We start from the raw sequence: 452,153 nt of genomic DNA on the forward strand, positions 1-452,153 counted from the left end.
GAATAGTAGGTCTGGTTGGCGACGTAGCGCGGAAAGCCGTGCTTGTCGGCAACGCTGAGCGACTTCATCAGGTGCCAGCCCGAAAAATTCGAGACGCCGACGTAGCGGATCTTGCCGGCGCGCACGAGCACATCGAGGGTCGCGAGCACCTCTTCAGGTGGGGTGAAGGCGTCGAAGCCGTGGAGCTGGAACAGGTCGATGTAGTCGGTGCCGAGCCGCCTGAGCGAAGCATCGATGGCTGTGAGCAGATGCTGCCGTGACGATCCGATGTCGTTGGGGCCGTCGCCGAAACGGAACGTCGCCTTGGTGGAGACCAGCACCTTGTCGCGGCGCCCCTTGATGGCCTCGCCGAGAACGCGCTCGGACTCGCCGAGCGAATAGACATTCGCGGTGTCGAACATCGACACGCCGGCGTCGAGGCAGATATCCAGAAGGCGTCGCGCTTCGGTCGCGTCAGTCGTGCCCCACGCAGCGAGGCGGCCAACGCCGCCGAAGGTGCCCGTCCCAAGACTCAAGGCGGGAACCATGAGGCCTGAGCGGCCCAAGCGTCGGTATTCCATCGATATGCTCCTCGGCTGGCCGCCAATTCATCCCTGCGACCTTGATGCCGGATGGTATTGCAAGCGTGCCCCGCGTCCTACCACGCGCGCACATACCGGCCTTGCTTGGGACCGGCCTAGTCGTGCAGACGCATGTCATCGAATGCTGCGTCAGTCACGCGCGGGGCGGCCGTCGTCGCCGGAACCCGAGCCGGGCCCCTCGTTGCAGGAGAGGGAAGGCAGGCGGCCTCGCTCTCGCGTGCCTGCCTCGGCAGGAGCGTCAGGCTCCAGCCCACCGCGACCAGCACCGCGAGCCGGATCGCGATCACGCCCAGCAAGACCTCCGATCCGCTTATGGTGGCGTGAGTCCTCATGTGCGCCAGCCTGATCCTGGCGGCGCTAGCTGACAATCTGGAATTCACGAGCATTGCCTTCGCCTGAAGCGAAGGCTCCGGCCAATGGCTGCCCGACGTCAGTGCCGCAACTGGCTCTGCCGGAAGTCGCGCGGCGACATCCCGAAATGCTCGCGGAAGACGCGGCCGAAATGCGAGACGTCGTTGAAGCCCCAGGCGAAGGCGATCTCGCTGATGTGGCGATGGGCGAGCACAGGGGAAGCGAGGTCGCGCCTGCATTGGGCAAGACGCTCACCGAGGACGTAGCGCTGGAACGATATGTCCTCGTCGGCGAGGAGATCATTGACGTAGCGGGACGAGATGCCGAGCGCCGCTGCGGCCTCGGACAGCGAGAGGTCGGGATCGGCAAGATGACCCCGGATATGCGCCTTCAGCCGGTAGAGCAGGGCGGAGCGATGGGTCGAGGACGGCAGCGGCGTCGTGCCGAGCCGCTCGCTGAGCGCCAATGTCAGGAGATCGACGGCCTGCTCCGACAGTGCGGCGGCGTTGTTCGGCGCGAGCTGGTCCGCGCTCTGGCAGAGTTTGAAGATGAAATCGTAGGCGAGCCGCTCAAGCGGGATGTCGGCGCCGAATGACATCGCGGTCAGCGCCTCGGTGCTGCCGAGCCGGCGTCTCAACATGTCGCGTGGCACCTTGAAAATCGTCTGCGTGAAGGTGTCGTTGAACTTCAGCTCATAAGGGCGCGTGGTGTCATAGAGAGCGAACTGGCCGGGATGGATCACGGTCTCGCGGCCGTCCTGCACGACGCCGCCGGCGCCGCGATTGCCGAGTGCGATCAGGACAAAGTCCTGGTCTGAGCGCGAGATGCGCGAGGGCGTGCGCAACACGTGCTGACGGTTGGAGCAGACCTCGGAGCATTCCGCCTTGCCGAGCGGCGCCCGGGTGACCGAGCCGTGAAAGGCGCTGCCGAGGTCGGACTTGCAGTCGAGCCCGACGAAGACGTCGCAGACGATATCTTGCCAGAGGGCAAGCCGCCGGTAGCCGGGGCTGTCGTCCGTGGTGAACTGGATTGGCATCTGCAGAGCCTCCCTTTCACTTCCCGCAAAATCGCATGTTGGCGCTGATCCAGCCTGACCGGAGGCAAATCCCGTACCGGGTCGGCGATCCCGTCCGGTCGAGTTTTTGTTCCGCCGCGGTCGAGCGCCCGGCCGCCCGGTCTGGCCAAATAGACTGCATCGGACGTGGCTTCCGATCAACCGGCAAGGGAGGCGGCAATGGGCATCGAACATCCGAAATACAAGGTCGCGGTGGTCCAGGCGGCGCCCGCCTGGCTGGATCTCGACGCCTCGATCGACAAGTCGATCGCCCTGATCAGGGACGCCGCCGAGAAGGGCGCCAAGCTGATCGCCTTTCCGGAGGCCTTCATCCCGGGCTACCCCTGGCACATCTGGATGGATTCGCCGGCCTGGGCGATCGGTCGCGGCTTCGTGCAGCGCTATTTCGACAACTCGCTGTCCTATGACAGTCCGCAAGCCGAACGGCTGCGCGATGCCGTGCGCAGGGCCAAGCTCACCGCCGTGGTCGGCCTCTCCGAGCGTGACGGCGGCAGTCTTTATCTGGCGCAATGGCTGATCGGACCGGACGGCGAGACCATCGCAAAGCGCCGCAAGCTGCGGCCGACCCATGCCGAGCGCACGGTCTATGGCGAGGGTGACGGCAGCGATCTCGCCGTGCACGCGCGGCCCGACATCGGCCGCATCGGCGCGCTGTGCTGCTGGGAGCATCTCCAGCCGCTGTCGAAATACGCCATGTACGCCCAGAACGAGCAGGTGCATGTCGCGGCCTGGCCGAGCTTTTCGCTCTACGATCCCTTTGCGCCGGCGCTCGGCGCGGAGGTCAACAACGCCGCCTCGCGCGTCTACGCGGTCGAGGGCTCCTGCTTCGTGCTCGCGCCGTGCGCGACGGTGTCGCAGGCGATGGTCGACGAGCTCTGTGATCGGCCGGACAAGCACGCGCTGCTGCATGCTGGCGGTGGCTTCGCTGCGATCTACGGCCCCGATGGCAGTCAGATCGGCGACAAGTTGGCGCCGGACCAGGAAGGGCTGTTGATCGCCGAGATCGATCTTGGCGCCATCGGTGTTGCCAAGAATGCCGCTGATCCAGCCGGGCACTATTCGCGCCCCGACGTGACGCGGCTCCTGCTCAACAAGAAGCGATACCAGCGTGTCGAGCAGTTTGCGCTGCCGGTCGACACCGTCGAGCCCATGGACATTGCCGCGGCGGCGAGCTGATCGCCGGAATCGAGGGGAGGCACGATCATGGAATCCGCAATTCCTCTGCGTCTGCAGACCCCGCGCACGCGCCACAAGCGCGTGCCGGACGATTACCAGCCGCCATACCCGTCCTTCGTGGCGCGCTATAAGCCTGCCGTAAACCGCGTCGTGATGGCCTATTTCGGCGTTCAATATCGCGGCGCGGCGCCGGCGGCTACGAATGACGCGCTCGCCGAAATCGCGGTGCGGTTTGCCGCGGAAGACGGGCCCTCGCATTGGGACCGCGCGCAATATGTCGACCAGGCCGGCTACGAGAACGTCGTCTCGGTGGCCTATTGGGACGATGTCGCGCGCTTCGACGCCTGGTTCGGACCGGCGCGCGAGGCCTGGACCGGGAAGCAACTCGAGGGCGTCGGCACCTTTATCGAGGTGCTGCGCCCCATTGTGGCGCGGCACGAGACGCTGTTCTCCTCGCTCGGCCGGCCCGAGGGCGTTGCGGTGATTGCGGATGGCATGAGCGGCGAGGTGCAGGAGCACGCCTATTGGGGCGGCATGCGCGACCGCATCCCGCTGTCGCAGACCGATCCGATGTCGCCGTGCGGCAATCCCGAACTGATCCGCGACGGCGCACGGCTGCGCGTGAAGGCGCACGACAATCTCTGCCTGATCCGATCAGGACAGGATTGGAGCGATACCGAGGCGTCGGAGCGCAAGCTCTATCTCGACGACGTCGAGCCGGTGCTGCGCGAGGGCATGGATTTCCTGCGCGATGACGGCCTCGGCATCGGCTGCTACGTCAACCGCTACATGCGCGTGCTCTCCGTTGATGGCAGCGCGAGCGAAAAATCCTATGGTCAAAGCTGGTGGAAGAGCCTGGCTGCGCTGGAGCGGTGGGCGGAATCGCATCCCACCCATGTCAAGATATTCGGCGCCGCGATGAAGTACCTGTCGACGCTCGGCCCGTCAGCAAAACTGCGGCTCTATCACGAGGTCACTGTGGCGGCTGCCGACGAGCAGTTCTTCGAATACCTGAATTGTCACGCCAAGACCGGCATGCTGGCGGCGGTGGAGACCGTCGGCGCTTGATAAACTAGACCACGCAGTGACCGAGCAGATCGGGATGCGCGGCGCAGATGTGATGCGCGCCGGCATCCCGCAGCTCGGCCTCGCTGCCATAGCCATAGAGCACGCCGATCGCCGTCATGCCGTTGGTGCGGGCGCCGACCACGTCATGGCTGCGGTCGCCGATCATGATCGCCCTGGCGGCATCGACCTTGGCTTCGTCGAGCGCGTAGCGCAGCAGGTCGCGCTTGTCGACGCGGGTGCCGTCGAGCTCGGAGCCGAACACGCGCTCGAAATACGGTTTTAGGCCGAAATGCTCGACGATGCGGGTGGCGTAGACCGCGGGCTTGCTGGTCGCCACGAACATGCGCGGTGTTGTCGCGGCAAGCGTTGTCAGCGTGTCCATGATGCCGGCATAGGCCTCGTTTTCGAACAGGCCGACATCACTGAAGCGCTCGCGATAGAGCAGCAGCGCCCGGTCGGCGAGTTCCGCGCTGCCCGTGAGCTTTTCCAGGCTGGCATGCAGCGGCGGGCCGATGCACCAGGTCAGCTCGTCCTCGCTCGGCACCGCGACGTTCAGTCGCTCCAGGGCGTATTGGATCGAGCGCGTGATCCCGGGCTTCGGGTCGGTCAGTGTGCCGTCGAGATCAAAATAGATTGTAACCATCAGGGCGGGACCTGCGTTGATATCGTCGCCCGTTGCTAGTTGGCTGGGCCCTCAAGTCAAGAGTGGATGCGTCATTGTTGCCGGGCCCATTCGATGATCGCTGCGGCATCAGCGCCGGCTCGTGCCTCCCAAGCCGCAATTGCAGGCGTTGCCGCTGTTCGGAGCGTGGCGGCAAGGGACGGCGGCGCCGGCTCCGCGATATGGACACCGTTATTGCGCATTCGCGCCGGCCGCGCGCATGACCTCGGTGGAATTGGCATCATAGGCCCGCAAGTTCAGTTTCGGCAGGTCGTCGGCACCGTCGAGCGGCCGTTCCGACCAGAGGCCCGTGGCCGGCCAGATCGTCAGATACAGTAGCTTGAGGCCGTGTGCCGCAAGCGCTTTCTCATAGAGCGGGCGGGCCCGCAGATTGCTGGCGCGGGCGATTTCGACCGATTGCACGAGAAAGGGCAGGGTGGACAATCCGAGCACAGGGTCGAGGCTCGAGAGCGCGCCCGCGAAGGCATCACCGCCCGCGATCCGGCCGTCCAGCGCCGCGCGCGGCATCTCGCCCGAGTTGATCTTGAGCTGGTTGTCGAAGGCGTTCGTCAGGGTCACGAAACCGTGGGTACGGTCGGAGACGCGGCCGGCGAAAGTCGTGAGACCAATCCCGGAGATGTTATTCTCGGGGTATTCCGTGGTCATCCGCCAAATGACTTGAGACGTGACTTGAGACGTCACCTGCGCGGCGGCTGGCGCGACGCTCAGGAACAGCGCCGCTAGGGCAAGGATCTCGCGGATCCGTTTGGCGGGGTAACGCATTGAGGGAAGCAGGTTAGGCAGCATATATTGGCAATCCGTCGAACCATGGCACGATGCCACAAGATGGCAGATCAGACTGTCGCATGCCGCGCCGGTGCGCGCCACCGCCATGCCTGCACGCGATGGATGCAGATTGCGTTGTGCATCATCACCGCGCAACTTGCCTCGGCGACACAGGTCGCGGCGTGGGACAGTTCGCCCGCGAAGACCAATGTCGCCGTCCCCAGCGTCGAAGAGCTCGCGACGCCGCCGGCGAAGCCCGATACGCGCGAGAGCGACACGCGGGAATCGATCTGCCTGATCGTCGAGGCGGCGGCGCGCGATGCCAATTTGCCGCTCGAGTTCTTCGCGCGCGTGATCTGGCAGGAGAGCCGCTTCCAGGCCGATGCCGTCGGTCCCATGACGCGCAGCGGCGAACACGCGCAGGGCATCGCGCAATTCATGCCGGGCACCGCAAGCGAGCGCGGGCTGCTCAATCCCTTCAATCCGGTGCAGGCGCTGCCGAAGTCGGCGGAGTTTCTGAACGAGCTGCGCAACCAGTTCGGCAATCTCGGCCTGGCTGCCGCTGCCTATAATGCCGGGCCGCGCCGGGTGCAGGAATGGCTCGCCGGCACCGGCGGTATGCCGGAGCAGGCCCGCAACTACGTTTTCGCCATCACTGGGACGAGCGTCGATGCCTGGGCCAAGGCAGGCGCGACCGGCAAGGGGCCGCCGAGCGCGCCGCCGACCAGTTGCCGCGATCTGATGGCGCTTTTGAAGCGCGCGCCGAATGCCTTCGTCGCCGAGCTCGAGCAGCATGTGGAGCTCGCGGCCGCAAAGACCTGGGGCGTGCAGCTCGCCGCCGGCTTCGACCGCAACAGGGCGCTGGCGATGTATTCCCGCGCGGTCACACGGCTCAGCACGGTGATTGGCGACCGCGATCCGAGCCTGCTGTCGTCCGTGATGCGCAGCCGCGGCACGCGAGCGTTCTATCAAGTGCGCATCGGTGCGGATACGCGGAGCGAGGCGGATGAACTCTGCGGTCGCATCCGCAAGGCTGGCGGGGCGTGCTTCGTGCTGAAGAATCGTGGTGTGAGCGGGTAGGGGACGCACCCCGGAATGAGAGCCACGCGTGCATGCCAGCCCCGCCGCGCGCTTTCTTGACGCCAGCCACCGTATCGCCCGTTATGCAGCCACGATTCCTCACCCGGCCAAGACTCCCGTGGCGCTTCCTCCGCTCGATTCACCTCAATGGCAAAGTCCCTGGCGCGCCTTTGCGTGGGGGCTGCGCTCGATCACGCAGACGATCCTCACCGTCGTGCTGTTCGTGACCTATCTCGGCATCGGCGCGCTCGCCCACGATACCCATTTCAGCCTGCTCTGGGCGCTCTGCTCAACGCTGTTCGTCTGGGCAGGTCCGGCGCAGATCATCCTGATCACCACGCTCGGCTCGGGTGCGACCGTTATCCAGTCCGCCATCGCGGTCACCGTCAGTGCGATCCGCCTGTTTCCGATGGTGGTCTCGGTGCTGCCCTTGATGCGCACGCCGACGACGAAGCGGCGCGAGCTGGTCTTTGCCGCCCACCTCACCGCCGTGACGCTGTGGGTCGAATGCCACCGCTTCCTGCCGCAGGTGCCGCGCGAGCGGCGCATCGCCTTCGTCCACGGGCTCGGCTGCGGCCTGGTCTCGGTGTGCCTCACGGCCAATGCGGTCGGCTATTTCCTTGCCGCCAATCTGACGCAGACGCTTGGCGCGGCGATCCTTTTGCTGACGCCGCTGTCCTTCCTGTTCTCGACCGCGCGCAACAGCCGCGAGGTCGCCGATGTCGTCGCACTCGCGCTGGGCATATTGCTGTATCCGCTGGCCGCGAAGATGAACTCCGGCCTCGACATCCTGGTCAGCGGCCTCGTGGCGGGCACGATCGCCTATGGCGTGCATTGGTGGCGGGAGGTGCGCGCATGAGCTTCGCGCAGCTCATTGGCGACTGGCATGCGCTGGCGGTGCTGTTCGTCGCCGGCGTCGTTCCAAACCAGATATGGCGCATGCTGGGCCTCTGGTTCGGCGGCGGCATCGACGAGGGCTCCGAGCTGCTGGTCTGGGTACGGGCGGTCGCCACCGCGATCCTGGCCGGCGTCATCGCCCAGATCGTGGTCGAGCCGCCCGGGGCGCTAGCGAGCGTGCCGGATGCCTTGCGCTATGGTGCGGTCAGCGCCGGGCTGATCGTTTTCCTGCTGACCCGCCGCTCGATCTTCGCGGGCGTGGTCGCGGGCGAAGTCTTCATGCTGGTCGGCAAGTGGTGGTTGGGCTAAAACCGTCGGCGAACAGCAGGGAATAGGAAATATGGTTCGCGAAAACCAGCTCCGCGAGGGTGAAGTCTCGATCGAGCTGCCATCGACGCAGGATGCCGGCCTTGTCTTCATCGGCCGCATCCGCACGCCCTGGACCTCGCGGCTGGAGACCCCGCGACAGGGCCGGACAGACGGCCCGATATGCCGCCTCGAGATTTTCGAGCCGTTCGTGCCAGCGATCAAGGGCGTCGATTTCTACAGCAACCTCGAAGTGCTCTACTGGCTCGACAAGTCGCGCCGCGACATCATCCTGCAAAGCCCGAAGAACAACGAGAAGACCCGCGGCACGTTTTCGCTGCGCTCGCCGGTGCGCCCCAATCCGATCGGCACGTCGATCGTGAAGCTCGTCGGTATCGAGGGCAACGCGATTCTGGTGCGCGGGCTCGATTGCCTCGATAACACGCCGCTGATCGACATCAAGCCGGATCGTTGCGAGTTCACCCCGCTGGCCGCGCCGCAGCCGGGGGATTTCGAGACGGAGTGAAGTCTCTCCTCCGTCATTGCGAGCAGCTATCCCGCCTTCAGCGCCGCGATCAGCTTGGTCGCATTCTCTTCCAGCACCTTGACGTCTTCCTTGCGGCTGGCGGGCGGCAGCATCGCCACGCCGTCGTGGCGCGGCATCACGTGCATGTGCAGGTGAAACACCACCTGTCCGCCGGCCGCCTCGTTGAACTGCTGCACAGTGATGCCGTCCGCCTTGAACGCCGTCATCGCTGCGGCGGCGATCTTGTGCGCGCCGCGGGCGACGTGGGCGTAGTCGTCCGGCTTGATGTCGAGGATGTTGCGGGCAGGGGCTTTTGGGATCACCAGCGTGTGGCCTGATACGCGCGGCATGATGTCGAGGAAGGCGAGCACGTGCTCATCCTCGTAAACCTTGTGGCAGGGGAATTCGCCGCGCAGGATCTTTGCGAAGATGTTGTTGGGGTCGTAGGCGGTCATGGCGGCGGCTCCCAAGAATTTTTGAGCTTAGTTTTGCGCTTACTGGCACCAGCCGCAGCGAACCGTCAAGGCGCCTCGTCGGCGCCTTTGCGGAACGGGCCGAGCTCGGCCAGCTCCCGTCCCGCTTCCGCGACATAGGCGCGTTCGCGCTTGAGGTAATCGTCGATGGCGCGGCGCAAACCCGGATCGGCGATGAAGTGAGCGGAGTAGGTGGTTCGCGGCAGGTAACCGCGAGCGATCTTGTGCTCGCCCTGTGCGCCGGCCTCCACATTCGCCAGGCCGCGTTCGATTGCGAAGTCGATGGCCTGATAATAGCAGACCTCGAAATGCAGGAAGGGATGATGTTCGACCGCACCCCAGTTACGGCCGAACAGCGTGTCCGAGCCGATGAAGTTGATCGCGCCCGCGATCCAGCGATCGTTGCGACGGGCCATGACCAGCAGCACGTCCTGGCTCATGGTCTCGCCGATCAGCGAGAAGAATTCCCGCGTCAGATAAGGCCGGCCCCATTTGCGCGAGCCGGTCTCCATGTAGAATTGAAAGAAGGCGTCCCAGGCATCCTCGGTGATGTCCTTGCCCGTGAGCCGGTGGATGGTGACCCCGGCGGCCAGCGCATCGCGCCGCTCGCGCTTGATCGACTTGCGGTGCCGGGAGTTCAGCGTCGCCAGGAAATCGTCGAAATTCGCAAACCCCTCGTTGTGCCAGTGGAACTGCTGGTCGGTGCGCTGGAGGAAGCCGTGCTCGGCGAGCAGCTTCCATTCCGCCTCGCGCGCGAACGTGACGTGCACGGACGAGGCCTTGCTGACGCCGCACAGCGCCACCAGTCCACTCGCCAGCGCCTCCGTGACGCGCTCGCGGTCGACGCCGTCGCGAACCAGCAGCCGCGGTCCGGTCGCCGGCGTGAAGGGAACCGAGACCTGCAGCTTCGGATAGTAGCGCCCGCCGGCACGCTCATAGGCATCGGCCCAGCCGCGGTCGAAGACGTATTCGCCTTGCGAGTGCGATTTCAGATAGCAGGGCACGACCCCGACGACGCGGCCACCGAGCTTGGCCACGAGATGCCGCGGCCCCCAGCCGGTGCGGATCGTCGCCGAACCCGATTTCTCAACGGCGGATAAAAACGCGTAGGAGACGAAGGGGTTATAGGCAGGCTTTGAGAGGCCGAGGGAATCGCCTGGAAGCCCGGATGAGGTTCCCTTGCCATGCCCGTTACAAGGCTTGCCGGGATTGGCGCAGGCGTCCCAGTCGTCCGGCGATATTTCGCCAATGGAAGGTACGGCCTCAAGGGTGATTTCGGATGGTGCCATCATGCCCAAGATCGTGCATTGCAGCAGCGACTTCAAGAGCGGGGAACACCAAGCCTACGGCACGAAGCCCTCGAAGATCATCTGATCCGCATGTTGCCCGACCCGCGCCCGCTGCTCGGTCGTGCGCACGGTCCAGCCGAGCAGGGCGCAGCCGAAGACGTTGCGCGCGATACAGGGGCCGGGGGCCGGCAGGTCATCGACCCTAAAGGCGACGAAATGCGGCTGGGTCTGGAAGCCGTGGCGCAGGTACAGCATGCTGTCGCGCTGCTCCTGGGTCAGGTGAGCCCAATATTCGTCCTCATAGCTCCGCTGCGCGACAATCCCGCGCGGGCGGGCGGGCGACAGCTCGCGCAGCGCCAGCACCTGGTCGGGATCGAACGACATGCCGACGGCGGGGCCGTCATAGGATGCCAGCACCTCGGCCATCCGCTTCACCAGCTTGCGGTCGCCGTCAAAATGGCTCTTGACCTCGATCACCAGCGGCACGCGGCCGGCGACCAGGGCGCAGAGGTCGCTGAGCGACATCATCCGCTCGGCCGTGTCCTTGAACGTGACGGCCTTCAGCTCGGCGGCGGTTCTCTCGACCAGCTGGCCGGTGGCTTCGGTGAGACGGCCCAGCGCATGGTCGTGATGCACCATGGCTTCGCCGTCGGCGGAGAGCTGGATGTCGACCTCGATCGAGAAATTGCCCGCGATCGCAGCCTGGACCGCGCCCGGCATGTTCTCGACGATGCCGCGCGAAATGTCGTGCAGGCCGCGATGGGCGACCGGGCGGGCTGTCAGCCAATCAGGAGCGCGCATTCGCCTCAGGCGACCTCGAACACGCCGTCGACCTCGACCGCCGCATCCGCGGGCAGCGAGGCGACGCCGACGGTGGTGCGGGCATGGCGGCCTTTGTCACCGAAGGCGGCGACCATCAGGTCGGAGGCGCCGTTGAGGACCTTGGGCCCGTCCAGGAAGTCCGGCGCCGAATTGATGAAGCCGCCGAGGCGCACCACGCGCACGACCTTGTCGAGGTCGCCGAGCGCCGCCTTGACCTGGGCCAGCAGGTTGACGGCGCAGCCGCGGGCGGCCGCCGCGCCTTCTTCGATGGTGACGCCGGCGCCGAGCTTGCCCTTGGCGATCAGCTTGCCGGCGGGATCGAAGCAGACCTGACCGGAAACGAACAGCAAATTACCGGTGCGCACGAACGGCACGTAATTGGCCACGGGGGTAGGGGCCTCGTGCAGCTTGATGCCCTGTTCCGCCAGCTTCTGCTCGACCGTGCCCGCCATATCCGACCTCGTTGTCCAAAATCCATCCGCCCGGCCGCATCCTTTGCAGGCCGGGCGCCCTGTTTCGCCCATCGTGCCGTCACATGCAAGCAACCCCGGGGGCTGCATTTTGTTGAGACGGGGCAGGAGGTTCAGCGCCAGGGCTGCAACTTTACGTGAAACGGCCTCAGTTGCGACGCAATGGAACGGTCATTAAAATGTCGAATCTGCGCTTTCCTCAGGGACCAGACATGCTGCACCTTTTCCGGACTTCGCTCGGTGTGACGGCGCTCGCGGCGGCCGCTCTCGGCCCGGGAGGCGGGGCGCTGGCCGCCAACGGTCCGTTCCTCGCGCATCAGGCGCTCTATGATTTGAGCCTGGTGAAATCGCGCTCCAATTCGATCAACAGCGCGCGCGGCCGCATCCTCTACAATTTCACTGGAAGTTCGTGCGAGGGCTACACCTCCGAATTCCGTCAGGTCTCCGAGCTCGACAGCGGCGAGGGCAAGGTCACGCTCAGCGACCTCCGCTCCAATTCTTGGGAGGACGCCGCCGGCAAAAGCTACCGCTTCAAGATTGAGACGCGGATGAACGAGGCGGATGCCGGCCGTGTCGACGGCTCGGCGGAGCGCGACGGCGACCACATCAACGTCAAGCTGAAGCTGCCGGCGCCGAAGAGTTTCACACTCGACGGCAAGATCGTGTTTCCGACCGAGCAGATCCAGCGCATCATTGCCGCCGCAAAGGACGGCAAGTCGCTGCTCGAGCTCTCCGTCTATGACGGCTCCGACGACGGCCAGAAGGTCTACAATACGCTGACCGTGATCGGCCAGCCGATCCCCGCCGAGCGCGCCGGCTCTCCTGATCCGTCGACGTCTGACGAGCATATGAAGTCGCTCAAGCGCTGGCCCGTTACCGTCAGCTATTTCGACCGCGAAGCCCAGCAGAAGGAAGGCGAGCAGACGCCGGTCTACGCCATGGCGTTCGAGCTCTACGAGAACGGCGTGTCGCGCCAGCTCGTGCTTGATTACAACGATTTTGTGATTTCGGGCGCGATGGGCAAGTTCGACGCGAAGGACAGCAAGCCCTGCAATTGAGGGCTGGCCTGCAACACGGTCTCTGGCTAGGCTCCCTCCCAACCACAAACCTCCGGGAGCCCAACCATGCCCAAGCTCGATCATCTGCGGCCCAGCGGCCTGCATCACAACCCCGCCTATTCGCACGTCGTCACCGCCACAGGTGCGCGCACCATCTACATCTCCGGCCAGGTTTCGGTGGATGAGGAGGGACGGATCGTCGGCGAAGGCGACATTGCCGCGCAGACCACGCAGGTGATGCAGAATCTCGGTCACGCGCTGAAAGCAGCCGGCGCGAGCTACGCCAACATCGTGAAGATCACGACCTTCGTCGTAAATTACAAGCCGGAGCTGCGCCCGATCATCGGCAAGGCCCGCTCGGCCTTCTTCGAAGGCATGGAGCCGCCGGCCAGCACCCTCATCGGCGTCTCGGCGCTCGCCGCGCCGGAATGGATGATCGAGATCGAGGCGGTGGCGGTCGCGGATTGATTTCGTAGCCCGGCTGAAGCGGAGTGTAATCAGGGCTGCGAGTGCGTCGTCTTGGACAGCTCTTGTAAGACAGCCATCGCTTCGTCGGCCCGGTCAGCAAGCACGAAGAGATGGTCGTGATAAAAGGCCGACACGGCGTTCGCGCTGATGCCGGCTTCGGCCAGACGCGCCGTGATTGCGGCCAAGAACCCCACCGCCTGCAGCGAGGAATGAACTTTCAGCGCGATCAGGCGCGAGGCGAACGCGTAGCTTAGGCCTGTCGCTTCGGCCTCTTCGCGAGAGACCACGAGCGTCGTGCCTTCCTGCTCGCGGAACGTCAGCAAAGGGCTGAGCGCTGCGGGAATCGACTGGTCGGTCGGGATCGTGCAGAACACGAAGATGCCTGGCCGCAGATCCGGCTTCATGTCACTCAGCAGCACGTCGAGATCGCGCTCACCCGTCATCACTCCTGCGCCTTTTCCGGCCCCTCATACGCGATGCCGCGGATCACTGCGGCGCTGCCGAACTTCTTGCGCAAGCTGTCCACCGCGCGCTCGGCGTGGGCCGCACGGCGATCGAGCATGTCGGTGTCGTCGGCGACTGAACCCTCGCGCAACGCGCTGACGCCGGCGCCCATCAAGCGGAAGGCGGTGCCATCGATCTCTTTTGCCAGCATCTCGCGGCAGATCGAGAAGATCTTTGCGGCAAGCTGCGTCGGGGCCGTGATCGACTGCGAGCGCGTGCGCTGGCGGAAATCGGCGGTCTTGAGTTTCAACGTGACGGTTGAGCCGGCGAGTTCGCTGCTCTTGAGGCGAGACGACGTCTTCTCGCAGAGCCGCCACAAAATCTTCTCCAGCGTCGCGAAGTCGCGGATGTCGGTCTCGAACGTGGTTTCGCTCGAAATCGTCTTGGCGCCGCGGTCAGGCTCGACGCGGCGGTCGTCGATGCCGCGCGCGAGCCGCCACAGCCTGCGGCCGTCGCTCGGAAACTGCCGCATCATCTCGATCTCGTCGGCCTTCTGCAGGTCGGCGATGATGCGGAAGCCGCGTTGCATCAGACGCTCCTGGGTCGCCGGTCCAACGCCGAAGATGAAACCGACCGGCCTCGAAGCCAGCATCAAACGCGCTTCCTCCTGGTCGAGCGCGGCAAACCCGCGCGGCTTGTCGAGGTCCGAGGCGATCTTGGCCAGGAACTTGTTGCAGGAGAGGCCGACCGAGACGCTGATACCGATGTCACGCTCTATGTTACGTGCGAACCGCGCCAGCACCTTGGCCGGGATCATGCCGTGCACCCGTTCGGTGCCGGAGAGATCGAGAAAAGCCTCGTCGATCGAGAGCGGCTCGACCAGCGGCGTCAGTGCCTGCATGGCTTGGCGCACCTCGCGCCCGACCCGGACATATTTCGCCATGTCCGGCGGGATCACGGCTGCATGCGGGCAGGCTTCCAACGCCTTGTACATCGGCATCGCCGAGCGCACACCGTAGGTGCGCGCGATGTAGCAGGCGGCCGACACCACGCCGCGTTTTCCCCCGCCGATGATGACGGGCTTGTCGGCGATGTCAGGGTTGTCGCGCTTCTCGATGGTCGCGTAGAAGGCGTCGCAGTCGATATGGGCGATGGTCAGGCGCGCGAGCGCGCGGTGGCGGACGAGGCGGGGGGAACCGCAGGCGGAACAGCGCCGCACGCCCATATCCAGATCGGCCGAACAATCCCGGCAGAAGCAGCGGGGCCCAGCCGTCTCCAAGGAACTCACGGCACGTCGCGCTCCCAATTGCGGTCGCCGAGCGCGTCGCCGAGAACCTGCCGCGCTGCGGCAACGTTGGTCGGATGCAGTTCCGCAGCGCTGGCAAACGCCTTCACGGTGGCGTCATCGCGCATGACGAAATCGAGCACGCTGAGGAGGAAATTGGGGTCCGAGGCGGCATTGCGCAGCGTCTCCGGGCCGACCCCTGTCTCAGCCAGGAACAGGCCCAGCCGCTCAGGCTCGCCTGCGACGAAGGACAGCGCCTGAAGCGCAACGATTTCAGCGACTTCGCGGGGGTTGTGAACAGGCTTTTTCACGTGGCCGGTTTGCCTTTCCGTTAACTTTAGGTGTCTACTTTGGAGTCACCATGCCCGAGTCTCGTGCCTAAGTCTTGCGACCCCGGACAAGCAATCGGAAACCACATCGCAGAAAGTCGGCCCCCGGGTTTAACGAAACTCAAGCGAATCTGAGGCTAGTTTGAATCCAGTTTTCGAAGCGCCGGCGAGCGGCGCCTGAGGCGTCACATGTATCGGTCTGTGGACCAAACAGGAGGGCAGGATGGCTAAGACCGTCCTGATCGTGGAAGACAACGAGCTCAATATGAAGCTCTTCCGCGACCTGTTGGAGGCGCACGGCTACCAGACCTCCGGCACCAGCAACGGCTACGAGGCGCTCGACCTCGTTCGCAAGATGCGGCCCGACCTCGTGCTGATGGATATCCAATTGCCGCAGGTCTCAGGCCTGGAGGTGACGCGCTGGATCAAGGACGATCCGGAACTGCGCAGCATTCCCGTCGTCGCCGTCACGGCGTTCGCGATGAAGGGCGACGAAGAGCGCATCCGCGAGGGCGGCTGCGAGGCCTATTTGTCCAAGCCGATCTCGGTCGGCAAATTCATCGAGACGGTCCGGCGTTTCATCGGATAGGAAGTGAGTTCATAGTGTCCGCGCGTATCCTCGTCGTCGATGACGTCCCTGCCAACGTCAAGCTGTTAGAGGCCCGCCTCTCCGCCGAATATTTCGACGTGATGACCGCTTCGAACGGCACCGAGGCGCTGGCGATCTGCGCCCGTGCCGAATGCGACATCATCCTGCTCGACGTCATGATGCCGGACATGGATGGTTTCGAGGTCTGCCGCCGCCTCAAGACCGATCCGGCCACGCATCACATTCCGGTCGTGATGGTCACCGCGCTCGACAGCCCGTCCGACCGCAATCGCGGGCTGGAGGCCGGCGCCGACGATTTCCTCACCAAGCCCGTCTCCGACGTCGTGCTGATCGCGCGCGTGCGGTCGCTGACGCGGCTGAAGATGATGACCGACGAGCTGCGGATGCGCGCCATCACCTCGCTCGAGATCGGCATGCAGGCGCCCGAGCGCACTGCGATCTCCGACACCGGCAAGGGCGGCCGCATCCTGCTGGTCGACGACCGCCAGTCCTCCTTTGAACGGCTGGCGACGATCCTCGCCGTCGAGCACACCATCGACGTCGAGCCGAACCCGACCGAAGCGCTGTTCCACGCCGCCGAGGGCAATTACGACCTCTTGATCGTCTCGCTCGACCTCAACAATTTCGACGGCCTTCGGCTGTGCAGCCAGGCGCGCTCGCTGGAGCGCACGCGCCATGTGCCGATCCTGGCGATCGCCGACCCCGAGAACTCGACGCGGCTGCTCCGGGGCCTCGAGATCGGCGTCAACGACTATCTGCTGCGTCCGATCGACAAGATCGAGCTGCTGGCGCGCGCCCGCACCCAGATCCGCCGCCGCCGCTACACCGACCATTTGCGCGACAACGTGCAGAACTCGATCGAGATGGCGATCACCGACGCGCTCACCGGACTGCACAATCGCCGCTACATGGAGAGCCATCTGGCCACGCTGGCCGAGCAGGCCGCGACCCGCGGCAAGCCGCTGGCGCTGATGATCCTGGACATCGACTACTTCAAGTCGATCAACGACAATTACGGGCACGACGCCGGCGACGACGTGCTGCGCGAATTCGCCGTGCGGGTGCGCAAGTCGATCCGCGGCATTGACCTTGCCTGCCGCTACGGCGGCGAGGAATTCGTCATCGTGATGCCGGAGACCGATCTCCACGTCGCCGGCATGGTCGCCGAGCGCCTGCGCCGCTCGATCGCAGGCGAGCCCTTCGCGATCCACAAGGGCGCCAAGCGCATCGAGGTCACGATCTCGATCGGCCTGACCACGCTGGAGCAGAAAGGCGAGGCGGTTGGCGACGTCCTCAAGCGCGCCGACACCGCGCTGTACCGCGCCAAGCACGACGGCCGCAATCGCGTGGTGTCGCACGCGGCGTGAGGGCTCTCGCACCAAAAGTGCGAAAACAACCCCATGCACAGTAGCCGGCACTCGTCGGATCAATGGCTTACGCGGGTGGCAAAAATCGCCTGCGCGGGTAGCAAGCCTGTTTGACTCGTCGGGCAAAACAGGAGCATCCTGCTAGCATCCCGAACGTCCACGATCTCTGCTGTCATTCCCCGCGAAGGCGGGGAGTCCAGTACGCCACGGCTTCTCCATCCAACGACTGTCTCTGGAATACTGGATCACCCGCCCCCGTGCGCCATTGCGCACAAGGCGGGTGATGACAGCGAACGATGCGGCAGCGATTACGGCGGCGTGGGTTTGCGCCCCGTCGTAGCCTTCACCGGCTTCGCATCCCCCACATCCACCCCGGCATTCCGCAGCAGCACCGTCGCCGCGTCCTTCGCGGCACGCGCCATCGCGGGATCGTCGCGGACGAGGTCCTGCGCGATCGAGCCATCGACCAGCAGCGCGAGCTGCGTTGCCAGCGCCTCCGCGTTCGTCACGCCGAGCTCGTTCAGCCGGTCGCGAAACCAGACGCGGCGGCTTTCCTTGAAGGCGATTGCGATCTTCTTCACGGCGCGGTCCGCCGGGCCAAGCTCGGCGACCGCATTCACGAACGGGCAGCCGCGAAAGTCTTTTGCGGCGAAGCGGCGCTCCAGCGAATCGAAGGTGGCGAGGATCTGCTCGGCCGGGCGCTTGTCCGAGGCGCGGGGCTGCACGAAGCGGCGCTCCAGATAGGCCGCGATCAGCGCGTCCTTGGACGGGAAGTGGTTGTAGAGCGTGCGCTTGGAGATGCCGATCTCGGCCGCGATGGTGTCGACGCCGATGGCGCGAATGCCTTGCAGATAGAACAGCTTGTCGGCGGTCTCGAGGATCCGCTCTTTCATCGTCTGTGGGGCGGGCGGGGGAGCCATGCGGCGGTGAATGTCCTGTTCGCTTGACAGCGCCTGCTATCCATAGCCTAAGTACACAGGTCTGTGTAACCAAAATCAACTGATATTGCAGACCACGGCGTTCGCGCCGCGCCGGCGAGGGAGAAGAAAATGCCGCTACTGCAGGTCCTGCGTCCGACATTGCCCATCCTGATCGGCGCCTCGATCATGCTGACGCTGAGCATGGGGCTGCGCCAGAGCCTCGGCATCTTCATGCAGCCGCTGACCCACGACATCCATCTGTCGATCTCCGACTTCACGCTGGCGCTGGCCGTGCAAAATCTCGCCTGGGGCTTTCTCCAGCCGCTCGCAGGCGCGATGACGACGCGCTATGGCTTCCGTCCGATCATGATCGCCGGCTCGTTCATGTACATCGCGGGCTTGGTGCTGATGGCGACCGCGAACGGTCTCGTCGCCATCATGATCGGTGCCGGCGTGCTGATCGGCACCTCGCTCGCCTGCACCGCCGCGGCGATCGCGATGTCGGTGGCGGCGCGCGCGGTGCCCGCAACGGTGCGCTCGACAGTGCTCGGCATCGTCTCCGGCGCGGGCTCGCTCGGGGCACTGCTGTCAGCGCCGATCGGGCAGATGCTCAACGAGGGATTCGGCTGGCGTGTCGGGCTCGTCGGTTTCGTGGTGATGTCGGTGCTGATGATCCCGGCGGCCTGGTATGCCGGGCGTGTCGACGCGGTCCCGCTGCCGAAGCCCGCGACTGACGAGATCGTCGATGCCACGGCGATGATTGCAGCGAAGACCGCCTTTGGCAACGCGTCCTTCGTGGTGATGACCTGCGCCTATCTCGTCTGCGGCATGCAGCTCGTGTTCCTCACCACGCATTTGCCGTCTTATCTCGCGATCTGCGGCCTCGATCCGATGCTGAGCGCGCAGACGCTCGGCATGATCGGCGGCTTCAACGTGCTGGGCTCGCTGTTCTTCGGCTGGGCCGGCGAGCGCTGGAACAAGCTCGCGCTGCTCGGCGGCATCTACGTCGTGCGCTCGCTGGCGCTGGCCTGGTACTTCATGCTGCCGGCCACACCTGCCTCGACCTTGCTGTTCGGCGCGATCATGGGCTTTTTGTGGATGGGCGTGGGACCGCTGGTCGCGGGCGCAGTCGCGGAGATGTTCGGCCTGCGCTGGCAGGCGATGATCCAGGGCCTCGCCTTCATGAGCCACCAGATCGGCAGCTTCCTCGGCGCCTACGGAGGCGGCCTGCTCTACGACGCGCTCGGCTCCTACACCATGGCCTGGCGTATCGGCGTCGCGCTGGGTCTGGCCGGCGGCATCGTGCAGGTGGCGTTTGCGCTGATCAGGCCGTCGCAGCCGTCGGCGCCGGTGTTGAAGGCGGCGTAGGGCGCGCCTAATCGTCCGCTTGGGAGTTTGGAGCGGGCGCTGCGCTGTTTCGTCGTGGTCGACAGCTTGTGACCCCAAGCGGAATCGTTGCCCGTCCGAGGTGCGGCTCAGGCGGCCCAATAGGGATCGTCCCGACCAGCCGCGTAGGCGGCCACAGGATCGGATCATCGGGCGAACTGGCTTTGGCACTGCATTCGTTCTAAGCTCTGGGTTGACGCCGAAGGCGAAGCAGTTCGTCGAAGCGCGAACAAAAAAGCACAGGGGGGATCATCATGTCCGCGTTGTCACGCCGCGATTTCCTGGCACTTTCGACATCGATTGCCGCCGTCGGCCTCGCCTCGTCGGTGCAGGCCGCGATGGGGCCGAACGACAAATACGATCTGGTGATCCGCGGCGGCGAGGTTCTCGACCCCAGCCAGTCGCTGCGCGCCAGACGCGATATCGGTATCCGCTGGGGCGTCATTGAGACGGTGCAGGAGACGATTCCTGCCGAGCGCACGCTGAAGAGCATCGACGCGTCGGGCAAGCTCGTGATGCCCGGTCTCATCGATCTGCATAGTCACGTCTATCCCTACGGCTCGGCAATCGGCATTCCCGCCGACGAGCTCGTACAATTCCAGGCTACGACGACCGTCGTCTCGGCGGGCGACGCCGGGGTCAATAATCTGGCGGCGTTGCGCCGGTTCATCGTGGCCCAGACACGGGCGCGGATGTACGCCTTCGTCCATATCGCCAATAACGGCCTGTCGGCGTTCCCGGCCGCCGAGCTGTACAATATCGACGTCGCGCAGACCGAAGCGTGCGCAATGGCGCTCGCCGAGAACGCCGACTTCCTGCTCGGGGTTAAAGTGCGGATGTCCGAGAATGTGATCTACAAGCACGGGCTCGAGCCGCTGAAGCGCGCCATCCAGGCTTGCGAGATGTGCGGCTGGCCAGCGAAGATGATGGTGCATATCGGTGGCGTCGAGTCCAAGGAGCTGATGTCGCAGATTCTCGACCTGCTCCGGCCGGGCGACGTGCTGACGCACGCCTATTCGGGCGCCCCGAACATGTCCAACGTCTTCACGAATATCGTTCAAGAGGGCAAGCTGCTGCCTGCGGCTCTGGCGGCCAAGCAGCGTGGCGTCATGTTCGACGTCGGTCACGGCGGCGGCAGCTTCGATTTCACCGTAGCGGAAGTGGCGATCCCCGGTGGATGCGCTCCGGACACGATCTCGTCCGATATTCACGTCTTCTCCGGCAACTCGCCGGGCATTCCGTTCCTGCCCAACGTGATGAGCAAGTTCATGACGCTCGGCTTTACGCTGGAGCAGGTGGTCGCGATGGCCACCACGGCCCCGGCGAAAATCATCAATCGCGCGCCGAAGATCGGCACTTTGCAGGTCGGTGCGCCCGGCGATGTCGCCATCATGGAGCTGGTGGAGGGGCCGGTCAGCTTCGTCGACACCCGCAACAACAAGAGGGACGGGAAGGCCTATCTCAAGCCGATCCAGACCGTCATCAACGGGGTTCCCTTCGGCCGGCCGTATCAGGCGCCATTCGCAGTGAGATAGCGAGCCGGGCAAGGGCCGGACAGGTGACAAGACGGCAGAGCAACGGCTAGGACGCTGCGACACTTACCTTGATGCGGACGGGCCGTGGAGGGCGCAGTCCTCTGCCCAGTGCCGGGCGGCGGGAGACCGGTTGTTTGGCCGGTAGCCTGCCGAGGTGCGAGACGGTTTGCATCAGCGCGGATCTGACGGCGGGCTCGATCTTCGCGCAGATGAACCAGCAGACCAGCACGAGCATGCCCAGCGCGATCCATACCGCCGAGGTGGCATCGAGGCCGGCATCGACCAGGGCACGAATGATCGCCGTGCCAATGACGTTGTGAGTGAGATAGAGCGGATAGGTGATCAGTCCGAGCGTTCTCAAAGAGGCTGGTGCTTCAGGAGAAGCTCTGCCCGCAGAGCGCCTGCTCCGGTTCGCGGCAACGGCGATGAAGAGCACCGCGGCCGCCCAGACCATGATCGGCACGAGAGCCGATTGATCCGCGATGGCGGGGATGGACGACAAAAAGAACGAGGCAAAGAAGTAGATCTCTGCGGCGCCCGAAAGAAACGTGACGGCAATGGCGACCTGTTCGAGCGTGGTCAATTCTCTGTTTGCGGAAATGAACAGCCAGATCCCGAGCGCAAAGAAGCAGCCATGGCTCAGCAGGAATGCTGCGCATGGCACCCGAAACATCAGGATGACCAGATAAGGCAAGTCGGATGGCGTCATGCATGACAGTACGAGCAACGCGACGGCGTTGAAAATTGCGCTGTAGATGGTGAGACCAAAGGCCAGGTGTCGCAGCGTGACCTTCTTCGTGAGCATAGCGCAGAACACGAGTCCATAGAACGCTGTTTCGGCGGCCAGCGTCCAATAGACTTCGTCAAGCCATTGGCCGGTGACGCCCTTGGGGACCATCAGCATGGCGTGGATGTAGGGCAGGATGAATTCGGATGCCGGTCGGCTCCCGAAGAGAAGCAGGACGAGCAAGGTCGCGGTGGCGCAAATCCAGACCGCCGGATAAAGCCTGAGTGCGCGACCAAGAAGAAACTCGCCCGGCGAAGAATTGCTCGCGGAATTCGCGATGACGAAACCCGAAATGACGAAGAAGATTTCAACGCCGACCCAGCCGAACCATGTGTAGGGCGCGGCGGAGGGGTAGAGCACATCGGCGGCGACGGTGCGCTCGAAGCCCGGGACGCCAATCGAGGCCCAGGCCGAGGACCAGAACATCTGGTGAAAGATCGCGACCCCGAGGGCGGCGGCGAAGCGCAGCGGATCCAGCAACGGCAAATGGCTCTTCACGGGAACGGACCAGGTTCATGCAACGATCCCGCTGGAGATATCGAAGCTGGTCATGGCGCACTGCGAGGTGGGTCACACTGGGTCCGCCGTAGTCGAAATGCGCCGATCTTTGAGTGGGTTACGTAGCCCAGCTCTATATCCCGGAGGCGCTGCACCGCGTCCGGGACACGAGAGAGCTGAAGCTCGACTGCAACAGAAGGCCTGCGGAGAAGAAGAACTAACGCGTGCGTCCTGACCGCTTGAGGTCGGCGACCTTAAACCTGTTGCCGGCGGCCAGGCTGCTGCAAAACCAGTGGGCTCTGTTTCGAAACTCGCCCAGGAACACCTTCGTCTCGACGCAATCTGTGTAGGATTTATGGGTGATGGTGTCTCGGCACGTTGGCGAGAAAGGTCCATAGTTCAGACCGCCGCCCGACTCGCTGCATCCAACCCAGGGCTCCTTGCCGTTTGAGAAGCTTGATGCACAGCCACCGTTGCAACTGCTGGCAACTTTCTCCAGGCTGGCAATCCTCCCCATCACAGAACCCGGCGCGTACGAAGGCGTTCGCGCGCCTGGCCTTTGAGCTGTTGACGCTGTTCGACGCGGCGCCGTGGTGTTTGCTCCCCGCTCCGACACGTGCGGCCTTGCCACCTGCTTCGGCGCGTCGACCGTGACGGGGGGAATCGTGGCGGCGGTGCCCGTTGGAATTTGCGACGCTGCCGGCGCGCACAGCAAGATTGTTGACAAGGCAGCGACGGCTGAAGGCACGACAAGGCTTGATGACAATCTCATGACCATGTCCTTGCAAATCCGGGACGGAAATTCCGCCCGGCAAGTGCACGGTAACATACATTTGGAAGCGAGCAACCGTGGGTTGATAGAATATCGGGCGATGACTCGCTGCGCCGAGCTTAGCTCTCGTGCCCGGACGCAGCGCAGCGTCACTTCGACGGTGTGCTGCAGAGCCGGGGCCCACGTCGCGGCATCGTACTTGTTGCATTCTGGGTCCCGGTCTGCGCAGCAACGCTGGCGCGTTGCAGCGCGCCCGGGACACGAGAGTGCACAAATAAAAACGGGGCCCAGAGGGCCCCGTCAAAGTCCGTAACGTTCCGCGATCTTATTCGATCTTGCTTACTTGATCTTGGCTTCGCGGAATTCGACGTGCTTGCGCGCCACGGGATCGTACTTCTTCTTGACCAGCTTGTCGGTCATGGTGCGCGAATTCTTCTTGGCGACGTAATAGAAGCCGGTGTCGGCCGAGGACACGAGCTTGACCTTGATGGTGACCGCTTTGGCCATGTTCAGAACCTCAGAAATGAAGGGAATCTGGAGCCGGCCAAATGGCCCGCGTTGGCCGGCAACCTAGCCAGAAACCGCCTGATGTCAAGATTTTAGGGGGCGAAAACCGCTCAAATCGGCCCGATTACCCCTCGAAGAACCGGTTTTTCGGCCGCGGCAGGCCCAGATTCTCCCTCAAAGTGGGCCCTTCGTACTCTTTGCGGAAAATCCCGCGCCGCTGCAGCTCCGGCACGACCTTGTCGACGAAATCGTCGAGGCCGGCGGGCAGGAACGGGAACATGATGTTGAAGCCGTCGGAGCCGCGCCCTACCAGCCATTCCTCCATCTGGTCGGCGATGGTCTTGGCCGTGCCGACGAAGGACAGCCCGCCATAGCCGCCGACGCGCTGGGCGAGCTGGCGCACCGTGAGTTTTTCCCGGGCGGCGAGATCGACCATGCGCTGGCGGCCGCTCTTGCTGGCGTTGGTCTCGGGGATATCAGGCAATTGCCCGTCCGGATCGAAGCCGGAGGCGTCGGTGCCGAGAATGACGGACAGCGAGGCGATGGCGCTGTCGTAATGAACGCGGCTGTCGAGCAACGCGCGCTTCTCCCTGGCTTCATCGACGCTGTCGCCGACCACGACGAAGGCGCCGGGAAGGATCTTGAGGTGCTCCGGGTCGCGGCCGATCTTCTCCATGCGGCCCTTGATGTCGGCATAAAGCTTTTGGCTGTCGGCGAGGCTGCCGCCGCCGGTGAACACGGCTTCCGCGGTTTCAGCCGCGAGCTGCCTGCCGTCTTCCGATGCGCCGGCCTGCACGATCAGCGGCCAGCCCTGCACCGGGCGGGCGATGTTGAGGGGGCCGCGCACCTTCAGATATTTGCCCTGGTGGTCGAGCACATGCATCTTCGCGGGATCGACGAACACGCCGCTTTCGACATCGCGCACGAACGCGTCGTCGGCGAAGGAATCCCAGAGGCCGGTGACGACGTCGTAGAACTCGCGGGCGCGCTTATAGCGCTCGGCGTGCTCCATGTGATCGTCGAGGCCGAAATTCAGCGCCGCGTCCGGATTTGAGGTGGTGACGATGTTCCAGCCCGCACGCCCCCCGCTGATATGGTCGAGCGATGCGAAGCGCCGTGCGACGTGATAGGGCTCGTCGAACGTGGTCGAGCCCGTTGCGATCAGGCCGATCCGCTCGGTGACGGCGGATAGCGCCGACAGCAGCGTGAACGGCTCGAACGATGTCACCGTGTGGCTGCGCTTGAGCGCGTTGACCGGCATGTTCAGCACGGCGAGGTGATCGGCCATGAAGAAGGCGTCGAACTTGCCGGCCTCGAGCTTCTGGATCAGCGTCTTGATGTGACCAAAATTGAAATTGGCGTCCGGCCAGGCCCCGGGATAGCGCCAGGCGCCGGTATGGATGCTGATCGGGCGCATGAACGCGCCAAGCTTGAGTTGCCGTTGTGCCATCGCCCGGTGTCCGTTCTTTGTGTCGTTCGGGAAGACATAGGCATGCCGTGGAACTCCGCCATCGGGGGAGGCGGGAAGATTATTTTGTTTTTCGCGACGCACTCAGCACATTCGCGTCATTCCGGGCTCGCGCTGCGCGCGCCCGGAATGACAAGTCAGCTCAAGATATCCTTCTGCATCTTGCCACCGTAGAAATGGAAGAACGGCACCGGCGCATCGTGGCGGAGCGGGCCGGTGGCAAGGCGCGCGTCGAGTTCGTTGAGCACGTTGCGGGTCATCGGATGCAGATCGGCGAGCGGCTTTGAGCCGAGCTCGACCCAGACCAGTTCGACAAGCTCGGCATCAGCATGGATCACGCCCTCGACGCGATGGGCGATCGCGGAGGCGTCCGCGGTGAAGAAGCGCGTGTCGAACCGCTTGACGCGGCCGGGCGGGGTGATCGCGCGCGCGATCAGGAACAGGCTGGAAGGATCGGGCAACAGGCCCGCATCCGCGAACGGCTTCCAGGCGCCTTCGAGTTTAGCCACCTTGTCTTCAGTCTTGCCTTCCGCCTTGCGCCCGAGGCAGAGACCGGTCTCCTCACAGGCCTCGCGGATCGCGGCAATCGCCAGCGATTTTGCGCGCGAGGCCGGCGTCTTCGGACTGCCCTTGGCGAGATTGGCTTCCAGCTCGGGAGTGATCGGCGCTGCGCACGGCACGCGATAATCGTCCTTGTCGACGCGGCCGCCGGGGAAGACGAACTTTCCGGGCATGAACACCACCTTGTCGTGGCGCTTGCCGACCAGGACTTTCGGAATGGCGCCGCTGCGGTCGACCAGGATCAGCGTCGCCGCATCCCGAGGGCGAAAATAGGGATGGTGGTCGGCTTCCTTGCCCTCGTGGATCTTTGCCTGGTCGGCTGCCTGCGACGTATCCGTCATGTCCTCACCCAAACGCTTCTTGTTTATCTTGCTTACACCGGCGGAATACCATCCGTCGGGTTCTCGTCAAACCCGTGCATGCGCAGAGCCCATTGCAATCCGACCACGGCTCCCTTGACGGGCTGCAGCAGTGCGAGCGAGGCGACGAAGGTGAAGGGCAGATAGGCCGCGAAGCTGATCCAGACCGGCGTGGTGTAGTTAGTCTCGATCCAGAGGATGGTGGGCACCACGATGTGGCCGACGATGACGATGACGAGATAAGCCGGCAAATCGTCGGCGCGGTGCGGCGTGACATCGAGGCCGCATTTTGAGCAATTATCTGCGGTCTTCAGGAAGGCGCGGAACAGCTTTCCCTCGCCGCAGCGCGGGCAGCGGCCGCGAAACCCGCGCCTCATCGCAGCAAAGACGTCGCGCTTTTCGACGAGGCCGGTCTCGCGGGTCCATATCTTTGGCGCCGTGCTTACCACGCCTTGCCCTTCTGGCCCTTACCCTTGCTCTTTCCCTTGCTCTTTCCTTTGGCCTTTTTGCCCTTACCGGGCTTCGTCTGCTTCTCCGGCTTGCGCTTCTTGTCTGGACTGCGCCCGGGATGCGCCTTGAACGAGGGGCGGCGCTGCGGACCGGATGGCCTGCGGCCGCGCGGCGCGGTCTCGCCGGACGACGACAGCAGCTCGAAGCGCAGGGCGCCTGCGATGGGAGCTGCTTCGATCAGGCGGACGTCGACGACGTCACCAAGCTGATGCATGGTGCCGCTGCGGGTGCCGACCAGCGCGTGGCGGCCTTCGTCATAGTTGAAATATTCCGTACCGAGGGATCGGATCGGGATCAATCCGTCGGCGCCGGTCTCGGCCAGCTTCACGAACAGGCCGGCGCGCGTGACGCCGGAGACGCGGCCCTGGAAGGTCGCTCCGATACGGTCGGCGAGGTGATGGGCGATCAGGCGGTCGACGGTCTCGCGCTCCGCCTTCATCGCGCGCCGCTCGGTCACGGAGATATGGGCTGCGACCTCGCCGAGGCTTTCCGGCGTCTCGCTGTCGGGCAGCGCGCCTTCGCCGAGGCCGAGCGCGCGAACCAGCGCGCGGTGCACGACGAGGTCGGCATAGCGGCGGATCGGCGAGGTGAAATGGGCGTAGCGGCGCAGGTTCAGGCCGAAATGACCGTAATTCTCCGAGGAATATTCCGCCTGCGCCTGGGCGCGCAGCACGACTTCGCTCACCAGCGGAAAGTGGTCGTGGCCTTCGAGCTGCGCCAGCACCCGGTTGAACAGGGCCGGGCGCAGCGCGCCACCCTTTGCGAACGGAACGTCCAGCGTCGCCAGGAATTCCGCGAGCGCGTGGACCTTTTCCAGGGTCGGCTCGTCATGCACGCGGTAGATCAGCGGCAGCGATTTCTTCTCGAGCATCTCGGCTGCCGCGACATTGGCGAGGATCATGAACTCCTCGATCAATTTGTGCGCGTCGAGCCTGTCGGGCACGACGACGCGGTCGACCGTGCCGTCGCTCTTGAGCAGGATCTTGCGCTCGGGCAGATCGAGATTGAGCGGATCGCGCTCGTCGCGCGCGCGCTTGACGCAGGCATAGGCGGCATAGAGCGGCCTCAAAATCGGATCGAGCAGGGGGCCGGTGGTGTCGTCCGGCTTTCCGTCGATCGCGGCCTGCGCCTGCGCGTAACTCAGCTTCGCCGCCGAGCGCATCAGGATGCGGTGGAAGCTGTGCGATCGCTTGCGGCCGTCCGGGCCGATCACCATCCGCACCGCGAGCGCGCCGCGCGGCTCGCCCGGCACCAGCGAGCAGAGATTGTTGGAGATGCGCTCGGGCAGCATTGGAACGACGCGGTCGGGGAAATACACCGAGTTGCCGCGGTCGAGCGCGTCGCGATCGAGCGCGGTGCCCGGCCGCACGTAGAAGCTCACGTCCGCAATGGCGACGTTGACGATGAAGCCGCCTCTGTTGTTGGGATCGTCGTCGGCCTGCGCATGCACCGCGTCGTCGTGATCCTTGGCATCCGGCGGATCGATGGTGACCAGCGGAACGTCGCGCCAGTCCTCGCGGCCTTTCAGGTTGGCCGGCTCCGCCGCTTCGGCTTCGCGCTCGGCGGCGGGGCGGAATTGTAGCGGGATGTCGTGCGCGTAGATCGCGATCAGGCTGATCGCCTTCTCCGACTTGACCGAGCCGAGCTTCTCCTTGACCCGGCCCGACGCCAGTCCAAAGCCGCGCGAGCGGATGATGTCGACGCTGACGAGATCGCCGTCCTGCGCGCCGTGCATCTCGGTCGGTGCGATGTTCAGCTCGCGGTCGGCGGACTTCTTGTCGACCGGAATGATCCGTCCGCCGCCTTCCGGCAGGCTGCGGAAGACGCCGAGGATGCGGGTCTTGGCCTTGTCGAAGACCTTGATGATGTGGCCGCGATAGGCCGGGCCGTCGGTCTCATCGGAGCGCTCGACCCGCAGCAGCGCGCGATCGCCAACGCCGGCCGCGGTGCCGGGCTTTGGCCGGCGCGGCATTGTGATCAGGATCTTTGGCGGTTCGCCGCTTTCGACCTCGTCCCATTCGGTGGGGGAGGCGACCAGCTCGCCGTCGTCGTCGCGGCCGGTGATGTCGGCGACCAAGGTCGGCGGCAGGCTGTCCGGCTCGGAAATCGTGTGGCGCTTCTTCTCGACGAGACCGTCGTCGGCGAGTTCGCGCAGCATGCGCCTGAGCTCGGCGCGATCGGCGTTCTTCAGCCCGAACTCGCGCGCAATTTCGCGGGTCCCGACCTTTCCTGGATGTGCCTTGATGAAGGCGACGACGGCGTTCCGGTCGGGAAAGCCATGGTCATTCTTGCGTTTCACTTAACCTCTAGGTCGTGCCGGCACTCTTCTTGGCCGGAGCTTTGGCGCCGGAGGCCTTGATCGGCGACGTTTTGGCCGTCGACGACACGGCTGCGCGCGCCTTGCTGGTGGATTCGGATTTGGTTTTGGCCGCCTTCTTCGCGGCCGGCTTCTTCTTCGGTGCGACGTCGCCGTCCGCAGCCTTCGCTGTAGCCTTCTCTGTAGCTTTCTTGGCCTTGGCCGGTTTCGCTGCCTTCTTCGGCTTCTTGCCGCCGCCCTTGGCCGCGCGCTCGTCAATCAGCGCGATCGCCTGCGGCAGCGTGATGGCGTCTTTCTCGATGTCGCTCGGGATCGTCGCGTTGACGCCGCCGGCCGTGACATAGGCGCCGTAGCGGCCGCCCTTCACCGTGACGGTGCCGAGGGTCGGATGATCGCCGATCGCCTTGCCGGGATCGGCGCCGAAGCGGCGGCTCGGACCCTTGGCGATCTTCTCCGCGATCAGCGTCACTGCGCGGTTGATGCCGATGTCGAACACCTCATCGCCGGCCTCCAGGCTGGCATAGGTCTTCTCGTGCTTCACGAATGGCCCGAAGCGGCCGAGACCTGCGGTGATCGGCTCACCGGTCTCCGGATGCTTGCCGATCTCGCGCGGCAGCGACAGCAGTTTGAGCGCAAGCTCGAGCTCGACATCGCCGGGCGAGGTGCCCTTCGGAATGCCCGCCCGCTTCGGCTTCTCGCCTTCGGCATAATCCTTGGGCTCGCCGAGCTGGATGTAGGGTCCGAACCGGCCGGCCTTGACCCAGACGTCGCGGCCGGTTTCGGGATCCTGGCCGAGCGAACGGTCGGCGCTGGCCTCGCCGTCGGCGGCAAGCTGACGGGTGTAGCGGCATTCCGGATAGTTCGAGCAGCCGACGAAGGCGCCGAACTTGCCGGCCTTCAGATTGAGCCGGCCGTTGCCGCAGCTCGGGCACTGCCTGATGTCGCCGCCATCGGTGCGGGGCGGATAGATGTGCTGTCCGAGCATGTCGTCGAGCACGTCCAGCACCTGCGCGACGCGCAGATCCTTGATCTCGTCGACCGCGCCGATGAAGCCGGTCCAGAAATCCTTCAGCACCTGCTGCCAGGAGATCTCGTTGTTGGAGATGCGGTCGAGCTGCTCTTCCAGGTTGGCGGTGAAGTCGTATTCGACGTAGCGGGCGAAGAAGCTTTCGAGGAAGGCGACCACGACGCGGCCCTTGTCCTCGCCGTGCAGGCGCTTCTTCTCGAGCTTGACGTAGCCGCGGTCCTTCAGGACCTGAAGGATCGAGGCATAGGTCGAGGGCCGGCCGATGCCGAGCTCTTCCATGCGCTTGACCAGGGAGGCCTCGGAGAAGCGCGGCGGCGGCTCGGTGAAGTGCTGGGTGACCGCGAGCGACTGCCGCTTCAGCGCGTCGTTCGGGCTCATCGCGGGCAGGCGGCGGGAATCCTCGTCCTCCTCGTCGTCGCGGCCTTCCTGGTAGAGTGCGAGGAAACCGTCGAACTTCACGACCTGGCCGGTGGCGCGCAGGTCCAGCGTGCGGCCGCCAACCTTCGCCGTGATGTCGACCGTCGTGCGTTCCAGCTCGGCCGATTCCATCTGGCTCGCGATGGTGCGCTTCCAGATCAGCTCATAGAGCCTCGCCTGATCGGCATCGAGCTTGCGGCTCATGCTGTCGGGGCGGCGTGACATGTCGGTCGGCCGGATCGCTTCGTGGGCTTCCTGGGCGTTCTTGGCCTTGGCCTGGTACTGGCGCGGCGCGTCCGGCACATAGGCGTTGCCGTAATCCTCGCCGATCACCTTGCGCGCCTGGGTGATGGCGGACGGATCGATCTGCACGCCGTCGGTCCGCATATAAGTAATGAGTCCGGTGGTCTCGCCGCCGATGTCGATGCCTTCATAAAGCCGCTGCGCGATCCGCATGGTGTGCGCCGGCGCAAAGCCGTATTTGCGGCTGGCTTCCTGCTGCAGGGTCGAGGTGGTGAAGGGCGCCTGCGGATTGCGCCGCGCCGGCTTGGCGTCGACGGAGGTGACGGCGAACGCCGCCGATTCCAGCGCCTTTTTAAAGTCTTCCGCTTCCGCGCCGGTGCCGATGTCGAGGCGCTGGATCTTCTTGCCGTCGGCGCCGACCAGACGGGCTTCGAAAGCATCGCCGCGCGGCGTCAGCAGGGTCGCGATCAGCGACCAATATTCACGCGCGACGAACTTCTCGATCTCCAGTTCGCGGTCGCAGACCAGCCGCAGCGCCACCGACTGCACCCGGCCCGCCGAGCGGGCGCCCGGCAGCTTGCGCCACAGCACGGGGGAGAGGGTGAAGCCGACCAGATAGTCCAGCGCGCGGCGCGCCATATACGCGTCGACCAGCGCACCGTCGATCTGGCGCGGGTTCTTCATCGCGTCCGTGACCGCCTGCTTGGTGATGGCGTTGAACACAACGCGCTCGATCTTGTGGTCCTTGAGCGCGCGCTTCTCTTTCAGCACCTCCAGCACGTGCCAGGAGATGGCCTCGCCCTCGCGATCGGGGTCGGTTGCGAGAATCAGGCGGTCAGCGCCCTTCAGGGATTTTGCGATGTCGTTGAGCCGGCCGGCCGCCTTGGGGTCGATCTCCCAGATCATCTTGAAATTGGCGTCGGGATCGACGGAGCCGTTCTTCGCCGGCAAGTCCCGGACATGGCCGAACGAGGCCAGAACCTCGTAGGACGAGCCCAAATACTTGTTGATCGTCTTGGCTTTCGCCGGCGACTCCACAATGACGATATTCATGTAGTTCCAGTAACTTATGGGAAAATTCTGGGCCGAATTCGATGAGATTCGGGTCGGCCGCTTCGTCCCGAACATGGGTGGTGGGGCCGTCGCTGTCAAATCGAGGGGTGTTGAAAGCCGCCTCGATGGGAAAAGTTTCATATCGAGAAAGTTGCAAAATACCACCTTTGAGTTGCGGCCGATGTCGGCGTAATGTTTCTGCGGGGCATGGATTCGGGTGGGGGCTGGTGACTAGGCCAGGGAAGAAACGGGCGGGCGCCGCATCGCGCGCGGCGGGAGGCTCGCGTCACGAGGAACCGGGGGAGGGCGGCGTTGACGAGGCGGTCGCCTTCATCGCCGAGCAGGTCGGGGCGTTGCGCAAGCTTGCGGAGCGTCACAAGCTCGACGTGCTGCATTATCTCCTGGGGATGACCAAGCTGGAAGCCGACGAGCATCTGCGGCTGCGGAGCAAGCGGAAGCTGTCGTGAGGGTCCGGCACTGCTTCAACCTCGGCAATGACGGGTGAGGTTAGCCGTTGCGGCTTGCCATTTTGGCCAACCGCTGGCCGAGATACTCGGCCGTTCTGACGTCGCTCTGAGGCAACGTGCCGTCGGCCAAATGTGTCGCCAGGCCTAGCTGGCTACCCAACCGGTTACGACCGCTCGGGTCCTCGCCCCCTGGAATGTCGAGCCCGCACCAGAGCATGCCGTGCTGGGCGGCCAGAATGGAAAAGTAGGTCAGCGCGTGGAGCTGGTCGCCACCCGCGCAGGCACCTGTCGGGAAGCCGCCTGCGATCTTGTTGGCCCATCGCTGCTTGCTCCATCGGTCGCTTGAAGCGTCTGCGAAGGCTTTGAATTGGGCCGCTGGCCCGCCCATGTAGGTCGGGCTGCCAAATGCGACCGCCCCGGCGCGGTCGATCCACTCCAACAGGCTGTCATTCTGGAAGCGGCCCGACACGATGTCGTCGCCGACGATCCGACAAAACGCGATCTCCGCCATACCGTCCGCCCCCCGCGCTATTGCATGCGCCAGCTGTTCGGTGGTGCCGGAAATGGAAAAATAGACGATGGCGAGCAGGGGCATGGCGGCGCCGCTTCGGGTGTTCAACCATCTTCGGCGTCGTCGATGTTTTGTACAAGTCCCGAACGCAGTCATTGCCAGCGCGGCGAAGCAAATCCGGAGTCCTTCTGCGGTGATTCTGGATTTGCTTCGCTGCGCTCGCAATGACGGGTGGTGGCGGTGCGCCGCTGTCAGGCCGAGCGCCGGCGCGGCGCAGGCCGCAATTTGAGTGTCGTGTCGGCCTGCGTGAGCAGGCGGCCGTCGTCCGCGCGCAGCTCGAGCTTGCGCACCGGGCGGCCTTTCTTGCGATCGACCAGAATGGTCGTGATCTCCTCGGGATGGTCGTCGAATTCCTCGCTCCATTGCCGCAACGCCACCAGGATCGGGAAGGTGCCGCGGCCCTTCTCCGTCAGCACATATTCCTGATACGCGCTGCCGTCGGAGGCGGGCGCGGTTTCCAGAATGCCGTGGTCGACCAGTGAACGCAGCCGCACGGCCAGAATGTTCTTGGCCATGCCGAGCTTGCTCTGAAATTCGCCGAAGCGGCGCAGGCCGAACAGCGCCTCCCGGATGATCAGCAGCGACCACCAGTCGCCGATCGCGTCCAGCGATCGTGCGATCGGACAGGCATCGCCTTCGAAGCTCGTTCGTTTCACCATCGCTTCGTCCTTTCGCGTTCGCCCGATTCAGACCCCATCACGCGCTTGTGTGGTTGCATCATAAAACCACAGGCTCTAGATGGCAACATAGTTTTATGATGCAACCACTGGAGGCGAGCGTGAGACTGAAGAACAAGACGGCCCTGATCACCGGCGGCAATAGCGGCATTGGACTGGCAACGGCAAAGCTGTTCGTGGCCGAGGGCGCCAGGGTGGTGATCACCGGGCGCAACAAGGAGACGCTGGAGGCGGCCGCGAAGGAGCTCGGGCCGAACGCGCTCGCGCTCGCCGCAGACGCCACCGACATCGCCGCGACCGAAGCTGCGATCAGGAAGGGCGCCGAAAAGTTCGGCAAGTTCGACATCGTGTTCGCCAATGCCGGGATCGCCGGCGGAACGCCGCTGGGTTCGGCCACGCTGGAGGTTTTCGAGAAGGTCATCAGCACGAACCTCACCGGCGTGTTTTTCACCGTGCAGTCGGCGCTGCCTCATCTCAATGACAATGCCTCGATCATCCTCAACGGCTCGGTGATCTCAGTGCTCGGCATTCCCGGCTACTCGGCTTACGGCGCCGCGAAGGCCGGCGTGCGCGCGATGGCGCGGATCATGGCATCAGAACTGTCGCCGCGCGGCATTCGCGTCAACGTGGTCGCGCCCGGTGCGATCCGCACGCCGATCTGGGGGGCTGCAACCGCAACACCGGAAGCGGAGAAGGCGTTCGAGAAGCGGATCGCGCTGACGACGCCGCTTGGCCGCATTGGTGAAACAGATCACGTCGCGAAGACGGTGCTGTTCCTCGCCTCCGACGATTCCGCGCATGTGCAGGGCCAGGAAATCTTCGTTGACGGCGGCGCGGTTGCCTCTCCGAGCGGCGCGCCGATCTATCGCGGCTGATTCGTTTTGGCGCAAATTGAATCGGTCGGCGCAGCCGTAAGCGGTTGCGTCGGCCGGTTCCCCACCTCGCGCGAGCTGTATTTTCTGAACCTTGCGCGAGGCGTTGAACCTTCGCTCGCGCTGCCAAGACACTTTTACGGCAGGGTTACGAAGCCTCATTTTCAAGGGAGCCCGAAATGCCAAAGGCAGCTCGTATTGTTTCTCCGATTTCAGCACCGCGTATTTACACCGAAAACTCCACCGTTCCCGCCAAGCGTTCCGACACCTCCGAGTTCATCGGGGTGGCTCTTTTTGCCGGCATCGGCCTGTTCGTTTCGCTCGTCGCCGTCATCCTTGGCATTCAGGGCGCCTGGTTTTAGCCTCGCGGACCGCGCACCGTTCGATCAGCCGCCGCAGGCGATGTAGCGGCGACTGATGATGTGCGCGTTGCCTCAAGCCGGGCGGAGGCTGGTTGCCGCCTGAAGCGCGTTTGCGAGCGACTTCTCGCGATGCTCCGGCCCGACCTGGATGCCATCGGCGATGATGAATTCGGGGTGATGAATGCCCATGAAGCCGAATACGCCGCGCAAATACGTTTCGAGATGCTCCAGCGACGCGGCCGGCGAGTCCGCGCCGTAATAGCCCCCGCGCGAGATCGCGACGATCACGCGCTTGCCACCGGCAAGACCCTGCGGTCCGTTCGCCCCGTAGCTGAACGTCTTCCCCGCCACCAGGACACGGTCGATCCATGCCTTGAGCTGGCTCGGAATCGTGAAATTGTACATCGGCGCGCCGATCACGACGATATCGGCGGCAAGGAACTCATCCAGTACGGCCTTGCTGGCGGCGAGGTCGGGGCCGAGTTCCGCCGGCGCAGGTGCGCCTTGCGCGGCGGCAAGATGGGAGCCGGAGAGGTGGGCGAGCGGGCTCTGGGTCAGGTCGCGATAGACGATATCCAGCGACGGTGTCGCCTGCCGGAGCCGGTCGACGACGGCGGCGGAGACCTGCCGGGAGACGGAGTGGGGGCCGAGCACGCTGGAGTCGATATGGAGAAGTTTCATTCGGGATCACCCTGGTATATGTTTGTAACCAGAGCTACATGAGTGACTATCAAAATCCTCGCAAGAACGCACTTTTTTGAGCCATGGACACATCCTTGAAACTTGAGCACATCGATTTGCCTGCCTCACCGAGGCCGAATCCCGACCATGCGGACTGCCGCGGCGTGGCCTCCGTGCTGTCCCGCGTTGGCGACAAATGGAGCGTGTTCGTTATCATGATGCTCGGCGACGGGCCGAAGCGTTTCAACGAGCTGAAGCGGATGATCAACGGCATCTCGCAGCGGATGCTGACCTTGACGCTGCGCGGGCTGGAGCGCGACGGCCTCGTCACCCGCACGATCTTCCCGACCATTCCGCCGCGCGTGGACTATGAGCTGACCGATCTCGGCCGCGGGCTGTCGCGACCGGTCGAGGCACTCGGCAAATGGGCGATGGACCATCTCGTCCAGATCGAGGCCGCGCGTGCGCATTTCGATCAGCGCAATCCATAGCGTTTTCGAGCGAAGTGGAGACCGGTTCGCGTTAAGAAAACGCGTCAACAAGATATTTAAATGAGCGACACCATTCCGCCGCCGTGACGCTCGAGCCGGCCGGCAAGCTCGAGCTCCAGCAGCACTGTGCGGACGATCGCGGGCGAGGCGCCGGACATCCGCACGAGATCGTCGATCGAGATTGGCGTGGGGCCGAGCAGACCCGTGATCTGGCCGCGGTCGTGTCCTTGCGGATCGCTCTCGAACGGTTCGCTGTCGGGCTCGGTCGCCGGATGCATCAGCGGCCGCTCCATGATTGGCTGGATCGCGTTGACGACGTCGGCGGCTTCGGTGACAAGCGTCGCGCCCTGCTTGATCAGATCGTTGGTGCCGGCGGCGCGCGGATCGAGCGGCGAGCCCGGCACCGCGAACACTTCGCGGCCCTGTTCGGCCGCCATGCGCGCGGTGATCAGGGAGCCCGAGCGGTGCGCCGCCTCCACCACGACCACGCCGAGCGCGGCGCCCGAGATCAACCGGTTGCGGCGGGGAAAGTCGCGGGCGCGCGGCTCGTGGCCGAGCGGCATCTCGGAGATCGCCGCGCCGTTGTGGTCGAGGATCGCTGTGAGCAAATCGCCATGTTCGGGCGGATAGATGCAGTCATGGCCGCCGGCGAGCACGGCGATCGTGCCGCTCTCGATGCTCGCGCGGTGCGCGGCTTGGTCGACGCCGCGGGCGAGGCCCGAGATCGTGACAAAGCCTGCTTCACCGAGCTCGCGGGCGAGCTGACCGGCGAATTTCAAGCCTGCACCGGAGGCGTTGCGCGAGCCGACGATCGCGATCATCGGCCGCATCAACGTTGCACAGTCGCCGCGCACGGCAAGCAGCGGCGGCGCATCGTCGAGGGTCGCCAGCCGCGCCGGATAGCCGTCCTCGCCGGGCGCGAGCCAGGCAATTCCGAACTTGCGACTTGCCGCGAGCTCGGCCTTCGCCTCATCGGCGCTGCAGATGCGCGCCGATCGCTGCGCACCGCCGCGGCGCGCGAGATCCGGCAGCCGCTCCAGCGCGGCGCGCGCCGTGCCGAAATGATCGACCAGCGAGCGGAAGGTGCGCGGCCCGACATTGTCGGACCGGATCAGCCGCAGGCGGTCGACCCTGTCGGCCTCGGTCAGCTCTACGCTCGAATTGATGGCGTCCACGGCGGCTCCTTGCAGGCACAGCATGGAACAACCTGAGGGCGTGGGCAACAGCTCCGTGCGCTTGCGCGACCTCGGCGCGATGCTAAAAGCGATCCCAATAAGAAGGGTATTGCCATGATCTCACTCGCCGATCTCCAGCGCCGCATCGAAGCGGGCGAGCTTTCGCCTGAGGCCGCCATCGCTCAGTCGCATGCGGCGATCGAGGCTAAGGAGAAGGACGTCCACGCCTTCGTCCGTCACGATAAGTCCGCGAAGGCGCAAGCTTCCGGCCCGCTGCGCGGCATCGCAGTCGGGATCAAGGACATCATCGACACCGCCGATTTCCCGACCGAGATGGGATCATCGATCTATCGCGGCTGGCAGCCGCGCAGCGACGCGCCTGTCGTCATGATGCTGAAGCGGGCGGGCGCCACCATCATCGGCAAGACCACGACCACGGCGTTCGCCTCGCGCGATCCGACCCCGACACTCAACCCGCATAATCTCGGCCATACGCCGGGCGGCTCGTCCTCGGGTTCGGCCGCGGCCGTCGGCGCCGGCATGATCCCGCTGGCGCTGGGCACCCAGACCGGCGGCTCGGTGATCCGGCCTGCGGCCTATTGCGGGACCGCCGCGATCAAGCCGTCGTTTCGCATGCTGCCGACGGTCGGCGTGAAATGCTATTCGTGGGCGCTCGACACGGTCGGCCTGTTCGGGGCGCGCGCCGAAGATCTCGCGCGCGGATTGCTGGCGATGACGGGACGTGCGGAGTTCTCCGGCATCGCGCCGGCGAGGGCGCCACGCATCGGCGTGGTCAGGCAGGAGTTTGCCGGCGCCGTGGAGCCGGCCGCGGAAGAGGGGCTGCAAGCCGCGATCAAGGCCGCCGAGAAGGCCGGGGCCAGCGTGCAGACCATCGATCTGCCGGATGCGGTGCAGGAGGCCTGGCGCATCCACCCGATCATCCAGGATTTTGAGGCGCATCGCGCGCTCGCCTGGGAGTTTTCCGAACGCCACGACGAGATCGCGCCGATGCTGCGCGCCAGCCTCGATGCGACGGTCGGTCTGACGCCAAAGGATTACGACGAGGCGCGTCGGATCAGCCGTCGCGGCCGCCGCGAGCTTGGCGAGGTGTTCGGGCGTTTCGACGTGCTCTTGACCTATTCGGCGCCGGGCACGCCGCCGGCCAAGGACCTCGCCTCCACCGGCGACCCTCGCTACAACAGGCTCTGGACGCTGATGGGCAATCCTTGCGTCAACGTACCGGTGCTCAAGGTCAATGGCCTGCCGATCGGCGTGCAGGTGATCGCGCGCTTCGGCAACGACGCGCAGGCGCTGGCGACGGCGTGGTTCCTGGAGCAGGCGCTGGCGAAATCAGGCTAGCGCAGGTTCGCGGGCAACGATGTGCTGGCCGGATGCGGCCGGCGCTGCGCGGTGATCCGCACCTTGCTTGAGCCAGCGCCCGGCGGCCTCGCGGCCGCTGCGGTGAAGCGCGCGAATGAAGCCGCGCCCGAGATCGGTGGACGAGCGCTGCGCCAGGCCGTCGACGAAATCTTCCGCCGCGATCCTGGAGAGCCGCAACGACGATGCGGCCTGCGATTGCGCCCATTCGAGCGCCGCGATCTCGGCATTGAGGGCGGCGTTGGCCGCGATCTGGTCCAGCCTGCGGTCGATCGCGGCGAGCGTGATCGGCACGTAGCTGTCGCGCGCCGGCGTGACCTGGACCAGCAGGATTTCGGTACTCGCAGTATCCTGCACGAGCCGCAGCAGAGGCGGATTGCCGCCGAGGCCGCCGTCCCAATAAGCCTCGCCGTCGATCTCCACCGCGCAGTGAACCAGCGGCGGACAGGTCGAGGCCAGCGCCACATCGGCGGTAACGGCGTCGTTGCGAAAAATCTGCTGCTGCCCGTCGCGGATTCGCGTCGCCGCGATCAGCAGCTTCGGGCAGCGCGCGTCGCGCAATGCGGAAAAGTTGATGTCGCGCGACAGCGCCTGCCGCAGCGGATCGAGATCGAACGGATCGAACTGGCCGGAGCGCAGGGTCGGACCGAACGCGACCGAGCTTCCCGCCGGCGAGAAGCCGCCGATCAGCATCAGCGATCGGAACGAGGCCTCGTGCATCAGCCGGATCCAGAACCGGTTCAGCCGCGCGCGCGCGCCTTCACGGCCACCCTCGGCGAAACCGGAGGCGAGCAGCAGCGCGTTGATGGCGCCGGCGCTCGCGCCGCTGATGGTGTCGATCGCGATGGACGGCTCTTCGAGCAGGCGCTCCAGCACGCCCCAGGTGAAAGCGGCGAAGGTGCCGCCGCCCTGAAGTGCCAGCGACAATTTTTGCGGCGGCCATTGCTTCGGCGGCCATGGCTTTGCCGCCTGATCGCGCGCGATGGGCGCGGCGACAGTTACAATTTCGACTGATTTCCGCGCTTCCACGATTGGATCGGGCTCGCGCAATGGTGACGGGACGGAAGCAGGCTTGGGAGCGACCAGCGGCGAGGGACCGTCGGACCAGATATCCGTCGTCGAGAGTAGCCGGCTTGCCGCGGTGCGCGCAGCACCTTGCAAATCGCCCTCGTGTTGTGCGCCGACAATCTTCTCGCTCATTCTGAGCAACCGCGTAGAGGCATGCCCACGATCAGGGCCAAGCCAGGAACCCGTTCCACCATACAGCCGTGATTCGGCGGCAAGTTGCGAACAGGATTTGGGATATAATGCAGAAGGGGTATCGCGGTATCCGTGGATTCCCGGCTTATGCCTTCTCACCGATCCGGCTTTCCTTGCCCGATTGCAATCGCTTGATGTTCTCGCGATGTGCGTAGAACAGCAGCAGCGTCAGCACCGCAGCCAGCGCTGCGAGCGCGGGCTGACCGAACCACAACAGGAACAGCGGGGTGATGAACGATGCCACCAGGGCTGAGAGCGAGGAATAGCGGGCGGTGAAGGCGGTCGCCAGCCAGAGCAGGCAGAACACCAGCGCGGCCGGCCAGAACAGCCCGAGCATGATGCCGATATAGACGGCGACACCCTTGCCGCCGCGGAACTTCAGCCAGACCGGAAAAAGATGGCCGAGGAAGGCGCCGAGCCCGGCCAGCATCGCGGCATTGGGGCCAGCAATGTAACCGGCGATCACCACCGCAACAGTGCCCTTGAGCGCGTCGAACAGCAGGGTTGCCGCGGCAAGGCCCTTGCGCCCCGTGCGCAGCACGTTGGTGGCGCCGATACTGCCGGAACCGATCGAGCGCAGATCCTGCGTGCCGCCAAGCTTGGTCAAAATCAGCCCGAACGGGATCGAGCCGAACAGGTAGCCGATGACGAAAGCCACCGGCAGGAATGCTTCAAGCCCCATGGCCGCATCTCCAATGGCTGAATCTGAAGGTCGAACCGAGACGCCACGCATGATCTTGCACGTCAGACATGCTCGTACACCGTCCGTCCGCCGACAATGGTGCGCACCACGCGGCCTGTAAAGCGGGCTTCGTCGAACGGCGTGTTCTTGCAGGGCGATTTGAGGTCGGCGGGATCGACCACCCAGGGTGTATCGGGATCGATCACGATGACGTCCGCCGGGGCACCTGCGCGCAGCGTTCCGCCAGGCAAGCCCAGGATTTCGGCCGGCCGCGTCGACATCGCCCGGATCAGCGTCTTCAGTTCCACCTCACCATTATGCATGAGCCGCAATCCCGCCGGGAGCATGGTTTCGAGCCCGACGGCACCGGGCGCGGCCTCCGCGAACGGCAGGCGCTTGCCCTCGACGTCCTGCGGATTGTGGTCGGACATGATGACGTCGAGGAGGCCGGAGGCGACGGCTGCGACCAGTGCGCGGCGGTCGTCCTCGGTGCGCAGCGGCGGCGACAGCTTCAGAAACGTCCGGTAGGGACCGATGTCGTTCTCGTTCAGCGCGAGGTGGTTGATCGAGACCGACGCGGTGACGGGCAGCCCGGCATCGCGGGCGCGTTTGAGGATCTCGAGCGAATCCGTGCAGGACAGCGAGGCCGCATGATAGCGACCGCCGGTGAGCGCGACGAGGCGCATGTCGCGCTCCAGCATCACGGCCTCCGCCGCGTTCGGGATGCCCATCAGGCCAAGCCTCGTAGCGAACTCGCCCTCGTTCATCACGCCTTCGCCGACGAGCTTGGGGTCCTCGGTATAATGCACGATCAGCGCGTCGAAATCGCGCGCGTAGGTCAGCGCCCAGCGCATCACCTGCGCGTTGGTGACACTTCTGTCGCCGTCGCTGAAGGCGACCGCTCCGGCGGCCTTCAGGAGACCGAACTCGGTCATCTCCTCGCCGCGCATGCCTTTGGTGAGCGCCGCCATCGGCAGAATGTTGACGATCGCGGTGTCGCGGGCGCGGCGCATCACGAAGTCGACGGTCGCGGAATTGTCGATGACGGGCTCGGTCGCGGGCTGGCAGATGATGGTGGTGACGCCGCCGGTCGCCGCCGCCTGGCTCGCCGAAGCAAACGTCTCGCGATGGCTGAAGCCGGGTTCCCCGACAAAGGCGCGCATGTCGATCAGGCCGGGGGCGACGATCTTGCCGGAGCAGTTGACGATGTCGGTGCCCTCGGGGACGCCGGCAGCGCCGATGCCGCGTCGGGTCTCGCGGATGGTGCCGTCGGCGATCAGGACGTCGCCGGGACCATCGAAATCCCGGGAGGGGTCGACGACGCGGGCATTGGCAAGCAGGATAGGTCGTCGATCGGTCAACATGGGCATCACGCGTTCGGCAGGTTGCGGGCGAGCGCTTCCAGCACGGCCATGCGCACGGCGACGCCCATCTCCACCTGTTCGCGGATCAGGGACTGTGCGCCGTCGGCCACAGCTGAGTCGATCTCCACACCGCGGTTCATGGGACCGGGATGCATCACGAGCGCGTCCGGCTTGGCGTAGGCGAGCTTCTTCTGGTCGAGCCCGAAATAATGGAAGTATTCGGATGACGAGGGCACGAAGGAGCCATTCATGCGCTCGCGCTGGAGCCGCAGCATCATGACGATGTCCGCGCCGTTGAGCCCCTCGCGCATGTCGCGCGCGACTTCGACGCCCATCCGTTCCAGCCCCGGCGGCAGCAGCGTGGAGGGGCCGACGACACGGACGCGCGCGCCCATGGTGTTGAGCAGGATGATGTTGGAGCGGGCGACGCGCGAATGCAGCACGTCGCCGCAGATCGCGACGACGAGGCCCTCGATGCGGCCCTTGTTGCGGCGGATGGTGAGGGCATCCAGCAGCGCTTGGGTGGGATGCTCGTGGGCGCCGTCGCCGGCATTGACCACGGAACCGTCAACTTTGCGGGCCAGGAGTTCCACGGCGCCGGAGGCGTGATGCCGGACCACCAGAATATCCGGGTGCATGGCATTCAGCGTCACCGCGGTGTCGATCAGCGTCTCGCCCTTTTTCATGGACGAGGAGGACACCGACATGTTCATGACGTCGGCGCCCAGCCGTTTGCCGGCGAGCTCGAACGACGATTGGGTCCGGGTGGAAGCCTCGAAGAAGAGGTTCACCTGCGTCCGTCCACGCAGGACGGTGCGCTTCTTGTCAACCTGGCGGTTGAGCTCGACATATTCTTCGGACAGGTCGAGGAGGCCGGTGATGTCGGCCGCGGAAAGGCCCTCGATGCCCAGCAAGTGCCGGTGGCCGAGGACGAAGGTCGATTTTGATGTCATTAAAGCGAGAGCTATAGGCGGGGATGGCTGGGGGGGCAAGGGCCAATGCCGGGGCGGGGAGTTATCCCCTGATCTGTCGGCGTGGCACGACGCGGCCTGGAGCTGCTGGCGTTTTTCTCCGTCATGCCCGGGCTTGTCCCGGGCATCCACGATCTCTATCGCATTTGACGCAAAAGGACGTGGATGGCCGGGACAAGCCCGGGCATCACGATGTGAGAACTTCTGTGAAAACAATTGTAACAGCGCTGTTAGCCGCAATCACGATTAGCGCCGCCCACGCCCAATCGCTGCCCGGCGGTTTCGTCTATTTGCGCGACATCGACCCCACCATCGTCCAGGACATCCGCTACGCCACCTCGAACAATTTCGTTGGCCGTCCGCTCGCCGGCTATGGTGCGGGCGAATGCGTGGTGAAGCGGGAGGTGGGGCTGCGGCTGAAGGCGGTTCAGCAGGAACTGGCGCCCCAAAATCTCTCGCTGAAGATGTTCGACTGCTACCGGCCGGCGCGGGCCTCGCTCGACATGGTCAGGTGGTCGCAGAACGGCCACGAGACGGCCGCCGAGCGGCGCTACAATCCCAAGATTCCCAAGACCGAACTGTTCCGCCTCGGCTACATCGCAAGCCGCTCGCAGCATTCCACGGGCGCGGCGCTCGATCTCACCCTGGTCGATCTCAAAGCCGACAATTCAGGCAAATACGACCCGTCAAAGGCCTACGCGGACTGCACCGCGCCGGTCGAGGCGCGCCCGCCGGAGGGCAGCGTCGACATGGGCACGGGTTACGACTGCACCGACGTGAAAGGGCATACCGCCGCACCGTCGATCAATCCGGGCCAGCGCGCCTGGCGCAAGCAACTGGTGGCTGCGATGGCCAAGCAAGGCTTTGTGAACTATTCGAAAGAGTGGTGGCATTTTTCCCTGCCGGGGGCGGGTGGGGCGGCCTATGATTTCCCGATTCCGCCGCGGCGGAACTGATCCTGCGCCGAGGAACAAGATGACCCAGCCCAGCTTCGCGACTCACGAGGTCTTCAACCAGTCGCCGCCGCTCGAAGACGTCGACTTGTTCGCCATGGATCGGCCGCTCGTCGAGGCGGTGAAGGCCAATGGCGGCGCGGCGGCGGAACGAGCGCTGTCGGAGTTCGGGAGGCATTGGGGCTCGGCCGCGATGGCCGACCGCGGGCGCGTCGCGAACGAGAACACGCCGAAGCTGCGGACCTTCGATTCCAAGGGCAACCGCCGCGACCAGGTCGAGTTTCATCCCGCCTACCACGAGCTGATGGCGCACAGCGCGCATGCCGGCCTGCATAATTCGACATGGACGACGGATGGAAAGCCTGCGGGCGATGGTGCCGAGGTCATTCGTGCGGCAAAATTCTACATCGCCGCGCAAGTCGAGACAGGGCATCTCTGTCCGATCACGATGACGCGCGCCTCCGTCGCGGCGCTGGCGATGCAGCCTGATCTGCTCGGCAAGGTGATGCCGGTGCTGTCGAGGAAGAGCTATGATCCCACCTTCGCGCCGTGGTGGGACAAGCGCGGCATGACACTCGGCATGGGAATGACCGAGAAGCAGGGCGGCACCGACGTGCGCGCCAACATGACGCGGGCGGTGCGCGATCGGGACGCCTATCGCATCACCGGCCACAAATGGTTCATGTCGGCGCCGATGTGCGATGCGTTTTTGGTGCTGGCGCAGGCGGAGCAGGGGCTGACCTGCTTCTTCATGCCCCGGTTTGCACCTGATGGCTCGGTCAACGCGATCCAGTTTCAGCGTCTGAAGGACAAGCTCGGCAACCGCTCCAATGCCTCGTCCGAGGTCGAGTTCGTCGGCGCCTATGCGCAAGCCGTCGGCGAGGAGGGCAAGGGCATCCGCACCATCATCCAGATGGTGCAGCTTACGCGCCAGGATTGCGCAATCGCCTCCGTCGGCCTGATGCGCTCGGGGCTCGCGCACGCGCTGCATCACAGCCGTCACCGCAGCGTGTTCCAGAAGCATCTTGCCGATCAGCCCTTGATGCAGGCGGTGCTGTCGGACATGGCGCTGCATGTCGAGGCGAGCGTCGCGCTGATTATGCGGCTCTGCCGCGCCTTCGACCGCACGCCGCACGATGCGGCGGACGCCGCCTACATACGGCTGCTCACGCCGGCGATCAAATACTGGACCTGCAAGAGCGCGCCGGCCTTTCTCTATGAGGCGATGGAGTGCCTCGGCGGCAATGGCTATGTCGAGGACGGCATCCTGGCACGGCACTACCGGGAGGCGCCGGTCAACGCGATCTGGGAAGGCTCGGGCAATGTGATGTGCCTCGACGTGCTGCGCGCGCTCTCGCGCGAGCCGGATGCGGCGATGGCGGTGCTGCAAGGACTTGCGGCTGAGACGAAGGGCTTGTCCGGAGCAGGCGAGGCGATCTCTTTCATCGGCGAGAGCTTCCGCCGGGCGGACGGCGAGCGCGTCGCGCGGCTTGCGGTCGAGAAGCTGGCCCTACTTGCCGCAGCCGCCGCGCTCAACGCTGTGTCGCCCCGCCAGGCCGAGCTGTTCGCCGTCACTCGGCTCGCGACTAACCACGCCAGCATGTATGGCGCGGTGGACCTGGAGAGCGGTGAGGTGCGTGCACTGCTGGAGCGGGCGCTGCCTTGAACCGGGCATGCTGGGCATGACGATCGCTCGATAGACTGCTTTTAACGAAAGCCCCCAATGGACTCCCTCAATCTCGACTATCCGCCGCTTACCGTCACGCCTGCGGCGCCGCGCGTCTGGAAATTCCTGGGCACCGCCTTGTGGGGCATCGTGGCGTTTGTCGCGATGTTCGTCGGCCAGATCGGCGCAGTCGTCTATTTGGTATGGGATCGCGGCGACCCTATGACATTGGCATCTCTGGAGCGTGTTGGTCGGGAGCCTGCGACGCTTGCGCTGTCTGTGACCATGGGCCTGCCGACGACTCTTGCTGTGGTGTGGCTCGCTGTCCGAATCAAGGGGATGTCTTTCCTCGAATACCTCGCACTGCGCTGGCCATCCTGGAAACAGCTTCTATTCGGCGCGCTCGGTCTTGTTCTGATTGCGGTAGTTTGGGAGACGATGTCGCGCGCGCTAGGCCGCGATGCGACGCCGGGCGTCATGACCGATCTCCTGAAATCCGGCCGCGAGAAGGGTGCTGCGCTGATGCTTCTGTTCTCCTTCAGCTTCGCCGCGCCGATGTCGGAGGAACTGATCGCGCGCGGATTCCTCTACCGCGGTTGGTCGGAGACCTTCTTGCGCGTGCCCGGCGCCATCCTGCTGACGACGCTGCTGTGGACGTCCGTGCATCTGCAATACAATCTCTATTTCCTCGTCGGCGTCTTTTCGATCGGATTGTGGCTCGGCTACATGCGCTACCGTAGCCAGTCGCTGTGGCTAACGATCATATTGCACGCGCTGAACAACATGACCGCCGTGGTGCTGACGATGTGGCTGGGTGTCTAGTCGTCCGCCGCCTCAGGCCACCAGCGCGATCGCAATCGGCATCGTGATCGCCGCCAAAATCGTCTGCAGCGTGATGATCTGCGCCAGCAGCGGCGCATCGCCGCCCATCTGGCGGGCCAGCACATAGGCGCTGGTCGAGGTCGGCACCGCAGCGCAGATCGCGACGATCGCGAGGCTGTCGCCGGACAGTCCGAACCAGACGGCGAGCACCAGCGCGACCACGGGCATCAGGACCAGCTTGAACACCACGCCGATGGCGGCGCCCGCGCTGGGGCGGAGCAGGCCTTCAAGATGCAGGCCGGCGCCGGTGACGAGCAGGCCGATGGCGAGGGAGGAGCGGCCCAGTGCGTCGGCCACCTCATGCCAGATCTTCGGCAGCGGCAGGTGAATGACGTTGATGACGAGGCCGATCGCGCAGGCCCAGATCAGGGGATTGCCAACAACCGTCATGACGACGGCGCGCACGGATTGCTTCTCCGGCGCTGCGTAGTGCGCGAGCACCGCGACGCTGAGGACGTTGACCAGCGGAATGATCGCCACCATCGCGACCGAGGCGAGCGCCAGCCCGGTATCGCCGAACATGTTGGCGGAGACGGATAGCGCCACATAGGTCTGCCAGCGGATCGCGCCCTGGAAGATCGAGGTGAAGGCGGGGCCGTCGATCTCGAGGCGCGCGAGCGCCGGGCGGAGGGCGAGGCAGAGCAGCGACATCGCGAGCGCCGACAGCAGCAGCGCCCCGCCGACGCCGGCGACCGGCACATTTGAGAGATCGGCCTTCACCAGGGTCTGGATCAGCAGCATCGGGAACAGCACGAAATAGGTCAGTCGCTCCAGCCCGTTCCATTGCGTGTCGAGCCGCATCAGGCTGCGCTTCAGCACCACGCCGAGCACGATGAGAATGAAGACGGGGAGCAGCGCCGCGATCACGACGGCCATGGATCAGCCAGGCCCCGCGGCTGCGCGCAGATTGGCGAGGCGATCGAGCGCGCCCTGCAGGATAAAGATTGCGGCGTGCTCGTCGATCACTTCGGCGCGCTTGGCGCGGCTGACGTCCATGCCGATCAGTTCGCGCTCCACCGCGGCGGTCGACAGGCGCTCGTCCCAGAGGCCGATGGGCAGTGTGGTGAGGGCGGCGAGGTTGCGGGCAAACGCCCGGGTCGATTGCGCCCGCGGGCCCTCGCTGCCGTCCATGTTGATGGGCAGGCCGAGCACGAAGCCGACGGCCTTGCGTTCGGCGGCAATCGCGAGCAGCCGGGCGCCATCCTGCTTGAACGCCTTGCGCTGGATCGTCTCGACGCCGGTAGCTAACCGGCGGTCCGGATTGGAGACGGCAACGCCAATGGTCTTGGTCCCGAGATCGAGGCCGACCAGCCCGCCGCGTTCGGGCCAGTGGGTTGCAGCATCGATGAGGGGCAGGATAAGAGCCGGCATGGGACTAGCGCATATCACGCGTCGCGCTATGGAGTGAACCGGAACAATGGATGCGCTGACACTATTTGGCCTGTTCGCCGTGACGGCGATGCTGGTCACTTACGCGCTGGAAGACCGCAGCCACTGGTTCGTGCTGCTGTTCGCAATGTCCTGCGGGCTCGGTTCGGCTTACGGCTTCCTGCAAGGAGCCTGGCCGTTCGGCGTGGTCGAGGCGATCTGGGCCGTTGTGGCGGCGCGGCGATGGTGTCTCAGGCCGCGATGATTTCGTCCTCTTTCTCCAGGCAGGCGGCAAACCCGCTCAGCGCGCTGGTTTGATGCCCGGCGCAGCGCTGGATGAAGAGGGTCTCGACGCGCGCGTGCGAAGCGCCGAGCGCGTGGATCGTCACGCTGCCGTTGATCGCGCTACGTTCGACGACGGCGCGCGGCAGTAGTGTCACGCCCATGTCGGCGGCGACGCAGCCGATCATGCCGTCGAGCGTGCCCAGCTCGAAGCGTGCGGCTGACGGCCAGCCGAACTCGACAAAAACCTGTTCGAGCCGCTGCCGGTAGGTGCAGCCGGTGCGGAACACCAGCGCGGTCGGACCGGACTCCGGCGTGCCGGCGCGCAGCTCGGCCAGTGTGGCCCAGCGCCGCGCGCTGACCAGCACCAGCTCTTCGCGAAATGCGCTGGTCGCGGTCAGATCAGCATGCGCGATCGGACCTGCGACGAAGGCACCGTCGAGCGTGCCTTCGAGCACGCAAGCGACGAGGTCGGCAGTGGGCGCGGTGCGCAGGCTCAGCCGGACGGCGGGAAAGCGGCGATGAAAGTCGGCGAGCAATGGCGGCAGTCGCACCGCCGCGGTCGTTTCCATCGAGCCGATCGCGAGCGGTCCCTTGGGCTCGCCGTCGTCGCGGGCGGCGAGGACGGCCTCGCGCGATAATGCGGCCATCCGTTGCGCGTAAGGCAAAAGCCTTTTGCCCGCGCCGGTCAGGGTCATGCCCCGGCTATGGCGTTCGAACAGCGGCGTACCGATCTCGGCCTCGAGCGCCTTCACGCGCTGGGTGACGTTCGACTGCACCGTGTTGAGCTCTTCGGCCGCGCGGGTGATGCCCCCGGTCCGGGCGACGACGGCGAAGGTCTGGATGTCACTGAGTTCCATGGCATCGTTTCTCTTTTGAGATGGTAGCGTTCGCTAGAATTCAATTTTAGAGAATGGTATTCTGACCTAGTGTCGGTGTCGAGAGTGGAGGAGCCATGTCGATCACCACGCCTCTGACCCAGCTCCTGGGGATCAAGCATCCGATCCTGCTGGCTCCGATGGACACCATCGCCGGCAGCCGGCTGACGCGGGCTGTCAGCGCGGCCGGCGGGTTCGGCATCCTGGGTGGTGGCTACGGCGATCGTGAACGGCTCGAGGCCGAGACCAGGCAACTGGGCGGCTCTGCTCCGTTCGGTATCGGCTTCATCACCTGGAGCCTTGCAAGACAACCAAAGCTTCTCGACATCGCACTCGGCGCCAATCCGCAAGCGATCATGCTGTCATTCGGTGACCCCACGCCCTTTGCAGCGCGCATTAGGGCGTGCGTGGCGCGCTTGATCTGCCAGGTGCAGAGCGAGGACATGGCGAAGCAGGCGCTCGACGCCGGTGCGGACATCCTGATCGCGCAGGGTACCGAAGCCGGCGGCCATGGCGCATCGCGCACCACCGTCGACATTGTGCCTGCGATCGTCGATCTCGCGGCTGGGCGCGTGCCGGTCGTCGCCGCCGGCGGAATCGCCGATGGCCGGGGCCTGGCCGCGATGATGATGCTGGGCGCCTCCGGCGTGCTGATCGGCACGCGCTTCTATGCGAGCGTGGAGGCCAACGGCGCGGAGGAAGCGAAGCAGCGCATTCGCGACGCCGATCCCAATGACACGGTGCGCGGCGTCATCGTCGACTGGTCGCGCAGCTTGTTCTGGCCGGCCCCATTCACCGCGCGAACGCTGGTCAACGATCATATCAGGCGCTGGACCGGCCGCGAGATCGAGCTGATGCAGCGCGCGTCCGAGGTGGCCGTCGAGTATGCAGCGGCGAAAGCCGCGGGCGATTTCAGGGTTGCCGCGGTCTTTGCCGGCGAGGCTGTCGGCCTGATCCATGATATTCCGTCCGCCGCCGAGATCGTCGAACGTATCGCGACCGAGGCCGAGCAACTGCTAACCGGCCGGCGTAATTCCATCGTGTCCGCCTAAACTGCGAGAGAACAACCATGTGGCCGAACCGTCGACTGATCGATCTCTTCAAGACCGAATTCCCGATCGTGCTAGCGCCGATGGCTGGCGTGATGGACGCGGAGTTGGTGATCGCCGTCGCGCAAGGCGGGGGACTCGGCTCGCTGCCGAGCGCGATGCTATCGCCGGACAAAGCGCGCGAGCAGGTCAACATCATCCGGCAGCGCGTCTCCGCGCCGGTGAACATGAATTTCTTCTGCCACACACCGGTCGAGCTCACGGCCGAGGCGGAGGCGCGCTGGAAGCAGCGCCTCGCGGGCTACTACAGTGAGCATGGCCTCGATCCCGCCGCACCCATCAATGCCGCAAACCGCGCGCCGTTCGACGCCGGCTTCTGCGAGGTCGTGGAGGAGCTGAAGCCGGAGATCGTCAGCTTCCATTTCGGCCTGCCCGCGGACGCGCTGCTCAAGCGGGTCAAGGCGGCAGGATGTCTCGTCATCTCCTCGGCAACGACCGTGAGGGAAGCGGTCTGGCTCGAGCAGCACGGCGCTGATGCGGTGATCGCACAAGGTGCGGAGGCTGGCGGCCATCGCGGCATGTTCCTGACCGACAAGATCTCGGAACAGCCCGGCACTTTTGCGCTGGTGCCGCAGGTGGTCGACGCGGTGAAGGTCCCGGTGATCGCGGCCGGCGGCATTGCGGACGGCCGCGGCATCGCGGCGGCGTTCGCGCTCGGCGCGGCCGGCGTGCAGATCGGGAGTGCTTATCTGCGCTGTCCGGAATCCAAGGTCGGTGCGGCGGCACGCGCGGCGCTCGCCGAGGGGCGGGATGATTCCACGGTCATCACCAATGTCATGACGGGGCGGCCGGCGCGCGGCGTCCAGAACCGCCTGATGCGCGAGGCCGGCCCGATTTCGCCGGACGCACCGCCATTTCCCCATGCCGCAACGGCACTGGGACCGCTGAAAGCTGCGGCCGAGAAGCAGGGCAGGGTCGATTTCACCAATCTTTGGGCCGGGCAGGCGATCGCCCTGGGCCGCGAGGTCCCAGCAGCCGAATTGACCCGGGATCTCGCCAAATCGGCGCTTGCCCGGATGAAGGCGCTGGCCGGATAGGTTCCGCGGCCGGTTGCGGCGCAAAAGCGGCCTCTGCTATACGGCGGTTAGGTTTTTGCCGTGAGAGGCCCTACATAATGTCCGTCGACGCCGCTACCGTCCGCCGCATCGCGCATCTGGCGCGCATCGCGGTTTCCGAGGGCGAGGTTCCGCATCTGCAGGGCGAGCTCAATGCCATGCTCGCCTTTGTCGAGCAGCTCTCGGAGGTCAATGTCGAGGGTGTGGAGCCCATGACCTCGGTCACCCCGATGCAGATGAAGAAGCGGCAGGACGTGGTCAACGACGGCGAGATCGCCGACGATATCGTTGCCAACGCGCCCGCGACCGAAGGTCACTTCTTCCTGGTGCCGAAGGTTGTTGAGTAACTTACATAGCGTTTTCGAGCGAAGTGGAAGCCGGTTCGCGTAAAGACAACGCGTCAAGCTAAAGAGTCTCAGGACCAAGTCCGATGTGCATGCTTTGCGACGACGAGAAGGCCTATCAGGCCTACATGAACTATCTCGACAAGATGGAGCGGCAGGGCAAGGCCGCCGATCCCAACGTCGCCGTCAATGCCGTGCTCGACGAGATCGAGGCGGCTGCGAAAGCGGCCGCCAAAAAAGACGACCCGGCCAACGACAAGTCCCTGTCTCCGTTCTTCTGCAGCCCGATCAATAAATGACCGATTTGACATCGCTGACGCTCGCCGAGGCCCGCAAGGGCCTCGCGGCCAAGACTTTTACGTCCCTCGAGCTGACCGAAGCGCATCTGAGCGCGATCGAAGCCGCGCGCGTGCTCAATGCTTTCGTCATGGAGACGCCGGACCAGGCACGGACCATGGCGCGCGAAGCGGACGCCAAGATCGGGAAGGGCGACGCGGGGCCGCTCGCCGGCATTCCGCTCGGCATCAAGGACCTGTTCGCGACCAAGGGCGTGCGCACCACGGCATGCTCAAAAATCCTCGGCAATTTCGTACCGACTTACGAGTCCACCATCACCTCTCAGCTCTGGCGCGATGGTGCCGTAATGCTCGGCAAGCTCAACAATGACGAATTCGCGATGGGCTCGGCGAACGAGACCTCGTGCTTCGGCCCCGTCGGCAATCCCTGGCGGCGCGATGGCTCCAACACGACGCTGGTGCCGGGCGGCTCGTCCGGCGGCTCGGCTTCGGCCGTCGCGGCGCTGCTCTGCATGGGCGCGACTGCGACCGATACTGGCGGCTCCATCCGCCAGCCGGCGGCGTTCACCGCGACCGTCGGCATCAAGCCGACCTACGGCCGCTGTTCGCGTTGGGGCATCGTCGCCTTCGCCTCCTCGCTCGACCAGGCGGGGCCGATCGCACGCAGCGTGCGCGACAGCGCGATGCTGCTGCGCTCGATGGCCGGCCACGATCCGAAGGACACGACCTCGGTCGATATGCCCGTGCCGGACTACGAGGCCGCGATCGGCAAGTCCGTGAAGGGCATCCGGATCGGCATCCCCAAGGAGTATCGTCTCGACGGCATGCCGGCCGAGATCGAAAAACTCTGGAGCGAGGGCGCGGCCTGGCTCAAGGCGGCCGGCGCCGAGCTCGTCGAGGTATCGTTGCCGCACACGAAATACGCGCTGCCGGCCTATTACATCGTGGCGCCGGCGGAGGCGTCCTCCAACCTCGCGCGCTATGACGGCGTGCGCTACGGCCTGCGCGAGCAGGGCCGCAACATCAACGAACTCTACGAGAACACCCGCGCCGAGGGTTTTGGCGCCGAGGTGAAGCGGCGCATCATGATCGGCACCTATGTGCTCTCGGCCGGTTACTACGACGCCTATTATCTGCGCGCCCAGAAGGTGCGCACGCTGATCAAGAAGGACTTTGAGGATTGCTTCGCCAAGGGTGTCGACGCGATCCTGACGCCGGCGACGCCGTCGGCGGCCTTCGGCATCGGCGAGAAGGGCGGAGCGGACCCCGTCGAGATGTACCTCAACGACATCTTCACGGTGACCGTGAACATGGCCGGATTGCCCGGCATCGCAGTGCCCGCCGGTAAGGACGCGCAGGGTCTGCCGCTCGGCCTGCAGTTGATCGGCCGGCCGTTCGATGAGGAGACCCTGTTCTCGCTCGGCGAGGTGATCGAGCAGGCCGCCGGCCGCTTCACGCCGGCGAAATGGTGGTGAATATGGCGGCGTATATCGCCAGCCTCGACGGCGCCGCGCCGGCGCCGGATCTCAGCGCACCGCTCGCCGGCCTATGGTGGGCGGCCAAGGGCGACTGGGACCAGGCGCACAAGATCGTCCAGGACGAGAGCAGCCGCGAGGCCGCCTGGGTGCACGCCTATCTGCATCGGGTCGAGGGCGACCTCGGCAATGCCGGCTATTGGTACCGCCAGGCTGGCCAGCCCGTGGCAACGGATTCGCTTGAAGCAGAATGGCAGCGCATCGCTCATGCGCTGGGTGGGAGTGCGTCCGCATGAGCGAGCCTGGTTTCACGGGCCCGAAGGCGAAGCCGGAGGATTTGTTCGGCCGTTTTCGCGAGATCGTTTCCGATCCCCTCAACCTGCTGATTGAACGCGTCCCGATGGCCGGCTGCGTCGAAGGCGATCAGGTCTATCTGCATAACGGCCTGAAGGTTCCGGGCATTGGGCCGGGGGCCTATTACGGCCCCTTCAGCAGTGTGCTTGTGATCAATCGCGGCGTCCACGAGCCGCTGGAAGAATATGTCTTCCAGGAATTGCTGAAGCGGCTGGGCGAGGCGCCCTCGATGATCGAGCTCGGCGCCTATTGGGGCCACTATTCCATGTGGCTCAAGAAGACGCGGCCCAAGGCAGAGGTCGTTCTGGTCGAGCCGGACCCCGCCTGCCTGAAGACCGGTCAGGATAATTTCGCCCGCAATGGATTGAAGGGCGAGTTCGTCAAGGCTTTTGTCGGCAAGGGCAAATTCGAGGTCGACGCCTTCTTCAGGGACAGGAAGATCAAGCATCTCGACATCTTGCATGCCGATATCCAGGCTTTCGAGGTCGAGATGCTGCAAGGCGCCGAGAGCGTGCTTACCAAGCGCCGCGTCGATTATCTCTTCATTGCAACCCATTCGCAGGCCCTCCATTACGAGGTGGTCGATCGTCTCAAGGCGCAGGGCTACCGCGTCGAGATCTCCAGTGATTTCGAGGAGCAGAGCACGTCTTTCGACGGCTTCGTGTTCGCCTCCTCGCCGGAGGTCGACGCATTGTTCGCAGAGACCGAGATGATGGGCCGCCGCGAAATCGCGCTGCGCCCGCCGGCAGATGTGCTTCGGTCGCTCAACGGGCTTCTCGAAGCGGGTGAAGCGCGAGCGGCCAAGGGACCAATAAAGGAACCAGTAAAGCCATGAACGCACCTGTCGCACCCCATAAGCTTCTCAAGGGCTCAACCGGTGACTGGGAGATGGTCATCGGCTTGGAGGTCCACGCTCAGGTGACGTCGAACGCGAAGCTGTTCTCCGGAGCCTCCACCGCGTTCGGCGGCGAGCCGAACTCGCATGTCTCGCTGGTCGACGCGGCGATGCCGGGCATGCTGCCCGTGATCAACGAGGAATGCGTCAGGCAGGCTGTCCGGACCGGACTCGGGTTGAACGCGCAGATCAATCTCCGCTCGGTGTTCGACCGCAAGAACTATTTCTATCCGGACTCGCCGCAGGGCTACCAGATCAGCCAGTACAAGTCGCCGATCGTGGGCGAAGGCGAGATCGTGGTCGAACTGGACGGCGGCAGGACCGCGACCATCGGGATCGAGCGGCTGCATCTTGAACAGGACGCCGGCAAATTGCTGCACGACCAGTCGCCGACCATGTCCTACGTCGATCTCAACCGCTGCGGCGTGGCCCTGATGGAGATCGTGTCAAAACCGGACATTCGCGATGCGGAGCAGGCCAAGGCTTACGTGACGAAACTGCGCTCGATCCTGCGCTATCTCGGCACCTGCGACGGCGACATGGAGAAGGGATCCTTGCGCGCCGATGTCAACGTCTCGGTGCGCAAGCCGGGCGCGCCGCTCGGCACCCGCTGCGAAATCAAGAACATGAACTCGATCACCTTCATCGGCCAGGCGATCGAGTACGAGGCCCGGCGCCAGATCGAGATCCTCGAGGACGGCGGCGCGATCGACCAGGAGACGCGGCTCTATGACCCCAACAAGGGCGAGACGCGCTCGATGCGCTCGAAAGAAGAGGCGCATGATTATCGCTACTTCCCCGATCCCGACCTGCTGCCGCTGGAGTTCTCGCAAAGCTTCGTCGACGAGCTGAAGGCTGAACTCCCCGAGCTGCCGGACCAGAAGAAGACGCGCTTCGTCGCGGACTTCGGCCTGTCGGCCTACGACGCCAGCGTGCTGGTCGCCGAGCGCGAGAGCGCGGTGTTCTACGAGACGGTGCTGGAGAAGCTCGCCAACCGCGCGCGTGACGGCAAGGTCGCCGCGAACTGGGTCATCAACGAGCTGTTCGGCCGTCTCAACAAGGAGGGCCGGGATATTGCGGGCTCTCCTGTTGGCGCCGAGCAGTTGGCAGCGATCGTCGACCTGATCGGCGAGGGCACGATCTCCGGCAAGATCGCCAAGGATCTGTTCGAGATCGTCTGGCAGGAGGGCGGCGATCCCCGCGCGCTGGTCGAAAGCCGCGGCATGAAGCAGGTCACGGATCTTTCGGCGATCGAAAAGGTTGTCGATGACATCATCGCGGCCAATCCCGACAAGGCGGCGCAGGTCAAGGACAAGCCGCAGTCGCTCGGTTGGTTCGTCGGCCAGGTGATGAAGGCGTCCGGCGGCAAGGCCAACCCGCAGAGCGTCAACGACCTGCTCAAGTCCAAGCTCGGCATCTGACCTCGCGCGTTCGAACGAGGTGACGGACGCGGCTCGTCACCTCGTTTTCGGTTCGCGATACGATGCTCGCGCGCATCCTCGGCGACGAACTTCATCCGATCGACCGCGATACGCCGACCGAATCGCCGCCACGCGATTCGCGCAAAACGGCGACTTGCACATGCTCCGACGGGCGCTCGCGCCGTTAATCATGAAAATATTTTCGTTGCCAAAATTCGCGACTCAGAGTCCGCGAAGCGCCTTCACGAGGCGCTCGCGCGATCGGCAAGATGCATCATTATAACGATCGCGCGTGATGCGCGCGTGCAGAAAAATACTTGCTGCATAGTGTTTTCCTGCAATCGCATCTCTCGCAAACGTCGAAGCCGCGGCACTCTCTGCGATCGCAAGCACACGTCACGCAGTCCGCTTGCATCGCGTTCGCCAAGCGCAGGCGCGTTTCGTCGTCAACACTTCTTTAAGCGAGACGCTGTTTTTTTCGTTGTGTTGGTGTATTCGGGATGAGTGTGCACTCGATCCCCGACTGCATGCAGCGATTAAGCCATCTCACACATCGGAGGGCAACATGGCCAAGAAAGCTAAGAAGGCAAAGAAGGCGAAGAAGGCGAAGAGCGCAGTGAAGAAGACTGCGAAGAAGACCCGCAAGGTCGCCAAGAAGAAGTAACTTCGCTTTTTGAAGTTGCCGGCTCCTAGAGAGCCGGCACGTCATCAGCGCCTCTCAAAAGGTTCTGGTCGACGATAGAGGGTGTCGGCGAGACATCAGGTCAACGGTCGGATCGTCTTCTTTCGCGGGTTCGCTCGCCAAAGGCCGGTCCGGCAGAAGAAACAAGTTTTCTTCGTTCGGTGCGGTTCTCCGTAAGGGGCTCCGCAATTTCACCAGCGGCCTTCGGGCCAACGTGGAATCTGGTCCTGACGTGTTCGCCGACGCCCTCGTTCTCTTGAGGCCGGGGTATTGCCGGCATTCCCATATCCCGACATTGCTGATCTGACCGCGACGTGGCCGCGCTGCCGTGGCTGCTCTGCCTTGGCTGCTCTGCCTTCTGCTCTCCCTTGGGGCAGCGCGAGCTGCGTCATTTTCGCTGCGCAGCGTCCGTTCGCCGTCCCCATTTGCGGTGCCATCGCCCGGATCTGGCCGGACGATCCAGTACGCCGCGGCTTCTCGATGGATGACTGCCGTCTCTGGAATACCGGGTGACGACAAGGAGTGGCGGAGTGTACGCGACAGCGCCCGTCACTGTGCGTGATGGTTATCGTTCTCCCAAAATCCCAAGGTAAACCGAATCTGACGAATTGCAGAAGTGCCTGTAAAACGGTGACTTCTTGCATTTGCCGCGCGCGCCTGGCGCGGGCGCGTTTACGTCTGCTTCATCGCGATACTTAAACTGCCATTCAAATTTGCCCGCCATCATTACCTCCAACAAGCCGGCAAACGGCTTGGGCAAAAAGACTCGGCAAAGAGTCTTGGGGATGAGTTGAACAGTTGATCGGACGGGAGCCGCGCTCGGGGGACGAGACGGCATAAAAAAGGGGATGCGTTATGTTTCAGGGTACTTTCGATCTGGAGACCGCGACGCCGATCGACGCAGGCGCGCTGTCGGACGTGCTGTTCGAGCGTGGCATCTATTGGGCGAGCGGGCGCTCCGGTCTCGTCGATCTCGTCGCCGCGCATAAATGGTTCAACCTCGCCGCGCTTAAGGGCCGCAAGGACGCCGTGACGCTGCGCCAGGAAGTCGCCGGGCAGATGTCGGAGGCCGAGATCTCGGCCGCGCAGCGCGACGCGAGGGCGTGGGTCTCCGCCCACTAAGCGAAGAACCGCGTCCTGGTCGTTGTTTCACAGCTGAATCAAGTTCCCTCGTGGTGCCGCCATCCGGACCGGCGCGGGTGAGCGACCCCGACGAGATGACCAGGGTAGGTCAGAGGCGGCCGATTCAGATCGCGCCTCACGATTGGCATCTGGAACTCGGACGGCCTGGAGCAGAAAACCCTGCAACCCCTCGACAACCCGTTCGGCACGAGGTTGTCACCCATCTCTTAGGTACGACCTGTTACCGATGTCTCCGGGCTGGACACAAATGCGGGATGGCGGAGAGGGAGGGATTCGAACCCTCGATACAGCTTGAGACCGTATGACGCTTTAGCAAAGCGTTGCCTTCAGCCACTCGGCCACCTCTCCGGTGCGAGCCTTATGCATCTAATTAGTTGGGCTGGTCAATTTGGAAGCGTGTGTTTTTGCTCGAATATTCCCAGCGATTTCCGAAACAATGCGGTTTGCTCTCGGAGCGAGAACGTAACGCCGCGATAACGGACACAAAGCTGGAGCGTTTGGCGCCTGTCGCAAGACTGGTTTGGGCGTGTACGAAAACTACCATCACCCATATAAACGATTGATGTTGCTGCTAAAAGTAATGTGAAGGGCTTCTGCGAGGGTCAGGCTGCGGGAAAGGCCCGCCATCAGTTCCGGATAACTCGCCGGACCGAGGAGCCCGTCGCGCCAGGCGTCGCCGCAATCAGGGAGGGCCTTGTCCTGGCGGGATTGCTCCTTCGCTCGGAACGGCGCCCTGGAGATCAAGGCGGGGAAGGGCTGGCACGCTCGTTCCTCCCTCAACTGCCGGGCTACGCCGCTACGGTCACATCTTGCAATGTCGGGGCCGATGGTATGATTGACCCGACGTCCTGAGGGAGGAATGGACTTGGCGGGTGAACTGCAGACCAAATTTCGACGTGCTGTCGAAGCCTTTCACGCCCATGATTTGGTCAAAGCGGAAAGAATACTGCAGCAGATTGCCAAATCCTCCAGGAACATCTTCGAAGTCGAACATCTCCTCGGTGTGGTGAAGCTCGTACAAGGTCGATTTGCCGAGGCCGAGATGCATCTCAGGGCGGCCGTGGCCCTGAACGGGAGCAGCGACGAAGCCCTCAGCAATTATGGATATGCACTCAAATCGCTGAACAGACCCCAGGAAGCTCTGGCCTATTTCACGCGCGCATTGGCGGTGAATTCGCGCAATCCTCTTTCATATCACAACAGAGGTTCGATCCTTGCCGAGTTCGCGAGAAGCTACGGGGAGGCGATCGAGCAATTCGACAAGGCGACATTCTACAACCCGAACTTTGCCGATGCCTACGCAAGCAAGGGCGGTTGCCTTGAAAAGCTGAGGCGTTACGAGGATGCCCTCGTCGCCTACGACAAGGCGTTGTCGATCAGGCCCGACCTGGAGACTGCATGGCTTGGTCGAGGCAATGCACTCCGGAATCTCAAGCGGTACGACGACGCATTTGCCACATACGACAAGGCGCTGTCGGCCAGGCCGGATGTCCCGAGTGCATGGGTTGGCCGAGGCGAAGTTTTCACCGATCTGAAGCGCCATGACGAGGCGCTTGCCGCCTACGACAAGGCGATCGCGATCAAGCCTGATCTCGAGAGCGCGTGGGTTGCCCGGGGGCATCTTTTCTGGAGCCTGAAGCGCTACGACGAAGCCTCGGCAGCCTACGACAGGGCGCTCTCGATCAAGTCCAACCTGGAGAACGCGTGGCTTGGTCGGGGCAATGTGTCCTTCGATCTCAAACGCCTTGACGAAGCGTTCGCTGCCTATGACAGGGCGTTGTCGATCCGCCCTGATCTGGCGGAAGCCTGGCTTGGCCGGGGCAATGTTCTCACCGAGCTCAAGCGCCATGACGATGCACTCGCTGCGTACGACCGGGCGCTGTCGATCAAGCCTGATCTCGCCGAGGCATGGCTCGGTCGCGGCAACGTTGTGTGGGGGCTGAAGCGCCACGAGGAGGCTCTTGCCGCGTATGACAAGGCGCTCGCGATCAAGCCGGACACCGAGGGGGCCTGGATTGGCCGGGGCAACGTCTTTACCGAGCTCGGGCGCTATGACGATGCTTTCATCGCCTTCGACAAGGCGGTGTCGATCAGGCCTGACCTGGAGGGCGTCGCGGGTTTGCGCCTTCTTGCAAAGATGCACCTGTGCAATTGGGACAATCTGGACGAAGAGATCGGTCAGTTGACGGCCGCGATACGGCTCGGGAAGGCCAATAGCTCGCCCTTTGCTTTGCTTTCCTTGACGGATTCTCCCGATGATCAGCTCAGCTGCGCGAGGACCTGGGTCAAGGCAAAGCTCCCGCATGTCGCCAAGACGAGGTCACGGGGTAACATCCGCAGCCACGACAAGATCCGGGTCGGATATGTCTCGCCCGATTTTCGCAAGCATCCGGTCGGGTATCTCACCGCCGAGATCTTCGAGAGGCACGATCCCGACCGCTTCGAGACGTATGCGTTTTCGATCGGCCCTGACGACAACAGCGATCTGCGCAGGCGGCTGGAAAAATCGTTTCACCGCTTTGTCGATTGCGAGCACAAGATCGACAGTGAAGTCCTGAAAGCGATCGAGGATGCTCAGATCGATATTCTCGTCGATCTTGCAGGCCATACGCAGAATGCCAGGCTGTCGTTGTTCGCGTCGAGTCCGGCTCCGATCGCCGTCAACTATCTTGGATTCGCGGGAACGCTTGGGAGCAGGGGACTGGTCGATTACATCATCGCCGATCAAATCGTGCTGCCGGATCAAAACAGTCAATTCTTCGACGAGAAGGTGGTTCGTTTGCCCGGCAGCTTTATGCCGCGTGATAATCACGTCGGAAAAATCGACGATGCCGCGCTCAACCGGGCTGATCACGATTTGCGGCAGGAATGGACCGTGTTTTGCTGCTTCAACAATGCCTACAAGATCAATCCGGCCGTCTTTGGCTGCTGGATGAATATCTTGAAGAGCGTGGACCGGTCCGTCTTGTGGTTGTCCGACGTGGGGGAGATCGCCAAATCGAATCTGCGGAAGGAAGCCAAGGGCCGGGGCGTCGACCCGGATCGCCTGGTGTTTGCAAGGCGCGTTGCGTCTTCATCTGAACATTTGGCGCGCCATCGCCTCGCCGACCTCTTCCTGGATACGCTGCCCTACAACGCACACACGACGGCCAGCGATGCGTTGTGGGCTGGTCTGCCGGTGGTGACCCATATCGGGAATAGTTTCGCCGGCCGCGTGGCGGCGAGCTTGCTGAGCGCTGTCGGCCTGCCTGAGCTGATCACGCGAACACGTGCGGATTATGAAGCACTCGCGATCGACCTGGCGCTTGATAAACAGAAGCTGGCGGATATTCGCGGAAGGCTGCAACGAAGCCACCGGACCGCATCACTGTTTGACGCGGCGCTTTATGCAAGGCGGTTGGAGGCAGCTTACGAGGCCATGTATCAACGGCATCAGGCCGGCCTGCCGCCAGATCACATCGAAGTTCAAGCACGCTGATAAGGACGACCGTCGCGGACGCTTGCTGGTCAGGCCAGCCATCCCCGAAGGGTTGAGCCGCACCGAGTCCCTGGTTGATTCCACGATTCGGACGCCTCGGACCCGCAGCGGGGCTTGTCCGCAGATCTGGCAGCCCGCGCCGGAACTTTTGTCGGCAAATGCAGCCGTCTAAAAAGAGCAACAGATTCAATGTGTTGCGAGCGTGCTCCGATCACATCTGCGTGTTATTTGTGCAACACCCGTCGGAAAACACGCTCTATCGGGCCGTTCTGAGGCGTTCTGTTGTTGTGTGTGCAAGGGCGTTCGGTAATTGTGACTGAGCGACGGAGGGGGGCATCCCGAGGTCGTCCCGTCTTAGGTGGTTCGCTTAAGTCCCTCGCGTTCAGCGGGTGTGTCCGAAGGCGCGAAGCGACTAAGCGGTGAATTTAAGGGACAAGGGAACCAACCTTAGGGTGTCTTCACCCAGCGGATCCGGAACCTTCCCTATGGCAAACTTGGAGGTTTAACATGAAGTTGGTTAAGAGCCTTTTGCTCGGTTCCGCGGCGGGTCTGATCGCCGTTGGCGGAGCGCAGGCAGCCGATCTCCCCGTGAAGGCCAAAGCGGTCGAATACGTGAAGATCTGCTCCCTGTACGGTGCGGGTTTCTACTACATCCCGGGCACCGACACCTGCATCAAGCTGGGTGGTTACCTGCGCGCTGAAGTTGCGCTGGGCACCAACTCGGACTTCGGTGGCGGTCTGAACGTTTCGAGCCAGGGCGCGAACGGTGCACGTAACCGTCTGACGAACTACTACACCATGCGCGCTCGTGAAGATCTCAACATCGACACGCGCACCGCGACCGAGTACGGCGTTGTCCGTACCTTCTTCGACGGCGTGTTCTCCTGGACGTCCGGCAACTACGTCGGCACCGGCAGCGCCACCGGCACCACCGCCTACAGCGGCACGCTGGCTGCGGCTACCAACCCGGGCGCGACCACCACGGGCCTGTTCGGTTCGGGCTCCGGTTCGGTTAACGGCACCGACAGCAACACCTCGGGCGGTTCGCTCGGCGTGTACTACGCCTTCATCCAGTTCGCCGGCTTCACGATGGGTAAGGCCGTGTCGCAGTTCGACGCGCCCTGGACCAACTATCCCGGCAACAACTTCGACAGCCTCGTCGGCGGTTCCGGCACGGTCACTGGTGTCAACCAGTTCACCTACACCGCTGACTTCGGTCAGGGCGTGACGGCGTCGTTCTCGGCTGAAGACGTTTCCTCGTACTATCAGGCCGGCAACCTGAACATGACCGGCGCGTCTGCGTCCGGCATGCTCAGCGGCGCCTACGGCTCCAACGCCATCGGCGGCACCCGTTCGCCGAACCTCGTTGGTATGGTGCGTGTCGACCAGGCCTGGGGTCTCTTCCAGGCGTCGGTGGCTGCGCATGACAACCACGTCGGTTACTACGGCGCGTCCGAGGCGACTGGCCACCCCGACGACAAGTGGGGTTGGGCGGTTCAGCTGGCTCTGTCGATCAAGAACATCCCGACTGGTGCGGGTGACGTGATCAACATTTCGGGCGTCTACACCGACGGTGCGACCCGCTACAACTTCCAGAACCTGGCGGGCAGCACCTACTCGATGTGGGGAACCACGAGCACGGGTAACTACGGCAGCGTCGGCTTCGCCACCGCTCCCGACACCGTGTACGTCACTGGCAGCCAGCAGGAAACGGTCAAGACCTGGGGCTTCCGCGGTGCTTACACCCATAACTGGGATCCATACTGGAACACCGCGATCTACGGTGCCTACGCTCAGGCGCAGTACGGCACTCTCGCCAAGACCACGCTCTGCGGCGCCGGTGGTGCTGGTGGTGGTGTGTTCGGTGCTGGGTTCGCCGGCGTGACCTCGTGTAACCCGGACTTCGCGATCGGCCAGGTGGGTCTCATCACCCGCTGGACCCCGGTCAAGAACCTGACGTTCTCGGCTGACGTTGCCTGGACCCACCTCGACCAGAAGTATGCTGGTTCGGTGACCCCGGCTGCCACGATCGCTGTCCCGGCCAAGCCGGCTGCGACCTACGACCTCAAGGATCAGGACTCGGTCGTTCTGCTCCTCCGCGCTCAGCGCAACTGGTAAGTTCGGTCTAACGACCTGACAGAGAGCCCCGGCGGGAAACCGCCGGGGCTTTTTCTTTTGCCGGCGGTGCTTGTTCTCGCCTCTGCCCCATGGCGGCCGCGTTGGAGCGTCGCCGTCTGTTGCTCGATCCTTCCTCGCGACCTGATCGAAGCTGCTGCGGGAGAGGGATCTCTGCGCTGCACGCCATCCCGAGCGAGGCGAGCGGCTCTGACCGTCGCTGACGACGTGGTCTGTAACGCCCCGCCGATCTGATGTTCAGCCGGAAGGGATCGACGCCCTCATCTTTGAGCCGCAGGGCAACGGAGAGCTCGCCAATCTGACGGCGGCCCTGCAGCTCGCGAAGCGCTTGGCAGCCCCACAAGGTTCTGGCAGTTCCCGAGGTTCTGGCGGTCTCCAGGACTCTGGCAGCCCGCCAAAGGGCGTGCCGAGAAAGCCAGCCTGACGATCGCACTCTAGCTCTTCTTCGGTGGCTCAACTCCCGGCGAGGACGGCGCTCGCCACAAGGGGCTTCCCGGCAGCGTGTCGAAGGAGAATGGCCGCTATTCCACGCTGCCGGCGCCACGGCGCAAATCGGCCTCGATCTGCAACCGCGTGCCGCCGCCGAAGCGGGCGCGGTAGACCTGAAGGTTCTCCATGATCCGCTGCACGTAGTTGCGCGTCTCGGAGAACGGGATCAGCTCGACCCAGTCGACCGCATCGACCTTCGGGTCGCGCGGATCGCCATAGCGATCGATCCACTTCTTCACGCTGCCGCGGCCGGCATTGTAGGCGGCGAAGGTCATGATGTAGGAGCCGCGATAGTCCTCGAGCAGCCCGCCGAGCTCGGCCGAACCGAGCGTGGCGTTGTAGACCGAATCGTTCTTCAGCCGCCCCAGATCGTAGGTCCCGCCGTGCCGCTTGCAGACATAGCGCGCGGCGTCCGGTGTCACCTGCATCAGCCCATAGGCCTGCGCCGGCGAGACCACCGAGGGGTTGAAGGCGCTCTCCTGCCGCGCGATGGCGTAGACGATGCTGCGCTCGACCTGGGGGCCGATCGGCGTGAACTGCGGAATGCCGTTGACGGGATAGGCATAGAAATCGAACGGCAGCCCACGATTCAGCGCGGCCTTGCCGAGCAGCAGCATGCCGCGCGCGTCGCTGTAGCGCTGGGTGAGCTCGCCGAGGCCGGCAAGCGCTTCGGGATCGCCGTTCTCGCCCATGTCGGCGAGGACAGGCACCGCCATCTCACGCTCGTCGAGCTCGTAGAGCAGCTGCGCGGCGCGCACGATCTCCAGCCGTTCGGCACCGCGGCTGCGCGGCTGAGCGTTGAGCTCAATCTGCGGCAGGCCGAGCTTGGCGCGTGCGAGCTGGCCGTAATAGCTGGTGGATTGCTCGGCTGCCCGCGCGTAGGCGTTGCGCGCCTCCTGCTGGCGGCCTGCAGCTTCGGCGGCGCGGCCCTGCCAGTAGCCGGCGCGTGCCAAAGTGGTCGGATTCACGCTGCCGATCCCGATGCGGGCAAAATGCTGGGTGGCGGAAGCGGGATCGTTGAGGAAACGCAGCGCGATCCAGCCGGCGGTGAACTCCTGCTCGGTCTTGTAGATGTCGCGCGAGGGCAGGGCCGCATCGCGCGCGATCAGATAGGCGCTGCGGAATTCCTCGGTGTCGATCATCTTGCGCGCCAGGAGGCGCCGCTCGATCCACCATTCGTCGAGATTGTAGAGCCGGCCCGGATCCTTCGGTGCCGACAGCATGAGCTGGGCGGCTTCCGCAAATTTCTCCTCGCGGCGCAGCAACTGGATCTTGCTGAAGATGAAGCCGGGATCGCCGTGCAGCTCACGCGGCACGGCTTCGAGCAGCGCTCGCGCGTTCGGCGCTTTCTTGAGGGAGGCGATGCGGGCCTTGGCGAGTGCGACATAGCCGGCCCCGAGGCGCTTTGCAGCACGCAGTGCGGCCTCGTTCTCGCTGCCGTAGAGCAGCGTGTCCATCCGCGCCTTCTGATCGCCGGGCGTCAGCAGCGCGCCGAACTGGTCGAGTGCGTTGTTCTCGGTGTCTTCCGACATCGGGTCGCTGCGCCAGGCATCGCGCACCAATCGTTCGGCGTTGGCGCGGTCGCCGCGCGCCAGCATCGCCTTGGCGAGCGTGAAGCGCCCCTTGGCGGACACGGGGGATTCGTTCTCGAACCACGACCAGGCGACCGAATCGTCGCGCCGGTCGTCCCACATCGCGGCCTCCAGGCGCCGGCGCAGGAAGGTCTGCGACGGCCAGCTCGGATTGGCGGACAGGAAGGCGCGGTAGCGCTCCGCGGTCGCGCCATTGTCCTCGCTGCGAAGGATGATCCATTCCGCGAGTTTTCGCGCCACGGGATCGGAGATCGCGGCCGCGGCATTGGTGGCGTCGGCCGACTTGCGCTTGCGCACGAGCTCGATGACGGTCTCCAGCGTGTCCTTGTCGGCTTGCGACGTCGAGGAGGTCGCAGCAATTGCGGCCGGCGTGACCGGCTTGCGCGGCGCGGCATGCTGGCGGGTCGCCGGAGCCAGGACAGGAGCCGCGAGGGGTTTGGCGGGGGCCGGGGCGGTCGGTCTGACGGTGGCCGTCACCGCCGGCGCGGGGGCGGCTTTGGGAGGCGAACCGTTGGCGGTCGGCGCTGGTTTTGGCGCGACGGCCGCAGGCTTCGGCTTGTCCTTCGCGGGTTCCTTGCCTGCGTTCTTGCCGGCGTTCTTGCCCGCATCCTTGTCGCCATCCTTGGCAGGCTTTTTCCCGCCATCCTTGGCGGCAGCGCTGGGTACACTCTTGCCCGCATCCTTGCCCGCGCCCTTAGCAGCGTCCTTCGAAGTGTCCTTGCCGGTTCCCGTGGATGATCCCTTGGACGACCCCTTCGCAGTGTCCTTGGCGGCTGGCTTGGCGGTATCCTTGGCGCTGTCCTTGGCACCTTCGGCGGTCGTCTCATTCGACTTGGCCCAGGCGGCGCAGCCGACCGACAGCCCTGCGATCAGGCACACGACCAAACCGGTCGATCGCCATGCGGCACGCGGAAAGGAGGTCACGGCGTTTCGTCGCCCCGAATCAGTCAAATGGCTCAAGACCCGATTGTACAAGATTTGGCTGTATTTGATTGAATATGCGGACAAAATACCAACAGCCGCTTACGTTGCCGGGTTTGCACCACCACCGCGGCAAAATCGCGGCTAAACCGTGCGTCACACGGAAGGGGGTCTTTTACCGGCGGGATAGACCCGATATGAATGCGGCTTGCTCTCGAGATCGCCGCGTACGGAGGAAGTCCATGGCAGCCAAGACAAAATTCCGGGGATCGTTTACCGCCTTGGTCACGCCATTCAAGAACGGCTCGCTGGACGAGGCGGCGTTCCGCTCCCTGGTCAACTGGCAGATTTCAGAGGGCACCAATGGTCTGGTCCCGGTCGGCACCACCGGCGAGAGCCCGACGCTGAGCCACGACGAGCACAAGAAGGTCGTGGAATGGTGCATCGAGGAAGCAAAGGGCCGCGTGCCCGTCGTCGCCGGCGCCGGCTCCAACTCGACCAAGGAGGCGATCGAGCTCGCCCAGCATGCCGAGAAGGCGGGCGCGAACGCGGTTCTGGTCGTGACGCCCTACTACAACAAGCCGACCCAGGAAGGCATGTACCAGCACTTCAAGGCGATCAACGACGCCATCGCAATTCCGATCATCATCTACAACATCCCGCCGCGCTCGGTGATCGACATGTCGGTCGACACCATGAAACGGCTGTGGGAGCTGAAGAACATCGCCGGCGTCAAGGACGCTACCGCCAGCATGGTGCGCGTCTCACAGCAGCGCGCGGCGATGGGCGAGGACTTCAACCAGCTCTCGGGCGAGGACGCGACCATCCTCGGCTACATGGCCCATGGCGGCCATGGCTGCATCTCGGTGACATCGAACGTCGCGCCGCGGCTGTGCTCGGAGTTCCAGGCCGCCTGGGCGAAGGGCGATCATGCCACCGCGCTGAAGCTGCACGACAAGTTGATGCCGCTGCACAACAACCTCTTCATCGAGAGCAATCCGGCGCCGATCAAGTATGCGCTATCGCTGCTCGGCAAGCTGGACGAGGCGCTGCGGCTGCCGATGGTGCCGGTCACCGAGCCGACCCGCGTTGCCGTGCGCAGCGCGATGGTTCATGCTGGCCTCATCAACTGACGCGCTAGCCGATCGGGGAGCTGTTGATGGGGGTCGAGGAAAGGGGCACGCGGATGCTCAAGGAGTTCCGCGAGTTCGCCATGAAGGGCAACGTCGTCGATCTCGCAGTCGGCGTCATCATCGGAGCGGCCTTCGGCGCCATCGTTACTTCGCTGGTCGGCGACGTGATCATGCCGATCATCGGTGCGGCCACCGGCGGCCTCGACTTCTCGAACTACTTCACGCCGCTTTCGAGCAAGGTCACCGCCGCAAATCTCGCGGACGCAAAAAAGCAGGGTGCCGTCTTGGCTTGGGGCAACTTCCTCACGCTGACGATCAACTTCATCATCATTGCCTTCGTGCTGTTCCTGGTGATCCGTGCCATGAACAAGTTGAAGCGCAAGGACGATGCGGAACCTGCCGTTCCACCAAAGCCGTCGGCCGAGGTCGAGCTGCTGACCGAGATCCGCGATCTCCTCAAGAAGTCTTGACGCGCGCGCTTCATCCAAACTGTTAGCGTCCACGCGCATCTCGATCAGGTTTGTCTTCCAGGTTTTGAACAAGCGATGGCCGATAAGAACGAACGTCCGATCAAGGTCATGGCGGAAAACCGCAAGGCCCGCTTCAACTACGCCATCGAGGATACGATCGAGGTCGGCATTGCGCTCACCGGCACCGAGGTCAAGTCGATCCGCAACGGCAAGAGCACGATCGCGGAGTCCTACGCCGATTCCAAGGACGGCGAGATCTGGCTGATCAACGCCACCATTCCGGAATATCTCCAGGGCAACCGCTTCAATCACGAGCCGAAGCGGCCGCGAAAACTGCTGCTGCATCGCAAGCAGATCAACAAGCTGATGGGCGCAGTCGATCGCGAAGGCATGACGCTGATCCCGCTCAAGCTTTACTTCAACGAGCGTGGTCGCGCCAAATTGCAGCTCGCGGTCGCGAAAGGCAAGAAGCTGCACGACAAGCGGGAGAGCGAGAAGAAGCGCGACTGGAGCCGGGAGAAGGGCCGCCTGATGCGGGCGAGGGGATAGCGGGATGACTCAGAGAAACCTGATGGAGGTCGATTGGACCCGGATTCCCGCCCCCACGGACGACGGCGGTGCCGCGCACCTGAAAGGCATGACGCTGCCGCCGGTCAGCCTGCTCGCCACTGACGACACCTCAGTCGCGCTGTCGGCGCTGCGTGGCCGGACCGTGGTGTTCGCCTATCCGCGCACCGGCGAGCCCGGCAAGATCGCGCTGGTCGACGATTGGGACATGATCCCGGGCGCGCGCGGCTGCACCCCGCAGACTTGCGCGTTTCGCGATCTGTTCGCCGAGCTGAAGGCTGCCGGCGCCGCGCAGGTGTTCGGCCTCTCGACCCAGAGCAACGCATACCAGACCGAGATGGCCTCGCGGCTGCATCTGCCGTTTCCTGTGCTCTCGGACGAGAAGCTGGCGCTCACGCGCGCCCTGAATTTGCCGAGCATGGAGGTCGCAGGCCTGACGCTGATCAAGCGCCTCGCGCTGATCGTCGACGACGCCAGGATCACGCATGTGTTCTATCCGGTGTTTCCGCCCGACCGGAACGCCGGCGATGTCCTGGACTGGCTGAAGGCCAATCCGGCGAAGAGCTTGTCGAAGAATTAGCCGATGTCGGCCTTCACCTTCGCGAACACGGAGCGGAACATGTCCGGCGTCAGTACGCGGGTGTTCGTGTTGTAGCGCGAGCAGTGATAGCTGTCGTAGAGCCTGAATGCGCCGGCCGGATGCACGGCGCCGTGGCCGAAGGGGGCTTGCGATCCTTTCAAATTCAGCGGCTTGAGCACGCTGTCGTGCGCAATCCGCCCGAGGGCGACGATCGCGCGCAGGTTCGGCATCGTTGCGAGATTCGCCGCAAGAAACCGCCGGCAGGTGTTGATCTCGATCGGCAGCGGCTTGTTCAGCGGCGGCACGCAATGCACCGCATTGGCGATACGACAGTCGACCAGCTTCAGGCCGTCGTCGGGACGCGCCTGATACTTGCCCTTGGCGAAGCCGTATTCGAGCAGCGTGGCGTAGAGCAGGTCGCCGGCATAATCGCCGGTGAAGGGACGACCGGTGCGGTTCGCGCCCTGCATCCCCGGCGCGAGACCGACGATCAGGAGGCGCGCCTTGATGTCGCCGAAAGGCGCAACCGGCGCATTATGCCACAATGGCTCGCGCGCGCGGTTCGCCTCGCGAAAGGCGACCAGGCGCGGACAGAGCGGACAGTCACGGTCGGGTACGAGGGTGGGGGAGGCCTGGTGGCTTGACCGGGTCGCCTCACTCCTCGAAGTCGTCATCGCCCCTCGCCGGCGCCATCGTGGTCGCGCGCTGGAGGAACTGCGGGGCGTGGTGGCGCGCCTCGCGCTCGCCGCGGTCACGCGGGGCGGGGCGTTCGGACGGGTCGCGGCCGAGCTTGGACTGCAGCTCGACGAGGTCGGTGAAGACGTCGGCCTGGCGGCGCAACTCGTCGGCGATCATCGGCGGCTGGCTGGCGATCGTGGAAATCACGGTGACCCGTACGCCGCGACGCTGAACGGCCTCGACCAGCGAGCGGAAGTCGCCGTCACCCGAGAACAGCACCATCTGGTCGATATGCTCGGCGAGCTCCATGGCGTTCACGGCGAGCTCGATGTCCATGTTGCCCTTGACCTTGCGGCGGCCGGAGGCGTCGATGAACTCCTTGGTCGCCTTGGTGACGACGGTGTAGCCGTTGTAGTCGAGCCAGTCGATCAGGGGCCGGATCGAGGAGTACTCCTGATCCTCGATGATGGCGGTGTAGTAGAAGGCCCTAAGCAGCGTCCCGCGGCTCTGAAACTCCTTCAGCAGGCGCTTGTAATCGATGTCAAAGCCGAGAGTTTTCGCGGTCGCATAGAGATTGGCTCCATCGATGAAGAGCGCGATCTTGTCGGTAGAGGAAGGTGACATTCAGTTTGCTCGCGTAGAGTTTGTGATTGATCGTTTATTGTTGGCGCGGCGACAGCAAGCCGCGCAATTCTAAAGTCCTGCCGAAACCCGTCGAAACCGCAAATCCGGAGAAGTCGGGGCAATCAAGGTATAGTTATGGCGGACTTGCAAACACCCGGCGCCAGCGTCCCCGGCAGCCCGGGAAACCACCCATCCCAGCCCCAATGTGGGGGTAGCAGAGCCGTTTGGCGAGGCCAAATCACAAATTGGTCTTGCGAAACTCTCCCGGCCCCTATAACTAGCGCCATTCATCCACATATTTCGTCCCACCCACAACGGAGCGACAGTCGATGGCTCGCGTCACCGTAGAAGATTGTATCGACAAGGTCGACAACCGGTTTGACCTGGTCCTGCTGGCCGCCCACCGTGCCCGCATGATTTCGTCTGGTTCACAACTAACGGTTGACCGCGATAACGACAAGAACCCTGTTGTGTCTTTGCGCGAAATTGCCGAGACCACCATTTCGCCGGAGGACCTCCGCGAGGAGCTGGTGCACTCGCTGCAGAAGTTCGTCGAGGTCGACGAGCCCGAGCCCGACACTGTGCCGCTGATCGGTTCCGCCGGTGCAAGCGTGGATGCAGACGATACCGAAGTCGCGGTTGAGCGCATGACGGAAGAGGAGCTCCTGAAGGGTCTCGAAGGCCTCGCGCCGCCCGAGGAGCAGCCCGAGGAGGACGAGTAAATCGTCCTGTCGCGACCATCGACTTCTTGTGATCTTATCAAAGGCCCGAACCGTTGTTCGGGCCTTTGCTTTTGCTGGCATTTTCGTGGTTACAATAGTGTTGTCGGTTCGCGCCTGGCCCTGTCACTGAATTGATCGGACACGCGTGCGATCGGAGCTAAGATGTATACAACGGGCTGTCTCGTGGTCCGTTTGAAGGCAGGACGGCATGGTATATCGGCGCCGCGGACCAACGCAGATGCAGGCCGCAACCGAATCGGTTGCCGTGGCCCCGACTGCGCCGCTGGCGCGCCCGGCGAAGCCCCGCGCGCGCATGATGCGTCAATATGACCTCGTCGAGCGCGTCAGGTCCTACAATCCCAACACCAACGAAGACCTGCTGAACCGCGCCTATGTCTACGCCATGAAGGCGCACGGGTCGCAGACCCGCGCCTCGGGCGACCCGTATTTCTCCCACCCGCTCGAAGTGGCAGCGATCCTCACGGACCTGAAGCTCGACGACGCCACCATCGTGGCTGCGCTGCTCCACGACACGATCGAGGACACCGAAGCGACACGGGCCGAGATCGACCAGATCTTCGGGCCCGAGATCGGCGCGCTGGTCGAGGGCCTGACCAAGCTGAAGCGGCTGGAATTGGTGTCGCGGGAGGCCAAGCAGGCCGAAAACCTGCGCAAATTGTTGCTGGCCATTGCTGACGATGTCCGCGTGCTGCTGGTGAAGCTCGCCGACCGCCTGCACAACATGCGCACGCTGGACTTCGTGCCGCCGGAGTCGCGACGGCGCATTGCCGAGGAGACGCTCGACATCTATGCGCCGCTGGCGGGGCGCATGGGCATGCAGGAAATGCGCGAGGAGCTGGAGGATTTGTCCTTCCGGACCCTCGACCCCGAAGCGTATTCGGTGGTGATGCAGCGGCTCGATGCACTGGCCGAGCGCAACCGCAATCTGATCGGCGAAATCGAGGACCAGCTCTCCAACAATCTGCGCCACCGGGGTCTCGGGGCGCGGGTCTATGGCCGCCGCAAGAAGCCATTCTCGATCTGGACCAAGATGGAGCGCAAGTCGGTCGGCTTCGAGCAATTGTCCGACATCTTCGGCTTCCGCGTCGTCGTCAACGACATCGAGGCCTGCTATCGCGCGCTCGGCATCGTCCACACAAACTGGCCGGTCGTGCCCGGGCGGTTCAAGGACTACATCTCGACGCCGAAGCAGAATGACTACCGCTCGATCCACACCACCGTGATCGGCCCCGGCAACCAGCGCGTCGAGCTGCAGATCCGCACCGAGGCCATGGACCAGATCGCCGAGCGCGGCATCGCCGCGCACGTGTTCTACAAGGAAGGCGCGGGCTCGCCGACCGAATTCCTCAAGCGCGAGTCCAATGCGTTTGCCTGGTTGCGCCACACCATCGGCATCCTCTCGGAGAGCGCCAACCCCGAGGAATTCCTCGAGCACACCAAGCTCGAGCTGTTCCACGACCAGGTGTTCTGCTTCACCCCGAAGGGCAAGCTGATCGCGCTGCCGCGCCATGCCAACGTGATCGACTTCGCCTATGCCGTGCACACCGACGTCGGCAACAGCGCGGTGGGCTGCAAGATCAACGGCCAGTTCGCGCCGCTGTCATCGGAACTTCAGAACGGCGACGAGGTCGAGGTGCTGACCTCGGAAGCGCAAGCGGCGCCGCCGTCCGCCTGGGAAACGCTGGCGGTCACCGGCAAGGCGCGCGCCGCGATCCGCCGCGCCACCAGGACTGCGGTGCGCGATCAATATGTCGGTCTCGGCCGGCGCATCGTCGAGCGCCTGTTCGAGCGCGCCAAGATCGAATACGCAGACGACAAGCTCAAGGGCGCGCTGCCGCGACTGGCGCGGACCTCGATCGAGGACGTCATGGCGGCTGTGGGGCGCGGCGAGATCAAGGCCTCCCACGTCGCGCGTGCGATGTATCCCGATTACAAGGAGGAGCGCATCGCGCGCTACGGCGCCAAGAAGGGGCTTGCCGCCAAGCTCAAGGAGAAGTCGTCGGAACCGCCGCGCAGCCCGGTCGCGATCCCGATCCGCGGCATCAATTCCGACCTGCCGGTGAAGTTCGCGCCGAACGGCGGCGCAGTGCCTGGTGATCGCATCGTCGGCATCGTCACGCCGGGCGAGGGCATCACCATCTACCCGATCCAGGCGCCGGCCCTGAAGGATTTCGAGGAAGAGCCGGAGCGCTGGCTCGACGTGCGCTGGGACATCGAGGACTCCGCGCCGCAGCGTTTCCCGGCCCGTATCAAGGTCGAGAACGTCAACGAGCCCGGCGCACTGGCGCAGATCGCGACCGTGATCGCCGAGCACGACGGCAACATCGACAACATCAGCATGCAGCGCCGCTCACCGGACTTCACCGAGACGACGATCGATCTCGAAGTCTACGATCTCAAGCATTTGAGCGCCATCCTGGCTCAGCTGCGCGCGAAGGCGGTCGTGGCCCGCGCCGAACGTGTTAATGGATAGACGCCTTCCGTCTGGGTCTGTCCTTATGATTCCGTGAGTCCTGAAATGCCTGCACCTCCGCTCCGCCTCGGCGTCAATATCGACCATGTCGCGACCCTGCGTAACGCGCGCGGCGGCCGCAATCCCGATCCGGTGCGCGCGGCGCTGCTGGCGATCGAGGCCGGCGCCGACGGCATCACCGCTCATCTGCGCGAGGATCGCCGGCACATCCGCGACCAGGACATGGCGCGGCTGAAGGCCGAGATCTCCAAGCCGCTCAATTTCGAGATGGCGGCGACCGACGACATGATGCGCATTTCGCTCGCCACCAAGCCGAACGCGGTGTGCCTCGTGCCGGAGCGGCGCCAGGAGGTGACGACCGAAGGCGGGCTCGACGTCGTCGGCCAGCACAATGCGCTGGCGCCCTATATCGCGCGGCTGAACGATGCCGGCATCCGGGTGTCGCTGTTCATCGCGGCCGATCCCGCCCAGATCGAGATGGCGGCGCGGCTGCGCGCGCCCGTGATCGAAATCCACACCGGCGCCTGGTGCGACGCTGTCGTCGATGGCCACGCCGACAAGGCCGAGGCCGAATGGCAACGGATCGTGGCGGGAGTGAAGCTCGCGAAGAAAGCGGGGCTGGAGGTTCACGCCGGACACGGGCTCGACTACGCAACGGCGGAGACGATCGCCGGCTTGCCGGAGATCATGGAGCTGAACATCGGCTACTACATGATCGGCGAAGCCCTGTTCGTCGGTCTCGCCGAGACGGTGCGCAGCATGCGCGCGGCGATGGAACGCGGCCGGAGCCGGGCATGATCATCGGCATCGGCTCCGATCTGATCGACATCACCCGCGTCGGCAAGGTGATCGAGCGCCATGGCGAGCGCTTCCTCGATCGCATCTTCACCGCGGCCGAGCGGGCCAAGGCGGAGCGGCGCGCCAAGAACGAGAAGATGGTGGTGGCAACCTACGCCAAGCGCTTCGCCGCCAAGGAGGCCTGCTCCAAGGCGCTCGGTACCGGCATAAGGCGCGGCGTCTGGTGGCGCGACATGGGGGTGGTCAACCTGCCGGGAGGACGGCCAACCATGCGATTGACGGGCGGGGCGCTGGCCCGGCTCCAGGCCCTGACGCCGGAGGGGTTCGAGGCGCAGATCGACCTGTCGATTACCGATGACTGGCCGCTGGCGCAGGCCTTCGTCATTATTTCCGCCGTGCCGCTGGCCAAACCCTGACGATGCTCCGATCATTTTTAAGATTCGTTTTAAAAATCAAATGCTTATACAGTTTTGATGCGTTCCTTGATTGCGCGGCCTCCGACAACCGTCTAAAAGTCCGCGGACGCAAATCAGGCTGGGCGAATTCGGCTTTACGCCGGAATTGGCCCTCATTATCAGAATCAGGACAATCTCCTTGGGCCGCGAGCGATGGGCTGTTCGCGGAAGGAGGGCGCGCTGTGACCGCCGGCCGGAATTGAGAGAGCAATGAGCGTGACTTCCTCGAAAACTGAGAGCGGCGTCGGCGAGACGATCCGGGTCGTGATCCATGCTCTCCTGATCGCGCTCGTGATCCGCACCTTCCTGTTCCAGCCGTTCAACATCCCATCCGGCTCGATGAAGGCGACGCTGCTGGTCGGCGACTATCTGTTCGTCTCGAAATATTCCTACGGATATAGCCACTACTCGATCCCGTTCTCGCCGCCGCTGTTCTCCGGGCGGATCTGGGGCTCGGACCCGGACCGCGGCGACATCGTCGTATTCCGCCTGCCGAAGGACGATTCCACCGACTACATCAAGCGCGTGATCGGCCTTCCCGGCGACCGCGTCCAGATGCGGGACGGGCTGCTCTATATCAACGACACGCCGGTCGAGCGGCAGCGCATGAGCGAATTTGTCGGCGAGGATCCCTGCGGCTCCGAAGGCGGTGGTGTCTCCCGGGTGAAGCGCTGGAAGGAAACGCTGCCGAACGGCGTGTCTTACGAGACGCTGGACTGCGCCGACAATGGCTATGTGGACAACACCAACGTCTACACCGTGCCGACCGGCCATTTCTTCATGATGGGCGACAATCGCGACAACTCCACCGACAGCCGCTTCCTCGGTCAGGTCGGCTACGTGCCGCAGGAGAATTTGATCGGGCGCGCCCAGATGATCTTCTTCTCGATCGCCGAAGGCGAGCATGCCTGGATGTTCTGGCGCTGGCCGTGGGCGGTGCGCTGGACTCGCTTCTTCAAAATCGTTCGATGAAAGACGAAGCCAAGGACATCGCGACCCAGCCGACCGAGGCTCAAGCGGGCCCCGACGGCGAAGCTGCGACCAAGGCCCTTGAGATCAAGCCGCCTGCAAAGAAGAAGCGGGTGCGGAGCAGCAAGGCCAGGGGTCCGGATGCGAACGCGGGGCTCGAGGCGCGCATCGGCTACAGCTTTGCCGATCCGAACCTCTTGATGCAAGGCATCACGCATGTCTCCGCGCTGAAGTCCGGGCGCAAGCGCGGCGACAGCTACCAGCGGCTGGAATTCCTCGGCGACCACGTGCTCGGGCTCGTCGTCTCCGACATGCTCTATCACGCGTTCCCGAACGCCGACGAAGGCGAGATGTCCAAGCGACTTGCTGAACTGGTGCGCAAGGAGAGCTGCGCCGATGTCGCCAAGTCGCTCGGTCTGCTCGACGACATCAAGCTCGGGTCGGTCGGTCCCAGCGCCGACGCGCGCTTGCGCAAGAGCGTGCTCGGCGACATCTGCGAGGCCGTGATCGGCGCCGTCTTCCTCGACGGCGGCTACGCGGCGGCGGCCGACTTCGTCAAGCGCAACTGGACCGAGCGCATGCACAAGCCGCGGCGTCCCTTGCGCGATCCCAAGACCGTTCTCCAGGAATGGGCGCAGGGCAAGGGATTGCCGACGCCGGTCTACCGCGAGGTCGAGCGCACCGGCCCGCATCATGATCCGCAATTCCGTGTCGCGGTCGACCTGCCGGGGCTGGCGCCGGCTGAAGGCATCGGCGGCAGCAAGCGCGCGGCAGAGAAAGTGGCAGCTTCAGTGATGATCGAACGTGAAGGCGTTGGCGGCGGCAATGACGGTTGAAGCAAGCGGCGAGGCGCCCACTGCTACGCGCTGCGGCTTCGTCGCGCTGATCGGCGCGCCGAACGTCGGCAAATCCACGCTGGTCAATGCGCTGGTCGGAGCCAAGGTCACGATCGTCTCGCGCAAGGTGCAGACCACGCGCGCGCTGATCCGCGGCATCGTGATCGAGAACAACGCGCAGATCATCCTGGTCGATACGCCCGGCATCTTCCTGCCCAAGCGCCGGCTCGACCGCGCCATGGTCTCGACCGCCTGGAGCGGCGCGCATGACGCCGACCTCGTCTGCGTGCTGCTGGATGCCAAGGCCGGCATCGACGAGGAAGCAGAGGCGATCCTCACCAAGCTCGCCAGCGTCAAGCACGAGAAGATTCTGGTCATCAACAAGGTCGATCTGGTCCAGCGCGAGAAGCTGCTGGCGCTGGCGCAGGCCGCCAACGAGCGCATGGCGTTTGCAAGGACCTTCATGATCGCGGCGATCTCCGGCGACGGCGTCGACGATCTCAGGCATACACTGGCCGAGATCGTGCCGCCGGGGCCGTTCCTCTATCCCGAAGACCAGATGTCGGATGCGCCGATGCGGCAGCTTGCGGCCGAGATCACGCGCGAGAAGATCTTTCGCAAGCTGCACCAGGAATTGCCCTACCAGTCCACGGTCGAGACCGACAAGTGGGAGGAGCGCAAGGACAAGTCGGTGCGCATCGAGCAGACGATCTTCGTCGAGCGCGAAAGCCAGCGCAAGATCGTGCTCGGCGCGGGTGGCGCCACCATCAAGTCGATCGGCGCGGACTCGCGCAAGGAACTCGGCGAGATCCTGGGTGTGCCGGTGCATCTGTTCCTGTTCGTCAAGGTGCGCGAGAACTGGGGCGACGATCCCGATCGCTACCGCGAGATGGGCCTGGAATTTCCCAGAGAATAACCAAGAAAAGATCGGTCATCGATGAGCGTACCCAGCAACGTACGGCGCTTCGAAGCGCTGCTCTATGCATCGTTGATGCTGGACGCCCTGTCGGTCGCTGTGCAGGATCGCACGCCCAAAGCTGAGATGACCGAGCAGATGATCATGATGGGGACGCTGCTCGCCGGCGGCATGATCCTGCTGCTGGTCTATTTCGTCTGGCTCGCTGCGCGCTGGCGCAAGAACTGGCCGCGCTGGGTGCTGGCGGCAGCGCTGGTGCTGTCGGTGATCTCGCTCGGCCAGATCATCGGCGCGAAGGGCATGGAGCTCGACAGCGCCATCGAGATCGTCTCCTGCGTGCTGACGGCGATGGGATTGTATTTCTCGTTCAGCGGCGATGCACAGGGCTGGTTCAACGCGTGAGGATTCGCGCTTTGCGCGGTTGATCAAATTGGTGGGCACGCTTCGCTTTGCCCACCCTACGATCGCCTGAAATGCGCTAGACTTCGCACATGGAATGGACCGACGAAGGCATCGTGCTGGGGGTGCGGCGGCATGGCGAGAGCAGCGCCATTGTCGAGCTGCTGACCCGCGCGCACGGCCGCCATCTCGGTCTCGTCCGCGGCGGCGCCGGATCGCGGATGCGGCCGCTGCTGCAGCCCGGCAACAGCCTCAGCCTGGTGTGGCGGGCGCGGCTCGACGAGCATCTCGGCACCTATGCCATCGAGGGCCTCAAGCTGCGCGCGGCGACGCTGCTGGGATCATCCCACGGCGTCTACGGCATCACTCATCTCGCCTCGATTGCGCGGTTGCTGCCGGAGCGCGATCCGCACGAAAACATCTTGGCGCTGCTCGAACATTCGCTGGACGATTTCGACGACATCGGCAGCGCCGCCGTGCATCTGATCCATTTCGAGCTGGCGATGCTCGCTGAGCTCGGCTTCGGGTTGGCGCTGGAAAACTGCGCGGTGACCGGGGAGACCACTGATCTGATCTATGTCTCGCCGAAGTCTGGCGCCGCGGTGTCACGCGGGGCGGGCGAGCCGTGGCGCGACCGCCTTTTGCGGCTGCCGCCGTTCCTGCGCCAGGGCGAGGTGCACAGCGACCTCACCGACGAGGATCTCCAGGACGGCTTTCGACTGACCGGCCTGTTCCTGCTGCGCCACGTGCTGGAGCCGCGCGGGCAAGGCCATTCCGACGCGCGGGCAGGCTTCATCAACGCGCTGACGCGACAGCAGGCCAAGACCGCGATTCACGCGCCATGAGCCTGGCGCGGCTCTGTATTGCTGCAAAAGCGACAGCCTCGATGGAACAAAACCGGGTTTCCTGGACTTGCCCTCGGGGTTCCAACCGGGGATAGCCTCATGCTGATCAAGGGACTTGTGATTTCGGCAGCGCTTGTCGCGCTGGCGCCGGACGCCCTCGCAGGCGAGCAACCGGGCGTGTTTCGCCGTGCCTCCTGCACCGTCGTCAGATTTTATGTGGCCAAATATTCGGCTGCGGCAGCAGAGGCATGGGCCCGGTCCAAGGGCGCAACGGAGGTCGAGATCGAGACGGCCCGGCGTTGCCTGACCAATGCGCCCGTGACAGCGCAGGCCAAAACCCAATCGACCGTGACCGCTGGTTGGGCCGGGCAGTAGCCGCCCACATGGCGCGCCACGGAGCCGTTCGTTGAACGACGTGTCGGCGTCATGACGGCTATTTCAGCGTATAGAGAAACGCCGCGATGTCGCGCGCGTCCTTCTGCGGGATACCCATTGTCGGCATGGCATTGCCCGGCAACGCCCGCTGTGGATCTTCGATCCAGTCAGCCATGTTGTCCGGGGAGTTCTGGATGTAGCCGGCGATGTAGGTCCGCGTGCCGATGCGATGCAGGGGCGGGCCGACATTGCCATCTGCTCCCGCAACGCCGGGGATATCGTGACAAGTGCCGCACTGATATTGTCTGACGAGATCAGTGCCACGACGGGCATCGCCAGTGAAATTGTCCGGGCCCGCAGCCTTGCCTTCGCAGGCGGCGGTCGCCATGGCCAGCAGCGAGGCGGCTAAGAACCGTGTGCCCGAACTCACCATCGGCTGCTCCGCTTACCCGTCAGGGCTTTTGGCCGAAATTGAAAGTCTTGGTGGCAGACCAGGGATCGGTCGTCGAGACCTGCTCGGTCGGGACTTGCTCCACGTCAGGCGACAACGGCTTCGCCGAGAAGGTCCGGCCCCATTGGTGGCTTGGCTCGTTGCTGATCTTGCCGATATAGGTGACGAGATCCCAGATCACGCTGTCAGGCAGCACGCCGCCCCAAGCCGGCATGCCGTTCGGCCGGCCCTGATAGATCGAGAGAAAGATGTTCTCGGGCTGCGAGCCGTAAGTGAAAATGCTGTTGCTCAGCGCCGGCCCCATGCCGCCGCCGCCATTGGGTGCGTGGCAGCCGACGCAGTTGAAGTTGACGTAGTAAGTCATCCCGCGCTGCTCCGCATTCGGATCGCCTTGCGCGGGGTTCTTGATCTGAGGCCGGTCCGGCTGCGCGCCCGGAAAGAGGGTGGTGACCGGGACCTGCATGAACACGCCCGGCCTGCCATTGCCGACGCTGCCACCGAAAGTCGGACGCGGTGCCGGCGTCGGCGTCTGCGCCTCCTGCGATTGCGGCAGAGTCTGCTGGGCAAGCCCGGCGCCGTTCGGCACGGTTGCCAGCAGCAACGATAGGGCGCTCGCGCGCAGGGCTGCGGCAGACATCACTCACGTCCTCCTGAGACCGTGACCGGTTGGTCCACAAGCGGAACGCCGTAACTGCGCAGCAGCGAGGTGATCTCGGACCGATGCGTGTCGATGAACGCATTCAGCCGGTCACGCAAAGCGCCGTCGCCCTTGCGCACGCCCATGGAAATGGCGAACTGGAACTGCTGGGGCGCAAAGCGCTCGTAGTCCCGGATCGGGGTGACGGTCAGCGCCGCGGCTGAGCGTTGCGCGAAATAGCCGCCCAGCGGACCCCACGCGGCGGCGACGTCGACCTCGCCGTTTCCGACCGCCTCGATCAGGCGCGCCGGCGGATCGGCCTGGCGATAGTCGCCGTAGATCGAGTAGCCGCGGACGTTGTCGACGATGCCCTGTTCGCCGAGCGCCTGCGCGGGCGGCGGATTGTTGCCGTCATCGCCGATCAGATGCACGCCGATCACGAGGTGGTGCAGGCGCGAGTCGAGCAGCGACGATAGGTCGAGGTGCCGGTCCTGCCGCGTGACGAACACGTAACTCGACCGATAATAGGGCATCGTGGTCTCGACGAGATCATAGCCGGCCGGCACGCCCATCACGACGTCGCATTTGCCGGCTTTCAGCGTGTTGCGGACGAAGCCGCGGCGCTGCGCCCACCAAGTGTATTGCAGCTGCTTGCCGAGGTCTTCGGCCACCATGGCTGCGAGCTTGTTCTCGAATCCCGCCTCGTCGCTGTTCGAGAACGGCATATTGTTCGGATCGGCGCAGACGCGGAGTTCGCCATCCGATGCCGTCGCCGCGGTGGTCGCGAGCCCGATCAGGATAACGAGCGCGATGCTGGAACAACTATTTCGAAGGCGCATGGCTGGTGTCCTCACCATTTGCGCCGCCGAGCTTGAACACCAGCAGTTCGCTCCCGCCGGCGGTGTAGAACGGCAGATCCTGCGTCGCCCCGGTAAAGCCGAGGGCGCCGTTGCGCACCCGCGGATCGACCTCGGCATTGGCCACCACGCCCGGCCAGCCGCCGACGCCCGAGAGGATCGCGATGTATTGCTGTCCGTCCGAGCCGCGATAGGAAACCGGTTGGCCGATGAACCCGGAGCCGGCACGGAATTGCCAGAGCACGTGCCCATCCTTGGCGTCGACCACTTTGAACAAGCGATCCATGGTGCCGTAGAATGCGACGTCGCCGGCTGTCACGAGCGCGCCGCTCCAGACCGGCAGCTTCTCATGGATCTCCCAGACCTTCTTGCGCGCGACGGGGTCCCACGCCATGAACTCGCCGCGGTATCCGCCGGGGCCGGCATACATGTCGACGTCGGCGCCGACATAGGGCGTGCCGGCGATGTAACCAACTTGAGAAGCCTTGAAGCTCATACAGAGATGCTGATGGGGCACATAAAGGAGTTTTGTGCGCGGTGACCACGCGCTCGGCTGCCAATCCTTGGCGCCGGGCGCGCTCGGGCAGATGTTCTCGACCGTCTTGCCGGTAAGCGGCGTCTTCTCCTCGTTCGGGATGATCTTGCCGGTTTTCAGGTCGACGCCATTATAGGCGTTCACGAAATCATATGCGTCCGCCGAGATCACTTCGCCGGTGGCGCGATCCATGACGTACATGTAGCCGTTGCGGCCGGGGTGGATGAGAACCTTGCGCGGCTGTCCATTGATCTCGAGGTCGACGAGAACGTTCTCGTTGATCTCGTCGTGGTCGAACAGGTCGTGCGGGTTGATCTGGTAGGCCCATTTGGCGCGACCGGTATCAGCGTCACGCGCAAAAATCGTGGTGCTCCAGAGATTGTCGCCACTGCGCTGGTTCGCATTCCAGGGGCTTGGATTGGCCGTGCCGTAGTAGACCAGGTTCAGATCAGGATCGTAGGAGATCCAGCCCCAGACGGTGCCGCCGCCCATCTGCCATCGATCGGCGGGCCAAGTCTTGACGCCGAGATCCTGGCCTTTGAGATTGTCGTAGAACGGCTTGAAATCGTCGCTAATCAGCACGTCCTTGTCGGGACCTGTCGAATAGGCGCGCCAAGCGATGGCTCCGGTGTTCTCGTCGAGCGCGGTCACCCAGCCGCGCACGCCGAGTTCGCCGCCGCTGTTGCCGACGAGAATCTTTCCTTTCACCACGACGGGAGCCATGGTGATGGTTTCCCCCTTGTTGATCTCGCCGAGCTTCGTGTGCCAAAGCTCTTTGCCGCTCTTCGCATCCAAGGCGACGGTGTGGTTATCGAGCGTGTTGAGAAAGACCTTGCCGTTGTCGAAGGCGAGTCCGCGATTGACGACGTCGCAGCAGGCGACGCCCGCGGCGGCGGGCTCCGGCTTCGGTGCGTAGGACCATTTCAATTCACCGGTCGTGGCATCGAGTGCGAACACACGGTTGGGGTAGGGACCTGCATACGGCCCGACCACATACATGGTGCCGTCCACCACCAGCGGCGCCGCCTCCTGACCTCGATCGGCGCCGACCGAGAACGTCCACGCAAGCTGGAGGCGCGAAGCATTGGTCGCGTTGATCTGGTCGAGTTCGCTGTAGCGGGTGTTGGCATAGTCGCGCGCCGCCATGGGCCATTGGCCCGGGTCCTTCATACGGCTGGCCAGATCGGTTTGTGCCGAGGCGGACGACAGCAATGCGCAGGACGCGCAAACCGCGCTCAGCAACCGCGTAAGCCGACGCACTAACATATGCAAAGATCTCCACGGCAGTGATGGGGCCATGCCGCGATGCAGGCCGGATTGCGAACGTACAAACGTTGCGCCTCCGCTTGGTTCCAAAGTCCGACCTTAGCGGTGCGCTATCTCACGACATTGCCAGAAACGCCCGCGCCGAGATCTACGGCGATCTGATCCTCCTTGCCGTTGCACTTGGGGTGACCAAATCCCGACGGACTTTTGCCGTCAGGCCCGATGTCATAGATGATCGCGTCTTTCATGTTCGGGCTGACGCCGGCCGGCACGCGGTCAAGTCCGAGCAGGTGACGCACGCGCCAGGCGACGTTGTGATCGGCGCAGGAACTGTCACCGCTGACGCCCAGCGCACCGGCGACGCCGTTGCCGTCATAGAGCGCCAGCCCACCGCCAAAGACGATTACGCCGCCGACGGGCTTGCCGACCATCGGATCGTGGGGAGTCCCGAATTCGTCGGGAGTACCGGCGTACAGAACCTCGGGGGATGGAGGATTGCTGAGAGCCGTACCGAACAGGAATCCGCCAGGTTGCGCGCCCGCGTAAAGATTGGCCGTGGCCATGGCCTTGTCCTTCAGGCTGAACGCGTTGGCGGTGTTGGCCTTTTCAGCTGCGATCGCCCGGCTGCCAAGCCACTGATCATCGACCTTGCTGCCGCTGTAAGCGACTGCGCAGACAACGCCCTGTCGATTGACGACAGCAGCCCACTCGTTGTTGTCGAGGCCTCCGTTGCTCGGCCCGCCGCCCGGCTTGACGCTCTTCTTGAGGGAATCGGCGAGCTGGTCATGGTCGACCGGACACGACATCGCGGGACGGGGCTGGTCCTGCGCGTTCAAGACAACGGGCATCGAGAAAGCTGCGCTCAAGATCGCGGCTGCCGTCGTGACGGATCGCTTGCCCATGTGGCCTCCTGGAGTACCGCAGTCAGCATGCGAACGTTCGAGGAGAAGTCGCGGTTCCTATGCAGGATCGCTCAGCCTGGATGTTGAAGCAGAGAGAGGCGGGAGTGCCCACCGTCCGCCGTCAGCCAGCGATGGGCGAAGAACAAGGCCGCGCATGTGTAGAGTATGCCCATCGGCACCCACATCAGGATGCCGGCCAGCTGCTGGTCTTCAAGCGGCGAGAGGCCGACTTCGCCGGCGAGGGCGCCCTGGCCCGGGATCCAGAGCCGCGTCGACACGGTCAGCAAGGCCCCGAGCACGCCGGAATGCAGGATGGTGATGAACAGGCAGGCGACCGCGATGCCGTCGCGAATTCGGATACTGCGGCCCCGTCCTCGACCGTGCAGCAGCACCCACCAGAACAATAGCGCGCTGACGAAGAAGCTGATGTGCTGGAGACGATGGATCGCCGTGTTCTCGAGCGCCCATGCGTAGAGCGGTGGTGCATGCCAGACCCAGAGCGCTGCGCCGTGGAGGATGGTCGCGCTCATGGGGTGGCTTACAAAACGCCACGGCCACACCAGTACCGGCCAATTGAGAACGCGACCTGCCGCCGGGCGAAGCCGGGCTGGCAGGCTCCACAGCAGCGGACCGTTGATCCGGGCGAACGCCATCAGCGGTGCCGCCGCGACCATGAGCAGCTCGTGCTCGACCATGTGCGCGGTGAACAGGCGCTCGCCGAGCCAGTGCAGCGGCGAGGTCACGGCGAGCGCGGCGATCAGCCATCCGGTCCAGAACGCCGCGACCTGGCGGAAACTGACGCCGCGGCCGCCTCCCGCATGGTGCCAAAGCCGCTGCGTTCCGACATAGAAGCCGATCCCCACGGCATAGAGCGGGGCCATCAGCCAGGGGTCGTAGCTCCAAAGCGATCCGGAATCGACATCCGACAGTCCGTGCGCATCGGCCGACCCCGCGAGCAGCGCGAGCAGCAGCGCTGCAATCCTCAGCGCAGGCATGGGCTGATCATGAGCGAGGCGGCGAGCTGGTTCGCGATCACCAGCGCAAACAGCACACCGGAGCCGACGCCAAGCCAGGCCATGAACGTTCTCGGCCCGCCACCTTGCGCATCGGCCCATTCAGCCTCCGCGCCGCGCCGAACTGCGCGGGCCGAAATCAGCGTGCCTGCAAGCGAGACGATAGCGAGGACCGCGCTCACAATCGCGCCGCTCATCCTGGTTTTTTCGCAGGAAAAATGCGCGAGTACGTAGACGCCTTGCAAATTGACGCCCCACGCGATGGGCCCGAGCGCAACGCCGGCCCAGTAAAGCAGTCTGGATCGTCGGTCAGCTTCGGTCATAGACGCGGCACCCAATCGAGCAGAACGTACAGCGGCAGCCAAGCGAGCACGACGAAGTTCCAGTAGAACACGTTGTCGGTCACGTCGCTGAAGCGGCGTGGTTTCGCATGGCGCGTGAACATCAGCACTGCCAGCACGACCGTGTCGCCGACATCGGTGGCAAGGTGGGTCGTGTGCAGTCCCAGAATGAGCCACACGATCGAGCCGTAGGCAGAATTATCCCAACGAGTGTTGAGATGCGCGAATTCGAAGCCGCGCAGCACCAGAAGCGCGATGCCAATCGCGGCCATCACCACGAGGCAGATGCGCACCTTTGCGAGATCCTGCCGATGTGCCACGCGGTTGGTATATTCATTGGGTATTATGCTGAGCAGATAGAGCGCGACTTCGGCCGTGCCCGGCCAGAGATCGGGCGGTGACGCGCCGATCGGCCAAGTTGGATTGACGGCGTAGAGATAAAGATAGGCGCCGACGGCAATGGCAAAGCCCATGCCTTCGAGCGCCATGAAGCCCATGGCGCCCCACCACGGTCCGCTGCGTGGGCCGTAACCATAAGTCGGCAGTTCAGCGACATTGCGGACGATGGTCTGTCTCACTCCTCGTCCTCCTTGCTGCCGGCAGGCCAAAACCAGCCGATCAGGGTGACCGCCATCGGCGGCGTGCCCCAGAGCACCGCCCAGGGCGTGAAGATCGAGCCGATGAAGAACACCGTCGTCGCGATGGCGGCGAGCAGCGGCCAGATGCTCGGCTCCGGTGAAGCCTCGCGGATCTGCGGCTCCGCTTCCGCAAGCGAGGTCAACAGGACTTCGCGCCGCTCCGCGCTCAGACCCGCGACCACGGGCAGGCTCTCGTTGTCGGCCCACAGCGGATCGCGGTGCTTGACCACGGGAATGCGGTCGAAATTCTGCGGCGGGGGCGGCGAGGAGGTCGCCCATTCCAGCGTCGAGGCATTCCAGGGATTGTCGCCCGCGAGCTCACCCTTGCGCAGGCTGTAGATCACATTGACCAGAAGCAGCGCGAAGCTGAGCGCGAAAATGAGAGCACCGCCGCTGGACAAGAGGTTCAGATGCGCCCAGTCCATGTCGGCGGTGTAGGTGTAGACCCGCCGCGGCATTCCGATCAGCCCGAGGATATGCATCGGGAAGAACGCGACGTTGAAGCCGATAAAGGCCAGCCAGAAATTCCAGCGCCCGAGTCGCTCGCTCAGCATGCGACCGGCGATCTTGGGAAACCAGTAGTAGACGGCGCCCACCAGCGGAAAGACGGCGCCACCGATCAGCACGTAGTGGAAATGTGCGACGACGAAATAGGTGTCGTGCACCTGGGTGTCGATCGGGACCGAGGCGACCATGACGCCGGACAGCCCGCCGAGCACGAAGATCACGATGAAGCCGATGACGAACAACAGCGGCGTCCTATAAACCGGACGTCCGTCCCACAGCGTCGCTAGCCAGCAGAAGATCTGGAGCCCGCTCGGCACCGCGATCAGCATGCTGGAGGCCGTGAACAGGCCGGCGCCGAGTTGCGGCAGGCCGGTGACGAACATGTGGTGGACCCACAGGCCAAACGACAGGAAGCCGGTCGCGATCAACGAGAGAATGACGACGGGATAGCCGATCACCGGTCGGCGCGCGAACGTCGCGAGGATCGCCGAGACCATGCCCGTTCCCGGAATGAAGATGATGTAGACCTCGGGGTGGCCGAAGAACCAGAACAGGTGCTGCCACAGCAGGGGATGGCCGCCCGAGGAGGAATCATAGAAGCGGGTGTTGACGAGCCGATCCAGGATCAGCGACGTCGACGCCACCATGACCGAAGGCATTGCGAACATCACCAGAAAGCTTGTGACAAGCATGGCCCAGACAAACAGGGGAATGCGGTCGAGGGTCATCCCCGGCGCGCGGAGCTTGAACACGGTCACGACGATTTCCACGGAGACGGCGAGCGCCGCAACCTCGGTGAAGGTGATCATCTGCGCCCAGACATCCGGGCGCTTCGTCGGTGTATATTGCAGCGAGGAGAGCGGGACATAGGCAAACCAGCCGACGTCCGGACCGACATTCAGCGCAAAGGAAATCCACAGAAAGCAGCCGCCGAACAGAAACATCCAGTAGCTGAAGGCGTTCAGCCGCGGAAAGGCGATGTTCCGCGTGCCGACCATCAGCGGCACGAGGTAGACGGCGAACGCCTCCATGACCGGCACGGCGAACAGGAACATCATCGTCGAGCCGTGCATCGTGAAGATCTGATTGTACTTGTCGGCCGAGAGAAACGTCTTCTCCGGGCCGGCCAGCTGAACACGCATCAGGATCGCAAGAATTCCGCCGAGAAGCAGGAACGCGAATGCGGTCAGGATGTAGCGACGTCCCACGACCTTGTGGTCGACCGACATGAGCGCACCGACCAGTCCGGACGGCGTGCGCCACACTTTCTCCAGTTGCCTGGAAAGCCGAAGGCCGTTCAGGACATCGTCCCGCAACTCATTTGGTTCAGCGGCCATGCTCACTTGAGCTGCTCCAGATAATGAAGGATCGCGATCATTTCGTCCGATTGCAGCGGCATCTTCGGCATCAGATTGCCGGGTTTGATGTGCTGGGGATCCGCGATCCAGGCGCCGAGCGTCGCGGGGGTATTCGGTAGCGTTCCCGCCGCGATGGTGGTGCGGCTGCCGATATGCGTGAGGTCCGGACCGAGCTGCCCGCCGGCCATCGTACCGTTGATGTTGTGACACAGTGCGCAGCCGCGCGCCCGGAACAGAGCCTCGCCCTGCTTGCCGAGCTGATCCGCGGGGCTGTTCGCGCTCTGGTTTTCATGCTCGCGCCACCGAGCGAATTCGTCCGGCGGCAATGCGATCACCGTGAACGCCATATGCGCGTGTTGAAGCCCGCAGAATTCGGCGCATTGTCCGCGATAGACGCCGGCGTTCTTCGCGGTGAATTGCAGCTCGTTCTTCTGCCCGGTGATGAGGTCCATCTTGCCGGTCAGGCTCGGCACCCAGAAGCTGTGGATCACGTCGGCGGATTCCAGCTCGACTTTCACCGGCTGGCCGGTCGGAATCCGGATCTCGTTCGCCGTCACGAAACTCTGGTGCGGACTGTCGGCCTCGTAGCGGACCTCCCACCACCATTGATGGCCGATGATCTTGAGCGTGAGGGCGTTCTCGTCCTTGGCGAAGACGGTGCGCTGCCCGGCATAGCTGACGAAGGAGAGCCCGAGCACGATCACCGTGGTTATAACGCCGAGCCCAAGGATGACCCGGCCCGTGCGTTCTTCGAAGGGTTGATGGAGGTCGAGCGGCTGATCGGCCAAGCGCTTCCGACGCACCATTCCGACGCCGAGCACGATCACCACCGCGACCCAGACGATCGCCGCGACGGCCAGGAAGATGAATAGCGTATGCAGGATCTGCTCGGATTGCAGCCCTTGCGGGTCGAGCGTCGACTGCCGACCGGCGCACCCGGCCAGCGACCAACTCGTACAAAGAACCAGAAAAAGTCGCACCCAGACTGGCATAGACGCTCGCCGTTCCCTTCACAGCCGGGAACCGGCCAGTCCTACAAAGGTTCCTATAAGCGTTCGGACGGCGAACTCAGAACGGCCAGCCCTTGGCAGCGATGAAGATCGCCGCATCACCCGCAGCCATGAGCAACAAGACTGCGAGGACCGCGATGGCCGCGCCGGGCTGGGCTAGCACGCGCAGTTCGTCGAGCATGGTCAATCCAGTCCGGATGTTTTCGCAGCAGCAATGTCCCGACAAGCTGGAGGTTCCTGAACGTCCGAAGAAGTCCAGGTGCCCCCGGCCGGAACGAAGGCTTGAGATCGCGCGTTTCTGCCACAGATTCGAGGATTGACGTGCCGCGCTATCATTTTGATTTGGTGGATTCGAAGACCGTAGCTGACGAAGGGGGCGCCGAGCTGCCGGATGACATTCAGGCTCTGGATGTGGCCGAGGAGATTGCCACGCGGCTCCTGAAGGAGCGCCCCGAGCTTGAGGGCCGCAACTTCTCGATTCTCGTCACCGATCAGGACGGCGAAGAGATCGGCCGGGTGCCGTTGGATGTCCTGCACTGAAGCTGCGATGTGACATGGCGTTCAGGATTGGGGTGATCTCCGACACGCACGGGCTGCTGAGGCCGGAGGTGGAGCGTTGCCTCGCGAGCGTCTCGCACATTATTCACGCCGGCGATATCGGCGCTCCCGGTATTGTCGAGGATCTTCGCCGGATTGCGCCTGTTACAGCCATCAAAGGCAATGTCGACAAAGGCGACTGGGCAAAATGCTACGCCGAGACCGAGACAGTGCGCCTTGCTGGGGCATGCTTCCACATCTTGCATGACCTTAAGGAGCTGAAGGCAAACCCTGCCCAGCGCGGAATCGACGTCGTGATTTCCGGCCATTCGCATCGGGTAAAGATCGAGGCAGTCGGCGGAATACTGTTTCTAAATCCGGGGAGTGCTGGACCGAGGCGCTTCAGGCTGCCGATTACACTGGCAACGCTCGATGTGGATGAGGGCGGCGGCCTGCGGCCCACCATCCACGAACTCGACAGGTGAAAACCTGTACCTGCGCGCTATTTAGTGGGTATTCGACTTTTGCCATCGCTCCAGATCGATCGGGGGGCGTTTGGGGTCGATCTGCTCCTTCTCGGGATTTCCCTGCCACGGCTGGTCGGTCTGCCTGTGGGTCGGCAAGTCGGTCTGCTCCCGCGGATCGTCGACCGGTGTTTCTCTCGGATCGTTTTCAGGGTCTTTCGCTTTCGGCATAGGTTCTCCTCTTGAGATCTGTAGATCGGTCGACGCGGCAGCACGCGATCACCGCACGCCGGCGATGATTCCGGCTACGCGGCGCGAATGTTGATCGACGATGACGAGGTCATTCCCGGCGATCAGGTACTGGTCGCCCCAGAAGCCGTTCAGCACCTGCGTGACTTCGGGCGGCAAGTCGGCGACCTCCGTCTGGCGCGGCACCGACGTGCCGATCATCATCTCGAAGTTCGGGCGATCCACGGTCGGGCCGTGCGCCGAGGACATGATCGAGCGGAGCTGCTCGCGCTGCTGTTCGTTGAGGTTCACCGCTTGCGTGGTCTGCATGACATCGCGCGCACGGGCGCCGGTTGCATCTTCCTTGCCGGCAGGATTCTCTTTGGCCGACTTGCTGACGGCTTCCCGCTGCGTCGGAACCCCGGTGCCGACGGTGGTGGCTGGGGCACCCTTGTCCGCGCCTGTTGAAGGGCGGCCCAGATAGTCTGTCGCCCCAAACATCTGGGGAACAGCGAACCAGACAACGAAACCTACAAACAGAATCGCGGCCAGCGCGGATCCAATCATCATCACCTTGCGAGTGCCGTCCTTCTCCGCTTGGCGCGGTAGATCCTTGACCATGAACAAAACCCTTTTTGCGAGCTGTCTGGCCAACCAGAGCGCAAATCGTTCGTTCCTAAGGACATGCGTCGGCATCGCTCAGGAACGACCACCGCCGCATCTCATTGGTCTTGACGAGGTCGCGAAGACCCGAAGAAGGAGCAAGCAATGTCAAAAATGCCCCCCGTACCGCCAGAGCAGCGCAGCGACAAGGGACCCGGCTCAGATCCGAGGATTGAGACGGATGAGAAAGTGCCCGGCCGCGAGAACTTCGATACCCAAGGACGTCACGGCAACATCAAGCAGAACACGACGAACCAAGGCTACCAGCAGGATCGATGAATGCCGCACAAGAACTCTGACACAGAACGATTTGGCGGCCCCGGCTCTTCACGCCAGGATCGCAAGCATCCTGAGAAAGGCGGACGCGAGCGCGAAGCTCCGACGCCGGGATCGCCGACCAACGGCCGGAAATCACACGTCTCGGGAGGCGGTGGCGAGCGCGATCAGCATCACACCCACGATGATCGCACCAGGAGCTGAGACATGCCGCATGAGCCGCACGGCGCGGACAGCGCGCATCTGAACGCGCTGGATCGGGATCCTGGAGATGGTGAGGGGCAGCTCCCCGGAGCCGGCCCGCACGCGTTCCCGGAATTAACAGACGATGAGAAGACACCTGGCTGCGGCATGTTGCCGGAGCCAGGTGACCCCAATGTTGCTCCCTCGAGTTAACCCAGGGCCAGGGCAATCAGCTCGTCTTGCGATCACGGAGAACGACATGCGTAGAACAACTTCAAGCCTGATCCTGATCGGCTTCCTGGCGAGCGCCTCTATGGGGGCTGCGTGGGGGCAAGCAGGCGGTGGCGGCGGCGGCGGAGGTTCAGGTGGATCGAGCGCTGGAGGAAGCGCTGCTGGAGGGAGCGCTGGCGGCGGGGCCGGTAGCGGCTCAAGCTTGGGCTCTGCCCCAGGTTTGGGGTCTTCGATGACGACGAATCCGGCCGGGAGTGCACCGTCCGCTGCGGGCAATCCTGGTGACGCGACCAGCGCCTCGCGGGGCACTGCGGCCCCTGGGACGAATACAGCGGGAACGGCTCAATCGAGCGGTTCTGGGGGGCCGCAAGGATCGACCACAGTCGGGCGGCCCGGCAATCCCGCAGGCGGAACCAGCAGCGGTCGCATCGATGGGACGGCGACACCCGGTCCGTCGATGCAAGGCGACGCGGAAATCCGGTCCGAGAATTCCCAGGATTCCCACGTCGATCGAAAGATCAAAAGTATCTGCAAAGGATGCTGAGCGGCATCAGGCCGCCGGTTTTTCCGGCGTCCAGTCCAGATCCTCGTCGCTGTGAGGATCGGGGTCCGGCGAACATGGCTTGATCTTCAAATCGTCCTCGAGTACCGGCTCACCCTCGCGCTCTTCGACCAGCCCGGCATCGTCGGCCTTCTTCAACGTTTCCTCTTTGGTTGAAAACGTCCGGCTGAGTTTTTCCTCGTCCTTGAACAAAGCGTACGCCACGGCACTTCCCTCCGGCTCGAACGATTGGGGGCGGCCGCCGTGAGATCCGGCGTCCGCCGCTGCTGGACCTGTCACTTCCGCTTGCGCTTCAGTCGCTGAGCTCCATTTCCGCGCTTTCCCTTTCCGTGTCGCACGGCGGGTCGTCTCGATCTTCTCGCCATTTTCTTCTCCAATGTACGTGGTGTGAACTCTAGCCAACCTCCCTGAGATTGCTCAAGATCGCGAGATGTCGCTGAATGATTGGAAGCGACATTTGCGCGACCTGCTGCTCCTGTGGGTTGCCGCCGGTTCGCAGATACGAACTGTTGAGCGCCAGCAGTTCGCGATGGCCGCGGATCTGCCCCTGGACATACATCCGGTCGAACGGGCCGGACGGTGTCGCCTGAAGCCGTTGAAGCAAGGCCGCATGATCCGGCCGCAGCGGCGCCGATCCGGGCGCTGCTCCGAGCGCACTTGCGACCTGGACCTGTTCCGCGATTTCGGCATTCGCGAAATTGATCAGGTCGGGGTTGGTGGTCCGGGTCAAAGCGAGCTGGCTTGTCTGCATCGCAAACCCACCGCCCATGAGGTCGGCAGTTCGAAAATCCCGCGCTTGGATTGGTTTGGATTGCGCAGTGTAGGTTGATAGTCCGAGGCCGCCTAAGGCAAGCAAGAACGATCTTCTCAGCATGATGAATCTCCAATGTGGAGTTCACAAGACGCTGCGCCGTATCGAACGTTCCTATGGCGCGCAAGACGCGAAGACGACGCTCAACTGCTCCGGCTACAGTGACGACTATCCGCAGTGCCGACTAACGCATGTTATTGGCGCGCAACCTGCGCCGTGATCATAGGAACGGCCATATCAGAGACGACTTGTTTTCGAGGCACGGTGCCGAGCGGCGGACGAGTAGATTCATGCAAGACAATGGTTCAACACGCTTCCCGGTCTCCGCGGGTGTCCTTCTGGGACTTGGTCTGGGCGGTTTTTTTGACGGCATCGTGTTTCATCAGCTGCTGCAATGGCATCATATGTTAAGCGGCTGGTACCCACTCAATTCCATCGACAATCTGAAGCTCAACACGACCTGGGACGGCATCTTCCACAGCGCCGCCTATGTTCTCGTGCTGCTCGGCTTGTACGTGCTGTGGCAGCGGGCACGCCGGTCCGACTTTCACTGGTCGCGCCGGCAGTGCATCGGCGCGGTGTTGCTTGGTTGGGGGATCTTCAATCTCATTGAAGGCGTGTTGGATCATGAGATCCTCAGGCTGCATCAGGTGAATGAAACCGTGCCTGAGGGACAGCGCATCTTCTGGGATATCGGATTTCTGCTATGGGGCGCGGCAATGTTGGTCATGGGCGCTGCCATGGCACATTCCAGTGCGCAAGGGAGGGTGCATGCGGAAAGCAGCCTGCACGCTCGCTAGAGAGCTGCCGCCAGCTCTGGTCTACCTGATCTTCATGCTGCTGCTGGTGCTCGCGACAGCACCGGCTTTCCGCATCATGCTGCTCGGTGTGTCCCTGGATGATCTCCTGCAGCTGCGGTGTTTCAGGCTCGGCTGACGCGCCAGCTGCCTGCCGAGGTGAGTTACGCTTCATCGTCGAACTGCCACATGTCTGGCCGGAGGGTATCATGGTCGAGTTCAGGCTTCCCAAGAACTCCCGCGTCGAAAAGGGGATTGTCTGGCCGAGGCCAGACAGCGAAGCCGTACAGGAATTCCAGGTCTATCGCTGGAATCCCGAGGACGGCCGCAATCCGCGGCTCGATACCTATTTCGTAGATAAGACCGATTGTGGGCCGATGGTTCTGGATGGCCTGATCTGGATCAAGAACCATATCGACTCCACTTTGACGTTCAGGCGCTCCTGCCGCGAAGGCGTGTGCGGCTCCTGCTCGATGAATATCGCCGGCCAGAACACGCTGGCCTGTACCAAGTCCATGAGCGAGGACGTCCCGAACGGCGAGCCGTTGCGCGTCCTGCCTTTGCCGCATCAGCCTGTGGTCAAGGACCTCGTTCCGGACCTGACGAACTTCTACGCACAGCTCGCGTTGATCGAACCGTGGCTCCAAACCGTTTCACCAACGCCACCGAAGGAATGGCGGCAGAGCCACGAGGATCGGGCAAAGCTCGATGGATTGTACGAGTGCATCCTCTGCGCTTGCTGCTCGACGTCCTGTCCAAGCTACTGGTGGAATTCCGAGCGCTTCCTCGGCCCTGCGGCCCTGATCCAGGCCGCGCGCTGGATCAATGACAGCCGCGACGAGGCGACGGGCGAGCGCCTCGACAAGCTCGAAGACCCCTTCAGGATCTATCGCTGTCACACCATCCTCAATTGCGCGAAGGCCTGTCCCAAGGGCTTGAATCCAGGCGAGGCCATTTCCGGCTTACGTCTCAAGATGGTCGAGCGGAAATTCTAACCTCCGCACTGCGGATGAATTGCAGATCGCCGGCATGACAATCGAAAGGAACGATCGCCATGGCGTCCGCTTATCGAACTTCAGCCGGAAGGGTTTTCAATGGGTAAGAGACAGTTTGCAGCTTTGCCGTTTCGTTTGGACGATTCCGAATTGCGCGTGATGCTTATCACTACCAGACGCAAGCGCCGGTGGTCGGTGCCAAAGGGATCGCTGATCCGCAACACGGCGCCGCATCGCACGGCGGCGTTGGAGGCCTATGAGGAAGCAGGTCTGATCGGCGCGGTCGCAAAGCGCGCCCTGGGCAGCTTCAAGCATCGCAAACGCAAGGGCGAGCGCAAGCGAACCATGGATGTCGCTGTCTTTCCCATGAGGGTGCACGGCCAGGAGCGCTGGTGGCCGGAGAAAGGCGAGCGCGACGCGATCTGGGTCTCGGCGGAAAAGGCGGCGCGTCTGGTACACAAGGCACAGCTCCGGCGCTTGATCGTGCGTTTCGCGGCGCAGACCGACAGGAACGCGTCTTTTCCGCTGGCCAAATGACCAATAGACCCGCGCAGGAACTCGCCGGGCACCCAGTCATTTCCTTTGGATGGACGACCAGAGCATAGAACTCGCACACGAGGAGCGGTCGCCGTACGATGTCCTGGCGGCAGCGATACGGCGACGTCGAGCGATTCTGTTCGTCGGCGCAGGGGTTTCGATGGCCGTTGGCCTGCCATCGTGGCAATGCCTCATCGATCATTTGCTTGACGATCTCGGCCTCGAACGCGGGGCCATCGAGGGAATGCACGGTGGCTATCAGATGCTGGCGGAATATTACCGGCTGAAGCGCGGTGGCATCGGCCCGCTGCGCAGCTGGATGGACCGCAATTGGCGAGTCGATCCGGAGAAGATCGGAGCCTCGAAGCTTCACAAGCTGATCGTCGAACTCGATTTTCCCAGCATCTACACGACGAACTACGATCGTAATCTCGAGACCGCCTTCGATGTCCTCGACAAACGCTACGCCAAGATCAGCAATGCAAAGGAGATCGCGAGCGCTCCCGCAGGCGTCACTCACATCATCAAATTCCATGGCGACTTCGACGATGATGCTTCGCTCGTTTTGACGGAGACCGATTTCCTCAACAGGCTCGCATTCAACTCTCCGCTGGATGTCCGCTTTCGCGCTGACGCGCTGGGAAGCACGCTACTATTCATCGGATACAGCATGTCGGACCCGAACATCCGACTGCTGCTGCACCGGATTTGGCAGACATGGGAGGATTCCGGGCACCGCCACGACCGCCCCGAATCCTTCGCCTTCGTGGCGCAGCGCAATCCGGTACAGGAGGCTGTCTTGGCGAACTGGGGTATTACCACTGTCGGCCCGCCCGACGACGCGCGCGCCGATGATGGTCTGATCCAGTTCCTCTTGAACATCCGGCAGTGTCTTGAGCCTCCGACGTAGGGTGGCAAGCAGGCACTGTCGACATCAGTGCAGCTATTTCCGGCGTACTCTGCGGATACCGTTTTCGTCCGGTGGAGTCCCTGCGGCAAGTTGCATGTCCAGAAAACCTGCCTGCCATCGCTGCGCCATCGCGGCTTCTGACAGATCGAAGGATTTTTCAGGACCAGCTTCTTCGGCGCCAGGGCGGTAGCTCAGGAGGTGGACCGTGTCGCTGCGGGTCAGACCGCAAAGTTCTGCGCGGAGCCGTCGAGCTTCAAGGGCGTGATGAAGCCGATGAAGGGTCTGATTGCCGAACATTAGGTCGCTCTTGCGCTCGGCCGCGGCTTCGATCCCGTCTGGGACCTGACCGTCCCGTGCGTAGAGATCGATGATGTAGAGCCGAAGCGCATTCTCGACCTCGAGGACGGGATCAAACGGCGCGTTGAGCGAGAAGCCGCCGTCAACGAGCCACCTGTCGGAGACCGAGACCGGAGCGAATTCGGGGATGAATCCGCAACTGGCCAGGATGTGATCCATTTCGATGCGCTGTGAGCGGGAGTCGAACAGCACGGCGTCGCCGCTCTCGACGTCGGTTGCACAGATCGTGACGCGCGGATCGCCGGCGTTGAGGCGCTCGAATTCGATCAACTGTCGCAGGCGATCCCGAGTGGGGCCGAGATCGTACAAGCCGTTGAAGCGAGAACTGCCGATTGGAAGCCGGGGGTAGAAGAAGCCGGCTCGGCCAAACAGGCGTGCGTTGAGCGAGTTCATCCAGGCAAACAGGTGACGGTTGGCGTTCGGCGGCTCGACCGAGCGACCGGGTTCCTGCCAGAAGCGGCGCAGAGTTTGTACCCGATCAGAAGGAGCACTTCCGGCAATCAGCGCCGTCGTGATGGCACCCGCGGATGAGCCGGTCACCCAGTGGAGGGGAAGGGAGAGCGATGTGAAGCAGTCGAACGCGCCCCCGTGATAGGCGCCCAACCCCAGACCGCCGGAGAAGACGAGCGCGGTAAGGGGTTCGTCGACGACTGCCATAGTCGCGCCGCTTACCCAGCGTGGTGAGGTGACCACGGTGCAGAGCAATGGTGGGTCCGAGATCTGCTACGCAGCGTCACCGATATCCTCGCCCGCGGCGCGCATAGGCGTAACGCGGATTGATGGCGCAATAGGCGTTGGTTCCCGATGCGCTTGCCAGGCACTGTGCGTAACTGGCGAACTGGCAATTGCCCGGATATCCCCAGACCCGGCCTTGAAGACAGTAGCGATCTTGGGCGGCGGCGGGCGTTGCCGATCCCAGGCTCGCCATGGCAGTTACAGCTGCGGCAGCCAAGAGGAGTGAATGTTTCACGGAAGCCTCCAGAGTTCATCATAGAACGCCGGCCCGGAAGTGACGTTCCTATGCCCCGCTTGTTCAGCGGAATGCCCGCCGTTTGACGCAAACCATTAACTTGTGTGAACCGTCTTTGCGCGCATCGACCGTTGATTGGTCAAGCCGGTTGGCGCTAATGATCGGAAATTGAAGCGAGGGAAAGCTGGTGCTCGACTTGGCAAGTGTCCGGTTCATTCAAGTGACCTGAAGCCGGCGCATGGAAACCGCCATTCAGGCCATGGGCGTGCTCGCCGCTTGTTTGACTTCACTGTCGTACCTACCGCAAGTGCGCAAGGCGCGCTCGCCCGGTTCAACCGACGACCTCTCCCTGAAGATGCTGGTCGCATTGGCCAGTGGCCTGATCTTATGGATCGTCTACGGGGTGTTGAAGGCGGATTGGGTCATCGTGCTCGCGAATGTGATTGGAGCGGCGCTTGCGCTCACGTTGATCACATTCAAGATCCGCGACATGAGAAGACCCAGGTAGGCGGGATGTTGCTCGGAGGGTCAACGGTCCGAGAAATCCAAGGCGGTATGCATTCATGGGAGAAGATTAGGAACGTCCCCCGCGACGTCAGGTTTTCGGAGCGTCACGGGAGAGCAGCATGACCCATCAAGACAACGACAAGACCAACGTGGCACGACAGAACAGCCCTGTCGCCTGGATGCTTGGCGCAATTTTCGTCATAGCAATCGTTGCGGCCGTCTTCTTCTACAATGGCAAGGATGTCGGCCACCAGACCACCACCACGACGCCCGACAATGCTCCGAGCGTCACGACGGGTTCGAACGGGTCAGGCACCTCCAACAAATGAGGCCTGAGCAGCAGCTCAGTTCGGATACGGTCTCGGAGCGGGGTCGTCCGTCTCCGGACAACCCCGTTCCGTCCCCTTGCGATCAGGCCAACGCGTTCGTCACCGGCGGCTCGGTCATCTGCTCCACCTGTGCGCCGCTATCGGGCCGGGCCGGTCCGAGCACCGGCTCCTCGCCCAGCGGCTCGAATCCCGCGCGGAAGCTGAATTCGCCCTGGCCATCGAGCGAGGGGCCTTCGCAGTAACGCCCCGGCTGGAGCGGCGCTGCGTTGCGCTCGGTGCCCATGAACATGTAGCTGAACTCGGTCGCCTCCTTGCTGCGGTCGAAGCTGTTCGGAATCGGCAGGGCGGCGTCCTTGCCCATTTCCTCGATCACGGCGAGCCACTGCTGCTGATGCATTGTGTCGCGCGCAATCAAATAGCTCAGCATGTCCTGCATGCCGGCGTCGCTGGTGGAGTTGAAGAGGCGCACGGCCAGGGTCCGGCCAGTGGCTTCAGCCGCGACGTTGCAATACATGTCGGCTGCCAGGTTGCCGCTGGCGTAGACGTGCGAACAATCGAAGGGGACACCGTCGCAGTTCGCGGGAAACGCCGCCATGCCGGTCGAGAGGAGATGCCGGTGCAGCATGCCCTCGATCACGTGCCGCGGGCGCTCGCCGCCGTTCATGACCGCGCCGACGACCGGATTGGCCTGCAGGCTGGTCTCCTGCATCGTCGCGGGCGCATTCTCCAGGTTCAACGCGACTGCGGTCGCGAGCATCTCGATATGGCTGATCTCTTCGGTGGCGGTGTTGAGCAGGACGTCGCGATATTTGGCAGGCCCGCGCGCGCCCCAGGCCTGGAAGAAATACTGAAGGCAGACCCGGATCTCACCTTCGACGCCGCCGATGGCTTGCTGCAGTTGACGGGCGAAGATGGGATCGGGCTTCTCGACCCTGACGGGATATTGCAGTCGCTTGTCGAAGTAGTACATGCGCAGCTCCTTTTGTGTTTGACGCAATGGCGCAATGAGCGCTGCACTGGGTGTGTTCCTAAGGAGTTCTGGTAGCCGGTTTGAATGCTTCCAATTCACCGCGTGAAAGCGATGCGGCCCCGGCGAGGAGAGGATCTCGCCGAGGCCGCTTTCACGTGCGCAACAGCACGCTTTGGAAGACTACGGACCGCGAACGGCTAGCGACGCGGCATGGTGCCGTTGGCAGGCGGGGTGGTCTCGTTGCGCATGCCGGAAGGACTGGAGGCGCCCTGTCCGCCGCGCTCGACATGGGTGATGCCGCCGCCGCCACCGGCTCCGGCTCCGCCCGAGCCGCCGCCGTCACCTGAGCCGCCTGCACCGCCAGCGCCGGCGCCAGCGCCCGCACCGCCGCCAGCACCACCACCAGCGCCACCACCGGCGCCGCCCGCACCGCCACCCGCGCCACCGGCACCTTGCGCGAACGCTGCGCCGACCGAAGCACCTGCAAGCATCGCGGCCATGAAGATCGTCAGGATTGATTTACGCATGTTGTTTCTCCTTGAGGTTTCACCCCCGGACCAATCATGTGCGGCATCGACCGTTCCTATCCACCGTGCTTGTAAGCTTTGCCGTTGTCGTCGATCGCACACCTCGTCTCAACGACGGCATTGCGAAGGCACGGCAACTTCATCGAACCGTTCGGCGAGCGCATCGAGAGCCGCGCGCATCTGCGGACCCTGCATGGCGGCGCCGTGCCCGGCGACGACGATCTCCGGAGCGAGCGCGGCAAGTGCGCGCACCGACGTTTTCGCGCTTTCCCAATCCGGGGTGAAATACATCGGGGGTCCGTGCATCTCCGGCGCTTGCGTCACCGCGGCATAGACGGATTCCTGCTGCGTCGTGATGAATGCATCGCCGGCAATCAGCACGCGATCGTGTTCGCGCCAGAGGGAAACGTGCCCTGGAGTATGGCCGGGGGTATGGATCCACCGCCAATCCGACATGAAGGGGACGCTGTGATCACAGGGAACATCATAGAGGCGCGATGCGACGTTGACCGGCTTGGTCGGGAACAGGGGAGAGAGCCGAGCGAGCAGCCCGCCACCGACGCTGGGATCGGCCGGCGGATAGGACTGGCTGCCGTCAAGATAGGGATGCTCGGCCGCGTGGGCATAAACCGGCACGTCCCATTCACTCGCCAGCGTCTCGAGGGCGCCCACGTGATCGAAATGAGCATGCGTCATAACGATGCATGCCGGCCGGCCATTCCCACCGAACCTGGCTTTCGCAGCGGAGCGGATGGCGTGGGCCGAGCCGATAATCCCGGCATCCACCAGCACCCAATTGCCGTCGCCGGCGTTCTCGAAGCCGACGAAGACCACGTTGACGAGCACAAGCTGGCGGTAGGCGACGTCGAAGACAATCTGCCGGGTGTTGTCGTTGCGAGCGCTGTCGGATTGCGGATGCTCCGCGTCAGCCGAAGGGGAAAGTGGTATCTGCGTCATGTCCATCCAGGTTCCGATTGGCCAGCTCTCTATCGTTATCGTTCGATCGTGCCTACCCGGCGGATCTTCTTCTGGAGCAGCATCACGCCGTAGAGCAGCGCCTCTGCGGTCGGTGGGCAGCCGGGAACATAGATGTCCACCGGGACGATGCGATCGCAGCCGCGAACCACCGAATAGGAGTAGTGGTAGTAACCACCGCCGTTGGCGCATGACCCCATCGAGATCACGTAGCGCGGCTCCGGCATCTGGTCGTAAACTTTGCGGAATGCCGGGGCCATCTTGTTGGTCAGGGTGCCTGCCACGATGATCACGTCGGATTGACGCGGTGACGCTCGCGGCGCGAAGCCGAAACGTTCGGCGTCATAGCGCGGCATCGACATCTGCATCATCTCGACCGCGCAGCAGGCGAGCCCGAACGTCATCCACATCAGCGATCCGGTCCGGGCCCATGTGATCAGCTCCTCCGCCGTCGCTGTGAAGAAGCCCTTGTCGGCAAGATCGTCGCGGATGCGCATGAAGTACGGATCGGAGGTGTTGTCCGGCTGTCCCTGGCCGGGGCGTCCGATGGTAGGGCTGGAATTGCCTGCCTGAGGAGGGGTGTCCGTCATCATAGTCCCTGACCGCTATGGCTGAGTTGGGATCCGGCCACACGCTCTGGGAAACCGCAGCCCTCCGGCGGCGTTCCTGCGGCGAGAAGTTGTATTCGTGTTCTGTTATCGCAGGTTAGCCTCGGCCGCGGAGACCGAAGGCTGCACGTTAACCGGCTCACCGTTAGGAACGATCCGTCCAAATTACGGTTGGCGGCAACAAGGCCAGTGAGATGGAGAACAAGAATGACGAACGCAGCCCGCGATACATTCGTGGTTGGATTACGCAATGCACATGCGATGGAAGTGCAGGCAAGAGAACTGATGGAACGTCAGTCGGAACGACTGGACGAATACCCTGAAGTCAAGGCTAAGGTCGCCGCCCACCTTCAGGAGACGAACGAACAGCTGAACCGGCTGGAGAGATGTCTGCAGGCGTGCGGAGAGAGTTCATCGAGCCTTAAGGATACGACCCAATCCGTGATGGCGAACATGCAGGCCATGGCGCACTCGGTCGCGGGCGACGAGATTCTCAAGAATACCTTCGCCAACAACGCGTTCGAGAATTTTGAGATCGCTGCCTACAAGTCTCTGCTTGCCCTCTGTGGCGCCGCCGGGGTGACCGAGGCAAAGGATCTGCTCCAGACGTCCTTGCAGGAGGAGCAGCGCATGGCCGCCTGGATCGACTCGAATGTCGAGAAGGTGACGATGGAATATCTGGCACATCAACGCCAGGCGGCTTGACCGCAAGCCAGACGCCGACACAGCCAGGCCGCCGGTCCCGCTTGGCACGAGACCGGCGGCTTGGCGCTTACTGAGCCCACGTGGCTGTCGCATAGCCCCGCAGGAACGATACCAGCCATTTCGGCTTTGCAGCGATGACGAAAATTATCTTCAGCGACTATCGCAATCCCGCTGCCGAGCAGGCCTACGAGATCGCCTGGGAATTTCTTGCGCGTAGTGGTGCTATCCGCGATGATTTCGAGACGTGCGTATTTTTGGCGCAGCGTATCACCATGATGGTCGAGGAAGGCCAGACCAACCGGATTCGGATGGCCAATCGCGCGATCTCCGAACACCAGCACTACGCCGAGAACCTCGACAAGCCCATCCGCTGTTCGGTCAATTCGCGCTCGTGAGGCTGCATCACCGCTGATCGGCAATCGTCAGCCGGCCGCGCGCTGTGCTGCGTCCGCTCCTGCGTGGTGCAGTGGCTGGAACAAGCGTCGCCGCTTCGCCGGCGATGCGCATAGCGAAATACGCGATGGTTGCCCGAAGTCCATCCTTGAGCGCCACGCGCGGGCGCCACCCCAACACCTTCACGGCTGTGTCAATGACGGGCTTGCGCCGCTTCGGATCGTCTTTCGGCAGCTGCTCGAACCGGAGCGGGGAGGCTGATTCCGTATAAGCCAGCACGTCGCGGGCAATTGCTTCGATCGTAACTTCGTGCGGATTGCCCAGATTGCAGGGCCCGGTGACTGATGATGGACTCTCCATCAGCAGCTGGAGGCCGCGCACGAGATCGTCGACGAAGCAGAAACTTCTGGTCTGCGTGCCGCCTCCATAGATCGTGATCGGCTCTCCGCGAAGCGCCTGTACGATGAAGTTGGAGACGACGCGCCCGTCGTTCTCCAGCATTCGCGGACCGTAGGTGTTGAAGATACGAGCGACCTTGATTTCGACCCCGTACATGCGATGGTAATCGAACATCAGCGTTTCCGCGGCCCGCTTGCCCTCGTCGTAACAGGCTCGCGGCCCAGTCGGGTTGACGTTGCCGAGATAGGATTCCGGCTGGGGATGCACCTCGGGATCGCCGTAGACCTCGCTTGTCGATGCCTGCAGCACCCGCGCGCCTTTCCGACGCGCGAGCTCCAGCATGTTGATGGTGCCGAGCACGCACGTCTTCATCGTGCCGACCGGATCTTTCTGATAATGCCGGGGTGAGGCCGGGCAGGCGAGGCTGTAGATCCGGTCGACATCGCCCTCGATCTCGAGGGGATCGCGCACGTCATGTTCGATGAAGCGAAAATTCGGATGATTGAGCAGCGGCCGGATGTTGTCGATCGTTCCTGTAAACAGGTTGTCGAGGCAGATCACCGTGTGGCCGCGCTGCAAAAGTGCGTCGCAGAGGTGGGATCCGATGAAGCCGGCGCCGCCGGCGATCAGCACAGTCGGGGAGCGGCGGGACGCCTGGATACGGGTCTGAAGTGTCATGGCGCTACCTTTCAGATTTCTGCGACCTGCAAGGGACGCGATGTGGGAAGCCGCGCGGTTCTGCGGCGGCGTCGATCGGACGCCTCGGCGTAGTACGTCTCAAGCTGCCGGGCGCGGTGGTCGGAGGTGTGATCGGCGATGACCCGCCGCCGCGCGTTGTCTGCGATCGAGCGCCGACGGTCTTCCGGCATGTCGCGCAGGATTTCGATGACATCGCGTGGAGTGGACGCGAGCAGGATTTCCCGGGAGGGTTCGAAGACAGTCTCGATTCCGGGCCACCGGTCCGAGATGACGGGCGTGCCGCAAGCAGCGGCTTCGAACAGCCTGACACTCGGCGAGAACCCGAGCGCGCGCATGTCAGAGCGGGTGGCGTTGAGCGTGAAGCGCTGCTCCGCGTAGAACGTCGGATGATGCTTGGGCGTGAGATGCTCGATCCGGGCGACATTGGCGGGCCAAGCCACATTCTCAGGATACTGCGCGCCGGCCACCACGAATTGCTCAGACGACAGGGTGTGAGCGGGGGAAAGCAGCAACTGCTCCAGAACCGGCTGCCGGTCCTCGCTGTAGGTTCCGAGGTAACCCAGTGCCCATTTCGTCTCCGCGCGTTGCGGCGCATAGATATCAGTGTCCGCACTGCAATACAGAACCCGCGCCAGCGGGCTGCCATAGTTCTCCTCGATCATGTCGGGTACTGGCCCGCCGGCAAAGGACAGATAGAGGTCGAAGCGCGGGATCATCGCCGCCGAAAGATAATCCAGGCCCTGATCGAGCTTCGCAAGCGTGACCGGCGTGTCGATGTCGTAGAACGCGGTAAGCCCGCGTGCATGGGTCGTGACCCATTCGGAGATGGCGATGCCATCGGGCACATAGGAGCCGATGATTACCAGGTCGGCGTCTCGGATCATCTTGCCGAAACGCAGCGGGATGTCCTTCAAGGATTGATAGAGCTCGACGGTCCACGCGGAAGGCTTGGCAAGATCGCGATGATCGCGATACCAGGGGACGTCGCGTTCCAGAAACGTGACGTGGTGACCTCGTCGTGCCAAGGCTTCGATCAGGGCGCGGTAGGTCGTGGCATGGCCGTTGCCCCAGGACGAAGTGACCGAAAGACCGATGACGACGATGGTGAGGTTCATTCTGCTGCCTCGATTCGCGAGCTGCTTGCGGCAAAGAGATCGTTGAACTGGCGCGCGCGCTGTCGGTAGGTGTGGTGGCTCAGGATGCGGGCGCGGGCGCGCCGTGCGATCTCCTGGGCCCGGTCGGGGCGCAGTGTGGCAAGATGCGCTGCGACCTCCGCTCCGCTGGCGGCCACCAGCACCTCGCGGTCCGGCTCGAGAAAATGATCGATGCCGTCCCACTGGTCGGTGATCAGACAGGCTCCGGCACCGATGGCTTCGAACACGCGCGTTGGCGGCGAGAAGCCGTAGCGCGCCATGCTGTCGCGATTGACGTTCAGCGTAGCCAGACCGGAGCCGAAGAACGCGTTGTGGTCGCCGGTCCCGACATGCCCGACCTTATGCAGATTGGCAGGCGTGTCTTTGGAGTCCCACCCCGATCCGCCGAGCACGAACGTCTTGTCCGGCAATTGGAGTGCGACGTCGAGAAAGAACCGCCCGACGCGTTGCTCGCGATCAGGCAGGCGGTTCGCCAAAAGGCTCAGATCGCAGGTGAACCGTGGATTTGGCGGTGCCGGGAAGTGCGTGGCTGGATCGAGCGCATTGTAGATCGGCACGCAGTCGCGTGCGCCAACGGCGCGGTAAGCGGACACGACGGCATCGCCGCCGCCATACGTCAAAACCATGTCGTAGGACCGGATCGCACGGCGCAGGTGATGGTCCGCATCGTCCGCGATCGACTCCAGCGTGGCGGGGGCATCGACGTCCCAGTAGATGCGCATCGCATTCGACGGAATCTCGGCGACCGCGTTCTCCAGCTCCTGATCGAAAACGCCGACGCCGCTGGCCTTGATCAGCATGTCGGCCGAGCGGGCGGCTCCCTCGAGCGAGCTTCGCCAGCCGTCCGGCGTCGCGGCGTAGACCACCACCTTCGCCCAGTCCGGGTCGTCGATGTCGCGGTGGGCCTGGCGCTCGAAAGCATCGGGCTCATAGAAGGTGACGTCATGGCCGAGGGCCGCTATCTCCTTCAGCATGCCGCGATAATAGGTGGCGGCGCCGTTCCAGTAGGATGAGACAAGGCTGGATCCGAAGAAGCAGATCTTCATGCGGAGGCTCCGATATATCGCAGGGGCTGTGACGAATGGCCTGAGGCCCGGAGGTCCTGCACGATGCCGACAAGCTGCTCGGCGCGATGGCGGCAGGTGTGACGTTCCTTGATCGTCCGGAGTCCAGTCTCAACCGTGGCGGACCATAGTTCCCGGTCATCGAGCAGCGCACGAAGCGCGCGCTTCATTTCGGTGCCGTCGGCGGCGCTGAGATAGGCGCCTTGCGGGAACAGGCCTTCCGCGTCTGACCAGGGCGCCGAGACCAGTGGAATGCCGCACGCCATCGCTTCGAAGACGCGTATGGTCGGAATGCCCGGAAGCAAGCGGACGTAGGGACCGCGGGGCACATGGACGGTCGCGCGTGCGCCGGCGAAGGCGATGGGAGCCCAGTGTGCCGGCAGCCATCCGCCATGCCGGATGCCCGCCGCCCGAATGGTGTCGAGCGCCGCGTCCGAATAGCGGACGCCATAGACCTCCGCGCGCAGCTTCAGCTCGGCGACAGGTTCGACCAGGAATTCATTGAGCTCGGCGCTGCGTTCGCCGTCGCCCCAATTGCCGATCCAGACGACATCGTCGGTGCGCTCGACATGCGGCAGTGGATGGTACAGGGCAATATCGGCCGCCTCGTGCCAGGTGAAGGCCCGGTCGGCCCAGCCGAGCTTGAGATAGATCTGGCGAAGTACCTCGCCGAAGGCGAGCACACCGTCGAAACCGTCGAGGTCGAACTGCGCAAGCTCGTCCGGTGCGCTGACGGCGCGGTGATGGGTGTCGTGGAACAGCAGCGTGAAGGGAGCGCCATGCGCGCGCCTGCGGCCGATGTCTGCGATCAGATCGGGCGAATTCCATTCGTGGACGACCACGAGATCGGCGCCATGCAGCGCCTCATCCAGATCGAGGCAGGCGTCGTAGCGGCGGATGCCGATGCCGGGAAACAGCGCCGGAATGTCCTCCATGGTCTGACTGCCACCCTCACGGATCGCATTCAATCGGCTCCAGCCGTCGACCGGCTCGAACACGACGACCTCGTGGCCCAGCGCATGCAGCTCTCGGGCATAGCCGCGCAGGAAGTGGGCGTTGCCGTTGTTCCAGCAGGAGCTGAAGGCGTGGTAGAACAGGACGCATTTCATGCACGCACCTCGATCTGGCTGGCCGGCGCGGTCGCACGATGCGATGCGAGCAGGTCCTCGTAAAGCCGGAGATAGGCACTCGTCGTCCGAGTCAGGGAATAGGTGAGGGAATGCTCAAAGGCTGCCCGTTGCAGCCGCACCCGCTCGCGCTCGTCGGCGCACAGATCTGCGAGCGTTCGATGCAGCGCCTTGCTGTCGGTGGGATCGACGAACAGTGCGGCTCCGGTCCACAATTCCCGGAATGTTGCGATATCCGACAGGACGAGCGCGCAGCCTGCGGCCGCGGCTTCCAGGACCGCAAGCCCAAACGGTTCGTAGAAGGCGGGGCTGGCGAAGATCGCCGCGTGCTCCATTCGCGTGCGCATGGCGTCGTGCGACAATTGCCCAAGCCAGGTGATGCAATCCGATGGGCTGACAGTCGCCGCACCCGCCACCTGAACTGGCCAATCCAGCCCCGGCGCCGCGGCGGCAAGCATTTCGATGTTCTTGGCACGGTCCCAGAGCCGCCCGGCTGCAAGGATCAGCTCTTGCTTTCGTCCGATGACGCCCCGGGGTGTGATCCCGTTCCAGATCACGGCGCCCGGCGATTGGGGATGGTAAATCTGTGCGATCACGTCGTGAAACGACTGGGTTGGGCAGACCCAGGCCTGTGCCATGTCGAGCGCTGCCGCGACCCTTTCGGTGTAGCTGCGCCATCTCGGCTCGCTTAGCCAGGCCGTATCACGGCAGGCCAGCGCCCAGGAGCCGACGCAGGAATGCGCGACGAGTACCACCGGCGCGCGCCAAGCGAAGGTTGCTTCCCGAAAACTGTTGAGGTGAATAACGTCCGGCCTGAACTGGGCTTCAAGATTTGTGAGAGTGCGCCGCGCATGGGCAAGGTCCTGCCCTTCCGGATCCTGCCATTCCAGCGCGAGGTCCGTTTCAATCAGGCGCACTCGGGAACCGCGCAGCATCTCGCGCTGCTCGGCTCGTGCGCGCGGACCCATGGTGACGAGGCTGACATCGGCACCCGACGCCGCAAGCTGCGATGCGAGCGCGCTGGAATAGGTCCAGACGCCCCCGACCGTATCAGTCGTCATCAGGATCCTGATGTCCGAGCTACGGCTCATGATGCCACCTGCAGCTCGAGAGCCTCGAGCGGAACGGGGCGATCGTTCTGCACGTCGCTGAATTGGTCGAACATCGCGAGGTAATGCCGATGCGCGCGCTCCCAGGCGAAATCATCGGGCTCGCCCCACAGCTTTCGATAATCCGGCGAACCCGGATAGGGGTACAGCGGGACTGGATCGTTGGCCCAGATGCCGGCATCCTGCATCGTGCGGCGCCAGCGCTGCACGATGGGATCGTCGTCCTCGGGAACTTCGATCAGGTTGGCCTGCACGAAAGGAACGTGACGGCGCGCTTCGACCAGCCGTTCGGCAAGCTGGTCGGTCGTCATCTTGCAGTTCTTGGCAAGCGTAGCGCGGCCCTCGACGGTCAGGCTCTCGATGCCGGCTTCGATCGAGACGCAGCCGGCGCGGCCGAGCAGCGCGAGCATGTCCGGCTTCCAGAGGTCGATCCGGGTCTGCACCCCGAACTTCAGCCCCCGTATGGTCAGCCGTTCCAGCAGTTCCGCATTCGGAAGGAATATCTCGTCGATGAAGTAGACATATTCGATGCCGTGATGGCGCAGGCCGTCAATCTCTTCGAGAACGATGGAAGGAGGCCGCTTGCGGTAGGCGTTGCGGAAATTCTCCTTGGCGCAGAACGTGCAGTTGTACGGACATCCCCTGGACGCCTCGACCTCGGCGCCCGGGGCCTGCGGCTCGGCCTCGAACCGGTGATGGTGATGGTGATGCCGCCGGATCATCTCTTCCGGCCACTGGAGCGGCGGCTGATCCTTGAACGTGACGGCCTGCGGGCCGCCATTGACGCGGAGCGATGCGCCATCGGCGAAGCACAAGCCGGGAAAGTCCCGCTCGCCATTGGCAAGACGCAGCAGGGATGCCTCGCATTCGCCCATCACGACGATGTCGGTGCCGAGCTTTCGAAGCGCCGCCCTTGGCACGGTCGAGCCATGTGGACCCACCGCGACTAGGATCGGAGCCAAGTCGCGCACCGCCATTGCAAGCTCCTGCGGGACGCGGAGCTCGGGAGGGGCGCAGCGCCAGAACAGGTAAGTCGGTGCCGTCGTGATGACGATCTGGTCGGGGCCGAAGGCGCGCAACTCGGCTTCGATATCAGCGAGCGAAAGGTCGAACATGTGGGCATCGAGCAGCAGCGTCTTGTGCCCGGCCGCCTTCAGGTAATGCTCGGAGATCCCGAGTTCGAGCGGAAGGTGAGGGGATCGGCAGCCGAAATAGATGCTGCCGCCAAAATCCCAGTTTGGGTTGATGAGGGCAACACGGGTCATGCCAGCGCCTCGCGGTTGTCCTGTGCCGATCCGAAGCGGCCGTCCAGCCAGGTATGAAGGGATCGGAGGCCGTCTGTGAGAGATGTCTGAGGCGCCCAGCCGAGCGCGCTGGACAGGGCCCGCGTATCGGTTACGTACCAGGGCTGATCGCCCGGCCTCCAATCAGAAAAGCGATAGGCCACATTGCGGCCGGTCAGATCGGTGATGCGGTCGATCAGTTCCAGCAGACTGATCGCGTTGGCGGGGCCGCCCCCGAGATTGAACACGCGTCCACGGGCGAGCGCGATCCGATCGAGCACGGCGAGCCAGGCGGAGGCCGCATCCGACACGTGAAGCGCGTCGCGGACCTGATTGCCGTCGCCATAGATCGTCAGTTCTTTGCCGCGGATTGCGCTTAGCAGGAAATGCGCGATCCAGCCCTGATCCTCGGTGCCGAATTGACGGGGCCCATAGATGCAGCTCATGCGCATCACCACGGTCTGGAGGCCGTAGACCCGCGCATAGTCGTGAACGTATTGATCCGCCGTTCCCTTGGAGCATCCATAGGGGCTGTAGAAGTCGAGCGGCGCATTTTCCGAGATGCCGCCGGCCAGCAGACCGCTTGTCGGCGTGTAGCGGCGGCCGGTGAGCGCGATGTCGCCGTCCTCGATCAGGCGTCCGTAGACCTTGTTGGTCGAGGCGAACACGACCGGTGCGGCCCTGTTATGGAGTCGCACGGCTTCGAGCACGTTCAATGTCCCCCGCGCGTTAATTTCAAAATCGGAGGCCGGATCGCTCACGCTGTCGGTGACGGCGACCTGGGCGGCCAAGTGCAGCACGGCGCGCGCTTCACGTACCGCGTCGATCACCGGGATCGGTTCGCGGATGTCGGCCACCGTGATCGTGACCCGGTCGCCATGCCGGGACTTCAGCCACTGCGCGTTCTCACGCACGCCGGCGCGGGCGAGATTATCCAGTATCAGCACGGGATCGCCGCGCTCGGCGAGGCGGTCGGCGAGATTGCAGCCAATAAATCCGCAGCCGCCGGTGATCAGGACGGGTCTGTTGTCTCGTTCACTCATCACGCGACCAATCCTCGTTGCTGCAGCTCTTTGGTGGCTCGCTCCGCCTGATCGTCGGCGATCTGGTCGGCGAGATATTCCGCCAGTTCTCTGAGGCCATCCTTGAAGGCGATGCGCGGCTCGAAGCCGAGCAGGTCGCGCGATTTTCCGATGTCGGCGAAGCAGTGGCGAATGTCGCCGGCACGATATTTTCGCGTCACCTCGGGCCCGATGTTGCCGCGTCCCATGACTTCGGCGAGATCCTGTGCGACCGAAAGAATGGTGCGGCACTGCCCCGAGCCGACGTTGAAGACCTCCTGGGTGCGATCGGCCTCGAGCGCCATGCGGCAGGCGCGGGCGACGTCATGAACGTGGACGAAGTCCCGCCGCTGCAGACCATCCTCGAATACGAGGGGCGGCCGGCCGTTGAGCAGCCGCGCGGCAAAGATCGCCAGCACGCCGGTGTAGGGATTGGACAGCGCCTGGCGCGGACCGAACGCATTGAAGAAGCGTAGCGCCACCGTCGGAATGCCATAGGCCTTGCCGGTGATCAGGCACATGCGCTCCTGCGCATATTTGTTGAGCGCGTAGATCGAACTCAGCGAGGGCTGCTTTGTCTCCGGGGTGGCCACGGGGTCAAGCGGGCGGCCGGTGATATCGCGCAGCTCCCAATCGCCGCGGCGAAGCTGCTCGATCGGCCGCTCGTCGCAGGCGATCACGCTCTGATCGACACTCCGGTAGAGGCCCTCGCCATATATGCTCATGGACGACGCCACCACCAGCCGCTCGACCGGGCGCTTGGACAGGGCCTGCAACAGCACGGCGGTGCCGAGCTCGTTGGTCCTGACATAGGGCTCGATGTCGTACATGCTCTGGCCGACGCCGACTGCGGATGCGAGATGCAGGACCATGTCGGTGCCGCGCAACGCATGCTCGACCGCGCGAGCGTCGGTGACGTCGCCGACGACGAGTTCCGCCTCTTTGGCAAGATAGGCGGGACGCTGGCGGTTGCCTCCGTGGACCTGCGGCGAGAGATTGTCGAGCAGCCGGACTTCGTAGCCGGCGGCCAGCAGTACGTCCGTCGCGTGCGACCCGATGAATCCCGCACCTCCAGTAATCAAGACTCGCGTCATTCACCGCTCCGTGCCGCCGTGAGACCGATCCTGTCGGATCAATCCTTGATGAGAATGAAAGCGCGCTGCTGTTCTGGTCGGGCGACCGGCGCGCCAGTCACATTTGGGAGTAGAAGCGGTGCAAGGAATGTTCGTTCCTGCGAAACCTACAAACGAATATTTCTATAACCTGGATCAATAACCCAGGTGAATCGGCCGGCGCAGCGGGCTAAAAATGCGCGCCGTGAACCGGCGCCTGCAGGTCGAGATGTCTTGCAACCGTCGCGGCGATGTCCGCGAACCCAGCGCGTACGCCGATCGGAGAAGCTGACCGCGCGCTCCACGCCAGAATCGGAACCTGTTCCCGGGTATGATCGGTGCCGCTCCAGGTCGGGTCGCAACCATGGTCGGCCGTGATGATCAGGAGATCATCTTCGCGCAGGCGTTTTAGCAGGTCTGGAACGTGCGAATCGAAGGCTTCTAACGCCGCTGCATAGCCTGCGACGTCTCGGCGATGGCCGTACAGCGTGTCGAAATCGATGAAATTTGCGAACAACATCCCGCCCTCTGCGAGAGAGTCCAGCCCATCGAGCGTGGCATCGAACAGCGCGTCGTTGCCGTCGCCGCGCATGTTCCTCCCGGTCCCGCGATGGGCGAAGATGTCGTCGATCTTGCCGATCGTCACGATATCACGGCCTGCGGTTTCGGCGAGATCGAGAATCGTCCGCTCCGGCGGCGGGACGGAGAAATCCTTCCTGTGCGCAGTCCGCTTGAAGTTGCCTGCCGACGTGCCGATGAACGGGCGTGCGATGACGCGCCCGATGTTCAGAGGATCGACCAGTTGGCGGGCAACGCGGCAGACCTCATAGAGGCGTTCGAGCCCGAACGTCTCCTCATGCGCAGCGATCTGAAACACGCTGTCGGCCGATGTATAGCAGATCGGTTCGCCGGTTCTGATGTGACGCTCGCCGAATTCGGCGATGATCTCGGTGCCGGAGGCGTGACAGTTTCCGAGGATACCAGGCAATCGAGCCCGTTCGCACAGGCGTTTCATCAGGTCGCGCGGGAAGCACGGCTTGGTTCTTGGAAAATAGCCCCAGTCGAACGACACCGGCACACCGGCAATCTCCCAATGGCCGGATGGCGTGTCCTTGCCCTTCGATATCTCGCTCGCGCAGCCAAAGCGCGAATGCTCGGGACGGCCGTCCAGCCCGGGCGGCACGCGCCCGGTGGCGAGACGGCAGGCCTGGCCAAGGCCGAGCGCAACCAGATTGGGAAGCTGAAGCGGCCCCTGACGCTGCGGCCCGTCGGCCTTGCCTGCGAAACACATCTCGGCAATGTGACCGACGGTATCGGCGCCCTCGTCGCCGTAATTGACGGCATCGGGCGCGGCGCCGATCCCAACGGAATCCATCACCACGATCAGGGCACGCATGTCGGCTCCCGGATGGCCATACGCGAAGACGCTGCGGAGGGCGCGAGCCCGGTTTTCACGCAGTAGCGTTCGACCATGTGTGCGCAGAAATCCGCGAACTCGTTCACGTCGAGCGGCGGGCTGGTGTGATGAGGCTCGATACCCCGGTGCTCCGGCGTGAAGCAGAAGGTGACCGTGACCTGAAACTCGGCCAGCGCGTCCATCTGCCGGTCGAACCAGTCGAGCGCGTTGGGACGGAAGCTGTCGGCCCAGGACAGGCCGGTCCTGAGATGCTGCACGCCTAGTCGGCGCATCCACCGCACGGCGTCATCGAGACGATGGTCCTCGAAGTGAAACCACTGGCACAAGCCCATCGCAGGTGCAAAGTTGCCGAACAGCTCCGCCGAGGCTTTCGGTGTGCCGTCCTCGCGCAATAGGCCCATGTGGAAATGCCGGTAGTAGGAGGAGCCTTCAGCCTCCTTGTGCCGGGTCGTGGCCTCCCAGCTCGAAGGCAGATCGTAGAGGCTGTACCAGTGAATGCGCGGCGCGCGGCCGATCAATAACTCCGCGGTTCGGGTCAGTCCCCAAGCCTGCACCTCCTCGGCGCCGAAAGACGAGACTCCCACCTCCGTCACCCAGACCGGCAGCGAGGTGACCGCCTTGATCTCCTCGATCTTGGCGGGCCATTCCGCGATCTGCCACAGATTCCAGTCGAGGGGAAAACCGTGTACGGCCACTGCATCGACATGATCGAGCACCCCGCGCGCCTGCATGTTGCGGATGAACGATGAATCTATCGGCGATATGCCGCCGAGCACACGCGGGAGTGTGGGATGCGCGCTGCGGATTGCCTTTCCGGCGGCGAGCGCCAGGTTGGCGAACATCGCCCAATCCGGATCGATCAGGATGTCCCAATGCGACTTGTTGTTCGGCTCGTTCCAGATCTTGGCGGCTTCGATCATCGGCCGGTCTCCCGCGACGGATAGACCGGACCTTCCGCCTGCGGCCTTGCCACCCGCTTGCAGAGATAGACTTCGTCTTCGGGATGCGCCGCGATCGCAAAGCCGGCGCTGCGCAGCATGGCTTCGGCGCAGGCGCGGTTCGGCACCCACCAATTGGTGGGGTCGTCGGCATATTTGTTCTCGATGAAGTGCAGCTTTGGATAACCCGCGGAATCAAACTGATCGGTAGTCCAGAAGTCGTAGTTCTTGTCGACGGGATCCACGCGGTTGTCGCCGCGCTGCATCGATTGGAACAGCAGGAGATCGCCGGCCACGTGCTCATGGATCAGGTCGAGCGCCAGCAAAGGGTGCCGCAGGTGGTAGAGCACGCCCATGAAGATCACGAGATCGAACTTCTCGCGCAGCTGTCCGACGTCATAGGCTGACATCTTTCGGAATTCGATCCTGAGCCCGTTCACCTCGGCCGCGAAGCGGGCTTGCTCGAGATATTCGTCGTCAGTGTCCAGGCCGAGGACGCGCTCGGCGCCGCGCCGCTTCATCTCCATGGCGTAGAAACCGGCATTGCAGCCGATATCGAGTACGGTCTTGCCTTCGAGGCGGTCCGGGATGATCCCCGAGAAGCGTCGCCATTTCACGTTGGGATAGTCGCCGAGGAAGTGTGAAGGCGCTGTCGGCACGCCATTGAGGTCCAGATTGTGAAACCATGGCCCGAGCGCATCGACGCGCTGGCGGATTTCCTCGCGCGAGAGGGCGCCTCTGCTCATGCGGTCACTCCATTGTTCATTGCGGGGGCTGGGCGGGTTGGCTCGGGCGAACCGCCGGCCAGCAATCGGGAGCGTCCATTCCCGGCGGAGCTTTCCGCGAGCAATGCCATTGCCGTCCGGTAGCCGTCGATGGTTCCGACATCGACGTAGGACTCGCCAGCTTTGACGCCGAGCCCTTGGCCGCCGGCCGCGATGTAGGCGTTGACGAGTGTCCCGAAATATTCATCCCGGGGGTCGCGCTTCGTCCACAGCGACTGGAGTTCGCGAAATCCTTTGCCAGACATCTTGAAGGCGCCCCATATCCATTTTGACGCCGCATCCGATTGCTTGACCTGGATCTCCGTCACGCGATCGCCGTCGAGGACGACCGCATCGAAGAACTCGGGATGTTCAACCGGAAACAGCAGAAACGACAGGACAGCGGCCGGCAATGCCTGCAAAGCCGCCTTGGGGAACCACACTGTATCCGGGAGTCCGACCAGGACGTCTTCGTCATGGCCGACAACCGTGCCCGCCCTGAACACGGCATCGCACAGCCCCGACGCGTCGGGCTGCACGACATAGGCGAGCTGTGCGCTGCCATAATGATCGCCGAAATATTCGAGGATGTCCGATTTGCCGGGGGAGATCACGAAGCAGATCTTGTCAGCGCCGCCAAGGATCAGCCGCTCCAGCAGATATTCCGAGACGGCGCACGGACGGTCCATGCCGTCGTCCCGTCGGCTTCCGACCGGAAGCAGTTCCTTGGAGAAGGCGAGCGGCTGGATGCGGCTGCCGCGGCCCGCGGCCGGAACGATGCCCCACATATCAGGCCTCCTCGGGTTGCTGCCGGCGCGTGCCGACGGATGCCGCCTGCTCGAGCAGCGAAATCAGTTCGCCGCCGCGCTTGTCCGACGTGTGCTGCTCCATGGTCCGTTCATATGCGCGCTGAGCAATGCGTTGGAGCTCCATGTCGTCCATCGTCAACGCAGCAAGCGTGTCCTTCTCATCGCGTGCGATCAGGATATCCTGTCCGGGTGCGAAGAATTCACCGATCCCCGGCCAATCGTCGCTGAGCAGTGGGGCCTTGCAGGCCGCCGCTTCGAACAAGCGCCCGGAGGGGCACCAGCCCATGTCAGCCATGGCCCGGCGCGTAACGTTGAGTGTCAGCCGGGACGACGCAAAGAACGACGCGTGCTCCGACGGCGGCAAGTGCTGCACGAAATAGATGTTTGGCGACCAGGGAAAATCTTCCGGGTATTGCGCACCTCCGATCAGGAAGCGCAGATCCTGCCGTGCCCGTGCGGGTTCGACGAAGAGAGCTTCGAGCGCGCGCTGACGATCCTGCGAATATGTGCCGAGATAGGACAGATCCGCACAGTAGTGCGGCTGAGACGGGACTGGCCGATGAATGTCCGTATCGACGTGGCCGTAGAGCGGGCGGACGTTGCAGGCGCCGAGCCTGTCGCGAAATTCATTGCAGATGCGCGGCCCGCCGGTGAAGCTCAGGACCAGTGTGAAATCTCGCAGGCCGCGCGCCCCGATATAGGGAACGGCCTCGCCGGCCATGACTTTCGCCAGCGTGACCGGCGTGTCGAGGTCGTAGAACACGGGCAGCGCGCGACCTTCAGACAGGGCAAGCTCGGTCGCGGCGATCGCATCGGGACAATAGGAGGTCACGATCGCGACATCGGCGTCACGAAGATCGCTGCGCGCCAAAGGAAGCACATCGCTCCAATTCGAGAACAGTCGCAATTGGCCGCCGGGCAGCTCGTACAAATCGCGGGCGCCGGCGTAGTAGGGCACGTCGCGCTCGAAAAAGACGACGCTGTGGCCGGCTCGCGCGAGATGCTTGCATAGCCCACGCCACAAGGTCGCGTGACCGTTGCCCCAGGAAGAGGAAATTGTCAGGCCGAAAATGACGATCTTCACGCTAACACCCGCTGATTGATCCCGGTGATCCTGATTCCGCGATTGTCCACGCTGAGCGTGCTGACGCTGCCTGGATCGATTTCGATCGAGAGGAAGTCGTCGAGCTCTTTGCGGGAATAATACAGCAGCGCCGCGCGGATCGGCTCGGCATGGCTGACGGCGACGACGGTGCCGGTCCCGCGATCACTGCGCACCTGCTCCAGATGGGCGACGACACGCTTCTGGAGCGACCGCATGCTTTCGCCGCCCGGCGGACGGTTCGTTCCGCGCTGTTCGTTCCAGCGCGACCATCGCGGGTCCCGCGCGAGCGCCTCGAAGGACAGTCCGGTCCATTCGCCGTAGTCGAGCTCGTCGAGTGCCGGCACGATCTCTACCGGCAAGCCGAAGCGCGCGGCGAGGATGCAGGCCGACTGCATGCAGCGCCGCTGCGGGCTCGACTGAATCATGGTTGGGCGCGGCGTGAAGGTCTCGGCGCATCGCGCGATTTCCTCGCAGCCGAGATCATCGAGCTCTACTCCCCTCATCCGGCCACATAGCGTGCGCCCGAGCAGGGCATGATGCCCGTGGCGGATCAGATGAATGATCTTCGCCATCAGGTGTATGCCTTGTCATCGATGAAGGCGCGCGTCCGCCGTCCGGCTTCCTCGTCCGTGAATTGCTGCGGCGGCGACTTCATGAAATAGCTCGAGGGGCCGGTCAGCGCGCCGGCCTGTCCGCGGTCCATGGCGAGCTTGGCGCAGCGGACCGCGTCGATGACGACGCCCGCCGAGTTCGGGGAGTCCCAGACCTCGAGCTTGACTTCCGCGCTCAATGGGACACCTCCGAACGTCGTGCCCTCCAGGCGGATGAAAGCCAGCTTGCGGTCTGTCAGCCACGGCACATGGTCGCTCGGGCCGACATGAATATTGTCGGCGTCCATGGGCACGTCGAACTGACTGGTGACGGCCTGGGTCTTGGAGATCTTCTTCGAGGTCAGTCGCTCCCGCTCGAGCATGTTCTTGAAATCGGTGTTGCCGCCGACGTTCAGCTGGTAGGTTCTGTCCAGTCGCACGCCGCGGTCGCGGAAGAGATTGGCGAGCACGCGGTGCAAAATTGTGGCGCCGACCTGGCTCTTGATATCGTCGCCGACGATCGGCAGGCCCGCATCTTCGAAGCGTCGTCGCCAGTCGGGATTGGAGGCAATGAAGACCGGGATGCAGTTCACGTAGCCGCAGCCGGCCTCGACCGCGCGCGCAGCGTAAAATTCGCTCGCGCGCTGCGAGCCGACGGGAAGATAGGACACCAGCACATCCGTGCGCGATGTCGCGAGCACTTCCGAGACGTCCGCTTCCGAGACATCCGCAATCGGAATGTCCTCCTTGAGATAGTGGCCGACGCCGTCCATGACCGGGCCGCGCTGGACGACGACGCCGGTCGGCGCAACATCGGAGAAACGATGCGTGTTGTTGGGTCTCGCGAAGATCGCCTCGGCGACGTCGCGTCCGACCTTGCCGGCGTGGACGTCGAAGGCCGACGCGATCTGGATGTCGCTGATATGATAGCCGCCGACGTCGGCGTTCATCAGTCCGGGGACCGGCTCGTTCGACTCGGCGTTCCGGTAATAGGTGAGCCCCTGAACGAGGGAACTCGCGCAGTTGCCGACACCGACGATGCCGACGCGCACGCGCCGCCTGTCCTGAAGACGAGAATGCATGGATCGAAACCCTCCGGAAAACATACGGGTGTGCACGTAAGTACGTCGGCGAACGTGGGGAACGTATGTTCGTTCCTGAACTCGAGAGGTCGTGCCCGCGCCTTGTTCGATTTTGGCCGACAAAATCCTGTGCGCTTAACCTGGGATAGAATCCGGAGCAGTCTGGAGGGAACGAACCAGGATGAAGATGAAGAAGAAGATGATGATGCTTCGAGGGAGCCGGACGTCCCGAAAGAACAAATTCTCGCGGCCGGCGTTCAAGGCGGACAGCCTGACGCGATGGCCGATCCGTCGCTCGGTTTTGTCAGCAATCGAGGTGTCACATGTCTTCCAAAGCGCAAAACAGCGAAGCCCAGCAGACCACCAGTCACGACGTCATCCGGAAATGGGCGGAGGAGCGCGGTGGAAAGCCTGCGACGGTCAAGGCTACGGAGGAGGACGGACACGCCGGCATCCTGCGCATCGATTTCGATCCGCCAGACGAGGGACTCGACCGGATCAGCTGGGACGAATTCTTCGCCAAGTTCGACGAGGCCGGCATTGCCTTCCTCCACCAGGACCGGACCAAGGACGGTAAGCCGAGCCGTTTCCACAAATTCGTGCGGCGCTGATCGGATCAGCGCAGGTGTCGGGCAGTTGGACCGAGGCGATGCGGGCAGGCGACTTCGAACGCGCCTGGGCGATCAACGACCGCGATCTGGCGATGCTTGCGTATCCGCCCAAGCATACCGGTCCGCGTCACCTGCAGCGGATCTGGCGCGGCGAGGAGCTGAGGGGCAAGGATGTGCTGGTCCGTTGCTACCACGGGCTCGGCGACACCATCCAGTTCCTGCGCTTCATGCGACCGCTTCGCGATATCGCGCGCCGTGTCACGGTCTGGTGCCAAATCGAGCTTCTGCCGCTGGTCGAGCGAGCGGCCGGCGTCGATCGTGCCGTTGCGCTCCACGACGGTGCGCCTGACCTCGACTTCGAGGTCGATATCGAGATCATGGAGGTGCCGCATGCCATAAGGGCGAGGCGGGATCACGTCGAGATGCGCGCTCCTTACGTATCGCTGCCAGCGCTGGTCGAGCCAGCGCTTCCGCCCGACCGAGGTCTTGAAGACGGGAGTCTTGCCGTCGGCCTGGTTTGGGAAGTCGGCAATTGGGACAAGCGCAGGACCGTCCCGCCCGCGCTGTTACGGCATCTTGCCGTTCCCGGCGTAACGCTCTGTTCGCTCCAGCGCGGAGCCCGGACCTGCGAACTGGCCGAGATCGGCGCGCCGGACGCCAGTACGCCTGACGTCACGGTTCTCGGTCATCTGCTCCAGCAGCTCGATCTCCTCATTTGCGTCGACACCATGGTCGCTCATCTCGCAGGAGCACTCGGACGTGACGCGTGGGTCCTGTTGCATGCGGATTGCGACTGGCGTTGGCCATCATCCGGCGCTCGCTCCTTGTGGTATCCGAGCCTGCGGCTGTTTCACCAGAGGACGCCAGGCGATTGGGACGATGTCCTCGGAGAAGCGCGGAAGACCCTGGTCGCGCGCTGCGAAGGTCTCCAAGGTGTCGTTTGACAAACGGCCCCTCGAAAAGGTTCAAACGAGAGCAGCGTCCGCCGTAAGCGGCCTGAGCTGCGACGACGAAGCATCGTTATGGCTCAAACGAATCCCCAGATAATTCGGATCGAAATTTGCGAGCCGCACGAGTCTCGGCCAGTCCGTGATCGTCACGGTCTTGCCCTGCCATTGCAGGAGGTTGCATCGTCGCAGTTCCTGAATGGTGCGATTGGCGTGGACCGGGGAGATGCTGCACGCTGCGGCAAGGTCCGATTGGGTGAAGGGCGATGGCAGCCTGAAATCTCTCGCAAGGCCGACATTTTGCAAGCGCGTGGTGATCTCGCACAGCAGATGCGCGACGCGCGTCAGTGCATCACGGCTACCCAGATTCACCGTCCAGTTGCGCTGAATGGCGTGCTCGGTGAGGAGCATCAGCAGCAATGCGCGAGACATAGCGGGCGAACGCGCGGATAAATCGTGAAAGAAACGGTGTGGCACGAGAGCGACGATAGCGGGGCCGAGTGCGATCAGGTTGCCGTCGACGCGAGGGCGATAAAGCGTGTGTAGATTGGCGATGTCACCGGGAACATAGATTGACGTGATCTGCCCGTCCGCGCTCTCTGCATCCTGCCACGATAGATACCCCTGGAGCAGGAGACAGCACTGGGTGGCATCGTCGCCGTGCCGCAGAACGGCCTGACGCGAACTTAGATGCGCAATTGTGCTTGCCATGCCCGCGAGCAGGTGGAGATCGTCGGCAGTTACGGGAGTGAGACTCGCCAGCCGGTCGGCGAGCTTGGAGAACGCGAATCCTGCTTGCATTGGCCGTCCGGTAACCCAGAGCCCAGAGCCCGTCTCCTAACTTGTGCAGGAGAACGATAGAACGCATTAAAGTTTGACACGTTCGTCCCGTTCAGGTGCATTATTTGGGTGAAGAGCTTTGCACTGGAGGTCGAAGCTAACTTCATTATTATAATTGCCGTCGCTGGGCTGTCACGCCGGCGTTCAGGTTCGAGGCGCCGGTTCCCGTCGTTCCGCCTGTGCTGGAGGCGTTGATGCAGAAGAGCGTTCAGAAAGCGCTGATCCGCTTTCGGTGAGTGCTGTCAATGTCATCATTAGGGCGCAGCCGGGGGAACCGCGAACTCCTTCATCTCAAGGGCGCCGGTCAGGCAGGCCCGCAAAGTTTCAGATCATTAACACGGTTGAATCACAGGCCGGAGCGATTGCTCTATGGTGAAGCTTTCCGCTGGGGCTTTCCATGATTGATACCGCGACCAAGGCGTTGTTGCGCACCGTCCTCGACGAGGTGTGTGAAAGTGTTCCCCGCTATGAGATCGGCGCCCGTACTCACGTCGCGTCGAAGCTCCTGGAGACTGCAAGCAAGGGTGATATTTCTGCGGATCGCCTCAAGCAGGCTGCCCGCAATGCCCTTTCGGAAGTCCCGACAATGTGACGATGGTCGTGTGGGGGCGGGGTGAATTTCCACGTTACAGTCCTCAAGATCCTGGTCCTGACGGGTTCGCTGCCATGGAGGATTTCAAGCGCGATATGGCCATTCTGGCGACCAGCGGTCGCGACTGGACGGAGCGAACCCGGCGAGTCGGCGGGCGGGTGGATCGAGGCCGGCTTGCAGCAGGCCGTCGCCGACGCAACGTCCGCAAACAGGCTCGGGCGTCCTAGCGAGGAACGAGCGTCGCTCCTGTAGCTTGAGCAAACACCTCCTGATGGAAGACGCTCATGCAAAGTTCCGACTCGACCGTTTCGACCGCCCGTTTATCGCGAGCGACGGACGAGATCTGGGTCGTGGACGACGCGCCGATCAGCGCTGCCGGTCTGAAACTCCCCGTTCGCATGACCGTCATTCGGTTGTCGAATGGCGATCTCGTGCTGCATTCGCCGGTACGATATTCGCCGGCCCTCCAAGATGAGTTGGAGCGGCTGGGAGCGATAAGGTACCTGCTGGCGCCGAATATCGCGCACTGGATGTTCCTGTCCGACTGGCAGAGGGCGCTGCCGCAGCTGACGACGTTCGCGGCGCGCGGCCTTTCGGCGCGCAGGCAAGTTCGAGCAGCGCGCGTTCGCATCGACCGCGAGCTGGGAGACTCGGCGCCCGAGGAATGGAGGGCCGATCTCGAAGCCGTCTCGGTGAACGCTCCGATGTTCTGCGAGATCGAGCTGTTCGACAAGCGCAGCCGGACACTGATCCTGACGGATCTCGTGCAAAATCTCGATCCCGATGATCTCAGCGCGCCAAACGAGGCTGCGGCAAACCTTCTCGGCGTCTCCAAGCCGAACGGCATGGCACCGGTCTATCTGCGGCTGCTGCTGCGTCTCGGCGGCCGTTCCGCGCGGGCCGCGGCCGAGCGACTTGTGCGCCTGTCTCCGGAGCGGGTGATCTTCGCCCATGGCGACTGGTTCAAAACGGACGGGACCGGGCGCCTGCGGCGATCCCTGCACTGGCTGCTCCCCGCGGGCGCTTCCGGATCTGAGCCGCGGCAAATGATAGGCACGCGCGTGGTCATAACAGGCGCCTCCAGCGGAATCGGCCGTGCGACGGCGCTGGCTTTTGCCAGCGAGGGTGCAAGCGTGGTCCTGGCGGCGCGCCGCGGCGAAGTCCTGACGAGCCTCGCTGCGGAATGCGAGGCGCTCGGAGGCCGCGCCTTGGCGATCCCGACCGATGTTACCGATGCCGAGGCAGTGCAGCGACTGGCCCGAGAGGCCGAAGACGCGTTCGGTGGCATCGACGTCTGGATCAACAACGCCGGTACGGGCGTTTTCGGGGCCTATCAGGATGCCGATATTGCGCTCCATCGCCGAACGATCGAGGTCAATCTCCTCGGCACGATGCATGGCGCCTTTGCTGTGCTTCCGATCTTCCTTCGCCAGAACCGCGGTATCCTGATCAATAACATCTCGCTGGGCGGCTGGGCGCCGACACCCTTTGCTGCGGCCTACACCGCGAGCAAGTTCGGCCTGCGCGGCTTCACCGCGAGCTTGCGCCAGGAACTCAGGGCTCACCGCAAGATTCATGTCTGCGGAGTCTTCCCGGCCATGGTCGATACGCCGGGCTTCGTCCATGGCGCCAACGTTTCTGGCCGAACGCTTGATCCCGGTCCGCTGCTGTACCAGTCGGAAGACGTTGCCCAAACGTTTGTGAGCCTCGTCCACGCGCCCCGTGACGAGGTCGCCGTGGGCTGGCCGGCTCGCGCCGGCCAATTTGCCTACGCAATTGCTCCGCAGGTCGCCGAGAACATCGTGGGAGCTGGCTTCCGCTTCTTGCTGTCTCGCGCGCGCCCCGCGAAGAGCAGCGAGGGCACCATGCTCGAAGCTGGTCCGCAGGGCACATCCATCGATGGCGGTTGGCTGTCACGGAAGCAACTTCCGCCCGCCGGGGTGATCAGTAAGGGGCTCGCGGCGTTTGGTATCGCTGCTTGCCTGGCTTTCGTCGCCTCGAAGGCTGGTCGTACGCCCGAACGGCGCGTGAGAACGAAGCGTGGACGAGCGTGATCAAGGCCGCTCCGATGGGCGCCGAGTTGGGGGCGGAGGCTCCGGGGCCGCGCTGGTCGGTCCTGGTCCGATAGGAACGATGGTCACCATCTGGACTTGGCTCAGCATGCGTTTTAGGCGCACGGGGCTTAGTCCAACCCTCAGTCCCGGAGCGGCCCCAGCCCAGGTAGCTGCACCCGGCCTGGGGTCGCTTGTTTTCAGGAAAGCACTCCGGCGCCGGCTGGCCAGCAGGGCGTTCTCGTCTGATCCGGTGCATCACTCGGCTGCTCGTAGACCCTGCTGAGTAGGTTCGTAGCGGTCTCCGTACTTCGCAAACCAGCCGCCTTCCACCATCCGCTGGGCGAACGACGCCGAGCACACCGGATGACTGCCGCCTGGATGATAGAGGCCATCGCTGCGCTGGACCAAGTAGCCGTAGAGCCGCGCCAAGCGCAGCGGCTTGATCATGCCAGGGAAGAGAATGATGGAGCTGTCCGTCATCGTTCGTCCCAAGCGCCGGCACCGATGATCGTTCCGGATTGGCAGGAGGTCGGAACGGCGCCGAGCTACTGATTGTCGCGGGTGTGGATAAGGGACGCCAACTGAGCGGCCTCAGCCCGAGAACGACGGGCCTTGCTCAAGCGCGAGCGCGCGAGTTGCCGCTCCATTTCGTAGCGGGTGAGGCGTAGTTCTCTCCTGACCTCGGCATTGATCTCCCGCAGCAGGACACTCTCCCCAATTGTGCGATCAGCGCGTTGGAGAAGCTGCCGAGTTTCGGGCTCCTGTCATGGTTGTGGATAACTCGCCGATCGGTCCTACCGCGGGGTAGGGGACGCACGGCGGGGGCGGGCCTGCTATATATCCGGCCGAATCGCGCTCCAGCGGAGCCGAATTGGGAACTGGTTTGGAAAACCACCGGGAAGCTGGTGGGAAGTCTTTGAAAGTACAAGCTTAATGGGCAAGCGATTGATTCCGCCGGAAGAACCGGCCGAAATTCACGAGGTGCCGCTGCGTGAGGCGCTGGAAGAGCGCTATCTCGCCTACGCGCTCTCCACCATCATGCACCGCGCGCTGCCGGATGCCCGCGACGGCCTGAAGCCGGTGCACCGGCGCATCCTCTACGGCATGCGCCTGCTCCGGCTCGACCCTGGCACGGCTTTCAAGAAATCCGCAAAGATCGTTGGCGACGTGATGGGCTCGTTCCATCCGCATGGCGACCAGGCGATCTACGACGCCATGGTCCGCCTCGCGCAGGACTTCTCCTCGCGCTATCCGCTGGTCGACGGCCAGGGCAATTTCGGCAATATCGACGGCGATAATCCCGCCGCCTACCGCTACACCGAAGCGCGCATGACCGACGTCGCGCGGCTGCTGCTCGAGGGCATCGACGAGGACGGCGTCGAATTCCGTCCCAACTACGATGGCCAGTCGAAAGAGCCGGTCGTGCTGCCCGGCGGCTTCCCGAATCTGCTCGCCAACGGTGCGCAAGGCATTGCGGTCGGCATGGCGACATCGATTCCGCCGCACAACGCCGCCGAGCTTTGCGACGCCGCGCTGCATCTGATCGAGAAGCCCGACGCGAAGTCCAAGGCGCTGCTGAAATGGGTCAAGGGGCCGGATTTCCCGACCGGCGGCATCTGCATCGATTCCAAGCAGGCAATCGCTGAAGCCTACAGCACCGGCCGCGGCTCGTTCCGGGTTCGCGCCAGGTGGGAGCAGGAAGAGGGCACACGCGGCACCTGGGTCGTCGTCGTCACCGAGATACCCTTTCTGGTGCAGAAGTCGCGGCTGGTTGAGAAGATCGCCGAGCTGCTGGACCAGAAGAAGCTGCCGCTGGTCGGCGATATCAGGGACGAGTCGGCCGAAGACGTTCGTCTCGTCATCGAGCCGAAGTCGAAGAACGTCGATCCCGCGGTGATGATGGAATCGCTGTTCCGGCTGACGGAGCTCGAGAACAAGATTCCGCTGAACCTCAACGTGCTGATCAAGGGCCGCGTTCCCAAAGTGGTGGGACTCGCGGAGTGTCTGCGTGAATGGCTCGACCATCTGCGCGACGTGCTGATCCGTCGCACCAACCATCGCAAGGCCGAGATCGAGCGCCGGCTGGAGATACTTGGCGGCCTGCTGATTGCCTATCTGAACATCGACGAGGTGATCAGGATCATCCGCAATGAGGACGAGCCGAAGCCGGCGTTGATCAAGGCGTTCAAGCTCACCGAGCTGCAGGCCGAAGCCATCCTCAACATGCGGTTGCGGAGCCTGCGCAAGCTCGAGGAAATGGAGATCCGCACCGAGGACAAGGATCTGCGCAAGGAGCTGAAGGGCATCGAGGGACTGCTGGCGTCCGAACCCGAGCAGTGGAAAAAGGTCGCCGAGCAGGTCGGCAAGGTCCGCGACATGTTCGGACCGAAGACCCCGCTCGGCAAGCGCCGCACCACCTTTGCGGACGCGCCCGAGCACGATCTCGCCGCCATGGAAGAAGCGTTGGTCGAGCGTGAGCCGGTGACCGTCGTCGTCTCGGACAAGGGCTGGATCCGCACCATGAAAGGCCATGTCGAGGATCTCTCGGGCCTGACCTTCAAGCAGGACGACAAGCTCGGTCTCGCCTTCTTCGCGGAGACGACCTCGAAGCTGCTGCTGTTCGCCACAAACGGCAAGTTCTACTCCCTCGATGTCGCCAAGCTTCCGGGCGGACGCGGCCACGGCGAGCCGATCCGCCTGTTCATCGACCTCGAGCAGGAAGCGGCTCCGGTCGCGCTATTTGTGTACAAGGGCGGGCGCAAATTCCTGGTCGCGAGCCACGAGGGCCAGGGCTTTGTCGTCAACGAGGACGATTGCGTCGGCACCACCAAGAAAGGCAAGCAGGTCCTCAATGTCGACATGCCGAACGAGGCGTGCGCGATCACTGAGGTGCTCGGCAACACTGTCGCGGTGATCGGCGAGAACCGCAAAATGCTGGTCTTCCCGCTCGACCAGGTATCGGAGATGGCACGCGGCCGCGGCACGCGGCTGCAGAAGTACAAGGATGGCGGCCTCTCCGACATCGCTGTGTTCGACGCCAAGGCGGGGCTGACCTGGAAGGACTCCGCCGGCCGCGAATTCTCGGCGACCATGAAGGAACTCGCCGAATGGCAAGGCAGCCGCGGTGATGCAGGCCGGCTGCCGCCGAAGGGTTTCCCGAAGTCGAACAAGTTCGGCAAGGTGATCGGGTAGGGATGGCGCCCGCGTGTCCCGGACGCGCTGCAACGCTCCGTAGTGCGTGGAAGACGCGCGTAAACGCGCTTGCGGCGTTGCTGCGCAGAGCCGGACCCACGCTGCACGGATGATCCTCGAACATATGGGCCCCGGCTCAGCAGCGCACCGCTGAAGTAGCGCTGCGCTGCGTCCGGGGCACGAGTCATTGCGAGCGAAGCGAAGCATCCAGAGTCTCTTCGCGGCGACGTCTATATTGCTTGGCTGCGCTCGCAATGGTGAGAGGCGAGAGCGTCGCTCTCCAATTTGCGTTCCGCAAGTTTGCGCGGTCTGATACCGTCCGCCATCCCGGTTTTCTGGAACGTTGAGAAGTAACGCGATGTACGATGTCATTGTTGTCGGCGGCGGCTCGGCGGGCGCCGCCGTTGCGGCACGGCTCTCGGAAGACCCCGCACGGCGCGTCCTGCTGCTGGAGGCGGGTCTGGACTGGCGCGCCGACGAGGCGCCCTGGGAAGTGATGACGCCAAATCCCATCCCGATCATCCACAAGCGCGAGTACCAGGAGAAATGGCAATGGCCGGATCTTCTGACGCGCCGTGTCGCCGGGCAGGAGCCGCGCTTCTACTGGCGCGGCAAGGGGCTCGGCGGTTCGTCGATGATGAACGGTCAGATCGCCATCCGCGGCGTCGCGGATGCGTTCGACGAATGGGCCGCCAATGGCTGCACCGGCTGGTCTGCGAAAGACGTGATGCCGTTGTTCTCGGTGATCGAGGACGATCTGGAATTCGGCGACACCGGCGGCCACGGCCGCGGTGGTCCGCTGCCGGTCTATCGCGCACCTCCGGAAAAATGGGGCTCGATCGATTGCGGCTTGCGCGATGCGGCGCTGGCGAGCGGCTATCCCTGGTGCGCCGACGTCAACGGCCCGGACGGTGAGGGCGTCGCCTGCTATCCCATCAACAGCCGGAACAGCCGCCGTATCACCACCAACGAGGGTTATCTGGAACCCGCGCGGGGCCGCGCCAATCTGGAAATTCGCGGGCACGCACTGGTCGATCGCGTGATGATCAGTGACGGCCGGGCGACCGGCCTTCGCGTTCACATCGAAGGGCAGGGCACCAGCGAGATCAGCGCGCGCCAGATCGTGCTGTGCGCCGGTGCCATCCACAGTCCGGCGATCCTGCTGCGTTCCGGCATCGGCCCCGCCGATGAGCTGAAGGCCATGGGGATCGCGGTCGAGCGCGATCTGCCGGTCGGCCGCCACTTCTTCGACCATCCGCTGTTTCGCGCCACGATCCAGCTCCACCAAAACCTGCGGCCGACCGATCCCGACACCCGCCACACCAATTGCTGCGTGATTTATTCCTCCGGCCTCGCCGATGGCGGGAAGCGCGACATGATCCTGATCGCCTTCAACCACCGCGGCATCGGCGTGCCGGGCGCGATCGGCGCCGGGCTGTTCAACGCGTATTCTCGGGGAACGCTTAAATTGGCCTCGACCGATCCCGCGATCGATCCTGTTGTCGAGGAGAACATGCTGGCCGATCCCCGTGACATGCTGCGCATGAAGGACGCGGTGAAGCGACTGGCCGTGATCACGTCCCAGCCGGCGCTATCAGGCATTGCTGACTGGATCCGGCTGACCGACACCGATCTGACGCTGCCGCAGGCCGCCGCGCTGCCCGATAACGAGCTCGATGCGCTGCTGCGGCGTGAAACCGGAGACATCCAGCATGCCGCCGGCAGCTGCCGCATGGCTGGCTTTAAGGATGCCGACGGCGTGGTCAACCCTGATGGCACGGTGAAAGGTATCTCCGGCTTGCGGGTCGCCGACGCCTCGATCATGCCGTCGGATTGCCGGGCCAACACCCACTTCACGACGGTGGTGATCGGGGAAGCGATCGCGCGCATGATGATACGTTGGTTCGATCGCCGTCCCCGCCATGGCGGTCTGACGAAACTGCGCGCACACGAGGACCTACCGCTCGACGGCCAGGCCGAACAGCGGTCGCAGTAATGTTCCAAGAATGTTGCCGAGGAAAGCCGCGACCAGCCAGCACCAGCCGTGCAGGCTGCCTGACGCGATCCCGCTGAAATAGGCGCCGATATTGCAGCCATACGCGAGCCGGGCGCCGTACCCGAGCAGCAGGCCGCCGATGATGGCGGCGAGCAGCGAGGGTGCGGAGATGCGCCATGTCGGATTGAATTTGCCGGCAAGGCCTGCGGCCAGCAACGCTCCCAGGATGATGCCGAAATCCATGACGGAGGTAATGTCGGTGAAGATGCTTTGGTGCAGCGATGGAGCGCGAGGACCCTGCCAGTAGGACCATGACGCGACGTCGACGCCAAGGCCCATCAGGATCTTCGATCCCCAGAGCGCGAAGGCGGAGGTGATGCCCCATGGACGCCCCGCAAGATACAGCGTGGCGAAATTTCCGATCGCGAGCAGGATCGCACCCCACAGGAGTGGCCACGGCCCCTGCATGAAGCGGCGCGCGCCGCGCAGCTTCGTCCGCGCTCCCGGCTCGAGTTCGCCGTGCCGGCCGATCTCGGCCCTGACGGTGATGAGATAGATCGCAGCCATCGCAGCCCAGCAGAGCATGAGCGCCGGCACCCACCCGAACCGTTCGATCAACGAGACGGCGCCGATGTTCGGCAGCGCGCTCCACCACGGCAGATGCAATGCACCGAGCGTCGATCCGGCGATGAAGGCCGCCAGCGTCACCAGCATGCGGGTGTTGCCGCCGCCGGCAGTATAAAGCGTCCCCGAGGCGCATCCGCCGCCAAGCTGCATTCCAAGGCCGAACAGGAACGCCCCGCTCAGCATGCCCACGCCTACCGCGCCGAATTCGCCATGCACGGCAACGCCGAACAGCGTGCCTTGCGCCAGGGTCGGAAAGAAGAGAGCCGTCGCCAGCGCAAGCATGACCATTTGCGCGCGGAGGCCGGCGCCTCTTCGCGCGACAATGAAGACGCGCCAGGCCGAGGTGAACCCGAACAGCGCATGATACAGCGTCAGGCCGAGCGCGCCTCCGAGAAGAAACAGCAATCCCTGCTGCCAGGAGATCGTGCCCGACAAGGCCGCTGCGCCCGCCAGAAGAATCGCCGCCGCAAGAGCGACGATCGTGAGATTGGCGCTGTGCCGGTCATTATCAGGGGCAAGCAGCCGTGCATCGATGGACAGATCAGTCATGCTCTCATCCCAAGGAAAGCGGACCCTTGTGGCAATGGGACGTAACCGAGGTGAATTGTCCCCGTTCCAATCTTCTCACTCTGGAACTGAGCCAGCCGTGATCGGCGCGCGGGCGACTCGGGTCAGAGCAAGTTCCGCGCCGTGCTTAGATCACCCCGGCCAGCTGCAGCGCCACGCCATCAGGATAGTGCAGCAGGACCAGACTAGTCGTCGCGCCGATACATGTTCAAACAGCGGGCGAGAGTTCGCATTCTCGCGGCGCATTTCGCCTGAGTTTTACTTCTCGCGGCGCCCGTATCGAGACAAGGGCGCAGGGAAGGCCAGGCGCCGGCTGGCACCCGCAGGTCGGTGCGCTATGGAAACGCACACGGGGTGAACCACAGGTTTCGCCAGATCGCCCGGCCTTCCCTGCGCAATGGTTTTAACGGTGTCCTTCGTGCTCTCCCCGGGGAGCGATGCACTATTGCCCCCGTCCCCCCGCCGATAACTGATGTTCGCACCCGGTCGGGCCGCCACTTCACAGCTGGACTTGACGCACAGACCCCGGGCGTCAGGACCACACGACTTCTCCGTCCGCGCACGTCTTCGCTGGGACTTCGAGTGCTGGCGTGTGCTCACGCCCGAAGCCATGCGAAGACGCTGTCGGCGCCGTGTCGTACGCGCGGTGGTGACTGCTCACGGCAAGAGCCGCCCTGCAATTCCGATCGCGCCCGACGCCGTCGCGTCCATCGCACCCCAGCCCGCGGTTCGTGACGATCGCGATCCGACCCTTGTCTCGGGCCAGGGTGTTTGGTGTGTACGACAAATCCGAATTTCGATAAAGTGGAACATATTTGCGGGCGGAGCTTGACGAGGATGTTGCCACGGCAATCGGCTGTTTTGCCCGACGGCAAAGGTGGACGGGGAGGCTTAGGTGACGAACTTTTGCCTGGAGGGCATGTAGTCATAAACGGCAGCTTATGAGGCAAAGCGGAAGTCGCCCCGCTTGGTCATCATCGACGGCTTGTGACCCAATTCGGACTCCGCGCCGCTCTCCTTTAGCATCGCCGCGAAATTCCTTGCTGACCGGGAGCGCGAACGGCCTTCACGCTATCGCATATACATCGGCGGCAGTCCGGGAGGCATCGAGCCCGTCACGAATGAGCTTAGGAACATCTTGCCCAAGACATGGGTGGTCTCCGCAGTCCCAGCTACAAGCCGCCCTTCGCGAACCGCTCGCTCGAACTGCGCGGAGCTGGGCGCCGAGAGATTGTCATCGGGCTTCTCGCGCGGCGCAAGTGCCGAAGCACTGAACAGCACTCCTGCATAATGGAGCCGCGTGAGAGCGCGCACTTGTGCCAGTCGGTCGCGCAGAGGGCGATCTGGTTCATAACCAAGCCAAGCGAGCAACAGCATCTCTTCCAATTCCGGGCATTGTGCGAAGTTGTCGAGCGCGGTTGCCACATCAACAAGCGGATCGTTGCGATAGGCGGTTTCCCAGTCGATCAACCAGAGCCGCTCGCCGTCGAACAAAACGTTTCTAGGGAGTACATCATTATGGCTTGAAACAAAATGCTCCGCTCGAAGACCGTAGGTCGCGCGAATCTCGACTAGCCGTCTTGAGGCTTCGTCCAAGAGGCCGTCGACGAAAAGCCCAGTCTTACAAACATGGGTCCAGAGCCTGTTCACAACCTCCGGGTAATCCACGAAGTATGGAAACAGGGGTGCACTCTGTTGCTGCTTGAGCATCCCCCCAATCGCTCGGGCTAGTCCTGAGCTGCCATCCGGATAGGCTTCAAGTGGTCTATCTTCGATAAAATCCATCATCGCGACACGATTGTTGGCATCGAGATAATGAAGCTGGGGCGCAATTCCCATCTCCGCGGCGATGCGCATAGAGAGATATTGGTGAGGATTGCGCAAGGGGCTCTCCGGACCTTCTATTCGCAGCACGAAGCGCCGGCCATTCGTCTCAATTAGAAAAACAAATGCTCCCGAGACCCCACCTGTCAAAGGTCGGATGCCTAGCCTTGCAGTAGCCCCCAATACGCTCGTCGTCGCTTGCACTGCTGCCTGCCGCTGCGTAGCCGAAAGCGCGGCGAACGGGTCTGCCATCTCTCGCGTCCAGTTCCAAGGTTGCACAACCTACAAGCGACTTCGCGTCAGGTAAAGCCGAGTTTGCTTTGATCGATGTCCGGTTATCGGTCCGTAGCCGACCTGCGGGGCGCCTTTGATCGAAGAACACTTCTGACCCCAGCGGTCGTCAAGTGGCCATGTCAATTCTTGGTATTTGACTCGTGCGCCCGGAGTCGGGATAGCAGCGATGACAAAGGTTCGCGCGGTTTTCGTATGAGTTTGAACCGTCTGCCTCCCGTTAACGACCAAGAGCCAATCATGTTCGACGCTCTGATGACTCTCTCGGTTATTCTGTCTTTCGGCTTTCCCGCCATGCCGTGGTTTTTTGGTGCGCGATGGGGGGCGAGAGGAGTTTGGCTCAGTACAGGATTTGCCGTAGTCATCCCACTATGTCTTTTTCCAACATTGTTTTGGGTTGCATGCGGTGCCTGTGGGCAGGGCGCGATAGCCCTCTTTATGCTGGGGCCGATCTGGATCGCTTCGGCATTGCTTACGGTCACTTCGGCGGTGTTTTCTTACTGCAAATTCGCGCGCTAATTTTCGCAAGAACCGCGAAGGCACTGGGGTAACCATACCAGCCCACGCCGGGCACCGCAGATGAAGTGACCGAGTACAGCATCAGCGATGTCGATTTTGGGCCCAAGGCCGCCATGCAGGCCTATCGGCTTCAACGTTGCCTTCCGGTAGCAAACCGGACGCGACGAACGTATGAGCCCGCTCTCTAGATCACACCCGCCAGCCGCAGCGCTACGCCCGCCGCACAGCTCCCCGCGAGCACCGTGAGCATGCCGAGCTTGAAGCGGAAGATCGCGGTCGCGGCCGCGATCGACAGCACGAGCGCGGGGATGTCGACGCTCGTCAGCACCGGCATGTCGAAGGCAAACGGGAAGGCGTGCACCGGCACGGTCTCGCGGAACAGCGTATGCAGCGCGAACCAGATCGAGAGGTTGAGGATCACGCCGACGACGGCGGCCGTGATCGCGCCGAGCGCGCCGGCGAGGCCAGCGTTGCCGCGCAGCCGCTCGATGTAGGGGGCGCCGACGAAGATCCAGAGGAAGCAGGGCGTGAACGTGACCCAGGTTGCGAGCAGTCCGCCCAACGTCGCCGCGAGCATCGGCGACAGGCCGCTGGCGTCGCGGTAGGCCGCCATGAAGCCTACAAATTGGAGCACCATGATCAGTGGGCCCGGCGTGGTCTCGGCCATGCCGAGACCGTCGAGCATCTCGTGCGGCTTCAGCCAGTGATAGTGCTCGACCGCCTGCTGGGCGACATAGGCCAGCACCGCATAGGCGCCGCCGAAGGTGACCAGCGCCATCTTTGAGAAGAACAGCGCGATCTGGCTGAACACGTTGGCCTGCCCGAACGCCGCGAGCAACGCGATCACCGGCACCAGCCAGAGCGTTAGCCACAGCGCGCCGACGCGGACGGTACGCGCGGTGTCCGGGCGAACGTGATCGGGCACGGCGTCGCCGAGCATGCTGTCGACCAGGGCGCTGCTGCCGCCAGGGCCGTGACCGGCCGGAGCGAATTCCGGACGGCCCCGCCTGGCGCCGACATAGCCAATCATGCCGGCGGCAATGATGATGATGGGGAAGGGGACGGCGAAGAAGAAGATCACGACAAAGGCCATCGCGGCGAGCGCAATCATGATGCGGTTCTTCAAGGCGCGCTTGCCGACGCGCACCACGGCCTCGACGACGATGGCGAGCACGGCGGCCTTCAGCCCGAAGAACAGCGCCTCGACGAAGCTGACATTGCCGAAGGCAGCATAGACGTAGCTCAGGCCCATGATGGCGATGATGCCGGGCAGGATGAACAGCCCGCCCGCCATCAGCCCGCCGGCGGTGCGATGCATCAGCCAGCCGATATAGGTCGCGAGCTGCTGCGCCTCGGGGCCCGGCAGCAGCATGCAGTAGTTCAGCGCGTGGAGGAAGCGACCTTCGGAGATCCAGTTCTTCTCCTCGACCAGGATGCGGTGCATCACCGCGATTTGGCCCGCGGGCCCGCCAAAGCTCAGGCAGGCGACGCGGAGCCAGACGCGAAAAGCTTCACTGAAGCTGATGCCGTGACCGGCATCAGCTTCAGCTTGGAGATTGCGAATATCCATTACGCCTTCGTCTTGTTGGTGGGCCAGTTGTGAGTCTCAGCCGTCGCGTCGCGGCACCAGCGGTAGAACGCGTCGTAGAGCAGCATGCCGGCCCCGAGCTGTTCGAGATCGTCGTCATACATCCGCGACAGCCCGAGCGAGGCCGCGAGCAGGCCGGGGGCTTCCGGCGCGAGATCGGGCCGCGCGGTGTCGGCGCCGCGCACCAGCGTTGCCAGCCGAAGCAGAGCCGGTGCCGCGATCCCGAATTCCTCGATCATCACATCGAAGGTGCAGAGCTCGCCGTGGTGGCTCCAGAACACGTTCTCGATGTCGAACGGGGCTGCGTTGAAGCGTTCGCCAACGGCAACCACTTCGGAGGGAGCCACGAACAAGAATATCGCATTGGGATCGACGAAGCGGCGGATCAGCCAGGGGCAGGCGATGCGGTCGACCTTGGGCCGCGCCCGCGTCACCCAGACGGTGCGTCCCTTGGCGTCGCGCGGTGGCAGCTTGCGGGTCTCGAGCAGCGGCAGCTTGGCCGCCTTCCAGCCCTCGAAACCGCCCTCCAGCGTCTCGGCCTGGACCCCGAGCTGTCTGAGCCAGGCCGCGGTGCCCTGCGCGAGCTTTTCGCCGCGCAGACAGGAGACGATGGCGGGCCGGCCGGCAAATGCGCCGCCCCAGTCCGAGACCTTATCGTGGCTGAGCTTGATGGAACCGGGAATCAGCCGCCGGTCAGCGGCAAAATCCTCGTCGGTGCGCACGTCGATCAGGGCAGGGGCGTTCGCCGTGCCGATCAGCCGTGCCAGTTTGTCAGATGATATCGTCGTGTAGGAAGACATGATGCGCCCTCGTAAAATCAAACGGGACGCGATACTTGGGCATGTCGCCTCGTGGGGAGATCGCTCAAATCCCCATGAACTTCATTACACCGGTTCGGCACCCACCTGTCAATCGGCTCGTTCCGCCGATTTTGCCCGGGAGACTTGCGGGTCTATATTCGCGGTCAACGGCCCGGACCTTCTCGGAGAATTTTCGATGCATTCCCATTCCATCGAACAATGGACCCATGACCATGCCTTCCTGGGCGAGAAGCATGACGAGAACGAGCGGCGCACCTGGCTCGTGGTCGTCCTGACGCTGGTCATGATGGTCGGCGAGATCGTCGCCGGCTCGCTGTTCGGGTCGATGGCGCTGCTCGCCGACGGCTGGCACATGGGCACGCATGCGGCGGCGCTGGGCATTGCCGCCTTCGCCTATCGCTTTGCGCGGCGGCACCTCGGCAACTCGCATTTCACCTTCGGCACCGGCAAGTTCGGCGATCTCGCCGCCTTTGCCAGCGCGATCATTCTCGGCCTGATCGCAGTCGAGATTGCCTATGAGAGCATGCTGCGGCTGATCACGCCGGTGCCGATCGTCTATGGCGAGGCGATCGCGGTCGCTACCCTGGGCCTCTGCGTCAATCTCGCCAGCGCGTGGTTGCTCCGCGACAGCCATGGCCATCACCACCGTGGCCACGCGCATGACGATGACGATGATCATGGTCATGATCATCACCACCACCATCGCGACAACAATCTCCGCGCCGCCTACGTCCATGTCATGGCGGATGCGGCGACCTCGGTGCTGGCGATCGCCGCGCTCATCGTCGCGATGTATGCGGGATGGGTCTGGGCGGATCCCGCTGTGGGGCTGATCGGCAGCGTGGTGATCGCAAGCTGGGCGTTCGGTCTGATCAAGACATCAGGCGCGGTGCTGCTCGACGTGCGCACCGACGAGAAGCTGGAGCGTGTGATCCGGGCGCGCATGGAGATCGGCGACGACCGCGTCACCGATCTGCATCTGTGGCAGGTCGGCCCCGGCCATTGCGCCGTGCTGCTCTCGGTGGTGTCGGACCAGCCGAAGCAGCCGACCGTCTACAAGAGGCGGCTCGCCGGGTTGAAGGGGCTCAGCCACGTCACGGTCGAGGTCGAGACTTGCCCACACTGAGCCTGCCCGCATTGACGATGGCTTTGCGGGAATTCTGCGAAGTGATCGGGGTTGATCCTCGGTCACAGCCGGCATGGCAGCCGACCTGGCTGCAAGGGAGGAACGAATGATGCCAAGGATCAAGCTCGCTCTCGCCGTCGCTGCCCTCGTTCTGTCCAGTCATGCGGTGCTCGCGCAGTCCGAAAAGACCGGCGTCGAAAAGCTCTACGTCCTCAATTGCGGGGAGGGCACCGCCGGCGACATCTCGCGCTGGACGCCCGGCCTGAATGAGGGGAAGACGATGGACTTCGTCGACAGCTGCTATCTCATCAAGCACGCCAAGGGCTGGTTCCTGTGGGACACCGGCATCGCCGACGCAGTCGCGGCGATGCCAAATGGACTCACGCCTGCCGATCCCAAAGCCGTGACCTGGCGGCGGCCGAAGACGCTTGCGGCCCAGCTCGAACAGCTCAGCCTCAAGCCGGATGACGTCAAGATGATGGCCGTCTCGCACACCCATCCCGACCACACCGGCAATGTCGAGCTGTTCCCGCAGGCCACGCTCTTCGTGCAAAAGGCCGAATATGACTGGCCCGGCGCCAACAACGAGCTGCGCTTCAAGCCGTCACATCCGGTCGAGCTGCTCGCGGGCGACAAGGACGTCTTCGGCGACGGCAGCGTCACCATCCTGTCGACGCCCGGCCATACGCCGGGCCACCAATCGCTGCTGGTGAAGCTGCCGAAGACCGGCGCGGTGGTGCTGTCCGGCGATGCCGTTCATTTTAGGGATAATTGGGACAACCGCCGTGTGCCCAGCATGAATGCCAACAAGGACCAGAGCGCGGCCTCGATGCAGAAGATCGCCGACACGCTCGGCAAGGAGAAGGCGCAGCTCTGGATCAACCACGACAAGGCCCAGCGCGACAGCCAGAAGATGGCACCGGAGTTTTACGACTGACGCTCGCGCCGAGTTGCTGCCATGACGGTGGCAGCAGCTTCGTGCTAAGGCGCTCCGCATAGCTCCGGGACAGGAGACGATTGTGGGGGAGTGGGCCGGGGTTGCGATCGCGCTTGTCTCGAGCAGTCTCGGCGGCACGGCCGCAGCGATCACTCGCTATCTCGTCGGCGGCGCCGATCCGATCCTGCTCGCGATCCTGCGCTGGGGGATCGGCTTTCTCTGCCTGTTGCCATGTGCGATTCTGCTCGGCGTGCGCTGGCCGCAGCGATCCGACTGGGCGGCCGTGGCGCTGCTCGGAATCTGCTTTTTCGGCCTGTTCTTCATCCTCTACAACATCGCGGTCTCCTACACGACGGCCGCGCGCGCCAGTCTCGCGCTGGCGACACTGCCGCTCCACACCATGGTGGTCGGCGCGCTGCTCGGTGTGGAGCGGTTGACGGCGCGCAAGATCATCGGTGTCGGCATCGCGGTGCTCGGCGTGGCGGCGGCGCTGGCCGCCGGTCTGGCGCAAAGCCCGCCGGGGGCCTGGCGCGGTGAGCTGATCATGACGGGCGCCGTGTTCTGCATGGCGTTCTACAATGTGCTGTCGCGGCCGCTGATGCAGCGCTCCAGCACGCTCGGCTTTCTCACGGTCGGCATGGGGGCGGGCGCCGGCGTGCTGGTGCTCGCGGGTGTGGTGAAAGGCAGTTTCGCAGCGCTCGGGCACTTCACGACGGCGCAGTGGATCGCCGGCATCTATCTGGGCGTTGGCGGCAGCGCACTCGCCTTCATCCTCTGGGTCATGGCGCTGGCGCGCGCGACGCCGACCCGCGTCGCCAATACGATGACGGTCAACCCGATCGCCGCCACCTTGCTCGCAGCGCTGCTGATCGGCGAGCCGATCACCCCGAATCTTCTGATCGGGTTGATCGCGGTGTTCGCCGGAATCTGGATTGCGACCGGCGATGCCAAGCCGGCTTAGCTGCGCGGTGCTGTCACGGCGGGCGGGCTTGCTTCGGGCGCCTTCTTCGGCTTCAGCGAGCCGGCATAGAACGAGATCAGCCAGACGAGGATGATGGCGAGGAGATAGACACCCCAAGCCTGCGGCGGCGTGGTCGCCCAACGCAAGAGGCCTTTGAATGTGCGGGGCGGGCGGGTGTCGTTGTTCATCGCGCGCTTGTGCGCGAAAGCGCGCGCGTGGTCAATCCGGCCGCGGTTGCGCGCGGATCAGGAACAGCGCCGCCAAGGCCGAGAGGCTGAGCGCGGACGAGACGATCAGCACCTTCGCGCCCATGACGTCGATGAGCAGGCCGAAGGCCAGTGGCGCCACGGCCTGCGCCATCCGTGCCGGCGCGCCGATGATGCCGAGGCGATAGCCGAAATCCTTGGGGCCGAAGATCGACAGCGGTAGCGTGCCGCGCGCAATGGTCAAAATGCCGTTGCCGGAGCCGTGGAACAGCGCAAACCCACTGGCCGCGGCGCCGCCGAAGATCGCCACGACCACCGCGCCGATCGGATGCGTGAGGCAGGCGAGCCGCGTCGACCACAGCGGATGAAAGCGGCTGAGGAAGCCCGCTTCGAGAACCCGCGCGGCCACTTGCGCGGGGCCGATCAGCGCACCGGCCGCGATCGCCTCGACCGGCGTCGCGCCTGTGGCCTCCAGGATGCGCGGGAAATGCGCGGCCATCGCGCCCGTGACGGTCCAGACTGCCGCAAAGATGAAGGCGAGCAGCACCATGGTGCGGTCGAGCGGCAGATGCGGCTTCGCCGCCGTCGCCGTAGCCTGCTTGGCGCCCTTCATCGTCGGCAACAAGAAGAAGTTGAGGGGCAAGCCGATCAGGATATTGGCCGCGGCCCAGGCAAAGCAGGTGTCGCGCCAGCCGATATGGGCAAGGCCCCAGGCGGTCAGGGGCCAGCCGACGGTCGAGGCAAAGCCCGCCATCAGCGTGATGCCCGTGATGGGCCTGCGCGCCTCGGTACCGTAGATGCGGCCGAGCGCGGCGAAGGCGGCGTCGTAGAGGCCCATCGCCATGCCGATGCCGAGCACGAGCCAGGCAATCGCCATCACCGCCACCGATTGCGAGAGGCCGAGCAGGATGAGGCCGGCGGCGATCGTCAGATTCGAAACCGAGAGGACCTGCCGGCCGCCGACGAGATCGATCTGACGCCCGATCCGTGGTCCCAGCATCGCCGAGATCACCAGCGAGGCCGAGAACGCGCCAAAGATCCAGTTGGAGGAGACGCCGAGGTCGCGCGCCATGGGATCGGCGAGCAACGCCGGCAGATAGTAGCTCGAGGCCCAGGCCAGGGTCTGCGTGGTACCGAGCGCCAGGATGATCGGAAGCTGGCGCTGGCTCATCCGCGCGTGCGTCCGATTCTGGTCGACAAAGTCATCATCGCCGGCATTTGCCGCCTGCGTAGCGAGCGCGTCAACCGCGGCCGCGGCATGTTCGACCTGCAAGAGACGCGAGCCTTGCGCACGGCCAGCGCGTGGCTTGCGCCTTTCGCTCGTCACGAATGCACGGCATAATGGCGCATGCAATTGACCTCCCGCCTCGCGCTGATGAACTGGCTGACCCGCCAGGGGCTCACGGGCCTGCCCGAAAACGAACTGCTCCGCGGGTTCTGCGAGCGCTGCCGCGCCGAAGGCCTGGAACTCTCGCGCGGGCTCGTCGTGATCGACACGCTGCATCCGATCTATGAGGGCCGCGGCTTCCGCTGGAGCGACCGGCAGAGCAACGAGAGCGACGCATTCGAATACGGTTCGACCGCCGAAGGCGACGCGGCCAAAAGCTGGCGCCGCTCGGTGTTCTTCCACATGCTCGAGCATGGCGACGACGAGATGGTGATCGATCTCGCCGATGCCCCGTCGATGGATTTTTCCCAGATCGGCGAGCTCGCCGAGAAGGGCCACCGGCACTATCTCGCCTTCGTGCATCGCTTCGGCGAGAATGGTGCGCTCGGCCTGATGGACTGCCTCTATTCCTGCTGGACCACGCGCCGCGACAGCGGCTTCGCCGAAGGCGAGCTCGAGACGCTGCGCGATCTCGTGCCGGTGCTGGGGCTCGCGATCAAATCGGCGCAGCAGGTCGACATCGCGCGCACGCTGGGCCGGGTCTATCTCGGCCGCGATGCCTCCGAGCAGGTGCTGCGCGGGCGCATCTCGCGCGGCGTCACCGAGCGCATCAACGCCGTGCTCTGGTATTCGGATCTGCGCGGCTCGACCGGAATCAGCGAGAGCATCGGCCCCGACGAGATCATCCCGTTCCTCAACGACTATGCGCAGGCCGTGATCGATGCGATCCATGACGCCGGCGGGGACGTGCTGAAGCTGATCGGCGACGGCGTCCTCGCGATGTTCACCGGCGAGGACATGGCGGGTGCCCGCCGCGCCGCACTTCGCGCCGAGCATCTGTTCCGCAAGAACGTCGCGGCGCTGAACCTGCGGCGGGAGGCCGACGGCCGTCCCACCACGTCCGCCTATATCGGCCTGCATGTCGGCGAGGTTTTTTACGGCAATATCGGCAGCGAGGACCGGCTTGATTTCACCGTGGTCGGTCCGACCGTGAACGAGGTCAGTCGCATCGCCTCGATGAGTCGTTCGGTCGATCGCGAGCTGCTGGCGTCGGCGGAATTCTACAAAGGCCTCGACGCCACCGGCCGCCGCTACCTCGTCTCTACCGGTCGCTACGCGCTGCGCGGCATCGGCCGCGCGCAGGATCTCTACACGCTCGATCCCGAAGTTGACGTAAGCGAACCGGTGATGGGGAGCTACGAGCGGTATCTGGCGAATTAGGCTGGCTGCTCCTTCCCACGCGGCGGCACTAACATCGCGCTGGCACTTCGTCGCCTACCATGGCCGGCTGCCGATCCAACGCCACCGCGGGCGACAGCCAAATGACCAGCGCCTGCACCCCGAACACGGCCGCCGCGAGATAGAGGCACGCTTCCGCGCTCCAGAGGCCGCCGACGATCGCACCGAGTGCCGAGCCGACCGGGCGGGCCCCGTAGCTCATGATGTTGATGGCGGAGACGCGGCCCAGGAGGCGTGGCGGGGTCACCGACTGGCGCAGCGTCGTGGTCGAGATCACCCACAGGATCGGCCCGACGCCGAGCAGGAAGAAGCTCAAGGCCGCGAGCCAGGGCGAGGGGACCAGCACTGTCAGCGCCATTACCATTGCGGCGACGAAGCCGGTGACGGGGCCGAGGCCGACAACGATGCCGAACGCGATGCGCTTCATCACCCGCGTGGCGAACAGCGCGCCGATCACCATGCCGACGCCGTACATCGTCAGCACCGTGCCGATGCCGGCGGCGGTCAGGCCGAGGTGACGCACGGCGTAGGGCACGAACACTGCGATCTGCAGGAACCATCCGGTGTTGAAGATGAACTGGGTGATGAACACCGGCCGCAGCAGCGGATGGTGAAACACGAAGGCCGCGCCTTCGCGGATGTCCTGGAACGGATGCCGCCGCGGCGCCGGCGTACGGGCAGGTTCATAGATGCCGGACAGCAGCACGACCGCGATCGCCGAGAGCGCCGCCGCAAAACCGAAGGCCGGGCTCGCGCCCCACCACCCCACCAGCGCGCCGCCGAGCGCAGGGCCGCTGGCGAAGGCGATGGTGCGTGCGAGCTCGATCCGCGCATTGGCCGCAGGCAACAGGTCCGAACTCACCAGCGAGGGCACCAGCGCCGGCGCGGCCACGCTGTAGACGACAGTGCCGCACACGGCGGCAAAGCCGAGCAGCGCCAGCAGCGGCAGATTGAGCGCGCCGAGCGCGAGCAGCAGCACGATCGCCGCAAGCGCCGCGGCCCGCAGCGCCTCGGCGCCCGCCATCAGCGAGCGGCGGGAGATGCGGTCGGCCAGCAGGCCGGCCGGAATGGCGAAGAGGACGAAGGGCAGGGTCAGCGCGGTCTGGAGCAGGCCGGTCTGGCCTTCGGCGACGCCGAGCGTCAGCACCGCGACGATAGGGGCCGCGGCCAGAGCGATCTGTTCGGCCGACTGCGCCGCCAAATTGGACCAGGCGAGGCGGTTGAATGTCTCGGGGAGGCGCGGAGCATTTGACATGGCTCATTTCCTGCAAAGTCGAGTTGGCGCCACTATCCGCCTCCGAGCGCGGCCAAACCCACCCGCTTCCCGACAGGGTCGCGAACAACGGCCGCGCCGGGAACCCATGCGGCTAGATGCAGTTGCAAATGAGTTGCAATAAGGCTCGACTTCGGTATTCTCGCTTTATGGATGCTCGCTCGCCCGATCTGACCCAAGACCTGACCCGAGACGCCGCCGGCTGGCGCTCCGACGCGCCTGCAACCAAGAGCCTGGCCGAGGTGAATGCCACGGTCGCAATCCCTATCGCGGGGGTGTGGTGGCGGCGCCTGCTTGCTTTCGTCGGCCCGGGCTATCTGGTCTCGGTCGGCTATATGGACCCCGGCAATTGGGCGACCGACCTCGCCGGCGGATCCAAGTTCGGCTACACGCTGCTCTCCGTCATCCTGCTCTCGAATTTGATGGCGATCCTGCTGCAATCGCTGGCGGCACGGCTCGGCATCGTCACCGATCGCGACCTCGCGCAAGCTTGCCGCGCGACCTATTCGCCAGCGGTGAACTTCATGCTGTGGCTCGCTTGCGAGGCGGCGATCATCGCCTGCGATCTCGCCGAGGTCATAGGCACGGCGATCGCCCTCAAATTGCTGTTCGGCATTCCCCTGGTCGGTGGCGCTCTGATCGCTGCGCTGGATGCCTTTTTGCTGCTCATCCTGATGAATCGTGGCTTCCGTTTCCTCGAAGCCTTCGTGATCGCGCTGCTCGTCGTGATCGCAGTCTGCTTCACGGTCCAGCTTGCCGCGGCAGCACCGCCGGTTGCCGAGATGCTGAGGGGATTTGTGCCGAAGACCGAGATCTTCACCAACCCCGAGATGCTCTACATCGCGATCGGCATCATCGGCGCCACCGTGATGCCGCATAATCTCTATCTGCATTCGTCGATCGTGCAGACGCGCGCCTATGAGCGCAACGACACCGGCCGGCGCGAGGCGATCAAATGGGCGACGACGGACTCGACCATCGCCCTGATGCTGGCGCTGTTCATCAATGCCGCGATCCTCGTCGTGGCTGCCGCAACCTTCCACAAGAGCGGCCATTCTGACGTCGCCGAGATCGGCCAGGCCTTCGAGCTGCTGTCCCCGCTGCTCGGCCTCGGCATCGCCTCGACGCTGTTCGCGGTGGCGCTGCTCGCTTCGGGCCTCAACTCGACGGTGACGGCGACGCTCGCCGGCCAGATCGTGATGGAGGGCTTTCTCGATTTGCGCCTGCCGAGCTGGGCGCGCCGGTTGCTGACGCGCGGCATCGCGATCATTCCCGTGATCGTCGTCACCGCGATCTATGGCGAGCGCGGCACGGCCGATCTGCTGGTGTTCAGTCAGGTCGTTCTGTCGATGCAGCTTCCCTTCGCCGTCATCCCGCTGGTCCGCTTCGTCTCCGACCGCCGCAAGATGGGCAAGTTCGCGATTCCCGCGTGGGTCGCCGCGATCGCGTGGATCGTCGCGGGCGTGATCGTGATCTTGAACGTGAAGCTGCTGGTGGATACGTTGTTTGGATCGTGATTGTCGCGCGCCACTGCGCATCAAGTGCTAAGGCTGCAATCACGCATTTGGCGTCCGGCTAACCGACCGTGCGCAGACTAGACCCGGCGTCGCGGCTGGTAAGGGCTGAGGGGATTTACGTCGAGATCGACAACCTTGACGCATTGTTGGCGCTCGCGATGGCTTGAGCCCACGTGCCATTGCCCTCTTCGAAGCTCGACCTTCGTCATCTCCGCCAGCTTGAAGCACTTCCATGCCCCTCCCGGCGGCAAGCCTTTGCTGGAAGTGCCGGCAAACTGAAAGGCGAGCGTGCGTTCCTCGTCATCGGTATGGCCCAATATTACGGGGCAAATTGCACGCCGGTGCCCTTGATAGACACAGTGCACCTGTTGGCGCTCGACCATGCTCCGCGCGATCAGATCATAGGTACTCGACAAGGAAACCTCCGGCGCTGGTCCCATTCTCGCAGTTACGAACTGCCGGCTTATGAGATCGGCGCGCCGATCAATCCTGCGGCTCGGACGCCGCATCGCCTTGCGCGTCGATGCGCAGCCAGCCTGAGGGCGCGAGGCGCTGCTGGGGCAGGAAGCGGGCCTTGTAGTCCATCTTCTTCGAGCCTTCGATCCAGTAGCCCAGATAAACGTAAGGCAACCCTTGCCGGCGCGCGCGGGCGATGTGGTCGAGGATCATGAAGGTGCCCATCGAGCGGCTGACTTCGCCGGGCTCGAAGAACGAATAGACCATCGACAGGCCGTCGCTGAGCACGTCGGTCAACGCGACCGCGATCAGCTCCTCGCCGCGGCCGGTGATGCCGCTGTCGGGACCACGCTTGCGGTACTCGATGATGCGGGTCTCGACATGGCTGTCCTCGACCATCATGGCGTAGTCGAGCACGGTCATGTCAGCCATGCCACCATGGCGGTGACGGGAATCGAGATAGGCGCGGAACACCGAATATTGCTCGGAGGTCGGCACCGCACTGCGCTGCTCGCCGATGATGTCGGCGTTGCGGGTGATTACTTTTCGGAAGTTGCGGGAGGGCCGGAACTCGTTGGCGATCACCCGGACCGAGACGCAGGCGCGGCATTGGTCGCAGGCTGGCCGGTAGGCGATCGACTGGCTGCGACGGAAGCCGCCATGGGTCAGGAGGTCGTTGAGGTCACCGGCGCGCTCACCCACGAGGTGCGTAAACACCTTGCGCTCGTGCCGGCCCGGCAGATAGGGGCAGGGGGAGGGCGCCGTGAGGTAAAATTGGGGGGTATCGCGCGAGTGTTGGGTCAAGGGACGTCGTGGGCCTCCAAAATGAGCATCAGCATCGCGCTACGAACGCCCCCGGTCAATCGGTCTACTCGGCAGGTCGGATCAGCCAGTTTAGCGGGTCCAGGTTGATAGGTTCTTGATCAGTAGGTGCTTGATCAGGTCCTGGCGCCTTGAGGCACCGGCGCACGAACGGAATTGTTGATCACGACAGTTCCCAGCACGAAATCCTGCAGCAAGCGCCTGCGGCCGTTGAACAGCCCGACCAGCACCACGAAGGGCGACAGGAACGAGACCGTCACCCAGAACAGCACGGCGTGGGTGGCGCCGAGCACGAAATAGCCGGGCGCGCCGTACCAGGTGCGCAACTCCAGATCCATCACGCGCATGCCGATCGTCGCGGACGACGGACCGCCGATGCAGGCGCCGTAATAGACGATGGCCCAGATCACGGAAGCCGGCCAAGCCAGCCAGAACAGCGCCCAGCCGATGCCGAGCGTGACCACGCCGAACACCGCGATGAAGAGATAGCCGAGGATCACGGGCACCGAGATCACGACCATGTCGATCAGGAAGGCGAACACCCGCCGCGTCGCAACGCCGCGGAACAGTTCCGGGTGCAGATAGGGATCGTAAGCGTGCGGCTGCGCCCCGCCGTCATTGCGCCAGGCATTGCCCGAGTCCGAATACGACATGACCGTTCTCCCGAGGGGAAACTCCCGTGGCAGGACATGGGAACAGGCAGTCCACGTGCCAAGGGCGCCGGGATTAACAAGCCGAAATATTCCGGCGATTCGGGGGCGGGAGAGGCGAGTTGCGACGGCCACAACCTCGGGACGACCCGCGCGCCTTACCCCTGCGCCCGCAGCTTTTCCGCCACCTTCGGCGCAAAGTAGCTCAGCACACCATCCGCGCCGGCGCGCTTGAAGGCGAGCAGGCTCTCCATCATGGCGCGGTCGCCGTCGAGCCAGCCGTTGTTGGCGGCAGCCGCGATCATCGCGTATTCGCCGGAGACCTGGTAGGCGAAGGTCGGCATCGCAAACGTGTCCTTCACGCGGCGGACGACGTCGAGATAGGGCATGCCGGGCTTCACCATCACCATGTCGGCGCCCTCGGCGATGTCGAGCTCGACCTCACGGAGCGCCTCGTCGGTGTTGGCGCTGTCCATCTGGTAGGTGCGCTTGTCGCCGGTGAGTGTCTTGGCCGAGCCGATGGCGTCGCGGAACGGGCCGTAGAAGGCGGAGGCGTATTTTGCGGCATAGGCCATGATCTGCACGTCAAGCAGGCCGGTGCGATCCAGGCCCTCGCGGATCGCGGCGACGCGGCCGTCCATCATGTCTGAGGGCGCGATGATGTCGCAGCCGGCTTCGGCCTGCACCAGGGCCTGACGCACCAGCACAGCGACCGTCTCGTCATTCAAGATCTTGCCGTCGGAGATCAGGCCGTCATGGCCGTGGCTGGTGAAGGGATCGAGCGCGACGTCGCAGAGAATGCCGACCTCCGGAAACTCCTTCTTGATCGCGCGCACCGCCTGACAGACCAAATTGTCCGGATTGGTGGCTTCCGAGCCTTCCTCGTCGCGCAGGGACGGGTCAGTGTAGGGAAACAGCGCGAGGCAGGGAATGGTGAGCTTCATCGCGCGCTCGGCCTCGCGCACGGCCTGGTCGACACTGAGACGCTCGACGCCCGGCATCGAGGCGATCTGCTCGCGCTTGTTGTTGCCGTCGATCAAAAACAGCGGCCAGATCAGATCGTCCGTCGTGAGCACGTTCTCGCGCACCATCCGGCGGGCCCATTCGGCCTTGCGGTTGCGGCGGGGGCGAACGGTCAGATCGAGGGCAGGGGAGGCGCCAGCGCCATCCCGGCGCGAAACCTCGCGCAATTCGATCGGACGCCCGTATTTGATCGCCATCACTCTTCCTCCGGCTGGAATTATTCTTATACCAGCTCGCATGGTTCCCGTCACCGCGGCTTGACCTGCCGCAAGACAGAATTGGAGACTTGGGCCGCCGATTGATTTTGCGGGGCAAAGCAGCCAGAAGGGGGCCATGTCCGAGATCTCCACCCGCGATGCGGCCCGCGACAGCGCCAGGGATGCTGTTCGAGACAATGCCAGAGACAACGCAATGTCGGTGGCGGCGATCTCGTCGGAACGAGCTGAGTCCGATGACAGTGTCTGGACGCGCCGGCTCGTGCTGTTCCTGCGGGTGATGGCACTGCTCTCGATCCTGAAAGGTCTCTATCACTGGGCTCAGGTCACCGGCTTCGTCGGCGGCGAGGACGAGGCGTTCGAGAACCAGGCGATGGCCTGGCAGGCCGCCACCGTCTATTTCGCCGTGATCGAGCTCGTTGCCGCGGTTGGCCTCTGGCTCGCCACGCCTTGGGGCGCGGTGGTGTGGCTGACGACCGTGGTGTCGATGGCGGTGATCGAGCTGATGTTCCCGGGCATCTACGGCGGCAGCCTGCTCGTGGTCGGGGTCGAAGCCTTCATGCTGGCCGCCTATCTCGCGCTCGCCTGGATGGCGGCGCGGGAGCGGCCGCCATAGGCGAAGTCGTCCCAGAGAAAGACACTCTCGTTCCCCGGACGCGATGCAGCGCGTTGCACTTGCGGCGTGATGCGTCGCAGAGCCGAAGTCCGTTTCTCCGCGACTTCGCCTTGTGACATCTGGGTCCGGTTCCGCGCTCCGCTTTGCTGTGCTGGTCCGGGACACGAGAATGTTGCGCTTGGTTGACCGTTGGTTGCCTCAAATTCGAGGTAAGTTTTCGTTGACTCCGTGCATTCCGCCACAGCTCTTACGCTGCCGTTTCGAAACGGGGCGGGGCTGTTCTGGAATGCGACAATCGGGGCGGACGGAGGGTGAACAGGACCTTGCGAGAGTCAACAGACGGTTGCGAAAAGCGCTTGTGGCACAGGCTTAATCCGCAATTCACTGTCTTAAATTCATGATCTCTTTATTCTCTTATTTAAGCCGATCTTCAAACGAGCCCCTTAAGTTGCACCTATCAGACGGGACACAAGTTTCGTCGAATGAGTGTCGATAAAAACGACAACAGGGGAAGTGTCATGATGAAAGCCGTCGCAACTGCGGCAGATACCGCAGAGCGCGTCTCGGGCCAGCAGGGTTCGGTGCAGACGCTCTATCTGGAAGCTTTGACTCTGGTGGAGCGGCTGCATCGCCGGCTGCTCGACGTCATCAAGGACGAGTTCGATCGCCGCGGCCGTGCGGATATCAACTCGGTGCAGGCGCTCCTGCTCTACAACATCGGCGACAAGGAGCTGACCGCGGGCGAACTGCGCACGCGCGGTTATTATCTCGGCTCCAACGTCTCCTACAATCTGAAGAAGCTCGTCGAGCTCGGCTTTCTCGACCATCAGCGCTCGCGCGTTGATCGCCGCTCGGTGCGCATCCGCCTGACGCCGCAGGGCCAGGAAGTTCGCCGCATCGTCGATTCGCTCTACCAGAAGCACGTCAAGACGGTGGAGCAGGTCGGCGGCATCTCCGGCGAGGAGTTCTCGACCCTCAACAAGTCGCTGCATCGTCTCGAGCGGTTCTGGACCGACCAGATCCTCTATCGTCTCTGAGCTCTTTCGACGGGATTTGGCCAAGCCGGCCCACAACAAGACCGGCAAGCCTCCCGAACGCGCCTGAGCTTCCCCAAGCGCGCCGGCCCGGCTCTGCCCGGACCGGTGCGTTTTGTCATTTCGCGGTTGCGAAAAAATCGCGAACCGGTGGGAACGAGTTCCCGGTTCGACGCTTATCTCCTTCGGATCGGAGGGCAGACGATGCTGGTCGAGCGCGGCTTGGGGGCGATGAACGTGGAACTCGTGAGCGAGGCCTATGCCATCGCCGCGAACTATCTTCGCCGCTCCGGCGCGATCCGCGACACCCTCGTCACCGACGAACGCCTGCTCGAGATCGTCATCAAGGTGCTCCAGCACGGCGAATTCAACAAGATCAGGCTGGCCAACACGGCCATCGGCAGGTTCGAGGCACAATCCGAGGCCAAAGCGGTTGCCTGATCCAAATTCCCCAACCCGGCAAGAACCAGAGGGCGCCATGGAAGCTGCCATCGACCGCATCATGCAGACCTATGACCTGCTCGCGAACCGTACGTCAGCTGCGAGCGCTGAGGCGAGGGCCAAGGTCACGAACTATCTCAATACGTTGATGGAAGCGGGCGAGAAGGACACCCACAGGTTGACGGTGTGCGGCCTGACCTATTTGCGCCAGCTCGACGGCAGCGTGGACCCCGTGAAGGCGGGGTATACCGGGCTGTAGGGGGACACTGACGCGACGGCGTGTCCGGCGGAGTTTGGGGCTCAAAGGGGGCCCCATTCCGGATGTTCGCAAACGGGGGTTCCCTTGGAACCGCCCGTGGCGGAACCTTCAATTCCCACCATATCTTGCATAAATCTCTGGTCCGACCCGCAACCACTTGGCCTGTTGCGGGCAATGTGGTAGATCGCGCTCGCCGCTTCCGATCGCCACACCAGACCCGCCCGTAGCCCGCCAAAAGGCTGCGGCGGTGGAGATATTCGCAAGATGACCTTCGCCAAAACAGCCTCCGCGCCCGATTCGTTTTTCACCGCCTCGCTCGAGCAGGCCGACCCGGAAATCGCAGCCGCCATCAAAGGCGAGCTCGGCCGGCAGCGTCATGAGGTCGAGCTGATCGCCTCCGAGAACATCGTCAGCCGTGCCGTGCTGGAAGCGCAGGGTTCGGTGATGACCAACAAATATGCGGAAGGCTATCCGGGCGCGCGCTATTACGGCGGTTGTGAGTGGGTCGACGTCGCCGAGAACCTCGCGATCGATCGCGCCAAGAAGCTGTTCGGCGCCAACTTCGCCAACGTGCAGCCGAACTCCGGCAGCCAGATGAACCAGGCGGTGTTTCTGGCGCTGCTCCAGCCCGGCGACACCTTCATGGGCCTCGATCTTGCGGCCGGCGGCCATCTCACCCACGGCTCGCCCGTCAACATGAGCGGCAAGTGGTTCAAGGCCGCGCACTACACCGTGCGCCGCGAGGACCAGATCATCGATATGGACGCGGTCGCCAAGCAGGCCGAAGAGGTCAAGCCGAAGCTGATCGTGGCCGGCGGCTCGGCCTATTCTCGCGCCTGGGACTTCAAGCGCTTCCGCGAGATCGCGGACAGCGTCGGCGCGTACCTCTTGGTCGACATGGCGCATTTCGCTGGTCTCGTTGCGGGCGGCGTGCATGCTTCGCCCGTGCCTCATGCGCACATCACCACCACCACGACGCACAAATCGCTGCGCGGTCCGCGCGGCGGCCTGATGCTGTGGAATGACGAGGCGCTGACCAAGAAGCTAAATTCAGCGATTTTCCCGGGTCTTCAGGGCGGGCCGCTGATGCACGTGATCGCGGCGAAGGCGGTCGCCTTTGGCGAGGCGCTGCGTCCGGACTTCAAGGTCTATGCCAAGAACGTCGTCGAGAACGCCAAGGCGCTGGCCGAAACGCTGAAGGGCTACGGGTTCGACATCGTCTCCGGCGGCACCGATAACCATCTGATGCTCGTTGACCTGCGGCCGAAGGGCCTGAAGGGCAACGTCTCGGAGAAGGCGCTGGTCCGCGCCGCCATCACTTGCAACAAGAATGGCATTCCCTTCGACCCCGCGTCGCCGTTTGTCACCTCCGGTATTCGCCTGGGCACGCCGGCGGCAACCACCCGCGGCTTCGGCGTCGCCGAATTCCAGCAGGTCGGCGGCATGATCGCCGAGGTCCTGAACGCGATCGCGCAGTCCGATGATGGCAAGGCGCCGCTGGTGGAAGCCGCAATCAAGGAACGGGTCAAGGCGCTCACCGACCGGTTCCCGATCTATCAGTAGGTCCAAGTGAACTGGTAAGAAAACCGGTCAAGGTAAACGGATGCGCTGCCCGAACTGCAACAGTCTCGATACGCAGGTAAAGGACTCGCGTCCGACCGAGGACTCTTTCGTGATCCGCAGGCGGCGCGTGTGCGTCGCTTGCAATTTCCGCTTCACCACCTTCGAACGCGTGCAGTTGCGCGAGCTCACGGTGATCAAGCGCAACGGCCGCCGCGTGCCGTTCGACCGCGACAAGCTGATGCGCTCGGTGTCGATCTCGCTGCGCAAGCGGCAGGTCGAGCCGGAACGGGTGGAGAAGATGGTCTCCACCATCGTGCGCGAGCTCGAGACCGGGGGCGAAGCCGAAATCTCCTCGGAGGTGATCGGCGAGACCGTGATGGAGCACCTGCGTACGCTCGACGACGTCGCCTATGTCCGCTTCGCCTCGGTTTACCGCAATTTCCGCGAGGCCAAGGATTTCGCCGACGTGCTCGGCGAGCTCTCCGGTGAGGAGCAAGCGCGGCTCGCCGCGATCCGCAAATGATCTTCCGCATCCTGGAGGATCAATTCGCGCAGAAGGCCCGTGAGTCCAGGGATGCCGATCGGCGCTTCATGGAGCTTGCGCTGGCGCTCGGTAGGCGCGGGCGGGGACGTACCTGGCCCAATCCGGCCGTCGGCGCCGTCATCGTCAAGGACGGCGTCATCGTCGGCCGCGGCTGGACCCAGCCTGGCGGACGGCCGCATGGCGAGCCTGAAGCGCTGCGGCGTGCAGGCGAGGCCGCGCGCGGCGCCACGCTCTACGTCACGCTGGAGCCGTGTTCGCATTTCGGCAAGTCGCCACCATGCGCCGACGCGGTGATCGCCGCCGGCATCAAGCGGGTGGTAGCCGCGATCGAGGATCCCAATCCGGAAGTCGCCGGCCAAGGCCATGCGCGCCTGCGCGCCGCCGGAATCACGGTGGATGTAGGTCTGTGTGCAGCGGAGGCGGCGTTCGACCACGCCGGGCATTTCCGCCGCATCAGGGATCACCGCCCGCATGTGATCCTGAAGCTCGCGGTCTCGCCCGACGGCAAGATCGGTGCTGCCGGCGGCAAGCCGGTCGCGATCACCGGCGAGGCAGCGCGCGAGCGCGTGCATCTCTTGCGCGCGCAGAGCGACGCCATCCTAGTCGGCATCGGCACGGTGCTGGCGGACGATCCGCAGCTCGACTGCCGCCTGCCGGGCATGGCCGCGCGCTCGCCGGTGCGCGTCGTGCTCGATCAGAGCCTGCGCATTCCCGGCGCGAGCAGGCTCGTGGGCTCCGCGCGCGAGATTCCGCTGTGGGTGGTGGGCTCTGAGCTCGCGGAGGCTGCGGCCGCCACGCGGCTCGGTGCTGCCGGCGCGCAAGTGATCCGCACACCGCCGGGTAACGCGTCCGGACTCGATCTTGCGGCCGTGCTGCATGCGCTGGCCGGGAAGGGCATCACGCGGCTGATGGTCGAGGGCGGCAGCCGCGTTGCGGCGTCCTTCATCGCGGCTGACCTCGTTGACGAGATCTGGCTGTTCCGAGGCGCGGAAGCGGTGGGCGCCGACGGCGTCGATGCGCTCGACGCATTGCCCCTGTCGAAAATCACGCAGTCGCAGGCCTACAAGGTTCATGCTAGCGAGACATTCGAGCACGATACTCTCACCATCTACGAGCGCACCTGAGATGTTCACCGGCATTGTCACCGATATCGGCGAGATCGTCGGCTTCGCGCCGACGGCGCAGGGCCAGTTGCATCGGCTGCGCATCGCCTGCCGCTACGATCAGACAACCATTGCCGACGGCGCCTCGATCGCCTGCAACGGCGTCTGCCTGACGGTGATTGCTTCCGGCGTCGAAGGCGGCAAAGCCTCTGCTCGAAGGACTTGGTTCGACGTCGATGCCGCGGCCGAGACGCTGGCGCTGACGACGGCGAAGCGCTGGAGAGTCGGCACGAGGCTCAACCTCGAGCGTGCGCTCAAGATCGGCGACGAGCTTGGCGGGCATATCGTCGCCGGCCATGCCGACGGGATCGCGACCCTCGTCGGCCGCGAGGACCTGCCCGACATGGCGCGGTTCGCGCTCTCTACGCCGCGGGAGCTGGCGCGGTTCATCGCGACCAAGGGCTCGATCACGCTCGACGGCGTGTCGCTGACGGTTAATACGGTGAAGGACGTGACATTTTCGGTGCTGATCATCCCACACACCCTGACGGTCACGACGATCGGTGGCTGGAAGGTGGGGGATGAGGTCAATATCGAGGTCGATTTGATGGCCCGCTACGCGGCGCGGCTGACGGAAATGAAGTGACGGCGTCTTTAACCTTGGCTTACCCGCTGGTGGCGATTACATAGCGCCAACCCCTGTGAAACGGATTTGACGATGGCAGACGCGCGGCGCGCACCCCTGAAGGACCAGACCGACGTTTCCGGCGCGCGCGCGCTGATTGTCGAGGCGCGGTTCTATGACGATCTCCAGGACGCGATGCTCGAAGGCGCGGTGGCCGAGTTGAAGGCGGCCGGCCTGACCCATGACGTCATCACGGTTCCCGGCGCACTGGAGATTCCTGCGGCGATCGCCATCGCGGTTGACGCCGCGGCGGCTAATGGCAAGCCCTATGACGCCGCGATCGCGCTCGGCTGCGTGATCCGTGGCGACACCATCCACTTCGAGATCGTCTCGCAGGAATCCTCGCGCGCGCTGATGGACCTGGCGGTGGCGCGTAAGCTGCCGCTCGGCAACGGCATCCTCACCGTCAACACCGAGGCGCAGGCCTGGGCGCGGGCACGCGCCAGCGAGCTCAACAAAGGCGGCGATGCCGCGCGGGCCGCGATTGCGATGCTGCGCATCAAGCGCCGGCTGGCGCGGGCTTGATCATGGCCGATAACAACAAAAAGCCGCCGGCTGGCACGGAGAAGAAAGCGAACCGGCGCGGTGCGGCGCGGCTCGCGGCCGTTCAGGCGCTCTACCAGATGGACATTGGCGGCGCCGGTATCAACGACATTTTTGCGGAGTTCGAGAGCCATTGGCTCGGCAACGAGGTCGAGGGCGACACGTACCTCCCGGCGGAAGCCGCGTTCTTCCGCGACGTCGTCTCCGGCGTCGTGCGCGACCAGAAGAAGCTCGATCCGCTGATCGACGAGGCGCTCTCGAAGGGCTGGCCGCTGAAGCGGATCGAGGCGATCCTGCGCGCGGTGCTGCGGGCCGGGGCCTACGAATTGGAGCACCGCAAGGATGTGCCGGGCCGCGTGGTGGTGTCCGAATATGTCGACGTCGCCAACGCCTTCGTCGATCGCGAGGAGACCGGCATGGTCAACGCGGTGCTCGACCAGATCGGCCGCCAGTTTCGCGGTGACGAATTCGGGCGGGGGTAGATATGGGTTCGTCATTGCGAGGAGCGTAGCGACGAAAGCAATCCAGACTATTTCTGCGAAGGCCATCTGGATTGCTTCGCTTCGCTCGCAATGACGGCTGGAGATGACGGATCGAGCCGATGACCACTCCGCACAATCCCTCTGGCGAAGACTCCCTCATCGCGCGCTATTTCAAGCCGCTGGCGACTGATCCCGGCGCGCTGGGGCTCGTCGACGATGCCGCCATCCTGCAGTCACGCGGCGAGGACATCGTCGTCACCACCGACGCGGTGGTGGAGGGCGTGCATTATCTTGCCACCGATCCGCCTGATACCATCGCGCGCAAGGCGCTGCGGGTGAACCTGTCCGATCTCGCTGCCAAGGGGGCCGTGCCGGCCGGCTTCGTGCTGACACTGGCGCTGCGCAGCAAGGAAGACGGCTGGCTCAGGCCGTTCGCGGACGCGCTCGGCGAGGATGCGAAAACCTTCGCCTGTCCGCTGCTTGGCGGTGATACGGTGTCAACGCCGGGGCCGCAGATGATCTCGATCACCGCCTTTGGCCGCGTGCCGCTGGGGCGGATGGTCGGCCGCACCGGCGCCAAACCGGGCGATCGCATCCTGGTGACGGGAACGATCGGCGACGCTGCGCTTGGCCTCGATGTGCTCAAGGGCGGCGCGGTGGCGGGTGCGCTGGCCTCCGATCCGCACGCGCGCGAGATGCTGATCTCGCGCTATCGCGTGCCGCAGCCGCGCAATGCTCTCGCGCAGGCCGTGCGTGACCACGCGACGGCTGCGATGGATGTCTCCGACGGTCTTGCCGGAGATCTGACAAAGCTCTGTGCGGCATCGGGCGTCTCGGCCACGATCGACGTGACGACCGTGCCGCTGTCGGCTGCTGCGGCCCGGCTGGTCGCAGGCAACGTCGTTTGCGTTGAGACGCTGCTTGCCCGGGGCGACGATTACGAGGTGCTGTGCACCGTTCCGCCGGCGCAAAGCGAGGCGCTGATTGCCTCAGGGCGGGCGGCAGGCCTTGCCGTCACGGCCATCGGCACGATCGTCGCGGGCCATGAGCGGCCGCGCTTCCTGGACTGGCAGGGCCAGGAGCTGGTCTTGAAGCGGCTCTCCTACAGCCACTTCTAGGAATTGCTCCAAACCGGCGCCCAGGGCTCGCACCACGGGCCTAAATACCTGCCGAGATCGGCTTTTTCGGCCCTATCTGGCGTTGCACCCTCAATTTGATTTTGGCAAGGTCGTGACCGACTGGGGCCGCGCCTTCGGGCAAGGGGCGGCCTTGTTCAAAATCAAGGCGCCGCACCGCACGACGGAAAAACAAAAGGCGCCGGGGGTACGTTCATCAAGGATCTGAGGCAAAAAATCACATGACAGCATTATGGTTGATTGTGCTCTGCGGAGCGCTTTCCGTCGTCTACGCGATCTGGGCGACGTCTTCGGTTCTGAGTGCGGATGCGGGGTCGCCGCGCATGCAGGAAATCGCGGCAGCGGTGCGTGAAGGGGCACAGGCCTACCTGCGGCGTCAGTACACCACGATCGGTATGGTCGGCATCGTCATCTTCGTGCTGCTTGCCTACTTCCTTGGGCTCTATGTCGCGATCGGTTTTGCGATCGGCGCCATCCTGTCGGGGGCGGCCGGCTTCATCGGCATGAACGTCTCGGTCCGCGCCAATGTGCGCACCGCCCAGGCCGCGACGACGTCGCTCGCGGGTGGCCTCGAGCTTGCCTTCAAGGCGGGCGCGATCACCGGCATGCTGGTGGCGGGTCTCGCGCTGCTCGGCGTGACGCTCTATTTCGGCTTCCTGGTCCACTCGCTGAAGCTTGCGCCTGACAGCCGTGTCGTCGTCGACGCCCTGGTGGCGCTCGGCTTCGGCGCTTCGCTGATCTCGATCTTCGCCCGTCTCGGCGGCGGCATCTTCACCAAGGGTGCGGACGTCGGCGGCGACCTCGTCGGCAAGGTCGAGGCGGGCATCCCCGAGGACGATCCGCGCAACCCGGCCACCATCGCCGACAACGTGGGCGACAATGTCGGCGACTGCGCCGGCATGGCCGCCGACCTGTTCGAAACCTATGCCGTGACTGCGGTCGCCACCATGGTCCTGGCGGCGATCTTCTTCGCCAAGACGCCGATCCTCTCCGACATGATGACGTTGCCGCTCGCCATCGGCGGCATCTGCATCATCACCTCGATCATCGGCACCTTCTTCGTGAAGCTCGGGCCGAGCCAGTCGATCATGGGCGCGCTTTACAAGGGTCTGATCGCAACCGGCGTCCTGTCGCTGGTCGGCATCGCCGGCGTGATCTATTACCTGATCGGCTTCGGCAAGCTCGCCGGCGTCGACTACACCGGCATGGCGCTGTTCGAGTGCGGCGTGGTCGGCCTCGCCGTCACCGCGCTGATCATCTGGATCACCGAATACTACACCGGCACCGACTATCGTCCCGTGAAGTCGATCGCTCAGGCGTCGGTGACCGGCCACGGCACCAACGTGATCCAGGGCCTCGCCATTTCGATGGAGTCGACCGCGCTGCCCGCGATGGTCATCATCGCCGGCATCCTGGTCACCTACAGCCTCGCCGGCCTGTTCGGCATCGCGATCGCGACCGCCACCATGCTGGCGCTCGCCGGCATGGTCGTCGCGCTCGATGCGTTCGGCCCGGTGACCGACAATGCCGGCGGCATTGCCGAGATGGCGGGCCTGCCGAAGGAGGTTCGCAAGTCGACCGACGCGCTCGATGCGGTCGGCAACACCACCAAGGCGGTGACCAAGGGCTACGCGATCGGGTCCGCCGGTCTCGGCGCCCTGGTGTTGTTCGCGGCCTACAACGAGGATCTCAAATTCTTCATTGCGGACTCCGCGCACCACGCCTACTTCGCCGGCGTCAAACCGGACTTCTCGCTCAATAACCCCTACGTCGTGGTGGGCCTGTTGTTCGGCGGTCTGTTGCCGTATCTGTTCGGCGCGATGGGCATGACCGCGGTGGGTCGCGCGGCGAGCGCGATCGTCGAGGAGGTGCGCCGGCAATTCCGCGAGAAGCCGGGCATCATGCAAGGCACCGACAAGCCGGATTACGGCAAGGCAGTCGACCTCCTGACCAAGGCGGCGATCAAGGAGATGATCATCCCTTCGCTGCTTCCGGTGCTGTCGCCTATCTTCGTCTACTTCGTGATCTACGCGATCGCGGGCGGCGGCGCGGCCGGCAAGTCGGCGGCGTTCTCGGCTGTCGGCGCGATGCTGCTCGGCGTGATCGTGACGGGTCTGTTCGTTGCGATCTCCATGACCTCGGGCGGCGGCGCCTGGGACAACGCCAAGAAGTACATCGAGGACGGTCATTTCGGCGGCAAAGGCAGTGATGCTCACAAGGCGGCCGTGACCGGCGATACCGTCGGCGATCCCTACAAGGACACCGCGGGTCCGGCAGTGAACCCGATGATCAAGATCACCAACATCGTGGCGCTGTTGCTGCTAGCGGTGCTCGCGCACTGAACCGGAGGCAGCCTTCCTGCGACAAACCCGCGGTGCAAGCCGCGGGTTTTTTGCTGGCTACCAATCGGAGCGGCTATTTCCGGAGAGGGTGGTCACCATGAAGTTCGAGATGACCAGGTGCAATCGGTGCGGCAGCGATATGCCGATGGGCACGACCCTCTGTCCAAGCTGCGGCAAATCGCAAACCGGAGCCAGGAGATCAGGGTCGCTTCAGCACGCACCCTCTTGGCGGTCGCATCGGCTGCGGCGGTGCTCCTCGTTTTCAACTGGATCAAAGCCCCGGCGCCGCAGACCGATCCCATCACTGCACGTCCATCTGCAGCCCTTCCTTCTGGATGATGCCGGCGAACTTCTTCGTCTCGGCGTCGACGAAGGCGGCAAACTGGTCGGGGGTGCCGTAGTCCGCGCGGGCGCCCATGGCGGCGATGTTCTTCTTGATGTCGTCGCGCTCGAGCATCGCCTTCACCTGGAGATTGAGTGCCTCGAGCACCGGCGCCGGGACGCCCTTCGGCAAGAAAACCGCGAACCACGACGAGACGTCGAAAGCCGCGAGCTCCGGCGCGCTCTCGCGCATGGTCGGCAGGTTCGGCGCCAAGTCGCTGCGCTCCGTCGTGGTGACGCAGAGGCCGGTGAGGGTGCCGTTCTGCACCTGCGGCAGACTCGGATAGAGGTTGTCGAACAGGATCTGGATGTCGCCGGCGAGCGCCGCCTGGAGCGCGGGACCGGCGCCACGGAACGGGATGTGCGTCATCTTCAAGCCGGTGAGCTGCAGGAACCAGGCGCCGGTGAGGTGAGGGCTCTGGCCGACGCCGGAGGAGGCGTAGCTGAGCTTGTCCGGATTGGCCTTGAGATAGGCGATCAGCTCGGCGATCGACTTGATGCCGGTCTTGGGATGCGCCGAGACGATGTTCGGGATCCGAATCATGTTGGAGACCGGCTGGAGCTGGTCCGGCTTGTAGGTGAGGTTCTTGAAGATGCTGTAGGCGATCGCGTTCGGGCCGGGATTGCCGATCAGGATGGTGTGGCCGTCCGGCTTGGCGCGGACCACCTCGGCCGTGCCGATCGTGCCGCCGCCGCCAGAGCGGTTTTCCACCACAGCCGATTGGCCCCAGGCGGTTTGCAGATGGGCGGCCAGAAGCCGACCCATCACGTCGGTCGAACCGCCGGCGGCAGCCGGCACAACGAGGCGGACGTTTTCGGTGGGTTTCCAGTCCGCCAGGCTCGACCGCGGCAGGATCGCTGCAGCCGAAAGGCCAGCAGCACCGGTGAGCACGCGACGGCGGGATAGCAATTTATTGGACACGAATCCACTCCCTGCTTCTTGTTTTGCGGGAGCGTATGGAACCGGACGCGCAACGGCAAGCCGCACGAAGCGGCACGACGCCGCAGGCTGAAGGCTCAGTTAAAGCTCAGCAGCTTGAAGATCGGCGTGAGGTAGCTCATCTCCTGGCCCGATGTCGGCGTGGTCCGGCTGATGAAGTCGAAGATCTTGCCGTCCTGCAGGCCGTAATTCGCAAGCCGGCGCACGCGCCGGTTCTTGTCGAAATAGACCGCGATGACGCGCTGATCGACGACCTTCTGGTTCATGAAGGCGACCATGCGCTCCGAGCGTTGCGAGATGTAATAGAACACCTCGCCGTCGAGGGTTGCGACCGTGGAGGGCGTGCCCATCACGATCAGCACCTGATCCTGGCTCGCGCCGATCGGAATCTGCTCGAGCGCGCCGGGCGGCAGGATGTAACCCTTCTGGAACTGCTCGCCGGTGCAGCCCGCAAGCGCAACGCCAACCAGGGCCACGGCCGCGAACAGGCGCAAGCCGCGCCAACGTGCTTGAAAGCCATGCCGCTTGTCTGCACGCAGGCCGGTCTGGTTGGTTATCGTCATAGCGGAACTGATTCCGTCCCCTTGCGTCGCGCGAGGCGCTGAAGTACCGGGCGGAGGCTCTGAATGCAACACGCGCGCGCCCGCTTGCGGAAACCACAATGCTTTGGCCGTTCAATCACTTCAGGAAACCCCGGCTAGCCCTGCCGGGCACCATTGAAGCCATCTATGGCATGATCGTGACGCAGGCGCGAGAACCCATATTTTACCGCGACTTGGGCGTGCCAGATACGGTTAACGGGCGTTTCGATCTGTTGCTGCTGCACCTCTGGCTGCTGCTGCGCCGCCTGCGCACGGTCCAGGGCACCGCCCAACAGGGCGCCACCGAGCTGTCGCAGGCACTGTTCGACCGGTTCTGCGAGGACATGGACGACAATCTGCGCGAGATGGGGATAGGCGACCAGACCGTGCCGAAGCGGATGCGGGCCTTCGGCGAGGCCTTTTACGGCCGAGTCCAGGCCTACGATCAGGCCATGGAAGGCGGCGAGGCGCTGGCATCGGCGATCTGCAAGAATATCTTGAATGGGGCCGGCATGGACCAGGCGTATCGGCTGGCGGCCTACGCCAGGGCTGCCGAGGCCGAGCTCGGCCGGACCGGCGAGGCCGCACTGCTGGGCGCGTCCTTCAAGTTTCCTCCAGCGCTTCCCGAGGATGTCACGCCATGAGCCGACCGATTACAGGATCCGGGCCCGATCCCTGGCGGGTCCCCGTTCTCGTCGCACAGATCCCCGACACCGGCCTGCATCGCAAGCTCGAGGCCTCGGTCGCCGAGCGGCAGGCCATGGCCGAGACGGCAGGCCTGCGGGAGGTCCTCTCTGCCCAGGCCGCCTTCGATGTCGTGCCGAAAAGCGGCAACCGGATCCACGTCACCGGGACCGTACGCGCCCGGATCGGCCAGACCTGTGTGGTCACGCTTGACCCGATCGAGAGCGAGATCGAGGAGGAGGTGGACCTGATATTCGCCCCCGAGGCCGAGATCCGCCGCCTGGCCGACCTGATCGAGGAAGGGCAGGACAATGATGAGCAGATCGCCGACCCGCCGGAGGCGATCGTCAATGGCATCATCGACCTCGGCCGCCTCGCCACCGACGCCCTGTTCCTGGCGGTCGATCCGTACCCGCGGAAGCCGGGGGTCGTGTTCGAGGCCGAGGTCACCGCCCCCGATCCGGAGGACCATCCCTTTGCGGTCCTGAAGGCGCTTCAGGACAAGAAGAACGATCAATAGGTGCCGTCTTCCCGTAGGACCGCTTTGCTGCGGGGGGTGAGGTGTTTGCAGCGGTGGTTTGAAAGGTTCAATTATCAGCTTGATTTCTATATAATTCTTGTGAATTCACCCGTCTGCAGCCGGATTGTCCCGGGTGCAAAAGGCTGGGGGCAAGAGGTTGTTTCGGGATAACAAAACGCTATTGTCGCGCCCCGGTCCGGGTGCGGCGTGGCGCTTGACCGGCCGCCATGTTCATGGCGAACCCATTTGCGGCCCCGCTCGTTCATGACCGCACCAGACCAGGTTTCCAGGACTTTTATGCCAAGCAAGGTTCGCATCGCGCTTGACGCCATGGGGGGCGACGCCGGCGCCGCCGTGGTCATTCCAGGCGCCGCCATCTCGCTCCACAGGCATCGCGAGATCGAATTCCTGCTGATCGGGGACCGCGCCAAGATCGAGCCCGAGCTCGACCGCCACCCCGCACTAAAGGCCGCCTCGAAGATCATCCATACCGATGTCGCGGTCAGCGGGGCGGAGAAGCCGAGCCAGGCGCTGCGGCGCGGCCGCAGGACCTCCTCCATGTGGCTTGCCATCGACGCGGTGAAAAGGGGAGAGGCGGATGTTGCGGTCTCCGCCGGGAATACCGGCGCGCTGATGGCGATGTCGCGCTTCCACCTGCGCACGCTGCCCGGCATCGACCGTCCGGCGATCGCCGGCATGTGGCCGACCAAGCGCGGCGATTCCGTCGTCCTCGACCTCGGCGCCAGCATCGGCGGCGATACGCATCATCTGGTGTCGCTCGCCATCATGGGCGCAGCGATGGCCAGCGTGTTGTTCAACAAGAAGCGTCCCACGGTCGGCCTGCTCAATATCGGGGTTGAGGAGATCAAGGGACACGAGGAAATTCGCGAGGCCGGCGAAATCCTGCGCGCGAGGAACCTGCCCGAGCTCGACTATCTCGGCTTCGTCGAGGGCGACGGCATCGGCAAGGGTGTGGCCGACGTCATCGTCACCGAGGGCTACAGCGGGAACATCGCGCTGAAAGCCGCCGAGGGAACCGCGCGGCAGATGGCCGAATTGCTCCGCAACGAGATGAAGCGGAGCTGGCTGTCCAAGCTCGGCTATCTCCTGGCGCGCGGCGCCTTCCAGGCTCTGCGCAACAAGATGGATCCGAACAAATCCAACGGCGGCGTGTTGCTGGGATTGAACGGAATCGTGGTCAAGAGCCATGGCGGAATCAGCTCCGAAGGCTTTGCCTATGCGATCGATGTTGGCTATGAGATGGTCAAATTCGATCTTCTCAACAAGATCAATCAGATGCTCAACCGCGAGGGCGGTGCACTCAATTTCGTGCCGACCGCGCCGGAGGATGTTTCGTGACTCAAATTCGTTCGGTCGTACTGGGCTGCGGCTCTTATTTGCCGGAGCAGGTGGTGACCAACGCCCAATTGGCGGCGCGCATCGACACGTCCGACGAGTGGATCGTGCAGCGCACGGGCATTCGCGAGCGACGTATCGCGGCTGAGGGCGAGTTCACCTCGCATCTGGCGCTCAAGGCGGCGCAGGCTGCGCTCGTTGATGCCGGCGTGGACGCGCAGTCGATCGACCTGATCGTGCTCGCGACCTCGACGCCTGACAACACCTTCCCCGCGAGCGCGGTCGCCGTGCAGCACGGGCTCGGCATCAACCATGGCGCGGCCTTCGACCTTCAGGCGGTGTGCTCGGGCTTCGTGTTCGCGCTCGCCACCGCCGACAATTTCCTGCGCACCGGCGCCTTCAAGCGCGCGCTCGTGATCGGCGCGGAAACCTTTTCGCGCATCCTCGACTGGAACGACCGCGGCACCTGCGTGCTGTTCGGCGACGGCGCCGGCGCGGTGGTGCTGGAGGCGCAGGAGCAGCCGGGCAATGCCGCGACCGACCGCGGCATCGTGACCACGCATCTGCGCTCCGACGGCCGCCACAAGGCGAAGCTGTTCGTCGATGGCGGACCGTCCTCGACCCAGACCGTCGGCCATCTGCGCATGGAGGGCCGCGAGGTCTTCAAGCACGCGGTCGGCATGATCACAGACGTGATCGTCGACGCCTTCAAGGCGACCGGTCTCAATGCAGACAGCATCGACTGGTTCGTGCCGCACCAGGCCAACAAGCGAATCATCGACGCGTCCGCGCACAAGCTCCATATCCCGCCGGAGAAAGTGGTGCTGACGGTGGATCGTCACGGCAACACCTCGGCGGCCTCGATTCCGCTGGCGCTGTCGGTGGCGCGCAAGGACGGCCGCATCAAGCGCGGCGACCTGGTTCTGCTGGAAGCCATGGGCGGCGGCTTCACCTGGGGCTCCGCGCTGGTGCGCTGGTAAGCCACACTCGATAAAATTTTGCCCGAATCAGCGCGGATTATCGATGCGCCTGCATTGATGAGCGCTGTTGACCGGCGTATCTTAAGCTCATAATTTCAGACAACAATTGTTCGCCGTGATGTGGGGCAGGGCGATGACCGATCAAAGTAAAACCGTAACGCGTGTCGATCTGTGCGAGGCCGTCTACCAGAAGGTGGGTCTGTCGCGCACGGAATCGTCCGCCTTCGTGGAACTGGTGCTGAAGGAGATCACCGATTGCCTTGAGAAAGGCGAGACGGTGAAGCTGTCCTCGTTCGGCTCCTTCATGGTCCGCAAGAAGGGCCAGCGCATCGGTCGCAACCCCAAGACCGGCACCGAGGTGCCGATCTCGCCTCGCCGCGTCATGGTGTTCAAGCCGTCGGCGATCCTGAAGCAGCGGATCAACGCCCAGCACCGCACCAATGGCGACGCCAGCAAGGCGCAACCCGAGGCGTAACCGCCTTTCGCGAAGGATTTTGGCATTTGGACAAGGCGCCGGATGCGTTCCGAACCATCAGCGAAGTAGCGCAGGAACTCGACATTCCGCAGCACGTGCTGCGGTTCTGGGAGACCCGATTCTCCCAGATCAAGCCGATGAAGCGCAGCGGCGGCCGCCGCTATTACCGCCCCGACGACGTCGACCTGCTCAAGGGCATCCGCCGTCTGCTCTACGGGGAGGGCTACACCATCCGCGGGGTGCAGCGGATCCTGAAAGAGCACGGCGTCAAATCGGTGCAGGGCCTGGCCGACAGCGCGGCCGCGGTCTCGTTCGGTGCCATCGAGGACGCCGTCGGCGCGAGCCTGATGGAGCCCGAGGAGGAGACCGGCGTCCGCGGCGCCCGCGACAGCGACGATGACGACTACCAGGGCGAGGAGGAGGAGGGCATCGACTTCCGCTTCTCCGAGACCGACGACGAGGAAATCCTCACCACCTTCCGCAAGGGCGGCACCCCCGCCGCGCCCGCCGGCCCCAGCGCCATCGACCGGGAGCGCCTCGCACGGGTGCTCGCCGATCTCGTGGCCTGCCGCGAAATGCTGGATCAGGCCCTGAAGGACGCCTGACGCCGGCCTCCCTCAGCTGTGGGAGTTCCGCAGCCTTTCGGCAGAGGCACCAAAATGCTGCGACCTCGCCTTGCGCAAACCGGCGATCCTAGCTAATGGAACGACGTTCGGAGCGTGGCGCAGCCCGGTTAGCGCACTAGTCTGGGAGACTAGGGGTCGGAGGTTCAAATCCTCTCGCTCCGACCATTTTGTTCGTAGACTTGGCTAAGCACACGCGCGAGAGCTGGCGACGCGAGCTTTGTCTGTCCGCGATGAGGCTGAGGGCGTCTGCCCGGCGACAACGAGAGCATCAGCAGTGCCAGACGAGCCGATGATCCTCAAATTCCGCTGTCCGCCGGGCCTCGAAGACAAATTGCCGCCGCCGGTCCCCGCGAGTTTGGGCCTGCCCGCCTGGCTGAAGGCGATGCCGACGCAGGCCTTCAACGCGATCAATCAGCGCGAGGAGGATACGGTCAAGCGGTGTCCTCCGTTCGTCGACGCCATGACGAGCGGCTTCCTTATCCCACTGATGTGCGATGTCAGGTTTGAGAACGGGGAGATTTCCTGGGACAATGACCTGCCGCTCGGTGGTGAGCTCGATTTCCCGCGCTCGCCCCTCGGATTTCACGATTCAAGCCAGGTCACGGGATCGCCGTTGTTCGAGCCGGACCGGCTTCTGATCAAGTTTCGCAATCCATGGCTGATCGAAGCACCGGAAGGTTATGCGGTGCTGTTCATGCATCCGATCAATCGCTTCGATCTGCCATTTACTACGCTGACGGGCCTCGTCGATTGCGATCGATATCGCGACAGTTGGATCCATTTCCCAGTGCATTGGCACGACGTGAATTTCAGCGGCGTGCTGCCGAAGGGGACGCCGATTGCGCAATGCGTGGCGGTCAAGCGGGAAAGTTGGGTTGCTCAGACCGCGCCGCTGACTGCGGAGGAGATGCGGCGGGTGTTCGAGGTGACGAAGTCGGTTGCGCAGGAGCCCGGCGCTTATCGACGGCAGTTCCGTGCGTGAGCCGCATCACTGCATGTCGCCTTGCAGAAACGTCTTGAGCGCGCTCGGGCGGAAGAAGAAGCGACCACGCGATGAATGGACGAGCGTGTAGGCGGCTTGTGCCAGCATCCGGGGCCGCCCGCGTACGGCCGAACGAAGGCTCGCCTCGCCCGCTTCGCGCTCACCCAACTCGAACAGGCAGGCGGCGAGATCTGCCCGTGTCACGGCATCGTCGGGTCGCAGCGCCAGCGCGAGCCGGTACATCTCTGCGGCCGTCGCATAATCACCATCCTGTCGCAGCACGCGTGCAAGTAGCGTCGAGATATCGGGACGTCCAGGCGCGGCCTTGTGGGCCATGACGAGAATCGGGCGCGCCTCACCGCGCGCATTGCGCTCGAGATGCAGGCGCGCAAGATCCAGTTGCAGGTCGATGTTTTCCGGCGCGAGCGCGAGAGCGCTGCCGATTGCGGCAATGGCCTCATCAACGCGCCGGTCTTTGGCAAGCTGGCCGGCGAGCTCCTGGAAGGCCGGCAGGAAAGGCGGGCGGCGCGCCGCGGTCTGGCGCAGTTGTTCGATGGCTTCCGCGCGACGCCCGGATTCGCCCAGGGCCGCGCCAAGCAGAGTCTCGATGCCCGGATCACTCGTGCGGCGCGCCGCCTTGTCCAAGGGGACGATCGCCTCCGCTGCACGATTCTGAGCGAGCAAGGCGCGGCCGAGAATCCATGTCGCCACGATGTCGGTCCGGCTTGTCTTCAAGACTTCGGCTGCAAGCCGCTCCGCCTCGGCGAAATTCTGCATCCGCAGCGCGAGCGTAGCGCGCTCGAGCAAGCCGGTTTGATGAGGTCCGCGGTTGGGGGGAAGAACAGGGCGCTTCGACACTGGGCTCGCAACCGACGTCTATCGAAGCGACAAGTATGGCCGCGGCCCGCGCGTCGGGCAACCGCTATTCGTCTTCGCCGACCTGGCGTGTTGGCCGGATGCCCATCGCTTTCCTTTCGGCTTCAGCCGATTATCTCAGATACCGCGGCGAACCGTGTCGTCTCGTCCACTGGCGTCCTCACCATCTCCTCGCGCCGGCTTTCGAGATTGGCGCGCACTGAGGTGTGGACCTGCGCTTGAAGGCTTCGACGTCTTCGAGCTGGCCGGTGCGCGGGATCTGCTTGCCGACGAAGCGATGCAGCTTCGATCTGCTCTATTCCGACAGCGTCGATCTCGCGGAGCGGGCGAGGGCGGTGGGCATGCAGGTCGAGCTGCATCTGCTGCGTGACCGGCCGCGCAATACGCGCTGACGCCGACGCCGGAGGGGCGCAAGACGCGTGCGACCATTTTGCGAGCGGTGGCTTAAGGTGAACGTGTGATCGTCGTCACAAATGCGCTCCGCCGCAATGGGTCTGGCGCCGTGGCCGCAGAGGGAAAAGGCAGCCCCCGGGCGTTTCCTCGTGTATCACTAGTTTTGCGGGACCTTAGGCGTGGCCCTTGATCTCGTAGTGACCCGGCACGCATTTGTAGCGATCGAGCCGCCAGTTGGCGTGGTAGATCGGATGCTCGCCCATCCATTTCGCCAATGGGGCCTGTGCGCCGATCGCGCACTGCATCAGCGACATCTCGGGCGTCATGTTGCTGTCGGTCACGATTTCCTCGATGCAACTGCCTGAGCTGGCTGCGCTCAGCCGGCAGAGCACGGCAACGACGGTCACGAACATTCCAGTCACCTCATCGGTAGTTTCTGACCACGAAGAGGATGCAAGCGGAGTGCCAGAGCCTGTGACGTAAACAACACGCTGGCCTGGCCGACTCGACCCAGCGTCCGGAGTCCATTGAAGATTCGGATTGTAAAAAAATTGCCCCTAAACCGAAGCCGGGCAAATACGGGGAACGACATCCGGCGAGCCCAGGAATGTCGATTTCCGGGGGCAGCGCCGCGCCTGTGGCGCTTCACAGGCCGCGCGGAGCCGGTAGTCTCGCGAGGCTGTGGACACTCGCCAAAAGAGCGGGACCGCCACAAGGGATATGGAAACGCGAGGGCAGACCATGAAGGCACGACCGACCGGCGTGATCCCGCCGATGACGACGCCGTTCCGGAAGGACGGCGAGATCGACACCAGCCTCGTGGCGCCGCAGGTCGACTGGATGATCGGCGCCGGCGCGCATGGCGTCGCGGCCGGCGGCTCGACCGGCGAGGGGCACACGCTCGATCACGAGGAATATCGCGACCTGATGGAAGCGACGGTCGCGGCGGTGAAGGGACGCATTCCCGTGATCGCCGGCATCATCGTCGATTCCACCCGCGATGCGATCCGCCGCGGCAAGCTCGTGCGCGACATGAATGTCGCCGCCCTCCAGGTCACGCCGGTGCATTACCTTTTCAAGCCGGACGACGAGGCGATGGTGGCGCATTTCCGCGCCATGGCTGACGAGACCGGCATGCCCATCATCATCTACAACGTGGTGCCGTGGTCGTACCTTTCGCCGGCGCTGCTGACGCGGATCATGACCGAGGTGCCGCTGGTCGTCGGCGTCAAGCAGAGCGCAGGCGATCTCAAACTGTTCGCGGACCTCATGATGATGGCGCCTGACAAGCTGATCTACAGCGCGGTCGATGCCCTGATGTATCCGTCCTACACGTTGGGGGCCCATGGCTCGATCGCCGCGATCCTGACCGCGGCGCCGCATGCCTCCGTCGCGCTGTGGGATGCGGTGAAGGCGGGCGACCACCCGCGCGCGCTCGAGCTGCACAAGAAGCTGCTCACGCTGTGGAACGCGATCATTGCCGACAATCTGCCGGCCTGCACGCGCTACGCACAGACTCTGCAGGGGCTGCCGAGGACCTATCCGCGTGCGCCGATGCCGGAGGCCTCGCCGGCGCAGCAGGCGGCGACCCGCAAGGCGCTGGAGGCGCTCGGGGCCTTGAACGGAGCGCGCGTCGAGGCGGCGGAATGATCCGCCGGCCGAAACAACGGATATGAAGATGCAGCGCCGATCCGCTTTTACCTGCGGATGCGGCGCTGCTACATTTTGCGCGCGCTCTCGCGAACAGTGCGGCGATGAAAGAAACATACCGACAAGGGGAGGGACCGAAGTCCCATGAAGGATTTTGCAGGAAAGATCGCCGTCATCACGGGCGGCGGCACGGGAATGGGACGCGAGCTCGCGCGGCAGCTCGTCGCCGAGGGCTGCAATGTCGCGATGTGCGACGTCTCGGAAGCCGCGATGGCCGAGACCAAGCGGCTGTGCGAGGTCGAGAAGCTGCAAGGCCTGCGCGTCACGACGCATGTCGCCGACGTCTCGATCGAGGATCATCTGAAGCGATTCCGCGACGAGCTCGCCGAGCAGCAGAAGACCGACAAAATCCATCTTCTGTTCAACAATGCCGGCATCGGCGGCGGCGGCAGCCTGTTCACCAACACGCGCGAGCAGTGGGAGCGCACCTTCAACATCTGCTGGGGCGGCGTCTATCTCGGCGTGCGCACGTTCCTGCCGATGCTCGTCGCCGCGGACGAGGCTCACATCGTCAACACCGCGAGCGTCAACGGTTTCTGGGCCTCGATCGGCATGAATCAGGCGCACACCGCCTACAGCTCGGCCAAGTTCGCCGTGAAGGGATTCACCGAAGCGCTGATCAACGACCTCCGCCTGCACGCGCCGCACGTCAAATGCTCGGTGGTAATGCCCGGCCATATCGGCACCTCGATCGTCTCCAATTCGCGCAAGGTGCAGAGCAGCGACGATTCGGAGCGGCTCAACCCGGACGAGGTCGCGCTGACCCGCAAGCGCATGGTCGCGGCCGGCGTGCCGGATGCTGACAAGATGTCGGACGAGGACATCCAGGCGGCGTTCGCCGAGCGCGTCCGCAGCTTCCTCGAGGATGCGCCGACGACGGCGGCGCAGGCCGCGAAGATCATCCTCGACGGCGTCAAGGCGGAGCGATGGCGCATTCTCGTGGGCGAGGACGCACAACGTCTCGACGCGCGCGTGCGCGCCACGCCGGAGCAGGCCTACGACCGTGCCTTCTACGAAAGTTTTACGCAGGAGGTCGGCTGGACGCTCGGCTGAGATCGCGTGGCCGAGACTATATGGCCGAGACCGTCAGCGAGCGCGCGTGAATATGGGTATGATGGCCATCATGGCAAGAGGTGCGCAGGTCATAATAGCTGCCATCTCCTGCCAGTGTTCTCTTGCCAGTGTTCGGCCACTCATGACGAATTCGAATGTCACGCATGCGACACGTCCATGCGTTCAAGCGATGGTGATCTCGAACAGCCCTCATTCGGCGCACGGCAGCTTGGTCAGGGAACCAAAATAGTTTAGTCAGTCATGTGTAAGGCGATGACCAGAGCGTAGCTCCCGATGATACCCGCATGCCTCTCCGACGACTGGATCCTTTGCCCCGAGCGAGAGGACATCTCCGCTGAATTCACGCGGCTCCTCACCGCGGCTCAGGAGGGCGGCGCGACGATCGCGGAATGCCTGATGATCGCGCGGCAGCTGAAAGGCGGCGAAGACCAGTCCTGGCATCGCGAGTGGAAGAAGCTGGCGCAGGCCAATCGGCATCGGGCCGAGGCCGCGTTCGCGGAAGGTCACAGGGCGACCGCGCAGCGCAACTGGCTCCGCGCCATGAATTACTACAGTGCAGCCGCAATGCCGCTCGATCAGGCGGACGAGCGCCGCTGGGTCGCGGTGCTCGCGATGCAGGATTGCGCCCGCCGGTTTCTCGCGGCGCGCGAACCGGCCGGGGAAGTCGTGACGATACCCTGGCTCGACGGACATTCGTTACAGGGCTATTTCCTGCCCGCGCCGTCGGGAAGAGTGCGAGCCCCGACCGTGATCTGCATCGGCGAGCCCGGCCACCGCAAGGAGGAGTTCCTGTTCAAGCTCGCGCCGCATGCGCGCGAGCGCGGCTTCTCGCTGCTGGCGCTGGATCTCTTTGGCGACCAGCGCGACGATTATCTCGACGCGCTGTTGCGACGCCGGGATCTCGAGAGCTCGATTCCCTGCGTCATGGACTATCTGGAGACGTGCAGCGACGTCGATTTCGAGCGCGTCGCGATCGTCGCAGATGGCTGGGGCTCTTCCTTCGTGGCGCGCGCGGTGTTGCAGGAGCCGCGGCTTGCCGCCGCCGTCTGCGATGGCGGCCTGTGGGACCTGCATGAGCGCGCCTTCTTCGCCAGCCGATTCGCGATGAGCGACGTCAGCATCGTTCCGGTGCCGCATGCCCCGCTGATGGCTTCCAGCGCCGACTGCCCGGTGCTGATCACGCTGGGTGAGGACGGCTGGCTCAAGGCCGATCGGGCGCGTCAGATCGTGCAGACGTCCCGGCTCGGCAGCTCGGATGTCATGTTGAAAGTGTTCACCGCGGCCGAAACCGGCGCGGCGCAGTCCCATGCGGACAATCCGAGCCTTGCCAATGAATACATCTTCGACTGGCTCGAATCGCGGCTCGGCGCCGCGGGGCGGATCTAGCGTCAGAAATCGAGGGTCAGGCGGACGCAGGCCTTTTCGAGACGGGTCTTCAACATCGCGAGCTTGGTGGTGAATTCGGTGAGCTCGCGCTCGTCGAACTCCTGGAAGACAAATTCCTTGATCGTCTTGTACTGCTCGTTGAGGCTCGTCAGGTGCTTCTGCGTCTTCTCGGTCAGGGACAGCCGGACCACCCTTGCGTCGGTCGGCGAGGGGCGACGGCGCAACAGGCCCTTCTTTTCGAGCAGCTTGGACTGGGTGGTGACGAACGAGGGATCGACGTGGAGGAGTTTCGAGACGACGTTGACCGGAATGCCGTCGTCCTTGTCGAGGTCGGAGATCGCCATCAGGATCAGCCATTGCGGGCCGCTGATGCCAAGCGTTCTCGCCCAGAACTGACGCAGCTCCTCCAGATACATGTTGATCGACGATATCTCCCAGGTGAAGCGCCTGATGATGTCCAGATTGCCGATGGGGCGGAGGCGCGCCCCTTCTTTCCTCGTCGCTGACACAGCGTCACTCCCGTGATCTGACTTGTTTGCGGCCGGTGTCGTGCAAGCCATAGTCCACGCAAGCCTGCTCTGACGCAAGTGCAGAGCAGGCTAATTTTGTCACTAAAACTACAAACATGATCAGCTCACGGAATCGCCTCGCAGGGGTGTTGCGCACGGGGCACAGGTTTAGCGAAACCACAAAGCTTATCAAATAAGGTATTTTGATTAGTGAACGGCGCAGGCATATTGCTCGGTGACGGTGGGGGGTACTCGATCGTCCCGTTGCAGGTGGTTCGCTCACGTCCCTCGCGTCGAAGGCGGGTGTGTCCGAAAGCGCAAAGCGGCCGAGCGGATTTGAAAGACGGGGATCTGGGGGGCCTCACGGTCCGGTCTTCGTAAAATGAGCAACTTGGAGGTTTTTAAAATGAAAGTGGTGAAGAGCCTTTTGCTCGGCACTGCGGCGGGTCTGATCGCCGTCGGTGGAGCTCAGGCGGCTGATCTTCCGCTCAAGGCCAAGGCCGTCGAGTACGTGAAGGTCTGCTCGCTCTACGGCGCGGGTTTCTACTACATCCCGGGCAGCGACACCTGCATCAAGCTCGGCGGCTATCTGCGTGCCGAAGTGGCGCTCAACGCCGGCGGCAACTACAGCGCCCAGTACAACAACGTCTTCGCGGCGAACAACCGCCTGACGAACTATTACTCGATGCGCGCTCGTGAAGATCTCAACATCGATACGCGCACCGCGACCGAGTACGGCGTCGTCCGCACCTATTTCGATGCGGTCTTCACCTGGACGACCGGCAACTATGTCGGCGCCGGTTCGGGAACGGGTGCCACCCAGTACAGCGGCACGCTCGGCCTCAACGCCGCAGGCACGGGCCTGATCGGCTCCACCGGCGGCGCCGTCAACGGCACCGACGGCACGACCTCGGGCGGCGCGCTCGGCGTCTACTACGCCTTCATCCAGTTCGCCGGCTTCACCCTTGGTAAGGCCGTGTCGCAGTTCGACGCGCCCTGGATCAACTATCCCGGCAACAACTTCGACCAGCTCGTCGGCGGCAGCGGCACCACCAACGGTGTTGCCCAGTTCACCTACACGGCCGATTTCGGCCAGGGCGTGACGGCGATTTTCTCCGCGCAGGACCAGACGCAGGTCTTCCAGACCAACATCTGGAACACCGCCGGCATGTCCACCACCGGCGTCCTCGGCGGTGCCTACGGCTCCAACGATCTCGGCGGCACCCGCTCCCCCGACCTCGTCGGCGCCCTCCGCGTCGACCAGGCCTGGGGCCTGTTCCAGGCCTCGGTCGCTGCGCACGACAACCACGTCGGCTACTACGGCGCGAGCGAAGCCACGGGTCACCCTGAAGACAAGTGGGGCTGGGCCGTCCAACTGGCTCTGTCGATCAAGAACATCCCGACCGGTGCTGGCGACGTGATCAACATCTCGGGCGTCTACACCGACGGTGCGAGCCGTTACAACTTCCAGGAGCTGGCAGCGACCAGCTACTCGATGTTCGGCGGCTCGGGCGGCGCGTATCAGAGCATCGGCTTCGCCGGCGTGTCTGACGCGGTGTTCGGTCCCGGCGGCGGCCTCGAGCTGACCAAGACCTACGGCTTCCGTGGTGCCTACACCCACAACTGGAGCCCGTACTGGAACTCGGCGCTCTACGGCGCGTGGGCTGCGGTCAACTACAGCGGCACGGCCAAGAGCATGATCTGCGGCAGCGCCGCGTTCGCGACCCTGACCGGCACCTGCAACCCGGACTTCAACATCGGCCAGATCGGTGTCATCACCCGCTGGACGCCGGTCAAGAACCTGACCTTCTCGGCTGACTTCACCTACAGCCACCTTGACCAGAAGTACTCGGGCGTGATCACGACGCCGGCGCTCACCAGCGTTGCCAAGCCTGCGGCCACGTATGAGCTGAAGGATCAGGACACCTACAGCCTGCTGCTTCGCGCCCAGCGCAACTGGTAAGTCTTGGGCAGGATATGACGCAGCCCCGGCGGGACACCGCCGGGGCTTTTTTTGCGAGATGGGCTTTCGGAAAATCCGGCAGCCTCTGCGAGTGACGAAGACGAGCCATGCGATTCGATCGGCCCCAACTTATTTACTTACCTGAGTTACTAAGCTATATAGTTCCCAGCCGATTACGAAAGTTGCGGCTCTTAGCTTGATGCTAAACCTCCAGAAACCTCCGGCAATGCCCTGCCGGAGGTTTTTCGTTTTGCGACATGGCTCAGCCGCGCATCACGCGTGCGCGGGAATTCGGCCGGTAGGCGAGGCGGCTGTGGCCGGCGCAATAGGACTGGCCGTCGGGGGCGGAGTTGCCGCAGAAGCAGAAATCGTCTGCGCCAGGTGTCGAGATCGGCCAGCGGCAGCGATTTTCGCCAAGCTCGAGCAGCGAGCAGCGATTGGCGTCATCGATCGGACCGGTGACCATTGGCGCAGCGGTCTCGCCATAGATCGTCGCGAGCATCTCGTATTGCAGCCGCGGCACGGCCCGCGACGTGCGCGAAGGCGCCAAGCCCCTGTCCTGAACCTTGCGTTCGTCGATGGTCCGGCCGCGCGTCAGATTGAGGCGGGACAGCTTGCCGATCACGGCATTGCGGCTGACGCCGATGTCGGCGGCGATCTCGCGGCAGGAGAGCCCGGCCTCGAAATGCTGCTTCAAAAGTTCGATTCGTTCGTCGGTCCAAGTTGGTGAAGAAGTCGGCGAGAGAACAGGCATGGTGTAACGGTCCCAGGTTGCAGATGTCGGCCATCCGCTTCTCGAGATCCGTCCGCCTCACGTCCGGCGCGCGCTCACGTCCTGCCATTGTCGCGAATCGACAAAAGACCGTCCTTGATGGCGAGACGGATGCCTTCCTCGATCAAGGTACGTGCGACGCCGGGAACGCTGGTGCCGTGGGTGCCCTGTCTCACCAGCTTCTCCAGATAGGTGATGGTCGAGAGCGCCAAGGTTACGGGAATGCGGTCAGTCTCGGCTTTTTCGGTGGCCATGGCCGAACGCTAGCCTCTTACTCGGGTACATAAAAGTAACGATTAAGACTCTATTTAGGTTTACGGGCGGAAGTCAAATGCAGCCTGCGGCGATTGTTCAGCCCGTTGGAATCGCGAAGGAATTGGGCATGACAGGCCACGCCGCGCGAACAGGCCGGCGGCGGCGCGGCCCCGGCAGGTCACGAGTGGGCGGACCAGCTCAGCCGTGCACGATCGCCTTTTCGATCATGCAATGGATGCCCTTGGAGCCGTTCACGGTCTGGGTCACCCGCAGATCGGCCGCCAGGCTGCACAGGGTATAGGCGTCCTCACGCGACAAATTGCGTCTCTCGCCGAGCAGCACGATCATGTCGCGTAGCGCCCGCACTGCGCACTGGTCGAGATCGGGATCCATCGCCATGGTCATGTAGTGCGTCGCCGTCTCGCCGCGGGGATAATCGAGCCTGAGATCCTTGCGCAGGGTCAGGCGGAAGCGGCCCTGGAGTGCGGTCTCGATCGCGGTGACGCACACCTCGCCGTCGCCCTGCACGGCATGGCCGTCGCCGCAGGAGAACAGCGCGCCCGGGACGAACACCGGCAGGTACAGCGTCGCCCCGGCGCCAAGCTCCTTGTTGTCGAGATTGCCGCCCATGGCACGCGGAACGAGCGAGGAGATGCGGCCCCAGGCCGGCGGCGGCGAAACCCCCATCACGCCGAAGAACGGCTTGAGGGGCAGGTCGAGCCCCCACGGCAAGCGGCCGACCATCCGCGACCGGTCGAGCGGGATGTTCAGGATGCGGGTCTCGTGGAAATCGTCGGGCAGGGTGCCGGACAGCGGCTTGATCATGTTCCAGCCCCAATCCTGCCGGAGCTGCACGTCGAGGATCTCCACCGCGAGCACGTCACCAGGCTCAGCCCCCTCGACCGCGATCGGGCCGGTCAGGATATGGCCGGGCAGCATGCGCTCGTTTTTGGCATGAACGTCGAACATCTCGGGCGGAATGTGAAACTTGCTGGGGTCGGGCAGCACGTCCGGACCGCCACTGATGGTGTCGACCGTCACCTCGTCACCGCTCGCGATGGTGAGGACGGGCTTGAGCGCAGCTTCGAAGAAGCCCCAATGACAGGTTTCGGGGCTGGAATGCAGGTGGTGATGGCTCATGGGGCCTCGGTCCGTTTCATAGGCCCGGGCTTGACCAGGCGATCGATCCTCTTTCAAGAAGATTTCTGAAGATGGACGGCGCGGTCAAGCCCGCATATGCCACGATCATTCCAGCGAGGCTCCCCTGTATTTCGTTCTTTCCAAGACCCTCGGCACCGCGCTGCTGCCGATCAATCTCTTGGTCGAGCTCGGAATCCTGTCGCTGCTGCTGATGGCGACGCGTTTTGCCGCGCTTGGCCGCAAGCTCGCCGTGACCACGCTGATCCTGCTGGCGCTGGCTGCGTTCTCGCCGCTTGGCAATTTGCTGCTCTATCCGCTGGAGGCGCGGTTTCCGGCATGGGACCCGGCGCGCGGTGCGCCCGACGGCATTATCGTGCTCGGCGGCTCCGTCGACACCGATCTGTCGGCGGCGCACCGCACGCCGGTCGTCTCGCACGCCGCCGATCGCTTGTTTGCGCCGGCGGAGCTCGCGCGCCGCTATCCCAATGCGCGCATCGTCTTCACCGGAGGCACTGCGAACCTCGTCGATACGGATTCCAGGGAAGCCGACTACTCCGCACCGATCCTGGAAAGTCTCGGCATAGCGAAGGAGCGCCTGATCCTCGAGCGCGATTCCCGCAACACCTGGGAGAATGCGATCTTCACCAGGCAAATGGTGTCGCCGAAGCCGGGCGAACGCTGGCTCCTGGTCACGTCGGCGTTTCACATGCCGCGTTCGATGGGGATCTTTCGCAAGGCGGGATTTGACGTCGAAGCCTATCCCGTGGACTGGCGAATGGGCGGGCGTGACGATCTCTTCACCTTCACCCGCATCGGCGGGGACGGGCTTGCCAGGACCGAGGTGGCGGTGCGCGAATGGATAGGTCTTTTGACCTACCGCATCATGGGACGAACCGGCGAGTTGCTGCCGGGGCCGGGCAGGGATTAGAAAAGGATTAGAACGAGGACTGCAGAACAAGAACACAGCGCCGCGCGCGACCGCCGGCCGGGAGGACGCCATGCAACAGCAGAGTGCAGACAGCATCGATCTTGCCGGCCTCGTCGCCGATCTCAACAGCCTGCTGCGGCTGAAGACCACAGTGATCGGCATGAAGCTGTTCGCGCGGGCCGCGGACATGGAGGCGATCCCGAAAATCCGGCGGCCGAATGCGATCCACACCACCGACCAGATCGTCAGCATGGCCGCGCGTCTGGGCTGGACCGTGGGCATCACCGCCGACGATCTCGTCGGCGCGCAGTGCCGCGCGGTGATCGGCCTTGCGCCGCAGGACGAAAAATGGCTCGCCGGCGAGAACTATGTCGGGGTCTGGCATGGTACCGCAGAGGACGCGCGCAAGCGCCAGGAGGCGCTGGATGTGGTTCCGTTCGGGCAATATCAGGCGCTCGCGGTCAGTCCGCTGGCGAGCGGCCGGCTCGATCCGCAAGACATCTGCCTCGTCTATGCGACCCCGGGGCAGATGATCATCCTGATCAACGGGCTGCAATATACCGGTTACAAGAAGTTCGAATGGGGCGTGGTCGGCGAGACCGCTTGCGCGGATTCCTGGGGACGGGCCTTGAAGACCGGCGAGCCCAGCCTGTCCTTGCCATGCTATGCCGAACGGCGCTATGGCGGCGTGCCGGACGAGGAGATGCTGATGGCCCTGAAGCCGGAACATCTCGCCAAGGCGGTTCTGGGCATGAAGGCGCTGGCCAAGAACGGCCTGCGTTATCCGATCCCGCCCTATGGTATTCAAAGCGACGTCCGTGCGGGCATGGGCGTGAGCTACGCGAAGAAGTAAAGGCCGACCATGAGCTCTGCGAAATTCGACATCGTCGTCTATGGCGCGACCGGTTTCACCGGCCAGCTCGTCGCCGAATATCTGACTCAACATTACAAGAGCGACCACGCGCTCAAATGGGCGATGGCAGGTCGTAGCCTCGGCAAGCTGAAATCGGTGCGCGATGCGATCGGCGCGCCCGGGAATACGCCGCTGATCGTCGCGGATGCGTCCGACGCGGCCTCGCTGAAGGCGATGGCGGAGCAGACGATGTCGGTGATCACCACCGTCGGCCCGTATCAGCACTACGGTGAAGAATTGCTCGCCGCCTGCGTTGCCACGGGCACCGATTATTTCGATCTCTGCGGCGAGCCGATCTGGATGCGCCAGATGATCGACAAGTACGAGACGGCTGCCAAAGAGAGCGGCGCACGCATCGTGTTCTCCTGCGGCTATGATTCCGTGCCGTTCGAGCTCGGAGCATTCTTCGTGCAGGAGGAGGCCAAGCGCGTATTCGGCGCGGCCGCCTCTCGCGTGAAGGGCCGTGTGCGTGACATGCGCGGTACGCTGTCAGGCGGCACCGCAGCGAGTGCGAAAGCGACCTTCGATGCGGTGGCGAAAGATCTCAGCCTTGTCGCAATTCTCAACGATCACTTTGCGCTGACGCCGGGCTTCACTGGACCGAAACAGCCGAAGGGCAACAGGGCGATTTTCGAGGAGGACCTGCAATCCTGGGCCGCGCCGTTCATGATGGCGCTGATCAACACCCGCAACGTCCATCGCTCCAACATGCTGATGGGATTCCCCTACGGCCGCGAGTTCGTCTACGACGAGATGGTTCTGACCGGTCCCGGCGAGAAGGGCGAGGACAACGCCAAACGCGTGATGGCTGCCAATGCGGGCAAAACCGGCCCCGACGCACCGAAGCCGGGCGAGGGGCCGTCGAAGGAAGAGCGCGAAAACGGTCTCTTCGATCTGCTCTATATCGCGATCGCACCTGATGGCCGCATGGTTCGCGCCGGCGTCACCGGCGACCGCGATCCCGGCTACGGCTCGACCTCGAAGATGATCTCCGAATGCGCCATCTGCATGCTGCGTGACACGACCGAGGTCGCAGCCGGCTTCTGGACGCCGGGCGCGGCCATGCAGCACAAGCTGATCAAGCGGCTGCAGGAGCATGCGGGGTTGACGTTCAAGCTGGAAAGTTAGTTCAGCTTTCGTAGGGTGGGCAAAGGCGCAACGCGCCGTGCCCACCATTTCTCCGCGGTTTCGCTCCGCGAGTGGTGGGCACGCTTCGCTTTGCCCACCGTACGGCGGCACGCAATCACACCGCCCGCGCGTCGTACGCGTACATGAAATCCATGCTCTTCGATCCCAGCGGCAGCAGCCATTTCATCATCTGATTGCGGATCCACGCGCCGGTGGCGCTGAATTCGCGCTTGCTGTTGCCGTTGCGGCGCGCCAGAGCGACGATCTTTTCCGCGCGCGGGCGTCGCTCGGCCTCGAAGGCCTGGAAGGTGGCGCCGAGCTCCTGGCCTTCCTGCATCAGCCTGGCGAGGCGCATCGCATCCTCCAGCGCGAGCGAGGCGCCCTGACCGGCATGCGGGCTGGTCGCATGCGCGGCATCGCCGATCAGCAGCGAGCGCTTGCGCGACCAGGTCGGCAGGGTGGCGACGTCGAGCGTGTCGGTGACCACGATGTTCTCGGCCGCCGCGATGATGGCGGGGATCGGATCGTGCCAGCCGCGGTGGAAGCCGCGCAGATGCTGCTTCAGCGTCGCGCGGTCGAGCGCGCGGAACATCGCCGCGTCCATGCCGTGCGCCGGCTGCGTGCTCCACCACATTACGCCGTCGTTCGGATCGGGACTGCAATAGCCGTAGCCGAAGAAGCCGCTGCGGCCGAACGTGGTCTCGACGTGACGGCCGATTGGCCGGCCGTCGAGGACGGCGTGTGGCACGAAGCCGCCGAAGCCGATCAGGCCGGTGTCGAACGGTTGCGGCCCGTCCGGAACGACCTGGCGGCGCGTCACCGAGTGCACTCCGTCGGCGCCGATCAGGAAGTCGCCTTCGGCCGTGCTGCCGTCGGCGAAGTAGGCGATGATTGGCTGGTCGCCGCGATCCTCGATCTTGATCAGGCGCTTCTCGAAATACAGGGCAACGCACGCACACCAGGCCTTGTCGATCAGCATCTCGTTCAGCGTGGCGCGGCAAACGTTCACCGCGGGCTGGCCGAAACGCCGCGCCATGTCGCGGTTGATGGAGCCAAGCCTCTCTCCGCCTTGCGAATAGAAGTCGAACGATTCCGCGATCGAGCCCCGGCGGATCAGCTCGTTCGAAAGGCCGATCTCGTCCATGACCTGCATGCCGTTCGGCGCGATCTGAAGGCCGCCGCCGATGCCTTTCGAATAGGGCCATGCCTCGTAGATCGCGGATTCGATGCCGGCGCGGCGCAGCAGGATCGCTGCGACCGGCCCGGCGATGCCGGCGCCGATGACAAGGGCCTTGCGGGGACGATAGGACATGGCTTGCTCCCGACGTTTCCGTGGTGCTAGGAGAAATTGCAGTTGCTAAATCTCTTAGTGACTAAGATATATATCGACTAAGATACGAGGTCTGCCTTGTCAAGGACGAAGGCGCGCGCTGCGCTGCTGCGGGAGCTCGAGGAGGCGATGCGCAGGTCGTCCGCGCAGGGCGTGCTCTATGGCCAGACCGTTGCGAACGTCGCCGGCATTGCCAACTCCGATCTCGAATGCATGGACATCCTGTATCTCGAAGGCCGGGTCACCGCCGGCCGGCTCGCCGAAGTCACGGGCCTGACCACGGGCGCCATCACCGGCGTGGTCGACCGGCTCGAGAAGGCGGGCCTGGTGCGTCGTGAGCGCGACGACGCCGATCGCCGCAAGGTCTTCATTGCCGTCGTGCCGGAGGCGCTAGAGAGGGTCGGCCAGTTCTACGTGCCGATGCAGCAGGCGATGGAGAAGGTTTTCGGCGGCTATTCCGACCAGGAATTGCGGCTGCTGCTGCGCTTCGCCAATGAGGGCTACAAGGGCGTGCTCGCGGCGACCGCGGCGCTGAAGGGCCTGCTCGACACGCCGCCGGAGAAGCGCCCCGATCTCAAGCTGAAGAAGCTTCGTCGCTAGAGCGTTTTCGAGCGAAGTGGATACCGGTTCGCGTCAAGAAAACGCGTCAAAGCAAGAAAACAGACATCATTGTTCCGATTCCATCGGAACGGTGATGTCCCTGATCTTGTAGATCTGTGCGGCCGCGATCATGCCCCACATCGCGCCCAGCATCATCCAGAAATGCCGCCAGTGGTCGGTGTCGATCACGAAACTTTCGCCGACGGTGCCGACGAAGGCGGAGAACACCGCCAGATAGGGGCGCTGCCATGGCACACGGACGAAGATGTGTCGAAAGCCCATGATGACGGTCGTGAAGACCAGCGCGGGATAGCAGATGCCGGACAGCCAGCCGCCGGACATGAAGGCGTTGAGATAGGAGTTGTGGGTGTCCTCCGGAAAGAAGCGGTGGAATTGCAGAGGGCCGATGCCGAACGGCAGGTCGAGCGCCATCTCTGCGCCCAAAATGTGCCGGCCGAACCGGCCGAACCGGCCTTCGTCATAGCTCTGGTCGAAGCTCGCGCGCTGCTTGAACATTTCGGCGATGGAATCGAACGACATCAGCATCGCGATCAGCGCAAGGCCCAGCACTGCGGCCAGGATCGCCATGACGATGATGCGCGAGCGCTGTGCGTTGGTGCGGCTAGTCAGCACCATCAGCGCCAGCATGAAGGCGGATGTCAGCACCAGCCCGCCCCAGGCGGCACGGGAGAAAGCGAGCAGGATCGCCAGCGACATGATGCCGAAGGCGATGAGGTTGCGGAAAGCCTTGCCGAACTTGTCGGAAACCACGCTCTGGAGCGAGAACAGTGCCGGCAGGATCAGGAAGGCGCCGAGCACGTTCGGGTCCTTGAAGGTGCCGCGCGCGCGTCCGTAGAGGGTGAGGAGGTCGTCTCCGCCGGGAACCAGATGGAAGTAGCCGGCGACCGCCGACAGCGAGGCGACCATCGCGCCGACCACCAACCCGCGGCGGAGCATGTCGAGCCGGGCCGCGGTGTCCTCCGACGTGACCATCGCGAAGAACACGACCGTCACCGCCATGTACCAGGAGGTCGCAATCCAGCTCACCACCTCGGACTGCTCGAACAGCGGGATCGCGCTGATCGTGTAGCCGACATTGAGCAGGATCAGCATCAGCACCAGTGGCATCAGGGCGAGCCGCAGACGCAGGCCGGTGGCGAAGAAGGTGACGGTGGCCAGCAACGTCACGATCTCGTAGGGGCTCGGCTCGATGAAGACGATCGCGCCGGAGGCGCCGACCAGCCACACCAGCGCGCGCTGGAGGGCCAGCACGCCGGGCGCAGCGCGAACCGCTGCATTCATCTCCCCGGCTGTCGCCGCATACGCCATCACACGCTCACGCTACTCGTACCACACCACTTCCGCCGTCATGCCCCGCCTTGTGCGCACTGGAGCGGGCGTCCAGTACTCCGAGCCGTTCGTGGCAGTTCCGCTGCCGGTGATTACTGGATCGCCCGGTCAAGCCGGGCGACGACAGCGTGGCTCCGGCACGACAAACTCAATACGCGTTCTCGTTCTTGGTCAGCAGCGAGATCGGCGTCTTCAGCAGAATGACGAGATCGAACAGCACCGACCAGTTTTCGATGTAATAGAGGTCGAACTCGACGCGTTTCTGGATCTTCTCTTCATTGTCGATCTCGCCGCGCCAGCCGTTGATCTGGGCCCAGCCGGTGATGCCGGGCTTGACGCGGTGGCGGGCGAAATAGCCGTCGACGGCCTCGTCGAAAAGGCGGCTTTGGAGCTTGCCCTGCACCGCATGTGGACGCGGGCCGACCAAGGAGAGATCGCCGGAGAAGACCACGTTGAAGAGCTGCGGCAGCTCGTCGAGGCTGGTCTTGCGGATGAAGCGGCCCACGCGGGTGACGCGCGAATCGTTCTTCGTCACGACCTTCGAGGCGGTCGGATCAGCCTGATGATGGTACATCGAGCGGAACTTGTAGACGTCGATGCGCTCGTTGTTGAAGCCGAAGCGCTTTTGGCGGAACAGCACGGGGCCGGGGCTGTCGAGCTTCACTGCCAGCGCCACCAATCCCATCACCGGCAAGGCCACGAGCAGCGCGAGGCTGCCGACGACGCGGTCGAACAGCCATTTCATCACCAGGTCCCAGTCGGTGATCGGCGCCTCGAACACGTCCAGCGTCGGTACCTCGCCGATATAGGAGTAGGAGCGGGGACGGAAGCGCAGCTTGTTGGTGTGCGCGGAGAGGCGGATGTCCACCGGCAGGACCCAGAGCTTCTTCAGCATCTCCAGGATGCGCGTTTCGGCGGAGATCGGCAGCGCGAACAGCACGAGATCGATGCGGGTGCGGCGGGCGAACTCGACGATGTCGTCGACCTTGCCGAGCTTGCGCGCGCCGGCACAGGTGTCGAGCGCGCGGCTGTCGTTGCGGTCGTCGAACACGCCGAGCACGTGGATGTCGGAATCCTCCTGCGCTTGCAGCGCCTCGACCAATTGTTCGCCGTTGCGGTCGGAGCCGACGATGATGGTGCGGCGGTCGAGCCGGCCCTCGCGCCCCCAGGCGCGCACCAGCGAGCGCAGCACAAGACGCTCGCAGACGAGCGCGGCGAGCCCGAGGAAGTAGAAGGCGGCAAGCCACAGCCGCGATATTTCGCTGCCGAATTTGGCGAAGAAGGAGATGCCGATGAACAGCAGGAAGACGAACGACCAGGAGGAGATCATCCGCGTCATCTGCCGGAGCTGACCGCGGAACAGCTGCACCTCATAGATGTCGGCGGCCTGGAAGCAGACCACTGCGGAGACCGCGACGGCGACGATCTGCGCGGGATAAATCCAGCTGAAGGAGCCGGCGAGCGGCATGACATAGCCGAGATAGAGTGCGATGCCGACGAGGCTCAGCAGCGCGAAATCGGCGAGGCGTACAAAGCCGGTGATCACGATCGGCGAATAGGCGCGGGCGACCTTCTGGTTGACGACGTCGAGCGCGGCGAGCGAGAGCCGCTGGCGGCGCTCCACGAAGGGCTGGTCAGCCGGCTTCGCCGCGGCGCTGGTCGCGGCATCGAGCATCGAGCGTGCGTTGAGCGGTTCCACGGGCGTCCACGTCCATTCCAAACAGCCCGCGGACCGCGTCCTTGCGCCCCGGGCGAGCATCCCCTGGCCCTTGGACTAACGGACAAATCGGAAGATTCTCTAAAGCGGCCTTAAGGATGGTTAATGATTGGCAAATGCGTCGCGATAGCCCGCGAGCACGCCGTCGACCATCGCCTGCTGGGAGAAATGCGCGGAGATGCGCTCGCGAAGGGACGAGGCGCGCTGCGCTGTTCCTTGCGGATTGTCGAGCGCGGCCGCAATCGCCTCCGCCATGGCCTCCGCGTTGCTCGGCGCGAACAGCGCCGGGTTCTCCGCGCCGAAGATTTCGGGGATGCCGCCGATCTTGGAGGCAATCATCGGAATGCCGGCGGCGCCGGCCTCGATCACGACATAGGGCATGGAATCGCCACGCGAGGGAACGACCAGCAGCCGCCCCTTGGAGAAGCCGTAGCGCGCCTTGACGTGGCCGATGAAGCGGATGGCGCTGGAGAGGCCGAGCCTCTCGACCTGCGCCTTCAGCGCTACGGTCTCCTCGCCGTCGCCGCCGAGCGTCAATGTGACCTTCTTGCCGCCCGCGTGCAGGCGCGCCACCGCATCGACCAATAGATCCGCGCCCTTGATGTGCCTGAACTCACCGACATAAGCGAGGTCGGTGGCGTCGTCGGCAATGACGACCGGTTCGAATTCCTCCGGCGTCACGCCGTTGAATACGCAATGCACCACGCTGTTCGGCGTGCCGACGATGCGCTGGTAAGTGTCGCGGGCAAACGCGCTTTCGAACAGAAACAGGTCGGTCGCGCCCATCAGCGTACGCTCGAGCCGCGCGTAAAACTCGCCCTTGAGCGTGTTGAGGGGATAATGCAGCGAGCCGCCATGCGGGGTGTAGATGCGGATGGCGTCGTCGGAACGCCGCCGCATGCGGATGAATGCGCCGGCCTTGGCGCCGTGGCCATGCATGACGTCGGGCTTGAGCGCGGCGATCAGGCGCCGCAAGCGAATCCAGACCAGGACGTCGTCAGGTGACGGTTCGCGGCGGATCGCCATCCGGTGCACGCCGAGTTTCAGCCGCGGTGCGAGCTCGGCAAGGGCCTTGTCGGCGCGCTCACCGCCCGTGAGACTGTCGGCGAGGATGCCGACATGATGGCCACGATCGACCTGGCCGTTGGCGACGTCGACGATGTGGCGGAAGATGCCGCCGACCGGAGCGCGCACGGCGTGCAGGATGCGAAGCGGCTGGTCGGGAGAGGGGGGCATGATCAAAACCAGCGCTCGACAGCGAATGCTCGAACAATCTCACGAAATATCGAGACGGATTAAGGGCCCTCGTGGTTAACAAACGATGACGAGCGCCCCTGCGCGAGCTGCCGGAGACCGCGATTAACCCAGCGGCAACCTTAATGGAGTGTAATCGCCCCGGTTGAGGTAAGTTCGTGGCGTTGCCCCTGCGGGAGTGTTCGATGCGTTTAGCGTTCTGGCGTGCCGGCAAGGACAAGGCGGTGGTCGAGCGGGCTGTCTCGAAGGCCGAAACCAAGCGGGCCGAACTCGAGCGGATCGAAGCAGATCCTGCGTCCGTTGCCCCGAGGCAGTCGCCAGTCGAATCCGGCGACATCGATCTGCACGCGCTCGGCGGGGCATTGGCGCGCAGGCGCGGCTGGATCATCGTGCCGACGGTGCTGGCGCTCGTCGCATCCGTCGCGGTCGTCAATCTCGTCACGCCGCGCTACAAGTCTGAATCGCGCATCCTGATCGACGGCCGCGAGAACGTGTTTCTGCGCCCCAACAGCGATCGCGCCGAGGAACGGCAGGCGCTCGACGCCGAAGCCGTCACCAGCCAGGTGCAGCTCGTGCTGTCGCGCGATCTCGCGCGCGAGATCATCAAGAAAAACAAGCTTGCGGAACGGCCCGAGTTCGATCCGGTGCTGCAAGGCATTTCGCCGCTGAAGTCGCTTGCGGCGCTGGTCGGCATCGGCCGCGATCCGTTCTCGATGACACCGGAAGAGCGCGTGCTGGACGCCTATTACGAGCGCCTCCAGGCCTACGCCGTCGACAAGTCGCGCGTCATCGTGATCGAATTCCAGTCCGCCGATCCCGATCTCGCCGTGCGCGTCGCCAATTCGATCGCCGACGGCTATCTCGTGCTCCAGCAGGATGCGCGTCAGGATCAGGCCCGAAACGCCAGCCAGTGGTATGCCGGCAGGATCGACGAGCTGCGACGGAATGTCTCCGAAGCCGAAGCCAAGGCCGAGGATTTCCGCTCCAAGTCGAGCCTGTTCGTCGGCACCAACAACACGACGCTGTCGAACCAGCAGATGGGCGAGGTCAACACCCAGCTCAACAATGCGCGCGCGCTCAAGGCCGATGCCGAGGCCAAGGCGCGCCTGATCCGCGAGATGATCCAGAGCGGCAAGCCGATCGAATCGTCGGAAGTGCTGAACTCGGAATCGATGCGCACGCCCTCCCAGCAGCGCGTGGCGTTGCGGGCCCAACTGGCCGAGCAATCATCGACGTTGCTTGGCAACCATCCGCGCATCAAGGAATTGAAGGCGCAGCTCGCCGATCTCGACACCCAGATCCGGGACGAGGCCGCCAAGCTTGCCCGCACCCTCGAAAACGACTCGCGTGCCGCCGCCGGGCGCGTCCAGGAATTGTCGGCGAGCCTCGAGCAGCTCAAGAAGCAGGCGACCTCCACCAACGGCCAGGACGTGCAGCTCCGTGCCCTCGAGCGTGAGGCCAAGGCGCAGCGCGACCTGCTCGAAACCTATCTCGCGAAATACCGTGAAGCCAACACCCGCGAGACCATCGACACCGCGCCGACGGATGGCCGCATCATCTCGCGCGCCATCGTCTCGAACATGCCGGCCTATCCGAAGAAGCTGCCGATCGTGCTGATCGCGACGATCGCGACGCTGTTGCTCTCGTCCGGTGTCGTCGTCACGGGAGAGTTGTTGCGCCAGACTGCGCCCCGTGCGGTGGCGGTGTTCGCACCGGCGCTCACGCGGGCCTCGGCTCGCCAGGAACAAATTGTCCAACCGGCGGTCGTCGAGCCCGTCGTCGATCCGGTCATGGCAGAACCCGCGCCGCTTCAGCCGGAGATGACAGCTGATGCCGATGTCACCGAATTCGCGGAGATCGAACATCTGGCTGATCGCCTGCGCGCCGATGGGGCCATGGCGAAGAAAGTCACGGTGCTTGGCACCGCAAGCGGCGAAGCCGTCACGCTGTCGACGCTGACGCTGGCCCGGCACCTGGCGCGCGATGCACGGGTCGTCGTCGTCGATCTCGCCGCGTCCTCGCCGATCATGGCCGCCGTGTCCGTCGATGCCTCGGCGCCCGGTCTTGCCGAGCTGATGCAGGGCGAGGCATCGTTCGCGCAAGTCATCACCCGGGACAAGCTCTCGCGGCTGCATCTGGTCACGGCCGGCCGTCCCGGCTTCGATCGCAGCCTGTTGCAGTCGCCGCGAGTGACGCTCGCGGTCGACGCGTTGCTGCGCGCCTACGACCACGTGCTGCTCGATGCCGGCAGCGCCTCCGACCTTCCGGCTGAGCTCCTGACGGCGAATGCCCGCGCCGTCGTGGTGCCCGACGCGTCGATGGCGCCGGATGCGCGCGCGCTGATGTGCGAGCAGCTCAGGGCCGTCGGCTTTAGCGAGGTGACCATGCTGAGCAAGCCCGTGCAGCCGTCGGATGCGAGGGACGCGCCGCGCGTCGTGGCGGCGTAGGCGAGGGGAGATTACCCGAACACTCGCCGCAACCGCTGCGCGAGGTCGAACAGCATCTGGTTTTGTTTCACCAGCCGCTTGCCGTGGCTCAGCGAGGACATCGCCATCGCCGCGAGTTTTCCGCGTGACGTCAGCGGAACAAAACTGTCGAAGATGTCCTGGTCGTCCTTGCAGAACATCCGCTTGTACTCGTCCGAGCCGATGCCGAGGTCGAGCGAGCGGTAGCCGCGCTCGGCGCAGCGGTCGATGATGTAGCGCATCAGGATCAGCCCGGGGCTATAGCGGGCATGCTCGGACATCGTGTAGGTGTTGAACATCATCGAGAAGCGCTGGCCGTCGGCGACGCCGGCGAAGATCGCAATCACCTCGTCGTCGCATTCGAGCGCGTGGATGTCGATGACGCGGCCGTCACCGCGCAGCGCAAGGCAGGCGCTGCGGACGAATTGCTCGACGCCGGGCTCGGCGAAGACATTGGGAAGCTTCTGTTCGGCCATCCGCGCCGGCTTGACGCGGAAGAACCAGTCGAGCAGGCGGGTGATGTCGGTGTCGGTGGTCGCCAGGTGATAGCGATAGCCGGAGAGCGCCTGGAGCTTCTTCTCCTTGCTCTTGAGGCGGCGGCGGAAGGAATTGCTGATCCGCGATGTCGGCGGGCCGCCTGGCTCCATCGTGAGCAGCGGGCAGCCGTTGATCGCGCTCTGGCGCGGCAGGTGCCCAAACGGGTTCTGCTGGTCGTGCCAGTGCAGCGGCTGCTGCGTCAGTGCGAGTACGTCGACATGCTCGCGCAGCGGCGCAAGCAGCGCGTCGAGGTCGGCGATGGCGACCTGCGCTGCAAACCCGGCGTTCCACAGGCCCATGTTGAAGGTCGTATGCTTGCCGCCCATGAAGCAGGCCGTGCGCACGCCGTGGTTTTGGCGCAGCGAGAGCGGCAGCAGCAGGAGCGGCTGATGCTCGGCGTCGTGCGCAATGACGATGAAAGGGCGGGCGCGTTCGTGCTCACCGACCAGACGCTGCCAGGGACTCAGCAGGTCAAATCGCTGATAGGGCGTGAAGAGGTGACCCGGCTGCTCGAAGGTACGCCAGACCGCCTCGGCCGCACCGAGATCGGTGACGATATCGACATGCGCGATACGGCTCGCTTTGGACCGCGCGGGCGCTTCTGCCGTCCGGCTCTGCATCGCCGCAGCCATGGTCATTCGCGAAACCTGTCGAGAAATCAAAAATATGCGTCATTCGGCCTGTGGCCGACCTTTGCAAAGAAATGTCAACAAAGGGTAATGACTATGGGAGAGGGAACGGGCGCCGACCGCGAGGTGGGATATTGGCATCCGACGACAGATGGCTGGAACGGCTGCGCCTTGAACTGACCTGGTTCACCGGGCAGGCTGCGCTGCGCAGTCGTGGTGCCGGCGCCATCCTGCGCTTTGCGCATGTCCGGCCGCGGCGGCGCGGCGGGTTTCAGCCGCTGCGCGAGCACGAGATCACGCCGTATTTCCTCGATCGCGCCATTCGCGCGCTGAAGCGGTGGAACTACGATTTTCTCGGGATGGACGAGGTCTGCCGGCGCGCGGTGACGCTGCCGGAACAGCGGCGCTTCGTGGCACTCACGTTCGACGGTGCCGGCAAGGATCTGATCGACTTTGCCTATCCGGTGCTGGCGCGCCACGCCGTGCCCTTCACGGTCTATGTGCCAACGGCATTTCCCGACGGCGTCGGAGAAGCCTGGTGGCTTGGGCTCGAACAGGTGATCGCGCGCGAGAGCCGCGTCAGCCTGGTGATGGGCGAGAAGGAGCAGCGCTTCACTGTCACCGACAATGCCGGGAAGCAGGCGTTGTTTTCGTTCGTCGAGGCCTGGCTGCGCTCGCTGCCGCCGGCGGATGTGTCGGCTGCGATCGCAGACCTTTGCACACGCTACCGGATCGACCTCGCGGCGCTCTCACGCGAAGCGTCGATGAATTGGGAGGATCTGGCGAGGCTTGCGGCCGATCCGCTGGTGACGATCGGCAGTGCGACCGTGAACTATCCCGTTCTCGCCAACATGAAGGATGCGGCCGCGCTGCGCGAGATGACGATGGGCAAGGCGGTGGCGGAAGCGGCCTTCCATCGCGATATCAGGCATCTCGCCTTTCCGTTCGGCGATCGCGCCTCATTCCGGCGCAGCCATGTCGTCATGGCGGAGGAGGCCGGCTTTGCCAGCGCGGTGACGACGATCCCGGGCATCGTGGATGCGGAGGGACGCACCAATCTGCGCGCGCTGCCGCGCATTTCCTGGGATGGCCGGGTGCGCTCGCTGCGCATGATGAGGGTGCTGGTGTCGGGCACGGCCTTTGCGCCGGTGAAGCCGACCGGCGGAACTACGAACTAGTTTTCGCCCGGTCGGGCCGCTGCATCCAGCTCACGATCGGCATCGCCGGCAGCACCCAGCCCATGCCGACCACCACGTAATAGATCGCCTGCCGCCAGCCGGACTCGGCGATCCACGGCATCTGCGCCAGCGCCATGCCGAGCAGGGCCCAGACGGTGGCGAGCACCAGGAGCAGGATGGTGCCGAGGAACTTGCGGGTGCGGATCGTCATGACGGAATATTGCGGCCTTCGCGTAACTTGCGCTGCGGGAGTGGGGGACTATAAGGGGCACGCAGTTTGGTTCAAGCCTTGCCGGTTCAAGCTCTGGTTTTGCCTCGAATGAAGACGATTTCCGCCCCGTCCGAGCCGCATCGCGCCGTGCGTTGGTGGCTGATCTTCGTGGCTGGGCTGATCGCGCTGATGGTACTGGTCGGCGGTGCGACGCGGCTGACGGAATCCGGGCTCTCGATCGTCGAATGGAAGCCGGTCACGGGCAGCGTGCCGCCACTCTCGGACGCGCAGTGGACCGAGGCCTTCGAGGCCTACAAGAAGATCCCGCAATATCGCGAGCTCAACGCGGGCATGAGCCTGTCCGAGTTCAAGGAGATCTTCTGGTGGGAATGGAGCCACCGGCTGCTTGGCCGTTTCATCGGCTTCGCCTATCTCCTGCCGTTCCTGTTCTTCCTGTGGCGCGGCGGCCTGTCCGGTGAGTTGAAGCGGCGGTTGTGGTTGCTGTTCGGGCTCGGCGGGCTCCAGGGCGCGGTCGGCTGGTGGATGGTGGCCTCGGGGCTGTCTGAACGCGTCGAGGTCTCGCAATATCGGCTGGCGACGCATCTTGTGCTGGCGCTTCTGATCTTTGCCGGCATCGTCTGGACGGTGCGGCGGCTCGCCGAGCGGCCGCCGATCGCAGCATCGTCGCGGCTGCGCTTCACGAGCGCCTTGCTCCTCGTCGTGACCTTGATCCAGATCTATTTCGGTGCGCTGGTTGCTGGCCTGCGCGCCGGCCGCGCCTACAACACGTGGCCGCAGATCGACGGCGCGTTCATTCCGTCGGCGGAGCGGCTGTGGTTCGAGACGCCGTGGTGGCGCAACATGTTCGACAACGTGCTGACAGTGCAGTTCGAGCACCGCATGACGGCCTACGCGCTGTTCGCGCTGGCGGCGTTGCACGCGTTCGATGCGGTGCGTTCACGCGCGGGGTCTGCAGCAAACGGCGCGCTTTTGCTATTGGGTGCGGTCAGCCTGCAAGCTGTGCTCGGCATCCTCACGCTGCTCAACCAGGTGCCGATTGACCTCGCGCTCGCGCATCAGGCGGTCGCGATCGTGGTGCTGACGCTTGCGGTCATGCAGACAGAGCGGCTCGCGACGCGCGGCTCGACTGAAGCGCAGCCGCGCGCGGTTCCCGTCGGTCAGGCCGGCTGATCGGGTCTGTTCTTCAGCAATAGCCGTAGATGCCGCACGAGTAGGGCAGGCGCCAGAAATAGTCGACCTGCTTCCCGCCGTAATACGAGCCCTGATAATCGTAATCCCACGGACGGCCGTAATAGCCCGGAAGCGTGTGGGAGCCCGGCAGCAGTGGCGTACCGGGCAGGTTGCGGATGTAGCTGCCGATGCCATAGGCCGGCGAGATCAGCGCGTCCGGATCGGTCTCGACATAGACCTGCGGTAGCTCCTGCGGCGGAGCGGCGGCCCGCCGCTTCGGCGTGGCCGGCAAATCGGCGGCAAGCGCAGCTGAGACCGTTAGCATCGCCGCAAGGGCAGGCACCATCCAGCGCAGCATCGTCGGCTCCGAATCAAAGGGGAGATCCAGTGACGATGTATGCGGCAGATATGGTTAATGATCGTTAACCGAGGCTGTCGTTCCGGGGCGGTGCGAAGCACCGAACCCGGAACCTCGAGATTCCGGGTTCGCGCTGGCGTCCCCGGAACGACAGGGAAACTAAGCGCCCAGCGCCTGTTCCAGATCGGCGATCAAATCTTCCTTGTCCTCGATGCCGATCGAGAGCCGCACCACGTCGGGGCCGGCGCCGGACTTGACCTTGGCGGCGTCGTCGAGCTGGCTATGCGTGGTCGAGGCCGGATGGATGACGAGCGAGCGGGTGTCGCCGACATTGGCCAGATGCGAGAACAGCTGCAACTTCGACACCAGGCTGACGCCGGCATCGTAGCCGCCCTTCAAGCTGAAGGTGAACACGGCGCCGGCACCCTTCGGTGCGTATTTGCGCGCGAGCTGGTTGTACTTGTCGCTTGCGAGGCCCGCATAGTTCACCGCGGCCACCGCCGGATGGCCGGCGAGGAATTCTGCGACCGCTTTCGCATTGTCGCAGTGCTTCTGCATGCGCAGCGGCAATGTCTCGATGCCCGTGAGGATCATGAAGGCGTTGAACGGCGACAGCGCGGGTCCGAGGTCGCGCAGGCCCAGCACGCGGCAGGCGATCGCGAAGGCGAAATTGCCAAACGTCTCCTGCAGCCGGATGCCGTGATATTCGGGCCGCGGCTCCGACAGCATCGGATATTTGCCGCCGGTCGACCAATCGAAGGTACCGGCATCGACGATGATGCCGCCGAGCGAATTGCCGTGACCGCCCAGAAACTTCGTCAGCGAGTGCACGACGATGTCGGCACCGTGATCGATCGGGCGGATCAGATAGGGCGAGGCCAGCGTATTGTCGACGATCAGCGGTACGCCCGCCTTGCGCGCCACCGTCGAGATCGCCTCGATATCGGTGATGCTGCCGGCGGGATTGGCGATGGACTCGATGAAGATCGCTTTCGTGCGCGGCGTGACCGCACGTTCGAAGCTCGCGATGTCGTCGGGATCGGCCCACACCACGTTCCAGCCGAAGCTCTTGAAGGCATGCGTGAACTGGTTGATCGAGCCGCCATAGAGCTTTCGCGCGGCGATGAACTCGTCGCCGGGCTGGAGCAATTGCTGCAACACCACGACCTGCGCGGCATGACCCGAGGCCACCGCAAGCGCGGCCGTGCCGCCTTCGAGCGCCGCGACGCGCTCTTCCAGCACCGCGTTGGTGGGATTGCCGATGCGGGTATAGATGTTGCCGAACGCCTGCAGGCCGAATAGCGAGGCGGCATGGTCGGCGTCGTTGAACACGAACGACGTCGTTTGATAAATCGGAGTCGCGCGCGCACCGGTGGTGGGATCGGGCTGTGCACCGGCATGCACGGCGAGGGTCGAAAATCCCGGAAGGCGATCGCTCATTGAGGGCGTCCTGTTCTCGTGGTCTGAAATCGCGCGGCATGCTGATTGGCGCCGCGGCTGTCGTCAAGGCGCGGCTTCACATCAGAACGATCGTGCTACGCATTGTCGCGTTGCCGAAATGAAGCCTTCGCAATTGCGTCAGCTTTGCTCGGTCTTGTTTTTGGCGGCGCGATCCGATGCCGCAGTTTCGCCGCCGCCGACACTCATCCGATTGAGGGATAGCCGCATGCCTTGCGTCGGCGCCGGGGGGCGTTTAGAGCTCAGCGTGCGCGAATTGACGCCCATCCACGATATCTCCGACGACAAACGGCCGTATTCGATCTTGGGGCAGCGGTTCATCACCACCTTTATGCCGACCGATTCCGCCTTCAGCGCCGCCGCATCGTCGCGAGCGCCAAGCTGCATCCAGATTACCTTCGGCAGCGGATCGAGCGTGAGGGCTTCCTCGACCACCGGCATGATGTGGCTGGAGTTGCGGAAAATGTCGATCATGTCGACGGGACGGTCGATGTCGGACAGCGAGGCGACGAAGGGTTTTCCCAGCAGCTCCTTGCCGACATGGCCGGGATTGACCGGGATCATGTCGTAGCCGCGCTGGGCCAGATATTTGAACGCGAAATAGCTCGGTCGCACGTTGACAGGCGAGGCGCCAACCATCGCGATCGACTTCACGCTGTTGAGGATGCCGCGGATGTAATTGTCGGGATAGGCGTCGTGGTTCATTGGCTCATCTTCTTGCTGTCATTGCGAGGAGCGAAGCGACGAAGCAATCCAGTCTGTCTCCAAGGAGGGATTTCTGGATTGCTTCGCTTCGCTCGCAATGACGGATCATTCATCCCGCCATGTCGGCGTGCGCTTCTCGATGAAGGCGCCGATGCCTTCCTCGGCGTCTCGCGCCATCATGTTCTCGGTCATCACCTCTGCGGCATAGCGATAGGCGTCCGCAAGGCTCATCTCGGCCTGGCGGTAGAACGCCTCCTTGCCGAGCTTGACGGTGTAGGCGGATTTCAGCGCGACCTGTTCGGCCAGTGCAATGGCGGCGTCACGCTCGGTGCCGGCGGCGACGACACGATTGACCAGCCCGATCTCGCGGGCGCGTGCGGCCGGGATCGGCTCGCCCGTCAGCAGCATCTCCATCGCCTGCTTGCGCGGCACGTTGCGCGACAGCGCCACCATCGGCGTCGAGCAGAACAGGCCGATGTCTACGCCGGGGGTGGCAAAGCTCGCAGCTTCCGAGGCGATCGCGAGATCGCAGCTGGCCACGAGCTGGCAGCCGGCCGCGGTCGCGATGCCCTGGACGGCTGCAACCACGGGCTTGGGCAGGTGCACGATGGCCTGCATCATCGTGCTACAGGCGGTCATCATCTCGGCGAAGAAGGCACGGCCGCGGTCCGGATCGGCGCGGCGCGCGGTTAGCTCCTTCATGTCGTGGCCGGCGGAGAAGGCTGGACCGTTGGCCGCGATCACGACGCCGCGGACGGCCTTGTCGTCGCGGATCTCGTTGAGCTCGGCATGCAGGCTCGCGATCATCGCCTCCGACAGGCTGTTGCGGGCGGCCGGGCGGTTGAGGGTCAGGACCGCGATGGAGCCGACGGTCTCGCGCAGCAGGATCGGCGGTTGCGGGGAGGGGGCGCGGGCAGCCTGGACGGGCATCAAAGCGTTTCCGGTTGGATTATTGCGATTGGATGACGCAGACAACTTAATGTAACAGGGGACGTGAAGCGAGGGTGAGGGGTAGCATGGCGTTAGCGAAAATGAGCGTGGCGGAGCTCGAGCAGTTTCTCCGCAACGAGTTTCCCCAGGCCTTCAGCGGCGACGACATCACGATCGAGAGCGCGGACGGTCAGGCCTGCCTTTTGCGTCAGCGCTACAGCGAAAGGATGCTGCGGCCCGGTGGAACCGTGTCCGGCCCGACCCTTATGGCGCTCGCCGATTTCGCGATGTACGTGGTGCTGTTGTCCGCGATCGGGCCGATCGGGCTCGCCGTGACCACCAATCTCAACATCAACTTCCTGCGCAAGGGGCAGCCCGGCCAGGACGTGCTGGCCGAGGCGCGGTTGCTCAAGCTCGGCAAGCGGCTGGCCGTCGGTGAGGTGAGACTGTTGTCCGGCACCTCGCCCGATCCGATCGCGCATGTCACCTCGACCTATTCCATTCCAAACGTTTGAGCTTTTTGCAGGTATCTTGATACCATATTTCTAAGCCATTGATATTGATGATGTAAATTCCGCCTTTGGGCATTGACCGCGGCGCCTCTGTTCTCTAGAAAACCGCCCAGTCCGGTGCGGTGTTCGCGCCGATGCTCCCCGTCCACGGAAACTCTGACATGAAAACCTTTTCGGCAAAGCCGGCTGAGGTGACGAAGAAGTGGGTATTGATCGACGCCAAGGGTCTGGTCGTCGGCCGTCTCGCCACCATCGTCGCCATGCGCCTGCGCGGCAAGCACCTCCCGACCTACACCCCGCACGTTGATTGCGGCGACAACATCATCATCATCAACGCGCAGCATGCGGTTCTCACCGGCCGCAAGCGCGAGCAGAAGACTTATTACAAGCACACTGGCTATGTCGGCCACATCAAGGAGCGCACCGCGCGCCAGATCCTCGAGGGCAAGCATCCCGAGCGCGTGCTCGAGAAGGCCGTCGAGCGCATGATCCCGCGTGGTCCGCTCGGTCGCGTCCAGATGGGCAATCTCCGCGTCTATGGCGGCGCCGATCATCCGCACGAGGCCCAGACGCCCGAGAAGATCGACATCGCCAAGTTGAACCGCAAGAACACGAGGGCCGCATAATCATGGCCGAATCCATTCAGTCGCTCGACCAGCTCTCGCAGCTCAAGACGGCGGCCGCGCCCGACGCGCCCAAGCACGAGAAGAAGGTTGACAAGTTCAACCGCGCCTATGCCACCGGCAAGCGCAAGGACGCGGTCGCCCGCGTCTGGATCAAGCCGGGCGCCGGCAAGGTCACGGTCAACTCGCGCGAGGTCGAGGTCTATTTCGCCCGTCCCGTGCTGCGCATGATGATCGAGCAGCCCTTCTCCGTGGCCGCGCGTTCCGGCCAGTACGACGTGATCTGCACCGTCGCCGGCGGCGGTCTGTCCGGCCAGGCCGGCGCGGTCCGCCATGGCATCTCCAAGGCGCTGACCTATTTCGAGCCGGAGCTGCGCACCGTGCTCAAGAAGGGCGGCTTCCTCACCCGCGACTCCCGCGTGGTCGAGCGCAAGAAGTACGGCAAGGCCAAGGCCCGCCGGTCCTTCCAGTTCTCGAAGCGTTAATCGCTTCGGTCACATTCGCCGCGAAAGCGGCTTCAATGAGATGCAAAAGGGCGCTGATTTCAGCGCCCTTTTTGCTGTTCGTTTGTATGCAAATTGATGGCGTGTTTCTTGAAAACTTGGGCGCGCATGAAAACCTGAATGGAACCCGCGAGACATAGCGTCGCATCTGGAAGGGCGCGCAAATCGGCTGAGCCGATCGCGTAACTGCTATGTCTAGAAGGGGGCCGACATGATGTCGCTCGATAGCATCACGCTCTATTTGGTTGCTACCATGATCGCCGCACTGCTCGGCGCCATGATGGTGTTTTTCGGAAGGCAGGAGAACAGCCCTGCACTGAAATGGTGGGGCACCGCGTATCTCCTCGGCGCCGCATCGGTGGCGCTCTGGACTGCGGCCGGCGACAAGCTGGGCGCGCATCTTTACCTTGCGCTGAACGCGGTCGGCTTCGTCGCCTGCGGCATGGTGTGGAATGCGGCGCGCGTCTTCCATGGCCGCAAGCCGAACTGGCCGGGTCTCCTGGTCGGCGCGCTTGCCTGGGCCGCTGCCGCCACGCTGCTCGATCCCGCAGCGTCCATGCTGCGCATGATCGCCGGCGCCGGCATCGTCTCGGTCTATGCGGCGCTGACCGCGAGCGAGCTCTGGATCGAGCGGCGCAAGAGCCTGCAACGGCGCTGGCCGGCCTTCGTGGTCCCGGTGATGCACGGCTGCGTCTTGATGCTGCCGATCCTGCTCGGCAGCTTCCTGCGCCCGAACGATGCCGGCTTCTCCACCAGCATCTGGGTCACCGTGTTCGCGGTCGAGCTCGTGCTCTATGCGGTCGGCACCGTGTTCGTGATCTTCATGCTGGTGTCCGAGCGCACGGTCACCGCGCACCGGACCGCCGCGTCGACCGATCCGCTGACCGGCATGCTCAACCGCCGCGGCTTCTCGGAAGCCTGCGGACGCGTGATCGAGCGCGAAGCGAAGGCCGGCCGTCCCGTGACCGTGATGATCTTCGACATCGATCATTTCAAGTCGATCAACGACCGCTTCGGCCATCCCGCCGGCGACGAGATGCTGAAACTGTTCTCGACCGTCGTCGTCAGCAATCTGCGCATGACCGACATGTCGGGTCGCATCGGCGGCGAGGAGTTCGCCGCGCTGCTGCCGTGTTCGCTGGAGGAGGGCGTGCTGGTCGCCGAGCGCGTGCGCGAGGCCTTCGAGACCTCCGGCGTCGTGGTCGATGAGGGCCCGGTCGACACCACCGTCAGCATCGGCGTCGCGGGCGGTCCGGCCGGCACCGAGCTCGAAGTGCTGCTGGCCTCGGCCGACACCGCGCTCTATCAGGCCAAGCGCGGCGGCCGTAACCGCGTCGAGGCGGCGGAGGAGCTGCCGCTGTCGCTGGAGAACTGGCGCCGCCAGAGTGCCGCGCGGATCGGCGTATCCAACACACAATCCAAGGCGCAGCCGGCGACCGCCTAGGCAAAGGAGCCTTGCGGTAATCCCCTGTTTACCATTCGATCCCTACCATTGCGGTCATGGAATCGATCCGTCGACAGAACCCGCAGGCTGCCCTGATGTCGCTCGAAGCCGCTGCGGCCTCGGCACGCGGCGGCTTCGCCTGCCTGTTCTCGACCGCGGACGAATACGAGAGCGCGCTGATCACCGAGCGCCGGGCCCAAGGGCGCTACACGCAAGGCCGCAGCTACTGGCCACTCGCGCTGTTCGCAGGTTGTGCACTGCTCGTGGCGGGTACCGTTCTGCTGCTCGCCTGAGTGATCTGCATTTTTGGACCAGGCAGGGCGCCGTTTCGGCGCCTTTTTCTTTGTCGCCGGCTGCGCTAGACACGCCCGTCGAACAAAAATGGGTGGAAACAGATGATCACCGAGATCGCGCAAATCGACGTCAAGCCGGGCAGCGAGAAGGACTTTGAAGCCGCCGTCGTCAAGGCCAAGGCCGCCTTCGGCCGCTCCAAGGGTTTTCACGGTTTCGAGCTGCACAAGTCGATCGAGAAGCCGCAGCGCTACCGCCTGATGGTGAAGTGGGAGGCGCTGGAGAACCACACCGTCGACTTCCGCGGCTCCGAGAATTTCAGCGAATGGCGTGGCCTCGTCGGCCAGTATTTTGCGTCACCACCGGAGGTCGAGCACACCGAGACCGTGCTCACCACTTGAGGCTCTCCGCGCAAACGCGTTCCGCGTTGTCGCGAGGATGATGCTCTAGGCCGCCTCCGCCAGAGGCGGCGCCTCATACGCTTTGAAGTGGTCGATCATGACCTTGGCGATGGCGACCAGTGGCAGCGCCAGCGCCAGGCCCCAGATTCCGAACATGACGCCGAGCAGGATCTGAAACGCGAACAGCGTGGCCGGCGGAATGTCCAGCGCCTGCCGCTGCAGGATCGGCGTCAGCACGTAGCTCTCCATGGCGTGTACGCCCATGAAGAGGAGAAAGGCCGACAGCGCTGGAATCCAGCCCGAGGCGAGGCTCGCCAGCACCACGATCATGCCGCCGATAATGGCCCCGATGGTTGGAATGAATGCGAGGAGTCCCGCCTGAATTCCCAGGATGAATGAGCCGGGGATGCCGATGACGGCAAGCCCGATCCAGGTCACCACGCCGACCGCGAGCATGACGGTGATCTGCGCGATCAACCAGCGCTCCAGCGTCTCGCTGATGCGGTCGATGATGAGGGTGGCACGCGTGCGATGCCTGGCGGGCATGAGGAACAGCAAGCCGCCGCGATAGGTGCCGGGTTGGGCCGCAAAGGCGACTCCCAAGAACAGCACGATGAAGATGTTTCCGACGCCGTGTATGGTACCGAGCAGCAGCTTGAAAGTCTGGCTCACGATTGCTCCACCACTCGAGGCGAGCGCGCCGGCGCCCGGCAGGGGACCACGCGAGTTCGGTGCAGGCGAGGGCGTCGCTGCCGACGGTGCAATGGCCGATGAATCTGGCGCGGCGCTACCGAAGTCGAAGAAGCTGGTGTCGATGCCGTGATTGTCGAGGAAGGATTTGACGTTTCCGATTTGCGACTTGATCGTGTTGCTGAGCACCGCAGCCTGTTCAGCGATGGTGGCGCCTCCGAGATAGGCAACGCTCGCGAGCATCACGGCCAGCGCCGCGCAGACGATCACGAGCCGGACCGTATGCGGCAGGTGCACGCGGCGGCCAAGCGCGTTGGTCAGCGCGTTGAGGCCGACGCCGAGCAGCATGCCGGTGAAGATCAGGAGCAGGGTGGTGGCAAAATACCAGGTGAAGACCAGCATGGCCGTGAACATCGCAACGCCGATGCCCCCGACCGAGATCGACCAGGCCAGATCGGTGCGGGTCCGGGGCCGTTCATCTGCGGGAATGGTCACATCGGGTCCTTTCGAGGGCGGCAGGCGGGCACTCTTTCGCGAAATCTCTCCTCGGATCAAGCCGGGCTCTGGCGCGATTTGACGCGTCTCTGGCCTCGCGGGCCAACGCCACCGGTGCGAAGGCGGTGCCACGCCCGTCCTCCGGCCGGTCATTTGCGCGAAATAGCATTGCCGTCCCGCGTACCCCTCTGTTGAATTTGTTCCACCCTGGGGGCATGTTTAGAGAATCTTCTTCGGCGGGGAGTCTGAACGGGAGATGAGAAAGCCGGTCGTCGGCGTGATCGGGAACGCCCATCGCGTTGAAAATCGATTTCAGGTCCAGATGGTCGGCGAGCGTAATCTGCGCGCCGTGGCCGAGGTTTCCGGCGGCCTGCCGGTGATGTTCGCGGGAGCGCCCGACATCACCGATATCGGTGCGCTGCTCGACACCGTCGACGGTATCGTGCTCACCGGCGCCCGCGCCAATGTCCACCCGACCCGCTTCAACGTCGATCCCTGCGAAAGGCACGAGCCCTACGACATCCACCGCGACGAGGTCGCGCTGGCGCTCTCGGTCGCCTGCGTGGCCCGCGGTATCCCGCTGTTCGGCATCTGCCGGGGTCTCCAGGAGATGAACGTCGCCTTCGGCGGCTCGCTGCATCCCGAGATTCGCGAAATCCCGGGCCGCATGAACCATCGCATGCCGAGGCTCGAGAACGGCGAGATTCATCCCGATCCGACAGTGGTGTTCGCCGATCGTCACGAAGTCGATCTGACACCGGGCGGCGCGTTCGCAGAATTGCTCGGCTGCGAGAAGATCAGGGTCAATTCGCTGCACGGCCAGGGGATCCTGGACCCCGGCAAGCGCGTGCTGATCGAGGGTATTGCCGAGGACGGCACCATCGAGGCGATCCGCATTGCGGAAGCCAGGACATTTGCGCTCGGGGTGCAATGGCACGCCGAATACGACCCGCAGCACAATCCGATCAACCGAAAATTGTTCGAGGCTTTTGGCGAAGCGATGGTCGCGCGGCAGAAAGCGGCGGCGTAGGCGGCCCGTAAATGAGAGGGCGTAGGGACGGCGTGAAGGCGGTCTCCGACAACACGGCACTGGTGCACTGGGCGCCGGTGGTGACGGAGATCGGGGTGAACTTTCCCCGACAAGTGAAGCCGCGGGGGATGGGGAGCGCGGCGTCTTAGCCTTCTACGCCGCCCGCTCCATCCGTCGCGCGCGATAGGCCTGCGGCGACATCAAAGTGAGCTTGCGGAACGCCTTGCGAAAGCTGCTCTCGTCCTCGTAGCCGGCCGCCCGCGCGATGGTCTTGACCGGCTGCATCGTCGTCTCCAGCAGCGTGCGGGCGTGCTCGACGCGGCGACGCATGATGAAGGCCTGCGGCGGCTCGCGGGTGAGCTCCTGAAACTTCCGGTTCAGCGTGCGCTCGCTGAGGCCGAGCGCATCGGCCAGACGCTTGACGGTCATCGGACGCTTTCCGGTGCGACGCACCAGCAGGTCCGCCTGGGTCAGCAGCGGGTCCCGCGAGAGCAAATAGCCGACTGGCATGAAGATCGACTGGGTGCGCTGCGCGGTGTCGATGACGACGTAATCCGCGCATAGTTTTGCGATGTCCTTGCCGTCGACCATCTCGATCAGCCTGAGCAGGAGGTCGACCCACGACATCGGTCCGGCCGCGCAGACGATGCGGTCCGCGGTGGTGATGACCGCGTCCGGGGCGAGGTCGATGGTGGGATGACGCTGCCGCAGCTCGCTTTGCAGCCACCAGGTGATGGTGGCGCGGCGGTTGTCGAGCAGGCCGGCGCCGGCAAGCAGGAATACGCCGCTGCAAAACGCGCCGATCAGCCGTCCGTTGGCGTGCTGCTGCCGCAGCCAGGCGCCGGCCCGGGCATATTGCGGTTGCAGGCGCTCGGCCGTGACGTGATCGACGAGGTTGCCGGGGACGAGGATCGCGTCAAAGCGACCGCGTTTCTCGATAGCGGCGTCGACCGCGACCATCTGGCCGCCGCCGGCGCGCACAGGCTTGCCGTCGAGCGAAAGCGTCTGCCAGGCGAAGCCGGGTTTGACGCCGCTCTGCTGCATCACGTGGTTGGCGAGCGACAGGACGTCGGCGATCCCTGAGATCGCCGAATGCATGCAGCCTTCCAGCGCCAATATTGCGAGCTTCATCGGACCTCCAGACAAGATACGGCGATCCTAGCCGATCGGCGCGCGGACCTATGGCGGAAATTGCCCGACCTCTGTCTTATCCGCCACTGCCGTCTCCGGCAGGTCCGGTTCAATCTCTCAACCGTCGTCACACGACTTGATTGGAGAAAGACATGCCTTATGTCACCATTTCCACCGTCCGCGGCATCCTGGATGTTGCGCAGAAGAAAGCGCTGCTCGACCGCGTCACGGACCTCCTGGTCGAGGTCGAAGGGCAGGGCAACCCGGAATTCCGCCGCAACGTCTGGGTCAGGATCGAGGAGCAGGAGCCCTCGCACTGGTCGCTCGGCGGCATGCAGCCGACGCCGGAGATCATCGCCGGCACGTTCGGCGCAATCGGGACGGATGGGGTGCGGGTCGCGAAGACGTAGCAGCGCGAAGCACGCGGGCGGACCAGCCCAAGGCATGGTCCGCCACCGCCCTGTGCTCAACCGATCTGCGGAGGCGATTTCCATTGCATCGCACAATCGCACAAGAGCCTGCACGCGGCTGCATTGAGGTTCAAGAGACGCGCACCATATGCTCCGCAAGGGAGCGCTGTCGTGCAGACCATGAAGGCGGCTTTCGTTGCGGCGATTGGCGTCGTGGCTTTGATCTGCTGCCTCCTTCCCAGTTCAGCGGAGGAGAACGGCCGTCTTGCACTGGTTGTTTCGATCGATGGGGCCATTGGCCCTGCGTCGGCCAGCTATGTGAAGGAGGTTTTCGCCAGGGCGAACGAACGGCGTGCCGAGGTCGTGCTTCTGAGAATGAACACACCCGGCGGGCTTAATTCCAGCATGCGCGAGATCATCGCGGATGTGCTGGCCTCGCCCATCCCCGTCGTCGCTTACGTCGCTCCCTCCGGCGCCCACGCGGCGAGTGCGGGGACCTATATCCTTTATGCGGCCCACATCGCGGCGATGGCGCCAGGCACCAATATCGGTGCTGCGACGCCGGTGCAGATTGGCGGACCGCTTCCAGGGCTGCCGAGTGGCACCCCGGACAAGGACGGCAAGGACAAGAAGGACGAGCCCAAGGACGCGATGACGGCGAAGGTGACGAACGATGCCGTCGCCTTTATCCGCAGCCTCGCCGAACTGCGCGGCCGCAATGCCGATTGGGCCGAGAAGGCGGTCCGTGAGGCCGCCACCCTGTCCGCCAATGGCGCGTTGCAGGCGCACGCCATCGACCTCGTCGCGCGCGATCCGGCCGACCTGCTTATGCAAATCGATGGTCGCGACGTCGAGCTTGCGGGCGGCAAGACCCACCACCTGGCTACGCAGAATGCCGTCATCGAAGCCGTTGATCCCGGGTGGATCTCCCGATTCCTGGCGGTCATCACCGATCCCAACGTCTCATTCATTCTCCTGATGGTCGGCATCTACGGTCTGATCTTCGAATTCATGTCTCCCGGCGCAGTCGCTCCGGGCATCGTCGGGGCGATCTGCCTGCTGCTCGGCCTCTACGCTCTCAACTTGCTGCCGATCAACTATGCCGGCCTCGGCTTGATGCTGGTCGGGATCGCGCTCCTCGCCGTCGAGGCGTTCAATCCGACCGTCGTGATCGGCCTTGGAGGCGTTGTCGCCTTTGTGCTCGGCGCCGTCATGCTGGTCAGGGTCGAAGCGCAAGGCTACCGGCTGTCGTGGGCGGTCATCACGGTCGTCGCGGCGATGTTCGCAGGCTTCGTTCTGGTCGTGCTCGGCGCGCTCAGGCGCGCCCGCCGCGGCCCGCTGCGGGCCGGCGCGCAAGCCATGCTCGGCCTGGCCGCCGAAGTCCTCGACTGGAACGAGAACGAGGGGCACGTCTTTACGCATGGCGAACGCTGGCAAGCGCGCGGAGCCGACAGCTTCAAGCCCGGCGAGAGGGTCGAGGTCGCCAATATTGTCGACTTGACGCTGGTGGTCCGGCGTCCGACCGCTGTGAGCGGCGAGGGAGGTCAACTCCGATGATTGAATATTCGATTTACGCAGTGCTTGCGCTGATCGTCGTCATGTTTCTCAGCCAGGCCATTCGCATCCTCAGGGAATACGAGCGCGGCGTCATCTTCACGCTCGGCCGCTTCACCGGGGTCAAGGGGCCGGGCCTCATCATCCTCATTCCGGTCGTGCAGCAGCTCGTCAAGGTCGATCTCAGGGTGATGGTGCAGGTTGTGCCGCCTCAGGATGTGATTTCGCGCGACAACGTCCCCGTCAAGGTGAACGCCGTTCTCTACTTCCGCATCGTCGATCCCGAGCGCGCCATCATCAAGGTCGGCGATTACATGGCTGCGACCAGTCAGCTCGCCCAGACCACGCTGCGCTCCGTGCTCGGCAAGCACGAACTCGATGAGATGCTCGCCGAACGCGATCGGTTGAACGCCGATATCCAGGAGATACTCGACAAGCAGACCGACATCTGGGGCATCAAGGTGACCGGCATAGAGATCAAGGACGTCGATCTCAACGAAACCATGGTGCGCGCGATCGCCAAGCAGGCGGAGGCGGAACGGTTACGGCGCGCCAAGGTGATCAACGCGATGGGCGAGCAGCAGGCCGCCGAAAAGCTCGTCGAGGCCGGCCGGATTCTCGCGCAGGAGCCGCAGGCGATGCAACTGCGTTACTTCGCGGCTCTGCACGACATTGCGGGCGAGCGGTCGTCGACCGTCGTGTTTCCGCTGCCCATCGGCCTGCTCGATCATTTGATGCCGCGGCGCGAGAACCCGTAGCTGGAGGTCCTACGCTCTCAAACGAAAAGGCGCCCCTCGCGGAGCGCCTTTTGCTTGTCGCATGAACTTCGGGCCGCTTAGCCCGAATAGTACATCTCGAACTCGACCGGGTGCGGGGTCATTTCGAAGCGGGCGACTTCCGTCATCTTCAGCTCGATATAGGCGTCGATGAAGTCGTCGTCGAACACGCCGCCGTTCTTCAGGAAGCCGCGGTCCTTGTCGAGGTTTTCCAGCGCCTCGCGCAAGCTGCCGCACACCGTCGGGATCTGCTTCAGCTCTTCCTTCGGCAGATCGTAGAGGTCCTTGTCCATCGCCGGACCCGGGTCGATCTTGTTCTTGATGCCGTCGAGGCCTGCCATCAGCATCGCGGCGAAGCCGAGATAGGGATTGGCGAGCGGATCGGGGAAGCGCACCTCGACGCGCTTGGCCTTCGGCGAAGCGGTGTAGGGGATGCGGCAGGAGGCCGAGCGGTTGCGCGCGGAGTAGGCGAGCAGCACGGGAGCCTCATAGCCCGGGACCAAGCGCTTGTAGGAGTTGGTCGACGGGTTGGTGAAGGCGTTGATCGCCTTGGCGTGCTTGATGATGCCGCCGATGTAGTGGAGGCAGGTCTCCGACAGGTCGGCGTATTTGTTGCCGGCGAACACCGGCTTGCCGTCCTTCCAGATCGACTGGTGCACGTGCATGCCCGAGCCGTTGTCGCCGAAGACCGGCTTCGGCATGAAGGTGGCGGTCTTGCCATAGATGTGCGCGACCTGGTGGATGCAGTATTTGTAGATCTGCATGTGGTCGGCCATCAGCGTCAACGTGTCGAACTTCATGCCGAGCTCGTGCTGGGCGGAGGCGACTTCGTGATGGTGCTTCTCGACCTTCACGCCCATCTTGGCCATGGCGCCGAGCATCTCCGAGCGCATGTCCTGCACCGAGTCCTGCGGCGGCACCGGGAAGTAGCCGCCCTTGGTGCGGACACGATGGCCGAGATTGCCGCCTTCATATTCGGTGTCGGAGTTGGTCGGCAGCTCCGAGGAGTCGAGACGGAAGCCGGTGCTGTAGGGATTGGCGGAGAAGCGCACGTCGTCGAACACGAAGAACTCGGCTTCGGGGCCGACGTACACGGTGTCGCCCACGCCCATCGACTTCACCATCGCCTCGGCCTTCTTGGCGATGCCGCGGGGGTCGCGGTTGTAGGGCTCGCCGGTGGTCGGCTCGAGCACGTCGCAGGTGATGACCATCGTGGTCTCGGCGAAGAACGGATCGATCGTCGCGGTCACCGGATCGGGCATCAGGCACATGTCGGACTCGTTGATCGCCTTCCAGCCCGCGATCGAGGAGCCGTCGAACATGGTCCCTTCGGCGAAAATGTCCTCATCGATCATGCTGATGTCGAACGTAACGTGCTGCCACTTGCCGCGCGGATCGGTGAAGCGCAGGTCGACGTATTTGACGTCGTTGTCCTTGATCGATTTCAGGACGTCTTTGGCGGTCTTCATGCATACCCCTTTTGGCTCTGCGGGTCGGTTTCCAGATGAGCAAAATTATTCTCGCTTTGGGGCGAGTTTTGCGCGACCGCACAAATGAAATCAGGCCGCCGAAGCAGCCTTATTTCTTGTCAGAGCGTCGCAAAATGCGGGATAGCACCCGGCTCAGATAGCGTCCAGCCCGGATTCGCCGGTTCGGATGCGGATCGCCTCTTCGATGTTGGAGACGAAGATCTTGCCGTCGCCGATGCGCCCGGTTTGCGCGGCGCGGCGGATTGCGTCGATGGCGCGCTCGACCAGATCGTCGCCGATCACGATCTCGATCTTCACCTTGGGCAGGAAGTCGACGATGTATTCTGCGCCGCGGTAGAGCTCGGCATGACCCTTCTGCCGGCCAAAGCCCTTGGCTTCTGTGACGGTGATGCCCTGAAGGCCGACTTCCTGAAGCGCTTCCTTTACCTCGTCGAGCTTGAATGGCTTGATGATGGCTTCGATTTTCTTCACTGCGCGCCTCCCGGCCTTTCGAACAAATAGCAACGTCTTCGTCAGGATGCGCTTTTCTTAAAGCACGATGTTGTCTTCGCTATGCCGGGGCCCCTGACAAGTCCGGCAACAACGGCCGGCCACACCCTGATAAATGCCAGTGAGCACGACGAACCGAAGCGACTTCCGCGAAAGCAGGGTCTATGCCAAGTTGCAAATGCCCTGATTATTGGAGCGTTATCAGCCTTTTAACGTGCAGCTCTGATAGGGTGGCGCCGACCCGCACAAATACCGGAGGCTACGAAATAGGCAAGCGGTTCAATATCTGTGCAGATCGGTGTTCCGTCGGATGGGCCGGCACGGAACGTGCCTGTTGAAGAGGCTTTTGGACCAGGGAAGTGGCATGGAAGTTCTGACCAACGCCGAAATGCAGCGCGCCGACCAGCTCAGCATTGCGGCAGGCACCCCCGGCTTCAAGCTGATGCTCAGCGCCGGCCAGGCGCTCGCGGAGGCCGCCAACGCGCTGGTGGAGCAGGGGTCGATCCTGATCGTGGCCGGCCCGGGCAACAATGGCGGCGACGGTTTTGTCGCAGCCGCCGAGCTCGCCGCCCAGGGCCGCGAGGTCTCGGTGATCCTGATGTGCGAGCGCGACCAGCTCCAGGGCGACGCGGCCTCGGCGGCGCGGGGCTGGAAGCATCCGGTGCTCCCGTTCAACCCGCAGGCGATCGGAAAGCCGGCGCTGATCATCGATGCGCTGTTCGGCGCGGGCCTCAGCCGTCCCGTTGACGGCGAGGCGCGTGAGATGATCCAGGCGATCAACGCCAACGGGGCACCGGTGCTCGCGGTCGACCTGCCGAGCGGCATCAACGGCACCAGCGCGGCCGTGCTGGGCGTGGCGGTGAACGCCACCGAGACCGTCACTTTCTTCCGCAAGAAGCCGGCGCATCTGCTGCTGCCGGGGCGGATGCATTGCGGCCAGGTCCGTGTCGCCGACATCGGCATCGACGCGCAGGTGCTGGACGAGATCGCGCCGCGGATTTTTGAGAACGATCCGGACTTTTGGGGCGCCGCCTTTCCGGTGCCGCGCATCGACGGCCACAAATACGCGCGAGGCCATGTTCTCGCGGTCTCGGGCGATGCGGCGGCGACCGGTGCGGCGCGGCTCGCCGCGCGCGGGGCGTTGCGCGCCGGCGCGGGCCTGGTGACCTTGGCCACGCCGCGGGACGCGCTCCCGATCAACGCGGCTGCGCTCACCGCGGTGATGGTTCGCCCCGTCGATACCGCAATCGAGTTCGGCGAGCTGCTCGGCGACAAGCGTTACAACACTTGCATGATCGGTCCCGGCGCGGGCGTCGGCGAGCGCACTTGCGATCTCGTCCACACGGCGCTTGACGCGCAGCGGCATCTGGTGCTCGACGCGGATGCGCTGACGAGCTTTGCCGCGAGTCCCGAGCGCCTGTTTGAATCGATCAAGACGTCGCAGGACAAGGCGGTGGTGCTGACGCCGCACGAGGGCGAGTTTCCACGGCTGTTCTCCGACCTCAGCAACAAATATCCGGGCCGCTCGAAGCTCGAGCGCGTGCGCGCGGCCGCCGAGCGCTCCGGCGCCGTCGTGCTGCTGAAGGGCCCGGACACCACGATCGCCGCGCCCGACGGCCGCGTCACCATCGCCGCCAACGCACCGCCCTGGCTCGCTACCGCGGGCGCCGGCGACGTGCTCGCCGGCATCATCGCAGGCCTCCTCGCGCAAGGCGTGCCGGCGTTCGAAGCCGCCAGCATCGCCGTGTGGATGCATGGCGAAGCGGGGAGCGAGGCCGGGCCGGGGCTGATCGCGGAGGATCTCACCGAGACGCTGCCGGCGGTCCATCGGCGAATCTATAATGCGCTGGGGATCGAGTACTAGTGCTCAGGCAGCTCGCGCTCACCGATATGGCCGCGGCGGCGCAAGTTCACCGGGCTGCATTCGACGATGCGATGCCGTGGCTCATTGGGCTGCATACGCCGGATCAGGACCGCTGGTTCTACAGCGAGCACGTCTTCGCGACGTGCCGCGTGTGCGGACGCTTCGACGGCGATGTCCTGAGCGGGATCATCGCTTTCCGTGACGGCTGGATTGAGCAGCTGTACGTGCTTCCTGCTGTTCAAGGGGGCGGCGTCGGCACCGAACTCCTCGATTTCGCCAAGCATGCCTGCGAACGGCTGGAGCTCTGGACCTTCCAGCGCAACGCGCGGGCACGGCGCTTCTACCAAGCGCGCGGGTTCACGCTCATCGAGCAGACCGACGGGGCCCGAAACGAGGAGAAAGAACCCGACGTCCGCTATCTCTGGACGCGCGCAGGCCGATAGCTCACTCCACCCCGTACCACCGCACCAGCCGCGGCGCGGCCCAATCGGTCGCGACGAATTCGATCAGCCATCGTCCCGGGGAGGCCGCAGCGAAGGCGATGCGCTGGGTCTGGCCGGGTTCGATCGCGAGCGTGTCGAGCCAATAGGGCTTCCAGCCGTCGTCGAGCTTGTCGAGCAGGCGGAAATGGTGGCCGTGGAGGTGGAAGACGGTGGCGACGGAGGCGGGGTTCTTGAGGGCCAGCACGACAGTGCGGCCGGCCTTGGCGCGGAAGGCGGGGGCGGAGGACGTCGAGAAGTTTGCCGGTTGTATCCAACCGGCGTCGGCTGCGCCGAGCGCGACATCGAACCGCAGGGCGCCCTTCAGATCGAGCCGGTCGGGAAGGTCGTTCGGAGGGAGCGGCTGCGGCGGCGACAGCGGCACGCGCCGCTCAAGCTTGCCGGAGACCGTCAGGCGGCCGACCTGGCGCGCCTCCTTGCCGTCATGCAGCAGGAATGCGGCCGATGTGACCGCATCCACAAACGCGTCGGCGCGTGCGCCGGGGGCCAGCACCAAGGCACCGTTGCGGGCCGGGAACGGCTCTGCCGGCTGTCCGTCCAGAGCCATCAGCTGGACCTCGTGGCTTTCCAATTTGATCGCCAGTACAGAACGTTGGGAGCCGTTGATAAAGCGCAGCCGCAGCCGCTCATTGGCCGAAGCTGAGAGTTCGAATGAAGTTTGCCCATTGATCGTGTAGAGCGGGGTGGTGTCCTTCGGATCCCAGCCCGGGGGAAGCGCGGTCCCATCCGGCCGCAGCCGCCATTCCTCGATCAAGAGGACCACGTCCCGATCGACGGCGACCGGGTTGGTCTCGGTGACGATGATCGAAAGCGGACGCGCGGGCTGCTTCAGGCCGTCCTCGAACAGCCGAAAGTCGGCCAACAGGGTTCCCGCGTTGGGCATTGAAACAACTGATGTTTCCGTCGCGTCCGGCGTGGTCGGGGCGCGTCCCCGAAGCGGGTCGGCCGCGGCCGGGCCATTGAGGCCGTACCAGACTGGTGCAAGCGGGACAGGCAGGTCGTTGCGGAAGACCACCTCGCAGCGGTCGCCACGCTTGAGACGGACGTCCCCAAGGTGGCTTACGGCGGCCAGCTCCCAGACCGGTGTCAGCGGTTGATCCGGCCTCAGAGCCAGCGTCGCCGGTCTTGCCTGAAGCGCGAGCTGAGCGGTCACGAGCGGGCCTGCGCCGCCGGCGATCAACCCGGCCGCGGAGGCTCCAAAGCCGACCTGAAGTCCGGCTCCAAGCCCGGCCAAAACCTCGCGCCTCGTCGGGTCGAAGATCCGCGTTTTCATGGGGCGATCCGGACCACGCCGTGCTGGATAAGTCCAGCCGTCGTGCCTACTTGAAGCCTGCCTCCATCAGGCCATTTTTTTGCTGCGAACAGGCGGGCACATGCTATAAGCCCGCCGCCCGCGGCATCGCGGCCGGTCTTGATGCAAATTTACGCGGGCGTGGCGGAACTGGTAGACGCGCTGGATTTAGGTTCCAGTGACGAAAGTTGTGGGGGTTCGAGTCCCTCCGCCCGCACCAAGCGCTTTCAGCGTTTGCACGGATTACGCGATCTGCTCCGGCGCGGATGTTTGTCCGCCTGAAGCCGGTCCGACGAACCATCGGCGTTGAGGCGTTCGCCTTGCGCCGGATCGATTAATGACAGCGTCCCGACGCATGCGCGCCGGGGCCGAACGAGAAGAAGATTGGACGCCATGCAGGTCACAGAAACCCTCTCGGAAGGTTTGAAGCACGAGTTCAGGATCAGCGTTCCCGCCTCTGATCTCGACGCGAAGGCCGGTGCCAAGCTCGTCGACCTCAAGGACAAGGTCAAAATCAATGGCTTCCGTCCCGGCAAGGTGCCGGTCACGCATCTCAAGAAGGTCTATGGCCGCTCGGTGATGGCCGAGACCATCGACCAGACCATCCGCGACACCAACACGCAGCTGTTCTCCGAGCGCGGTTTCCGCCTTGCGACCGAGCCAAAGATCACGATGCCGACCGAGCAGGCCGAGGTCGAGGAGCTGCTCAACGGCAAGACTGATCTGACCTACACGGTTGCGATCGAGGTGGTGCCGTCGATTGCGCTCGCCGACTTCAAGTCCTTTGAGGTCGAGAAGCCCGTCGCCGAAGTCACCGACGCCGACGTCGACGAGGCGATCAAGCGCATTGCCGATTCGAACCGCGGCTATGCCGCGAAGGCCGAGGGCAGCAAGGCCGAATCGGGCGATCGCGTCACCGTCGCCTTCAAGGGCACCATCAACGGCGAGGCCTTCGAGGGCGGCGCCGGCGAGGGCATCCAGGTCGTGATCGGATCCAACACCTTCATCCCCGGCTTCGAAGAGCAGCTCATCGGCATCGCCGCCAACGAGACCCGCACGCTGAAGGTGGCGTTCCCCAAGAACTACATGAACGACAAGCTCGCCGGCCAGCCGGCCGAGTTCGAGACCACCGCGACGCTGATCGAGGCGCCGCAGGATCTCGCGATCGACGACGAGTTCGCCAAGACGCTGGGCCTCGAATCTCTGGACAAGCTGAAGGAAGCGGCACGCCAGCGGCTGGTCGCCGAGTTCGCGACCGCAACGCGCCAGCGCGTCAAGCGCGCGCTGCTCGACCGCCTCGACGAGGCGCATCGCTTCGAGGCGCCGCCCTCGCTGGTCGACGAGGAGTTCAACCTGATGTGGAACTCGGTCAAGGCCGAGATGGACTCCGCCGGCAAGACCTTTGCCGACGAGGACACCACTGAAGACGCCGCCAAGGAAGAGTACCGCAAGATCGCGGACCGCCGCGTCCGGCTTGGCCTCGTGCTCTCCGAGATCGGCGAGAAGAACAAGATCTCCGTGACCGACGACGAAGTCGGCCGCGCCGTGATCGAGCGGGCGCGCTCGATGCCCGGCCGCGAGAAGGAGGTCTGGGACTATTACCGCAGCAACGCCCAAGCGTTGGCCCAGCTTCGTGCACCGATCTATGAGGACAAGGTCGTCGACTTCATCCTCGAGCTCGCCAAGGTGACCGAGAAGAAGGTCTCGCGCGACGATCTCTACAAGGACGACGAGGCGGAGAAGACCGCGGCCTGAAGGCTCCAGGAGAGCCTTTAAAGGCTCCAGGAGAGCCTTTAAGAGAGCCTTGCATTAAGGATGATCAGCGAAGAGGTCGAGCTAGCCAGGTGGCCGGCTGGGCCTCTTTGTACGAATCAGCTTCAACTGCCTCACGGATTAAGCCTTAATTCGCCCGGCACTTGTCAGGCGCGAATTGGGCTATATCTGTCGCTACGCCTTCCGCTTCTACCAAGTTCTTCTACCAAGTTCCTGCATCACGGGACGTCCATCGGCCTTCCGGCAGATCCAGCCGCGACTGGCAGCCAAAACTGGCGATGTCCGCCTCTTAAAACCTAGGTGACTCATGCGCGATCCGGTTGAAACCTACATGAACCTCGTGCCCATGGTGGTCGAGCAGACCAACCGTGGCGAGCGCGCCTACGACATTTTCTCGCGCCTTCTGAAAGAGCGCATCATCTTCCTGACCGGGCCGGTCGAGGACGGCATGTCGACGCTCATCGTCGCGCAGCTTCTGTTCCTTGAGGCGGAAAATCCGAAGAAGGAAATCTCGATGTACATCAACTCGCCGGGCGGCGTGGTGACGTCGGGCCTCGCGATCTACGACACCATGCAGTTCATCCGCCCGCCGGTCTCGACGCTGTGCACGGGCCAGGCCGCCTCGATGGGCTCGCTGCTGCTCTGCGCCGGCGAGAAGGACATGCGCTTCTCGCTGCCGAACGCGCGCATCATGGTGCATCAGCCCTCCGGTGGCTTCCAGGGCCAGGCCACCGACATCATGCTGCACGCCCAGGAAATCCTGAACCTGAAGAAGCGGCTCAACGAGATCTACGTGAAACACACCGGCCAGACCTACAAGGCGATCGAGGACGCGCTGGAACGCGACAAGTTCCTGACCGCGAACGACGCCAAGGAGTTCGGCCTGGTAGACAAGGTCATCGACAAGCGCGCCGAAGAGGCTGCGTCGGCGAAGACCCCGTAGCACTACTGTTGCAGCGATCCCTTGTCGGGATCGTCTACAGGGTGGCGTTCACGTTAAGGACACGTGCGCGCGTCGCAAAACGCAGTTTTGCGCCCTGCCACAGGCAGAAAGTTCCGCTTTCGTGCTTGTTTTTCGTGGCAATCCAGCAACGCCGGGGTGATTTCGATCACTTCGCCCGTGCCAAGACCTGAAATCACGGTATTGTCACGGGTAGCCGGCGACCTCCGATTAGCGAATTCTTGATAGTCGGGTGACAGCATGGTTCGCTACGACCGATCGGCTATGATCGCGGAGAAGCAAGTGACCGTGATTCGCACGGGATGTAACGCGTAGGGTCTTTTTTGGTACGGAATTTGCTCTATTTGAAGGACTGTACCGGCTGTCGTGCCGGAATAGGGCGATCGAGCGGACGGGATCGAACCGCGGACGGAGACATGAATGAGTAAGGTCGGCACGAGCGACTCCAAGAACACGCTATATTGCTCGTTCTGCGGCAAGAGCCAGCACGAGGTTCGCAAACTGATCGCGGGTCCCACGGTCTTCATTTGCGACGAGTGCGTCGAGCTCTGCATGGACATCATTCGCGAGGAGAACAAATCCTCGCTGGTGAAGTCGCGCGACGGGATTCCGACGCCGAAGGAAATCTGCAAGGTGCTGGACGATTACGTGATCGGCCAGAACCACGCGAAGAAGGTCCTGTCGGTCGCGGTGCACAACCACTACAAGCGCCTCAACCACCAGACCAAGCACAACGACGTCGAGCTTGCGAAGTCGAACATCCTGCTGATCGGTCCGACCGGCTCGGGCAAGACGCTGCTCGCGCAGACGCTCGCCCGCATCCTGGACGTGCCGTTCACGATGGCGGATGCGACGACGCTGACCGAGGCCGGCTATGTCGGCGAGGACGTCGAGAACATCATCCTGAAGCTGCTCCAGGCCGCCGACTACAATGTCGAGCGCGCCCAGCGCGGCATCGTCTATATCGACGAAATCGACAAGATCAGCCGCAAGTCCGACAACCCTTCGATCACGCGCGACGTGTCGGGTGAGGGCGTGCAGCAGGCGCTGCTCAAGATCATGGAAGGCACGGTGGCTTCGGTCCCGCCGCAGGGCGGCCGCAAGCATCCGCAGCAGGAATTCCTGCAGGTGGACACCACCAACATCCTGTTCATCTGCGGTGGTGCGTTTTCGGGCCTCGAAAAGATCATCTCGGCACGCGGACGTTCGACCTCGATCGGTTTCGCCGCTCAGGTGCTCGCGCCCGAAGACCGCCGCACCGGCGAAATCTTCCGTCACGTCGAGCCGGAGGATCTCCTGAAGTACGGCCTGATCCCGGAATTCGTCGGCCGTCTGCCTGTGGTGGCGACGCTGGAGGATCTGGACGAGGCCTCGCTCAAGAAGATCCTGGTCGAGCCGAAGAACGCGCTGGTGAAACAGTACCAACGGCTGTTCGAGATGGAGAACATCGAGCTGACCTTCGCAGACGAGGCGCTTGGCGCGGTTGCCCGCAGGGCGATCGAGCGCAAGACCGGCGCGCGCGGACTGCGTTCGATCCTCGAGGCGATCCTGCTCGAGACCATGTTCGACCTGCCGGGCCTCGAAGGTGTGGAAGAAGTCGTGATTTCCCGCGAAGTCGTGGAAGGAACGGCGCGTCCGCTCTACATCTACGCCGATCGGTCAGATCGCGCCGTCGAGAACGCCAGCGCCTGATTTGCGGCGCTGGAACGCTCCAATCGCCTCCTCAAGTAAGGGCTGCGGAAAGTATCTTCGCAGCCGGTGTTGCGTCGCTTATTTGCGTGCGTAAGCGCCTGATGGCGCGCGTCTTTCAATGACTTGACACCCCCCCGGTCGATAGCCACCTAATGTCGGTGGCGAGCGAGAAATCTCTTCAAGATTCGCCTCAGTTCCGATCCGGCGAGCCGGTCCAACCTGAAACGGACCGACCGGTTTTGCCGATCACCTCGGCACCTTGTGGCGGTTGCGCATGAGCATGGCGGGCTGCGTGCAAGGGGGCAAAGCAAAAGGAAAAGGCCATGACCAATCCAAAACCCAGGCCAACCATCGTTCATGGCGAAACGCACGCCTATCCGGTGCTGCCGCTGCGCGACATCGTCGTCTTCCCGCACATGATCGTTCCGCTCTTCGTCGGCCGCGAGAAGTCGATCCGCGCGCTCGAAGAGGTGATGAAGAACGACGCACTGATCATGCTAGCGACCCAGAAGAACGCGTCCGACGATGATCCGGCACCCGATTCCATTTACGAGACCGGTACGCTTGCCAGCGTGCTCCAGCTCTTGAAGCTTCCCGACGGCACCGTGAAGGTGCTGGTCGAAGGGCTCGAGCGGGCGCGCGTGCAGAAGTACACCGATCGCGCCGATTATTACGAAGCGACCGCGATTGCGCTGGCCGACACCGATGCGAAGTCGGTCGAGGCCGAGGCCATGGCGCGCTCGGTCGTGTCCGACTTCGAGAGCTACGTGAAGCTCAACAAGAAGATCTCGGCCGAGGTTGTCGGCGTGGTGCAGGCGATCACCGATTTCGCCAAGCTCGCCGACACCGTCGCCTCGCATCTCGCCGTCAAGATCGCGGATCGCCAGGGCATCCTGGAGACGCTTTCGGTCACGCAGCGCCTGGAGAAGGTGCTTGGCCTGATGGAGAGCGAGATCTCGGTGCTCCAGGTCGAGAAGCGCATCCGTTCTCGTGTCAAACGACAAATGGAGAAGACCCAGCGCGAGTATTATCTCAACGAGCAGATGAAGGCGATCCAGAAGGAACTCGGCGACGACGACGGCCGCGACGAGCTCGCCGATCTCGAAGAGAAGATCTCCAAGACGAAACTCTCCAAGGAAGCGCGCGAGAAGGCGCAGCATGAATTGAAGAAGCTGCGCCAGATGTCGCCGATGTCCGCGGAAGCGACCGTCGTGCGCAACTATCTGGATTGGCTGCTGTCGATCCCGTGGAACAAGAAGTCCAAGGTGAAGAAGGATCTGGAAGCCGCGCAGGCGGTTCTGGATGCCGATCACTACGGGCTGGAGAAGGTCAAGGACCGCATCGTCGAGTATCTCGCCGTGCAGTCGCGCGCCAACAAGCTGACCGGCCCGATCCTGTGCCTCGTCGGCCCCCCCGGCGTCGGCAAGACCTCGCTCGGCAAGTCGATCGCGAAGGCGACCGGGCGCGAATTCGTGCGCGTCTCGCTCGGCGGCGTGCGCGACGAGGCCGAGATCCGCGGCCACCGCCGCACCTATATCGGCTCGATGCCCGGCAAGATCATCCAGTCGATGCGGAAGGCGAAGTCGTCCAATCCGCTGTTCCTGCTGGACGAGATCGACAAGATGGGCGCCGACTTCCGTGGCGATCCGTCCTCGGCCTTGCTCGAGGTCCTCGACCCCGAGCAGAACGCGACCTTCAACGACCACTATCTCGAGGTCGACTATGATCTCTCCAACGTGATGTTCATCACGACCGCGAATACGCTCAATATTCCGGGCCCGTTGATGGACCGCATGGAGATCATCCGGATCGCGGGCTACACCGAGAACGAGAAGGTCGAGATCGCGCGCAAGCATTTGATCCCGAACGCGGTGTCCAAGCACGGCCTGGACTCCAAGGAGTTCTCGATCGACGACGACGCGCTGCTGCTTCTGATCCGCCGTTACACCCGCGAAGCTGGCGTGCGTAACCTGGAGCGTGAGCTTTCGACACTCGCCCGCAAGGCGGTGAAGGAGCTGATGATCTCCAAGAAGAAGTCGGTCAAGGTCACCGAGAAGACTCTGGAAGAGTTGCTCGGCGTGCCGAAGTACCGCTACGGCGAGATCGAGAGCGAGCCGCAGGTCGGCATTGTCACCGGCCTTGCCTGGACCGATGTCGGCGGCGAGCTGCTGACCATCGAAGGCGTCATGATGCCCGGCAAGGGCAAGATGACGGTCACGGGCAATCTGCGCGACGTGATGAAGGAATCGATCTCGGCGGCGGCGTCCTACGTCCGCTCGCGCGCGATCGTCTACGGCATCGAGCCGCCGCTGTTCGACCGCCGCGACATCCACGTGCACGTGCCGGAAGGCGCGACGCCGAAGGACGGTCCGTCGGCGGGCGTGGCTATGGCCACCGCGATCATCTCGGTCATGACCGGCATCCCGGTCCGCCATGATGTCGCGATGACCGGCGAGATCACGCTGCGCGGCCGCGTGCTGCCGATCGGCGGCCTGAAGGAGAAGCTGCTCGCCGCTGCCCGCGGCGGCATCAAGACGGTGCTGATCCCCGAGGACAATGCCAAGGATCTCACGGAGATTTCCGATGCGATCAAGGGCGGCATGGAGATCATCCCGGTCTCGCGCCTCGACGACGTCGTTGCCAAGGCCTTGGTGAAGAAGCCGGTGCCGATTGTCTGGGAAGAAGACACCAAGGTGACGGTGAAGCCGGACGGTGACGAAGCCGCAGGCGGGCTGACCGCTCACTGAGATCGCAGCTCGAAAAAGATGATAAAACGGCGCCTTCGGGCGCCGTTTTTGTTGTGGGCAGCGGATGACGACAATGCACATCGACGGGCAATGCCATTGCGGCCAGATTACCTTTGAAGCCGAGATCGACCCCGAGGCAATGTCTGTCTGCCACTGCACCGATTGCCAGATGCTGACCGGCTCGCCGTTCCGGGTGACGGCCGTCTGTTCGGGCGCCGATGTCCGGCTGACCGGCGGCACGCCCAAGATCTACGGCAAGCGCGGCGACAACGGCCGGATGCGCTTTCAGCATTTCTGCGCCGACTGCGGTTCCCCGCTGTTCACGAGCGGCGAGGGTGACCAGAAGGACGATTGGGGCATCCGCTGGGGCAGCATCCGCCAGCGCGACAAATTGCGGCCCGTCAGGCAGATCTGGTGCCGGTCCGCGGCGGTGTGGATCGACGCGGTGCCACTGCTGCCGGGGCGGCCAGGGGATTGAGCTGGGTTGCCCAGCCTCGCTGCGCCGCGCGGCGTAGGCTGGTGGGCGGTCACGGATTCGAACCGCGGACCCTCTCGGTGTAAACGAGATGCTCTAACCAGCTGAGCTAACCGCCCCACGGCGCCTCTTTAGCCTTGCCGCAGGGGGAGGAGCAAGGGGGCGGTGGTGTCGGAAACCGGGTTCATCTGGCCGCTCGACCGGCTCGGTATGGTATGAACCCGCAGCTATGCAACAGAGGCTTCGATGGAAAAACCTAGCGGACACGAGCAAAACGCCGATCAGATCGCCTATTGGAACGGGCCGAGCGGGCAGCGCTGGGCCAATCGCCATGCGGCGCAGGAGAGCCTGCTCGGGCCCATTGCCGAGGTGCTGATCGAGCGCGCCAGGCCGAAGCCGGGTGAGCGCGTTCTTGATGTCGGCTGCGGCTCCGGGGCGACGACGTTCGCGTTCGCGAAAGCGGTGGCCCCGAACGGCTTTGTGCTCGGGCTCGACGTCTCAGATCCGATGCTGTCGCAGGCGCGTGCGTTTGCGCCAAAGGGCCTGCCGCTCGACTTCGTGCTGGCGGATGCGACGGTGCATCCGTTCGAGCCGGCGAGTTTTGATCTGCTCGCCTCGCGCTTCGGCGTGATGTTTTTCGCTGACCCGATCGCGTCTTTCACTAACCTTCGCCGCGCGCTGAAGCCGACGGGGCGGCTGGCGTTTGCCTGCTGGCGCGAGCCGAAGGAAAATCCCTGGATGATGGCGCCGTTGATGGCCGTCTACAAGCATGTGCCCAAGATGGCCTCGGTCGGGCCGGAGGAGCCGGGCCCGTTCGCCTTCGCTTCCGAAGAGCGGGTGACAGGGATCCTGAAAGGCGCGGGCTTCGTCGACGTGGCGATGGAGCCGCACAACCTCGCGATGGATGTCGCGATCGGCGGCGGGCTCGATGTCGCGGTCGAGGGCTCACTCCAGATCGGCCCCGCCAGCCGCGCGCTGCAAGGGCATCCGCCAGAGACGTATGCCGCCGCAAAAGCCTCGATCCGCGAGATGCTCGCGCCATTCCTGAAGGGGCAGAACGTGGCGCTCCAGGGCGCGATCTGGATCGTGACGGCAAAGGCGGCGTAGGCGCGACTCTCTCCGCGCCGTCATTGCGAGGAGCACTTGCGACGAAGCAATCCAGAAATGGCCCGGGAGGCAGGCTGGATTTGCTTCGCTGCGCCCGCTATGACGATCACACCACATCATCCGGAGCCAGCGCGCAGCCATTGTCCGGATGCGTCTCGATCTGAAGCGTGGTGTGGCCGATGCGGTGGGAGCTCTTCAGCATTTGCGCGGTCTCCACCAGGAATGCATCGCCGGCGCCGGTGGGCATGACGAGGTGGCAGGTCAGCGCCGTCTCGGTGGTCGAAATCGGCCAGACGTGGAGATCGTGGATCGCGGACACGCCGGGACGTGCCAGCAGCAACGTTTTTATCGCGGCAAGGTCGGTGCCTTTGGGGGCCGCCGCCATCGACATGTCGATGGAGCCGCGGAGCAGGCTGGTCGTGCTCCAGAGGATGGTGACGCAGATGACCAAGCTGGTGACGGGATCGAGCCAGAGCCAGCCGGTCCAGATGATCAGCGCCGCCGAGATGACGACGCCGAGCGAGACCGCAGCATCGGCGGCCATGTGCAGATAAGCGCCCTCGATGTTGATGTCGTCTTTGCGGCCGCGCGCGAACAGCATAGCGGTAAAACCGTTGACGAGGATGCCGATGCCGGCGACGACCATCACGGTGATGCCCGCGACGGGCTCCGGTTCGCGCAGGCGCAGCACCGCTTCCCAGCCGATCGCGCCGGTCGCGACCAGCAGGAACACCGCGTTCGCCAGCGCCGCCAGGATGGTGGAGGCGCGCAGGCCGTAAGTGAAGCGGCCGCTGGGCGCGCGCCTCGCCGCGATCGACGCGCCCCAGGCCACGACCAGGCCGAGCACGTCGGAGAGGTTATGGCCGGCGTCCGCAAGCAGGGCCGTGGAGTTGCCGATATAGCCGTAGACGGCCTCAGCCACGACTAGCGCTGTGTTGAGCGAAATGCCGATCGCGAACGCCTTGCCGAAACTGGCGGGCGCATGGACATGCGCGTGACCATGATCGTGATCGTGGCTGTGGCCGGCATGGTCGTGATGATGATGACCGTGATGGTCGTGGCTGCCCAATTCTAGCGCTCCCCGGAAGCTGCCAAATCAGGCGCCATTGTAGGCGTTTCGGCAGCCCCGTCACGGCGGAACAGCACGTAGAGCGCCGGCAGCACCAGGAGCGTCAGCACGGTCGAGGAGATGATGCCGCCGATCACCACGGTCGCAAGCGGCCGCTGCACCTCGGCACCGGCCCCGGTCGCCAGCGCCATCGGCACGAAGCCGAGGGACGCGACCAGCGCCGTCATCAGCACCGGACGCAGGCGTGTCAGCGCGCCCTCGCGCACCGCGTCCCCGATGGGATGCCCCTCGCTGCGCAGCCGCTCGATGAAGGCGATGATCACGAGGCCATTGAGCACGGCGACGCCCGACAGCGCGATGAAGCCGACGCCGGCGCTGATGGATAAGGGAATGCCGCGCAGCAGCAGCGCCATCACGCCGCCGGTCAGCGCCAGCGGCACGCCGGAGAACACGAGCGCCGCATCCGCCGCCGATCCCATGCCCATAAACAGCAGCAGGAACACCAGCAGCAACGCCACCGGCACCACGAGCGTCAGCCGCTTGGTGGCGGAGACCAATTGCTCGAACTGTCCGCCCCAGCCGATCCAATAGCCCGGCGGCAGCTTGACCTTCTCCGCGACGGCCGCCTCGGCCTCGGTGACGAAGGAGCCGAGATCGCGCGCGCGGACATTGGCGGTGACGACGATGCGTCGCTTGCCGTTCTCGCGGCTGATCTGGTTGGGGCCGGGCGTCGCATCGACGGTTGCGACCGACGACAGCGGCACATAGCGCATCTGGGCGAGGGGCGAGGCGGGCAAGGCCGTCCGAATCGGCGTGCTGGACGCCACTTCCTCACCCGGCGGCAGCGGGATGGGAATGGCCCGGATCGCCTCGAGATTGCCGCGCAGATGTTCCGGCAGGCGCACGACGATGTCGAAGCGACGGTCGCCCTCGAACAGCTTGCCGGCCGACTTGCCGCCCACTGCGATCTCGACGATGCCCTGCACCTCGCTGATGCTAAGCCCGTACCGCGCGAGCGCCTGGCGATCGAGGCGGACGGTCAGGATCGGCAGGCCCGAGACCTGCTCGATCTTGACGTCGCTGGCGCCGCGGATGCCGCGGATCGCGGCCTCCACCTGTCTTGCCGCGCCTTGCAGGATGTCGAGGTCGTCGCCGAAGACCTTGACGCCGACGTCGCTGCGCACGCCGGAGATCAGCTCGTTGACACGGAACTGGATCGGCTGGGAGATTTCATAGGCGCTGCCGGGAATGTCGTCGGCGGCACGGTGGATGGCATCGATCACGTCCGACTTGGGCCTGTCAGGGTCGGGCCATTCGGCGCGCGGCTTCAGCATGATGTAGCCGTCGGTCTGCGCCGGGGACATGGGGTCGGTCGCGATCTCCGCGGTACCGATGCGGGTGAAGAACTCCTTCACCTCCGGAATCTGCCTGATGCGCTTTTCCAGCGCCTTTTGCAGGTCCAGCGACTGGGTCAGGCTGGTGCCGGGAATGCGGATCGAGGCCAGCGCGATATCGCCCTCGTCCAGGCTCGGAATGAACTCGCCGCCCATGCGCGCGGCGGCAACGCAGCTTGCGACCACGATGATGGCGGCCATGATCGCGACGCTGAGCCGATTGTCGATCGCAAGCCGGAGCAGGGGCAGGTAGGCGCGCTTCGCCAGCCGCATGAACAGGTTTTCCTGTTCGGACACCTTGTCGGTGACGAAGATGGCGACGGCCGCCGGCACGAAGGTGACGGAGAACAGCATCGCGGCGCCCAGCGCCATCAGCACGGTCAGAGCCATCGGCGTGAACATCTTGCCTTCGACGCCGGTCAGCGTCAGCACGGGCAGGTAGACCACCGCGATGATCAGCGTTCCGAACAGGCTCGGCTTGATGACCTCGCGCGACCCGCGCCGGATCGCGCGCAGCCGCTCGGAGATCGTGAGCAGCCCGCCTTTTTCTCGCTGGGCTTCGGCCAGCATGCGCAGGCAGTTCTCGACGATGATCACGGCACCGTCGACGATGATGCCGAAATCGATCGCGCCCAGGCTCATCAGGTTCGCACTGACCTTGGTCTCGACCATGCCGGTGATCGTCATGGCCATGGACAGCGGAATGACGCAGGCCACCACGAGCGCGGCGCGGATGTTGCCGAGGATCAGGAACAGCACGGCCACGACCAGGGCCGCGCCTTCCAGCAGGTTGTTCTCGACTGTGCGGATGGTAGCTTCGACCAGATGGGTGCGGTCGTATACGGTCCGCGTCACGACCCCGTCGGGCAGCGATCTGGCGATATCCTCGAGCCGGGCCGCGACACGGCGGGCCACGGTGCGGCTGTTCTCGCCGATCAGCAGCATGGCGGTGCCGAGCACGGTTTCCTCGCCATCGCGCGTCGCGGCTCCCGTGCGCAAATCGCGGCCTTCGGTGACGGTCGCGATATCCCTGATCCTGACGGGATTGCCGCCGCGCGAGCCGATGACGATGTCCCGGATTTCGCCGACGTCGCCGACCTGGCCCGGCGAGCGAACCAGATATTGCTCGCCGTTGCGCTCGATATAGCCGGCGCCGACATTGGCATTGTTGGCCGCGAGCGCGGTCATGACGTCGCGAAAGCCGAGCCGGTAGGCCATCAGCTTGCCGGGATCGGGGAGCACGTGGAATTGCCGCTCGAAGCCGCCGATGGTGTTGACCTCGATCACCCCCGGCACGTTGCGAAGCTGCGGCTTGATGATCCAGTCCTGCACGGTGCGCAGATCGGTCAGCGAATAGTCCTGGCCGCCTTGCGTCTTCGCGCCCGCCCTGGCCTCGACGGTGTACATGAAGATTTCGCCGAGTCCGGTCGAGACCGGTCCCATCGCGACCTCGACGCCGGCCGGAAGCTGGTCCTTCACTTGGCTGATCCGTTCGCCGACGAGCTGGCGGGCAAAATAGATGTCGGTGCCGTCCTTGAAGACGACCGTCACCTGGCTCAGGCCGTAGCGCGACAGCGAGCGGGTGTAGTCGAGTTTGGGCAGGCCGCCCATCGCGGTCTCCACCGGGAAGGTGATGCGCTGCTCGGTTTCCAGCGGCGAATAGCCGGGCGCGCGGGTGTTGATCTGGACCTGGACGTTGGTGATGTCAGGCACGGCGTCGATCGGAAGGCGCTGGAAGTTCCAGGCGCCGAAAGCGACGGCGCCGAGCGCGAGCAGCAGGACCAGCCAGCGCTGCTGCAGTGAGACCGCGATCAGACGCTCAATCATGCTCGGCCTCGCCTTTGCCCATCTCCGCCTTCACGACGAAGCTGTTTTCGGCGACGTAATGCTCGCCGGCGGAAAGGCCCGCCTTGATCTCGACATGGCGCGGATCGGAATCGCCCAGCTCCACGGGGCGGGCCTCGATCTTGTCGCCGTCCTCGCGGACGAACACGATGGTCCGGTTCTCCAGCGTCTGGATCGCGCTTCGGCGCACGGCGACCGCGACGTTGCGTGCGGCGAGGATCAGCCGCGCCGTGACGAACAGGCCGGGACGCAAGCGTCCGTCCGGATTTGGCAGCACCACGCGTGCGAGCGCGGTCTGGGTCTCGCTGCTGCCGATCGGGGCCATGTAGGAGATCGTGCCCTTGATCTCGCCTCGGCCGTCGTCGGGATCGATCAGCACCTCGTCGTTGAGGCGAACCCGCCGCAGATCCTGCCGATAGATCGACAGATCGACCCAGATGCTGGAGAGGTCGGCGACGACGAAGGCCGGCTTCTGCTCGGAGGCGTATTCGCCGAGCGAGATCTGCCGCTCGATGATGGTGCCGGCAATCGGCGCCTTGAGCTCGTAGACGGTGAGGCTCTGGTTGCTCTCGATCGCGGCGAGCAGATCGTCCTTGCCGACCTCGTCGCCGATGCGCTTCTGGATCGATTTGGCAATTCCGGGAAAGCGCGGCGTCACCTGCACCACGGCTTCCTGGTTGGCGCGCAGGATGCCGTTGAAGGCGAGCGTGTCGGTCAGCGTGACGCTCCCGGCTTCCGCCAGCGTCACGCCCGCGGCCGCAAGCTTGACGTCGGAGATGCGGATCCGGTCGGCGCCGTGCTCGTCCTGCTCGACATGGTCGTTCGGCTTGTCCGGCTTCTTGTCTGCGGCGTGTTCGGCGTGCTCGACCCTCGCCGGGCCGAGCAGGGAATAGCCGTAAGCGCCGAGCGCGGCGGCAACGAATGCGACGAGGATGGTCGAGGACGTCTTCATCGTGCGCTCTCCCGCGCCAGCGTGAAGGGATTGCCGACGAGGCCTTCGATGGTCGCGACGCCTGCGTGGAAGTTCTGCAGCGCCTCCTGCTCGCGCAGCCGTGCCTGGGTGACGCTCGCCTGGGCGTCGAGCACTTCGAGCAGGCTGAAGCGGCCCTGGCCGTAGCCTTGCGCGATTGCATCCGAGGCTTCGGTGGCCCTGGGAATGGCGCTCTCGCGCAGCACGGCGAGCTCGCGCAGCGAGCCCTGGAGCGAGTCGTAGGCGCGGCCGGCGACCACGATCAGCGTGTTGCGGTTGGCCTCGCGCTCGGCCTTGGTCTTGGCGAGGCTTTCCTGCGCCGAAAGGATATTGCCCTGGTTCTGGTCGAACACGGGGATCGGCACGGAGACGGTGAGGCGCGCCGCGTCGTCATTGGTCTCGTTGAAATGGCGCCAGCCGGCGGCGATCCGCACGTCGGGATAGGGCCTGAGCCGCGCCAGCAACAGTTCGGCGTTGCGCTGGGCATAGATCGCGGTCCAGCGGACCAGCTGCGGATTGGCATCGATGGCGGCGACGACCGACTGGAACGTCGGCGGCCGCCCCATGGTGTCGAGCCGGCCGGAGACCTCGCCGAATTTGGGTGCCGCGTCGCCCATCAGCACCGCAAGCTCGCGCCGGGCGCTCGCCAGCGTCGCCTTGAAGCGCTCGCGGTCGGCCTTCACCAGTGCGGATGCGACCTCCGCACGGCCGGTCTCGGCCGGCGAGGAGGCACCAGCCTCGACGCGGCGGCGCAAAAGCGGTGTCAGCCGGTCAATGGCGGTGATCTGCTCGTCGAGGATTTGGATGCGCCGCTGTGCGCCGAGCACGCTGAGGAAGGCGATCGCGGTCTCCGACAGCACCTCGAGCCTGACGGCCTTGCGCTGGATCGCGGCGACCTCGATGCCGGCGACGCCCGCTGCAATCCGCGCGTCGCGCTTGCCGAACAGCTCGAAGGCCTGGCTGATCTGAACCGTGGTCTCGGCCGACCGCGTGCCGCGATAGATTCCGGATCCGAACGAATTGTCCTGTTCGTAGGACAGATCCGGATTGAGAAGCGCGCCTGCCTGGATGCGCTGGCCCGTGGCGATGCCGACGTCGCGCTCCGCCGCGGTCAGCCGCGGGCTCGTGGCCAGCGCGCGCGAGAGCGCGCTGCGCATCGTCAGTGTCTGGGCGTGGGACGGCGCAAGCGCCAATCCGCCAATCAGACACGCTGCCGCGCACGCCAGGCGCGCGGCCATTCCCCTGTAAAACATGAAACGACCTGTGAAGGATGAACCTAATGGGCGCGGGGCGCCCGACCAATCCGCTCAGGCAACATGTTTGGGAGGCGGGGAATCGGTATCGAGGACAATGCCGGCGAGCCGGGATGCGCGTTGCGGGCGCGATGCGGACAGGAGCCCGATCGATGCGGCCGGCGGCGCGGGCTGCGCGACCGTCACCGAGAAGCAGCCATGGCAATGATGCCCGCCGATGGCCTTGTGGTCCGCAGAGCCGTCAAGGACCTCACTGATCTCCGAGCCGCCGCCGGGCGTGGTGACGTCAATGTCGTGCAAGCCGTGCAGCGCGCCCGCGAGCAGGTAGGCAACCGCGATCAGCACAGCCAGCAGCCCGCGCCAGTTGCGCGGCCGGCAAGATCCTGAGGGCTGGCGGTTCGCGAGCACGACGTCACTCTGGTTGCAGTCTGTGTCCGGCCTAGCATGGGGGCGGGAACAGTGTCGACCCGCAACATTGTTACGTCCCTGGAACAATTGCCGCAGCGGCGGCAGCTCTTCTCATTGGCGCGTGATCAGATTCAGTCGAGCATCGCCTGCCGCTCCGCGTGCCATCTCCGGAATATCGCCGGTGTCGCCGGCTTCGACCGTGACGACGGCGCGACAGCTGGCTTCCATGGCCCGCTCCAGCCATTTGATGGCTTCATCGATCCACTGGTCGTGGTGCTCGGGATCGGCGATCGCCTTTTCCCGGAATGCATCTGCCTGACGAAGGCACGCGGTTCTGCGATCCACGCGGCTCTCCCGATCCGGAAGGTTCCGCCCCGTCGCATCCTCGATGATCGAAGAGCCGGCGTCGTTAACATAGGACAAGGACGGGTAGGCGACAGGCAAGGCGATGCAGACGCGCAAAGGCCCCAGCCGGGGCTGACCGGCTGAGGCCTTCTGTGCTCACAATCTTCGTCCTTGGGACTTGGACAACTAATCCGCATCGCGCCGGTTCGTTCCATGGCGGATGCCGAATTTAGGAACGTTCGTCATTCGTCCTGATTAGCGACCAGCAATGTTTGAGGAGGATGGACTATGGACGGACTGATCTATCTCATCGGCTTGATCGTCGTGATCATGGCGATCCTGTCGTTCTTCGGTCTGCGCTGAGAGGGTCGCGATGGAAACTCTTGTGCAGGACAATTTAGGGGAGGGCGGCGTGGCTTCTGCGGAGGATCGCCGCACCATCCGATGGAGCTCGGTGGTCGCAGGCGCTTTGGCCGCCGGTGCGATGTCGTTCATCCTCATCGGCTTTGGCGTCACCATCGGCCTTGGCGTCAGTTCGGCCTCGCCGACCTGGCGCGATGCGTCGGCGGCGCTGGCTCTGCTCTCCGGCCTGTATCTGATCATCCAGGCCATCATCAGCTTCGGCTTTGGCGGCTATATCGCGGGCCGGACAACGCGACCAGCGCCGGCGATCGCGACGATCGAAGACGATGGCGAGCGGCGGGATGGGCTGCACGGGCTGATGTCCTGGGCGCTCGCCGTGCTGCTTGGTGCCGCTCTGCTCGCGCTGCTCGGCGCAGCTGCGATTGACCGTTCGCCGATGCGCAGCTCGGCCGGCAATACGTCCGCCGCCGAGCCTCTGTTGAGTTATGAGCTGGACAAGCTGTTTCGCGCACCGCGGCGGCCCGCCAACACGGACCTCAGGGAAGCTCGTGCCGAAGCGGGACGCATCCTGATGACGTCATCGAGCCACAGCGGTGTCAGCACCGACGACCGGACCTACCTCGTGCAGCAGGTGGCCGCGCTGACAGGACTCGCGGCACCCGACTCGGAACGACGGGTCGACGCGCTGATCGCAGATTCAAAGACGTCCATCAATCGGGCGCGGCGTAACTCCATCATCGTCGCCTTCTCCGTTGCAGCAGCAACCCTGATCGGCGCTGCGGTGGCCTGGGCTGCGGCGGTTGCCGGCGGCCGCCATCGCGACGGCGAACCGTTGCCGAACTGGATGGCGAGCTCGAACCGCTTCCATCGCACTCCGCGCGCGATGCCGGTGCCGTAAGCGGATCAGGCGTGGTCTCTACCTGTCTGTCCCGGCACGCCGGCGGATAAACTCGGCAATGAGAGTTGTGATTTCCGCCGGGCGCTCCAGGCTAGGAAGATGTGCCACGCCCGGCATTTCATGGCTCTCCGCGTCTGGGATTGACGCGACGACTTGGCGACAGCGTTCCTGGACGTAGGGGAAATCGAGGTCGCCCCATATGACCAGGGTTGGCACCGCGATTTCATGAAGCCGGTGGAAGAAGGGGCGAAGGTCGACCTCCGATCCGAATGGTGGGGACCGGAGCGCTATGCCGTTCATATCAAGGAGCAGATCGCGAGCGGCACCGGCTACGCGGCCTTCGGGCGCCAGCGGTCCATCCAGCCAGAGGCGCGCCTTCATTGCGTTCAACCGATCGAGGTCGCCGGATGCCTCGGCTTGCCTCGATTGGAGCATCAGCGTCTCGATGTCAGGGGTGTAGACGGGATCGGCTGCGCCGGCGACATTCGGCGCGATCAGAACGAGGGCGCGAACACGCGACGGATGCTGGAGTGCGGCATCAAGCGCGATGCGGCCGCCGAGGGAGCAGCCAACGAGGATTGCGGGCTGGTCGCCTGCGGTGGCCCCCAGCACCGCGACCAGGTCTGCGAGGGCGGAAAAGTCCTCCGGCTCGGCGCGAGTTTCGCCGAACCCCCTTCGATCATAAGCGACCGTCTTGTGAGTGCCACCTATTCCATTCAATTGGGCGCGCCACATGCGCCTATCGCACACGTTGGCATGAAGAAAGACGATCGCAGTGCCGCTGCCTGCAACCTCGGTTGCAAGCCTGGCGCGACCAGACACAATGTGCTGCATCGATTGCATGTTCAACACCAACGACGGGACGCGCCCCGGATGACGGCCGGGAGCAAGCCCGGTCATCACTGCCTCTCCGAGTGGCGCTAGGCCTTTTCTTCCCAGATCATGGCGAGGTGAACGATCGTCTGCACCGCCTTCTCCATATCCTGCCGGCTGACCCATTCGAGCCGGGAATGAAATGCGTGCTCGCCGGCGAAGATGTTGGGGCAGGGCAGGCCCATGAAGGAGAGGCGGGAACCGTCGGTGCCGCCGCGGATCGCGGTGCGTATCGGACGCAGGCCGGCGCGGCGGATCGCTTCGACTGCGTATTCGAGAATGTGCGGGTGACGGTCGATCACCTGCTTCATGTTGCGATACTGCTCCCGCACGTCGAACTTGTAGGTCGAGCGCGGAAAATCCTTCATCACGTCCTTGACGATGTTCTCGAGCAGGACTTCCTTTTCCTTCAGCCCTTCCTCGGTGAAGTCGCGCACGATGAAGGAGAGCGTTGCCTGCTCCAGCGCTCCCTCGATGCCGATCGGATGCAGAAACCCCTGCTTGCCTGACGTCGTCTCGGGCGAGCAGCCTTCCCTGGGCAGGCGCTCGACGATGGCGGCTGCGATCTTGATCGCGTGCTCCATCTTGCCCTTGGCATAACCGGGATGGGCGCTGACGCCATTGATGGTGATGGTGGCGCCGTCCGCCGAGAAGGTCTCGTCCTCGACGCAGCCCGCGCTCTCGCCGTCCATGGTGTAGCCGAAGTCCGCCCCCAGCTTGTTCAGGTCGACATTGTCGACGCCGCGGCCGATCTCCTCGTCCGGCGTGAACAGGATCTTGATGGTGCCATGCTTCACTTGCGGATTGTTGATGAAGAAATGCGCGGCATCCATGATCTCGGCGACGCCGGCCTTGTTGTCGGCGCCGAGCAGCGTGGTGCCGTCGGTGGTGATGATGTCGTTACCGATCTGGTTCTTCAGCGCCGGATGCTCGGCGAAGCGGATCACCTGGCTCGTGTCGCCCGAGAGTGTGATATCGCCGCCGCGATAGTTCTTGACCATGTGCGGCTTGACGTTCTTGCCCGAGCAGTCGGGCGAGGTGTCCATGTGCGAGCAGAAGCAGATCACGGGCACCTTCTTGGTCGTGTTCGCCGGGATCGTTCCATAGACGTAGCCGTAATCGTCGAGATGGGCGTCCTCGACGCCCATCTCCCGAAGCTCGGCGGCGAGGACACGGCCGAGATCTTTCTGCTTCTCGGTCGACGGCGAGGCCGGGGATTCGGGATCGGACTGGGTGTCGATGGTGACGTAGCGGAGGAAGCGCTCGGTCACGGTGTGCGAAAAGATGAGGGAGGACATTTCTGGTCAAACCGCCGATCAAGGGATAGAGGCGGTATACCAGAAAAGCAGGCCGCGGTGAGGTCGGACGACGCTGATCAGGCTTAACGAACGTGAGCGGTCAGATCGCCTCTTTGAGTTCCTTGACCGGACGAAAGGCGACCTTCTTGCTGGCCTTGATGTGGATGGGCTCGCCCGTGGCGGGATTGCGGCCGGTGCGGGCGGCGCGCTTGCGGACCTGGAGAATGCCGAGCCCGACGATGCGGACGCGGTCGCCCTTCTTCAGGTGCTTGGTGATCAGGTCGACCATATCGGTCAGAACGGCTTCGGCGCGCTTTTTCGACAAGTCCTGGCTCTCCGCGATGTCGGCGGCGAGGTGCTTGAGTGTGATGGTGGCGGGAGCGGCTGCCTTCTTCGCCGAATCCTTCTTGGCCATGTCTGGCCTCCTCGATGTCTGGCGCCTCGATTCTTGCCAATGGTCCGGGCGACGACCCCTGAACCCGCAAGTTCCTGGAGGCGTAGACGATTCGGGACCGGACTGACTACGCCGGCAGTATGATTGCGGCTCACATCCGTGCCTGCTGCCGTCCGCGGAAATCCGATCGTTCAGGCTGTGGATGCAACATCCTTGACTTCAACAGGTCCGGCCTTTAAGTCCCCCCTCGTTCCGCAGACATTTGCGTGTCACGCGGGAGTAGCTCAGTTGGTTAGAGCGCCGGCCTGTCACGCCGGAGGTCGCGGGTTCGAGCCCCGTCTCTCGCGCCATTTTTGGCAATCCTTTCATACCTTTACCTCGGAATCCTCGTCTCGCTTCGATCCCCAGTCGCTCGCGACGCGACTCCTGCGTGCTTTTTGGCCGTCGACCGGCTCAAACTCCCACGCCCGCGCGGCCTCCTGTTGCGCCCGAAACGTGCGCGCAGTGCTGGCACCACGCCGAGTTGATCGCGCCGTTGACCACATGCTACCGCTCAATCCGGTATTGTTCGGATCGATTTCATGCAGGCAGCCGATTTCAGCGCGACGTTGCAAAATCTGTTCGCGAAGGGCGTGCGCTACGGCACCGTCATCGACCTCGGCTGCGCCGACGGGCACTTTGTGCTCAACCATCTGTCGTGCCTCAGCGGTGCGGTGCCACTGAACGTCGACGCTAACAGGATCTATGAGGACTCCCTCAAGGCGATCAAGGAGGCGCTTGGCGGGCACTATCGCATTTGCGCCATCACCGACCACCAGGGCGAGATCGAGATCACCGAGTCGGTGCATCCCTACTGGTCGTCGCTGCGCCCGGCAGGCGACGTCTACTGGTCGCGGGTCAACGACCTGATCACCAGCAAAGTGAAAGTGCCGGCGACGACGCTTGATGCGCTGGTCAAGGAGCTGTCGCTCAGGCCGCCGTTCCTTCTCAAGCTCGATGTGCAGGGCGCGGAAGAGGCCGCGCTGAAGGGCGCGCGCGACGTGCTCGAGAATTGCAGCGTTGTCGTCTGCGAGACCGACATTGACGACTTCCAGGATATCAACGCGATGCTGGTCGATGCCGGCTTTTTTCTCTACGACCTGACGACGCTGCAGCGCCTGCGCGACGGAACGCTTGGTTGGTTCTACCCGGTCTATGTCAGCGGCAAGCTCGCCCATCTCAAGCCGCAGGCGTTCTGGGATGCCGGCGACAACGCTGCGGTGATCGGGGTGCAGGAGACGCGCCGCAAGATGATCCTCGAGCAGAACAGGAAGGCCCTCAACCGGCTGCGTTATGGGAAGAGCGATGTCAGCCGCAATGATCCCTGTCCCTGCGGTTCAGGCGAGAAATTCAAGCATTGTTGCGGCAGCTATTGACCTGAATTGAAAGGCCGCCCGGAGGCGGCCGTTTGGTGTCAAACCGGACCTTTTCCGTCGCTAGCGGATCTGCGATGTCCCGGCGCTGGTCACCGCGACCGGCTTGCCGGCCTTGATCACGTGGGTGGACTGGGCGGTCTGGCTGTAATCGGCATTGGTCCGGGCTGCGATCCCGAAGCCGGCAACCGTGATGCCGGCCACCAGTGCCACTACCACGATCTTCAGGTGGGTCGCACGATCAGCAGAGTGAATTGAGTGGTTCATCCGAGCCTCCCGACGGGCTTTGCCGCCGTCTGTGGCTCTTGTTGTAAGGACCGTCTGTTTCCGGATGGTTTCGCGGGTTCCGCAAAATGGTTTCATCTCCCGCCGCGGGCTTTGCCGGGGGGGAGGCGTCCCGAGCCTGTCTCAGGCTGCGGCCCGGCCGATATCGGCCCGGATCGTGCGGGCCGCCCAAACGAACAGAAGCGCCCCCAACGTGGTCGTGACCGCCGCCGAGAGCAGGGAATAGCGCACGGCGTCGGCGCCGTAAGCGCCCTTCAGGGCATCGTTGACCACGCCCACGGCGAGCGGGCCGACGCCTTGGCCGAAGCAGGTCGCGGTGAGCGCGATCAGGGCGGAGGCGAGCGCCCGCATGCTCGGCTTGGCCACGGTCTGCGCGATCGCGAAGATCGGCCCGAGATGGAAGCCGACCAGGAACGATGTCAGCGCCAGCATGGCCACCATCATCGCAAAGTCCTGCGTCAGCATGCAGAGCGCGAACACCGGGCCGGCGAGGCCTGAGGTGATCGCGGGCGCCCACAGCTTCCAGCGGTCGTCGCGGCGGCTGACCTGCGCCACCACGAAGCCGCCGAGCAGAGTGCCGGCCATGCCGGCGAGGCCCTTGAAGGTGCCGGCATAGGTGCCGATCTCGGCGCTCGACAGATGGTGCACGCGCGCCAGGAACGGCGGGATCCAGGCCGCGGTCGCGTAGTTCGTGTAGGTGGTCAGGCAGAAGCCGATCAGCACGATGATGAAGCTCTGCTGTGAGGCCAGGAAGCGCAGGGTCGGCCCGAGCGGTTCGGGCACGAAATTCTCCTGCATGGCGCCGCGCTTCGGCTCGGAGATCGTCAGCCACAGGATCAAGGCGAGCAGGATGCCGGGCAGGCCCGCAACGTAGAACGCCATTCGCCAGCCATAGTGCTGGTTGACGTAGCCGCCGACGAAGTAGCCGAGGAAGACGCCGAGATAGGTGCCGACGGCGTAGATGCCGAGCGCGCGCGGACGCTCGTTCTTGGCGAAGAGGTCGGCGACGATCGATTGCGAGGCGGGCGAGCCCGCGGATTCGCCGATGCCGACGCCGATCCTCGCCAGCGCCAGCGAGGTGACGCTCGAAGCGGCGCCGCACAACGCCGTCATCGCGCTCCAGAACGCGAAGGCGGCAGCGACGATGTTGCGTCGATTGAGCCGGTCGGCGACGCGCGCGATGGGAATGCCGAGCAGGGAATAGAACAGCGCGAAGCCGAAGCCCGCGAGCAGGCCCATCATGGTGTCGCTGAGCTGGAACTCCTTCTTGATCGGCTCGATCAGGACGTTGAAGATCGTGCGGTCGAGGAAATTTAGCGCGTAGATGATCGTGAGCAGGCCCAGCACGTAATAGCGCCGCGCCGAGGGCTTTGCCGTAGCGGCCGTTTGCACCGACATTTGTGATGTCACATCGACCATCGCGTCCCCCATTAGTCTTTGTTATCGTTGTCGGTCCAGCTTTGATTGGGCCCGGCTGCTTCACGCGTCGCGGATGTAGTTCCCCGCTTCGAATTCGACTAGCGGTGCGCTTGCGTCAAAGCAGACCCCAATGGGGTCGCGATCTGCCTCCATCGCTTCGAGCTGCTCGCTCAGCATGCGCCGGATCAACAGGATGCCGCGGTCGCTCTGGCCGAAATGCTCCTCGGAATGGACGGTCTGCGGGCCTTGGCCGACCTGGGCCTCGTAGTCGCCGGGGAATTGCTGGTGCTCGGCCTCGGTCATGTCCCACCAGAATTTCCCGTTGAATTTCGAGCGCATGCGGCCGATGTCGCCGGCGTTCTTGACGCGGCCGGCGACGTAGATGCGGAAAGACGTGTCGTCGATCGGCAGCGTCCAGCCGATCGACTCGACGCGGGCGAATTGCGCCACGCGCGGGTTTGGCACGACGCGCAGGGTGGGCAGCGCCGCCTCGGTGACGCGGTAAAACACCTTGCCGTCATCCTGCTTGCGGATCGAGCGCACGGCGATCCCGCGCGGCGTCTTGTCGAATTTCACCTCCGGCATCGAAGCCATCATGTCGGTGAATTGCGGGCCCGAGAACGATCCGTGCAGCACCGGCACATGGTAGGGATCGACCACGTTCTCGAAATGCTGGAGCCAGTTGCAGGGGATGATCGCCGGCCCGCCGCCGCCAATCGAGGAATCGTCCGCCTCGACGAACTCGCCGTCGTCCATGGTCTCCAGGCATTCGTAGGCCGGCAGCACCGGGCGTTTCTCGGCCGGGCCCATATAGGTGAAGATCAATCCGTAGCGTTCCTCGACCGGATACCAGGGCTGGCGCACCTTGTCCCTGAACTGGCCGCCGTCGGGCTCGCAGGGCTGCTCCAGACAGTGACCTTCGGTGTCGAACTTCCAGCCGTGATAGCAGCAGCGGATGTCGTCCTCCTCGACCTTGCCATAATAGAGCGTGGTGCCGCGGTGGCAGCAGCGGGCGTGCAGCAGGCCGGCGCGGCCGTGCTTATCGCGGAACAGCACCAGATCCTCGCCCAGCGCGCGAACCTTCTTCGGGGTGTCGGTGGCGTCGCTGATGAGCCCGACCGGATGCCAGTAGCGGCGGAGCAGTTCGCCCATCGGGCTGCCGCGAACGACCGAGGTGAGCTCGGTCCGCGTGTGCGCCGGTTTCATCGCATAGGCCGTTCCGAGATCGCGATCCCGCTGGGTAATGGTCATGCTGATCCTCCCGCTGTCGGCCTTGCTGGCCCGGCTTCCGACGCCTTGAACAGCAGTGAAGGGCAACCGATGACAATGTCAACGAATTTCCAGATGCCTCTTGATCGCATTCGGATCAGGCTGGGGAGGTTGCGCTACCAAGACTTGGCACACTGCGGCTTTCTTGGCAGAGGTGGATCATGAGCCAGATATCAAGCGGGGACGGGCGCACATCGTCCGATGCGGACGCAAGTCACTCGCCGGCGCCCATCACCGTGATGCTGTCGTCGCGGTTGATGGTGCTGGCCAACCTGCTCAAGCGCGGCGCGATCCTGCGCTACAAGCGCCTCGCCGGATTGTCTTCGGTCGAGTTCGGCCTGGTCGCCTCGCTCGGCCGGCGGCCGCCGATGAGCGTGGCCCGGCTCGCCGAAGCCGTCGGCCACGACAAGGGGCAGATCAGCCGGGCGCTCGCGGAACTGGTCTCGCGCAAGTTGATCGCGAAATCGGCGAATCCAAAAGACAGCCGCGAGGTGCTGGTCTCGCTGACCGCAACGGGCCTTGCAGCACATGATGCGATCGTTGCCGGTGCGCAGGAGCGCAATCGGCGTTTGCGCGAACATCTGAGCGAAGCCGAGTTCGAGACGTTGCTGCAGCAGGTCGATCAGTTGACGGCGATCGCCGCCGAGATGCTCGAGGCCGAAAAAATCTCACGCTGATCTCTCGACAACATCCGGAAATGTTGGATCGCTTCTAAGACCCTTTCTAAGAAGCTTTCAATTAGGAAATCCGCGCGCGCTCCCATAAGCGTCGCCCAAGCGCACGCCGTCATGGGACCGGCGGCATGCGCGGTCAAAACACGCAGTTTTGGGGTGGCGCGTTGAACAGTTTTGGAATGCTGCGTTCGGCCGTATTGGCGACCGCATCCGCTTGGGTATTGATGCCGCAAGCGTCGTTTGCGCAATCTTCTGCGCAGAGTGGCGCGCAGAACATTCCTTCGGTGACCGTCACCGCGCCGGAAGCGCGCCGCCGGGCGGCCGCCTCCGCCCAGCACCGCGCGCCGCGATCATCGCAGCAGACCGCCAACCGGAACAAGCCGCAGCCGCAGCGCGATGTCGGTTTCGTCGAGACGCCGCGCGGCCCGGTGAACGGCTACGTCGCCGACCGCAGTTCGTCGGGCACTAAGACCAACACGCCGATCATGCAGACGCCGCAATCGGTCTCAGTGATCGGCGCCGAGCAGATCCGCGACCAGAAGCCGAACAAGCTCGATGAGGTCCTGCGCTACACCGCCGGCGTGCGCGCCGGGACCTTCGGCGCGGACACGCGCAATGACTGGTGGCTGATCCGCGGCTTCAAGTCCGATGACGTCGGGCTGTTCCTCGACGGCATGCAGCTGTTCTACACGTCCTATGCAAGCTGGAAGCTGCAGACTCCGAACATGGAGCGGGTCGAAGTCCTGCGCGGTCCGTCCGCGGTGCTCTATGGCGGATCGAGCCCAAGCGGCATCGTCAACGTCATCAGCAAGCTGCCGCCAGCCGAGCCCGTCCGCTACATCGAGACCGGTGTCAACAATTTCGGCAACGCCTATCTCGGCTTCGATGTCGGCGGTCCGGTCGCGACGCAGCCCCAGGACGGCAAGCTGTTCTACCGCATCGTCGGCCAGGTGCAGAACGGCAACACCCAGGTCAACTTCACGCCTGACAACAACTACTTCATCGCGCCGTCGGTGACCTGGAAGCCGGATGCCGACACGACATTCACGGTGCTGGCGTCGGCCTCGCGGCAGGAAACGCGCGGGATCAACTTCCTGCCCTATCAGGGCACGGTGACCAATGCACCGTTCGGCAAGATTCCGACCAGCTTTTTCAGCGGCGATCCAAACGTCGACAAGTTCACGCGCGAGCAGGAAATGCTCGGCTACCAGTTCGAGCGCAAGCTCACGGATGATCTGACCTTCCGCCAGAACGCCCGCTTCGCGCATGTCGACGTGACCTATCGCGGCTACGTCGGCAATAACTGGGACAACGCCAACACGGCCACTCTCGCTCGCTATAATTGGTATGCGAAAGATACCGCCAACCAGGCTGATCTCGACAACCAGCTGGAGTATCGCTTCGGCACCGGCCCCGTGAAGCACACCATGCTGTTCGGGGTGGATCTGAAGGACTATCAGATCGATGATTACCAACTTTTTGGATTCGGCGTCCCATCGATCAACGTCTTGAATCCCGTCTATGGATTGAGTGACATTCCATTCACGGGCACTCCGTTCCGGAACTTTAAGATCACGCAGAAGCAGGCCGGCACCTATCTTCAGGACCAGATGAAGCTCGGTAACTTCACGCTGGTGCTGAGCGGCCGCAACGATTGGGTCGAGACGACACAGGACGATCGTGGCACGGGCGCCACGGTAGGCAGCCGCAACGACAGCAGGTTCAGCGGGCGCGCCGGGCTGATCTACAATTTCGACAACGGCATCGCGCCCTATGTGTCATATGCCACGAGCTACAATCCGGTCATCGGCCTCAATGCCGTCAACCAGCTGCTTTTGCCGGAAACCGGCCAGCAGACCGAAATCGGCGTGAAGGTGCAGCCTCGCGGGTTCGACGGCTACTTCACGGTCGCCGCGTTCGATCTGAAGCGCCAGAATGCCCTGACATCCAATCCGCTCTTCCCGCTGTTGCAGAACCAGACCGGCGAGGTGACTTCGCGCGGTATCGAGCTGGATGCGGTGGCCAACGTCACCCAGGAGCTGAAACTTATCGGCGCCTTCACCAGCTATCACCTCTTCAACAGCAAGGACCTCGATCCGGCCCTCGTCGGCAAGACGCCGACCAATACGCCGCAGATGCTGGCGTCCGGCTGGGCGGACTACACCTTCAAGGACGGACCGCTGGCGGGATTTGGTTTCGGCGGTGGCGTGCGTTATGTCGGCTCGTCCTGGGCCGACGCCGCCAATACCCTCGAGGTTCCCGCGGTCGTGCTCGCCGATCTCGCGGTCCACTACGAATGGCAGAACTGGCGCACGGCCATCAATGTGATCAACCTGACCGACAAGATTTACGTCGCGAGCTGCGCGTCGGAAACGTCATGCTTCTACGGCGACCGCCGGCGCGTCACCGCCAGCGTGTCGTACAAATGGTGAGGCCCATGACGAGAACCGGCGAGGGGGAGGCCATCGTGAGAGCCTGACAGGCTCGTCACCGGCTTCCGCCACGAGATCGATGAGCTCGCGGGCCATGCCCCCCGGCCCGAAGCTCACGCGAGCGCGGCGCGCGCGACGATCCAGCACGTCGCAGCCCGCCGCGCTCGCCACCCATTGAGCGGCGGCGGAAGCGGGCGCGCGCCCGACCGACGCATTCGCCAGACGAGCCCGGGTCCGATCGTGATGCATGGCTCCCGGATCGCTCGCCTGACGGTGCGAGCAGCTATGCTCGTTGTAATCTGGACTTTGCTGCGTCGCGGCCTAGATAAAGTGAGCCTTCCCAACAACGGACGTCACGGCCCAGCGCGGGTGGACTGATCGGAGCGCCCTTGCTGGGGCGGTCGATCTGCTCCATACCAGCCGCGGGGTGATTCCGGGATTTCCACCGTTTTGAGGGCGACAAAGGGCCTAAAAAGAGCGTGTCTTGCGCCCATTGGTGCACTGCGCTAAGGCTCAGAACAATTCCAAACTGGACGAATCCGTGGCTGTCCCGAGGCTGCGGGAAAAAGGGCTCGTCAATGAGCGGCATTCTGCAGAACTATCTTCCACTCGTCGTCTTCATAGGGGTAGCGGGCCTCATCGGCCTGGTGCTGTTGATCGCGCCCTTCATCGTGGCGTTCCAGCAGCCGGACCCGGAAAAGCTGTCGGCGTATGAGTGCGGTTTCAACGCCTTCGACGACGCCCGCATGAAGTTCGACGTCCGCTTCTATTTGGTCGCCATCCTCTTCATCATCTTCGACCTCGAGGTGGCGTTCCTGTTTCCCTGGGCGGTGGCGTTCGGCAAGCTTGGCGCGACCGGCTTCTGGTCCATGGTGGTGTTCCTCGCCGTGTTGACGGTCGGGTTCGCCTATGAATGGAAGAAAGGCGCACTGGAATGGGATTGAACCCGAATTTGTCCGCCGGTCCGGTTCTTGCGCCGGCCCCCAAGGGCATCCTGGATCCGTCGACCGGCAAGCCGGTCGGGGCCAATGATCCGTTCTTCCTCGAGGTCAATTCGGAGCTCTCCGACAAGGGCTTCTTCGTGGCCGCCACCGACGACCTCATCACCTGGGCGCGCACCGGCTCGCTGATGTGGATGACCTTCGGTCTCGCCTGCTGCGCGGTCGAGATGATGCAGGTCTCGATGCCGCGCTACGACGTCGAGCGCTTCGGATTCGCGCCGCGTGCCTCGCCGCGTCAGTCCGACGTGATGATCGTCGCCGGCACCCTGACCAACAAGATGGCGCCTGCGCTGCGCAAGGTCTACGACCAGATGCCCGAGCCGCGTTACGTCATCTCGATGGGCTCCTGCGCGAACGGCGGCGGCTATTATCACTATTCCTACTCGGTCGTGCGCGGTTGCGACCGTATCGTGCCGATCGACATCTACGTGCCGGGCTGCCCGCCCACGGCGGAAGCGCTGCTCTACGGCGTGCTGCTGCTGCAGAAGAAGATCCGCCGCACCGGCACCATCGAACGCTAAGGTTTTACGTCATGGACGACGCCAAGCTCGACGCCCTGGGGCAGACGATCGTTAGCGCGCTGCCAGGCGCCGCCATCGGTCATTCGGTCGCCTTCAACCAGCTCACGGTCGATGTCGAGGTCAGCAAGATCGTCGAGGTGGTCAAGTACCTCCGCGACGATCCGAACTGCCGGTTCATCAACTTCACCGACATCACGGCGGTTGACTACCCTTCGCGCGAAAAACGCTTCGACGTGATCTATCACTTCCTGTCACCGACGCTGAACGCGCGGATCCGGCTCAAGGCCCAGGCCGACGAGACGACGCAGGTGCCGTCGCTGATCGAAGTGTTCCCGGGCGCCGACTGGTTCGAACGCGAGGCCTACGACCTCTACGGCGTGATCTTCGTCGGCCATCCCGACATGCGCCGCCTCCTGACCGACTACGGCTTCGAAGGCCATCCGCTGCGCAAGGACTTCCCGACCACCGGTTTCGTCGAGGTTCGCTACGACGACCAGGAGAAGCGGGTGGTGTACGAGCCGGTCCGGCTCAACCAGGAATTCCGCAAGTTCGATTTCCTCTCGCCGTGGGAAGGGGCCGACTATCCGCTTCCCGGCGACGAGAAGGCGGGACCGAAGGCCTGATCATGAACGAGCAACCTGAAAATCTCCGCAACTTCACCATCAATTTCGGGCCGCAGCATCCCGCGGCGCACGGTGTGTTGCGTCTTGTGCTCGAATTGGACGGCGAGGTCGTCGCCCGCGTCGACCCGCATATCGGCCTGCTTCATCGCGGTACCGAGAAGCTGATCGAACAGAAGACCTATCTTCAGGCGATCCCTTATTTCGACCGCCTCGACTACGTCGCGCCGATGAACCAGGAGCATGCCTTCTGCATGGCTGCGGAAAAGCTGCTCGGCATCGAGGTGCCGCGCCGCGCGCAGTTGATCCGCGTGCTCTATTGCGAGATCGGCCGCATTCTGTCGCACTTGCTCAACGTCACCACGCAGGCGATGGACGTCGGCGCGCTGACCCCGCCGCTGTGGGGTTTTGAAGAGCGCGAGAAGCTGATGGTGTTCTACGAGCGCGCCTCCGGCAGCCGCATGCACGCAGCCTATTTCCGCGTCGGCGGCGTGCATCAGGACTTGCCGCAGAAGCTGGTCGACGACATCGATGCCTGGTGCGATCCGTTCCTGAAAGTGGTCGAAGATCTCGACCGGCTGCTCACCGCCAACCGCATCTTCAAGCAGCGCAACGTCGACATCGGCGTGGTGTCGCTGAAGGAGGCCTGGGAGTGGGGCTTCTCCGGCGTGATGGTGCGCGGCTCTGGCGCGGCCTGGGATCTGCGCAAATCGCAGCCCTATGAATGCTACGCCGAGTTGGATTTCGACATCCCGATCGGCAAGAACGGCGACTGCTACGACCGCTATCTGATCCGCATGGAAGAGATGCGTCAGTCCGTGCGCATCATGAAGCAGTGCATCCAGAAGCTGAACGCAGCCGAAGGGAAGGGCCCCGTCGTCGTCGAAGACAACAAGGTCGCGCCGCCGCGCCGCGGCGAGATGAAGCGCTCGATGGAAGCGCTGATCCATCACTTCAAGCTCTACACCGAAGGCGTTCATGTGCCGGCCGGCGAGGTCTACGCCGCGGTCGAGGCGCCCAAGGGCGAGTTCGGCGTCTATCTCGTCTCCGACGGCACCAACAAGCCCTACAAGTGCAAGATCCGCGCGCCGGGCTTTGCGCATCTCCAGGCCATGGACCACATCTGCCGCGGTCATCTGCTCGCCGACGTCTCGGCGATCCTGGGCTCGCTCGACATCGTGTTCGGAGAGGTCGATCGGTGATGGCGCAGGCGCCAATCCAGTTTGACCGTGCCTCGGGGGCCCTTGAAGGGGCCAACCTGTGGGAGCGGACGGCTGCCTTGGCGCTGGTGACGGGGTCGAAGATCTCCTCGCACTTCTCGCATATGGGCTACATCGCGTGCGCCAATCTGCTGCGGAAGACGCTGCCCGAGCGCAACATCGCGATCAAGCTCAACCCCGACGCCGTGTTCGAATTCCCCTACGGCGACGGCTACTGGAGCAAGCTGCTCAACCGCTCCTACAATTACGAGGACGAGCTGGAGCTGTTGTTCGCGGACTCCATCGACGTCGATTACACGCTGCTCGATTGCGGCGCCAATTACGGCTATTGGTCGGTGCTGGTGTCGAGCAAGCCATTCGGTTCGCACAAGGCGATCGCGATCGAGCCGTCGGGGCAGAACTATCCCAAGCTCGCCAACAACGCCCGCATCAACGGCAATCGCTTCGAGATCATGAAATGTGCGATCGGCGCGGCCCGCGGCACCGCGCGGCTGTCAGGTACCAAGCACGAGGCCTTCAGCATCGCCGGCGATGCGGCGGCGGGCGGCGAGGACGTGCCGGTCATTGCGCTGGATAATCTCATCGACGACGGCAAGGTCGCGGCCGGCGGCAAGTACCTGGTCAAGCTCGACGTCGAAGGCGTCGAGATCGAGGCGATCAAGGGCGGTGCCCGGCTGCTCCAGGCCGACAGCGTCATCATGTGCGAGGAGCACGGCAGCGACCGTTCGCATGCGGTCTCGCGCTACATCCTCGAACACACCCCGCTGAAGCTGATCGTCTACGATCCCAGCACCCGGCGTATGGAAACGGTGACCGAGCTGTCGATCCTCGACCGCATCAAGGTCTCGACCCACGTCGGCTACAACGTTTTCGGCACCGCAAGCGCATTCTGGCAGGACAGGATCGATGCCCTGAATGCCAAGAACCTGAATGCTAAGTCCGCGCGCCGTATGCAGTGAGAGATTGAGAGATGTCCGTTCGCCGATTAGCACCGAAGGAAGTCCAGCCCGCGAGCTTTACGTTCACGGACGAGAACCTTGCGTTCGCCAAGCAGCAGATCGCGAAATATCCGGCCGGACGTCAGGCTTCGGCCGTCATCGCCATCCTCTGGCGGGCACAGGAACAGCACGACGGCTGGGTCTCGGAAGCCGCGATCCGCGTTATCGCCGACATGCTCGACATGCCCTATATCCGCGTGCTCGAGGTCGCGACCTTCTACACGATGTTCCAGCTGGCCCCGGTCGGCAAGAAAGCCCACGTTCAGGTCTGCGGCACCACGCCGTGCCGGCTGCGCGGCGCCGAGGATCTGATCCACGTCTGCGAGCACCGTATCCATCACGAGCCCTTCCATCTCTCCAAGGACGGCAATTTCAGCTGGGAAGAGGTGGAGTGCCTCGGTGCCTGCGTGAATGCGCCAATGGTGCTGATCGGCAAGGACACTTATGAGGATTTGACCAAGGAAAGCTTCGGCAAGGTGCTCGACGGTTTCGCCTCCGGCAATCCGCCCAAGCCCGGTCCCCAAAACGGCCGCCAGTTCTCGGCGCCGACGGGCGGGCCGACCACATTGAAGGAGATCACGTGATGCGTGATCTCTCGTCGCCGGCAGTTGAAGGGAGCAGTGTTGTGAAGAAGTGGGGCTTCGTCGCAATGCATTCCGCCGTGGCGGCCGCATTCATTTTCCTGCTTCAGCGCTTCGCCCTGAACGCGTCGCTGGAATCCAGTCTGCTCTGGGCGCTGACCTTCGCAGTCTGCGCCGCCGGGCTTGCCTACAAGCAAGCCAACCGTTGATCGGAAAGCACTGACATGCTCGAGGACAAGGACCGCATCTTCAAGAACCTCTACGGCCTCCACGATTGGGGGCTCGAGGGCGCGCGGCGCCGCGGCGCCTGGGATGGCACGAAGAACATCATCGACAAGGGCCGTGACTGGATCATCAACGAGATGAAGGCGTCGGGGCTGCGCGGCCGCGGCGGCGCCGGCTTTCCGACCGGGCTGAAATGGTCGTTCATGCCGAAGGAATCGACCGACGGGCGGCCGAGCTATCTCGTCGTCAACGCCGACGAATCCGAGCCCGGTACCTGCAAGGATCGCGAGATCATGCGGCACGATCCGCATCTGCTGATCGAGGGCTGCCTGATCGCGAGCTGCGCGATGAACGCGCATGCCTGCTACATCTATGTCCGCGGCGAGTTCATCCGCGAGCGCGAGCATCTCCAGGCGGCGATCGACCAGGCCTATGAGGCCAAGCTGGTCGGCAAGGACAACGTCAACGGCTGGCCGTTCGACATCTACGTCGCCCACGGCGCCGGCGCCTATATCTGCGGCGAGGAAACCGCGCTGCTCGAGAGCCTCGAAGGCAAGAAGGGCCAGCCGCGTCTGAAGCCGCCGTTCCCCGCGAATGTCGGCCTGTACGGCTGCCCGACCACTGTCAACAACGTCGAGTCCATCGCCGTTGCCCCGGACATCCTGCGTCGCGGCGCGGCATGGTTCGCCGGCATCGGACGTCCGAACAATGTCGGCACGAAGCTGTTCTGCATCTCCGGCCATGTCGAGCGGCCCTGCAACGTCGAAGAGGCCATGGGCATTCCGTTCCGTGAGCTGATCGAGAAGCATTGCGGCGGCATCCGCGGCGGTTGGGACAACCTCAAGGCCGTGATCCCCGGCGGCTCCTCCGTGCGCATGGTGCCGGCCGAGCAGATCATCGACACGCCGATGGATTTCGACAGCTTGAGCAAGCTGCGCTCGGGTCTGGGCACCGCGGCTGTGATCGTGATGGACAAGTCGACTGATTTGATCCGCGCCATCGCCCGCATCTCCTATTTCTACAAGCACGAGAGCTGCGGCCAGTGCACGCCGTGCCGCGAGGGCACCGGCTGGATGTGGCGCGTCCTGACCCGCATGGCCGAAGGCCGTGCGCATAAGCGCGAAATCGACATGCTGCTCGAAGTGACAAAACAGGTCGAAGGCCACACTATCTGCGCGCTCGGCGACGCGGCGGCGTGGCCGATCCAGGGCCTGATCGCGCACTTCCGTCATGAGATCGAAGCGCGCATCGACGAATATTCGCACAAGTCCGACATCGACGATATCGGCGTCCGCGATCCCGTGAACATGGTCGCGGCGGAGTAGAGACAATGACCAAGCTCATCATCGACGGCAAAGAGATCGATGTCCCCGCCGAATACACGCTGCTTCAGGCGTGCGAGGCGGCCGGCGCCGAGATTCCGCGCTTCTGCTATCACGAGCGGCTGTCGATCGCCGGCAATTGCCGGATGTGCCTCGTCGAGGTGAAGGGCGGCCCGAAGCCGGTCGCAAGCTGCGCCTGGGGCGTGCGCGATTGCCGTCCGGGTCCCAAGGGCGAACCGCCGGAAATCTCCACCCGTTCGCCGATGGTGAAGAAGGCGCGCGAAGGCGTGATGGAATTCCTTCTCATCAACCATCCGCTGGATTGCCCGATCTGCGACCAGGGCGGCGAGTGCGATCTGCAGGACCAGGCGATGGGCTACGGTGTCGACACCAGCCGCTTCGCCGAGAACAAGCGCGCGGTCGAGGACAAATATCTCGGCGCGCTGGTCAAGACCTCGATGAACCGCTGCATCCAGTGCACCCGCTGCGTCCGCTTCTCGGCGGAAGTGGCTGGCGCGCCTGAAATGGGTGCGACCGGCCGCGGCGAGGACATGGAGATCACGACCTATCTCGAGCACGCGCTGACCTCGGAACTGCAGGGCAATCTCGTCGACATCTGCCCGGTCGGCGCGCTGACCTCGAAGCCGTATGCCTTTGCGGCGCGCCCTTGGGAGCTCGGCAAGACCCAGTCGATCGACGTGATGGACGGTTTGGGCTCCGCGATCCGCGTCGACACCCGCGGCCGCGAAGTGATGCGTATCCTGCCGCGCATCAACGAGGCCGTGAACGAGGAGTGGATCTCCGACAAGACCCGCCACGTCGTCGACGGCCTGCGCACCCAGCGCCTCGACCGGCCCTATATCCGCGAAGCCGGCAAGCTGCGCGCGGCGAGCTGGCCCGAGGCCTTTGCCGCGATCGCCGCGAAAGCGGCTCGCACCGACGGCAAGCGCATCGGCGCGATTGCGGGCGACCTCGCCGGCGTCGAAGAGATGTTCGCGCTGAAGGATCTGCTGGCCAAGTACGGCTCGGCCAATCTGGCGGTGCAGGGCGGTGACGCCTTCGATCCCGCGCTCGGCCGCGGCTCCTACATCTTCAATCCAACGCTTGTCGGCGTCGAGCAGGCCGATGCGCTGCTCATCATCGGCGCCAATCCGCGGAAAGAGGCGGCCGTGTTCAACGCCCGCATCCGCAAGCGCTGGCGCGCCGGCGGCTTCAAGGTGGGCGTGATCGGCGCCAAGGCCGACCTGACCTACGATTATGACCATCTCGGCGCAGGCACCGATACACTGGGCGAGCTCGCAGCCGGCAAGCACTCCTTCATGGACGTGCTGAAGAACGCCAAGAACCCGATCATCCTGGTCGGCGCGGGCGCCGCCTCGCGCCACGATGGCGCCGCCATTCTCGCAGCCGCCGCCAAGCTCGCGCTCGACGTCGGCGCGCTCAAGGACGGCTGGAACGGTTTTGGCGTGCTGCATGAGAGCGCTTCGCGCGTCGGTGCGCTCGATATCGGCTTTGTCGCCGGTCAGGGCGGGCTGAACGCGGCGCAGATGACGACGTTCGGGACGCTCGATCTGCTGTTCCTGCTCGGCGCCGACGAGATCAAGCCGGCGGACGGCACCTTCGTCGTCTATATCGGCACCCACGGCGACCGCGGCGCGCATCGCGCCGACGTGATTCTGCCGGCGGCAGCCTACACCGAGAAGTCCGCGATCTACGTCAACACCGAAGGCCGCGTGCAGATGACCGGACGCGCCGCATTCCCGCCGGGCGAGGCCCGCGAGGACTGGGCGATTGTCCGCGCGCTCTCGGAGGCGCTCGGCAATAAGCTCGGCTATGACTCGTTGTCGGCCCTGCGCCAGGCGATCTTCAAGGCCGTGCCGCATCTGATCCGTCTCGACCAGATCGAGGCCGGCTCCGCCGACCAGATCAAGAAGCTCGCGGGGAAGGGCGGCACGACGGAGAAGGCCGCGTTCAAGCCGCTCGTCGAGGACTTCTATTTGACCAACCCAATCGCGCGTGCGTCCGCCGTGATGGCGGAGTGTTCGCGGCTTGCCTCCGGGCAGATGCTGACCGCAGCGGAGTGAGCTGATGGAATTCTTCGAAAGCGCATTCTGGACCGGGTTCCTCTGGCCGCTGATCATCATGATTGCGGAAAGCGTCCTGGTGCTGGTCGTCCTGCTGGTGGCGATCGCCTACATCCTGCTCGCCGACCGCAAGATCTGGGCGGCGGTGCAGATCCGCCGCGGTCCGAACGTGGTCGGGCCGTGGGGCCTGCTGCAATCCTTCGCCGACCTCCTGAAGTTCGTGCTGAAGGAGCCGATCATCCCGTCCGGCGCCAACAAGGGCGTGTTTCTCCTTGCTCCCTTGGTCTCATGCGTGCTCGCGCTGGCCGCCTGGGCGGTGATCCCGACCAATCTCGGCTGGGTGATCTCCGACATCAATGTCGGCGTCCTCTTCATCTTCGCGATCTCGTCGTTGTCGATCTACGGCATCATCATGGCCGGGTGGTCGTCGAACTCGAAATACCCGTTCCTGGCGGCGTTGCGCTCGGCGGCGCAGATGGTGTCCTACGAGGTCTCGATCGGCTTCGTGATCATCACGGTACTGCTCTGCGCCGGCACGCTGAATCTCTCGGCCGTGGTCGAGGCGCAGCATGTCCGCGGCCTGGCCAGCCTGATCGGGTTGCCGCAACTCACCATCCTGAACTGGTACGTCTGGCCGCTGTTCCCGATGTTCGTGATCTTCTACGTCTCGGCGCTGGCGGAAACCAACCGTCCGCCGTTCGACCTCGTCGAAGCGGAATCCGAGCTCGTCGCCGGCTTCATGGTCGAATACGGCTCGACGCCGTATCTGCTGTTCATGCTCGGCGAGTACGTCGCGATTGCCACGATGTGCGCGATGGCGACGATCCTGTTCCTCGGGGGCTGGCTGCCGCCGGTGGACCTGCCGCCCTTCAACTGGGTGCCGGGGATCATCTGGTTCTCGCTGAAACTGTTTTTCATGTTCTTCCTGTTCGCGATGGCCAAGGCGATCGTGCCGCGCTACCGCTACGATCAACTGATGCGCCTCGGCTGGAAGGTGTTCCTGCCGTTGTCGCTGGCGATGGTGATCGTGGTGGCCGGCGTGCTGCACTTCGCCGGCATCGCGCCGAAGTGAGGGCCGTCATGGGTATCAACATCAACGCCACTGCACGCTCGCTCCTGTTGTCGGAATTCGTCTCGGCGTTCTTCCTCGCCATGCGCTATTTCTTCCAGCCGAAGCCGACGCTGAACTATCCGTTCGAGAAGGGCCCGATCTCGCCGCGCTTCCGCGGCGAGCACGCGCTGCGCCGCTATCCGAACGGCGAAGAGCGCTGCATCGCCTGCAAGCTGTGCGAAGCGATCTGCCCGGCGCAGGCCATCACCATCGAGGCCGGCCCGCGCCGCAACGACGGCACCCGCCGCACCGTGCGCTACGACATCGACATGGTGAAGTGCATCTATTGCGGCCTCTGCCAGGAAGCCTGTCCGGTCGATGCCATTGTCGAAGGTCCGAACTTCGAGTTCGCGACCGAGACCCGCGAGGAACTGTTCTATGACAAGGCCAAGCTGCTCGCCAATGGCGACCGCTGGGAACGCGAGATCGCGAAAGCGATCGAGCTCGACGCGCCGTACCGGTGAGATGAGAGCATGATCCTTCCCGCGCTGTTCTTCTATCTGTTCGCCGGCGTCTGCGTCGCCTCGGCGGTGATGGTGATTGTCTCGCGCAATCCCGTGCACTCCGTGCTGTACCTGATCCTGGCCTTCGTCAACGCCTCCGGCCTGTTCGTGCTGATGGGCGCCGAATTCCTGGCGATGATCCTGATCGTCGTCTATGTCGGCGCCGTCGCCGTGCTGTTCCTCTTCGTGATCATGATGCTCGACGTCGACTTCCTCGAGTTGCGCGAGGGCTTCATCGAGTATCTGCCGGTCGGCCTGGTGATCGGCGGCATCTTCCTGTTCGAGCTGCTGCTCACGGTCGGCTTCTGGGTCATCAATCCCGGCGTCGCCAAGACGATCACGGCGGCGATCCCGACCAACGTCTCCAATACCGAGGCGCTGGGCCTGGTGCTCTATACGAAGTACATCCACTACTTCCAGCTCTCGGGCATGGTGCTCCTGGTCGCGATGATCGGCGCCATCGTGTTGACACTGCGGCACAAGGCGAGCGTGAAGCGGCAGGACATCAACGTCCAGAACGCGCGCACGCCCGAAATTGCGATGGCGATACGCAAGGTGGCGCCGGGGCAGGGGCTCCAGGACTCTGACGCGGCGGAGTGGGTGAAATGACGATCGGGCTCGGACACTATCTTGCGGTCGGCGCGATCCTGTTCACGCTCGGAATCCTCGGCATCTTCCTGAACCGCAAGAACATCATCGTCATCCTGATGTCGATCGAGCTGATCCTGCTCGCGGTCAACATCAACCTCGTGGCGTTCTCGACCTTCCTCGGCGACATCGTCGGGCAGGTCTTCGCGCTTCTGGTGCTCACCGTCGCGGCCGCTGAAGCCGCGATTGGTCTTGCCATCCTGGTGGTCTATTTCCGCAACCGCGGCTCGATCGCGGTTGAGGACGTCAATCTGATGAAGGGCTAACGCGCATGATCCGGAAAAGTGGATACCGGTTTTCCGGTCAGATCATACGCAAAGAGAAATAAGTCATGGTCCAGGCAATCGTCTTTCTGCCTCTGCTGGGCGCCATTCTGGCCGGGCTGATCGCGCTGTTCGGCGCGCATGCCCGCAACCCCTCGGGCGACACGGTCGAGCATCACGATGATCACGGTCACGGCGCGCACGCCCATGCGTCCGATACGATCAACGAGGATGCGTCGGTCATTCACGAGACCCATCACGAGCCGGGCGACGGGCACGACGACCACCACGTCTCCGAGCCGCCCGCGGCGGGCTCGCGCGGCGCCGAGCTGATCACCACGGCGTTCCTGTTCGTATCGGCGGCGCTGTCCTGGATGACGCTGGTCGACGTCGGCTTCATGCACCACGACATGCGGATTCCGCTGTTTCCGTGGATCCTCTCCGGCGACCTCCAGGTCTACTGGACGCTGCGGGTCGACACGCTCACCGCCGTGATGCTGGTGGTGGTGACGACCGTGTCCTCGCTCGTGCACCTCTATTCCATCGGCTACATGGACGAGGACCCGAACCGGCCGCGCTTCTTCGGCTATCTCTCGCTGTTCACCTTCGCCATGCTGATGCTGGTGACGGCCGACAACCTCGTGCAGCTGTTCTTCGGCTGGGAAGGCGTGGGTCTGGCGAGCTATCTGCTGATCGGCTTCTGGTACCAGAAGCCGTCGGCGAACGCCGCCGCCATCAAGGCCTTCGTGGTCAACCGCGTCGGCGATTTCGGCTTCGCGCTCGGCATCTTCGCGATCTTCATGCTGGCCGGCTCGACCGATTTCGAGACGATCTTCCACGCCGCGCCCGGCCTCACTGGCAAGACCATCGACTTCCTCGGCTGGCACGCCGATGCGCTGACCCTGACCTGCCTGCTGCTGTTCATGGGCGCGATGGGCAAGTCGGCACAGTTCCTGCTGCACACCTGGTTGCCGGACGCGATGGAAGGCCCGACGCCGGTGTCGGCGCTGATCCACGCCGCGACCATGGTCACCGCCGGCGTCTTCATGGTGGCGCGGCTGTCGCCGCTGTTCGAGCTCGCGCCGAACGCGCAGGCCGTCGTGATGTTCTTCGGCGCCACCACGGCGTTCTTCGCGGCGACCGTCGGCCTCGTTCAGAACGACATCAAACGCATCGTCGCCTACTCGACCTGTTCGCAGCTCGGCTACATGTTTGTGGCGATGGGAGCAGGGGCCTATTCGGTCGGCATGTTCCATCTGTTCACCCACGCCTTCTTCAAGGCGCTGTTGTTCCTGGGCTCCGGCTCGGTGATCTACGCGATGCACCACGAGCAGGACATCCGCAACATGGGCGGCCTCTGGCGCAAGATCCCCTACACCTACGCGGTGATGGTGGTCGGCACGCTCGCGCTCACCGGCTTCCCGCTCACCGCCGGTTACTTCTCCAAGGACGCCATCATCGAGTCCGCCTACGCCTCGCACAATCCGTTCGCGATGTACGGCTTCCTGATGACGGTGGTCGCCGCCGGCCTGACCTCGTTCTACTCCTGGCGCCTGATCTTCAAGACCTTCCACGGCGAGCCGCATGACGATCATCACTACGAGGCCGCGCATGAAGCTCCGATCTGGATGCTGATCCCGATCGGCGTGCTCGCGGTCGGCTCCATCCTCGCCGGCTTCCCGTTCAAGGAGCTGTTCGCCGGTCACGGCATCGAGGAGTTCTTCCGCGAGTCCGTGAAGATGAACCCGCACATCATCGAGGAGATGCACCACATTCCCGAGACCATCGCCTTCCTGCCGACGGTGATGATGGTGTTGGGCTTCCTGGTGTCCTACCTGTTCTACATCCGCCGGCCCTATCTGCCGGTCGAGCTCGCGAACACGCAGCCAATGCTGTACAAGTTCCTGCTCAACAAATGGTACTTCGACGAGCTCTACGACATCATCTTCGTCCGTCCGGCTAAGTGGATCGGCTATCAGCTCTGGAAGAAAGGCGACGGCTTCATCATCGACGGCCTCGGCCCCGACGGCATCTCGGCCCGCGTGCTGGATGTCACCCGCAACGTCGTGAAGATCCAGACCGGCTATCTCTACCACTACGCGTTCGCGATGCTGATCGGTGCCGCCGGCCTGATCACCTGGTTCATGTTCGGCTTTGGAGGCCAGTAAATGACGACCTGGCCAATTCTATCCGTCACGACGTTCCTGCCGCTGGTCGGCGCGCTGATCGTCTATCTCAGCCGCGGCGATGACGAGGCGGCCCGGCGCAACTCGCGCTGGATCGCGCTGTGGACCACGCTGATCACCTTCGCGGTGTCGGTGATCCTGGTCATGCGGTTCGATCCATCCAACGGCGACTTCCAATTCGTCGAGAAGGCGAACTGGCTCGCCACCGGCATCACCTACCACATGGGCGTGGACGGCATTTCGCTGCCGCTGGTGATCCTGACCACCGCCATCATGCCGTTCTGCATCATTGCGAGCTGGAAGGCGATCACCAACCGCGTCCGCGAATACATGATGGCGTTCCTGATCCTGGAAACGCTGATGATCGGCACCTTCTCGGCGCTCGATCTCGTGCTGTTCTATCTGTTCTTCGAGGGCGGCCTGATCCCGATGTTCCTGATCATCGGCGTCTGGGGCGGGCCGCGCCGGGTCTACGCGTCCTTCAAGTTCTTCCTCTACACGCTACTCGGCTCAGTCCTGATGCTGCTCGCCATCATGGCGCTGTACTGGAACGGCGGCACCACGGACATACCGACCCTGATGCACACCGCGGTGCCGCGCTCGTTGCAGACCTGGGCCTGGCTTGCCTTCTTCGCCTCGTTCGCGGTGAAGATGCCGATGTGGCCGGTGCACACCTGGCTCCCCGACGCGCACGTCGAGGCGCCGACGGCGGGCTCCGTGGTGCTTGCCGCGATCCTGCTGAAGATGGGCGGCTACGGCTTCCTGCGCTTCTCGCTGCCGATGTTTCCGCTGGCGTCGCACGACTTCGCGCCGCTGGTCTTCACGCTCTCGGCCATCGCGATCATCTACACCTCGCTTGTGGCCCTGATGCAGGAGGACATGAAGAAGCTGATTGCGTACTCCTCTGTGGCGCATATGGGCTTCGTCACCATGGGCATCTTTGCCGGCACCATGCAAGGCGTCGCCGGCGGCGTGTTCCAGATGATCTCGCACGGCATCGTCTCCGGCGCGCTGTTCCTCTGCGTCGGCATCGTCTACGACCGCATGCACACCCGCGAGATCGCGGCCTATGGTGGCCTCGTCAACCGGATGCCGCTCTACGCGCTGACCTTCATGGTCTTCACCATGGCCAATGTCGGTCTGCCCGGCACCTCCGGCTTCGTCGGCGAGTTCATGACGCTGCTCGGCACCTTTAAGGTCTCGATTCCGACCGCGTTCTTTGCCACTTTCGGCGTGATCCTGTCGGCCTGCTATGCGCTGTGGCTCTACCGCAAGGTCGTGTTCGGGGCGCTGGTCAAGCCGTCGCTGGCGAGCATGAAGGATCTCACCTTCCGGGAATGCCTGATGCTGTTCCCGCTGATCGCGCTGACGCTCCTGTTCGGCATCTATCCGAAGCCGGTGCTCGACATGTCGGCGGCTTCGGTCCAGCAACTCGTCAACAATTACAACACCGCTGTGACGGCCGTGAAGGCCGCCGCACTGCTCCAGTGAGCGGGCAGGTCAGGATATCGCCATGAGCTTTGAGACTGCAGGTTATCAACTGGCGCCGGTGCTGCCCGAACTCGTGCTCGCGATCGGCGCCATGGCGCTGCTGATGCTCGGTGCCTATCGCGGGCAGGAGACCACCAAGACGGTCACGACGCTCGCGGTGCTGCTCCTGATCGTGGTCGGCGTGCTCGAATACATGCTGCCCGCGGGCAAGCACGTGACCTTCGGCGGCAGCTTCATCGTCGATGATTTTGCCCGCTTCATGAAGATCCTGGCCCTGATCGGCTCCGCGGTGACGCTGGTGCTGTCAACCGAGTTCCTGTCGGATCCGTCGCGCCGCATCTTCGAATACGCGATCCTGGTGCTGCTCTCGACGCTCGGCATGATGGTGCTGATCTCGGCCGGCGATCTGATCTCGCTCTATCTCGGCCTCGAATTGATGTCGCTGGCGCTCTACGTCGTGGCAGCCTCGAACCGCGACAACGCCAAGTCGACCGAAGCCGGGCTGAAGTACTTCGTGCTGGGCGCGCTGTCCTCGGGCATGCTGCTCTACGGCTCCTCGCTGATCTACGGCTTCACCGGCACGGTCAGCTTCACCGGCATCGCGGCGGCCGCGACGATCTCGAATGTCGGCCTGGTGTTCGGGCTGGTGTTCCTGCTCGCCGGCCTCTGCTTCAAGGTCTCGGCCGTGCCGTTCCACATGTGGACGCCTGACGTCTACGAGGGCGCGCCGACGCCGGTCACCGCCTTCTTCGCCTCGGCGCCGAAAGTGGCTGCGCTCGCGGTCTTTACCCGCGTCACGCTCACCGCATTCCCGGGGATCGTCTCGCAGTGGCAGCAGATCCTGGTGTTCGTGGCGATCGCCTCGATGGCGCTGGGTTCGTTCGCCGCGATCGGCCAGAGCAACATCAAGCGCCTGATGGCCTATTCCTCGATCGGCCACATGGGCTTTGCCCTGGTCGGTCTCGCCGCAGGCACGGTCGAAGGCGCGCAGGGCGTGCTGATGTACATCGTGATCTATGTCGCGATGACGCTCGGCTCATTCGCGGTCATCCTGGCGATGAAGCGCAACGGCCAGCCGGTCGAGCAGATCAGCGATTTCGCCGGTCTGTCGCGGACCAATCCGCTGCTCGCCTTCACGTTCGCGATGCTGCTGTTCTCGCTCGCAGGCATCCCGCCGCTCGCCGGCTTCTTCGCCAAATGGTACGTCTTCGTCGCCGCCATCAAGGCGAATTTGTTCACGCTCGCCGTGGTCGGCGTGCTCTCCAGCGTGGTGGGCGCCTACTACTATCTCACCATCGTCAAGACGATGTATTTCGACGAACCGGCCGGGCAGGTCGATCCGGTGCGCGTCGAAATCAAGACGGTGCTGGCGGTTGCCGGCCTGTTCAACATCCTGTTCGCCCTGTTCGCAGGCCCGGTGGTGAGCGTCGCCTCCGCCGCCGCCAAGTCGCTGTTCTAGGATGGCATTCGCGCTCGGTCCTCGTGCGGCGTCGGCGGGCTACAAGCTCGCAGCTTTCGACCGGACCGGCTCGACCAATACCGAAGCGATCGAGCACGCGCGGCGCGGCGACCGTGGTCCGATGTGGTTCGTGACGTCGGAGCAGACCGCCGGCCGTGGCCGCCGCCAGCGCGCCTGGATCGCACCAAAGGGTAACCTCGCCGCCAGCGTCCTCGAAGTCCTGGACATCGCCCCTTCCGTCGCCGCGACGATCGGCTTTGCGGCCGGGCTGGCCGAGGAGGCCGCCCTGGAGAAGGTCAGCCTGGAGGCTGCACTGCGGCTCGGCGAGGGCCGTCCCCGCTACGCCCTGAAATGGCCGAACGACGTGCTGGCCGGCGGCAAGAAGCTGGTCGGTATCGGCCTGGAGGCCGAAGCCATCGGCGAACGCCTTGCCATCGTCGTCGGCATCGGCACCAACGTCGTCGCGGCGCCCGAGGGCACGCCGACGCCTGCGGTGTCGCTCGCCGCGCTCGGCGTCCAGATCAGTGCGGAGGAGCTGTTCTCGGCCCTCTCTGATGCCTGGGTGGAATTCCGCGGCATCTGGGACAATGGCCGCGGCTTTGCCGAGATCCGCAAGCTGTGGCTGGAGCGCGCCGCCGGCCTCGGCGAGCGGGTCGCGATCCACACGGGAGTGATGATGCTGGAAGGCATTTTTGACACGATCGACGACACCGGCTGCCTGATCGTCCGCACCGCGGAGGGCCGGCGCGTGCCGGTGGCCGCGGGCGAGGTGTTCTTCGGCGCGGCGGCCTCGGTGGGAGCTGCGTGATGGCGAAGCCTGAAGAACTGGTATTTGCACCGCTCGGCGGGGTCGGCGAGATCGGCATGAATTTGTCGATCTACGGCCTCGGCAACCGCCAGCAGCGCGCCTGGCTGGCGATCGATCTCGGCGTCTCCTTCGGCGACGAGGAGCATCTGCCGGGGATCGACCTGATCATGCCCGACATCAGCTTCCTGGAGAAGGAACGCAAGAACCTGATGGGTCTGGTGCTGACTCACGCCCATGAGGACCATTTCGGCGCCATCATCGACCTGTGGCCGAAACTGAAATGCCCGATCTACGCGACCCAGTTCAGCGCCGCGCTGTTCGAGGCCAAATGCGCCGCCGAGCGCAATGCGCCCAAGATCCCGGTGACGGTGGTGCCGTCAGGCGGGCGCGTCGATATCGGCCCGTTCAACGTCGAGTTCATCCCGGTCGCCCATTCGATTCCGGAGTCGCATGCGCTAGCGATTCACACCGAAGTCGGCACGGTGCTGCACACCGGCGACTGGAAGATCGATCCGACCCCGATCATCGGCCGTCCGACTGACGAAAAGCGGCTGCGGGAGCTCGGCGACCAGGGCCTGCTCGCCTTGATCGGCGATTCCACCAATGCCGTGCGCGACGGCCGCTCACCCTCGGAAGCCGAGGTTGCCAGATCCATTACCGAGCTCGTCAAGGCCGCCAAGGGCCGCGTCGCGGTCACGACCTTTGCCTCCAACGTCGCGCGCCTCAAGGCCGTCGCCATCGCCGCCAAGGCCGCCGACCGTGAGGTCGTCGTGGTCGGCCGCGCCATGGAGCGCGTGGTGCAGGTTGCGCGCGAGACCGGCTATCTCGACGGCGTCCAGAATTTCCGCTCGCCTGACGTCTACGGTCATCTGCCGCAGGACAAGGTGCTGGCGCTCTGCACCGGCAGCCAAGGCGAGCCGCGTGCCGCGCTGGCGCGCATCGCCAATGACGACCATCCCGAGATCACGCTCAACCGCGGCGACAGCGTGATTTTCTCCTCGCGCACCATTCCCGGCAACGAAAAGGCGGTGGGCGCCATCATCAATGGCCTGGTTTTGCAGGGTGTGGAGGTCATCACCGACCGCGACCAGCTGGTCCATGTCTCCGGCCATCCCCGCCGCGACGAATTGCGCGACATGATCGCCTGGACCCGGCCGCAGCTCCTGATCCCCGTCCACGGCGAGGCCCTGCACCTGAACGAGCACGCCAAGCTCGCGCGTGCCGCCGGCGTGCCGCGCGTGCTGGTCTGCCGCAACGGCGACCTGGTCAAGCTCGGTCCTGGCGATCCCGGCATCATTGGGCAAGTGCCTGCGGGCCGTCTCTACAAGGACGGCACGATTCTGGAGGACTCCAAGTCCCGCGCGGTGATCGAGCGGCGCCGCCTGGCCTTCTCCGGCTGCGCCTTCGTCGCCATCGCCATGACGCAGCAGGGCGAGCTCGTCGACGATCCCGAGGTCGATCTGATCGGCATCCCCGAGAAGAACAAAGCGGGCGAGCCCTTCGACGACATCGTCTTCGACGCCGTGGTCTCCACCATCGAAGGCCTGCCCAAGGCGCGCCGCCGCGACGCGGATGCGCTGGCGGAGTCGGTGCGACGCGCTGTCCGCGCCGTGATCAACGAACATTGGGGCAAAAAGCCCCCCTGTCTGGTACATGTGCTGACAGTGTAACGGGAGAGAAACATGCTGGGCCGGCTCAACCATGTCGCGATCGCGACCAAGGACGCCGTCAAGGCTGCCAAAATCTATGGGGCCGCATTCGGGGCCCAGATATCGGAGGCGGTCGCGCTGCCCGAGCATGGCGTCACCACCGTGTTCGCAACGCTGCCCAACACCAAGATCGAGTTCATCGAGCCGCTCGGCGAGGCCTCGCCGATCGCAAAGTTCCTCGACCGCAACGCCGACGGCGGCATCCACCATGTCTGCTACGAGGTGGTGGACATCATCGCCTCGCGCGACACGCTGGTGAAGGAGGGCGCACGGGTGCTCGGCGACGGCGTGCCGAAGATCGGCGCCCACGGCAAGCCGGTGCTGTTCCTGCACCCGAAGGATTTTTCCGGCGCGCTGGTCGAAATCGAGCAGGCGTAAGGCCGAAGCCATGGCCATCCAGCTCTCGACCGCGCTCGCGATCTACTTCGTCATCTGGTGGGTCGCGCTGTTTCTGACGCTGCCGTTCGGCGTGCGTAGCCAGCATGAGGACGGCGTGGGAGCACCGGGGACCGATCCCGGCGCGCCGATCCTGACCGGCATGCGAGGCAAGCTGATCTGGACCACGATCATCTCGGCGGTGATCTACGGGATCGGCATCGCGGCCTATCATGCCGGCTATCTCTCGATCGAACGCCTGTCGAGATTGATGGGAATGCCGTTTTAGACGTTTTTTTTGCCGACAACATTGTTTGGGGGGACGAATGACTTTTCAGAGGATCGTCATCGCGCTGCTGGTGCTGATCGTCGCCGGCCTCGGTGCGATCGGCTATTTCGAGTGGCGCATGGCGGTGCAGGTGCGCACCCTCAAGGCGTTCGTCGAGGGCTACGTCTTCAACGAGGCCGTGATGGCCTGCGAGCAGGCCACGAGCTCGACGCCGTTCAAATGGAACGGCGGCAAGAGCACCTCCGTGATCGGGCTGAACTCGGTTAAAACAGACAAATACACCGTCAGCGCCAGCTACACGCTGGTGGCGGACAGCATCTATTGTGATTACGATCCGATCAAAAGAAAGGCCGAGATCGGCTCGAGCTTCCTGGAGCGGGAGTAACGATCCGGCCATGCCAAGAGCATGATCCGGAAAAGTGTGAAGCGGTTTTCCGAGAAGATCATGCTCAAATAGAAAAACTAAAGCGCGATTTCATCGCGCTTTGGGGGATGGGATCGTCATGGCGCAGGGGCAAGGGGATTACCGGATTTTGCATGAGGCGGCCTTGCGGGATTATCTCGCAGGCATTGCGGACCTCGCAGCGACCCTCGGCGGCGAGCCGGCCTCCTGGTCGATCACCGAAGTGGGCGACGGCAATCTCAATCTCGTCTTCATCGTGGAGGGCGCGCGCGGCGGCGTCGCCGTGAAGCAGGCGCTGCCCTACGTCCGTCTCGTCGGCGAGAGCTGGCCGCTGCCGCTGTCCCGGGCTCATTACGAATTTTTGGCCTTGTCCCGGCAGGCCCAGCTTGCGCCCGGCCTCGTGCCGGCGCTGCTGCATCACAACGAGGCGTTGGCGCTGACGGTGATGGAGCTGCTCGAGCCCCACATCATCATGCGCAAGGGGATGGTTGCGGGCACTCGATATCCGCGCTTCGTCGATGACATCACCACCTTCATGGCGCGGACATTGTTCTTCACCTCCGACCTCGCGCTGTCAGCGGCTGAGAAGAAACAAGGCATCGCCGCCTTCGCCGGCAACCATGCGCTGTGCAAGATCACCGAGGACCTGATCTTTACCGATCCCTACCGCATCGCCGAGCAGAACCGCTGGACCGCGCCGTATCTCGATGCGCTCGCAGCAAGCCTGCGCGACGACATGGAATTGCATGTCGCCATCTCCAGGCTGAAGCTGAAGTTCATGGCAAGCCCGGAGGCGTTGATCCACGGCGACCTTCACACTGGCTCGATCATGGTGACGGACAGCCAGACGCGGGTGATCGACCCGGAATTCGCATTCTACGGCCCGATCGGTTTCGACGTCGGCGCCGTGCTGGCCAACCTCCTGATGGCATATTTTGCCTCCGCCGGCCACGAGCGCTCACCCGGCGAGCGGCGTGCGTTCGAGGCCTGGGTGCTGGAGACGATCGAGAAGCTCTGGAACGAGTTCGCCCGCAAATTCCTCGACCTCTGGCGCACTGGCGCCGCCGGCGATGCCTACCCGCCCTCGCTCTTCGCCGGCGAGAAAGGCGCGGCACGCCTCGAGGCCGAGCGACAGGCCTACATGCAGCGCCTGTTCGCTGATGCCGTCGGCTTCGCCGCCGCAAAAACCATCCGCCGCATCTTCGGTCTCGCCCATAATATCGACTTCGAGCTGATCGAGGATCCGCGCAGGCGGGCGGTGAGCGAAGCCCGCGCCGTGAGGCTGGCAAGGACGATGATGCTGGAGCCGGAGGCGTTTCCGACGATTGCGGACGTCACCGCTGCAGCACGAAAATTGCGCGACTGGCAGCCGGAGTTCGCGACGGGATAGGGCGCGTCCTTACAAATCGGCGGGGCCCGAGCGCTACGCTCGCATACGTCCACCCCTTCAAGGCGCTTGCGCTCGACCTGCCGTGGATGGTCAACTCTCGGAACGGAGCACGCTGCGTTGTCGGAGGGACCATGATGTTCAGGATAGTGGCGATCGTCGCGGGTCTGGGGCTGGCACTGGCCGCCACGGCGGAGGCCCAGACCCCGCGCAAGGGCGGAACCATCCGCATGACCGCGCCTTACGGTTCGAGCTTCACCAGCCTGGACATTCACACCACGCAGCGCGCCCAGGACGAGATCTACGCCAAGGCTCTGCACCGGTCGCTCTACATCTGGAATTCCGCGGAAGGCAAGCCGGTCCTGGAGCTTGCCAAGGAGGATGTGGTCTCGGGCGGCGGCCTCATTCACACGTTCAAGCTGCGCGACGACGCTTATTTCCACACCGGCCGCAAGATGACGGCGGACGACATCATCTGGACCTACAACCGCATCATGGACGGCACCAAGGCGTATCCCGGCGCGCGCTATGTCCGCGTGATCGAGGGCGCGGCTGCGGTCGAGAAGGGCCAGGCCAAGGAAATCTCCGGCCTGAAGAAAATCGACGACTTTACACTCGAGATAAAGCTGACCGAGAAAGTCGATCCGGGTTTCTACCTTTGGAACGCGATAACGTCGATCTATCCCGCCGACGAGGCCGCGAAGGATAGCTTCCTCCAGAAGCCGATCGGTCTTGGACCGTTCAAGTTCGTCGAGCACGTGCCGGGATCGCGCATCGTTCTGGAGCGGTGGGACCGGTTCTACAAGCCTGGCAAGCCCTACGCCGACAAGATCGTCGTGGCGGTCATGGGCGAGGCCGCGGCACGCGATGTTGCCTTCCGCAACAAAGAGATCGACACCTCGGTGCTGGGACCTGCGCAGTATGTCGCCTATCAGAACGACGCTGACCTCAAGGGCACCGTTGTCGAGGTCGCCGAGGTCTTCACGCGTTACATGGGGATGAATCCCGCGTTCAAGCCGTTCGCCGACAAGCGGGTCAGGCAGGCGATCAACTACGCGATCGATACCGACCTGATCATCAACAAGCTGGTCAAGGGCAAGGCCTATCGGGCCACCGGCTGGCTGCCGCTGACCTCTCCCGCCTACGACAAGGCCATGAAGCCCTACGCCTTCGATCCCGCCAAGGCCAAGCAACTGCTCGCTGACGCCGGCTATCCCTCGGGCTTCGAATTCGAATGGACCACCAGCCAGAATGAAAGCTGGGGTCTGCCGATCGTCTCGGCCGTCATCCCGATGCTGGACAGGGTGGGCATCAAGGCCAAGGTCAAGCAGGTCGAGACCGCGGTGCTGGCCGAGGTGGTTCGCAGTGGCGACTACCAGGCCTTTGTCTATTCGCAGGCGACCGGGCCCGATCCGCAGGCCGCCCTCAAGTGTTTCCACTCGGCGACGCCGCAATCAGCCTGCAACTACATGAACTTCAAGAATGCCGAGTTCGACAAGATCGTCGATGAGGCCGGGCAGGCCGACGACGCCGCAAAGCGCACCCAGCTGCTGCAAAAGGCCAATGCGCTGCTCTACGAAGAGGCGCCGGTCTGGTTCTTCAATTACAACAAGGCGGTCATGGCGGTGCAGCCTTGGCTGAAGGGGATTCAGCTGAACGCGACGGAGCTGACCCACCAGAACGTCGAAGACCTCTGGGTCGACGAGACCTCGCCCGCGAAGTGACGCGCGCTCTCGCGCTCCCTCCATCGCCACGAACGATGGAGGGAGAGAGGAAAAGTGCCGATGCTCTCCTTCCTGTTCCGCCGTCTCCTGCAAACCATTCCGACCGTGCTCGCCGTGGTGGCTCTGGTGTTCGTGCTGTTCAGCGTCGTTCCCGGCAGCATCGTCTCGTCCATGAGCGACGATGCCGATCCGCAGGTCGAGCTGCGCATGAAGAAGCAGCTCGGCCTCGACGATCCCGTCTATGTCCGCTTCGGCGCCTACATCGCCAAGCTCGCGACCGGTGATTTCGGAACCTCGTTCCGGACCCGCGAGCCTGTCACGTCCATGATCGCCAAACGGGCCTGGCCGACGCTGCAACTCATCTTCGCCGCGATGGCGTTTTCCGTCGTGATCGGCGTGCCGCTGGGTTTCATCGCCGCATTGAAGCCCGGCGGCATCGTCGACACGCTCGCAATGGTCCTGGCGGTCTCGGGCCTTTCGATCGCCAAATTCTGGCTCGGACTGGTGCTGATGTACTTTTTTGCGTTGAAGCTCGGCTGGCTGCCGAGTTTCGGCTATGGCGATGGCGGACTGAAATATCTGATCCTGCCGGCGGTGACGCTCGGCGTCTCGCCGATGGCGCTGTTCGCCCGGACGACACGCGCGGCGGTCCTCGAGATCATGACCGCAGATTTCGTCCGCACTGCGCGCTCGAAGGGCATGAGCGAGACAAGGGTCGTGAAGTGGCACGTGATGCGCAACGCGCTTGTCATCATTCTCACCACCGTTGGCCTGCAGTTCGGCGGGTTGATGGGGCAGGCGGTCGTCGTCGAAAAACTGTACTCCTGGCCCGGCATCGGCTCGCTGCTCGTCGACAGCGTCCTGCAGCGCGACATTCCGGCCGTCCAGGGCTCCATTCTCGTGGTGGTGCTGGCCTTTCTCGCGATCAATCTGCTGATCGACCTGCTCTACGGCGTGATCGATCCCAGGATCAGATACGCATGAAGCTGCGCGCCAATCTCATCATCGGCGGCGCGTTGTTCGCGCTCGCCATCCTGGTCGGCCTGCTCGCGCCCTGGCTCGCGCATACGGATCCCGTGCTGGACGCCAATTTGCTGAACGCGGAGGAGCCGCCGAGCTGGGCCTGGTGGTTCGGCACCGACGACCAGGGCCGCGACATCTATTCCCGTGTCGTCTACGGCGCGCGCGTCTCGCTGACGGTCGGCATTGTCTCGCAGCTCATCAACAGCGTCATTGGCGTCGCATTGGGCCTGAGCGCCGGCTATTGGGGCGGCTGGTGGGACGATTTTGTCAACGGCCTGACCAACGTCATGCTCGCGATCCCCTCCCTGATCTTCGCGCTCGCCATCATGGCGGTGCTTGGTCCCGGCCTGACCAGCCTGCTGATCGCGCTCGGACTGACCAACTGGTCCTTCACGTGCCGGATCGCGCGGGCCTCGGCGCTGTCGCTCAGGAACCAGGGCTATGTGCAGGCTGCGACCGTGCTCGGCTACGGCGATCTGCGCATCATGATCACGCAGCTGCTGCCGAACATGCTGGGGCCGATCGTCGTCATCGGCACGCTCGGCATGGGCAGCGCGGTGCTGTCCGAGGCCGCATTGTCGTTCCTCGGCCTCGGCGTGCGTCCGCCGTTTCCGAGCTGGGGCAGCATGTTGTCGGATGCCCGCGACCAGATCACGACGGCACCGTGGCTCTCGGTCTTTCCCGGCCTTGCCATCTTCCTCACGGTGCTCGGCCTCAATCTGCTCGGCGATGGCCTGCGCGACATTCTCGATCCACAATCGCGGAGCCGGCGGGCATGACCGGCACGCCGTTGATCGAAGTCGAGGATTTGCGCATCGATCTCGACGATGGATCGAGGCGCGTTGCGGCGGCCGAGGGCATTTCATTCCGCATCGATCGCGGCGAGACGTTCGGCCTCGTCGGCGAATCCGGCTGCGGCAAGAGCATCACGGCGCTCGCCTTGATCGGCCTGTTGCGGCAGCCATTGTCGATCGGCGGTGGCGCCATCCGGTTTGAGGGCAGGGAGATCCAGCACCTTTCAGCCCGCCGGCAACGGGAGCTGCGCGGCAATCGCATCGCCATGATCTTTCAGGAGCCGATGACGGCATTGAACCCGGTCTCGCCCGTGGGCCGGCAGATCGCCGAGATGTTCGTGCTGCACAAGGGCAAGAGCTGGCGGGAAGCCGCCCAGCTGGCGGTCGAGGCGCTGGCGAGCGTTCGCGTCCCCGCGCCGGAGCGACGCGTCAACGACTATCCGCACCAGCTCTCCGGCGGCATGCGCCAGCGCGTGATGATCGCCATCGCGCTGGCATGCGGTCCGGATCTGCTGATCGCCGACGAGCCGACCACGGCGCTCGACGTGACCGTGCAGGCCGAAATTATCGAGTTGATGCGGAATCTATGCGCCGCGCGGGGAACGGCCATCCTGATGATCAGCCACGATCTTGGCCTCGTCGCCAATGTCTGCCGCCGCGTCGCTGTTATGTATGCCGGCCGCATCGTCGAGGAGCGCGGCTCGGCCGATATTTTCCGGGCACCCTCGCACCCCTATACGCAGGGCCTGGTCGCCTCGCTGCCGCGGCTGGGCAGCCGCGCCGCGCTCGGCCGCAGCAGGCTCAAGGAGATCGCGGGCGTCGTCCCGGCGATCACGAATTTCCCCGACGGCTGCCGGTTCAATCCGCGTTGCGCGCAGGCGACCGACATTTGCCGGACCTTAGCGCCGACGGCGGATTTTCTGGAGGCGGGCGGTCTGGTGAGGTGTCATCACCATGCATGAGCCCAAAAACAGATCGGGTGAGACCGGGCCGGGCGACGATCTCATTCTCAGCGTCGAGGATCTCGCGGTTCATTTCCCGCTGGGCGGTGGCCTGCTGGGCCGCAATCGGCGGATGCTCCGTGCCGTGGATGGCGTCGATCTCAAACTGAAGCGGGGCGAGTGCCTCGGTCTCGTCGGCGAGTCCGGCTCTGGCAAGTCGACGGTCGCATTGTCGATCCTTGGTCTCCAAACGCCCACTCGCGGGCGGATCGTGGTGGACGGACAGGTCGTGACGGGCCGGCCAGCTGGCGGCCGAAAGGCGTTGGCCCGCACTGTGCAGATCGTGTTTCAGGACCCCTACGCCTCGCTCAATCCGCGCCAGACCGTTCGTCGCACGCTCGAAGATCCCCTGCGCGTGCATGGCGTGACCGCCGCAAGCGAGATCGAGGACCGCGTTGCGACCATGCTGCGGCATGTGGGTCTGCGGCCCGAACAGGCCGACCGCTACCCGCATGAATTCTCCGGTGGCCAGCGCCAGCGCATCGGCATTGCGCGCGCGCTGATCCTCAATCCAAAAATCGTCATCTGCGACGAGCCCGTGTCGGCGCTCGACGTGTCGATCCGTGCCCAGATCATCAATCTGCTGCTGGAACTGAAGGACACGCTCGGTCTCTCCTACATCATGATCAGCCACGATCTCGGCATCGTCGAACACATGAGCGACAAGGTCGCCGTGATGTATCTCGGCCGCATCGTGGAGAATGGCCACTGGCGCGAAATCTTCGAACGTCCCGCGCACCCCTATACGCAAGCCCTGATCGCCGCCATCCCCGATCCGCTGCGCCACGCACCGTTAGCGACGACAGGAGGCGACCTTCCCAATCCCCTCAATCCGCCGAACGGATGCGCCTTCAGCCCGCGCTGCCGGTATGCCGAGGACGTGTGCCGGAGTGAGCCGGGGCCGGCGCTGGAGACGCGAGCCGACGGGCACGCGGTGAGGTGTTGGCGCGGTGAAGAGATTGCGGGGCAGATGGCCTCGGCTGAGGGCGGAGTCTCTAGGGTGGATGGTGCGTCCGCTGTGCACCGATCTCTCCCGCGGCAATCGTTTTAAACGCATGTTCGCGGCTCTTCCGCCCGCGGGTCTCTCTTCTGCTACCGTAGCATTCCCAGATAACGTGTGCGATGGACGCCAGCCCAATGGTAACGAGCCCAATCCCACAAGATATCCAGCAGTTCCTTGAGCGCCTCAGGCCGCCGCAGTTTCCTGATGAGGTCTTCGATCCCCGCGACTATGCCCTTGGACAAATCGTAGACTGGAAACTGAGCACTGTAAGCGCAGAACTGGCGGGCTTGCTTACCGAGCCGCGTTTCCACGCGAATACCATCCGCCTCGAATGGTTGCAGCGCCTGGTTCTCTCGAAGTCCATCGGCAGAAGGAAACCGCAGCCCCGCGATTTGAGCGCGGCGCTGAACGAGGGGCTCGGCCGCGCCGGCGTGCTGCGCCTCGAAGATCCTATCGAGGATCTCTTTTGTGATCGTATTGCGACGAGCCGGGGCGATTTCAGGATTTTCTTGGGTGTTTGGGAAGGAGCCGGTGCTTATACACAAACGCTCCTGGATGCCTTCGAATCGCTTCCTTCCGGCGGCCCGAAGCAGCAAGTGCTTCGCTCTGTCTATGCTCTTCTACAACTTAGCGAAGCGCTCGCCGCGCGCGCAGAAGCGGACCGGCATACGCATTCGTCCGGTGAGCCGGCAGGACGGCTTACGATCCCGACGGCGGAGGAGCTTAAGCGCCTCTCGCATCGCGTCCGATTTTCGGATGCCCATCTCGCCCGGCTCCGAATCGATATCGACGCCTTGACGCCGTTCATTTTCAAAGCTGGCCAAGAGAGGTATGTCAGCGATCGGCCCACCGGTGAAACACCACTCGAATACCACCCAATTCGAGCAAACACGGCCGGCGTCACCGTTCTCATTCCATCGAACCTCTCGGTTGCGCTGCGAGCCGTTCTGGTCAACGCGGCCAATGCTGGGGGAATGGGCAAAGCGCTTCAGGAGGCCCTGCTCGTTAAACAGGAGGCGTATGCCGAAAGCTCCGGTTTTTGGCCCGGCCCATCGCCGGGATTGTCGCCTCCCAATCAATACATGATGCGCGCCAGCGTATGCGCTTACGCACCTGGCCGATTCCTGCACGTGATCCAGCTTCCGGCGACGTTCGACGATTTTCCGAGGCGTGGTTTCGGATCGGAGCGGCCACTGGGCCGCGAGGCGAGCCAATTCGTCGCCGAGGATGTCGAGCGATTCTGGCGTTTTCTGCTCGGAGAGCCGGATGTCCGGATGGGGATGACAGTCCTTCTCCTTGGCGGTTGGGGGACACCGCATAGCATCGCTCCGCCGATCAACGACGCGGACGCGCCGGCAAATTGGCTCTATCTTCCGCTCAGCTTCATGGATGCTGCCGTGATCGGCGCGTGCGACCATGGCAGGCTGAGGAGCATCATGCGAATGCTTCAACAGCTCGCCCGTCTTGAGCGGGACGGCTTCGAGTTTCAGTACGTCAATGGCATCGTCAATCTGTTCGGATTCTGGCGGGCCACGGGCGGCAACCTTGTTCCGGAGCATTCAGAAGAGGTCAAACCACCTTGCTTGCTATCGCTTCCAACCGATGAACTTTTAGTCCCAAGGCGCGAGGCTGCTCGGCATCTCGATGTCCGAGCCTTGCCGATGGTTCCGGCAGGCTTCAAGATTGCTCAGCGCCTCGATTGGGACAATCCTTTAGACCTCAAGCCGATCTACGCGAGCCTGGAGGATGCACGGCAAAATCGGCTGCTTGGCGCCAGCGTCTTCGGAAATCATGTCTGGTGGCTCGAGTGCTCTGAAAACGGAGCTGCCGACAGGGACTGGCGCTACCGTGTGTGGCACGCGCTCTTTCAGTGGATTACGGCAGTAGGCCCAATAGTTCTATCCAAACTGCCGCAGGCCTTTCTAAGTGGCCCACGCATGGTGGAAGTCCTTATACCGCCACGATTGAGAGCCGAGCCCATTAATCCGGCCGCATTGGGACGTCTGCAAGCACGGGCTGCCTTGACTGTTTGTCATGGAGCTTCCGGCACCTCAGCACGACTTGAAGTGGACGATGCCTGGCTTCAGCAGCTGGGCGCAGCAGAAAACGACGCAGAAGTGGAGTTGATCGCTGCGGTGCTAGAGGGGCTAGCTGGTCCAGAGGTCGCCACGCGGACTATTTTAGCCGATGAGGTGCGCGCGGCCATCGGATCGGTAGACTGGCGCTGGCTTCATATCCGAGAGTCTCTCACCCCGCTTGATTATCTCGCCGGAACAGGACTGATTGGCGTGATGCGCGAGCCGTCGCTTTCAGCCCACGCGCTCGCCAAATGCCAATCGGTCTGGCGCTTTTGGGATCGAGCAGGAGGCCTTGAAGTTACGGGCGAAAACGACTGCAAGGACTTTCTCGCCAATTATCGGGCGACCCTGCTTGCCGAGCTGACCGGTCGTATACGCGTCATGAACCGCGAAGAGCTCGTGATCGCATGTGGCCGCCAATACCAAGCCGCTCGAGCCGAGCAGGATCAATGGCGATCGACGATTCGGGCCATGCGGGCCATCCGTGGCGAGGCCGCCGACGTGGCAGCCTTTAAGCGGCAAAATGCCGTTAACGCCGTCTCCCGCGCCTCTAAGACAATTTGTGAGCTCGCGGCCTGCGAGGCGGCAAGCGCGGGCGGCCTCTCGCCTTACGGGGATGATCTGGACGATCTGTTTGCGTTGGCTTTGTTGATTGTCGGAAGCGGCCAACTCTTCGCCTTGATCGGCGCAGGGCTGCACGAGCCCGTGCTACGGATCAGTCCAGCAGGGGACCTCCTGAGCGACCACACCGTTCAGACGACCGTTCTGAGGCCTACGGTCGAGTTGATGAACCGGCGCGTCCTCGACGACGCCGCGGAAACCTATTTGCGCCGCCGCTCGCGAGAAGCGCCTGCCTCGCGAGAACGGGCGGACGCTTGGACGCCGGCATTGTGCGCGGCCATCGAGACGGAATACCAGACCTCTGTCGATAGTTTCGTTAATTTGCAGTACGCGCTCGTCCGCATGGCCGAGGCTCGGCGGGAAGGCGTCTTCACGATGCGCCGCGGCGAACTCACACACGCCATGAACTCGGATGGAAGCTTTCCGTCCGACGACATTGGCGCCTTCCTTGAACGCCTCACGCTGCCAAGGCGCTCGCGTTGGTTAGATGTTCCGGTTGGGCTATCTGAGGCGGACTTCAATCTCAGCCGTTTCGATCGGCCTTACTCCATCATCAATCGGCCCCTTGTAGCTCTCGACGACAGCGCCGATCCGCTGGTCCTTGTTGCGCCCATATTTGTTAGCGATGCCACTATGTATTCCTTCTCGGGGATACGGGAAGGCACACTCAACAACACCTATTGGACGTCCAACGCCGCGCGCGCCTATGCTGGTTCACAAGGCCACGCCATGGGGGAGCGGTTCGAAGATGACGTTGGAGAGCGTTTGCGGAAGCTCGGCTTGGAGGTGTGGACACGCCGGGCTCTGTCCTGGGCGCTCAACATGAAAGTCCCTCCCGTGTTCGGAAACATCGACGTGCTCGCCGTCAGCCATGATCGGGGGCGCGTATGGGTCATCGAAGCCAAGAACCTCCGGCTTTGTCGCACCGAAATTGAGATCGCTTCGCGGCTTGTTGAATACCGCGGCCGAGTGAATCGTCGCAGCGATGGCCGCGAGATTCCGGACAAGATGCTCCGGCATATTCGTCGCGTCGAATTTATGCGGACTAACGCCGAGGCCTTGTGCTCGAGGCTTAAATTGGACGCCCCGCCGGATGTGCATGGCCTCCTCGTGGTGGACGCGCCCCAGCCCATGAGCTTTTTCGCGGCGGGGCAGCTTCCGGACGGGCAGACAGTAATGCTTGACGCTGTCGACGACTTTCGATTTTAGAGCGACCCGCGGCAAGGATATCGATTGCCCGTCGAGACTATCGTCTGATGCCGACCAGACGCTGCCGGCGGTTTGCGCGCGGGTTCTCGTCGGGCAGGCCGCGAAGCGATTCGCGAAAACTGACGATTTCGGGGCAATCCGCGGTGCCTTCAGGCGCGATCAGCCAATCGCCGAGGCCCGATCCCGCATCGATCCTGTCGCAACGATAGCCCGGGTGGTGGCCGAGGCCGCGGGCGATCAGCAGGTCGATCTTGCCCTCGACCAGTTCGTGCAGGCCGGCCGGATGCAGCACCCGCAAGCCGATCTCCGCATGCGTGCTACGAAACGCTGCGAGATCGAGGCGGCGGAGGTCGAAGCTGCCATGAACGCCCAACTGCAGCAGTACGGCACCTGCCGGTCTCAATCGTGAGGTCGCCTCCGCGATGTGGCGAAAGCCTTCGGAGACCCCGGGCAGGTAGGCCTGACCGGCTACGGTGAGGATGAGCTGCTTATGCAAGCGCTCGAACAGCTGCACGCCGAGGCGCGCCTCCAGCGATTTCACCTGCTGGCCCACGGCGGCGGGCGTCACGTGCAGCTCGTGCGCGGCGAGCTTGAAGCTGAGATGCCGGGCGGCGGCCTCGAAGGCGCGGAGCGCGTTGAGTGGGGGAAGGGCGTAGGTCATGCATTCCATTTTGACACTGATGGGCCGCGATCTTGCAATAGATTTTCTTGCGTTGAGCCGCAGGAATGATGCTTTGCGCCGCGGTTAGGCCGCCGGATAGGGTCAGCCCGCAATCCGGAGAAACCCCATGCCCCCAGCTCACATCGTCAGCCACAATCCCGGAACGGTCCATGCTCCCGCCGGCGGCTACTGCCTGGGACTCGAATTGACGCAGCACCGCCGCCTTTTGTTTATCAGTGGCCAGGTGCCTGAGAGACCCGACGGCACCGTGCCCGAGGGTTTCGAGGCGCAATGCGAGCAGGCCTGGCGCAACGTCATCGAGGTGCTGGCAGCCGCCGGCCTTGGCGTCGAGCATCTGGTCAAGGTCACCACGTTCCTGACCGACCGAAATCAAGTCGTGACCAACCGTACCATTCGTCGCGCGATGCTCGGGGACCACCGGCCCGCGCTGACGGTCGTGATCGTCGAGACCGTCGACAGCAAATGGCTGCTGGAGATCGAGGCGATCGCCGCGGAATGAAACGGACTTCGCGAATGAGCCAACCATATTGGGTGTCCAATGGCTGAAAACATGCATCCCTTCTACGAGACGCACCGGAGCACTATGGAAGCGGCCATGCGTCAGCGGCTCGACCTTGCCGATGCGATGTTGCGCGAGCGCGCGCATCTCACCGGGATCGGCGGGATCAGGCAGGAGGTCATGGACGAATTCGAGATCGTGCTCACACAGATGCCCTATGTCGGCGGCGCGGCTAGTCGCATGAGCGATTTCTTCATGCGTCTTATGGGCTTCATGGCCATCAGCCGGGTATTGCGGCGGCACGGCGTGCCGCTGCCTGTGATCGGCGAGATCGAGCGAGAAACCTACCAGGCGCAATTGCTGACCGCGCCTGAAGCGGAGCGTCTCGCCTCCGGGCGTCAATTCATGTCGCCGGAGAACCAGGCTTTGCTGCGCGAGCAGGCGGCCACGAGCATGACTGACAGCCATCAGAAGGAGTTTCCGGAAGATTTCGCCTACGATTTCGTCGAGCCTGATACGGACGACAATTTCGAGTTCGGGATCAACTACAAGGCCTGCGGCTTCTGCAAACTCGCTGCGCGCCATGGCGACAAGGACATTCTGCCGAACATCTGCGGGCTCGATTTCGTCGCCTACGCAGCGCGAGGCATCCGGCTTGAAAGGACGCAGACGTTAGCGGGCGGCGCGAGCCACTGTAATTTCCGGTTCTCGCGGCTCGCGCTGGAAGAGAAGGTGGAGAGTTAAGCCGCCTGCTCATGCTCGGCGATACCGGCGGCCTGGATTTGCCGCCGCTATCACAGCGTCATTGCGAGCGTAGCGAAGCAATCCAGAATCTTTCCGTGGCGGCAGTCTGGATTGCTTCGCTGCGCTCGCAATGACGGAGCTTGGGGTAACGTCTTGAGCCCACCGACGCCAAGCGCCATCGAGACATCCTGCTCCTGTTTTGCCCGACGAGTCAAACCGCCGGCGCGGTCGTGCTCACGCAATCGCGGATTTTCTAAGCGGCTGAACTTCCTCACAGTTTCTACTGTGCATGGGGTTGTTTTCGCGCTTTCTGTTTTGAGGGCTGTCTACTCCGCCGCTTTTTCCCTTAAGCGCTGCGCGTAGACATTGATGACCAGCGCTGCCAGCAGGATGAGGCCGCGGATCAGGATCTTCAGGAAGCTGTCGATGTTGACGTGGTCGAGGCCGTTGTTGAGCACGCCGAGCACAAACAGGCCGACGATGGTGTTGCCGATGCCGCCGCGGCCGCCGAACAGGCTGGTGCCGCCGACCACGACGGCGGCGATTGAGTCGAGCAAATAGGTATCGAACTCGTTCTGCTGCGCGCTGCCGAAATGGGCGACGCCGAGCATGCCGCCGATACCCGAGCACACCGCCGAGATCACCATCACCGCGCCGAGGATGAGCTTGACATTGAGACCGGAATATTCCGCCGCCTCGCGGTTGCCGCCGACCATGTAGACGTAGCGGCCAAAGCGCGTGTAGGTCAGCACCAGATGGCCGCCGAGCAGCATGATGGCGGCGACGATGACGATCCAGGGAATGCCGCCGATCGAGCCGGAACCAAGCGTGGTAATCACGCCGGGCACCTTGTAGGCGATCTGGCCGCGCACCAGCAGCGCCGAGATGCCGGCGGCGATCTGCATCATCGCCAGCGTCATGATGAAGGAGGGGATGCCGATCACGGTCAGCCCCAGCGCATTGACCAGACCGAGCAACGCGCAGAGCAGGATGGCCAACAGGATCGCCGCGGCGCCCGGGAGGGGAATGTTGGGAATGTTGACGTAGGAGTCCTGGAGCGTGAAGTAGGCAACCGCGATGCCGGTGACGTTGGCGATGCTGGCGATCGAGAGGTCGATCTCGGCGCAGAGGATCACGAAGGTGAGGCCGACGGCGATGATTCCCGTTACCGACACCTGCGTCAGGATGTTGCCGAGATTGTCCAGTGTCGCGAAGGAGGGGCTGGCGAGGGCGAAGAAGCCGGACAGGAAGATCAGGGTGAGGAACGGCGCGATGTTGCGCATCTGCGAGCGCAGGAACGGTGCTAACCCCCGAACCCGTTGCCCCACCGCCGGTGCCGTCTCACTGCTCGCCATTGTGCTTCTCCGTCACGCCGCTTCCAGCAGGCGGTCCTTGCTGACCGGCTCGTTGGTGAATTCCCGCACCAAGGCGCCGCGCTTGAGCACGAGGATGCGGTCGGCCAGCGACAGCACCGTTTCGGGCTCGGTCGACAGCACGATGATCGCGAGCCCTTTGGCGCGGAGGTCGCGGACGATGTTGATGACGTCGTTCTTGGCGCCGACATCCATGCCGCGGGTCGGCTCGCACAGCACCAGCAGTTTGGGCGGATAAGTCAGCCATTTCGCCAGCGCGACTTTCTGCTGGTTGCCGCCGGAGAGCATGCCGAGATCGAGGCCGACCACAGGCGGCCTGATCTGGAGCTGCTCGACCTGGCGCTTCGCGATATCGCGCTCCTGCGCCGGCTTGAGCAGCAGCGCCGAAATGCGATCGAGAATGCTGATCGAGATGTTCTTGTAGACCGGCTCCTGGTGGAACAGCATCGCGCGCCGGCTCTCGGGCACCAGCGCCACGCCGGCGCGCCGCGCCGCCGCCGTGCTGGCAAAGGTCTTGGGCTTGCCCTCGACCGCGAGCGTGCCGCCGTCCGGCTTCAGCTTGCCGAACAGGATGCGTGAGAGCTCCTGCTGGCCGCAGCCCATGAAACCGTAGATGCCGAGCACTTCGCCGGCACGGGCCTCGAAGGAGATATCCTTCAGACTGCGGGCCAGCGACAGCTGATCGACCTTCAGGACTACCGAGCTGTCGCTCGGACGCGGCAGCATCAGATCGTCGCTATAGCTGTGCTCGAGGGCTTCGCCGCCGCGGCCGATCATGGCCTCGATCAGCGCGCCCTTGCTGGTCGATGCGCTTGCCGTCTCCGCGACCTTCCGCCCGTTGCGGAACACGGTCACCGTGTCGGACACGCGCAAGATGTCCTCGATGAAATGCGAGATGAAGACGATTGCGGTGCCTTCCTCGCGCAAGCGCTGCAGCGTCGCGAACAACCGCTCCACCTCGGGCGGGGAGAGGGCGGAAGTCGGCTCGTCCAGGATGACGATGCGTGCGCCGGAGAACAGCACGCGGGCGATCTCGATCAGCTGCTGGAGTCCGATCGGGAGGTCGCCGAGCCGCGACATCGGGTCGACGTCGATGCCGAAGCGGGCGAGCTGCTCGCCGGCCTCGCGCGCCATCCGCCGCCATTGCACGAGGCCGAGCCGGTGGGTCGGCTGGTTGCCCAGAAACACGTTCTCGGCGACCGTGAGGTCGGGCGCGACAGAAAGCTCCTGGTGCACCATGGCGATGCCGGCTGTGTGCGCATCGCGGGCCGAGCGGAAATGCGTCTGCTGTCCGTCGATCAGGAAGCGGCCGGAGAATTCGGTGTGCACGCCGGCGATGATTTTCATCAGCGTGCTTTTTCCCGCGCCGTTCTCGCCGACGAGACCATGGATCTCGCCGGGTGAGAGCGCGAAGTCGACACCACGAAGCGCCTCGACGCCGCCGAAGCTCTTCGTGATGCCCTGCAGTTCCAGGATGGGCGAACGATCCTCTCGCATGGAGGCTCAGATCAGGAAATGATCCTGCATCCACTGCATCCCGGCGGCGTTGGCCTTGGTCACGACCGGACCGTCGGTGACGACGTTCTTGGGAATGCCCTGTCCGCTCTTTTCGCCGCCGACCACGGCGGAAACGCCCGCGATGATGGCGCCGCCATGAATGCGGCAGGATGGATTGCGCACGGTCGCGAACATGCGGCCTTCGCTGACCGCCTGGATCGCCGGCGGCATCGCATCCACGCCGCCGATCAGGATGTTGGTGCGGCCCCGCGCCTTCATGATGTTGGCGGCGGCGAGCGCCATGTCGTCATTGTGGAAGAACGCCGCGTCGATTTGCGGGTACTTGGTCAGGTAGGTTTCCCAGAGGCGTGCGGTCTTGGAGACGTCCCAATCCGCCGGCTGGGCGTCGAGCACCTCGATACCAGGGAATTGCTTGATGACATTGTTGAAGCCCTTCGCCCGTCCTTGCGCGCCGGTGTGGCCGAGCGCGCCTTGCGTCATGATGATCTTGCCCTTGCCGCCCATGGCGTTGCACAGCGCCTGGGTCACGGAGGCGCCCATGAACTCGTTGTCGGGGGCGAGGAAGGAGTGGACGTTGATCTGGTCGAGCGGCGCAATCAGAGTGTCCATGTCGATCACGGGCGTGCCGGCGTCGATCATCTTCTGCACGGGCTGGGTGAGGGTGCCGATGCCAAAAGCCTGGATCGCGACGAAATCCCATTTCTGCGAGGCCATGTTGTCGATCGCCGCGCGCTGCTTCACGGCATCGAGCTGGCCGTCGAACCAGGTGACCTCGACGTTGAACAGCTTGCCCCAGAATTCCGCGGCCTGCTTGCCCTGCGCGCACCAGGTGGCCTGGAGGCCTGCATTGGAGAACGCCGCCTTCAGCGGCTTCTCGCTTCGTCCGACTTCGGCTGCAAGGGCGGGGTTTATGCCCATGCTGCCGAGGATGGCGGTCGCGGCGCCAGCGGTCGCAGCCGCCTGAAGAAGATCGCGCCTCGTCGTCGAGAAATCTTTCGTCCCGGACATCGCTCGCTCCCATACAATTTTATCTTCGGCCGCGTCATTGATTGCGCGTCCGATGTCCGAAAGTGTCTCACAAGAGTTGGTGGCACTCAATCTGCAATCGACGGTGGGATCGCCGCAAGCCGCGTTGGTGCGGCGCAAAGCGTCAGGCCGGGACGCCCGCGAAGGCGTCGATCTCGATGAGCAGTCGGTCCCAGGCCTGCGCGATATCCGGCGACCATTCATCGCCGAGGAGATCGCGCAGCGTATCCCTGATGACGGCGAAGAAGGCGATGAACAGCTCGCGCGGCGTGCCGTAGCCATCGTGCGAGGCGACCTCGCACGCGATCAGCCGGAATTGCCCACGACGATCGCCGGCGAAGTCGAGGATCGCCTCGCTCGTGAGTGCAAGCATCGATCCCATCACGAGCTCGCTGCCTTGCGTGCGGAACATCGCCCGCGTTTCGGGATGCTGTTCGAACAGCCGTTGATAGACGAGTGGCGTGAGATCGGCGCAGCACGAGGCTGCAAGTTCAAAGCTCTTTTCGATCGGATTAGAGGAGGCATTCATCGGCGCTATGGCCATGCAGACAAAAAAAAGAGCGGGGCCCTAGCCCCGCTCGAAAATTGTGTCGACCCTATTATCCCCGATTCTAAGATTTGATCTTGATTGGCGGGGCGACGCTGCTTTTTGCGCGCCAGGGGCTCCTCCCGAGACTTGGACCACCAGGCTTCGACCTCACGGCCCGCCTGAGCAAGAGGGATGCTAGATCAACTTTTCTCACTTGTCATCATTTTCAGCAACGAATGTTCAAAATTCGAGCAAAGGACGAAATGATCGGGCTTCCGACCTTGTAACCACATGACAAACATAAGAAATCTGTGGACGGGGCGGGTTGGGCGACTGCCTCGAATGCCGGAGGTTCCTCTGCGCGGGCGGCCGGACCGCGGTTTCGAGACATTTGCATTGGACCAAGAAGCCGGCGGAACCGGCCTCGACTCGGCCTCCGCACGGGTGTTTAGTGAGCAGACGAACGAATGGTTCGGCGGATGCGCGCACGGCTGCAAAAATTCCTACCCTTGGTCCTGCTCGCCCTGGTGATGCAGGTGCTGGCGCCGATTGCCGCCTGTCTGGCGGCCGGCCAGGCCGTGGCCGATCCACTTTCTGCCGCCGTCATCTGCCACAGCGCGAGCGAGCAGGGCGGCCTCAACGATCCAGCGGGTACACCGGTCACACATGCCGGTGCCTGCGCCCTCTGTTGCCTGGCGCAGGCCAATACGTCGCTTGATTCACCACCGCAGCCCGCGCTTTCCGTTCCCTTCCGCCGCGCCGAGCGCGTGGTGTGGCACGCGGTGGAGGCATCCGCCGGCGCGGTCCACAAAGGCACAAACGCCCAGGCGCGCGCGCCGCCTCAACTTTCCTGACGACCCAGTGTCGCCGCGGTTCGTCCGCCGGCGACTGATGCTGTCGAACAGCCGGGAAAGAAAGCCGGCGTCAGGAATGCCCATGTTACGTTGTCATGCCCGCGGTGGCGTGAGCGTCGTTGCCATTCAGGCCGCGCTGCTTGCGTCGTCGAGCGGAGTTTCCGCCCAAAGCAGCAGCACTGTGCTGCCGCCGGTGACCGTCGATGCGCCAGCGGCGGCCCGTCCCAAACCAGCAGTAACCCGGCCATCGCGACTTCGCTCCGCTTCGGCGGGCCGCGCAACGAGGCCTGTTGTTGCGCCGAATGCGAACGTCAACGCACCGACCCAGAGCAGGACAGTGACTGCCGGTGCAGCCCGAGATGGACTCAATCAGTCGCCGGCGGGACAGACCGCGACGACCATCGATCGCAGCCAGTTCGATAATCGTCCGTCGTTTTCGGTCAGCGACGTCCTCCGGGACAGCCCGGGCATTTCGATCAAGCAGGGGAACGGACCTCGCGATTTCGGCATCTCGATCCGCGGATCGAACGCCCGGAACGGCTTTGGCATCCGCAATCTCGTGATCTTCGAGGACGGCTTCCCCGTGACGCAGCCGGATGGCCTGTCGCGGAGCGACCTGATTGATCCTCATGCCTATGGCGCGATCGACGTGATCCGCGGCCCCTCGTCGGCGCTCTATGGAAACTACGCGACCGGCGGCGCGCTCAATTTCCGAACACGGCCGGGCGGCACGATCGACGGCGTCGAGTATGGCGTCGACGGCGGCAGCTACGGCTATCTCAACAACTACCTGGCCGCCGGCAAGAAGGTCGGGAATTTCGAGGGCTCGCTGTTTGCAAGCGACACGCGGGGCGACGGCTACATCGGCAATAGCTGGTTCAATACGCAGACCGTCAATTTCCTCGGCACGCTCAAGGCGACACCGGACGATCGCTTCACGGTCAAGATCATCAACAACGATCTCAGCGCGCGGTTGCCTATCCGGCAGTCGCTGAACCAGTACTATCAAAATCCCTTCCAGCAAGGCTGCGCGACCGGCGCCGCAGCCGCACCCGGCTGCGGTACTGTTACGCTGTTCAACAATGGCTTCAACACAACTACCGGAACCGATAAGGAGACGGCCGTGCAGGCCGGGCTCGGCCGCAACGACCGGCGGACCATCGTCGGTGGTCGATGGGAGCACGATTTCGACAATACGACGACGTGGCGAAACCAGTTCGTCTTTGACGACAGGAACATCAGCCAGCCGACCGGCACGACCAGCGCGATCGGAGATTTCCCCTCGTACAATTACATGAGCGACGTAACCAAGCGGGGCGAGATTCTCGGCCTGGAGTCGACCACGTTCTTCGGTGCCTTCTACAGCACCCTGACGGCCTCGAGCGATACGCGGAATGTGATGCCGGGAGGAAACGCTACGCTCGGAAGGATCACGAACAACCTCTACAGCGAAACGTCCAACTACGGTGTGCGCGCGCGGGAAGAACTGAGGCTTTCACCATCGCTGCTCGCCGTTGCCGGTATCGGCTGGGAGCAGACTGTCCTGAAGGGAATAAACACGGCCTACAGTTACACTGGTCCGACGGGAGTCCTGGATCCTCTGAAGGTTACCGCCGCGGACAGGCAATTCCAAAACACGGCGCCCGAACTCGCCTTGCTGTATACGGTCAACAGCGAATGGCTGCTCAGGGCCCGGGCTGCCACGGGGTACGGCACACCGCAGGTCTCGAATCTCTTCGTCGTTCAGACGGGATTGTCCGGCAACAACACCCAGCTGCAGACCCAAAAAAATCTTGGCTACGACCTCGGTTTCGACTGGACGCCGAACAGCACGCTCAAGGTCAGCGCGACCGGCTTCTACGAGTTTTTCCGCGACGAGCTGGTATCGCAGGCAACCCCTGCCGGTTCACCCAACACGAGCTATACGTTCAACGCACCGCGATCCGAGCATCGGGGCATCGAACTCGCTGCCGACTGGAAGTTCTATCCGGGCTGGCGGTTCATGGCAGCGTATACCTATCTCGATGAGGTCTACACCGAGTATGTCGAGAACATCACCAATGGCGCGGTGTTCAGCTTCAACCGGGCCGGCAACAAGATCCCCGGCATCTCGCCCAACGAGCTGACGGCGCGGATCGGTTACGACGAAATCGCCGGTCCGCTGGCGGGTCTGGGAGGCTTCGTGGAGGTCCAGTGGAAGGACTCTTTCTACATGGACAATGCAAATCTGCTGAAGTCACCGGGCTATGAACTGGTCAATGTGAACGTCCACTACTACAACACCGACTTGGTGTCGGACACCTTCAGATCCCTGAACCTGTTCCTCGAAGTCAGGAATGTCTTCGACCGCACGTACGTTGCGTCTGCAAACAACATTGCCAACACAGTGACCGCGGCTGGCCTTCAAAATCCTGCGAGCGTGCTCGTAAACACGACGGGATCGATCTATGCGGGCTCGCCGCGGACGTTCGTTGCGGGTATGAAGGTGGCATTCAAATGATCCGGGCTCTCGAAGGGAGTGCGGCCATGATCCGAAATGGCTTGCTCGGGATACTCGCTCTCGCCTTCTTGCAAGGCGCGGCACTTGGACAGATGCACGGTCAGCATGCGTCCGAGGCAGCTTGTGACGAACCGACGCTGCGTTGTGCGACCAAGGTGACGCCTGCATTCGGTCCGGATGGAACGCTGTGGCTCATCTGGATGGCGGGAGGGCAGGTCTCTGTTGCGAGTTCGCAGGATGCGGGACACAGTTTCTCGCCCCCCGTCCAGGTCACGACGAAGCGGTTGAATCTTGATTGGGGGCCGGATGCCCGGCCGAAGATCGTGGTCGATCGCAAAGGGGGCATCGCGCTGGCGTTCTCGATTTTCAGGGATGAGGCCTTCAACGGCCAGGTGCTCTACACGCGCTCGGCCGATGGCGGGAAGAGCTTTGCGGAGCTGAAGCCCATCACCGCAAACAATGAGAGCCAGCGTTTCGAGGCGTTGGCGCTCGATCAGGATGGAACGGTGTTTGCGGCCTGGCTCGACAAGCGCAATCGTGTTCCTGCGAAGGAGGCAGGCCGAAAATATGAGGGGGCAGGATTGTTCTTCGCCTCGTCGCGCGATGGCGGCGCCACCTACGCGGAGGCGGGTCTCGCGCGTGATAACACCTGCGAATGTTGCCGATTGGGGTTGACGTTCGCAGCGCCGGGGCGACCAGCCGTGATCTTCAGAAACATCTTCGATGGCGGGGTGCGCGATCACGCAATCATGACGTTCACCGACGTCTCGACACCAGGCGAAATCCGTCACGTCAGCAACGATGACTGGCAGATCGATGCCTGCCCGCACCACGGCCCCAGCCTCACGGTTGCGCCGAACGGGATCTATCACGTCGCCTGGTACACAAATGGGAAGACGCGGAAGGGATTGTTTTACGCGCACTCGCGCGACGAAGGCCGCACGTTCTCTGCGCCCATGGCGCTGGGGAGGCCGGATCGGAGTCCGACGCGCCCGTTCGTGCTTGCGGGCCCGGCGGGAACGGCATTGGTCTGGAAAGAGTTCGATGGCGAGAAGACCTCGGTGCAAATGACGATCTCACGGGACGATGGCGAGACGTGGTCGGCGCCGAAAACGATATCGAGCACCACCGACACTTCCGACCACCCCTGGCTCGTTTCCAACGGCCGGCAGACCTACCTGTCATGGATGACGAAGGCAGATGGCTATCGGCTCACAGCGATCGAGGACCAACCATGAAACGTCGACTTGTCGGCCTACTGGGACTGGGTATCCTGATCGCATCGGCTTCCGCGCTAGGGGCAGCACCGGCTTTGAAACTGTTCGAGCGCGGCACGTGGCAAAGCGTGCTCAGGGGGCATGCGGGTCGCCCGACGCTCGTGCATTTCTGGGGCGTAACCTGCGGTCCCTGCAAGGTCGAGCTGCCGTTGCTCGGGCAATTTGCGAAGGATCATCCCGGGATCGACGTCGTCACGATCAGCGCGGATCTCGTGCCGAACCTGCCGGCAGCCACGCAATCGATGCTCGACAAGGCGGGGCTGTCGTCGACCGAAAACTTCATCTTCAACGACGGCTTTGTCGAGCGTTTGCGGTTCGAGATCGACCCCGGCTGGCAGGGCGACATTCCCCGGACAGTGCTGATCTCCCGGGACGGGACCATCTCCACGATCGAAGGCTCGGCCGAGATGGCAGACCTCGAAAAATGGTCGGCGGAACAGCTCTCCACACACTGAAATTCAATCTGCAAACGGGAAGACCGATATGAAGACCATGTTGAAATATGTGCTGTTCGCGGCGCTCGCTCTCGCGCTCTGCGCCGCACCCGCGGCGGCCGACGACGTCAAGGCCGGCGATCTCGTCATCTCGCAGGCGTGGAGCCGGGCGACACCGGGCGGCGCCAAGGTGGCCGGCGGTTATCTGACCATCGAGAACAAGGGCACAGTGGCCGACAAGCTGGTCGGCGTTTCCGCCGATATCGCGGGGAAGGCCGAGGTCCATGAGATGGCGACGGAGAACGGCGTGATGAAGATGCGCCTGCTCGACAAGGGCCTCGTGATCGATCCCGGCAAGACGGTGAAGTTCGCGCCCGGCGGCTACCACCTGATGCTCCAGGAGCTGAAGGGCCCCTTCAAGCAGGGCGACAAGGTGCCGGTGACGCTGCAGTTCGAGAAGGCCGGCAAGGTCGCCGTGTCCCTCGACGTACAGGGTGTCGGCGCGCAAGCGCCCGGCGATAGGGGGCACACGAAGAAAATGCCTGATCATTCGGGAATGAAGATGTAACGAACAGGATCTGGACCTTTAGGAGACCACACATGTCGAAGCGAACCTGGGGCATTCTTCTGGGGGTACTTGCAGCAACGCCGGCGACTGCGCACGTCTTCCTCGAAGGCAAGCAGGCGAATGTGGGGGGATCGTATAAAGCCGTCTTTGCCGTCCCGCACGGTTGCGCGGGCTCGCCCACCGTGAAAATCCGCGTGCAGATCCCGGAAGGGGTGATCGCGGTGAAGCCGATGCCGAAAGCGGGCTGGACCATCGATGTCGTCGAAGGCAAATATGCCGGCGAATACGACTACCACGGCAACAAGCTGTCCTCCGGCGTCAAGGAGGTGACTTGGTCCGGCGGCAAGCTGCCGGACAAGAACTATGACGAGTTCGTCATGCATACAGCCCTCACCGAAGCCCTCAAGCCGAACACGATTCTGTACTTCCCCGTCGTCCAGGAATGCGAGACCGGCGTCAGCCGCTGGATCGAAATCTCGGCTGAGGGGGCGGGGCATTCGCATGAGGGAAAATCGCCGGCACCTGGCGTGAAACTCCTGCCAAAACCCTGATGCGCCTGCTCGCCGCGTTCGCGACGTTGCTCCTGTTTGTCGGCTGCGCGACCGGCGCGTCGGCGCACGCCGCGCTCGTCGCGGTCGAACCGGCGAGCGGCAGCATGCTCGCGAGCGCGCCGAAGGCGGTGGAGTTGCGCTTCAACGAGGCGGTGACGCCCGGCGCGATCCAGTTGATCGACGGCGCGGGCAGGGCGCGGGATGATGTGCGCGTCAGCGCATCGGGAGGGACGATCTCGGTTGCCATGCCGGCGGACCTGCCGCAGGGCACGGCGGTCGTCAGCTATCGCGTGATCTCGCAGGACGGCCATCCCGTCGCGGGATCGGTGGTCTTCTCCGTCGGCATGCCGACGGGGACGCAACCTCCCGCAAACGCGGATGATCGATTGAACGGGCTGATCTGGCTGGCGCGGGTCGGTCTCTATTTCGGCCTGTTCGTCGGGGTCGGCGGCGTGTTTTTCGCGCGCTGGGTTGCGCAGTCGACGGCCGGCACGACCATTCCGCGTGTAGCGCTCGCTCTCGGCCTTGCGAGCGCCATTGCGACCCTCGGTCTGTTGGGCCTCGATCTCCTCGGCCTGCCTCCAGCGGAGCTCGTGACCATTGCCCCCTGGAAGGTGGCGTTTACGACAAGCGCAGGTCCCGCATTGCTTGCCGCCATCACGGCGATGATATTCGCGCTGATAGCGTTGCGCGGCGGATGGTACGCGCGCACGCTCGCGCTTATCGCGTTTGTCGGCGCCGGCTTGTCGCTGGCCATGACCGGCCATGCGGCAACGGCGCCGCCCGAGGTGCTGACGCGGCCGGCGATCTTCCTGCATGGCCTCGCCGTTGCCTTCTGGATTGGCGCGCTCGCCCCACTTGCTACACTTGTATCGAAGTCGTCAGCCGCGACATTGCCTATCGTGATCCGGTTCTCCCGCATCGCCGTGCCGGTCGTTGGCGTTCTCGCATTGACCGGCCTCGCGCTCGCCATCGTCCAGCTTGAAAGGCCATCTGCCTTGGTCGAGTCCCGCTACGGACTGATCCTCTCGATCAAGCTCACGCTGGTCCTCGTGCTGCTGGCGCTTGCCGCGCTAAACCGCTTTCGCCTGACCCCGGCGCTCGCGGGGAATCGCAAAGCCGCGCCGGCCCTGAAGCGCTCGATTGTGTTCGAATGCGCCATCGCGCTCGGCATCCTCGCGGTTGTGGCCGGGTGGCGCTTCACGCCGCCGCCGCGGACGATCGTTCCGGAGACGCCGTTGGCGATCCACATCCATACCGACAGGGCGATGTTCCAGGTCCTGGTCTCACCGGGTAAGGCGGGTGTCGACGATTTCGTGCTGCAGCTCATGACCGGCGAGGGGGCGGTTCTCGAGGCGAAGGAGGTCACGTTGACGCTGAGTCTGCCCGAACGCGGCATCGAGCCGTTCGAGCGGAACGCAACGCGCGGCCCGGACAGCTACTGGCATGTGCACAAAGTCGAGCTGCCCTTTGCCGGCCGCTGGCATGTGCGGATCGACGCGCTGGTGACCGATTTCGAGAAGATCACGCTGGAGGACGAGCTTGAGGTGGGGGCGCCCTGAACCCTGCTCTTTGGCACTTCACGCCGAACCTGAAGTCGACGGAAAATGACAGGAATTCCGCTGCCTTAGCGGGTTTTCCTCATTCCCGGTCTTGTGTTTTGGCTCCCAATCCGGTTTCACTGCAAGCCGTCACTGATTCCTCGAGTATTGCCATGCGGTTGTCGCGGTTCTTTCTGCCCATTCTGAAGGAAAATCCGAAAGAGGCGGAGATCGTCTCGCATCGGCTGATGCTGCGCGCGGGCATGATCCGGCAGGAGGCCGCCGGCATCTATGCCTGGCTGCCGCTCGGCTTTCGCGTCTTGAAGAAGATCGAACAGATCGTGCGGGAGGAGCAGGACCGCTCCGGCGCGCTTGAACTGTTGATGCCGACGCTCCAGCTTGCCGACCTCTGGCGTGAGAGCGGCCGCTACGATGCCTATGGCCCCGAGATGCTGCGCATCGCCGACCGCCACAAGCGCGAGCTGCTGTACGGGCCGACCAACGAGGAAATGATCACCGAGATCTTCCGCGCTTACGTCAAGTCCTACAAGAGCCTGCCGCTGAATCTGTATCATATCCAATGGAAATTCCGCGACGAGCAGCGTCCGCGCTTCGGCGTGATGCGCGGCCGCGAATTCCTGATGAAGGACGCCTATTCGTTCGACCTCAACGAAGCCGCAGCGCGCGTCGCCTACAACAAGATGTTCGTCGCGTACTTGCGCACCTTCGCGCGGATGGGGCTGAAGGCGATCCCGATGCGCGCCGAGACCGGCCCGATCGGCGGCGATCTCAGCCACGAGTTCATCGTGCTCGCCGAGACCGGTGAATCCGGCGTTTTCATCAATCGCGACGTGCTGGACCTGCCGGTACCGGGCGAGGACGTCGACTATGAGAGCGATTTGACGCCGATCATCAAGCAATGGACCTCGGTCTATGCGGCGACGGAAGACGTTCACGATGCCGCGCGCTTCGAGCAGGAAGTGCCCGCGGATAAGCGGGTGAACACGCGTGGTATCGAGGTCGGGCAGATCTTCTATTTCGGCACGAAGTATTCCGACGCGATGAAGGCGCTGGTAGCGGGCCCCGACGGTGTCGATGTGCCGATCCACGGCGGCTCCTACGGCGTCGGCGTCTCGCGCCTGCTCGGTGCCATCATCGAGGCCTGCCATGACGATGCCGGCATCAAATGGCCGGAGGCCGTTGCCCCGTTCCGCGTGTCGATTCTCAACCTCAAGCAGGGCGATGCCGCGGTCGATGCGGCTTGCGAGAAGCTCTACGCGGAGCTGTCCGCCAAGGGCGTCGACGTGCTCTACGATGACACCGACCAGCGCGCCGGGGCCAAATTCGCCGCCGCCGACCTGATTGGCATCCCCTGGCAGATCATGATCGGGCCGAAGGGGCTCGCCGACGGCAAGGTCGAGATCAAGCGGCGCAGCGACGGCGCGCGGGAGACGATGTCGCCTGCGGACGCGGTCGCCCGCCTGGTCGGCTGAATAGTGTTCATCGCGCGATAGTGGGCCGGTAATCCGGCCACATTTGACCCCGAATCATGGGATTATCGAGCGATGGATGAAACCATGACTGAGACCGTACAAACCGCGCCTTTTGCGCCATTCGAGTGGATGCTGTCGGCGCGCTACTTGCGGGCGCGCCGCAAGGAGGGATTCATCTCGGTCATCGCCGGGTTCTCGTTCCTCGGCATCATGCTGGGCGTGGCGACGCTGATCATCGTCATGGCCGTCATGAACGGCTTCCGCAAGGAGCTGCTCGACAAGATCCTCGGGCTCAACGGCCACATCCTGGTGCAGCCGCTGGAGTCGCCGCTGACCGACTGGAAAGACGTCGCCGACCGTCTCAGCCAGGTCCAGGGCATCCGGCTCGCAGCGCCCGTGGTGGACGGCCAGGCGCTGGCGTCATCGCCGTGGAACGCTTCGGGCGTCCTGGTGCGCGGCATCCGCTCCGACGACCTCAACAACCTCACCTCGATCGCCAAGAACATCAAGCAGGGCTCGCTCGAGGGCTTTGACGACGGGCAGGGGGTCGCGATCGGACGGCGCCTCGCCGACCAGCTGTCGCTGCACGCCGGCGACAGCATCACGCTGGTGGCGCCGAAGGGCGCAGTCACGCCGATGGGCACAACACCGCGCATAAAACCGTACAAGATCGCTGCGGTGTTCGAGATCGGCATGTCCGAGTATGATCTCGGCTTCGTGTTCATGCCGCTCGCGGAGGCGCAGGCCTACTTCAACCGCAGCAACGACGTCACCTCGATCGAGGTCTTCACCACCAATCCGGATCAGATCGTCGCGTTCCGCCAGGCCGTGACGGAGGCGGCGGGCCGGCCGGTGTTCCTGGTGGACTGGCGCCAGCGCAACTCCACCTTCTTCAATGCGCTCCAGGTCGAGCGCAACGTGATGTTCCTGATCCTCACCATGATCGTGCTGGTCGCGGCGCTCAACATCGTCTCCGGCCTGATCATGCTGGTGAAGGACAAGGGCAGCGACATCGCGATCCTGCGCACGATGGGGGCCTCGCAAGGCTCGATCATGCGCATCTTCCTGATCACGGGCGCCTCGATCGGCGTGGTCGGTACGATGGTCGGCTTCTTCGTCGGGCTGCTGATCTGCCTGAACATCGAATCGATCAGGCAGTTCCTGTCCTGGCTGACCAGCACCGAACTGTTTTCGCCAGAGCTCTATTTCCTGTCGAAGCTGCCCGCCGAGATCGACATCGGCGAGACCTCGGCCGTCGTCATCATGGCGCTGACGCTGTCGTTCCTGGCAACGCTGTATCCGTCCTGGCGCGCCGCACGCCTCGATCCCGTCGAAGCGCTGCGGTACGAGTGAGGGGCTGATGGAGAGCCAGCAGGGGGCGGAAGATGTGCCGGTCATTTATCTCCACGAGATAAAGCGGCAGTACTTGCAGGGCGAGGTGCCGCTGACGATCCTCGACGGCGCCAAGCTCGCGCTGTGGGCGGGCCAGTCCGTGGCGCTGGTGGCGCCGTCGGGCTCGGGCAAGTCGACGCTGCTCCACATTGCGGGGCTGCTGGAAGCGCCCGATTCCGGCGAGGTCTACGTCAACGGCGCGCCGACCTCGCAACTTCCCGACATCGAGCGAACCCAGCTTCGCCGCACCGATATCGGTTTCGTCTACCAGTCCCACCGCCTGCTGCCGGAGTTCTCGGCGCTGGAGAACGTCATGCTGCCGCAGATGATCCGCGGCCTCAAGAAGTCCGAGAGCGTCAAGCGCGCCAAGGAGATCCTGGGCTATCTCGGCCTCGGCGAGCGCATCACGCATCGTCCATCCGAGCTGTCGGGCGGCGAGCAGCAGCGCGTCGCGATCGCGCGCGCGGTGGCCAATGCACCGCGGGTGCTGTTTGCGGACGAGCCGACCGGCAATCTCGATCCGCACACGGCGGACCACGTCTTCCAGGCCCTGATGCAGCTCGTCAAGGCGACCAGGGTCTCTATGCTGATCGCGACCCACAACATGGAGCTCGCCGGCCGCATGGACCGCCGCGTGTCGCTGTCGAACGGCCAGGTCATCGAGCTCGAGTAACGTCACCGAGCTCGACTAAAAAAGCGCGAAAACAACCCCATGCACAGTAGCCAAGTGCATGGCCGGACTGACGAAAAAAATGGCGCCGGCACTCTCGGGGCGTTCAAGGCCGGATCACCGTCAATTTGAAGGGTCCGCCATTCGCTGCGGCGTGTTCGACCGCCTCGTTGGCATGGTCGAGATCGAAGGCCGTGGCCTCGTACTCCTCCAGCCGGAGCAGTCCAGCACGCACCAGCGCGATCAGGCGGCCTGCGGCATCCGGCGGGTACATCCAGACGCCGTGGATGCTGACGCAGTTGCGCATGATCCAGGGATAGGGCAGCTCGAGGCCCGCGCCGACGCCGCCCATCAACACGACGCGGCCGTAAGGGCGCACCGTCATGATCGCCGCGCGCACCACATTCGTGCTCACCGAGGGCGGCATGATGTCGAGCACGCAGTCGATCGGCCCGGAAGCTGCGCGCTTCATGCTCTCGCGGTCGTCGTCCTCGTTGCCGGAGAGCCTGACCGGCTTCACGCGATCGCCAAAGCGGCGGACGAGGTCGGCGAGGATAGCCTCGTTGCGGCCGGGCGCGACCACGCAAGCAGCCCCCATCGCGAGCGCGACCGAGACGGCCGCGCTGCCGAAATTGCCGGTGGCCCCGCTCACCAGCACGGTCTCGCCGGGCTGAAGGTTGGCGGCGAGGAAGCCGCCATAGGGCACCAGTAGCGTCCCCAGCGCGCACCATCGCGTGGCGTCCTCCGGCGTGATCGTACCGATCCGTTTGACGTTCTCCGTCGGCACCCGCATCTGCTCGGCAAACGAGCCGTGGCGAAAATGCTGTTGCAGGCGCATGCCGCCTGCACCGGCGGCGGTCAGCCCTTGCAGGGCGATGTCGGGCGCAATGGCATCATCGCGCGAACGCACCGTCGGGTCGCAGAACACCCAGTCCCCGATTGCGAGTTTGGTTGCGTCCGGGCCGATGGCGCGCACCCGGCCGATGCAGCCAGGCCCCGGGATGATCGGCAGGTCGAGCGCATAGTTGCGCACCCCGCTGAAGACCTCGTTCATGTAGGACAGCACGCGCGTGGCGACGACGTCGACGATGACCTCGCCGGTCCCGAGCACCGGTTCAGGGGCATTCTCGAGCGCAAGCGGAGATCCAAGGGATTTAAGTACGGCGGCTTTCATGGTGGTCACCTCAGGTTCGGGTGAACGGTATATGCGCCCGGCTTGAAAGCGCGGGAAGGCCTGGTATTATCCTAGTACTTTGCTGGCCCTCCTTGAAAGCGTCACCATGGCCGATCCACGCCGCGTCGAATTCGGCGACTTCCTCAGGTCCCGCCGCGAAAAGCTGTCGCCGAAGATGGTCGGGCTTCCCGCTGGCCGGCGGCGGCGCACCGCAGGGCTGCGCCGCGAGGAGGTCGCGCAGCTCGCCGGCATCGGCGTCGACTGGTACATCCGACTCGAGCAGGGCCGCACGGTCAGCCCCTCGGTCACCACCGTCGACGCATTGGCCCGCGCGCTGCGCCTCAGCAAGACCGAGCATGCCCATCTCAAGGCGCTGGCCCGTGACGGCGACAAGCGCGCGTTCACGCGCGAGATCGTGCCAGCGCCCGTCCGGCGGATGATCGAGAGCCTGACGCAGCCGGCCTATGTCACGGGGCGGCGCTGGGACGTGCTGGCCTGGAATGCGGCGGCCGAGGAGATATTCGGGTTCGGACAATTGCCCGAGCAGGATCGCAACACGCTGTTGCTGGTGATGACCAACAAGCAGACCCGAAAATTCTATGGTGCCGGCTGGGCCGACGTCGCCAAGAGCATGGTCGCGATGTTTCGTGCCACTCACGACGTCTGGGCCGGCGATCCCGCCTTCACGGAATTGCTGACGCGGCTGCGCGAAGGCAGTCCGGAGTTCGTTAAATGGTGGGAAGCGCACGATATCCGCAGCACCGCCGCGGGCCTCAAGACCATGAACCATCCGACCAAGGGTGTGCTCCGGTTCGAGCACACGAGCTTTCAGGCCAATGACGATCCGGCGCTGAAGCTGGTGATCTACACGCCGGTGTAGATTGCGGAAGCATAGGCCCGAGCTCGTCACCTATGACGGTCGATGATCCGAAGGAGCCGGTCCCAGGACGTCTCGATCCTATTGTGGGAAGGTGTGGCGACGCCCAGCAACAGGCCGGATCGCGCCGAAGCCGCGGACTCATGCCATTGCGACAGGGGCGTGGGCGCCAATCCAAACGATACCCGTCAAGTCGACGTCGAATTTCGACATTTCCGCTTTGCCGTCGGGTGTCAGCGTGGTTTCGCGGACATGACGGGATATGAACGCGTTTTGGAAACGACCGCTCCCGTTTGCAAGCCGCCTTCACAAGCGCTATGTCCCGGCTTTCGGAAGAGCCTGACATGACAATCTCGGATGACAACGACCTCACGCGCCTGAAAGAGATCGGACGCATCGTCGCCAATACCCTGGAGGCAATGGGGAAGGCGCTCGAGCCGGGCATGACCACCGCCGAGCTCGACCAGATCGGGCGAACACTGCTGGAGGCTGCCGGCGCACGTTCGGCTCCGGAGCTGGCCTACGACTTTCCCGGGGCGACCTGCATCAGCGTGAACGAGGAGATCGCTCACGGCATCCCGGGTGATCGGCGGATCGCGCGTGGCGACCTCGTGAACATCGATGTTTCAGCCGAGAGGAACGGCTTCTTTGCGGATACGGGAGCCTCGTTCGCCGTTCCCCCCGTCACCCGCGCGGTCGAACGTCTTTGCAGGGATGGAAGGCGGGCGATGTGGACGGGCGTGCGGCAGGTTGGAGCGGACAAACCGATTGCCGGGATCGGTCAGGCCATCGGGACCTTTGCGCGGAAGAACGGTTACAGCCTGGTCAGGAATCTTGCCAGTCACGGTGTCGGCCTGTCGCTGCATGAGGAGCCGACGGAGATCGCAACGTGGCCCGATCGCTCCGAACGCCGCGTCATGAGCGAAGGCCTCGTGTTCACCGTCGAGCCGTTCCTGTCCCTTGGCGCCGAATGGGCACAGGATGGCGATGATCCATGGACGCTCTACAGCAGCCCCGAAGCGCCGACCGTTCAATACGAACACACGGTGATCGCAACCCGAAGCGGACCGTTGATCGTTACGCTGGCCGGCTAAGGTCGCCCAGGTTACAGCCGAGACGCCTCACGCATGCCCCCGACGAGAGGCGACCTCAAGCCACGGGATCCCGGGCAGCATCCGAACGGTTTCGAACGTCGGGCGCCAGCGGCGGTGCACGTCTCCCCGGAGGATTCGCCGGTGGGGCCGCGTTGCTTCCTGAGCCGACATCGCGCGGCGCAGACTTGGCGTCCACAGATCTGGCGTCGCGATAGGCGACGATCCAGATCAGGAAACCCAGAACCGCCAGCGCGGCGCCGACGGGACCCGTGGAGGTCCACCCCAGCCCCTCGCGAATGGCGAGGCCGCCGAGGAACGGGCCGAGCGCATTGGCAGTGTTGAACGCCGAATGGTTGAGTGCGGCGGCGAGCGCCTGCGCGTCTCCCGCGACGTCCATCAGCCGCGTCTGGAGGATGGCTCCGAGCGAGACGCTGGCGCCGATGGCGAAGACGTCTGCGGCCAGCGCCCAAGGATTGCCGGCGGCAAGCGGAAACACTGAGAGGGCGAGCGCTGAGAACAGCAGAATGCAGCCCGCTGTCGGCATCAGCGCGCGGTCGGCAAAGCGCGGCACGAACAGATTGCCGAGCGTGGCGCCGATGCCGAACACGGCCAGAAAAAACGGAATGACCGCGGGGCTGACCTTGGTCACCTCGAGCAGCGTCGTCGCCAGATAAGTGTAGACGGCGAACATCCCGCCGAAGCCGATGGCGCCGATCGCCAGCGTGATCCAGACGCGGCCGCTTCGCAGCGCGCCGAGCTCTCGCAGCGGATCGGACCGGCCAGCCTGGTCGCGCGGCGCGAACAGGGCGCACAGCAGCACCGTGAGCAACGCCAGCACCGACACCAGGCCGAAGCTCGCGCGCCAGCCGACCGCCTGCCCAATCAGATTGGCCAGGGGCACACCGACGATGGTGGCGCCGGTCAAGCCGAGCATCACCTGGCCGATCGCCTGCGAGCGGCGACGTTGAGGGACCAGCGAGGCTGCGACCAGCGCTGCGATGCCGAAATAGGCGCCATGCGGCAATCCCGAGACAAAACGCGCCGCGACCATCCAGCCAAAGCCCGGCGCCAGCGCAGTCAGGGCATTGCCGAGCGCGAACACGGCCATCAGGACCAATAGCTGCGCGCGCCGCGCCAGTCGCGCGCCAAGCACGGCGATCAGCGGGGCGCCCAGCACGACGCCGAGCGCGTAGGCGCTGATCGCGTGTCCCGCGGTCGGCTCGTCGATCCCGAGATCGGCGGCGAAGAACGGCAACAGGCTCATCGATGCGAATTCGGTGGTCCCGATCGCAAAGCCGCCCATCGCGAGCGAGAACAGGACGATGGCGAGATGATGGGGCGCGGAGGCTGCGGTCGCGCGGGGCGAGGTCGCTTGCTGCGATGTCGTCATGTGTCCTGCAATGGTGGCGTCAACGGGAACCAGCCCAGCGAACGTCGCCACCCCTGCAAGATTTCTCCGTCGTACTTAAGCCCGGATCAGCTTGCGTCAACACTGGAAGCTCAACGCAAGGCAGGCCGCATATCAGCGTCCCGGTGAGCGCGGCGCATCTCAGCGCGAGAGATAGCCCGCCGGATAACCGGGCACCTGCGCGCGCGGCCTGTTCTGATACGCGTAGGGGTCATCGCTCTGGCCCGCGAAATACGGGTTCGCGATGCAGGTGAGGGCGCGGCCCGACGCGCTCGCCTGGCACTGCGCATAACTGTCGAACGTGCAATTGCTCAGCCCCGGCCATTCATCGCCGGTCAGGCAGAAGGCATGGTGAGTGCCGAATGCAGCCGCCGGCGTGCTTACGCCGAGCGTGAGCGCAAATGTGGCGAGCGCGAGCGAAAATATGGCGACAATGGGGAGAGCGATTCGTCGGCGCATTTCGATTCTCCAATCACGCGAATGTGCGCGCGACGTTGTTACGCGCGCGTGCTGCGTATGTCGTGTAATCGACATTGGAACCCATGAAAACTCTTGTTTCAAAGGGTTTCCAGCGCGCGCTGATAAACCTTCATTAATGAAGCGCGGCCCTTTGGAGCGAACTGTGGCGTCGCGGCTACAGCAATTCCGTCGAGCGCTGTTATGACGACGGCACGGCCCGGGGGCCTAACGACGAAACTGGAACGGGAATCAAATGAACAAGAATCTGTTGCTTGCTGCTGTGAGCCTTGTCGCGCTCGGCGCGGCTGCACCGGCGGTGGCTGCTGACCTCGCTGCGCGGCCTTACACCAAGGCGCCCGCGATGGTCGCCGCGATCTACGATTGGAGCGGCTTCTACATCGGCGTCAACGGCGGCGGCGGTTCCGCCCATTCGACCTGGGATCTCGTCGGCGGTGGCCGCGAGGGTTCGCACGATGCGACCGGCGGCACGGTCGGTGGCCAGATCGGCTACCGCATGCAGTCGGGCCAGTGGGTGTTCGGCATCGAAGGTCAGGGCAACTGGGCTGACTTCTCGGGCGACAACGTCAGCGCGATCCCGGGGTTCGGGACTCGCAACCGTTCGCGGATCGACTCGTTCGGTCTGATCACCGGTCAGATCGGCTACGCCTGGAACAACGTCCTGGTCTACGCGAAGGGCGGCGCTGCAGTGGTCGGTGGCAAGTACGACGTCTACAGCACCGCCACCGGCGCCCTGTTGTCCTCGAACGACCAGACCCGTTGGGGTGGCACGATCGGCGCCGGCCTCGAGTACGGTTTCGCGCCGAATTGGTCGGTTGGCGTCGAGTACAACCACATCTTCCTGCAGGACAAGGACGTCACCTTCGCAGGCCTGGCGGGCACCGATCGCATCCGTCAGGACGTCGACATGGGCCTCGTCCGCCTGAACTACAAGTTCGGCGGCCCGAGCCTCGGCCGGTACTGAGTGAAAAACTGATATCGATCGCTCGACTTCGAGCGGTTGGCGAAAGCCCCGGCCATCGGCCGGGGCTTTTTGTTGTCCGACTTCAGCGGGTTAACCATTCCGTTTCGAGGCGGCTGAGATGGCTTGACTCCGGAGAACGAAATGAGAACAATGTTCTTCATACGTTCTAGCCATGGAGCACGCCATGTTCAGGATTTTCGTCGAAGAAGCCGCCGCACTGGCCTCGATCGCGCTGTTTGTCGGGATGATCGCAATCTGGGCCCAGGTGCTCCCGCAGCTCTAGGCGCGGAGGCCGCCTTCTTGAGTGCCGCTTTCAGTGGCCTTGGGGAAAACCGGGACGACGCGGCCGATCAGCCGCTCCGGCGTGGACTCTGGCAGCGTGACGTCCCACCATTGTGAGGCGAGTCGGGCGAGCGAGGGCAGGATGCCTCCGGTGCTGGCGACCGCTCCATCTCATCTGCAAGAGGCCTTCACGCGACCATGCCGAGCGCCGGATTTGTCCACCTTCACGTTCACTCGGCCTATTCGCTGCTCAAGGGCTCGATCAAAATCGCCAAGCTCGCCGAGCTTGCGAAAAAGGACCATCAGCCGGCGCTGGCGCTGACCGACACCGACAACATGTTCGGCGCGCTGGAGTTCTCCGACAAGATGGCGGGCTCCGGCATCCAGCCGATCGTCGGCTGCGAGCTCGCGATCGACTTCGGCGACCAGGATTCCAATGCGCGCAATGCGCTTCTGCCCTCGCGCGTGGTGCTGCTGGCTGCGCAGGAGCGCGGCTACCGCAGCCTGATGCGGCTGAACTCGCGCGCGTTCCTGGAGACGCCCGACACCCATGCTCCCCACATCAAGTTCGACTGGCTCGAAGGTGAGACCGAAGGCCTGATCGCGCTGACCGGCGGTCCGGACGGGCCGATTTCGCTGGCGCTTGCCGGCGGTTATGCCGAGCTCGCGGCGGCGCGCTGCGAGCGTCTGGCCAGCCTGTTCGGGGACCGCCTCTACATCGAATTGCAGCGCCACAACACCGAGAAGGAGCGGCGGGTCGAGAGCGGCCTGATCGACATCGCCTACACCAAGGGCCTGCCGCTCGTTGCGAGCAACGAGCCGTATTTCGCTGCGACCGACGATTACGAGGCCCATGACGCGCTGCTCTGCATCGCCGGCGGGCGGCTGATCGCGGAGACCGAGCGCGAGCAGCTCACGCCCGATCACCGTTTCAAGACCCGCGCTGAAATGGCGGTGCTGTTCGCCGACATTCCGGAGGCGCTGGCCTCGACGGTGGAGATCGCCGAGCGCTGCTCGTTCCGCCCGATGACGCGCAAGCCGATCCTGCCGTTCTTCACGGTCGGCGCTGCCGCAAGCTCCGATGCCGCCGCGGTCGAGGCGACCGAATTGAAGCGGCAGGCCGAGGAGGGGCTCGCCAACCGCTTGCGCGTGCACGGCCTGTCGCAAGGCACGAAGGAAGAGGATTACAACGCGCGTCTGGCGTTCGAGCTCGACGTCATCATGCGCATGAAATACGCGGGCTACTTCCTGATCGTGGCCGATTTCATCAAATGGGCGAAGGGCCAGGGCATTCCGGTCGGGCCGGGCCGCGGCTCCGGCGCGGGCTCGCTGGTTGCGTGGGCGCTGACCATCACCGACCTCGACCCGATCAAATTCGGCCTGCTGTTCGAGCGCTTCCTCAATCCGGAACGCGTCTCGATGCCGGACTTCGACATCGACTTCTGCCAGGACCGGCGCGGCGAGGTGATCAAGTACGTCCAGGAGCGCTACGGTCGCGACCAGGTCGCGCAGATCATCACCTTCGGTACACTGCAGGCCCGCGGCGTGCTGCGCGACGTCGGCCGCGTGCTGCAGATGCCCTACGGCCAGGTCGACAAGCTCACGAAGCTCGTGCCGCAGAATCCGGCCGCGCCGGTGACGCTGGCCGCCGCGATCGAGAGCGAGCCGAAGCTCCAGGCGTTTCGCGACGAAGACCCGGTGGTGGCGCGCGCCTTCGACATCGCGCAGCGCCTCGAAGGCCTCACCCGCCACGCCTCCACGCACGCGGCCGGCATTGTGATCGGCGATCGCCCCCTGAGCGAACTCGTGCCGATGTATCGCGATCCCAAATCCGACATGCCGGTGACCCAGTTCAACATGAAATGGGTCGAGCCCGCCGGCCTCGTGAAGTTCGACTTCCTCGGCCTAAAGACGCTGACCGTGCTCGACGTTGCGTGCAAACTGCTCAAGCCGCGCGACATCCATGTCGACCTCGCGACGCTGCCGATCGACGATGCCGAAAGCTACCAGATGCTGGCGCGCGGCGAGGTGGTCGGCGTGTTCCAGGTTGAAAGCCAGGGCATGCGGCGCGCGCTGGTCGACATGCGCCCCGACCGTTTCGAGGACATCATCGCGCTGGTCGCGCTCTATCGACCGGGTCCGATGGCCAACATCCCGACCTATTGCGCGCGCAAGCACGGCGACGAGGAGCCGGAATATCTCCACCCCGTGCTGGAGCCGATTCTCAAGGAGACCTTCGGCGTCATCATCTACCAGGAACAGGTGATGCAGATCGCGCAGGTGATGTCGGGCTACTCGCTCGGCGACGCCGACCTGCTGCGCCGCGCCATGGGCAAGAAGATCCGCGCCGAGATGGAGAAGCAGCGCGAGATCTTCGTCGCCGGTGCGGTGAAGAACGGCGTGCCGAAGGGGCAGGCCGACACCATTTTCGAGCTGCTGGCGAAATTCGCCGATTACGGCTTCAACAAGAGCCACGCGGCGGCCTACGCGCTGGTGTCCTATCATACCGCCTACATGAAGGCGCATTATCCGGTGGAGTTCATCGCGGCGTCGATGACGCTCGATCTCAACAACACCGACAAGCTCTCCGAATTCCGCGCCGAGGCGCAGCGCCTCGGCATCAAGGTCGAGCCGCCGAATATCAATCGCTCAGGCGCGACCTTCGAGGTGGGCGACAAGACCATCTACTACGCGCTCGCGGCGCTGAAGGGCGTCGGCATTGCGGCCGTCGAGCAGATCATCGCTGAGCGGACCGAAAACGGCCTGTTCACCTCGCTCGCCGACTTTGCCGCGCGGGTCTCGCCGCGCGCGATCAACAAGCGCATCATCGAAAGCCTCGCCGCCGCGGGCGCCTTCGACACGCTGGAGCCGAACAGGGCGCGGGTCTTCGCCGGCGCGGACTCCATCCTTGCCGCATGCCAGCGGGCGAACGAAGCTGAGACCATCGGCCAGAACGACATGTTCGGCAGCTCGACCGACGCGCCGACCATCATGCTGCCGCAGATCGAGCCGTGGTTGCCGGCCGAGCGGCTGCGCCGCGAATATGACGCGATCGGCTTCTTCCTGTCGGGACATCCGCTCGACGATTACGCCACCGTGCTGAAGCGGCTGCGCGTACAGTCCTGGGCCGAGTTCTCGCGCGCGGTGAAGACCGGCGCCACCGCCGGCAAGGTCGCGGCCACCGTGGTGTCGCGCATGGAGCGGCGCACCAAGACCGGCAACAAGATGGGCATCATGGGGCTCTCTGATCCTACGGGTCACTTTGAGGCGGTGCTGTTCTCCGAAGGCCTCGCGCAATATCGCGACGTGCTGGAGCCGGGCGCCGCCGTGCTGCTCCAGCTCGGCGCCGAGCTCCAGGGCGAGGACGTCCGCGCCCGCGTGCTCCACGCCGAGCCGCTGGACGAGGCCGCGGCCAAGACGCAGAAGGGTCTGCGCATCTTCGTGCGCGACACCAAGCCGCTGGACTCGATCGCTAAGCGTCTGGCCGCTCCCGACATGGCGGCTTCGAACGGTGCCGCGCCGAAAGTCGGCAGTCCCGGCACGGCGCCGCGCTCCAACGGCGACGGCGAGGTCTCGCTGGTGATGATGCTCGACCTCGAGACGGAGGTCGAGATGAAGCTGCCCGGCCGCTTCAAGGTCTCCCCGCAGATCGCCGGCGCCATCAAGGCGGTCGCGGGCGTCGTGGACGTGCAGCAGCTCTAGCCGCCCATCGCGAATGCACCTATCGCTCCGATCCGAGCGGGTAGGGGCGGCGACGTCGTTGCAACCAGACGATGTTTTCGGCTAACATGCGTCCGGGGAATTTCTCGGGGGCGTGATGTTGATGTTAGTGCGTGGGCTGTTGCTGCTGGTGACCGCAGCGCTGCTGTGCGGGTGTGAGACGACGGCGAGGAGCGGGCTGGATTATTCGGAGACGCTGCGCAAGGTCGGGCCGCCGAAGGCCGGCCAAACGCGCATCGTTGTGCTTCGCGAAAAAGGCTATGGCGGTCTCGCCGATGCCGGCTGGGAATTTCGCCTCGACGGCGCCCCGCTCACAGGTCTGAAGACCGGGACTTATGTCTATGTCGATCGCCCGGCCGGTCAACATCAGTTCGTGGCGGAGGAGGCCGGCTTTCCCGGCGTCACCCGCATCGATTTTTCCGCGCGTTCGGGCGAGACCCTGTTTTTCGCTGCACGCATGAGCGAGCGCAAGAATGCCGTCATCGCAAATGCGAGCACGGGATTGCTGGGCTACGGCCTCACGCTCGCGATGACCTCCGGCTACAAGAACCAGGGACCGATGGATTTCCTGGCGCTGGACGAAACGGCGGCGAGGACAACGATTGCCGAACTGAAACTGGCGCAATAGGGCAGAACTCGGCCGTCAAGGTTCGTGACGCCATCGTAGCCGGGATGTAGGGTGACGCGTCTGCACTGATCTTCCTGAAACAGCCGGGGAACGAACAATGTGCGAGAAATGCTCTGAAGATCGCTCCAATCAAACTGTGCCCTCGCGGCGGTCCGCGATGTTGCTAGGTGCCTCGGCGCTTGGCCTCGCCTTATCCGGCAGAGCCTTCGCCAAGGAGGCCAAGGCGCCGCCCAAACCGGAAAACGTGCTGTCGCCCGACGCATCATTGAAGCGCCTGATGGAAGGCAATGCGCGTTATGTCGACGGCGTGTCGCGGCGGCATGATTTCAAGCACGAGCGCGAGGCGCTGGCCGGCGGGCAGAACCCGTTCGCCGCCGTGCTGAGCTGCGCCGATTCGCGCATCGCGCCGGAATATGCCTTCGACACCGGTCGTGGTGATTTGTTCGTCTGCCGCGTCGCCGGAAATTTCGCCGGCACCGAGACCGTCGCCAGCATGGAATACGCGGTGGCCGTGCTGAATGCGCCGCTGATTCTCGTGCTAGGCCATGACGCTTGCGGCGCGGTCGACGCCACGCTGAAGGCAATCAAGGACAACAAGCCGCCGCCGGGCCATATCCCCTCGCTGGTCGATGCGATCGCGCCCGCCGCCAAGGCTGTGATGCAGCAAGGTGGAGACGTCCTCGACAAAGCGATCCGGCAGAACGTGATCGACAACGTCGCGAAGCTGAAATCGGCAGCCCCGATCCTCAACGCAGCCGTGGAGCAGGGCAAGCTGAAGGTCGTCGGCGGCATCTACCGGCTCACGACGGGAACGGTCGACCTGATCGCGCTGGTCTGACGAGCTGATCGGCTCGTGCCGGTTTGTCGTCGCGAGGCTGACGCGAAGCTGACGCAGGCGCCTGGCGTTGGCACCCGGCGCCATGTCATCGCCTCAATCCAAGCCTTTCGTTGTTGGGCCTTTCGTTATCCAGGCTTTCGTTGTCCAGCCTTTCGTTCAAGCGCCATTCAGCTGGCCGCGCGCCTGATGCGCGGCGGTATCTCGACAACAATAGCGGGCAAGCAAGCCATGCGTGGGACGCTCAGAGCCTTCATCTGCCTTCTCCTGCCAATCGCGGTCCTTGCCGCGGGCGCGCCGGATCCGGCGCGTGCGCAGCAGCAGGAAAAGCGCATCGCACTCGTGGTCGGCAACGGCGCCTATGCCAAGTCGCCGCTGGCGACGACCGCCAACGATGCGGGCCTGATCGCGCAGACGCTGCAAGCGGCGGGTTTCGACGTCGTCGGCGCCCGCGATCTCGACGGCGACACGCTGCGCAAGAGTTTTCGCGACTTCATCCAGAAGGCGCAGGCCTCCGGCCCCGGCACCGTCGCGATGATCTATCTCGCCGGCTACGGCGTGCAGCTTGCGGGTGAGAACTATTTCATCCCGGTCGATTCCAACATTACCCGCGACACAGACATTCCGACCGAGGGCTTGCGCATCAGCGACTATGAGCGCCAGCTCGCATCCGTTCCGCTCAAGGCCAACATCGTCGTGCTCGACGCTGCGCGGGCGCAGCCCTTCGTGGAGGGCGGCCAGCAGATCGCGAGCGGACTTGCGCTGGTCGAGCCCGACGCCAACATGCTGATCGCGTTCAACGCCGCACCCGGCACGGTGGCCCCCGCGGAGCCCGGACCTTACGGCATCTATGCGCAGTCGCTGGCCGAGATGATCCGCACCGGCGGCCTGCCGCTGCCTGACGTGTTCGACCGCGTTCGCCTGCGCGTCAACGAGGCCAGCAAGGGCGCGCAGGTGCCCTGGAACGAGCAGAAGATTTCCGCGCCATTCTCGTTCTTCGAGCGCGGGCCCGATGCGCCGCCGCCGGAGGCCGCACCCGACCAGGTCGCCGCGATCCGCAACAAGCCGATCCGCGATCTCGGCGTGCAGGATGCCTATGCCGCCGCGCTCACGCGCGACACGCTGCCGGCCTACGAGGAGTTTCTCGCCGCCTATCCGGGCGACCCGCTGTCGAAGCGCGTGATGGCGATCGTCGCGGCGCGCCGCGAGGCCATCACATGGCGGCGGACCTATCGCACCGACACGCCGGAAGCCTATTGGTCGTATCTGCGTCGCTATTCGCGCGGTCCGCACGCGGCGGATGCGCGCCGGCGCCTGGCGATTCTCACCGCACCGGCCGAGCCGCCGCCGAGCTTCGCGATGATCGACTACGACGTGCCGCCACCGCCGCCGGAGGAGGTGGTCTATGTCGACCGTCCCGTGCTGTATTTCAGCGATCCCGATTTTGGCTTCGCGCCGCCACCACCGCCGCCGGTCTACTATCTGCCGCCGCCGCCGCCCGACTTTGTCGTGCTGGAGCCGCCGCTGCCCGTGGTCGGGCTGTTCGTGCTGCCGCAGCCGATGTTCGTGCCGATCCCTGTGTTCGTCAGGCCACCGATCTATGTCGCGCCGCCGCCGAACAACATCATCTATCAGAACATCCATAATACGACGGTGATCAACACGGTGATCAACCGGCCGCCGGCGCCGTCGGCGGGTGCGGGGACTGGACCGGGCAATCTCGCGCCGGCCGTTGCCGGCCGCGCCAACCCGGCCGGTCCAGCCATGCCGCAGGCGGCCGTGCAGCGCGCCGCCCTGATCCAGCAGGGCAAGGCTCCGATGCCGCCGAGCGCAACGATGCAGCCGACGGCGAGGCCAGGAACGCCTCCGGCAACGTCGGCCAATGTCGCGCCGACCGGTACGCCACCTGCCGCGCCACCGGCCAGGCTGCCCCAGGCCAACACGCTGCCGATTCCTGGTGCCCATGGCGGGCCGCCGACGCCAGCGGGGGCAGGGCCTCTACCGGGCGGCAGACCTGGGCTGCCGACCGCCACTGCACCCGGCGCACCGCCGCCGACCCATCCGGGGGGGCCGACGACTGCTGCTCCCGGCACCACGCTGCCGGCTCATCCCGGTGCACCGACCGCTGCCGCGCCGACGACAGCTACGCCGACCACGGCAAACCCGGCCGGGGCGCCCGGGCAACCGCAGAAGCCGCCGGTGGCCCAGACCGCGCCCGGGACACGGCCTGGGGAACATGACAGGTCCGCCACCCGCGAGCCGGCTGGCTCGCCGTCTGCTGCCCGCACGCCTCCCGGCGCAGCTGGACGACCGGTCACGCCGCCGCCCTCGACCGTGCGGGAGCCGATCAGGCAGCAGAATCAGCCGTCTGCTGCTCCTGCGCAGGCTGCCCGGCCGTCGGCACCACCACCGCGGCCTCAGGCCGTGGCGAGACCGACACCTCCGCCGCCAGCGGCCGTGGCGCGTCCGGCAGCGCCGCCTCCGCCGCGTATTGCACCGCCGCCACCGGCCCGGGTGGCTCCGCCCGCGGCGGTCGCCCGGCCGGCGCCGCCGCCCATCGCGCGAGCCGCGCCACCACCGCCAATGGCCCGGCCGGCGCCACCGCCGCCGCCCCGGATGGCTGTCGCGCCGCCGCCTCCGCCGCGCCCGGCAGCGCCTCCGCCGCGTCCCGCGGCTCCGCCGCCAGCGGCAAAGAAGTGCCCGCCGAACCAGCCCAGATGCTAGTCAGACGCTAGGGCGCGGCTTGGTCTTTACCGAAGGGGGCCTCCCGCGGGCGAAAGCCGCCCCGAAAGGCCCTTATTTCCTTGCTTCTGGCCGAGATCGCGCTATACACCGCGCCATCTCACACGGAAGCATGGCTCACAAGGCCGTCCGGTGGCAGCCGGGGCGACAACGCTCTGTTCTGCTCACACGCTTCCGGAGGAACCAACCGGAGAATTAGAACGATGGCACTACCCGATTTCACTATGCGCCAGCTCCTCGAAGCCGGCGTGCACTTTGGTCACCAGTCTCACCGCTGGAATCCGAAAATGGCTCCGTTCATTTTCGGCGCTCGCAACAACATCCACATCGTCGATCTCGCGCAGACCGTGCCGTTGCTGCATAACGCCTTGCAGGCGGTCAGCGACACCGTCGCCAAGGGCGGCCGCATCCTGTTCGTCGGCACCAAGCGCCAGGCTCAGGACGGCGTTGCCGACGCGGCCAAGCGCTGCGCGCAGTACTTCGTCAATTCGCGCTGGCTCGGCGGCACGCTGACCAACTGGAAGACGATCTCGGGCTCGATCAAGCGCCTGCGTCACCTCGACGACGTGCTCGCCGGCGGCGATGCCTCCTCCTACACCAAGAAGGAGCGCCTGACGCTTCAGCGCGAGCGCGACAAGCTCGACCGCTCGCTCGGCGGCATCAAGGACATGGGCGGTCTGCCGGACCTGATCTTCGTGATCGACACCAACAAGGAAGACATCGCGATCCAGGAAGCCCAGCGGCTCAACATCCCGGTCGCCGCGATCGTCGACACCAATTCGGATCCGAAGGGCATCACTTACGTGGTGCCGGGCAATGACGACGCCGGCCGCGCGATCGCGCTCTATTGCGACCTGATCGCGCGCGCAGCAATTGACGGCATTTCGCGCGCGCAGGGCGATTCCGGCATCGACGTCGGCGCTTCGGTTCGGCCGGTTGCAGAAGAGCTGCCCGCCACCAGCGGCTTCCAGGGCCTCGCCGGTCCGCGCGGCACTTCCGACGACCTCAAGAAGCTCCCGGGCGTGTCGGGCGCGATCGAGAAGAAGTTCAACGACCTCGGCATCTTCCACTTCTGGCAGCTGGCCGAGCTCGATCACGACACCGCGCACAAGATCGGCGAAGAAGTCGGCCTGCCGAGCCGCGCGGACGCCTGGGTGGCCAAGGCCAAGGCGCTGACCGCGGAAGCGGAATAGTCAAAAAAGAGCGATGGGTTGGCCGGACAAGCTCCGGCCACCATTTCAGTTGACGCGAATTCCTGAGATGGACCGCGGCGAGGCGATCGGGCCGCGCCGCGGCAAACCGGCAGGCAAAAAGGATTCTCAACGATGGCAACGATCACAGCTGCGATGGTCAAGGACCTGCGCGAGTCGACCGGCGCAGGCATGATGGACTGCAAGGCCGCGCTGACCGAAAACGACGGCAACATGGAAGCGGCGCAGGATTGGCTGCGCAAGAAGGGCCTGTCGAAGGCTGCCAAGAAGTCGGGCCGCGTCGCCGCCGAGGGTCTCATCGGCGCGCTTACCAAGGGCAACAAGGGAGTCGTGGTCGAGGTCAATTCCGAGACCGACTTCGTCGCGCGCAACGGCCAGTTTCAGGGCCTCGTCAAGATGGTCGCCCAGGTCGCATTCGACGTCGGCGCCGATGTCGAGAAGATCAAGGCCGCCAAGATCGGCGACGTCACGGTCGAAGCCGCGATCAATGACGCGATTGCCACCATCGGCGAGAACATGACGCTGCGCCGCGCAGCTTCGCTCGAAGTCAGCCAGGGCGTGGTGTCGAGCTACGTCCACGGCGCGGTCGTCGATGGCGCCGGCAAGATGGGCGTGATCGTGGCGCTGGAATCGCCCGGCAAGGTCGACGAGCTCGCAACGCTTGGCCGCCAGATCGCGATGCATGTCGCGGCTACCAACCCGCTGGCGCTCGATCCGTCCGGTCTCGATCCGGCGGTCGTCAAGCGCGAGAAGGACGTGCTTGCCGACAAATATCGCCAGCAGGGCAAGCCCGAGAACGTGATCGAGAAGATCGTCGAGTCCGGCCTCAAGACCTACTACAAGGAAGTCTGCCTGCTCGAGCAGGCCTTCATCCACGACACCGGCAAGTCGGTGGCGCAGGCAGTGAAGGAAGCCGAAGGCAAGGTCGGCGGCGTGGTGAAGATCGCGGGCTTTGTGCGCTATGCTCTCGGTGAGGGAATCGAGAAGCAGGAAAGCGACTTCGCGGCCGAGGTCGCGGCGGCCAGCGGCAAGAAGTAAGCGCCGGAACGTTCCTTCCGGCGTGCCGCCGGAAGCGGTGCCCGGACAAGGAAAGTGCTCATGACTGATCCGGTCTATCGTCGCGTCGTGATCAAGCTGTCCGGCGAATATCTCGCGGGACCGCAGGGCTTTGGCATCGACCAGCCGACCATCGATCGGGTTGCCGACGATCTGATCGCGGCGCGCCATCTCGGCACCGAAGTCGCCGTCGTGATCGGCGGCGGCAACCTCTTTCGCGGCGTCGAGGTCTCCTCGCGCGGCGTGTCGCGCCCCACCGGCGACACCATGGGCATGCTCGCCACGATGATGAACTGCCTCGCGCTCGAAGCCACCATCGAGCGCAAGGGCACGCCGGCGCGCACGCTGTCGGCCTTCGTCATGCCGGAGATTTCCGAGCTGTTCACGCGCTCCGCGGCGCACAAATACCTCGCGGAAGGCCGGATCGTGCTGCTCGGCGGCGGAACCGGTAATCCGTTCTTCACCACCGACACGACCGCGGTCCTTCGCGCCGCCGAGATCGGCGCCCAGGCCGTGCTGAAGGCGACCAACGTCGACGGCGTCTACTCGGCCGACCCGAAGAAGGATCCGGCCGCGACGCGATTCGACCGCCTGACCCATTCGCAGGCGATCGAGGGCGGCTACAAGGTGATGGATGCGACCGCCTTCGCGCTTGCCCGCGAGACGTCGCTGCCTATCATCGTGTTCTCGATCGCGGAGCCGGGTTCGATCGGCGCTGTACTGCGTGGCGGCGGCCACGGAACCATCGTCGCCGGCTGACGGCTCGTCGTTGCGCCCTGAGTGGGGTGCGGAGAGGTCGCCGGGATTTTGAAGGAGAAACGTGATGGCCACGGATAATTTCGACCTCAACGAAGTGAAGCGCCGCATGCAGGGCGCCATCCAGTCGCTCAAGCACGAACTTGGTGGCCTGCGCACCGGTCGCGCCTCCGCCTCGATGCTCGACCCGGTGCAGGTCGACGCCTATGGCAGCCATATGCCCCTGAACCAGCTCGCCACCGTCAGCGTGCCGGAGCCGCGCCTGATCTCGGTGCAGGTCTGGGACAAGTCGATGGTCAAGGCGGTGGAGAAGGCGATCGTCGATTCCAATCTCGGCCTGTCGCCGGCGACCGAAGGCCAGGTGCTGCGCCTGCGCATCCCCGAGCTCAACGAGGAGCGTCGCAAGGAGCTCGTCAAGGTCGCGCACAAATACGCGGAAGCCGCCAAGGTCGCCGCCCGCCATGTCCGCCGCGACGGCCTCGACGTTCTCAAGAAGCTCGAGAAGAATCACGAGATGTCCGAGGACGATCAGAAGCGCCACGCCGACGAGGTGCAGAAGGCGACCGACGGCACGATCTCAGAGATCGACCAGCTGCTGGCCGCCAAGGAAAAAGAAATCCTCACCGTCTAAAGCGCGATGGATCGCGCTTTAGGTTATCGTTCGCGCATGATCTTTTCGGAAAACCGCTTCGCACTTTTCCGGATCATGCTTTAAGGCAGCCTCATGTCCAACGCCGCAGCGCCCGCAACGGAAGGACCCGATCGGTCCGACGCGCCTGCGCATGTTGCCATCATCATGGATGGCAACGGGCGTTGGGCGGCCGCGCGTGGCTTGCCACGGGCGGAAGGCCATCGCCGCGGCGTGGAGGCCCTGCGCCGCGTGGTTCGCGCGTCGCATGAGCTTGGCATCCGCTATCTCACCATCTTCTCCTTCAGCTCGGAAAACTGGTCGCGCCCGGCGAGCGAGATCGGCGATCTCTTCGGCCTGCTCCGCCGCTTCATCCGCAATGATCTGGCGAGCCTGCATCGCGACGGCGTCAAGGTGCGCATCATCGGCGAGCGCGACGGACTGGAAGGCGACATCTGCGCACTCCTCAACGAGGCGGAGGAATTGACGCGCGACAACACGCGCCTCACGCTCGTTGTCGCTTTCAACTACGGTTCGCGGCAGGAGATCGCGAAGGCGGCCCAGAAGCTCGCGCGCGAAGTCGCCGAGGGCCTGCGCAATCCTGAAACGATCGACGCCGAGACACTGGCGACGCATCTCGACGCCCCCGACATTCCCGATCCCGATCTCATCATCCGCACCAGTGGCGAGCAGCGCCTGTCCAACTTCCTGATGTGGCAGGCGGCCTATAGCGAGCTTGTCTTCGTGCCGATCCACTGGCCCGATTTCGACAAGGCGGCGCTGGAAGGCGCAATCGCCGAATTTGCCAGGCGCGAGCGCCGTTTCGGCGGCCTGGTCGCGAAAACCGCCTCGTGAGCGAACCCGACGCCGCACCGGCCGGCTCTAAGCCTGCCCCGAGCAATCTCGTGATGCGAGTCCTCGCAGCGCTGGTGCTGGCGCCACTCGCCATTGCGCTCGCTTATGCCGGCGGCTGGCTATGGGCGCTCCTCGTCACCTTGGTGTCGATCGGACTGTTCGCGGAATGGCTGATGGTGGTGGGCGCGGGATCGGTCGCGCTGACCGGGGCAGGGACCATCGTCATCGCCATGATGGGATCCTGCGTCGCCTTCGGCGCTCTGAAGACCGCCGTCATCACCGGCCTGATTGGCGGTGCACTCGTGACGGTGATCGCGCGGGGCAAGTTCGTCTGGGCGGCCTCCGGTTTCGCCTATGCATCGGCCGCTCTGCTGGCTTCGATCCTGCTGCGGCAGGATCTCGTGAACGGCTTCGCCGCGCTGATGTTCGTGCTGCTCGTGGTGTGGGCGACCGACATCGGCGGCTATTTCGCCGGCCGCAGCATCGGCGGACCAAAGCTGTGGCCGCGGGTGAGCCCGAAGAAGACCTGGTCAGGGGCGCTCGGCGGCTTTGCCGCGAGCCTTTTGGTCGCGGCCGTCTTTGCCGCTTGCGGTCTCGGAAAGATGGCTCCATTGCTGCTCGTCAGCGCGGTCCTGTCGGTCGTGTCGGCCTGCGGCGATTTGTTCGAATCCGCGGTGAAGCGGCGCTTCGATGTCAAGGATTCCAGTCACTTAATTCCCGGCCACGGCGGGCTACTGGACCGCCTGGACGGTTTTGTCGCTGCCATCCTGGTGGCATGGATTATCGGCTTTCTCCGCCATGGTGTGCATAGCGCCGGAAGCGGTCTTATGGTTTGGTGAAAATATGAGCGCGGTTCCATTGCGTAACAACAAGGCTGCGGCGTCGGCCGTCCGCAGCGTCACGGTTCTCGGCGCCACCGGATCGATCGGCGACAGCACGATGGATTTGCTGCGCGCCTCTCCCGAGCGCTACCGTGTCGAGGCGCTGACGGCGAACAGCAACGTCAAGGCGCTGGCAAAGCTCGCGAAGGAGTTTTCCGCGCGCTTCGTCGCGATCGCCGACACCTCCAAGCTTGCCGAGCTCAAGGCTGCACTCGCGGGCACCAGCACCGAATGCGGCGCCGGCGAAAGCGCGGTGATCGAGGCCGGCGCGCGTCCGGCCGATTGGGTGATGGCCGCCGTGAGTGGCGCCGCCGGACTGAAGCCGGCGCTGGCGGCGGTGGATCGCGGCGCGCATGTCGCGCTCGCCAACAAGGAATGCCTCGTCTGCGCCGGCGATTTCTTCATGCAACGCGCCGCGAAGGCTGGCGCCTGCATCCTGCCGGCGGATTCCGAGCACAACGCGCTGTTCCAGGCGCTCGGCTCAGGCAATCGCGACGAGCTCGTCCGTGTCATCATCACGGCCTCCGGCGGCCCGTTCCGGACCTGGAAGCCTGCCGACATCGAGCAGGCGACACTCGAGCAAGCCCTGAAGCATCCGAACTGGAGCATGGGCCAGAAGATCACGATCGATTCCGCCTCGATGATGAACAAGGGACTCGAGGTGATCGAGGCCTCCTATCTGTTCGCGCTGAGCCCGGACGAGATCGACGTCCTCGTTCATCCGCAGTCGATCATCCACGGCATGGTTGAGTTCTCCGATCGCTCGGTCGTGGCCCAGCTCGGCTCACCCGACATGCGCACGCCGATCGCGCATTGCCTTGGCTGGCCCGACCGCATCAAGGGCCCGGCGGCCAAGCTCGACTTGGCGAAGATCGGGCAGCTGACCTTCGAAGCGCCGGATTTCGAGCGCTTCCCCGGGCTGCGCCTCGCCTTCGATGCGCTCCGGACCGGGAAGGGGGCGACCACTGTCTACAACGCCGCCAACGAGGTCGCGGTCGCCGCCTTCATCGCCGGCAAGATCCGGTTCGGCGCGATTGCCCGGCTGGTGGAAGCAACGCTGGACGATTGGATCCGCGGCGGGAACCAGGCTCCGCTGACGTCAGCCGACGATGCAATCTCTGTTGACCATGTTGCGCGAAATAGAGCTGCCGCCCTATTGCCTCAAATTGCCTTAAAGGCATCCTAGATGGTTCGGGGCCAGGGCCTTGCGGCGCTGGATGAGGGAATTCGATGATCGACTTTTTCGTCCATAGTTTCAATACATTGAGCCATGGGCTCCTCGGCTACGCGGTTCCCTTCCTGTTCGTCCTGACCATTGTCGTGTTCTTCCATGAGCTCGGCCATTTCCTGGTCGCGCGCTGGGCGGGCGTTCGCGTGTTAACTTTTTCGCTTGGTTTCGGACCTGAGCTGGTCGGTTTCAACGATCGCCATGGGACCCGCTGGAAGATCTCGGCGATCCCGCTCGGCGGCTACGTCAAGTTCTTCGGCGACGAGAGCGAGGCTTCGACCCCGTCGTCCGAGAAGCTCGCGGCCATGACGGCCGAGGAGCGCGCCGGCAGCTTCCACCACAAGAAAGTCGGCCCGCGCGCCGCCATCGTTGCCGCCGGACCGATCGCCAATTTCATCCTGGGAGCCCTGATCTTCGCCGGCATGGCGCTGTATTACGGCAAGCCGAGCACGATCGCGCGCGTCGACGGTGTTGTCGCCGACGGCGCTGCAGCGGCAGCCGGCTTCAAGATCGGCGATGTCGTCGTCCAGATCGATGGCAAGCCGATCGAGAGCTTCGCCGACATGCAGCGCATGGTTGCGATGAATGCCGGTTCGCCGCTTGCCTTCCAGGTCAAGCGGGACGGCGCCATCGTGTCGCTGACCGCGACGCCGGCGCTGCTCGAGCGCAAGGATCCCTTCGGCAACAGCCACCGTCTCGGCGTGCTCGGCGTCGAACACAAGGCTCAGGCCGGTGAGGCCTCGACGTCGCCGGTCGGCGTCGGCGAAGCGCTCAAGATCGGGGTCGAGCAGGTCTGGTTCATCATCACCAGCACCTTCAAGTTCCTGGGCTCGCTGTTCGTCGGAAACGGCAATCCGAACGAGGTCAGCGGCGTGCTCGGCATCGCCAAGATGTCGGGGCAGGCCGCCAGCGCCGGGTTCCAGTTCGTGATCAACCTCTGCGCGGTGCTGTCGGTGTCGATCGGCCTGTTGAATCTGTTCCCGATCCCGCTGCTCGACGGCGGTCACCTTATGTTCTATGCGGCGGAGGTCGCCCGCGGTCGGCCCTTGTCCGAGCGCACGCAGGAGATGGGGTTCCGAATCGGGCTCGGTTTGGTGCTGATGTTGATGGTGTTTGCGACCTATAACGACATCCTGCGGATGGCCGCATCCTGATAGGGGCTTTTTTGTGACGTTGCCCTGGCGTTGCTCTTGGGCAACGTCTTGGAATGAAAATGAAATTACGGCGCGCTCGGCCGTTTGCGGCGTCGGTGAAATTGTCTACAAGCGGCCTGAACTTGGGGAATCTCCAGACCGGCTTTGGGGTTGGGTCTGGTACGGAATGATAAGGGCGCGTTGCGCGATGAAGTTTGGACTGCGACTCCGGGGGGGCTTGCTCGCAACCCTGATCATGTTCGGCGCGCCGGTGCTTGCCCCGGTTGGGGCTGCTTTTGTGTCTTCGTCTGCGCTTGCTCAGACCGTGCAGTCGATTTCCGTCGAAGGAAATCGCCGGGTCGAGGTGGAGACGATCCGCTCCTACTTCAAGCCGGGTCCGGGCGGTCGCCTGGATCAAGGCGCCATCGACGACGGCCTCAAGGCGTTGATCGAGACCGGCCTGTTCCAGGACGTCAGGATCAACCGCGGCCCCGGTGGCCAGATCGTCGTCTCCGTGGTTGAAAACCCGGTGATCGGCCGCATTGCCTTCGAGGGCAACAAGAAGATCAAGGACGAGCAACTCACCGGCGAAGTCCAGTCCAAGGCACGCGGCACCTTTTCCCGCGCCATGGTGCAGTCCGACACGCTGCGAATCGCCGAAATCTATCGCCGCTCCGGCCGCTACGACGTCCGCGTCACACCTGAGGTCATCGAGCAGCCGAACAACCGCGTCGATCTGATCTTCACGGTCGAAGAGGGCGCCAAGACCGGCGTCAAGTCGATCGAATTCGTCGGCAACAGCGCGTTCTCGTCGTACCGCCTGCGCGACGTCATCAAAACGCACGAATCGAACCTGCTGAGCTTCCTCGCCAGCAGCGACATCTACGATCCCGATCGAGTCGAAGCCGACCGCGACCTGATCCGCCGCTTCTATCTCAAGAACGGTTTCGCCGACGTCCAGGTCGTGGCCGCGCTCACCGAATATGATCCGGAGAAGAAGGGCTTCAACGTCACCTTCAAGATCGAGGAAGGCTCGCAATACCGCGTCGGTTCGATCGACTTCCGCTCCAGCATTCCGAACTTCGATCCCACCTCGATGCGCAACTATTCGCGCGTCAATGTCGGTTCGCTCTACAACGTCGAATCGGTCGAGAAATCGGTCGAGGAGATGCAGATCGAGGCCTCGCGCCGCGGTTATGCCTTCGCCGTGGTCCGTCCCGGCGGCGACCGCAACTTCGAGGCGCACACCGTGTCGGTCGTGTTCAACATCGACGAGGGCCCGCGCACCTATATCGAGCGTATCAACCTGCGCGGCAACAGCCGCACGCGTGACTACGTGATTCGTCGCGAGTTCGACGTCTCCGAGGGCGATGCCTACAACCGCGCGCTGGTCGACCGTGCCGAGCGCCGCTTGAAGAACCTCGACTATTTCAAGAGCGTGAAGATCACGACCGAGCCCGGCTCGTCGAGCGACCGCGTGATCCTGCTCGTGGACATGGAAGAGAAATCGACCGGCGACTTCTCGGTCTCGGGTGGTTATTCCACCACCGACGGCGCGCTGGCCGAAGTCTCGGTCTCCGAACGCAATTTGCTCGGCCGCGGCCTGTTCGCCAAGGCGGCGGTGACCTACGGCCAGTATGCCCGCGGCTACTCGCTGTCGTTCGTCGAACCCTATCTGCTCGACTACCGGGTCGCGCTGGGTCTCGACCTCTATCAGCGTGAGCAGAGGTCCAACAGCTACATCTCCTACGGCACCAAGACGCTCGGCTTCTCGCCGCGCCTCGGTTTCTCGCTGCGTGAAGATCTGTCGCTGCAGGTGCGCTACTCGATCTACCAGCAGCAAATCACGCTGCCCTCTTACCTGTCGAACTGTAATAACGTCATCGGCTCGGCGGCTTTCAATCCGAGCCCGGCGTTCGCCAATGCCAATGGTCTGGACCTGAGCTCGACGAACGGCCTCGGCTGCTACAGCGACGGTGAAGCCTCGCTGCCGGTGCGCAAGGAGCTTGCCAACGGCAAGACCCTGACCTCGGCGCTTGGCTATACGCTGACCTACAACACGCTCGACAACAACAAGAACCCCACCGATGGTCTGCTCGTCGATTTCCGGCAGGATTTCGCCGGGGTCGGCGGCGACGTCTCCTATCTGAAGACCGTCGTCGACGCGAAGTACTACACACCGCTGGTGTCCGATATCGTGGGCCTCGCCCGCGTCCAGGGCGGCATGCTCAACAAGATCGGCAGCCAGGATCTGCGCATGCTCGATCACTTCCAGATGGGCCCGAACCTCGTCCGCGGCTTTGCCCCGAACGGCATCGGCCCGCGCGATTTGAATCCCTTTGGCACGCAGGACGCGCTTGGCGGCACCAAATATTGGGGTGCTTCGCTCGAATTGCAGATGCCGTTCTGGTTCCTGCCGAAGGAAGTGGGTCTGAAGGGCGCCGTCTACGCCGACGCCGGCGGGCTGTTCGACTATCAGGGTCCGACGACGTGGTCGGCGACCAACGAGCTGACCACGACCAGGAATTCGAGCTGCACGCCATCGACCGTCAATCCAGCCACCGCTGGAACCTGTACCGGCCTGGTGTATGACAACGGCAATGCCGTCCGTTCGTCGGTCGGCGTCGGCCTGATCTGGGCTTCGCCGTTCGGTCCGTTGCGCTTCGACTACGCCGTGCCGCTCACCAAGGGCAAGTACGACCGTACGCAGGAGTTCCGGTTCGGCGGCGGCACCTCTTTCTAAGTCGATCACAACGGCACGACCCGGATCACAGCAGCCGGTTTCCCAAAGGGATCGTGCCAATCCAGGAGATGAGGCATGATGCGGCTTGGCCGCTTCATGCCGAAGCCGGACCGCAACGGGGTGGAATGGCGCAGCCGACCTTCTTTACACAGCCGCCCGCCTCAGCGCTGGCTGACATTGCTGCGCTGACCGAGGCGGAGCTGGTCGATCCCGCCAGGGGCGGCCACATCATCACGGGTCTGGCTTCGCTCGACGAAGCCGGCCCGATGCACCTGACGTTCTTCGACAATCTCAAATATGCCGACGAGCTCAAGGCAACCAAGGCCGGGGCGTGTCTGGTCAGCCCACGCTTCGAGGCCCGGGTGCCCGCGCATGTTGCCGTGCTGCGGGCGACGCAGCCCTTCCGCGCCTTCGTCAGGATCGCGCGGGAATGGCATGGCGATGCCCTCCGGCCGCAATCCTGGACCGGCAACGATGGCATCGCGCCGTCCGCGATCATCGACCCCACGGCCAGGCTCGAGGACGGCGTGATCGTCGATCCCTTGGCCGTGATCGGCCCCGACGTGGAGATCGGCAGCGGCACGGTGGTGGGTGTGGGGGCCGTGATCGGCCCCGGCGTCAAGATCGGCCGGGACTGCAATGTCGGCGCGCGCACCGCCATCCAGTGCGCCCTGATCGGCAACGACGTGCTGATCCACCCCGGCTGCTCGATCGGCCAGGACGGCTACGGCTTCATCTTCTTCGGGCCCGAGGGCCATCTGAAGGTGCCCCAGACCGGCCGCGTGCTGATCCAGAACAATGTGGAGGTCGGCGCCGGCACCACCATTGATCGCGGATCCCTGCGCGACACCGTGATCGGGGAGGGGACCAAAATCGACAATCAGGTCCAGATCGGCCACAATGTGACTATCGGCCGGCACTGCCTGCTGGCAGCCCAGATCGGCCTTGCCGGCAGCCTGACCCTCGGCGACAACGTGGCGCTGGGAGCGAAGGTGGGTATCAACAATCACGTCAAGATCGGGGATGGAGCTCAGGTGACTGCCATGAGTGGCGTCAAGGACGACGTCCCTCCCAACGGACGTTGGGGTGGCTTTTTTGCCAAGCCGACCAGGCAGTGGTTCAAGGAAATTTTGGCGGTGGAGCGCCTGGCGCGCGACAGCAAGGCCGATCCGAAGCAGGAGGAACGGGAGTGACGGACGAAGCACCGGTCAGGTTCGAGCTTGTGGACATCAACATGATCCTGCAAACGCTCCCGCACCGTTTTCCGATGCTGCTGATTGATCGCGTGATCAACATCCGCACCGATTACAGCGGCATCGGCATCAAGAACGTCACCTTCAACGAACCGGCATTCCAGGGCCACTTTCCCGATCGCCCGGTCTATCCCGGCGTCATGATGATCGAGGCGATGGCGCAGACTGCCGGTGTGATCGGCATCAAGTCGGTCGAGGGCACCGAGAAGCCGCGCGCGGTCTATTTCCTGACCATCGACAAGTGCAAGTTCCGCAAGCCGGTGCTGCCCGGCGATACCATCGAATATCACATGCGCTCAATCGGCCGCCGCAAGGCGATGTGGTGGTTTCACGGCGATGCCAAGGTCAACGGCCAGGTGGTTGCGGAGGCGGACGTCGGCGCCATGCTGACCGACTGAGCGGGATCAACTTCTCTGGATACGCTCGCGTGCAGGACACGCGTACCGGCCGCCGCTGACCTCGCGCTTGATGTTCTGGTTGAAGAACTGGCCCATGGACGGTGCGCCCAGCAGGCGCTCGACCGTGTCGATTGGCACGCCGCAATAGCGGTCATAAACGCCGTCCACAGCCACGATGAGGGTCTGCTGCGTACGGTCGTAACAGACCCGTTGCAGCACCGTGCTGCGGCTGATGTCGCGGCATTCGAATGTCGCGAGGTCGATGGGGCGGCGTTCGCCGGTCTCGATCGTCTCGGAGACGATCGGTGCGGCGGCGAGCTGTGCGAGCAGAAGTGCGAGGGCCCTGACCACGATACCTGAGCTCCGCGTGAACTTGTTGATGAGCCGGGAGGGCTGCCTCATCCGGCACTTGAAACACGGCGAGATCATACGTCACTGGACAGATCGGGCATAGTCGCGCTAACCAGCGGAAAACCGAATGACTTCAACGCATAACCAGCCCTTCTTGACGAGTTAGATTGCTTGATGAGCAAGATTGATCCCACCGCACGGGTCGAGGGCGGCGCCGTGATCGGCGAGGGCACCGAGATCGGACCCTATTGCATCATCGGCGCCAATGTCGTGATCGGCGCGAACTGCAAGCTGATCGGACACGTGCATATCACCGCGCAAACCACGATCGGTGACGATTGCACCATCTATCCGTTCGCCTCGCTCGGCACGCCGCCGCAATCGCTCAGCTATCGCGGCGAATTGACGAAGCTCAAGATCGGCTCGGGCTGCACTATCCGCGAATCCGTGACCATGAACGCCGGCACGGTCGCCGGCGGAGGCATCACAGAGGTCGGCGACCGCAACTACTTCATGAACTGCAGCCATGTCGGCCATGACTGCCATGTCGGCAATGACGTGATCTTCGCGACCTCGGCCACGCTCGGCGGTCACTGCGAAATTGGTGATTTCGTCTTCATTGGCGGTCTGTCCGCGGTGCACCAGTTTACCCGCATCGGTCCGCAGGTGATGGTCGGCGGCGTGTGCGGCGTGCGCGACGACGTCATTCCGTTCGGCCTCGTCAACGGCCAGTATGCTGTGCTCGAAGGCCTCAACCTGATCGGCATGAAGCGGCGCAAGTTCACCAAGCAGCGGCTTGCGACCGTGCGCGCGTTTTACCAGAAACTCTTCCATGGTCCCGGCACCTTTGCCGAACGCCTGGAGGCGGCGCGGCCGCTCGCCGGTGAAGATCCGGCGATCGCCGAAATCCTCGACTTCATCGGCAAGGGCAAGCGTCCGCTGTGTCTTCCCGCCATCGCGAAGTGATGATGGGATGGCCGCAAGCATGACATCGGCGGCTTCGGAAATTTCATCGCCGGTCGGCGTGGTCGCAGGCGGCGGCGCGATGCCGTTCGCGGTCGCCGACTCGCTGTCCGCCCGCGGCATCACGCCGGTGCTGTTTCCCCTTCGCGGGGCCTGCGATCCGGCGCGGGTGGAAAAATTTCGCCATCGCTGGATCTCGGTCGGCCAGCTCGGCCGCGCCATGCGGCTGTTTCGCGAGGAGGGCTGCCGCGACCTGATCTTCATCGGCACGCTGGTACGGCCTTCGCTCTCGGAGGTCCGGGTTGACTTCACGACGCTTCGGCTGCTCGGCAATGTCATCCGCGCCTTCCGCGGCGGCGACGATCATTTGCTGTCCGGCGTCGGGCGTATTCTCGAGCAGGGCGGCTTTCGCATGGTCGGGATCAAGGATGTCGCGCCCGACCTCTTGATGCCCGAGGGCTGCATCAGCCGCGCCTGGCCGAGCGACACCGGCAAGACCGACATCGAGCGCGGACGCGCGGTGCTGACCGCGCTCGGTCCGTTCGACATCGGCCAGGCCGCGGTCGTGATCGACGGCCATGTGGTGGCGGTCGAGGATATCGAGGGCACCGATGCGCTGCTCGCGCGCGTGGCACGGCTGCGCGAAGAGGGTCGCATCCGCGCCGCCACCGGGCGCGGCGTGCTGGTGAAGGTCCCAAAAAGCGGGCAGGATTTGCGCTTCGACCTGCCGACGATCGGCCCGCGCACCCTCGAGGGCGTCGCCGCAGCAGGGCTGGCCGGCATCGCCGTCGTCGCCGGCAACACCATCGCCGCCGAGCCGCAGGCGATGATCGCGCTCGCCGACGCCAAATATCTCTTCGTCATCGGCCTGCCGGCGTGATGCAAGGTCGGGATCCCAAGCGCAAGATATTCCTGATCGCCACGGAGGAATCCGGCGACCGGCTCGGCAGCGCCTTGATGAAGGTGCTGCGCCAGCGGCTCGGCGACGGCGTGCAGTTCGTGGGCGTCGGCGGCCACACCATGGCGCGCCAGGGGCTCGAGACGCTGTTTCCGATCGAGCAGCTCTCGATCGTGGGCTTCGCCGCGGTCGTGCAGCAATTGCCGAAGATACTGCGGCTGATCCGCGAGACCGCGCAGGCCGTGACCGAGGCCGCGCCGGACGCGCTCGTCATCATCGACAGTCCCGACTTCACCCACCGTGTCGCCCGCCGCGTGCGGGCGCGCAATCCGGCGATCCCGATCGTCGATTACGTCTCGCCGCAGCTCTGGGCGTGGCGACCAGGACGAGCACGGACCATGCTCGGCTATGTCGACCATGTGCTCGGCCTGTTGCCGTTCGAGCCGGAGGAATATCGCAAGCTCGGCGGGCCGCCATGCAGCTATGTCGGCCATCCCCTGATCGAGCAATTGCCCTCGCTGCGGCCGAACGCGCAGGAGCAGGCGCGCCGTGACGGCGAGCCGCCGGTGTTGCTGGTGCTGCCCGGCAGCCGCCGCAGCGAGATCAGGCACCATCTCGACGTGTTCGGCGCGACCATCGGCCGATTGCAGACGGAGGGCCGCGCGTTCGAACCGATGCTGCCGACCATGCCCCATCTCGAAACCACCATTCGCGAGGGCATCGCGAACTGGCCGGTCAAGCCTCAGATCGTGGTCGGCGAGAACGAGAAGCGCGCTGCGTTCCGCATCGCGCGCGCGGCACTGGCCAAATCCGGTACGGTGACGCTGGAGCTCGCGCTATCGGGCATCCCGATGGTGACGACCTATCGCGTCGGCGCGATCGAAGCGTTTATTTTGCGCCGCGCGATCCGCGTCTCCTCGGTGATCCTCGCCAATCTCGTGATCGGCAAGGAAGTCATCCCGGAGTTCCTGCAGGAAGACTGCACGCCGGAGAAGCTGGCGCCCGCGCTGTCGGAGCTTCTCAGGGATTCTCCGCTGCGCCGCGAGCAGGTGGAAGCGTTCGCCCGGCTCGATACGATCATGTCGACCGGCAACAAATCGCCGAGCGTGCTCGCAGCCGACATCGTGCTGGCGACGATGCGCAAGGGCAGGCCGGCGAGCTAGGACGTGTCCTCATAAACGTCGGCTTGCCAGCGCAAAGCGGAAGTCTCCCACCTTCGGGGTGATTGGCGGCTTGTGGACCCATTGCGGACGACCGCTTCAGCTGCGCATGGCGGCAGGAGTAGCAGCTACACGGCTCGTCCGAATACAACCTAGCCCGTTGCAGATAATCCGCGAGATAGCAATTGCTCCAAGATTTTGCACGTCGCGCTCGGGAACGAACTCAACGACGTCCAGCCCAACTATTCTGCACTTTGACGCGACACCCCGCATGAGATCGACAACATCAAAATAGGACAGGCCGCCTGGCTGCGGTATGAGCACGCCTGGGATGACTGACGGATCGAGCCCGTCGCAATCGATAGTAATCAGGCACTCGCCGTCCTCCTCTATCTCTTCAAGAGCGCTTGCGATCCCGTGGAGCCGAATATCTCTTGCGGTGACGATCTTCGCGCCCCACGCCTTCGCTTCGTCAACTTCGGCTCGACCAGAGCCGCCAATGCCGCGCAAGCCAACTTGCACGATGCGCCTTACCCAAGGCAATTCGCTGGCTCGTCGCATTGTGCTTGAGAAGGTATAGCCAGATCCGTTTCGCTGATCGCGCCAATCAAGATGGGCATCAATCTGCAGGATCGTCAGCCCTTTGCTTTTGCGGAATGCCTGGAAGAAAGGTATCGGAACTGAGTCATCCCCGCCTAGGAGGATCGGAACCGCGCCGGCCGAAAGGACTGCTTCCGTGGTCGTTCTGATCGCCTCACGGTTGCTCTCGGGTGTCATGGGATCCGTCACCAAATTTCCACCGTCCAAGACTCTCAATTTGGCCGGAGGGAGCAGCTCCGCTTCTTGATCAAAATCCCAGCGGGTGAGATCGCTCTCATAATGACGCAGAGCGCGACGAATGAAGTCCGGCGCTTTGGCGGCATGGCTCGTCTGACCTGCAACGTACGGCGTGGCATCGGAAGCGCCGAACAAGATCACGTCGGCCTCCGGCAGGGTGCCGGTCAAGTCACAAGCCTCAACGCCAAGAAAAGTGGACCTGTCGGGATGCATTGCAAGTATCCGAGATATCTATGCGTTCCCTTCAACTTGGGTCGCTTGATCAGGTTCCGCTTGCAGGGCGGTGTAGGAGCGCCTGCAAATGCCCCAACTCGGACCTAGGGTGAGGTGCGCCAACACGGGTGCTATCGGAGACAGAGCGGATCGCTACGAACGCGGCCCGGATCATGCTCTAGCCGAGACCCGCGTCGACCTGAAAACACTGGCGCGTGATGCGCTGGCTGTCGTCCGAGGCGAGGAACAGCGCCATGTTCGCGATGTCGTCGGGCGTCACTGCGTCCGGAATGGCCTGGCGCGTGCGCAGTTCGTCGATCGCCTGCTCGTCCGGATACCACAGCCGGCGCTGACGCTCCGTGATCACCATGCCGGGCGCGATCGCGTTGACGCGGATGCGGTCGGGACCGACCGACCGGGCTAGCGAATTGGTGAAGCCGACGATCGCGGCCTTCGCCGCGGCGTAGACCGGCAGCCCCGGCGCGCCGCGCATCCAGGCAATCGATGACATGTTGATGATCGAACCGCCGCCGCGTGCCTGCATCTGCGGCACCACCGCTTGCGCGGCAAAGAAGACGTGCTTGAGGTTGACGCCGATCATCCAGTCGAACTCGGCCGGGGTCACCTCGGCGAGGACCTGGCGCTGATCATTGGCGGCGTTGTTGACGAGGACCGCGGCGTCGCCAAGCGATCCGTGGACCTGAGCCATGGCGCCGCGCAGGGCGTCGATGTCGAGCAGATCGCATGGCACGAACAATGGTGCGGTCCCGGCCGCGGCTTTCACCTCCGCGACCAGCGTCCGGCCGGCCCCTTCATCGAGATCGAGGAACGCGACGCGAGCCCCTTGGGCCGCGAACGCCCGCACGAAGGCGGCACCGATGCCGCTGGCGCCACCGGTGATCAACACCACGCGGTCCTCAAGACCGGCATAGCTCGTTCCTGTCATGCGATCAGTCGCTCCGTCTCGGGGTCGAACAGGCAGATGCGGCGCGTGTCGAGCGCGAAGGGGGCGGAGGCGCCCGGTGTAGGGCGGATATCCGGCGTGATGCGCGCCAGCGCAGGCTCCCCGCCAAGCCGCAGCACCACGATCGTTTCTGCCCCCGTCGGCTCGATCATCTCCACGGGCGCGCTGACGAGGATGGGCGCATCGCTGGAAAACACGCGGCTGCCCTCGGCGATGCATTCGGGCCTAATCCCGAACACCACCTCGCGGCCGACGAAGGGAGCCGCGGCGTCGTATCCTTGCAAGCGGACACGAACCTCGTCCGGTCGCCCCGCGCCGATCACGACCACGGGCCCGCCAGCATCGGCCTCCAGCCGTGCCGGCATCGTGTTCATCGGCGGCGAGCCCATGAAACGCGCCACGAACAGATTGGCGGGGTAGCGGTACACGGTATCGGGGTCGGCAAACTGCTGCATCACGCCCCGATGCATCACGGCGATGCGCGTCGCCATCGTCATCGCCTCGATCTGGTCGTGAGTGACATAGACGATGGTGGCGCCGATGCGCTGGTGCAGCCGCTTGATTTCCATCCGCATCTCGACGCGCAGCTTGGCGTCGAGATTGGAGAGCGGCTCGTCGAACAGGAAGAGCAGGGGATCGCGCACCAGCGCCCGGCCCATCGCCACGCGCTGGCGCTGGCCGCCGGAGAGCTGCGACGGCTTGCGGCCGAGCAGCGGCTCGATCTGGAGCAGCCGGGCCACGTTTGCCAGCGCCTTGTCCTGCTCCGCCTTCGGCACGTGGCGGCATTCCATGCCGAAGGTGATGTTCTGGCGCACTGTCATCGACGGATAGAGCGCGTAGGACTGGAACACCATGGCGATGTCGCGGTCCTTCGGCGGAATGTCGTTGACGATGCGTCCGCCGATTTCCACGGTGCCTGCGCTCGGGCGATCGAGCCCGGCGATAATGTTGAGCAGCGTGGACTTGCCGCAGCCGGATGGGCCGACCAGCACGGTGAATTCGCCGCTCTCGATGTCGAGATCGATGCCCTTCAGCACCTCGAGATTGGCGTAGCGCTTGGACAGGGCGCGAATGCTTAGTGCTGCCATGACAACCCCATCATTTCACGGCGCCGGCGGTCAGGCCGCGGACGAAGTACTTGCCGCCGAGGAGATAGATCAACAACGTGGGTAACGCTGCGATGATCACCGCAGCGCTCTGCACGCCGTGCTGAGGGATGTCAGCGACCGCGGCGGATAGCGCGATCAGCGCGGCGGTGACCGGCTGCTGCTGACCGGTCGTGAACGTCACGCCGTAGAGAAACTCGTTCCAGATATGCGTGAACTGCCAGATCACGGTGACGACCAGAATGGGCGGAGAGAGCGGCAGGATAATGCGCCAGAAAACGCGAAAGAACCCGGCGCCGTCGATGCGCGCGGCTCGTATCAACTCCTGCGGGATGGCCGTGTAGTAGTTTCGGCAGAACAAGGTGGTAAAGGAAAGCCCCTGGATCGTGTGGATCACGACCAGGCCCGTTAGCGTGTTCATCAGGCCCGTATCGCGCAACACGATGGTCCAGGGCAGCAAGCGCATCTGCTGCGGAAGGAAGAGGCCGAGAGTCACGATGCCGTAGATCCAGCTATCGCCGCGAAAACGCCAGAGCGACACGGCGTAACCGGCGACCGCACCAAGCAGGGTGGAGAAGATCGTCGCGGGAATGGTGACGAGCGCCGAGTTCAGCATGTATGGCCGGATGCCGGCGCAGGTCTCGGCGACGCAGAAACCGCTCCAGGCGGCAGCATAGTTGCTCCAGGCCAAATGGTGCGGCCAGCCGATCATCGAACCTTGCGCGATCTCCTCGTTGCTACGGAGCGAGTTCAGTACGACAACAGCCAATGGCGCCAGCCATGCTGCAGCGATCAGCGAGACGATGAGATAGATCAGAATCCGGCTTGGGGCGAAGGTTCGGTCACGCATGGATCGCCCGCCGCCGTTGGACATAGCGCCACGCCGCGTAGGGCAGCAAAACCGCGAGAAGAATGAGCAACATGAGCACCGCCGCCGCCGCTCCCCGTCCAAGCAGGCTGCGCTGGAACATCAAATCATAGACGACAAGGGCCGGCAGCTGAGTGGCGATTCCGGGGCCGCCGTTGGTGAGCGCGCGGACGAGGTCGAAGGTCGAAATCGCGAACTGCAGCTGGATGACGATGACGGTTATGGTGATCGGCCAAAGGGTCGGTAGGATGACGCGCCGGTACATCCGGATCGGCCCGGCGCCGTCGATCTGCGCGGCTTTGATCAGGTCTGCGTCTACTGAGCGGAGGCCGGCGAGGAAGAGCGCCATGGCGAAACCGGAGGATTGCCAGATCGCTGCGATGACAATGGTCCAGATTGCCATGTCGCGGTCGATCAGCCAGTCGAACCGGAAGGAGGTCCAGCCGAGGTCGCGGACCAGCTTCTGGATCCCGAGGCCAGGATTGAGCAGCCAGCTCCAGACCGTGCCGGTGACCACGAATGACACCGCCAGGGGGTAGAGAAAGATGGACCGCAGCACGTTCTCGCCGCGAATGCGCTGATCGAGCAGGATCGCAAGGATGAGGCCGGTCGCCAGACTCAGCAACACGAAGGCGCTGCCGAACAGCAGCAGATTGTCGAGGGCGATCTGCCAGTTCCGCGATGCTGCAACCGAAGAATAGTTGCGTAAACCTACCCAGCCCGAGACCGGGACCAGAGTGGATGGTGTGAACGATATCCAGATCGTCCACAGCGAGAACGCAATGAGGTGCGCGGCGGACAACAGCAGCGGCACCCAGATCGTCAGATATTCGGGCAGCCGGCGTACCCACTCAGAGGCAGCCGGCCGGCCCGGTGTTGTCGAGACGGCGATCGTCAACGGGCGCCCTCGACGGCCTCGGCAAGGCGCGTGACGGCTTGCTCAGGCTTGATCGTCTTGTTCTTCACGTACTCCGTAATCACGTCGATGATCGCTGCGGTCATGCCGTTTTCCTGCGCCATGTTGTGCGCAAGACTGAGGACGGCCTGATTGCTGGCGATCGCCTCTTTCAGGGCTGCTGCGGTCCGCCGCTGACCGTCCGACCAGCCTTCGCCGGAGAGATCGACGTCGGTGCGCACGGGTATCGATCCCGTGATCTGCGAATACATGGTCTGGATCGCTGGATCCATGACGAGCTGGGCCATCAGCCTCTGGCCGGCTTGCAGGTCGGGCTCCTTGCGCTGCCAGAATATGAAGGCGTCGGCATTCAACAGGAAGACCGGCTTGCTGTTGTCGCTCGGGCCCGGGGCGATAATGAAATCGTCGAACTTGAAACCGGCGTTGCGCAATACGCCCTGCGCCCATCCGCCCATGATCATCATGCCCATGTCGCCGTCGACGAAGCGCTTCAGGTTGGTCGAAAAGTGCTGGGCGCCGACGTTGGGGTCCATCCAGTCGGCGATCTTGCGCACCTGTACGAAGGCCGCCTTTATCTCGGGGCCCTCCAAGGCCTTCTTGTCGAGATTCATGATAGCTGCCCGGTATGAAGTGGGACTGATGCCTGCCAAAGCGGCCTCGAACTTCTGCCCATCATCGGGGCGGGTGCCACCATTGGCGATGGGATAGGGGACGCCGCCTGCTTTCATCTTCTCGGCGAGTTCGTTGAACTCAGCCCATGTGACGGGGATCTTGTCGGCCTTGGCCTTGTCCATCGCGCGCTTGGAGAGAAACAGCATGTTGGTGCTGTAGATCTGCAACGGCAGTGCAATCCACTTGCCCCCCGGCTTGTGCAATTTTGCAAGGTCTGGAGCGACAACCTTTTCGTAGCCGGCGGCAGCGACGACGGCGTCGAGATCGACCGTCGGGGCGATCTTCGACCAGGCTGCAATCTCGGGACCTTTGAGCTGCGAGCAGGCCGGTGGATCGCCGGCCATGATCTGGGCACGCAGCTTGTTCATCATCTCGGTGGTGAACCCGGGGACGGGCGAGTGCTGCCAAACCCCGCCTTTCTCCTCGAATTTCTTGCCGAGCGCCGTGATGGCCGCGCCGTCGCTGCCTGCGGACCATTGCGAGATCGCAGTCAGACGCGGCTTGATCGCGCCTTGCGCGCGGGCAAATGCCGGCAGCGCGAGCGCCGCAGCAGATCCGGCGAGCAGACGGCGCCTTGTTGTTGTGATCGGCATGGCAAGTTCCTCCCGGTGTGAACTCTTTCGCGCGAGAGCCGCGCGGCATCAGGTATCTCAGGCGGCCTCGCTTGATGCGGCCGGCATGCCGCCGCGGCAAGCGAGACAGAAAGCCGCGAATGCCAGCGCCGCCCGCGGATCGTTGCCATTCGACGGCGGCACGAAAGCGAGCGACACTTGCGCGTGCTTGCGACCGCCCAACAGGCTGGCGTCGATCCCCTCGACGAGAGCGTTGCGATCGTCCTCGGCGAGAAGCGAGGGCCAGCCGCTGATCGCGATGCCCTCGCACGGCTTCACATTCAGCGTATTGCCGATCGCAAGGCCAAGCCGAAACAGCCGCCGGCGCAATTCCTGCCGCACGCGCGACGAGAGCGGCATCGCGGTCACCCATTCGCTGCCGAGCTGAAGCAACTCGGCTTCGGCGACGCCAAGAAGCTCGGCCAACGCGGGAAGCGACGTGTAGGCCTCGACGCAGCCATGATGACCACAGCGGCAACGCGGTCCGTCGGGCTCGAACACCATGTGGCCGAGTTCGACCGGCTGGAGGGCATCATCCTCGACCGGATCATCCATCCAGGTCCCCGCGACGCCCTGGCCGACGAAGACGAAGAGATGCGCGCCGCTGAATGGATAATTCTCCGTACGGCAACGGTGAAAAATGGCGTGCGCGACGACCGAATTGGTGAACTTGACCGGCACGCCGGCAAACGTCTCGCCGAGCATGTCGCTGATACGTCCGACGTCGCAGGGAATGATCGGATTGCTCGATGCGCCCGAGCGGCCGAGGCCCGGAATGGAGACGCCGATCTGCGCGAGGGGGACGCGTCGGCGCCGCGTCCCGTCGCGCAGCAATGTCATGGCCTCACGAAACGCCCGGCCGACCGTTGAGATGGTCGGCGTCTTCGGCAGCGGCACATGCCCGGTGTAATGCAGCTCACCTGACAGGCCCCCGACGCCGACGCTGACCCGCTGCGTGCTCAGCTCGAAGGCCGCAAGCGCCACCGCCCCGTCGAGCGACACGAGGCCCGTCGGACCGCCGACATAAGGGGCAGGGCGCCGCAATTCCTCGATCAGGCCTTGAGCCTTCAGATCAAACAGGATGCGCGACAGGCTCGCTTCCGACAGACGCACGGCCTTGGCCAGCGGCGGCCGAAACGAGCCGCCCGACTGAAGCAGATGAGTCAAAATGGCAGCGCGCGTCTGCCGCCGACTTCTCGGCTGCTCCGGCATTTCCATCCCTGTCGTCATTCTTACTTAGTGTAAGAATTTGCGCGCCGAGCGCTTCGCCTGTCAAGGCGTTTGCCGCCTGGTGCATCGACTTGTTGTTGTGCGCGGCAGCAAGATTGCGTCGTCAAACAAAAACGGCGCCATCCGGAGATGGCGCCGCTTCGAAAGCCGTAATGGCTCGACCTTACTTCCGATCCTTGATCGCGACGTAGTCGCGCTTGGTGACGCCGGTGTAGAGCTGGCGCGGACGGCCGATCTTCTGCTGCGGATCCTCGATCATCTCGCTCCACTGGCTGATCCAGCCGACGGTGCGGGCGACCGCGAACAGCACGGTGAACATCGAGACCGGGAAGCCCATCGCCTTCAGCGTGATACCCGAATAGAAGTCGACGTTCGGATAGAGCTTGCGGTCGATGAAGTACTGGTCGCTGAGCGCGATCTTCTCGAGCTCGAGCGCCACCTTGAGCATCGGATCGTCGCCATGGCCGGTCTCCTTGAGCACGGCGTGACACATCTTCTGCATGATCTTGGCGCGCGGATCATAGTTCTTGTAGACGCGGTGACCGAAGCCCATCAGGCGGACTTCAGAGTTCTTGTCCTTCACCTTCGCGATGAATTCCGGAATCTTGTCGACGGACCCGATCTCGGCGAGCATCGCGAGCGCGGCTTCGTTGGCGCCGCCATGCGCCGGGCCCCACAGGCAGGCGATGCCGGCGGCGATGCAGGCGAACGGGTTGGCGCCGGAGGAGCCGGCAATCCGCACCGTCGAGGTCGAGGCGTTCTGCTCGTGGTCGGCATGCAGGATGAAGATCTTGTCGAGCGCGTCAGCCAGCACCGGGTTGATCTTGTACTCCTCGCACGGCACGGCGAAGCACATGTGCAGGAAGTTCTCGGCGAACTTCAGCGAGTTCTTCGGGTACACGAAAGGCTGGCCGACCGTGTACTTGTAGGCCATCGCCGCCAGCGTCGGGATCTTGGCGATCATGCGCATGGAAGCGATCATGCGCTGCTTCGGATCGTTGATATCGGTGCTGTCGTGATAGAACGCGGCGAGCGCGCCGACCGCGGCCACCATGATCGCCATCGGATGGGCGTCGCGGCGGAAGCCCTGGAAGAAGCGGGCCATCTGCTCGTGGACCATCGTGTGATGGATCACGCGGTCGTCGAAATCCTTCTTCTGCGCAGCGGTCGGAAGCTCCCCGAACAGCAGGAGATAGCAGGTCTCGAGGAAGTCGCCGTTCTCGGCGAGCTGCTCGATCGGGTAGCCGCGGTATTCCAGCACACCCGCGTCGCCGTCGATATAGGTGATCTTGGACTGGCAGCTCGCGGTCGAAGTGAAGCCCGGGTCGTAGGTGAACAGGCCGGACTGTCCGTAGAGCTTGCCGATATCGATGACATCAGGCCCGACGCTGCCGCTGTGGATCGGAAGATCGAAATTCTTGTTTCCGACCGTCAGCGTGGCGGTCTTATTGCTTGCTTTTGCGTCCATCAGAGGTCCCCGATGTATGGTGAAACGGGCCGGACCCGGAGGCCCCGATGAGATATCGCGGGGCAGGCCGGATGTTCCAGAAGGTACGGGTGAGATGGGTATATTATTGCTGTGTGCGCTGCAAGATGGCGCCACGCATGGGTCGACTTACGTCGTAGACTAGTCCTTCGCCTGATCCATAAGCCGGCCCAGGCTTTCCTGGCGTCCCAAGACGTCCAAAACCTCGAATATACCAGGCGACGTCGTCCGTCCGGTCAGCGCCGCCCGCAGCGGCTGGGCGACCGCGCCGAGCTTGAGACTATTTTCCTCGGCAAAAGCGCGCAGCGCGGCTTCAGTGGCGGCGCCGCTCCAATCCTTGACTTTCTCCAGCGCGGAATGAAGCTGACCGATCAGCTTGCGGTTTTCCGGCGTCAGCAGCGCTGCCGCCTTCGGATCAAGCTCCAGCGGCCGGTCGGCGAAGATGAAGTAGGCGCCGTCGATCAGCTCGATCAGCGTCTTGGCGCGCTCCTTCAGGGCCGGCATGGCCTTCAGGAGCTGCGCGCGCGTGGTGTCGTTTAACTTGGCCTTAAGCTCGTCGCGGCTGGGCACGACGTGGTCGAGCACGTCTTCGAACATCTTGACGAGTGATTGATCGTCGGCATTGCGGATGTAGTGCCCGTTGAGGTTTTCGAGCTTGGCGAAATCGAAGCGGGCGGCGGCACGGCCGACGTTTGCCAGGTCGAACGCCGCGATCATCTCCTCGGTCGAGAAGATTTCCTGATCGCCATGGCTCCATCCGAGCCGGACGAGATAGTTGCGGAGCGCGGCCGGGAGGTATCCCATGGCGCGGTAGGCATCGACGCCAAGCGCGCCGTGCCTCTTGGAGAGTTTTGAGCCGTCCGGGCCGTGGATCAGCGGGATGTGGGACATGCTCGGCAGCGTCCAGCCCATCGCATCGTAGATCTGCTTCTGGCGGGCCGCGTTGATCAGATGGTCGTCGCCGCGGATGACATGGGTGACACCCATGTCGTGGTCGTCGACCACCACTGCGAGCATGTAGGTGGAATTGCCATCGCCGCGCAGCAGGACGAGGTCGTCGAGGTTCTCGTTCTGCCAGACCACGCGGCCCTGGACCTGGTCTTCGATCACTGTCTCGCCGGTCTGGGGTGCACGGAGCCGGATGGTGGGCTTTACGTCGCTTGGAGCCATCGCCGGATCGCGGTCGCGCCACAGGCCGTCATAGAGCCGGGTGCGCCCCTCCGCGCGCGCCTTCTCGCGCATCGCGGTGAGCTCCTCGGCCGTGGCGTAGCAGCGATAGGCCTTGCCGTCGGCGAGCAGCTGCTCGGCGACCTCGCGGTGACGGGCGGCGCGGGTGAACTGGTAAATGACGTCGCCATCCCAGCCGAGCTCCAGCCATTTCAAGCCGTCGAGGATGGCGCCGATCGCCGCCTCCGTCGAGCGCTCCCGGTCGGTGTCCTCGATCCGGAGCAGCATCTTGCCGCCGTGCTTCTTCGCATAGAGCCAGTTGAACAGCGCCGTGCGGGCGCCCCCGATGTGGAGGAAGCCGGTCGGGGAGGGAGCGAAGCGGGTGACGACGGAATCGGTCATTCTTGGCAGGGCCTATGCATTGGAGGCGGTGGTATATAACAGGACCGCTGCATAACTAAAGCCCGGCAGTGGACGGCTTAAGGCCTTGGCTCAGCGTCCCGAATTTGGCAGAAGAGCCGCTGATTTCCCTACAGGATTTTCGTAATGACAGAACCGGTGGCGACTGAGGTTGGGCGCGATTTCATTCGTGACATCATCCAGGCCGACCTCGATCAGGCCAAATACAAGGAGATCGTGACCCGGTTCCCGCCGGAGCCGAACGGCTATCTCCACATCGGCCACGCCAAATCGATCGCGCTCAATTTCGGCATCGCCCAGGAGTTTCCGGGCCGCTGCCATCTGCGCTTCGACGACACCAACCCGGTCAAGGAAGAGCAGGAATATATCGATTCCATCCAGGCCGACGTGCGCTGGCTCGGCTTCGACTGGGGAAAAAACCTGTTCTTCGCCTCCGACTATTTCGATCGCCTTTACGAATGGGCGGAGCAGCTGATCCGCGACGGGCTCGCTTATGTCGACGACCAGACCCAGGAGGAGATCCGTCTTGCGCGCGGCACGCTGACCGAGCCCGGCAAGAACTCGCCGTTCCGCGATCGCAGCGTGGATGAGAACCTCGACCTGTTCCGTCGCATGAAGGCGGGCGAATTTCCGAACGGCGCGCGCGTGCTGCGGGCCAAGATCGACATGGGTGCGGGCAACATCAATCTGCGCGACCCCGTGCTGTACCGCATTCTGCATGCGCACCATCCGCGCACCGGGACCAAGTGGAGCATCTATCCGAGTTACGATTATGCTCACGGCCAGTCGGACGCCATCGAGGGCATCACGCACTCGATCTGCACGCTCGAATTCGAGGACCACCGGCCGCTCTACGACTGGTTCATAGAGAAGCTGCCGGTACCGTCGAAGCCGCACCAGTACGAATTCGCGCGGCTGAACCTGACCTACACGCTGCTGTCCAAGCGCGTGCTGACCCAGCTCGTCCGCGAGGGCCATGTCGCGGGCTGGGACGATCCGCGCATGCCGACCATCGCGGGGATGCGCCGTCGCGGCGTGCCTCCGGCCGCCCTTCGCGAGTTCGTCAAGCGCATCGGCGTGGCGAAAGCCAACAGCGTCGTCGACGTCGGCATGCTCGAATTCTGCATCCGCGAGGAGCTCAACCGCACCTCGCAGCGGCGCATGGCGGTGCTGAAGCCGCTCAAGGTCGTGATCGAGAACTATCCGGAAGGGCAGACCGAGGAGCTCGAAGCGATCAACCATCCGGACGATCCCTCCGCCGGCACCCGCAAGATTACGTTCGGCCGCGAGCTCTATATCGAGCAGGACGACTTCATGGAGAACCCGCCGAAAAAGTTCTTCCGTCTGTCGCCGGGCAACGAGGTGCGGCTGCGCTACGCCTATTTCGTCAAGTGCACCGGCGTGATCAAGAACGATAACGGCGAGGTGGTGGAGCTGCGCTGCACCTACGATCCCGCGACCAAGGGCGGCAACGCGCCCGACGGCCGCAAGGTCAAGGCCACCATGCACTGGCTGGCAGCGGCAACGTCCGTGCGCGCGGAAATCCGCATCTACAACCAGTTGTTTGCCAATCCGAGCCCGGACGCCTCGAACTTCGCCGGCGACCTCAATCCGCAGTCGCTGGAAATTCTCGCTGATGCCCTGGTCGAGGCATCAGTCGCGGAAAGCAATTCGACCGAGCCGATGCAGTTCGAGCGCCAGGGCTATTTCGTGCGCGACAGGGATTCGACGCCCGGCAAGCCGGTATTCTCCAGGACCATCGGCCTGCGGGATACGTTTGCGAAGGAAGTTGCAAAGGGCTGAGGGGCACAATGAGCAACGAAGCCGACGCGATCGTTTTCGGCATCATCGCAAGATGGTGCGCCGGCTTCGCCACGCTCGATGCGACCGCGTTGTCATCGCTGTATGCCAGGAACGCTTTCTTCTTCGGCTCGAACCCGAAGCTCTACCGGGGCAGGGACGGCGTCGCGGATTATTTCAACGGCCTGCCGCGCTGGCGCAAGCCCGGCGTGGTGTTCTCCGATGTGGAGGCGGCGCAGGCAGGTCCTGATCTGATCAACATGGCCGCAACCATCTCGTTCGATCTTGCCGGCGAACGCCCGGATCTGGTCGTCAAGATGAGCTGGGTCATCGTGCGCGAGGACGGCGACTGGAAGATCGTCAATCACCACGCTTCGTCGCAGGCGCCGCTGATCTGACGAGCGGGGCACACGGCTTCGTCATTCGCGTGACAGAACGAACATGCGCCCCGCGCGTTGGGGTGGGTCCAACAAGGAACCCAACATGCAGAACATCGCAGAGCATATGGAAGTCATCGGCGCCGACGGCGTCCACGTCGGCACGGTCGACAAGATCGAAGGCAATCGCATCAAGCTGACCAAGAAGGACAGCGGCGAGGGCAGCCACAAGGGGCATCATCACTTCATCGACAAGGACCTCGTTGCCGAGGTCGAAGGCAACAAGGTGCGGCTGTCGGCCAAGGCCGATGTCGCCGTGACGATGGAAGAGGAAAAGTAGCGGCCGCGCTCTTTCGTTCCTGATCCGTACCGCTATCCACCCGCCTGCACGTTCCGGTAGCTTCGGCTCTCGTTGCGTATCGTCGGGTGCAGGGAATGGCGGAGCCGGGCCGGACGGTACGGTCGCAAGGGATCGCAGGCGGGATCGCGGGGACTTGGCCCGCGGGCCGCACCGCGTCCGCGGGCGGCCTCGCGCCTGTAGGCCTCGACCTCGGGACATTGCTGGCCCAGACCCTGCGGGCGTGGCTACGCGCCGAGGCCGGCGCCGGGCGGCTGTTGCCGTGGGTGCCCGTAGCGTTTGGCTGCGGCATCGCGCTTTATTTCTCCGCCGATCATGAGCCGGTGCTGTGGGTCGTAGCCACGACGGCAATCGCGCTCTTGCTTGCCGCGGCGCTGTTGCGGCGGAGCCGGCTGTTCGCCCCGGCCATCATGATCGCGGCGGTCGCGGCCGGCCTTGCCGTCGCGACCTGGAAGACCGCGCGCATTGCCCACCCGGTGCTGGCAAAGCCGCTCTATTCGGTGTCGTTGTCAGGCTTCGTCGAGGCCCGCGACATCCGCGAGCGCACCGATCGTTTCGTGCTGCGCGTGACCACGATGGAGGCGCAGCGCAGCGACGTCAGGCTCGAGCGCGTGCGCCTGTCGGTCCGCAAGGGCACGGCGCCGGAGGTCGGCAGCTTCGTTCAGCTCAAGGCGCGGCTGATGCCGCCACTCGCGCCGGTGCGGCCCGGCAGCTACGACTTTTCGCGTGACATGTTCTTTCAGGGCATCGGTGCCTCCGGTTTCGCAATGGGTGCAATCACGGTGGCGGCGCCGCCCGAGACAGGCGGCTCGCGGCTGCGTTACGCGGCCTTCATGCAAGGCCTGCGTGATGCGATCGATGCCCGCATCCGCGCCACTCTCGACGGCGACAACCGCGCGATCGCGACCGCGCTGCTCACCGGGCGACGCGATGCGATCACCACGCCCGTCAACGATGCGATGTTCATCTCGGGACTTGGACATGTACTCTCGATCTCGGGCTACCACATGGCGGTAGTTGCCGGTGTCGTGTTCTTCGCGGTGCGCGCGCTGCTCGCTCTGATCCCGGGACTGGCGGCCGGCTTCGCCATCAAGAAATGGTCGGCCGCCGCGGCGCTGGTCGCCGCCGCGTTCTACCTGCTGCTGTCGGGCGCGGAGGTCGCCACGCAAAGATCGTTCTTCATGACCGCGGTGGTGCTGATCGCGGTGATGGTCGATCGCCGCGCCATCACCTTCCGCACGCTGGCGGTCGCCGCGCTGATCGTGCTGGCGGTCGCGCCGGAAGCGCTGGTGCATCCGAGTTTTCAGATGTCGTTCGCGGCGACGCTCGGGCTGGTGGCGCTGGTGCAGATCGGCATGCCAAACCTGTTCGCATCACCCGATCATTCGGCGACCGCACGCATTGCAATGTGGGGCGGCCGCGAGATCGCGATGCTGTTCATGGCTTCGCTGATAGCGGGACTTGCGACCACGCCCTATGCCGCCTTCCACTTCCATCGCGTCACGCCGTTCGGCGTGCTAGCCAATCTCGGCGCGATGCCGGTGGTCTCGGCGCTGGTGATGCCGGCGGGGCTGCTCGGGCTGCTTGCGGCTCCCTTCGGGCTCGACAGCGTGTTCTGGTGGCTGATGGGGATCGGCATCGACTGGATGGTCGCGGTCTCGCGCTGGGTCGCGGCACTGCCGGGCGCGGTCGGCCGCATCCCGGCGTTCGGGATCGCGCCGCTGATCGCGGCGAGCCTGGGGATCATCGTGCTTGGCCTGTTGCGCACGCCGCTGCGCTGGTCCGGCGCTCTGGTCCTGCTGGCAGCGATCCTCTGGGGACTATCGGTGCGGCAGCCCGACATCCTGATTGCCGGCGACGGCCAGAGCGTCGCGGTGCGGGGCAGGGACGGACATCTGCATCTGATCAGGACGAGCAAGGACAGCTTTCTGCTCAAGGAGTGGCTCGCTGCCGACGCCGATCCGCGCGACGCCGCCAGCGCCTCGCTGGCCAACGGCGTGTCCTGTGACGAAGCCGGCTGCGTGACGCCACTCGCCGACGGGCGGCTGGTCGCGTTGGCACAGCGCGTCGACGCGCTGGCGGACGATTGCAGCCGTGCCGCGCTGGTGGTGACGGCTCGTCCCGCGCCGCCCGATTGCGCCGCGATTGTGGTCGACCGGCAGCGGCTCGCCAGCCAGAGTGCGCTGGCGCTGACGCAGCGTGGTGACGGCTTTGCGGTTCAGGCGGTGAGGGCGAGAGGCACGCGCCGCCCCTGGTTGCCGGCTGGCGCCGGCGAAGGTGATTTCGACGGCAGCCTTGCGCCGAAGACGATCGCGCCCCCCATCAAAGACGCAACGCCGGCGGAGAACGATTTGCAGGCCGAGGATTGATCGGATCAGAACCGAAGCTCCAGATCTTATTTTGACGCGTTTTCTTCACGTGAACCGGTATCCGCTTCGCTCGAAAACGCTCTAGAGATACCAAGCCAGCACGGCGTCGAGCCCGAAATTGCCGATGACCGGCAGGGCCACAATCCGGCTCAGTCCGGATGTGCAGGCCTCAAGACCGGCAACCGAGCCGTCATGCGCGAGCTCATTGTTGAGCGCGGGCATACCGGTGGCCCACGCCCCGCCGATGCTGCCTTCGCCCCTGGCGATGGATTTTTCTGCATAGAGCGCGGCAAGGTCTGTCTGCGCGCTGCAATCGCCGGCGCGGAACACCAGCGCCGAGCGGGTCTCGTTCGGGATCCAGATCTCGAAGCGTCGCGCAATCGGCGTGGCCCGCGCGGACAGGAATGTCAGGACCCAGGTCTGGTCCATGCCGGTCCGATAGGGCACGCCGACGCCGAAATTGATCCCGATCTTGGCCGCGTCCTCCCAGCGCAGAAAACCCTTGGCGTCGTGCAGGTCCTTGATGATCAGCGGCAGGCCCGCTTTCCAGGTGCGGCCGGGCAGGCCAAAGCCGCGAGGAAATTTGGTGTGACGGGAGTTGAATTCGAACATGTCGGCGGTGCCGTAATAGCCGTCGACGAGTCCCATCTCGTGGGAGACATCGGGGTCGTTGTGCCAGAGCTCGATCGCGCCGACATGTGCTTCGTCATCGCCGCAGAACAGCACCAGGACGGCTTGCAGGAATTCGCCTGCAAACACCGGCACCGCGACGCCGCAGGTGAGGCCCGCCGCGAGCGCCTGATCGGTCCGCTTGAAATAGGAGTTGGTGAATTTGGTGAGGATCACGGGGTGGCCTGAGGCCCAGGCCTTGCCCGGAAGTCCCTCGTCATATCCGAAGTGCAGCTCTTCGCTGACGGCCTTGAACGCGGACAGCCCTTCGTCGTAGAGGCCGCCACCAAATTCCAGCCGCATGCGCGTCGGGTCGGGCACCCACAGTTCAACGACGCGAAGGAAGGTATTCATCGAGCGTGTCCGCCGTCTCAAGCCTTTGACACCATCGGTCATTTGGCTGCGAAGCGGACGTTCAAAATTCAGGCAGGCCGGCTTAAAGTTCGTGCGGCGGAGAGCTGCAACGCCTTGGTCCATCCAACGGCTTGGTCCATCCGATCGGATTTCGCTGGACGCGAGCCACACCATCTCGCCGGCCGCGGCCGGCGATGGCAATTCAATCCTGGCCTCCGACTTCGTGGCCGGAGGGCGGCGGTGTCAGCCCATCGGCAGGTGCGTTATGGTCGGCTGCCTGTCGGCGATGGTCTGCACCTTGTGCTCGCGCTCAGCGACCGGCTGCGTCACGGGCAGCTGTAGCACGGTCGCGCGCTGACCTTCGACGAGCTGCGTCACCAGCACGTATTTGCCGTCCGGGAATTCGATCGCGTCATGATGGCGGTCGGGAATGTGCGGATCGATTTTGCCGAACTTGGCGACGCGCGAATTGATGGTGCGCGTCCAGATCCAGCGATTGTCGTAGCGGACGTCGTCGGCGAAGGCGAGCTCCGTTCCCGGCAGCAGGCAGACGGCTGTGGTCGGATCGGCTGCTGACGCAAAACCGCGCGTCGAGGTGCCGCGGAAGGTTGTCGTGACGATCGTCTCGCCGACTTCGGCGGGACGCGACGCGACGGCATGCAGGCTGTAGTCACACATCGGGTGCTCCTCATGCTGGGATAGCAACCCGCGTCTCTTATCGAGGCGCAGGCCTCTATCAGAGTGAAAGCACAAACGCTCTGCTCGGTTGTGGGCAAATCTGCGGCTGGCTTCCGCAAGCCGCGATCACATTATCTTTCCCGAATACAATAGGAACAAAGCCCGCTGCGATGCATTCGGGAGCCGCGTGCTCGAATATTGCCGGCTTGGCTGCAACGGTTGCTCGATCGCATTGCGCGTATTGCGGACCTGATCGCTGGCCGCCGTTTCCTCGAACATCTGAGGCCACGAAGCGGTGCTGCTCGTGGGCGTCGCGAGAATCCAGCGCCGGAGGAGGGGCCGGATAGTCTGTGCAGAACCAGAAAGACTATCTAGCCAGAGCGGACGATGATCCGCTCCAATCTTTGACCGGCGATGCCGGTCAGAAGCGCGCGAGGCGCCAAGGACTCCCGATATCAGGGACTCCCGATGTCAAGCACTCCCGGTATCAGTACTTCCGGTACAGCCCGATCAGCTTGCCCTGAATCTTCACCCGGTTGGGCGGCAGGATGCGCACCTCATAGGCGGCGTTGGCGGGCTCAAGCGCGATCGAGGCGCCGCGACGGCGGAAGCGCTTCAGCGTCGCTTCCTCGTCATCGATCAGCGCCACCACGATGTCGCCGGTATCGGCGCTCTCGTTGCGCTGAATCAGCGCCATGTCGCCGTCGAGGATGCCCGCCTCGACCATGGAATCGCCGCGCACTTCGAGCGCGTAGTGCTCGCCCGAGCCGAGCATGTCAGGCGGTACGCTGATAGTGTGGCTGCGGGTCTGCAACGCCTCGATCGGCGTGCCGGCCGCGATCCGGCCCATCACCGGCACGGCGACGGGACGTTCGCCATCGTCCGCGGACAGGCTGGAGCTCGCACGCACCTTGCCGAGATTGCCCTCAATGACGCTCGGCGTGAAGCCGCGGCGGCTGCCGGCGGCGGCCTGGAGCTCCGGCAATTTGATGACTTCAATCGCACGGGCGCGGTTGGGCAGGCGTCGGATGAAGCCGCGCTCCTCGAGCGCCGTGATCAGGCGATGGATGCCCGACTTCGAGCGCAGGTCGAGCGCATCCTTCATCTCGTCGAAGGAGGGCGGCACGCCGCTTTCCTTCAGACGCTCACTGATGAACCGCAGAAGCTCGTATTGTTTGCGCGTTAACATCTCGACCAAAGTCTCCCGGTTGATGTCGTCCGATTCCGAGACGCTGAATTCGGCAATATGCCGCTACATGCTCGAAACAAATCATGAACAGACACTATATGTTCGATACATGTTCTGCAACTGCTTAATTTACCGTGAACAGAGCAGAGTTCGCGGAACGCGCATTGCCGAGGCGCTCAGACGGGGAGCCGCAACACTTCGCAAGCCGTGCCGGCTTCGGCCTTCGGCGCGAACGGTGCGCGCACGAGAAGTACCTGTGCTGCAGCGAGATTCGCAAGCAGCGAAGAGTCCTGATGGCTGACGGGAAGGACGACGCGTGTGCCGTCGTCGCGCTCCTCCAGACGCGCGCGCAGATAGTCTTCGCGCTGATCGTTGGCACCGACGTCGCGGCCCAGCACGGCACGCTCACGGCGATGGTGAATCACTGACCGGCCCGACAGCGCGCGAATCAGCGGCACCATGAACAGGAAAGCGCACACATAGGACGACACGGGATTGCCCGGTAGGCCGATCACACCCATTGCGCCGAGCCGCCCGTGCATCATCGGCTTGCCTGGCCGCATCGCGATCTTCCAGAACGCCATCGCGATGCCTTCGTCCCTTAGTGCCTGCTGGACCAGGTCGTGGTCGCCGACCGATGCGCCGCCGGTCGTGATCAGGAGGTCGGCGCCGCTCTTGCGGGCGCGGCCGATGCCGGCGGTGGTGGCCTCAAGCGTGTCGGCGGCAATACCGAGGTCGATGGTCTCGGCGCCCTCGCTGCGGGCGAGCGCGTGCAGGGCGTAGCCGTTGGAATAGACGATCTGGCCGTGACCGGGCGTGGCACCCGGCATCACCAGCTCATCGCCGGTGGCGAGAATCGCGACTTTCGGACGCCGGCAAACGGCAAGGTGCGGATGATTCATCCCGGCAGCGAGCGCGAGATCGCGCTCGGTGAGACGACTTCCCTTGCGCAGGAGCGCGTCGCCCTCGCGGAAATCGACGCCGGCGGGGCGGATGTGCCGTCCGGAGATCGCGACTTCCTTGATCGTGATACGCTTGCCGTCGGCGACCGTGTCCTCCTGGATCACGACGGCATCCGCGCCGTCGGGAACGACGCCGCCGGTGAAGATCCGCACAGCCTCGCCAGCGCCGACCGTCCCCGCGAACGGTCGGCCGGCTGCGACCTCGCCGATGACGGTGAGCTTCGAATCGATCGCGGCATCGGCCGCGCGCACCGCGTAGCCGTCCATCGCCGACATCGCCTGCGGCGGCTGCGTGCGCCGCGCCGCGACGTCACGCGCGAGCACGCGATGGTAAGCCTCGTCCAGGAAAACCATTTCTTCGGGCAGCGGCTCTACACCCGCCAGCACTGCGGCAAGCGCGTCAGAAACCGGCATCAAGGCCACGGCGAAAACTCCTGCTCGGCACGTTCGGGCGAATGTTCCGCAAGTCTTCTAGCCGAGTGCGCGCGCAGAGGCAAAAACAGCCGAGCGGGCGCAATTTATCCCGCTGCTTCACATTAGTCTGGGAGGCAAGATCAAGCGTCGCGGCATGATCCGAAGAACGTCTCTCAGCTCCCTGTCTGCCCCGGACTTACGTCGGGCGCCTTCGGCCCCTGATCTCTGTCGGGCAGCGGATCGGCCTGGGATTTCAGATCGGCGGCCTTGCTCACAAGCTTGGCCGAAAGCTCCGAGTCTGAAGTTGTCCTGGCGAACTCAAGAAGAAGAGAGGCCTGCTTGGTGAGGTAGGTTTTGCCCAACACGATGATGCGTCCGTCCGTAGAAGTCCCAACGGACAGTAGAGTCCGGAAGACGGTATTCCGTTCCGGGAACTCTGTATAAAAATGCACAAAGTGACGCGGTTCCTAAGTTTCTTCAAAATTAGTTCCGGCCGGCCGTGATTTCGTTAGGCCTCGCGACGCTGGATTGTCGTCAGATGCCCAACGCCTTCAAGGCGTTCCCGACGTCGCGCGGCGAGGTCACATGGACTGCAGTCAAGCCGCGCGCCCGGGCTCCCTCGATGTTTTCGGCGAGATCGTCGAAGAATACGATCCGCGGGGCGGGCACGCCGATGGCCGCGACGACGTGGTCGAACGCTTCCGCGTCCGGTTTGCGCAGGCCGATGCTCGACGACAAATATAACTGCCGGAAGTGGCCGAGCACTTCGGCATATTCCTTCGAGAAATAGTCCACGTGCGGCCGGTTGGTGTTGGAGAAAGCGTAGAGAGGCATCTGCTTCGCTGCCCGCGGCAGCAACTCGGCGATATCAGGCATTTCGCCGGCGAAGATCGCGTTCCAACCCTCCAGGAACTGCGCGTCCGAAATGCCGATTCCGAGCGAGGCTCGCAATGAGGCGAAATAGTCTTCGTCGCTGATCTTCCCCATCTCGTGCAACCGATAGGCTTCGCTGTCACGCACATAGCGTGCGACGATGGCGTCGGGCTTGCAGCCGGCATGTCCCGCCCAGCAGGCGATCGCCTTGGAGAAGTCGATATCGAGCACAACGCGGCCGAGATCGAACAGAAGCGCATCCGCGCTGCCTGGAGAGAGCGATGTCACCTGCATCCTTTCACTCAGTATCGATATGGCTCGTGGTCGAACAGCGGAAACGCGCTGAACACGCTCGGCGCATTGGTTGCGGTCGCCTGGTGCAGGCAGGATTTGTTGACCTCGGCGAACGAGGTCGCACCCAAAAGGCCGAGGCAGCGCAGCACTTCGTCCTCGAGCAGCTCCAGCATGCGCGCCACGCCGGCTTCGCCGGCCGCCGCCAGCGCCCAGCATTGCAGCCGGCCGATGCCGACGAGGTCGGCGCCCGCCGCGATCGCCTTGACGATATCGGTGCCGCGGCCGAAGCCGCCATCGACCATGATCTTGGCGCGGCCCTTCACGGCCTCGACGATCTCGGGCAGCACATGCATGGCGCCGCGGCCGTGATCGAGCTGACGGCCGCCATGGTTGGAGACGTAGATCCAGTCGACGCCGTGATCGATCGCGATCAGCGCGTCCTCCGGCGTCGCGATGCCCTTGAGGATCAGCGGGATCTTGAACTTGTCCTTGATCATCTTCACCGTCCGCCACTCCAGACCCTTCTGGTAATCGCCGCCAGTGGCGCGCAGGCGGCTCTCGCGAACGTAGCGCTTGGCGATGTCACGTTCGCGGCGGCTGTAATGGGCGGTATCGACGGTCAGGCAGAAGGCGGCATAGGCGTTCTTCTCGGCTCGGCTGACGACGTCAGCGACGAAGGCGTCGTCGCCGCGCACATAGAGCTGGTAGAGGCGCAGCGCGTCGGGTGCAGCTTCAGCGGTCTTCTCGAGACCGGGCTCGGACACCGAACTCAGCATGTGCGCCGCACCGAACGTGCCGCAGGCGCGTGCCACGCTCGCCGCACCATCCGGGTCGAAGATCTCGAGCGCGCCGACTGGGGCGAGCACCACCGGCAGGCGCATCTTGCGGCCGAATTGCTCGACTGAGCCTGTGACCTTGCGGACATCGCGGAGCACGCGCGGGCGGAAGGCGATCTCGTCCAGCGCCATGCGGTTGCGGCGCATCGTGGTCTCGGTCTCGGCTGCGCCGACGATATAATCCCAGGCATTCTGGTTGAGGTTGGAACGCGCTTTCCGGATGAACTCGTGCAGATTCTGGAACGGCTCGTCGCTGGCGCCGAGTTCGACGTTCCTTTCCGGTTGGATGCGGGGTGCTTCGTTCATTGTTATCCTCCCGAGAATTTGAAGCCTTATCCCATCGCCTAACCCGTCCGGCTCGCCAAAACCATCCTAAAATCGCATGGCTACGAGGCGTGGGCCGGCCAGCCGACTCCCAATGCGCACGCACGGGTCCTGCAACGTTGCCAAAAGTTTAGGCCCGGACGAAGGGATTTTTACGGTGTACCCGCCGGCGTGGCATCCCGGCCTTGAAGAAACCGGAATGGTATTGTGAGAAACAGGCTGGATCGCCATTTGCATGGCGGCTCCCAGCCAACCGAACCGCGAAGCAAGAAGGCCAGTCTATCCATGCGGAAAACCCTGCTGTTCCCCCTGGGCGCGCTCACGGGAGCGTGTCTGACCCTTCTGGTAGCCAGTCCGCACGGCGGCGTATGGGCAGCACGGGCGGCAGCGAGCGCGGATGACGCCTATTCCCGGCTCAATTTGTTCGGCGAAGTGTTCGAGCGGGTGAAGGCGAGCTACGTCGAGAAGCCTGACAATGCCAAGCTGATCGAAGGGGCGATCACCGGCATGGTGACCTCGCTCGATCCCCACTCGCGCTACATGAACGACAAGGCCTGGACCGAGATGCAGGAGACCACCTCCGGCGAGTTCGGCGGGCTCGGCATCGAGGTCACGATGGAGGAGGGCCTGGTCAAGGTCGTCTCGCCGATCGACGACACGCCGGCGTCCAAGGCCGGCATCATGTCGGGCGACCTCATCAGCAAGATCGACGGCGATGCCGTGCAGGGCATGACGCTCGAGCAGGCCGTCAACAAGATGAAGGGGCCGGTCGAGACCCAGACCAAGCTCACGATCGTGCGCAAGGGGGCCGACGCCCCGCTCGACGTCGCGATCAAGCGCGAGATCATCCATGTGCGCCCGGTGCGCTTCCATGTCGAGAACGGCGATATCGGCTACATCCGCGTCACCTCGTTCAACGAGCAGACCACCGATGGCCTGAAGAAGGCGATCGCATCGATCTCCAAGGACATTCCGCCGGAGAAGCTGGTGGGCTACGTGATGGACCTGCGCAACAATCCGGGCGGACTGCTCGACCAGGCCGTATCAGTGTCGAGCGCGTTCCTGCAACGCGGCGAAGTCGTCTCGACCCGCGGCCGCAATCCGGAAGAGACCCAGCGCTTCACCGCGCATGGCGGCGATCTCACCAAGGGCAAGCCGCTGGTGGTTCTCGTCAATGGCGGCTCGGCCTCGGCCTCGGAGATCGTGGCCGGCGCGCTGCATGACCACAAGCGCGCGACGCTGATCGGCACGCGCTCGTTCGGCAAGGGCTCGGTACAGACCATCATTCCGCTCGGCACCGGCAACGGCGCGCTGGCGCTGACCACGGCGCGCTATTACACGCCCTCGGGCCGCTCGATCCAGGCCCAGGGCATCGCGCCCGACATCGAGATCCTCCAGGACGTGCCGCCCGAGTTGAAGGGCCGGATGGACACCATGGCGGAGTCGCAGATGCGCGGTCATCTGCAGGCGGCCGATGGCACGGAGCAGACTGGATCGCAGTCCTATGTCCCGCCGGAAGAGAAGGACGATAAGGCCCTGCATACGGCCTACGACTTCCTGCACGGCCAAACCGCCAATGCGGTCGCCGCCAAGCCGGCGCTGAAGGCTGCGGTGCCGAACTAAGCCTCGCCAGTTCTGATCAGACGTCAAATCGCCCGGGAGTGGATGACCGCTCCCGGGCGATTTCATATCAGGGCGAGGTTCGATCCGCCGCGTCCATCTGAGTACCAGGCCCTAGCCCGCTTCACGGCGGCGGCTTTCGTTGCCGCCGCGCTGGACGAGACGGCTGCGATGGAGCGCGAACAGCTCCAGCACCTTGTCGGCGGGCTTCGCAGCGCTGAACAGATAGCCCTGCATCTCGGAGCAGCCGAGCGCGCGCAGCAGCCGCTGCTGCTCCTCGGTCTCGACGCCCTCGGCCGTGGTGGTCATGCGGCGGGCGGCCGCGAGATTGACGACGGCCTGCACGATGCTGGCGGTGCCGTCGGGACCGGCGATGTCGTTGACGAAGCAGCGGTCGATCTTGATCTTGTCGAACGGGAAGCGGTGCAGATAGCTCAGCGAGGAGTAGCCGGTGCCGAAATCGTCGAGCGCGATGCGCACGCCGATGGCGCGGAGTTGATGCAGGATCGCCAGCGCGGTGTCGTCGTCGCGGATCAGCACCGCCTCGGTGATCTCGAGCTCGAGCCGGCTCGCCGGCAAATTGGAGGCGGCGAGCGCCGCCATGATCTTCAGCGCCAGCGTGCCGCTCTTGAACTGCACCGGCGAGACGTTGACGGCGAGGCGGATGTCGTCGGGCCAGTTCGCCGCGTCCCGGCAGGCGGTCGCCAGCACCCATTCGCCGATCTCGTTGATCAGGCCGGTGTCCTCGGCGATCGGGATGAACTCGGCCGGCGAGACCATGCCGCGCTCGGGATGGCGCCAGCGCACCAGTGCCTCGCAGCCGGTGATGCGGTCGTCCTTCAGGCTGAGGCAAGGCTGGTAATACACCTCGAGGCCGCCATGGGCGATGGCGTGACGCAGGTCGATCTCGAGCTGACGCCGCTCGTGGACCTTGGCGTCCATCTCCGGCTCGAAAAAGCGATAGGTGCGGCGCCCGGCGGCTTTGGCGGCGTACATCGCCATGTCCGCGTTCTTCAGGATCTGGTCCAGCGCGGTTCCGTGCTCCGGCGCCAGCGCGATGCCGATGCTGGCGTCGGTGGCAAGATGATGGCCCATGCAGTCGAACGGCGCGCGGATGGCCTCGAACAGCCGCGCGACGAGCTCGTTGACCTGATCCAGCGATGTCACCGCGCTCTGTACGATGGCAAATTCGTCGCCGCCGAGCCGCGCCACGAAGTCCGCCGGACCCGCGCACCGGCGGAGGCTCTGCGCGACCGATTTCAGGAGTTCGTCACCGACGAGATGCCCGAGCGCGTCGTTGACGCCCTTGAACTCGTCGATGTCGATGTAGTGCACCGCGAGTTGCTCGCCCTCGGCGACGAGACCCAGTTCCTCGCGGAGATGCTCGTGGAACATGGTTCTATTGGGCAGGTCGGTCAGCGCGTCGTAATGAGCGAGATGGGTGATGCGCTCCTCGATACGCCGGCGCTCCGTGATGTCCTCATGCGTCGCCACCCAGCCGCCGTCCGCGAGCGGTTCGTTGACGATCTGGATCGAGCGACCGTCGGAGGTGTCGACCACCATGGAATTGCGCACATGGATGTCACGCAGGACCCGTGAGACATACTGGTCCACATCGCCGGTGAACGAGCCCGTGGCTCTGCGGTGCGCAATGATGTCGTGGAAGCTGCAGCCGGGTCTCACGATTTCGGCCGACAGCCCGTACATCTCGATGTAGCGCTGGTTACAGATCACGAGTTGCTGCGAGGAGTCGAACAGCAGCAGGCCCTGAGTCATGTTGTTGACGGCGCGGTCGAGGCGCTGCTTTTCCAGCGTCAGCCGTTCCCGCGAAAGGCGGTGCTGCTCCAGGAGCTTGCGCACGATCGCGATCAGCACGCCCGCGATGGCGAGCGCGGAAGAGGCGGCGACCGAGATCAGGATGCCGATCTGCTCGCGCCAGTCCGTCAGGGCCGCCGCGCGCGTCGTGGTTGCCATCATCAGGATCGGGAAGTGGGGCAAGGCGTGCGACGAAATCAGCCGGTCCTCGCCGTCGATGGGGCTCATGAAGCGGCCGGCAAAATGGTCGAGCCCGAAGACCCTTTGATGGGCGAACGGACCGTTCTTGAAATTCCTCCCCATCAATTCGCTGGAATGGGGATAACGGGCGAGCAGCGTGCCGTCCCGGTGCAGCATCGAGATCGTGGCGCTTTCGTCGAGCACGGCGGACTCGAAGAATGTTTCGAAGCTTGCCGGCTCGATGCCGCGTCCGACCACACCCATGAATTCGCCGTTCGGTCCGACGATCTTGCGCACGATCAGGATGGTCCAGGAGCCGGAGATGCGACTGTGCAGTGGCTCGATCAGGACGTCGGGAGCATTGGGGTCGTACCGGAAGGTCCGGAAATAGGCGCGATCGGCAACGTTCACTTTCGGGGCTGGCCACGTCGTCGACGAGTTGATCAAATTGCCTTCGGCATCGATGACGTTGACGCCGCCCATATAGGGCAGAGCCTCGATCTTCGAGCGCAGCATCCGGTGGATGTCCGGGCCGGAGAGGCGCTTGCGATAGTCCGCTGCGCTGGCAATGCCGCTCGCGCGAACGTGGTCGACGAAATCCTTCTGGATGACCGCGAAATCCTGCAATTGCTGGTCGAAATGATGGGCGAGCATCAGCACGGTGTTTTCGAGCTCGCGGCCCGAATTGCGCAGCGCACGTTCGCGGAAATTCTGCGCCATCAGCGTGGCGCCGACGGCGATCGCCGCGATCAGCAGCGCGCCGCCCATTACCAGCCAGCGGATCGGTCCGCTGCGCACGAAGGCGTGGTCAAAAAGGCGACTGCCGAATCCCGTCATCATCATCGATCGTTGTGGTGCACACGCCAGGGTCAATTCGTGCCCCCGGAAACATCCGTTGGTTTACGGGAACGGAGTGGAGGCGAAGTTAGGAAGCTGGGTTAATGCGCAGTGAATGGACACTCACAAAAGCAATCAATGCGGGGGACGCGAGACGTGCAGGAATTGCCGGAAGCTTCCGCGCGGCCGGACAATCTTTGCCGGCCATCGCGACGATCAATCGAAAGGGTCCAAGGTGCCGGCCTGATCGCCGCCGGCATCGCGCATGCTTACCGTGATAAACGGCGTGGACAGCAGGCTGGGTTCAAACTTCGCGACGATCAGTACGTCGCTGAAGTAGCAGCTGCAATCAGACGCGGTAATGACCGGACTTGCCGCCGAGCTTCTCGACCAGATGGATGCCTTCGATGCGGACGCCACGCTCGACCGCCTTGATCATGTCGTAGATGGTGAGGCAGGCGACCGAAACAGCGGTGAGGGCTTCCATTTCGACGCCGGTCGGGCCCGTGACCTTCACGCTGGCACGGACGAGGCAGCCTGGCAGCTTTGCATCGGGCTCGATATCGACGGTCACCTTCGACAGCGCGAGCGGATGGCAGAGCGGGATCAGTTCCGAGGTGCGCTTGGCGGCCATGATGCCGGCGATGCGGGCGGTGCCGAGCACGTCGCCCTTCTTGGCGTTGCCGGACACGATCAGGTCAAGCGTCGCCCTGGTCATGACGACTCGTCCTTCCGCGACCGCGAGCCGCTCGCTCGCGGGCTTGTCCGACACGTCAACCATCCGCGCCTCGCCGGAGGCGCCGATATGGGTGAGGGCAGGGCCGGTCTTGGTCTTGGCTGGTTTGGTCGTACTCGGCTTGCGGACCATGTCAGCGCGTGCCCGTCGCGCGCACGGTCTCGCGTGCGAGCAGCGTGCGCGTCGCAGCGGTAACGTCGGCTTGCCGCATCAGGCTCTCGCCGACCAGGAAGGTCGACATGCCGACGCGCTCGAGGCGGGCGAGATCGGCGGGCGTGAAGATGCCGCTCTCGCCGACCATCAGCCGGTCCCCGGGGATCAGCGGCGCCAGCGTCTCGCTGGTCGCAAGCGTGGTCTCGAAGGTACGCAAATTGCGGTTGTTGACGCCGATCATCGGCGAACGCAGTTTCAGCGCGCGGTCCAACTCGGCATGGTCGTGAATCTCGATCAGCACGTCCATGCCGTAGGCGAGGGTGGCGTCCTCGAGGTCTTTTGCCGCGGCATCATCGAGCGCCGCCATGATGATCAGAATACAGTCGGCGCCGTGCGCGCGGGCCTCCGCCACCTGATAGGTGTCGAACATGAAATCCTTGCGCAGCACCGGCAGTGACGTTGCCGCGCGCGCCGCCACCATGAAATCGAGATGGCCCTGGAACGAGGGCGTGTCGGTCAGTACCGACAGGCAGGCAGCGCCGCCGGACTCATAAGCCTTGGCGAGCAGCGGCGGATCGAAATCGGCGCGGATCAGGCCCTTTGACGGCGAGGCCTTCTTGACCTCCGCGATCAGCGCGTAGTCGCCACTGGCGTGCTTGGCCTTGATCGCGCGCACGAAGCCGCGCGGTGCTGCTTGCGCCTTGGCCTTCGCCTCTACGGCCGACAGCGGCTGCGCGCGCTTGGCCGCGGCGATTTCCTCGCGCTTGTAGGCTTCGATCTTGGTCAGGATGTCCGACATGTCAGGCTCAACCGTTCGAGACCGCGATCAGATGTTTCAGCCGGGCGCGCGCCGCGCCGCTGTCGAGCGATTTTACGCCGATCGCGACGCCTTCCTTGAGGTCCCTGGCACGCCCGGCCACGACCAATGCGGCAGCGGCGTTGATCAGCGCGACGTCGCGGTAGGGGCTCGGCTTGCCGTCGAGCACGCTTTGCAGCGCGATCGCGTTGGCGTCGGCGTCGCCGCCCTTGAGTGCACCAGCCTCGCAGCGCGGCAGGCCGGCGTCCTCAGGCGTCACCTCGAAATTCCGGATCTCGCCATTGTGGAGCGCGGAGACGAAAGTCGGGCCGGTGAGCGTGATCTCGTCGAGGCCATCGGAGCCGTGCACGACCCACGCGGATTCGGAGCCGAGGTTCTTGAGCACTTGCGCCAGCGGCTGCACCCATTGCCGGGAGAACACGCCAACCATCTGCCGCTTCACGCCCGCCGGATTGGACAGGGGGCCGAGCAGATTGAAGATCGTGCGTGTCGCAAGCTCGACCCGGGTCGGGCCGACGTTCTTCATGGCGGGATGATGGGCGGGGGCGAACATGAAGCCGATGCCGCATTCGCGCACGCAGCGACCGACCTGCTCCGGCCTCAGATCGATCTTCACCCCGAGCGAACCCAGCACGTCGGCGGCGCCCGAGCGAGACGACAGCGCGCGGTTGCCGTGCTTGGCCACCGGCAAACCAGCGCCCGAAACGATGAAGGAGGCGCAGGTCGAGACATTGACCGAGCCGGAGCCGTCGCCGCCGGTGCCCACAATGTCGACGGCGTCCGCGGGCGCATCGACCGTAAGCATCTTGGAACGCATTGCCGAGACCGCGCCGGTGATCTCGTCCACGGTCTCGCCGCGCACCCGCAGGGCCATCAGCAGGCCGCCCATCTGCGAGGGCGTAGCCTCGCCGGACATCATGGCGTCGAAGGCGGAAGCCGCTTCGTCACGCGACAGGCTGGCGCCGGTCGCCACTTTTCCAATGATCGATTTCAGGTCGTCCATCGCGTGCTTTCAACTCACTGGTTCGCGCCGGTCACCTGCGCGAAGGCGGCCTGATTGATTGTGGTCCCGATGTCGGTTTGAAGCTTGTTGACGTAGGAAGCGACCTGCTCCTCGGTCTGCGCTCGGTCGAGACTGTCCTTCAGCTTCTTGACTGCCTCGGAAGCGGCGTCGGCCGCGGGATCGATGATCTCGGTGACGCGGAACACGATCACCTCGGTGCCGCCGGTCACCGCGGTCTGCCCGACGCCGTCCTTGGCCGCGCGGAAGGCGGCCGAAACGACGGTTGCGGGCACGCTGGCGGGCGAGTCGTCGCGCTTGAAGCCGGTGGCGGTCTCGACCTTGGCGCCGATCGCGGCGGCTTCGTCGGCGAGCCTGCCGCCCGATTCGAGCTTCTGCACCACCTCGGTCGCCTTGGTCTTCAGTTTGGTCGCGATCTGGTCCTGCCGCCAGCGCGCCTCGACCTGGTCGCGAACCTCATCGAGATTGCGGTCGCGCGAGGGCGTGATGGCAAGCACGTCGTACCAGACATAGCCGCCCTTGAATGAGATCGAGTCGTTGTCGACGCCGACATCGGTGTTGAAGGCCTGCGACACCACGTCGAGGCCCTGCGGAATGCTGGAGACCGGCTGGCCGTTCGGGGCGCGGCCGGAACGGTCGACGGCGTCGATGGTCACGGCGGTGAGGCCGAGCTTCTGCGCTGCGTCGATTACGCTGGCACCTCCGCCGCGCTCGTCTTCCATCTTGTCGCGGAGATCGGCGACCTTGACGCGTGCGCGCTCGGTGGCGATCTCCCGCTTGATATCGCCGGCAAGGCTCGCGTAGTTCGCCTCATTGCCTGGCTCGATCTTGTCGACCTTGACGATGGAGGTGCCGAGAGCGCCCTGGATCGGCTGGCTGATTTCACCGACGGGAAGTGCGAAGGCGACAGTGCCGACCGCCGCATCGAGCGAGGATTTGGTCACCAGCCCGAGATCGACGTCGGACGCGCTCAGTCCGCGCTCCTTGGCGAGGTCCTCGAACGACATCCCGCCGGTGAGCCGCTCGCGTGCGGTCTGCGCCTCGGCCGCATTGGGGAATACGATCTGATGGATCTGGCGCTTCTCCGGCGTGCCGAGCCGGTCCTTGCGCTGGTCGAACGTTTTCTTGGCGTCGTCGTCCGACACCTCGCTCCACTTACCGATCTCCTCCGGCGAGACCACGACGAACGCGATCTTGCGATATTCGGGTGCGCGGAACTGAACCTTGTGATCCTCGAAATAGGCGGCGAGCGCCTCGGGCGAGGGCGCGTCGATGGTGCCTGCCTGGGCTGCGTCGAGCCTGACGAATTCGATCGTGCGCTGCTCGTTCTGGAAGCGCGTCAGCACGTCGAGCATCGCCTTCGGCGGCTCGAGGCCGGCGCCGATCGTGCCGGTGATCTGCCGGCGCAGCGAGACCTTGCGCTGCTCGGAGACGTAGCGCTGCTCAGTATAGCCGAAATTGCGGATCACGGACTGAAAGCGGTTCGAATCGAAGTTGCCGCCGACGCCCTTGAAGTTCGGGTCGTTCATGATGAGCTGGCGGATCTGGTCGTCGGACTGGCCGAGCCCAAGCCGGCGCGCCTCTTCGTCGAGGGCGGCTTCCGCGATCGTCTGCTGGAGCACCTGACGATCGAGGCCGAAGGCCCGTGCCTGCTCAGGCGACAGCGGCCGGCCGAACTGGCGACTGATTTGCTGCAGACGGTCGGTATAGATCTGGCGGAACTCGTTCAGCGAAATCTCAGTGCCGCCGACCTTGGCCACGGTGGATTGCCCAAAGCCCTTGAAGATGTCGGCAATGCCCCAAACGCCGAAACTGATGATCAGCACGCCCATCACCACGGCCATGATGGTCTTGCCGAGCCAGTTTGATGAGGCCTTGCGCATTCCTCGAAGCATTTGGTCCAACTTGTTTTGGCAGGAGGGAACGGGAAGCGCGTCTTAATGCAGATTCCGCAAAAGCGCGTCACCAAATTGATCAATCATCATAAAGTGGCGGCTTTCCACCCGCAACCTCGGCTCCGGCCGGCTTTCGGTCCCTGCGGTTAAAAGCCCTTGGTCTCTGGAACTGCCACGGGACCTCTGCTAGCGCATGCACAAACCGAATTTTACTGGAATTTGACATGACCGATGCCATCCGCCCCCTGATCGCCGGCAACTGGAAAATGAACGGCCTGAAGGCCTCGACTGCCGAATTCGACGCCATGCTCAATGGCGCGGCAGAGGTGGCCGGCCAGGCCGATCTGCTGGTTTGCCCGCCGGTGACCCTGATCGCAGCCTTTGCCGACAAGGCACGCGGCAAGAAGGTCGCGGTGGGAGCCCAGGATTGTCACCCCAAGGCCTCCGGCGCCCATACCGGCGATATCGCCGCGGAAATGCTGGTGGATGCGGGTGCGACCGCCATCATCGTCGGCCATTCCGAGCGCCGCGCCGACCATGGCGAGGGCGATGCCCTGATCCGGCTGAAGGCTGAGGCCGCCTGGCGCGCGGGGGTGACGGCGATCGTCTGCATCGGCGAGACGCAGGGCCAGCGCGATGCCGGCCAGACCCTGAATGTGGTGCGCGGCCAGCTCAACGGCTCGCTGCCGGATGGCTCAACTGCGGCCAACCTGGTCGTCGCCTACGAGCCGGTCTGGGCGATCGGCACCGGCCTGACCCCGACGTCCCGGGATGTCGAGCAGATTCATGAGTTTATCCGGGAACTCCTGACCTCCCGGTTCAAGGGCGACGGCGGAAAGATGCGGATTCTCTACGGCGGCTCAGTCAAGCCCTCGAACGCGGCCGAGCTGATGGCGGTGAGGAACGTCAATGGCGCACTGGTCGGCGGCGCCAGCCTGAAGGCGGCCGATTTCCTTGCGATCGCCCAAGGCTGTCCCAAGTAAGGCCCCCTACCTAACTGCAAACCTTAGGACCTGGCCGATCGGGGGTGGCAATGCCCCGTCCGATCGTGTAACACCGCGCAACTTCAGGAAAACCCGCGAAGCACGATTGGCCGCCGTCTCGGCGCTGTCGGCTTGTGACGGAAGGACACTATGCAGACTGTTGTCATCGTCATTCACCTCATGATCGTCACCGTCATGATTGGCGCCGTCCTGCTCCAGAAGTCGGAAGGCGGAGGCCTTGGCATGGGAGGCGGTGCAGGCTTCATGTCGAGCCGCGGCACCGCGAACCTTCTGACGCGGACCACCGCGATTCTGGCCGTCGGCTTCTTCCTCACCAGCCTGTTCCTGTCCTGGTATGCCGGTTACGACCGCAAGCCGTCGTCGATCATCGGTGCGCCGGCGTCGCAGAGCCAGCCGGCCGGTGGCGGGCCGATCGCGCCGCCGACCTCGGGCGGCATCCTGGATTCGCTGAAGAAGGCCGACGAGCAGCAGCAGGCTCCGGCACCGAGTGGCCCGCAGGTGCCGCGTTCGCAATAAAGCAGGGGGGCCATGCAGGGCGGCTCCTACCGTCCTGCATCAACAACCCCCATCAAGGCTCTGTCACCACTCTTCGTTCTGGCTCACCCACAGGCCCGCAAAATCTTTGGGGCGGAATACGAATCGCTTTGGCGAATCGAATTCGAGGGATTAGAGGTTAAGTCCCATGGCGCGGTACATATTCATCACCGGCGGCGTGGTTTCCTCGCTCGGCAAGGGTCTGGCTTCAGCGGCACTCGGTGCCCTGTTGCAAGCCCGGGGCTACAAGGTCCGCCTCCGCAAGCTCGACCCCTATCTCAACCTCGATCCCGGAACGATGTCGCCGTATCAGCACGGCGAAGTGTTCGTGACCGATGACGGCGCGGAGACCGATCTCGATCTCGGTCACTATGAGCGCTTCACCGGGCGGCCTGCGACCAAGCAGGACAACATCACCACCGGGCGCATCTACCAGGACATCATCTCCAAGGAGCGGCGCGGCGATTATCTCGGCGCGACCATCCAGGTGGTTCCGCATGTCACCAACGCCATCAAGGACTTCGTCCTCGACGGCAACGACGATTATGACTTCGTGCTGGTCGAGATCGGCGGCACGGTCGGCGACATCGAGGGCCTGCCTTTCTTCGAGGCGATCCGGCAGCTCAAGAACGAGCTGCCGCGCGATCACGCCATCTACATTCATTTGACGCTGCTGCCTTACATCCCGAGCGCCGGTGAGCTGAAGACAAAGCCGACGCAGCACTCCGTCAAGGAGCTGCGCTCGATCGGCATCCAGCCGGACATCCTGCTCTGCCGTACCGATCGCGAGATCCCGAAGGAGGAACGGCGCAAGCTCGGGCTGTTCTGTAACGTGCGCGAGAGCGCCGTCATCGAGGCGCGCGACGCCGACAGCATCTACGCTGTCCCTCAGGCTTATCATGCCGCAGGCCTCGACGACGAAGTGCTCGCCGCCTTCGGCATCGGCTCGCGGATCCCGCCGGAGCTGCGGAGCTGGCAGCAGATCAACGAGCGCATCCGCAATCCCGAGGGCAACGTCACCATCGCCATCGTCGGCAAATATACCGGCATGAAGGATGCGTACAAGTCGCTGATCGAGGCGCTCTCGCATGGCGGCATCGCCAACAAGGTGAAGGTCAATCTCGACTGGATCGAAAGCGAGATCTTCGAGAAGGAAGATCCCGCGCCGTTCCTCGAGCACGTCAACGGTATTCTGGTGCCCGGCGGCTTCGGCCAGCGCGGCGCCGAAGGCAAGATCCGCGCGGCGCAGTTCGCGCGCGAGCGCGACGTGCCGTATTTCGGCATCTGCTTCGGGATGCAGATGGCGGTGATCGAGGCCGCGCGAAACCTGGTCGGGATCGAGGAGGCCAACTCCACCGAGTTCGGCCCGACCAAAGAGCCCTTGGTCGGCCTGATGACGGAATGGCTGCGCGGCAACGAGCTCGAGAAGCGCACCAACGCCGGCGATCTCGGCGGCACGATGCGCCTGGGTGCCTATCCGGCGGCGCTCAGTCGCGGCAGCCGCGTTTCGCAGGTCTATGGCGGCGCGACCGAGATTTCCGAGCGCCACCGCCATCGCTACGAGGTCAACACCGCCTACAAGGACCGCCTCGAGCAGCACGGGCTGAAATTCTCGGGCCTGTCGCCCGACGGCGTGCTGCCGGAGATCGTCGAATACGAGGATCACCCCTGGTTCATCGGCGTCCAGTTCCATCCCGAACTGAAGTCGCGCCCCTTCGAACCGCATCCGCTGTTCGCGTCGTTTATTCAGGCGGCGATGGTGCAGAGCCGGTTGGTGTAAGGTCTCAGCGCGCAGTGGTGTAGTCGGGCGCGTGATGCGTAGGCTCCGGCGCGGCCGGCATTGATGCGTCCGGCGCAAGCGATCCCGTGACGAGCTTCATCTGCGGCCGGCGCGTCAGCTTGTAGACGGCGGCCGGCGGTACGTTCAGCAGGGCACGATCCACCAGCTTTGCGCGCAACCCCAGCCGGTCGAGCACGGGCCGCGGGATCGGGCAGCTCATGCCGTAGGTGAACTGGTAGAAGGCGCCGCCGGGTCGGACATGACTGAACGCGCCGCCGACGATCGAGACGACCTTGCGCGTCGACATGTTGAGCAGCGGCAGGCCGCTCACGACCGCGCCGACCGGCGCGCCGTGATAGAGGCGCTCCGTTGCCAGCCGCCCCGCATCCATCCACAAGACGCGCGCGTTGGGAAAACGCATCTGGAGCAGCTTCATGAAGTCGGAGCCGTATTCGATCAGCGTGAGGTCCTGCTGGCGCACGCCGCGTTTGAGCAGCTTGTAGGTGAACGCGCCGGTGCCCGGGCCGAGCTCGAGAACAGGGCCGGTCGATGCGGTGATCTCGCGGGTGATGAGATCGGCGAGCGCCGCGCCTGACGGCGCGATCGCACCGACGCGGCGCGGAGCTGACATCCACGACAGGAAGAACGAGAGAAAATCGTTGGGCATGCGCACTCCGGCATCTTGGTTGCGCCTCGCAGGTCAGAAGCGAGGCAGCCGAAGAATCGCTTGCGTGCATTGCGACAGCATTGCGTGCGGCATGTCGATTGCGTCAATTCTCCGGGACCGGCGGCAGCGATATCCTGAAGCACGCGCCGCCGATCGCTCCGTCCGCGACCGAGATGTGGCCGCCATGCAGGAGCACGATCTCGCGCACCATGTTGAGGCCGAGGCCGGCACCGCGATCGAGCGGCGTCAGCCGGTAGAACGGCTCGAAGATCGCTTCGCGCTGATCGGACGGAATGCCGGCGCCTTCGTCTGTGACCTCGATGCTCGCGGGCCTGCTGACTCGAATGCCGATGGTGCCGCGGCGAGGGCCGTGCTGGATCGCATTCTGCACGAGATTGGTCAGCGCGCGCTCCAGCGCCGCCGCATCGCCGACCGTTTCGATCGGCGTGGCGGGAGCGTCGAGCGCCAGCTCGTAGCCGGCGGCTATCGCCAGCGGCGCGAGATCCGCCGCCGCGCTTTGCGCGATTGCGACGAGGTCGACGCGCGTGAAGGGATGACCGCAGCGGTCGAGCCGCTGAATGTCCAGCAGTTGCTCGGCAAGGGTTGCCAGCCGCGCGGCGTCCTCCAGCAGCCGGGTCTTGTCGGGCCCTGGTGGAAGCGACTCCAGCCGCGTGTTCAGGATCGCGATCGGCGTGCGCAACTCGTGTGCTGCATCGGCGACGAAGCGCTTGTGGCGGGCATAGCCCTGGTCGAGTCGCGCCAGCGCGTCGTTGATCGCGGCCACGAGCGGCACGACCTCCAACGGAATCCGGTCCAGCGACAGCCGTGCGCCGCGTTGGTGGATGTCGATACGGCGCGCCTGGTCCGCCGTCGTATCGATCCCCCTAAAGGCGCGCCGCACGATCATCGGCGTTGCGATGAAGGTCGCCGTTCCCATGAGAAGCAGGCCGGGCAGGGCGATGCCGAGCAACGCAAGCGATGTCATGACCAACGCCTTGGCGCCAGTGAATCTGCCTTGCGTCGCCGTGATGATTTGCACATTGCCGGCGTCGGTGTCGACCCGCTTCAGCCGCGCCGGAGGTTTGCGCGGATCGTCCTCGAACAGCTGCCAGCCGAGCCGGGCCTGGCTGATCTGGTCGAGGCCGTTGCCAATCGCGGCGAATTCGGCCGGCACGGCGCCCTCGCTGAGCGAATGCCCCTGCCTGTCGCGGACCAGGAACCAGAGGTCGGGGGTCTCGCTGCGCAATTGTTTCAGCTCGGTCGTCGATCGCAGGATCAGGTCGCCGCGCGCGTCGCGTGCGAGCGCGCGCTGGACGATTTCGATCACGCGATCTTCGTCGCGCCCGGCGAACACGAACCCCGACACACTCAATGCCCCGACGACGACGGCAACGAGCGCCGTGAGCAGCACCGCCTGGAGCGACAGCAGGCGCCAGCTCAGCCGCGAGCGCAGGCTATAGGGATCGTCGTGCTTGCTCATGGCAGCTTCTTCAGCAGATAGCCGACGCCGCGGATGCCGTGGATCTCCACGCGCGCATCGGCTTCCGAGAGCTTGCGGCGCAGCCGCGACACATGCGTATCGAGCGCATTCGACTGAATCTCGTCGTCGAAACTGTAGACGGCTTCTTCCAGGGCCGAGCGCAGTACGGTCCGGCCCATGCGACGGACCAGGGCTTCCAGCACCAGGAGCTCGCGCCGCGGCAGCTCGAGCGGTGCCCCGTCGATGCTTGCCTCGCGATGGCCGAAATCGAAGGCGAGGCGGCCGGCGCGCATGATGTCGGGCTGCAGCCCGGCGGGTCGGCGCAGCACGGCGCGCAGCCGCGCCAGCAATTCCTCCACCGCGAACGGTTTTGCCAGATAATCATCCGCCCCGCAGTCCAGTCCGGCGACCCGGTCGGCGAGTTCGCCGCGCGCCGTCAACACGATGATCGGCACGCCGCCGGCGCGCGCCCTGAGTTTCGGGATCAGGGTGAGACCGTCGCCATCGGGAAGCTGGCGATCGAGCAGGACGGCGGCGTGGACGTCGGCGGAAATCGCCTCTTCCGCCTCGGCGAGCGTGGGAGCGTGGTCCACCACCATGTCGTAGCGCTTCAGCGCCGACGCCAGCGCGTCGGCCATTTCGGCCTCGTCCTCGACGAGCAAAATTCGCATGGTCCGCACCTCAACCTCGATCGCGCCAATCTAGCGGCCGTATCATTACGGCAGCATTGCGGGAACCGGCTCTCGAGGGAGCGGCTTCGGGCGGACCGAGCCATGCGCAGAACGCCACAGGGGGCGGCCCAGCGGGCCTCAAGACACCGTCAGGGCGGGCCGTTATAACCGCCGGACGTAATCAGGGAGGAAAGAATGATCTATGAAATGCGCATCTATCGTTGCGTGCCCGGCCGCCTGCCGGCGCTGCTCAAGCGGTTCGAGACCGTCACGCTGAAGCTGTGGGAAAAGCACGGCATCAAGCAGGCCGGGTTCTTCACGACGCTGATCGGTGAATCCAACCAGGAGCTGACCTATTTCCTGGCCTGGGACTCGCTCGCCGAGCGCGAGAAGAAGTGGGTCGGCTTCATGACCGATCCGGACTGGATGAAAGCGCGCGCCGAGAGCGAGGCGGACGGCCAGATCGTCGGCAACATCGTCAGCCAGATCCTGGCGCCGACCGCCTTCTCGGCCGTGAAGTAGAGGCTGACGTCGCGCGGAGCCTGGGCGCAACCCTGATATTCTGGGAGCCCAGGCCGAATGGGGTTGATCCGCCCTTTATCGCGGCTATGGTCGCGCCGAAACGAGGGATTTGCCTTGAGCTCTTCGACGTCAGCGGCGCCGGTCGTCGCCATTGGCACGGTCAAATTCGGCAATGAACTGCCGATCTCGATCATTGCCGGGCCGTGTCAGCTCGAAAGCCGCCAGCATGCGCTGGAGGTGGCGTCCGCGCTGAAGGAGATCGCCGCGCGGCTGCAGATCGGCCTCGTCTACAAGACCTCGTTCGACAAGGCCAATCGCACCAGCGCGTCGGCTGCGCGCGGGCTGGGGCTTGCCCAGTCGCTGCCGATCTTCGCTGAAATCCAATCGTCGCTCGGCGTGCCGGTCCTGACCGACGTGCATGACGCAGCGCAGTGCGCCGAGGTGGCGCAGGCGGTGGACGTGTTGCAGATCCCGGCGTTCCTGTGTCGGCAGACCGATCTGCTGCTGGCGGCCGCCGCGACCGGCAAGGTCGTCAACGTCAAGAAGGGCCAATTTCTCGCGCCCTGGGACATGGCCAATGTCGTGTCCAAGATCACCAGCGCGAACAATCCGAACGTGCTCGTCACCGAGCGCGGTGCGTCCTTCGGCTACAACACGCTGGTCTCTGACATGCGCGCCTTGCCGATCCTCGCGCGCACCACCGGCGCGCCCGTGATCTTCGACGCGACTCATTCGGTGCAGCAGCCGGGCGGGAAGGGGACGTCTTCCGGAGGCGAGCGCGAATTCGTGCCGGTGCTCGCACGCGCAGCCGTCGCGGTCGGTGTTGCCGGCGTCTTCATCGAGACCCATCCCGACCCTGATAGCGCGCCGTCCGACGGACCCAACATGGTGCCGCTGCGCGAGTTCGAAGGGCTGATCCGAAAGCTGATGGCGTTCGACGCGCTCGCCAAGGAATCCGTCAGAACCGGCCCGCGCTGATGCAGCAGGGCGAGGCGCGGCCGCACGATCACGGCCTGCCGGCCGCGCTCTACGTCATCTGCGGTGCAAGCTTCGCCGCAGCGCTCTCCGCGCGCGCGCTCGATCCGGTGCTGCCGCACGTCGCCGAGGATTTTGGCGTCAGCATCGCGACCGCTGCCGGCTTCGCCGCGGTGTTCGCCTTCACCTTCTCGATCATCCAGCCGATTGTCGGCGCCGCGGCCGATCTGTTCGGCAAGACGCGGCTGATGATCGGCTGCCTCGCCCTGCTCGGCCTCGCCAACATCCTGGGTGCGTTCTCAACCTCGTTCTCGGTTCTGTTCGCGACCCGCATCCTCGCCGGCATCGGCTCCGGCGGCGTATTTCCGGTGGCGCTCAGCCTGACCAGCGATCTCGTCCGTCCGGAGAAACGCCAGGTCGCGATCAGCCGCACGCTCGCCGGCGCGATGACCGGCAATCTCCTTGGCGCCTCCGCCTCGGGCCTGATCGGCGATTTCCTCGGCTGGCGCGGCGTGCTGGCGGTGCTCGGCGTGCTCGTGATCGTTGCGTCGGTCGCGGTCGCTGCCGGTTTTCGTGGCGCCAGGGTCAAGCATCCGCCGAAGACGAGCCTGTCGGCGCTGAAGGCCGGCTATCGTACCATCTTCACCAACCCGAACGCCTATGTCTGTTATTCGGCGGTGTTCATCGAAGGCTGCTGCGTGCTCGGCCTGTTTCCCTACATAGCCTCGTTCCTGTTCGAGATCGGGCAGACCTCGCTCTCGATCGCCGGTCTCGTCATCGCGGGCTTTGCGGTCGGCGGCCTGTTCTACACGCTGACGGTGTCGCGCCTGCTGCCGTGGCTGGGCATGAAGGGAATGATGATGGCGGGCATGACGCTGGTGGCCTCGCAGCTCGTTGTCGTCGCCTTCGGCCCACGCTGGGAAGTCCAGGCGCTGAATCTCATCGTCATGGGCTGGGGCTTCTACATCGCCCATGGCTGCCTCCAGATGTTTGCCAGCGAGCTGTCGGTCGAGGCGCGTGCGACCGCGCTGTCGCTGCATTCGTTCTTCTTTTTCATGGGGCAAACCGTGGGGCCGCTGGCGTATGGCGTTGGCATCCAACATGGCGGCAAGATGCCGACCCTGTTCGCGAGCGCCGCGATCATGGTGGTGCTGGGCTTCGTCTGCGCCCGGCTGCTCAAACAGCGTGCACCGTCCGACGCGCGGGTCTGATGGACGTATCAAGCTACCGCTCTCAGGTTGAGCAGGATCACCGCCGGGGCGCAAGCGAGCGTGTCGCGTCTGGTCACCGCGCCACAGCCGGCCGTCGTATGCATGGCACGGGGATTCCTTCCATTTGGAGGAAATCAAGGTGTGACACCGTGGATGCTCAGCCCATCCGTTGGCCCAGCGCGGCAAGCGCGACCCGATCGACAGGATACCCGACCAAGCCGCCACTGCGGCGTTTTCTGACCGATTGCTACGAGGAGTTCAGGGCCGACAATTCGGGCGAGCTCGCCGAGTACATTCCCGAGCTGAAGCGTGCGACGATTTCGGCATTGCGCTCGTCACCATCGACGGGCACGTCTACGAGGTCCGTGACAGCGCGGTTCGACCTGCACATGCTCAACCGCAAAGCCGACGTTCGCAGCAGCGTCATGGCCGACCAGGCTTCGAGGAGACGTGCGCGATATGGGCCGCTAGTTTTGCCGACTACCGCCGGCTGCATCCCGAGACCGCGCTGAAGATCATGCGCAACGTCGCCGCGATCCTGGCGCGGCGGCTGATGCTCGCAAATGCGAAGGTCGACCTGCTCAGCGTGTATTAGCGGCACTGGCCGGCTTTGCGCTTGCCAAGCTCCCGCAATGTGAAAGGATGAATTCGGAGCGGTCAGCTCCCAACACAATTTCAGGGAGAGTCGCGTGAGTGAACCGCTTCATCCCGCTGCGCCCCATCATCTGCCTTCCTTCATTACGGCGCCTGGCGACACCGATATGCTGATGGTCGTCGTCGGCATCGTTCTCGTGGTGGCCGTTCTCGCGGTCGGGAATTTCTATTTGCACCTGCACACAATGCCGGAGCGGATGGCTCACAAGTCGCAGAAATTCCAGTTTGAAATCGTGGCCGTGCTGGGGCTGCTGGCGCTGTTCACGCACAACCACCTGTTCTGGGTGATCGGCCTGTTTCTCGCCATGATCGATCTGCCGGACTTCGGCACGCCGCTACGCAAGATTGCCGGATCGGTTGAGAAGATGGCCGGCGTCGCGCCTGAGGAAGGTTTCGCAGAATCGCCGCACGAAGCCGCTGCCGCGCCCCTTGCTGCAGCCGGCGATGCCAAGGCCGGGAGCGTTAAGAGCGAGGCGGCCAGCCATGCTTGAGCTGTTTCTCTGCTCCCTCCTCACGATATTCCCGGACTATCTCTATCGCCGCTATCGGCAGGGAAAGCGCATCGGGCACGAAATCACGCTGTATTCGGTCTGGTTCGAGCTGCGATTTGGCATCATCGCCTGCCTGATGCTGACGGTCTCGCTCATCACGATGATCTTCTATTATCATCCGTCGACGTCGTCAGCGACGTTGTTCTATCGAACTGTCCCGATTGTGTCCGAAGTCACCGGCCGGGTCGCCGAGGTTCATGTCGACGTCAGCGCGTCAGTCAAACGAGGCGATGTGCTTTTCAGGCTCGACAGCGCCAAGCAGGAGGCGTCGCTCCTCACAGCCAAGCGCAAGATTGCCGAGGTCGATGCCGCCATGCTCACGGCGCAAGCCGATATCATGAAGGCGGAAGGGCAGCTTCAGGAGGCAAAGGGCTCGCTGCAGCAGGCTCAGGACGAACTCGATACCAAGCGCGAATTGCAAAAGCGCAATCCCGGTATCGTTCCGCAACGCGATATCGAGAAGCTCGAAGTGACCGCCGCGGGGCGACAGGGCACTCTCGATGCAGCGACCGCTTCCAGGCAATCCGCGACGACGCGGCTGAGCGCTCTGCTACCGGCGGAAAAGGCAAGCGCCGAGGCGGCATTGGCCGAAGCGCAGGTCGATCTGGACAAGACCTTCATTCGCGCCGGCGTCGACGGGCGTGTCGAGCAGTTCGGGCTGAGGCCGGGCGATATCGTCAATCCGATGATACGATCGGCCGGTGTTCTGATTCCCGAGGGGGCTGGACGGCGCGCCCTGTTGGCGGGATTTGGGCAAATCGAGGCACAGGTCATGAAGGTCGGTATGGTGGCCGAAGCAACATGTATCTCAAAGCCGTGGACGATCATCCCAATGGTTGTAACGAATGTGCAGGATTACATCGCGGCGGGCCAGTTCAGGGGCGGCGAACAACTGATCGAGGCGCAGCAGGTCGCGCGTCCGGGCACCATCCTCGTTTTCATGGAGCCGATTTACAGCGGCGGGCTGGAGGGCGTGACGCCCGGTAGCAGTTGTGTCGCCAACGCCTACACCAGCAACCACGAGCTGATCTCGTCAGGGAAGCTCGGTTCGTTCAAGAGCTTTGGTTTGCATGTCGTCGATGCGACCGGGCTTGTGCACGCAATGCTGTTGCGGATTCAGGTCCTGCTCTTGCCGATCCAGACGCTGGTGCTGAGCGGGCATTGATCCGCCGGCAACGGCCACAAAGATTATCCCCGCCCGCGATAGGGCGCGACGCCCTGGTCGGGTACCCACAGGCCCTTCGGCGCGCGGCCGGTCTGCCAGAACACGTCGATCGGGATGCCGCCGCGCGGATACCAGTAGCCGCCGATGCGCAAGAACTTCGGCTTGATCTCGCTCGCGATGCGCTTGCCAATCATCACGGTGCAGTCCTCGTGGAAGGCGCCGTGATTGCGGAAGCTCGCGATGTAGAGCTTGAGCGACTTCGACTCCAGCAGCCATTGGCCGGGGGCGTAGTCGATCATCAGATGTGCGAAATCCGGTTGTCCCGTGACCGGGCAGAGCGAGGTGAATTCCGGCGCGGTGAGGCGCACCAGATAGTCCGTGCCCTTTTGCGGATTGGGCACACGGTCGAGCTGAGCTTCTTCCGGCGTGTGCGGCCATTCGACCGCACGGCCGAGCTGAAGGGATTTTTTTGCCATCGTCGTCACATCCTGTGGGGCATGATCCGGAAAAGTGGGCACCGGTTTTCCGAAAGATCATGCTCAGTCAAAAAACGGCTGGAGCGCGATAAGATCGCGTCCCAGAGGATGCCGGGATGGACGCAAACGCCGCTGCCGTCAACCGGCGGCGATCGTCTGGATCATGACGATCCGGTCGTTGCCGGACTCGCAGCCCCAGAGCTCGCCCAGCCTGCCGTCGAGCTGGCGCACATTGGCATTGGCCTTGTCGCTGGCGAACAGGTTGAACTTTTCGGTAGCCGGATCGAAGCGGACGATGGCGTTGGCGGAGAAATCGGTCAGCCAGACCTTGTCCTTGTCGTCGACATAGACCGCGTAGGCGCGGGGACGTTCACCCGGCAGCTTCCAGGTCTTCCAGGAGGCTTCCGCGGGATCGTGCACCGAGACGTGGCCGCTGTTCCACTCGCTGACCCAGATCCGGCTGGTCGAATCCGACCAGACGCGCCGCGAGCCCTGGCTCGGCGTCGGCGGCTCGACGACAGTGGCATTGCCCGTCGCAAGATCTATCTTCGCGATGTAGCTGCCGGCGAGCGAGGCGTACCAGACGTCGCCCTTGGGCGTTACGGTGATGCCGTAGGGGCCGACGCCCTTGGGCGCCCCGAACACGTCCAACCGTCCCGAGTTCGGCTTGAGCCGGCCGTAATAACCGGACTGGCCGGTGAACCAGTAGGTGCCTTCCTTGTCGAACACGCCGGTGTTGAGATTGGCGTAGGCGAACTTTTCGGGCAGGCGGAACAGCGTGACCTTGAGGTCGGAAGGGTCGACGCGGCCGATCGCATTCTGGCCGCCCTCGGTGATCCAGGGCGCGCCGTCGGGGCCGATGGTCACGCCGTGCGGGGCCGCGCCCTGGCCGAGGCTGACCGTCTTATAGCTGCCATCCTTCGGATCGAGCCTGCCGAGCAGGCCCTTGCCCTGGGCCGTAAACCAAACCGTGCCATCAGGGGCGGGAGCGAGGTCGTGCAGACCGATGCCGGGGCTGATGGGGAAGTATCTTGTCCGGAACGGCCCTTCCTGCGCAAAACTTGGGCGGGCCGCGAGGAGGGCGGCACTCGAGGCAAGAAACTGGCGGCGATTCATGGCGTTACCCCGACTGTTTCAGATTGAGGTTTTGCGCGCGGACCAGATGCCGTCAAGCTTAGTCCTGGACACTTCACGCGTCAGTCGAAGCACGCCGTCCAAGCGTTCACATTTGCTTGCGCTCCGTGTAAGACCCGCGGCACCGATCAGCCCTAACGAACGGAAGTGCATATCATGACCGCCATCATCGACATCATCGGCCGCGAAATTCTCGATAGCCGTGGCAATCCCACCGTCGAGGTCGACGTCGTGCTGGAAGATGGCGCGCTCGGCCGTGCTGCCGTGCCGTCCGGCGCCTCCACCGGCGCCCACGAGGCGGTGGAACTGCGCGACGGCGACAAGGCCCGCTATCTCGGCAAGGGCGTCACCAAGGCGGTCGGCGCCGTCAACGGCGAGATCTTCGAGGCCCTGAGCGGCCTCGATGTCGAGCAGCAGGCCCAGCTCGACCAGATCATGATCGACCTCGATGGCACGCCGAACAAGAGCCGGCTGGGCGCCAACGCCATCCTCGGCGTCTCGCTCGCCTGCGCCAAGGCGGCCGCAAACTCGCTCGACATGCCGCTCTACCGTTACGTCGGCGGCACCTCGGCGCGTCTCTTGCCGGTGCCGATGATGAACATCATCAATGGCGGCATGCACGCCGACAACCCGATCGACTTCCAGGAGTTCATGATCCTCCCCGTGGGCGCGTCCTCCTTCGCCGAAGGCCTGCGCTACGGCGCCGAAGTCTTCCATACCTTGAAATCCGAGTTGAAGAAGGCCGGCCACAACACCAATGTCGGCGACGAGGGCGGCTTTGCGCCGAACCTGCCGTCGGCGGACGCCGCGCTCGAATTCGTCATGAACGCGATCGGCAAGGCCGGCTACAAGGCGGGCTCCGACATCGTCATCGGCCTCGACTGCGCCTCGACCGAGTTCTTCAAGGACGGCAAATACGTCTACGAAGGTGAGGGCAAGACCCGCTCGATCTCCGAGCAGGCCAAGTACCTCGCCGACCTCGTCGCGCGCTATCCGATCGTGACCATCGAGGACGGCATGTCGGAAGACGACATGGACGGCTGGAAGGAGCTGACCGACCTCGTCGGCAAGAAGTGCCAGCTCGTCGGCGACGATCTCTTCGTCACCAACGTCAAGCGCCTCGCCGAAGGCATCAAGGCCGGACGGGCCAACTCGATCCTGATCAAGGTCAACCAGATCGGCACGCTGACCGAGACGCTCGCCGCCGTCGAAATGGCGCACAAGGCCGGCTACACCTCTGTGATGTCGCACCGCTCCGGCGAGACCGAGGATTCGACCATCGCCGATCTCGCGGTCGCCACCAATTGCGGTCAGATCAAGACCGGCTCCCTTGCGCGCTCCGATCGCACCGCCAAATACAACCAGCTCCTGCGCATCGAGCAGCAGCTCGGCAAGCAGGCGCTCTACGGCGGCAAGGCGGCACTGAAGGCGCTGGCATAAGCCAGCGTCTCGACAAAACAGGGGAGGATCGACATGAGCGACGGCAAGAACGGCCTGCAGCTGCGTTCGCTGATCAAGAAGAGCGGTGAGCTCGAGATCTCGCTCCTCGACGTGCCGACCCCCGAGCCCGCCGCGGACGAAGTCGTCGTCCGCGTCGAGGCGGCCCCGATCAACCCGTCCGACCTCGGGCTCCTGATCGGCGCGGCCGATATGAGCACGGCGAAGGCGTCGGGCACCAAAGATGCGCCCGTCATCACCGCGCAGGTTCCGGAAGGCGCGATGCGCGCGATGGCAGGCCGGCTCGACGAGTCCATGCCGGTCGGTAACGAAGGCGCGGGCGTCGTGATCAGGACCGGCTCGTCGGATGCCGCGAAGGCACTGATGGGCAAGACCGTCGCCATGATCGGCGGTGCGATGTATGCGCAGTATCGTACGTTGAAGGTGCGCGAGTGCCTGCCGTTGCCGGAAGGCACGACGCCGGCCGAAGGTGCCTCCTGCTTCGTCAATCCGCTGACGGCGCTCGGCATGACCGAAACCATGCGGCGCGAGGGGCACAAGGCGCTGGTGCACACCGCCGCCGCCTCCAATCTCGGACAGATGCTGAACAAGATCTGCATCAAGGACGGCATCCCACTGGTCAACATCGTGCGCAGCAAGGAGCAGGCCGACATCCTGCACAAGATCGGCGCCAAATATGTCGTCGATTCCAGCGCGCCAAGCTTCCTCGGCGATCTCACCAACGCGCTGGTCGAGACCGGCGCCACCATCGCTTTCGACGCCATCGGCGGCGGCAAGCTCGCCGGCGATATCCTCAACTGCATGGAAGTCGCGATCAACAAGACCGCGAAGGAATACAGCCGCTACGGCTCCAACGTGCACAAGCAGGTCTATGTCTACGGCGGGCTCGATGTTCGCCCGATCGAGCTGCCGCGCGGCTTCGGCATGGCCTGGGGCGTCGGCGGCTGGCTGCTGTTTCCGTTCCTGATGAAGATCGGGCAGGCGGACGGGGCCAAGCTGCGCCAGCGCGTCGTCGACGAGCTGAAGACCACGTTTGCCAGCCACTACACCAAGGTGGTGTCGCTTCAGGAGACGCTCGATCCTGCCAATATCGCGATCTACGCCAAACGCGCCACCGGCGAAAAATTCCTCATCGCCCCAAATAAATTGTCGTGATCTGCGGCAGCTGGTCACCCAAAGAAGGTCTTGCCTTCTGAGCGAAGCGGGAGATTACTCCGCCGCCATTGAAAGCGGAATAACCGCAGGCGCTCAGAAGGGGACCTCTCATGACCGATCTCAATCGCCGCCACTTGCTCGCAGGCGCCGCCGCCCTCAGTGCGGCGGCCGTGACCAAGCTTGGACCGACCGCCGCCAATGCCGCGGTGCCGCAGGCCGGCACGCAGGCGCCGGGCTTCTACCGCTACAAGGTCGGCAGCTACGAGTGCACCTCGATCAATGACGGCGCGCGCACTTTCCCGATGCCGGACAAGTTCGTTGCCAACGCGCCGAAGGAGGAGGCGCTGGCCGCGGGCGAGGCAGCCTACATGCCGAAGGGCATGGTCACGGTGCCGTTCAATCCGCAGCTCATCAACACCGGCTCAAAGCTGGTGCTGATCGATACCGGCAACGGCGTCGCCAATCTCGAGCCGAGTAAGGGCGCGGTCGGCCGCGCGTTGCAGAACCTCCAGGCTGCCGGCATCGACCCCAAGAGCATCGACGTCGTGCTGCTCTCGCATCTGCATCCCGACCACACCAACGGCATTCGTCTCGCCGACGGCGCGCTTGCCTTCCCCAATGCGGAGATCATGGTGCCGGGCAAAGACTGGGAATTCTGGACCAGCGAGGACAACGCCGCCAAGGCCGAGTCCAACCCGATGATGAAGAACTACTTCGCCAACGTGAAGAAGACCTTTGCCGGCCTCGAGTCCAAGGTGACGAAATACGATTGGGGCAAGGAGGTCGCACCCGGCATCACCTCGATCGCGACGCCCGGCCACACCCCTGGGCACACCTCGTTCGCGGTCGCCTCCGGCGATGCCAAGGTGCTGATCCAGTCCGACGTCACCAACATCCCGGAGTTCTTCCTGCGCAATCCCGACTGGCATGTGGTGTTCGATACCGATGCTGCGATGGCGCAGGAGACCCGCCACAAATTCTACGACATGGCGGCGGCAGAGAAGGCGACCGTGATCGGCTTCCACTTCACCTTCCCCTCCGTCGGCCATGTCGAGAAGGACGGCGCCAGATATCGCCTGATCCCGTCGGCATGGAATCCGACGATCTGAGCCGGTCTGCAGATTGTAAGAAAGATCGGGCCGCCGCTTGGCGGCCTGATTGTCTTGGGCAACCGTTCAGAAACTCAGCGTTTCCAAATCGCGCCGGTCCATGCACTTGCATCCATCGCCGAGGATCGCTTAAGTGCCGCCCCGGCACTCCCGCTGAAGATTTCGAGGACACCCCATGGCCTACAATATCGTCACGATCGCCGGCAGCCTGCGCAAGGACAGCTTTTCGCTGAAGATCGCCAATGCGCTCGCCAAGCTCGCGCCGGCCTCGCTCAAGCTCGAGGTCATCACGCCGGCCGGCATCTCGTTCTTCAACCAGGACCTCGAGGGCGCGCCACCGGCCGACTGGTTGTCTTTCCGCGAAAAGATCCAGAAGTCGGACGGCGTTATCTTCGTCACGCCTGAATACAATCGCGCGATCCCGGGCGTGCTGAAGAACGCCATCGACGTCGCCTCGCGGCCCTATGGCAAGAGCTCGTTCAACGGCAAGCCGGTCGGCATCATCTCGAACTCGCCGGGTCCTCTGGGCGGCGTCAGTGCCGCAAAGACGCTCCAGAACATCCTGCCGGGCATTTCCGGCCCGATCATGCAGCAGCCCGAGGCCTATCTAAACGGGGTCGGCGACGCCTTCGATGCCGAGGGCAACCTGACGAAGGATTCTCTGAAGCCGGTGCTGCAGGCCTATATCGACGCGTTTGCGGCGCACGTGGCGAAACATCACGGCTGAGGCCGCTCAATCCTTGTCATGCCCGGGACAAGCCCGGGCATGACAATCGGCGGTTCGGGGCAGGGGCAATTAGCACGCCCTTAACCAACCTGACCCATCTTCCCAGGATGGTCTCCCGCGCGCGCCTGAAATCGATCCTGACCGGTCTTGCCCTCTATGCCATGGCGGCCGCCATTGTCGGCTATTTCGGCGTCAACGCCTATACCGGCAAATACGGCCTCAACGCCCGCCAGGAGCTCGACCAGGAGATCGTGGCGCTGACCAGCGAGCTGGCACAGCTCAAGCGCGAGCGCGCCAGGAGCGAGCAGCGCGTTTCGCTGCTGCGCTCCGCGAAGATCGACCCCGACATGCTGGACGAGCGGGCGCGCTTCCAGCTCGACTACGTCAATCCGCGTGATCTCGTCCGGATGATCCCGGCGAACTGAGACGCGAGCGGCGCAAGCGTCCGTTCGCGGAGGCGTTGCGGTCTGTCACTGATTCCATCGATCTAGCGCGATCGCGATATGCAAACAGCCTGTTGCATTCCTGCAGCTGACGCGAGCGTGTCTGCGCTCCGCTTCCACACACGATGGTGGGAGTCGAGAGCTAAATGTTGCCCGATCTGCGTCAAAGATTTTGCAATATTACGATCACGTTGCAGTGCGGCATAATGAAAGTCGTGCCATGCCGCCGCGGTGCTTTCCAAGGGCGTTTGAGTTGGGTTAGAGAGGGCTGAAGTTTTCTCTGACCCGGAATTCCCATGGCCGCACCCAAGAAAGCCGCCGCAAGCACTGCACAGGACAAGACCGACGGCGGTTCGCCCCCGGAATTCACCAGGGAGCAGGAGCTCAAGGCGCTCCGCGACATGCTCCTGATCCGGCGGTTCGAGGAAAAGGCCGGCCAGCTCTACGGCATGGGCGCGATCGGCGGCTTCTGCCATCTCTATATCGGCCAGGAGGCCGTGGTGGTCGGGATGCAGATGGCCCTGAAGCCGGGTGATCAGGTCATCACCGGCTATCGCGATCACGGCCATATGCTCGCCACCGGGATGGAGGCCAACGGCGTCATGGCCGAACTCACGGGCCGTCGCGGCGGCTATTCCAAGGGCAAGGGCGGCTCCATGCACATGTTCAGCAAGGAGAAGCACTTTTACGGCGGCCACGGCATCGTCGGCGCCCAGGTCTCGCTCGGCACCGGGCTCGCGTTCGCCAATCATTATCGCAGCAATGACAATGTCAGCGTCACCTATTTCGGCGACGGCGCGGCCAACCAGGGCCAGGTCTATGAGAGCTTCAACATGGCGGAGCTGTGGAAGCTGCCGGTGATCTATGTCATCGAGAACAACCGCTACGCGATGGGCACTTCGGTCTCGCGCGCCTCGGCGCAGCAGGATTTCTCCAAGCGCGGCGCCTCCTTCAACATTCCTGGCCAGCAGGTCGATGGCATGGACGTTCGCGCCGTCAAGGCCGCCGGCGACGAGGCTGCGGCCTGGTGCCGCGCGGGCAAGGGCCCCTTCATCCTGGAGATGCAGACCTACCGTTATCGCGGCCACTCGATGTCCGATCCCGCAAAATACAGAACGCGCGAGGAGGTCGAAAAAGTTCGCCACGACCAGGATCCGATCGAGCAGGTGCGCAACCGCCTGTTGGCCGCCAAGGTCAGCGAGCAGGATCTGAAGGCGATCGACGCCGAGGTGCGCGAGATCGTCAACGCGTCCGCCGATTTCGCCCAGCATGATCCCGAGCCGGATGCCGCCGAGCTCTGGACCGATATTTACCGCTGAACGCGCGCAAGCTTTCTTTTGGAGTCGATATGCCAATTCAAGTGCTGATGCCCGCGTTGTCGCCCACGATGGAGAAGGGCAACCTCTCCAAATGGCTGAAAAAAGAGGGTGAGACGATCAAGTCCGGCGACGTCATCGCCGAGATCGAGACCGACAAGGCGACCATGGAGGTCGAGGCGACCGATGAAGGTACGCTCGGCAAGATCCTGATCCCCGAGGGCACCGCCGACGTTGCCGTGAACACGCCGATCGCGACGATTCTGGCCGATGGCGAGAGTGCCGCCGATCTCGCCAAGGCGCCCGCGCCCGCCCAGCAGCAGAAGGCCGCCGAGTCCGCAGCCCCTGCCGCCGCGAAGGCCGAGGCGCCTGCTCCGAAAGCTGCACCATCCGCGCCGCAAGCGGTCGCCGAACCCGACCCGGAAGTGCCCGCCGGCACCGAGATGGTAACGCAGACCATCCGCGAAGCCCTGCGCGATGCCATGGCCGAAGAGATGCGCCGCGACGCCGACGTCTTCGTGATGGGCGAAGAGGTCGCCGAATACCAGGGCGCCTACAAGGTGACGCAAGGGCTGCTTCAGGAATTCGGCGCCAAGCGCGTCATCGACACGCCGATCACCGAGCATGGCTTTGCCGGCATCGGCGTCGGTGCCGCGATGACCGGATTGAAGCCGATCGTCGAATTCATGACCTTCAACTTCGCCATGCAGGCGATCGACCAGATCATCAACTCCGCGGCCAAGACGCTCTACATGTCCGGCGGCCAGATGGGCTGCTCGATCGTGTTCCGCGGGCCCAACGGCGCCGCCGCGCGCGTCGCCGCCCAGCACAGCCAGGACTATTCGTCCTGGTACTCCAACGTCCCGGGCCTCAAGGTCGTCGCGCCGTTCTCGGCCGCTGATTACAAGGGCCTGCTCAAGGCTGCGATCCGCGATCCCAATCCGGTGATCTTCCTCGAGAACGAGATGCTGTACGGCCACACCGGCGAGGTGCCGAAGCTCGACGACTTCGTGATCCCGATCGGCAAGGCGCGCATCGTGCGCTCCGGCAGCCACGTCACCATCATCTCATGGTCGAACGGCATGAGCTACGCGCTGAAGGCCGCCGACGAACTCGCCAAGGACGGCATCGAGGCCGAGGTGATCGACCTGCGCACGCTGCGTCCGATGGACACCGAGACCATCGTCAATTCCGTCAAGAAGACGGGACGTGCCGTCACGGTGGAAGAGGGCTGGGCCCAGAGCGGCGTCGGCGCCGAGATCGCCGCGCGGATCATGGAGCATGCATTCGACTATCTGGACGCCCCGGTCGCCCGGGTCTCCGGCAAGGACGTGCCGATGCCCTATGCCGCGAACCTGGAGAAGCTCGCGCTGCCCTCGGCAGCCGAAGTCGTCGAGGCTGCCAAAGCCGTCTGCTACAGGTAGACCATGGCGGGTCCGAAGGAGCAGCCATTGCCACCCGACGTCCTCGTCCGCGATGATGCGGTCGAGATCCTGCGCGTCTTCGTGCTGGACGGCGGGCTGTCGATGGCGTTCCAGCGGGCCTTCGACGAGCCCGACATGTGGGGCCTGCTGCTCGTCGATCTCGCTCGTCACGCCGCGCGCGCCTACGCGCGCGAGAGCGAATACACCGAGGAGGACGCGCTGAACCGGATCATCGAGATGTTCCAGGCCGAGATCGAGCGTCCCACCGACACCGGCACCACGACGCCGCGCGGGAAGGGACACTGACCGTGGCGATCGAATCCTATCATTTCGATTTCATGCTGGAGGCGATCCGCGAGGCGGAGACCTCGATCGCGCAAGGCGGCCTGCCGATCGGCGCCGTGCTGACCCGCGACAACAAGGTCATCGCCCGCGGCCACAACAACCGCGTGCAGGAAAACAACGTCATCCTGCACGGCGAGATGAGCTGCCTGCGCGAGGCCGGCGTGATCTCGTTCCACGACACCGTCATGTACACCACGCTGTCGCCGTGCTCGATGTGCGCCGGCGCGCTCGCTCTGTTCAAGGTCCAACTGGTGGTCATCGGGGAATCCGTCACCTTCCCGGGCTCCAAGGACATCCTAGACAAGTTCGGCATCCCCTGGATCGATCTTGCGGACGACCGCTCGATCACCATGATGAAGAACTGGCGTTCCAATCCTGCCAATGAGCGCCTGTGGCAGGGCGACATCGGCAACTAAATCTGGTCTGTTCGTCCTCGCTCCTGGGGCCGACGTTTTGAGAAGTTCTTCGTGAGGTCAGCATGCCCATCAACATCCTGATGCCCGCTCTTTCGCCGACGATGGAGAAGGGCAACCTCGCCAAGTGGCTGAAGAAGGAAGGCGACAAGGTCAAATCCGGCGACGTGATCGCCGAGATCGAGACCGACAAGGCGACCATGGAGGTCGAGGCGATCGACGAGGGCACGATCGCCAGGATCCTCGTGCCCGAGGGCACGCAGGATGTCCCGGTCAACGACGTGATCGCGGTGCTGGCCGGCGAGGGCGAGGACTTGAAGACGGCAGGTGCCGCCAAGCCCAGCGCTTCGGTCGCACCTCCGAAAGCTGCCGAAGCACCGGCGGCTGCGCCTGCTGCGCCCAAGGCTGTGCCGCCGTCCACTGCTGCTCCTGCGCCGCAGGCTGCCGCCGCACCGGCCGCAAAGAGCAACGGCCATGGTGGCCGCGTGTTCTCCTCGCCGCTGGCGCGTCGTCTCGCCAAGGAAGCTGGTGTCGACGTTGCGATGGTCACCGGCACCGGCCCGCATGGCCGCGTGGTGGCACGCGACGTCGAGCAGGCCAAGTCGGGCAAAGGCCTCAAGGCACCCACGGCGACGCCGTCAGGCGCGCCCTCGACCGCGCCGACCATGTCGGACAAGCAGATCCTGTCGCTGTTCGAGCCGGGCTCTTACGAGGTCGTCCCGCATGACGGCATGCGCCGCACGATTGCGCAGCGCCTGACCGCGTCGATCCAGAACGTCCCGCACTTCTACCTCACCATCGACTGCGACATCGGCAAGCTGCTTGCCGCGCGCGAGGAGATCAATGCGGCTGCTCCCAAGGACAAGGAGAAGAAGCCGCTCTACAAGATCTCGGTCAACGACTTCGTCATCAAGGCAATGGCAGTTGCGCTGCAAAAGATTCCGAACTGCAATGTGAGCTGGACAGAATCCGGCATGGTCAAGCACCACCATTCCGACGTCGGCGTTGCGGTGGCGATGCCCGGCGGCCTGATCACGCCGATCATCCGCAAGGCCGAGACCAAGACGCTGTCGACCATCTCCAACGAGATGAAGGATTTTGCGACACGCGCCCGCTCGCGCAAGCTGAAGCCCGAGGAGTACCAGGGCGGCACGACGGCTGTCTCGAATCTCGGCATGTTCGGCATCAGCCACTTCACCGCCGTGATCAACCCGCCGCATGCCACCATCCTCGCGGTCGGCACCAGCGAAGAGCGGCCTGTGGTGCGCGGCGGCAAGATCGAGATCGCGAACATGATGAGCGTGACCTTGTCCTGCGATCACCGCGCCATCGACGGCGCGCTCGGCGCCGAGCTGATCGGCGCATTCAAGCAGCTGATCGAAAATCCCGTCATGATGATGGTCTGACGCCGCGCGAGGGACCAGGTTGGATGCGAACACGCTGGCCTTGGATCGCAATGCTGTTGTCGATCATCGTCCTCGTCAGCCCGATCGGCACCGAAGTGCTGCAAGGCGCGTTCTTTAGCGGCGAACAGCTCTCGCGCAACATTGCCCAGCCGGTCGCCTTCATCGGCTTCGCGATTCTGATCTCGATCTGCATCATCGAATGGCTGGTGAGGTCGATCGTTTCAAAACGCCGCGCTCGCGGCGCAACGGGTTGAGTTGCAACGGTTTGACTTGCAAGAGTTTGACTTGCAAGAGTTTGACTTGCAAGAGTTTGACTTGAATGGGAGCCACCATGGCCGATACATCCTTCGACGTCATCATCATCGGCTCTGGCCCCGGCGGCTATGTCACCGCGATCCGGGCTGCCCAGCTCGGCTTCAAGGTCGCGATCGTTGAGAAATCGTATCTCGGCGGCATCTGCCTGAACTGGGGTTGCATCCCGACCAAGGCACTGCTGCGCTCGGCCGAAATTTACCACTACATGCAGCACGCCAAGGATTACGGCCTGTCCGCCGATAACGTCTCGTTCGATCCCAAGGCAGTGGTGCAGCGCTCGCGCGGCGTCTCGAAGCGGCTGAACGACGGCGTCGGCTTCCTGATGAAGAAGAACAAGGTCAGCGTGATCTGGGGCGCTGCCTCGATCGACGCGCCCGGCAAGGTCACTGTGAAAAAGTCCGACGTCGAGGGCCCGAAGGGCACGCTGGGCGAGGGGACGTATCAGGCCAAGCACATCATCGTCGCGACCGGGGCGCGCCCGCGCGTGCTGCCGGGCCTCGAGCCGGACAAGAAGCTGGTCTGGACCTATTTCGAGGCGATGGTTCCCGAGCGGATGCCGAAGTCGCTGCTGGTGGTCGGCTCCGGCGCGATCGGCATCGAGTTCGCCTCGTTCTTCCACACCATGGGCTCCGACGTCACGGTGGTCGAGGTGCTGCCGCAGATCCTGCCGGTCGAGGACGCCGAGATCGCCGGCCTTGCCCGCAAGCGTTTCGAGAAGCAGGGCATCAAGATCCTGTCCTCGACCAAGGTGACCAAGCTCGAGAAGAAGGCCGATAGCGTCGTCGCCACCATCGACGACGGCAAGGGCAAGCCTGTTACGACCGAGTTCGAGCGGGTGATCTCGGCCGTCGGCGTCGTCGGCAACATCGAGAATCTCGGCCTCGAGAAGCTCGGCGTGAAAACCGATCGCGGCGTCATCGTGATCGACGGCTACGGCAAGACCAACATCCCCGGCATCTACGCCATCGGCGACGTCGCCGGTCCGCCGATGCTCGCTCACAAGGCCGAGCATGAAGGCGTGATCTGCGTCGAGGCGATCAAGGGCCTCCACCCGCATGCCATGGACAAGAACCTGATCCCGGGCTGCACCTATTGTCAGCCTCAGGTCGCCTCGGTCGGCCTCACCGAAGCCAAGGCCAAGGAGAACGGCCGCGAGATTCGCGTCGGCCGCTTTCCCTTCGTCGGCAACGGCAAGGCCATCGCGCTCGGCGAGGACCAGGGCCTGGTCAAGGTGATCTTCGACAAGAAGACCGGCCAGTTGCTGGGCGCCCACATGATCGGCGCAGAGGTCACCGAGCTGATCCAGGGCTACGTCGTCGCCATGAACCTGGAGACGACCGAAGAAGAGCTGATGCACACGGTATTCCCGCATCCGACGCTGTCGGAGATGATGAAGGAAGCCGTGCTGGATGCTTATGGAAGGGTATTGAACATCTGACTGCCGCCAAAGAGAGCCGTTCGCAAAATAAGAAGGAAACCAGCCCATGCAGGACAACGACAACCTCACCATCGAACGCCCGACCTTCGTCACCCATCTCGAATGCGCGATGGAGGGCGATCACTACGCCGCCGATCAGGTTCACAATCTCTCCAAGGCCGGCAAGCCGCTGCTGGTGCGCTACGACCTCGGTGGCGTGAAGAAGGCGCTGACGAAAGACGCGCTAACGCAGCGCCCCGCCGACATGTGGCGCTACCGCGAGCTGCTGCCGGTGCGCAAGTGCAAGGACATCGTCTCGCTCGGCGAGGTCACGACGCCGCTGATCCGGCTGCCCAAGCTCGGTGCCAAGCTCGGCGGCGGCGAGATCATCGTCAAGGACGAGGGGCGGCTGCCGACCGGGTCGTTCAAGGCGCGCGGCCTCGTCATGGCGGTGTCGATGGGCAAGGCGCTGGGCATCAAGCACATGGCGATGCCGACCAACGGCAATGCCGGCGCGGCGCTCGCGGCCTATGCGACGTCCTGCGGCATCAAGACCACGATCTTCTGCCCGGCCGATACGCCGGAGGTGAATGTCAGCGAGATTGAGCTTCAGGGCGCCACCGTCTACCGCGTCAACGGCTACATCGACGATTGCGGCAAGATCGTCGGCGAGGGCAAGGCGAAAGTCGGCTGGTTCGACACCTCGACCTTGAAGGAGCCGTATCGCATCGAAGGCAAGAAGACGATGGGGCTCGAACTCGCCGAGCAGCTCGGCTGGGATGTGCCCGACGTGATCTTCTATCCGACCGGCGGCGGCACCGGCCTGATCGGGATGTGGAAGGCGTTCGACGAGCTCGAGAAGATCGGCTTCATTGGACGCAAGCGCCCGCGCATGGTCGCGGTGCAGGCCTCCGGCTGCGCGCCAATGGTGCGTGCGTACGAAGCCGGCACCGAGCATGCCACGCGCTGGGAGGACGCTCACACCATCGCGTCCGGCATTCGCGTGCCGCAGGCCATCGGCGACTTCCTGATCCTGCGCGCGGTGCGCGAGAGCAAGGGTTTCGCCATCGCGGTCGACGACGACAAGATTTCGTCGGCGCTGAGCGAGGTCGCGCGCGAGGAGGGGCTGCTGTTGTGCCCCGAGGGTGCCGCGACCTACGCCGCCTACAAGGACAGCCTCGCCGACGGCCGCGTCAGCAAGACTGACCGCGTGATGCTGTTCAACTGCGCCACCGGCCTGAAATACCCGCTGCCGAAGGTCGACCGCACCCTCGATCGCCACAAGCCGATCGACTATTCGCAGTTCTAGCGCGTCATTTCGTCTCTTCACGAACGATCCCTCTTCCCGTACGCGGGAAGAGATAGAAATAACAATGACATCGCCGGGGAGACAACAATGAAGGCCGCTTGGGCTGCGCTGATTGCTATTCTCGCTGTTGCAGGCGCCGCGCGCGCCGACGATTACCCATCGCATCCCATCACCATCATCGTTCCCTTCGCCGCCGGCGGGCCGTCGGACGCGATGGCGCGGGTGCTTGCCGAGCGGATGCGGACGTCGCTCGGCCAGGCGCTGGTGATCGAGAACGTCACCGGCGCGGGTGGGTCGATCGGCGTCGGCCGCGCCGTGCAATCGCCGCCGGACGGCTACACGATCTCCTTCGGCCATCTCGGCACCCACGTTGCCAACGGCGCCGTCTACAAGCTCAACTACGATCTCGTCGCCGATCTCGAGCCGGTGGTGCTGCTGCCGAGCAACCCGATGATCGTCGTCAGCAAGAACGCGGTGCCCGCCACCTCGCTGAAGGATCTGCTGGCATGGCTGAAATCGCGGCCGACACCGGCGACCGCCGGCACCGCCGGCGCGGGCTCCGGCAGCCACATCGCCGGGGTCTATTTCGAGAGCGTCAGCGGCATCAAGCTGCAATACGTGCCGTATCGCGGCACCGCGCCCGCCCTGAACGACCTCATCGCCGGCCAGATCGACGTTATCGTCGACCAGACCTCGAACTCCATCAACCAGGTCCGCGCCGGCACCATTCGCGCCTATGCCATCACCGACGACAAGCGCCTGTCGTCGGCGCCCGACATCCCGACGGCGGAGGAGGCGGGCCTGAAGGGCTTCAACATGACGCTGTGGTCCGGCATGTGGGTGCCGAAGGGTACGCCCAAGGCGATCGTCACCAAACTCAATGCCGCAGCCGTGGAAGCACTGAACGATCCCGCGGTGAAGAAGCAGCTCGAAAGCCAGGGCCTGGAGATGACACCCCAGGATCAGCTCACCCCCGAAGCGCTCGGCACGCGACAGAAAGCGGAGATCGCGAAGTGGTGGCCGATCATCAAGGTGGCGAACATCAAGGTGGATTGAGCCGCCTTGCCTCTTCGTATGTGGCCACACGGACAAGTCGCCGCACTCCGGGGAGCTGTCAGGGCCACGCGCGGCCGTGTTACGTCTTGGCTTCACCGGCTCCCGACAGGGCCGTCTCGAGACATTCGATCAGAGCGGGCGTCGAAAACGGCTTCGCGAGAAAGCAGATGGCGCCAGCTTTCAGCGCGCGGTCGCGAACGGCATCGTCGGGAAATGCCGTCACGAAGATGAATGGTGTGTGGTGACCAAGGCCGCGCATATGCATCAAGAGATCAACGCCGCCCATGACCGACATCTGCACATCCGCGATCACGCAGGACGTCGTCTTCAGTTCTGCCGACTGGAGAAATTCGCGAGCGGAGCCAAAGATGCAGACCGCGTATCCCCGCGACGTCAGGAGATTATTCGTCGCAAGGCGGACCGATGGATCATCGTCAATCACGGAAATGACCGAGGGGGCTGACAAGATGTTCGCTCCTGATCGGGGAGCCGCCGTCGTGGTGCAGCCCACCCGAAAATGGGCCCTCGGAGCGAGCTTGAAAAGCATACTTAGGTTTGCACGTTTCCCCCTGGCCGTGGGATTCCGAGCGCCTCGGTCATTCTGACGAGATCGGCCAATGACTTGGCGCCCATTTTCCGCATGATCTGTCCGCGATAGATCTTGACGGTAATCTCAGCCAGTCCAAGCTCGGCGGCGACTTGCTTGTTCATCAGGCCGGACGCAACCAGGGCGAGGATGTCACGCTGGCGCGCGGTCAGACCCTCGAAACGGGACCGCACTCCTGCGACCGACTTCTCGGCATTGCGCCGCCTGCGATCCCGATCGATGGCCGCCTGAACCGCATCCAGCATGTCCTGGTCGCGCACCGGCTTGGTCAGAAAATCGATGGCGCCGCTCTTCATGGCCCTGACGGTCATGGGAATATCGCCGTGACCGGTGATGAAGATAATGGGCGTGCGAATGTTGGCCTTGGCGAGGTCCGTCTGGAGGTCGAAGCCGCTCGAGCCCGGCAGCCGGATGTCGAGTACAAGGCAACTGGGGACCACCGGCGGCTTGGCTTCCATGACCTCCGCCGCTGAGCCGAACGCCTCGACCCTGAGGCCGACCGATTGAAAAAGATTGGTGAGCGCACGCCGCATCGACGGATCGTCATCGACGATCAGGACGATCGGATCGTCGGCACTCGCCTGTGCCTGCATCGGCTTGGCGTGGTCCGTCACGACGTGTCCTTGTGTGGGAAGGGCAGGGCAATCTGGAACGTTGCGCCGCTGCCCTCATTGGGAAGGGCCGAAAGCCGGCCCGCGTGAGCCTCGATGATCGATCGGCAGATCGATAGTCCCATGCCTAGGCCGCTCGATTTTGTGGTGAAGAACGGCGTGAAGATGCGGTCTGTTATCTCGCCGCCAAGGCCGACACCGCGATCACTCACGGTGAGGAGCAGGTGGCGATCGCCGTCCTCGCCAGCCTGACTGGAGCGGATCGCCAGCTCGCGCGGACGGTCGACATTGGCTTGCATGGCTTCGATCCCGTTCACGACAAGGTTGATCAGCACCTGCTGGAGCTGGATCCGATCGCCGCAAATCGTGGGCAGGCCGGACGACAACTCCATTCGCACCGACACGGCATGGGTAGCGAGCTCGCGCCGAACGAGGGCTATCACCTCCCTGACAACCTGATTGATGTCGAGCGGAACCATCTCGATCTCGGTCTTCTTCGCAAGCGCCCGAATCCGGCGGATCACCTCGCTAGCCCGATTGGCGTCCTCGACGATCCATTCCACGGAACGTCGCGCAGCATCCAGATTGGCCGGGTCGCGACCGAGCCAGCTGATACAGGCGTCGGCATTGGAAATCACGGCGGCAAGAGGCTGGTTGATTTCGTGGGCTATCGAGGCGGTGAGTTCGCCGAGCGTCGTGACGCGCGTGACATGGGCGAGCTCGGCTTGCGCTTTGCGTAGCGCTTCTTCAGCCTGCTCGGCGCGGATCGCCGCCGTCACATCGCTGCTGACGCCCCGATATCCGAGAAAATGGCCGTCGGCATCATGCAAGGGCTTGCCGCTGGTGCGCACGTAAATTGGCGATCCGTTGCGATCTCTGCCGCGGTAAACCAGATCGCGGAATGGGAGGTGGGCGTCGAGCGCCGCGCGATGCTGCTCCCACTTCCCCGGCTCGAGCTCGGCGTCCGGCGGAATGTCCCAACGGCTCAGGCCGATCAAGCCCGTCGGCGCAGCTCTGGCCGCATCGGCGTGCTCCGATATCTGCGTGATACGGTGATCCGGACCGGTCTCCCAAAACCAGTCGGATGCCGTTTCAGCATAGTCCCGGAACCGCTGCTCGGATGTCTTGAGTTCATCAAATGCCCTTTGCAGCGCTTCTTTTGCCGCGATCTGCTCGGTGACATCCACGTGGGTACCGATGATCTCCGTCACTTCGCCGTCGCTACTGACGATGGGATGTCCCTCGGTATGGACTCGTCGTATCGAGCCGTCCGGGCGCGCAATGCGAAAGTCAAGTTCGAAGGGTTCCTTTCGCCGGACGGCCTGACGTTCCACCTCGACGATCCGTTGGAAATCCTCCGGAAGGACGCGTTGCTGGAAAGCCCACGCCGGTAGTTCAATCTGGCCCGGGTCAAATCCGAACAGGCGGTAGAGTTCAGCCGATCGGTAGGCAAACTCCTGACGACGCACATCCCAGGCCCAGCTGCTTGTATGGCTGAGCCGCTGTGCCTCGGCCAAATAGGCCTCGCTGCGGCGCAGCCTCTGTTCTGCCTCCTTTGCAACGGTGACATCGGTGACAGCCCCGACAAATTCGATGAGCCCGGATCCATGTCTCACCGCACGTGCTACGGAATGGAGATATTTGACCGATCCGTCAGGCATCAGCAGGCGATATTCATGGTCGAAATCCGCTGCTCGGCTGGCCGCTCGATCGAGGGTCTTGCTGACCGCATCGCGATCTTCCGGATGGATGCGCTGGAGAACAAAATCCAAGGTCGGCTTCACCGTCAGGTCGCATTGGAAGATGCGAAAGGTTTCCCTTGACCAGACGATCGCGCCTGTTGCCATGTTCAGGCCGAAGCTGCCGGTGCGGCTCAGTTCCTGGGCCTCGGCGAGGTAGGCCTCGCTTTGGCGTAGCGCATCCTCCGCCTCCTTGCGCTGGGTAATGTTTTCGCAGGCGACCAGCACGATCGGCGCGCCGTCGCCGCGCAGCATCGCCTTGGCGTTTTCACGGACCCAAAGCACCGATCCGTCCTTCCGGAACTTGCGAATCTCCCAAGTATGCGACTGGTGCAGGGTTTCCAGCGACAATGCTACGCATCGGCGAACAAAGTCGTGGTCCTCCTCGAAGAAGACGTTGAGCACGGATTGGCCAATCAGCTCGGCCGCGGTGTAGCCCAGTTGTGCGGCGCCGAATGTATTGACGTTGAGCACTGTTCCGGCCCGATCGACCATGAAGTACATGACCGGATTGTGCTCAAACACCTCGCGCCACTGCTTCACGGCGTCGCGTAGATCGAGGACGTCTTGCCGCAAGTCATCTCCGACAGCAGGCCTGTCCTTCTCGCCATTGCCGAAAGATCGAAGCGCCGCGAGGCCGCCGTGCAGCAATTGTGCGGCCGAATTCCCAAATTTCGCGATTTGGCCAGGCATCATCGCAGGCGTCCCGGCTCGCTGGGGCCGCAGCAAGTAGAGCACTTTGCAACAAGGGGAGCAATTCCCTCCGACCGAGTTAGAACTTCGCGCCGAAATTCGCGGTGACCGTGCGGCCTGCCGGCCTTGCGCCGTCTCGTTGCGAAGGTGCGGCGGGTCCGAAAAACTACGGAACAAACTTACGTATAGCTCGCGCATCCCAAGTCATAGCGCACATTTACCTCCGTACAATTGAGCGGTCCGTTGCATGCGGATTAGTCTCACGACCAATCGAGAGGACGCGATGTGCAAGACACAAGCCGGCAATTAGCTCGATGTGCTGCTTACAGCTCTGCGTCCGTTGCCCGACTTGGCGCATGAATGGCTGATCACGATTAATAGGCTGCATTTCACGAACGGAGCGTGGATGGCTCTGCGTCAGCGTACGAGCGAATCCACGGCCATGAAGCCGGGAGAGTATGATGTGCGATACGCCTGAACACTCCGAGCGCGGTCCTGCTGTAAAAGGTTGCGCTGTTTGTAGCGGCAAGTTTGGCCTGATCCGATATTATTCCTGGCGAACGCCGCTGTGCTCCAGAAAATGTCTCGATCGCTTCAGGGCGCGTCGCGAGCGCGACCGCCGATGGTTGTTCCGATTTCAGGCGGCGTGAGGATTAGCCCTTCGATCCGCTCCATCCGCCAATTCTGAACAGGAGGCTGCGTGCTGAACCGTGCTTGCAAGCTCCTCTGGATGATCGCGCTGCCGCTTCCGTTGATAACGGGAGTGGAGGCCGACGAGGTTGGACAGGATGGCGCACATCGTCATCATCCGCTCCAGGATCAGCTCCTGCACGAAAAGTTCTATTCCAGCTGGCATATGCCCGACAATCCGGTGCTCAGCTGCTGCAACAATGCGGATTGCTATCCGACCGAGGTGCGATACGTCGACGGCAGGGTCTACGCGCGACGCCGGGAAGACGGGAAATACATCCTGATCCCGTCCCAGAAGGTCGAGCGTAACAGAGACAATCCCGACGGCCGCAACCATCTTTGCGCGCCGCCGCCGTCCGCCTCTCTGGTCGACACCGTCTACTGCTTCGCGCTGGGAGGTGCCACGTGAGATTCATATTGGTGAACGACAGAACCCCTCTCCGCAAGACGTTCTGTCTGTGGTGCTGCGAGCAGATCAGCACTGGCTATCTGCGCGACGCCAGCACGCAACTGCCTTACTGCGACTACGAGTGCTACGCGCTTCATGGCGAAGCTGCGCCGTTGATCGAGGGCCGTACGCGAGCGGCGTCCTGAGCGGACACATGCTCGAGACGATCGGCAGTGCGCCTGACGGCAGGAGAGGACACGACCTTGAGATTCATGCTCATCAATCATGGACGACCCAGCCATGGCGCCACCTGCAGCGCGTGCGCCCAGCCATTGGGCGCGAGTTACGTCCGGCATGTGTCTACGCGACGGCGTTATTGCGATACGGATTGCTACCGTCGCCATCAAATATCGGCCATGGGAATGCTCTGGCCTTACCACAGTTCGCTCGAGACGATCACGGCGCTGGCGGCCATTTCGAGCTGGAGCTGGATGATGCAGATGAGCGCGCTCTCGCGCTTGCTGACCGAGCCATATCTGCGCGCACAGCCTTCTGACAACGGAAGGCGGTGATGGCCAGCCGAACAATGCTGGCCGCGCAGAGAAGCCGGCCGCAGTTACTGCATCAAGCCTCGCGCCGCGTCCAGCCCCGGCGTTGCGAGGCTAGGGCGCAGGGGCTGCGGCCGATGCCGTAGGTGCCGCGCTGACTTCATGCGTCGTGACACGCTGCTCGGACTTCGCCGTGGCGAGGCCGCTGCCCTCGAACCGGGTGCGGTAGACCAGCACGTTCTCGATCACGCGCTGGACGTAGTTGCGTGTCTCCGACAGCGGGATGCGCTCGACCCAGTCGACCGGATCGACCTTGGGGTCCCTGGGGTCGCCGCGCGCCTGCACCCATTCGCGCACGCGGCCACGGCCGGCATTGTAGCCGGCGAAGGTCATGATCTGGTTGCCGCGATATTCCGAAAGAAGCGCGCTGAGTTCGGCCGCGCCCATCTGGGTGTTGTAGACGGGATCGGAGACCATCTTATCCCAATCGTAGGTCAGGCCGAAGCGCTTTGCGGTGTCGCGGCCTGCTTCCGGCGTCACCTGCATCAGCCCGACTGCGTTGGCGGCCGATTTGTCGCGCTGATCGAACGAGCTTTCGGTGCGTGCCACCGAATAGATCACGCTGGTCTCGATCGCGGGCGCGACCTGCTTATGCTCGGGAATGCCGATGGTCGGGAAGGCGTAATGATCGAGCGCGAGCCCGCGCGCCAGCGCCGACTTGCCGACCTCCAGCATCACGCGTGCATCGTTGCGCCGGCCGGCGAGCTCGCCGAGCGCCTCGAGCGCCGCCACGTCGGTACTCTCCTTGGCGAAATCCTCGGCGTAGTAAAACACCATGTCGCGCTCACCGACGCCGTAGAGCATGTCGGCGGCGCGCACGCGCTCGTCCGCGGGGCGCGTGTCGGCTGCTGCCAGCACGGGCGAGGGCGCGCGCAGCTCGATCCGGTCCATGCCGAGCCTGGCGCGGGCGAGCTGGCCGTAATAGGCGGTCGGATAGCGCGCCGCTGCCTGATAGCTCAGGCGCGCGTCGGCCGTCGCGTTCATCGCCTCGGCCGCGCGGCCGCGCCAGTAATGCGCGCGCGACAGCGCGATCGGATTGGCCGAGCCTTCGTCGATCGCGGCGAAATGCATCATCGCCGCCTTGGGATCGTCGAGATAGCGCAGCGCGATCCAGCCGCACATGAAGTGATAGTCGACGCGGTAGACTTCCATCGCGGGCACGGCCGCCGAGCGCACCACGTCATAGGCGGTTTTGAACTTGCCCTGGTCGAGCAGCTTTCGCGCGAGCAGGCGGCGCTCGCGCCACCAGGCGTCGGTGTCTTGCGCCGCCATCGTATCGGGCGCGGCGGCCAGGATCACCTCGGCCGCGTCGTCGATGCGGTCATTCTGGAGATGCCATTGCGCGCGGCACAGGACATAGCCGAGGTCACGGCGCGCATCGGCCGAGACGTCCTCGAGGTAGTCCTTGGCCTTGTTGGCCTTGCCAGTGACGGCGGCGCAGGCCTTGACGATTGCGAGCGCATCCTCGCCTAGCCGCTTGGCGGCGCGTCGCGCGCCGGCGTAGTCCTTGGCGCCGAGGCGCTTGTCCATGCGGGCGCGATGATCCTCGGCCCTCAGGAGATCGCGAAACGCTTCGTAGGACTCTTCCTCGCTGCGCTCGGACAATTCATCCGTGCGCCAGGCCTCGCGCACCAGACGTGCGGCCCTGTCGCTGTCGCCCTCCGTCAGCAGCACGCGAGCGAGCGCGAACTTGCCCTTGGCGCTGGTCGGCCGGTCCATCGTGAATTTGTGCACGGTCGCCGCGTCGGCCTTCTCCTGCCACAGCCGCGCCTCGGCACGGCGGCGGAGCAGGGCGCTGCTCGGCCAGTCTGGATTGGCGGCGAGGAAGGCGGCGTAGCGCTTGAAATTCGCCGTGCTCTCGGAATGGCGCAGCATGAACCAGTCGGCGAGTTTCTGTCCGGCAGGGTCGGCAATGCGGTCGCGCGCCGCGCTCGCATCTTCGGTCTTGCCCTTCCGGGCGAGATCAATGGCGTCCTTCAGCGCGGCGAGATCGCCGCTCGGCGGCGGGGCTGCCGGCTTGTCCGGGGGCGCGTCGTCCGGCTTCTTCGACTTGCGCTTGGCCTCGGCATGCTTGCCGTGGCGCGCCTTGCCGGCGGAGGCATGGCGCTGCTTGCCGGTTTTCGCCTCATGCGTCTTCTTCGGCGCGGACGATTTGTGACTGCTTTTCGCTGCCAGCTCATTAGGGATGAAGGCCAAAGCGGCCACGGCAACGACACACGCGAGCGAGCGTAGGCACTGGTTCATTCGATGGTCCCCCCGCGAAACCACTACAAACCAAGGTCCGCGACGACATGCGGCTTGAGAATCAAGGACGACACCAAAACGATGCCACGACATCGTTTCGCATTCCTCACGCTCGTTTAACAATGCGGCAAAATACGGATTGGAGCGCGGGAACTTTGGCAACGGAGAAAAAGGGGCAGGCTTCTTGACCTTCTGTTAGCAAATTGCACTCGCGCGACGGTTGCAGACGCTTGGAGGCGCCTCGAAGGGCCAGATTGCGCGTGTTCCGCCGGTCAAATCCGGTGTATTGAGTTCCCTCAAGCCGTCCTTTCAGCCTTTGCCCCACACCCATGCCGCTCTTCAACCAGTCGATCCGGCGCAAGATCGTCGGGATCGCCCTCGGATTGATCGTCCTGATGCTGGTCACCTCGATCCTGTCGATGGTGATGTCGAGCCAGGTCGGCGTCCTCCTTGACGAGCTGACCAACCGCTACATCCCGGCCTATGGACATCTGGCGCGCGCCAATATCCGCTCGCTGGAGCGGGCTCTGGCATTGCGGCGCATGGTCATGACCAGGATGCAGTCGCCGTCGGACGAAGAGGCCTATGCGGCGCGCCTCCGCGAGTTCGAGGAAACCGACCGCAGGATCGAAGAGGAGGCCGAGAGCGCGCGCAAGCTCATCAACGCGATTATCGACGATACCAGAACGACCTCCGACAATGCCGCGCTGGCGCGGATCGAGATCCGCATCGAGGCCGCCGTCGCCGACCTGCGCCGCGAACTGAACGAGGACCACGCAAAACTCCTCAAGCAGGTCGATGGCAAGCAGATGACGGAAGCACGCGGCACGTTGGAACATCTCGATCTGCTGCGCGATCAGTTCAATCAGAAGATCGATGCGATCCGCGCCGACATGCTGAAGCAGGTATTTGCCAGCACATCGCAGGTGATCGGCCGGCAGGGCCAGGCGATGATCATTTCTGGCATCGTGACCTTGCTCGCGGCGATCGTCGGATTCGTCTTTGCGCTCCTGGTCAGTAGCGGCATCACGCGGCCGGTGCGGCTGTTGCTGGCCGGCACCCGCGAGGTCGAGGCGGGCCGGTTCGACAAGACCATCAATGTCTCGACCCGGGACGAGATCGGCGAACTGGCCGCCGCCTTCAACCGCATGATCGAGCAGTTGCGGCACAACGAGCGCATCCGCGAAACCTTTGGCCGCTACATCGATCCGAAGGTGGTGCAGGGCCTGATCGACCGGCCGGAAGTCGCCATCGACGGCCAGCGCCGAGTCATGACCATCATGTTCTGCGACATGAGCGGCTTTACCTCGATGAGCGAGGGCATGACCCCGCGCGGCCTTGTCAAGGTGATGAACCACTATTTCACGCTGATGTCCGGCCCGATCAGGAGCAACCGCGGCATCATCGACAAATATATCGGCGACGCCATCATGGCCTATTGGGGCCCACCCTTCATCGAGGAGGACGACGAGCCGGCGCTGCTTGCCGGCCTTGCCGCCATCGAGATGGCCGACCAGGTGCCCGCGCTGCAGAAGCAGTTGCCGGATCTGCTGGGCATCCGCGCCATGCCGGCGCTGTGCGATTTGCGGATCGGCATCGCCACCGGCGAGGTTCTGACCGGCAGCATCGGCTCCGAACTCATGATGAGCTTCACCGTGATGGGCGATGCCGTGAATCTCGCCTCGCGCCTGGAGGCCGTCAACAAGACCTACGGCACTCGCATCCTGATCTCGCAGGCGACGGCGGACGCGATCGGCTCGCACCTCGAATTGCGCGAGGTCGATCGTCTTGCGGTCGCCGGCCAGAGCGCGCCGCAAACGATCTTCGAGGTGATGGGCCGGGCAGGTGTGCTCACGGCCGCGCATGAGAGCCTGCGTTCGCACTACGCCGAAGGCCTCGGCGCCTATCGCGCCCGTCGCTTCGAGGAGGCCCGTGCCGCGTTCAACGCGGCGCTGGAAGCCGTCCCCGGCGATGGCCCCTCGCGCGCACTGCTCGCCCGCATTGCGCAGTTCGCGGCCAACCCGCCGGACGAGCGCTGGGACGGCGCCTGGCGGCTGGAGCAGAAATAGCCGGCCGTGCGGAAAAATTGATTCTACTCGATAACGATGTTCGCCGTGACCTATTTCCCGGGCTTAGGTTTGATGTCCTTGAGGCGTTTGATGGGGATACGCCGATGACAGAACTTGAGGACAGGCTGGAGCGGTTCGAGACGCTTACCGCCGAATGCGAGCTGATCGCCAAGCTTGCCACCGACGGTACCAAGCGGGCATTTTACCAGAAGCTTTCGGAGCAGTACCGCCAGCTGGCGCTGGACATGCGGCAGGCGATCGCGAGCAAGGCGGCGGCCTGACGCCGGCTGCAACCCGTTCTTAACACTTCGCGCGCATCCTCAATGCAGATGCGGAGAAGCTTGTTGTGATTCTCCGCTGTGGGAATGCCGGGCTCGTTGCGGTGCAGCGCGCCTGATGGTCATTGTTTTGTCGTGCCTCACAGGGCCATCCCATGCGCCTCCTTGCGGTCATCATGTTTGGACTCATGACGGCAGCCTGCAACCAGGAGCAGGACATCACCGGCTCGACCCCGGTGTGCGCGATGCGGACCTACACCTCCTTCAATCCCCGCGACATGAACCAGTGCGTCGCCGCCTGCAAGGCGTGCGACCACGGCAACACGGTTACCTGCACCACGTCGTGCACCCTCAAGGGCGCCCACTGAGCCGCGTCGCTTTGTGGGTTCACCGGAACGATTCACATGGATTAATCATTGAAGGACGGGCAGGACGCGGAGTCCTTTGGAATGGGTATGCTCGATCCCGGTCGGTTCCTGGTGTCATGCTCGCATTGCGCGGCCTGGCCGATGGCGGCCAATGTGAAACGTTCGAGCTGGTCTGCATCCCCGCACGAGGTCCGTTTCGTGTGCCCGCGCTGTCGCCGCGAGGAGACCGCGATCATCTCCGCCTCCGGCGAGCTGACGCCGATCCGGCGCGTCGACGTCCCGCCGCGCGACGTCACCGCCGCCTGGGCTCAAGCCCAACGCGCAAGAGGGCGGGCGTAGCCCGCCCGTCAAAGGGGTCCCGCTGAGCGCGCAGGCCGCTGCGAAAGCCAACACATCATGCGGCCCGCGCGGTTCGAGCGTGTAGAACAGCAGCATCGCACCGACCGACAGCAGTCCGAAGATCGTGATTGCGTCCATCAGCCGGCCGGCAGCTTCGGCGTCTTGGCCCCGAGGGCGTGGGAGACTGGGGGCTCCGTGATTTCAGATAGCACCTTGATGTGACTTTCACGATGCCGTCGCTGTGACCCGTCGGGCAAAACACCTGCCATTTCCGGACACGTCCGTGTCAAGCCGGCGCGCCAAAAACATTCCGCTTTACCGAAATTCGGAATTGGCGTATGTGTCGCCCATCCCGGCTCACCCAAGAGGGGCGATCGTACGTCGTCACGATATGCGAGCCGGGCTTGCGGTGGACGCGGCAGCGTCGGGCGCGAAAGGCGTTGGGCAGGGCGGATTGCTCTCCGTGAGCCCAAGGCGTCGCGCGGACGGACGGCGCTGTCAGGTTCGTCTCATCACCAGGTCGACGGCAATGTGCACAAAGTCGTCGAAACCGGTGGCGAAATGGCGGGCCGTGCGTACGGCAAAACCGTGTGGTCCTGGCCGTCGTTGCTACGGTCAAGCTCTTGCGAGGCGGCATTCGCGTCAACCGGCGCGGCGTCCGCGACTTTCGCGAAAGCGAGGGAGGCCAAAAGGAACTCGGCTCCCGGGAGAGCACGGCATAAGCCGTAAAGCCACTGCGCAGGGAAGGCCGAGTGATTGGCTACACCTGTATGCTGCTGTGCGGTTTTTTCTGCGTGTGCTTTTCGCGCAGCGGACCGCGGGTGCCAGCCGGCACCCGGCCTTCCCTGCGCCTTCTTGGACAGAGGGTGAAGCGATGAAGCAAAGCTCGGGCGAAATGCGCCGCGAGAATGCGAAGGTGTGTCTGCAATTCAAAATGCGAACTGGAAGAGTGGCGCTGCTGCCCCATACTCCGTCATTGCGAGCGCAGCGAAGCAATCCAGAGTCTTACCGCGGAGGGATTCTGGATTGCTTCGCTGCGCTCGCAATGACGATGTGAGAGAATGTGCGCCACACTTTGTTCTCGTGTCTCAGACGCAGCGCAGAGCCCGTGCGGTGCTGAGCCATGTCGCCGCATCGTACCCTTGGCTCTGCGCAGCAATGGTGCGCGTGCAGCGCGTCCGGGACACGCGGCGCCGACTCACCCTGGCTGCCCCCGTCATCACGCCGAAAGTGGATGCATGGCACGCGTCGAAAAATCTCAAGTTGTGGATCGTCCTTCCAGCGAGGGTATCCCAGTAAGCTCGCCCCGTGTCCTCCGGGCCACGATTGTGCCGTCCACGCAACACTCATCGCGGATTTAACCCTCATCTCCGTCCATTCGCATCAACGCCGCTTTTTAGCCACACCCGAACATGAATAAAATCATCCAAATGTTTTAGCGGCAGCGGTGGTCCTGGAAGGCGACGGGAAATCCCAAGGTCGATTCAAATCTTGGTTTTGATTTTTCGGGTCTGAAAGGGTTGGCCGGGAAACTGGTTTGCGATGGACGCCAAGACCAACATCAAGCAGAGGCTGCCGAGCCGTCACGTGACGGAGGGCCCTGCGCGCGCGCCCCATCGCTCCTACCTCTACGCCATGGGTCTGACCACCGAGCAGATCCACCAGCCCTTCGTCGGCGTCGCCTCGTGCTGGAACGAGGCCGCGCCCTGCAACATCTCCCTGATGCGCCAGGCGCAGGCGGTGAAGAAGGGCGTCGCATCCGCCGGCGGCACGCCGCGGGAATTCTGCACCATCACCGTCACCGACGGTATCGCCATGGGCCATGACGGCATGCGCTCCTCGCTGCCGTCGCGCGAATGCATCGCCGATTCCGTCGAACTGACGATCCGCGGCCACGCCTATGACGCTCTCGTTGGCCTTGCCGGCTGCGACAAGTCGCTGCCGGGCATGATGATGGCGATGGTGCGTCTCAACGTGCCCTCGATCTTCATCTATGGCGGTTCGATCCTGCCCGGCAATTTCCGGGGCCAGCAGGTCACCGTGCAGGACATGTTCGAAGCCGTCGGCAAGCACTCGGTCGGCGCGATGTCGGACGAGGACCTCGACGAGATCGAGCGCGTGGCGTGCCCCTCGGCAGGCGCCTGCGGCGCGCAGTTCACCGCCAACACAATGGCGACCGTCTCCGAGGCGATCGGACTGGCGCTGCCGTACTCGGCTGGTGCTCCGGCGCCCTATGAAATTCGCGACGCCTTCTGCATGACCGCGGGCGAGCAGGTCATGGAGCTGATCGCCCAAAACATCCGGCCACGCGACATCGTCACCCGCAAGGCGCTGGAGAATGCCGCCGCCGTGGTCGCCGCGTCCGGCGGCTCGACTAATGCTGCACTGCACCTGCCGGCGATCGCGCACGAGGCCGGTATCAAGTTCGACCTGTTCGACGTCGCCGAAATCTTCAAAAAGACACCGTACGTCGCGGATTTGAAGCCGGGCGGCCGTTATGTCGCCAAAGACATGTTTGAAGTAGGTGGCATACCGCTTCTGATGAAGACGCTGCTCGACAATGGATTTCTCCACGGTGACTGCATTACCGTCACCGGTCGAACGATCGCCGAAAACCTCAAAAGCGTGAAATGGAATCCGCACCAGGACGTGGTGCACCCGGCAGACAAGCCCATCACCGTCACTGGCGGTGTGGTCGGTCTGAAGGGCAATCTGGCGCCAGAAGGTGCGATCGTGAAAGTCGCGGGAATGTCCAACCTCAGGTTTACCGGTCCGGCCAGGTGCTTCGACCGTGAGGAGGATGCATTCGAGGCCGTCCAGCAGCGCACCTACCGCGAAGGCGAAGTTCTCGTGATCCGCTACGAGGGGCCGAAGGGCGGTCCCGGCATGCGGGAAATGCTCCAAACCACCGCGGCGCTGACCGGCCAGGGCATGGGCGGCAAGATCGCGCTCATCACCGACGGCCGCTTCTCCGGCGCCACCCGCGGCTTCTGCATCGGCCATGTCGGGCCGGAAGCCGCCATCGGCGGCCCGATCGGGCTGCTCGAGGACGGCGATATCATCGAGATCGACGCGGTCGCCGGCACCCTTAACGTAAAATTGAGCGACCAGGAGCTTGCCCAGCGCAAGACCAAATGGAGCGCTCGCGCGACTAACCACACGACGGGCGCGCTCTGGAAATATGCTCAACAGGTTGGACCAGCGGTCGGTGGGGCAGTGACCCATCCGGGCGGCGCGCACGAGAAACAGTGCTATGCGGATATCTAGGCGTACCGTAGTTGCGTTTGTGTTGGGGGCTACCGCGCTGGCCGCGCCGGCGCTCGCCTTTGACGGCGCGCCCGTCAGCCAGAAGGATGCGACCATCCCGGTGGTCACGACCTTGCCGGGTGTCGCAGGCAAGGTGCGCAACGTGCCGCCGGCGGTCGTGACCCAGGAAACCTCGCTCAGCGCCCTGCAGTATGCCGCGGAGGGTGGCCACCCCATTGCGCAGTGGAAGCTCGGCCGCATGTACGCCAATGGCGACGGCGTCGCCCAGGACGATGTGCGCGCGTTCGAGTATTTCACCCGTATCGCCAACGCGCATGCCGAAGACAGCCCGTCGGCGCCGCAGGCGCAGATCGTCGCCAACGCCTTCGTCGCGCTCGGCCGCTATTATTTGAGCGGTATCCCGAATTCGAAGGTCAAGCCGGACCAGGAGCGGGCGCGGGAGATGTTCTCCTATGCCGCGTCCTATTTCGGCAATGCGGATGCGCAATACGATCTCGCCCGCCTGTACCTGAAGACGCCGGACGCTTCGCGCGAGGATTTCCGCTACGGCGCGCGCTGGCTTGGGCTCGCCGCGCAGAAGGGCCAGCACGAGGCCCAGGCGCTGCTCGGCCAGATGTTGTTCAACGGTGACCGCCTGCCGCGGCAGGCCGCGCGCGGCCTGATGTGGCTGACGCTGGCGCGTGACAGCGCAGGTAGCGACGAGACCTGGATCAAGGAAAACTACAACCGTGCCTTCGCAAAGGCCTCCGACGACGATCGCGCCATGTGCCTGCAAATGCTGGAGCAATGGGTGCAGGGTCGCCGGGAGTGATTGGTTGAGGCGGCCTCACGCCGCCTCAAGATCGAGATCCGCCCACACCGGCACGTGGTCCGACGGCTTCTCCCAGCTGCGTACATAGCTGTCGATGCCGACATTGGCGAGCCGGTCGCTGGCCTGTGGCGACAGCAGCAGGTGGTCGATCCGCAGGCCATGGTTCTTCTGCCAGGCGCCGGCCTGATAGTCCCAGAAGGTGTAGAGACCGGGCTCGTCGGTGACGGCCCGGAGCGCATCGGTCAGGCCGAGGCCGAGCAGGGACTGAAAACTCTCCCGCGTCTCGGTCTTGAACAGGGCGTCCTCGGTCCAGGCGGCAGGGTTATGGACGTCGCGGGCATGCGGGATGACGTTGAAGTCGCCTGCGAGGATCAGCGGCTCCTCGGTCTTGAGGCGCTCTTTCGAATAATCAAGAAGTCGCGACATCCATTTGAGCTTGTAGGGATATTTCTCGGTCCCCACCGGATTGCCATTGGGCAGATAGAGGCAGGCGATGCGCAGCACCCCGCGCTTCAGGGTGACCACGCCTTCGAGGAAGCGGGCATGGGCGTCCTCGTCATCGCCGGCCAGCCCCGATTTGGTCTCGTCGAACCGGAGCTTCGAGAGCAGGGCGACACCGTTGAACGTCTTCTGCCCATGGGTGACCACGTTGTAGCCGAGCGCCTCGATCTCCAGCCGCGGGAAGGCCTCGTCGACGCATTTGATCTCCTGGAGGCAGACGATGTCCGGCTGGCACTCCTTCAGCCAGGTCAGCAGCAGGTCGATCCGCTGCCGAACCGAGTTCACATTCCAGGTGGCTATTCTGATGGTCATCATGGCGGCTCCGGGCAGGGGCCATGGTTAGAACAAACTGCAAACGCGCCCGTCAAGGCGCCCGCAAAATCTCCCACAAAATTAACCCGGCTTAAGTCGGGCCTGAGCCATTGATACCGAAAAGGTTTTTCGAATGGGACGGCCGGCCAAATCCATGAAGCGAACCGAGCCCCGCGACGGCCTGATCGGCGCGTTCCTGTACTGGCTTGGCGGCTACGAGATCGAGGACGGCCTGACCGCCGGTCTCAGCGAGCGCGAGCTGTGCCGCATCCGCGCCAAGCAGATCGACGCGGTGACGCGGCTGATCCCGGTGACGATGGCCGTCACCATGCTCAACGTCGCCGTCGTGCTGATCTTGTTCTGGGGCCGGGGCTGGAACGACTTTCTCGCGATCTGGGGCATGACTCTCGCCGCCACCGCCTCGCTCGCGGTGCGCGCGTGGCGGCGTTCGCATCAGAACCCGCCGCAAGAGGCTACCGCGCGCGCTGCGCGGCAGATGTTGCGGCAGGCGCTTTTCCTCGCCGCGATCTGGGGCACGCTGCCGCTCGCCCTGTTCAGCCGCATCGAGCCGACCAGCCAGCTGGTTCTGGCCTGCCTGATGGTCGGCATGATGTCCGGCGGCGCCTTCACGCTCTCGACCTTCCCGCGCGCCGGCCTCGTCTATCTCGCGACGACGACGATCGCCTGCGTCGGCGCCTTGCTGTTGTGCGGCACCGGGCCTTACCTCGTGACTGCCGTGTTCCTGTTGCTGTTCGCGTTCTTCATGGCGCGCAACATCGTCTCGCAAGGCAATCTGTTCCTCGGCAATCTCAAGGCCCAACTCGAGCTCGAGCGCCAGACCGAAATCATTTCGCTGCTGCTGAAGGATTTTCAGGAGAACGCCAGCGACTGGCTGTGGCAGACCGATGCCGAAGGGCATCTGATCGACGTGCCGGAGCGCTTCGCCGCCGTCGCGCAGCTGCCGCTTCCGCTGCTGAAGGGCTCGCATTTCGCCGATTTGCTCGACATGCTTTGCCCAGATGACAAGAGCGCGGCCTACAACGTCGTCGGCCTGATGGAGCACGCCGAACCGCTGCACGAGATGAACCTCAAGGTGGTCGCGGGCGGCGAGGCGCGGCTGTGGTCGCTCACTGCAAAGCCGGCCTACGACCGCGACGGTCAATTCCTCGGCTATCGCGGCTTTGGCCGCGACGTGACCGAACGCTGGCGCGCGGAAAAGGCCGAGGCCGAGAGCCGTGCCAAATCGAATTTCCTGGCGGTGATGAGCCATGAGATCCGCACGCCGATGAACGGCGTGCTCGGGCTTGCCAGCATGCTGCTTGAGACAAAACTCGATCCGGAGCAGCACGAGGCCGTCACCACCATCCGCGAGTCCGGCGACAATCTCCAGCGCATCCTCAACGACATCCTCGATCTTTCCAAACTCGAGGCCGGACGCTTCGCGTTCGAGGTGATCGACTTCGCGCCGCAGGCGCTGGTCGAAGCAGTGGCGACCGTGGTGCGCGCGGGCGCCAAGAGCAAGGGACTGCCGATCAAGGTCGAGCTTGATCCGAACCTGCCGCCGACGCTGCGCGGCGACGTCGCGCGCATCAGGCAGGTGCTGCTCAATCTCGCCTCCAATGCGGTGAAGTTCACCGATGCAGGCGAGGTGACGATCGCAGCCGTCTGCCAGGCCCGCCGCGATCTGCTCGCCACGGTCGAATGGAGCGTGACCGACAGCGGCATCGGCATCGCCGCCGAGAAGCTCGGCCAGCTCTTCTCTGACTTCGCCCAGGCCGACGCCTCGATCAGCCGCCGCTTCGGCGGCACCGGGCTTGGACTTGCGATCTCCCGGCGCATCATCGAGCAGATGGGCGGCACCATCGGTGTCACCTCGACGCCGGGCGAGGGCTCGACCTTCCGCTTCACGCTGGTGCTGCCCTGGAGCCAGGCGCAAGCATCCGACCACAACGCAGACCGCGACGAAGCCGACGACCTCAAAACCCACATCGCAAATCTCGACCGGCCGCTGAAGGTGCTGGTCGCGGAGGACGATGCGGTCAACCGCCTGGTCGTCAGCAAGATGCTCGGCGCCTTCGACGTCGAGCTGCGCGTCGTGACCGACGGCGTCGAGGCCGTCGAGGCGGTTGCCGAGAGCGATTACGACGTCGTGCTGATGGACGTGCGCATGCCTGAGATGGACGGCCTTGCTGCGACGCGTGCGATCCGCTCGGAGGGCGGGCGCTTCGAGGCCCTGCCAATCATCGCGCTGACCGCCAACGCCTTCCCGGAAGACGTCAGGATCTGCCGCGAGGCGGGCATGTCCGACTTTCTGGCAAAACCGTTGCGCAAGCCCGCGCTGGTCGCGGCATTGCTGCGCGCGCTGGACGGCCAATTGGTGTCGGAGGACGTACCGCTTCAGCCCGAGCAGATGCCGGTCGAGGCGGACTGGACGGACGAGGAAAGGCAGATCACCGGCGCTTAGCCGGCGGCGTCAGATCGAGAAGCTGGTCCCGCAGCCGCAGGACGCCGTGGCGTTCGGATTGTTGACGCGGAACGAGGCGCCGATCAGATCGTCGACGAAATCGACCTGCGAACCCGCCAGGAACGGCTGCGAGGCGGAATCGACCAGCACCACCGCATTGTCCTGCTCGATCACGAGATCATCGTCCGTGCGGGCACGGTCGATGTCGAACTTGTACTGGAAGCCGGAACAGCCACCGCCTTCGACGGAGATCCGCAGCATCGCGCCAGACCCTTCGCCCTTGAGGATCTCCCCAATCCGGCGTGCGGCCTTGTCACTGATGGTCATGTCAGTCGTCATCGCTCGTCTCCGATACTCCCGGGGTCACACCGAGATCACTTGGAGGACAGTTGCCAATAAGGCCCTTTGCCCAATTCAGTTGGTATCCCGCCTCCGGCATAGTTAAGTGCCACCATACGCAGAATCAAATGGATAGGGACTAAATTCGCCGTGTCCGTCGGAATGGCTGCCCCCCACGCGTCCTATGCCTGCGATCCCGAGCGCAGCCGCGGCCGGCTGGTCCCGGAGCCGCCGAGCCGGACCCGTAGCCCGTTCCGGCGCGATTGCGACCGGGTGATCCATTCCACCGCGTTCCGCCGGTTGAAGTACAAGACCCAGGTGTTCGTGTTCCACGAGGGCGACCACTACCGCACCCGGCTGACCCATTCGCTCGAGGTGGCGCAGATCGCCCGCGCGCTGGCCCGGCAGCTCGGGCTGGACGAGGACCTCACGGAAACCCTCGCGCTCGCCCACGATCTCGGCCACCCGCCGTTCGGGCATGCCGGCGAGCGGGCGCTGGACGCCTGCCTGAAGGATTTTGGCGGCTTCGACCACAACGCCCAGACGCTGCGCGTCGTCGCCGCGCTGGAGCATCGCTATCCCGAATTCGACGGGCTCAACCTGAGCTGGGAGTCGCTGGAGGGCATCGTCAAGCACAACGGTCCGCTGATCGATCGCAGCGGCGCGCCCGTCGGGCGTTATCGCGAGCACGGCATTCCCGTCGGCATCGCCGATTACATCAAGACCTACGATCTCGAATTGTGGAGTTTCGCCTCGCTGGAGGCACAGGTCGCTGCGATCGCCGACGACATCGCCTATGATGCCCACGACATTGACGACGGCCTGCGCGCCGGCCTGTTTCACCTTGACGACCTCAAGGTGATGCCGCTGACCGCGGAGATCATCGCCGAGACTTCTGCGCATTACCCCGATCTCGAAGACGTCAGGCGCGGCGCCGAGCTGGTCCGCGAGCTGATCTCGCACCTGATCGGCGCGGTGTTCTCGGAGGCGCAGAAGAACCTTGCAGCGATGAAACCGCAATCCGCCCAGGACGTGCGCCAGCAGAGCCGGGCACTGATCGCGTTCCCCGCCGACGTTGCCGAGGAGGAGGCCGCCATCAAACGCTTTCTGTATCAGCACATGTACCGCCACAAGCGGGTCATGCGGGTGATGGCCGAGGCGGAACAGATCCTGTTCGACCTGTTCGCAAAATACCTCAAATCGCCCGGCGAGCTGCCGCCGGAATGGTTGGTCGGGGCCGAGGCCGACAATGAAGGTGACAAGGCCCGCCGGATCGGCAATTTCATTGCCGGAATGACCGACCGTTTCGCCCTGACCGAGCACCAGCGGCTCTTTGACTCGACCCCGGATTTGCGTTAGGCGGCGCCCATGCCCGACACATCCTCAGCACTGCACCTGTTCGCCAACGTGCTCGCACGCGTGCACGCCGTCTGCCGCGTGCTCGCGGCGGAAGCCAACTGGCCCGAGGGCATCGATTTCGCTCGCGTGGTAGTCGAGCCGCCGCGCGATGCATCCCATGGCGACATGGCGACCAACGCCGCCATGGTGCTTGCGAAAGAGGCAAAGGCAAAGCCGCGCGATCTCGCCGAGCAGATCGCCGAGCGGCTGCGTGCCGACCCGCTGATCGCCAAGGTCGACGTCGCCGGTCCCGGCTTCATCAACCTGACGCTGCAGCCGGCCGCGTGGGCCGAGGCGCTGCGGACGGTGCTGCGCGAGGGCGCCGATTACGGCCGCGTCCGCGGCGGCTCCAAGGTCAACGTCGAATACGTCTCCGCCAACCCGACCGGACCGATGCATGTCGGCCATTGCCGCGGCGCTGTGTTCGGCGACGCGCTGGCGAGCCTGCTTGAGTTCGGTGGCCACGATGTGACCCGCGAATATTACATTAACGACGCCGGCGCCCAGGTCGACGTGCTCGCACGCTCCGCGTTCCTCCGGTATCGCGAGGCGCTCGGCGAGGACATCGGCGCGATCCCGGAAGGCCTTTATCCCGGCGACTATCTGAAGCCCGTCGGACAGGCGCTGGTGAAGGAGCATGGCGACAAGCTCCTCGCCATGAGCGAGGGCGCGTGGTTGCCGACGGTGCGCGCCAAGGCAATTGCGATGATGATGGACGAGATCAAGGACGATCTCGCCGCCCTCAACATCCGCCACGACGTGTTCTTCTCCGAACGATCGCTGCTGGAGGCCGGCAACAACAAGGTCGCCGAGACCATCGATTTCCTGCGCGCCAAGGGCGACATCTACCAGGGCCGTCTGCCGCCGCCGAAGGGGGCGCCGGCCGAGGACTGGGAAGACCGCGAGCAGTTGCTGTTCAAGGCGACCGCCTATGGCGACGACGTCGATCGCCCGCTGATCAAGTCGGACGATTCCTACACCTACTTCGCCTCCGACATCGCCTACCACAAGAACAAGTTCGATCGCGGCTTTGCCGAGATGATCGACGTCTGGGGCGCCGACCATGGCGGCTACATCAAGCGCATGCAGGCGGCGGTAAAGGCGACGACCTCCGGCAGGGGGGCGCTCGACGTCAAGATCGTCCAGCTGGTGAAGTTGCTGCGCAGCGGCGAGCCGGTGAAAATGTCGAAGCGGAGCGGGGACTTCGTCACCTTGCGTGAGGTGGTGGATGAAGTCGGCCAGGACGCCGTCCGCTTCATGATGCTCTACCGCAAGAACGACGCGGTGCTCGATTTCGACCTCGCCAAGGTCATGGAACAGTCGCGCGAGAACCCTGTGTTCTACGTGCAGTACGGCCACGCCCGCGGCCATTCGATCTTCCGCAACGCGCGGGCCGAGGTGTTCCCGGAACTCCCGGATGATACCGAAAAGCGCGTCGCATGGCTCAGTGAGTCGGCGCTGGAACGGCTGTCGGACCCGGCGGAACTTGAACTTCTCAAGCGGCTCGCAATTTTTCCGCGCATGCTGGAAGCGGCCGCAAGCGCCCATGAGCCGCACCGAATTGCCTTCTATCTCTATGATTTAGCCAGCGAATTTCATGCACTTTGGACGAAGGGGCGCGATTTGCCCTATTTACGCTTCATTATCAATAATGATGCACTTCTAACGAAGGCGCGGCTGGCCATGGTCCAGGGCGTCGTCTCTGTCCTGGCATCGGGCCTCGCCATCCTCGGCGTCCATGCTCCGGACGAGATGCGGTAGTTTGGGGCGAACTACTTAAGGGATTTCGGGGGTAACCGGCAGAAGCCGGACCGCTTAGACTTGGTTGAAAGCCTTATGGGTCGAAAGCCGTGCCTTGGTCGAGGGGCGCGCGGCTTTCCCGAAGGGACGCATCATCACGATGGCCGAACGATATCAGGACAGACCGTTTCCCTCCGATGACTATGGTCGCGGTGGCGATCAGCATGGGAGGGCAGAGAGCGGCGATCCCTTGGCCGAACTCGCCCGCCTGATCGGGCAGACTGATCCGTTTGCAGCGCAGGGGCGCCCGGGCGCGCACCCGCCAGCAGCGCCTGCGCCTGCCGAGAGCTATCAGCACGACGATTATCGTCAGGACGATGACCAGCAGGACTACGCCGAGCAGGCCTCATCGCCGCCACCCGGGCCGCCCTCATGGATGCGGCGCGCCAATGTGCAGCCGCAGACCGCGCCGGCTGAGCCCGCCTATCCCGTTTCTGCCAAGCCGGTTCATCCGTTGCATCGCTATTCAGCCCAGCCGACCGCGCCCGAGCCCGAACCTGATTTTCATCAGCCGCAAGCCTATCAGCGGCAGGCCTATCAGGATCAAGCCTATCAAGCTCAGGCCTATCAGAATCCGGCCTACCAGTACCACGACCAGGCTGACCAGGAGCAAGCCCATCAGGAGCCGTATCAGCAGCCCGATCCGGCGCGCTATGACGATGCGCTGTACGGACGGCTGGAGGCGGGCGAGCAGGACTATCAACGCGATCCCGCCTATCCCGACGATCCCTACGCGTTCCAGAGCGACTATCCGGAGGCCGATCTCGACGAGCCGAAGAAGCAGCGCGGCGGCATGATGACGGTCGCAGCGATCCTGGCGCTCGCCGTGGTCGGGACCGGCGCCGCTTTTGCCTACAAGACCTATGTGGGCTCGCCCCGCAGTGGCGAACCTCCGATCATCAAGGCCGACAACACGCCGACCAAGGTCGTGCCGGCGCCGTCGGACTCCTCGGCCAAGGTGCCGGACCGCATGGTCACCGGCGATGGCACCGAGAAGATCGTACCGCGCGAGGAAGCGCCGGTCGACGTCAACGCCAAGGCGGGAGGTCCCCGCGTTGTGTTCCCGCCGCTGAACCAGAACGCGAACCCGCCCCCGGTCGCGAGCGTGTCGCCGTCCAACATCCCGCTGTCGAGTGCGGGTCAGAACCCGAGCAACGGCACGCTGCCGAACAATTCGCCGCGGGCGATCAGGACCGTAGCCGTGAAGGGCGATCAGACCGATGCCACGGCGTCGCAAGCCGCCGCGGCCGCGAAGCCGGCAACTCTACCGAAGCCCGTTGCGGCACCGGCTGCGCCACGCACGCCCCCGACCTCGGCCAATGCCAGTGCCAACCAGCCGTTGTCGCTGGCGCCGCAATCGGCGCCGGCTGCGGAGCCGCCGCAGCGGATGGCCGCGACCAATCCGACGCAAATTGCACCCGCGAGCAGCGGTGGCAGTGGCTACGTCGTGCAGGTCTCCTCGCAGCAGACCGAGGATAGTGCCCACGCTTCGTACCGGGTGCTTCAGAGCAAGTACGGCAACGTGCTTGGCTCCCGCGCACCGGTGGTCAAGCGGGTCGACCTCACCGACAAGGGCAAGGGAATCGTCTACCGCGCCTTCGCGGGGCCGTACGGTTCGCTCGAAGAGGCGAACCAGGCCTGCAACAATTTGAAATCCGCTGGCCTGTCTGCCTGCTTCGTCCAGAGGAATTAACGGCCGTTTCCTTGACCCCCTCGCGGGTCAGGGTTAATCGGCCGTATGAGCAAGCGGGCCTTCATTACCGGCATTTCCGGAACGGAACTGACCGCCACCGAGCGGGAGTTTATCCGCAGCGAACGCCCATGGGGCTTCATCCTCTTCAAGCGCAATGTCGAGACGCCGGCTCAAGTTGCGGCACTTGTTACGGAATTGCGGGCGGCTGCAGGCTCTGCTGATGCCCCTGTCCTGATCGACCAGGAGGGCGGACGGGTGCAGCGGCTGGGGCCGCCGCATTGGCCGGTCTATCCGCCGGGCGCCATTTTCGCGGGCCTCTACGAAACTGATTCGGCGCTCGGGCTGACCGCGGCGCGCCTCAGCGCCCGGCTGATTGCGGCCGATCTCTCCGATCTCGGCATTACCGTAGACTGCTTGCCTCTGGCTGACGTGCCGGTGGCGGGTGCCGATGCCGTCATTGGGAACAGGGCTTACGGCGCCGAACCGGGCAAGGTCGCCGCGATTGCTCGCGCCGTCACCGAGGGCTTGGAACAGGGCGGCGTGCTACCGGTCCTCAAGCACATTCCCGGCCATGGCCGGGCCACAGCCGATACCCATTTCAAGCTGCCGACAGTCGATACGCCGAGAGACGAGCTCGAACGAACCGACTTCGCGGCATTCAAGCCGTTGGCGGATTTGCCGATGGCCATGACTGCACATGTTGTGTTTAGCGCCATCGATCCCGCCCATCCGGCGACGACATCTGCGACAATGATCGCCGACGTGATTCGCGGCGTGATCGGGTTCCAGGGTTTGTTAATGAGTGATGACGTGTCGATGAACGCGCTGTCGGGGAATATCGCCGAGCGGACCCGCGCGATTTTCGCGGCGGGCTGCGACATCGCCCTGCATTGCAACGGCAACATCGAGGAGATGCGCGAGGTCGCCGGCCAGACACCCGAACTGGCGGGCAGGGCGCTGGAGCGGGCGAACGCCGCGCTCGCGGCGCGTAAAGGACCGCAGCCGTTCGATCGTGCGGCCGCACGCGCCGAACTGGACGCATTGATCGCACGGGCAAACACGGCATCGGTATGACCGCAGAAATCCTATCGTTTGAAACCGGGCGTCCCGCAGAGCTCGCCGACGGTGAGCCGGCGTTGGTGGTGGACGTCGAGGGCTATGAGGGGCCGCTCGACCTGCTGCTCGCACTGGCGCGGCAGCAGAAGGTCGATCTCGCCAAGATCTCGATCCTGGCACTCGCCGACCAGTATCTTCACTTCATTGAAGCCGCGCGAAAGATCCGGCTCGAGCTTGCCGCCGACTATCTCGTGATGGCGGCCTGGCTCGCCTTTCTGAAATCGCGCCTGCTGCTGCCGGAACCGCCGAGTGCGGAAGGCCCGAGCGCGGAGCAGATGGCGACGGCGCTCGCCAACCGCTTGCGCCGCCTGGAGGCCATTCGCGAAGCGGCCAACCGGCTGATGAACAGGCAGCAATTGCTGCGCGACATCTTCCCGCGCGGCGAGCCCGAGCAGATCGCCGAGATCAAGCATCCGAAATACACAGCAACGCTGTACGATTTGCTCACCGCCTATGCCGCGCAGCGCCAGTCGCGCGTGCTGGCGAGCGTGCATCTGGCCAAGCGCACGGTGTGGTCGCTCGCTGAGGCGCGCGCCACGCTGGAGCGGCTGGTCGGCAGCATCAGCGAGCAGGACGATTGGGGCGTTCTCGACGATTTTCTGCTCCGGCACGTCGCCGATCCGACGCAGCGCGCGACGGTGCTCGCCTCGAGCTTCGCGGCTGCGCTCGAGCTGGTGCGCGAAGGTCAGCTTGAGCTGAATCAGAAAGAGGCGTTTGCGCCCATCTATTTCCGGAAGGGGCGCCCTAAGCCGGTCATGGACGCAGCTCCTGCGCCCGACGCGCCGGTCGCTTAAGTGCAACAAGGAGAATCTGCCATGGCAAGCCTGGCTGAAGTGCGGGTAGAAGAGGCCGAGCCGATGGAGAACGAGTCCCAGGCACGTCCCGAAGAATTGCGGCTGCTGGAAGCACTGCTGTTCGCTTCGAATGAACCGCTGGATACCGCGACGCTCGCCAAGCGCATGCCCGAGGGCGTGGATGTGAAGGCCGCGCTCGAGCAGTTGCAAGCCGACTATTCCTTGCGCGGCGTGAATCTCGTGCGGGTCGCCAACAAATGGACCTTCCGCACCGCGGGCGATCTCGCCTGGCTGATGACCCGTGAGAGCACCGAGACCCGCCGCCTGTCGCGCGCCGCGATCGAGGTGCTGGCGATCATCGCCTATCACCAGCCCGTGACGCGCGCTGAGATCGAGGAGATCCGCGGCGTCGTCACCTCGAAGGGCACGCTGGACGTGCTGTTGGAAACGGGCTGGATCAAGCCGCGCGGCCGTCGCAAGACACCGGGCCGTCCCTTGACCTTCGGAACCACCGAGGAGTTCCTGTCGCAGTTCACTCTGGAACAACTCGGCGATCTGCCGGGCCTGGAGGAGCTGAAGGGCACGGGCCTCCTGGATTCCCGTCTGCCGACCGGATTCAGCGTGCCGACGCCGTCGGATGACCCGACGTTGCGTGAGGACGAGGATCCGCTGGACCCGGGCGAGGACCTCGATCTGGCGCTGGCGCCTGCGGTCGAGCCCGAGCCGCCGTCGGAAGGCGGCAACGAGGGTGGCGAGGGTGGCAGCGAGAACTGACGTCCCGGCCTCTTAACGGCCCCCTGCGACCAGTTAACACTAGCAAAATTACGTAGCGCCAACAGCGAATTGGCGCTGCCTTGGTCCTTGTTTTTGACACCCGCCAAGCCTAGGTTTCGGTGAAGATCGGCCGGTCCCCGGCCATGCGCGTTTGGAGGGTTGCAGGATGGGTTCACTCAGCATTTGGCACTGGATCCTGGTGATCGCAGTGGTCCTGCTGCTGTTCGGTCGCGGCAAGATTTCGGATCTGATGGGCGACGTGGCGCAGGGCATCAAGGCGTTCAAGAAGGGCATGCAGGACGACGACAAGGTCGCCGACAAGCCCGAGCCGGCCAAGTCGATCGAGCACAACAATGCCGCGCCGACCGCGGCACGGTCCGACGTCGGCAGCAAGGCCGTCTGAGCCAGAGAGCACGCGAGACGCGGGTAGCGGACCCGATCCTGCGCGCGAGGGATTGGGCCGGCTGCGGCTTGGCGTGAACGGAAGACCTCATGTTCGACATCGGGTGGAGTGAACTGGTCCTGATCGGGGTCGTGGCCCTGATCGCCATCGGCCCGAAAGAGCTGCCGGGCGTGCTGCGCATGGTCGGGCAGTGGATGGGCAAGGCGCGCAAGATGGCCGCTGAATTCCAGGGCCAATTCCAGGAAGCCATGCGCGAGGCCGAGATGGCCGACCTCAAGAAGAGTTTTGACGAGGTCAAGGAAGCGGCGTCCGGATTCGCCGGCAACAATCTGATGACCTCGCTGCAGAAGGACGTCAGCGACGCGCTCCGCGTCGATGCGCTGGACAAGCCGGCCGAGACGTCGACCACCACCGCTGTCGAACCGTCCGCGCCTTCAAGCGAAGCGCTGACGACGCCCACCACGCCGGAAGCGCCGACGCCCGAGACCTTCGTGGAAGCCGAAGCGCATGCGGCTGTGAACGAGCCGCTCGCCGTCACCCGTGAGGTCGAGCAGGCGCAGGTCACTCAAGGTTCGGTCGCTCAAGGTTCGCTCACGCAAGGTTCGGTTACCCAGGACACTGCGCCGGCTGAAGCGATCAAGGACGCCAAAGCGTCATGAGCGCCGCCGATATCGAGGCCAGCAAAGCCCCTCTGATGGACCATTTGATCGAGCTGCGTTCGCGGCTGATCAAAGCGCTGCTCGGCTTTGGCATTGCCTTCATCTTCTGCTTCTTCTTCGCCAAGCAGATCTACAACGTGCTGGTCTGGCCTTTTGTGTGGGTCGCGGGTCCCGAGAACTCGAAATTCATCTACACGGCGCTGCTGGAATATTTCATCACCCAGCTGAAGCTTGCGCTGTTCGGCGCCGGCTTCATCTCGTTCCCGATCGTCGCGACGCAGATCTACAAGTTCGTCGCTCCGGGCCTCTACAAGCACGAGAAGCAGGCGTTCCTGCCATATCTGGTCGCGACCCCGTTCTTCTTCGTGCTGGGCGCGGCGCTGGTCTATTTCGTCGTGCTGCCGATGCTGGTCCGCTTCTCGCTCGGCATGCAGCAGGCCGGCAGCGACGAGACCGCGCAGATCCAGCTGCTGCCGAAGGTCGGCGAGTACCTGTCGCTGATGATGTCGCTGATCTTCGCCTTTGGCATCGCCTTCCAGCTTCCGGTGATCCTGACGCTGCTCGGCCGCATCGGCATCGTCACAGCCAAAATGCTGCGCGAGAAGCGCCGTTATTTTATCGTCGTTGCCTTCGTCATCGCGGCCGTTCTGACCCCGCCCGACGTGCTCAGCCAATGCTCGCTGGCGATCCCCTTGCTCGCGCTCTACGAGGGCTCGATTATCGCGGTGGGAATTGTGGAGAAGAAGGCGGCAGCTTCAAAGGCAACCGGCACCGACGTGTCGTCGCCGGCTAATCCGGCGGAGTAGGGCGGCCCGACCTCCGCTGTCATTCCCTGCGTAGGCGGGGAATCCAGTACGCCGCGACCTATCGGAGGAATCACCGACGTCTCTGGAATACTGGATCGCCCGCTTTCGCGGGCGATGACAGAGTGCTAGGGAGACGCGCTGACGTACAACGTTTGCCGTTGTTTGTTTACGCGCTGCCCCAGGACCTCGGCCATGCACGACATCAAATCGATCCGCGACAACCCGCAAGCCTTCGATGCCGGCCTCGCACGACGCGGCCTCAAGCCCTTGTCGGGCTCGCTGCTCGCGATCGACGAGAAGCGGCGCGCGGCGATCCTGGCTTCCGAGCAGGCGCAGGCGCGACGCAATGCGGCCTCCAAGGAAATCGGTGACGCCAAGAAGGCTAAGGACGAGGCGCGCGCGGCGAAGCTGATGGCGGAGGTCGCCGAACTCAAGACCACGATGCCGGAGCTCGAGGCGACCGCGAAGGCTGCCGACGAGGAGCTGGCCAAGGAGCTGTCGGCGATCCCCAATCTGCCGCTCGGCGATGTGCCCGATGGTGTCGACGAGCACGGCAATGTGCAGCGCCATGTCTTCAGCAACAAGCGCAACTACGCGTTCGCGCCAAAACCCCATGACGATCTCGGCGCCGCGCTCGGTGAGATGGATTTCGAGACGGCGGCGAAGCTCTCCGGCGCGCGCTTTGTCGTGCTGAAGAAGGGACTGGCGCGGCTCGAACGCGCGCTCGGCCAGTTCATGCTGAATCTACATATCGACGAGCACGGCTATACCGAGATCAATCCGCCGCTGCTCGTGCGCAACGAGATCATGTTCGGCACCGGACAATTACCAAAGTTCGAGGACGACCAGTTCTGGGCGATCAAGGGCGAATTGCTTGCCGCGCCGGACCATGAGCGCCTCCGGACCGAACGTCTCGGGATCATTCCGACCGCGGAGGTCGCGCTCACCAATCTCGTCCGTGAATCCATCCTCGACGAAAAGCAGCTGCCGATGCGGCTCACCGCGCTGACGCCGTGCTTCCGTGCCGAGGCGGGCGCTGCGGGGCGCGACACCCGAGGCATGATCCGGCAGCACCAGTTCAGCAAGGTCGAACTGGTCTCGATCACGACACCGGAGACCAGCAAGGACGAGCACGAGCGCATGCTCGCCTGTGCCGAGGAAGTGCTGCGGCGGCTCGACCTGTATTACCGCGTGATGACGCTGTGCACCGGGGATATGGGTTTCTCGTCGCAAAAAACCTATGACATCGAGGTCTGGATGCCAGGCCAGGGCGACGGCGGGGCATTCCGCGAGATCTCGAGCTGCTCGGTGTGTGGCGATTTCCAGGCCCGCCGGATGGACGCGCGCTCGCGCGGTCCCGATGGCAAGCCGCGGTTCGTGCACACGCTCAACGGCTCCGGCACCGCGCTCGGTCGCGCGCTGATCGCCGTGATGGAGACCTATCAGCAGGAGGACGGCTCGATCGCGGTCCCCAGCGTGCTCCAGCCCTATATGGGCGGGCTGAAGGTGGTCGCGCGCGACTAGGCCTGTTGCCAATCTGAAACGGAAGAAACGTTTGGTTGCGAAGATCGGGCGGCCGGTTATCCTGCCGGTCCCCCGACAAAGCGAACCCATCGTTCATGGCCTTGCACCGCGACATCTTCTGGGTCGGCAGACAATGGGCGGTGACAGGTGCCGGCATCCAGGCCGTCGATCAGCGGCTGCGTGGCGTGCTCGACATCGAGATCACGCGGCTCTGGGACGATCATCTGGTCCAGGGCCGGCGGGCCAAGCCCGGTGTGAATGCCGCGGATTTCGACCAGGCGCTGACGCTGGCACGCGAACGCTTTCCGCGGGCGCCTGTGCCGGACCCGTTCGTCGCACAGCTGGAGGCGCTCGGTGTCGTCGAGGCTCCGATCGTGAGCCCGGTCGTGCCGGCGATGAAGCTGCACGTGGAGGGCCGGCTGGCGCGCTTCCTGCCGCAATGGCGGGTTCGCCGGTAGCCGGAGCAAGCCGGGAACCGGCCACGGGCTCAATCGACCAGTTTGCCTGATCGGCCCCAGCCGGATAAGACGGCTCGGACCCGCTTCAGGAATCGACCTTTCGCATGCGCATTCTCTGCACCAATGACGACGGCATCCACGCCCCCGGCCTCGAGGTCCTGGAGGAGATCGCGCGCGCATTATCCGATGACGTCTGGGTGGTCGCGCCCGAGCTCGACCAATCCGGCGTGTCGCATTCGCTGTCGCTGAACGATCCCTTGCGCCTGCGCGAGATCGGCCCGCGGCACTTCGCGGTGCGCGGCACGCCGACCGACTGCGTCATCATGGGTGCGCGCCACATCCTCGGGGCCAAGCTGCCCGATGTCGTGCTGTCCGGTGTCAACAAGGGGCGCAACGTCGCCGAAGACGTGGTCTATTCCGGCACCATCGCTGGCGCGCTGGAGGGCACCATCCTGGGGCTGCCGTCCTTCGCCCTGTCTCAGGAGTTCAGCGTCGAGACGCGCGAGCGGCCGCCGTGGGACACCGCGCGCAAATTCGGGCCCGACATCCTGCGCAAGGTGATGGCCGCCGGCATCCCGAAGGACACCGTCATCAACGTCAACTTCCCGTCCTGCGCCCCGGAAGATGTGCTGGGCATTCGCGTGACGCGGCAGGGCAAGCGCAATCTCGGCTTCCTCAGGATCGACGAGCGCAGGGACGGCCGTGGCAATCCCTATTTCTGGATCGGCTTCGAGCGCACCGCGATGATGGATACGCCCGCTGAGGGCAGCGATCTCGCGGCGCTCCGCGAGCGCTACGTCTCCGTCACGCCGCTCAGGCTCGATCGCACCAACGAGGCGTTCTCCGACGCGCTGAGTGCGACGCTGAAGTAAGTCCGGCCTGGAGCGGACCTAGCCGCCGCGAAGCGCGGCTTCGATGGTCTTGCCGAGGGCGTCGAGTTGAAACGGCTTTTGAAGCGCCGGCCGATCGCGATACTGCTCGGGCAGGCCGGAGGAGCCGTATCCGGTGGCGAAGATGAACGGGCAGCCCTTCGCCTTGATGACATCGGCGACCGGCGAGATGACCTTGCCGTTGACGTTGACGTCGAGGATGGCGATGTCGAACTCGGTTGCCTGGGCGAGCCGCATGGCTTCGGTGATGTCGCCCGCCTCGGCTGCGATTGTGTAGCCAAGCTCTTCGAGCATGTCCGCGACCATCATCCTGATCATCACCTCGTCTTCGACGAGGAATACAGAGCGACCCGAAAGCCCCGTCGCGGTCATGGTTGAGTCCTTGCCCATTGCTAAAACGTTCGCAGATAACATGAATCGACGCAATGCACGTTTCGACGAGCGGATGCCTGAAAATGGCCATCGAGGCTTGCCTGTTGCAGGCCAATTTGTGGTCAAGTAGGACACCCGAAGCGTATCATGGGTTCCCTGAGCCGGAACAAGAATTTCGCACCCCAGGGTTGGCGTCCCGGACCCAAGACAGCACAAGCAGGCAATGACCTCCGATCAGCACCCGCCGGAAAAGATGATGTTTCAGCTCACGCTGAGGCGTCGGGGCATCAGCGACCAGACGGTCCTGCGGGCCATGGAGGAGGTGCCGCGCGAGCAATTCGTCGACGACGCCGATCGCGACGGCGCCTATCGCGACAGCGCGCTGCCGATCGCCTGCGGCCAGACCATCAGCCAGCCCTTCGTCGTCGCCTATATGACCGAGCAGCTCCAGCTGCAGAAGAAGCACCGCGTGCTCGAGATCGGCGCCGGCTCGGGCTATCAGGCCGCGGTGCTGTCGCGGCTCGCCGGCCAGGTGTTGACGGTCGAACGCTACCGCAAGCTTGCGGATGCCGCACGTCTCAGGCTTGAAAAGCTCAACTATCACAATGTCGAGGTGATGCTGGGCGACGGCCTCAATCTGCCTCCCAATATCGGCCCGTTCGACCGCATCATCGTCACGGCCGCGATGGAGCAGCTTCCGGACAACCTGGTCGAGCGGCTGGAGGTGGGCGGCATTCTGATCGCGCCCGTCGGCCCGCATCAGGGTGTGCAGACGCTGATCCGCCTGAGCCGGACCGAAGCCGGGATCCAGCGCAAGGAACTCGTCGAGGTCCGCTTCGTGCCGGCGCTGCCCGGGGTGGCGCGGGAGCTGTAGATTTCCGGATTGGCTGTGCTGCCAACATCTTATTGGGAGGGTTAAGCCGTTATTTACTCGGCGCGTGTTTACTTAAAACACCAGTTCTGTTGCGTACGAGTGAGTAACCATGTCCGTTGCCGCCGAGTTGCTTTACTCGCGCCGCGTGCCGCAGGTCGCGGTGCTGGCGCTGATCTCCTTCAGCTTCGCAGGGTGCAGCGCCGACATGTCGTCGCGCATGTCCCAGTCGAACTTCTCCAATCCCTTCGCGCAGGAATCGACCGGTTCGGTGCAGCAGGCACCGCCGCCGCAGCGCGAGCTTCCGCAATATTCGCGGCCGCAGACGCAGCCCGGGTCTTATCAGTCGCAGCCGTTGCCGCCGGCGGTGTCCGCGCCGCAATCCTATCCCGTTGCGGCGGGCGGCGTGTCCGGAGGCGGTCGCGGCGTCGGCTCCTACGCACCCCCGGCGCAGCCGCATCTTGAGACCACGGCCACCGTGCCGCCGCGCTCGGTTGCAGCCGCCCAGCCGGCCGGTGGAACCAAGATCATCGTCGGCACCAGCGATACGCTCGACCTGCTCGCCAAACGGTATCGCGTCACGCCGCAGGCGATCCTCGCCGCCAATGGCTATAAGGGCTCGCGCGCGCTCTCGCCCGGCCAGCAGCTGATCATTCCGCACCAGGCCACGGCCGCCGCGCCCGCGCCGGTGATGGCCCCCGTCGCGGCGGCGCCTGCTGCGAAGCCCGTTGCGACCGTTGCCGCACCTTCGAGCACGCACTTCGTCAACCATGGCGACACGCTGGCCAGCATTGCCCGCAAGAACCATATCTCGGCGGCCGAACTGGCCCGCGCGAACGGCCTCGATTCGTCTGCAAAACTTAAGCTCGGCACCAGGCTGGCCGTGCCCGGCGCCAAGACTGCCGCCCTCGCGGCGCCGGTTGCCGCGGCTCCCAGCGCAGTCGCCCCTGTCGCGGGTACGCTGCAGCCCGTAGCTGCCGCATCTGCTCCGGCCACCAAGATGGCGGCCGTCGCGCCGGTGCAGAGCGCGCGCCTGGCCCAGGCCACGGCCAATGTCGAAGAGAAGGCCACGGAAGCTCCGGCGAAAGCTACGGAGACCACCAGCGGGCTACCGACCTTCCGCTGGCCGGTGCGCGGCAAGGTAGTCACGAGCTACGGCGCCAAGACCAATGGCAAGTCCAATGACGGCATCAATGTTGCGGTGCCCGAGGGTACGCCGGTCAAGGCGGCTGAAGACGGTGTCGTTGCCTATTCCGGCAACGAGCTGAAAGGTTATGGCAATCTCGTCCTGGTTCGGCACTCCAACGGCTACGTCACCGCATATGCCCATGCGAGTGAGCTGATGGTGAAGCGCGGAGATACCATCAAGCGCGGTCAGGTCATTGCCAAGTCGGGTCAATCCGGGGAGGTGGCGTCGCCGCAGCTCCACTTCGAGATCCGTAAAGGATCGAGCCCGGTTGACCCGCTTCAATTCCTGAACGGGGCGTGAGCCTGAAGTAGGGCGCGCGCCATCGCCACAAACGCGGTGTCGTTGCTCAGTTTGACCAGCGACCCAGTACGCCGCAGCGTCTTGATCGATCAAAACCGTCTCTGGAATACTGGATCGCCCGCCTGCGCGCGCGATGACAGTTGTGAGCTACAGCTCCCGCTACGTCGCCGCCAGCTTCACACCGAGCCGTCCCGCAAGCTCCTGCACGAACTGCCAGGCGACGCGGCCCGAGCGCGAGCCGCGTGTCGTCGACCATTCAAGCGCCTCGCGCTCCAGCGCGTCGTCGTCGAGCTTGACGCCGAAATGGCTGCAATAGCCGCGCACCATGGCCAGATATTCGTCCTGGCTGCAGCGGTGGAAGCCGAGCCAGAGACCGAAGCGATCCGACAGCGAGACCTTCTCCTCGACGGCTTCGCCCGGGTTGATCGCGGTCGAGCGCTCGTTCTCGATCATCTCGCGCGCCAGCAGATGGCGGCGGTTGGAGGTGGCGTAGAGAATGACGTTCTCGGGCCGGCCCTCGATGCCGCCTTCGAGCACCGCCTTGAGCGACTTGTAGGACGCATCATTGCCGTCGAAGGAGAGATCGTCGCAGAACACGATGAAGCGGAAGGACGAGGCGCGGAGCTGCTCCATCAGCGCGGGCAGGCTCTCGATGTCCTCGCGGTGAATCTCGATCAGCTTCAGCCTGTCGGCCGGTTTGCGCTCCGCATTGATGCTGGCATGCGCCGCCTTCACCAGCGACGATTTGCCCATGCCGCGAGCGCCCCAGAGCAGCGCGTTGTTGGCGGGCAGGCCATTGGTGAAGCGCTCGGTGTTCTCCATCAGGATGTCGCGCACCCGATCGACGCCCTTGAGCAGGAACAGCTCGACGCGGCTGACCCGTGGCACCGCCGCGAGGCGGCCGTCCGGGTGCCAGACGAAAGCATCCGCCTGCTTGAACGGGTAGCGTTCGACGGCGGGCTTGCCTTGGGCGGCGAGGTGCGCCGCGATCGTCTCCAGCGCGCGAACGATGCGCTCCTGGGAGAGGTTCGGGCTCGCCTTGAGGGCTATCTTGGGACGTTTTGCCGCGACGCGGGCAGGCTTCCTGGCAGCGGAGCGGGGGCCTTTGCCGGCCGGGCTTTTGCTTGGTTTTTTGGGCATGTCCGAAGTTCCTGAGAATGCAGCCTTATCGGGCCTGAGCGCGCGCCGCAAGGTGGCCAAAAGGGCGGTCTGGCAGCGTTGCAATTGGGGCAATGGCCGCTATAGTCCGCGCGAATTTGACCGAACCGGTCGCCATTTGGGCCCGACCGGTTTTCCCCCGTTTTCACGAGGATCGTCCGAATGCTGATTACCCCTGCGTATGCCCAGGCTGCGGGCGCCGGCGACACCAGCGGCATGTTGATGTCGCTGCTGCCGTTCGCCCTGATCTTCGTGATCATGTACTTCCTGATTCTGCGTCCGCAGCAGAAGAAGGTCCGTGACCACGCCGATCTCGTGAAGAACATCCGCCGCGGCGACACCGTCGTGACCTCGGGCGGCCTCGTCGGCAAGGTCACCAAAGTCGTTGACGACGACCAGATCGAGTTCGAGATCGCCGATGGCGTGCGCGTGCGGCAGATGCGCTCGATGGTCTCCGGCGTGCGCGCCAAGGGCGAACCGGCCAAGGAAAGCGCGAAGGATAGCGCCAAGGACGACGCCGCGGCGAAGTGATCGCTTCCGCGAGTCTTTCAAGTCTCCTGATCTGACAGGTCCAGTCGATGTTGTATTTCACGCGGTGGAAGGCGCTCGGGATCATCCTGACGGCGCTGATCGTGTGCCTTTGCGCGGTCCCGAACTTCTTCCCCGAAGCGCAGGTCAAGACCTGGCCCGCCTGGGCGCAGCGCCGGCTTGTGCTCGGCCTCGATCTCCAAGGCGGCTCCTATCTGCTGCTTGAGGTTGACGGCAATTATGTGAAGAAGGAGAGGCTCGACCAGGTCCGCGACGACGTTCGCCGGACGCTGCGCGATGCCAAGATCGGCTTCACCGGCGGCGTCACCGTGCGCAACGACGCGGCCGAGGTTCGGATCACCAAGGAATCCGACCTGCAGCCTGCGCTCGCCAAGCTGCGCGAGGTGTCCCAGCCGCTGGGCGGACTGGTGGGGTCCAGCGGTCAGCGCGACCTGGATGTGAGTGACGCCGGCGGTGGCGTGATCCGGCTTGCCATCCCGCAGGCCGCGATGCTCGACCGCATGCGCAAGACCATCGAGCAGTCGATCCAGATCGTCGAACGTCGCGTCAACGAGCTTGGCACCGTCGAGCCTGTCATCCAGCGTCAGGGCAACGATCGCATCCTGGTGCAGGTCCCGGGTCTTCAGGATCCGACCCGTCTGAAGGAATTGCTGGGCAAGACCGCGAAGATGGAATTCCGTATGGTCGATCCCTCGGTGCCGCCGGACCAGGCGCAGCAGCGCGGGTTGCCCCCTGACACTGAGTTCCTGCCGAGCGCAACGCCGCCGCCACCGGGCTACGTGGTCAAGAAGCAGGTGCTGGTTGCCGGCGGCGATCTGACCGACGCCCAGGCCACCTTCGACCAGCGTACCAATGAGCCGGTCGTCAGCTTCAAGTTCAACACCTCGGGCGCGCGCAAGTTCGCGCAGGCCACGCAGGAGAATGTCGGGCTGCCCTTCGCGATCATCCTCGACAACAAGGTGATCTCGGCGCCGGTCATTCGCGAGCCGATCACCGGCGGTCAGGGACAGATCTCCGGCAGTTTCACCGTGCAATCGGCCAACGATCTCGCGATCCTGCTGCGCGCCGGCGCGCTGCCGGCGCCGCTGACCGTGGTCGAGGAGCGCACGGTCGGTCCGGGTCTCGGCCAGGACTCGATCGAGAAGGGCGAGCTTGCGGCCTATGTCGGCTCGATCCTGGTCATTATCTTCATGCTCGTGACCTACCGGCTGTTCGGCGTGTTCGCCAACATCGCGGTGGCCATCAACGTCGCCATGATCTTCGGCCTGCTGTCGCTGCTCAACGCTACCCTGACGCTGCCCGGCATCGCCGGCATCGTACTCACCGTCGGCATCGCGGTCGATTCCAACGTGCTGATCTACGAGCGCATCCGCGAGGAATTGCGGGGCGGCCGCAACGCGATCTCGGCGATCGACGCCGGCTTCAAGCGGGCGCTCGCGACCATCCTCGATTCCAACATCACCACTTTCATTGCCGCCGCGGTGCTGTTCTACATCGGCACCGGTCCGGTGCGCGGCTTCGCCGTGACGCTCGGAATCGGCATCATCACCACGGTGTTCACCGCCTTTACCCTGACCCGGCTGATCGTCGCCGGGTGGGTGCGGTGGAAGCGGCCGCAGAGCGTGCCGATCTAGGAGCCTGATTGTGAATCACACTGTTCTCATCGGGCTCGGCATTCTGATCGCCATTCTCACCGTGGTTGCGGCATTCGGCTGGCTGCCGTCGCTGCGCATTGTCCCCGACGATACCCATTTCGACTTCACGCGCTTCCGCCGCATCAGCTTCCCGATCTCGGCGGCGCTGTCGATCGTCGCGATCATGCTGTTCTTCACCCATGGCCTGAATTTCGGCATCGACTTCCGCGGCGGCACGCTCCTGGAGGTGCAGGCCAAGTCCGGCACAGCCGACATCGCGGCGATGCGTACGACGTTGGATGGTTTGCGTCTCGGCGAAGTCCAGTTGCAGCAATTCGGCGGTCCCGCCGACGTCCTGATCCGCGTCGCGGAGCAGCCGGGCGGCGACGCTGCCCAGCAGGAGGCCGTGCAGAAGGTGCGCACCGCGCTCGGCGATTCCGTCGATTATCGCCGCGTCGAGGTGGTTGGACCGCGCGTATCGGGCGAATTGCTCGCATACGGCATGCTCGGCCTGATGCTGGCGATCGTCTCGATCCTGATCTATCTCTGGTTCCGTTTCGAGTGGCAGTTCGCGCTCGGCGCCATGATCGCCAACGTGCACGACATCGTGCTGACGATCGGCTTCATGTCGATCAGCCAGGTCGATTTCGACCTGACCAGCATTGCGGCGCTTCTGACCATTCTGGGCTATTCGCTCAACGACACCGTCGTCATCTACGACCGCATCCGTGAGATGCTGCGGCGCTACAAGAAGATGCCGATGCCGCAGCTTCTCAACGAATCGATCAACTCGACGCTGTCGCGCTCGATCATCACCCACTTCACCGTGACGCTGGCGCTGCTGGCGCTGCTCCTGTTCGGCGGCCATGCCATCCACAGCTTCACCGCGGTGATGATGTTCGGCGTGGTGCTGGTCGGTACCTACACCTCGATCTTCATCGCGGCCCCGATCCTGATCTACCTCGGCGTCGGCGAGCATCGCGAAGATGCGGCCGACAAGGCTACGCCGGCGAAGAAAAGCAAGGCATGATCCGAACCGCATGCTCTCGCGGACGTTTGCGAGGGCAGTAAGCTCATTCGGACGAAGCTCATGGCCGGCGATCCCAACGCACCGCATTTCCCCCGCTCGGCGCCGATCGAGGCCTATGGCAAGGGCGGTTTCGCCTTTGCCGGAATGTCGCATCGGGGATCGCTGCTTTGTCTCCCCGACGCGATCTGGGCCTGGGACGTGACGCACCCCGCGAAGATCGACCGCTATTCGCTGGATCGGGTCTTCAAGTTCGCCAATAGCATCGACACGCTCCTGATCGGCACTGGAACCGGGGTCTGGTTGCCGCCGCCGGAACTGCGCCAGGCGCTTAAATCGGCGAGGGTGGTTCTGGACACGATGCAGACCGGGCCCGCCGTGCGCACCTACAACATCATGATCGGCGAACGGAGGCGCGTCGCGGCCGCGCTGATCGCCGTGCCATGAGCAGCTCCGCGCCGCCGCCCGATTCCGCGGCCTTCTGTGCCGATCTCGTGCGCAGCCATGACTTTGCGCGCTATGCCGCGACCCTGTTCGCGCCGGCTGCCGAGCGCCGCGCGCTGCTGGCGCTCTATGCCTTCAATGTCGAGATCGTCCGGGTCCGCGATCAGGTGAGCCAGCCCTTGCCGGGTGAAATCCGCCTGCAATGGTGGACCGACATGCTGTCGGGCGTGGCTCATGGTAGCGCCGAGGGCAATCCGGTGGCGGCGGATCTGCTTCGCGCCATCCGCGATTTCGCGCTGCCGGTCGAGCCGCTGTTACTGCTCATCGACGAGCATCAATTCGATCTCTACAACGATCCGATGCCGACGATGACGGCACTCGAAGGCTATCTGGCCGCGACCTGCTCGGCGTTGTTCACGCTCGCAGCCCGGATCATGGCGACGCCTTCGGAGGTAGCCGAGCATCTCGCGCGGCATGCCGGGTTGGCTCAAGGTATCGTGCAAGTCATCGCGAACTTGCCGCGTGATGCGGCGCACCGGCAATTGTTCCTGCCGCAACAGGTCCTGGCGAGCCACGATTGCAACATGGAGGATGTATTCGCCGGCAAGGAGACGCCGAATTTGCGCGCCGTCCTGGACCAGCTCGCGAACGAGGCCGGGCAGCATCTGACCACGGCCTTGTCGCTGTTGGCGGAGGTGCCGGCGTCGGCACGGCCAGCGTTTCTGCCGCTGAGCCAGGTAAGGGCCGATCTCAAGCGCCTGTCGCAGCCCGGCCGCAATCCGTTCACGCCGCAGCCATCCTCGCGGCTGCGCACGTTGTGGACGCTGTGGCGGGCCTCGCGTTCCCCAGAGTTTACCAAATAGCGGCTGGCTTATCGCCTCGAACTGCCAAATGCTCTATGCTGTCCCATGGCTGAGTTGTCCCAAAGCATCTCCTGTGATCTCAGCGGCCTTCCGGTCGCGCCTGATGACGTCCATGCCGCCGCCGAGACCATCCGCGGCGCCGTCGTCGAGACGCCCTGTAGCCATAGCCGCACGCTGAGTAATATCTGCGGCTGCGACATCTGGCTGAAATTCGAGAATCTCCAGTTCACATCCTCGTTCAAGGAGCGCGGCGCGCTCAACCGCCTCACGGCGCTGATGCCGGAGGAGCGCGCGCGGGGCGTCGTCGCCATGTCGGCGGGCAACCACGCGCAGGGCGTCGCCTATCACGCCAGGCGGCTCGGCATTCCCGCAACCATCGTCATGCCGGTAGGCACGCCGATGGTGAAGGTCGAGAACACCAGACATCACGGTGCCGAGGTGGTGGTGACGGGCGCCACGCTGGAGGAGGCGGCCGCGTATGCGCGCAGCCACGGCGAAGCCCGCGGCATGATCTTCGTCCATCCTTATGACGATCCGCTTGTCATCGCGGGGCAGGGCACCGTCGGGCTGGAAATACTCAAGGCAGTGCCGGAGCTCGATACACTGGTCGTCCCGATCGGCGGCGGTGGCCTGATCAGCGGCATCGCCATTGCCGCGAGATCGATCAACCCGTCGCTGCGAATCGTGGGCGTCGAGGCCTGGCTCTATCCCTCGATGTACAACGCCATCCACGACGGCAATCTGCCGGCGCGCGGCGACACGCTCGCCGAAGGCATCGCGGTGAAATCGCCCGGCAAGATCACGACCGAAATCGTCCGCCGCCTCGTGGACGACATTGCGCTCGTCAACGAAGCCGAGCTCGAGCGTGCGGTCGCGACCCTGATCTCGATCGAGAAGACGGTCGTCGAAGGCGCCGGCGCCGCCGGCCTCGCCGCGCTGATGTCCGACCCGTCCCGTTTCGCCGGCCAGAAGGTCGGGCTGGTGCTGAGCGGCGGCAATATTGACACGCGGCTGATCGCGTCGGTCCTGACCCGCGAGTTGGCGCGCGAAGGGCGGCTGACCCAGTTGTCGCTCGATATCCCCGACCGGCCCGGCCAGCTGGCCGCGGTCGCAGCACTGCTGGCTGAGGCCGGCGCCAACATCATCGAGGTCTCGCACCAGCGCACCTTCTCGGATCTCCCGGCCAAGGCGACGCTGCTGCAACTGGTCATCGAGACCCGTGACAGCGCCCATCTCGACGAGGTCATGGCGAAGCTTGGCGCATCCGGATTGAGCGCGCGCTGTACCTGAGCTGCGCACGCCCGCCGCTATCGCCGCGTCAATCCCGCGATGTGGTCGATCAGACGGTCGACCTCGGCTTCCGTGTTGTAGTAGTGCGGGGACGCCCGCACGAGATGCGGCAACGCGCGAATTTCGGCATCGATGCGCGTGCTCGGCGGATCGGAAGCGCCGATCGTGATGCCGGCGGCAGCGGCACTGGCAACAACGGCCTCCGCCTCGTATCCGTCCACCGTGAAGCTGACGATGGCACCCGGCCCCCGGCCGAGGTCGCGAATGGTGACGCCGGGAAGAGCCGCGAGGCCGCTGCGAAGACGGCCGGCAAGCGTACGGCAGCGTTGTTCGATCGGAGCGATGCCGATCTCAAGGGCGTAGTCGACAGCCGCTCCGAGTCCCAGCCGGGCCGCATAGTTGTTCTCCCAGGTTTCGAAACGGCGCGCATCGTCGCGGAGCCGATACTCGTCGCGCGAGACCCAGGGCGCCGCGAAGTGATCGATCATCGGCGGCTCTAGCTTTTGCAGCATCGCCCCGCGGACGTAGAGAAAGCCGGTGCCGCGCGGGCCGCGGAGGAATTTGCGGCCCGTGGCCGACAGCATGTCGCAGCCGATGGTCTCGACGTCCACCACCATCTGGCCGACCGCCTGACAGGCGTCGAGCAGGTAGGGAATGCCGCGCGCCCGCGCGATCTTGCCGATCGCTGCCGCGGGATTGACCAGCCCGCCATTGGTCGGAACCCAGGTGATGGCGATCAGCTTCACGCGCTCATCGATCATGCGTTCGAGTGCGTGGACGTCGAGCTCGCCACTGGCATCGCTCGGCACCACATCGATGACCGCGCCGGTACGTTTGGCGACTTGAAGGAACGCCACATAGTTGGCGGCATATTCCGCCTCGGCGGTCAGGATGCGATCGCCCTTGCGAAACGAGAGCGAATAAAACGCCATCTGCCAGGCAACCGTCGCATTCTCCACGAGAGCGACCTCGTCGGGCGCAGCATTCAGCAGGCGCGCCACCGAGCCATAGACCGCTTCGAGCCGGGCTGCCTCCCGGTCGGCCGCGGCATAGCCTCCGATCTCGCTTTCAAGATCGATATGCTGCTTCATCGCCGCGACAACGGGGGTCGGCATGAGTGCCGCACCGGCGTTGTGGAGATAGGTATGCCGGCTGGTGGCCGGCGTGTCGGCTCGTATTTGGTCGATGTCGATCAACAGCGCCTCCATCTATCGCGATGTCAGTGCATGAATTAGGCGCGATAAGCACTGCGAACAAGCGTCCGGCAGCGATCAGATGCAGAGGCCGAGCAGCTTGACGTGGCAAGTGCTGGACTTGGCTTGAGACTTCGGCTTGCTCGCGGGGACCGCCTCGCGTTTGACGGCCACGAGAGGCTCCTTGTCCTTCTTATTGCCCTTGCCCTTCGGCTCGTAGTCACCGGCGATGACCATCGCCCAATAGGTGCGCTTGCCGCTGGCGGTTTTCGCGTTCGCGATCCCGACGCGGGAGGCATTGTGCAGCAGCAAATTCTTGCGGTGTCCGGACGAGTCGATCCATTGCCCGAGCGTTTTCTCGAAATTGTCGTAGCCGTAGGCGATGTTCTCGGCGGCGCGGCCTGCGCCCGCCGGTGCGACGCGGCGATTGAACGGGCCGAGGGCATCGTGACTGAGGTCGTCCTTCGCCGCCATCGCGCGCGCCTGGTCCATGGCGATGCGGTCGAGGGTCGAATCGCGCACGACTCGGACTTCGCCGTGCTTGAGGCGAAAACTGGAGATCAGCTCGGCCGGAGATTCCGCCATTGCGGGCGTGGTGGCGAACAGCAGTAGGCCGGCCATCAGGCTGCCAACCCCACGATTCATCATCGTCCCCCGAGTGCCCATGACCCCGCCACCACCCCGAATTCTCCGATCGCTTCTCTATCGCCAATGTGGACGCTTCAAGGCGTGCTCTGCGTGCTAGCCCGCCGGTAGGTCCGCCTCGAAATTGAAGCGGTCGCGCAGGTTCTTGCGCTGCTCCAGGATGTCCTTGAGGAAGGCGCGGTCCTGGTCGTTCTTCATCATCGGCTCGATCAGGTCGAGCTGGTTCATGGCGACCAGTTGCAGGATCTCTGTGCGCGGCTTGCCGTCGGCGTTGCGTGGCAGCGCGTGCACGACCTGGATGTGCTCCGGCGGCTTCGGCCCATTGGCGGCGCTAAGCTCGCTGCGCAATTGGCCCTCGAGCGCGGCCTGATCGGCTTCGACGAAGGCATAGAGCCCGACGCCGGAGCGGCGGTCGGCAAAGGCGACGATGGCGGCGTCGCGCACGGCGGGATTCTTGCGGATCAGTTCCGCCAGCACTGGCGCGTCGTTGACGAGCCGGCGGCCGCCGCCTTCCCGGTCGGTGAAGTTGAACAGGCCGCGCGTAATTGCCCGATAAACCTTCTTGCCGGTGGCGAGCCACAGGCTGGCGGCGAACGATTTCTTCGCCAGGATCTTGCGCTCGCGCGGCGTCAGCGCCTCAGGCGCATAGGAGCGCTTGTGCTTGAGCAGATGCCTGAGATCTTCGTAGGCCAGGATGCGGTAAAGCCGGCCGCGACGGTCGAAGCAGGCCGCGAGCTGGAAGTCGGTCACATAGGCGCGCCCGTCGCGGCCGACCAGCCAGTTCTGTTCCTTGGCAAGATCGTTGTGGCAGATGCCGGCGCGGCGCAGCCGTCGCAGCGCGGCCTTCGCGGAGCGGAAATAGGCGAGGTCGCCATGCGGTTTGGCCAGATGCAGCGCGACGCCATCGACGAAGCTGCGCACCAGCGCGCGGCGTCCGGCCCACAGCAGCTCAGGGCCGACATCTAGGCCGTTGGCGAGTGCCAGCGCATGCTTCTCACGGGCGAACAGATGGTGCGCCAAAAGGAATGACCACCACGGCACCTCGTCCAGGCGGCGCAGCACCGCGTCGACCTCACCGCCATCGCTGCGGAATCGGCCGCGCTCGACGGTCGAGAACACGTCGCGCTTGAGCAGCACGCCCTCGGTCCAGCGCGCCGAGAGTGTCGCGGCGTCGTCTTTGGGAAGGTTCATCGAAAACTCATGCCGCCGCGGCAATGCGCAGGTGATCGGCGATCCAGCGATCGAGATCGGCGAGCGCCAGCGCACTCATCGCCTGCTTCTTGGCCACGGTCTTCTCGTTTCCGCGCAACCGCGTGCCATCCGGCTTCTTCGTCGGCGCGCTGGCGAGCGGTGGGAACAGGCCGAAATTGATGTTCATCGGCTGGAACGAGCGCGTGCCGGGCTCGATGCTCTCGATATGGCCGCCGGTGATGTGGTTGAGAAGGGATCCGAGTGCCGTCGTGCTCGGCGGATTCGCAAGCGTCTCGCCGCGCACGTCCGCTGCCGCATAGAGGCCGGCAATCAGGCCGACGCTGGCGGATTCCACGTAGCCCTCGCAGCCCGTCATCTGGCCGGCAAAACGCAGCCGCGGCTGCGCGCGCAGACGCAACTGGCCGTCGAGCAGCTTTGGCGAGTTGAGAAAGGTGTTGCGATGCAGGCCGCCAAGGCGGGCGAATTCGGCCTTCTCGAGCCCCGGAATGGTGCGGAAGATGCGCTGCTGTTCGCCGTATTTCAGCTTCGTCTGGAAGCCGACGATGTTGTAGAGCGTGCCGAGCTTGTTGTCCTGGCGCAGCTGCACGATCGCGTAGGCCTTCGTCGTGGGATCGTGCGGATTGGTGAGGCCGACCGGCTTCATCGGCCCATGGCGCAAGGTCTCGGGGCCGCGTTCCGCCATGACCTCGATCGGCAGGCAGCCGTCGAAATAGGGCGTGTTGGTCTCCCATTCCTTGAACTCGGTCTTCTCGCCGGCGACCAGCGCGGCGACGAAGCCGTCATACTGCTCCTTTGTCATTGGGCAGTTGATGTAGTCGGCGCCGGTGCCGCCGGGGCCGACTTTGTCGTAGCGCGATTGGAACCAGGCCACCGACATGTCGATCGATTCGCGGTGCACGATCGGCGCGATCGCGTCGAAGAAGGCGAGCGCGTTCTCGTCGGTCAGCTCGCGGATCGCGTCGGCCAGCGGCGCCGAGGTGAGGGGGCCGGTCGCAATGATGACGTTGCTCCATTCGGCCGGCGGCAGGCCTGCGACCTCGCCGCGGGCGATCTCGATCAGGGGATGATCGTCCAGCGCCTTGGTGACGGCGGCCGAGAAGCCGTCACGATCGACGGCCAGCGCGCCGCCGGCGGGCACCTGGTTGGCGTCGGCTGCACGCATGATCAGCGAGTCGAGGCGGCGCATCTCGGCATGTAGCAGGCCGACGGCGTTGTTGGCGGCATCGTCCGAGCGGAATGAGTTGGAGCAGACGAGTTCGGCAAGCCCGTCAGTGCGGTGTGCCTCGGTCATGCGAGTCGGCCGCATCTCGTGCAGCACCACGGGCACGCCGGATTTGGCGACCTGCCAGGCGGCCTCGGAGCCGGCAAGGCCTGCGCCGATCACGTGCACGGTATTGAATTGGGATCCTGTCATGGGCGGACAGGTAGCGCTTTTCGGCGATCAGTGGAATCGCCGAGATCGATTTTTTGCCTCCGGATGCGGCAACGCCCGCACGAGGCGGGCGCTGTCGGTTCGTCCGGTTAAGGGCTGAACGATATCAGCCCTGGTACTGACCGGCGGCAACGCGCGGGATGTCCGAGCGATCGAGGCCGATATCGGCCAGTTCGCGATCGCTGAGCTGGGACAGTTCGGCAACATTGCGCTGATAGTCCCGGAAAGCCTGGATCATGCGGATGAGCGAGAGCAGCATTGGTAATCTCCTGTAGTTCGATTCAGCCCTTGCCCGGGCTCCATCGTTGAAATGAATATAGGTGAGAGTGGTGCAGTGCGAAAGTTCCGATGTTGCGATGCAGCTAAGCGCTGGTTGCATGGCATCGGTAAGGGACGATTAACGTCTTGGCACTCGCGCTCAACCGCTGGGCAAAACAGCGCCAATCTCGCGATAAGCCTCCATTAAATCACGGGTTTGTGGGAGAGGCGTTGTTCTGATGGAAGCGCAAATGAGGTCCGCTTTCACCATTGCCGGCGGGCAGCCGCAGCTTCTGGACCCAAGTCGTCCATGCGCGAATCACATGCTGTGGGTTCCAAAGAAGTGAACTTTGGTTCAATTTGGCGTCGCTTCGCTCGAATCTCGCCCGGCAGATGGGCATGCCTTTCAGCAAACGCTCCTGAAGGCCCGGTCACACAATCGACCCGACGCGCTTCTCGAACGCGCTTAAGGAGCGTGCGCGAGCTGGGTGGCGAAATGGGCGACGGTCCTGGAGTAGACCTCGCTCTTGTTCCACTGCTGGAGCACCGCAAAATTCGGACTGCCGGGCTGCCAGTCCTTTCCGCGCTGCCAGCCGTAACCGGCGAGATAGTTCGCGGTGGAGGCGAGCACGTCGGGGGCGTTGTGCAGGAGATCGCGCTTGCCATTGCCGTCGAAATCGACGGCGTACTTCATCCATGACGACGGCATGAACTGGGTCTGGCCAAGCTCGCCGGCCCAAGCGCCCTTCATGTCAGCCGGTGCGAGGTCGCCGCGCTGAACGATGCGCAGCGCATCCAGCAGCTCGGCGCGAAACTGCTCGGCGCGGCGGCAGTCATAGGCCAGCGTTGCCAGCGAGCGGATGGTCGAAAACTTGCCGGTGTTGACGCCAAAATCGGTCTCCAGACCCCATATCGCGACCAGCACCTCGCCAGGCACGCCGTAGGTCTGCTCAATGCGGGACAGCACCGAGCCGTATTGCTTCATCATGTTGGAGCCGCGCTGCATGCGCGGTGGCACCATGCGGCCGGAAAACTCCTCGAAGGTCTGGGTGAAGACCTTTTGCGAGCGGTCGCGATTGAGCACGCTCTGATCGAGCGTCACACCGGCGAGCCCGGCGGAAATGGCCTGTTGCGAGACGCCTTTGGCCGCGGCGTCGGTTTTGAAATCTGCAAGCCACGCATCGAAATTGCCCGAACCGCAGGCAACAGCGGCGAACGCTGGCTGGGCGGATAGGATCGACGCGGTGATGGCTAGGGCTGCGAGGGCGAGACGAGAAATCGTCGGGGTCATTCGAGCAAATAAATTCCGTGAATTGATCTAACCGGCGGGCGCAATCTCGATGGTAACCGCGGCCAAAGCAAGGCGTATGACAGTGCGCGATCCTGCCCGGACCGGGGCAGGATCGATTGTCACGAGATCGTCAGGCGTCGGTCCGATTGCGCCAGGGGAAGAGGTTGGCAGGGAAGTCGGCGGCCGGCTTGCGCGGACGGTGCGGCGGAGGCGGCGTCGGACGTGCGCCCGGATCCGACACGATCACCTTGCGGTAGAGATGCCAAGTGGCATGGCCGAGCAGGGGGACCACCACGGCAAGGCCGAGAAAGGCCGGGATCGTGCCCAGCGCGAGCAATACCGCCACGATCAGCCCCCAGGCCGCCATCGGCACCGGGTTCTTCGCGACGACGCGCAGCGACGTCACCATCGCCTCGAACGCGCCGGCATGGCGGTCGAGCATCAACGGGAACGACACGGCGCTGATGCAGAGCGCGGCAAGAGCGAACAGGAAGCCGGTGCCGCAGCCGACCACGATCAGCCACCAGCCTTGCCGGCTCGTGAGAACCCGCGTCAGAAAATCCGAGATCCCGGACGCGCCTTCGTAGCCGAACGCCGCGACGTAGATCGCCTGCGCGGTCGCAACCCAAGTCACGAACAGGGCCAGCAGCAGCGCGCCGAGACCGAGCATGGCGCCGAAGGACGGCGAACGCAGCACCTCCATGGCATCCCAGGCGCTGGCCTCTTCATGGCGCTCGCGCCGGCTGGAGAGCTCGTAGAGACCAAGAGCGGCGAACGGGCCGATCAGCGCGAAGCCCGCGGCCAGCGGAAACAATAACGGCAGCACTGAATAGCCCATCACCACGCGGGCGAGCACGAGGCCCAGCACAGGATAGATCACGCAGAGGATGATGGCGTGGCTCGGCACCGCCTTGAAATCTTCCCAGCCGCGCTTGAGTGCATCGTGCAGATCGGAGAGTTGGATGGTTCGGATCACCGGTCCAGCCGCTTCCGCGGTCTGGGCCATGGTGGGTACATTGCCCTGGTAGAATGTGGCCATGGTTGCTAGCTCCCTTGCCATGCGGCCGAATCCAACGCCAGCAAACGGCGCAAGCGGCCGCTATTCTGAGTTTCGCGATCCCCGACCAGACGCGAATTCCGGGTGGCATCGCGAACTGAACATCAAGCGTACGCCCATTTGCGAGTCCTGTCCCTCACGCTTGGGTGAGATTCGATGCCGCAGCGCAATCTCGACGATGTCATTCGGCCGTCATTTCGCCGCAGATAAGCTGATGCTGCGTGTTGGCTTGCGGACTTCGCGGGTGCAACGACGCAACTTGGTCTATAAGTGCCACTCAAGGCCCTTCCAACGGATCCTTTTCGGGGAGCAGACATGAGCATTTTCGGGAAAATTATGGGCGCGATCTTCGGTAGCCATCCAGCTTCCGCCGCGCCCGCAGGCAGCGCACCGTCGGGCACCGCGCCCGCAGGGGCCGCGCCGGGCGCATCGGCGCCAGCGGTGGACGTTGCTTCGATCGTCGACGCTGCGGTCGCCGCGCACAAGGGCGAGAAGCTGGAATGGCGCACCTCGATCGTCGACCTCATGAAGGCTCTCGACATCGATTCCAGCCTCGCTGCGCGCAAGGACCTCGCCAAGGAGCTCGGTTACAGCGGCGACACCAACGATTCCGCGAGCATGAACGTCTGGCTGCACAAGCAGGTGATGTCCAAGCTCGCCGCCAATGGCGGCAAGCTGCCGCCGGAGATCAAGCACTGACCGATCGCCCGGCCGTAATCCAAGGGCCCGCTATCGCGCGGGCCCTTTTTGCATTCAGGCGACGAGATCCGCATCCTCCGGATGCCTGTCGAGATAATCGACGACGAAGCCGCAACCGGCGATCACCTTGTTGCCGTCGCGGCGGATCAATTCCAGCGCGCCCTTGACCAGCTCGGAGCCGATGCCGCGGCCGCGCAGCGCGCGCGGCGTCTCGGTGTGGGTGATGATCACCGCCGACGCCGTCAGCCGGTAATTGGCGAAGGCGATTTCGCTGCCGACATCGAGCTCGAAGCGGCTTCTGTCCTTGTTGTCCCGTACCGATGGCGCCATACAAAATCCTTCCGGAGTGCTGCCTGTTCTCTGAACTAGGCGCCTGACCCCGCCCTTGCCAAGTCGCGACCAAAGAAGGCAGCCGCAGGGGAGATATCTGAAAATGCGTGTCCCGATCGGCCCCGTAGCGCTCCCGCCGCGCTGGTCTCGACATCGCCGGCTCCGGCGACGAAGGCTCGGCTTGCGCGCGGCGACCGCAAATAATCCTCGACATCGCTCTTGCAAGTTCCACGGCGATTCCCACGTCCTCTACAGGACATACGCCCGAATGCGGCCGGCAGGTCGCTAGACATTCGGAGTGTCATGATTGCCAGCCGCCGACGTATGCCTCTTTTGTAGGAGGGTACTATGTCGGACTTTGGTTTCTTGAATACTCATCGAACATGGGAAGACTGGTGCGGAATGGTGCTGGGCGCGCTGATCGTCGCGTCGCCATGGTTCCCCATCCAGGAGCACCTGGCGATCGGCGGACAGCAGATGATAATCGTGAACACGGTCGCCGTCGGCCTCGTCGTATTTGGGCTCAGCCAGCTTGAATATGTCGCCTTGCAGCGCTGGCAGGAGGTGGCAACGATCGTGGTTGGGCTGTGGCTCATCGTCTCGCCTTACATGCTCGGCTATTCCGGTGACGGTTTTCTCCGGGTCTACCATACGAGTCTCGGAGCCGTGGCGCTGGTCCTCGGCGTCCTGCAACTGTGGCAGGACTGGGATCTGAGCGACCAGGATATGCTGAGGCACGGGCAATAGGCTGTAGATGTCAGCAGGCCCGCCGCGCTATCGGCGGGTCTGCTCTTGCTCATCGCTTCACCAGATCCGCGTACGCCGGGTGCTTCTCGATCCACGCCTTCACGAACGGGCATTGCGGGATGAGCTTCAGGCCGGCCGCGCGGACCTGATCGAGCGCGCCTTGCACCAGCTTCGAGCCGACGCCCTTGCCGCCGAGTTGCTTCGGCACGTCCGTGTGCTCGAACGTGATGACGTTGCCGTCGAGTTGGTAGTGTTCGGTCGCAAGATGGCCCTCGACCTCCAGCTCATAGCGCTGATGGGCCTTGTTGTTGATGATTTCGCTCACGTCGTGTCGCCCTTCCAGCTATTGGCCTCGCGCACGAAGTCATAACGCACGGTCAGGTGGGCGGGGTTCCAGTCGTTGCGCTGATCGGTGAAGGCCGATCGTTTCAATCGGTCGCTTTGGCGAGCCTGGAATCCTCGGGCTCCGGCTGCGGGCGCAGGCATCCCTGGCAGATGACGAGGGAACGGTTGACCCTGGCGTCCTGCTCGGCCTCGATTCCGTCCTGTGCCTGCCACCATTCCTTCGAATAGGGCTGAAGCCCGGCTTGCGACCTGTTGCGCTCGGATCGGGCGGCGGCCCGTGTCGATTCTGACGCAGCACGCGGGTGATTGGGATTCTCGCCGGCGCCGTCCCAGGCGTAGCGCGCAGGCTTGAAGGCGGGATCGGAGGCCAGACGCGCTTGCGGGCCCACGGCACATCCGGCAAGCGCCAGCGACAACAGGAGGAGGGCGGGCGCTTTGACCATGATGTGGCACTCTGTACGCGAGAACTGACGAAGGTTGCGCCGATCATGTTTAAAATTCCCTGAACAATCGCGGCGGCGCTGACGACCAATGCGAATGCGATATCTGATCCTCCCGCTCGTACTGTTCGCAACCGCTGCGCGCGGCGACGACGCAAAGCCGTTCAGTCCTGCCGACTGTCCGCCCGGCGTGCAGTAGGCCGTGCGCTACGCCGGCGAGGAACACGAGAGTCAGGGCGGCGGCGCGGTGACTTTTGCACGCGATACGGTGCACAGGATCGACCTGACCGGCGACGGCCGCAAGGACTACATCGTCGACTTCAGCGCCACCAAATGCGGGGAGCGCGAGACGACCTATTGCGGGACCGGCGGCTGCGTCATGAACATCCTGGTGACGCTGGCAGGCGGCAGCGTACGCCCGGTTTTCGACGGCTATGTCCGCAGCTACAAGGTCGTGGCGCCGCCAACGAAACGCGGCGCGGCGCGCACCATCCGCTTCGATCTGCATGGCAGCTATTGCGGCGGCTTTGGTGCGCAGGCCTGCGCCAAGGAGAAGGCCGTTACGGCAACGCCGTTCGCGTTCAAGCAGCCGTAGGGCAGGCGTGCGGCCGGCGGCCTTGCGAGGTCGTGGGCTATGGCGATAAATGGGCTGCAATGAGCGGGCAGCTTGCGTGCCGTCCGCCGCCCGAAGAGGAAGCCCGATGCAGCCCCTGCGCATGTCCCGCCGCGTCATGAATCTCGCTCACATTTTGACCCAGAATGCGCGACGGCACGGATCGCGTCCCGGTTTCGTCTGGGGCGACAAATCCTGGATCTGGCGCGAGGTCGACGCGCAGGTCTCGGCGCTGGCGGCGGCCCTGGCGGCGCGCGGCCTCGCGAAGGGCGACCGCATCCTCGTCCATTCCAAGAACGGCGACGAGATGTTCTTTTCGATGTTCGCGGCGTTTCGGCTCGGCGCCGTCTGGGTGCCGACCAATTTCCGCCTGATGCCGGACGAGGTCGCCTATCTCGCGCAGGCCTCCGGCGCGAAGGGGTTTCTCTGCCACGTCGATTTCCCGGAGCACGCCGCGGCGGTGAAGGGCGGAGCGCTGGAATTCACCTGGAGCATCGACGGTCGGGCGCCATTTGCCGAGACGTCGGTTGCGGATGCCGTCGCATCGCGCGCCGGCACAATGGTCGAGAATGCTGCGGTCGAGCACGACGATCCCTGCTGGTTCTTCTTCACATCGGGGACCACCGGCCGCTCCAAGGCTGCGGTGCTCACCCACGGTCAGATGGGCTTTGTCGTCACCAACCATCTCGCAGATCTCACGCCCGGCGTCACCGAGGCGGATGCCTCGCTGGTGGTGGCGCCGCTGTCGCACGGTGCCGGCGTGCATCAGCTGGTTCAGACCGCGCGCGGCGTGCGCACCGTGCTGCTGCCGACGGAGAAATTCGACATCGACGAGGCGTTCCGCCTGATCGAGGCGCATCGCGTCAGCAACCTCTTCACCGTGCCGACCATTCTGAAGATGATGGTCGAGCATCCCGCCGCCGACAAATACGATCATTCCTCGCTGCGTCACGTGATCTATGCGGGTGCGCCGATGTATCGCGAGGACCAGAAGGCTGCGCTGAAGAAGCTCGGCAAGGTCATCGTGCAGTATTTCGGTCTGGGCGAGGTTACAGGCAACATCACGGTGCTGCCGGCGGCGCTGCATGATCCCGAGGACGGGCCGCACGCGAAGATCGGCACCTGTGGCTTCGAGCGCACCGGCATGCAGGTCTCGATCCAGGACGACGAGGGCCGTGAACTCGGTGCCAACCAGAGCGGCGAGATCTGCGTGATCGGCCCCGCGGTGCTTGCCGGCTACTACGACAATCCCGAAGCCAATGCGAAGGCGTTCCGCAACGGCTGGTTCCGCACCGGCGATCTTGGCCACATGGACGAGGAGGGGTTCGTCTACCTCACCGGACGAGCTTCCGACATGTACATCTCCGGCGGCTCCAACATCTACCCGCGCGAGATCGAGGAGAAGATCTTGACCCATCCTTGCGTCGGCGAGGTCGCCGTCCTCGGCGTGCCCGATGCGACCTGGGGCGAGGTCGGCGTTGCCGTCTGCGTCGCCCGCGAAGGCGAGAAGCCGGTGAGCGAAGCGGAGATGGCGGCGTTCCTCTCGCCAAAAGTGCCGCGCTACAAGATGCCGAAGCGGTTCTTCTTCTGGGACGCCTTGCCGAAATCCGGCTACGGCAAAATCCCAAAACGGATGGTTCGCGACGAGCTCGAGGCGCGCGGGCTGCTCGATCTCGACAAGACACAGGCGGGCTGAGCGAAGGACATGCGCAGCATCAAGCAGCCAGGCGCGCCGGTCGCCGAACGCATCCAATGGCTGGAGGCGAGGGGACGCGCTTTCTCCTTCACGCTTCAAGCAGGTCTGCCGCTGCTGGAAGCGGCGCGGCGCGGTTTTGCCGCGGAGGGATTTGCCGCCGGCGTGCTGAGCTTCGAGCACGGCGCGCTCGGGCCGTTCGGCTATGTCATGCCGGCGCTGTCGAAGACGAACGAGAACGCCGCGTTCTACAGCGAGACGTACCGGCCGGGCGGCGTGACGCGCACGAGGCTCGGCAGCATGACGCTTGGCACGCGCGATGGCGCGCCGTTCTTTCATTGCCATGGGCTGTGGACGGAGGCCGATGGCCGCGCCAGTGGCGGCCACATGCTGGCGGACGAGACTGATGTCGCCGAGCCGTTCGAGGTCGAGGCCTTCGGCATCGATGGCGCGATGTTCACCGCCGAGCCCGATCCCGAGACCAATTTCAAGCTGTTCGGCCCGGTGGCGGCTGCGCGCACCGGCGCGCGCACGACCAGCCGTGCGTTCGCGCTGCGGCTGCGGCCTAATCAGGATTTTGCCTGCTGTCTCGAAGAGTTTTGCCGTGAGCGCGGCATCGCGCGCGCGAAAATTCACGGAGGCGTCGGCTCGACCATCGGCGCGCGCTTTACCCACGGCGGGGTGACCGAGCCGTTCGCGACAGAGCTGGCGATAACGGCCGGCGCGATCGCGCCGGGCGGAGCGGGCGTGCTGGAAGCTGCGCTCGACGTCGCTCTGATCGACTACACCGGCGGCATCGCGGAGGGCCGTCTGATCCGTGGCGACAATCCCGTGCTGATGACGATGGAGCTGGTGCTCGAGGTGATTGGCTAGTCCCGGCGAGCGACCATCAATGCGCACGTAGTTTGGCGATGGCCAGGTACGTGGCTTCACTCATGCTGGATATGCCTGAGCTCGATCCTTGAAAGAGATCGAGCAAGGGAGATTGACCCTGACCGGTGCTCTGGCTGTTCTTGACATCATACATGGCGGAAAACCGGCTCAGCAGCTTTGCGACCTTCGCGGGATCGGAGAGATCCTTGATCTTCATGAATCTGTCCACGAACTTGGCTTGCTGATCGATCGGCATCGCCGCCATCGAGTCGGGCAGATCGAACGTGGTCCTGAACACCTCCGAAAGAGCCTTGTCGGCCAGGATGTCGTATGCGGACGTGATGTCTCCCGCCTTTCGCTGGAAATACAGCGCCAGGCGCACGCCGGGGTTTGTATCCCCTTGCTGCTGCTCCAGGCTTTGCTCGAGATAGTTCACCTGTGTTTCCCGGAATTGATCCCGCTTCTGAGGACCCATCATCGGGAGGCGCGCGACATTGCCCTTGCTGTCGAAGTTGAACGACGCCACGATTTCGGCAAAGCGAGGATCGCTCTGCGTGTTCGCGAAGCTCTTTGGATTGTTCAGGTCGGAGGCGAAGACCTTCTTGAGAAAATCGTCGCTGACCTTCCTGGGGTCCAAACCCTTGGCCAGGAGAATCAAATCGACCATTGGCCTATTTGCAATAAGATCGGAAACACTGTCGATGCCTGCGATCGCCTCCTGATAGGCGGTCGCATCCTTGGTGGCTTGTGCCCGAACTGCCGCCTGCTGCTGCGGGCTCGCGGCGCTTGCGCTCTTCACCGCTTGAACAACGTAGTCCCTGGCAATCTGGAGGACTTCAGCCGAGTCCTGCGCGACCAGTGGGGTCGTCAGATTGCCTTTTGCATCGAAGTTGAAGGCGCGCGCGAGCTGAACGTATCGATTGTCCTTGAGGGTGTACACATAGCTCTTGGGATCGTTGAGGTCGCTTTCGAGGACGGCCTTGATGGTGGCCTGCGGGATCTTGTCGGGGTCGAGGCCGGCGGCGCCCAACGCAAAATCATACACACCCGGTGTCGACAGGAAAGCCTGGACCGAATTGATCTTGAGCAGGTCCGCCCTGAATAGCTTGATAGCCACGGCTTCGTAGATCGGGCTTGCCGCAGCGTAGACGTCGGCGTTGCTGTCGTCGAAGCGCTTCTTCATGAGCGTGATATTTGCGGCGCTCTGCGCAGGCGTACCTGCCGGAAGCGACCCGTCGGGCAAGAACTCGAACGCGGCGGCCAGGTCTACAAAATTGCCGATTGTCGCGATCTGGTCGTTGAGGCTGGAAACGCTCTTTGTTGCCGTCTCCAGATGATATTTCTCGACCAGGATCTGGACCTGCAACTGGGGCACGTTGGCGCCCGGCTGCGAGAGTTGGGCCGTAAAATTGGTGATGTTCGAATTGGCCGTGCCGACATCCGATTGCGCCTGGGCGCGCGCTGTGTTGAGGCCGCTCAGCTGGGACGCGAAGGTGGTGTTGACGTAGCTGCTTGGATCGGAGGGATCGCTGCGCAGAACCTGGCTGATCGTGCTAGGCGGCCACTTGCTTTCGTCGATCCCGAATGCCGAATAGACATAGTTGCGAAGACGATCGTCGTTCAGGATCTGGTCTGCAGTGCTGATGTTGCCGATCTGGGCGCTGTAGTAATTCGAGTCACTTCCGAGTGCGTCGACCTGGTTCTTCTTGGTCGCCGTGTAGAGGCCAATCATCTCGTCGGTCTGGATGTCGGATTGCGCGACCGGCGTCGCGGAGCCGTTGAAGGAAAATGCCGCGGCAAACTCCCGGTAACGTTTGTCGACCAGCTGGTTGACGAAGCTCTTGGAGTCGCTGAGGTCGCTTTCCAGCACCTTTTTCATGAAAGCCTTGGCGTATGCCATGTCTTCCAAGCCATATGCCTTCATCGCGTAATGATAAAGGCGATAATCCTTCATGAAATCATCGACCGTCTTCACTTTGCCGATATTGGCTTTGTAATAGGCGGCCTCTCGCGCCACGTCTTGTTGCTGTTCAACCCGCGTCAGGGACTGCTTGAGATTGCGCGTGATGTAGCTGTAACCGAAATACGTTGAAACCATCGCGCAACTCCTCGCGGCTTTACGGTCCCGGACGTCCGTCAATCATTGCGGGGTCGCGAGGTGGGGGCTGGCCTCATGCCAGCAAACTGTCTCAGCCCTAGGTTGTCTGACGCGCGCCGAGTTTTGTTGCTGAATATTTCCCAGATGCAGCTTTCGCGGGGGTTGTGTTCCTGATATGTTCCGATCGAATGACGGGTCGGAATGGATCGGAAGCCGGGTATGAGCCGCAAAAGCAGCCGAACGATCAACCTGCCGGCGCCTTACCTGAAACGGGTCTGGCTCGACCCGTCGCAGGTTCGCGATCGCGAGGCTTATCCGTTTTGCCTGCCCATCTTTCCGGATGATTTCGAGCTTAACTTCGATGCCGCCATCACGATCATCGTCGGCGAGAATGGCACCGGGAAGTCGACGATCCTCGAGGGTATTGCCGCGCTCGCCGGCTACGACGATGCCGGTGGCGGGAAGGGTTACATGCCTGTCGATCATTCCGAAGCACGGGAGAAGATGGGCGGCCAACTCTCCAGGGCGCTGCGCGCAAGCTGGCTGCCGAAGATCACCAATGGCTGGTTTTTTCGCGCCGAGAGTTTCTTCTCGGTGGCGCGATATCTTGACAAGGCCGCGCGTGATGCTCTCCAGGCCGGTCCCGATTTTCTGTCGCATTCCCATGGCGAAGGCTTCCTGCGCTTCTTCGAGGAGCGTTGCCAGCGCCAGGGCATTTATATTTTCGACGAGCCGGAATCGGCGCTGTCGCCGGCGCGCCAGATCGAATTCCTGAAGCTGCTGCGACGCATGGAGGAGTCCCGCATCTGCCAGGTCATCATGGCGACCCACGCGCCCTTGCTGATGGCCTATCCCAACGCGCAGCTGCTTCGGCTCGGGAAATACGGCCTGGAGCCGACGACAGTGGAGCAGACCGATCATTACCGGGTCATGCGCGAATTCTGCGACGATCCGCGTGGGTTCGTTGAGGCGACGCTGGCCGAATGATAGCCTGTCGATTGCAGTTCACCGGTTTTCGTAGTACGTTCTTGCCATGATCAGATCCTGGCGGCGAGCCGCAAGGTCTGGGATGGCGAGCGTCCGAACCAGCTTCGCGGGCTCGATTTCGAGGCGGCGGCGGATTTGTTGCTCGCGTTGAACGTCGCAAAATCGCTTCGCGACCTGAGCCCATTGAAGAGCGTCGGGCTGCACAAGCTGAAGGGCGATCGCAAAGGACAATGGGCGATGACGGTCAACGAGCGCTGGCGCATCTGCTTCGAGTTCAGCAAAGGTGACGCCTACCACGTTGAAATTGTCGACTATCATAAGGGATGAAATGTATGGCTCCTCTCGTGCATCCCGGACGCTTGCTCAAGCGCGAAATGACAGCGCGCGGGCTTAGCGCCAACAGGCTTTCTCTCGACATCGGCGTTCCCTCGGGCCGGGTCACCGATATCTTGAACGGGCGCCGCGGCATCTCGGCTGATACAGCGGTCCGTCTCGGCCGCTATTTCGGCAACAGTCCTCAATTCTGGCTGGATTTGCAGGGGCAGTACGATATCGGGGTCGTCGAGCGTGAGAAGGGTGTGGAAATCGCTCGACGGGTGAGGCCGGCCGACGCCGCCTGACGGAGTTTTTGTCAACGGTTGCATTGGATTCACCTCCAGACTGTTTAGGGCACAGATTCACGTTCTCGCGGCATGAACTGCCCGAGCTTTGCCAGTACGTTCGCCCTCAAAAATGCCGAGGGCGCAGGGAAGGCCGGGTGCCGGCTGGCACCCACGGTCCACTGTGCGAAAGGTGGCAACAAAGCTGCACAGCGGCATACAGGTGAAGCCAAACATCCGGCCTTCCCTGCGCAGTGGTTTTACGGCTTATGTCGTGCTCTCCCCGGGGAGCGATGCACTATTGCCCCCGTCGCCTTGCGGATGGCTGATGCGCGCGCCCGGTCGGGCCGCCACATCACCGCAACACTTGGCGCACAGACCCCGGGCGCCAGGACCACACGATTTCGCCGTACGCGGGCTGCACCGGTCGTGTGCGCGCGGCGTTCGCTCACGGTGTGACCCGCCCTGCAACCACCTTCGCGCCGACGCCGCCCGCGTCCACCACGTCCCATCCCGCGTTCGTGACGATCGCGATCCGCCCCTCGGCCCGGGTTGGGATGGCTTTCTATACGGTAATCCGAAATACGGATAAAGAGAATTATTTTTGCTTGGTGTGATTGACCTTCCATTGGGTGTTTTGCCCGCCGCCCGGCGCAAGGAGTTGTGGGCCTGCGAGCACCTGCCGTAGCGGCGCCATCAACCGGTCTCCCCTCGGCCCCAAAATGCGCTAGGATGATCGCAGCGCGCCTCAAGTCGCGCACGATCAACGAGACGCATGAGGAAACGAGATGAGGGTAACGATTGGACGGCGCAAGGTCATGGCCGCGGTGCTGACCGCTGCGGGAGCAGCGGCTTTGACGGCGGCGTTTGCCCCGGCCTGGGCCCACGGGCCGACCCGGCAGAAGGCGCGCGAATCCATCGAGATCAACGCCCCGCCGGCCAAGGTGTGGGCAGCGATGGGCAATTTCCAGGACATGGGCTGGCTTCCGCCCGTCACCAAAACCGAGGGCGAGAAAGGCAACGAGATCGGCGCCACGCGGAAGCTGACGCTGACGGGAGGAGCGACCGTCGACGAGGAGCTCTACAAGTTCGACGCCGCCGCGATGACCTATTCCTACCGGATCACCAATGTCGACGTGAAGGTGCTGCCGGTCACCAATTATTCCTCGACGCTGACGGTGACGCCGAGTGCCGACGGCAAGGGCTCGACCCTGGAATGGGCCGGCGCGTTCTACCGCGGCTTTCCCAACAACGATCCGCCGCCGGAGCTGAGCGACGAGGCCGCGGTCAAGGCGGTGAAGGGGCTGTATCAGGCCGGCCTCGAGGCGCTCAAGAAGAAGATCGAGAGCGGAAGCTGACGATGCGGGCGCTGGTCCCGGCGGTGCTCGCCGCCGGCCTTTGCCTTGCCGGCATCCCGCATGCGTCCGCCGAAGAGGCGTTCGTCACCAACCAGCTCAGCGACGATCTGATGGTCGTGGACCTTGCCACAGCGCGCAGCGTGGCATCCATCCCGATCGGCGGCAAGCCGGCCGGGGTCGCCGTCAGCGCGGACGGGCGCTTTGCCTATGTGACGAGCCCGGATGCCAAGGCCGTGACGGTGGTGGACGCAGCAACGCGGCAGGTTGCGGGGCGGATCGAAGTCGGCGGCGGGCCGCTTGGCATTGCCGTCGCGCCTGACGGCCGCACCGTCTATGTCGCGGACTGGTACGCGGCTGCGGTGCGTGTGATCGATACGGCCTCGCGCAGCGTGACGGCCAGCATTGCGGTCGGCGCCTCGCCGTCGGGCCTCGCGGTGACGCCGGATGGCAAGTTGCTGCTCTCGGCCGACCGCGACGACGACAGCGTCTCGGTAGTGGACACGACGACGCACCAGCGCAAGACGACCATCAAGGTCGGCACCCGCCCGTTCGGCGTCAGCATCGATGCCAACGGCAAGCGCGCCTATACCGCCAATGTCGGCTCCGACGACGTCTCCGTGATCGACATCGCCGAAGCGCGCGAGATCGGCCGGGTTCCGGTCGGGATGCGTCCCTATGCGGTGGCGCTGACGCAGGGCCGCGGTTTCGTCACCGATCAATACGGCGGCACCGTCAGCGTGTTCGATCTCACAACGCTCAAGCCGGTGAAGCGCATCAATGTCGGCGACTATCCCGAAGGCATCGCCGCGACCGCAGACGGCAAGCGAATCATCGTCGCCTGCTGGGAGAGCAACACGCTTGTTATCATCGACGCGGCCGAGCTGAAGGTGATAGGCGAGGTCAAGACCGGTGACGGCCCGCGCGCGTTCGGGATGTTCTTGCGCAGGACGGAGTAGGGGGCTGTAGCCCGCATGAAGCGAAGCGGAATGCGGGGACACTGTTCCGGATTGCGCTCCGCTCCATCCGCGCTACGGCGCCGGGCGCAATGCGCGCGCAATCTCATCTATCCGCTCGAACACATGATCCGGCGCGAGCGCCCGCAGCGCCGCCGGCGCCGCATAACCCCAGCACACCGCACCGCAGGCAATCCCTACGGCGCGAGCCGCCTCGATGTCACGCACCTCGTCGCCGATCGCGATGACCTTGTCCGGCTCCACGCCGGCGCGGCGAATGACCCGGCGGAATTTCGCGGCCTTGCCGAACAGCGATGCCGCGCAATCGAAATGCGAAAACAGCGCTGCGGCCTCGCCGAGCTTCTCGCGCGCATTGGCCTCGCTGTCCGACGTCACCAGCACGAGCTGCACACCGTTTCCGGCGAGCGTTTGCAGCATCGCCTCGACGCCCGCAAACAGCGAAATCTCCCCCGCCGCCTCCGCCTTCAGCCGCCGCGCATGCCGCGCGATCGCCGGCAGCTTCCACAGCGGGACTTCGAGCCGGCTGAGGATCTCCCGTGTCGAGGCATGCCGCAGCCCCTCGATGTCCTCATCGGCGACACGGCGAAAGCCGAAGCGGTCGGCGATATCGTTGATGGTGCGCAGGAACCACGGAAAACTGTCGGCGAGCGTGCCGTCGAGATCGAAGATGGCGAGGGAGTAGGGCATGGAGACGAAGTTACACCGCTAGGCTTTCCACACGGTTTCTTCGGTCCATCCGAGTTGGTCGAATTCGGAGGCCCTGAGCGGCGCCTCTCCCTCGGCGAAGAACTCGTCTAGCTGAGGCGGGAGGACGTGCGTTTCGGACAGCATGGCATGCGCCTGTCCGCGATGATGAATTTGATGCTGGAACAGATGCATGAGCAGCCGGTCGCGACGTTCGATCTGCACGCGGGCGTCGCGGTTGATCCGCACGAGACCGTCGAGAAGCTCGGGCGTCAGTGCATCGCAGACGGTGATCAAGCGCTTGTCGATCGCGGCTTGCGCAGGCTTCAGCGCGCCAAGTGAAAGGTGGGGCACCTCGTTCTTCCAAGCCGCCGGTCCTAGCCATCCGCCCTCCAGCGCATCGACATAGAAGAGGTCAATGACATGGATGTGGTTGAGTGTGCGCTGCAAGCTTGGAAAGAAGCCGGTTCGTGCGGCTTCGAAGTCAGCCTGAGACAGTGCGGCGCAAGCAGTGAGCAGCCGATGATTTGCCCAAGCATTGTTGTGGGCGAACGCGCGATAGGTTTGCACAAGTCCTGCAGGCAACGCGATCTCCCTCAGACAAATGCTTCTGCTCATTCGAGGTGGACTACTCCGCCGCCTCGCTCGCCGCGCGTCTCCGCTTCGGCTTCCGCGCCTTTGCCAGCACCGGCGCCAAAAACTTCCCCGTGTAACTCCTTGGCGCCTTCGCGATATCCTCCGGCGGGCCCCAGGCGACGATCTCGCCGCCGCCGTCGCCGCCTTCGGGGCCTAGGTCGATGACCCAGTCGGCGGTCTTGATGACTTCGAGGTTGTGCTCGATCACGACGACCGTGTTGCCCTGCGCGACCAGCTCGTGCAGCACCTCCAGCAGCTTCTTGACGTCGTGGAAATGCAACCCGGTGGTCGGCTCGTCCAGGATGTAGAGGGTGCGGCCGGTGGCGCGCTTGGACAGCTCTTTTGCCAGTTTGACGCGTTGCGCCTCACCACCCGACAGCGTGGTCGCTTGTTGCCCTACGTGAATGTAGTCGAGCCCGACGCGATGCAGCGTCTGGAACGTCTCGCGCACGCGGGGCACCGCCTTAAAGAAGTCGGCGGCCTCTTCGACGGTCATGTCGAGCACGTCGGCGATGCTCTTGCCCTTGAACAGCACCTCCAGCGTCTCGCGGTTGTAGCGCTTGCCCTTGCAGACGTCGCAGGTGACGTAGACGTCGGGCAAGAAGTGCATCTCGATCTTGATGACACCGTCGCCCTGGCACGCCTCGCAGCGGCCGCCCTTGACGTTGAAGGAGAAGCGGCCGGGCTCGTAGCCGCGTGCTTTGGACTCGGGCAGGCCGGCGAACCATTCGCGGATCGGCGTAAAGGCGCCGGTGTAGGTCGCGGGATTGGAGCGCGGGGTGCGGCCGATCGGCGACTGGTCGATGTCGATGATCTTGTCGATGTGCTCGAGGCCCTCGATGCGGTCATGCGGAGCGGCGCCCTCGCTGGCATTGTTCAGCTTGCGGGCGATGGCCTTGTAGAGCGTGTCGATCAGCAGCGTCGACTTGCCGCCGCCGGAGACGCCGGTGACGCAGGTGAACAGGCCGAGCGGGATTTCGGCCGTGACGTTCTTGAGGTTATTGCCGCGCGCGTTGACCACCTTGATAGTGCGGCGATGGTTCGGCGGGCGCCGCTCGGGCACCTCGACCTCGAGCTCGCCGGTGAGATATTTGCCGGTCAGCGAATTCGGGTTGCGCATGATCTCGGCGGGCGTGCCTTCGGCGATGATGTTGCCGCCATGCATGCCGGCGCCGGGGCCGATGTCGAGGACGTAATCGGCGAGCAGGATCGCGTCCTCGTCGTGCTCGACCACGATCACGGTGTTGCCGAGGTCGCGAAGTCTCTTCAGCGTGTCGAGCAGGCGCGCGTTGTCGCGCTGATGCAGGCCGATCGAGGGCTCGTCCAGCACATAGAGGACGCCTGTCAGGCCCGAGCCAATCTGCGAGGCCAGGCGGATGCGCTGGCTCTCGCCACCGGACAGCGTGCCGGAGGAGCGCGAGAGGGTGAGGTAGTTGAGGCCGACGTCGAGCAGGAAGGTGAGGCGCTCGCGGATCTCCTTGAGGATGCGGCCGGCAATCTCGTTCTGCTGGGTGTTCAGCGCCTCCGGCACGGTGGCGAACCATTCACCGGCTCCCTTGACCGAGAGCTCGGAGATATCGCCGATATGCTTGCCGCCGATCTTGACGCAGAGCGCCTCGGGCTTGAGCCGAAAGCCCTTGCAGCCCTCGCAGGGCACGTCGTGGAAATACTTCGCCAGCTCCTCGCGCGCCCATTCGCTCTCGGTCTCGCGATAGCGGCGGTTGATGTTGGTGATGACGCCCTCGAACGGCTTCTTGGTGTCATAGGAGCGGACGCCGTCCTCATAGGAGAACTTGATCTCGTCCTCGCCGGAGCCATGGAGGATCGCGTTCTGCGTCTTCTTCGGCAGATCCTTCCATTTGGTGGTCAGCGTGAACTTGTAGTGCTTGCCGAGCGCAGTCAGCGTCTGAATGTAATAGGGCGACGAGGACTTGGCCCAAGGCGCGATCGCGCCCTTGCCGATCGCGAGCTCCTTGTCGGGAATGACGAGGTCTTCGTCGACATGCTGCTCGACGCCGAGGCCGCCGCATGCGGGGCAGGCGCCATAGGGATTGTTGAAGGAAAACAGTCGCGGCTCAATCTCGGGGATGGTGAAACCGGAGACCGGGCAGGCGAACTTTTCCGAGAACAGCATGCGCTCGGGTCCGCTCTTGTCGTGGATCTTCGCGGTCTTCTTTTTCTCTTCCGCGGGTGCTGTTGCAGCCGGTGCATCGGCGAATTCGATGACGGCGAGACCCTCGGCGAGCTTCAGCGCGGTCTCGAAGCTTTCGGCGAGGCGCTGGCCGATGTCGGCGCGCACCACGATGCGGTCGACGACGACGTCGATGTCATGCGGGAATTTCTTGTCGAGAACAGGCGCTTCTGCGAGCTCGTGGAAGGTGCCGTCGATCTTGACGCGCTGAAAGCCCTTCTTGAGCCATTCGGCGAGCTCTTTCCGGTACTCGCCCTTGCGGCCGCGCACGACCGGCGCGAGCAGATAGAGGCGCGTACCCTCGGGCAGCGCCAGCACGCGATCGACCATCTGCGAGACGGTCTGGCTCTCGATCGGCAGGCCGGTGGCGGGCGAATAGGGCACGCCGACGCGCGCCCACAGCAGGCGCATGTAGTCGTAGATTTCGGTGACGGTGCCCACGGTGGAGCGCGGGTTTTTCGACGTCGTCTTCTGCTCGATCGAGATCGCCGGCGACAGGCCGTCGATCTGGTCGACGTCAGGCTTCTGCATCATCTCCAGGAACTGGCGGGCATAGGCCGACAGCGATTCGACGTAGCGGCGCTGGCCCTCGGCGTAGATGGTGTCGAAGGCGAGCGAGGATTTGCCGGAGCCTGACAGCCCCGTGAACACCACCAGCTTGTCGCGGGGAATCTCGACGTCGACGTTCTTGAGGTTGTGCTCGCGCGCGCCGCGGATGGTAATTGCGCGCAGGTTTGATCCCGCGTTCTGTTGTTGGCGCTTCGCCTTGATCACTTCATCCATCCTGGTGGTCCTCAAGGAATCTCGAGGGCAAATTCCCAAAAGGCGCGCGATCGCGCCAACGCTGAAGGCGCGCTTCGCCCGGAACCGGGATCGGCGCCGATGGGTATGTCAGCGAACGTAGGAAGAACGAGGAGGGATTTCCAGTGGGACTTCGGAATCGTCAACGGATTGTTGGTCCGCTGGCAGCATCTGGCAAGAGCAGAACCACCAGGAACCGCGGAGGAGGCGTCCGCACAAACAAAAGGCCGGCGCAAGGCCGACCTTTCGTGACGATGTGACGTCGGTCGTGAAAATCAGTACTTCGCGACGATCGGGCCCCCGAAGTGATAGTTCACGCCGACCTGCACGGTGTGGAAGTTGAGCGAGCCGGAAGCGGTCGGGATGCCGACGTTTCCGAAATAGGTCTCGCTGCCGAGGCTGCGATAGAGGTACTCGCCCTTGACCGACCACTGCGGAGCGAAGAACGCCTCGACGCCAGCGCCGACGGTCCAACCGGAGTGGAACTTGCTGTCGGAGATGCTCACGCCGATCGCACCGGCAGTGGCGGTGGAGCTGAGCTTGTTGTCGATCCAGGCGTAGCCGCCGGTGCCGTAGAACATGACGTTATTGACGGCGTAGCCGATACGGCCGCGCACGGTGCCCAATGCATCGGTCTTGGAGCTCGCGGTGACAGTGACGAGACCGAGGCCGGGGATTACGCCGACGGCACCCGCCGAAGCGCTGACGTCAGCCCAGGCGGCATCCGCCTCGAGGCCGAACACGACGTTGCCGGTCTGCCAGTTGTAGCCGGCGGTGCCGCCAACAAAGCCACCCTTCATCTTGGGATCGGAGTCGGCCTGCCAAGCGCCGCCACCGACGACACCGAGGTAGAAGCCGGTCCAGTTGTAGACCGAAGCCACAGCCACCGGAGCCTTGGTGTAGGGGCGCGCCGCGAGATCAGCGGCCGAAGCCGGGGCAGCAAGAGCGAACAAACAGGCCGAAGCCAACAAAACCTTTTTCATTTTCAACTAATCCCAGTCCCAGTTTCTGTTGTGCCTTCCACGACAGGGAAGGGCATCGGACGCTCTCGTCCAACTGATGTCGTGCTTACACCAGCGAAGCCGCAAGTTGTGTCTCCGAAAAGCCACAACGGTTGCAAAACGTGGTGGTTACTGACCTATTGATGTCGGACGACTGTGCAGCAAAAAGGCCGGCACGAGGCCGGCCTTGAAGAATGCGTGATATCGAACGTCTCAGTACCTTGCGATGACCGGACCACCCCAGCGATAGTTCAAGCGGATCAGTCCGATATCGACGTCCTGGCCGATTCGGTCGCTCCCGAACGCCACGCCCGTCGGCCCCGTAAAGCCAATCGTGCGATGGCCGAGGAACAGGTGGTCGTACTCGACGCCCACCGACCAGTTCGGCGCGAAGCCGAATTCCAGACCGGCGCCGACTGCGCCGCCCCAGCGAGTTTCACGTGCCGAAGCCAGCAGTGCGCCCGCGCCGGGCGTACCTGCGGCGGCATAGATATCGTACTTGTCTCCGACCACGGCGGCGCCGCCCTTCACGTAGAGCAACACGCTGTTCCAGGCGTAACCAACCTGACCAGTGATGAGCCCGAAGGAGTCGATGCGCGAACGGTTGCGATCACCCGTGACCAGGGCGGTGCCCGGGAAGAGTGTGCTCACGTTGTCGCCCCGGAAGTCGGCCCAGTTGCCCTGGCCTTCGAGGCCGAACACCCAATTGGTGGACTGCCAGCGATAGCCGATCTGGCCGCCGACGGTGCCGCCTGTCGCGTTGTGACAGCCTTCGCCTACCAATGTACCGGTCACCGGGGTGACGAAGTCCCAGCACTTGTGACTCGACCCGCCGCCGCCGTTGATGCCGATGTAGAAACCGCTCCAGTCGTAGATGGTCGCAACGGCAGGCGCCGGAGCCTTGGTATAGGGACGCGCGGCCAAATCCGCCGCGCTCGCGGGAGCCGCCATGCCCAGCGCCACGGCACCGATTGCACCAAAGAAAAGCTTATTCATTGCCAGTCTCCCCAGGTTCGTCCGCTTCTTGTCATCTGCGAAGCGGCTGATCAGGCGTGACGCCCATATGAACTAAGTCCGATGCGAGCGTAGCCCCATCGAGGGACAGAGTCCGTCGCCGGGATGCAACAGTTGGAGGGCTGCGAAAGCGCTAATAACTTGCTGAATGTTAAGTCGTTTTCCTCTTCAGGCGGGAACCTAAGAAGGTTCCATCGGCGTTCCCTCAGGCGAAGCCATCCTGCTGCACCGCGGTGTCAGGTTTACAGGAACAAATCTGGAACGAAATCCAAATCGATGCTATATTGGGGATAACCGGAGGGATCGTGGGCTGAGCGGCCCTTGCGAGCGTATAGGGTCCCCAGCAGGGTGGCAGAGGTCGCGGCCGCGGCCTCGCCTCATGAATTCAATGGCATTCGGAGCGGAGAGCGGCGATGGCGGGAAGCGTCAACAAGGTCATTCTGGTTGGAAATCTCGGCAAGGATCCTGAAATCCGCCGCACCCAGGACGGGCGGCCGATCGCCAATCTGAGCGTCGCCACCTCGGAGACGTGGCGCGACAAGGCAACTGGCGAGCGCAAGGAAAAGACCGAGTGGCACCGCGTCGTGATCTTCAATGAAGGGCTCTGCAAGGTCGCCGAACAGTATCTGAAGAAGGGCGCCAAGATTTACGTCGAGGGTGCGCTCCAGACTCGCAAATGGACCGACCAGAGCGGCGTCGAGAAGTACTCGACCGAGGTCGTGCTCCAGGGCTTCAACTCGACGCTGACGATGCTGGACGGTCGTAGCGGCGGCGGGGGAGGCGGCAGCTTCGGTGACGAGCCGGGCGGCGATTTCGGCTCCTCCGGTCCGGTCAGCAGCGCGCCGCGCCGTCCCGTTGCCGCCGGCGGCGGTGGCCGCAACAGCGACATGGACGACGATATCCCGTTCTGAGCGATCCCGTTCCAAGAACGTGGCGTGTCACACGATGCGGACGCGCCGGCCGGATGGGCGGCGCTTCTCGTGCCGCATCAGCAAATCTTGTTAATCGGCAGGACGGGCTCGGGATTTCCGGGCCCGCTTCATGTTTGTGTTGATCTGGACTGAGTGTCATGACGAATGCGCTGACGCGGGAAGCCCGCCGCGCGGCTTTCCACGTGTTACCGGGCGATTTTGCAAGGTCGATACGGGGGTTGTCCGAGACGCGGCTCGTAAGGGCTTAAGTTGTTGGAAAAATAGGCGGAAAAAGCGCTTCCCAGACCCCGAGAGGGTGGTTATCAGGAGGGCGATGCGCTATATGATTCCCAGATAAAACCTCACCGGATTTCCCCTTGGCTGACGACGACGACAAGCCCGGCGACAAGCCGGCGCAACCCTCGGATATTCGCCCCGTCTCCATCTTCGAGGAGATGAAGAAGTCCTATCTCGACTACGCCATGAGCGTGATCGTGGCGCGGGCACTGCCTGACGCCCGCGACGGCCTCAAGCCGGTGCATCGCCGCATCCTGTACTCGATGAACGAGCAGGGGCACACGCCCGACAAGAAGTACGTCAAGTCCGCCCGCGTGGTCGGCGACGTCATCGGTAAATATCATCCGCATGGCGACCAGTCGATCTACGACGCCATGGTCCGGATGGCGCAGGACTTCTCCATGCGCGTGCCGCTGATCGACGGCCAGGGCAATTTCGGCTCCGTCGACGGCGATCCCCCGGCCGCCTATCGTTACACCGAAGCGCGATTGACCAAGGTGGCGCTGGCTCTGCTGGCCGACATCGACAAGGACACCGTCGACTTCCAGCCGAACTACGACAATAACGAGACCGAACCATCGGTCCTGCCGGCCAAGTTCCCGAACCTTCTCGTCAACGGCGCCGGCGGCATCGCGGTCGGCATGGCCACCAACATCCCGCCGCACAATCTCGGCGAGGTCATCGACGCCTGCGTCGCGTTGATCGACAACCCCGCGCTCACCATCGACGAGCTCATCAACATCGTGCCGGGACCGGATTTCCCGACCGGCGGCGTCATCCTCGGACGGCAGGGCATCCGCGCCGCCTATCACCTCGGCCGCGGCTCGGTCATGATGCGCGGCAAGGTCGCGATCGAGACCATCCGCAAGGAGCGCGAGGCGATCATCATCACCGAGATTCCCTACCAGGTGAACAAGGCGACGATGGTCGAGCGCATCGCCGAGCTGGTCAAGGAAAAGAAGATCGAGGGCATCGGCGACCTGCGCGATGAATCGGATCGCGACGGCTACCGCGTGGTCATCGAATTGAAGCGCGACGCCGTGCCGGATGTGGTGCTGAATCAGCTCTACAGGTTCACGCCGCTGCAGACGAGCTTCGGCGTCAACATGGTGGCGCTCGACAGCGGCCGTCCGCGGATCATGCATCTGAAGGACCTGCTGGCGATCTTCGTCGATTTCCGTGAGCGGGTCGTCACGCGGCGGACCAAGTTCCTGCTCGCCAAGGCGCGCGATCGCGCCCATGTCCTCGTCGGTCTGGCGATCGCGGTCGCCAATATCGACGAGATGATCCGCGTCATCCGGACCTCGCCCGACCCGACCACCGCCCGCGACACCCTGATGTCGCGCGACTGGCCGGCCCGGGACGTGGAGGACATGCTGACGCTGATCGACGATCCGCGCCACCGCATCAGCGAGAACGGCACGATCCGGCTGTCGATGGAGCAGGCGAGGGCCATTCTTGACCTGCGCCTGCAACGCCTCACCGCACTCGGCCGTGACGAAATCCGCGAGGAGCTCGACAAGCTCGCCGGCGAGATCGCCGACTATCTCGACATCCTGCGCTCGCGCGACCGCGTGCTGGGCATCATCAAGTCCGAGCTCGCCGAGGTGAAGGCCGAGTTCGCGACTCCGCGCCGCACCGTCATCATCGAGCAGGAAGGCGAGGTCGAGGACGAGGACCTGATCCAGCGCGAGGACATGGTCGTCACCGTCTCCCACGCCGGCTACGTCAAGCGCGTGCCGCTGTCGGCCTACCGGGCGCAGCGCCGCGGCGGCAAGGGCCGCGCCGGCATGCAGACCCGCAACGAGGATTTTGTCAGCCGGCTGTTCGTGGCGTCCACGCATACTCCGATGCTGTTCTTCTCCTCGCGCGGCCAGGTCTATAAGATCAAGGTCTGGCGCCTGCCGATGGCCGCGCCGAATGCGCGCGGCAAGGCGCTGATCAACATCCTGCCGCTGGAGCAGGGCGAGCGCATCACCACCATCATGCCGCTGCCCGAGGACGAGTCCACCTGGGGCAATCTCGACGTGATGTTCGCCACGACAGGCGGCAATGTCCGGCGCAACAAGCTGTCCGACTTCGTCGACGTCCGCCGCTCCGGCATCATCGCGATGAAGCTCGACGACAACGAGGCGATCGTCGACGTCCAGATCTGCACCGAGCATGACGACGTGCTTTTGACCGGCGCCGGCGGCCAGTGCATCCGCTTCCCCGTGACCGACGTGCGCGTGTTCACCGGGCGCACCTCGATGGGCGTGCGTGGTATTGCGCTTGGCGAGGGCGACAAGGTGATCTCGCTGGCGATCCTGCGCCACGTCGAGACCACGTCGGACGAACGTTCGGCGTACCTGAAGATGCGTCGTGCAGTCGCCGGCGAAGCTGCGACTGAGGAAGCAGCAGCGGATGCCGAGGCCGAGGAGACCTCCGGCAGCTTCCAGCTCGCCCAGGAGCGTTATGCCGAGATGTCGGCGCAGGAGCAGGTCGTGCTGACCGTCTCCGTCAACGGCTACGGCAAGCGGACCTCATCCTACGAGTACCGCACCACGGGCCGCGGCGGCAAAGGCATCGTCGCCATGAGCGTCAACAACCGCAACGGCAATCTCGTGGCCTCGTTCCCGGTGGAAGACGCCGACCAGATCATGCTGGTCACCGACAAGGGCCAGTTGATCCGCTGCCCGGTCGAAGGCATCCGCGTCGCCGGCCGCTCGACCCAGGGCGTGATCGTGTTCGACACCGCCGAGGACGAACACGTCGTCTCGGTGGAGCACATCACGGAAGAGGCTGAGAGCGGGAACGGTGCGAACGGGGAGTCAAACGGGGAGTGATACGTCACCCCTCGTACGCTCGGATGGAGCGGTAGCGAAAATCCGGGCCACGAACTGCCCTAAATCTCCAGCTCGGTCCCGAACTCCACCACCTGCTTGGTCGGCACGCCGAAGAACGCGGCGGAGCGTTCAGCGTTGCGCTGGAGGAAGGCGAACAGGGTTTCGCGCCAGACCCACATGCCCGGAACGTCCTCGCGCGGGATGATGGTCTCGCGGCCGACATAATAGGTGATGTCGGAAAGGTCGATGCCGGGGAGCTTGCCCTGGCGGCAGGCGAGGCTCAGTCCATCGTAGATCGTGGGGTTCTGCATGAAACCGTAATGCAGGATGACACGGGTGATGCCGGGAATGATCTCGATCACCTCGATGCGGTCTTCGTCGGTGGTGTGCGGAAGCTCCTCGATCAGCACGGTGACGAGGACGATGCGCTCGTGCAGCACGTGGTTGTGCTTGACGAACTGGGTCAGCGCCAGCGGCACGCCGCGCGCCGCCGACGCCAGGAACACGGCGGTCCCGGGGAGTCTGGCGCTGCATTTGTTGACCGCGGTCTCGATCAGATCCTCCTCGGGCTGGCGCAGTTTTGCGCGCGCGGCTTCGACCAGCTTCACGCCGCTGCGCCAGGTCAGCATCAGGAAGGCGACGAAGGCCGCGAGCATCAAGGGAAACCAGCCGCCCTCGAACAGCTTGATCGAATTGGCCGAGAAGAAGATCACGTCGATCACGAAGAAGAAGCCGTTCACGGCCACCACGAGCCACGGCGAATAGCCCCACTGGATCGCGACGAGGGCAGCAAGCAGCGTAGTGATTGCCATCAACAGCGACACCGCGATGCCGTAGGCGCCGGCCAGCGCCTCCGAGCTGCCGAAGCTCAGCACGGCGCCGAGCGTTGCAGCGGCGAGCAGCCAATTCACCAAGGGTACGTAGATCTGGCCGATCGCGTCGCTCGTGGTGTGACGGATCTGCATGCGGGGCAGGAAGCCGAGCTGGATCGACTGCTGGGTCAGCGAGAACACGCCGGAGATGATCGCCTGCGAGGCGATCACGGTCGCAACCGCCGAGAATGCCACCAGCGGATAGTGCAGGGCGTCAGGGCAGAGCTGGAAGAACGGATTCTCGATCATGGTGGGGTCGGTGATCAGCAGCGCGGCCTGGCCGAAATAGTTCAGCACCAGCGCGGGCAGGCAGATCGCGAACCAGGCGAGCCGGATCGGGAAGCGCCCGAAATGCCCCATGTCGGCATACATGGCCTCGCCGCCGGTCACCGCAAGGAAGGCCGCGCCCAGGATTGCGAAGGAGACATGGAAATCCTGGTGGATCAGGAAGTCGAACGCATAGAGCGGGCTGAGCGCCGCCAGCACTGCAGGCGCTTTGACGATGCCGTGGATGCCGAGCGCGGCCAGCACGATGAACCAGGCCAGCATCACCGGCCCGAAGATCCGGCCGATGAACCCGGCGCCCTGCTTCTGCATCATGAACAGGCCGACCAGAATGACGATGGTCACGGGCACCACGGCCGGCGCGAGCGATGGCGCATCGACCTTGAGCCCTTCGATGGCGCTGAGCACGGAGATCGCCGGCGTGATCGCGCCGTCGCCGTACAGCAGCGCGGCGCCGACGAGGCCGACGACCAGGAGATGGGCGCGCCAGGTGCCGGGTTGGGCGTGGCGAGCATGCAGCAGCGCCAGCAGCGCGACGATGCCGCCTTCGCCGCGGTTGTCCGCACGCAGGATCAACAGCGCGTATTTCAGCGAGATGATCAGCAGCAGCGCCCAGAGGATCAGCGAGGCAACGCCCAGAACAGCGTCGTTGGTCACTGTGCCGCCGTGGGCGGCCGCCTTGGCAGCTTCCTTCAGGGCATAGAGCGGGCTGGTGCCGATATCTCCATAGACCACCCCGAGGGCGCCCATGGTCATGGCAAGCGGCAGTGGATCAGGTTGTTGGTGGCCGGAGGCGACAGCGGGCGTACTGGACAATGGCGACCCCTGATGGGATCGCGCCCGACGGGGCATCCGACGGGCGCGAGCATCAGGTAGTGTGCGACGGGACGTCGCAAATATCCATTGTCTTTATTTTGAGGATTATCTCGGGGGGTTACCTGACGCGAAACTGACAGAGCCGACTACGGGGTGCGGTCGGCGCTCACGAGGCGTGCCTCACGGACATTGCCCTTGGTGCCGGCCTGGCGAAGGCAGGAGGCCTCGAATTTCGGCCAGGCCTGCTGCGAGCAGTCCTTGCCGATGCTGCGGATATCAAGCCTGTCGCTCTTGGCGAGCGGCTGCGGCACGCTCGCTTCGACGGTCGGGGCGAAGCCGGGCAGGAGGGTGAGGGCGGCAGCAACACACGCAGAGATGGCGATCGCCGAGAGAGCCTTGATCATTGACAGTCCCCTGTGATGCGGCCGCTACGCCCAGTGCGCGGCCCGTCGTTCGTTGACTGGATTAGTAACCATGGCCAGTTTCCGGACGTCTTCGCGGACGTGGGAAATGGTTTCGTTCGTGCTCCGTTTTGTTTCGTGGCCGCCCTCAGGACGAAACGATTCGGGGCATTCCGACACGGTTTGCGCAAAAACCGCCAGGGAACCTGACCGGCTTGCCGGGCCGGGCCGGGCGCGGTAGGACGTGGCCATGCCGCGCATTGCCTTCTATCCAGGTTCCTTCGACCCCATCACCAACGGCCATCTGGACGTGGTCCGGCACAGCGCGTCGCTGTGCGACAGGCTCGTTGTCGCAATCGGGGTACACCCCGGCAAGAAGCCGCTGTTCTCGACCGAGGAGCGGCTGAAGATGCTGCATGACGTCTGCGGGCCGGTGGCGGCCCAGGCCGGCTGCGTGCTTGAGGCCGTGACGTTTGACGATCTGTCGGTGACCTCGGCGCGCAAGCATGGTGCGACGATCATGATTCGGGGCCTGCGCGACGGCACCGACCTCGACTACGAGATGCAGCTCGCCGGCATGAACGAGGCCATGGCGCCCGAGGTGCATACGGTCTTCCTGCCGGCCTCTCCCATGGTCCGCCCGATCACCGCCACTTTGGTGCGCCAGATCGCCGCCATGGGCGGGGATGTCTCGGCCTTCGTCCCGCCGCTGGTTGCGGCACAGCTCAAGGCAAAATTCGCCTGATAACGGCGCGTTTCCTTTCCTATCTCTGATCCGGAGTTGTCATGATCCGAATTCTCGCAGTTCTTGCCGCGGTTCTGTTCGCGGTGCCGGCCTTCGCGCAAACCTTGCCGGCCGGCCTCGACAAGGCCAACGCCATCGTCATCGACAGCACCAAGGGCCGCATCGTCATCAAGCTGCGGACGGACCTTGCGCCCCAGCACGCCGAGCGCATCAAGCAACTCGCGCGCGAGGGCTATTACAACAACGTGCCGTTCCACCGCGTCATGGACGGCTTCATGGCGCAGACCGGCGACGGCCAGAATTTCAACGGCACCGGCGGCTCGAAATATCCGAACCTGAAGCAGGAATTCTCCAAGGTGCATTTTGCCCGCGGCATCGTCGGCATGGCCCGGCGCGGCGACAGCGTCGACACCGCCAATTCGCAATTCTTCATCATGTTCGCCGACGGCGGCAGCCTCGACAACCAGTACACCGTGATTGGCGAGGTCGTGCAGGGCATGGACGTCGTCGACAAGCTGAAGAAGGCGCCTCCCGGATCAAGCGGCGGCACCGTCACCGATCCCGACAAGATGGTGAAGGTGCAGGTCGCTTCCGACATCAAGTAGGAGAGGCGATGGCGCGCTGCGGTGGCAAGCTCCTGCTGGTTGCCGCGGTGCTGCTGCTTGGCGTCTCCGGCGCGGCCGCCGAGGACGCGCAGGTCAACACCATCCAGGACGTCTTCCGGCATCTGCGCACCTGCTGGAAGCCGCCGCCCGCCGCCAGGGCCCGCCCCATCGACATCACCGTCGTCGTGAGCTTTAACCGGGCCGGAAACATTCTGGGCCATCCGAGGATTACCTATGAATCCGCGGAGGCTTCCGACGATGACCGGCTGCAATACCGGGTCGCGGTGATGGAGGCATTGCAACGCTGCACGCCGATGCCATTTACCGATGCGATGGCCGGCGCCGCTGCGGGGCGTCCTTTCGCGATCCAGTTTCGCAACCGCAAAACTTCACCTGACAGGACTTCACCCCCAACCCAAGAGAGACGAGCATGAGCGCCACCGAAAACACCCTGATCCTCGAGACCACGCAGGGCCCCGTCACCATCGAGATGCGGCCTGACCTCGCGCCCGGCCACGTCGCGCGCATCAAGGAGCTGGTGCGCGAAGGCTTCTACGACGGCATCGTGTTCCATCGCGTGATCGACGGCTTCATGGCGCAGACCGGCTGCCCGCAGGGCACCGGCACCGGCGGTTCCGGCCAGAAGCTGAAGGCCGAGTTCAACAAGGAGCCGCATGTGCGCGGCGTCACTTCGATGGCGCGTGCCGCCAGCCCTGATTCCGGTGACAGCCAGTTCTTCATCGTGTTCGACGACGCCCGCTTTCTCGACAACCAGTACACGGTGTGGGGCAAGGTCACGGAGGGCATGGAGAACGTCGACAAGATCAAGCGCGGCGAGCCGGTGCAGAACCCCGACAAGATCGTCAAGGCGCGGATGGCGGCTGACGCGGAGTAGCCGCTCGATCCTCATCGTGAGGAGGCGCGCGGCGCCGTCTCGAACCATGAAGGCCGAGCTCGAGCAGCGGGGCCTTCATCCTTCGAGACGCGCGTTCCGCGCTCCTCAGGATGAGGAGTGACTCTGTGGCGTTGAGCCCGACATGCGCACTGATCTGTTCGATTTCGACCTGCCCGCCGAGTGCATCGCATTGCGCCCGGCGAGCCCGCGCGACTCCGCGAAGATGCTGGTTGTCGATAACGGCACGCTACGCGACCAGGTCATCGCTGATCTGCCGCAATGGCTGAAGCCGGGCGACCAGCTCGTCGTCAACGACACCAAGGTGATCGCCGCGCAATTGAAAGGCCGCCGCATCGGCCGCGAGACCGAGCCGAAGATCGAGGCGACGCTGATCAAGCGCCTCGACGGCTCGCGCTGGCAGGCGCTGGTGAAGCCGGCGAAGAAGCTCACAGCCGGCGACCGCATCCGCTTCGGCAACGACGGCAAGGTCTGCCTGCTCGGCCATCTCGACGCCGAGGTCGAGGCCAAGGGCACCGAGGGCGAGTTGACGCTGTCATTCTCGTTCCACGGCCCGACGCTGGATCAGGCCATCGCCGATCTCGGCAGCCCGCCGCTGCCGCCCTACATTGCCTCGAAACGCACGCCGGATGATCAGGACCTCGCCGACTACCAAACCATGTTCGCAGCGAACGAAGGCGCCGTTGCGGCGCCGACAGCCGGGCTGCATTTCACGCCGGCGCTGGAGCAGGCGCTGCGCGACCGCGGCGTCGGCATCAACCGCATCACGCTGCATGTCGGTGCCGGGACGTTCCTGCCGGTGAAGGTGGACGACACCGAACGCCACAGGATGCATGCCGAGTGGGGCACGATCTCGGCCGAGACGGCGGAGCGGCTCAACACCGCGCGCAAGAACGGCGGCCGTATCATCGCGGTTGGCACCACGTCGCTGCGGGTCCTGGAAAGCGCCGCCGCCGAGGACGGAGCCATCCAGCCATTCGCGGCCGAGACGTCGATCTTCATCACCCCCGGCTATCGCTTCCGCGCCGTCGATGTTCTGCTGACCAATTTCCATCTGCCGAAGTCGACGCTGTTCATGCTGGTGTCGGCCTTCTCGGGGCTGGAGGCGATGCAGCAAGCCTATGCGCATGCGATCGCGCACGGATACCGGTTTTATTCGTATGGGGATGCCTGTTTGTTGTTTCGGGCAGAGCCGTAAGGTGGGCAAAGGCGCGTCGCGCCGTGCCCACCCGACGTAGCCGTTACGCCATCACGCGCTGCGGCAACAACTCCGCGATCTGCACCGCGTTCAGCGCCGCGCCCTTGAGCAGCTGATCCGCTGCCACGAACATCGAGATCGAATGGCCGCTGGGATCGCTGAGGTCCTTGCGGATGCGGCCGACCAGGACGTCGTCCTGGCCCGATGCGTCGATCGGCATCGGGAAGTAGTTCCTGGCGCGGTCGTCGACGATCTTGACGCCGGGCGCTCGCGCCATGATGGCGCGGACCTGGTCCTCGCTGATCGGCTTCTCGCATTCGAAGGTGATGGCCTCACAATGAGCCCGCAGCACCGGCACGCGCACGCAGGTGACGCCGATCGCGATCTTGTCGTCCTCGAAGATCTTGCGGGTTTCGTTGATGACCTTGGTCTCTTCGTCGTTGTAGCCGGTCTCGTGGTCGATCGCCGTGTTGTGGTTGAAGAGGTTGAAGGCGTAGGGATGCGGCATCACCTTCGGCGTATAGACCTGCCCGTTGAGGTTAGCGCGGGTGGATTCGACCAGCTCCTCCATCGCGGCAGCGCCGGCGCCGGAGGCCGCCTGGTAGGTCGAGATGATCACGCGCTTGATGCGGTTGTTCTGGTGGATCGGCCACAGCGGCACCAGCGCCGTGATCGCGGCGCAGTTCGGGTTGGCGATGATGCCCTTGTGCTCGCGGATGCGGTTGCCGTTGACCTCGGGGATCACCAGCGGCACGTTCGGATCCATGCGGAAGGCGGAGGAGTTGTCGACGACGACGGCGCCCGCCTTGACCGCAATCGGGGCATATTTCTTCGAAATGCCGCCGCCGGCAGAGAACAGCGCGATGTCGACGCCTTCGAAGGCGCCTTCGGTCAGCTCCTCGATGACGACGTTTTGCCCGCGGAACGACACCGTCTTGCCGGCCGAGCGTGCGCTGGCCAATGCCTTGAGCTTGCCGACGCGAAAGCCGCGCTTGTCCATGGTGGCGATGAATTCGGCGCCCACCGCGCCGGTGACGCCGACAATCGCGACGACGGGATCGTTACTCACTTTGTCCTCCATTGATTTGAGAATTAGACAACAAAAAAGCCCCGGACCAACGAGGGCGGGGCTTCGGTAGAGTGGATTGCGTTCTAGTCGACGACTACACGCGCACGCCTCCCCGGGCCCCTAAGGCCGTGGTGGTTTTCGTCGTGCGTTTGCTGGTCGTGAACATGGCGGGAACTTATGCGGGAGAGTTTTGTGCCCGTCAATGGCTTTTCGACGGGATTCGTGGCCGCAGCTATCTGGCCCGGGCACCCGGCGGCTCGAGGATGACCTCCTTGAGGTTGTCGCCACTGATGACGACGATCGCGAAATTCAGCCGGCCGCGTTCGCGCACCAGGCCGCCGCTGATCGCCTTGCCGGAGGCCGCGCGTTCGGCGACGTGCACCGCATCCGCAAGGCGATGCTTGATGGCGCCGAGCGCGGCGAGGTTGCTGCGGTCGTCCAGATCGAGCTCGGCGAGGGGAAGGGCAGCTTCCCCGCCGACGAGCTCGCCGGTCGCGGCATTGATGGTGTGGCGCCAGATCCGGTCATTGTGCAGGGTCTTCACCCGGTAGACCGGCACGCCGGAGGCTCCATCGAAACTCACATCCGCCGTCGTGGCGCCGGCGTGGCGGGCTTCCGCAATCGCCATGGCCTGGCTGATCGAGATCGACGAGCTGCGGAAGCGCTCGATCTCGCGACTGACCGCTTGGCGATCGGCCTCGGTGTCACCATCTGTGTTGCTGTATAGGGCGGCCGACGTGCCCGTACTCACGATCGCTCGCGCCGGCGCTGCGACGAGGAATGCGGACAGGGCGATCGCAAGCAAGCCCGAGGTCCATGGTTTGGCGGTCGTCATGCTCGAAACCCTCGGCCAGCGAGTGTGCCGGATGATCGTAAAGAATTCGCGGCCGACCTTGGGCATCGGTCGGCCGCTGAGCGTCGTGACGGGCTAGGCCCGCCGCGGCGATCGAAGCGGTGCGGACCTCTTTGGGGCTGGTGAAAAAGCGATCCGCATCGCCCTATAATTTAACCATACCGTATCGTTTTGTTTTGGTCAACGGCGCGGGTGCGGTTCTCTTGGAAAGATTCGCAACCTCACGGAATTGTCAGCGGGATGGGCGCCGCCGCTGCGTGCCCTTCGCAGCGCTCTGGACCCGGTCCGCAGATCCCAACGCACCGGCCAGGAACAGTTTGATCGCAGCGCGCATGCGCTTTTCCGCGACCTTCATCTCCGGCGGCGTTCCAAACGTCGCCAGGCGATGGTTGTGACCGACGACGACGTCGAGAAACACCTCGGCTGCTATGGTGGTGTCGTCGACGTCGAGCGCGCCTTGCGCCACCAGATGGTCGAAGAAGCGTGCCGTTGTGGCGACGGCCTTGAGCCAGCCTTCCTCCTTGCCGAGCTTGGCGATATCAGGGAAGTTGATGGCCTGCGACGTCATCATGCGGCTGAAGGCAACGGCATCGGGACCGCAGGTGAAGGTCAACATCTCCCGCCCGATCTCGACCAGCCGCTGCTCGACCGAGATGTCCGAGGCGCTGCCGAGCTGCATCTCTGCGGCCGCGGATAGCGGTGCAAGCCAGCGCGCGATCTCGCGCCTCAGCACGGCGGCGAACAATCCGCGCTTGTCGCCGTAACGGGCATAGACGGTGGGCTTACTTACCCGGGCCGCTTCCGCGACCGCATCGAGCGAGGTGGCGTCGAAGCCGCGATCCAGGAACAAGCGGGTGGCGACCTCGATCAGCCGCTGATCGCGCTCGATCGCGGCCGATTTCGTCGGCCGCCCGCCGCGTGATTTCGGCACCTCGCGCCGCGCCGCAGCCGCTCTTGTCCTGGTCGCAGTCAATCCCATGCCCAATGATTCCTGCGCGGTCGTGACATCAGTCATTGCTCTATAACGCGCAGCAACCGGTGCGTCATGGCTAATCTGGCCGAAATGGCCGCATCGTCAACGGTCTCGACCCGGCCTCGTTCCTCCGTGAGGTCTCACGGAAGCGTCGAAGTCCAGGCCTGGCCTGAAGCCGCCTTCTCATATCCGTACTGATACAGCGCTCGCATATAGGCGGTGTCGAACCCTTCCGAGGGAGCCGCCGGATAGTCGCGCGCGATGTAGGAGAGATGAAAGCCAAGGCGGTTGCGCCTGGCAAAATCATAGGTCGAGAAGATGATCGAACGGGTCTGCGACTGGGTGATCGACGACAGGCTGCGTGAAGCAACGTCGATGGTGCTGTTGGAGACGAGCTCGAAGTTGCGTTCGATCTTCTTGTTGACGAGGATGTAGATCTCCATTCTCGCAGTGCCGGGCAGGCGACTGCCCTGGAACAGCAGGGCTTCCGGCAGCGTCAGCACCGGCGCCGTCACGCCGCCGTCGACATGCATCTCCTGAAACCTGCGGCCCTGGCCTTCGGCGTCGATCATGATCGGCGGAAACACCAGGGGTATACTGGCGGACGCCGCCATTACGTCGCGAAACAGCTTGAGCGCCTCGGGCGTGCCGACGGCGGCGATCTTGCCCATGTCCCAGATGGCGGTCCGCTGCGTGTCGAGATCGGTCGTCACCACTAGCAACTTCCGCCCCTTGGCGTTTTCGCGCGCGATCTGCGCCATGATCTCGGACCCTACATAACGGGCGACGAGCTCACGCAGCCGCGTGTTGCCGAACAGGCCAGATCCGAACAGCACGCGCATGATGCTGGGATCGCTCAACAGGCTCTCCGCGATACCGCTGGTGTAGACCTCCTTCAGCGTGTCGTCATATTGCGAGCCGAGAAACGCAAAGGGAGCAATCAGGCCGCCGGTGCTCACGCCCGAGACGACGGAGAAGGTGGGACGGGTTCTGGCCGCGGTCCAGCCGTTGAGCACGCCGACGCCGTAGGCGCCATCGGCGCCGCCGCCTGACAGCGCCAGGTAGGACTTCGTCGCGGTGCTGGTGTCCTTCTCGAAGCTGAACTTCGTGACGGGGTCGTCGGCGTAGCGGCGGAGCCCGTCGATATCGAGCACGCGCGATGTGCTGGCTTCGGTGGCCGTATAGGGCGTGCGGGGCAGGGAGGTGCAGGCGCCGAGCGCCAAGCTGCACGTCAGGACCAGCAATCCGATCAGGCGGGCGCCTGTCTGCCTTGTCCCGCCATGCGAACGGCCGGAGATGTCAGTCGAACTTAGAGGGAAGGGCATTGTCGGTGGCTAGCGATCACGCATTTACCGCCGTCGGCGACATCGCCGCGGCATTTCGTCCAGCCCCAGATGAAACTACACTGTATCGTTTTGTTTAACAAGCGCTGCGGGCGCAGATATCCGTGGCCCAAATATCCATGTCCGGCGTGTCCCAGTCTGGGTCATAAGCGGGCCGAAGCTCCGCCTGAGCGGGTTGATCGGCCGCCTCCGACACGCAATAAGCACCGTCATGAATCGCCCTGACACTGGTCTGCCCAACCATTTTGAACTGCTCGCCACCGATGGCGCCGCGCGCACCGGGCGCCTGACCACGCCGCACGGCGTGGTGCGCACGCCCGCCTTCATGCCGGTCGGTACCGCCGGCGCGATGAAGGGCATGCACTGGCGCGAGGTGCGCGACGCCGGTGCCGACATCGTGCTTGGCAATACCTATCATCTGATGCTGCGTCCCGGCGCCGAGCGGATCGCGGCGCTTGGCGGCCTGCAGAGACTCACCGGCTGGAACGGGCCGATGCTGACGGATTCCGGCGGCTTCCAGGTGATGTCGCTGGCGGATTTGCGTAAGGTCAGCGAGCAGGCCGTCACGTTCCGTTCGCATATCGACGGTGCCAAGGTCGAACTGTCGCCGGAGCGCTCGATCGAGGTGCAGCGTTTGCTCGGCTCCGATATCGCCATGCAGATGGACGAATGCGTGCGGCTGCCCGCCGAGCCCGCCGACATCGACCGCGCGATGCAATTGTCGCTGCGCTGGGCCGAGCGAAGCAAGCGCGCCTTCGAGAGCGCGCCCGACGGCTACATGCTGTTCGGCATCGTGCAGGGCGGCGACATACCCCAGCTTCGCCATGCCAGCGCGCAAGGCCTCGTCGAGATCGGTTTCCATGGTTATGCGATTGGCGGTCTCGCCGTCGGTGAAC

442 protein-coding genes, 5 tRNA genes and 2 pseudogenes (2 of these 449 running past the window's edge) are annotated in these 452,153 nt (G+C 64.2%); 264 read left to right on the forward strand and 185 right to left on the reverse strand.

All coding sequences use genetic code 11. The features are described 5' to 3' along the window. From IVA88_RS18330 to IVA88_RS18340, 3 genes are all read right to left on the reverse strand, one after another. A protein-coding gene (locus tag IVA88_RS18330) for an aldo/keto reductase (RefSeq protein WP_247498634.1) crosses the window boundary here: on the reverse strand, positions 1 to 560 show its 5' portion. The gene continues 466 nt to the left of window position 1, outside the view; 560 of the gene's 1,026 nt are visible here — the first part of the coding sequence; it begins with the start codon at positions 558 to 560; its stop codon lies off the left edge, out of view. A gap of 116 nt (positions 561 to 676) precedes the next feature. Continuing rightward, positions 677 to 913, reverse strand: a complete 237-nt coding sequence (locus IVA88_RS18335) for a hypothetical protein (RefSeq protein WP_247498635.1) — start codon at positions 911 to 913, stop codon at positions 677 to 679. Between the two features lie 98 nt (positions 914 to 1,011). After that, positions 1,012 to 1,968 (reverse strand): helix-turn-helix domain-containing protein, encoded by a 957-nt coding sequence (locus IVA88_RS18340; RefSeq protein ID WP_247498636.1) that lies wholly within the window; start codon positions 1,966 to 1,968, stop codon positions 1,012 to 1,014. A 198-nt stretch (positions 1,969 to 2,166) separates the two neighbouring features. Here IVA88_RS18340 and IVA88_RS18345 point away from each other — a divergent pair, with 198 nt between their 5' ends. Both IVA88_RS18345 and IVA88_RS18350 read left to right on the forward strand, forming a co-directional pair. After that, a complete protein-coding gene (locus tag IVA88_RS18345) occupies positions 2,167 to 3,183 on the forward strand; it encodes a carbon-nitrogen hydrolase family protein (protein WP_247498637.1) in 1,017 nt (338 codons plus the stop codon). A 27-nt stretch (positions 3,184 to 3,210) separates the two neighbouring features. Beyond that, positions 3,211 to 4,251: a phenylacetaldoxime dehydratase family protein gene (locus tag IVA88_RS18350; RefSeq protein WP_247498638.1), complete on the forward strand. Its 1,041-nt coding sequence runs from the start codon at positions 3,211 to 3,213 to the stop codon at positions 4,249 to 4,251. Positions 4,252 to 4,255: 4 nt separating this feature from the next. On the opposite strand, the gene IVA88_RS18355 is transcribed toward IVA88_RS18350, so the two are convergent. Both IVA88_RS18355 and IVA88_RS18360 read right to left on the reverse strand, forming a co-directional pair. Continuing rightward, positions 4,256 to 4,894: an HAD family hydrolase gene (locus IVA88_RS18355; protein ID WP_247498639.1), complete on the reverse strand. Its 639-nt coding sequence runs from the start codon at positions 4,892 to 4,894 to the stop codon at positions 4,256 to 4,258. A gap of 210 nt (positions 4,895 to 5,104) precedes the next feature. Then, on the reverse strand, positions 5,105 to 5,806 hold the full coding sequence (locus IVA88_RS18360; RefSeq protein WP_247498640.1) for a hypothetical protein: 702 nt from the start codon (positions 5,804 to 5,806) through the stop codon (positions 5,105 to 5,107). 15 nt (positions 5,807 to 5,821) lie between these two features. On the opposite strand from IVA88_RS18360, the gene IVA88_RS18365 reads away from it, so the two are divergent. The 4 genes from IVA88_RS18365 to tsaA all read left to right on the forward strand — a co-directional run bounded on the left by IVA88_RS18365 (position 5,822) and on the right by tsaA (position 8,507). After that, the gene (locus IVA88_RS18365) at positions 5,822 to 6,778 is read left to right on the forward strand and encodes a transglycosylase SLT domain-containing protein (protein ID WP_247498641.1); all 957 of its coding nucleotides are present in this window, start codon (positions 5,822 to 5,824) and stop codon (positions 6,776 to 6,778) included. Between the two features lie 118 nt (positions 6,779 to 6,896). Then, on the forward strand, positions 6,897 to 7,637 hold the full coding sequence (locus IVA88_RS18370) for an AzlC family ABC transporter permease (protein ID WP_247500343.1): 741 nt from the start codon (positions 6,897 to 6,899) through the stop codon (positions 7,635 to 7,637). Further along, positions 7,634 to 7,984, forward strand: coding sequence for an AzlD domain-containing protein (locus IVA88_RS18375; protein WP_247498642.1), 351 nt, complete (start codon positions 7,634 to 7,636; stop codon positions 7,982 to 7,984). Before IVA88_RS18370 ends, IVA88_RS18375 begins: the two co-directional genes overlap by 4 nt. 31 nt (positions 7,985 to 8,015) lie before the next feature. Next, entirely contained in the window at positions 8,016 to 8,507 is a 492-nt protein-coding gene (tsaA, locus tag IVA88_RS18380) for a tRNA (N6-threonylcarbamoyladenosine(37)-N6)-methyltransferase TrmO (RefSeq protein WP_247498643.1), read from the forward strand. Between the two features lie 26 nt (positions 8,508 to 8,533). Here tsaA and IVA88_RS18385 read toward each other — a convergent pair whose 3' ends face one another. From IVA88_RS18385 to IVA88_RS18400, 4 genes are all read right to left on the reverse strand, one after another. Then, a complete protein-coding gene (locus tag IVA88_RS18385) occupies positions 8,534 to 8,962 on the reverse strand; it encodes an HIT family protein (RefSeq protein ID WP_247498644.1) in 429 nt (142 codons plus the stop codon). A 65-nt stretch (positions 8,963 to 9,027) separates the two neighbouring features. Further along, a complete protein-coding gene (locus IVA88_RS18390; RefSeq protein WP_247500344.1) occupies positions 9,028 to 10,269 on the reverse strand; it encodes a GNAT family N-acetyltransferase in 1,242 nt (413 codons plus the stop codon). Positions 10,270 to 10,323: 54 nt separating this feature from the next. Further along, positions 10,324 to 11,070, reverse strand: a complete 747-nt coding sequence (locus tag IVA88_RS18395; RefSeq protein ID WP_247498645.1) for a glycerophosphodiester phosphodiesterase — start codon at positions 11,068 to 11,070, stop codon at positions 10,324 to 10,326. 5 nt (positions 11,071 to 11,075) lie between these two features. Further along, entirely contained in the window at positions 11,076 to 11,543 is a 468-nt protein-coding gene (locus IVA88_RS18400; RefSeq protein ID WP_247498646.1) for a RidA family protein, read from the reverse strand. A 230-nt stretch (positions 11,544 to 11,773) separates the two neighbouring features. Between IVA88_RS18400 and IVA88_RS18405 the strand changes: the two genes are divergently transcribed. Both IVA88_RS18405 and IVA88_RS18410 read left to right on the forward strand, forming a co-directional pair. Continuing rightward, entirely contained in the window at positions 11,774 to 12,619 is an 846-nt protein-coding gene (locus tag IVA88_RS18405) for a cell envelope integrity EipB family protein (protein WP_247498647.1), read from the forward strand. A gap of 66 nt (positions 12,620 to 12,685) precedes the next feature. Then, positions 12,686 to 13,087, forward strand: a complete 402-nt coding sequence (locus IVA88_RS18410; RefSeq protein ID WP_247498649.1) for a RidA family protein — start codon at positions 12,686 to 12,688, stop codon at positions 13,085 to 13,087. Between the two features lie 29 nt (positions 13,088 to 13,116). On the opposite strand, the gene IVA88_RS18415 is transcribed toward IVA88_RS18410, so the two are convergent. The 3 genes from IVA88_RS18415 to IVA88_RS18425 are packed head-to-tail and all read right to left on the reverse strand — an operon-like array spanning position 13,117 to position 15,127. After that, the gene (locus IVA88_RS18415; RefSeq protein WP_247498650.1) at positions 13,117 to 13,530 is read right to left on the reverse strand and encodes an ACT domain-containing protein; all 414 of its coding nucleotides are present in this window, start codon (positions 13,528 to 13,530) and stop codon (positions 13,117 to 13,119) included. Beyond that, positions 13,530 to 14,819, reverse strand: a complete 1,290-nt coding sequence (locus IVA88_RS18420; protein ID WP_247498651.1) for a DNA polymerase IV — start codon at positions 14,817 to 14,819, stop codon at positions 13,530 to 13,532. The genes IVA88_RS18415 and IVA88_RS18420 overlap by 1 nt, the downstream gene beginning before the upstream one ends. Next, positions 14,816 to 15,127 carry a DUF3572 domain-containing protein gene (locus IVA88_RS18425; protein WP_247498652.1) on the reverse strand — a complete coding sequence of 104 codons (312 nt, stop codon included), beginning with the start codon at positions 15,125 to 15,127 and terminating at the stop codon, positions 14,816 to 14,818. The genes IVA88_RS18420 and IVA88_RS18425 overlap by 4 nt, the downstream gene beginning before the upstream one ends. Positions 15,128 to 15,368: 241 nt before the next feature. Between IVA88_RS18425 and IVA88_RS18430 the strand changes: the two genes are divergently transcribed. Both IVA88_RS18430 and IVA88_RS18435 read left to right on the forward strand, forming a co-directional pair. Next, a complete protein-coding gene (locus tag IVA88_RS18430) occupies positions 15,369 to 15,734 on the forward strand; it encodes a response regulator (RefSeq protein ID WP_008130064.1) in 366 nt (121 codons plus the stop codon). A gap of 14 nt (positions 15,735 to 15,748) precedes the next feature. Next, complete coding sequence (locus IVA88_RS18435) at positions 15,749 to 17,122, forward strand: PleD family two-component system response regulator (protein WP_247498653.1); 1,374 nt, start codon at positions 15,749 to 15,751, stop codon at positions 17,120 to 17,122. A 308-nt stretch (positions 17,123 to 17,430) separates the two neighbouring features. Here the strand turns inward: IVA88_RS18435 and IVA88_RS18440 are convergent, their stop codons facing one another. Beyond that, entirely contained in the window at positions 17,431 to 18,042 is a 612-nt protein-coding gene (locus IVA88_RS18440; protein WP_247498654.1) for a TetR/AcrR family transcriptional regulator, read from the reverse strand. Positions 18,043 to 18,171: 129 nt separating this feature from the next. On the opposite strand from IVA88_RS18440, the gene IVA88_RS18445 reads away from it, so the two are divergent. Together IVA88_RS18445 and IVA88_RS18450 are read left to right on the forward strand one after the other, a co-directional pair. Beyond that, positions 18,172 to 19,410, forward strand: a complete 1,239-nt coding sequence (locus tag IVA88_RS18445; RefSeq protein WP_247498655.1) for an MFS transporter — start codon at positions 18,172 to 18,174, stop codon at positions 19,408 to 19,410. Between the two features lie 272 nt (positions 19,411 to 19,682). Beyond that, a complete protein-coding gene (locus tag IVA88_RS18450) occupies positions 19,683 to 20,963 on the forward strand; it encodes an amidohydrolase/deacetylase family metallohydrolase (protein ID WP_247498656.1) in 1,281 nt (426 codons plus the stop codon). Positions 20,964 to 21,009: 46 nt separating this feature from the next. On the opposite strand, the gene IVA88_RS18455 is transcribed toward IVA88_RS18450, so the two are convergent. The 7 genes from IVA88_RS18455 to topA form a co-directional block, all read right to left on the reverse strand. Then, positions 21,010 to 22,248, reverse strand: coding sequence for an acyltransferase (locus tag IVA88_RS18455; RefSeq protein WP_247498657.1), 1,239 nt, complete (start codon positions 22,246 to 22,248; stop codon positions 21,010 to 21,012). 1,111 nt (positions 22,249 to 23,359) lie between these two features. Beyond that, entirely contained in the window at positions 23,360 to 23,527 is a 168-nt protein-coding gene (rpmG, locus tag IVA88_RS18460; protein ID WP_007603295.1) for a 50S ribosomal protein L33, read from the reverse strand. A 124-nt stretch (positions 23,528 to 23,651) separates the two neighbouring features. Continuing rightward, entirely contained in the window at positions 23,652 to 24,977 is a 1,326-nt protein-coding gene (locus tag IVA88_RS18465) for an LLM class flavin-dependent oxidoreductase (RefSeq protein ID WP_247498658.1), read from the reverse strand. A 155-nt stretch (positions 24,978 to 25,132) separates the two neighbouring features. Beyond that, the gene (locus tag IVA88_RS18470; protein WP_247498659.1) at positions 25,133 to 25,897 is read right to left on the reverse strand and encodes an NUDIX hydrolase; all 765 of its coding nucleotides are present in this window, start codon (positions 25,895 to 25,897) and stop codon (positions 25,133 to 25,135) included. A gap of 32 nt (positions 25,898 to 25,929) precedes the next feature. Then, the gene (locus IVA88_RS18475) at positions 25,930 to 26,364 is read right to left on the reverse strand and encodes a DUF983 domain-containing protein (RefSeq protein WP_247498660.1); all 435 of its coding nucleotides are present in this window, start codon (positions 26,362 to 26,364) and stop codon (positions 25,930 to 25,932) included. Further along, complete coding sequence (rnr, locus tag IVA88_RS18480; RefSeq protein WP_247498661.1) at positions 26,358 to 28,724, reverse strand: ribonuclease R; 2,367 nt, start codon at positions 28,722 to 28,724, stop codon at positions 26,358 to 26,360. Before rnr ends, IVA88_RS18475 begins: the two co-directional genes overlap by 7 nt. 7 nt (positions 28,725 to 28,731) lie before the next feature. Then, a complete protein-coding gene (gene topA / locus IVA88_RS18485; protein ID WP_247498662.1) occupies positions 28,732 to 31,482 on the reverse strand; it encodes a type I DNA topoisomerase in 2,751 nt (916 codons plus the stop codon). A gap of 227 nt (positions 31,483 to 31,709) precedes the next feature. On the opposite strand from topA, the gene IVA88_RS18490 reads away from it, so the two are divergent. Further along, positions 31,710 to 31,949: a hypothetical protein gene (locus IVA88_RS18490; RefSeq protein WP_247498663.1), complete on the forward strand. Its 240-nt coding sequence runs from the start codon at positions 31,710 to 31,712 to the stop codon at positions 31,947 to 31,949. Positions 31,950 to 31,989: 40 nt separating this feature from the next. Here IVA88_RS18490 and IVA88_RS18495 read toward each other — a convergent pair whose 3' ends face one another. Then, the gene (locus IVA88_RS18495; RefSeq protein WP_247498664.1) at positions 31,990 to 32,544 is read right to left on the reverse strand and encodes a flavodoxin family protein; all 555 of its coding nucleotides are present in this window, start codon (positions 32,542 to 32,544) and stop codon (positions 31,990 to 31,992) included. Between the two features lie 167 nt (positions 32,545 to 32,711). After that, positions 32,712 to 33,179: a helix-turn-helix domain-containing protein gene (locus IVA88_RS18500; protein ID WP_247498665.1), complete on the reverse strand. Its 468-nt coding sequence runs from the start codon at positions 33,177 to 33,179 to the stop codon at positions 32,712 to 32,714. A gap of 119 nt (positions 33,180 to 33,298) precedes the next feature. Here IVA88_RS18500 and IVA88_RS18505 point away from each other — a divergent pair, with 119 nt between their 5' ends. Together IVA88_RS18505 and IVA88_RS18510 are read left to right on the forward strand one after the other, a co-directional pair. Then, the gene (locus tag IVA88_RS18505; protein WP_247498666.1) at positions 33,299 to 34,072 is read left to right on the forward strand and encodes an SDR family oxidoreductase; all 774 of its coding nucleotides are present in this window, start codon (positions 33,299 to 33,301) and stop codon (positions 34,070 to 34,072) included. Between the two features lie 176 nt (positions 34,073 to 34,248). Then, on the forward strand, positions 34,249 to 34,431 hold the full coding sequence (locus tag IVA88_RS18510; RefSeq protein ID WP_247498667.1) for a hypothetical protein: 183 nt from the start codon (positions 34,249 to 34,251) through the stop codon (positions 34,429 to 34,431). Positions 34,432 to 34,503: 72 nt separating this feature from the next. Here the strand turns inward: IVA88_RS18510 and IVA88_RS18515 are convergent, their stop codons facing one another. Next, positions 34,504 to 35,112, reverse strand: coding sequence for an FMN-dependent NADH-azoreductase (locus IVA88_RS18515; protein ID WP_247498668.1), 609 nt, complete (start codon positions 35,110 to 35,112; stop codon positions 34,504 to 34,506). An 83-nt stretch (positions 35,113 to 35,195) separates the two neighbouring features. On the opposite strand from IVA88_RS18515, the gene IVA88_RS18520 reads away from it, so the two are divergent. Further along, positions 35,196 to 35,603, forward strand: a complete 408-nt coding sequence (locus tag IVA88_RS18520; protein WP_247498669.1) for a helix-turn-helix domain-containing protein — start codon at positions 35,196 to 35,198, stop codon at positions 35,601 to 35,603. A gap of 56 nt (positions 35,604 to 35,659) precedes the next feature. Here IVA88_RS18520 and dprA read toward each other — a convergent pair whose 3' ends face one another. Beyond that, complete coding sequence (gene dprA, locus IVA88_RS18525; protein ID WP_247498670.1) at positions 35,660 to 36,802, reverse strand: DNA-processing protein DprA; 1,143 nt, start codon at positions 36,800 to 36,802, stop codon at positions 35,660 to 35,662. 90 nt (positions 36,803 to 36,892) lie between these two features. On the opposite strand from dprA, the gene IVA88_RS18530 reads away from it, so the two are divergent. Then, positions 36,893 to 38,137: an amidase gene (locus tag IVA88_RS18530; protein ID WP_247498671.1), complete on the forward strand. Its 1,245-nt coding sequence runs from the start codon at positions 36,893 to 36,895 to the stop codon at positions 38,135 to 38,137. On the opposite strand, the gene IVA88_RS18535 is transcribed toward IVA88_RS18530, so the two are convergent. The 4 genes from IVA88_RS18535 to IVA88_RS18550 all read right to left on the reverse strand — a co-directional run bounded on the left by IVA88_RS18535 (position 38,129) and on the right by IVA88_RS18550 (position 42,414). Further along, positions 38,129 to 39,355, reverse strand: coding sequence for a patatin-like phospholipase family protein (locus IVA88_RS18535; RefSeq protein ID WP_247498672.1), 1,227 nt, complete (start codon positions 39,353 to 39,355; stop codon positions 38,129 to 38,131). The two genes, IVA88_RS18530 and IVA88_RS18535, sit on opposite strands and share 9 nt — an antisense overlap. Positions 39,356 to 39,500: 145 nt before the next feature. Then, entirely contained in the window at positions 39,501 to 40,097 is a 597-nt protein-coding gene (gene plsY, locus IVA88_RS18540) for a glycerol-3-phosphate 1-O-acyltransferase PlsY (protein ID WP_247498673.1), read from the reverse strand. A 62-nt stretch (positions 40,098 to 40,159) separates the two neighbouring features. After that, on the reverse strand, positions 40,160 to 41,461 hold the full coding sequence (locus tag IVA88_RS18545; protein ID WP_247500345.1) for a dihydroorotase: 1,302 nt from the start codon (positions 41,459 to 41,461) through the stop codon (positions 40,160 to 40,162). A 5-nt stretch (positions 41,462 to 41,466) separates the two neighbouring features. Beyond that, entirely contained in the window at positions 41,467 to 42,414 is a 948-nt protein-coding gene (locus tag IVA88_RS18550; protein ID WP_247498674.1) for an aspartate carbamoyltransferase catalytic subunit, read from the reverse strand. A 224-nt stretch (positions 42,415 to 42,638) separates the two neighbouring features. On the opposite strand from IVA88_RS18550, the gene IVA88_RS18555 reads away from it, so the two are divergent. The 3 genes from IVA88_RS18555 to IVA88_RS18565 are packed head-to-tail and all read left to right on the forward strand — an operon-like array spanning position 42,639 to position 45,873. Beyond that, positions 42,639 to 43,388, forward strand: a complete 750-nt coding sequence (locus tag IVA88_RS18555) for a M15 family metallopeptidase (RefSeq protein ID WP_247498675.1) — start codon at positions 42,639 to 42,641, stop codon at positions 43,386 to 43,388. Between the two features lie 19 nt (positions 43,389 to 43,407). Further along, positions 43,408 to 45,051, forward strand: coding sequence for an acyl-CoA dehydrogenase family protein (locus IVA88_RS18560; protein WP_247498676.1), 1,644 nt, complete (start codon positions 43,408 to 43,410; stop codon positions 45,049 to 45,051). 57 nt (positions 45,052 to 45,108) lie between these two features. Further along, positions 45,109 to 45,873 (forward strand): CPBP family intramembrane glutamic endopeptidase, encoded by a 765-nt coding sequence (locus IVA88_RS18565; protein ID WP_247498677.1) that lies wholly within the window; start codon positions 45,109 to 45,111, stop codon positions 45,871 to 45,873. Between the two features lie 12 nt (positions 45,874 to 45,885). On the opposite strand, the gene IVA88_RS18570 is transcribed toward IVA88_RS18565, so the two are convergent. Beyond that, positions 45,886 to 46,809, reverse strand: coding sequence for an AEC family transporter (locus tag IVA88_RS18570; protein WP_247498678.1), 924 nt, complete (start codon positions 46,807 to 46,809; stop codon positions 45,886 to 45,888). Between the two features lie 3 nt (positions 46,810 to 46,812). Beyond that, on the reverse strand, positions 46,813 to 47,304 hold the full coding sequence (ruvX, locus tag IVA88_RS18575) for a Holliday junction resolvase RuvX (RefSeq protein WP_247498679.1): 492 nt from the start codon (positions 47,302 to 47,304) through the stop codon (positions 46,813 to 46,815). Positions 47,305 to 47,350: 46 nt separating this feature from the next. Between ruvX and IVA88_RS18580 the strand changes: the two genes are divergently transcribed. Further along, a complete protein-coding gene (locus tag IVA88_RS18580) occupies positions 47,351 to 47,566 on the forward strand; it encodes a hypothetical protein (RefSeq protein ID WP_247498680.1) in 216 nt (71 codons plus the stop codon). Here the strand turns inward: IVA88_RS18580 and IVA88_RS18585 are convergent. Further along, entirely contained in the window at positions 47,553 to 48,443 is an 891-nt protein-coding gene (locus IVA88_RS18585; RefSeq protein WP_247498681.1) for a LysR family transcriptional regulator, read from the reverse strand. The genes IVA88_RS18580 and IVA88_RS18585 overlap by 14 nt on opposite strands. A 95-nt stretch (positions 48,444 to 48,538) precedes the next feature. On the opposite strand from IVA88_RS18585, the gene IVA88_RS18590 reads away from it, so the two are divergent. The 9 genes from IVA88_RS18590 (at position 48,539) to IVA88_RS18630 (ending at position 57,214) form a co-directional block, all read left to right on the forward strand. Then, positions 48,539 to 49,513 carry a nitronate monooxygenase gene (locus tag IVA88_RS18590; RefSeq protein ID WP_247498682.1) on the forward strand — a complete coding sequence of 325 codons (975 nt, stop codon included), beginning with the start codon at positions 48,539 to 48,541 and terminating at the stop codon, positions 49,511 to 49,513. Between the two features lie 17 nt (positions 49,514 to 49,530). After that, positions 49,531 to 50,607: a nitronate monooxygenase family protein gene (locus IVA88_RS18595; RefSeq protein ID WP_247498683.1), complete on the forward strand. Its 1,077-nt coding sequence runs from the start codon at positions 49,531 to 49,533 to the stop codon at positions 50,605 to 50,607. A 77-nt stretch (positions 50,608 to 50,684) separates the two neighbouring features. Next, the gene (gene gatC / locus IVA88_RS18600; protein ID WP_007611211.1) at positions 50,685 to 50,972 is read left to right on the forward strand and encodes an Asp-tRNA(Asn)/Glu-tRNA(Gln) amidotransferase subunit GatC; all 288 of its coding nucleotides are present in this window, start codon (positions 50,685 to 50,687) and stop codon (positions 50,970 to 50,972) included. Between the two features lie 83 nt (positions 50,973 to 51,055). Next, positions 51,056 to 51,268 (forward strand): hypothetical protein, encoded by a 213-nt coding sequence (locus tag IVA88_RS18605; protein ID WP_007611210.1) that lies wholly within the window; start codon positions 51,056 to 51,058, stop codon positions 51,266 to 51,268. Beyond that, positions 51,265 to 52,740 carry an Asp-tRNA(Asn)/Glu-tRNA(Gln) amidotransferase subunit GatA gene (gene gatA, locus IVA88_RS18610; protein ID WP_247498684.1) on the forward strand — a complete coding sequence of 492 codons (1,476 nt, stop codon included), beginning with the start codon at positions 51,265 to 51,267 and terminating at the stop codon, positions 52,738 to 52,740. Before IVA88_RS18605 ends, gatA begins: the two co-directional genes overlap by 4 nt. Continuing rightward, complete coding sequence (locus IVA88_RS18615; protein WP_247498685.1) at positions 52,731 to 53,036, forward strand: hypothetical protein; 306 nt, start codon at positions 52,731 to 52,733, stop codon at positions 53,034 to 53,036. The genes gatA and IVA88_RS18615 overlap by 10 nt, the downstream gene beginning before the upstream one ends. Then, positions 53,033 to 53,929 carry an FkbM family methyltransferase gene (locus IVA88_RS18620; RefSeq protein WP_247498686.1) on the forward strand — a complete coding sequence of 299 codons (897 nt, stop codon included), beginning with the start codon at positions 53,033 to 53,035 and terminating at the stop codon, positions 53,927 to 53,929. The genes IVA88_RS18615 and IVA88_RS18620 overlap by 4 nt, the downstream gene beginning before the upstream one ends. Then, the gene (gatB, locus tag IVA88_RS18625) at positions 53,926 to 55,410 is read left to right on the forward strand and encodes an Asp-tRNA(Asn)/Glu-tRNA(Gln) amidotransferase subunit GatB (protein ID WP_247498687.1); all 1,485 of its coding nucleotides are present in this window, start codon (positions 53,926 to 53,928) and stop codon (positions 55,408 to 55,410) included. The genes IVA88_RS18620 and gatB overlap by 4 nt, the downstream gene beginning before the upstream one ends. A 1,537-nt stretch (positions 55,411 to 56,947) precedes the next feature. Further along, the gene (locus tag IVA88_RS18630) at positions 56,948 to 57,214 is read left to right on the forward strand and encodes a hypothetical protein (protein WP_247498688.1); all 267 of its coding nucleotides are present in this window, start codon (positions 56,948 to 56,950) and stop codon (positions 57,212 to 57,214) included. A 276-nt stretch (positions 57,215 to 57,490) separates the two neighbouring features. Here the strand turns inward: IVA88_RS18630 and IVA88_RS18635 are convergent. Then, positions 57,491 to 57,583, reverse strand: a tRNA-Ser gene (locus IVA88_RS18635). A 517-nt stretch (positions 57,584 to 58,100) separates the two neighbouring features. Between IVA88_RS18635 and IVA88_RS18640 the strand changes: the two genes are divergently transcribed. Both IVA88_RS18640 and IVA88_RS18645 read left to right on the forward strand, forming a co-directional pair. Continuing rightward, complete coding sequence (locus IVA88_RS18640; protein WP_247498689.1) at positions 58,101 to 60,713, forward strand: tetratricopeptide repeat protein; 2,613 nt, start codon at positions 58,101 to 58,103, stop codon at positions 60,711 to 60,713. A gap of 507 nt (positions 60,714 to 61,220) precedes the next feature. Next, positions 61,221 to 62,831 carry a porin gene (locus IVA88_RS18645; protein WP_247498690.1) on the forward strand — a complete coding sequence of 537 codons (1,611 nt, stop codon included), beginning with the start codon at positions 61,221 to 61,223 and terminating at the stop codon, positions 62,829 to 62,831. Between the two features lie 539 nt (positions 62,832 to 63,370). Here the strand turns inward: IVA88_RS18645 and IVA88_RS18650 are convergent. Next, the gene (locus IVA88_RS18650; protein ID WP_247498691.1) at positions 63,371 to 65,854 is read right to left on the reverse strand and encodes a transglycosylase SLT domain-containing protein; all 2,484 of its coding nucleotides are present in this window, start codon (positions 65,852 to 65,854) and stop codon (positions 63,371 to 63,373) included. A gap of 239 nt (positions 65,855 to 66,093) precedes the next feature. Between IVA88_RS18650 and dapA the strand changes: the two genes are divergently transcribed. The 4 genes from dapA (at position 66,094) to IVA88_RS18670 (ending at position 68,601) form a co-directional block, all read left to right on the forward strand. After that, positions 66,094 to 66,984, forward strand: a complete 891-nt coding sequence (dapA, locus tag IVA88_RS18655; RefSeq protein ID WP_247498692.1) for a 4-hydroxy-tetrahydrodipicolinate synthase — start codon at positions 66,094 to 66,096, stop codon at positions 66,982 to 66,984. A 26-nt stretch (positions 66,985 to 67,010) separates the two neighbouring features. Continuing rightward, positions 67,011 to 67,454 (forward strand): large conductance mechanosensitive channel protein MscL, encoded by a 444-nt coding sequence (mscL, locus tag IVA88_RS18660; protein ID WP_276577899.1) that lies wholly within the window; start codon positions 67,011 to 67,013, stop codon positions 67,452 to 67,454. A gap of 75 nt (positions 67,455 to 67,529) precedes the next feature. Then, positions 67,530 to 68,003, forward strand: a complete 474-nt coding sequence (smpB, locus tag IVA88_RS18665) for an SsrA-binding protein SmpB (protein WP_007603387.1) — start codon at positions 67,530 to 67,532, stop codon at positions 68,001 to 68,003. Between the two features lie 4 nt (positions 68,004 to 68,007). Further along, positions 68,008 to 68,601: a peroxiredoxin gene (locus IVA88_RS18670; RefSeq protein ID WP_247498693.1), complete on the forward strand. Its 594-nt coding sequence runs from the start codon at positions 68,008 to 68,010 to the stop codon at positions 68,599 to 68,601. Here the strand turns inward: IVA88_RS18670 and IVA88_RS18675 are convergent. Beyond that, entirely contained in the window at positions 68,598 to 69,275 is a 678-nt protein-coding gene (locus tag IVA88_RS18675; protein ID WP_247498694.1) for a uracil-DNA glycosylase, read from the reverse strand. The genes IVA88_RS18670 and IVA88_RS18675 overlap by 4 nt on opposite strands. After that, positions 69,256 to 69,903: an NYN domain-containing protein gene (locus tag IVA88_RS18680; protein ID WP_247498695.1), complete on the reverse strand. Its 648-nt coding sequence runs from the start codon at positions 69,901 to 69,903 to the stop codon at positions 69,256 to 69,258. Before IVA88_RS18680 ends, IVA88_RS18675 begins: the two co-directional genes overlap by 20 nt. A gap of 329 nt (positions 69,904 to 70,232) precedes the next feature. Between IVA88_RS18680 and rpoZ the strand changes: the two genes are divergently transcribed. The 10 genes from rpoZ to IVA88_RS18730 all read left to right on the forward strand — a co-directional run bounded on the left by rpoZ (position 70,233) and on the right by IVA88_RS18730 (position 78,712). After that, the gene (gene rpoZ, locus IVA88_RS18685; protein ID WP_007603391.1) at positions 70,233 to 70,625 is read left to right on the forward strand and encodes a DNA-directed RNA polymerase subunit omega; all 393 of its coding nucleotides are present in this window, start codon (positions 70,233 to 70,235) and stop codon (positions 70,623 to 70,625) included. 208 nt (positions 70,626 to 70,833) lie between these two features. Continuing rightward, entirely contained in the window at positions 70,834 to 73,119 is a 2,286-nt protein-coding gene (locus IVA88_RS18690) for a bifunctional (p)ppGpp synthetase/guanosine-3',5'-bis(diphosphate) 3'-pyrophosphohydrolase (protein WP_247498696.1), read from the forward strand. Between the two features lie 45 nt (positions 73,120 to 73,164). Next, entirely contained in the window at positions 73,165 to 73,917 is a 753-nt protein-coding gene (locus IVA88_RS18695; RefSeq protein ID WP_247498697.1) for a pyridoxine 5'-phosphate synthase, read from the forward strand. Further along, positions 73,914 to 74,333 (forward strand): holo-ACP synthase, encoded by a 420-nt coding sequence (acpS, locus tag IVA88_RS18700; RefSeq protein WP_247432686.1) that lies wholly within the window; start codon positions 73,914 to 73,916, stop codon positions 74,331 to 74,333. Before IVA88_RS18695 ends, acpS begins: the two co-directional genes overlap by 4 nt. A gap of 249 nt (positions 74,334 to 74,582) precedes the next feature. Then, positions 74,583 to 75,344: a signal peptidase I gene (gene lepB / locus IVA88_RS18705; protein ID WP_247498698.1), complete on the forward strand. Its 762-nt coding sequence runs from the start codon at positions 74,583 to 74,585 to the stop codon at positions 75,342 to 75,344. Beyond that, positions 75,341 to 76,177: a ribonuclease III gene (gene rnc, locus IVA88_RS18710; RefSeq protein ID WP_247498699.1), complete on the forward strand. Its 837-nt coding sequence runs from the start codon at positions 75,341 to 75,343 to the stop codon at positions 76,175 to 76,177. The genes lepB and rnc overlap by 4 nt, the downstream gene beginning before the upstream one ends. Then, a complete protein-coding gene (era, locus tag IVA88_RS18715) occupies positions 76,167 to 77,093 on the forward strand; it encodes a GTPase Era (RefSeq protein ID WP_247498700.1) in 927 nt (308 codons plus the stop codon). The genes rnc and era overlap by 11 nt, the downstream gene beginning before the upstream one ends. A 21-nt stretch (positions 77,094 to 77,114) precedes the next feature. Beyond that, positions 77,115 to 77,495, forward strand: a complete 381-nt coding sequence (locus IVA88_RS18720; protein WP_247498701.1) for a hypothetical protein — start codon at positions 77,115 to 77,117, stop codon at positions 77,493 to 77,495. Positions 77,496 to 77,584: 89 nt separating this feature from the next. Continuing rightward, the gene (gene recO / locus IVA88_RS18725) at positions 77,585 to 78,337 is read left to right on the forward strand and encodes a DNA repair protein RecO (protein ID WP_247498702.1); all 753 of its coding nucleotides are present in this window, start codon (positions 77,585 to 77,587) and stop codon (positions 78,335 to 78,337) included. A 99-nt stretch (positions 78,338 to 78,436) separates the two neighbouring features. Beyond that, positions 78,437 to 78,712 carry a hypothetical protein gene (locus IVA88_RS18730; protein ID WP_247498703.1) on the forward strand — a complete coding sequence of 92 codons (276 nt, stop codon included), beginning with the start codon at positions 78,437 to 78,439 and terminating at the stop codon, positions 78,710 to 78,712. Positions 78,713 to 78,770: 58 nt separating this feature from the next. Here IVA88_RS18730 and IVA88_RS18735 read toward each other — a convergent pair whose 3' ends face one another. The 11 genes from IVA88_RS18735 to IVA88_RS32450 all read right to left on the reverse strand — a co-directional run bounded on the left by IVA88_RS18735 (position 78,771) and on the right by IVA88_RS32450 (position 88,408). Further along, a complete protein-coding gene (locus IVA88_RS18735; RefSeq protein ID WP_247498704.1) occupies positions 78,771 to 79,145 on the reverse strand; it encodes a c-type cytochrome in 375 nt (124 codons plus the stop codon). 19 nt (positions 79,146 to 79,164) lie between these two features. Next, positions 79,165 to 79,800, reverse strand: a complete 636-nt coding sequence (locus IVA88_RS18740; protein WP_247498705.1) for a cytochrome c — start codon at positions 79,798 to 79,800, stop codon at positions 79,165 to 79,167. Further along, positions 79,800 to 80,639: a substrate-binding domain-containing protein gene (locus IVA88_RS18745; RefSeq protein ID WP_247498706.1), complete on the reverse strand. Its 840-nt coding sequence runs from the start codon at positions 80,637 to 80,639 to the stop codon at positions 79,800 to 79,802. Before IVA88_RS18745 ends, IVA88_RS18740 begins: the two co-directional genes overlap by 1 nt. Then, positions 80,623 to 82,458 (reverse strand): methanol/ethanol family PQQ-dependent dehydrogenase, encoded by a 1,836-nt coding sequence (locus IVA88_RS18750; RefSeq protein ID WP_256466807.1) that lies wholly within the window; start codon positions 82,456 to 82,458, stop codon positions 80,623 to 80,625. Before IVA88_RS18750 ends, IVA88_RS18745 begins: the two co-directional genes overlap by 17 nt. Before the next feature lie 110 nt (positions 82,459 to 82,568). Continuing rightward, on the reverse strand, positions 82,569 to 83,360 hold the full coding sequence (locus IVA88_RS18755) for a heme-binding protein (protein WP_247498708.1): 792 nt from the start codon (positions 83,358 to 83,360) through the stop codon (positions 82,569 to 82,571). A 71-nt stretch (positions 83,361 to 83,431) separates the two neighbouring features. Beyond that, complete coding sequence (locus IVA88_RS18760) at positions 83,432 to 84,355, reverse strand: cytochrome c oxidase assembly protein (RefSeq protein WP_247498709.1); 924 nt, start codon at positions 84,353 to 84,355, stop codon at positions 83,432 to 83,434. Beyond that, complete coding sequence (locus IVA88_RS18765) at positions 84,343 to 84,696, reverse strand: hypothetical protein (protein ID WP_247498710.1); 354 nt, start codon at positions 84,694 to 84,696, stop codon at positions 84,343 to 84,345. Before IVA88_RS18765 ends, IVA88_RS18760 begins: the two co-directional genes overlap by 13 nt. After that, positions 84,693 to 85,292, reverse strand: a complete 600-nt coding sequence (locus IVA88_RS18770; RefSeq protein WP_247498711.1) for a cytochrome c oxidase subunit 3 — start codon at positions 85,290 to 85,292, stop codon at positions 84,693 to 84,695. Before IVA88_RS18770 ends, IVA88_RS18765 begins: the two co-directional genes overlap by 4 nt. Then, positions 85,289 to 87,196: a cytochrome c oxidase subunit I gene (gene ctaD, locus IVA88_RS18775; RefSeq protein WP_247498712.1), complete on the reverse strand. Its 1,908-nt coding sequence runs from the start codon at positions 87,194 to 87,196 to the stop codon at positions 85,289 to 85,291. The genes IVA88_RS18770 and ctaD overlap by 4 nt, the downstream gene beginning before the upstream one ends. Positions 87,197 to 87,198: 2 nt before the next feature. Next, the gene (gene coxB / locus IVA88_RS18780) at positions 87,199 to 88,209 is read right to left on the reverse strand and encodes a cytochrome c oxidase subunit II (RefSeq protein ID WP_247498713.1); all 1,011 of its coding nucleotides are present in this window, start codon (positions 88,207 to 88,209) and stop codon (positions 87,199 to 87,201) included. Positions 88,210 to 88,285: 76 nt separating this feature from the next. Next, positions 88,286 to 88,408 (reverse strand): hypothetical protein, encoded by a 123-nt coding sequence (locus IVA88_RS32450; protein ID WP_256466808.1) that lies wholly within the window; start codon positions 88,406 to 88,408, stop codon positions 88,286 to 88,288. A gap of 140 nt (positions 88,409 to 88,548) precedes the next feature. Between IVA88_RS32450 and IVA88_RS18785 the strand changes: the two genes are divergently transcribed. After that, positions 88,549 to 88,767: a hypothetical protein gene (locus IVA88_RS18785; RefSeq protein ID WP_247498714.1), complete on the forward strand. Its 219-nt coding sequence runs from the start codon at positions 88,549 to 88,551 to the stop codon at positions 88,765 to 88,767. Positions 88,768 to 88,781: 14 nt separating this feature from the next. Continuing rightward, entirely contained in the window at positions 88,782 to 89,249 is a 468-nt protein-coding gene (locus IVA88_RS18790; protein ID WP_247498715.1) for a metallophosphoesterase family protein, read from the forward strand. A gap of 21 nt (positions 89,250 to 89,270) precedes the next feature. Here IVA88_RS18790 and IVA88_RS18795 read toward each other — a convergent pair whose 3' ends face one another. Both IVA88_RS18795 and IVA88_RS18800 read right to left on the reverse strand, forming a co-directional pair. Continuing rightward, a complete protein-coding gene (locus IVA88_RS18795; RefSeq protein WP_247498716.1) occupies positions 89,271 to 89,459 on the reverse strand; it encodes a hypothetical protein in 189 nt (62 codons plus the stop codon). Between the two features lie 48 nt (positions 89,460 to 89,507). Then, positions 89,508 to 90,077: a DUF1236 domain-containing protein gene (locus IVA88_RS18800; protein ID WP_247498717.1), complete on the reverse strand. Its 570-nt coding sequence runs from the start codon at positions 90,075 to 90,077 to the stop codon at positions 89,508 to 89,510. Between the two features lie 147 nt (positions 90,078 to 90,224). On the opposite strand from IVA88_RS18800, the gene IVA88_RS18805 reads away from it, so the two are divergent. Both IVA88_RS18805 and IVA88_RS18810 read left to right on the forward strand, forming a co-directional pair. After that, positions 90,225 to 90,398: a hypothetical protein gene (locus IVA88_RS18805; protein ID WP_247498718.1), complete on the forward strand. Its 174-nt coding sequence runs from the start codon at positions 90,225 to 90,227 to the stop codon at positions 90,396 to 90,398. Continuing rightward, entirely contained in the window at positions 90,399 to 90,599 is a 201-nt protein-coding gene (locus IVA88_RS18810; protein ID WP_247498719.1) for a hypothetical protein, read from the forward strand. A gap of 760 nt (positions 90,600 to 91,359) precedes the next feature. Here IVA88_RS18810 and IVA88_RS18820 read toward each other — a convergent pair. Together IVA88_RS18820 and IVA88_RS18825 are read right to left on the reverse strand one after the other, a co-directional pair. After that, positions 91,360 to 91,563, reverse strand: coding sequence for a hypothetical protein (locus IVA88_RS18820; RefSeq protein ID WP_247498721.1), 204 nt, complete (start codon positions 91,561 to 91,563; stop codon positions 91,360 to 91,362). Between the two features lie 202 nt (positions 91,564 to 91,765). Next, entirely contained in the window at positions 91,766 to 92,245 is a 480-nt protein-coding gene (locus tag IVA88_RS18825; protein WP_346657611.1) for a DUF4142 domain-containing protein, read from the reverse strand. A gap of 227 nt (positions 92,246 to 92,472) precedes the next feature. Between IVA88_RS18825 and IVA88_RS18830 the strand changes: the two genes are divergently transcribed. The 5 genes from IVA88_RS18830 (at position 92,473) to IVA88_RS18850 (ending at position 95,421) form a co-directional block, all read left to right on the forward strand. Continuing rightward, positions 92,473 to 92,982: a DUF2243 domain-containing protein gene (locus IVA88_RS18830; RefSeq protein ID WP_247498723.1), complete on the forward strand. Its 510-nt coding sequence runs from the start codon at positions 92,473 to 92,475 to the stop codon at positions 92,980 to 92,982. Beyond that, positions 92,954 to 93,118, forward strand: coding sequence for a hypothetical protein (locus tag IVA88_RS18835; RefSeq protein ID WP_247498724.1), 165 nt, complete (start codon positions 92,954 to 92,956; stop codon positions 93,116 to 93,118). The genes IVA88_RS18830 and IVA88_RS18835 overlap by 29 nt, the downstream gene beginning before the upstream one ends. Positions 93,119 to 93,188: 70 nt before the next feature. Next, the gene (locus IVA88_RS18840; RefSeq protein ID WP_247498725.1) at positions 93,189 to 93,974 is read left to right on the forward strand and encodes a succinate dehydrogenase iron-sulfur subunit; all 786 of its coding nucleotides are present in this window, start codon (positions 93,189 to 93,191) and stop codon (positions 93,972 to 93,974) included. Between the two features lie 99 nt (positions 93,975 to 94,073). Further along, positions 94,074 to 94,511 carry an NUDIX hydrolase gene (locus tag IVA88_RS18845; protein WP_247498726.1) on the forward strand — a complete coding sequence of 146 codons (438 nt, stop codon included), beginning with the start codon at positions 94,074 to 94,076 and terminating at the stop codon, positions 94,509 to 94,511. Between the two features lie 49 nt (positions 94,512 to 94,560). Further along, positions 94,561 to 95,421: an SIR2 family protein gene (locus IVA88_RS18850; protein WP_247498727.1), complete on the forward strand. Its 861-nt coding sequence runs from the start codon at positions 94,561 to 94,563 to the stop codon at positions 95,419 to 95,421. 33 nt (positions 95,422 to 95,454) lie between these two features. On the opposite strand, the gene IVA88_RS18855 is transcribed toward IVA88_RS18850, so the two are convergent. Together IVA88_RS18855 and IVA88_RS18860 are read right to left on the reverse strand one after the other, a co-directional pair. Then, complete coding sequence (locus tag IVA88_RS18855; RefSeq protein WP_247498728.1) at positions 95,455 to 96,435, reverse strand: patatin-like phospholipase family protein; 981 nt, start codon at positions 96,433 to 96,435, stop codon at positions 95,455 to 95,457. Between the two features lie 76 nt (positions 96,436 to 96,511). After that, positions 96,512 to 96,730: a DUF3551 domain-containing protein gene (locus tag IVA88_RS18860; RefSeq protein ID WP_256466836.1), complete on the reverse strand. Its 219-nt coding sequence runs from the start codon at positions 96,728 to 96,730 to the stop codon at positions 96,512 to 96,514. 256 nt (positions 96,731 to 96,986) lie between these two features. Here IVA88_RS18860 and IVA88_RS18865 point away from each other — a divergent pair, with 256 nt between their 5' ends. Then, positions 96,987 to 97,256 carry a SemiSWEET transporter gene (locus IVA88_RS18865; RefSeq protein ID WP_247498729.1) on the forward strand — a complete coding sequence of 90 codons (270 nt, stop codon included), beginning with the start codon at positions 96,987 to 96,989 and terminating at the stop codon, positions 97,254 to 97,256. A gap of 118 nt (positions 97,257 to 97,374) precedes the next feature. Continuing rightward, the gene (locus IVA88_RS18870; protein ID WP_247498730.1) at positions 97,375 to 97,584 is read left to right on the forward strand and encodes a hypothetical protein; all 210 of its coding nucleotides are present in this window, start codon (positions 97,375 to 97,377) and stop codon (positions 97,582 to 97,584) included. Between the two features lie 82 nt (positions 97,585 to 97,666). Here IVA88_RS18870 and IVA88_RS18875 read toward each other — a convergent pair whose 3' ends face one another. The 4 genes from IVA88_RS18875 to IVA88_RS18890 all read right to left on the reverse strand — a co-directional run bounded on the left by IVA88_RS18875 (position 97,667) and on the right by IVA88_RS18890 (position 100,646). Then, positions 97,667 to 98,554, reverse strand: coding sequence for a manganese catalase family protein (locus tag IVA88_RS18875; protein WP_247498731.1), 888 nt, complete (start codon positions 98,552 to 98,554; stop codon positions 97,667 to 97,669). Between the two features lie 197 nt (positions 98,555 to 98,751). Continuing rightward, on the reverse strand, positions 98,752 to 99,081 hold the full coding sequence (locus tag IVA88_RS18880; protein ID WP_247498732.1) for a hypothetical protein: 330 nt from the start codon (positions 99,079 to 99,081) through the stop codon (positions 98,752 to 98,754). A gap of 108 nt (positions 99,082 to 99,189) precedes the next feature. Next, on the reverse strand, positions 99,190 to 100,038 hold the full coding sequence (locus tag IVA88_RS18885) for an MBL fold metallo-hydrolase (protein WP_247500348.1): 849 nt from the start codon (positions 100,036 to 100,038) through the stop codon (positions 99,190 to 99,192). A gap of 35 nt (positions 100,039 to 100,073) precedes the next feature. Further along, on the reverse strand, positions 100,074 to 100,646 hold the full coding sequence (locus IVA88_RS18890) for an NADH-quinone oxidoreductase subunit B (protein ID WP_276577904.1): 573 nt from the start codon (positions 100,644 to 100,646) through the stop codon (positions 100,074 to 100,076). A gap of 225 nt (positions 100,647 to 100,871) precedes the next feature. On the opposite strand from IVA88_RS18890, the gene IVA88_RS18895 reads away from it, so the two are divergent. After that, on the forward strand, positions 100,872 to 101,369 hold the full coding sequence (locus IVA88_RS18895; protein ID WP_247498733.1) for a ferritin-like domain-containing protein: 498 nt from the start codon (positions 100,872 to 100,874) through the stop codon (positions 101,367 to 101,369). 134 nt (positions 101,370 to 101,503) lie between these two features. Then, on the forward strand, positions 101,504 to 101,764 hold the full coding sequence (locus tag IVA88_RS18900) for a hypothetical protein (protein WP_247498734.1): 261 nt from the start codon (positions 101,504 to 101,506) through the stop codon (positions 101,762 to 101,764). Positions 101,765 to 101,771: 7 nt separating this feature from the next. Here IVA88_RS18900 and IVA88_RS18905 read toward each other — a convergent pair whose 3' ends face one another. From IVA88_RS18905 to IVA88_RS18975, 15 genes are all read right to left on the reverse strand, one after another. Then, positions 101,772 to 102,839 (reverse strand): UDP-glucuronic acid decarboxylase family protein, encoded by a 1,068-nt coding sequence (locus IVA88_RS18905; RefSeq protein WP_247498735.1) that lies wholly within the window; start codon positions 102,837 to 102,839, stop codon positions 101,772 to 101,774. An 11-nt stretch (positions 102,840 to 102,850) separates the two neighbouring features. Then, positions 102,851 to 103,975 carry a glycosyltransferase gene (locus tag IVA88_RS18910; protein WP_247498736.1) on the reverse strand — a complete coding sequence of 375 codons (1,125 nt, stop codon included), beginning with the start codon at positions 103,973 to 103,975 and terminating at the stop codon, positions 102,851 to 102,853. Continuing rightward, a complete protein-coding gene (locus tag IVA88_RS18915) occupies positions 103,972 to 105,060 on the reverse strand; it encodes a glycosyltransferase (RefSeq protein WP_247498737.1) in 1,089 nt (362 codons plus the stop codon). The genes IVA88_RS18910 and IVA88_RS18915 overlap by 4 nt, the downstream gene beginning before the upstream one ends. Further along, positions 105,057 to 106,187 carry a glycosyltransferase gene (locus tag IVA88_RS18920; RefSeq protein ID WP_247498738.1) on the reverse strand — a complete coding sequence of 377 codons (1,131 nt, stop codon included), beginning with the start codon at positions 106,185 to 106,187 and terminating at the stop codon, positions 105,057 to 105,059. Before IVA88_RS18920 ends, IVA88_RS18915 begins: the two co-directional genes overlap by 4 nt. Continuing rightward, positions 106,184 to 107,296: a glycosyltransferase family 4 protein gene (locus IVA88_RS18925; RefSeq protein WP_247498739.1), complete on the reverse strand. Its 1,113-nt coding sequence runs from the start codon at positions 107,294 to 107,296 to the stop codon at positions 106,184 to 106,186. The genes IVA88_RS18920 and IVA88_RS18925 overlap by 4 nt, the downstream gene beginning before the upstream one ends. After that, entirely contained in the window at positions 107,293 to 108,579 is a 1,287-nt protein-coding gene (locus tag IVA88_RS18930; RefSeq protein ID WP_247498740.1) for a TIGR04295 family B12-binding domain-containing radical SAM protein, read from the reverse strand. Before IVA88_RS18930 ends, IVA88_RS18925 begins: the two co-directional genes overlap by 4 nt. Further along, on the reverse strand, positions 108,576 to 109,640 hold the full coding sequence (locus tag IVA88_RS18935; protein ID WP_247498741.1) for a GDP-mannose 4,6-dehydratase: 1,065 nt from the start codon (positions 109,638 to 109,640) through the stop codon (positions 108,576 to 108,578). The genes IVA88_RS18930 and IVA88_RS18935 overlap by 4 nt, the downstream gene beginning before the upstream one ends. Beyond that, positions 109,640 to 110,752, reverse strand: coding sequence for an NAD-dependent epimerase/dehydratase family protein (locus IVA88_RS18940; protein ID WP_247498742.1), 1,113 nt, complete (start codon positions 110,750 to 110,752; stop codon positions 109,640 to 109,642). The genes IVA88_RS18935 and IVA88_RS18940 overlap by 1 nt, the downstream gene beginning before the upstream one ends. Before the next feature lie 208 nt (positions 110,753 to 110,960). After that, positions 110,961 to 112,166, reverse strand: coding sequence for a phosphopentomutase (locus tag IVA88_RS18945; RefSeq protein WP_247498743.1), 1,206 nt, complete (start codon positions 112,164 to 112,166; stop codon positions 110,961 to 110,963). Then, positions 112,154 to 113,107 carry a beta-xylosidase gene (locus IVA88_RS18950; RefSeq protein ID WP_247498744.1) on the reverse strand — a complete coding sequence of 318 codons (954 nt, stop codon included), beginning with the start codon at positions 113,105 to 113,107 and terminating at the stop codon, positions 112,154 to 112,156. Before IVA88_RS18950 ends, IVA88_RS18945 begins: the two co-directional genes overlap by 13 nt. Then, the gene (locus tag IVA88_RS18955) at positions 113,104 to 113,871 is read right to left on the reverse strand and encodes a TIGR04290 family methyltransferase (protein WP_247498745.1); all 768 of its coding nucleotides are present in this window, start codon (positions 113,869 to 113,871) and stop codon (positions 113,104 to 113,106) included. The genes IVA88_RS18950 and IVA88_RS18955 overlap by 4 nt, the downstream gene beginning before the upstream one ends. Then, positions 113,868 to 114,677: a nucleotidyltransferase family protein gene (locus tag IVA88_RS18960; protein ID WP_247498746.1), complete on the reverse strand. Its 810-nt coding sequence runs from the start codon at positions 114,675 to 114,677 to the stop codon at positions 113,868 to 113,870. The genes IVA88_RS18955 and IVA88_RS18960 overlap by 4 nt, the downstream gene beginning before the upstream one ends. Before the next feature lies 1 nt (position 114,678). Next, positions 114,679 to 115,782, reverse strand: a complete 1,104-nt coding sequence (locus IVA88_RS18965; protein WP_247498747.1) for a glycosyltransferase — start codon at positions 115,780 to 115,782, stop codon at positions 114,679 to 114,681. Then, positions 115,779 to 116,375 (reverse strand): histidine phosphatase family protein, encoded by a 597-nt coding sequence (locus IVA88_RS18970; RefSeq protein ID WP_247498748.1) that lies wholly within the window; start codon positions 116,373 to 116,375, stop codon positions 115,779 to 115,781. The genes IVA88_RS18965 and IVA88_RS18970 overlap by 4 nt, the downstream gene beginning before the upstream one ends. Further along, positions 116,375 to 117,475: an inositol-3-phosphate synthase gene (locus IVA88_RS18975; RefSeq protein ID WP_247498749.1), complete on the reverse strand. Its 1,101-nt coding sequence runs from the start codon at positions 117,473 to 117,475 to the stop codon at positions 116,375 to 116,377. Before IVA88_RS18975 ends, IVA88_RS18970 begins: the two co-directional genes overlap by 1 nt. Positions 117,476 to 117,798: 323 nt before the next feature. Here IVA88_RS18975 and IVA88_RS18980 point away from each other — a divergent pair, with 323 nt between their 5' ends. Beyond that, entirely contained in the window at positions 117,799 to 118,086 is a 288-nt protein-coding gene (locus IVA88_RS18980) for a hypothetical protein (RefSeq protein WP_247498750.1), read from the forward strand. Positions 118,087 to 118,100: 14 nt separating this feature from the next. Next, positions 118,101 to 119,030, forward strand: a complete 930-nt coding sequence (locus IVA88_RS18985; RefSeq protein WP_247498751.1) for a hypothetical protein — start codon at positions 118,101 to 118,103, stop codon at positions 119,028 to 119,030. Positions 119,031 to 119,051: 21 nt separating this feature from the next. Here IVA88_RS18985 and IVA88_RS18990 read toward each other — a convergent pair whose 3' ends face one another. Continuing rightward, positions 119,052 to 119,834 (reverse strand): Crp/Fnr family transcriptional regulator, encoded by a 783-nt coding sequence (locus tag IVA88_RS18990; RefSeq protein WP_247498752.1) that lies wholly within the window; start codon positions 119,832 to 119,834, stop codon positions 119,052 to 119,054. Between the two features lie 436 nt (positions 119,835 to 120,270). On the opposite strand from IVA88_RS18990, the gene IVA88_RS18995 reads away from it, so the two are divergent. Then, complete coding sequence (locus IVA88_RS18995) at positions 120,271 to 120,465, forward strand: hypothetical protein (RefSeq protein WP_247498753.1); 195 nt, start codon at positions 120,271 to 120,273, stop codon at positions 120,463 to 120,465. 284 nt (positions 120,466 to 120,749) lie between these two features. After that, positions 120,750 to 122,519, forward strand: coding sequence for an SDR family oxidoreductase (locus IVA88_RS19000; protein ID WP_247498754.1), 1,770 nt, complete (start codon positions 120,750 to 120,752; stop codon positions 122,517 to 122,519). A 255-nt stretch (positions 122,520 to 122,774) separates the two neighbouring features. Here IVA88_RS19000 and IVA88_RS19005 read toward each other — a convergent pair whose 3' ends face one another. Then, entirely contained in the window at positions 122,775 to 122,999 is a 225-nt protein-coding gene (locus IVA88_RS19005; protein ID WP_247498755.1) for a hypothetical protein, read from the reverse strand. Positions 123,000 to 123,452: 453 nt separating this feature from the next. Between IVA88_RS19005 and parC the strand changes: the two genes are divergently transcribed. Together parC and IVA88_RS19015 are read left to right on the forward strand one after the other, a co-directional pair. Continuing rightward, positions 123,453 to 125,711: a DNA topoisomerase IV subunit A gene (gene parC / locus IVA88_RS19010; RefSeq protein WP_247498756.1), complete on the forward strand. Its 2,259-nt coding sequence runs from the start codon at positions 123,453 to 123,455 to the stop codon at positions 125,709 to 125,711. A gap of 358 nt (positions 125,712 to 126,069) precedes the next feature. Then, positions 126,070 to 127,611, forward strand: a pseudogene (locus IVA88_RS19015) (GMC family oxidoreductase N-terminal domain-containing protein); the annotation flags it as partial. A 57-nt stretch (positions 127,612 to 127,668) separates the two neighbouring features. On the opposite strand, the gene IVA88_RS19020 reads toward IVA88_RS19015, so the two are convergent. Next, a complete protein-coding gene (locus IVA88_RS19020; RefSeq protein WP_247498757.1) occupies positions 127,669 to 128,883 on the reverse strand; it encodes a YeeE/YedE family protein in 1,215 nt (404 codons plus the stop codon). A gap of 1,089 nt (positions 128,884 to 129,972) precedes the next feature. Continuing rightward, the gene (locus IVA88_RS19025) at positions 129,973 to 130,977 is read right to left on the reverse strand and encodes a phosphotransferase (protein WP_247498758.1); all 1,005 of its coding nucleotides are present in this window, start codon (positions 130,975 to 130,977) and stop codon (positions 129,973 to 129,975) included. A gap of 279 nt (positions 130,978 to 131,256) precedes the next feature. Here IVA88_RS19025 and IVA88_RS19030 point away from each other — a divergent pair, with 279 nt between their 5' ends. Continuing rightward, positions 131,257 to 131,535 (forward strand): hypothetical protein, encoded by a 279-nt coding sequence (locus IVA88_RS19030; RefSeq protein WP_247498759.1) that lies wholly within the window; start codon positions 131,257 to 131,259, stop codon positions 131,533 to 131,535. Between the two features lie 184 nt (positions 131,536 to 131,719). On the opposite strand, the gene chrA is transcribed toward IVA88_RS19030, so the two are convergent. Both chrA and IVA88_RS19040 read right to left on the reverse strand, forming a co-directional pair. Continuing rightward, on the reverse strand, positions 131,720 to 133,105 hold the full coding sequence (gene chrA / locus IVA88_RS19035; protein ID WP_247498760.1) for a chromate efflux transporter: 1,386 nt from the start codon (positions 133,103 to 133,105) through the stop codon (positions 131,720 to 131,722). Continuing rightward, complete coding sequence (locus tag IVA88_RS19040) at positions 133,105 to 133,923, reverse strand: chromate resistance protein ChrB domain-containing protein (RefSeq protein WP_247498761.1); 819 nt, start codon at positions 133,921 to 133,923, stop codon at positions 133,105 to 133,107. The genes chrA and IVA88_RS19040 overlap by 1 nt, the downstream gene beginning before the upstream one ends. Before the next feature lie 196 nt (positions 133,924 to 134,119). Here IVA88_RS19040 and dmeF point away from each other — a divergent pair, with 196 nt between their 5' ends. The 3 genes from dmeF (at position 134,120) to IVA88_RS19055 (ending at position 136,968) form a co-directional block, all read left to right on the forward strand. Next, on the forward strand, positions 134,120 to 135,070 hold the full coding sequence (gene dmeF / locus IVA88_RS19045) for a CDF family Co(II)/Ni(II) efflux transporter DmeF (protein WP_247498762.1): 951 nt from the start codon (positions 134,120 to 134,122) through the stop codon (positions 135,068 to 135,070). Positions 135,071 to 135,176: 106 nt separating this feature from the next. After that, entirely contained in the window at positions 135,177 to 136,007 is an 831-nt protein-coding gene (locus IVA88_RS19050; RefSeq protein WP_247498763.1) for an N-acyl homoserine lactonase family protein, read from the forward strand. Positions 136,008 to 136,089: 82 nt separating this feature from the next. Further along, entirely contained in the window at positions 136,090 to 136,968 is an 879-nt protein-coding gene (locus IVA88_RS19055; RefSeq protein WP_247498764.1) for a DMT family transporter, read from the forward strand. Here the strand turns inward: IVA88_RS19055 and IVA88_RS19060 are convergent. Further along, a complete protein-coding gene (locus IVA88_RS19060; protein WP_247498765.1) occupies positions 136,965 to 137,156 on the reverse strand; it encodes a hypothetical protein in 192 nt (63 codons plus the stop codon). The two genes, IVA88_RS19055 and IVA88_RS19060, sit on opposite strands and share 4 nt — an antisense overlap. Positions 137,157 to 137,187: 31 nt before the next feature. Further along, on the reverse strand, positions 137,188 to 138,345 hold the full coding sequence (locus IVA88_RS19065) for an MFS transporter (protein WP_247498766.1): 1,158 nt from the start codon (positions 138,343 to 138,345) through the stop codon (positions 137,188 to 137,190). A 177-nt stretch (positions 138,346 to 138,522) separates the two neighbouring features. Here IVA88_RS19065 and IVA88_RS19070 point away from each other — a divergent pair, with 177 nt between their 5' ends. Continuing rightward, on the forward strand, positions 138,523 to 139,782 hold the full coding sequence (locus tag IVA88_RS19070) for an adenylate/guanylate cyclase domain-containing protein (RefSeq protein WP_247498767.1): 1,260 nt from the start codon (positions 138,523 to 138,525) through the stop codon (positions 139,780 to 139,782). 28 nt (positions 139,783 to 139,810) lie between these two features. Here IVA88_RS19070 and IVA88_RS19075 read toward each other — a convergent pair whose 3' ends face one another. After that, a complete protein-coding gene (locus IVA88_RS19075; RefSeq protein WP_247498768.1) occupies positions 139,811 to 141,055 on the reverse strand; it encodes an MFS transporter in 1,245 nt (414 codons plus the stop codon). 167 nt (positions 141,056 to 141,222) lie between these two features. Between IVA88_RS19075 and IVA88_RS19080 the strand changes: the two genes are divergently transcribed. Next, positions 141,223 to 142,590: an Nramp family divalent metal transporter gene (locus IVA88_RS19080; protein ID WP_247498769.1), complete on the forward strand. Its 1,368-nt coding sequence runs from the start codon at positions 141,223 to 141,225 to the stop codon at positions 142,588 to 142,590. Positions 142,591 to 142,667: 77 nt separating this feature from the next. Here the strand turns inward: IVA88_RS19080 and IVA88_RS19085 are convergent, their stop codons facing one another. The 4 genes from IVA88_RS19085 to hemB all read right to left on the reverse strand — a co-directional run bounded on the left by IVA88_RS19085 (position 142,668) and on the right by hemB (position 145,738). Further along, positions 142,668 to 143,006, reverse strand: coding sequence for a hypothetical protein (locus IVA88_RS19085; RefSeq protein WP_247498770.1), 339 nt, complete (start codon positions 143,004 to 143,006; stop codon positions 142,668 to 142,670). Positions 143,007 to 143,073: 67 nt separating this feature from the next. After that, the gene (locus tag IVA88_RS19090; RefSeq protein WP_247498771.1) at positions 143,074 to 143,850 is read right to left on the reverse strand and encodes an arginyltransferase; all 777 of its coding nucleotides are present in this window, start codon (positions 143,848 to 143,850) and stop codon (positions 143,074 to 143,076) included. Between the two features lie 134 nt (positions 143,851 to 143,984). Continuing rightward, positions 143,985 to 144,521 (reverse strand): RDD family protein, encoded by a 537-nt coding sequence (locus IVA88_RS19095; RefSeq protein WP_247498772.1) that lies wholly within the window; start codon positions 144,519 to 144,521, stop codon positions 143,985 to 143,987. A gap of 155 nt (positions 144,522 to 144,676) precedes the next feature. Beyond that, on the reverse strand, positions 144,677 to 145,738 hold the full coding sequence (gene hemB, locus IVA88_RS19100) for a porphobilinogen synthase (protein ID WP_247498773.1): 1,062 nt from the start codon (positions 145,736 to 145,738) through the stop codon (positions 144,677 to 144,679). 136 nt (positions 145,739 to 145,874) lie between these two features. Between hemB and IVA88_RS19105 the strand changes: the two genes are divergently transcribed. The 12 genes from IVA88_RS19105 (at position 145,875) to IVA88_RS19160 (ending at position 156,504) form a co-directional block, all read left to right on the forward strand. Beyond that, a complete protein-coding gene (locus tag IVA88_RS19105) occupies positions 145,875 to 146,372 on the forward strand; it encodes a DUF6163 family protein (RefSeq protein ID WP_247498774.1) in 498 nt (165 codons plus the stop codon). 518 nt (positions 146,373 to 146,890) lie between these two features. Beyond that, positions 146,891 to 147,409: a MarR family winged helix-turn-helix transcriptional regulator gene (locus IVA88_RS19110; RefSeq protein WP_007603420.1), complete on the forward strand. Its 519-nt coding sequence runs from the start codon at positions 146,891 to 146,893 to the stop codon at positions 147,407 to 147,409. A gap of 201 nt (positions 147,410 to 147,610) precedes the next feature. Then, positions 147,611 to 147,847: a hypothetical protein gene (locus IVA88_RS19115; protein WP_247498775.1), complete on the forward strand. Its 237-nt coding sequence runs from the start codon at positions 147,611 to 147,613 to the stop codon at positions 147,845 to 147,847. A gap of 37 nt (positions 147,848 to 147,884) precedes the next feature. Next, the gene (locus IVA88_RS19120) at positions 147,885 to 148,106 is read left to right on the forward strand and encodes a hypothetical protein (RefSeq protein WP_008131709.1); all 222 of its coding nucleotides are present in this window, start codon (positions 147,885 to 147,887) and stop codon (positions 148,104 to 148,106) included. Between the two features lie 264 nt (positions 148,107 to 148,370). Further along, positions 148,371 to 149,669 carry a serine hydroxymethyltransferase gene (glyA, locus tag IVA88_RS19125; RefSeq protein ID WP_247498776.1) on the forward strand — a complete coding sequence of 433 codons (1,299 nt, stop codon included), beginning with the start codon at positions 148,371 to 148,373 and terminating at the stop codon, positions 149,667 to 149,669. 40 nt (positions 149,670 to 149,709) lie between these two features. Beyond that, entirely contained in the window at positions 149,710 to 150,192 is a 483-nt protein-coding gene (gene nrdR / locus IVA88_RS19130; protein ID WP_247498777.1) for a transcriptional regulator NrdR, read from the forward strand. After that, positions 150,189 to 151,337 carry a bifunctional diaminohydroxyphosphoribosylaminopyrimidine deaminase/5-amino-6-(5-phosphoribosylamino)uracil reductase RibD gene (ribD, locus tag IVA88_RS19135; protein ID WP_247498778.1) on the forward strand — a complete coding sequence of 383 codons (1,149 nt, stop codon included), beginning with the start codon at positions 150,189 to 150,191 and terminating at the stop codon, positions 151,335 to 151,337. The genes nrdR and ribD overlap by 4 nt, the downstream gene beginning before the upstream one ends. 1 nt (position 151,338) lies before the next feature. After that, the gene (locus tag IVA88_RS19140; RefSeq protein WP_247498779.1) at positions 151,339 to 151,962 is read left to right on the forward strand and encodes a riboflavin synthase; all 624 of its coding nucleotides are present in this window, start codon (positions 151,339 to 151,341) and stop codon (positions 151,960 to 151,962) included. Positions 151,963 to 152,034: 72 nt separating this feature from the next. Further along, complete coding sequence (gene ribH / locus IVA88_RS19145; protein ID WP_247498780.1) at positions 152,035 to 152,526, forward strand: 6,7-dimethyl-8-ribityllumazine synthase; 492 nt, start codon at positions 152,035 to 152,037, stop codon at positions 152,524 to 152,526. Positions 152,527 to 152,528: 2 nt separating this feature from the next. Further along, complete coding sequence (nusB, locus tag IVA88_RS19150; RefSeq protein ID WP_007611091.1) at positions 152,529 to 153,026, forward strand: transcription antitermination factor NusB; 498 nt, start codon at positions 152,529 to 152,531, stop codon at positions 153,024 to 153,026. 119 nt (positions 153,027 to 153,145) lie between these two features. Further along, complete coding sequence (thiL, locus tag IVA88_RS19155) at positions 153,146 to 154,144, forward strand: thiamine-phosphate kinase (protein WP_247498781.1); 999 nt, start codon at positions 153,146 to 153,148, stop codon at positions 154,142 to 154,144. 239 nt (positions 154,145 to 154,383) lie between these two features. Then, positions 154,384 to 156,504: a sodium-translocating pyrophosphatase gene (locus tag IVA88_RS19160; RefSeq protein ID WP_247498782.1), complete on the forward strand. Its 2,121-nt coding sequence runs from the start codon at positions 154,384 to 154,386 to the stop codon at positions 156,502 to 156,504. Between the two features lie 301 nt (positions 156,505 to 156,805). Here IVA88_RS19160 and IVA88_RS19165 read toward each other — a convergent pair whose 3' ends face one another. Together IVA88_RS19165 and IVA88_RS19170 are read right to left on the reverse strand one after the other, a co-directional pair. Further along, complete coding sequence (locus IVA88_RS19165; RefSeq protein WP_247498783.1) at positions 156,806 to 157,807, reverse strand: tripartite tricarboxylate transporter substrate binding protein; 1,002 nt, start codon at positions 157,805 to 157,807, stop codon at positions 156,806 to 156,808. A 95-nt stretch (positions 157,808 to 157,902) separates the two neighbouring features. Continuing rightward, positions 157,903 to 158,388, reverse strand: coding sequence for an outer membrane protein assembly factor BamE (locus IVA88_RS19170; RefSeq protein WP_247498784.1), 486 nt, complete (start codon positions 158,386 to 158,388; stop codon positions 157,903 to 157,905). A 98-nt stretch (positions 158,389 to 158,486) separates the two neighbouring features. Between IVA88_RS19170 and IVA88_RS19175 the strand changes: the two genes are divergently transcribed. The 8 genes from IVA88_RS19175 to IVA88_RS19210 all read left to right on the forward strand — a co-directional run bounded on the left by IVA88_RS19175 (position 158,487) and on the right by IVA88_RS19210 (position 164,029). Then, entirely contained in the window at positions 158,487 to 159,050 is a 564-nt protein-coding gene (locus tag IVA88_RS19175) for a ubiquinol-cytochrome C chaperone family protein (protein WP_247498785.1), read from the forward strand. Continuing rightward, positions 159,047 to 159,610, forward strand: coding sequence for a DUF177 domain-containing protein (locus IVA88_RS19180; RefSeq protein WP_247498786.1), 564 nt, complete (start codon positions 159,047 to 159,049; stop codon positions 159,608 to 159,610). The genes IVA88_RS19175 and IVA88_RS19180 overlap by 4 nt, the downstream gene beginning before the upstream one ends. Before the next feature lie 297 nt (positions 159,611 to 159,907). Then, entirely contained in the window at positions 159,908 to 160,969 is a 1,062-nt protein-coding gene (plsX, locus tag IVA88_RS19185; RefSeq protein WP_247498787.1) for a phosphate acyltransferase PlsX, read from the forward strand. Next, positions 160,966 to 161,946, forward strand: coding sequence for a beta-ketoacyl-ACP synthase III (locus IVA88_RS19190; RefSeq protein ID WP_247498788.1), 981 nt, complete (start codon positions 160,966 to 160,968; stop codon positions 161,944 to 161,946). The genes plsX and IVA88_RS19190 overlap by 4 nt, the downstream gene beginning before the upstream one ends. A gap of 133 nt (positions 161,947 to 162,079) precedes the next feature. Beyond that, positions 162,080 to 162,421, forward strand: coding sequence for an integration host factor subunit alpha (locus tag IVA88_RS19195; protein ID WP_018456841.1), 342 nt, complete (start codon positions 162,080 to 162,082; stop codon positions 162,419 to 162,421). A 26-nt stretch (positions 162,422 to 162,447) separates the two neighbouring features. Continuing rightward, positions 162,448 to 163,026: a MerR family transcriptional regulator gene (locus IVA88_RS19200; RefSeq protein WP_247498789.1), complete on the forward strand. Its 579-nt coding sequence runs from the start codon at positions 162,448 to 162,450 to the stop codon at positions 163,024 to 163,026. A gap of 108 nt (positions 163,027 to 163,134) precedes the next feature. Next, positions 163,135 to 163,212, forward strand: a tRNA-Pro gene (locus tag IVA88_RS19205). Between the two features lie 124 nt (positions 163,213 to 163,336). Further along, on the forward strand, positions 163,337 to 164,029 hold the full coding sequence (locus IVA88_RS19210; RefSeq protein WP_247500350.1) for a hypothetical protein: 693 nt from the start codon (positions 163,337 to 163,339) through the stop codon (positions 164,027 to 164,029). 6 nt (positions 164,030 to 164,035) lie between these two features. On the opposite strand, the gene IVA88_RS19215 is transcribed toward IVA88_RS19210, so the two are convergent. After that, positions 164,036 to 164,836, reverse strand: a complete 801-nt coding sequence (locus IVA88_RS19215; RefSeq protein ID WP_249811311.1) for a tetratricopeptide repeat protein — start codon at positions 164,834 to 164,836, stop codon at positions 164,036 to 164,038. Between the two features lie 287 nt (positions 164,837 to 165,123). Between IVA88_RS19215 and IVA88_RS19220 the strand changes: the two genes are divergently transcribed. After that, complete coding sequence (locus tag IVA88_RS19220; protein WP_247498791.1) at positions 165,124 to 165,297, forward strand: alpha/beta hydrolase; 174 nt, start codon at positions 165,124 to 165,126, stop codon at positions 165,295 to 165,297. 174 nt (positions 165,298 to 165,471) lie between these two features. Here IVA88_RS19220 and IVA88_RS19225 read toward each other — a convergent pair whose 3' ends face one another. Then, positions 165,472 to 165,711: a hypothetical protein gene (locus IVA88_RS19225; RefSeq protein WP_092257446.1), complete on the reverse strand. Its 240-nt coding sequence runs from the start codon at positions 165,709 to 165,711 to the stop codon at positions 165,472 to 165,474. A gap of 328 nt (positions 165,712 to 166,039) precedes the next feature. Between IVA88_RS19225 and IVA88_RS19230 the strand changes: the two genes are divergently transcribed. From IVA88_RS19230 to IVA88_RS19240, 3 genes are all read left to right on the forward strand, one after another. Beyond that, on the forward strand, positions 166,040 to 166,948 hold the full coding sequence (locus IVA88_RS19230; RefSeq protein WP_247498792.1) for a dihydrodipicolinate synthase family protein: 909 nt from the start codon (positions 166,040 to 166,042) through the stop codon (positions 166,946 to 166,948). 144 nt (positions 166,949 to 167,092) lie between these two features. Beyond that, positions 167,093 to 168,061: an SDR family NAD(P)-dependent oxidoreductase gene (locus IVA88_RS19235; RefSeq protein WP_247498793.1), complete on the forward strand. Its 969-nt coding sequence runs from the start codon at positions 167,093 to 167,095 to the stop codon at positions 168,059 to 168,061. Between the two features lie 294 nt (positions 168,062 to 168,355). Next, positions 168,356 to 169,468 (forward strand): alpha/beta hydrolase, encoded by a 1,113-nt coding sequence (locus IVA88_RS19240; protein ID WP_247498794.1) that lies wholly within the window; start codon positions 168,356 to 168,358, stop codon positions 169,466 to 169,468. A gap of 2 nt (positions 169,469 to 169,470) precedes the next feature. Here the strand turns inward: IVA88_RS19240 and IVA88_RS19245 are convergent, their stop codons facing one another. Then, a complete protein-coding gene (locus IVA88_RS19245; RefSeq protein ID WP_247498795.1) occupies positions 169,471 to 169,977 on the reverse strand; it encodes a MarR family transcriptional regulator in 507 nt (168 codons plus the stop codon). A 406-nt stretch (positions 169,978 to 170,383) separates the two neighbouring features. Between IVA88_RS19245 and IVA88_RS19250 the strand changes: the two genes are divergently transcribed. Further along, positions 170,384 to 171,940, forward strand: a complete 1,557-nt coding sequence (locus IVA88_RS19250; RefSeq protein ID WP_247498796.1) for a porin — start codon at positions 170,384 to 170,386, stop codon at positions 171,938 to 171,940. Between the two features lie 262 nt (positions 171,941 to 172,202). On the opposite strand, the gene IVA88_RS19255 is transcribed toward IVA88_RS19250, so the two are convergent. The 3 genes from IVA88_RS19255 to IVA88_RS19265 form a co-directional block, all read right to left on the reverse strand. Further along, entirely contained in the window at positions 172,203 to 172,694 is a 492-nt protein-coding gene (locus tag IVA88_RS19255) for a GcrA family cell cycle regulator (RefSeq protein WP_247498797.1), read from the reverse strand. Positions 172,695 to 172,768: 74 nt separating this feature from the next. Next, positions 172,769 to 172,966, reverse strand: coding sequence for a hypothetical protein (locus IVA88_RS19260; RefSeq protein WP_007603456.1), 198 nt, complete (start codon positions 172,964 to 172,966; stop codon positions 172,769 to 172,771). A gap of 199 nt (positions 172,967 to 173,165) precedes the next feature. Further along, entirely contained in the window at positions 173,166 to 174,107 is a 942-nt protein-coding gene (locus IVA88_RS19265; RefSeq protein ID WP_247498798.1) for an acetamidase/formamidase family protein, read from the reverse strand. A 160-nt stretch (positions 174,108 to 174,267) separates the two neighbouring features. Between IVA88_RS19265 and IVA88_RS19270 the strand changes: the two genes are divergently transcribed. The 3 genes from IVA88_RS19270 (at position 174,268) to IVA88_RS19280 (ending at position 177,076) form a co-directional block, all read left to right on the forward strand. After that, on the forward strand, positions 174,268 to 175,035 hold the full coding sequence (locus IVA88_RS19270) for a YdcF family protein (RefSeq protein ID WP_247500351.1): 768 nt from the start codon (positions 174,268 to 174,270) through the stop codon (positions 175,033 to 175,035). Between the two features lie 70 nt (positions 175,036 to 175,105). Continuing rightward, complete coding sequence (locus IVA88_RS19275) at positions 175,106 to 175,888, forward strand: DUF169 domain-containing protein (RefSeq protein WP_247498799.1); 783 nt, start codon at positions 175,106 to 175,108, stop codon at positions 175,886 to 175,888. Positions 175,889 to 175,897: 9 nt separating this feature from the next. Next, entirely contained in the window at positions 175,898 to 177,076 is a 1,179-nt protein-coding gene (locus IVA88_RS19280) for a saccharopine dehydrogenase NADP-binding domain-containing protein (protein ID WP_247498800.1), read from the forward strand. A gap of 115 nt (positions 177,077 to 177,191) precedes the next feature. On the opposite strand, the gene IVA88_RS19285 is transcribed toward IVA88_RS19280, so the two are convergent. Then, entirely contained in the window at positions 177,192 to 178,388 is a 1,197-nt protein-coding gene (locus IVA88_RS19285; RefSeq protein ID WP_247498801.1) for an FAD-dependent monooxygenase, read from the reverse strand. Between the two features lie 147 nt (positions 178,389 to 178,535). Between IVA88_RS19285 and IVA88_RS19290 the strand changes: the two genes are divergently transcribed. After that, positions 178,536 to 179,006 carry a MarR family transcriptional regulator gene (locus IVA88_RS19290; RefSeq protein WP_247500352.1) on the forward strand — a complete coding sequence of 157 codons (471 nt, stop codon included), beginning with the start codon at positions 178,536 to 178,538 and terminating at the stop codon, positions 179,004 to 179,006. Positions 179,007 to 179,072: 66 nt separating this feature from the next. On the opposite strand, the gene IVA88_RS19295 is transcribed toward IVA88_RS19290, so the two are convergent. From IVA88_RS19295 to IVA88_RS19305, 3 genes are all read right to left on the reverse strand, one after another. Beyond that, positions 179,073 to 180,335, reverse strand: a complete 1,263-nt coding sequence (locus IVA88_RS19295) for an O-antigen ligase family protein (RefSeq protein ID WP_247498802.1) — start codon at positions 180,333 to 180,335, stop codon at positions 179,073 to 179,075. A gap of 169 nt (positions 180,336 to 180,504) precedes the next feature. Beyond that, positions 180,505 to 182,055, reverse strand: a complete 1,551-nt coding sequence (locus tag IVA88_RS19300) for an undecaprenyl-phosphate glucose phosphotransferase (RefSeq protein WP_247498803.1) — start codon at positions 182,053 to 182,055, stop codon at positions 180,505 to 180,507. Positions 182,056 to 182,175: 120 nt separating this feature from the next. Beyond that, positions 182,176 to 183,309, reverse strand: coding sequence for a glycosyltransferase family 4 protein (locus tag IVA88_RS19305; RefSeq protein WP_247498804.1), 1,134 nt, complete (start codon positions 183,307 to 183,309; stop codon positions 182,176 to 182,178). A gap of 203 nt (positions 183,310 to 183,512) precedes the next feature. Here IVA88_RS19305 and IVA88_RS19310 point away from each other — a divergent pair, with 203 nt between their 5' ends. After that, positions 183,513 to 185,774: an exopolysaccharide transport family protein gene (locus IVA88_RS19310; RefSeq protein WP_247498805.1), complete on the forward strand. Its 2,262-nt coding sequence runs from the start codon at positions 183,513 to 183,515 to the stop codon at positions 185,772 to 185,774. Positions 185,775 to 185,785: 11 nt separating this feature from the next. On the opposite strand, the gene IVA88_RS19315 is transcribed toward IVA88_RS19310, so the two are convergent. Beyond that, positions 185,786 to 186,967: a GNAT family N-acetyltransferase gene (locus tag IVA88_RS19315; protein ID WP_247498806.1), complete on the reverse strand. Its 1,182-nt coding sequence runs from the start codon at positions 186,965 to 186,967 to the stop codon at positions 185,786 to 185,788. Positions 186,968 to 187,092: 125 nt separating this feature from the next. On the opposite strand from IVA88_RS19315, the gene IVA88_RS19320 reads away from it, so the two are divergent. After that, the gene (locus tag IVA88_RS19320) at positions 187,093 to 188,136 is read left to right on the forward strand and encodes a polysaccharide deacetylase family protein (protein WP_247498807.1); all 1,044 of its coding nucleotides are present in this window, start codon (positions 187,093 to 187,095) and stop codon (positions 188,134 to 188,136) included. Here the strand turns inward: IVA88_RS19320 and IVA88_RS19325 are convergent. Then, positions 188,126 to 188,347: a DUF2842 domain-containing protein gene (locus tag IVA88_RS19325; protein WP_007611039.1), complete on the reverse strand. Its 222-nt coding sequence runs from the start codon at positions 188,345 to 188,347 to the stop codon at positions 188,126 to 188,128. The two genes, IVA88_RS19320 and IVA88_RS19325, sit on opposite strands and share 11 nt — an antisense overlap. A gap of 108 nt (positions 188,348 to 188,455) precedes the next feature. Between IVA88_RS19325 and IVA88_RS19330 the strand changes: the two genes are divergently transcribed. Continuing rightward, a complete protein-coding gene (locus IVA88_RS19330; RefSeq protein ID WP_247498808.1) occupies positions 188,456 to 189,538 on the forward strand; it encodes a COX15/CtaA family protein in 1,083 nt (360 codons plus the stop codon). 13 nt (positions 189,539 to 189,551) lie between these two features. Here IVA88_RS19330 and IVA88_RS19335 read toward each other — a convergent pair whose 3' ends face one another. The 4 genes from IVA88_RS19335 to IVA88_RS19350 form a co-directional block, all read right to left on the reverse strand. After that, entirely contained in the window at positions 189,552 to 189,896 is a 345-nt protein-coding gene (locus IVA88_RS19335; RefSeq protein ID WP_247498809.1) for a hypothetical protein, read from the reverse strand. A gap of 159 nt (positions 189,897 to 190,055) precedes the next feature. Then, the gene (locus IVA88_RS19340; protein WP_247498810.1) at positions 190,056 to 191,336 is read right to left on the reverse strand and encodes an O-acetylhomoserine aminocarboxypropyltransferase; all 1,281 of its coding nucleotides are present in this window, start codon (positions 191,334 to 191,336) and stop codon (positions 190,056 to 190,058) included. Between the two features lie 138 nt (positions 191,337 to 191,474). Next, positions 191,475 to 192,059 (reverse strand): CoA-binding protein, encoded by a 585-nt coding sequence (locus tag IVA88_RS19345; protein WP_247498811.1) that lies wholly within the window; start codon positions 192,057 to 192,059, stop codon positions 191,475 to 191,477. 105 nt (positions 192,060 to 192,164) lie between these two features. Continuing rightward, on the reverse strand, positions 192,165 to 192,989 hold the full coding sequence (locus tag IVA88_RS19350; RefSeq protein WP_247498812.1) for an enoyl-CoA hydratase: 825 nt from the start codon (positions 192,987 to 192,989) through the stop codon (positions 192,165 to 192,167). 86 nt (positions 192,990 to 193,075) lie between these two features. Here IVA88_RS19350 and IVA88_RS19355 point away from each other — a divergent pair, with 86 nt between their 5' ends. The 6 genes from IVA88_RS19355 (at position 193,076) to IVA88_RS19380 (ending at position 196,763) form a co-directional block, all read left to right on the forward strand. Then, the gene (locus IVA88_RS19355; RefSeq protein ID WP_247498813.1) at positions 193,076 to 193,504 is read left to right on the forward strand and encodes a PaaI family thioesterase; all 429 of its coding nucleotides are present in this window, start codon (positions 193,076 to 193,078) and stop codon (positions 193,502 to 193,504) included. Positions 193,505 to 193,662: 158 nt separating this feature from the next. Continuing rightward, a complete protein-coding gene (rplM, locus tag IVA88_RS19360; protein WP_092028874.1) occupies positions 193,663 to 194,127 on the forward strand; it encodes a 50S ribosomal protein L13 in 465 nt (154 codons plus the stop codon). A gap of 2 nt (positions 194,128 to 194,129) precedes the next feature. Continuing rightward, positions 194,130 to 194,609, forward strand: a complete 480-nt coding sequence (gene rpsI, locus IVA88_RS19365; RefSeq protein ID WP_007611021.1) for a 30S ribosomal protein S9 — start codon at positions 194,130 to 194,132, stop codon at positions 194,607 to 194,609. Between the two features lie 229 nt (positions 194,610 to 194,838). After that, on the forward strand, positions 194,839 to 196,071 hold the full coding sequence (locus IVA88_RS19370; protein WP_247498814.1) for a GGDEF domain-containing protein: 1,233 nt from the start codon (positions 194,839 to 194,841) through the stop codon (positions 196,069 to 196,071). Positions 196,072 to 196,127: 56 nt separating this feature from the next. After that, positions 196,128 to 196,364, forward strand: a complete 237-nt coding sequence (locus tag IVA88_RS19375) for a hypothetical protein (protein WP_247498815.1) — start codon at positions 196,128 to 196,130, stop codon at positions 196,362 to 196,364. Between the two features lie 102 nt (positions 196,365 to 196,466). Continuing rightward, positions 196,467 to 196,763 carry an antibiotic biosynthesis monooxygenase family protein gene (locus tag IVA88_RS19380; protein ID WP_247498816.1) on the forward strand — a complete coding sequence of 99 codons (297 nt, stop codon included), beginning with the start codon at positions 196,467 to 196,469 and terminating at the stop codon, positions 196,761 to 196,763. Between the two features lie 45 nt (positions 196,764 to 196,808). On the opposite strand, the gene IVA88_RS19385 is transcribed toward IVA88_RS19380, so the two are convergent. Next, complete coding sequence (locus IVA88_RS19385; RefSeq protein ID WP_247498817.1) at positions 196,809 to 197,948, reverse strand: AI-2E family transporter; 1,140 nt, start codon at positions 197,946 to 197,948, stop codon at positions 196,809 to 196,811. Between the two features lie 256 nt (positions 197,949 to 198,204). Between IVA88_RS19385 and IVA88_RS19390 the strand changes: the two genes are divergently transcribed. Both IVA88_RS19390 and IVA88_RS19395 read left to right on the forward strand, forming a co-directional pair. Then, on the forward strand, positions 198,205 to 198,978 hold the full coding sequence (locus IVA88_RS19390; RefSeq protein WP_247498818.1) for a gamma-glutamyl-gamma-aminobutyrate hydrolase family protein: 774 nt from the start codon (positions 198,205 to 198,207) through the stop codon (positions 198,976 to 198,978). Between the two features lie 11 nt (positions 198,979 to 198,989). Further along, entirely contained in the window at positions 198,990 to 199,127 is a 138-nt protein-coding gene (locus IVA88_RS19395; RefSeq protein WP_247498819.1) for a hypothetical protein, read from the forward strand. A gap of 4 nt (positions 199,128 to 199,131) precedes the next feature. Here IVA88_RS19395 and IVA88_RS19400 read toward each other — a convergent pair whose 3' ends face one another. After that, the gene (locus IVA88_RS19400; protein WP_247498820.1) at positions 199,132 to 200,109 is read right to left on the reverse strand and encodes a helix-turn-helix domain-containing protein; all 978 of its coding nucleotides are present in this window, start codon (positions 200,107 to 200,109) and stop codon (positions 199,132 to 199,134) included. A gap of 152 nt (positions 200,110 to 200,261) precedes the next feature. On the opposite strand from IVA88_RS19400, the gene IVA88_RS19405 reads away from it, so the two are divergent. The 3 genes from IVA88_RS19405 (at position 200,262) to IVA88_RS19415 (ending at position 202,831) form a co-directional block, all read left to right on the forward strand. Beyond that, positions 200,262 to 200,519, forward strand: a complete 258-nt coding sequence (locus IVA88_RS19405) for a tautomerase family protein (RefSeq protein ID WP_247498821.1) — start codon at positions 200,262 to 200,264, stop codon at positions 200,517 to 200,519. 171 nt (positions 200,520 to 200,690) lie between these two features. After that, complete coding sequence (locus IVA88_RS19410) at positions 200,691 to 202,076, forward strand: nodulation protein NfeD (RefSeq protein ID WP_247498822.1); 1,386 nt, start codon at positions 200,691 to 200,693, stop codon at positions 202,074 to 202,076. Continuing rightward, positions 202,073 to 202,831, forward strand: a complete 759-nt coding sequence (locus IVA88_RS19415) for a slipin family protein (protein ID WP_247498823.1) — start codon at positions 202,073 to 202,075, stop codon at positions 202,829 to 202,831. The genes IVA88_RS19410 and IVA88_RS19415 overlap by 4 nt, the downstream gene beginning before the upstream one ends. 77 nt (positions 202,832 to 202,908) lie before the next feature. Here the strand turns inward: IVA88_RS19415 and glnA are convergent, their stop codons facing one another. Both glnA and IVA88_RS19425 read right to left on the reverse strand, forming a co-directional pair. Next, on the reverse strand, positions 202,909 to 204,318 hold the full coding sequence (glnA, locus tag IVA88_RS19420; RefSeq protein ID WP_106944927.1) for a type I glutamate--ammonia ligase: 1,410 nt from the start codon (positions 204,316 to 204,318) through the stop codon (positions 202,909 to 202,911). A gap of 153 nt (positions 204,319 to 204,471) precedes the next feature. Next, positions 204,472 to 204,810 (reverse strand): P-II family nitrogen regulator, encoded by a 339-nt coding sequence (locus IVA88_RS19425; protein WP_007603495.1) that lies wholly within the window; start codon positions 204,808 to 204,810, stop codon positions 204,472 to 204,474. 382 nt (positions 204,811 to 205,192) lie between these two features. Here IVA88_RS19425 and IVA88_RS19430 point away from each other — a divergent pair, with 382 nt between their 5' ends. Further along, the gene (locus IVA88_RS19430) at positions 205,193 to 206,692 is read left to right on the forward strand and encodes an NAD(P)H-hydrate dehydratase (RefSeq protein ID WP_247498824.1); all 1,500 of its coding nucleotides are present in this window, start codon (positions 205,193 to 205,195) and stop codon (positions 206,690 to 206,692) included. Further along, positions 206,692 to 207,135, forward strand: a complete 444-nt coding sequence (locus IVA88_RS19435) for a GNAT family N-acetyltransferase (RefSeq protein ID WP_247498825.1) — start codon at positions 206,692 to 206,694, stop codon at positions 207,133 to 207,135. Before IVA88_RS19430 ends, IVA88_RS19435 begins: the two co-directional genes overlap by 1 nt. 1 nt (position 207,136) lies before the next feature. On the opposite strand, the gene IVA88_RS19440 is transcribed toward IVA88_RS19435, so the two are convergent. Continuing rightward, entirely contained in the window at positions 207,137 to 208,465 is a 1,329-nt protein-coding gene (locus IVA88_RS19440) for a multicopper oxidase domain-containing protein (protein ID WP_247498826.1), read from the reverse strand. Between the two features lie 153 nt (positions 208,466 to 208,618). On the opposite strand from IVA88_RS19440, the gene IVA88_RS19445 reads away from it, so the two are divergent. The 6 genes from IVA88_RS19445 (at position 208,619) to IVA88_RS19470 (ending at position 216,134) form a co-directional block, all read left to right on the forward strand. Then, positions 208,619 to 208,703, forward strand: a tRNA-Leu gene (locus tag IVA88_RS19445). Between the two features lie 173 nt (positions 208,704 to 208,876). Continuing rightward, the gene (tig, locus tag IVA88_RS19450; protein WP_247498827.1) at positions 208,877 to 210,238 is read left to right on the forward strand and encodes a trigger factor; all 1,362 of its coding nucleotides are present in this window, start codon (positions 208,877 to 208,879) and stop codon (positions 210,236 to 210,238) included. A 325-nt stretch (positions 210,239 to 210,563) separates the two neighbouring features. Continuing rightward, complete coding sequence (locus IVA88_RS19455; RefSeq protein WP_247498828.1) at positions 210,564 to 211,199, forward strand: ATP-dependent Clp protease proteolytic subunit; 636 nt, start codon at positions 210,564 to 210,566, stop codon at positions 211,197 to 211,199. Positions 211,200 to 211,637: 438 nt separating this feature from the next. Then, positions 211,638 to 212,909, forward strand: coding sequence for an ATP-dependent Clp protease ATP-binding subunit ClpX (clpX, locus tag IVA88_RS19460; protein WP_007603503.1), 1,272 nt, complete (start codon positions 211,638 to 211,640; stop codon positions 212,907 to 212,909). A gap of 323 nt (positions 212,910 to 213,232) precedes the next feature. Beyond that, positions 213,233 to 215,656 carry an endopeptidase La gene (lon, locus tag IVA88_RS19465; RefSeq protein ID WP_007603504.1) on the forward strand — a complete coding sequence of 808 codons (2,424 nt, stop codon included), beginning with the start codon at positions 213,233 to 213,235 and terminating at the stop codon, positions 215,654 to 215,656. Between the two features lie 73 nt (positions 215,657 to 215,729). Next, positions 215,730 to 216,134: a GFA family protein gene (locus IVA88_RS19470; RefSeq protein WP_247498829.1), complete on the forward strand. Its 405-nt coding sequence runs from the start codon at positions 215,730 to 215,732 to the stop codon at positions 216,132 to 216,134. Positions 216,135 to 216,173: 39 nt separating this feature from the next. Here the strand turns inward: IVA88_RS19470 and IVA88_RS19475 are convergent. Continuing rightward, positions 216,174 to 216,250: transfer RNA gene (locus tag IVA88_RS19475), tRNA-Val, on the reverse strand. 127 nt (positions 216,251 to 216,377) lie between these two features. Between IVA88_RS19475 and IVA88_RS19480 the strand changes: the two genes are divergently transcribed. After that, positions 216,378 to 217,238, forward strand: a complete 861-nt coding sequence (locus tag IVA88_RS19480) for a methyltransferase domain-containing protein (protein ID WP_247498830.1) — start codon at positions 216,378 to 216,380, stop codon at positions 217,236 to 217,238. Between the two features lie 106 nt (positions 217,239 to 217,344). Here the strand turns inward: IVA88_RS19480 and IVA88_RS19485 are convergent, their stop codons facing one another. The 6 genes from IVA88_RS19485 to IVA88_RS19510 form a co-directional block, all read right to left on the reverse strand. Beyond that, the gene (locus tag IVA88_RS19485) at positions 217,345 to 218,307 is read right to left on the reverse strand and encodes a cation diffusion facilitator family transporter (protein ID WP_247498831.1); all 963 of its coding nucleotides are present in this window, start codon (positions 218,305 to 218,307) and stop codon (positions 217,345 to 217,347) included. A gap of 2 nt (positions 218,308 to 218,309) precedes the next feature. After that, on the reverse strand, positions 218,310 to 221,528 hold the full coding sequence (locus IVA88_RS19490; protein WP_247498832.1) for a CusA/CzcA family heavy metal efflux RND transporter: 3,219 nt from the start codon (positions 221,526 to 221,528) through the stop codon (positions 218,310 to 218,312). Further along, entirely contained in the window at positions 221,521 to 222,498 is a 978-nt protein-coding gene (gene ihpB / locus IVA88_RS19495) for a divalent metal ion exporter adaptor subunit IhpB (protein ID WP_247498833.1), read from the reverse strand. Before ihpB ends, IVA88_RS19490 begins: the two co-directional genes overlap by 8 nt. Further along, entirely contained in the window at positions 222,495 to 223,769 is a 1,275-nt protein-coding gene (gene ihpA, locus IVA88_RS19500) for a divalent metal ion exporter subunit IhpA (protein WP_247498834.1), read from the reverse strand. The genes ihpB and ihpA overlap by 4 nt, the downstream gene beginning before the upstream one ends. A gap of 54 nt (positions 223,770 to 223,823) precedes the next feature. Further along, positions 223,824 to 224,177 (reverse strand): hypothetical protein, encoded by a 354-nt coding sequence (locus tag IVA88_RS19505; RefSeq protein WP_247498835.1) that lies wholly within the window; start codon positions 224,175 to 224,177, stop codon positions 223,824 to 223,826. Between the two features lie 111 nt (positions 224,178 to 224,288). Beyond that, a complete protein-coding gene (locus tag IVA88_RS19510) occupies positions 224,289 to 224,522 on the reverse strand; it encodes a hypothetical protein (protein WP_247498836.1) in 234 nt (77 codons plus the stop codon). A 373-nt stretch (positions 224,523 to 224,895) separates the two neighbouring features. Between IVA88_RS19510 and IVA88_RS19515 the strand changes: the two genes are divergently transcribed. Next, a complete protein-coding gene (locus IVA88_RS19515) occupies positions 224,896 to 225,783 on the forward strand; it encodes a hypothetical protein (protein ID WP_247498837.1) in 888 nt (295 codons plus the stop codon). Between the two features lie 18 nt (positions 225,784 to 225,801). Here IVA88_RS19515 and IVA88_RS19520 read toward each other — a convergent pair whose 3' ends face one another. The 3 genes from IVA88_RS19520 to IVA88_RS19530 form a co-directional block, all read right to left on the reverse strand. Then, on the reverse strand, positions 225,802 to 226,683 hold the full coding sequence (locus IVA88_RS19520) for an alpha/beta hydrolase (protein WP_247498838.1): 882 nt from the start codon (positions 226,681 to 226,683) through the stop codon (positions 225,802 to 225,804). A gap of 20 nt (positions 226,684 to 226,703) precedes the next feature. Next, positions 226,704 to 227,954, reverse strand: a complete 1,251-nt coding sequence (gene pepT / locus IVA88_RS19525; protein WP_247498839.1) for a peptidase T — start codon at positions 227,952 to 227,954, stop codon at positions 226,704 to 226,706. Positions 227,955 to 228,054: 100 nt separating this feature from the next. Continuing rightward, entirely contained in the window at positions 228,055 to 228,369 is a 315-nt protein-coding gene (locus IVA88_RS19530) for an HU family DNA-binding protein (RefSeq protein ID WP_007610993.1), read from the reverse strand. A gap of 252 nt (positions 228,370 to 228,621) precedes the next feature. Here IVA88_RS19530 and IVA88_RS19535 point away from each other — a divergent pair. Together IVA88_RS19535 and IVA88_RS19540 are read left to right on the forward strand one after the other, a co-directional pair. Then, positions 228,622 to 228,698, forward strand: a tRNA-Asp gene (locus IVA88_RS19535). 231 nt (positions 228,699 to 228,929) lie between these two features. Further along, entirely contained in the window at positions 228,930 to 229,763 is an 834-nt protein-coding gene (locus IVA88_RS19540) for an FkbM family methyltransferase (RefSeq protein WP_247498840.1), read from the forward strand. Positions 229,764 to 229,823: 60 nt separating this feature from the next. Here the strand turns inward: IVA88_RS19540 and IVA88_RS19545 are convergent, their stop codons facing one another. The 3 genes from IVA88_RS19545 to IVA88_RS19555 form a co-directional block, all read right to left on the reverse strand. After that, the gene (locus tag IVA88_RS19545) at positions 229,824 to 230,027 is read right to left on the reverse strand and encodes a hypothetical protein (RefSeq protein WP_247498841.1); all 204 of its coding nucleotides are present in this window, start codon (positions 230,025 to 230,027) and stop codon (positions 229,824 to 229,826) included. Positions 230,028 to 230,168: 141 nt separating this feature from the next. Then, positions 230,169 to 231,464, reverse strand: coding sequence for an MFS transporter (locus IVA88_RS19550; protein WP_346657614.1), 1,296 nt, complete (start codon positions 231,462 to 231,464; stop codon positions 230,169 to 230,171). Between the two features lie 60 nt (positions 231,465 to 231,524). Continuing rightward, positions 231,525 to 232,715, reverse strand: a complete 1,191-nt coding sequence (locus IVA88_RS19555; protein ID WP_247498843.1) for an aromatic ring-hydroxylating dioxygenase subunit alpha — start codon at positions 232,713 to 232,715, stop codon at positions 231,525 to 231,527. Positions 232,716 to 232,894: 179 nt separating this feature from the next. Between IVA88_RS19555 and IVA88_RS19560 the strand changes: the two genes are divergently transcribed. From IVA88_RS19560 to IVA88_RS19705, 30 genes are all read left to right on the forward strand, one after another. Next, positions 232,895 to 233,410 carry a MarR family winged helix-turn-helix transcriptional regulator gene (locus IVA88_RS19560; RefSeq protein ID WP_247498844.1) on the forward strand — a complete coding sequence of 172 codons (516 nt, stop codon included), beginning with the start codon at positions 232,895 to 232,897 and terminating at the stop codon, positions 233,408 to 233,410. A gap of 176 nt (positions 233,411 to 233,586) precedes the next feature. Then, positions 233,587 to 235,839: a TonB-dependent siderophore receptor gene (locus IVA88_RS19565; protein WP_247498845.1), complete on the forward strand. Its 2,253-nt coding sequence runs from the start codon at positions 233,587 to 233,589 to the stop codon at positions 235,837 to 235,839. A 578-nt stretch (positions 235,840 to 236,417) separates the two neighbouring features. Further along, entirely contained in the window at positions 236,418 to 236,783 is a 366-nt protein-coding gene (locus IVA88_RS19570; protein ID WP_008136158.1) for an NADH-quinone oxidoreductase subunit A, read from the forward strand. Further along, positions 236,774 to 237,361, forward strand: coding sequence for an NADH-quinone oxidoreductase subunit B (locus IVA88_RS19575; protein WP_247498846.1), 588 nt, complete (start codon positions 236,774 to 236,776; stop codon positions 237,359 to 237,361). The genes IVA88_RS19570 and IVA88_RS19575 overlap by 10 nt, the downstream gene beginning before the upstream one ends. Before the next feature lie 11 nt (positions 237,362 to 237,372). After that, on the forward strand, positions 237,373 to 237,984 hold the full coding sequence (locus IVA88_RS19580; RefSeq protein ID WP_247498847.1) for an NADH-quinone oxidoreductase subunit C: 612 nt from the start codon (positions 237,373 to 237,375) through the stop codon (positions 237,982 to 237,984). A 2-nt stretch (positions 237,985 to 237,986) separates the two neighbouring features. Next, positions 237,987 to 239,183, forward strand: coding sequence for an NADH-quinone oxidoreductase subunit D (locus IVA88_RS19585; RefSeq protein WP_247498848.1), 1,197 nt, complete (start codon positions 237,987 to 237,989; stop codon positions 239,181 to 239,183). Continuing rightward, positions 239,183 to 240,160: an FkbM family methyltransferase gene (locus IVA88_RS19590; protein WP_247498849.1), complete on the forward strand. Its 978-nt coding sequence runs from the start codon at positions 239,183 to 239,185 to the stop codon at positions 240,158 to 240,160. The genes IVA88_RS19585 and IVA88_RS19590 overlap by 1 nt, the downstream gene beginning before the upstream one ends. Positions 240,161 to 240,171: 11 nt before the next feature. After that, positions 240,172 to 240,783 (forward strand): NADH-quinone oxidoreductase subunit NuoE, encoded by a 612-nt coding sequence (nuoE, locus tag IVA88_RS19595; protein ID WP_247498850.1) that lies wholly within the window; start codon positions 240,172 to 240,174, stop codon positions 240,781 to 240,783. Continuing rightward, entirely contained in the window at positions 240,783 to 240,989 is a 207-nt protein-coding gene (locus IVA88_RS19600) for a hypothetical protein (RefSeq protein WP_247498851.1), read from the forward strand. The genes nuoE and IVA88_RS19600 overlap by 1 nt, the downstream gene beginning before the upstream one ends. A gap of 15 nt (positions 240,990 to 241,004) precedes the next feature. Next, a complete protein-coding gene (gene nuoF, locus IVA88_RS19605) occupies positions 241,005 to 242,330 on the forward strand; it encodes an NADH-quinone oxidoreductase subunit NuoF (RefSeq protein ID WP_247498852.1) in 1,326 nt (441 codons plus the stop codon). 5 nt (positions 242,331 to 242,335) lie between these two features. After that, a complete protein-coding gene (gene nuoG / locus IVA88_RS19610) occupies positions 242,336 to 244,411 on the forward strand; it encodes an NADH-quinone oxidoreductase subunit NuoG (protein ID WP_247498853.1) in 2,076 nt (691 codons plus the stop codon). A 4-nt stretch (positions 244,412 to 244,415) separates the two neighbouring features. Further along, on the forward strand, positions 244,416 to 245,483 hold the full coding sequence (gene nuoH / locus IVA88_RS19615) for an NADH-quinone oxidoreductase subunit NuoH (RefSeq protein ID WP_007603555.1): 1,068 nt from the start codon (positions 244,416 to 244,418) through the stop codon (positions 245,481 to 245,483). Positions 245,484 to 245,497: 14 nt separating this feature from the next. Next, a complete protein-coding gene (nuoI, locus tag IVA88_RS19620) occupies positions 245,498 to 245,986 on the forward strand; it encodes an NADH-quinone oxidoreductase subunit NuoI (protein WP_027529879.1) in 489 nt (162 codons plus the stop codon). A 9-nt stretch (positions 245,987 to 245,995) separates the two neighbouring features. Beyond that, a complete protein-coding gene (locus IVA88_RS19625; RefSeq protein ID WP_007610978.1) occupies positions 245,996 to 246,634 on the forward strand; it encodes an NADH-quinone oxidoreductase subunit J in 639 nt (212 codons plus the stop codon). Continuing rightward, positions 246,631 to 246,939 carry an NADH-quinone oxidoreductase subunit NuoK gene (gene nuoK / locus IVA88_RS19630; RefSeq protein ID WP_015685769.1) on the forward strand — a complete coding sequence of 103 codons (309 nt, stop codon included), beginning with the start codon at positions 246,631 to 246,633 and terminating at the stop codon, positions 246,937 to 246,939. Before IVA88_RS19625 ends, nuoK begins: the two co-directional genes overlap by 4 nt. A 65-nt stretch (positions 246,940 to 247,004) precedes the next feature. Continuing rightward, a complete protein-coding gene (nuoL, locus tag IVA88_RS19635) occupies positions 247,005 to 249,104 on the forward strand; it encodes an NADH-quinone oxidoreductase subunit L (RefSeq protein ID WP_247498854.1) in 2,100 nt (699 codons plus the stop codon). Further along, the gene (locus IVA88_RS19640) at positions 249,105 to 250,613 is read left to right on the forward strand and encodes an NADH-quinone oxidoreductase subunit M (protein WP_247498855.1); all 1,509 of its coding nucleotides are present in this window, start codon (positions 249,105 to 249,107) and stop codon (positions 250,611 to 250,613) included. Between the two features lie 22 nt (positions 250,614 to 250,635). Next, entirely contained in the window at positions 250,636 to 252,072 is a 1,437-nt protein-coding gene (nuoN, locus tag IVA88_RS19645) for an NADH-quinone oxidoreductase subunit NuoN (protein WP_247498856.1), read from the forward strand. A gap of 1 nt (position 252,073) precedes the next feature. Next, positions 252,074 to 252,880: a biotin--[acetyl-CoA-carboxylase] ligase gene (locus IVA88_RS19650; protein ID WP_247498857.1), complete on the forward strand. Its 807-nt coding sequence runs from the start codon at positions 252,074 to 252,076 to the stop codon at positions 252,878 to 252,880. Next, positions 252,880 to 254,550 (forward strand): ribonuclease J, encoded by a 1,671-nt coding sequence (locus tag IVA88_RS19655; protein ID WP_247498858.1) that lies wholly within the window; start codon positions 252,880 to 252,882, stop codon positions 254,548 to 254,550. The genes IVA88_RS19650 and IVA88_RS19655 overlap by 1 nt, the downstream gene beginning before the upstream one ends. A gap of 12 nt (positions 254,551 to 254,562) precedes the next feature. After that, complete coding sequence (gene mce, locus IVA88_RS19660; protein ID WP_007603572.1) at positions 254,563 to 254,967, forward strand: methylmalonyl-CoA epimerase; 405 nt, start codon at positions 254,563 to 254,565, stop codon at positions 254,965 to 254,967. 10 nt (positions 254,968 to 254,977) lie between these two features. Then, a complete protein-coding gene (locus IVA88_RS19665; protein ID WP_247498859.1) occupies positions 254,978 to 255,253 on the forward strand; it encodes a DUF1467 family protein in 276 nt (91 codons plus the stop codon). Between the two features lie 37 nt (positions 255,254 to 255,290). Beyond that, a complete protein-coding gene (locus IVA88_RS19670; RefSeq protein ID WP_247498860.1) occupies positions 255,291 to 255,638 on the forward strand; it encodes a hypothetical protein in 348 nt (115 codons plus the stop codon). Positions 255,639 to 255,756: 118 nt separating this feature from the next. Continuing rightward, positions 255,757 to 257,046 (forward strand): S-methyl-5-thioribose kinase, encoded by a 1,290-nt coding sequence (gene mtnK / locus IVA88_RS19675; protein ID WP_247498861.1) that lies wholly within the window; start codon positions 255,757 to 255,759, stop codon positions 257,044 to 257,046. A gap of 131 nt (positions 257,047 to 257,177) precedes the next feature. Further along, on the forward strand, positions 257,178 to 258,767 hold the full coding sequence (locus IVA88_RS19680) for an ABC transporter substrate-binding protein (protein ID WP_247498862.1): 1,590 nt from the start codon (positions 257,178 to 257,180) through the stop codon (positions 258,765 to 258,767). Positions 258,768 to 258,827: 60 nt separating this feature from the next. After that, the gene (locus IVA88_RS19685) at positions 258,828 to 259,751 is read left to right on the forward strand and encodes an ABC transporter permease (RefSeq protein ID WP_247500353.1); all 924 of its coding nucleotides are present in this window, start codon (positions 258,828 to 258,830) and stop codon (positions 259,749 to 259,751) included. Then, a complete protein-coding gene (locus IVA88_RS19690; protein WP_247498863.1) occupies positions 259,748 to 260,569 on the forward strand; it encodes an ABC transporter permease in 822 nt (273 codons plus the stop codon). The genes IVA88_RS19685 and IVA88_RS19690 overlap by 4 nt, the downstream gene beginning before the upstream one ends. Further along, positions 260,566 to 261,546: an ABC transporter ATP-binding protein gene (locus tag IVA88_RS19695; protein WP_247498864.1), complete on the forward strand. Its 981-nt coding sequence runs from the start codon at positions 260,566 to 260,568 to the stop codon at positions 261,544 to 261,546. The genes IVA88_RS19690 and IVA88_RS19695 overlap by 4 nt, the downstream gene beginning before the upstream one ends. Next, positions 261,539 to 262,636 carry an oligopeptide/dipeptide ABC transporter ATP-binding protein gene (locus tag IVA88_RS19700; protein ID WP_247498865.1) on the forward strand — a complete coding sequence of 366 codons (1,098 nt, stop codon included), beginning with the start codon at positions 261,539 to 261,541 and terminating at the stop codon, positions 262,634 to 262,636. Before IVA88_RS19695 ends, IVA88_RS19700 begins: the two co-directional genes overlap by 8 nt. 71 nt (positions 262,637 to 262,707) lie before the next feature. After that, positions 262,708 to 266,496, forward strand: coding sequence for a hypothetical protein (locus tag IVA88_RS19705; RefSeq protein ID WP_247498866.1), 3,789 nt, complete (start codon positions 262,708 to 262,710; stop codon positions 266,494 to 266,496). Positions 266,497 to 266,533: 37 nt separating this feature from the next. Here the strand turns inward: IVA88_RS19705 and IVA88_RS19710 are convergent, their stop codons facing one another. Further along, entirely contained in the window at positions 266,534 to 267,157 is a 624-nt protein-coding gene (locus IVA88_RS19710; RefSeq protein ID WP_247498867.1) for a LysR family transcriptional regulator, read from the reverse strand. Between the two features lie 127 nt (positions 267,158 to 267,284). Between IVA88_RS19710 and IVA88_RS19715 the strand changes: the two genes are divergently transcribed. After that, complete coding sequence (locus tag IVA88_RS19715; protein ID WP_247498868.1) at positions 267,285 to 267,677, forward strand: RidA family protein; 393 nt, start codon at positions 267,285 to 267,287, stop codon at positions 267,675 to 267,677. A gap of 39 nt (positions 267,678 to 267,716) precedes the next feature. Next, positions 267,717 to 268,421, forward strand: coding sequence for an L-2-amino-thiazoline-4-carboxylic acid hydrolase (locus IVA88_RS19720; protein WP_247498869.1), 705 nt, complete (start codon positions 267,717 to 267,719; stop codon positions 268,419 to 268,421). Between the two features lie 326 nt (positions 268,422 to 268,747). On the opposite strand, the gene IVA88_RS19725 is transcribed toward IVA88_RS19720, so the two are convergent. The 4 genes from IVA88_RS19725 to IVA88_RS19740 form a co-directional block, all read right to left on the reverse strand. Continuing rightward, positions 268,748 to 269,776: an ABC transporter permease gene (locus tag IVA88_RS19725; RefSeq protein WP_247498870.1), complete on the reverse strand. Its 1,029-nt coding sequence runs from the start codon at positions 269,774 to 269,776 to the stop codon at positions 268,748 to 268,750. Between the two features lie 12 nt (positions 269,777 to 269,788). Further along, on the reverse strand, positions 269,789 to 271,291 hold the full coding sequence (locus tag IVA88_RS19730; RefSeq protein ID WP_247498871.1) for a sugar ABC transporter ATP-binding protein: 1,503 nt from the start codon (positions 271,289 to 271,291) through the stop codon (positions 269,789 to 269,791). 6 nt (positions 271,292 to 271,297) lie between these two features. Beyond that, positions 271,298 to 272,320 carry a sugar ABC transporter substrate-binding protein gene (locus tag IVA88_RS19735; protein WP_247498872.1) on the reverse strand — a complete coding sequence of 341 codons (1,023 nt, stop codon included), beginning with the start codon at positions 272,318 to 272,320 and terminating at the stop codon, positions 271,298 to 271,300. A 142-nt stretch (positions 272,321 to 272,462) separates the two neighbouring features. Further along, positions 272,463 to 272,867: a globin gene (locus IVA88_RS19740; RefSeq protein ID WP_247498873.1), complete on the reverse strand. Its 405-nt coding sequence runs from the start codon at positions 272,865 to 272,867 to the stop codon at positions 272,463 to 272,465. A gap of 479 nt (positions 272,868 to 273,346) precedes the next feature. Between IVA88_RS19740 and IVA88_RS19745 the strand changes: the two genes are divergently transcribed. The 10 genes from IVA88_RS19745 to IVA88_RS19790 all read left to right on the forward strand — a co-directional run bounded on the left by IVA88_RS19745 (position 273,347) and on the right by IVA88_RS19790 (position 284,150). Next, on the forward strand, positions 273,347 to 273,721 hold the full coding sequence (locus tag IVA88_RS19745) for a DUF2946 family protein (protein WP_247498874.1): 375 nt from the start codon (positions 273,347 to 273,349) through the stop codon (positions 273,719 to 273,721). An 82-nt stretch (positions 273,722 to 273,803) separates the two neighbouring features. Next, positions 273,804 to 276,221 (forward strand): TonB-dependent receptor, encoded by a 2,418-nt coding sequence (locus IVA88_RS19750; RefSeq protein WP_247500354.1) that lies wholly within the window; start codon positions 273,804 to 273,806, stop codon positions 276,219 to 276,221. A 26-nt stretch (positions 276,222 to 276,247) separates the two neighbouring features. Continuing rightward, the gene (locus IVA88_RS19755) at positions 276,248 to 277,459 is read left to right on the forward strand and encodes a sialidase family protein (protein WP_247498875.1); all 1,212 of its coding nucleotides are present in this window, start codon (positions 276,248 to 276,250) and stop codon (positions 277,457 to 277,459) included. Next, positions 277,456 to 277,953, forward strand: a complete 498-nt coding sequence (locus IVA88_RS19760; RefSeq protein WP_247498876.1) for a TlpA disulfide reductase family protein — start codon at positions 277,456 to 277,458, stop codon at positions 277,951 to 277,953. The genes IVA88_RS19755 and IVA88_RS19760 overlap by 4 nt, the downstream gene beginning before the upstream one ends. Before the next feature lie 28 nt (positions 277,954 to 277,981). Beyond that, complete coding sequence (locus tag IVA88_RS19765; protein WP_247498877.1) at positions 277,982 to 278,500, forward strand: copper chaperone PCu(A)C; 519 nt, start codon at positions 277,982 to 277,984, stop codon at positions 278,498 to 278,500. Positions 278,501 to 278,532: 32 nt separating this feature from the next. Beyond that, positions 278,533 to 279,051: a YcnI family protein gene (locus IVA88_RS19770; RefSeq protein ID WP_247498878.1), complete on the forward strand. Its 519-nt coding sequence runs from the start codon at positions 278,533 to 278,535 to the stop codon at positions 279,049 to 279,051. Beyond that, complete coding sequence (locus tag IVA88_RS19775; protein WP_247498879.1) at positions 279,051 to 280,613, forward strand: CopD family protein; 1,563 nt, start codon at positions 279,051 to 279,053, stop codon at positions 280,611 to 280,613. Before IVA88_RS19770 ends, IVA88_RS19775 begins: the two co-directional genes overlap by 1 nt. Positions 280,614 to 280,765: 152 nt before the next feature. Next, entirely contained in the window at positions 280,766 to 282,085 is a 1,320-nt protein-coding gene (proS, locus tag IVA88_RS19780) for a proline--tRNA ligase (protein WP_247498880.1), read from the forward strand. 72 nt (positions 282,086 to 282,157) lie between these two features. Further along, positions 282,158 to 283,438 (forward strand): lipoprotein-releasing ABC transporter permease subunit, encoded by a 1,281-nt coding sequence (locus IVA88_RS19785; protein ID WP_247498881.1) that lies wholly within the window; start codon positions 282,158 to 282,160, stop codon positions 283,436 to 283,438. Positions 283,439 to 283,445: 7 nt separating this feature from the next. Then, a complete protein-coding gene (locus tag IVA88_RS19790) occupies positions 283,446 to 284,150 on the forward strand; it encodes an ABC transporter ATP-binding protein (RefSeq protein WP_247498882.1) in 705 nt (234 codons plus the stop codon). A 103-nt stretch (positions 284,151 to 284,253) separates the two neighbouring features. On the opposite strand, the gene IVA88_RS19795 is transcribed toward IVA88_RS19790, so the two are convergent. Further along, complete coding sequence (locus tag IVA88_RS19795) at positions 284,254 to 285,321, reverse strand: zinc-binding alcohol dehydrogenase family protein (RefSeq protein WP_247498883.1); 1,068 nt, start codon at positions 285,319 to 285,321, stop codon at positions 284,254 to 284,256. Between the two features lie 106 nt (positions 285,322 to 285,427). Between IVA88_RS19795 and IVA88_RS19800 the strand changes: the two genes are divergently transcribed. Continuing rightward, complete coding sequence (locus IVA88_RS19800) at positions 285,428 to 286,201, forward strand: helix-turn-helix transcriptional regulator (RefSeq protein WP_247498884.1); 774 nt, start codon at positions 285,428 to 285,430, stop codon at positions 286,199 to 286,201. A gap of 341 nt (positions 286,202 to 286,542) precedes the next feature. Beyond that, positions 286,543 to 287,292: a type I methionyl aminopeptidase gene (gene map, locus IVA88_RS19805; protein WP_247500355.1), complete on the forward strand. Its 750-nt coding sequence runs from the start codon at positions 286,543 to 286,545 to the stop codon at positions 287,290 to 287,292. A 55-nt stretch (positions 287,293 to 287,347) separates the two neighbouring features. Here the strand turns inward: map and IVA88_RS19810 are convergent, their stop codons facing one another. After that, positions 287,348 to 288,682 carry an MFS transporter gene (locus IVA88_RS19810; RefSeq protein WP_247498885.1) on the reverse strand — a complete coding sequence of 445 codons (1,335 nt, stop codon included), beginning with the start codon at positions 288,680 to 288,682 and terminating at the stop codon, positions 287,348 to 287,350. A gap of 159 nt (positions 288,683 to 288,841) precedes the next feature. After that, positions 288,842 to 289,159, reverse strand: coding sequence for a DUF3551 domain-containing protein (locus tag IVA88_RS19815; protein ID WP_247498886.1), 318 nt, complete (start codon positions 289,157 to 289,159; stop codon positions 288,842 to 288,844). Between the two features lie 253 nt (positions 289,160 to 289,412). Between IVA88_RS19815 and IVA88_RS19820 the strand changes: the two genes are divergently transcribed. The 16 genes from IVA88_RS19820 to fabZ all read left to right on the forward strand — a co-directional run bounded on the left by IVA88_RS19820 (position 289,413) and on the right by fabZ (position 310,490). Then, positions 289,413 to 290,141, forward strand: a complete 729-nt coding sequence (locus tag IVA88_RS19820; RefSeq protein ID WP_247498887.1) for an outer membrane beta-barrel protein — start codon at positions 289,413 to 289,415, stop codon at positions 290,139 to 290,141. Between the two features lie 480 nt (positions 290,142 to 290,621). Then, the gene (dnaE, locus tag IVA88_RS19825) at positions 290,622 to 294,125 is read left to right on the forward strand and encodes a DNA polymerase III subunit alpha (protein ID WP_247498888.1); all 3,504 of its coding nucleotides are present in this window, start codon (positions 290,622 to 290,624) and stop codon (positions 294,123 to 294,125) included. A gap of 115 nt (positions 294,126 to 294,240) precedes the next feature. After that, a complete protein-coding gene (locus tag IVA88_RS19830; protein WP_247500356.1) occupies positions 294,241 to 294,771 on the forward strand; it encodes a DUF2846 domain-containing protein in 531 nt (176 codons plus the stop codon). Between the two features lie 157 nt (positions 294,772 to 294,928). Continuing rightward, a complete protein-coding gene (locus IVA88_RS19835) occupies positions 294,929 to 295,609 on the forward strand; it encodes a carbonic anhydrase (RefSeq protein ID WP_247498889.1) in 681 nt (226 codons plus the stop codon). Positions 295,610 to 295,837: 228 nt separating this feature from the next. Continuing rightward, a complete protein-coding gene (locus IVA88_RS19840; RefSeq protein WP_247498890.1) occupies positions 295,838 to 298,330 on the forward strand; it encodes a caspase family protein in 2,493 nt (830 codons plus the stop codon). Positions 298,331 to 298,551: 221 nt separating this feature from the next. Then, positions 298,552 to 299,541, forward strand: coding sequence for a 30S ribosomal protein S2 (locus IVA88_RS19845; protein ID WP_007603625.1), 990 nt, complete (start codon positions 298,552 to 298,554; stop codon positions 299,539 to 299,541). Positions 299,542 to 299,673: 132 nt separating this feature from the next. After that, positions 299,674 to 300,597: a translation elongation factor Ts gene (tsf, locus tag IVA88_RS19850; protein WP_247498891.1), complete on the forward strand. Its 924-nt coding sequence runs from the start codon at positions 299,674 to 299,676 to the stop codon at positions 300,595 to 300,597. Positions 300,598 to 300,657: 60 nt separating this feature from the next. Next, complete coding sequence (pyrH, locus tag IVA88_RS19855) at positions 300,658 to 301,374, forward strand: UMP kinase (RefSeq protein WP_247498892.1); 717 nt, start codon at positions 300,658 to 300,660, stop codon at positions 301,372 to 301,374. A gap of 64 nt (positions 301,375 to 301,438) precedes the next feature. Further along, on the forward strand, positions 301,439 to 302,002 hold the full coding sequence (gene frr, locus IVA88_RS19860) for a ribosome recycling factor (RefSeq protein ID WP_007603628.1): 564 nt from the start codon (positions 301,439 to 301,441) through the stop codon (positions 302,000 to 302,002). Between the two features lie 93 nt (positions 302,003 to 302,095). Continuing rightward, positions 302,096 to 302,854 (forward strand): isoprenyl transferase, encoded by a 759-nt coding sequence (locus IVA88_RS19865; RefSeq protein WP_247498893.1) that lies wholly within the window; start codon positions 302,096 to 302,098, stop codon positions 302,852 to 302,854. After that, positions 302,851 to 303,693 carry a phosphatidate cytidylyltransferase gene (locus tag IVA88_RS19870; RefSeq protein WP_247498894.1) on the forward strand — a complete coding sequence of 281 codons (843 nt, stop codon included), beginning with the start codon at positions 302,851 to 302,853 and terminating at the stop codon, positions 303,691 to 303,693. Before IVA88_RS19865 ends, IVA88_RS19870 begins: the two co-directional genes overlap by 4 nt. A 4-nt stretch (positions 303,694 to 303,697) precedes the next feature. After that, positions 303,698 to 304,921 carry a 1-deoxy-D-xylulose-5-phosphate reductoisomerase gene (gene dxr, locus IVA88_RS19875; RefSeq protein WP_247498895.1) on the forward strand — a complete coding sequence of 408 codons (1,224 nt, stop codon included), beginning with the start codon at positions 303,698 to 303,700 and terminating at the stop codon, positions 304,919 to 304,921. Between the two features lie 44 nt (positions 304,922 to 304,965). After that, a complete protein-coding gene (gene rseP / locus IVA88_RS19880) occupies positions 304,966 to 306,117 on the forward strand; it encodes an RIP metalloprotease RseP (RefSeq protein ID WP_247498896.1) in 1,152 nt (383 codons plus the stop codon). A gap of 187 nt (positions 306,118 to 306,304) precedes the next feature. Next, positions 306,305 to 308,839, forward strand: coding sequence for an outer membrane protein assembly factor BamA (gene bamA / locus IVA88_RS19885; protein ID WP_247498897.1), 2,535 nt, complete (start codon positions 306,305 to 306,307; stop codon positions 308,837 to 308,839). A 125-nt stretch (positions 308,840 to 308,964) separates the two neighbouring features. Further along, a complete protein-coding gene (gene lpxD / locus IVA88_RS19890; protein WP_247498898.1) occupies positions 308,965 to 310,032 on the forward strand; it encodes a UDP-3-O-(3-hydroxymyristoyl)glucosamine N-acyltransferase in 1,068 nt (355 codons plus the stop codon). Continuing rightward, complete coding sequence (gene fabZ / locus IVA88_RS19895; protein ID WP_247498899.1) at positions 310,029 to 310,490, forward strand: 3-hydroxyacyl-ACP dehydratase FabZ; 462 nt, start codon at positions 310,029 to 310,031, stop codon at positions 310,488 to 310,490. The genes lpxD and fabZ overlap by 4 nt, the downstream gene beginning before the upstream one ends. 6 nt (positions 310,491 to 310,496) lie before the next feature. Here fabZ and IVA88_RS19900 read toward each other — a convergent pair whose 3' ends face one another. Next, positions 310,497 to 310,841: a KTSC domain-containing protein gene (locus IVA88_RS19900; protein ID WP_247498900.1), complete on the reverse strand. Its 345-nt coding sequence runs from the start codon at positions 310,839 to 310,841 to the stop codon at positions 310,497 to 310,499. 174 nt (positions 310,842 to 311,015) lie between these two features. On the opposite strand from IVA88_RS19900, the gene lpxA reads away from it, so the two are divergent. The 3 genes from lpxA to lpxB are packed head-to-tail and all read left to right on the forward strand — an operon-like array spanning position 311,016 to position 313,865. After that, complete coding sequence (gene lpxA / locus IVA88_RS19905) at positions 311,016 to 311,807, forward strand: acyl-ACP--UDP-N-acetylglucosamine O-acyltransferase (RefSeq protein WP_247498901.1); 792 nt, start codon at positions 311,016 to 311,018, stop codon at positions 311,805 to 311,807. Positions 311,808 to 311,826: 19 nt separating this feature from the next. Continuing rightward, positions 311,827 to 312,684 (forward strand): UDP-2,3-diacylglucosamine diphosphatase LpxI, encoded by an 858-nt coding sequence (lpxI, locus tag IVA88_RS19910; RefSeq protein ID WP_247500357.1) that lies wholly within the window; start codon positions 311,827 to 311,829, stop codon positions 312,682 to 312,684. Beyond that, entirely contained in the window at positions 312,681 to 313,865 is a 1,185-nt protein-coding gene (gene lpxB / locus IVA88_RS19915; RefSeq protein ID WP_247498902.1) for a lipid-A-disaccharide synthase, read from the forward strand. The genes lpxI and lpxB overlap by 4 nt, the downstream gene beginning before the upstream one ends. A gap of 96 nt (positions 313,866 to 313,961) precedes the next feature. Here lpxB and IVA88_RS19920 read toward each other — a convergent pair whose 3' ends face one another. The 9 genes from IVA88_RS19920 to gltX form a co-directional block, all read right to left on the reverse strand. Then, positions 313,962 to 314,867: an arginase family protein gene (locus IVA88_RS19920; RefSeq protein WP_247498903.1), complete on the reverse strand. Its 906-nt coding sequence runs from the start codon at positions 314,865 to 314,867 to the stop codon at positions 313,962 to 313,964. Between the two features lie 223 nt (positions 314,868 to 315,090). After that, entirely contained in the window at positions 315,091 to 315,858 is a 768-nt protein-coding gene (locus IVA88_RS19925) for an SDR family oxidoreductase (protein WP_247498904.1), read from the reverse strand. After that, positions 315,855 to 316,964, reverse strand: coding sequence for an ATP-binding cassette domain-containing protein (locus tag IVA88_RS19930; RefSeq protein ID WP_247498905.1), 1,110 nt, complete (start codon positions 316,962 to 316,964; stop codon positions 315,855 to 315,857). The genes IVA88_RS19925 and IVA88_RS19930 overlap by 4 nt, the downstream gene beginning before the upstream one ends. A 10-nt stretch (positions 316,965 to 316,974) precedes the next feature. Further along, positions 316,975 to 317,832 (reverse strand): carbohydrate ABC transporter permease, encoded by an 858-nt coding sequence (locus tag IVA88_RS19935; protein ID WP_247498906.1) that lies wholly within the window; start codon positions 317,830 to 317,832, stop codon positions 316,975 to 316,977. Continuing rightward, entirely contained in the window at positions 317,825 to 318,748 is a 924-nt protein-coding gene (locus IVA88_RS19940) for a sugar ABC transporter permease (protein WP_247498907.1), read from the reverse strand. The genes IVA88_RS19935 and IVA88_RS19940 overlap by 8 nt, the downstream gene beginning before the upstream one ends. After that, positions 318,745 to 320,031, reverse strand: coding sequence for an ABC transporter substrate-binding protein (locus tag IVA88_RS19945; RefSeq protein WP_247498908.1), 1,287 nt, complete (start codon positions 320,029 to 320,031; stop codon positions 318,745 to 318,747). The genes IVA88_RS19940 and IVA88_RS19945 overlap by 4 nt, the downstream gene beginning before the upstream one ends. 57 nt (positions 320,032 to 320,088) lie before the next feature. Then, positions 320,089 to 321,267: an ROK family transcriptional regulator gene (locus tag IVA88_RS19950; RefSeq protein WP_247500358.1), complete on the reverse strand. Its 1,179-nt coding sequence runs from the start codon at positions 321,265 to 321,267 to the stop codon at positions 320,089 to 320,091. 175 nt (positions 321,268 to 321,442) lie between these two features. Then, positions 321,443 to 322,747 carry a citrate synthase gene (gene gltA / locus IVA88_RS19955; RefSeq protein ID WP_247498909.1) on the reverse strand — a complete coding sequence of 435 codons (1,305 nt, stop codon included), beginning with the start codon at positions 322,745 to 322,747 and terminating at the stop codon, positions 321,443 to 321,445. A 159-nt stretch (positions 322,748 to 322,906) separates the two neighbouring features. Then, a complete protein-coding gene (gene gltX / locus IVA88_RS19960) occupies positions 322,907 to 324,334 on the reverse strand; it encodes a glutamate--tRNA ligase (RefSeq protein WP_247498910.1) in 1,428 nt (475 codons plus the stop codon). 144 nt (positions 324,335 to 324,478) lie between these two features. Here gltX and IVA88_RS19965 point away from each other — a divergent pair, with 144 nt between their 5' ends. From IVA88_RS19965 to IVA88_RS19980, 4 genes are all read left to right on the forward strand, one after another. Further along, on the forward strand, positions 324,479 to 326,155 hold the full coding sequence (locus IVA88_RS19965) for a glutamine--tRNA ligase/YqeY domain fusion protein (protein WP_247498911.1): 1,677 nt from the start codon (positions 324,479 to 324,481) through the stop codon (positions 326,153 to 326,155). 8 nt (positions 326,156 to 326,163) lie between these two features. After that, positions 326,164 to 326,550, forward strand: coding sequence for a nuclear transport factor 2 family protein (locus IVA88_RS19970; RefSeq protein ID WP_247498912.1), 387 nt, complete (start codon positions 326,164 to 326,166; stop codon positions 326,548 to 326,550). Positions 326,551 to 326,635: 85 nt separating this feature from the next. Further along, positions 326,636 to 326,869 (forward strand): DUF2171 domain-containing protein, encoded by a 234-nt coding sequence (locus IVA88_RS19975; protein WP_247498913.1) that lies wholly within the window; start codon positions 326,636 to 326,638, stop codon positions 326,867 to 326,869. Between the two features lie 95 nt (positions 326,870 to 326,964). Further along, entirely contained in the window at positions 326,965 to 329,256 is a 2,292-nt protein-coding gene (locus IVA88_RS19980; RefSeq protein WP_247498914.1) for a ComEC/Rec2 family competence protein, read from the forward strand. Positions 329,257 to 329,337: 81 nt separating this feature from the next. Here the strand turns inward: IVA88_RS19980 and IVA88_RS19985 are convergent, their stop codons facing one another. From IVA88_RS19985 to IVA88_RS20015, 7 genes are all read right to left on the reverse strand, one after another. Continuing rightward, positions 329,338 to 330,279: a GAF domain-containing protein gene (locus tag IVA88_RS19985; RefSeq protein WP_247498915.1), complete on the reverse strand. Its 942-nt coding sequence runs from the start codon at positions 330,277 to 330,279 to the stop codon at positions 329,338 to 329,340. A gap of 243 nt (positions 330,280 to 330,522) precedes the next feature. Then, positions 330,523 to 330,957, reverse strand: a complete 435-nt coding sequence (locus tag IVA88_RS19990) for a hypothetical protein (protein ID WP_247498916.1) — start codon at positions 330,955 to 330,957, stop codon at positions 330,523 to 330,525. 487 nt (positions 330,958 to 331,444) lie between these two features. Beyond that, complete coding sequence (lexA, locus tag IVA88_RS19995) at positions 331,445 to 332,146, reverse strand: transcriptional repressor LexA (RefSeq protein ID WP_247498917.1); 702 nt, start codon at positions 332,144 to 332,146, stop codon at positions 331,445 to 331,447. Positions 332,147 to 332,322: 176 nt separating this feature from the next. After that, positions 332,323 to 333,531 (reverse strand): gephyrin-like molybdotransferase Glp, encoded by a 1,209-nt coding sequence (gene glp, locus IVA88_RS20000; RefSeq protein ID WP_247498918.1) that lies wholly within the window; start codon positions 333,529 to 333,531, stop codon positions 332,323 to 332,325. Positions 333,532 to 333,695: 164 nt separating this feature from the next. Continuing rightward, positions 333,696 to 333,887, reverse strand: coding sequence for a hypothetical protein (locus IVA88_RS20005; protein ID WP_247498919.1), 192 nt, complete (start codon positions 333,885 to 333,887; stop codon positions 333,696 to 333,698). Between the two features lie 169 nt (positions 333,888 to 334,056). Then, entirely contained in the window at positions 334,057 to 334,689 is a 633-nt protein-coding gene (locus IVA88_RS20010; protein ID WP_247498920.1) for an HAD-IA family hydrolase, read from the reverse strand. An 8-nt stretch (positions 334,690 to 334,697) separates the two neighbouring features. Then, entirely contained in the window at positions 334,698 to 335,831 is a 1,134-nt protein-coding gene (locus tag IVA88_RS20015) for an alpha-hydroxy acid oxidase (protein WP_247498921.1), read from the reverse strand. Positions 335,832 to 336,134: 303 nt separating this feature from the next. Here IVA88_RS20015 and IVA88_RS20020 point away from each other — a divergent pair, with 303 nt between their 5' ends. Further along, positions 336,135 to 337,472: a S41 family peptidase gene (locus IVA88_RS20020; RefSeq protein WP_247498922.1), complete on the forward strand. Its 1,338-nt coding sequence runs from the start codon at positions 336,135 to 336,137 to the stop codon at positions 337,470 to 337,472. A 111-nt stretch (positions 337,473 to 337,583) separates the two neighbouring features. Here IVA88_RS20020 and IVA88_RS20025 read toward each other — a convergent pair whose 3' ends face one another. From IVA88_RS20025 to IVA88_RS20045, 5 genes are all read right to left on the reverse strand, one after another. After that, complete coding sequence (locus IVA88_RS20025; RefSeq protein ID WP_247500359.1) at positions 337,584 to 340,304, reverse strand: EAL domain-containing protein; 2,721 nt, start codon at positions 340,302 to 340,304, stop codon at positions 337,584 to 337,586. Between the two features lie 346 nt (positions 340,305 to 340,650). Continuing rightward, entirely contained in the window at positions 340,651 to 341,169 is a 519-nt protein-coding gene (gene moaC, locus IVA88_RS20030; RefSeq protein WP_247498923.1) for a cyclic pyranopterin monophosphate synthase MoaC, read from the reverse strand. A 1-nt stretch (position 341,170) separates the two neighbouring features. Further along, a complete protein-coding gene (trpC, locus tag IVA88_RS20035; protein ID WP_247498924.1) occupies positions 341,171 to 341,989 on the reverse strand; it encodes an indole-3-glycerol phosphate synthase TrpC in 819 nt (272 codons plus the stop codon). Positions 341,990 to 341,996: 7 nt separating this feature from the next. Then, entirely contained in the window at positions 341,997 to 343,010 is a 1,014-nt protein-coding gene (trpD, locus tag IVA88_RS20040; RefSeq protein ID WP_247498925.1) for an anthranilate phosphoribosyltransferase, read from the reverse strand. A 14-nt stretch (positions 343,011 to 343,024) separates the two neighbouring features. Next, a complete protein-coding gene (locus tag IVA88_RS20045; protein WP_247498926.1) occupies positions 343,025 to 344,923 on the reverse strand; it encodes a peptidylprolyl isomerase in 1,899 nt (632 codons plus the stop codon). Between the two features lie 224 nt (positions 344,924 to 345,147). Between IVA88_RS20045 and tpiA the strand changes: the two genes are divergently transcribed. From tpiA to IVA88_RS20060, 3 genes are all read left to right on the forward strand, one after another. Next, entirely contained in the window at positions 345,148 to 345,906 is a 759-nt protein-coding gene (gene tpiA / locus IVA88_RS20050) for a triose-phosphate isomerase (RefSeq protein ID WP_247498927.1), read from the forward strand. A gap of 150 nt (positions 345,907 to 346,056) precedes the next feature. Further along, entirely contained in the window at positions 346,057 to 346,443 is a 387-nt protein-coding gene (gene secG / locus IVA88_RS20055) for a preprotein translocase subunit SecG (RefSeq protein ID WP_211398172.1), read from the forward strand. A gap of 166 nt (positions 346,444 to 346,609) precedes the next feature. Then, entirely contained in the window at positions 346,610 to 348,241 is a 1,632-nt protein-coding gene (locus IVA88_RS20060; protein ID WP_247498928.1) for a CTP synthase, read from the forward strand. A gap of 4 nt (positions 348,242 to 348,245) precedes the next feature. Here IVA88_RS20060 and IVA88_RS20065 read toward each other — a convergent pair whose 3' ends face one another. The 3 genes from IVA88_RS20065 to IVA88_RS20075 all read right to left on the reverse strand — a co-directional run bounded on the left by IVA88_RS20065 (position 348,246) and on the right by IVA88_RS20075 (position 351,059). Next, positions 348,246 to 348,908, reverse strand: coding sequence for an rRNA adenine N-6-methyltransferase family protein (locus IVA88_RS20065; RefSeq protein WP_247498929.1), 663 nt, complete (start codon positions 348,906 to 348,908; stop codon positions 348,246 to 348,248). Positions 348,909 to 349,011: 103 nt separating this feature from the next. Beyond that, a complete protein-coding gene (locus IVA88_RS20070; RefSeq protein ID WP_247498930.1) occupies positions 349,012 to 350,388 on the reverse strand; it encodes a HAMP domain-containing sensor histidine kinase in 1,377 nt (458 codons plus the stop codon). Then, positions 350,385 to 351,059 (reverse strand): response regulator transcription factor, encoded by a 675-nt coding sequence (locus IVA88_RS20075; RefSeq protein WP_247498931.1) that lies wholly within the window; start codon positions 351,057 to 351,059, stop codon positions 350,385 to 350,387. Before IVA88_RS20075 ends, IVA88_RS20070 begins: the two co-directional genes overlap by 4 nt. A 195-nt stretch (positions 351,060 to 351,254) precedes the next feature. Here IVA88_RS20075 and IVA88_RS20080 point away from each other — a divergent pair, with 195 nt between their 5' ends. The 6 genes and pseudogenes from IVA88_RS20080 to IVA88_RS20105 all read left to right on the forward strand — a co-directional run bounded on the left by IVA88_RS20080 (position 351,255) and on the right by IVA88_RS20105 (position 356,137). Then, positions 351,255 to 351,581 carry an NIPSNAP family protein gene (locus IVA88_RS20080; RefSeq protein WP_247498932.1) on the forward strand — a complete coding sequence of 109 codons (327 nt, stop codon included), beginning with the start codon at positions 351,255 to 351,257 and terminating at the stop codon, positions 351,579 to 351,581. Positions 351,582 to 351,695: 114 nt separating this feature from the next. Continuing rightward, positions 351,696 to 352,559: a 3-deoxy-8-phosphooctulonate synthase gene (gene kdsA, locus IVA88_RS20085; RefSeq protein WP_247498933.1), complete on the forward strand. Its 864-nt coding sequence runs from the start codon at positions 351,696 to 351,698 to the stop codon at positions 352,557 to 352,559. After that, positions 352,559 to 353,767, forward strand: a complete 1,209-nt coding sequence (locus IVA88_RS20090) for an MFS transporter (RefSeq protein WP_247498934.1) — start codon at positions 352,559 to 352,561, stop codon at positions 353,765 to 353,767. Before kdsA ends, IVA88_RS20090 begins: the two co-directional genes overlap by 1 nt. Positions 353,768 to 353,916: 149 nt before the next feature. Further along, positions 353,917 to 354,146, forward strand: a pseudogene (locus tag IVA88_RS32590) (glutaminase); the annotation flags it as partial. Between the two features lie 310 nt (positions 354,147 to 354,456). After that, positions 354,457 to 354,912 (forward strand): hypothetical protein, encoded by a 456-nt coding sequence (locus IVA88_RS20100; RefSeq protein ID WP_247498935.1) that lies wholly within the window; start codon positions 354,457 to 354,459, stop codon positions 354,910 to 354,912. Continuing rightward, positions 354,905 to 356,137 carry a biotin/lipoyl-binding protein gene (locus IVA88_RS20105; protein ID WP_247500360.1) on the forward strand — a complete coding sequence of 411 codons (1,233 nt, stop codon included), beginning with the start codon at positions 354,905 to 354,907 and terminating at the stop codon, positions 356,135 to 356,137. Before IVA88_RS20100 ends, IVA88_RS20105 begins: the two co-directional genes overlap by 8 nt. A gap of 23 nt (positions 356,138 to 356,160) precedes the next feature. Here IVA88_RS20105 and queF read toward each other — a convergent pair whose 3' ends face one another. Together queF and IVA88_RS20115 are read right to left on the reverse strand one after the other, a co-directional pair. After that, complete coding sequence (gene queF / locus IVA88_RS20110) at positions 356,161 to 356,613, reverse strand: preQ(1) synthase (protein ID WP_247498936.1); 453 nt, start codon at positions 356,611 to 356,613, stop codon at positions 356,161 to 356,163. Between the two features lie 138 nt (positions 356,614 to 356,751). Next, positions 356,752 to 357,729: a lyase gene (locus tag IVA88_RS20115; RefSeq protein ID WP_247498937.1), complete on the reverse strand. Its 978-nt coding sequence runs from the start codon at positions 357,727 to 357,729 to the stop codon at positions 356,752 to 356,754. Positions 357,730 to 357,903: 174 nt separating this feature from the next. On the opposite strand from IVA88_RS20115, the gene eno reads away from it, so the two are divergent. The 14 genes from eno (at position 357,904) to IVA88_RS20185 (ending at position 371,640) form a co-directional block, all read left to right on the forward strand. After that, positions 357,904 to 359,187, forward strand: coding sequence for a phosphopyruvate hydratase (gene eno / locus IVA88_RS20120; protein ID WP_247349200.1), 1,284 nt, complete (start codon positions 357,904 to 357,906; stop codon positions 359,185 to 359,187). A gap of 33 nt (positions 359,188 to 359,220) precedes the next feature. After that, positions 359,221 to 360,360: a zinc-binding dehydrogenase gene (locus tag IVA88_RS20125; RefSeq protein ID WP_247498938.1), complete on the forward strand. Its 1,140-nt coding sequence runs from the start codon at positions 359,221 to 359,223 to the stop codon at positions 360,358 to 360,360. 110 nt (positions 360,361 to 360,470) lie between these two features. Then, positions 360,471 to 361,469, forward strand: a complete 999-nt coding sequence (locus IVA88_RS20130) for an MBL fold metallo-hydrolase (protein WP_247498939.1) — start codon at positions 360,471 to 360,473, stop codon at positions 361,467 to 361,469. Positions 361,470 to 361,644: 175 nt separating this feature from the next. Then, complete coding sequence (locus IVA88_RS20135; RefSeq protein WP_247498940.1) at positions 361,645 to 362,196, forward strand: NAD(P)H-dependent oxidoreductase; 552 nt, start codon at positions 361,645 to 361,647, stop codon at positions 362,194 to 362,196. A gap of 107 nt (positions 362,197 to 362,303) precedes the next feature. Next, positions 362,304 to 362,621, forward strand: a complete 318-nt coding sequence (locus tag IVA88_RS20140) for a septum formation initiator family protein (RefSeq protein WP_247349469.1) — start codon at positions 362,304 to 362,306, stop codon at positions 362,619 to 362,621. Between the two features lie 314 nt (positions 362,622 to 362,935). After that, on the forward strand, positions 362,936 to 363,958 hold the full coding sequence (gene pdhA / locus IVA88_RS20145; RefSeq protein ID WP_247498941.1) for a pyruvate dehydrogenase (acetyl-transferring) E1 component subunit alpha: 1,023 nt from the start codon (positions 362,936 to 362,938) through the stop codon (positions 363,956 to 363,958). A 29-nt stretch (positions 363,959 to 363,987) separates the two neighbouring features. Further along, entirely contained in the window at positions 363,988 to 365,379 is a 1,392-nt protein-coding gene (locus tag IVA88_RS20150) for a pyruvate dehydrogenase complex E1 component subunit beta (RefSeq protein WP_247498942.1), read from the forward strand. 3 nt (positions 365,380 to 365,382) lie between these two features. Continuing rightward, the gene (locus IVA88_RS20155) at positions 365,383 to 365,685 is read left to right on the forward strand and encodes a DUF5076 domain-containing protein (RefSeq protein WP_007590623.1); all 303 of its coding nucleotides are present in this window, start codon (positions 365,383 to 365,385) and stop codon (positions 365,683 to 365,685) included. 2 nt (positions 365,686 to 365,687) lie between these two features. Then, positions 365,688 to 366,140 carry a nucleoside deaminase gene (locus IVA88_RS20160; RefSeq protein WP_247498943.1) on the forward strand — a complete coding sequence of 151 codons (453 nt, stop codon included), beginning with the start codon at positions 365,688 to 365,690 and terminating at the stop codon, positions 366,138 to 366,140. Between the two features lie 62 nt (positions 366,141 to 366,202). Next, entirely contained in the window at positions 366,203 to 367,543 is a 1,341-nt protein-coding gene (locus IVA88_RS20165) for a pyruvate dehydrogenase complex dihydrolipoamide acetyltransferase (RefSeq protein WP_247498944.1), read from the forward strand. Positions 367,544 to 367,566: 23 nt separating this feature from the next. Further along, positions 367,567 to 367,797: a hypothetical protein gene (locus IVA88_RS20170; protein ID WP_247498945.1), complete on the forward strand. Its 231-nt coding sequence runs from the start codon at positions 367,567 to 367,569 to the stop codon at positions 367,795 to 367,797. Between the two features lie 77 nt (positions 367,798 to 367,874). Next, the gene (gene lpdA / locus IVA88_RS20175) at positions 367,875 to 369,296 is read left to right on the forward strand and encodes a dihydrolipoyl dehydrogenase (RefSeq protein WP_247498946.1); all 1,422 of its coding nucleotides are present in this window, start codon (positions 367,875 to 367,877) and stop codon (positions 369,294 to 369,296) included. A 46-nt stretch (positions 369,297 to 369,342) separates the two neighbouring features. Beyond that, positions 369,343 to 370,584 carry a threonine synthase gene (locus IVA88_RS20180; RefSeq protein ID WP_247498947.1) on the forward strand — a complete coding sequence of 414 codons (1,242 nt, stop codon included), beginning with the start codon at positions 369,343 to 369,345 and terminating at the stop codon, positions 370,582 to 370,584. A gap of 87 nt (positions 370,585 to 370,671) precedes the next feature. Next, on the forward strand, positions 370,672 to 371,640 hold the full coding sequence (locus IVA88_RS20185) for a tripartite tricarboxylate transporter substrate binding protein BugD (RefSeq protein ID WP_247498948.1): 969 nt from the start codon (positions 370,672 to 370,674) through the stop codon (positions 371,638 to 371,640). A 79-nt stretch (positions 371,641 to 371,719) separates the two neighbouring features. On the opposite strand, the gene IVA88_RS20190 is transcribed toward IVA88_RS20185, so the two are convergent. From IVA88_RS20190 to IVA88_RS20200, 3 genes are all read right to left on the reverse strand, one after another. Continuing rightward, positions 371,720 to 372,106, reverse strand: a complete 387-nt coding sequence (locus IVA88_RS20190; RefSeq protein ID WP_247500361.1) for a response regulator — start codon at positions 372,104 to 372,106, stop codon at positions 371,720 to 371,722. 83 nt (positions 372,107 to 372,189) lie between these two features. Further along, positions 372,190 to 372,861 (reverse strand): response regulator, encoded by a 672-nt coding sequence (locus IVA88_RS20195; protein ID WP_247352231.1) that lies wholly within the window; start codon positions 372,859 to 372,861, stop codon positions 372,190 to 372,192. Continuing rightward, complete coding sequence (locus tag IVA88_RS20200; protein WP_247498949.1) at positions 372,858 to 375,293, reverse strand: PAS domain S-box protein; 2,436 nt, start codon at positions 375,291 to 375,293, stop codon at positions 372,858 to 372,860. The genes IVA88_RS20195 and IVA88_RS20200 overlap by 4 nt, the downstream gene beginning before the upstream one ends. 697 nt (positions 375,294 to 375,990) lie before the next feature. Here IVA88_RS20200 and IVA88_RS20205 point away from each other — a divergent pair. Then, complete coding sequence (locus IVA88_RS20205) at positions 375,991 to 376,389, forward strand: hypothetical protein (protein ID WP_247498950.1); 399 nt, start codon at positions 375,991 to 375,993, stop codon at positions 376,387 to 376,389. A gap of 11 nt (positions 376,390 to 376,400) precedes the next feature. After that, positions 376,401 to 376,574, forward strand: a complete 174-nt coding sequence (locus tag IVA88_RS20210; RefSeq protein ID WP_247498951.1) for a hypothetical protein — start codon at positions 376,401 to 376,403, stop codon at positions 376,572 to 376,574. 456 nt (positions 376,575 to 377,030) lie between these two features. Here the strand turns inward: IVA88_RS20210 and IVA88_RS20215 are convergent, their stop codons facing one another. Then, positions 377,031 to 379,220 carry a lytic transglycosylase domain-containing protein gene (locus tag IVA88_RS20215; protein ID WP_247498952.1) on the reverse strand — a complete coding sequence of 730 codons (2,190 nt, stop codon included), beginning with the start codon at positions 379,218 to 379,220 and terminating at the stop codon, positions 377,031 to 377,033. A 329-nt stretch (positions 379,221 to 379,549) separates the two neighbouring features. Between IVA88_RS20215 and IVA88_RS20220 the strand changes: the two genes are divergently transcribed. The 6 genes from IVA88_RS20220 (at position 379,550) to IVA88_RS20245 (ending at position 386,352) form a co-directional block, all read left to right on the forward strand. Continuing rightward, positions 379,550 to 381,289: an adenylate/guanylate cyclase domain-containing protein gene (locus tag IVA88_RS20220; RefSeq protein ID WP_247498953.1), complete on the forward strand. Its 1,740-nt coding sequence runs from the start codon at positions 379,550 to 379,552 to the stop codon at positions 381,287 to 381,289. 104 nt (positions 381,290 to 381,393) lie between these two features. After that, the gene (locus tag IVA88_RS20225) at positions 381,394 to 381,570 is read left to right on the forward strand and encodes a hypothetical protein (RefSeq protein WP_247498954.1); all 177 of its coding nucleotides are present in this window, start codon (positions 381,394 to 381,396) and stop codon (positions 381,568 to 381,570) included. A 152-nt stretch (positions 381,571 to 381,722) separates the two neighbouring features. Continuing rightward, positions 381,723 to 381,935 (forward strand): hypothetical protein, encoded by a 213-nt coding sequence (locus IVA88_RS20230; RefSeq protein WP_247498955.1) that lies wholly within the window; start codon positions 381,723 to 381,725, stop codon positions 381,933 to 381,935. Between the two features lie 81 nt (positions 381,936 to 382,016). Further along, entirely contained in the window at positions 382,017 to 382,274 is a 258-nt protein-coding gene (locus IVA88_RS20235; protein WP_247498956.1) for a hypothetical protein, read from the forward strand. A gap of 1,542 nt (positions 382,275 to 383,816) precedes the next feature. Next, positions 383,817 to 385,541, forward strand: a complete 1,725-nt coding sequence (gene ilvD / locus IVA88_RS20240; RefSeq protein WP_247498957.1) for a dihydroxy-acid dehydratase — start codon at positions 383,817 to 383,819, stop codon at positions 385,539 to 385,541. Further along, a complete protein-coding gene (locus tag IVA88_RS20245; protein WP_247498958.1) occupies positions 385,528 to 386,352 on the forward strand; it encodes a tetratricopeptide repeat protein in 825 nt (274 codons plus the stop codon). Before ilvD ends, IVA88_RS20245 begins: the two co-directional genes overlap by 14 nt. Positions 386,353 to 386,367: 15 nt before the next feature. Here IVA88_RS20245 and xth read toward each other — a convergent pair whose 3' ends face one another. Next, on the reverse strand, positions 386,368 to 387,165 hold the full coding sequence (gene xth / locus IVA88_RS20250; protein WP_247500362.1) for an exodeoxyribonuclease III: 798 nt from the start codon (positions 387,163 to 387,165) through the stop codon (positions 386,368 to 386,370). 133 nt (positions 387,166 to 387,298) lie between these two features. Here xth and IVA88_RS20255 point away from each other — a divergent pair, with 133 nt between their 5' ends. Further along, entirely contained in the window at positions 387,299 to 389,629 is a 2,331-nt protein-coding gene (locus IVA88_RS20255) for an ATP-binding protein (RefSeq protein ID WP_247498959.1), read from the forward strand. 9 nt (positions 389,630 to 389,638) lie between these two features. Here the strand turns inward: IVA88_RS20255 and erpA are convergent, their stop codons facing one another. Next, positions 389,639 to 389,968: an iron-sulfur cluster insertion protein ErpA gene (gene erpA, locus IVA88_RS20260; RefSeq protein WP_247498960.1), complete on the reverse strand. Its 330-nt coding sequence runs from the start codon at positions 389,966 to 389,968 to the stop codon at positions 389,639 to 389,641. 150 nt (positions 389,969 to 390,118) lie between these two features. Between erpA and IVA88_RS20265 the strand changes: the two genes are divergently transcribed. From IVA88_RS20265 to surE, 12 genes are all read left to right on the forward strand, one after another. Beyond that, positions 390,119 to 391,327, forward strand: coding sequence for a deoxyguanosinetriphosphate triphosphohydrolase (locus IVA88_RS20265; protein WP_247498961.1), 1,209 nt, complete (start codon positions 390,119 to 390,121; stop codon positions 391,325 to 391,327). A 9-nt stretch (positions 391,328 to 391,336) separates the two neighbouring features. After that, a complete protein-coding gene (argS, locus tag IVA88_RS20270; protein WP_247498962.1) occupies positions 391,337 to 393,127 on the forward strand; it encodes an arginine--tRNA ligase in 1,791 nt (596 codons plus the stop codon). Positions 393,128 to 393,266: 139 nt separating this feature from the next. Next, positions 393,267 to 394,859 (forward strand): SPOR domain-containing protein, encoded by a 1,593-nt coding sequence (locus IVA88_RS20275; RefSeq protein ID WP_247498963.1) that lies wholly within the window; start codon positions 393,267 to 393,269, stop codon positions 394,857 to 394,859. 45 nt (positions 394,860 to 394,904) lie between these two features. Then, positions 394,905 to 395,933 carry a beta-N-acetylhexosaminidase gene (gene nagZ, locus IVA88_RS20280; RefSeq protein ID WP_247498964.1) on the forward strand — a complete coding sequence of 343 codons (1,029 nt, stop codon included), beginning with the start codon at positions 394,905 to 394,907 and terminating at the stop codon, positions 395,931 to 395,933. Further along, the gene (locus tag IVA88_RS20285; protein ID WP_247498965.1) at positions 395,930 to 396,769 is read left to right on the forward strand and encodes a ScpA family protein; all 840 of its coding nucleotides are present in this window, start codon (positions 395,930 to 395,932) and stop codon (positions 396,767 to 396,769) included. Before nagZ ends, IVA88_RS20285 begins: the two co-directional genes overlap by 4 nt. A gap of 21 nt (positions 396,770 to 396,790) precedes the next feature. Beyond that, positions 396,791 to 397,543 carry an SMC-Scp complex subunit ScpB gene (gene scpB, locus IVA88_RS20290; protein ID WP_247498966.1) on the forward strand — a complete coding sequence of 251 codons (753 nt, stop codon included), beginning with the start codon at positions 396,791 to 396,793 and terminating at the stop codon, positions 397,541 to 397,543. Positions 397,544 to 397,709: 166 nt separating this feature from the next. Further along, positions 397,710 to 397,946, forward strand: coding sequence for a twin-arginine translocase TatA/TatE family subunit (locus tag IVA88_RS20295; protein ID WP_212432541.1), 237 nt, complete (start codon positions 397,710 to 397,712; stop codon positions 397,944 to 397,946). 89 nt (positions 397,947 to 398,035) lie between these two features. After that, positions 398,036 to 398,605, forward strand: coding sequence for a Sec-independent protein translocase protein TatB (gene tatB / locus IVA88_RS20300; protein ID WP_247498967.1), 570 nt, complete (start codon positions 398,036 to 398,038; stop codon positions 398,603 to 398,605). Further along, entirely contained in the window at positions 398,602 to 399,411 is an 810-nt protein-coding gene (gene tatC / locus IVA88_RS20305) for a twin-arginine translocase subunit TatC (protein ID WP_247498968.1), read from the forward strand. Before tatB ends, tatC begins: the two co-directional genes overlap by 4 nt. A 192-nt stretch (positions 399,412 to 399,603) precedes the next feature. Continuing rightward, complete coding sequence (gene serS, locus IVA88_RS20310) at positions 399,604 to 400,935, forward strand: serine--tRNA ligase (RefSeq protein WP_247498969.1); 1,332 nt, start codon at positions 399,604 to 399,606, stop codon at positions 400,933 to 400,935. Between the two features lie 95 nt (positions 400,936 to 401,030). Further along, positions 401,031 to 401,393, forward strand: a complete 363-nt coding sequence (locus tag IVA88_RS20315) for a hypothetical protein (RefSeq protein ID WP_247498970.1) — start codon at positions 401,031 to 401,033, stop codon at positions 401,391 to 401,393. 104 nt (positions 401,394 to 401,497) lie between these two features. Continuing rightward, a complete protein-coding gene (surE, locus tag IVA88_RS20320) occupies positions 401,498 to 402,265 on the forward strand; it encodes a 5'/3'-nucleotidase SurE (protein WP_247498971.1) in 768 nt (255 codons plus the stop codon). Positions 402,266 to 402,283: 18 nt separating this feature from the next. On the opposite strand, the gene IVA88_RS20325 is transcribed toward surE, so the two are convergent. Beyond that, positions 402,284 to 402,655 (reverse strand): response regulator, encoded by a 372-nt coding sequence (locus IVA88_RS20325; protein ID WP_247498972.1) that lies wholly within the window; start codon positions 402,653 to 402,655, stop codon positions 402,284 to 402,286. A gap of 223 nt (positions 402,656 to 402,878) precedes the next feature. Here IVA88_RS20325 and IVA88_RS20330 point away from each other — a divergent pair, with 223 nt between their 5' ends. Beyond that, positions 402,879 to 403,529 carry a protein-L-isoaspartate(D-aspartate) O-methyltransferase gene (locus IVA88_RS20330; protein WP_247498973.1) on the forward strand — a complete coding sequence of 217 codons (651 nt, stop codon included), beginning with the start codon at positions 402,879 to 402,881 and terminating at the stop codon, positions 403,527 to 403,529. 109 nt (positions 403,530 to 403,638) lie between these two features. Further along, positions 403,639 to 405,015 (forward strand): peptidoglycan DD-metalloendopeptidase family protein, encoded by a 1,377-nt coding sequence (locus IVA88_RS20335; protein ID WP_247498974.1) that lies wholly within the window; start codon positions 403,639 to 403,641, stop codon positions 405,013 to 405,015. Positions 405,016 to 405,174: 159 nt separating this feature from the next. On the opposite strand, the gene IVA88_RS20340 is transcribed toward IVA88_RS20335, so the two are convergent. After that, positions 405,175 to 406,155, reverse strand: a complete 981-nt coding sequence (locus IVA88_RS20340) for an ATP-binding protein (protein WP_247498975.1) — start codon at positions 406,153 to 406,155, stop codon at positions 405,175 to 405,177. A gap of 180 nt (positions 406,156 to 406,335) precedes the next feature. Between IVA88_RS20340 and yajC the strand changes: the two genes are divergently transcribed. From yajC to IVA88_RS20370, 6 genes are read left to right on the forward strand one after another with little or no spacing between them, the layout of a single operon-like run. After that, the gene (gene yajC, locus IVA88_RS20345; RefSeq protein WP_106944718.1) at positions 406,336 to 406,704 is read left to right on the forward strand and encodes a preprotein translocase subunit YajC; all 369 of its coding nucleotides are present in this window, start codon (positions 406,336 to 406,338) and stop codon (positions 406,702 to 406,704) included. 47 nt (positions 406,705 to 406,751) lie between these two features. Continuing rightward, positions 406,752 to 408,356 (forward strand): protein translocase subunit SecD, encoded by a 1,605-nt coding sequence (secD, locus tag IVA88_RS20350; protein ID WP_247498976.1) that lies wholly within the window; start codon positions 406,752 to 406,754, stop codon positions 408,354 to 408,356. Between the two features lie 10 nt (positions 408,357 to 408,366). Beyond that, positions 408,367 to 409,386: a protein translocase subunit SecF gene (secF, locus tag IVA88_RS20355; protein ID WP_247498977.1), complete on the forward strand. Its 1,020-nt coding sequence runs from the start codon at positions 408,367 to 408,369 to the stop codon at positions 409,384 to 409,386. Positions 409,387 to 409,446: 60 nt separating this feature from the next. Continuing rightward, the gene (locus IVA88_RS20360; RefSeq protein ID WP_247498978.1) at positions 409,447 to 409,830 is read left to right on the forward strand and encodes an Mth938-like domain-containing protein; all 384 of its coding nucleotides are present in this window, start codon (positions 409,447 to 409,449) and stop codon (positions 409,828 to 409,830) included. Next, positions 409,827 to 410,690 carry a phytoene/squalene synthase family protein gene (locus IVA88_RS20365; RefSeq protein ID WP_247498979.1) on the forward strand — a complete coding sequence of 288 codons (864 nt, stop codon included), beginning with the start codon at positions 409,827 to 409,829 and terminating at the stop codon, positions 410,688 to 410,690. Before IVA88_RS20360 ends, IVA88_RS20365 begins: the two co-directional genes overlap by 4 nt. 45 nt (positions 410,691 to 410,735) lie before the next feature. Then, positions 410,736 to 411,980, forward strand: a complete 1,245-nt coding sequence (locus IVA88_RS20370) for a threonine ammonia-lyase (RefSeq protein WP_247498980.1) — start codon at positions 410,736 to 410,738, stop codon at positions 411,978 to 411,980. 17 nt (positions 411,981 to 411,997) lie between these two features. Here IVA88_RS20370 and IVA88_RS20375 read toward each other — a convergent pair whose 3' ends face one another. From IVA88_RS20375 to IVA88_RS20405, 7 genes are all read right to left on the reverse strand, one after another. Continuing rightward, a complete protein-coding gene (locus IVA88_RS20375) occupies positions 411,998 to 413,176 on the reverse strand; it encodes an aminotransferase class V-fold PLP-dependent enzyme (RefSeq protein ID WP_247498981.1) in 1,179 nt (392 codons plus the stop codon). A gap of 75 nt (positions 413,177 to 413,251) precedes the next feature. Next, positions 413,252 to 413,818 (reverse strand): CAP domain-containing protein, encoded by a 567-nt coding sequence (locus IVA88_RS20380; protein WP_247500363.1) that lies wholly within the window; start codon positions 413,816 to 413,818, stop codon positions 413,252 to 413,254. Positions 413,819 to 413,914: 96 nt separating this feature from the next. Further along, complete coding sequence (locus tag IVA88_RS20385; protein WP_247498982.1) at positions 413,915 to 415,009, reverse strand: serine/threonine protein kinase; 1,095 nt, start codon at positions 415,007 to 415,009, stop codon at positions 413,915 to 413,917. A 7-nt stretch (positions 415,010 to 415,016) separates the two neighbouring features. Beyond that, positions 415,017 to 416,444 (reverse strand): methylenetetrahydrofolate--tRNA-(uracil(54)-C(5))-methyltransferase (FADH(2)-oxidizing) TrmFO, encoded by a 1,428-nt coding sequence (trmFO, locus tag IVA88_RS20390; RefSeq protein WP_247498983.1) that lies wholly within the window; start codon positions 416,442 to 416,444, stop codon positions 415,017 to 415,019. Between the two features lie 124 nt (positions 416,445 to 416,568). Continuing rightward, positions 416,569 to 416,721 carry a DUF1127 domain-containing protein gene (locus IVA88_RS20395; protein WP_007590701.1) on the reverse strand — a complete coding sequence of 51 codons (153 nt, stop codon included), beginning with the start codon at positions 416,719 to 416,721 and terminating at the stop codon, positions 416,569 to 416,571. A gap of 465 nt (positions 416,722 to 417,186) precedes the next feature. Next, the gene (locus tag IVA88_RS20400; protein WP_247498984.1) at positions 417,187 to 418,011 is read right to left on the reverse strand and encodes a lytic murein transglycosylase; all 825 of its coding nucleotides are present in this window, start codon (positions 418,009 to 418,011) and stop codon (positions 417,187 to 417,189) included. 130 nt (positions 418,012 to 418,141) lie between these two features. After that, entirely contained in the window at positions 418,142 to 419,050 is a 909-nt protein-coding gene (locus IVA88_RS20405) for a DUF2189 domain-containing protein (protein ID WP_247498985.1), read from the reverse strand. Between the two features lie 333 nt (positions 419,051 to 419,383). On the opposite strand from IVA88_RS20405, the gene IVA88_RS20410 reads away from it, so the two are divergent. After that, the gene (locus IVA88_RS20410; protein ID WP_247498986.1) at positions 419,384 to 419,767 is read left to right on the forward strand and encodes a DUF3597 domain-containing protein; all 384 of its coding nucleotides are present in this window, start codon (positions 419,384 to 419,386) and stop codon (positions 419,765 to 419,767) included. Positions 419,768 to 419,821: 54 nt separating this feature from the next. On the opposite strand, the gene IVA88_RS20415 is transcribed toward IVA88_RS20410, so the two are convergent. Beyond that, on the reverse strand, positions 419,822 to 420,097 hold the full coding sequence (locus tag IVA88_RS20415) for a GNAT family N-acetyltransferase (protein ID WP_247498987.1): 276 nt from the start codon (positions 420,095 to 420,097) through the stop codon (positions 419,822 to 419,824). 348 nt (positions 420,098 to 420,445) lie between these two features. Between IVA88_RS20415 and IVA88_RS20420 the strand changes: the two genes are divergently transcribed. After that, positions 420,446 to 420,844, forward strand: coding sequence for an SPW repeat protein (locus IVA88_RS20420; protein WP_247498988.1), 399 nt, complete (start codon positions 420,446 to 420,448; stop codon positions 420,842 to 420,844). A 49-nt stretch (positions 420,845 to 420,893) separates the two neighbouring features. On the opposite strand, the gene IVA88_RS20425 is transcribed toward IVA88_RS20420, so the two are convergent. Further along, entirely contained in the window at positions 420,894 to 421,169 is a 276-nt protein-coding gene (locus IVA88_RS20425) for a GNAT family N-acetyltransferase (protein WP_247498989.1), read from the reverse strand. Positions 421,170 to 421,272: 103 nt separating this feature from the next. Then, the gene (locus IVA88_RS20430) at positions 421,273 to 421,632 is read right to left on the reverse strand and encodes a hypothetical protein (protein WP_247498990.1); all 360 of its coding nucleotides are present in this window, start codon (positions 421,630 to 421,632) and stop codon (positions 421,273 to 421,275) included. Positions 421,633 to 421,831: 199 nt separating this feature from the next. Between IVA88_RS20430 and IVA88_RS20435 the strand changes: the two genes are divergently transcribed. From IVA88_RS20435 to IVA88_RS20445, 3 genes are all read left to right on the forward strand, one after another. Further along, on the forward strand, positions 421,832 to 422,224 hold the full coding sequence (locus tag IVA88_RS20435) for a hypothetical protein (RefSeq protein ID WP_247498991.1): 393 nt from the start codon (positions 421,832 to 421,834) through the stop codon (positions 422,222 to 422,224). A gap of 106 nt (positions 422,225 to 422,330) precedes the next feature. Continuing rightward, positions 422,331 to 423,938: an acyl-CoA synthetase gene (locus IVA88_RS20440; RefSeq protein ID WP_247498992.1), complete on the forward strand. Its 1,608-nt coding sequence runs from the start codon at positions 422,331 to 422,333 to the stop codon at positions 423,936 to 423,938. 9 nt (positions 423,939 to 423,947) lie between these two features. Next, a complete protein-coding gene (locus tag IVA88_RS20445) occupies positions 423,948 to 424,808 on the forward strand; it encodes a DUF296 domain-containing protein (protein ID WP_247498993.1) in 861 nt (286 codons plus the stop codon). 16 nt (positions 424,809 to 424,824) lie between these two features. On the opposite strand, the gene IVA88_RS20450 is transcribed toward IVA88_RS20445, so the two are convergent. Continuing rightward, the gene (locus tag IVA88_RS20450; RefSeq protein ID WP_247498994.1) at positions 424,825 to 426,906 is read right to left on the reverse strand and encodes a DUF1217 domain-containing protein; all 2,082 of its coding nucleotides are present in this window, start codon (positions 426,904 to 426,906) and stop codon (positions 424,825 to 424,827) included. Between the two features lie 219 nt (positions 426,907 to 427,125). On the opposite strand from IVA88_RS20450, the gene IVA88_RS20455 reads away from it, so the two are divergent. From IVA88_RS20455 to IVA88_RS20475, 5 genes are all read left to right on the forward strand, one after another. Beyond that, positions 427,126 to 427,893, forward strand: a complete 768-nt coding sequence (locus tag IVA88_RS20455; protein WP_247498995.1) for an AAA family ATPase — start codon at positions 427,126 to 427,128, stop codon at positions 427,891 to 427,893. A 183-nt stretch (positions 427,894 to 428,076) separates the two neighbouring features. Beyond that, entirely contained in the window at positions 428,077 to 428,220 is a 144-nt protein-coding gene (locus IVA88_RS20460; RefSeq protein ID WP_247500364.1) for a type II toxin-antitoxin system RelE/ParE family toxin, read from the forward strand. Positions 428,221 to 428,225: 5 nt separating this feature from the next. Beyond that, the gene (locus tag IVA88_RS20465) at positions 428,226 to 428,513 is read left to right on the forward strand and encodes a HigA family addiction module antitoxin (RefSeq protein ID WP_247498996.1); all 288 of its coding nucleotides are present in this window, start codon (positions 428,226 to 428,228) and stop codon (positions 428,511 to 428,513) included. A gap of 767 nt (positions 428,514 to 429,280) precedes the next feature. Then, positions 429,281 to 429,850, forward strand: a complete 570-nt coding sequence (locus tag IVA88_RS20470) for an SRPBCC family protein (protein ID WP_247498997.1) — start codon at positions 429,281 to 429,283, stop codon at positions 429,848 to 429,850. 2 nt (positions 429,851 to 429,852) lie between these two features. After that, positions 429,853 to 430,806 (forward strand): cytochrome D1 domain-containing protein, encoded by a 954-nt coding sequence (locus IVA88_RS20475; RefSeq protein ID WP_247498998.1) that lies wholly within the window; start codon positions 429,853 to 429,855, stop codon positions 430,804 to 430,806. Positions 430,807 to 430,878: 72 nt separating this feature from the next. On the opposite strand, the gene IVA88_RS20480 is transcribed toward IVA88_RS20475, so the two are convergent. From IVA88_RS20480 to IVA88_RS20500, 5 genes are all read right to left on the reverse strand, one after another. After that, complete coding sequence (locus IVA88_RS20480) at positions 430,879 to 431,511, reverse strand: HAD-IA family hydrolase (RefSeq protein WP_247498999.1); 633 nt, start codon at positions 431,509 to 431,511, stop codon at positions 430,879 to 430,881. 18 nt (positions 431,512 to 431,529) lie between these two features. After that, positions 431,530 to 432,093 (reverse strand): DinB family protein, encoded by a 564-nt coding sequence (locus IVA88_RS20485; RefSeq protein WP_247500365.1) that lies wholly within the window; start codon positions 432,091 to 432,093, stop codon positions 431,530 to 431,532. A gap of 43 nt (positions 432,094 to 432,136) precedes the next feature. Beyond that, positions 432,137 to 435,118, reverse strand: a complete 2,982-nt coding sequence (uvrA, locus tag IVA88_RS20490; protein ID WP_247499000.1) for an excinuclease ABC subunit UvrA — start codon at positions 435,116 to 435,118, stop codon at positions 432,137 to 432,139. 293 nt (positions 435,119 to 435,411) lie between these two features. Beyond that, a complete protein-coding gene (locus IVA88_RS20495; RefSeq protein WP_247499001.1) occupies positions 435,412 to 436,119 on the reverse strand; it encodes an outer membrane protein in 708 nt (235 codons plus the stop codon). 231 nt (positions 436,120 to 436,350) lie between these two features. After that, positions 436,351 to 437,133 carry an outer membrane beta-barrel protein gene (locus tag IVA88_RS20500; protein ID WP_247499002.1) on the reverse strand — a complete coding sequence of 261 codons (783 nt, stop codon included), beginning with the start codon at positions 437,131 to 437,133 and terminating at the stop codon, positions 436,351 to 436,353. Positions 437,134 to 437,564: 431 nt separating this feature from the next. Here IVA88_RS20500 and IVA88_RS20505 point away from each other — a divergent pair, with 431 nt between their 5' ends. Then, positions 437,565 to 438,062 (forward strand): single-stranded DNA-binding protein, encoded by a 498-nt coding sequence (locus IVA88_RS20505; RefSeq protein ID WP_007590726.1) that lies wholly within the window; start codon positions 437,565 to 437,567, stop codon positions 438,060 to 438,062. A gap of 377 nt (positions 438,063 to 438,439) precedes the next feature. Then, positions 438,440 to 441,184, forward strand: a complete 2,745-nt coding sequence (gene gyrA, locus IVA88_RS20510) for a DNA gyrase subunit A (protein ID WP_247499003.1) — start codon at positions 438,440 to 438,442, stop codon at positions 441,182 to 441,184. Positions 441,185 to 441,243: 59 nt separating this feature from the next. On the opposite strand, the gene IVA88_RS20515 is transcribed toward gyrA, so the two are convergent. Together IVA88_RS20515 and IVA88_RS20520 are read right to left on the reverse strand one after the other, a co-directional pair. Continuing rightward, positions 441,244 to 443,097 carry a KUP/HAK/KT family potassium transporter gene (locus tag IVA88_RS20515; RefSeq protein ID WP_247500366.1) on the reverse strand — a complete coding sequence of 618 codons (1,854 nt, stop codon included), beginning with the start codon at positions 443,095 to 443,097 and terminating at the stop codon, positions 441,244 to 441,246. A 206-nt stretch (positions 443,098 to 443,303) separates the two neighbouring features. Next, positions 443,304 to 443,561 carry a hypothetical protein gene (locus IVA88_RS20520; RefSeq protein WP_247499004.1) on the reverse strand — a complete coding sequence of 86 codons (258 nt, stop codon included), beginning with the start codon at positions 443,559 to 443,561 and terminating at the stop codon, positions 443,304 to 443,306. Positions 443,562 to 443,808: 247 nt separating this feature from the next. Between IVA88_RS20520 and coaD the strand changes: the two genes are divergently transcribed. The 5 genes from coaD (at position 443,809) to queA (ending at position 447,019) form a co-directional block, all read left to right on the forward strand. After that, positions 443,809 to 444,303, forward strand: a complete 495-nt coding sequence (gene coaD / locus IVA88_RS20525) for a pantetheine-phosphate adenylyltransferase (RefSeq protein ID WP_247499005.1) — start codon at positions 443,809 to 443,811, stop codon at positions 444,301 to 444,303. Positions 444,304 to 444,344: 41 nt separating this feature from the next. Next, positions 444,345 to 444,908 (forward strand): peptidylprolyl isomerase, encoded by a 564-nt coding sequence (locus IVA88_RS20530; protein WP_247499006.1) that lies wholly within the window; start codon positions 444,345 to 444,347, stop codon positions 444,906 to 444,908. 8 nt (positions 444,909 to 444,916) lie between these two features. Beyond that, positions 444,917 to 445,342, forward strand: a complete 426-nt coding sequence (locus tag IVA88_RS20535) for a hypothetical protein (protein WP_247499007.1) — start codon at positions 444,917 to 444,919, stop codon at positions 445,340 to 445,342. After that, positions 445,339 to 445,803, forward strand: coding sequence for a peptidylprolyl isomerase (locus IVA88_RS20540; RefSeq protein ID WP_247499008.1), 465 nt, complete (start codon positions 445,339 to 445,341; stop codon positions 445,801 to 445,803). The genes IVA88_RS20535 and IVA88_RS20540 overlap by 4 nt, the downstream gene beginning before the upstream one ends. Before the next feature lie 142 nt (positions 445,804 to 445,945). Beyond that, positions 445,946 to 447,019, forward strand: a complete 1,074-nt coding sequence (gene queA, locus IVA88_RS20545) for a tRNA preQ1(34) S-adenosylmethionine ribosyltransferase-isomerase QueA (RefSeq protein ID WP_247499009.1) — start codon at positions 445,946 to 445,948, stop codon at positions 447,017 to 447,019. 43 nt (positions 447,020 to 447,062) lie between these two features. On the opposite strand, the gene IVA88_RS20550 is transcribed toward queA, so the two are convergent. The 4 genes from IVA88_RS20550 to IVA88_RS20565 all read right to left on the reverse strand — a co-directional run bounded on the left by IVA88_RS20550 (position 447,063) and on the right by IVA88_RS20565 (position 451,212). Continuing rightward, positions 447,063 to 448,100, reverse strand: coding sequence for an aspartate-semialdehyde dehydrogenase (locus tag IVA88_RS20550; protein ID WP_247499010.1), 1,038 nt, complete (start codon positions 448,098 to 448,100; stop codon positions 447,063 to 447,065). 220 nt (positions 448,101 to 448,320) lie between these two features. Beyond that, a complete protein-coding gene (locus tag IVA88_RS20555) occupies positions 448,321 to 448,923 on the reverse strand; it encodes a PepSY domain-containing protein (RefSeq protein WP_247499011.1) in 603 nt (200 codons plus the stop codon). Positions 448,924 to 449,173: 250 nt separating this feature from the next. Continuing rightward, on the reverse strand, positions 449,174 to 449,920 hold the full coding sequence (locus tag IVA88_RS20560) for a TetR/AcrR family transcriptional regulator (RefSeq protein WP_247500367.1): 747 nt from the start codon (positions 449,918 to 449,920) through the stop codon (positions 449,174 to 449,176). A 134-nt stretch (positions 449,921 to 450,054) separates the two neighbouring features. Further along, positions 450,055 to 451,212 (reverse strand): patatin-like phospholipase family protein, encoded by a 1,158-nt coding sequence (locus IVA88_RS20565; protein ID WP_247500368.1) that lies wholly within the window; start codon positions 451,210 to 451,212, stop codon positions 450,055 to 450,057. Between the two features lie 256 nt (positions 451,213 to 451,468). On the opposite strand from IVA88_RS20565, the gene tgt reads away from it, so the two are divergent. Beyond that, positions 451,469 to 452,153 carry the 5' portion of a tRNA guanosine(34) transglycosylase Tgt gene (gene tgt / locus IVA88_RS20570; RefSeq protein ID WP_247499012.1) on the forward strand. The gene runs 464 nt beyond the window's last position, so only the first 685 of its 1,149 coding nucleotides appear in the window; it begins with the start codon at positions 451,469 to 451,471; the stop codon falls past the right edge of the window.

This window comes from Bradyrhizobium sp. 149, assembly GCF_023073915.1.
Lineage (GTDB): Bacteria > Pseudomonadota > Alphaproteobacteria > Rhizobiales > Xanthobacteraceae > Bradyrhizobium.

Coding starts and splice junctions, on each gene's coding strand:
- IVA88_RS19600 (WP_247498851.1), top strand. CDS start 240,783: ATGCGTGATCTCTCGTCGCCGGCAGTTGAAGGGAGCAGTGTTGTGAAG.
- IVA88_RS20170 (WP_247498945.1), top strand. CDS start 367,567: ATGCGAACACGCTGGCCTTGGATCGCAATGCTGTTGTCGATCATCGTC.
- IVA88_RS18835 (WP_247498724.1), top strand. CDS start 92,954: ATGCGGAAAGCAGCCTGCACGCTCGCTAGAGAGCTGCCGCCAGCTCTG.
- IVA88_RS19140 (WP_247498779.1), top strand. CDS start 151,339: ATGTTCACCGGCATTGTCACCGATATCGGCGAGATCGTCGGCTTCGCG.
- IVA88_RS18885 (WP_247500348.1), bottom strand. CDS start 100,038: ATGACGCAGATACCACTTTCCCCTTCGGCTGACGCGGAGCATCCGCAA.
- IVA88_RS19375 (WP_247498815.1), top strand. CDS start 196,128: ATGGAATCGATCCGTCGACAGAACCCGCAGGCTGCCCTGATGTCGCTC.
- IVA88_RS18765 (WP_247498710.1), bottom strand. CDS start 84,696: ATGACCGAAGCTGACCGACGATCCAGACTGCTTTACTGGGCCGGCGTT.
- IVA88_RS19040 (WP_247498761.1), bottom strand. CDS start 133,923: ATGTCTTCCTACACGACGATATCATCTGACAAACTGGCACGGCTGATC.
- IVA88_RS18630 (WP_247498688.1), top strand. CDS start 56,948: ATGTTTCAGGGTACTTTCGATCTGGAGACCGCGACGCCGATCGACGCA.
- IVA88_RS20385 (WP_247498982.1), bottom strand. CDS start 415,009: ATGAACCTTCCCAAAGACGACGCCGCGACACTCTCGGCGCGCTGGACC.
- IVA88_RS20225 (WP_247498954.1), top strand. CDS start 381,394: ATGACAGAACTTGAGGACAGGCTGGAGCGGTTCGAGACGCTTACCGCC.
- coaD (WP_247499005.1), top strand. CDS start 443,809: ATGCCGCGCATTGCCTTCTATCCAGGTTCCTTCGACCCCATCACCAAC.
- IVA88_RS18825 (WP_346657611.1), bottom strand. CDS start 92,245: ATGCTGAGAAGATCGTTCTTGCTTGCCTTAGGCGGCCTCGGACTATCA.
- IVA88_RS20060 (WP_247498928.1), top strand. CDS start 346,610: ATGGCGCGGTACATATTCATCACCGGCGGCGTGGTTTCCTCGCTCGGC.
- IVA88_RS19470 (WP_247498829.1), top strand. CDS start 215,730: ATGCACATCGACGGGCAATGCCATTGCGGCCAGATTACCTTTGAAGCC.
- IVA88_RS20475 (WP_247498998.1), top strand. CDS start 429,853: ATGCGGGCGCTGGTCCCGGCGGTGCTCGCCGCCGGCCTTTGCCTTGCC.
- IVA88_RS20080 (WP_247498932.1), top strand. CDS start 351,255: ATGATCTATGAAATGCGCATCTATCGTTGCGTGCCCGGCCGCCTGCCG.
- IVA88_RS18830 (WP_247498723.1), top strand. CDS start 92,473: ATGCAAGACAATGGTTCAACACGCTTCCCGGTCTCCGCGGGTGTCCTT.
- IVA88_RS19840 (WP_247498890.1), top strand. CDS start 295,838: ATGCGTGGGACGCTCAGAGCCTTCATCTGCCTTCTCCTGCCAATCGCG.
- IVA88_RS18735 (WP_247498704.1), bottom strand. CDS start 79,145: ATGGTGAGTTCGGGCACACGGTTCTTAGCCGCCTCGCTGCTGGCCATG.
- IVA88_RS18950 (WP_247498744.1), bottom strand. CDS start 113,107: ATGATCGAAGCCGCCAAGATCTGGAACGAGCCGAACAACAAGTCGCAT.
- IVA88_RS19030 (WP_247498759.1), top strand. CDS start 131,257: ATGTTCGACGCTCTGATGACTCTCTCGGTTATTCTGTCTTTCGGCTTT.
- IVA88_RS18450 (WP_247498656.1), top strand. CDS start 19,683: ATGTCCGCGTTGTCACGCCGCGATTTCCTGGCACTTTCGACATCGATT.
- lpxI (WP_247500357.1), top strand. CDS start 311,827: ATGACATCGGCGGCTTCGGAAATTTCATCGCCGGTCGGCGTGGTCGCA.
- IVA88_RS20115 (WP_247498937.1), bottom strand. CDS start 357,729: ATGAATCGCCGCCAGTTTCTTGCCTCGAGTGCCGCCCTCCTCGCGGCC.
- IVA88_RS19260 (WP_007603456.1), bottom strand. CDS start 172,966: ATGGCCACCGAAAAAGCCGAGACTGACCGCATTCCCGTAACCTTGGCG.
- IVA88_RS19990 (WP_247498916.1), bottom strand. CDS start 330,957: ATGTGTGACTACAGCCTGCATGCCGTCGCGTCGCGTCCCGCCGAAGTC.
- IVA88_RS18980 (WP_247498750.1), top strand. CDS start 117,799: ATGTCTTCCAAAGCGCAAAACAGCGAAGCCCAGCAGACCACCAGTCAC.
- IVA88_RS19775 (WP_247498879.1), top strand. CDS start 279,051: ATGCGCCTGCTCGCCGCGTTCGCGACGTTGCTCCTGTTTGTCGGCTGC.
- IVA88_RS18915 (WP_247498737.1), bottom strand. CDS start 105,060: ATGAAGATCTGCTTCTTCGGATCCAGCCTTGTCTCATCCTACTGGAAC.
- nuoE (WP_247498850.1), top strand. CDS start 240,172: ATGTCCGTTCGCCGATTAGCACCGAAGGAAGTCCAGCCCGCGAGCTTT.
- IVA88_RS19415 (WP_247498823.1), top strand. CDS start 202,073: ATGATTGAATATTCGATTTACGCAGTGCTTGCGCTGATCGTCGTCATG.
- IVA88_RS18925 (WP_247498739.1), bottom strand. CDS start 107,296: ATGAGCCGTAGCTCGGACATCAGGATCCTGATGACGACTGATACGGTC.
- glyA (WP_247498776.1), top strand. CDS start 148,371: ATGACCTTCGCCAAAACAGCCTCCGCGCCCGATTCGTTTTTCACCGCC.
- acpS (WP_247432686.1), top strand. CDS start 73,914: ATGATCATCGGCATCGGCTCCGATCTGATCGACATCACCCGCGTCGGC.
- IVA88_RS20275 (WP_247498963.1), top strand. CDS start 393,267: ATGGCCGAACGATATCAGGACAGACCGTTTCCCTCCGATGACTATGGT.
- IVA88_RS19590 (WP_247498849.1), top strand. CDS start 239,183: ATGGCGCAGGCGCCAATCCAGTTTGACCGTGCCTCGGGGGCCCTTGAA.
- IVA88_RS18730 (WP_247498703.1), top strand. CDS start 78,437: ATGCTGATCAAGGGACTTGTGATTTCGGCAGCGCTTGTCGCGCTGGCG.
- IVA88_RS20380 (WP_247500363.1), bottom strand. CDS start 413,818: ATGAATCGTGGGGTTGGCAGCCTGATGGCCGGCCTACTGCTGTTCGCC.
- erpA (WP_247498960.1), bottom strand. CDS start 389,968: ATGACGACTGACATGACCATCAGTGACAAGGCCGCACGCCGGATTGGG.
- gatC (WP_007611211.1), top strand. CDS start 50,685: ATGTCCGTCGACGCCGCTACCGTCCGCCGCATCGCGCATCTGGCGCGC.
- IVA88_RS20450 (WP_247498994.1), bottom strand. CDS start 426,906: ATGGTTTCAACGTATTTCGGTTACAGCTACATCACGCGCAATCTCAAG.
- IVA88_RS20165 (WP_247498944.1), top strand. CDS start 366,203: ATGCCCATCAACATCCTGATGCCCGCTCTTTCGCCGACGATGGAGAAG.
- rpsI (WP_007611021.1), top strand. CDS start 194,130: ATGGCCGAATCCATTCAGTCGCTCGACCAGCTCTCGCAGCTCAAGACG.
- IVA88_RS20135 (WP_247498940.1), top strand. CDS start 361,645: ATGGCCTACAATATCGTCACGATCGCCGGCAGCCTGCGCAAGGACAGC.
- argS (WP_247498962.1), top strand. CDS start 391,337: ATGCCCGACACATCCTCAGCACTGCACCTGTTCGCCAACGTGCTCGCA.
- IVA88_RS19965 (WP_247498911.1), top strand. CDS start 324,479: ATGACAGAACCGGTGGCGACTGAGGTTGGGCGCGATTTCATTCGTGAC.
- IVA88_RS18870 (WP_247498730.1), top strand. CDS start 97,375: ATGACCCATCAAGACAACGACAAGACCAACGTGGCACGACAGAACAGC.
- IVA88_RS20200 (WP_247498949.1), bottom strand. CDS start 375,293: ATGATGCCTGGCCAAATCGCGAAATTTGGGAATTCGGCCGCACAATTG.
- IVA88_RS18530 (WP_247498671.1), top strand. CDS start 36,893: ATGATCTCACTCGCCGATCTCCAGCGCCGCATCGAAGCGGGCGAGCTT.
- IVA88_RS20150 (WP_247498942.1), top strand. CDS start 363,988: ATGCCAATTCAAGTGCTGATGCCCGCGTTGTCGCCCACGATGGAGAAG.
- IVA88_RS18845 (WP_247498726.1), top strand. CDS start 94,074: ATGGGTAAGAGACAGTTTGCAGCTTTGCCGTTTCGTTTGGACGATTCC.
- lon (WP_007603504.1), top strand. CDS start 213,233: ATGACCAATCCAAAACCCAGGCCAACCATCGTTCATGGCGAAACGCAC.
- IVA88_RS18510 (WP_247498667.1), top strand. CDS start 34,249: ATGCCAAAGGCAGCTCGTATTGTTTCTCCGATTTCAGCACCGCGTATT.
- IVA88_RS19765 (WP_247498877.1), top strand. CDS start 277,982: ATGAAGACCATGTTGAAATATGTGCTGTTCGCGGCGCTCGCTCTCGCG.
- IVA88_RS19690 (WP_247498863.1), top strand. CDS start 259,748: ATGAAGCTGCGCGCCAATCTCATCATCGGCGGCGCGTTGTTCGCGCTC.
- IVA88_RS20130 (WP_247498939.1), top strand. CDS start 360,471: ATGACCGATCTCAATCGCCGCCACTTGCTCGCAGGCGCCGCCGCCCTC.
- IVA88_RS19735 (WP_247498872.1), bottom strand. CDS start 272,320: ATGTCCGGGACGAAAGATTTCTCGACGACGAGGCGCGATCTTCTTCAG.
- IVA88_RS18905 (WP_247498735.1), bottom strand. CDS start 102,839: ATGACACTTCAGACCCGTATCCAGGCGTCCCGCCGCTCCCCGACTGTG.
- IVA88_RS19170 (WP_247498784.1), bottom strand. CDS start 158,388: ATGACGATAACCAACCAGACCGGCCTGCGTGCAGACAAGCGGCATGGC.
- IVA88_RS18395 (WP_247498645.1), bottom strand. CDS start 11,070: ATGCGCGCTCCTGATTGGCTGACAGCCCGCCCGGTCGCCCATCGCGGC.
- IVA88_RS19725 (WP_247498870.1), bottom strand. CDS start 269,776: ATGGCGAGCAGTGAGACGGCACCGGCGGTGGGGCAACGGGTTCGGGGG.
- IVA88_RS19095 (WP_247498772.1), bottom strand. CDS start 144,521: ATGTCGTATTCGGACTCGGGCAATGCCTGGCGCAATGACGGCGGGGCG.
- IVA88_RS18335 (WP_247498635.1), bottom strand. CDS start 913: ATGAGGACTCACGCCACCATAAGCGGATCGGAGGTCTTGCTGGGCGTG.
- IVA88_RS20025 (WP_247500359.1), bottom strand. CDS start 340,304: ATGATGACGGGATTCGGCAGTCGCCTTTTTGACCACGCCTTCGTGCGC.
- IVA88_RS19975 (WP_247498913.1), top strand. CDS start 326,636: ATGCAGAACATCGCAGAGCATATGGAAGTCATCGGCGCCGACGGCGTC.
- IVA88_RS19315 (WP_247498806.1), bottom strand. CDS start 186,967: ATGACCATGGCTGCGGCGATGCAGAGCCGGACGGCAGAAGCGCCCGCG.
- IVA88_RS18430 (WP_008130064.1), top strand. CDS start 15,369: ATGGCTAAGACCGTCCTGATCGTGGAAGACAACGAGCTCAATATGAAG.
- IVA88_RS20285 (WP_247498965.1), top strand. CDS start 395,930: ATGACCGCAGAAATCCTATCGTTTGAAACCGGGCGTCCCGCAGAGCTC.
- IVA88_RS18400 (WP_247498646.1), bottom strand. CDS start 11,543: ATGGCGGGCACGGTCGAGCAGAAGCTGGCGGAACAGGGCATCAAGCTG.
- IVA88_RS19570 (WP_008136158.1), top strand. CDS start 236,418: ATGAGCGGCATTCTGCAGAACTATCTTCCACTCGTCGTCTTCATAGGG.
- secD (WP_247498976.1), top strand. CDS start 406,752: ATGTTGTATTTCACGCGGTGGAAGGCGCTCGGGATCATCCTGACGGCG.
- IVA88_RS18590 (WP_247498682.1), top strand. CDS start 48,539: ATGTCGATCACCACGCCTCTGACCCAGCTCCTGGGGATCAAGCATCCG.
- IVA88_RS20155 (WP_007590623.1), top strand. CDS start 365,383: ATGGCGGGTCCGAAGGAGCAGCCATTGCCACCCGACGTCCTCGTCCGC.
- IVA88_RS19820 (WP_247498887.1), top strand. CDS start 289,413: ATGAACAAGAATCTGTTGCTTGCTGCTGTGAGCCTTGTCGCGCTCGGC.
- IVA88_RS20540 (WP_247499008.1), top strand. CDS start 445,339: ATGAGCGCCACCGAAAACACCCTGATCCTCGAGACCACGCAGGGCCCC.
- smpB (WP_007603387.1), top strand. CDS start 67,530: ATGGCCGATAAGAACGAACGTCCGATCAAGGTCATGGCGGAAAACCGC.
- IVA88_RS18390 (WP_247500344.1), bottom strand. CDS start 10,269: ATGGCACCATCCGAAATCACCCTTGAGGCCGTACCTTCCATTGGCGAA.
- IVA88_RS19005 (WP_247498755.1), bottom strand. CDS start 122,999: ATGACGGACAGCTCCATCATTCTCTTCCCTGGCATGATCAAGCCGCTG.
- IVA88_RS19835 (WP_247498889.1), top strand. CDS start 294,929: ATGTTGCTAGGTGCCTCGGCGCTTGGCCTCGCCTTATCCGGCAGAGCC.
- IVA88_RS19405 (WP_247498821.1), top strand. CDS start 200,262: ATGCCTTATGTCACCATTTCCACCGTCCGCGGCATCCTGGATGTTGCG.
- IVA88_RS20405 (WP_247498985.1), bottom strand. CDS start 419,050: ATGGCCACATTCTACCAGGGCAATGTACCCACCATGGCCCAGACCGCG.
- IVA88_RS19540 (WP_247498840.1), top strand. CDS start 228,930: ATGCAGGCAGCCGATTTCAGCGCGACGTTGCAAAATCTGTTCGCGAAG.
- gltA (WP_247498909.1), bottom strand. CDS start 322,747: ATGGACGCAAAAGCAAGCAATAAGACCGCCACGCTGACGGTCGGAAAC.
- IVA88_RS19285 (WP_247498801.1), bottom strand. CDS start 178,388: ATGTCCTATCGTCCCCGCAAGGCCCTTGTCATCGGCGCCGGCATCGCC.
- trmFO (WP_247498983.1), bottom strand. CDS start 416,444: ATGACAGGATCCCAATTCAATACCGTGCACGTGATCGGCGCAGGCCTT.
- nuoK (WP_015685769.1), top strand. CDS start 246,631: ATGACGATCGGGCTCGGACACTATCTTGCGGTCGGCGCGATCCTGTTC.
- IVA88_RS20185 (WP_247498948.1), top strand. CDS start 370,672: ATGAAGGCCGCTTGGGCTGCGCTGATTGCTATTCTCGCTGTTGCAGGC.
- IVA88_RS18405 (WP_247498647.1), top strand. CDS start 11,774: ATGCTGCACCTTTTCCGGACTTCGCTCGGTGTGACGGCGCTCGCGGCG.
- IVA88_RS18960 (WP_247498746.1), bottom strand. CDS start 114,677: ATGTGGGGCATCGTTCCGGCCGCGGGCCGCGGCAGCCGCATCCAGCCG.
- IVA88_RS19340 (WP_247498810.1), bottom strand. CDS start 191,336: ATGAGCGATCGCCTTCCGGGATTTTCGACCCTCGCCGTGCATGCCGGT.
- IVA88_RS18695 (WP_247498697.1), top strand. CDS start 73,165: ATGCCTGCACCTCCGCTCCGCCTCGGCGTCAATATCGACCATGTCGCG.
- trpD (WP_247498925.1), bottom strand. CDS start 343,010: ATGGACGACCTGAAATCGATCATTGGAAAAGTGGCGACCGGCGCCAGC.
- IVA88_RS18750 (WP_256466807.1), bottom strand. CDS start 82,458: ATGTTAGTGCGTCGGCTTACGCGGTTGCTGAGCGCGGTTTGCGCGTCC.
- IVA88_RS18930 (WP_247498740.1), bottom strand. CDS start 108,579: ATGACCCGTGTTGCCCTCATCAACCCAAACTGGGATTTTGGCGGCAGC.
- IVA88_RS19180 (WP_247498786.1), top strand. CDS start 159,047: ATGAGCCGACCGATTACAGGATCCGGGCCCGATCCCTGGCGGGTCCCC.
- IVA88_RS19395 (WP_247498819.1), top strand. CDS start 198,990: ATGAGAGGGCGTAGGGACGGCGTGAAGGCGGTCTCCGACAACACGGCA.
- nuoH (WP_007603555.1), top strand. CDS start 244,416: ATGGAATTCTTCGAAAGCGCATTCTGGACCGGGTTCCTCTGGCCGCTG.
- IVA88_RS18840 (WP_247498725.1), top strand. CDS start 93,189: ATGGTCGAGTTCAGGCTTCCCAAGAACTCCCGCGTCGAAAAGGGGATT.
- glnA (WP_106944927.1), bottom strand. CDS start 204,318: ATGAAGACCGCCAAAGACGTCCTGAAATCGATCAAGGACAACGACGTC.
- IVA88_RS19515 (WP_247498837.1), top strand. CDS start 224,896: ATGGAAACTCTTGTGCAGGACAATTTAGGGGAGGGCGGCGTGGCTTCT.
- IVA88_RS19980 (WP_247498914.1), top strand. CDS start 326,965: ATGGCGGAGCCGGGCCGGACGGTACGGTCGCAAGGGATCGCAGGCGGG.
- IVA88_RS18500 (WP_247498665.1), bottom strand. CDS start 33,179: ATGGTGAAACGAACGAGCTTCGAAGGCGATGCCTGTCCGATCGCACGA.
- dmeF (WP_247498762.1), top strand. CDS start 134,120: ATGCATTCCCATTCCATCGAACAATGGACCCATGACCATGCCTTCCTG.
- IVA88_RS19770 (WP_247498878.1), top strand. CDS start 278,533: ATGTCGAAGCGAACCTGGGGCATTCTTCTGGGGGTACTTGCAGCAACG.
- IVA88_RS19970 (WP_247498912.1), top strand. CDS start 326,164: ATGAGCAACGAAGCCGACGCGATCGTTTTCGGCATCATCGCAAGATGG.
- IVA88_RS19730 (WP_247498871.1), bottom strand. CDS start 271,291: ATGCGAGAGGATCGTTCGCCCATCCTGGAACTGCAGGGCATCACGAAG.
- gatA (WP_247498684.1), top strand. CDS start 51,265: ATGACCGATTTGACATCGCTGACGCTCGCCGAGGCCCGCAAGGGCCTC.
- IVA88_RS20325 (WP_247498972.1), bottom strand. CDS start 402,655: ATGACCGCGACGGGGCTTTCGGGTCGCTCTGTATTCCTCGTCGAAGAC.
- clpX (WP_007603503.1), top strand. CDS start 211,638: ATGAGTAAGGTCGGCACGAGCGACTCCAAGAACACGCTATATTGCTCG.
- rplM (WP_092028874.1), top strand. CDS start 193,663: ATGAAAACCTTTTCGGCAAAGCCGGCTGAGGTGACGAAGAAGTGGGTA.
- IVA88_RS18605 (WP_007611210.1), top strand. CDS start 51,056: ATGTGCATGCTTTGCGACGACGAGAAGGCCTATCAGGCCTACATGAAC.
- IVA88_RS18880 (WP_247498732.1), bottom strand. CDS start 99,081: ATGCGTAAATCAATCCTGACGATCTTCATGGCCGCGATGCTTGCAGGT.
- IVA88_RS19265 (WP_247498798.1), bottom strand. CDS start 174,107: ATGAGCCATCACCACCTGCATTCCAGCCCCGAAACCTGTCATTGGGGC.
- recO (WP_247498702.1), top strand. CDS start 77,585: ATGGAATGGACCGACGAAGGCATCGTGCTGGGGGTGCGGCGGCATGGC.
- IVA88_RS19230 (WP_247498792.1), top strand. CDS start 166,040: ATGAAGGCACGACCGACCGGCGTGATCCCGCCGATGACGACGCCGTTC.
- IVA88_RS19115 (WP_247498775.1), top strand. CDS start 147,611: ATGCTGGTCGAGCGCGGCTTGGGGGCGATGAACGTGGAACTCGTGAGC.
- coxB (WP_247498713.1), bottom strand. CDS start 88,209: ATGCCAGTCTGGGTGCGACTTTTTCTGGTTCTTTGTACGAGTTGGTCG.
- IVA88_RS20245 (WP_247498958.1), top strand. CDS start 385,528: ATGCGGATATCTAGGCGTACCGTAGTTGCGTTTGTGTTGGGGGCTACC.
- IVA88_RS19380 (WP_247498816.1), top strand. CDS start 196,467: ATGATCACCGAGATCGCGCAAATCGACGTCAAGCCGGGCAGCGAGAAG.
- hemB (WP_247498773.1), bottom strand. CDS start 145,738: ATGGCGATCAAATACGGGCGTCCGATCGAATTGCGCGAGGTTTCGCGC.
- IVA88_RS19345 (WP_247498811.1), bottom strand. CDS start 192,059: ATGAACCACGACGCCTATCCCGACAATTACATCCGCGGCATCCTCAAC.
- IVA88_RS19295 (WP_247498802.1), bottom strand. CDS start 180,335: ATGGCGTATGCGGCGACAGCCGGGGAGATGAATGCAGCGGTTCGCGCT.
- parC (WP_247498756.1), top strand. CDS start 123,453: ATGGGCAAGCGATTGATTCCGCCGGAAGAACCGGCCGAAATTCACGAG.
- ribD (WP_247498778.1), top strand. CDS start 150,189: ATGATCTTCCGCATCCTGGAGGATCAATTCGCGCAGAAGGCCCGTGAG.
- IVA88_RS19785 (WP_247498881.1), top strand. CDS start 282,158: ATGGATGAAACCATGACTGAGACCGTACAAACCGCGCCTTTTGCGCCA.
- IVA88_RS20550 (WP_247499010.1), bottom strand. CDS start 448,100: ATGGAGGACAAAGTGAGTAACGATCCCGTCGTCGCGATTGTCGGCGTC.
- IVA88_RS18445 (WP_247498655.1), top strand. CDS start 18,172: ATGCCGCTACTGCAGGTCCTGCGTCCGACATTGCCCATCCTGATCGGC.
- IVA88_RS20370 (WP_247498980.1), top strand. CDS start 410,736: ATGGCTGAGTTGTCCCAAAGCATCTCCTGTGATCTCAGCGGCCTTCCG.
- IVA88_RS19705 (WP_247498866.1), top strand. CDS start 262,708: ATGGACGCCAGCCCAATGGTAACGAGCCCAATCCCACAAGATATCCAG.
- IVA88_RS19845 (WP_007603625.1), top strand. CDS start 298,552: ATGGCACTACCCGATTTCACTATGCGCCAGCTCCTCGAAGCCGGCGTG.
- IVA88_RS20430 (WP_247498990.1), bottom strand. CDS start 421,632: ATGGTCAAAGCGCCCGCCCTCCTCCTGTTGTCGCTGGCGCTTGCCGGA.
- pepT (WP_247498839.1), bottom strand. CDS start 227,954: ATGTCCTCCCTCATCTTTTCGCACACCGTGACCGAGCGCTTCCTCCGC.
- IVA88_RS32450 (WP_256466808.1), bottom strand. CDS start 88,408: ATGCTCGACGAACTGCGCGTGCTAGCCCAGCCCGGCGCGGCCATCGCG.
- IVA88_RS19720 (WP_247498869.1), top strand. CDS start 267,717: ATGGCTGAAAACATGCATCCCTTCTACGAGACGCACCGGAGCACTATG.
- IVA88_RS18385 (WP_247498644.1), bottom strand. CDS start 8,962: ATGACCGCCTACGACCCCAACAACATCTTCGCAAAGATCCTGCGCGGC.
- IVA88_RS19075 (WP_247498768.1), bottom strand. CDS start 141,055: ATGTCAAATGCTCCGCGCCTCCCCGAGACATTCAACCGCCTCGCCTGG.
- IVA88_RS19370 (WP_247498814.1), top strand. CDS start 194,839: ATGATGTCGCTCGATAGCATCACGCTCTATTTGGTTGCTACCATGATC.
- plsY (WP_247498673.1), bottom strand. CDS start 40,097: ATGGGGCTTGAAGCATTCCTGCCGGTGGCTTTCGTCATCGGCTACCTG.
- IVA88_RS20515 (WP_247500366.1), bottom strand. CDS start 443,097: ATGACCATGGGCGCCCTCGGGGTGGTCTATGGAGATATCGGCACCAGC.
- IVA88_RS18515 (WP_247498668.1), bottom strand. CDS start 35,112: ATGAAACTTCTCCATATCGACTCCAGCGTGCTCGGCCCCCACTCCGTC.
- queA (WP_247499009.1), top strand. CDS start 445,946: ATGCGCACTGATCTGTTCGATTTCGACCTGCCCGCCGAGTGCATCGCA.
- thiL (WP_247498781.1), top strand. CDS start 153,146: ATGACCACTCCGCACAATCCCTCTGGCGAAGACTCCCTCATCGCGCGC.
- IVA88_RS19000 (WP_247498754.1), top strand. CDS start 120,750: ATGCAAAGTTCCGACTCGACCGTTTCGACCGCCCGTTTATCGCGAGCG.
- tig (WP_247498827.1), top strand. CDS start 208,877: ATGCAGGTCACAGAAACCCTCTCGGAAGGTTTGAAGCACGAGTTCAGG.
- IVA88_RS18740 (WP_247498705.1), bottom strand. CDS start 79,800: ATGTCTGCCGCAGCCCTGCGCGCGAGCGCCCTATCGTTGCTGCTGGCA.
- IVA88_RS19355 (WP_247498813.1), top strand. CDS start 193,076: ATGGCGTTAGCGAAAATGAGCGTGGCGGAGCTCGAGCAGTTTCTCCGC.
- tatC (WP_247498968.1), top strand. CDS start 398,602: ATGAGCGCCGCCGATATCGAGGCCAGCAAAGCCCCTCTGATGGACCAT.
- IVA88_RS20075 (WP_247498931.1), bottom strand. CDS start 351,059: ATGCGAATTTTGCTCGTCGAGGACGAGGCCGAAATGGCCGACGCGCTG.
- IVA88_RS19490 (WP_247498832.1), bottom strand. CDS start 221,528: ATGATTGAGCGTCTGATCGCGGTCTCACTGCAGCAGCGCTGGCTGGTC.
- IVA88_RS19695 (WP_247498864.1), top strand. CDS start 260,566: ATGACCGGCACGCCGTTGATCGAAGTCGAGGATTTGCGCATCGATCTC.
- scpB (WP_247498966.1), top strand. CDS start 396,791: ATGGCAAGCCTGGCTGAAGTGCGGGTAGAAGAGGCCGAGCCGATGGAG.
- IVA88_RS20480 (WP_247498999.1), bottom strand. CDS start 431,511: ATGCCCTACTCCCTCGCCATCTTCGATCTCGACGGCACGCTCGCCGAC.
- IVA88_RS18560 (WP_247498676.1), top strand. CDS start 43,408: ATGACCCAGCCCAGCTTCGCGACTCACGAGGTCTTCAACCAGTCGCCG.
- dprA (WP_247498670.1), bottom strand. CDS start 36,802: ATGCTGTGCCTGCAAGGAGCCGCCGTGGACGCCATCAATTCGAGCGTA.
- IVA88_RS18760 (WP_247498709.1), bottom strand. CDS start 84,355: ATGCCTGCGCTGAGGATTGCAGCGCTGCTGCTCGCGCTGCTCGCGGGG.
- IVA88_RS19120 (WP_008131709.1), top strand. CDS start 147,885: ATGGAAGCTGCCATCGACCGCATCATGCAGACCTATGACCTGCTCGCG.
- IVA88_RS18355 (WP_247498639.1), bottom strand. CDS start 4,894: ATGGTTACAATCTATTTTGATCTCGACGGCACACTGACCGACCCGAAG.
- IVA88_RS20045 (WP_247498926.1), bottom strand. CDS start 344,923: ATGCTTCGAGGAATGCGCAAGGCCTCATCAAACTGGCTCGGCAAGACC.
- dnaE (WP_247498888.1), top strand. CDS start 290,622: ATGCCGAGCGCCGGATTTGTCCACCTTCACGTTCACTCGGCCTATTCG.
- IVA88_RS19670 (WP_247498860.1), top strand. CDS start 255,291: ATGACTTTTCAGAGGATCGTCATCGCGCTGCTGGTGCTGATCGTCGCC.
- uvrA (WP_247499000.1), bottom strand. CDS start 435,118: ATGGATGAAGTGATCAAGGCGAAGCGCCAACAACAGAACGCGGGATCA.
- IVA88_RS20445 (WP_247498993.1), top strand. CDS start 423,948: ATGCGCAGCATCAAGCAGCCAGGCGCGCCGGTCGCCGAACGCATCCAA.
- IVA88_RS18585 (WP_247498681.1), bottom strand. CDS start 48,443: ATGGAACTCAGTGACATCCAGACCTTCGCCGTCGTCGCCCGGACCGGG.
- IVA88_RS19025 (WP_247498758.1), bottom strand. CDS start 130,977: ATGGCAGACCCGTTCGCCGCGCTTTCGGCTACGCAGCGGCAGGCAGCA.
- IVA88_RS18570 (WP_247498678.1), bottom strand. CDS start 46,809: ATGGCCGTCGTGATCGCGGCGCTGCTCCCCGTCTTCATTCTCATCGTG.
- IVA88_RS19350 (WP_247498812.1), bottom strand. CDS start 192,989: ATGCCCGTCCAGGCTGCCCGCGCCCCCTCCCCGCAACCGCCGATCCTG.
- IVA88_RS18995 (WP_247498753.1), top strand. CDS start 120,271: ATGATTGATACCGCGACCAAGGCGTTGTTGCGCACCGTCCTCGACGAG.
- IVA88_RS20180 (WP_247498947.1), top strand. CDS start 369,343: ATGCAGGACAACGACAACCTCACCATCGAACGCCCGACCTTCGTCACC.
- IVA88_RS18800 (WP_247498717.1), bottom strand. CDS start 90,077: ATGGTCAAGGATCTACCGCGCCAAGCGGAGAAGGACGGCACTCGCAAG.
- IVA88_RS18920 (WP_247498738.1), bottom strand. CDS start 106,187: ATGAAATGCGTCCTGTTCTACCACGCCTTCAGCTCCTGCTGGAACAAC.
- dxr (WP_247498895.1), top strand. CDS start 303,698: ATGAGCGCGGTTCCATTGCGTAACAACAAGGCTGCGGCGTCGGCCGTC.
- IVA88_RS20505 (WP_007590726.1), top strand. CDS start 437,565: ATGGCGGGAAGCGTCAACAAGGTCATTCTGGTTGGAAATCTCGGCAAG.
- IVA88_RS20415 (WP_247498987.1), bottom strand. CDS start 420,097: ATGGCGCCATCGGTACGGGACAACAAGGACAGAAGCCGCTTCGAGCTC.
- IVA88_RS18935 (WP_247498741.1), bottom strand. CDS start 109,640: ATGAGTGAACGAGACAACAGACCCGTCCTGATCACCGGCGGCTGCGGA.
- IVA88_RS18720 (WP_247498701.1), top strand. CDS start 77,115: ATGAGCGTACCCAGCAACGTACGGCGCTTCGAAGCGCTGCTCTATGCA.
- IVA88_RS18340 (WP_247498636.1), bottom strand. CDS start 1,968: ATGCCAATCCAGTTCACCACGGACGACAGCCCCGGCTACCGGCGGCTT.
- IVA88_RS19750 (WP_247500354.1), top strand. CDS start 273,804: ATGTTACGTTGTCATGCCCGCGGTGGCGTGAGCGTCGTTGCCATTCAG.
- IVA88_RS18580 (WP_247498680.1), top strand. CDS start 47,351: ATGGATGCGCTGACACTATTTGGCCTGTTCGCCGTGACGGCGATGCTG.
- IVA88_RS19110 (WP_007603420.1), top strand. CDS start 146,891: ATGATGAAAGCCGTCGCAACTGCGGCAGATACCGCAGAGCGCGTCTCG.
- serS (WP_247498969.1), top strand. CDS start 399,604: ATGCACGACATCAAATCGATCCGCGACAACCCGCAAGCCTTCGATGCC.
- IVA88_RS19625 (WP_007610978.1), top strand. CDS start 245,996: ATGATCCTTCCCGCGCTGTTCTTCTATCTGTTCGCCGGCGTCTGCGTC.
- IVA88_RS18440 (WP_247498654.1), bottom strand. CDS start 18,042: ATGGCTCCCCCGCCCGCCCCACAGACGATGAAAGAGCGGATCCTCGAG.
- proS (WP_247498880.1), top strand. CDS start 280,766: ATGCGGTTGTCGCGGTTCTTTCTGCCCATTCTGAAGGAAAATCCGAAA.
- IVA88_RS18675 (WP_247498694.1), bottom strand. CDS start 69,275: ATGACGACTTCGAGGAGTGAGGCGACCCGGTCAAGCCACCAGGCCTCC.
- IVA88_RS19105 (WP_247498774.1), top strand. CDS start 145,875: ATGTCCGAGATCTCCACCCGCGATGCGGCCCGCGACAGCGCCAGGGAT.
- IVA88_RS19050 (WP_247498763.1), top strand. CDS start 135,177: ATGATGCCAAGGATCAAGCTCGCTCTCGCCGTCGCTGCCCTCGTTCTG.
- IVA88_RS19655 (WP_247498858.1), top strand. CDS start 252,880: ATGGCGAAGCCTGAAGAACTGGTATTTGCACCGCTCGGCGGGGTCGGC.
- IVA88_RS19950 (WP_247500358.1), bottom strand. CDS start 321,267: ATGGAAATGCCGGAGCAGCCGAGAAGTCGGCGGCAGACGCGCGCTGCC.
- IVA88_RS19680 (WP_247498862.1), top strand. CDS start 257,178: ATGATGTTCAGGATAGTGGCGATCGTCGCGGGTCTGGGGCTGGCACTG.
- IVA88_RS18535 (WP_247498672.1), bottom strand. CDS start 39,355: ATGAGCGAGAAGATTGTCGGCGCACAACACGAGGGCGATTTGCAAGGT.
- IVA88_RS19810 (WP_247498885.1), bottom strand. CDS start 288,682: ATGACGACATCGCAGCAAGCGACCTCGCCCCGCGCGACCGCAGCCTCC.
- IVA88_RS18620 (WP_247498686.1), top strand. CDS start 53,033: ATGAGCGAGCCTGGTTTCACGGGCCCGAAGGCGAAGCCGGAGGATTTG.
- map (WP_247500355.1), top strand. CDS start 286,543: ATGACAATCTCGGATGACAACGACCTCACGCGCCTGAAAGAGATCGGA.
- IVA88_RS19985 (WP_247498915.1), bottom strand. CDS start 330,279: ATGAATACCTTCCTTCGCGTCGTTGAACTGTGGGTGCCCGACCCGACG.
- IVA88_RS19575 (WP_247498846.1), top strand. CDS start 236,774: ATGGGATTGAACCCGAATTTGTCCGCCGGTCCGGTTCTTGCGCCGGCC.
- lpxD (WP_247498898.1), top strand. CDS start 308,965: ATGGCGCAGCCGACCTTCTTTACACAGCCGCCCGCCTCAGCGCTGGCT.
- IVA88_RS18360 (WP_247498640.1), bottom strand. CDS start 5,806: ATGGCGGTGGCGCGCACCGGCGCGGCATGCGACAGTCTGATCTGCCAT.
- IVA88_RS20090 (WP_247498934.1), top strand. CDS start 352,559: ATGCAGCAGGGCGAGGCGCGGCCGCACGATCACGGCCTGCCGGCCGCG.
- IVA88_RS18890 (WP_276577904.1), bottom strand. CDS start 100,646: ATGACGGACACCCCTCCTCAGGCAGGCAATTCCAGCCCTACCATCGGA.
- topA (WP_247498662.1), bottom strand. CDS start 31,482: ATGAATATCGTCATTGTGGAGTCGCCGGCGAAAGCCAAGACGATCAAC.
- IVA88_RS19650 (WP_247498857.1), top strand. CDS start 252,074: ATGGCATTCGCGCTCGGTCCTCGTGCGGCGTCGGCGGGCTACAAGCTC.
- IVA88_RS18410 (WP_247498649.1), top strand. CDS start 12,686: ATGCCCAAGCTCGATCATCTGCGGCCCAGCGGCCTGCATCACAACCCC.
- IVA88_RS19390 (WP_247498818.1), top strand. CDS start 198,205: ATGAGAAAGCCGGTCGTCGGCGTGATCGGGAACGCCCATCGCGTTGAA.
- IVA88_RS20495 (WP_247499001.1), bottom strand. CDS start 436,119: ATGAAAAAGGTTTTGTTGGCTTCGGCCTGTTTGTTCGCTCTTGCTGCC.
- IVA88_RS18795 (WP_247498716.1), bottom strand. CDS start 89,459: ATGCCGAAAGCGAAAGACCCTGAAAACGATCCGAGAGAAACACCGGTC.
- IVA88_RS19565 (WP_247498845.1), top strand. CDS start 233,587: ATGCTGCGTTCGGCCGTATTGGCGACCGCATCCGCTTGGGTATTGATG.
- mce (WP_007603572.1), top strand. CDS start 254,563: ATGCTGGGCCGGCTCAACCATGTCGCGATCGCGACCAAGGACGCCGTC.
- IVA88_RS20235 (WP_247498956.1), top strand. CDS start 382,017: ATGGGTATGCTCGATCCCGGTCGGTTCCTGGTGTCATGCTCGCATTGC.
- IVA88_RS19830 (WP_247500356.1), top strand. CDS start 294,241: ATGTTGATGTTAGTGCGTGGGCTGTTGCTGCTGGTGACCGCAGCGCTG.
- IVA88_RS19290 (WP_247500352.1), top strand. CDS start 178,536: ATGCGCAGGTCGTCCGCGCAGGGCGTGCTCTATGGCCAGACCGTTGCG.
- nuoN (WP_247498856.1), top strand. CDS start 250,636: ATGAGCTTTGAGACTGCAGGTTATCAACTGGCGCCGGTGCTGCCCGAA.
- IVA88_RS18595 (WP_247498683.1), top strand. CDS start 49,531: ATGTGGCCGAACCGTCGACTGATCGATCTCTTCAAGACCGAATTCCCG.
- IVA88_RS19945 (WP_247498908.1), bottom strand. CDS start 320,031: ATGCCGATCACAACAACAAGGCGCCGTCTGCTCGCCGGATCTGCTGCG.
- ilvD (WP_247498957.1), top strand. CDS start 383,817: ATGGACGCCAAGACCAACATCAAGCAGAGGCTGCCGAGCCGTCACGTG.
- IVA88_RS20420 (WP_247498988.1), top strand. CDS start 420,446: ATGTCGGACTTTGGTTTCTTGAATACTCATCGAACATGGGAAGACTGG.
- IVA88_RS20400 (WP_247498984.1), bottom strand. CDS start 418,011: ATGACCCCGACGATTTCTCGTCTCGCCCTCGCAGCCCTAGCCATCACC.
- nuoG (WP_247498853.1), top strand. CDS start 242,336: ATGACCAAGCTCATCATCGACGGCAAAGAGATCGATGTCCCCGCCGAA.
- IVA88_RS20455 (WP_247498995.1), top strand. CDS start 427,126: ATGAGCCGCAAAAGCAGCCGAACGATCAACCTGCCGGCGCCTTACCTG.
- surE (WP_247498971.1), top strand. CDS start 401,498: ATGCGCATTCTCTGCACCAATGACGACGGCATCCACGCCCCCGGCCTC.
- IVA88_RS20535 (WP_247499007.1), top strand. CDS start 444,917: ATGGCGCGCTGCGGTGGCAAGCTCCTGCTGGTTGCCGCGGTGCTGCTG.
- IVA88_RS19195 (WP_018456841.1), top strand. CDS start 162,080: ATGACCGATCAAAGTAAAACCGTAACGCGTGTCGATCTGTGCGAGGCC.
- IVA88_RS20255 (WP_247498959.1), top strand. CDS start 387,299: ATGGGACGGCCGGCCAAATCCATGAAGCGAACCGAGCCCCGCGACGGC.
- eno (WP_247349200.1), top strand. CDS start 357,904: ATGACCGCCATCATCGACATCATCGGCCGCGAAATTCTCGATAGCCGT.
- mscL (WP_276577899.1), top strand. CDS start 67,011: ATGGGGGTCGAGGAAAGGGGCACGCGGATGCTCAAGGAGTTCCGCGAG.
- IVA88_RS20470 (WP_247498997.1), top strand. CDS start 429,281: ATGAGGGTAACGATTGGACGGCGCAAGGTCATGGCCGCGGTGCTGACC.
- IVA88_RS19800 (WP_247498884.1), top strand. CDS start 285,428: ATGGCCGATCCACGCCGCGTCGAATTCGGCGACTTCCTCAGGTCCCGC.
- IVA88_RS18900 (WP_247498734.1), top strand. CDS start 101,504: ATGACGAAAATTATCTTCAGCGACTATCGCAATCCCGCTGCCGAGCAG.
- IVA88_RS18365 (WP_247498641.1), top strand. CDS start 5,822: ATGCAGATTGCGTTGTGCATCATCACCGCGCAACTTGCCTCGGCGACA.
- IVA88_RS20500 (WP_247499002.1), bottom strand. CDS start 437,133: ATGAATAAGCTTTTCTTTGGTGCAATCGGTGCCGTGGCGCTGGGCATG.
- IVA88_RS19665 (WP_247498859.1), top strand. CDS start 254,978: ATGGCCATCCAGCTCTCGACCGCGCTCGCGATCTACTTCGTCATCTGG.
- IVA88_RS20010 (WP_247498920.1), bottom strand. CDS start 334,689: ATGCAGGTGACATCGCTCTCTCCAGGCAGCGCGGATGCGCTTCTGTTC.
- IVA88_RS19310 (WP_247498805.1), top strand. CDS start 183,513: ATGCGTTTAGCGTTCTGGCGTGCCGGCAAGGACAAGGCGGTGGTCGAG.
- IVA88_RS18745 (WP_247498706.1), bottom strand. CDS start 80,639: ATGCGCCTTCGAAATAGTTGTTCCAGCATCGCGCTCGTTATCCTGATC.
- IVA88_RS18810 (WP_247498719.1), top strand. CDS start 90,399: ATGCCGCACAAGAACTCTGACACAGAACGATTTGGCGGCCCCGGCTCT.
- IVA88_RS18520 (WP_247498669.1), top strand. CDS start 35,196: ATGGACACATCCTTGAAACTTGAGCACATCGATTTGCCTGCCTCACCG.
- nagZ (WP_247498964.1), top strand. CDS start 394,905: ATGAGCAAGCGGGCCTTCATTACCGGCATTTCCGGAACGGAACTGACC.
- IVA88_RS19070 (WP_247498767.1), top strand. CDS start 138,523: ATGCAATTGACCTCCCGCCTCGCGCTGATGAACTGGCTGACCCGCCAG.
- IVA88_RS19740 (WP_247498873.1), bottom strand. CDS start 272,867: ATGAATGCCTCCTCTAATCCGATCGAAAAGAGCTTTGAACTTGCAGCC.
- IVA88_RS19550 (WP_346657614.1), bottom strand. CDS start 231,464: ATGGTCGATGTGACATCACAAATGTCGGTGCAAACGGCCGCTACGGCA.
- IVA88_RS18875 (WP_247498731.1), bottom strand. CDS start 98,554: ATGTACTACTTCGACAAGCGACTGCAATATCCCGTCAGGGTCGAGAAG.
- IVA88_RS19795 (WP_247498883.1), bottom strand. CDS start 285,321: ATGAAAGCCGCCGTACTTAAATCCCTTGGATCTCCGCTTGCGCTCGAG.
- rseP (WP_247498896.1), top strand. CDS start 304,966: ATGATCGACTTTTTCGTCCATAGTTTCAATACATTGAGCCATGGGCTC.
- ribH (WP_247498780.1), top strand. CDS start 152,035: ATGGCAGACGCGCGGCGCGCACCCCTGAAGGACCAGACCGACGTTTCC.
- IVA88_RS19065 (WP_247498766.1), bottom strand. CDS start 138,345: ATGAGCCAGCGCCAGCTTCCGATCATCCTGGCGCTCGGTACCACGCAG.
- frr (WP_007603628.1), top strand. CDS start 301,439: ATGGCCACGGATAATTTCGACCTCAACGAAGTGAAGCGCCGCATGCAG.
- IVA88_RS19685 (WP_247500353.1), top strand. CDS start 258,828: ATGCTCTCCTTCCTGTTCCGCCGTCTCCTGCAAACCATTCCGACCGTG.
- queF (WP_247498936.1), bottom strand. CDS start 356,613: ATGGCAAAAAAATCCCTTCAGCTCGGCCGTGCGGTCGAATGGCCGCAC.
- IVA88_RS19715 (WP_247498868.1), top strand. CDS start 267,285: ATGCCCCCAGCTCACATCGTCAGCCACAATCCCGGAACGGTCCATGCT.
- IVA88_RS19455 (WP_247498828.1), top strand. CDS start 210,564: ATGCGCGATCCGGTTGAAACCTACATGAACCTCGTGCCCATGGTGGTC.
- IVA88_RS19240 (WP_247498794.1), top strand. CDS start 168,356: ATGATACCCGCATGCCTCTCCGACGACTGGATCCTTTGCCCCGAGCGA.
- IVA88_RS20365 (WP_247498979.1), top strand. CDS start 409,827: ATGAGCAGCTCCGCGCCGCCGCCCGATTCCGCGGCCTTCTGTGCCGAT.
- ctaD (WP_247498712.1), bottom strand. CDS start 87,196: ATGGCCGCTGAACCAAATGAGTTGCGGGACGATGTCCTGAACGGCCTT.
- nuoL (WP_247498854.1), top strand. CDS start 247,005: ATGGTCCAGGCAATCGTCTTTCTGCCTCTGCTGGGCGCCATTCTGGCC.
- IVA88_RS19930 (WP_247498905.1), bottom strand. CDS start 316,964: ATGGCAGCACTAAGCATTCGCGCCCTGTCCAAGCGCTACGCCAATCTC.
- secG (WP_211398172.1), top strand. CDS start 346,057: ATGCAGACTGTTGTCATCGTCATTCACCTCATGATCGTCACCGTCATG.
- IVA88_RS19250 (WP_247498796.1), top strand. CDS start 170,384: ATGAAAGTGGTGAAGAGCCTTTTGCTCGGCACTGCGGCGGGTCTGATC.
- IVA88_RS18680 (WP_247498695.1), bottom strand. CDS start 69,903: ATGTCACCTTCCTCTACCGACAAGATCGCGCTCTTCATCGATGGAGCC.
- IVA88_RS20530 (WP_247499006.1), top strand. CDS start 444,345: ATGATCCGAATTCTCGCAGTTCTTGCCGCGGTTCTGTTCGCGGTGCCG.
- nusB (WP_007611091.1), top strand. CDS start 152,529: ATGGCCGATAACAACAAAAAGCCGCCGGCTGGCACGGAGAAGAAAGCG.
- IVA88_RS18615 (WP_247498685.1), top strand. CDS start 52,731: ATGGTGGTGAATATGGCGGCGTATATCGCCAGCCTCGACGGCGCCGCG.
- IVA88_RS19400 (WP_247498820.1), bottom strand. CDS start 200,109: ATGAAGCTCGCAATATTGGCGCTGGAAGGCTGCATGCATTCGGCGATC.
- IVA88_RS19815 (WP_247498886.1), bottom strand. CDS start 289,159: ATGCGCCGACGAATCGCTCTCCCCATTGTCGCCATATTTTCGCTCGCG.
- mtnK (WP_247498861.1), top strand. CDS start 255,757: ATGGCGCAGGGGCAAGGGGATTACCGGATTTTGCATGAGGCGGCCTTG.
- plsX (WP_247498787.1), top strand. CDS start 159,908: ATGCCAAGCAAGGTTCGCATCGCGCTTGACGCCATGGGGGGCGACGCC.
- lpdA (WP_247498946.1), top strand. CDS start 367,875: ATGGCCGATACATCCTTCGACGTCATCATCATCGGCTCTGGCCCCGGC.
- IVA88_RS20230 (WP_247498955.1), top strand. CDS start 381,723: ATGCGCCTCCTTGCGGTCATCATGTTTGGACTCATGACGGCAGCCTGC.
- ruvX (WP_247498679.1), bottom strand. CDS start 47,304: ATGCCGGCTCTTATCCTGCCCCTCATCGATGCTGCAACCCACTGGCCC.
- IVA88_RS18545 (WP_247500345.1), bottom strand. CDS start 41,461: ATGTTGACCGATCGACGACCTATCCTGCTTGCCAATGCCCGCGTCGTC.
- rpoZ (WP_007603391.1), top strand. CDS start 70,233: ATGGCTCGCGTCACCGTAGAAGATTGTATCGACAAGGTCGACAACCGG.
- IVA88_RS19760 (WP_247498876.1), top strand. CDS start 277,456: ATGAAACGTCGACTTGTCGGCCTACTGGGACTGGGTATCCTGATCGCA.
- IVA88_RS18415 (WP_247498650.1), bottom strand. CDS start 13,530: ATGACGGGTGAGCGCGATCTCGACGTGCTGCTGAGTGACATGAAGCCG.
- IVA88_RS19935 (WP_247498906.1), bottom strand. CDS start 317,832: ATGCGTGACCGAACCTTCGCCCCAAGCCGGATTCTGATCTATCTCATC.
- IVA88_RS19580 (WP_247498847.1), top strand. CDS start 237,373: ATGGACGACGCCAAGCTCGACGCCCTGGGGCAGACGATCGTTAGCGCG.
- lpxA (WP_247498901.1), top strand. CDS start 311,016: ATGAGCAAGATTGATCCCACCGCACGGGTCGAGGGCGGCGCCGTGATC.
- IVA88_RS19555 (WP_247498843.1), bottom strand. CDS start 232,715: ATGACCATTACCCAGCGGGATCGCGATCTCGGAACGGCCTATGCGATG.
- dapA (WP_247498692.1), top strand. CDS start 66,094: ATGGCAGCCAAGACAAAATTCCGGGGATCGTTTACCGCCTTGGTCACG.
- IVA88_RS18550 (WP_247498674.1), bottom strand. CDS start 42,414: ATGACATCAAAATCGACCTTCGTCCTCGGCCACCGGCACTTGCTGGGC.
- IVA88_RS19225 (WP_092257446.1), bottom strand. CDS start 165,711: ATGTTCGTGACCGTCGTTGCCGTGCTCTGCCGGCTGAGCGCAGCCAGC.
- IVA88_RS19545 (WP_247498841.1), bottom strand. CDS start 230,027: ATGAACCACTCAATTCACTCTGCTGATCGTGCGACCCACCTGAAGATC.
- trpC (WP_247498924.1), bottom strand. CDS start 341,989: ATGTCGGACATCCTGACCAAGATCGAAGCCTACAAGCGCGAGGAAATC.
- IVA88_RS18940 (WP_247498742.1), bottom strand. CDS start 110,752: ATGACGCGAGTCTTGATTACTGGAGGTGCGGGATTCATCGGGTCGCAC.
- IVA88_RS19520 (WP_247498838.1), bottom strand. CDS start 226,683: ATGACCGGGCTTGCTCCCGGCCGTCATCCGGGGCGCGTCCCGTCGTTG.
- IVA88_RS18865 (WP_247498729.1), top strand. CDS start 96,987: ATGGAAACCGCCATTCAGGCCATGGGCGTGCTCGCCGCTTGTTTGACT.
- IVA88_RS20335 (WP_247498974.1), top strand. CDS start 403,639: ATGTCCGTTGCCGCCGAGTTGCTTTACTCGCGCCGCGTGCCGCAGGTC.
- IVA88_RS18345 (WP_247498637.1), top strand. CDS start 2,167: ATGGGCATCGAACATCCGAAATACAAGGTCGCGGTGGTCCAGGCGGCG.
- IVA88_RS19710 (WP_247498867.1), bottom strand. CDS start 267,157: ATGACCTACGCCCTTCCCCCACTCAACGCGCTCCGCGCCTTCGAGGCC.
- IVA88_RS19440 (WP_247498826.1), bottom strand. CDS start 208,465: ATGAAAACGCGGATCTTCGACCCGACGAGGCGCGAGGTTTTGGCCGGG.
- IVA88_RS18690 (WP_247498696.1), top strand. CDS start 70,834: ATGGTATATCGGCGCCGCGGACCAACGCAGATGCAGGCCGCAACCGAA.
- IVA88_RS19255 (WP_247498797.1), bottom strand. CDS start 172,694: ATGCCTGTTCTCTCGCCGACTTCTTCACCAACTTGGACCGACGAACGA.
- IVA88_RS18970 (WP_247498748.1), bottom strand. CDS start 116,375: ATGGCGAAGATCATTCATCTGATCCGCCACGGGCATCATGCCCTGCTC.
- IVA88_RS18670 (WP_247498693.1), top strand. CDS start 68,008: ATGACTCAGAGAAACCTGATGGAGGTCGATTGGACCCGGATTCCCGCC.
- IVA88_RS19585 (WP_247498848.1), top strand. CDS start 237,987: ATGAACGAGCAACCTGAAAATCTCCGCAACTTCACCATCAATTTCGGG.
- moaC (WP_247498923.1), bottom strand. CDS start 341,169: ATGGTCCGCAAGCCGAGTACGACCAAACCAGCCAAGACCAAGACCGGC.
- tpiA (WP_247498927.1), top strand. CDS start 345,148: ATGACCGATGCCATCCGCCCCCTGATCGCCGGCAACTGGAAAATGAAC.
- IVA88_RS18375 (WP_247498642.1), top strand. CDS start 7,634: ATGAGCTTCGCGCAGCTCATTGGCGACTGGCATGCGCTGGCGGTGCTG.
- IVA88_RS18465 (WP_247498658.1), bottom strand. CDS start 24,977: ATGGCACAACGGCAACTCAAGCTTGGCGCGTTCATGCGCCCGATCAGC.
- IVA88_RS19335 (WP_247498809.1), bottom strand. CDS start 189,896: ATGCTGCGCTGGATGGTGCCTGCCCTTGCGGCGATGCTAACGGTCTCA.
- rpmG (WP_007603295.1), bottom strand. CDS start 23,527: ATGGCCAAAGCGGTCACCATCAAGGTCAAGCTCGTGTCCTCGGCCGAC.
- IVA88_RS19925 (WP_247498904.1), bottom strand. CDS start 315,858: ATGACAGGAACGAGCTATGCCGGTCTTGAGGACCGCGTGGTGTTGATC.
- tsaA (WP_247498643.1), top strand. CDS start 8,016: ATGGTTCGCGAAAACCAGCTCCGCGAGGGTGAAGTCTCGATCGAGCTG.
- IVA88_RS20465 (WP_247498996.1), top strand. CDS start 428,226: ATGGCTCCTCTCGTGCATCCCGGACGCTTGCTCAAGCGCGAAATGACA.
- IVA88_RS19280 (WP_247498800.1), top strand. CDS start 175,898: ATGAGCTCTGCGAAATTCGACATCGTCGTCTATGGCGCGACCGGTTTC.
- IVA88_RS20020 (WP_247498922.1), top strand. CDS start 336,135: ATGCGGAAAACCCTGCTGTTCCCCCTGGGCGCGCTCACGGGAGCGTGT.
- IVA88_RS18855 (WP_247498728.1), bottom strand. CDS start 96,435: ATGGCAGTCGTCGACGAACCCCTTACCGCGCTCGTCTTCTCCGGCGGT.
- IVA88_RS18975 (WP_247498749.1), bottom strand. CDS start 117,475: ATGCATTCTCGTCTTCAGGACAGGCGGCGCGTGCGCGTCGGCATCGTC.
- IVA88_RS18755 (WP_247498708.1), bottom strand. CDS start 83,360: ATGGGCAAGCGATCCGTCACGACGGCAGCCGCGATCTTGAGCGCAGCT.
- IVA88_RS18790 (WP_247498715.1), top strand. CDS start 88,782: ATGGCGTTCAGGATTGGGGTGATCTCCGACACGCACGGGCTGCTGAGG.
- lexA (WP_247498917.1), bottom strand. CDS start 332,146: ATGTTAACGCGCAAACAATACGAGCTTCTGCGGTTCATCAGTGAGCGT.
- IVA88_RS18910 (WP_247498736.1), bottom strand. CDS start 103,975: ATGAACCTCACCATCGTCGTCATCGGTCTTTCGGTCACTTCGTCCTGG.
- gatB (WP_247498687.1), top strand. CDS start 53,926: ATGAACGCACCTGTCGCACCCCATAAGCTTCTCAAGGGCTCAACCGGT.
- IVA88_RS20015 (WP_247498921.1), bottom strand. CDS start 335,831: ATGAACGAAGCACCCCGCATCCAACCGGAAAGGAACGTCGAACTCGGC.
- nuoF (WP_247498852.1), top strand. CDS start 241,005: ATGCTCGAGGACAAGGACCGCATCTTCAAGAACCTCTACGGCCTCCAC.
- IVA88_RS19305 (WP_247498804.1), bottom strand. CDS start 183,309: ATGCCCCCCTCTCCCGACCAGCCGCTTCGCATCCTGCACGCCGTGCGC.
- IVA88_RS19275 (WP_247498799.1), top strand. CDS start 175,106: ATGCAACAGCAGAGTGCAGACAGCATCGATCTTGCCGGCCTCGTCGCC.
- ihpB (WP_247498833.1), bottom strand. CDS start 222,498: ATGAAGACGTCCTCGACCATCCTCGTCGCATTCGTTGCCGCCGCGCTC.
- IVA88_RS20295 (WP_212432541.1), top strand. CDS start 397,710: ATGGGTTCACTCAGCATTTGGCACTGGATCCTGGTGATCGCAGTGGTC.
- IVA88_RS20105 (WP_247500360.1), top strand. CDS start 354,905: ATGCTTGAGCTGTTTCTCTGCTCCCTCCTCACGATATTCCCGGACTAT.
- chrA (WP_247498760.1), bottom strand. CDS start 133,105: ATGGATATTCGCAATCTCCAAGCTGAAGCTGATGCCGGTCACGGCATC.
- IVA88_RS18565 (WP_247498677.1), top strand. CDS start 45,109: ATGGACTCCCTCAATCTCGACTATCCGCCGCTTACCGTCACGCCTGCG.
- IVA88_RS20520 (WP_247499004.1), bottom strand. CDS start 443,561: ATGATCAAGGCTCTCTCGGCGATCGCCATCTCTGCGTGTGTTGCTGCC.
- IVA88_RS20395 (WP_007590701.1), bottom strand. CDS start 416,721: ATGCTGCTCTCGCTCATCCGCATGATCCAGGCTTTCCGGGACTATCAG.
- IVA88_RS18895 (WP_247498733.1), top strand. CDS start 100,872: ATGACGAACGCAGCCCGCGATACATTCGTGGTTGGATTACGCAATGCA.
- IVA88_RS20215 (WP_247498952.1), bottom strand. CDS start 379,220: ATGAACCAGTGCCTACGCTCGCTCGCGTGTGTCGTTGCCGTGGCCGCT.
- pyrH (WP_247498892.1), top strand. CDS start 300,658: ATGACTGATCCGGTCTATCGTCGCGTCGTGATCAAGCTGTCCGGCGAA.
- IVA88_RS19745 (WP_247498874.1), top strand. CDS start 273,347: ATGCGCGCACGGCTGCAAAAATTCCTACCCTTGGTCCTGCTCGCCCTG.
- pdhA (WP_247498941.1), top strand. CDS start 362,936: ATGGCCGCACCCAAGAAAGCCGCCGCAAGCACTGCACAGGACAAGACC.
- IVA88_RS19755 (WP_247498875.1), top strand. CDS start 276,248: ATGATCCGAAATGGCTTGCTCGGGATACTCGCTCTCGCCTTCTTGCAA.
- yajC (WP_106944718.1), top strand. CDS start 406,336: ATGCTGATTACCCCTGCGTATGCCCAGGCTGCGGGCGCCGGCGACACC.
- bamA (WP_247498897.1), top strand. CDS start 306,305: ATGAAGTTTGGACTGCGACTCCGGGGGGGCTTGCTCGCAACCCTGATC.
- IVA88_RS20410 (WP_247498986.1), top strand. CDS start 419,384: ATGAGCATTTTCGGGAAAATTATGGGCGCGATCTTCGGTAGCCATCCA.
- IVA88_RS18805 (WP_247498718.1), top strand. CDS start 90,225: ATGTCAAAAATGCCCCCCGTACCGCCAGAGCAGCGCAGCGACAAGGGA.
- IVA88_RS18990 (WP_247498752.1), bottom strand. CDS start 119,834: ATGCAAGCAGGATTCGCGTTCTCCAAGCTCGCCGACCGGCTGGCGAGT.
- IVA88_RS19020 (WP_247498757.1), bottom strand. CDS start 128,883: ATGACTGATCTGTCCATCGATGCACGGCTGCTTGCCCCTGATAATGAC.
- IVA88_RS18850 (WP_247498727.1), top strand. CDS start 94,561: ATGGACGACCAGAGCATAGAACTCGCACACGAGGAGCGGTCGCCGTAC.
- IVA88_RS19530 (WP_007610993.1), bottom strand. CDS start 228,369: ATGGCCAAGAAGGATTCGGCGAAGAAGGCAGCCGCTCCCGCCACCATC.
- rnc (WP_247498699.1), top strand. CDS start 75,341: ATGAAAGACGAAGCCAAGGACATCGCGACCCAGCCGACCGAGGCTCAA.
- IVA88_RS19430 (WP_247498824.1), top strand. CDS start 205,193: ATGGAAGTTCTGACCAACGCCGAAATGCAGCGCGCCGACCAGCTCAGC.
- IVA88_RS20220 (WP_247498953.1), top strand. CDS start 379,550: ATGCCGCTCTTCAACCAGTCGATCCGGCGCAAGATCGTCGGGATCGCC.
- IVA88_RS19700 (WP_247498865.1), top strand. CDS start 261,539: ATGCATGAGCCCAAAAACAGATCGGGTGAGACCGGGCCGGGCGACGAT.
- IVA88_RS20140 (WP_247349469.1), top strand. CDS start 362,304: ATGGTCTCCCGCGCGCGCCTGAAATCGATCCTGACCGGTCTTGCCCTC.
- IVA88_RS20555 (WP_247499011.1), bottom strand. CDS start 448,923: ATGACGACCGCCAAACCATGGACCTCGGGCTTGCTTGCGATCGCCCTG.
- IVA88_RS20360 (WP_247498978.1), top strand. CDS start 409,447: ATGGCCGGCGATCCCAACGCACCGCATTTCCCCCGCTCGGCGCCGATC.
- IVA88_RS19160 (WP_247498782.1), top strand. CDS start 154,384: ATGACAGCATTATGGTTGATTGTGCTCTGCGGAGCGCTTTCCGTCGTC.
- IVA88_RS19865 (WP_247498893.1), top strand. CDS start 302,096: ATGTCCAACGCCGCAGCGCCCGCAACGGAAGGACCCGATCGGTCCGAC.
- xth (WP_247500362.1), bottom strand. CDS start 387,165: ATGACCATCAGAATAGCCACCTGGAATGTGAACTCGGTTCGGCAGCGG.
- IVA88_RS20070 (WP_247498930.1), bottom strand. CDS start 350,388: ATGAGCAAGCACGACGATCCCTATAGCCTGCGCTCGCGGCTGAGCTGG.
- IVA88_RS19790 (WP_247498882.1), top strand. CDS start 283,446: ATGGAGAGCCAGCAGGGGGCGGAAGATGTGCCGGTCATTTATCTCCAC.
- IVA88_RS19640 (WP_247498855.1), top strand. CDS start 249,105: ATGACGACCTGGCCAATTCTATCCGTCACGACGTTCCTGCCGCTGGTC.
- IVA88_RS18955 (WP_247498745.1), bottom strand. CDS start 113,871: ATGAGCAGAGGCGCCCTCTCGCGCGAGGAAATCCGCCAGCGCGTCGAT.
- IVA88_RS18645 (WP_247498690.1), top strand. CDS start 61,221: ATGAAGTTGGTTAAGAGCCTTTTGCTCGGTTCCGCGGCGGGTCTGATC.
- tsf (WP_247498891.1), top strand. CDS start 299,674: ATGGCAACGATCACAGCTGCGATGGTCAAGGACCTGCGCGAGTCGACC.
- IVA88_RS19210 (WP_247500350.1), top strand. CDS start 163,337: ATGATCCTCAAATTCCGCTGTCCGCCGGGCCTCGAAGACAAATTGCCG.
- IVA88_RS20560 (WP_247500367.1), bottom strand. CDS start 449,920: ATGGGATTGACTGCGACCAGGACAAGAGCGGCTGCGGCGCGGCGCGAG.
- lepB (WP_247498698.1), top strand. CDS start 74,583: ATGAGCGTGACTTCCTCGAAAACTGAGAGCGGCGTCGGCGAGACGATC.
- IVA88_RS18495 (WP_247498664.1), bottom strand. CDS start 32,544: ATGCCCCTGCTCGCCATCGTCTATTTTTCCATTTCCGGCACCACCGAA.
- IVA88_RS19325 (WP_007611039.1), bottom strand. CDS start 188,347: ATGACGATCCGCACCCGCAAGTTCCTCGGCACCATCCTGCTCCTGGTG.
- IVA88_RS19330 (WP_247498808.1), top strand. CDS start 188,456: ATGAAGACGATTTCCGCCCCGTCCGAGCCGCATCGCGCCGTGCGTTGG.
- IVA88_RS19480 (WP_247498830.1), top strand. CDS start 216,378: ATGGAAAAACCTAGCGGACACGAGCAAAACGCCGATCAGATCGCCTAT.
- nrdR (WP_247498777.1), top strand. CDS start 149,710: ATGCGCTGCCCGAACTGCAACAGTCTCGATACGCAGGTAAAGGACTCG.
- IVA88_RS19560 (WP_247498844.1), top strand. CDS start 232,895: ATGAGCCAGATATCAAGCGGGGACGGGCGCACATCGTCCGATGCGGAC.
- IVA88_RS20065 (WP_247498929.1), bottom strand. CDS start 348,908: ATGCCCAACGATTTTCTCTCGTTCTTCCTGTCGTGGATGTCAGCTCCG.
- IVA88_RS19060 (WP_247498765.1), bottom strand. CDS start 137,156: ATGAACAACGACACCCGCCCGCCCCGCACATTCAAAGGCCTCTTGCGT.
- IVA88_RS18350 (WP_247498638.1), top strand. CDS start 3,211: ATGGAATCCGCAATTCCTCTGCGTCTGCAGACCCCGCGCACGCGCCAC.
- IVA88_RS18945 (WP_247498743.1), bottom strand. CDS start 112,166: ATGCGTGCCCTGATCGTGGTGATGGATTCCGTTGGGATCGGCGCCGCG.
- IVA88_RS19175 (WP_247498785.1), top strand. CDS start 158,487: ATGCTTTGGCCGTTCAATCACTTCAGGAAACCCCGGCTAGCCCTGCCG.
- IVA88_RS20315 (WP_247498970.1), top strand. CDS start 401,031: ATGGCCTTGCACCGCGACATCTTCTGGGTCGGCAGACAATGGGCGGTG.
- era (WP_247498700.1), top strand. CDS start 76,167: ATGACGGTTGAAGCAAGCGGCGAGGCGCCCACTGCTACGCGCTGCGGC.
- tatB (WP_247498967.1), top strand. CDS start 398,036: ATGTTCGACATCGGGTGGAGTGAACTGGTCCTGATCGGGGTCGTGGCC.
- IVA88_RS20125 (WP_247498938.1), top strand. CDS start 359,221: ATGAGCGACGGCAAGAACGGCCTGCAGCTGCGTTCGCTGATCAAGAAG.
- ihpA (WP_247498834.1), bottom strand. CDS start 223,769: ATGTTTTACAGGGGAATGGCCGCGCGCCTGGCGTGCGCGGCAGCGTGT.
- gltX (WP_247498910.1), bottom strand. CDS start 324,334: ATGACCGATTCCGTCGTCACCCGCTTCGCTCCCTCCCCGACCGGCTTC.
- IVA88_RS20330 (WP_247498973.1), top strand. CDS start 402,879: ATGACCTCCGATCAGCACCCGCCGGAAAAGATGATGTTTCAGCTCACG.
- IVA88_RS18470 (WP_247498659.1), bottom strand. CDS start 25,897: ATGACGGATACGTCGCAGGCAGCCGACCAGGCAAAGATCCACGAGGGC.
- IVA88_RS19080 (WP_247498769.1), top strand. CDS start 141,223: ATGGATGCTCGCTCGCCCGATCTGACCCAAGACCTGACCCGAGACGCC.
- IVA88_RS20440 (WP_247498992.1), top strand. CDS start 422,331: ATGCAGCCCCTGCGCATGTCCCGCCGCGTCATGAATCTCGCTCACATT.
- IVA88_RS19235 (WP_247498793.1), top strand. CDS start 167,093: ATGAAGGATTTTGCAGGAAAGATCGCCGTCATCACGGGCGGCGGCACG.
- IVA88_RS20340 (WP_247498975.1), bottom strand. CDS start 406,155: ATGCCCAAAAAACCAAGCAAAAGCCCGGCCGGCAAAGGCCCCCGCTCC.